The organism is Noviherbaspirillum aerium (assembly GCF_008929045.1).
GTDB lineage: Bacteria > Pseudomonadota > Gammaproteobacteria > Burkholderiales > Burkholderiaceae_D > Noviherbaspirillum > Noviherbaspirillum aerium.
Genome location: NZ_VFAH01000002.1, coordinates 1 through 461,373, shown reverse-complemented (window position 1 = coordinate 461,373; position 461,373 = coordinate 1). Strand labels below are relative to the sequence as shown.

The 461,373-nt window shown below is 59.4% G+C and carries 389 protein-coding genes and 3 pseudogenes (1 of these 392 only partly in view); 223 read left to right on the top strand and 169 right to left on the bottom strand.

What is annotated here, in order from left to right:
- From FH061_RS05310 to FH061_RS05285, 6 genes are all read left to right on the top strand, one after another.
- Positions 1-95, top strand: partial view of a hypothetical protein gene (locus FH061_RS05310; protein WP_151633692.1) — the final stretch only. 352 nt of this gene lie to the left of the window's left edge; 95 of the gene's 447 nt are visible here — the last part of the coding sequence; the start codon falls outside the window, past its left edge; its stop codon occupies positions 93-95.
- Entirely contained in the window at positions 92-418 is a 327-nt protein-coding gene (locus FH061_RS05305) for a hypothetical protein (RefSeq protein WP_151633690.1), read from the top strand. Before FH061_RS05310 ends, FH061_RS05305 begins: the two co-directional genes overlap by 4 nt.
- Positions 419-436: 18 nt before the next feature.
- Positions 437-2,527, top strand: a complete 2,091-nt coding sequence (gene sctV, locus FH061_RS05300; protein WP_151633688.1) for a type III secretion system export apparatus subunit SctV — start codon at positions 437-439, stop codon at positions 2,525-2,527.
- A 261-nt stretch (positions 2,528-2,788) separates the two neighbouring features.
- Positions 2,789-3,907, top strand: a complete 1,119-nt coding sequence (locus tag FH061_RS30305) for a hypothetical protein (protein ID WP_192804921.1) — start codon at positions 2,789-2,791, stop codon at positions 3,905-3,907.
- Positions 3,908-4,150: 243 nt separating this feature from the next.
- Positions 4,151-4,933: a 5'-3' exonuclease gene (locus FH061_RS05290; protein ID WP_151633686.1), complete on the top strand. Its 783-nt coding sequence runs from the start codon at positions 4,151-4,153 to the stop codon at positions 4,931-4,933.
- 235 nt (positions 4,934-5,168) lie between these two features.
- A complete protein-coding gene (locus FH061_RS05285) occupies positions 5,169-5,867 on the top strand; it encodes a hypothetical protein (RefSeq protein ID WP_151633684.1) in 699 nt (232 codons plus the stop codon).
- Between the two features lie 399 nt (positions 5,868-6,266).
- Here the strand turns inward: FH061_RS05285 and FH061_RS05280 are convergent, their stop codons facing one another.
- On the bottom strand, positions 6,267-7,355 hold the full coding sequence (locus FH061_RS05280; RefSeq protein WP_151633682.1) for a substrate-binding domain-containing protein: 1,089 nt from the start codon (positions 7,353-7,355) through the stop codon (positions 6,267-6,269).
- A gap of 342 nt (positions 7,356-7,697) precedes the next feature.
- Here FH061_RS05280 and FH061_RS05275 point away from each other — a divergent pair, with 342 nt between their 5' ends.
- The 3 genes from FH061_RS05275 to FH061_RS05265 all read left to right on the top strand — a co-directional run bounded on the left by FH061_RS05275 (position 7,698) and on the right by FH061_RS05265 (position 13,719).
- Complete coding sequence (locus tag FH061_RS05275; RefSeq protein ID WP_151633680.1) at positions 7,698-9,437, top strand: NADH-ubiquinone oxidoreductase-F iron-sulfur binding region domain-containing protein; 1,740 nt, start codon at positions 7,698-7,700, stop codon at positions 9,435-9,437.
- A complete protein-coding gene (gene fdhF, locus FH061_RS05270; protein ID WP_151633678.1) occupies positions 9,434-12,259 on the top strand; it encodes a formate dehydrogenase subunit alpha in 2,826 nt (941 codons plus the stop codon). Before FH061_RS05275 ends, fdhF begins: the two co-directional genes overlap by 4 nt.
- Before the next feature lie 248 nt (positions 12,260-12,507).
- Positions 12,508-13,719 (top strand): DUF3089 domain-containing protein, encoded by a 1,212-nt coding sequence (locus tag FH061_RS05265; protein ID WP_225984491.1) that lies wholly within the window; start codon positions 12,508-12,510, stop codon positions 13,717-13,719.
- A 123-nt stretch (positions 13,720-13,842) separates the two neighbouring features.
- Here FH061_RS05265 and FH061_RS05260 read toward each other — a convergent pair whose 3' ends face one another.
- The 11 genes from FH061_RS05260 to FH061_RS05210 all read right to left on the bottom strand — a co-directional run bounded on the left by FH061_RS05260 (position 13,843) and on the right by FH061_RS05210 (position 20,975).
- On the bottom strand, positions 13,843-14,280 hold the full coding sequence (locus tag FH061_RS05260) for a DUF2244 domain-containing protein (protein WP_192804920.1): 438 nt from the start codon (positions 14,278-14,280) through the stop codon (positions 13,843-13,845).
- Positions 14,281-14,502: 222 nt separating this feature from the next.
- Positions 14,503-14,931, bottom strand: a complete 429-nt coding sequence (locus FH061_RS05255; RefSeq protein ID WP_151633674.1) for a hypothetical protein — start codon at positions 14,929-14,931, stop codon at positions 14,503-14,505.
- Between the two features lie 232 nt (positions 14,932-15,163).
- Entirely contained in the window at positions 15,164-15,559 is a 396-nt protein-coding gene (locus FH061_RS05250; RefSeq protein WP_192804919.1) for an NUDIX domain-containing protein, read from the bottom strand.
- A gap of 213 nt (positions 15,560-15,772) precedes the next feature.
- Positions 15,773-16,252: an AAC(3)-I family aminoglycoside N-acetyltransferase gene (locus FH061_RS05245; protein ID WP_151633670.1), complete on the bottom strand. Its 480-nt coding sequence runs from the start codon at positions 16,250-16,252 to the stop codon at positions 15,773-15,775.
- A 20-nt stretch (positions 16,253-16,272) separates the two neighbouring features.
- The gene (locus FH061_RS05240; protein ID WP_151633668.1) at positions 16,273-16,524 is read right to left on the bottom strand and encodes a hypothetical protein; all 252 of its coding nucleotides are present in this window, start codon (positions 16,522-16,524) and stop codon (positions 16,273-16,275) included.
- Positions 16,525-16,563: 39 nt separating this feature from the next.
- A complete protein-coding gene (locus tag FH061_RS05235; RefSeq protein WP_151633666.1) occupies positions 16,564-17,148 on the bottom strand; it encodes a DUF3299 domain-containing protein in 585 nt (194 codons plus the stop codon).
- A gap of 74 nt (positions 17,149-17,222) precedes the next feature.
- Positions 17,223-18,485, bottom strand: a complete 1,263-nt coding sequence (locus FH061_RS05230) for an ABC transporter permease (protein WP_151633664.1) — start codon at positions 18,483-18,485, stop codon at positions 17,223-17,225.
- On the bottom strand, positions 18,482-19,201 hold the full coding sequence (locus tag FH061_RS05225; protein WP_151633662.1) for an ATP-binding cassette domain-containing protein: 720 nt from the start codon (positions 19,199-19,201) through the stop codon (positions 18,482-18,484). Before FH061_RS05225 ends, FH061_RS05230 begins: the two co-directional genes overlap by 4 nt.
- Positions 19,202-19,209: 8 nt before the next feature.
- On the bottom strand, positions 19,210-19,716 hold the full coding sequence (locus tag FH061_RS05220) for a DUF2796 domain-containing protein (RefSeq protein WP_151633660.1): 507 nt from the start codon (positions 19,714-19,716) through the stop codon (positions 19,210-19,212).
- Positions 19,717-19,901: 185 nt separating this feature from the next.
- Complete coding sequence (locus tag FH061_RS05215; RefSeq protein WP_151633658.1) at positions 19,902-20,270, bottom strand: hypothetical protein; 369 nt, start codon at positions 20,268-20,270, stop codon at positions 19,902-19,904.
- Between the two features lie 78 nt (positions 20,271-20,348).
- On the bottom strand, positions 20,349-20,975 hold the full coding sequence (locus FH061_RS05210; protein WP_151633656.1) for a hypothetical protein: 627 nt from the start codon (positions 20,973-20,975) through the stop codon (positions 20,349-20,351).
- Between the two features lie 56 nt (positions 20,976-21,031).
- On the opposite strand from FH061_RS05210, the gene FH061_RS05205 reads away from it, so the two are divergent.
- Positions 21,032-21,337, top strand: a complete 306-nt coding sequence (locus FH061_RS05205; RefSeq protein ID WP_151633655.1) for a hypothetical protein — start codon at positions 21,032-21,034, stop codon at positions 21,335-21,337.
- A 156-nt stretch (positions 21,338-21,493) separates the two neighbouring features.
- Positions 21,494-21,916, top strand: coding sequence for a VOC family protein (locus tag FH061_RS05200; protein WP_151633653.1), 423 nt, complete (start codon positions 21,494-21,496; stop codon positions 21,914-21,916).
- A 162-nt stretch (positions 21,917-22,078) separates the two neighbouring features.
- On the opposite strand, the gene FH061_RS05195 is transcribed toward FH061_RS05200, so the two are convergent.
- From FH061_RS05195 to FH061_RS05150, 10 genes are all read right to left on the bottom strand, one after another.
- The gene (locus FH061_RS05195) at positions 22,079-22,441 is read right to left on the bottom strand and encodes a hypothetical protein (protein ID WP_151633651.1); all 363 of its coding nucleotides are present in this window, start codon (positions 22,439-22,441) and stop codon (positions 22,079-22,081) included.
- A gap of 143 nt (positions 22,442-22,584) precedes the next feature.
- Positions 22,585-23,145 carry a periplasmic heavy metal sensor gene (locus tag FH061_RS05190; RefSeq protein WP_151633649.1) on the bottom strand — a complete coding sequence of 187 codons (561 nt, stop codon included), beginning with the start codon at positions 23,143-23,145 and terminating at the stop codon, positions 22,585-22,587.
- Positions 23,146-23,147: 2 nt separating this feature from the next.
- Complete coding sequence (locus FH061_RS05185) at positions 23,148-23,849, bottom strand: ABC transporter ATP-binding protein (protein ID WP_151633647.1); 702 nt, start codon at positions 23,847-23,849, stop codon at positions 23,148-23,150.
- 18 nt (positions 23,850-23,867) lie between these two features.
- The gene (locus FH061_RS05180) at positions 23,868-24,635 is read right to left on the bottom strand and encodes an ABC transporter ATP-binding protein (protein WP_404822421.1); all 768 of its coding nucleotides are present in this window, start codon (positions 24,633-24,635) and stop codon (positions 23,868-23,870) included.
- A complete protein-coding gene (locus FH061_RS05175) occupies positions 24,632-25,678 on the bottom strand; it encodes a branched-chain amino acid ABC transporter permease (protein WP_151633645.1) in 1,047 nt (348 codons plus the stop codon). Before FH061_RS05175 ends, FH061_RS05180 begins: the two co-directional genes overlap by 4 nt.
- Before the next feature lie 3 nt (positions 25,679-25,681).
- Positions 25,682-26,554 (bottom strand): branched-chain amino acid ABC transporter permease, encoded by an 873-nt coding sequence (locus tag FH061_RS05170; protein WP_151633644.1) that lies wholly within the window; start codon positions 26,552-26,554, stop codon positions 25,682-25,684.
- Positions 26,555-26,687: 133 nt separating this feature from the next.
- A complete protein-coding gene (locus FH061_RS05165) occupies positions 26,688-27,866 on the bottom strand; it encodes an ABC transporter substrate-binding protein (protein ID WP_151633642.1) in 1,179 nt (392 codons plus the stop codon).
- A 25-nt stretch (positions 27,867-27,891) separates the two neighbouring features.
- Positions 27,892-28,698 carry an alpha/beta fold hydrolase gene (locus tag FH061_RS05160; protein WP_151633640.1) on the bottom strand — a complete coding sequence of 269 codons (807 nt, stop codon included), beginning with the start codon at positions 28,696-28,698 and terminating at the stop codon, positions 27,892-27,894.
- Complete coding sequence (locus FH061_RS05155; protein WP_151633638.1) at positions 28,695-30,278, bottom strand: benzoate-CoA ligase family protein; 1,584 nt, start codon at positions 30,276-30,278, stop codon at positions 28,695-28,697. The genes FH061_RS05160 and FH061_RS05155 overlap by 4 nt, the downstream gene beginning before the upstream one ends.
- Before the next feature lie 221 nt (positions 30,279-30,499).
- Entirely contained in the window at positions 30,500-30,973 is a 474-nt protein-coding gene (locus FH061_RS05150) for a DUF4863 family protein (RefSeq protein ID WP_151633636.1), read from the bottom strand.
- A 214-nt stretch (positions 30,974-31,187) separates the two neighbouring features.
- On the opposite strand from FH061_RS05150, the gene FH061_RS05145 reads away from it, so the two are divergent.
- From FH061_RS05145 to FH061_RS05115, 7 genes are all read left to right on the top strand, one after another.
- Positions 31,188-32,093 carry a helix-turn-helix transcriptional regulator gene (locus FH061_RS05145; protein WP_151633634.1) on the top strand — a complete coding sequence of 302 codons (906 nt, stop codon included), beginning with the start codon at positions 31,188-31,190 and terminating at the stop codon, positions 32,091-32,093.
- Positions 32,094-32,426: 333 nt separating this feature from the next.
- Entirely contained in the window at positions 32,427-34,085 is a 1,659-nt protein-coding gene (gene boxC / locus FH061_RS05140; protein ID WP_151633632.1) for a 2,3-epoxybenzoyl-CoA dihydrolase, read from the top strand.
- Positions 34,086-34,113: 28 nt separating this feature from the next.
- On the top strand, positions 34,114-35,541 hold the full coding sequence (gene boxB, locus FH061_RS05135; RefSeq protein WP_151633630.1) for a benzoyl-CoA 2,3-epoxidase subunit BoxB: 1,428 nt from the start codon (positions 34,114-34,116) through the stop codon (positions 35,539-35,541).
- 59 nt (positions 35,542-35,600) lie between these two features.
- Positions 35,601-36,842, top strand: coding sequence for a benzoyl-CoA 2,3-epoxidase subunit BoxA (gene boxA / locus FH061_RS05130; protein WP_151633628.1), 1,242 nt, complete (start codon positions 35,601-35,603; stop codon positions 36,840-36,842).
- 112 nt (positions 36,843-36,954) lie between these two features.
- Positions 36,955-37,764, top strand: coding sequence for an enoyl-CoA hydratase/isomerase family protein (locus FH061_RS05125; RefSeq protein ID WP_151633626.1), 810 nt, complete (start codon positions 36,955-36,957; stop codon positions 37,762-37,764).
- A gap of 602 nt (positions 37,765-38,366) precedes the next feature.
- The gene (locus tag FH061_RS05120) at positions 38,367-38,633 is read left to right on the top strand and encodes a hypothetical protein (protein WP_151633624.1); all 267 of its coding nucleotides are present in this window, start codon (positions 38,367-38,369) and stop codon (positions 38,631-38,633) included.
- Between the two features lie 631 nt (positions 38,634-39,264).
- Positions 39,265-39,648: a response regulator gene (locus tag FH061_RS05115; RefSeq protein ID WP_192804918.1), complete on the top strand. Its 384-nt coding sequence runs from the start codon at positions 39,265-39,267 to the stop codon at positions 39,646-39,648.
- A gap of 117 nt (positions 39,649-39,765) precedes the next feature.
- Here the strand turns inward: FH061_RS05115 and FH061_RS05110 are convergent, their stop codons facing one another.
- Together FH061_RS05110 and FH061_RS05105 are read right to left on the bottom strand one after the other, a co-directional pair.
- Positions 39,766-40,779, bottom strand: coding sequence for a Bug family tripartite tricarboxylate transporter substrate binding protein (locus tag FH061_RS05110; RefSeq protein WP_151633620.1), 1,014 nt, complete (start codon positions 40,777-40,779; stop codon positions 39,766-39,768).
- 265 nt (positions 40,780-41,044) lie between these two features.
- Positions 41,045-41,431 carry a cupin domain-containing protein gene (locus FH061_RS05105; protein ID WP_151633618.1) on the bottom strand — a complete coding sequence of 129 codons (387 nt, stop codon included), beginning with the start codon at positions 41,429-41,431 and terminating at the stop codon, positions 41,045-41,047.
- 327 nt (positions 41,432-41,758) lie between these two features.
- On the opposite strand from FH061_RS05105, the gene FH061_RS05100 reads away from it, so the two are divergent.
- The 4 genes from FH061_RS05100 (at position 41,759) to FH061_RS05085 (ending at position 46,999) form a co-directional block, all read left to right on the top strand.
- Positions 41,759-42,202, top strand: coding sequence for a PAS domain-containing protein (locus tag FH061_RS05100; RefSeq protein ID WP_225984490.1), 444 nt, complete (start codon positions 41,759-41,761; stop codon positions 42,200-42,202).
- A 9-nt stretch (positions 42,203-42,211) separates the two neighbouring features.
- A complete protein-coding gene (locus FH061_RS05095; protein ID WP_151633616.1) occupies positions 42,212-43,555 on the top strand; it encodes a sensor domain-containing diguanylate cyclase in 1,344 nt (447 codons plus the stop codon).
- The gene (locus FH061_RS05090) at positions 43,552-45,306 is read left to right on the top strand and encodes a putative bifunctional diguanylate cyclase/phosphodiesterase (protein ID WP_151633614.1); all 1,755 of its coding nucleotides are present in this window, start codon (positions 43,552-43,554) and stop codon (positions 45,304-45,306) included. Before FH061_RS05095 ends, FH061_RS05090 begins: the two co-directional genes overlap by 4 nt.
- Positions 45,307-45,601: 295 nt before the next feature.
- Entirely contained in the window at positions 45,602-46,999 is a 1,398-nt protein-coding gene (locus tag FH061_RS05085; RefSeq protein ID WP_151633612.1) for a DHA2 family efflux MFS transporter permease subunit, read from the top strand.
- A gap of 154 nt (positions 47,000-47,153) precedes the next feature.
- Here FH061_RS05085 and FH061_RS05080 read toward each other — a convergent pair whose 3' ends face one another.
- The 5 genes from FH061_RS05080 to FH061_RS05065 form a co-directional block, all read right to left on the bottom strand.
- Positions 47,154-50,603, bottom strand: a complete 3,450-nt coding sequence (locus FH061_RS05080) for a PAS domain-containing hybrid sensor histidine kinase/response regulator (protein ID WP_192804917.1) — start codon at positions 50,601-50,603, stop codon at positions 47,154-47,156.
- A 378-nt stretch (positions 50,604-50,981) separates the two neighbouring features.
- Positions 50,982-52,577: a glucan biosynthesis protein gene (locus FH061_RS05075; protein WP_151633608.1), complete on the bottom strand. Its 1,596-nt coding sequence runs from the start codon at positions 52,575-52,577 to the stop codon at positions 50,982-50,984.
- A 245-nt stretch (positions 52,578-52,822) separates the two neighbouring features.
- A complete protein-coding gene (locus FH061_RS30300) occupies positions 52,823-52,975 on the bottom strand; it encodes a hypothetical protein (protein WP_192804916.1) in 153 nt (50 codons plus the stop codon).
- A 317-nt stretch (positions 52,976-53,292) separates the two neighbouring features.
- Positions 53,293-55,173: an ATP-dependent zinc metalloprotease FtsH gene (gene ftsH, locus FH061_RS05070; protein ID WP_404822420.1), complete on the bottom strand. Its 1,881-nt coding sequence runs from the start codon at positions 55,171-55,173 to the stop codon at positions 53,293-53,295.
- Positions 55,174-55,545: 372 nt separating this feature from the next.
- Positions 55,546-56,526: a tripartite tricarboxylate transporter substrate binding protein gene (locus tag FH061_RS05065; protein WP_151633606.1), complete on the bottom strand. Its 981-nt coding sequence runs from the start codon at positions 56,524-56,526 to the stop codon at positions 55,546-55,548.
- Between the two features lie 575 nt (positions 56,527-57,101).
- On the opposite strand from FH061_RS05065, the gene FH061_RS05060 reads away from it, so the two are divergent.
- Positions 57,102-58,592 carry an alpha/beta hydrolase family protein gene (locus tag FH061_RS05060; RefSeq protein WP_151633604.1) on the top strand — a complete coding sequence of 497 codons (1,491 nt, stop codon included), beginning with the start codon at positions 57,102-57,104 and terminating at the stop codon, positions 58,590-58,592.
- A gap of 146 nt (positions 58,593-58,738) precedes the next feature.
- Here FH061_RS05060 and FH061_RS05055 read toward each other — a convergent pair whose 3' ends face one another.
- The 5 genes from FH061_RS05055 to FH061_RS05035 all read right to left on the bottom strand — a co-directional run bounded on the left by FH061_RS05055 (position 58,739) and on the right by FH061_RS05035 (position 65,106).
- On the bottom strand, positions 58,739-61,270 hold the full coding sequence (locus FH061_RS05055) for a mechanosensitive ion channel family protein (protein ID WP_192804915.1): 2,532 nt from the start codon (positions 61,268-61,270) through the stop codon (positions 58,739-58,741).
- Between the two features lie 268 nt (positions 61,271-61,538).
- The gene (locus FH061_RS05050; RefSeq protein WP_151633600.1) at positions 61,539-62,183 is read right to left on the bottom strand and encodes a PqiC family protein; all 645 of its coding nucleotides are present in this window, start codon (positions 62,181-62,183) and stop codon (positions 61,539-61,541) included.
- Entirely contained in the window at positions 62,176-63,810 is a 1,635-nt protein-coding gene (locus FH061_RS05045; protein WP_151633598.1) for a PqiB family protein, read from the bottom strand. The genes FH061_RS05050 and FH061_RS05045 overlap by 8 nt, the downstream gene beginning before the upstream one ends.
- Positions 63,803-64,459: a paraquat-inducible protein A gene (locus FH061_RS05040; protein WP_151633596.1), complete on the bottom strand. Its 657-nt coding sequence runs from the start codon at positions 64,457-64,459 to the stop codon at positions 63,803-63,805. The genes FH061_RS05045 and FH061_RS05040 overlap by 8 nt, the downstream gene beginning before the upstream one ends.
- A complete protein-coding gene (locus tag FH061_RS05035) occupies positions 64,456-65,106 on the bottom strand; it encodes a paraquat-inducible protein A (protein ID WP_192804914.1) in 651 nt (216 codons plus the stop codon). Before FH061_RS05035 ends, FH061_RS05040 begins: the two co-directional genes overlap by 4 nt.
- A 327-nt stretch (positions 65,107-65,433) precedes the next feature.
- On the opposite strand from FH061_RS05035, the gene FH061_RS05030 reads away from it, so the two are divergent.
- Positions 65,434-66,354 carry a LysR substrate-binding domain-containing protein gene (locus FH061_RS05030; protein WP_151633592.1) on the top strand — a complete coding sequence of 307 codons (921 nt, stop codon included), beginning with the start codon at positions 65,434-65,436 and terminating at the stop codon, positions 66,352-66,354.
- Positions 66,355-66,381: 27 nt separating this feature from the next.
- Here the strand turns inward: FH061_RS05030 and FH061_RS05025 are convergent, their stop codons facing one another.
- Positions 66,382-66,771 (bottom strand): hypothetical protein, encoded by a 390-nt coding sequence (locus tag FH061_RS05025; RefSeq protein WP_151633590.1) that lies wholly within the window; start codon positions 66,769-66,771, stop codon positions 66,382-66,384.
- Between the two features lie 171 nt (positions 66,772-66,942).
- On the opposite strand from FH061_RS05025, the gene FH061_RS05020 reads away from it, so the two are divergent.
- On the top strand, positions 66,943-67,737 hold the full coding sequence (locus FH061_RS05020; protein WP_151633588.1) for a NosD domain-containing protein: 795 nt from the start codon (positions 66,943-66,945) through the stop codon (positions 67,735-67,737).
- 103 nt (positions 67,738-67,840) lie between these two features.
- On the opposite strand, the gene FH061_RS05015 is transcribed toward FH061_RS05020, so the two are convergent.
- On the bottom strand, positions 67,841-69,427 hold the full coding sequence (locus FH061_RS05015) for a hypothetical protein (RefSeq protein WP_151633586.1): 1,587 nt from the start codon (positions 69,425-69,427) through the stop codon (positions 67,841-67,843).
- A 412-nt stretch (positions 69,428-69,839) separates the two neighbouring features.
- On the opposite strand from FH061_RS05015, the gene FH061_RS05010 reads away from it, so the two are divergent.
- Both FH061_RS05010 and FH061_RS05005 read left to right on the top strand, forming a co-directional pair.
- Complete coding sequence (locus FH061_RS05010; protein WP_151633584.1) at positions 69,840-70,541, top strand: pirin family protein; 702 nt, start codon at positions 69,840-69,842, stop codon at positions 70,539-70,541.
- A 283-nt stretch (positions 70,542-70,824) separates the two neighbouring features.
- Positions 70,825-71,115, top strand: coding sequence for an HU family DNA-binding protein (locus FH061_RS05005; protein WP_151633582.1), 291 nt, complete (start codon positions 70,825-70,827; stop codon positions 71,113-71,115).
- A 139-nt stretch (positions 71,116-71,254) separates the two neighbouring features.
- Here the strand turns inward: FH061_RS05005 and recD are convergent, their stop codons facing one another.
- The 5 genes from recD to FH061_RS04980 form a co-directional block, all read right to left on the bottom strand.
- Positions 71,255-73,294, bottom strand: a complete 2,040-nt coding sequence (recD, locus tag FH061_RS05000; protein ID WP_225984489.1) for an exodeoxyribonuclease V subunit alpha — start codon at positions 73,292-73,294, stop codon at positions 71,255-71,257.
- On the bottom strand, positions 73,291-76,950 hold the full coding sequence (recB, locus tag FH061_RS04995; protein ID WP_151633578.1) for an exodeoxyribonuclease V subunit beta: 3,660 nt from the start codon (positions 76,948-76,950) through the stop codon (positions 73,291-73,293). Before recB ends, recD begins: the two co-directional genes overlap by 4 nt.
- Positions 76,947-80,369: an exodeoxyribonuclease V subunit gamma gene (recC, locus tag FH061_RS04990; RefSeq protein ID WP_151633577.1), complete on the bottom strand. Its 3,423-nt coding sequence runs from the start codon at positions 80,367-80,369 to the stop codon at positions 76,947-76,949. Before recC ends, recB begins: the two co-directional genes overlap by 4 nt.
- Positions 80,370-80,939: 570 nt before the next feature.
- Positions 80,940-81,224: a hypothetical protein gene (locus FH061_RS04985; protein ID WP_151633575.1), complete on the bottom strand. Its 285-nt coding sequence runs from the start codon at positions 81,222-81,224 to the stop codon at positions 80,940-80,942.
- A gap of 117 nt (positions 81,225-81,341) precedes the next feature.
- The gene (locus tag FH061_RS04980) at positions 81,342-81,605 is read right to left on the bottom strand and encodes a hypothetical protein (protein ID WP_151633573.1); all 264 of its coding nucleotides are present in this window, start codon (positions 81,603-81,605) and stop codon (positions 81,342-81,344) included.
- Positions 81,606-82,376: 771 nt separating this feature from the next.
- Between FH061_RS04980 and FH061_RS04975 the strand changes: the two genes are divergently transcribed.
- The 4 genes from FH061_RS04975 (at position 82,377) to FH061_RS04960 (ending at position 87,049) form a co-directional block, all read left to right on the top strand.
- On the top strand, positions 82,377-82,724 hold the full coding sequence (locus FH061_RS04975) for a hemerythrin domain-containing protein (RefSeq protein ID WP_151633571.1): 348 nt from the start codon (positions 82,377-82,379) through the stop codon (positions 82,722-82,724).
- A gap of 237 nt (positions 82,725-82,961) precedes the next feature.
- A complete protein-coding gene (locus FH061_RS04970; RefSeq protein WP_151633569.1) occupies positions 82,962-84,497 on the top strand; it encodes a methyl-accepting chemotaxis protein in 1,536 nt (511 codons plus the stop codon).
- A 757-nt stretch (positions 84,498-85,254) separates the two neighbouring features.
- Complete coding sequence (locus FH061_RS04965; RefSeq protein WP_151633567.1) at positions 85,255-85,920, top strand: hypothetical protein; 666 nt, start codon at positions 85,255-85,257, stop codon at positions 85,918-85,920.
- A 70-nt stretch (positions 85,921-85,990) separates the two neighbouring features.
- Positions 85,991-87,049: a TAXI family TRAP transporter solute-binding subunit gene (locus FH061_RS04960; RefSeq protein ID WP_151633565.1), complete on the top strand. Its 1,059-nt coding sequence runs from the start codon at positions 85,991-85,993 to the stop codon at positions 87,047-87,049.
- A 247-nt stretch (positions 87,050-87,296) separates the two neighbouring features.
- On the opposite strand, the gene FH061_RS04955 is transcribed toward FH061_RS04960, so the two are convergent.
- The 4 genes from FH061_RS04955 to FH061_RS04940 all read right to left on the bottom strand — a co-directional run bounded on the left by FH061_RS04955 (position 87,297) and on the right by FH061_RS04940 (position 91,788).
- Positions 87,297-88,526 (bottom strand): sialidase family protein, encoded by a 1,230-nt coding sequence (locus FH061_RS04955; protein WP_151633563.1) that lies wholly within the window; start codon positions 88,524-88,526, stop codon positions 87,297-87,299.
- Between the two features lie 72 nt (positions 88,527-88,598).
- Entirely contained in the window at positions 88,599-90,707 is a 2,109-nt protein-coding gene (locus FH061_RS04950; RefSeq protein WP_225984488.1) for a TonB-dependent receptor family protein, read from the bottom strand.
- Between the two features lie 7 nt (positions 90,708-90,714).
- The gene (locus FH061_RS04945; protein ID WP_151633561.1) at positions 90,715-91,200 is read right to left on the bottom strand and encodes a copper chaperone PCu(A)C; all 486 of its coding nucleotides are present in this window, start codon (positions 91,198-91,200) and stop codon (positions 90,715-90,717) included.
- A gap of 186 nt (positions 91,201-91,386) precedes the next feature.
- Positions 91,387-91,788: a DUF2946 domain-containing protein gene (locus FH061_RS04940; RefSeq protein WP_151633559.1), complete on the bottom strand. Its 402-nt coding sequence runs from the start codon at positions 91,786-91,788 to the stop codon at positions 91,387-91,389.
- Between the two features lie 248 nt (positions 91,789-92,036).
- On the opposite strand from FH061_RS04940, the gene modA reads away from it, so the two are divergent.
- From modA to FH061_RS04915, 5 genes are all read left to right on the top strand, one after another.
- The gene (gene modA, locus FH061_RS04935; protein ID WP_151633557.1) at positions 92,037-92,813 is read left to right on the top strand and encodes a molybdate ABC transporter substrate-binding protein; all 777 of its coding nucleotides are present in this window, start codon (positions 92,037-92,039) and stop codon (positions 92,811-92,813) included.
- Between the two features lie 437 nt (positions 92,814-93,250).
- On the top strand, positions 93,251-95,197 hold the full coding sequence (locus FH061_RS04930; protein ID WP_151633555.1) for a cytochrome c/FTR1 family iron permease: 1,947 nt from the start codon (positions 93,251-93,253) through the stop codon (positions 95,195-95,197).
- A gap of 230 nt (positions 95,198-95,427) precedes the next feature.
- Complete coding sequence (locus tag FH061_RS04925) at positions 95,428-97,548, top strand: TonB-dependent receptor (RefSeq protein WP_151633553.1); 2,121 nt, start codon at positions 95,428-95,430, stop codon at positions 97,546-97,548.
- A gap of 62 nt (positions 97,549-97,610) precedes the next feature.
- The gene (locus FH061_RS04920; RefSeq protein ID WP_192804913.1) at positions 97,611-98,321 is read left to right on the top strand and encodes a PepSY-associated TM helix domain-containing protein; all 711 of its coding nucleotides are present in this window, start codon (positions 97,611-97,613) and stop codon (positions 98,319-98,321) included.
- A gap of 246 nt (positions 98,322-98,567) precedes the next feature.
- On the top strand, positions 98,568-101,294 hold the full coding sequence (locus FH061_RS04915) for a bifunctional diguanylate cyclase/phosphodiesterase (protein ID WP_151633549.1): 2,727 nt from the start codon (positions 98,568-98,570) through the stop codon (positions 101,292-101,294).
- A gap of 16 nt (positions 101,295-101,310) precedes the next feature.
- On the opposite strand, the gene FH061_RS04910 is transcribed toward FH061_RS04915, so the two are convergent.
- On the bottom strand, positions 101,311-103,035 hold the full coding sequence (locus tag FH061_RS04910; protein WP_225984487.1) for a thiamine pyrophosphate-binding protein: 1,725 nt from the start codon (positions 103,033-103,035) through the stop codon (positions 101,311-101,313).
- A gap of 396 nt (positions 103,036-103,431) precedes the next feature.
- On the opposite strand from FH061_RS04910, the gene FH061_RS04905 reads away from it, so the two are divergent.
- Together FH061_RS04905 and FH061_RS04900 are read left to right on the top strand one after the other, a co-directional pair.
- On the top strand, positions 103,432-104,412 hold the full coding sequence (locus FH061_RS04905) for a Bug family tripartite tricarboxylate transporter substrate binding protein (protein WP_151633547.1): 981 nt from the start codon (positions 103,432-103,434) through the stop codon (positions 104,410-104,412).
- A 76-nt stretch (positions 104,413-104,488) separates the two neighbouring features.
- Positions 104,489-105,583, top strand: a complete 1,095-nt coding sequence (locus FH061_RS04900) for a malate/lactate/ureidoglycolate dehydrogenase (RefSeq protein ID WP_151633545.1) — start codon at positions 104,489-104,491, stop codon at positions 105,581-105,583.
- A 62-nt stretch (positions 105,584-105,645) separates the two neighbouring features.
- Here the strand turns inward: FH061_RS04900 and FH061_RS04895 are convergent, their stop codons facing one another.
- The 10 genes from FH061_RS04895 to FH061_RS04850 form a co-directional block, all read right to left on the bottom strand.
- On the bottom strand, positions 105,646-106,608 hold the full coding sequence (locus tag FH061_RS04895; protein WP_151633543.1) for a LysR family transcriptional regulator: 963 nt from the start codon (positions 106,606-106,608) through the stop codon (positions 105,646-105,648).
- Between the two features lie 134 nt (positions 106,609-106,742).
- Entirely contained in the window at positions 106,743-108,098 is a 1,356-nt protein-coding gene (gene purD, locus FH061_RS04890) for a phosphoribosylamine--glycine ligase (RefSeq protein WP_151633541.1), read from the bottom strand.
- A 151-nt stretch (positions 108,099-108,249) separates the two neighbouring features.
- Positions 108,250-108,624 (bottom strand): hypothetical protein, encoded by a 375-nt coding sequence (locus FH061_RS04885; RefSeq protein ID WP_151633539.1) that lies wholly within the window; start codon positions 108,622-108,624, stop codon positions 108,250-108,252.
- Positions 108,625-109,172: 548 nt separating this feature from the next.
- Entirely contained in the window at positions 109,173-110,129 is a 957-nt protein-coding gene (locus tag FH061_RS04880) for a hypothetical protein (RefSeq protein ID WP_151633537.1), read from the bottom strand.
- A 66-nt stretch (positions 110,130-110,195) separates the two neighbouring features.
- Positions 110,196-110,711, bottom strand: a complete 516-nt coding sequence (locus FH061_RS04875; protein ID WP_151633535.1) for a curlin — start codon at positions 110,709-110,711, stop codon at positions 110,196-110,198.
- Positions 110,708-111,667: a CsgG/HfaB family protein gene (locus FH061_RS04870; protein WP_151633533.1), complete on the bottom strand. Its 960-nt coding sequence runs from the start codon at positions 111,665-111,667 to the stop codon at positions 110,708-110,710. Before FH061_RS04870 ends, FH061_RS04875 begins: the two co-directional genes overlap by 4 nt.
- Positions 111,664-112,098 carry a curli assembly protein CsgF gene (locus tag FH061_RS04865; protein WP_225984486.1) on the bottom strand — a complete coding sequence of 145 codons (435 nt, stop codon included), beginning with the start codon at positions 112,096-112,098 and terminating at the stop codon, positions 111,664-111,666. The genes FH061_RS04870 and FH061_RS04865 overlap by 4 nt, the downstream gene beginning before the upstream one ends.
- Before the next feature lie 39 nt (positions 112,099-112,137).
- Positions 112,138-112,680, bottom strand: a complete 543-nt coding sequence (locus tag FH061_RS04860) for a CsgE family curli-type amyloid fiber assembly protein (protein ID WP_192804912.1) — start codon at positions 112,678-112,680, stop codon at positions 112,138-112,140.
- A 675-nt stretch (positions 112,681-113,355) separates the two neighbouring features.
- Entirely contained in the window at positions 113,356-113,727 is a 372-nt protein-coding gene (locus FH061_RS04855; RefSeq protein ID WP_151633529.1) for a hypothetical protein, read from the bottom strand.
- 232 nt (positions 113,728-113,959) lie between these two features.
- The gene (locus FH061_RS04850) at positions 113,960-115,081 is read right to left on the bottom strand and encodes a glycerophosphodiester phosphodiesterase (RefSeq protein ID WP_151633527.1); all 1,122 of its coding nucleotides are present in this window, start codon (positions 115,079-115,081) and stop codon (positions 113,960-113,962) included.
- 454 nt (positions 115,082-115,535) lie between these two features.
- On the opposite strand from FH061_RS04850, the gene FH061_RS04845 reads away from it, so the two are divergent.
- The 3 genes from FH061_RS04845 (at position 115,536) to FH061_RS31605 (ending at position 118,920) form a co-directional block, all read left to right on the top strand.
- Entirely contained in the window at positions 115,536-116,438 is a 903-nt protein-coding gene (locus FH061_RS04845; RefSeq protein ID WP_151633525.1) for a DUF4394 domain-containing protein, read from the top strand.
- A 225-nt stretch (positions 116,439-116,663) separates the two neighbouring features.
- Positions 116,664-117,149, top strand: coding sequence for a chemotaxis protein CheW (locus tag FH061_RS04840; RefSeq protein ID WP_151633523.1), 486 nt, complete (start codon positions 116,664-116,666; stop codon positions 117,147-117,149).
- Between the two features lie 55 nt (positions 117,150-117,204).
- Complete coding sequence (locus FH061_RS31605) at positions 117,205-118,920, top strand: methyl-accepting chemotaxis protein (RefSeq protein WP_151633521.1); 1,716 nt, start codon at positions 117,205-117,207, stop codon at positions 118,918-118,920.
- A gap of 67 nt (positions 118,921-118,987) precedes the next feature.
- Here the strand turns inward: FH061_RS31605 and FH061_RS04830 are convergent, their stop codons facing one another.
- The 5 genes from FH061_RS04830 to FH061_RS04810 all read right to left on the bottom strand — a co-directional run bounded on the left by FH061_RS04830 (position 118,988) and on the right by FH061_RS04810 (position 122,064).
- Positions 118,988-119,464, bottom strand: a complete 477-nt coding sequence (locus FH061_RS04830) for a NuoB/complex I 20 kDa subunit family protein (RefSeq protein ID WP_151633519.1) — start codon at positions 119,462-119,464, stop codon at positions 118,988-118,990.
- 157 nt (positions 119,465-119,621) lie between these two features.
- Positions 119,622-120,449: a type I methionyl aminopeptidase gene (map, locus tag FH061_RS04825; protein ID WP_151633517.1), complete on the bottom strand. Its 828-nt coding sequence runs from the start codon at positions 120,447-120,449 to the stop codon at positions 119,622-119,624.
- Positions 120,446-120,679, bottom strand: a complete 234-nt coding sequence (locus FH061_RS04820) for a ParD-like family protein (protein ID WP_151633515.1) — start codon at positions 120,677-120,679, stop codon at positions 120,446-120,448. The genes map and FH061_RS04820 overlap by 4 nt, the downstream gene beginning before the upstream one ends.
- Before the next feature lie 94 nt (positions 120,680-120,773).
- Positions 120,774-121,643, bottom strand: coding sequence for a helix-turn-helix domain-containing protein (locus tag FH061_RS04815; protein WP_151633513.1), 870 nt, complete (start codon positions 121,641-121,643; stop codon positions 120,774-120,776).
- A gap of 25 nt (positions 121,644-121,668) precedes the next feature.
- Positions 121,669-122,064 (bottom strand): GFA family protein, encoded by a 396-nt coding sequence (locus tag FH061_RS04810; RefSeq protein WP_151633511.1) that lies wholly within the window; start codon positions 122,062-122,064, stop codon positions 121,669-121,671.
- 500 nt (positions 122,065-122,564) lie between these two features.
- On the opposite strand from FH061_RS04810, the gene FH061_RS04805 reads away from it, so the two are divergent.
- From FH061_RS04805 to FH061_RS04755, 10 genes are all read left to right on the top strand, one after another.
- The gene (locus FH061_RS04805; protein WP_151633509.1) at positions 122,565-123,446 is read left to right on the top strand and encodes an ABC transporter ATP-binding protein; all 882 of its coding nucleotides are present in this window, start codon (positions 122,565-122,567) and stop codon (positions 123,444-123,446) included.
- Positions 123,443-124,327: a branched-chain amino acid ABC transporter permease gene (locus FH061_RS04800; RefSeq protein ID WP_151633507.1), complete on the top strand. Its 885-nt coding sequence runs from the start codon at positions 123,443-123,445 to the stop codon at positions 124,325-124,327. The genes FH061_RS04805 and FH061_RS04800 overlap by 4 nt, the downstream gene beginning before the upstream one ends.
- Positions 124,327-125,367 (top strand): branched-chain amino acid ABC transporter permease, encoded by a 1,041-nt coding sequence (locus tag FH061_RS04795; RefSeq protein ID WP_151633505.1) that lies wholly within the window; start codon positions 124,327-124,329, stop codon positions 125,365-125,367. The genes FH061_RS04800 and FH061_RS04795 overlap by 1 nt, the downstream gene beginning before the upstream one ends.
- Positions 125,368-125,390: 23 nt before the next feature.
- Entirely contained in the window at positions 125,391-126,578 is a 1,188-nt protein-coding gene (locus tag FH061_RS04790; protein ID WP_151633503.1) for an ABC transporter substrate-binding protein, read from the top strand.
- A gap of 19 nt (positions 126,579-126,597) precedes the next feature.
- Entirely contained in the window at positions 126,598-127,407 is an 810-nt protein-coding gene (locus FH061_RS04785) for an ABC transporter ATP-binding protein (protein ID WP_151633960.1), read from the top strand.
- 33 nt (positions 127,408-127,440) lie between these two features.
- Complete coding sequence (locus FH061_RS04780; RefSeq protein ID WP_151633501.1) at positions 127,441-129,252, top strand: AMP-dependent synthetase/ligase; 1,812 nt, start codon at positions 127,441-127,443, stop codon at positions 129,250-129,252.
- Positions 129,253-129,289: 37 nt separating this feature from the next.
- Positions 129,290-130,051, top strand: a complete 762-nt coding sequence (locus FH061_RS04775; protein WP_151633499.1) for a TetR/AcrR family transcriptional regulator — start codon at positions 129,290-129,292, stop codon at positions 130,049-130,051.
- A 22-nt stretch (positions 130,052-130,073) separates the two neighbouring features.
- Entirely contained in the window at positions 130,074-130,859 is a 786-nt protein-coding gene (locus FH061_RS04770; RefSeq protein WP_151633497.1) for an enoyl-CoA hydratase/isomerase family protein, read from the top strand.
- A gap of 267 nt (positions 130,860-131,126) precedes the next feature.
- Positions 131,127-132,314: an acetyl-CoA C-acetyltransferase gene (locus FH061_RS04765; RefSeq protein ID WP_151633495.1), complete on the top strand. Its 1,188-nt coding sequence runs from the start codon at positions 131,127-131,129 to the stop codon at positions 132,312-132,314.
- Between the two features lie 685 nt (positions 132,315-132,999).
- A complete protein-coding gene (locus FH061_RS04755; protein ID WP_151633491.1) occupies positions 133,000-133,224 on the top strand; it encodes a hypothetical protein in 225 nt (74 codons plus the stop codon).
- A 127-nt stretch (positions 133,225-133,351) separates the two neighbouring features.
- On the opposite strand, the gene FH061_RS04750 is transcribed toward FH061_RS04755, so the two are convergent.
- Positions 133,352-136,135: an ATP-binding protein gene (locus FH061_RS04750; RefSeq protein WP_151633489.1), complete on the bottom strand. Its 2,784-nt coding sequence runs from the start codon at positions 136,133-136,135 to the stop codon at positions 133,352-133,354.
- Between the two features lie 395 nt (positions 136,136-136,530).
- Here FH061_RS04750 and FH061_RS04745 point away from each other — a divergent pair, with 395 nt between their 5' ends.
- Positions 136,531-137,871: an NAD(P)H-dependent oxidoreductase gene (locus FH061_RS04745; RefSeq protein ID WP_151633487.1), complete on the top strand. Its 1,341-nt coding sequence runs from the start codon at positions 136,531-136,533 to the stop codon at positions 137,869-137,871.
- Between the two features lie 690 nt (positions 137,872-138,561).
- On the opposite strand, the gene FH061_RS04740 is transcribed toward FH061_RS04745, so the two are convergent.
- Complete coding sequence (locus tag FH061_RS04740; RefSeq protein WP_151633485.1) at positions 138,562-138,963, bottom strand: hypothetical protein; 402 nt, start codon at positions 138,961-138,963, stop codon at positions 138,562-138,564.
- Between the two features lie 332 nt (positions 138,964-139,295).
- Between FH061_RS04740 and FH061_RS04735 the strand changes: the two genes are divergently transcribed.
- From FH061_RS04735 to FH061_RS04695, 9 genes are all read left to right on the top strand, one after another.
- On the top strand, positions 139,296-140,561 hold the full coding sequence (locus tag FH061_RS04735) for a PQQ-dependent sugar dehydrogenase (protein WP_192804910.1): 1,266 nt from the start codon (positions 139,296-139,298) through the stop codon (positions 140,559-140,561).
- A gap of 164 nt (positions 140,562-140,725) precedes the next feature.
- Positions 140,726-141,043 carry a c-type cytochrome gene (locus FH061_RS04730; RefSeq protein WP_225984485.1) on the top strand — a complete coding sequence of 106 codons (318 nt, stop codon included), beginning with the start codon at positions 140,726-140,728 and terminating at the stop codon, positions 141,041-141,043.
- Positions 141,044-141,116: 73 nt separating this feature from the next.
- Positions 141,117-143,183 carry a TonB-dependent receptor family protein gene (locus FH061_RS04725; protein WP_151633483.1) on the top strand — a complete coding sequence of 689 codons (2,067 nt, stop codon included), beginning with the start codon at positions 141,117-141,119 and terminating at the stop codon, positions 143,181-143,183.
- A 723-nt stretch (positions 143,184-143,906) separates the two neighbouring features.
- Positions 143,907-144,377: a hypothetical protein gene (locus tag FH061_RS04720; RefSeq protein ID WP_225984484.1), complete on the top strand. Its 471-nt coding sequence runs from the start codon at positions 143,907-143,909 to the stop codon at positions 144,375-144,377.
- A gap of 122 nt (positions 144,378-144,499) precedes the next feature.
- A complete protein-coding gene (locus FH061_RS04715) occupies positions 144,500-144,865 on the top strand; it encodes an STAS/SEC14 domain-containing protein (RefSeq protein WP_151633481.1) in 366 nt (121 codons plus the stop codon).
- A 774-nt stretch (positions 144,866-145,639) separates the two neighbouring features.
- Positions 145,640-146,158: a hypothetical protein gene (locus FH061_RS04710; protein ID WP_151633479.1), complete on the top strand. Its 519-nt coding sequence runs from the start codon at positions 145,640-145,642 to the stop codon at positions 146,156-146,158.
- A 46-nt stretch (positions 146,159-146,204) separates the two neighbouring features.
- Positions 146,205-146,570 carry a hypothetical protein gene (locus FH061_RS04705; protein ID WP_151633477.1) on the top strand — a complete coding sequence of 122 codons (366 nt, stop codon included), beginning with the start codon at positions 146,205-146,207 and terminating at the stop codon, positions 146,568-146,570.
- A gap of 51 nt (positions 146,571-146,621) precedes the next feature.
- Entirely contained in the window at positions 146,622-147,143 is a 522-nt protein-coding gene (locus FH061_RS04700) for a hypothetical protein (protein ID WP_151633475.1), read from the top strand.
- Between the two features lie 913 nt (positions 147,144-148,056).
- Positions 148,057-150,672 carry a bifunctional diguanylate cyclase/phosphodiesterase gene (locus tag FH061_RS04695; protein ID WP_192804909.1) on the top strand — a complete coding sequence of 872 codons (2,616 nt, stop codon included), beginning with the start codon at positions 148,057-148,059 and terminating at the stop codon, positions 150,670-150,672.
- A gap of 1,158 nt (positions 150,673-151,830) precedes the next feature.
- On the opposite strand, the gene FH061_RS04690 is transcribed toward FH061_RS04695, so the two are convergent.
- Positions 151,831-152,925 carry a calcium:proton antiporter gene (locus FH061_RS04690; protein ID WP_151633471.1) on the bottom strand — a complete coding sequence of 365 codons (1,095 nt, stop codon included), beginning with the start codon at positions 152,923-152,925 and terminating at the stop codon, positions 151,831-151,833.
- A gap of 609 nt (positions 152,926-153,534) precedes the next feature.
- Entirely contained in the window at positions 153,535-155,085 is a 1,551-nt protein-coding gene (locus FH061_RS04685; RefSeq protein ID WP_225984483.1) for an alpha/beta hydrolase family protein, read from the bottom strand.
- Positions 155,086-155,558: 473 nt separating this feature from the next.
- Here FH061_RS04685 and FH061_RS04680 point away from each other — a divergent pair, with 473 nt between their 5' ends.
- The 12 genes from FH061_RS04680 to FH061_RS31740 all read left to right on the top strand — a co-directional run bounded on the left by FH061_RS04680 (position 155,559) and on the right by FH061_RS31740 (position 167,265).
- Entirely contained in the window at positions 155,559-156,173 is a 615-nt protein-coding gene (locus FH061_RS04680; RefSeq protein WP_151633469.1) for a TetR/AcrR family transcriptional regulator, read from the top strand.
- Between the two features lie 154 nt (positions 156,174-156,327).
- Positions 156,328-157,023: an SDR family oxidoreductase gene (locus FH061_RS04675; protein ID WP_151633467.1), complete on the top strand. Its 696-nt coding sequence runs from the start codon at positions 156,328-156,330 to the stop codon at positions 157,021-157,023.
- 19 nt (positions 157,024-157,042) lie between these two features.
- Positions 157,043-158,488, top strand: coding sequence for an MFS transporter (locus FH061_RS04670; RefSeq protein WP_151633464.1), 1,446 nt, complete (start codon positions 157,043-157,045; stop codon positions 158,486-158,488).
- 564 nt (positions 158,489-159,052) lie between these two features.
- Positions 159,053-160,030 carry a tripartite tricarboxylate transporter substrate binding protein gene (locus tag FH061_RS04665; RefSeq protein ID WP_151633462.1) on the top strand — a complete coding sequence of 326 codons (978 nt, stop codon included), beginning with the start codon at positions 159,053-159,055 and terminating at the stop codon, positions 160,028-160,030.
- 69 nt (positions 160,031-160,099) lie between these two features.
- Positions 160,100-161,263: a Gfo/Idh/MocA family protein gene (locus tag FH061_RS04660; protein WP_151633461.1), complete on the top strand. Its 1,164-nt coding sequence runs from the start codon at positions 160,100-160,102 to the stop codon at positions 161,261-161,263.
- A gap of 27 nt (positions 161,264-161,290) precedes the next feature.
- Positions 161,291-162,478 (top strand): dihydrodipicolinate synthase family protein, encoded by a 1,188-nt coding sequence (locus FH061_RS04655; RefSeq protein WP_151633459.1) that lies wholly within the window; start codon positions 161,291-161,293, stop codon positions 162,476-162,478.
- Position 162,479: 1 nt separating this feature from the next.
- On the top strand, positions 162,480-163,346 hold the full coding sequence (locus FH061_RS04650) for a sugar phosphate isomerase/epimerase family protein (protein ID WP_151633457.1): 867 nt from the start codon (positions 162,480-162,482) through the stop codon (positions 163,344-163,346).
- A 106-nt stretch (positions 163,347-163,452) separates the two neighbouring features.
- Complete coding sequence (locus FH061_RS04645) at positions 163,453-164,160, top strand: TetR/AcrR family transcriptional regulator (RefSeq protein WP_151633455.1); 708 nt, start codon at positions 163,453-163,455, stop codon at positions 164,158-164,160.
- A gap of 323 nt (positions 164,161-164,483) precedes the next feature.
- Positions 164,484-165,221: an oxygen-binding di-iron domain-containing protein gene (locus tag FH061_RS04640; RefSeq protein ID WP_151633453.1), complete on the top strand. Its 738-nt coding sequence runs from the start codon at positions 164,484-164,486 to the stop codon at positions 165,219-165,221.
- 9 nt (positions 165,222-165,230) lie between these two features.
- Positions 165,231-165,626, top strand: coding sequence for an NAD(P)H-binding protein (locus FH061_RS31745; protein WP_225984505.1), 396 nt, complete (start codon positions 165,231-165,233; stop codon positions 165,624-165,626).
- A 50-nt stretch (positions 165,627-165,676) separates the two neighbouring features.
- Positions 165,677-166,777, top strand: a complete 1,101-nt coding sequence (locus FH061_RS04630; protein WP_151633449.1) for an alpha/beta fold hydrolase — start codon at positions 165,677-165,679, stop codon at positions 166,775-166,777.
- 140 nt (positions 166,778-166,917) lie between these two features.
- Entirely contained in the window at positions 166,918-167,265 is a 348-nt protein-coding gene (locus FH061_RS31740) for a DUF2917 domain-containing protein (RefSeq protein WP_151633447.1), read from the top strand.
- 378 nt (positions 167,266-167,643) lie between these two features.
- Here FH061_RS31740 and FH061_RS04620 read toward each other — a convergent pair whose 3' ends face one another.
- From FH061_RS04620 to FH061_RS04605, 4 genes are all read right to left on the bottom strand, one after another.
- On the bottom strand, positions 167,644-167,856 hold the full coding sequence (locus FH061_RS04620; protein WP_151633445.1) for a hypothetical protein: 213 nt from the start codon (positions 167,854-167,856) through the stop codon (positions 167,644-167,646).
- 326 nt (positions 167,857-168,182) lie between these two features.
- A complete protein-coding gene (locus FH061_RS04615) occupies positions 168,183-169,136 on the bottom strand; it encodes a GGDEF domain-containing protein (protein ID WP_151633443.1) in 954 nt (317 codons plus the stop codon).
- A gap of 733 nt (positions 169,137-169,869) precedes the next feature.
- The gene (locus FH061_RS04610) at positions 169,870-170,112 is read right to left on the bottom strand and encodes a hypothetical protein (RefSeq protein WP_151633441.1); all 243 of its coding nucleotides are present in this window, start codon (positions 170,110-170,112) and stop codon (positions 169,870-169,872) included.
- A 324-nt stretch (positions 170,113-170,436) separates the two neighbouring features.
- Positions 170,437-172,017, bottom strand: coding sequence for a winged helix-turn-helix domain-containing tetratricopeptide repeat protein (locus tag FH061_RS04605; RefSeq protein WP_151633439.1), 1,581 nt, complete (start codon positions 172,015-172,017; stop codon positions 170,437-170,439).
- A 212-nt stretch (positions 172,018-172,229) separates the two neighbouring features.
- On the opposite strand from FH061_RS04605, the gene FH061_RS04600 reads away from it, so the two are divergent.
- The 4 genes from FH061_RS04600 (at position 172,230) to FH061_RS04585 (ending at position 175,411) form a co-directional block, all read left to right on the top strand.
- Positions 172,230-172,985 (top strand): SDR family oxidoreductase, encoded by a 756-nt coding sequence (locus tag FH061_RS04600; protein ID WP_151633437.1) that lies wholly within the window; start codon positions 172,230-172,232, stop codon positions 172,983-172,985.
- Positions 172,986-173,339: 354 nt separating this feature from the next.
- Positions 173,340-173,819 (top strand): carboxymuconolactone decarboxylase family protein, encoded by a 480-nt coding sequence (locus tag FH061_RS04595; RefSeq protein ID WP_151633435.1) that lies wholly within the window; start codon positions 173,340-173,342, stop codon positions 173,817-173,819.
- An 86-nt stretch (positions 173,820-173,905) separates the two neighbouring features.
- Complete coding sequence (locus FH061_RS04590) at positions 173,906-174,307, top strand: cupin domain-containing protein (protein WP_151633433.1); 402 nt, start codon at positions 173,906-173,908, stop codon at positions 174,305-174,307.
- 336 nt (positions 174,308-174,643) lie between these two features.
- Complete coding sequence (locus FH061_RS04585; RefSeq protein ID WP_151633431.1) at positions 174,644-175,411, top strand: SDR family NAD(P)-dependent oxidoreductase; 768 nt, start codon at positions 174,644-174,646, stop codon at positions 175,409-175,411.
- 1,050 nt (positions 175,412-176,461) lie between these two features.
- On the opposite strand, the gene FH061_RS04575 is transcribed toward FH061_RS04585, so the two are convergent.
- Together FH061_RS04575 and FH061_RS04570 are read right to left on the bottom strand one after the other, a co-directional pair.
- Positions 176,462-176,995 carry a chromate transporter gene (locus FH061_RS04575; protein WP_151633427.1) on the bottom strand — a complete coding sequence of 178 codons (534 nt, stop codon included), beginning with the start codon at positions 176,993-176,995 and terminating at the stop codon, positions 176,462-176,464.
- Positions 176,985-177,590: a chromate transporter gene (locus FH061_RS04570; protein WP_151633425.1), complete on the bottom strand. Its 606-nt coding sequence runs from the start codon at positions 177,588-177,590 to the stop codon at positions 176,985-176,987. Before FH061_RS04570 ends, FH061_RS04575 begins: the two co-directional genes overlap by 11 nt.
- A gap of 107 nt (positions 177,591-177,697) precedes the next feature.
- Between FH061_RS04570 and FH061_RS04565 the strand changes: the two genes are divergently transcribed.
- Positions 177,698-178,633 carry a LysR family transcriptional regulator gene (locus FH061_RS04565; protein ID WP_151633423.1) on the top strand — a complete coding sequence of 312 codons (936 nt, stop codon included), beginning with the start codon at positions 177,698-177,700 and terminating at the stop codon, positions 178,631-178,633.
- Between the two features lie 479 nt (positions 178,634-179,112).
- Here the strand turns inward: FH061_RS04565 and FH061_RS04560 are convergent, their stop codons facing one another.
- The gene (locus FH061_RS04560) at positions 179,113-179,964 is read right to left on the bottom strand and encodes a LysR substrate-binding domain-containing protein (protein ID WP_192804908.1); all 852 of its coding nucleotides are present in this window, start codon (positions 179,962-179,964) and stop codon (positions 179,113-179,115) included.
- 89 nt (positions 179,965-180,053) lie between these two features.
- On the opposite strand from FH061_RS04560, the gene FH061_RS04555 reads away from it, so the two are divergent.
- Complete coding sequence (locus FH061_RS04555; RefSeq protein ID WP_151633421.1) at positions 180,054-180,905, top strand: alpha/beta fold hydrolase; 852 nt, start codon at positions 180,054-180,056, stop codon at positions 180,903-180,905.
- A gap of 143 nt (positions 180,906-181,048) precedes the next feature.
- Here FH061_RS04555 and FH061_RS04550 read toward each other — a convergent pair whose 3' ends face one another.
- On the bottom strand, positions 181,049-181,912 hold the full coding sequence (locus tag FH061_RS04550) for an SDR family oxidoreductase (protein ID WP_151633419.1): 864 nt from the start codon (positions 181,910-181,912) through the stop codon (positions 181,049-181,051).
- 192 nt (positions 181,913-182,104) lie between these two features.
- Here FH061_RS04550 and FH061_RS04545 point away from each other — a divergent pair, with 192 nt between their 5' ends.
- The gene (locus tag FH061_RS04545; RefSeq protein WP_225984481.1) at positions 182,105-183,055 is read left to right on the top strand and encodes a LysR family transcriptional regulator; all 951 of its coding nucleotides are present in this window, start codon (positions 182,105-182,107) and stop codon (positions 183,053-183,055) included.
- 509 nt (positions 183,056-183,564) lie between these two features.
- Complete coding sequence (locus tag FH061_RS04540) at positions 183,565-183,801, top strand: transposase (RefSeq protein WP_192804907.1); 237 nt, start codon at positions 183,565-183,567, stop codon at positions 183,799-183,801.
- A 121-nt stretch (positions 183,802-183,922) separates the two neighbouring features.
- Here FH061_RS04540 and FH061_RS04535 read toward each other — a convergent pair whose 3' ends face one another.
- The gene (locus tag FH061_RS04535; RefSeq protein ID WP_151633415.1) at positions 183,923-184,840 is read right to left on the bottom strand and encodes a LysR family transcriptional regulator; all 918 of its coding nucleotides are present in this window, start codon (positions 184,838-184,840) and stop codon (positions 183,923-183,925) included.
- Positions 184,841-185,006: 166 nt separating this feature from the next.
- Between FH061_RS04535 and FH061_RS04530 the strand changes: the two genes are divergently transcribed.
- The 5 genes from FH061_RS04530 (at position 185,007) to FH061_RS04510 (ending at position 190,214) form a co-directional block, all read left to right on the top strand.
- Positions 185,007-186,293, top strand: coding sequence for an MFS transporter (locus FH061_RS04530; protein ID WP_151633413.1), 1,287 nt, complete (start codon positions 185,007-185,009; stop codon positions 186,291-186,293).
- 70 nt (positions 186,294-186,363) lie between these two features.
- The gene (locus FH061_RS04525) at positions 186,364-187,113 is read left to right on the top strand and encodes a creatininase family protein (protein ID WP_151633411.1); all 750 of its coding nucleotides are present in this window, start codon (positions 186,364-186,366) and stop codon (positions 187,111-187,113) included.
- A gap of 76 nt (positions 187,114-187,189) precedes the next feature.
- Positions 187,190-187,654 carry a RidA family protein gene (locus tag FH061_RS04520; protein WP_151633409.1) on the top strand — a complete coding sequence of 155 codons (465 nt, stop codon included), beginning with the start codon at positions 187,190-187,192 and terminating at the stop codon, positions 187,652-187,654.
- A 9-nt stretch (positions 187,655-187,663) separates the two neighbouring features.
- On the top strand, positions 187,664-188,758 hold the full coding sequence (locus tag FH061_RS04515; protein ID WP_151633407.1) for a thioredoxin family protein: 1,095 nt from the start codon (positions 187,664-187,666) through the stop codon (positions 188,756-188,758).
- A 382-nt stretch (positions 188,759-189,140) separates the two neighbouring features.
- Entirely contained in the window at positions 189,141-190,214 is a 1,074-nt protein-coding gene (locus tag FH061_RS04510; protein WP_151633405.1) for an NAD(P)H-dependent flavin oxidoreductase, read from the top strand.
- Positions 190,215-191,000: 786 nt separating this feature from the next.
- Here the strand turns inward: FH061_RS04510 and FH061_RS04505 are convergent.
- Together FH061_RS04505 and FH061_RS04500 are read right to left on the bottom strand one after the other, a co-directional pair.
- A complete protein-coding gene (locus tag FH061_RS04505; protein ID WP_151633403.1) occupies positions 191,001-191,978 on the bottom strand; it encodes a tripartite tricarboxylate transporter substrate binding protein in 978 nt (325 codons plus the stop codon).
- Positions 191,979-192,053: 75 nt separating this feature from the next.
- Positions 192,054-193,169 carry a DSD1 family PLP-dependent enzyme gene (locus tag FH061_RS04500; RefSeq protein WP_192804906.1) on the bottom strand — a complete coding sequence of 372 codons (1,116 nt, stop codon included), beginning with the start codon at positions 193,167-193,169 and terminating at the stop codon, positions 192,054-192,056.
- 337 nt (positions 193,170-193,506) lie between these two features.
- Between FH061_RS04500 and FH061_RS04495 the strand changes: the two genes are divergently transcribed.
- The gene (locus FH061_RS04495) at positions 193,507-194,502 is read left to right on the top strand and encodes a GntR family transcriptional regulator (RefSeq protein ID WP_151633399.1); all 996 of its coding nucleotides are present in this window, start codon (positions 193,507-193,509) and stop codon (positions 194,500-194,502) included.
- A 376-nt stretch (positions 194,503-194,878) separates the two neighbouring features.
- Positions 194,879-195,394 carry a 2'-5' RNA ligase family protein gene (locus FH061_RS04490; RefSeq protein ID WP_225984480.1) on the top strand — a complete coding sequence of 172 codons (516 nt, stop codon included), beginning with the start codon at positions 194,879-194,881 and terminating at the stop codon, positions 195,392-195,394.
- A gap of 116 nt (positions 195,395-195,510) precedes the next feature.
- On the opposite strand, the gene FH061_RS04485 is transcribed toward FH061_RS04490, so the two are convergent.
- A complete protein-coding gene (locus FH061_RS04485) occupies positions 195,511-195,963 on the bottom strand; it encodes a ferritin-like domain-containing protein (RefSeq protein ID WP_151633397.1) in 453 nt (150 codons plus the stop codon).
- Between the two features lie 753 nt (positions 195,964-196,716).
- Between FH061_RS04485 and FH061_RS04480 the strand changes: the two genes are divergently transcribed.
- From FH061_RS04480 to FH061_RS04465, 4 genes are all read left to right on the top strand, one after another.
- Positions 196,717-196,989 (top strand): alpha/beta fold hydrolase, encoded by a 273-nt coding sequence (locus FH061_RS04480; protein ID WP_151633395.1) that lies wholly within the window; start codon positions 196,717-196,719, stop codon positions 196,987-196,989.
- A gap of 98 nt (positions 196,990-197,087) precedes the next feature.
- The gene (locus tag FH061_RS04475) at positions 197,088-198,227 is read left to right on the top strand and encodes a glutathione-independent formaldehyde dehydrogenase (protein ID WP_151633394.1); all 1,140 of its coding nucleotides are present in this window, start codon (positions 197,088-197,090) and stop codon (positions 198,225-198,227) included.
- Between the two features lie 218 nt (positions 198,228-198,445).
- On the top strand, positions 198,446-199,678 hold the full coding sequence (locus tag FH061_RS04470) for a zinc-dependent alcohol dehydrogenase (RefSeq protein WP_151633940.1): 1,233 nt from the start codon (positions 198,446-198,448) through the stop codon (positions 199,676-199,678).
- Between the two features lie 36 nt (positions 199,679-199,714).
- The gene (locus FH061_RS04465) at positions 199,715-200,899 is read left to right on the top strand and encodes an L-dopachrome tautomerase-related protein (protein WP_225984479.1); all 1,185 of its coding nucleotides are present in this window, start codon (positions 199,715-199,717) and stop codon (positions 200,897-200,899) included.
- Between the two features lie 1,447 nt (positions 200,900-202,346).
- Here the strand turns inward: FH061_RS04465 and FH061_RS04455 are convergent.
- Positions 202,347-203,189 (bottom strand): ankyrin repeat domain-containing protein, encoded by an 843-nt coding sequence (locus tag FH061_RS04455; RefSeq protein ID WP_151633390.1) that lies wholly within the window; start codon positions 203,187-203,189, stop codon positions 202,347-202,349.
- Between the two features lie 271 nt (positions 203,190-203,460).
- Positions 203,461-204,033, bottom strand: coding sequence for a hypothetical protein (locus FH061_RS04450; protein ID WP_151633388.1), 573 nt, complete (start codon positions 204,031-204,033; stop codon positions 203,461-203,463).
- A 314-nt stretch (positions 204,034-204,347) separates the two neighbouring features.
- Here FH061_RS04450 and FH061_RS04445 point away from each other — a divergent pair, with 314 nt between their 5' ends.
- Together FH061_RS04445 and FH061_RS04440 are read left to right on the top strand one after the other, a co-directional pair.
- Positions 204,348-204,575, top strand: coding sequence for a hypothetical protein (locus tag FH061_RS04445; protein ID WP_151633386.1), 228 nt, complete (start codon positions 204,348-204,350; stop codon positions 204,573-204,575).
- Positions 204,576-205,104: 529 nt separating this feature from the next.
- Entirely contained in the window at positions 205,105-205,308 is a 204-nt protein-coding gene (locus FH061_RS04440) for a cold-shock protein (RefSeq protein WP_151633384.1), read from the top strand.
- A 135-nt stretch (positions 205,309-205,443) separates the two neighbouring features.
- On the opposite strand, the gene FH061_RS04435 is transcribed toward FH061_RS04440, so the two are convergent.
- Positions 205,444-205,923, bottom strand: a complete 480-nt coding sequence (locus FH061_RS04435; RefSeq protein WP_151633382.1) for a hypothetical protein — start codon at positions 205,921-205,923, stop codon at positions 205,444-205,446.
- A gap of 416 nt (positions 205,924-206,339) precedes the next feature.
- Here FH061_RS04435 and FH061_RS04430 point away from each other — a divergent pair, with 416 nt between their 5' ends.
- Positions 206,340-206,663 (top strand): hypothetical protein, encoded by a 324-nt coding sequence (locus FH061_RS04430; protein WP_151633380.1) that lies wholly within the window; start codon positions 206,340-206,342, stop codon positions 206,661-206,663.
- A gap of 14 nt (positions 206,664-206,677) precedes the next feature.
- Here FH061_RS04430 and FH061_RS04425 read toward each other — a convergent pair whose 3' ends face one another.
- Entirely contained in the window at positions 206,678-207,160 is a 483-nt protein-coding gene (locus FH061_RS04425; protein ID WP_151633378.1) for a response regulator, read from the bottom strand.
- A gap of 291 nt (positions 207,161-207,451) precedes the next feature.
- On the opposite strand from FH061_RS04425, the gene FH061_RS04420 reads away from it, so the two are divergent.
- Positions 207,452-208,834, top strand: a complete 1,383-nt coding sequence (locus FH061_RS04420; protein ID WP_151633376.1) for a hypothetical protein — start codon at positions 207,452-207,454, stop codon at positions 208,832-208,834.
- 562 nt (positions 208,835-209,396) lie between these two features.
- Positions 209,397-210,833: a sensor domain-containing diguanylate cyclase gene (locus FH061_RS04415; RefSeq protein WP_151633374.1), complete on the top strand. Its 1,437-nt coding sequence runs from the start codon at positions 209,397-209,399 to the stop codon at positions 210,831-210,833.
- Positions 210,834-211,447: 614 nt separating this feature from the next.
- On the opposite strand, the gene FH061_RS04410 is transcribed toward FH061_RS04415, so the two are convergent.
- On the bottom strand, positions 211,448-211,867 hold the full coding sequence (locus FH061_RS04410) for a PilZ domain-containing protein (RefSeq protein ID WP_151633372.1): 420 nt from the start codon (positions 211,865-211,867) through the stop codon (positions 211,448-211,450).
- Between the two features lie 506 nt (positions 211,868-212,373).
- On the opposite strand from FH061_RS04410, the gene FH061_RS30290 reads away from it, so the two are divergent.
- Positions 212,374-212,541 carry a hypothetical protein gene (locus FH061_RS30290; protein ID WP_192804905.1) on the top strand — a complete coding sequence of 56 codons (168 nt, stop codon included), beginning with the start codon at positions 212,374-212,376 and terminating at the stop codon, positions 212,539-212,541.
- Between the two features lie 865 nt (positions 212,542-213,406).
- Here the strand turns inward: FH061_RS30290 and FH061_RS04400 are convergent.
- From FH061_RS04400 to FH061_RS04385, 3 genes are all read right to left on the bottom strand, one after another.
- The gene (locus FH061_RS04400; protein WP_151633368.1) at positions 213,407-214,762 is read right to left on the bottom strand and encodes a HipA domain-containing protein; all 1,356 of its coding nucleotides are present in this window, start codon (positions 214,760-214,762) and stop codon (positions 213,407-213,409) included.
- A complete protein-coding gene (locus tag FH061_RS04395) occupies positions 214,759-215,064 on the bottom strand; it encodes a helix-turn-helix transcriptional regulator (protein ID WP_151633366.1) in 306 nt (101 codons plus the stop codon). Before FH061_RS04395 ends, FH061_RS04400 begins: the two co-directional genes overlap by 4 nt.
- 1,074 nt (positions 215,065-216,138) lie before the next feature.
- Complete coding sequence (locus FH061_RS04385; protein WP_225984503.1) at positions 216,139-216,981, bottom strand: AraC family transcriptional regulator; 843 nt, start codon at positions 216,979-216,981, stop codon at positions 216,139-216,141.
- 78 nt (positions 216,982-217,059) lie between these two features.
- Here FH061_RS04385 and FH061_RS04380 point away from each other — a divergent pair, with 78 nt between their 5' ends.
- Positions 217,060-218,232 (top strand): MFS transporter, encoded by a 1,173-nt coding sequence (locus FH061_RS04380; RefSeq protein ID WP_151633362.1) that lies wholly within the window; start codon positions 217,060-217,062, stop codon positions 218,230-218,232.
- Positions 218,233-218,802: 570 nt separating this feature from the next.
- Here the strand turns inward: FH061_RS04380 and FH061_RS04375 are convergent.
- Complete coding sequence (locus FH061_RS04375; RefSeq protein WP_151633360.1) at positions 218,803-219,702, bottom strand: LysR family transcriptional regulator; 900 nt, start codon at positions 219,700-219,702, stop codon at positions 218,803-218,805.
- A gap of 70 nt (positions 219,703-219,772) precedes the next feature.
- Positions 219,773-220,567 carry a crotonase/enoyl-CoA hydratase family protein gene (locus FH061_RS04370; RefSeq protein WP_151633936.1) on the bottom strand — a complete coding sequence of 265 codons (795 nt, stop codon included), beginning with the start codon at positions 220,565-220,567 and terminating at the stop codon, positions 219,773-219,775.
- 283 nt (positions 220,568-220,850) lie between these two features.
- Here FH061_RS04370 and FH061_RS04365 point away from each other — a divergent pair, with 283 nt between their 5' ends.
- The 18 genes from FH061_RS04365 (at position 220,851) to FH061_RS04275 (ending at position 243,523) form a co-directional block, all read left to right on the top strand.
- Complete coding sequence (locus FH061_RS04365) at positions 220,851-222,074, top strand: CaiB/BaiF CoA transferase family protein (RefSeq protein WP_151633358.1); 1,224 nt, start codon at positions 220,851-220,853, stop codon at positions 222,072-222,074.
- A gap of 61 nt (positions 222,075-222,135) precedes the next feature.
- Positions 222,136-223,293, top strand: a complete 1,158-nt coding sequence (locus FH061_RS04360; RefSeq protein WP_151633356.1) for an acyl-CoA dehydrogenase family protein — start codon at positions 222,136-222,138, stop codon at positions 223,291-223,293.
- 11 nt (positions 223,294-223,304) lie between these two features.
- Positions 223,305-224,291, top strand: a complete 987-nt coding sequence (locus FH061_RS04355) for an acyl-CoA dehydrogenase (RefSeq protein WP_151633354.1) — start codon at positions 223,305-223,307, stop codon at positions 224,289-224,291.
- Between the two features lie 49 nt (positions 224,292-224,340).
- The gene (locus tag FH061_RS04350) at positions 224,341-225,324 is read left to right on the top strand and encodes a Bug family tripartite tricarboxylate transporter substrate binding protein (RefSeq protein ID WP_151633352.1); all 984 of its coding nucleotides are present in this window, start codon (positions 224,341-224,343) and stop codon (positions 225,322-225,324) included.
- Between the two features lie 7 nt (positions 225,325-225,331).
- Positions 225,332-226,345: a zinc-binding alcohol dehydrogenase family protein gene (locus FH061_RS04345; RefSeq protein ID WP_151633350.1), complete on the top strand. Its 1,014-nt coding sequence runs from the start codon at positions 225,332-225,334 to the stop codon at positions 226,343-226,345.
- A gap of 41 nt (positions 226,346-226,386) precedes the next feature.
- Complete coding sequence (locus FH061_RS04340; protein WP_151633348.1) at positions 226,387-227,547, top strand: CaiB/BaiF CoA transferase family protein; 1,161 nt, start codon at positions 226,387-226,389, stop codon at positions 227,545-227,547.
- Positions 227,548-227,556: 9 nt separating this feature from the next.
- Entirely contained in the window at positions 227,557-228,033 is a 477-nt protein-coding gene (locus FH061_RS04335) for a MaoC family dehydratase (RefSeq protein WP_151633346.1), read from the top strand.
- Between the two features lie 212 nt (positions 228,034-228,245).
- A complete protein-coding gene (locus tag FH061_RS04330; RefSeq protein ID WP_225984502.1) occupies positions 228,246-229,196 on the top strand; it encodes a Bug family tripartite tricarboxylate transporter substrate binding protein in 951 nt (316 codons plus the stop codon).
- 258 nt (positions 229,197-229,454) lie between these two features.
- Positions 229,455-230,594 (top strand): zinc-binding dehydrogenase, encoded by a 1,140-nt coding sequence (locus tag FH061_RS04325; protein ID WP_151633342.1) that lies wholly within the window; start codon positions 229,455-229,457, stop codon positions 230,592-230,594.
- 1,057 nt (positions 230,595-231,651) lie between these two features.
- The gene (locus FH061_RS04315; protein WP_151633340.1) at positions 231,652-232,611 is read left to right on the top strand and encodes a LysR family transcriptional regulator; all 960 of its coding nucleotides are present in this window, start codon (positions 231,652-231,654) and stop codon (positions 232,609-232,611) included.
- 94 nt (positions 232,612-232,705) lie between these two features.
- On the top strand, positions 232,706-233,353 hold the full coding sequence (locus FH061_RS04310; RefSeq protein ID WP_151633338.1) for a DUF4286 family protein: 648 nt from the start codon (positions 232,706-232,708) through the stop codon (positions 233,351-233,353).
- 17 nt (positions 233,354-233,370) lie between these two features.
- Positions 233,371-234,348, top strand: coding sequence for a TRAP transporter substrate-binding protein (locus FH061_RS04305; RefSeq protein ID WP_151633336.1), 978 nt, complete (start codon positions 233,371-233,373; stop codon positions 234,346-234,348).
- A gap of 3 nt (positions 234,349-234,351) precedes the next feature.
- Positions 234,352-234,855 (top strand): TRAP transporter small permease, encoded by a 504-nt coding sequence (locus tag FH061_RS04300; RefSeq protein WP_151633334.1) that lies wholly within the window; start codon positions 234,352-234,354, stop codon positions 234,853-234,855.
- Positions 234,855-236,159 carry a TRAP transporter large permease gene (locus tag FH061_RS04295; protein WP_404822419.1) on the top strand — a complete coding sequence of 435 codons (1,305 nt, stop codon included), beginning with the start codon at positions 234,855-234,857 and terminating at the stop codon, positions 236,157-236,159. Before FH061_RS04300 ends, FH061_RS04295 begins: the two co-directional genes overlap by 1 nt.
- 21 nt (positions 236,160-236,180) lie before the next feature.
- Complete coding sequence (locus FH061_RS04290; protein WP_151633332.1) at positions 236,181-237,545, top strand: amidase; 1,365 nt, start codon at positions 236,181-236,183, stop codon at positions 237,543-237,545.
- A gap of 57 nt (positions 237,546-237,602) precedes the next feature.
- Positions 237,603-238,652 carry an SDR family oxidoreductase gene (locus FH061_RS04285; protein ID WP_151633330.1) on the top strand — a complete coding sequence of 350 codons (1,050 nt, stop codon included), beginning with the start codon at positions 237,603-237,605 and terminating at the stop codon, positions 238,650-238,652.
- 133 nt (positions 238,653-238,785) lie between these two features.
- The gene (locus FH061_RS04280; protein ID WP_151633328.1) at positions 238,786-242,472 is read left to right on the top strand and encodes a hydantoinase B/oxoprolinase family protein; all 3,687 of its coding nucleotides are present in this window, start codon (positions 238,786-238,788) and stop codon (positions 242,470-242,472) included.
- A gap of 169 nt (positions 242,473-242,641) precedes the next feature.
- Positions 242,642-243,523 (top strand): DMT family transporter, encoded by an 882-nt coding sequence (locus FH061_RS04275; protein WP_151633326.1) that lies wholly within the window; start codon positions 242,642-242,644, stop codon positions 243,521-243,523.
- 209 nt (positions 243,524-243,732) lie between these two features.
- On the opposite strand, the gene FH061_RS04270 is transcribed toward FH061_RS04275, so the two are convergent.
- On the bottom strand, positions 243,733-244,512 hold the full coding sequence (locus FH061_RS04270) for an IclR family transcriptional regulator (RefSeq protein ID WP_192804903.1): 780 nt from the start codon (positions 244,510-244,512) through the stop codon (positions 243,733-243,735).
- A gap of 195 nt (positions 244,513-244,707) precedes the next feature.
- On the opposite strand from FH061_RS04270, the gene FH061_RS04265 reads away from it, so the two are divergent.
- The 5 genes from FH061_RS04265 to FH061_RS04245 are packed head-to-tail and all read left to right on the top strand — an operon-like array spanning position 244,708 to position 249,547.
- Complete coding sequence (locus FH061_RS04265) at positions 244,708-245,688, top strand: tripartite tricarboxylate transporter substrate binding protein (protein WP_151633322.1); 981 nt, start codon at positions 244,708-244,710, stop codon at positions 245,686-245,688.
- 2 nt (positions 245,689-245,690) lie between these two features.
- Positions 245,691-247,205, top strand: coding sequence for a class I adenylate-forming enzyme family protein (locus FH061_RS04260; protein WP_151633320.1), 1,515 nt, complete (start codon positions 245,691-245,693; stop codon positions 247,203-247,205).
- Between the two features lie 14 nt (positions 247,206-247,219).
- A complete protein-coding gene (locus FH061_RS04255; RefSeq protein ID WP_151633317.1) occupies positions 247,220-248,023 on the top strand; it encodes a citryl-CoA lyase in 804 nt (267 codons plus the stop codon).
- Position 248,024: 1 nt separating this feature from the next.
- Positions 248,025-248,759, top strand: coding sequence for an SDR family oxidoreductase (locus FH061_RS04250; RefSeq protein ID WP_151633316.1), 735 nt, complete (start codon positions 248,025-248,027; stop codon positions 248,757-248,759).
- Positions 248,756-249,547, top strand: coding sequence for an SDR family NAD(P)-dependent oxidoreductase (locus FH061_RS04245; protein ID WP_151633314.1), 792 nt, complete (start codon positions 248,756-248,758; stop codon positions 249,545-249,547). The genes FH061_RS04250 and FH061_RS04245 overlap by 4 nt, the downstream gene beginning before the upstream one ends.
- A 249-nt stretch (positions 249,548-249,796) precedes the next feature.
- On the opposite strand, the gene FH061_RS04240 is transcribed toward FH061_RS04245, so the two are convergent.
- From FH061_RS04240 to fdxA, 6 genes are all read right to left on the bottom strand, one after another.
- Positions 249,797-250,807 (bottom strand): asparaginase, encoded by a 1,011-nt coding sequence (locus FH061_RS04240; protein WP_192804934.1) that lies wholly within the window; start codon positions 250,805-250,807, stop codon positions 249,797-249,799.
- A 562-nt stretch (positions 250,808-251,369) separates the two neighbouring features.
- Positions 251,370-252,302 (bottom strand): DMT family transporter, encoded by a 933-nt coding sequence (locus FH061_RS04235; RefSeq protein WP_225984478.1) that lies wholly within the window; start codon positions 252,300-252,302, stop codon positions 251,370-251,372.
- 128 nt (positions 252,303-252,430) lie between these two features.
- On the bottom strand, positions 252,431-253,630 hold the full coding sequence (locus FH061_RS04230; RefSeq protein ID WP_151633312.1) for an amidohydrolase family protein: 1,200 nt from the start codon (positions 253,628-253,630) through the stop codon (positions 252,431-252,433).
- A 167-nt stretch (positions 253,631-253,797) separates the two neighbouring features.
- Entirely contained in the window at positions 253,798-254,505 is a 708-nt protein-coding gene (locus FH061_RS04225) for a TetR/AcrR family transcriptional regulator (RefSeq protein ID WP_318840952.1), read from the bottom strand.
- A 54-nt stretch (positions 254,506-254,559) separates the two neighbouring features.
- Positions 254,560-255,333, bottom strand: a complete 774-nt coding sequence (locus FH061_RS04220) for a ferredoxin--NADP reductase (RefSeq protein WP_151633928.1) — start codon at positions 255,331-255,333, stop codon at positions 254,560-254,562.
- A gap of 116 nt (positions 255,334-255,449) precedes the next feature.
- Positions 255,450-255,773: a ferredoxin FdxA gene (fdxA, locus tag FH061_RS04215; protein WP_151633308.1), complete on the bottom strand. Its 324-nt coding sequence runs from the start codon at positions 255,771-255,773 to the stop codon at positions 255,450-255,452.
- A gap of 185 nt (positions 255,774-255,958) precedes the next feature.
- On the opposite strand from fdxA, the gene FH061_RS04210 reads away from it, so the two are divergent.
- From FH061_RS04210 to FH061_RS04165, 10 genes are all read left to right on the top strand, one after another.
- A complete protein-coding gene (locus FH061_RS04210) occupies positions 255,959-257,563 on the top strand; it encodes a 6-hydroxynicotinate reductase (protein WP_151633306.1) in 1,605 nt (534 codons plus the stop codon).
- A gap of 16 nt (positions 257,564-257,579) precedes the next feature.
- Positions 257,580-258,509, top strand: coding sequence for a UPF0280 family protein (locus tag FH061_RS04205; protein ID WP_151633304.1), 930 nt, complete (start codon positions 257,580-257,582; stop codon positions 258,507-258,509).
- 202 nt (positions 258,510-258,711) lie between these two features.
- On the top strand, positions 258,712-259,296 hold the full coding sequence (locus FH061_RS04200; RefSeq protein WP_151633302.1) for an amino acid synthesis family protein: 585 nt from the start codon (positions 258,712-258,714) through the stop codon (positions 259,294-259,296).
- 59 nt (positions 259,297-259,355) lie between these two features.
- Complete coding sequence (locus FH061_RS04195) at positions 259,356-260,561, top strand: ABC transporter substrate-binding protein (protein WP_151633300.1); 1,206 nt, start codon at positions 259,356-259,358, stop codon at positions 260,559-260,561.
- Between the two features lie 141 nt (positions 260,562-260,702).
- Positions 260,703-262,601, top strand: a complete 1,899-nt coding sequence (locus FH061_RS04190) for an ABC transporter permease (protein WP_151633298.1) — start codon at positions 260,703-260,705, stop codon at positions 262,599-262,601.
- Positions 262,598-263,377 (top strand): ABC transporter ATP-binding protein, encoded by a 780-nt coding sequence (locus tag FH061_RS04185; protein WP_151633296.1) that lies wholly within the window; start codon positions 262,598-262,600, stop codon positions 263,375-263,377. The genes FH061_RS04190 and FH061_RS04185 overlap by 4 nt, the downstream gene beginning before the upstream one ends.
- Positions 263,377-264,153 carry an ABC transporter ATP-binding protein gene (locus tag FH061_RS04180; protein WP_404822418.1) on the top strand — a complete coding sequence of 259 codons (777 nt, stop codon included), beginning with the start codon at positions 263,377-263,379 and terminating at the stop codon, positions 264,151-264,153. Before FH061_RS04185 ends, FH061_RS04180 begins: the two co-directional genes overlap by 1 nt.
- 11 nt (positions 264,154-264,164) lie before the next feature.
- Positions 264,165-264,662, top strand: coding sequence for a (2Fe-2S)-binding protein (locus FH061_RS04175; RefSeq protein WP_151633295.1), 498 nt, complete (start codon positions 264,165-264,167; stop codon positions 264,660-264,662).
- Positions 264,659-268,246 carry a molybdopterin cofactor-binding domain-containing protein gene (locus FH061_RS04170; protein ID WP_151633293.1) on the top strand — a complete coding sequence of 1,196 codons (3,588 nt, stop codon included), beginning with the start codon at positions 264,659-264,661 and terminating at the stop codon, positions 268,244-268,246. The genes FH061_RS04175 and FH061_RS04170 overlap by 4 nt, the downstream gene beginning before the upstream one ends.
- A gap of 169 nt (positions 268,247-268,415) precedes the next feature.
- On the top strand, positions 268,416-268,997 hold the full coding sequence (locus FH061_RS04165) for an amino acid synthesis family protein (RefSeq protein ID WP_151633291.1): 582 nt from the start codon (positions 268,416-268,418) through the stop codon (positions 268,995-268,997).
- Between the two features lie 563 nt (positions 268,998-269,560).
- Here the strand turns inward: FH061_RS04165 and FH061_RS04160 are convergent.
- Both FH061_RS04160 and FH061_RS30855 read right to left on the bottom strand, forming a co-directional pair.
- Complete coding sequence (locus FH061_RS04160; RefSeq protein WP_404822423.1) at positions 269,561-270,481, bottom strand: MFS transporter; 921 nt, start codon at positions 270,479-270,481, stop codon at positions 269,561-269,563.
- The gene (locus FH061_RS30855) at positions 270,436-270,633 is read right to left on the bottom strand and encodes a hypothetical protein (protein ID WP_225984477.1); all 198 of its coding nucleotides are present in this window, start codon (positions 270,631-270,633) and stop codon (positions 270,436-270,438) included. The genes FH061_RS04160 and FH061_RS30855 overlap by 46 nt, the downstream gene beginning before the upstream one ends.
- A gap of 208 nt (positions 270,634-270,841) precedes the next feature.
- On the opposite strand from FH061_RS30855, the gene FH061_RS04155 reads away from it, so the two are divergent.
- Complete coding sequence (locus FH061_RS04155; protein ID WP_225984476.1) at positions 270,842-271,450, top strand: MEDS domain-containing protein; 609 nt, start codon at positions 270,842-270,844, stop codon at positions 271,448-271,450.
- A gap of 52 nt (positions 271,451-271,502) precedes the next feature.
- Positions 271,503-273,941, top strand: coding sequence for a PAS domain-containing hybrid sensor histidine kinase/response regulator (locus tag FH061_RS04150; protein ID WP_192804902.1), 2,439 nt, complete (start codon positions 271,503-271,505; stop codon positions 273,939-273,941).
- 222 nt (positions 273,942-274,163) lie between these two features.
- On the opposite strand, the gene FH061_RS04145 is transcribed toward FH061_RS04150, so the two are convergent.
- Positions 274,164-275,339 (bottom strand): GGDEF domain-containing protein, encoded by a 1,176-nt coding sequence (locus FH061_RS04145; protein ID WP_192804901.1) that lies wholly within the window; start codon positions 275,337-275,339, stop codon positions 274,164-274,166.
- A 325-nt stretch (positions 275,340-275,664) separates the two neighbouring features.
- Here FH061_RS04145 and FH061_RS04140 point away from each other — a divergent pair, with 325 nt between their 5' ends.
- On the top strand, positions 275,665-276,081 hold the full coding sequence (locus FH061_RS04140) for a hypothetical protein (RefSeq protein ID WP_151633283.1): 417 nt from the start codon (positions 275,665-275,667) through the stop codon (positions 276,079-276,081).
- 204 nt (positions 276,082-276,285) lie between these two features.
- On the opposite strand, the pseudogene FH061_RS30850 reads toward FH061_RS04140, so the two are convergent.
- From FH061_RS30850 to FH061_RS04125, 3 genes and pseudogenes are all read right to left on the bottom strand, one after another.
- A pseudogene (locus FH061_RS30850) lies at positions 276,286-276,417 on the bottom strand (transposase); the annotation flags it as partial.
- A gap of 127 nt (positions 276,418-276,544) precedes the next feature.
- Positions 276,545-278,635 carry a putative bifunctional diguanylate cyclase/phosphodiesterase gene (locus tag FH061_RS04130; protein ID WP_151633281.1) on the bottom strand — a complete coding sequence of 697 codons (2,091 nt, stop codon included), beginning with the start codon at positions 278,633-278,635 and terminating at the stop codon, positions 276,545-276,547.
- A gap of 313 nt (positions 278,636-278,948) precedes the next feature.
- A complete protein-coding gene (locus FH061_RS04125) occupies positions 278,949-280,517 on the bottom strand; it encodes an MFS transporter (protein ID WP_225984475.1) in 1,569 nt (522 codons plus the stop codon).
- A gap of 152 nt (positions 280,518-280,669) precedes the next feature.
- Between FH061_RS04125 and FH061_RS04120 the strand changes: the two genes are divergently transcribed.
- The 4 genes from FH061_RS04120 (at position 280,670) to FH061_RS04105 (ending at position 285,444) form a co-directional block, all read left to right on the top strand.
- The gene (locus tag FH061_RS04120) at positions 280,670-281,113 is read left to right on the top strand and encodes a cupin domain-containing protein (protein ID WP_151633279.1); all 444 of its coding nucleotides are present in this window, start codon (positions 280,670-280,672) and stop codon (positions 281,111-281,113) included.
- Between the two features lie 444 nt (positions 281,114-281,557).
- Positions 281,558-282,214, top strand: coding sequence for an aldehyde dehydrogenase iron-sulfur subunit PaoA (gene paoA / locus FH061_RS04115; protein ID WP_151633277.1), 657 nt, complete (start codon positions 281,558-281,560; stop codon positions 282,212-282,214).
- A complete protein-coding gene (locus tag FH061_RS04110; protein ID WP_151633275.1) occupies positions 282,211-283,155 on the top strand; it encodes an FAD binding domain-containing protein in 945 nt (314 codons plus the stop codon). The genes paoA and FH061_RS04110 overlap by 4 nt, the downstream gene beginning before the upstream one ends.
- A 9-nt stretch (positions 283,156-283,164) precedes the next feature.
- Positions 283,165-285,444, top strand: a complete 2,280-nt coding sequence (locus tag FH061_RS04105) for a xanthine dehydrogenase family protein molybdopterin-binding subunit (RefSeq protein WP_151633273.1) — start codon at positions 283,165-283,167, stop codon at positions 285,442-285,444.
- An 87-nt stretch (positions 285,445-285,531) separates the two neighbouring features.
- Here FH061_RS04105 and FH061_RS04100 read toward each other — a convergent pair whose 3' ends face one another.
- Positions 285,532-286,608, bottom strand: a complete 1,077-nt coding sequence (locus FH061_RS04100) for a sensor histidine kinase (protein WP_192804900.1) — start codon at positions 286,606-286,608, stop codon at positions 285,532-285,534.
- A gap of 202 nt (positions 286,609-286,810) precedes the next feature.
- Between FH061_RS04100 and FH061_RS04095 the strand changes: the two genes are divergently transcribed.
- Positions 286,811-287,536, top strand: a complete 726-nt coding sequence (locus FH061_RS04095; protein ID WP_192804899.1) for a Crp/Fnr family transcriptional regulator — start codon at positions 286,811-286,813, stop codon at positions 287,534-287,536.
- A 103-nt stretch (positions 287,537-287,639) separates the two neighbouring features.
- Here the strand turns inward: FH061_RS04095 and FH061_RS04090 are convergent, their stop codons facing one another.
- Complete coding sequence (locus FH061_RS04090; RefSeq protein ID WP_151633267.1) at positions 287,640-288,245, bottom strand: alpha/beta fold hydrolase; 606 nt, start codon at positions 288,243-288,245, stop codon at positions 287,640-287,642.
- Positions 288,242-288,847, bottom strand: a complete 606-nt coding sequence (locus FH061_RS04085; RefSeq protein ID WP_151633265.1) for a UbiX family flavin prenyltransferase — start codon at positions 288,845-288,847, stop codon at positions 288,242-288,244. The genes FH061_RS04090 and FH061_RS04085 overlap by 4 nt, the downstream gene beginning before the upstream one ends.
- A gap of 413 nt (positions 288,848-289,260) precedes the next feature.
- Between FH061_RS04085 and FH061_RS04080 the strand changes: the two genes are divergently transcribed.
- The 4 genes from FH061_RS04080 (at position 289,261) to FH061_RS04065 (ending at position 294,851) form a co-directional block, all read left to right on the top strand.
- The gene (locus FH061_RS04080; protein WP_151633917.1) at positions 289,261-290,307 is read left to right on the top strand and encodes a methionine ABC transporter ATP-binding protein; all 1,047 of its coding nucleotides are present in this window, start codon (positions 289,261-289,263) and stop codon (positions 290,305-290,307) included.
- The gene (locus FH061_RS04075) at positions 290,300-290,962 is read left to right on the top strand and encodes a methionine ABC transporter permease (protein WP_151633263.1); all 663 of its coding nucleotides are present in this window, start codon (positions 290,300-290,302) and stop codon (positions 290,960-290,962) included. The genes FH061_RS04080 and FH061_RS04075 overlap by 8 nt, the downstream gene beginning before the upstream one ends.
- A 32-nt stretch (positions 290,963-290,994) precedes the next feature.
- Entirely contained in the window at positions 290,995-291,795 is an 801-nt protein-coding gene (locus FH061_RS04070; RefSeq protein ID WP_151633261.1) for a MetQ/NlpA family ABC transporter substrate-binding protein, read from the top strand.
- Between the two features lie 344 nt (positions 291,796-292,139).
- A complete protein-coding gene (locus FH061_RS04065) occupies positions 292,140-294,851 on the top strand; it encodes a bifunctional diguanylate cyclase/phosphodiesterase (protein WP_192804898.1) in 2,712 nt (903 codons plus the stop codon).
- An 80-nt stretch (positions 294,852-294,931) separates the two neighbouring features.
- Here the strand turns inward: FH061_RS04065 and FH061_RS04060 are convergent, their stop codons facing one another.
- Together FH061_RS04060 and FH061_RS04055 are read right to left on the bottom strand one after the other, a co-directional pair.
- A complete protein-coding gene (locus tag FH061_RS04060; protein WP_151633257.1) occupies positions 294,932-296,227 on the bottom strand; it encodes a c-type cytochrome in 1,296 nt (431 codons plus the stop codon).
- 13 nt (positions 296,228-296,240) lie between these two features.
- Positions 296,241-297,011 (bottom strand): c-type cytochrome, encoded by a 771-nt coding sequence (locus FH061_RS04055; RefSeq protein WP_225984474.1) that lies wholly within the window; start codon positions 297,009-297,011, stop codon positions 296,241-296,243.
- Positions 297,012-297,342: 331 nt separating this feature from the next.
- On the opposite strand from FH061_RS04055, the gene FH061_RS04050 reads away from it, so the two are divergent.
- From FH061_RS04050 to FH061_RS04030, 5 genes are all read left to right on the top strand, one after another.
- The gene (locus FH061_RS04050) at positions 297,343-299,031 is read left to right on the top strand and encodes a nitrite/sulfite reductase (protein WP_151633256.1); all 1,689 of its coding nucleotides are present in this window, start codon (positions 297,343-297,345) and stop codon (positions 299,029-299,031) included.
- Positions 299,032-299,042: 11 nt separating this feature from the next.
- Entirely contained in the window at positions 299,043-299,564 is a 522-nt protein-coding gene (locus FH061_RS04045; protein WP_151633254.1) for a DUF934 domain-containing protein, read from the top strand.
- Positions 299,565-299,605: 41 nt separating this feature from the next.
- Positions 299,606-299,821, top strand: coding sequence for a DUF2970 domain-containing protein (locus tag FH061_RS04040; RefSeq protein WP_151633252.1), 216 nt, complete (start codon positions 299,606-299,608; stop codon positions 299,819-299,821).
- Positions 299,822-299,937: 116 nt separating this feature from the next.
- Positions 299,938-301,368 (top strand): aminotransferase-like domain-containing protein, encoded by a 1,431-nt coding sequence (locus FH061_RS04035; protein ID WP_151633250.1) that lies wholly within the window; start codon positions 299,938-299,940, stop codon positions 301,366-301,368.
- 134 nt (positions 301,369-301,502) lie between these two features.
- Positions 301,503-301,727, top strand: coding sequence for a hypothetical protein (locus FH061_RS04030; RefSeq protein ID WP_151633248.1), 225 nt, complete (start codon positions 301,503-301,505; stop codon positions 301,725-301,727).
- Positions 301,728-301,826: 99 nt separating this feature from the next.
- Here FH061_RS04030 and FH061_RS04025 read toward each other — a convergent pair whose 3' ends face one another.
- Together FH061_RS04025 and FH061_RS04020 are read right to left on the bottom strand one after the other, a co-directional pair.
- Entirely contained in the window at positions 301,827-302,297 is a 471-nt protein-coding gene (locus FH061_RS04025; RefSeq protein WP_151633246.1) for a hypothetical protein, read from the bottom strand.
- A gap of 104 nt (positions 302,298-302,401) precedes the next feature.
- Positions 302,402-303,163 (bottom strand): siderophore-interacting protein, encoded by a 762-nt coding sequence (locus FH061_RS04020; protein WP_225984473.1) that lies wholly within the window; start codon positions 303,161-303,163, stop codon positions 302,402-302,404.
- A 47-nt stretch (positions 303,164-303,210) separates the two neighbouring features.
- Here FH061_RS04020 and FH061_RS04015 point away from each other — a divergent pair, with 47 nt between their 5' ends.
- Complete coding sequence (locus FH061_RS04015; RefSeq protein ID WP_151633242.1) at positions 303,211-303,693, top strand: MarR family winged helix-turn-helix transcriptional regulator; 483 nt, start codon at positions 303,211-303,213, stop codon at positions 303,691-303,693.
- Positions 303,694-303,972: 279 nt separating this feature from the next.
- Here the strand turns inward: FH061_RS04015 and FH061_RS04010 are convergent, their stop codons facing one another.
- Complete coding sequence (locus FH061_RS04010) at positions 303,973-305,199, bottom strand: GAF domain-containing sensor histidine kinase (protein ID WP_151633240.1); 1,227 nt, start codon at positions 305,197-305,199, stop codon at positions 303,973-303,975.
- Positions 305,200-305,791: 592 nt separating this feature from the next.
- Between FH061_RS04010 and ggt the strand changes: the two genes are divergently transcribed.
- Positions 305,792-307,624: a gamma-glutamyltransferase gene (gene ggt / locus FH061_RS04005; protein WP_151633238.1), complete on the top strand. Its 1,833-nt coding sequence runs from the start codon at positions 305,792-305,794 to the stop codon at positions 307,622-307,624.
- Between the two features lie 90 nt (positions 307,625-307,714).
- Here ggt and FH061_RS04000 read toward each other — a convergent pair whose 3' ends face one another.
- Positions 307,715-307,993, bottom strand: a complete 279-nt coding sequence (locus FH061_RS04000; protein ID WP_151633236.1) for a KTSC domain-containing protein — start codon at positions 307,991-307,993, stop codon at positions 307,715-307,717.
- 18 nt (positions 307,994-308,011) lie between these two features.
- Positions 308,012-310,276, bottom strand: coding sequence for a DEAD/DEAH box helicase (locus tag FH061_RS03995; RefSeq protein WP_151633234.1), 2,265 nt, complete (start codon positions 310,274-310,276; stop codon positions 308,012-308,014).
- 9 nt (positions 310,277-310,285) lie between these two features.
- Between FH061_RS03995 and FH061_RS03990 the strand changes: the two genes are divergently transcribed.
- The 13 genes from FH061_RS03990 to FH061_RS03940 all read left to right on the top strand — a co-directional run bounded on the left by FH061_RS03990 (position 310,286) and on the right by FH061_RS03940 (position 320,853).
- Positions 310,286-310,555, top strand: a complete 270-nt coding sequence (locus FH061_RS03990) for a hypothetical protein (RefSeq protein ID WP_151633232.1) — start codon at positions 310,286-310,288, stop codon at positions 310,553-310,555.
- On the top strand, positions 310,494-311,744 hold the full coding sequence (locus tag FH061_RS03985; RefSeq protein WP_151633230.1) for a DEAD/DEAH box helicase: 1,251 nt from the start codon (positions 310,494-310,496) through the stop codon (positions 311,742-311,744). Before FH061_RS03990 ends, FH061_RS03985 begins: the two co-directional genes overlap by 62 nt.
- A 43-nt stretch (positions 311,745-311,787) precedes the next feature.
- A complete protein-coding gene (gene arfB, locus FH061_RS03980) occupies positions 311,788-312,195 on the top strand; it encodes an alternative ribosome rescue aminoacyl-tRNA hydrolase ArfB (protein WP_151633228.1) in 408 nt (135 codons plus the stop codon).
- A 42-nt stretch (positions 312,196-312,237) separates the two neighbouring features.
- On the top strand, positions 312,238-312,918 hold the full coding sequence (locus FH061_RS03975) for an ankyrin repeat domain-containing protein (RefSeq protein WP_225984472.1): 681 nt from the start codon (positions 312,238-312,240) through the stop codon (positions 312,916-312,918).
- 183 nt (positions 312,919-313,101) lie between these two features.
- Positions 313,102-313,542, top strand: coding sequence for a response regulator (locus tag FH061_RS03970; protein WP_151633226.1), 441 nt, complete (start codon positions 313,102-313,104; stop codon positions 313,540-313,542).
- Positions 313,543-313,695: 153 nt separating this feature from the next.
- Positions 313,696-313,863 (top strand): hypothetical protein, encoded by a 168-nt coding sequence (locus tag FH061_RS30285; RefSeq protein ID WP_192804897.1) that lies wholly within the window; start codon positions 313,696-313,698, stop codon positions 313,861-313,863.
- Between the two features lie 165 nt (positions 313,864-314,028).
- On the top strand, positions 314,029-314,196 hold the full coding sequence (locus tag FH061_RS30280; protein ID WP_192804896.1) for a hypothetical protein: 168 nt from the start codon (positions 314,029-314,031) through the stop codon (positions 314,194-314,196).
- A 104-nt stretch (positions 314,197-314,300) separates the two neighbouring features.
- Positions 314,301-315,452 (top strand): ABC transporter substrate-binding protein, encoded by a 1,152-nt coding sequence (locus tag FH061_RS03965; protein WP_151633224.1) that lies wholly within the window; start codon positions 314,301-314,303, stop codon positions 315,450-315,452.
- Between the two features lie 15 nt (positions 315,453-315,467).
- A complete protein-coding gene (locus FH061_RS03960; RefSeq protein WP_151633222.1) occupies positions 315,468-317,312 on the top strand; it encodes a feruloyl-CoA synthase in 1,845 nt (614 codons plus the stop codon).
- A 150-nt stretch (positions 317,313-317,462) separates the two neighbouring features.
- Entirely contained in the window at positions 317,463-318,563 is a 1,101-nt protein-coding gene (locus FH061_RS03955; protein WP_151633220.1) for a helix-turn-helix transcriptional regulator, read from the top strand.
- Between the two features lie 99 nt (positions 318,564-318,662).
- Positions 318,663-319,610 carry a 3-hydroxyacyl-CoA dehydrogenase NAD-binding domain-containing protein gene (locus FH061_RS03950; protein ID WP_151633218.1) on the top strand — a complete coding sequence of 316 codons (948 nt, stop codon included), beginning with the start codon at positions 318,663-318,665 and terminating at the stop codon, positions 319,608-319,610.
- A 23-nt stretch (positions 319,611-319,633) separates the two neighbouring features.
- Entirely contained in the window at positions 319,634-320,422 is a 789-nt protein-coding gene (locus FH061_RS03945) for a crotonase/enoyl-CoA hydratase family protein (RefSeq protein ID WP_151633216.1), read from the top strand.
- An 11-nt stretch (positions 320,423-320,433) separates the two neighbouring features.
- Positions 320,434-320,853 (top strand): acyl-CoA thioesterase, encoded by a 420-nt coding sequence (locus FH061_RS03940; RefSeq protein ID WP_151633214.1) that lies wholly within the window; start codon positions 320,434-320,436, stop codon positions 320,851-320,853.
- A 144-nt stretch (positions 320,854-320,997) separates the two neighbouring features.
- On the opposite strand, the gene FH061_RS03935 is transcribed toward FH061_RS03940, so the two are convergent.
- The gene (locus tag FH061_RS03935) at positions 320,998-322,581 is read right to left on the bottom strand and encodes a hypothetical protein (RefSeq protein WP_151633212.1); all 1,584 of its coding nucleotides are present in this window, start codon (positions 322,579-322,581) and stop codon (positions 320,998-321,000) included.
- Positions 322,582-322,760: 179 nt separating this feature from the next.
- Here FH061_RS03935 and blaOXA point away from each other — a divergent pair, with 179 nt between their 5' ends.
- Together blaOXA and ampC are read left to right on the top strand one after the other, a co-directional pair.
- Positions 322,761-323,564: a class D beta-lactamase gene (blaOXA, locus tag FH061_RS03930; RefSeq protein ID WP_151633210.1), complete on the top strand. Its 804-nt coding sequence runs from the start codon at positions 322,761-322,763 to the stop codon at positions 323,562-323,564.
- A gap of 198 nt (positions 323,565-323,762) precedes the next feature.
- Positions 323,763-324,947 carry a class C beta-lactamase gene (gene ampC / locus FH061_RS03925; protein WP_151633911.1) on the top strand — a complete coding sequence of 395 codons (1,185 nt, stop codon included), beginning with the start codon at positions 323,763-323,765 and terminating at the stop codon, positions 324,945-324,947.
- Between the two features lie 239 nt (positions 324,948-325,186).
- Here ampC and FH061_RS03920 read toward each other — a convergent pair whose 3' ends face one another.
- On the bottom strand, positions 325,187-327,421 hold the full coding sequence (locus FH061_RS03920) for an NADP-dependent isocitrate dehydrogenase (protein ID WP_151633208.1): 2,235 nt from the start codon (positions 327,419-327,421) through the stop codon (positions 325,187-325,189).
- A 661-nt stretch (positions 327,422-328,082) separates the two neighbouring features.
- Here FH061_RS03920 and FH061_RS03915 point away from each other — a divergent pair.
- Entirely contained in the window at positions 328,083-328,712 is a 630-nt protein-coding gene (locus FH061_RS03915; protein WP_151633205.1) for a response regulator transcription factor, read from the top strand.
- A gap of 542 nt (positions 328,713-329,254) precedes the next feature.
- Positions 329,255-330,583 (top strand): diguanylate cyclase domain-containing protein, encoded by a 1,329-nt coding sequence (locus tag FH061_RS03910; RefSeq protein WP_151633203.1) that lies wholly within the window; start codon positions 329,255-329,257, stop codon positions 330,581-330,583.
- A gap of 152 nt (positions 330,584-330,735) precedes the next feature.
- On the opposite strand, the gene FH061_RS03905 is transcribed toward FH061_RS03910, so the two are convergent.
- The 3 genes from FH061_RS03905 to FH061_RS03895 all read right to left on the bottom strand — a co-directional run bounded on the left by FH061_RS03905 (position 330,736) and on the right by FH061_RS03895 (position 335,596).
- Positions 330,736-333,339, bottom strand: a complete 2,604-nt coding sequence (locus FH061_RS03905) for a sensor domain-containing protein (protein WP_151633202.1) — start codon at positions 333,337-333,339, stop codon at positions 330,736-330,738.
- Positions 333,340-333,616: 277 nt separating this feature from the next.
- Positions 333,617-334,264: a TIGR01841 family phasin gene (phaP, locus tag FH061_RS03900; RefSeq protein WP_151633200.1), complete on the bottom strand. Its 648-nt coding sequence runs from the start codon at positions 334,262-334,264 to the stop codon at positions 333,617-333,619.
- A gap of 240 nt (positions 334,265-334,504) precedes the next feature.
- Positions 334,505-335,596, bottom strand: a complete 1,092-nt coding sequence (locus tag FH061_RS03895) for a tartrate dehydrogenase (protein WP_151633198.1) — start codon at positions 335,594-335,596, stop codon at positions 334,505-334,507.
- Between the two features lie 100 nt (positions 335,597-335,696).
- On the opposite strand from FH061_RS03895, the gene FH061_RS03890 reads away from it, so the two are divergent.
- Positions 335,697-336,641 carry a LysR family transcriptional regulator gene (locus FH061_RS03890; protein ID WP_151633196.1) on the top strand — a complete coding sequence of 315 codons (945 nt, stop codon included), beginning with the start codon at positions 335,697-335,699 and terminating at the stop codon, positions 336,639-336,641.
- Between the two features lie 56 nt (positions 336,642-336,697).
- Here FH061_RS03890 and FH061_RS03885 read toward each other — a convergent pair whose 3' ends face one another.
- The 4 genes from FH061_RS03885 to FH061_RS03870 all read right to left on the bottom strand — a co-directional run bounded on the left by FH061_RS03885 (position 336,698) and on the right by FH061_RS03870 (position 339,734).
- Complete coding sequence (locus FH061_RS03885) at positions 336,698-337,999, bottom strand: MgtC/SapB family protein (protein ID WP_151633194.1); 1,302 nt, start codon at positions 337,997-337,999, stop codon at positions 336,698-336,700.
- A gap of 459 nt (positions 338,000-338,458) precedes the next feature.
- Positions 338,459-338,773, bottom strand: a complete 315-nt coding sequence (locus tag FH061_RS03880; RefSeq protein ID WP_151633192.1) for a hypothetical protein — start codon at positions 338,771-338,773, stop codon at positions 338,459-338,461.
- Between the two features lie 22 nt (positions 338,774-338,795).
- Positions 338,796-339,014 (bottom strand): translation initiation factor IF-1, encoded by a 219-nt coding sequence (gene infA / locus FH061_RS03875; protein WP_151633190.1) that lies wholly within the window; start codon positions 339,012-339,014, stop codon positions 338,796-338,798.
- A gap of 441 nt (positions 339,015-339,455) precedes the next feature.
- Positions 339,456-339,734 carry a DUF4148 domain-containing protein gene (locus FH061_RS03870; RefSeq protein ID WP_192804895.1) on the bottom strand — a complete coding sequence of 93 codons (279 nt, stop codon included), beginning with the start codon at positions 339,732-339,734 and terminating at the stop codon, positions 339,456-339,458.
- A 379-nt stretch (positions 339,735-340,113) separates the two neighbouring features.
- Between FH061_RS03870 and FH061_RS03865 the strand changes: the two genes are divergently transcribed.
- On the top strand, positions 340,114-341,457 hold the full coding sequence (locus FH061_RS03865; protein WP_151633186.1) for a DUF2863 family protein: 1,344 nt from the start codon (positions 340,114-340,116) through the stop codon (positions 341,455-341,457).
- Positions 341,458-341,597: 140 nt separating this feature from the next.
- Here FH061_RS03865 and FH061_RS03860 read toward each other — a convergent pair whose 3' ends face one another.
- From FH061_RS03860 to FH061_RS03850, 3 genes are all read right to left on the bottom strand, one after another.
- A complete protein-coding gene (locus FH061_RS03860; protein WP_151633184.1) occupies positions 341,598-342,485 on the bottom strand; it encodes a ChaN family lipoprotein in 888 nt (295 codons plus the stop codon).
- Between the two features lie 343 nt (positions 342,486-342,828).
- On the bottom strand, positions 342,829-343,986 hold the full coding sequence (locus tag FH061_RS03855) for a D-alanyl-D-alanine carboxypeptidase family protein (protein WP_151633182.1): 1,158 nt from the start codon (positions 343,984-343,986) through the stop codon (positions 342,829-342,831).
- Between the two features lie 152 nt (positions 343,987-344,138).
- Positions 344,139-344,369: a hypothetical protein gene (locus FH061_RS03850; protein ID WP_192804894.1), complete on the bottom strand. Its 231-nt coding sequence runs from the start codon at positions 344,367-344,369 to the stop codon at positions 344,139-344,141.
- Between the two features lie 305 nt (positions 344,370-344,674).
- Between FH061_RS03850 and FH061_RS03845 the strand changes: the two genes are divergently transcribed.
- Complete coding sequence (locus tag FH061_RS03845) at positions 344,675-345,316, top strand: VOC family protein (protein ID WP_151633178.1); 642 nt, start codon at positions 344,675-344,677, stop codon at positions 345,314-345,316.
- A gap of 67 nt (positions 345,317-345,383) precedes the next feature.
- The gene (locus FH061_RS03840) at positions 345,384-345,668 is read left to right on the top strand and encodes a hypothetical protein (protein WP_151633176.1); all 285 of its coding nucleotides are present in this window, start codon (positions 345,384-345,386) and stop codon (positions 345,666-345,668) included.
- Positions 345,669-345,875: 207 nt separating this feature from the next.
- On the opposite strand, the gene mdeB is transcribed toward FH061_RS03840, so the two are convergent.
- The gene (gene mdeB / locus FH061_RS03835) at positions 345,876-348,587 is read right to left on the bottom strand and encodes an alpha-ketoglutarate dehydrogenase (RefSeq protein WP_151633174.1); all 2,712 of its coding nucleotides are present in this window, start codon (positions 348,585-348,587) and stop codon (positions 345,876-345,878) included.
- Between the two features lie 116 nt (positions 348,588-348,703).
- On the opposite strand from mdeB, the gene FH061_RS03830 reads away from it, so the two are divergent.
- On the top strand, positions 348,704-349,168 hold the full coding sequence (locus FH061_RS03830) for an Lrp/AsnC family transcriptional regulator (protein WP_151633172.1): 465 nt from the start codon (positions 348,704-348,706) through the stop codon (positions 349,166-349,168).
- A gap of 300 nt (positions 349,169-349,468) precedes the next feature.
- Here FH061_RS03830 and FH061_RS03825 read toward each other — a convergent pair whose 3' ends face one another.
- The 3 genes from FH061_RS03825 to FH061_RS03815 all read right to left on the bottom strand — a co-directional run bounded on the left by FH061_RS03825 (position 349,469) and on the right by FH061_RS03815 (position 352,279).
- A complete protein-coding gene (locus FH061_RS03825; protein WP_151633170.1) occupies positions 349,469-349,753 on the bottom strand; it encodes a hypothetical protein in 285 nt (94 codons plus the stop codon).
- Positions 349,754-349,828: 75 nt separating this feature from the next.
- Positions 349,829-350,113, bottom strand: coding sequence for a hypothetical protein (locus FH061_RS03820; RefSeq protein WP_225984470.1), 285 nt, complete (start codon positions 350,111-350,113; stop codon positions 349,829-349,831).
- A 546-nt stretch (positions 350,114-350,659) separates the two neighbouring features.
- Positions 350,660-352,279, bottom strand: coding sequence for a DUF4142 domain-containing protein (locus tag FH061_RS03815; protein ID WP_192804893.1), 1,620 nt, complete (start codon positions 352,277-352,279; stop codon positions 350,660-350,662).
- A 741-nt stretch (positions 352,280-353,020) separates the two neighbouring features.
- On the opposite strand from FH061_RS03815, the gene FH061_RS03810 reads away from it, so the two are divergent.
- Entirely contained in the window at positions 353,021-353,974 is a 954-nt protein-coding gene (locus FH061_RS03810) for a Bug family tripartite tricarboxylate transporter substrate binding protein (RefSeq protein ID WP_151633164.1), read from the top strand.
- Positions 353,975-354,079: 105 nt separating this feature from the next.
- Positions 354,080-355,153, top strand: coding sequence for a tartrate dehydrogenase (locus FH061_RS03805; RefSeq protein WP_151633162.1), 1,074 nt, complete (start codon positions 354,080-354,082; stop codon positions 355,151-355,153).
- A 582-nt stretch (positions 355,154-355,735) separates the two neighbouring features.
- Here the strand turns inward: FH061_RS03805 and FH061_RS30275 are convergent.
- Positions 355,736-355,891, bottom strand: a complete 156-nt coding sequence (locus FH061_RS30275) for a hypothetical protein (RefSeq protein WP_192804892.1) — start codon at positions 355,889-355,891, stop codon at positions 355,736-355,738.
- Between the two features lie 316 nt (positions 355,892-356,207).
- Between FH061_RS30275 and FH061_RS03800 the strand changes: the two genes are divergently transcribed.
- Positions 356,208-357,977, top strand: a complete 1,770-nt coding sequence (locus FH061_RS03800; RefSeq protein ID WP_151633160.1) for a multicopper oxidase family protein — start codon at positions 356,208-356,210, stop codon at positions 357,975-357,977.
- A 226-nt stretch (positions 357,978-358,203) separates the two neighbouring features.
- Entirely contained in the window at positions 358,204-358,773 is a 570-nt protein-coding gene (locus FH061_RS03795) for an SCO family protein (protein ID WP_225984469.1), read from the top strand.
- A gap of 367 nt (positions 358,774-359,140) precedes the next feature.
- Here the strand turns inward: FH061_RS03795 and FH061_RS03790 are convergent, their stop codons facing one another.
- Positions 359,141-359,875, bottom strand: a complete 735-nt coding sequence (locus FH061_RS03790; protein WP_151633156.1) for a LuxR C-terminal-related transcriptional regulator — start codon at positions 359,873-359,875, stop codon at positions 359,141-359,143.
- A 600-nt stretch (positions 359,876-360,475) separates the two neighbouring features.
- On the opposite strand from FH061_RS03790, the gene FH061_RS03785 reads away from it, so the two are divergent.
- The 3 genes from FH061_RS03785 to FH061_RS31455 all read left to right on the top strand — a co-directional run bounded on the left by FH061_RS03785 (position 360,476) and on the right by FH061_RS31455 (position 366,622).
- Entirely contained in the window at positions 360,476-365,971 is a 5,496-nt protein-coding gene (locus FH061_RS03785) for a peroxidase family protein (RefSeq protein WP_151633154.1), read from the top strand.
- A 78-nt stretch (positions 365,972-366,049) separates the two neighbouring features.
- The gene (locus tag FH061_RS03780; protein WP_151633152.1) at positions 366,050-366,343 is read left to right on the top strand and encodes a hypothetical protein; all 294 of its coding nucleotides are present in this window, start codon (positions 366,050-366,052) and stop codon (positions 366,341-366,343) included.
- Positions 366,344-366,487: 144 nt separating this feature from the next.
- Positions 366,488-366,622, top strand: a complete 135-nt coding sequence (locus FH061_RS31455) for a hypothetical protein (protein ID WP_264158724.1) — start codon at positions 366,488-366,490, stop codon at positions 366,620-366,622.
- 83 nt (positions 366,623-366,705) lie between these two features.
- Here FH061_RS31455 and FH061_RS03775 read toward each other — a convergent pair whose 3' ends face one another.
- Entirely contained in the window at positions 366,706-366,999 is a 294-nt protein-coding gene (locus tag FH061_RS03775) for a hypothetical protein (protein ID WP_151633150.1), read from the bottom strand.
- Between the two features lie 263 nt (positions 367,000-367,262).
- On the opposite strand from FH061_RS03775, the gene katG reads away from it, so the two are divergent.
- Positions 367,263-369,452, top strand: coding sequence for a catalase/peroxidase HPI (gene katG / locus FH061_RS03770; RefSeq protein ID WP_151633148.1), 2,190 nt, complete (start codon positions 367,263-367,265; stop codon positions 369,450-369,452).
- 190 nt (positions 369,453-369,642) lie between these two features.
- Here katG and FH061_RS03765 read toward each other — a convergent pair whose 3' ends face one another.
- Together FH061_RS03765 and FH061_RS03760 are read right to left on the bottom strand one after the other, a co-directional pair.
- On the bottom strand, positions 369,643-370,278 hold the full coding sequence (locus FH061_RS03765) for an SAM-dependent methyltransferase (protein ID WP_151633146.1): 636 nt from the start codon (positions 370,276-370,278) through the stop codon (positions 369,643-369,645).
- A 149-nt stretch (positions 370,279-370,427) separates the two neighbouring features.
- Positions 370,428-370,973 (bottom strand): hypothetical protein, encoded by a 546-nt coding sequence (locus tag FH061_RS03760; RefSeq protein ID WP_225984468.1) that lies wholly within the window; start codon positions 370,971-370,973, stop codon positions 370,428-370,430.
- Between the two features lie 471 nt (positions 370,974-371,444).
- Here FH061_RS03760 and FH061_RS03755 point away from each other — a divergent pair, with 471 nt between their 5' ends.
- The 7 genes from FH061_RS03755 to FH061_RS03725 all read left to right on the top strand — a co-directional run bounded on the left by FH061_RS03755 (position 371,445) and on the right by FH061_RS03725 (position 377,899).
- Positions 371,445-372,029, top strand: coding sequence for a diguanylate cyclase (locus FH061_RS03755; RefSeq protein ID WP_192804891.1), 585 nt, complete (start codon positions 371,445-371,447; stop codon positions 372,027-372,029).
- Positions 372,030-372,155: 126 nt separating this feature from the next.
- Positions 372,156-372,839: a peptide-methionine (S)-S-oxide reductase MsrA gene (msrA, locus tag FH061_RS03750; RefSeq protein WP_225984467.1), complete on the top strand. Its 684-nt coding sequence runs from the start codon at positions 372,156-372,158 to the stop codon at positions 372,837-372,839.
- 594 nt (positions 372,840-373,433) lie between these two features.
- Positions 373,434-374,363, top strand: coding sequence for a type III polyketide synthase (locus tag FH061_RS03745; protein WP_225984466.1), 930 nt, complete (start codon positions 373,434-373,436; stop codon positions 374,361-374,363).
- A 13-nt stretch (positions 374,364-374,376) separates the two neighbouring features.
- Complete coding sequence (locus FH061_RS03740; protein WP_225984465.1) at positions 374,377-375,087, top strand: class I SAM-dependent methyltransferase; 711 nt, start codon at positions 374,377-374,379, stop codon at positions 375,085-375,087.
- Positions 375,087-376,340, top strand: coding sequence for an NAD(P)/FAD-dependent oxidoreductase (locus FH061_RS03735; protein WP_151633144.1), 1,254 nt, complete (start codon positions 375,087-375,089; stop codon positions 376,338-376,340). Before FH061_RS03740 ends, FH061_RS03735 begins: the two co-directional genes overlap by 1 nt.
- Positions 376,341-376,397: 57 nt before the next feature.
- The gene (locus FH061_RS03730) at positions 376,398-376,670 is read left to right on the top strand and encodes an acyl carrier protein (RefSeq protein WP_192804890.1); all 273 of its coding nucleotides are present in this window, start codon (positions 376,398-376,400) and stop codon (positions 376,668-376,670) included.
- A complete protein-coding gene (locus FH061_RS03725) occupies positions 376,667-377,899 on the top strand; it encodes a beta-ketoacyl-[acyl-carrier-protein] synthase family protein (protein ID WP_151633142.1) in 1,233 nt (410 codons plus the stop codon). Before FH061_RS03730 ends, FH061_RS03725 begins: the two co-directional genes overlap by 4 nt.
- A 124-nt stretch (positions 377,900-378,023) precedes the next feature.
- On the opposite strand, the gene FH061_RS03720 is transcribed toward FH061_RS03725, so the two are convergent.
- The 3 genes from FH061_RS03720 to lldD all read right to left on the bottom strand — a co-directional run bounded on the left by FH061_RS03720 (position 378,024) and on the right by lldD (position 380,826).
- Positions 378,024-378,656 carry a glutathione S-transferase family protein gene (locus FH061_RS03720; protein WP_151633141.1) on the bottom strand — a complete coding sequence of 211 codons (633 nt, stop codon included), beginning with the start codon at positions 378,654-378,656 and terminating at the stop codon, positions 378,024-378,026.
- Complete coding sequence (yghU, locus tag FH061_RS03715; protein ID WP_151633139.1) at positions 378,653-379,540, bottom strand: glutathione-dependent disulfide-bond oxidoreductase; 888 nt, start codon at positions 379,538-379,540, stop codon at positions 378,653-378,655. The genes FH061_RS03720 and yghU overlap by 4 nt, the downstream gene beginning before the upstream one ends.
- 152 nt (positions 379,541-379,692) lie before the next feature.
- Entirely contained in the window at positions 379,693-380,826 is a 1,134-nt protein-coding gene (gene lldD / locus FH061_RS03710; RefSeq protein ID WP_151633137.1) for an FMN-dependent L-lactate dehydrogenase LldD, read from the bottom strand.
- Positions 380,827-381,569: 743 nt separating this feature from the next.
- On the opposite strand from lldD, the gene FH061_RS03705 reads away from it, so the two are divergent.
- Entirely contained in the window at positions 381,570-383,495 is a 1,926-nt protein-coding gene (locus FH061_RS03705; RefSeq protein ID WP_192804889.1) for a DUF3466 family protein, read from the top strand.
- A gap of 277 nt (positions 383,496-383,772) precedes the next feature.
- On the opposite strand, the gene FH061_RS30270 is transcribed toward FH061_RS03705, so the two are convergent.
- Positions 383,773-383,949 carry a hypothetical protein gene (locus FH061_RS30270; RefSeq protein WP_192804888.1) on the bottom strand — a complete coding sequence of 59 codons (177 nt, stop codon included), beginning with the start codon at positions 383,947-383,949 and terminating at the stop codon, positions 383,773-383,775.
- Between the two features lie 641 nt (positions 383,950-384,590).
- On the opposite strand from FH061_RS30270, the gene FH061_RS03700 reads away from it, so the two are divergent.
- The gene (locus tag FH061_RS03700; RefSeq protein WP_151633133.1) at positions 384,591-385,769 is read left to right on the top strand and encodes a hypothetical protein; all 1,179 of its coding nucleotides are present in this window, start codon (positions 384,591-384,593) and stop codon (positions 385,767-385,769) included.
- A gap of 188 nt (positions 385,770-385,957) precedes the next feature.
- Here the strand turns inward: FH061_RS03700 and FH061_RS03695 are convergent, their stop codons facing one another.
- The 8 genes from FH061_RS03695 to FH061_RS03660 all read right to left on the bottom strand — a co-directional run bounded on the left by FH061_RS03695 (position 385,958) and on the right by FH061_RS03660 (position 391,709).
- On the bottom strand, positions 385,958-386,161 hold the full coding sequence (locus tag FH061_RS03695; RefSeq protein WP_151633131.1) for a hypothetical protein: 204 nt from the start codon (positions 386,159-386,161) through the stop codon (positions 385,958-385,960).
- A gap of 132 nt (positions 386,162-386,293) precedes the next feature.
- Positions 386,294-386,626 carry a SorU family sulfite dehydrogenase c-type cytochrome subunit gene (gene sorU / locus FH061_RS03690; RefSeq protein ID WP_151633129.1) on the bottom strand — a complete coding sequence of 111 codons (333 nt, stop codon included), beginning with the start codon at positions 386,624-386,626 and terminating at the stop codon, positions 386,294-386,296.
- A 7-nt stretch (positions 386,627-386,633) separates the two neighbouring features.
- Positions 386,634-387,887: a SorT family sulfite dehydrogenase catalytic subunit gene (gene sorT, locus FH061_RS03685; RefSeq protein WP_151633127.1), complete on the bottom strand. Its 1,254-nt coding sequence runs from the start codon at positions 387,885-387,887 to the stop codon at positions 386,634-386,636.
- Positions 387,888-388,036: 149 nt separating this feature from the next.
- Entirely contained in the window at positions 388,037-389,425 is a 1,389-nt protein-coding gene (locus tag FH061_RS03680) for a beta-propeller fold lactonase family protein (RefSeq protein ID WP_151633125.1), read from the bottom strand.
- A gap of 26 nt (positions 389,426-389,451) precedes the next feature.
- A complete protein-coding gene (locus tag FH061_RS03675; RefSeq protein WP_151633905.1) occupies positions 389,452-389,907 on the bottom strand; it encodes a DUF305 domain-containing protein in 456 nt (151 codons plus the stop codon).
- A 5-nt stretch (positions 389,908-389,912) separates the two neighbouring features.
- The gene (locus FH061_RS03670) at positions 389,913-390,716 is read right to left on the bottom strand and encodes an anti-sigma factor family protein (protein WP_151633123.1); all 804 of its coding nucleotides are present in this window, start codon (positions 390,714-390,716) and stop codon (positions 389,913-389,915) included.
- Positions 390,713-391,222, bottom strand: a complete 510-nt coding sequence (locus tag FH061_RS03665) for an RNA polymerase sigma factor (RefSeq protein ID WP_151633121.1) — start codon at positions 391,220-391,222, stop codon at positions 390,713-390,715. Before FH061_RS03665 ends, FH061_RS03670 begins: the two co-directional genes overlap by 4 nt.
- A gap of 55 nt (positions 391,223-391,277) precedes the next feature.
- Entirely contained in the window at positions 391,278-391,709 is a 432-nt protein-coding gene (locus FH061_RS03660; protein WP_151633119.1) for a nuclear transport factor 2 family protein, read from the bottom strand.
- A 526-nt stretch (positions 391,710-392,235) separates the two neighbouring features.
- Between FH061_RS03660 and FH061_RS03655 the strand changes: the two genes are divergently transcribed.
- On the top strand, positions 392,236-392,628 hold the full coding sequence (locus tag FH061_RS03655; protein WP_151633117.1) for a VOC family protein: 393 nt from the start codon (positions 392,236-392,238) through the stop codon (positions 392,626-392,628).
- A gap of 256 nt (positions 392,629-392,884) precedes the next feature.
- Here FH061_RS03655 and nadE read toward each other — a convergent pair whose 3' ends face one another.
- Together nadE and FH061_RS03645 are read right to left on the bottom strand one after the other, a co-directional pair.
- Positions 392,885-393,715 (bottom strand): ammonia-dependent NAD(+) synthetase, encoded by an 831-nt coding sequence (gene nadE, locus FH061_RS03650; RefSeq protein WP_151633115.1) that lies wholly within the window; start codon positions 393,713-393,715, stop codon positions 392,885-392,887.
- 120 nt (positions 393,716-393,835) lie between these two features.
- Positions 393,836-394,051, bottom strand: a complete 216-nt coding sequence (locus FH061_RS03645) for a hypothetical protein (RefSeq protein WP_151633113.1) — start codon at positions 394,049-394,051, stop codon at positions 393,836-393,838.
- Between the two features lie 365 nt (positions 394,052-394,416).
- On the opposite strand from FH061_RS03645, the gene FH061_RS03640 reads away from it, so the two are divergent.
- Both FH061_RS03640 and FH061_RS03635 read left to right on the top strand, forming a co-directional pair.
- Positions 394,417-394,794: a response regulator transcription factor gene (locus FH061_RS03640; protein WP_192804887.1), complete on the top strand. Its 378-nt coding sequence runs from the start codon at positions 394,417-394,419 to the stop codon at positions 394,792-394,794.
- 782 nt (positions 394,795-395,576) lie between these two features.
- Positions 395,577-399,869 carry a trifunctional serine/threonine-protein kinase/ATP-binding protein/sensor histidine kinase gene (locus tag FH061_RS03635; protein ID WP_151633108.1) on the top strand — a complete coding sequence of 1,431 codons (4,293 nt, stop codon included), beginning with the start codon at positions 395,577-395,579 and terminating at the stop codon, positions 399,867-399,869.
- 287 nt (positions 399,870-400,156) lie between these two features.
- Here the strand turns inward: FH061_RS03635 and FH061_RS03630 are convergent, their stop codons facing one another.
- The gene (locus FH061_RS03630) at positions 400,157-400,870 is read right to left on the bottom strand and encodes a FadR/GntR family transcriptional regulator (RefSeq protein WP_192804886.1); all 714 of its coding nucleotides are present in this window, start codon (positions 400,868-400,870) and stop codon (positions 400,157-400,159) included.
- 146 nt (positions 400,871-401,016) lie between these two features.
- On the opposite strand from FH061_RS03630, the gene FH061_RS03625 reads away from it, so the two are divergent.
- The 9 genes from FH061_RS03625 to FH061_RS03585 all read left to right on the top strand — a co-directional run bounded on the left by FH061_RS03625 (position 401,017) and on the right by FH061_RS03585 (position 411,688).
- The gene (locus tag FH061_RS03625) at positions 401,017-402,237 is read left to right on the top strand and encodes a mandelate racemase/muconate lactonizing enzyme family protein (protein WP_225984464.1); all 1,221 of its coding nucleotides are present in this window, start codon (positions 401,017-401,019) and stop codon (positions 402,235-402,237) included.
- Complete coding sequence (locus FH061_RS03620; RefSeq protein ID WP_151633105.1) at positions 402,234-402,944, top strand: ribonuclease activity regulator RraA; 711 nt, start codon at positions 402,234-402,236, stop codon at positions 402,942-402,944. The genes FH061_RS03625 and FH061_RS03620 overlap by 4 nt, the downstream gene beginning before the upstream one ends.
- A 4-nt stretch (positions 402,945-402,948) precedes the next feature.
- Positions 402,949-403,857 (top strand): SMP-30/gluconolactonase/LRE family protein, encoded by a 909-nt coding sequence (locus tag FH061_RS03615; protein WP_151633103.1) that lies wholly within the window; start codon positions 402,949-402,951, stop codon positions 403,855-403,857.
- Between the two features lie 16 nt (positions 403,858-403,873).
- Positions 403,874-405,304 carry an aldehyde dehydrogenase family protein gene (locus tag FH061_RS03610; protein ID WP_151633101.1) on the top strand — a complete coding sequence of 477 codons (1,431 nt, stop codon included), beginning with the start codon at positions 403,874-403,876 and terminating at the stop codon, positions 405,302-405,304.
- A gap of 196 nt (positions 405,305-405,500) precedes the next feature.
- The gene (locus FH061_RS03605; protein ID WP_151633099.1) at positions 405,501-406,538 is read left to right on the top strand and encodes a porin; all 1,038 of its coding nucleotides are present in this window, start codon (positions 405,501-405,503) and stop codon (positions 406,536-406,538) included.
- 113 nt (positions 406,539-406,651) lie between these two features.
- The gene (locus FH061_RS03600; protein ID WP_192804885.1) at positions 406,652-407,182 is read left to right on the top strand and encodes an aldose epimerase family protein; all 531 of its coding nucleotides are present in this window, start codon (positions 406,652-406,654) and stop codon (positions 407,180-407,182) included.
- A gap of 612 nt (positions 407,183-407,794) precedes the next feature.
- Positions 407,795-408,787, top strand: a complete 993-nt coding sequence (locus FH061_RS03595; RefSeq protein WP_151633095.1) for a Bug family tripartite tricarboxylate transporter substrate binding protein — start codon at positions 407,795-407,797, stop codon at positions 408,785-408,787.
- 357 nt (positions 408,788-409,144) lie between these two features.
- A complete protein-coding gene (locus FH061_RS03590) occupies positions 409,145-410,806 on the top strand; it encodes a methyl-accepting chemotaxis protein (RefSeq protein WP_151633093.1) in 1,662 nt (553 codons plus the stop codon).
- Between the two features lie 84 nt (positions 410,807-410,890).
- The gene (locus FH061_RS03585) at positions 410,891-411,688 is read left to right on the top strand and encodes an NAD-dependent epimerase/dehydratase family protein (RefSeq protein ID WP_151633091.1); all 798 of its coding nucleotides are present in this window, start codon (positions 410,891-410,893) and stop codon (positions 411,686-411,688) included.
- On the opposite strand, the gene FH061_RS03580 is transcribed toward FH061_RS03585, so the two are convergent.
- Positions 411,689-412,057: a hypothetical protein gene (locus tag FH061_RS03580; protein ID WP_151633089.1), complete on the bottom strand. Its 369-nt coding sequence runs from the start codon at positions 412,055-412,057 to the stop codon at positions 411,689-411,691.
- A gap of 1,200 nt (positions 412,058-413,257) precedes the next feature.
- Here FH061_RS03580 and FH061_RS03575 point away from each other — a divergent pair.
- The gene (locus tag FH061_RS03575; protein ID WP_151633087.1) at positions 413,258-413,902 is read left to right on the top strand and encodes an NAD(P)H-binding protein; all 645 of its coding nucleotides are present in this window, start codon (positions 413,258-413,260) and stop codon (positions 413,900-413,902) included.
- A 771-nt stretch (positions 413,903-414,673) separates the two neighbouring features.
- Here the strand turns inward: FH061_RS03575 and FH061_RS03570 are convergent.
- Positions 414,674-417,262: a sensor domain-containing protein gene (locus tag FH061_RS03570; RefSeq protein ID WP_151633085.1), complete on the bottom strand. Its 2,589-nt coding sequence runs from the start codon at positions 417,260-417,262 to the stop codon at positions 414,674-414,676.
- A gap of 499 nt (positions 417,263-417,761) precedes the next feature.
- Here FH061_RS03570 and ilvD point away from each other — a divergent pair, with 499 nt between their 5' ends.
- From ilvD to FH061_RS31735, 3 genes and pseudogenes are all read left to right on the top strand, one after another.
- Positions 417,762-419,435, top strand: coding sequence for a dihydroxy-acid dehydratase (gene ilvD / locus FH061_RS03565; protein WP_151633083.1), 1,674 nt, complete (start codon positions 417,762-417,764; stop codon positions 419,433-419,435).
- Positions 419,436-420,256: 821 nt separating this feature from the next.
- Entirely contained in the window at positions 420,257-421,702 is a 1,446-nt protein-coding gene (locus FH061_RS03560) for an App1 family protein (protein ID WP_151633081.1), read from the top strand.
- 62 nt (positions 421,703-421,764) lie between these two features.
- Positions 421,765-421,993 (top strand): annotated as a pseudogene (locus FH061_RS31735) (slipin family protein); the annotation flags it as partial.
- Positions 421,994-422,113: 120 nt separating this feature from the next.
- Here FH061_RS31735 and FH061_RS03555 read toward each other — a convergent pair.
- From FH061_RS03555 to FH061_RS03550, 3 genes and pseudogenes are all read right to left on the bottom strand, one after another.
- Positions 422,114-423,529 carry a GntP family permease gene (locus FH061_RS03555; RefSeq protein WP_404822417.1) on the bottom strand — a complete coding sequence of 472 codons (1,416 nt, stop codon included), beginning with the start codon at positions 423,527-423,529 and terminating at the stop codon, positions 422,114-422,116.
- Positions 423,530-424,055: 526 nt separating this feature from the next.
- Positions 424,056-424,280 (bottom strand): annotated as a pseudogene (locus FH061_RS31730) (IS3 family transposase); the annotation flags it as partial.
- Between the two features lie 144 nt (positions 424,281-424,424).
- Positions 424,425-427,025, bottom strand: coding sequence for an EAL domain-containing protein (locus tag FH061_RS03550; RefSeq protein ID WP_151633077.1), 2,601 nt, complete (start codon positions 427,023-427,025; stop codon positions 424,425-424,427).
- A gap of 579 nt (positions 427,026-427,604) precedes the next feature.
- Here FH061_RS03550 and FH061_RS03545 point away from each other — a divergent pair.
- A complete protein-coding gene (locus FH061_RS03545; protein WP_151633076.1) occupies positions 427,605-427,988 on the top strand; it encodes a hypothetical protein in 384 nt (127 codons plus the stop codon).
- A gap of 285 nt (positions 427,989-428,273) precedes the next feature.
- The gene (locus tag FH061_RS03540) at positions 428,274-428,963 is read left to right on the top strand and encodes an L-2-amino-thiazoline-4-carboxylic acid hydrolase (protein WP_151633074.1); all 690 of its coding nucleotides are present in this window, start codon (positions 428,274-428,276) and stop codon (positions 428,961-428,963) included.
- A 100-nt stretch (positions 428,964-429,063) separates the two neighbouring features.
- Here the strand turns inward: FH061_RS03540 and FH061_RS03535 are convergent, their stop codons facing one another.
- From FH061_RS03535 to FH061_RS03500, 8 genes are all read right to left on the bottom strand, one after another.
- Complete coding sequence (locus tag FH061_RS03535) at positions 429,064-429,696, bottom strand: YkgJ family cysteine cluster protein (protein WP_192804884.1); 633 nt, start codon at positions 429,694-429,696, stop codon at positions 429,064-429,066.
- 487 nt (positions 429,697-430,183) lie between these two features.
- Positions 430,184-431,002: a GGDEF domain-containing protein gene (locus FH061_RS03530; protein ID WP_151633070.1), complete on the bottom strand. Its 819-nt coding sequence runs from the start codon at positions 431,000-431,002 to the stop codon at positions 430,184-430,186.
- A 445-nt stretch (positions 431,003-431,447) separates the two neighbouring features.
- Entirely contained in the window at positions 431,448-431,747 is a 300-nt protein-coding gene (locus tag FH061_RS03525; RefSeq protein ID WP_151633068.1) for a hypothetical protein, read from the bottom strand.
- 197 nt (positions 431,748-431,944) lie between these two features.
- Positions 431,945-433,129 (bottom strand): hybrid sensor histidine kinase/response regulator, encoded by a 1,185-nt coding sequence (locus FH061_RS03520; RefSeq protein WP_151633066.1) that lies wholly within the window; start codon positions 433,127-433,129, stop codon positions 431,945-431,947.
- Positions 433,126-433,734 (bottom strand): chemotaxis protein CheB, encoded by a 609-nt coding sequence (locus FH061_RS03515; RefSeq protein ID WP_151633064.1) that lies wholly within the window; start codon positions 433,732-433,734, stop codon positions 433,126-433,128. The genes FH061_RS03520 and FH061_RS03515 overlap by 4 nt, the downstream gene beginning before the upstream one ends.
- Positions 433,735-433,739: 5 nt before the next feature.
- The gene (locus FH061_RS03510) at positions 433,740-434,564 is read right to left on the bottom strand and encodes a CheR family methyltransferase (protein ID WP_151633062.1); all 825 of its coding nucleotides are present in this window, start codon (positions 434,562-434,564) and stop codon (positions 433,740-433,742) included.
- Positions 434,565-434,572: 8 nt separating this feature from the next.
- Positions 434,573-437,686, bottom strand: a complete 3,114-nt coding sequence (locus tag FH061_RS03505) for a response regulator (RefSeq protein WP_151633060.1) — start codon at positions 437,684-437,686, stop codon at positions 434,573-434,575.
- Between the two features lie 700 nt (positions 437,687-438,386).
- Positions 438,387-438,851, bottom strand: coding sequence for a DUF6130 family protein (locus FH061_RS03500; protein WP_151633058.1), 465 nt, complete (start codon positions 438,849-438,851; stop codon positions 438,387-438,389).
- 619 nt (positions 438,852-439,470) lie between these two features.
- Here FH061_RS03500 and FH061_RS03495 point away from each other — a divergent pair.
- From FH061_RS03495 to FH061_RS03485, 4 genes are all read left to right on the top strand, one after another.
- The gene (locus tag FH061_RS03495) at positions 439,471-439,869 is read left to right on the top strand and encodes a cupin domain-containing protein (protein ID WP_151633056.1); all 399 of its coding nucleotides are present in this window, start codon (positions 439,471-439,473) and stop codon (positions 439,867-439,869) included.
- A 351-nt stretch (positions 439,870-440,220) separates the two neighbouring features.
- Positions 440,221-441,264 carry an alpha/beta fold hydrolase gene (locus FH061_RS03490; RefSeq protein WP_151633054.1) on the top strand — a complete coding sequence of 348 codons (1,044 nt, stop codon included), beginning with the start codon at positions 440,221-440,223 and terminating at the stop codon, positions 441,262-441,264.
- Between the two features lie 226 nt (positions 441,265-441,490).
- The gene (locus FH061_RS31450; RefSeq protein ID WP_264158723.1) at positions 441,491-441,619 is read left to right on the top strand and encodes a hypothetical protein; all 129 of its coding nucleotides are present in this window, start codon (positions 441,491-441,493) and stop codon (positions 441,617-441,619) included.
- Positions 441,620-441,684: 65 nt separating this feature from the next.
- Positions 441,685-443,604: a putative bifunctional diguanylate cyclase/phosphodiesterase gene (locus FH061_RS03485; protein WP_151633052.1), complete on the top strand. Its 1,920-nt coding sequence runs from the start codon at positions 441,685-441,687 to the stop codon at positions 443,602-443,604.
- 29 nt (positions 443,605-443,633) lie between these two features.
- On the opposite strand, the gene FH061_RS03480 is transcribed toward FH061_RS03485, so the two are convergent.
- From FH061_RS03480 to FH061_RS03450, 8 genes are all read right to left on the bottom strand, one after another.
- Entirely contained in the window at positions 443,634-444,593 is a 960-nt protein-coding gene (locus FH061_RS03480; protein WP_151633051.1) for a sensor domain-containing diguanylate cyclase, read from the bottom strand.
- A gap of 132 nt (positions 444,594-444,725) precedes the next feature.
- The gene (locus FH061_RS03475; protein WP_151633049.1) at positions 444,726-444,953 is read right to left on the bottom strand and encodes a tautomerase family protein; all 228 of its coding nucleotides are present in this window, start codon (positions 444,951-444,953) and stop codon (positions 444,726-444,728) included.
- 84 nt (positions 444,954-445,037) lie between these two features.
- Positions 445,038-445,748, bottom strand: coding sequence for an SDR family NAD(P)-dependent oxidoreductase (locus tag FH061_RS03470; protein ID WP_151633047.1), 711 nt, complete (start codon positions 445,746-445,748; stop codon positions 445,038-445,040).
- A 249-nt stretch (positions 445,749-445,997) separates the two neighbouring features.
- A complete protein-coding gene (locus FH061_RS03465) occupies positions 445,998-446,960 on the bottom strand; it encodes a LysR family transcriptional regulator (protein WP_151633901.1) in 963 nt (320 codons plus the stop codon).
- A gap of 134 nt (positions 446,961-447,094) precedes the next feature.
- The gene (locus tag FH061_RS03460; protein WP_151633045.1) at positions 447,095-448,414 is read right to left on the bottom strand and encodes an ATP-binding protein; all 1,320 of its coding nucleotides are present in this window, start codon (positions 448,412-448,414) and stop codon (positions 447,095-447,097) included.
- Complete coding sequence (locus tag FH061_RS03455; protein WP_151633043.1) at positions 448,411-449,151, bottom strand: response regulator; 741 nt, start codon at positions 449,149-449,151, stop codon at positions 448,411-448,413. Before FH061_RS03455 ends, FH061_RS03460 begins: the two co-directional genes overlap by 4 nt.
- 7 nt (positions 449,152-449,158) lie before the next feature.
- Positions 449,159-449,281 carry a hypothetical protein gene (locus FH061_RS31445; protein ID WP_264158722.1) on the bottom strand — a complete coding sequence of 41 codons (123 nt, stop codon included), beginning with the start codon at positions 449,279-449,281 and terminating at the stop codon, positions 449,159-449,161.
- Positions 449,278-449,649, bottom strand: a complete 372-nt coding sequence (locus FH061_RS03450) for a GFA family protein (protein WP_151633041.1) — start codon at positions 449,647-449,649, stop codon at positions 449,278-449,280. Before FH061_RS03450 ends, FH061_RS31445 begins: the two co-directional genes overlap by 4 nt.
- 402 nt (positions 449,650-450,051) lie before the next feature.
- Between FH061_RS03450 and FH061_RS03445 the strand changes: the two genes are divergently transcribed.
- The 5 genes from FH061_RS03445 to FH061_RS03425 all read left to right on the top strand — a co-directional run bounded on the left by FH061_RS03445 (position 450,052) and on the right by FH061_RS03425 (position 452,918).
- Positions 450,052-450,468 carry an organic hydroperoxide resistance protein gene (locus FH061_RS03445; protein WP_151633039.1) on the top strand — a complete coding sequence of 139 codons (417 nt, stop codon included), beginning with the start codon at positions 450,052-450,054 and terminating at the stop codon, positions 450,466-450,468.
- Between the two features lie 96 nt (positions 450,469-450,564).
- The gene (locus FH061_RS03440) at positions 450,565-450,810 is read left to right on the top strand and encodes a hypothetical protein (protein WP_151633037.1); all 246 of its coding nucleotides are present in this window, start codon (positions 450,565-450,567) and stop codon (positions 450,808-450,810) included.
- A gap of 369 nt (positions 450,811-451,179) precedes the next feature.
- Positions 451,180-451,578 carry a DUF4148 domain-containing protein gene (locus FH061_RS03435; protein WP_151633035.1) on the top strand — a complete coding sequence of 133 codons (399 nt, stop codon included), beginning with the start codon at positions 451,180-451,182 and terminating at the stop codon, positions 451,576-451,578.
- A 109-nt stretch (positions 451,579-451,687) separates the two neighbouring features.
- A complete protein-coding gene (locus FH061_RS03430; RefSeq protein WP_151633899.1) occupies positions 451,688-452,398 on the top strand; it encodes a cytochrome c biogenesis CcdA family protein in 711 nt (236 codons plus the stop codon).
- A gap of 1 nt (position 452,399) precedes the next feature.
- Positions 452,400-452,918 (top strand): thioredoxin family protein, encoded by a 519-nt coding sequence (locus FH061_RS03425; RefSeq protein WP_151633033.1) that lies wholly within the window; start codon positions 452,400-452,402, stop codon positions 452,916-452,918.
- 142 nt (positions 452,919-453,060) lie between these two features.
- Here FH061_RS03425 and pdxR read toward each other — a convergent pair whose 3' ends face one another.
- Positions 453,061-454,494, bottom strand: a complete 1,434-nt coding sequence (gene pdxR, locus FH061_RS03420; protein WP_151633031.1) for a MocR-like pyridoxine biosynthesis transcription factor PdxR — start codon at positions 454,492-454,494, stop codon at positions 453,061-453,063.
- A 129-nt stretch (positions 454,495-454,623) separates the two neighbouring features.
- On the opposite strand from pdxR, the gene FH061_RS03415 reads away from it, so the two are divergent.
- The 4 genes from FH061_RS03415 to FH061_RS03400 all read left to right on the top strand — a co-directional run bounded on the left by FH061_RS03415 (position 454,624) and on the right by FH061_RS03400 (position 457,992).
- Positions 454,624-455,061: a carboxymuconolactone decarboxylase family protein gene (locus FH061_RS03415; protein ID WP_151633029.1), complete on the top strand. Its 438-nt coding sequence runs from the start codon at positions 454,624-454,626 to the stop codon at positions 455,059-455,061.
- Between the two features lie 11 nt (positions 455,062-455,072).
- Entirely contained in the window at positions 455,073-455,519 is a 447-nt protein-coding gene (locus tag FH061_RS03410) for a cupin domain-containing protein (protein WP_225984463.1), read from the top strand.
- 67 nt (positions 455,520-455,586) lie between these two features.
- Complete coding sequence (locus FH061_RS03405; protein WP_151633027.1) at positions 455,587-456,795, top strand: NAD(P)/FAD-dependent oxidoreductase; 1,209 nt, start codon at positions 455,587-455,589, stop codon at positions 456,793-456,795.
- A gap of 141 nt (positions 456,796-456,936) precedes the next feature.
- Complete coding sequence (locus FH061_RS03400) at positions 456,937-457,992, top strand: alkene reductase (RefSeq protein ID WP_151633025.1); 1,056 nt, start codon at positions 456,937-456,939, stop codon at positions 457,990-457,992.
- Between the two features lie 86 nt (positions 457,993-458,078).
- Here FH061_RS03400 and FH061_RS03395 read toward each other — a convergent pair whose 3' ends face one another.
- A complete protein-coding gene (locus FH061_RS03395) occupies positions 458,079-458,660 on the bottom strand; it encodes a winged helix-turn-helix transcriptional regulator (RefSeq protein WP_151633023.1) in 582 nt (193 codons plus the stop codon).
- A 108-nt stretch (positions 458,661-458,768) separates the two neighbouring features.
- Between FH061_RS03395 and FH061_RS03390 the strand changes: the two genes are divergently transcribed.
- Together FH061_RS03390 and FH061_RS03385 are read left to right on the top strand one after the other, a co-directional pair.
- The gene (locus FH061_RS03390; RefSeq protein WP_151633021.1) at positions 458,769-459,953 is read left to right on the top strand and encodes an MFS transporter; all 1,185 of its coding nucleotides are present in this window, start codon (positions 458,769-458,771) and stop codon (positions 459,951-459,953) included.
- Between the two features lie 185 nt (positions 459,954-460,138).
- On the top strand, positions 460,139-460,906 hold the full coding sequence (locus FH061_RS03385; protein WP_151633019.1) for an EAL domain-containing protein: 768 nt from the start codon (positions 460,139-460,141) through the stop codon (positions 460,904-460,906).
- Positions 460,907-461,373 lie beyond the last annotated feature (467 nt).

Here is a 461,373-nt window from a genome sequence, read left to right as displayed (position 1 = left end):
ATGCCGTGCAATGGCGCCTGCGCCTGCAGCAGATGCGCATGAACCACGTGGAGCGTGACATGGAAGAGCAAGCGAGAAAGGCAAACGCGGCATGAGCACCGTAAGCAGCATGAGAACGAAGAAGAAGCGGCAGGCCGATGCCGATCCCGAACTGACGCTGGCGATCGGCCTCGTCTGGGGGTATCTCAACACCCGCCAGGTGGAAGACGCGTATGACCTTGCCCGCGGCTGCATCCTGGTCTGGCCGGAAGACTCCCGCCTGCGCCTGATGTATGCCTACGCGGCGGTGGAACTGCTGCGGCCGCTGGATGAAACCACCCGGGCCGTGCTCGAACAGAGCCAGTGCAGGGAATGGGCCATGCTGGTCAGGCGCCGGGAAGAGCTCCAGGCACGGCATGCCGCCGCGGTGCAAACCTGACGATCGAGGGACGTTTCCATGTTACTCAATCTGGTCCTGCTGCTTAACAAGTATGCCAACAAGGCCGCCAAGCGCGCGGAGCTCGCCGCCGCCGGCGTGGTGATCGCCATCGTGCTCATGCTGGTGCTGCCGATGCCGGTATGGCTGCTCGATATCCTGATCGCCATCAACCTGTGCGCCGCGGGCCTGATGGTGGTGGTGGCGATGTACATGCCGGGGCCGACCGCGTTTTCCACCTTTCCCTCGGTCCTGCTGCTGACCACGCTGTTCCGTCTCGCCATCGAAGTTGCGACCACGCGCCTGATTCTGCTGGAAGCCTATGCCGGACACATCGTCGAAACCTTCGGCAACTTCGTGGTCGGCGGCAATCTGGTGGTCGGCATGGTGGTCTTCCTGATCCTGACGGCGGTGCAGTTCATCGTCATCACCAAGGGTTCGGAGCGGGTGTCGGAGGTGGCGGCCCGCTTCTCGCTCGATGCGATGCCCGGCAAGCAGATGTCGATCGACAGCGACCTGCGCTCGGGCATTCTCACGGCCGAGGACGCCAAGCGCAAGCGCGCCGAACTGAGCAAGGAAAGCCAGCTGCACGGCGCGATGGACGGTGCGATGAAGTTCGTCAAGGGCGATGCCATCGCCGGCATCCTGATCGTGGCGGTCAACCTCATCGGCGGCGTCGCCATCGGCGTCATCCAGCGCAACATGACCGCCGGCGAGGCGATCCAGGTCTACTCCATCCTGACCATCGGCGATGCGCTGATCGCGCAGATTCCGGCGCTGCTGATCTCCCTGTCCGCGGGCATGATCACCACGCGGGTGGGCGGCGACGACGAAAAGGAAGGCGAGGAAAGCAACATCGGCCAGGCGATCGTCGGCGAACTGTTCGGGCGTCCCAAGGCGCTGCTGACCGCGGCCTTCATCATGTTGCTGTTCGGTATCATTCCGGGCATGCCGTTTCTCGTCTTCGGCCTCCTGGCCCTGGGCCTCGCGATCTCCGGCGCGGTTGGCCTGCTCAAGCCGATCGCTGAAGCGGAAGTGAGCAAGCGGGCCGCGGTGGAAGAGACGAAGAACGCGCGCATTGTCGACCTCACCGCGTTCGCGGCCACCCGGCCCTTTCTGGTCCGTTTTCCGATGACGCTGGCGGGCACGCCGGCGGCGACCGAGATAACCACGGCGGTACGCCTCATGCGCAATGCCGTCCTGGAAACCAAGGGCATTCCCGACCTGCAGCCCATCGATTTTGATTACCATCTCAGCGTACCCGCGGGGCGCGTCTATTTCATGATGGCGGAAGTGCCGCTGGTCGATGCCGAGATCCGGATTGACGAAGTGGCTGTGGTCGAATCGCTGGATCGCATGCGTGAACTCGGCTTCGACGCGGTGGAGGAATCCATCAGCGGAACCCGGCGCCGCCGCGTCTGGGTCAAGGCCAGCGAGATAGAGAACCTGAAGTCCGCAGGCATCAGATTCATGCCTTGGGCGAATGTGTTTGCCGCCGACATCGAAGTCGAGATGCTGCGCAACTGCCAGATGTTCGTTGGCGTGCACGAGGTGCAGCGCTTCATGCGCTGGGCCGACCGCCGCTTCCCGGAACTGGGCAAGGAAGTCAATAAGACGGTGACGCTGCCCCGCCTGGCGGAAGTGGTGCAGCGCCTGGCGCGCGAGGGCATATCGCTGCGCAATGCCCGCCTGCTTCTGGAGACCGTGCTGGAATGGGCGCCGAAGGAGCGCGACGCCGATGTGATCGCCGATTACGTCCGTCTCGCCCTCAAGCGGCAGCTCTGCCATGAAGTGGCGCGGGACGGCCTGATCGAAGTGGTGCTGCTGTCGCCCGAAGTCGAGGAACAATTGCGCGAAGCGATGCGCCAGACCAGCCAGGGCACGTATCTCGACCTGTCGCCGGAAGTGGAGCAGGCGTTCCTCGACCAGCTCGGCGAGCTTTCCGGCACCGGCGGCACGCCGGCGCTGCCGCCGGTGCTGGTGACGGCGGCCGATATCCGCCGCTCGGTGCGCAAACTGATCGAGGAGGAATTTTTTTCGGTGCCGGTGTTCGCGTTTTCGGAACTTACCCAGCATGCGCGGGTGCAGCCGGTGGGCATGATTGAGCTGTAATGGAACGGGATGGCAATGCGGTTGAAATGTGACTGAAAAGTGACTGAGAAGTGGGCAAGAGCCGGTGGAAACGCCGGTTTTATAGTGAGTACGGCGTTCGGGAACTAAGCATTCGTCGCCGCCACTCACCAATAAGCTCATGAAACGGGCTTAATGAATACTTGATCTTCGGAGCAGGCAAGGTTGCCAGGCATCTGGCTGATCTTTGTTTCGCAAGTTCGTCATCTGGTCAGGGGCGTCACACTTCAACAGGAGGAAATCGTGCAATTACCTACCACAAATCTCAACAACGTACCGCACATCGTCATCACCTTGACTCCGGCCGCGACCAACACCGGCCGATCCACGCAGCAATCGAACGACATCAACTGCTGCATTCACCAGCCGCCGGCGTGCCACCTTCCCGCCACTTCGTCAGGCATGTCGAACCTATCCGGCTCATCATCCAGCGGACTTCTCGACCTGCTGCAGTCATTGCTGTCGTACCTGTTTGGCGGCCGGTATGGCGATGGCGGCGGTCATGGCGACGGTGGTCATGGCGGTGGCGGACACGGTGGTGGCGGACATGGCGGGCATGGTGATCATGGCGGCGAAGACGTTCATCATCACCATCACCATCATTACCATGGAAACAACCATGAACCCCGAGGCGTCCCCGCGAGGCTTGTAAACCTCGATGAATACCTAGGGATTCCCCAGAATAATGTAAACAACAACGATGCAAACACCGGGCCCCGGAGCTACGAGGATGCGAGGACGGCCGTCATCGAGAGATTCGGCGGCTCGAATGGCTTGATCAATTACATTAAGGAGAGAAGCGGCACCTCCGACACATACATTTCCCCCGAGCACGTTCGCTATGCGATGGACAGGGAAACAGACCCTGCCAAGAAAGCCGACCTGAAATACTTCCTTGATTATTTCGGCGATATCGACAAGAAGAAGGGGCAGGTAAAACATACCAATGGCACGGACGGCAGGATCGGTGCCGGTGACGTCGAGGCCTACTTCGGATGGGGTAAAGACCCCGGGCATGTCGAGGGCGGGAGCGGCGGCAATTCGTCGCACGTGGACTATGAGAACTCGAAAACGAAACTCAATGCTCTTTTCGGCGGCGCCAATGGCCTGGTGAATTATGTTAAGGAGAGAAGCGATTGCAAGGATGAGTATATTTCTCCCGAGCACATTCGTATGGCCACCGACAGGGAAACGGATCCCGATAAAAAAGCTCTCCTGGAATACTACTATGGGCACTTCGGCGATATCGACAAGAAGAAGGGGCAGCGACGCGGCGTTGATGAACATGCCAACGGTACGGACGGCAGGATCGGTGCCGGCGATATCCAGCAGTACTACGGTTGGCCGAGCAGCAAGCTCTAAGCGACGAGACCAGATGACGACATTATTGATGCCAATCGCTTGCTGAGGGAAAAGCACGGCCAGACCAGTCCGGCAGGTCTGCGCTTGCGGTTCTCGCGCCGGAAAGCGCCATTTCCAAGTCACCATTGCAGTTCTTCCTGTGGTATGCAGGCAGCCGGCATGAACGCGGCTGCCTGCGTCCTTTTCCGATGCGGGCGTTGTCTCCCGCGAAGTGTCGCCGCCTGATGCGCTAAACTTCGCCTCATGCACAAGCTCCTCGCCATCGATGGCCTGAACATTGTCCGCCGGGTCTATGAGGCCAGCCCGGAACCGGATTCCCCGCACAAGGCGGAAACCGCCGTCAGGAACTCCACCGCCTCGTTCCAGCGCCTGCTGGCCACGCACCGGCCCACCCATGCGCTTGCCGCCTTCGACCATGGCGGACCGACCTGGCGCCATGCCCTCCATCCCGAATACCAGAAGAACGCCACTTCCACGCCCGAAGCCCTGCGCGGGGCGCTGCCGCATCTGTACGAGGCGCTTGCCGCCATGGGCCTGGCGGTGGTATCGGTGCCGGAAGTCGAAGCCGATGATGTGATCGCCACCGTGGTATTGCGCTGGCTGGGCGAAGGCCGGGGGCAGGCGATTGTTGCCTCGACCGACAAGGACCTGCATGTGCTGATCGAACAGGGCGCGGTGCTGTGGGACCATTTCAAGTCGGAGGCGCACGACCGCGCCTGGGTGGAGCAGCGCTTCGGCGTGGGGCCGGACATGCTGGCCGACTTCCTGGCCCTGGTTGGCGACAGGGCGCACGGCATTCCCGGCGTGCAGAAGGTAGGCGAGAAGACGGCGGCCAGGCTGCTGCAGTCTTACCGGACGCTGGAAGGCGTGATGAACGGCGCCGGCATTCTCAAGGATGCGCTCGGCGAACGGCTGCGCAAGGACAGGGACAACGCCTTCCTGTCGCGCGAGCTGGTGACATTGAAGACCGATGTGCGGGTGGGCGTGACATGGAACACGCTCGCCTGGCGCCACGACATGGCATAGCTTCTTTACTGCGCCCGGGCAGGCGGGCCTGAACACAGGCCGGGGCGTTGCCGAACCTGTCGTCTCAAATTCCTCCCGGTCATCGCGGGCCTGCGATGCTTGACGACCTGGCCCGGAACTCATCCGCGCCGCCAGCCACTCAGAATCATGAGAGCTATTGGCTCGACCGTCATGGCCCCTACCTGTTCAAGCGTGGCTGGGGTTAATTTCGATTTGCCAATTCAAGGAGAGCGGCATGCCTGATCCAGTCACCCGGAAAACCCATAAGTATGATCCGGACAATTTTAAGGTTCCGGAATTCAGGAAGGACAAAGACGGTAACTTTGCGCCGACGGATTATCAGACCGCAGTGGCGCTAAAGGATTTCATGAAGAGGAATGACATGTTGTTTCTCACATACGACCAGATGTGGGAAGCGGTGCAGAAAGGGACTGTCACTAACGGCGACCGGGTCACTCAAGTGAACGATCGGGAAAAGGCGATGTTTGACGCACTGAGGTGGGATGGCCTAATAGCTCGGATAGATGCCGCCGACGGCAAGGGTAACGGTGTGCATGACAAAATACTTGGCGGAGATGATATTGACGCGGCTATTAAAAATGGATTCATACACGCGGACAAGGCGTCGCCGGATCGACATTGGAAGGATCCAATGTCGCGGGTAACAATACCGAAGCCGGAGGCTAAAGAGCGTCTGGTAGCGTTTATGGAAGGAGGTCATGGAGGGCTTAGCGATGGCGACATAGTATGGGACAAAGACCGCGTTAGCGAGGCAATCGAGCATCACAGATCTGTTAACAACAAAGGATACGTTAATATTGATAACCCTGCATTGATTGAAGCATTCATGTTGTTTAACAAAGATTTCGATAATGTTGATGGTAACACTGATGGTTTTATTAATTTAGAAGAACTCAAGAACTGGAAAGTCTAGTGAGTCTAATGAAGTAAACGAAATACTGTCCTCTGCGAAATGGAAAGTATCCACCGCAGGCGAGATGGCATAAGAAGAATTCGAGGAGGAACTGGGGAGAAGTCCAGCCACGGTTCTTGTTCAAGCGGCGCGACTTCGCCCTTGAGCGCACGCCGCTTGACGAGCAACAGCTGTTGAGCGGCATGATATTGTCCCGGCGCTTTCTAAAATCAATGTGCCGGACACGTCCATCCGTTCAGGCATCAGACCATGTCGAAAGCGATATGGTGTTTCTTTCGATACTTCGAGAGCTTTGCATGATCCTCAACTGCTCGCACCTTGTTTAACGAGGGCATGCAGGCTGGTGCAAGCTTGTTGGATGCGTCTCTCCACAAGCACTGCCTTCCCCGGTCATTCCCGTCATTCCCGTTCTGCCTGAAACGCTTCCTCCACGCCGATCACCCTGCCCGACGCCGAAGCATCGTAACCCTTCAGTCCCGATACCGCCGTCAGGAAAGCCTCCGAGCGCAATAGGCCGATGGCCGTCGTTACCGTCGGCAGATCGAGCGCCTTCTTCTTGACCGCGAAGAAATAGCGTTCCTCCGCCAGTGGGATGAACTGCAGCCCGAAGCGCGCCGCCGCCGTCTCCACCCCGAAGCCGACATCGGCCATGCCGCCGGCGATGTAGGCCGCCACCGCCGCATGGGTGAATTCCGCTGTTTCAAAGCCATTGATTCGCTGCACTGGCAATGCCTCTTTCCTGAGCATCAGCTCGAGCAGCATGCGCGTGCCCGAGCCGCCCTGGCGGTTGACGAAGCGCACGTCGCTGCGCGCCAGGTCCGGCAGGCCCGCGATGCCCTTCGGATTGCCCTGCGCAACGAACAAGCCTTGCCGCCGCGTCGCCAGTTCGATGAGCATGTGCTCGGGCGACAGCCACGCCATGTACTGGCCAAGCGCTTCCCGTTCGAACTCGCCGACCGGCACATGGAAGCCGGCCAGCTCGCATTCATCATTGGCCAGCGCGGCGAGCGCCTCGGTGCTGTTGCGGTAGCGCACTTCCACCGGAAACTCCTGCGAGCGCATCAGGGCCAGCAGGCTCTCCACCGCGAAGCCGTGGCTGGCGAACAGGCGCAGCGCGGCCGGAGGCGCCGGCAGCGCCTTGCGGATTTCCGTTTCGATCTCGGACGCCAGCGACTCCAGCGTCGGCGCCAGCCGCGCATGGATGCGGCGGTCGGCCTGCAGCAGGGCGTTGGCCAGGTCGCTCAGGCGGGTGCCGTGCCCCGGGCGCTTGATGATCAGCGTCGCGCCGAACACGGCTTCGGCCTCGCGAAGCAGGCCCCAGACATGGCGGTAGGAAAGATGCATGGCCCTGCCGGCCGAGGCGATCGAGCCGAGGGACTCGATATGCGTGAGAAGCCGGATCAGCAGCGAGGTATCGATCACCTGGGCGGGGGTGCCGGGCTGCGATTTTCCGGCGTGCCAGCGAGGGGTGAGGGTGATTTTCAACATTATGCAAAAGGATACATATTTCTGGGGAGGGATTGGTCTGTTAAAGTCGCAAAAGAGACGTATTGAACAAGGCTTTGCAATGCAGGGCTGATGCGGTTGGCTCTCTTCTCCCGCAGGCGGGAGAAGGGCCGGGGATGAGGGGGTATGCCAAGACCTGCTGCGGCTTTGCAGCCGCCCTCAAACCTCAGCCCTTCTCTCGCCCGCGGGAAAAGAGGGTAACCGGCCGCATCCGTAACCTCCGGCAGTCTTGTCTGTACAGAACAGGAGCATAGTAAAAAACCAGCCCATGATATGCAAAAACTTGCATATTTGCAGCCCAAAACATTGAACCGGACCAATACCATGGACCAGCGAGTCATTCCCATCCAGCCACTGGCGCCAAGCCGCCAGCGCCGGCGCCAGGCGCCGAAAGGGCGCCGGGTCGAGCCCGGCGCGCTGCTGGAAGTGCAGCAGCTGCTCGGCGACCGGCCGCGCCGGCGCGACCTCCTGATCGAGCATCTGCATCTGCTGCAGGATCGCTACCGCCAGCTATCCACCGCGCACCTCGCCGCGCTGGCGCAGGAAATGCGCATGAGCCAGGCCGAGGTATATGAAGTGGCGAGCTTCTATCACCACTTCGACGTGGTGCGGCATGATGCGCACAATGGGGACGGCGTCGCGCCGCAGGTGCCGGCACTGACGGTGCGCGTCTGCCAAAGCCTGTCCTGCGAAATGGCGGGCGCCGGCGATCTGCTGGAGCGGCTTCCCGGTCTGCTCGGCGCCGAAGTGCGCGTGATGGCGGCGCCCTGCGTCGGCCGCTGCGAACAGGCGCCGGTGGCCGTGGTCGGCCAGTTGCCGGTGGCAAGAGCCGCTGTCGAGAATGTCCTGGCGGCGGTCGGCGCCGGGCAGACGCAGCATGTGCCCGGCGCTTATGTCGACCATGCGGCTTATGTCGCGCAGGGCGGCTACCGCCTGTTGAAGGAATGCCTCTCCGGCGCGCGCAGCGTCGATGCGGTGATCGCAGCGATGGAAGACTCCGGCCTGCGCGGCCTGGGCGGCGCGGGGTTCCCGGCCGGCCGCAAATGGCGCATCGTGCGCAACGAGCCCGGACCGCGCCTGATGGCCGTCAACATCGATGAAGGCGAACCCGGCACCTTCAAGGACCGCAGCTATCTCGAACGCGATCCGCACCGCTTCCTCGAAGGCATGCTGATCGCCGCCTGGGCGGTGGGCATCGAAGCCATCTACGTCTACCTGCGCGACGAATACCACGGCTGCCGCGCGCTGCTCTCCGCCGAACTCGACAGTCTCAGGGCCGATCCGCCCATGAGCGGCATGCCTGAGATCCATCTGCGGCGCGGCGCCGGCGCGTATATCTGCGGCGAGGAATCGGCGATGATCGAATCGATTGAAGGCAAGCGCGGCATGCCGCGGCTGCGGCCGCCTTACGTGGCGCAGGTCGGCCTGTTCGGAAGGCCGACGCTGGAGCACAACTTCGAAACCCTGTACTGGGTGCCGGAAATCCTGAGCAAGGGCGGCGCCTGGTTTGCATCGCATGGCCGCCGCGGCCGCAAGGGGCTGCGCTCGTTTTCGGTATCCGGCCGCGTCAGCAAGCCGGGAGTGCATCTCGCGCCCGCCGGCATCACCATACAAGAGCTGATCGACGAGTACTGCGGCGGCATGCTGCCGGGCCACCGGTTCTACGCCTACCTGCCGGGCGGCGCTTCCGGCGGCATCCTGCCGGCGTCGTTGAACGACATCCCGCTCGATTTCGATACGCTGCAGCCGTACGGCTGCTTCATCGGCTCGGCGGCGGTGATCGTGCTGTCCGACCATGACAGCGCCAGCGCCGCGGCGCGCAACATGATGAAGTTCTTCAAGGACGAATCCTGCGGCCAGTGCACGCCCTGCCGCGTGGGCACCGCCAAGGCGCTCGATTTGATCGAACAGCCGCAATGGAATCTCGAACTGCTGGCCGACCTGTCGTTGGTGATGCGCGACGCGTCCATCTGCGGCCTCGGCCAGGCCGCGCCGAATCCGGTCGACTGCGTGATCCGGTATTTTCCGCATGAGCTCGATGAACAGGGAGCCGCCACACCATGAATGCCATCCTTCGCCATGAACAGCTGCTGCGGGAAGCGGCTGCCGCAACGTCCGTCACCTTCGAACTGAACGGGCGCAGCGTCACCGGCGGCGCGAACGAAACCATCCTGCAGATTGCGAAGCGGGAAGGCATCGATATTCCGCATCTGTGCTACATGGATGGCCTGGACACGGCGGGCAATTGCCGGGCCTGCGTGGTCGAGATCGGCGGCGAGCGGGTGCTGTCGCCGTCTTGCTGCCGGCATCCGGCCAACGGCATGACGGTGGTGACCGACAGCGAGCGCGCGGTGAAGGCGCAGAAGCTGGTGATCGAACTGCTGCAGTCCGACATGCCGGAAACCGACTATACCCGCCACAACGAAGTCGATCAGTGGGCCGAAAAACTGGCACTGGGCAAGCCGCGCTTCGCGCCGCGCGAACGGGTGGCGGCGGACCACAGCCATCCGGCGATCGCCGTCAATCTCGATGCCTGCATCCAGTGCACCCGCTGCGTGCGCGCCTGCCGCGATGAACAGGTCAACGACGTGATCGGCCTGGCCTATCGCGGCAGCGGCGAAAAGATCGTGTTCGACATGGATGACGCCATGGGCGCATCGACCTGCGTGGCCTGCGGCGAATGCGTGCAGGCCTGCCCGACCGGCGCGCTGATGCCGGCGCGCGACGCCGCGCTGGCGGTGCCGGACAAGAAGGTGGATTCGGTGTGCCCGTATTGCGGCGTGGGCTGCCAGCTGACCTACAACGTGAAAGACAACAAGATCCTTTACGTCGAAGGCCGCGACGGACCGGCCAATCACAAGCGGCTGTGCGTCAAGGGCCGCTACGGTTTCGATTATGCGCATCATCCGCAGCGCCTGACCATGCCGCTGATCCGCCGCGCCGATGCGCCCAAGCGCGCCGGCATGCCGATGGATCCGGATCGGGTGTCGGAAGTCTTCCGCGAGGCGACATGGGAAGAAGCGCTCGACCTGGTCGGCAGGCAGCTCGCCGGCATCCGCGCCGCGCATGGCGGAAAGGCGCTGGCCGGCTTCGGTTCGGCCAAGGGCAGCAATGAGGAAGCCTACCTGTTCCAGAAGCTGGTGCGCACCGGCTTCGGCAGCAACAATGTCGATCACTGCACCCGGCTGTGCCATGCCTCGTCGGTGGCGGCGCTGCTCGAGGGCATCGGCTCGGGCGCGGTATCCAATCCCGTCATGGATGTGACGAAGGCCGACGTGGTGCTGGTGATCGGCGCCAATCCCACGGTGAACCATCCGGTCGCCGCGACCTGGATCAAGAACGCGGTGAAGAACGGCACAAAATTGATCGTCGCCGACCCGCGCCGCTCCGACCTGGCGCGCCTGTCGCACCGCTACCTGCAGTTCAAGGCCGATACCGATGTCGCGCTGCTCAATGCGATGATGCATGTGATCGTGCATGAGGGCCTGGTGGATGAAGGCTTCATCGCCTCGCGCACCATCGGCTATGACGATCTGAAGAAGAATGTCGAAGGCTACAGCCCGGAAAGCATGGCGCCGGTCTGCGGCATCGATGCCGATGTCATCCGCGAAGTGGCGCGTCTGTATGCGACCTCGAAGGGCTCGATGATCCTGTGGGGCATGGGCGTGTCGCAGCATGTGCACGGCACCGACAATGTGCGCTGCCTGATCGCGCTGGCCCTGATGACCGGCCAGATCGGCCGCCCCGGCACCGGCCTGCATCCGCTGCGCGGGCAGAACAATGTGCAGGGCGCATCCGATGCCGGACTGATCCCGATGATGTATCCGGATTACCAGCGCGTGGACAACCCCGCCGCACGCGAAAAGTTCGAAGCCTTGTGGGGCATGCAACTCGACCCCCAGCCCGGCCTCACCGTGGTGGAGGTGATGAACGCGATCCTGCAGGGCAAGGTGCGCGGCATGTATGTGATGGGCGAGAATCCGGCGATGTCCGATCCGGATGCCGACCATGCGCGCGAAGCCATGGCCGCGCTCGATTTCCTCGTAGTGCAGGACATCTTCCTGACCGAGACCGCCTATCTGGCCGACGTGGTGCTGCCGGCCTCGGCCTTCCCGGAAAAGACCGGCACCTTCACCAACACCGACCGCCTGGTGCAGCTCGGCCGGCAGGCGATCGATCCGCCGGGAGATGCGCGCCAGGATTTGTGGATCATCCAGCAGATCGCAAGGCGCATCGGCCTGGCATGGCATGATGCGGATGTGTCGGAGGTGTTCGATGAAATGCGGCGCAGCATGCCCAACATCGCCGGCATTACCTGGGAGCGGCTGCAGCGCGAGCATGCGGTCACCTATCCCTGCATGCAGGAAGGCGATGCGGGTGAACCCGTGGTGTTCACCGCGCAGTTCCCCACCGCCAGCGGCAAGGCCCGCTTCATGCCGGCCGACATCATCCCCGCCGCGGAAAAGCCCGATGCCGAATATCCGAACGTGCTGATCACCGGCCGCCAGCTCGAACACTGGCACACCGGCAGCATGACACGCCGCGCCACCGTGCTCGATGCGATCGAACCCGATCCCGTGGCGCTGCTGCATCCGCTCGACCTGGCGCAGATCGGCGTCAAGCCCGGCGAGCTCGTCACGCTGCAGTCACGGCGCGGTCAGGTCTCGCTCTATGCGCGCGCCGATGAAGGCACGCCGCCGGGAGCGGTGTTCGTGCCGTTCTGCTACTACGAAGCCGCCATCAACAAGCTGACCAATCCCGCGCTCGATCCCTTCGGCAAGATCCCGGAATTCAAGTATTGCGCGATACGCGTCATGCCTGGCGGTGAGGTGCCGGAGCAGGGAAGTTTTGGAGGAGGGAGGATATTGCGGGAAGTCGCGAATTAAAGATCCGCACCGGAGCTTGCCTGGTGTGCGCAGCGATGATTGGAAACGGGGATAGTGCATGTGCTGATTTTCTGCCTGCGCTTATATCGATGGCAAGTCGCTGACAGAACATGCGGAGAGGACGCGGCGGAAGATCGAATGCATCGGGTATGATTGTCCTGCAAAACAAAACACCGTTTTGCACAGCGAAACTAACGGATGATAACAAGGACAATATGAGACAAGCTGCTCCTCTTGCGGCATTCAGCATGCTGACGGCAACAATGATGCTCGCTGCCTGCGGTACCGCACCCGACGCACCTGCCACCCCTGCCACCCCCGGCTCCACTTCCATCTCCACTTCCACCCTTACTCCGGGCGCCGCATCGGCTGCAGCCGGCAATCAATATGCGAACCCCGATAACTGGCTTTGCCTGCCGGGGCGCGCCGACGCTTGCAGCGTGAACCTGGATGCAGTCCTGTCCGCTCGGGGCGGTGCGCCGGCCGGCCGCGAGACTTATCGTGCAGCCGCCGCTGCACCGGTCGACTGCTTCTACGTTTATCCGACGATTTCTAATGATCCGACACCCAACAGCGACATGAGCGCGGGACCCGAGGAAAGGCGTACGGTCGAGCACCAGTTCGCGCGCTTCGGCTCGGTATGCCGGCTGTTTGCCCCGGTCTACCGCCAGGTGACGATACAAGGGCTGCGCAGCAGGCTTACCGGCCAGCCGATGGCGATCGATCCGCAGCTCGCCTACCGCGATGTGCAGGATGCCTGGAACCACTACCTGCAGCATCACAACAACGGCCGCGGCGTGGTGCTGATCGGCCACTCGCAGGGAGCGCGCATGCTGAGCGATCTGCTGCGCCAGCAGATCGAGGGCAAGCCGGCGCAGAAGCAGCTGGTGTCGGCGCTGCTGATTGGTTCCAACGTGACCGTCCCGCCGGGCAAGGATGTGGGCGGCACCTTCCGCCAGGTCCCGCTGTGCCGCTCGCCCGGGCAAGCCGGGTGCGTGGTGTCCTACGTCTCTTTCCGCGACCGTCTGCCGCCGCCCGCCAACAGCCTGTTCGGCCGCGCCGCCGACGGCAACCAGGTCGCCTGCACCAATCCCGCTGCACTGGCCGGCGGCCGGGGCGTCCTGCATTCCTACCTGCCCGCCAGGACCAATCTGACAGGGCAGCCGCACGACAAGACCGGATTCGCGGCGCTAGCGCAAAGGGCGGATGCGCCGTTCGTTAGCCCGGAAGGCATAGCCAGCGCCGAGTGCGTGCAGCGCGACAATGCCTCCTATCTGAGCGTCAGCATCGATCCGGCCTACAGCGCAGCCGGTATCGACATCGCAGGCGACCTGTTCTACGGCGACCGCCTGTTGCAGGAATGGGGGCTGCATCTGGTCGATGTTGAACTGGCTCAGGGCAACCTGATCGGGATCGTGAAGCAGCAGGTCCGGGCCTGGACCGCGGCGCGCGGCGGGTAGATCCGGCAGCATCGGCGTGCCTTGTACACGCGGGGCACGCCCGCGCATTCGCCGGTTCCTGCCGCAAGCGCCGGGCAAAGCGATGTCAGGCAGGGAGACATCCTGATTCGATGGAAGGAAATATCAGAATCCCTGCAGCCTGCTGCGCAGTTCCCGCGAAAGCTGCTGACGCTCCCGATCCGGGATCAGGCGGCCCACACCGACCTTGACGCCGCTCGCTTCCAGCTGGATCAGGTCGTGTGCGCGCTGCGGCGGAATCACGCGTGTCATGCCGCGCTCCAGGCGGACGGCATCCACTTCGCCCGCGCGCACGCGTTCGATCAGCAGGTGCCGCTCATCCAGCACGATGCGGTCGCTGTCGGCCGCATGCATCGCATGATGCAGGAACGCGCCGCCTGCGAGAAGCAGTTCTATCACGGCAAAGGCGATGATCTGCGGTGCGCCGCTCAGCGCCAGCATCCCGGCCCACAGGAATGTGACGACGCACAAGAGAAGATAGGCGACGCCGAACTGGAAAGGCGTCAGCGAGCAGTTGCGCTTCAGTACCCATTCATGTTGCATGGCATTCTCCACGAGAAGACGCATGAGCCCGACCGCCGGCCCGCATCGCTTACCTGATGATCGGCGATATCTCGAAGGTATGGAAGGGCGCCGGGCTGGGCACCGTCCACTCCAATTCCTGCGCACCGTGCCACGACGGAAATGCGTCAGGCAGGCGAAGGAGCGCGCCGCAAGCTGCGCCGAAACGCAATCCCTGCCCGATATTCTTGCAGCGCGTTGCGACTACAGTGCCGCGCCCGTCAGCAATCCGACCTTGGGCTTGTGCACGCGCGGCAGGGCATCGAGCTGGGCACGTGCGCCTTCAGGCACCCGGTTGGGTATGCAGACATGATCGCGGATCTTGAATTCCTTCGCTACGAAACAATAGTCGGGCGAAAATATGGCGTAGCGCCCGCCGCGCCAGAAGAACATCGGTTTGCCGTCATCGGTGTGAAACCAGTTCAGGTCGCTGGTCTCATCGCTGCTTGCAGGCACCGCGCGCAGCAGTCGCAGCGCTTCCTTGGAAACACCAAGATAGTGGCCTGTGTTGTGTATCACGTGACCCGGAAAGCGCGGGTTGTCCTGAGAGGTAATGACTTGACCGGGAATCGAACGATCCGCCAGTAGTGTAATGATGATCCTGCCACGGTAAGCAGTGATTTCTGCATGCATATATTCTCCTTGCATTGGCTTACACCCAATGAGACATGCAAGAAAAATGCCTGCCAGGGCGGTTTCATCCTGACCTGCCTCGGCATCGACATCAGCATCGGCAGGTCAGAATGAAACCGCTCCAATGCAAGGACGAGGGCGGCGAAGAGGGTTGATGAAGTGCATTATTTGCGGGGATGGAACCGGCAGAACCTGTCAAAACGGTGCCGGCATGCAATGGAGCGAAAACGCGCTAACCGCACACCCTGGCGTGCCAGATCCGCACTGCATCCTCATGCAGGGGAAATTTCAGCCGGGTGTCATGCGGCGCAGACAGCACATCTGCCACTTCCGCGTTCCGTGGAATATGTCGCGGCAGACCCACCGGTTCCGGATACCAGGAAAAGAGCAAGAGCTTGTTGTCGGGCGTGATCGCACTATGGAAGAGCCGCCATTTCGCGGCGTCGAGTTCGAGTCCGGTTTCTTCGTAGACTTCCCTGCTGATTGCCTTGGCGGTATCTTCAAGTTCATCGACATATCCCCCGGGAAGCGCAAGCCCGCCGTCGCCGCGTTCGATGAGGATGAGATGCCCGGGCGTATGCGAAGGGATGAGGCCGACCGAGACGGGTGTTGGGTTCTTGTATGCCATGGGCGGAAAAACGACCAGATGGATGCAAAGGACTACCGGATGATCCATCCTGCAAGGCAGAAGTTCATTTGCCGGCCATCGCGAATGAAACCATACTTAATACCCGTTCCATGTCATGGAATGACTTGGGATGGGTATAAGGCAGGAGTCAATCGTTCACTGGCCCTATCCGCCGGAATGAGCGCCAGGCGCAACCCCGAACTCTCGCGCCGCTTATGACGCACGGCCTGGCGCCACCTGAATGTCGAAATGCAGCACGTCTTCGCGCACCCCCAGTTTGGAGTAGAGCGCGATCGCGGGATCGTCTCCATGATCGGCCTGCACGAAAATGACGTAGCCGCCCCGTGCCGCCGCCATGCGCTTGAGCTCCGCGATCAGCGCGGTTGCCACGCCCTTCCGCCGATGCGCAGCCGATACCGCGAGATCGTAGATATAAATTTCGCTGCGCTCCTGCTCGAACTTTTTCAGTTCATAGGCAGCCAGTCCGCCGATGACCTCTCCATGCCTGAGCGCGGCAAGCGCAATGAAGGTTTCGCTGTCGAGCAGGCGCACCATGTAGTTCTTGCCAGGCCGCTTGCCGCCATAGGTATCAGGGTCATTGAAGGCATCGCCGAAAACCGCGAGCAAGCCGTGCATCAGGCCGATATCCTGGCCGCGGAGTTGTTGGATGCTGAACTGGTCGGAAGGCGACATGGCTGGTCTCGCTGGTCGTGTCAATGCCGGTGCTTGCGCATGCCGCACAGCGGCCCGATGATCGGCAACTGCTTGCAGGTCTTGTTCAGTTCCTGGTGGCACATTTCTTCCGTCTTGCCCGAGGCAAGGCATTGCGCGGCGGCCTGGTGCGCGGCAGCAATCGCCTTGTGCTGCTCGATCAGGCTTTTTGCATGTGCCGGATCTTCGGCGGCCTGCGCGGTTCCGGCAAGGAAGGCGGCGCCGGCAAGGATGAGTGCGGCGGAGATTCGCATGATGATGATCCCGTGGTTGCTTGTTTAATCTTGCTTTGGTTATTGGTAAGGGGCCAGCATGTCGGCCTTCAGCCGGTAGCCGGAATCACCGAATTCGGTGGTCTTGCGCGCCGTTTCCAGCGTGCCGCTGACCCAGACCGCCGACATGACCTGCACTTCCTTGAGCGGCTTGACGGCTACCGCATGGATGATCTGGTTCGCCGGCGGCGGCGGCGTGTGGATGCATGCGCCGAAGTAAGGCACCAGCAGGAATTCCTTCACCTGGCCGCGCTGCGCGTCGAGCGGCACCAGGAAGCCGGCGATGCGGATGCGCGCGCCGTTGAGCGACGGCTCGACCGGCGCCTCGCTCCAGGCCTTGCGCATCTTTTCCAACGCTTCCATTGCGCGCGGGTCATTGTCGCTCAGCTTGCCGAGGTCAAGGCCTTTCATCATCTGCGAAGGATCCCAGTTCTTCGGCACCAGGCCTTCCCAGGTCAGCTCCTTGTAGGATTGCATGGCGGCCGGCGCTTTCGGCTGGGGCAGGCGTTCGCCCACCTGGTAGTCGGACTTGCCTTGCTGCGCATGGAGCGCGGGCGCGCTGGTGGCCAGCAGGGCGCAGCAGAGAAGGGCGGACAGGGTTTTCATCAAGTTTCTCCTGAGAGGTGGTCCTATATTTGTCAGCAATGCGCTTGCATTCGCGCATCCATCTTCGATTCCAGTCAAAGGCGCGGCGTCAATCCGTCCGCCAGTGACAGCCGGTAGGCCCGGTAGCCGGGCACCAGGCTGGCAAGCAGGCCAACCCCGATCACCGCCAGCAGCATCGGCAACTCGTCCAGGGACAGCAGGCGGAGCGGCAGCGACAGGCCGAAGCGCGCTTCCGCCAGCGGCCCCAGCAGCGCGCCGGCGCCGGCCAGCAGCAGGACGCCGAGGCAGCAGCCGATGAATGTCAGCAACAAGCCTTCGATCACCAGCATGGCCAGAATATCTCCGGGTTGAGCGCCGACCGAGCGCAGGATCGCAAGTTCCCGGCGTCTTTCGTTGAGGCCGGCCAGCACCACGGCGACCAGCCCGCACAAGCCCACCAGCACCACCAGTGCCGAAATCATCAGCAGGCTGCGTTCCACCACGCCGACGACCTGCCACAGCTGGTCGAGCGCCACTCCGGGCAGGATGGCCAGCAGGGGCTCGTCACGGTAGTCATTGATGAAGCGCTGCATGCGGAACACCGCGCTGCGCGATTTCAGGCCGACCAGCACCGCCGTCACCTGCTTGGGCGCAAGATCGAACTTGCGCACATGCTCGGCCGGAATATCCAGGCCCGGCATGCGCGACCCGCCCTGCCAGTCCAGATGAATGGCTTCCATCGCTTCCAGGCTGATGTGCACGGTGCGGTCCACCGGCGTGCCGGTGCGCCGCAGCACGCCGGTCACGACAAACGGCTTGTCGCCGTGCGTGCTGAGGGCGCTGTCGCGCATGCCGTGGCTGAGCGCGATCTTGTCACCGGTGTGGTAGCCGAGGCGTTCGGCCACATCGGCGCCGAGCACCGCGTCGAAGAGCTGCGCGAAAGGCTGGCCGGCCGCGAATTCCAGCGGCCTTGCATCGCCGTAGCGGAAATGCTCGAAATACGGCGAGGTGGTGCCCAGCACCGGATAGCCGCGATGCGAGTCGCCCAGCGAGAGGGGAATGGTCCAGGCCACCAGCGGATGCTGCGCGAGCCGCTGGGCGCTTTCCCAGCGGATGTTGTTGGTGGCTTCGCCCATGCGGAAAATCGAATAGAGCATGAGCTGTACCGGACTGGTCCTTGCGCCGACCACCAGGTCGGTGCCGGACACGGATTGCGCAAAGCTGTCGCGCGCATCGCGCCGGATGCGGTCGACGCCGAGCAGCATGCTGACGCTGAGGGCGATCGTCAGCATCACAAGGCCCAGGGTAAGGCGGCGGTTCCAGGCGCTGCGCAAGGCGAGATAAACGAGATGCTTCATGCGGCATCCTCCCCGCGCTGCATGCTCGCCCGGTTGACTTCGGCCAGCGCCAGCTCGCGGCTGAAATGCGCCGCCAGCCGCCGGTCATGGCTGACGAAGAGAATGGTGGCGCCGCCGGCCGAGGCTTCCTGCAGCAGCAGTTGCAGGAAGTCCGCCTGGCGTTCCGCGTCGAGCGCCGAGGTCGGTTCATCGGCGATCAGTATTTCCGGCCGGCCGATCAGCGCGCGCGCCGCGGCCACCCGCTGCTGCTGGCCGACGCTCAGTTGGGTCACCGGCTTGTCCAGCACCGAGGCGCCGAGACCGAGCGCTGCCAGCAGTCGGCGCGCCTCTTCCTGGACACTGCGCTCCCGCGCCGCGCGCGCATGACGGCGCTGCGAGAAACGGCAGGGAAGCAGCACGTTTTCGAGCACCGGCAGGTGCGCGATCAGATTGAACTGCTGGAAGATGAAACCGACGTGATCCACCCGGAAGCGGTCGCGCGAGCGGCCGGACAGCGCGGCCAGGTCCGTGTCGAGCAGGCGCACGCTGCCGCGCTGCGGCAGCAGCACGCCGCCGAGCAGGCCGAGCAGGGTGCTCTTGCCGCTACCGCTGGGGCCATGCAGGAAGACGCGTTCGCCGGGCAACAGGTGCAGGCGCTCGATATCGAGACACGGCGCCGCGGCGCCGCGCCACTGGAAATGCAGCTGTTCGACGGCAACCACAGGCTGATCGGACATGCGCGCTCCTACCAGGCGAGGCGGCGTTTCTGGCGGGTCAGTTCGGTGCCCGACTGCTTGCCGCCAGCCACCAGCTGCACCTTCAGCCGCTGCAGCCGGGGAAAGCTGTCGAACAGCTTCACCTCGAGGTCTTTCAGCGCGGCCGGCGTCTTGCATTCGAACGCGACGGCGGCATGCATGTCGGCGTGGCCATCCTTGCTGTCGCCGCCGGGCAATTCCACTTCGGCCGGCGCGGCGCTGCACTGCGCCGCGACGCTTGGTGCAAACAAGGCTTCCGGCTTGCGGAAACTGTCCTTCATCGCCTGTACCGCCTTGCGCTCCTTGTCGTTGCGCGGTTCGTGTTCGAAGCCGACCAGGCTTTCCAGCGGCGAACTCAGTTCCAGTTCGAGGCGGTTGCCTTCGGTGGCAACGGTCAGCTGGGCGACGCCATGCTGATGGGCGCCGGCTGCCGACGCGCCGCCAGCGCCGAGCAGCAGGCAGAGGACGCATCCCAGCGGGACGATGGCCTTATGCATGCGGCCTCCCTGCGAAGACAAGCGGTGCGGAAGAAGGGGAGGCGATGACAATGGCCGCCGGCGCGAGCCTTGTCAGGGGAGAAACTTGGACAAGCATGATGACTCCGTCATGTGAATATGCATGGTCAGCGGCAATGGCAGTGAAGCTGCGCCGCATCGGTGTGGCCAGTGGCGTGGCGTGCAGATCAGCGGAGCGGAGGACCGCGCGGTGAAAAATGCCGGAAGAGATGTGGACGCCAGGACAACGGCGCGGGAAGCTGCGCCTTTCCGATCTGGTTTCTCAGGCAGAGCGGAAGAAGAAAGGCGGTCTGCAGCGTGACGCTCAGCGTGGCGGCATCCAGCAGGATGCAGGAATGCGCAAGATCGGAAGAACCTTCATCGTCGGCGGCATCCACGGCATGATCCGCCGCAGGTGCCGCGAGCCAGGCATGCGCAACGCGGTGCTGCATGCCGATCCATTGGCTTCCCAGCATTGCCAGCAGCAACGTCGCCAGCAACAGCAGCGCCGGCAATGCCGCGGCGATGCGAGCGTGGCAGGAGCGGATCATGAGCATGCGGAAATAGGTTTGCGGCACAATGGGCACAATGGCGACTGGAGGTGCAACCGAGTTGCAGAATCATAGCATATGGCGCTAAGGGTCTTTTGACGGCGCTCCTGTCCGACTGCCTGTCTCGGCATGCGTTGCGACGAGCTTTCCTGATGGTAAAACCGGGCGGCGTGCGATGCGGGGGCTCGTCACCCTTCGTTCACAATAAAGTGCGTAGATATAAGCCAAATAAGCAATGAATGCGAGAATCGGCAGCAATACGACCGTTAATATTATTTTCCAAAGAACATTTGCCGAATCCGATTGCGGAATGACATGCTTGCGCAAAATGCTTCTTGTCCACACGGCGCCGCCGCCCGCTGCCACCAGGGTGATGAGATAGCTTGCAGTCAAGATGAGCAGCCCCAGCAAAGCCTCGGTCATTCCGCCTCCGCCTGCAGCTGCACGTGCGCTCATGAACAATGCACAGACGATTGCAATTCCGAGGATGAGAGGAAGCAGTCCGCCCAACATCAGCAGTTTTGCCGTATTGAGTTCGGAGGAAGGTTCGATGAACTTCATACGCCGCCGGCACAGCCACAATACAGGCATTGCAATTGCTTTGAGAATTTCTCCATGCATGTACAACAACTGAAAAACCGGGATGAACCATGCTGCGTAACAGGATTTCCATTCTTGCGATATCGCTTGTCTGCGGAATGTTGCAGGCATGCGGGTACGCCGGAATTGACGGCCGCCAGACCATCGCTGGCGGGCTGCAGTCCGAGATGCGGGATATACGGCTGCTGATGGAGCGGGAAGTCGGGGACGCCGCCGCGAAACGGCCGGAGCAGTGCCGTGCAATCCCTCTCGGCTCGAAAGCCTGCGGCGGTCCGCAGTCCTTCCTCGTCTATTCGACCGCGGTGTCCAATGAACGCAGGCTCCAGGAACTGGCGAGGCAGTACGCCGAGGCGGAGGAGAAATACAACCGTGTCACCGGCGCGGTGAGCACATGCAGCTTTCTGATGCCGCCCGAGGTGCATCTGGATCACGGGAAATGCAAGAGCAGGCCGCATCAGGCAGAGCGGCGGTGAAAGGCTGGTTTGGCAGCATCCGCCAACTTACCGGCTCGGATTGCCGCCGGAGCGGAAGGAGGTCATGGAAAGAATGGTAATGTCATCGATTGCATCAAGCGCATTGGCATCAAGCCTCTTGTTCTTCGCCGCCCCGTTCCAAGGAGTACCCATCGCATGAAAGCACGTATTACAGTCCTGACGCTCGGTGTCGATGACCTGGAGCGCGCGGTATCGTTTTATCGGGATGGGCTTGGTTTTTCTACCGACGGCATTATCGGCAAGGAATTCGAGCATGGCGCCGTGGCCTTCTTCGACCTTCAGGCCGGACTCAAGCTGGCGCTCTGGCCGCGCGACAGCATTGCCCGCGATTCCGGCATTTCCGGCATCGTGCGCAGCTCCACGGAAATGACGCTGGGGCATAACGTGTCATCGAAAGAGGAAGTCGATGCCGTCATGAAGCAGGCGGAAAGCGCCGGCGCGTCCATCGTCAAGCCCGCGCAGGCCACATTCTGGGGAGGTCATGCAGGCTATTTCCAGGACCCGGATGGACACTTGTGGGAAGTGGTGTGGAATCCGCAGCTGCTGCCGCAGGACTGATGCAACCGGACTTCATGCAGCAGGACTGCCCGGGATCGCGGTTGCCACATCGGAGGAAAGGGCTTTGTTCCGGTCTCAACGCCGAACACGGGGTCGGCGTGTTCGGTTGAAACAGAAATGCATCCCGTGAATTTGTCAGGATGCATCAGGGATGGTCGACTGCTACTGCTCGGTCTTCAGCCTGAAGCGCAGGCGGCGTTCGGCTTCAAGTTCTTCCCTGCTCATGGCGCCGGTCTTGATCAGCACGTTGTTCATGAATTCATGGCGCTGGCCGGGCGTATGCTGGAGAGCCATGACATAGCCGTCGTTCATGCCCTTGAGATGCTGGGTCTGCCCGTTGAGCTTGGTGCCCTTCTCAAGCCCGTGGCGGTAACCGATCATGCGCCCGCTCTGAAACGCGAGCCAGTAAAGCAGCCCGCCGCCGACGCCGATCACGAAAAGCAGTGCCAAAACGATATCGTTGCTCATGGAAATGTTCTCTTGCGGAAAAGGCGAATGGTACACCTTCACGGCAATTTCCGTCATGCCTTATTTCCACGCAAGGCCCTGTTGTTAAAGGGCGTAATGAAATTTGAAATACAGACTGGCAAGGCGTTTTCGCAGGCGCCGGATCAGGCTGCGATCCGACGATCCGGCAATGCGTCCAGGTGCTTCAGTGTCTCAGTGTCTCAGTGTTTATGCCGGTGACCATGCTGCGCTGCGCCTTCGGCTTTCGCTTTGTCGTAGCCGCGCAGCGCGTTATAGCGCGCGACCTGTTGCGCATCAAGAATGCCGACCTGAAGCAGATGCGCTTCGAGATGGACGCCGCGCACTCTGGCCTGCAATGCGCCGATTTCCTTCAGCGATGCCTCAAGCAGGTCCGGATTGATGGCCTTGCCGGCGAAAAGCCGGTCGAGCTTTTGTTCGGCGTCGATCAATGCGCGTCCGGCGTCGATGGCTTTCGCCTGCATCGTGTTGAACAGCGCCTGGGTCCGCGCTCTCTGTTCCGCGCTGAGCTTGAGTTGCTCCGCCAGTTCAAGCACATGCGACGGGCCCGGATAACCGTTGAGTTCCGCCGACTTCGCCAGGCCCATGCCCTTGCCGGCCAGATAGGAAGACACGTCCTCGGCGGACATGGCCTTGATCTCGCGCGTCTCCTGTCCGGCATAGGGCGATGCCGGCGCCGCCTGGCAAATGCCGGCACAGGCAAGCAGGCTGGCAGCGAGAAGAATATGACAGCGTGGTTTCATGTTTACACTCCGAGATATTTAGCCAGCGCTTCCGGCGCATCCAGCAATTCCTTCGAGTCGCCCTGCAATACCACCTTGCCCTTTTCCAGCAGCACCGCCGCATCGGTATGCGCGAGCACGGTGCGGTAGTTGCGGTCCACGATCAGGGTGCTGATGCCGGTCTCGCGTATGCGGGAAATGACGCGCCAGATTTCCTGCACGATCAGCGGCGCCAGGCCTTCGGTCGCTTCATCCAGGATCAGCAGATCCGGATTGGTCATGAGCGCGCGGCCGATCGACAGCATCTGCTGTTCGCCGCCGGACAGCTGCTGGCCGCCATGGTCCAGCCTTTCCTTCAGGCGGGGGAAGGTGTCGAGCACGCGTTCATAGGTCCAGTCGCGCCGGCCGCCGGGGCCGGGACGCGCGCTCATCAGCAGGTTTTCGCGCACCGACAGGTTGGGAAAGATGCCGCGGCCTTCCGGCACATAACCGATGCCAAGGCGCGCCATCTTTTCCGGCGGGCTGCCGGTGACGTTCCTGCTGCGCCAGGAGACGCTGCCCGACTTCGCCGGCACATAGCCCATCAGCGAGCGGATCAGGGTGGTCTTGCCCATGCCGTTGCGGCCGAGCAGGCCGATCGCCTTGCCGGCGGGGATGTCGAGATCGACGCCATGCAGGATATGGCTGTCGCCGTAATAGGTATTGAGCGATTTGATCTGGAGCACGTCGTTCCCTGCGAATGATTAGTGGTCGCCCAGGTAGGCGGCCTGTACGTCGGCATTGCTGCGGATCGCGTCCGGCAGGTCGCTGGCGATGACTTCGCCGTTGACCATGACGGTAATGCGGTCGGCAATGCGGAACACCGCATCCATGTCATGCTCGACCAGCAGCACCGCATGTCCGCGCTTGAGATTGCCCAGCAGGGCCAGCATGCGTTCGGTTTCCTCCGCGCCCATGCCGGCCAGCGGTTCGTCGAGCAGCAGCACGCGCGGCTGGGTAGCCAGGCACATCGCGATTTCCAGCTGGCGCTTCTTGCCGTGGCTCAGGCTGCCGGCCTGCATCTGCGCCATGTCGGACAGGCCGGCGTCGTCCAGCGCCTGGCGGGCAATGGCGTTGCTCTGCTTGCACTGCGCCGCCGATTCCCACAGCGCCCATGGCCGCTGCAGCGCCGCCTGCGCCGACATGCGGCAGTTTTCCAGCACCGTGAAGCTGGGGAAGATGGTGGTGCGCTGATAGCTGCGGCCAATGCCCGAGCGGGCGCGTTTCGGCTGCGGCAGGCGGGTGACGTCGGCGCCGTCGAGCAGGATGGTGCCGTCCGATACCGGGATCTCGCCCGACAGCATGTTGATCAGCGTGGATTTGCCGGCGCCGTTGGTGCCGATCACCGCATGCACTTCGCCGACATGCAGGTCGACCGAGACATTGCTGACCGCCTTGAGGCCGCCGAAGCGGCGGGTCAGGCTGTTGGCGCGCAGCAGTGCGCCGGTGGATGTGGCTGTGTTGCTCATCATTGTTCAGCTCCCGCGGCCGTTTTCTTCGTCTGGCTGCGTCCAAGGCGCCCGCCGATCGATGCCAGCCCGATCAGGCCCTTGGGCAGCAGCGCCACGAAGAAGATCATGGTCAGGCCCAGCGTCAGCTGCCAGCGCAGCGCGAAGCTGCCGAAGATGGCTTCCGACGAATAGAACTCCTTGAGCAGCACGAAGGCCGCCGCGCCGATGACGGCGCCGCGCAGCGAACCGAGGCCGCCGAGGATGATCATCAGCAGCACCGCGCCCGATTCATGCCAGGACAGCATTTCCGGATTGACCGTGCCGTTCTTGGTCGCCATCAGAAAGCCGGCTAGACCGGCCAGCACGCCGGCCAGCACGAAGGCGGCCAGCTTGTACCAGTAGGTCTGGTAGCCGGCGGCGCGCATGCGCTGCTCGTTGATGCGGATGCCGGCCAGCGCGTGGCCGAAGCGGGAGCGCTGCACCAGCGCCAGCAGGGCGAAGGTGAAGGCCAGCGAGCCGAGCGCGAAGAAATACAGATGGCGGCCCTTGTCGAGGTCGATCAGCGTCGTCTCGCCGATCACCAGCGCCGGGCGCAGCGTGAGATACATGCCGTCGCTGCCGCCGCCGATGGGGGTGTCATGGAATACGTAATAGGCCATCTGGGCGAAGGCCAGCGTCACCATGATGAAGTACACGCCCTTGGTGCGCAGACTGAGCGCGCCGACCACCAGCGCATAGGCGCCGGCGGCCAGCATCGCCAGCGGAAGCAGCTTCAGGATCGAACCCGCTTCCGCCTCCGGAGAGGCGAGTCCGGTGACATAGGCCGCGATTCCGAAGAAGGCGGCATGGCCGAGGCTGACCAGCCCGGTGGTGCCCACCAGCAGTTCCAGGCTGAGCGCGAAGATGGCATAGACGACGATGCGCAGCACCAGGTCCTGCATGTAGGAGGACAGGAAATTGGGCAGGACCGCCAGCAGCACGAGCACGGCCAGCGGCAGCAGCCAGTGGTGGCGCTGGGGAGCGGCCGGCATGACGGCATTGCTTGCGAGAATTGTGGTGCTCATGGCTTAGTATCCTTTGCTCCTGAGGCCTTCCGGACGCCAGATAAGGAGGATGGCCATCAGCACATAGATGCCGATGCCGCTCATCTGGGCGAAGAACACCTTGCCGAAGGTGTCGACGAAGCCGACCAGCAAGGAAGCGATCAGCGCGCCGGAAATCGAACCGATGCCGCCGATCACCACCACGACGAAGCAGATGATCAGCACCTGGCCGCCCATGCCGGGATAGACCGAGGCCATCGGCGCGGCGATCATGCCGGCCAGCGCGGCGAGCGCGACGCCGGCGGCGAACACGATGCGGTACAGCAGACGGATATTGATGCCCAGTCCGCGCACCATGTCGCGGTTGCTGGCGCCGGCGCGGATCATCATGCCCAGCCGGGTGCGGTTGACCACCAGGTACAGGCCGACGGCGACCACGATGCAGGCGGCGGACGCGAACAGGTTATAGACAGGATAGGTCATCACATCGCCGAGCGCGATGCTGCCGGTCAGCCATTCCGGCGCCTTGACGCCGTGCACGTCGTTGCCGACCAGGATGCTGCGCAATTCCTCGAACACGAGAATCAGCGCATAGGTCATCAGCACCTGCTGCAGGTGGTCGCGCTGGTAGAGATAGCTGAAGAACACCCATTCCAGCACGAAGCCGAACAGGGCCGACAGGATGATGCCGGCCAGCAGCATGATGATGAACTGGTCGCCGAAAAAAGGGGCGATGGAAAAGGCGAGATAGGCGCCGATCATGTAGAAGCTGCCGTGCGCCAGGTTGATCACGCCCATGATGCCGAAGATCAGCGTCAGGCCGCTGGCCACCAGGAACAGCAGCAAGCCGTACTGGATGGAGTTGAGGCACTGGACCAGGAAGGTGGAGATGTCCATGAGAATCTTTTGCTCTGGGTGGGGAGATGCGCTGCCGCGCCTTGGCGCGCGGCAGCGCATTGCAGCAGTCAGGCCCGGGCATTGAACCTTAGGCCTTAGACCTTAGACCTTATGCCCTGGATCTGATCGGCGATCAGCCCTGCTTGCAGCCGCGCGCCGGATCGGCCAGCGCCTTGATGGCCACGCCCTTGACTTCATTGTTGTTGCCCTTGACCTCGCGCAGATAGATATCCTGGATCGGGTTGTGCGCCGGCGACAGGGTGAACTTGCCGCGCGGGCTGTCGATGGCGGCGCTGCGCATGGCCAGGATCATCTGGTCGCGCTTGCCGATGTCGCCGCCGACCGCCTTCACGCCGGTGGTCAGCAGCTGCGCCGCATCATAGCCCTGCACCGCGTAGACGTCGGCATTGGTCTTGTAGGTCTTGGCGAAGTTGAGGCGGAAGGCGTTGTCGCGCGGCGTGTTGAGGTTGTCGGCGTAATGCAGCGTGGTCACCAGCCCCTGCGCCGCCGCGCCCTGGGCTTCCAGCGTGCCGTCGGTCAGGAAGCCGGGGCCGTACAGCGGGATGGTCTTGTTCAGTCCGGCGGCCACATAATCCTTGACGAACTTGACCGCACCGCCGCCGGCGAAGAAGGCATACACCGCATCCGGCTTCTGCGACGCGATCTGCGTCAGCAGCGCCTGGTATTCGACGTTGGGGAAGGGCAGGGTCAGGTTCTGGGAAATCTTGCCGCCGCCCTTTTCGAAGCCTTCCTGGAAGCCCTTGACCGACTCGTTGCCGGCGGCGTAATTCCAGGTGATGGTCATGACGTTCTTGTGGCCGCGCTCGGCCGCGACCTTGCCCATCGCATAGGCCGGCTGCCAGTTGGAAAACGAGGTCCGGAAGATGTTCTTGGCGCACATGGCGCCGGTGATGACGTCGGCGCCGGCATTCGGCACGATCAGCAGGGTATTGGTTTCCCGGGCGACCTTGGCCATGGCCAGCGCCACGCCGGAGTGCACGGTGCCCACCACCACGTCGACCTGGTCGCGCTTGATCAGCTTGTTGACATTGTCGGTGGCCTTGGCCGGATCGGATTCGTCATCCACCTTGAAATACTGCACCTCGCGTCCGCCGATCTTGCCGCCCTGTTCGGCCACGTACATCTTGAAGCCGTTCTCGATCATGTTGCCGAGGTTGGCAAAGGTGCCGGTGGCCGGCAGCATGAAACCGACCTTGATCGGTCCCTGCTGGGCAGCGGCAGGGGCGGAGAGCACGCCGGCGACGGCTGCGGCGATGGCTGTGGTGATGGCCGGCTTGAAGAGGTGTTTCATTATTGTCTCCTTGGTATTGAACGCGTCAGCCAGGGCTGACGATGAATCGAGCTGCTTCTTTCATGAGCGCTTCAGCTTGATCCCGGTGCGGCGAATGGCCGCATTCCGGGAGGATCAGCAGGCGTGTCTGAGGCGCCTTCCTCCGGATCCCGCGGATCTGTTCTAGCGTACCATACTCGTCGTCTTCTCCCTGCACCGCCAGCACCGGGCAAGTGATGTTCGGCAGTTCCTCCTCGATGTTCCATGCGCGGAACGCCGGATCGAGCCAGATATCGTTCCAGCCCCAGAACGCAGAATCCGGATCGGCATGGTAGCGGCCGAGCTTGCTTCGCATGTCGGTGGAAAGATAGACCTCCCGCGCCTGCCGGATACTGGCGACCGACACTTCCTCGACGAAGATATGCGGCGCGGCGACCACGACGCCGCTGACATCCTGCGGAAAGCGGGCGGCATGCAGAAGGGCAATCGATCCGCCGTCGCTATGGCCGAACAGCCAGGGCTTCCTGATATCGAGTGCCGACAACAGGGCCGGCAGCACCTCATGCGCCTGCGCATGCATGAAACTCGCCGGCCAGCGTTCCTCCGCCGGGCGCGGCGTGGAATTGCCATAGCCGTAACGGGAAAACACCAGGCCGGCAAAGCCGTTGCGCTCGCAGAATTGCCTCGGAAAATCCTTCCACATCGCCACCGAGCCCAGTCCTTCATGCAGGAAGACGACGACCGGGAAAGCGGTTTCTGCCGCACCCACCCACTGGTACTCCAGCCGCAGCGGCCGGCCGCGCCAGTCGATGTCTGCGTACCGTGTGACCGGCTGGCGCAGCGCACTCGTCATGCAGGCATCTCCTGCAGGGCGCGCAGCTTGAAGCGCTGGATCTTGCCGGTGGCGGTCTTGGGCAGTTCGGTCACGAACAGGATATCGCGCGGATACTTGTGCGGCGCGAGCTTGCCCTTGACGAAGCTTTTCAGGTCTTCGGCCAGGGCCGGCGTCTCCGTCTGGCCCTTGGCCAGCACCACGTAGGCCGAGGTCTTGGTGAGGCCTTGCGCATCGGTCTTGCCGACCACCGCGCATTCCAGCACGGCGGGATGCTCGATCAGGACATTTTCGATTTCGATCGGCGACACATATTGCCCGCTGACCTTGAGCATGTCGTCGCTGCGGCCGGAGTAGCAGTAATAGCCGTCCGCATCCATCACATACTTGTCGCCGCTCTTGAGCCATTCGCCGATGAAGGTGGCCCGGCTCTTTTCCCGGTTGCACCAGTACAGCAGCGCCGAACTCGGGCCGCGGATGTAGAGGTCGCCGATCTCGCCCTGGGCCACGCGCTGGCCGCTCTCGTCGCGCAATTCCACGTCGTAGCCCGGCACCGGCAGGCCCGAAGTGCCGTAGCGCACGCTGCCGGCCCGGTTGGAAATGAAGATGTGCAGCATTTCGGTGGAACCGAGGCCGTCGAGGATGTCGCAGCCGAAATGCCGCCGGAACTTCTCTCCGACTTCGCGCGGCAGCGCTTCGCCGGCGGAAGTGCAGACCCGCAGCGCCACTTCATCCTTTTTCGGCAGCGCCTCCGACGCCAGCATCGCGACATACAGGGTCGGCACGCCGTAGAAAATCGTGGGCTTGTGCTCGACCAGGCGCTTGAAGACTGCCGGCGGCGTCGGCCGCTCCGCCATCAGCACCACGGTGGCGCCGACGCTGAGGGGGAAGGTCAGGCCGTTGCCTAGGCCGTAGGCGAAAAACAGTTTCGCCGCCGAAAACACGACATCATCCTCGCGGATGCCGAGGACGGGCTTGCCGTACAGTTCCGCGGTCCAGAACAGGTTGGCATGCGAATGCACGGTGCCCTTCGGCCGGCCGGTGGAGCCGGAGGAATACAGCCAGAATGCAAAGTCGTCGCCGGAAGTATTGGCGCAGGCCGATGCCGGCAGCGGTTCGGCCGCGAGCAGGTCTTCCAGCGCGCTGATGCCTTCCACGGCGCCGGCAGTGCCGCCGCCGCTGCCGGCGACGATCAGTTGCGGGCGAGCATCGGTCTTGCCGAGCGCTTCCTGAACGCAGGGCTGCAAGGGCTTGGAAAAGATGACCGCCCTGGCGCCGCTGTGCTCCATCATGTAGGCGTAATCGTCGGCCGGCAGCAGGGTGTTGACCGGCACCGGTATGACGCCCGCCAGCAGCGCGCCGAGGAACACCACCGGCATGTCCGCCGTGTCATGCATGATCAGCAGGATGCGCTCCTCGCGCCGGATGCCGCTGGCAAGAATGCCGGCGGCGAATCGCCGCACGCGCTGCTCCAGTTCGCCATAGGTCATGCGACCGGCGTCGTCGATATAGGCGGTCTTGTCGGCGCGCCCGGCATTGATTTCCAGAATGTGGCGGGCGAAGTTGAAGCGCTGCGGCAGCGCGGCGGTTGGCTGGCTCATCTTTATCTCCTATGCGCAGCCCGGCCTTTATCGTTGATGCGGCCAGGCTGCCTCTCGCTTGGTCGGGCGGCTGTTCTGCATGCGCCGCTCCGCTGATTCATGTCGACCGGCGGCCGGTCAGATGTGCAGGTGCGCAGCCCGGCCTGCCGCCTGCCCTGCGCCGGGCAATTGTTCGTGATGCAACATGGTGGCGATCGTGCCGAACATCGGTGTGCTGGCTCTCAGGCTGCGGCGGCGGTGAACTGGATGGCGCCCTGGGGCAGCAGGTAAAGCACCAGCGCGCGGCCCTTGGCCACGGTCGGCCGGTGGGCGCTGCCGGGGCCGTACACGCACCAGCCGGCAGGATGGCCGTCGAAGCTTGCGCCTTCGGAGAGCGGCATGATCAGGTCGATTTCGCCGTTGGGATGAGCATGATGCGGGCCGGCAATGTCTTCCATTTCCACCACGTCGACGCTGAAATGATGCGTCGCCTCGGTGGCTTTGAGCACGCGGCCATAGCGGATGCCGTCGGCTTCCCGGTTGCACAGCCAGCCGTCGCGCACGCCGACCTTGCAGGCATCGAAAATCTGCTGATAAAGCTCGCTGCCTGCGCCGTGCCGCTCATTGAGGCGGGAGGCGAGGGCGGCGTCCAGGGGCAGCCCGTCGATTTCTTCGGTGAGCTTGCGGATCAGCTCGCGGAAACGGTCGACATCCATTGCACATCTCCTTGAATGCACTTGAGTGCATGGCATTGGAACAAGTTGTCTTTTTATGCCGCCGAGTTTAGGTGTACTATGTTGCATGTGTCAAGCAGTATCCAACACTATATTTCATTTTATTGAGCGCCTCATGCATTCGTTTTTTGCGATAATCGCCGGCATGATGGCTCTTTGAAATACACTGCGCCTTATTCTGGAGAAAGACTCACGTATGACCGCGCAAAATGCATTGACCGACAGCCCCGAAGAGGAAAAGGATCCGTTTCTGGTGGCCTTGGGCGAGCGGCTGCGTGCCCTGCGGTCGCGCCGCGGCCTGACCCGCAAGGCATTGGCGAGACTGGCCAACGTTTCCGAGCGCCACCTGGCCAATCTGGAATCCGGCGTCGGCAATGCCACGCTGCAGTTCCTGCGCCAGCTGACTTCGGTATTGAATTGCACGCTGGCGGAAATGATCGGCGATGAGACCGCCACATCGCCGGAATGGCTGATGATCCGTGAAATCCTGAGAGGCCGTTCCGACGAGGAACTGGCCAAGGCGCGCTCGACCCTGGCAGGCATCTTCGATGCGCCGACCAGCGAAACCGCTCGCCGGCAGCGCATCGCGCTGGTCGGCCTGCGCGGCGCCGGCAAATCCAGCCTCGGCCGCATGATGGCCGATTACTGGATGGTGCCTTTTGTCGAACTCAGCCGCCACGTCGAAACCCTGGCCGGCTGCAGCGTGGCCGAGATCCATGCGCTGTACGGCCCGAGCGCCTATCGCCGCTATGAATACCGGGCGCTGGAAGACATCATCCAGCGCTTCCCGCGCGCGGTGATCGCCACGCCCGGCGGCATCGTATCCGACCCCGCCACCTTCAACCTGCTGCTGTCGCACTGCTATACGGTATGGCTCAAGGCTTCTCCCCGCGATCACATGGAACGGGTATTGGCGCAGGGCGACACGCGGCCGATGTCGGGCAACCGGGAAGCGATGGAAGACCTGAAGAGCATCCTGGAAAGCCGCGCCGCCTTTTATTCGAAGGCCGACCAGACTTTCGATACCAGCGAGATGACGCAGGAAAATGCCTACTTCGGCTTGATGGATGCGCTGCGGGATGTGATTCAGTTGCCGGCGTGAATCCATTGGTCGAGTGGGACCGGCAGCTACACCGATAGGCTGCGGATAGTCCGGTTGCCGCAGCTCGTTCGAGCTGAGTTGAAAAGAGCTGAAATAATAGAGCTGAAATAAAGCCGGAGGCGCAAGCTTCCGGCTTTTTTCTTGTGGCGCGGGATCGTGCGCCAAACCCCGGTTTCATGCCCCGTTGAAACAGGCTTTCCGGCATGCATCTTCATCCTGCAAAAAAGTACATCTGCACGAACTGAAGTGCATTTTTGTTCTTGACACTCCATGGGTGCTGCAATATAGTGCGTTTCAAGCCTGACGAATGCACCATACTTCACCGAGGAGCATATGAGTACCGCACCCCAAGTCAATTACGAAACCTCGCCCGAGCTTTACAAGCACTGGTCCCTGGCGGTCGACGGTCCGATCGCAACCCTCACCATGAACATCAATGAGGACGGCGGCCTGAAGGAAGGTTACAAGCTCAAGCTCAACTCCTATGACCTCGGCGTCGATATTGAACTGCACGATGCCGTCCAGCGCATCCGCTTCGAGCACCCGACCGTGAAGACCGTTGTCATCACCAGCAGCCGCGACCGCATCTTCTGCTCCGGCGCCAACATCTTCATGCTCGGCAAGTCCTCGCATGCCTGGAAAGTCAACTTCTGCAAATTCACCAACGAGACCCGCAACGGCCTGGAAGACTCCAGCCGCCACGGCGGCCTGAAGTTCGTCGCGGCGGTCAACGGCGCCTGCGCCGGCGGCGGCTACGAGCTCGCCGCGGCCTGCGATGAGATCATCCTGGTCGATGACCGTTCCTCCTCGGTCAGCCTGCCGGAAGTGCCTCTGCTCGGCGTGCTGCCCGGCACCGGCGGCCTGACCCGCCTGACCGACAAGCGCCGCGTGCGCCACGATCACGCGGATATTTTCTGCACCACTTCCGAAGGCGTGCGCGGCCAGCGCGCCAAGGACTGGAAGCTGGTCGATGAAGTGGCCAAGCCGGCGCAGTTCGCCGAGACCGTGCGCCAGCATGCGGTGGCACTGGCCGCGAAGAGCCAGCGTCCCGACAGCGCCACCGGCGTCAAGCTGACGCCGCTCGACCGCAAGCAGTCGGATAACGGCATCGACTATGAATTCGTCAGCATTGCGATCGACCGCAGCAACCGCACCGCGACCCTGACCGTGAAGTCGCCATCCGCCGCGCAGCCCAAGGATGCCGCCGGCATCGAAGCCGCCGGCGTGAAATGGTGGCCGCTGCAGTTCGCCCGCGAACTCGATGACGCCATCCTGCACCTGCGCACCAATGAACTCGACATCGGCACCTGGGTATTGAAGTCGGCGGGCGATCCGCAAGCCGTGCTCGACGTGGATGCCACGCTCGCCGCCAACCGGGATCACTGGCTGGTGCGCGAAACCGTCGGCTTCCTGCGTCGCACGCTGGCGCGCCTGGACGTGACTTCGCGCTCGCTGTTCGCCTTCATCGAAGAAGGTTCCTGCTTCGCCGGCACGCTGCTCGAAGTCGCGCTTGCCGCCGACCGCAGCTACATGCTGGCCCTGCCGGACGACGCCGACAAGGCGCCGAAGATCGCGGTGTCCGAACTCAACTTCGGCACCTATCCGATGGTGACAGGCGAATCGCGCATTGCCCGCCGCTTCTATGGCGACGAAGCCGCGATCAGCGCCGTGCGCGAAAGCCGGGGCCAGCTGCTCGATGCCGACCAGGCGATGGCGCTGGGCATGATCACCTACAACCCGGACGATATCGACTGGGCCGACGAGACCCGCCTGGCCATCGAAGAGCGCGCCAGCATGTCGCCGGACGCCCTGACCGGCATGGAAGCCAACCTGCGCTTCAACGGCAAGGAAACCATGGAGACCCGCATCTTCGGACGCCTCACCGCATGGCAGAACTGGATCTTCATCCGCCCCAACGCCGTCGGCGAGCTGGGCGCGCTGAAGGTCTATGGCTCCGGCAACAAGGCGAAGTTCGATCTGAACCGCGTTTGAACGATTCGACAATATCAAGGAAGACACCGTGAGCACAATCAACTACAGCGAAAAGATCCCGAACAACGTCAACCTGTCCGAGGACAAGACCCTGCAGCGCGCGCTGGAACACTGGCAGCCGAACTACCTGCAATGGTGGCAGGACATGGGCCCGAACGGCTCCACCAACTTCGACGTCTACCTGCGCACCGCGATCAACGTCACGCCGGAAGGCTGGGCTCACTTCGGCCACGTCAAGATGCCCGACTACCGCTGGGGCATCTTCCTGGCCCAGCAGGAAGAAGGCCGCAAGGTCAACTTCGGCGAGAACAAGGGCATGGCCGCCTGGCAGGAAGTGCCGGGCGAACACCGCGCCAACCTGCGCCGCATCATCGTCACGCAGGGCGATACCGAGCCGGCATCGGTCGAGCAGCAGCGCCATCTCGGCCTGACCGCGCCGTCGCAGTACGACATGCGCAACCTGTTCCAGATCAACGTCGAAGAAGGCCGCCACCTGTGGGCGATGGTCTACCTGCTGCACAAGTATTTCGGCCGCGACGGCCGCGAGGAAGCCGAAGCGCTGCTGCAGCGCAATTCCGGCAACGACGACAACCCGCGCATTCTGGAAGCCTTCAATGAAGAGACCCCGGACTGGCTGGCGTTCTACATGTTCACCTACTTCACCGACCGCGACGGCAAGTTCCAGCTCAATGCGCTGGCCGAGTCGGGCTTCGATCCGCTGTCGCGCACCTGCCGCTTCATGCTGACCGAAGAGGCGCATCACATGTTCGTGGGCGAGTCGGGCATTTCGCGCGTCATCCAGCGCACCGTCGACATCATGAAGACCCACGGCATCGAGGATCCGGCGGAGGTGCGCAAGCATGGCGTGATCGACCTGCCGACCATCCAGCGCTACCTGAACTTCCATTTCAGCGTCACCATCGACCTGTTCGGCGCCGACCAGTCATCGAATGCGGCGATCTTCTACAGCTCCGGCCTGAAAGGCCGCTATGAAGAGACCAAGCGCGACGACGACCATCTGCTGAAGAACAACCAGTACAAGATTCTCGAAGTGCAGGGCGACAAGATCGTCGAGAAGGAAGTGCCGATGCTCAATTCGCTCAACGAAGTGCTGCGCGACGACTTCATCCGCGACTCCATCGCCGGCGTCGGCCGCTGGAACCGCGTCATCGAGAAAGCGGGCATTTCCTTCCGCCTGCAGGCGCCGCACAAGGCTTTCAACCGCCATATCGGCACCTTCGCCGGACACAAGGTGTCGCCGGACGGCCGCGTGATCTCGGAAGCCGAGTGGGCCGCCAATGTGCGCAACTGGCTGCCGAGCGAGGAAGACCGCGCCTATGTGGCGTCGCTGATGGGCCGCGTGATCGAGCCGGGCAAGATGGCCAACTGGATTGCGCCGCCGCCGGTAGGCATCAACCGCCAGCCGATCGACTTCGAGTACGTGCGGTTCAACTAACCGGCATCACCGGGCCGGACCTTGTCCGGCCCCGTTCCACCCTATCAAGACTGGCCGCCATGAATGCACCCGAACCGATCGCCTTCATCCGTCAACACCTCATCGATCCCGAGGTCTGCATCCGCTGCAATACCTGCGAGGAGACCTGTCCGATCGATGCGATCACCCACGACAGCCGCAACTACGTGGTGAAGGCCGATGTCTGCAACGGCTGCGGCGCCTGCATCTCGCCTTGCCCGACCGGCTCCATCGACCACTGGCACATCGTCCCGAAGGCCTCGGCCTATTCGATCGAGGAACAGCTGACCTGGGATGAGCTGCCGCCCAAGCAGGACATCGACCCCAGCCTGCTCGACCAGGCCGCCAGCGACAATGCCGCCGAAGCCGCGGTCGAAGAAGTGCAGGTCAATGCATCAAGCTCGGCGACGTCGCCGGTGCCGCCATGGTCGGCCGCGCATCCCTACATCAACCTGTACACGCTGAAGAATCCGATCACGGCAACCATCGCCGGCAACTACCGGCTGACCGATCCGTCGGTGGAAAGCGATATCCACCACATCGTGCTCGACTTCGGCACGCAGGTCTTTCCCATCCTGGAGGGCCAGTCGATCGGCATCATTCCGCCCGGCGTCGATGCCAGCGGCAAGCCGCATTACATGCGCATGTATTCGGTGGCCAGCCCGCGCAGCGGCGAGCGCGAGGGATACAACAATCTCTCGCTCACCGTGAAGCGCGTGGTCACCGACCATGAAGGCAAGCCCACCGCCGGCGTGGCATCGAACTATCTGTGCGATCTGCAGAAGGGCGATCCGGTGCAGGTCACCGGTCCCTTCGGCACCAACTACCTGATGCCCAACCATGCCGGTTCCAACATCCTGATGATCTGCACCGGCACCGGCTCGGCGCCGATGCGTGCCATGACCGAGCACCGCCGCCGCCTGGAATCGAACGGCAAGAAGATCGGCAAGCTGATGCTGTTCTTCGGCGCACGCAATTCGCAGGAGCTGCCTTACTTCGGTCCGCTGCTGAAGCTGCCGGATCATTTCATCGACAAGCACTTCGCCTTTTCGCGTGTCGAGGGTCAGCCCAAGACCTATGTGCAGGACAAGATCCGCGAGGCCGGCAAGCAGGTGGTCGATCTGCTGCGCGGCGATACCTACATCTACATCTGCGGCCTCAAGGGCATGGAGACCGGCGTGATGGATGCGCTGCGCTCGGTGTGCGCGGCGGAAGGACTGGACTGGAACGAGCTGTCGGCGAAGATGGTGAAGGAAGGACGCTTCCACGTCGAGACATATTGATAGCCGTTCGGAATTCGAATCGATATCCGGAAAACAGGACGCTTGCGTCCTGTTTTTCTATCCAGGGCAAGGCAACTATTCGACATTGCCCTCAGATTGCAAGGAGCTCAGCATGACCATTTCCCTTCCCGTCGAGACAAGCAACTTTCGCGTCGACATCGACGAACAGGGCATCGCCCATCTGGTATTCCAGCCGGCGGGTGGCATGCCCGTGACCGATGCGCAGGGACATGCGGCGCTGGCAGGCATCTGGCATCAGCTGTCCGCGCATCCGCAGGTCAGGGCGGTGCTGGTGCGCAGCGAAGGCAAGGCCTTCTGTGCCGGCGGCGAACTGGCGATGGTGGAAGACATGCTGGTTTCGGAACAGGCGCGCCAGCGGGTGATGCGGGAAGCGCGCGATATCGTGCGCGGCATGATCGACTGCACCAAGCCCATCGTGTCGGCCATCCATGGCGCGGCGGTCGGCGCGGGGCTCGCGGTGGCGCTGCTGGCCGATATCTCCGTTGCCGCGCGCACTGCCAAGCTGATCGACGGCCATACCAAGCTCGGCGTGGCCGCCGGCGATCATGCGGTGGTGATCTGGCCGCTCTTGTGCGGCATGGCCAAGGCCAAGTATTACCTGCTGCTGTGCGAGACGCTGAGCGGCGAGGAGGCCGAGCGCATCGGCCTGGTGAGCCGGGTGGTCGACGCCGAGCAGCTGCAGGCGGAAGCACTGGACATTGCGCGCCGCCTCGCCGCCGGCAGCCGGTCCGCGATCGCAGGCACCAGGCGTTCCCTCAACCACTGGCTGCAGGCTGCATGGCCGGCATTCGAAGCGTCGCTGACTGCGGAGATGATGGACTTCAGCCAGGCCGATGCGAAGGAAGGTGTTGCCGCCATCCGGGAAAAGCGGGCGCCGGTATTCGGCAAGGATGCGATATGAAGTACGCGCGCATGAATGAAAACTGAAGACCGACAACCGGAAGTCGAGCCTAGATAGCGCCGGGCTTCCGATGGCTGGACGAGGCACTCTCGCCGTGTCATGCCGCCTACCGCGCCACCGGCCCTAGGGCCATGGCGCCAAGCAGTCCTGACAGCAGGAAATGCCCTTCATCACCCAGCCACTTCACCGGCGAGCCGCTTATCACCCCGATCAACCCGGCGATTAACGCCTGGGCACAGGCTTATGGATCCGGCCCTCTCCCAGAGGTAGAGGCGGACGGCAGCGGCCCGGAAAATAAACCATTCTCCGGGCCAAATCAATAGAACCTGAGGCCACAGCTTGTGGGGAACGCTGCCATAGAGGAGTGCAATCACTGCTTGCCGGCACGGATGGGGATTCACTGATTCCGCCCACGCAGGACACGGCGGCAAGAGACGACAAGCGACGACAAGCGACGACAAGAGAGGGAGGAGGCGGCAACACTGCGGAATGCCCTTGATCATGCCGATGCAGCCCCCATCTCACTTCTCTGCATGGAGGGCGGCCGGAAATGCTTCGGTCGCACGAACATTCTCTCGAAACAAGTTGCTTAGTGACGAAACATGGAACAAACAATTGCCATTTCAAAATATGATCCAAACCGTTTGCTGAATACCCTGATGGAGCGGCTTGGCCTTTCCGGCGACAAGGAACTGTCGCAACGCCTGAACATTTCGACCAAGGTCTTGCGCAAGATCCGAAGCGGCGAACTGACCATCAGCGCTTCCATGCTGCTGTGGATGGCGGAATGCGCGCAAACCACTATCGAGGAACTTCGCGGCATCCTCGGCGACAGACGCAGAAAGTTGCGCCTGAGCTATGTTATCTAATCGCGCAGGATTTCATGCAAACACTGCGGCGTAACGTTCAAGCTGAATCTGCCTGGACGCTCTGGCTGCCTCTGCATCCTCGTTCTTTAGGGTATGCCGGTCACACCTGTGCTGCTGGCATGCCATCATCCTTCCCATTTCCTTCCAAAGAATAGTTGCCATCCTGTCCGCCAGGATCGCCCGCCTGTTTCCCGGCTTGCATCTCTTGTCAACCGCGACTTCCAAGGTGTTTTGAATGTTTGGCACTGAGCTTGCTTACGTATGCTTGCTGACGTAGGCAACAGCGCCAGTCAACGCGATCGTCGATGAAAGCCATGCTTTCCTTTCCGCCGAGCCCGAACAACGGTGGAAGACCGGGGACAGATCGCCGACTTGGCAAGCCACGCAGGCGTGTCACGTAAATAATGCCGGCACATCGTAAATATTCTAGTGGTGCGAGTTGAAAATCTGTTGGTCACATTTTCCTTCAACAAATTTCCAATTCATCTCACTGGATGGTCGGCGTCATCTCAAACTAATTGGTGGATACGATACATTCCGATGATGGTAAATCATGACAGTCTCAAATTTCTCCCACAACGCAGGTAGCGGGAGCGGACGACGAATAGCGACATGGAGAAGCAGGTCACGCTTGGCGACCCATGATGCGCCCGGGGTTCAGGCGCATCGACTGCTGCTTGTTGACGATGATCCCGATTTGCTGGAAATCACGTTCGAACTGTTGAGTGCGTACGGCTTCGACGTGACTGCGGCGAGCAGTGCCGAAGCCGCCCTGGCGATCCTTCAGGATCGCAACGACTTCGAGATCTTGCTGAGCGATGTGGTGATGCCGGGCATGAGCGGCTTGCAGCTCGCCTACAAGGCTAGGGAGCTGCATCCGCAACTGAAGATCATTCTGGTCTCGGGCTATCCCAATCCTGCCATCGAGTCCGGTCACGGTTATCTCGGCGACTTCGAGTTCCTGGAGAAGCCTTACCGCGTGGATGATATCCTCAGGCTCGCCGACGAAGGATAAGCGCTGTGGCATTGCATTGGAACTGAGTGCCACGCGTCTTCAACGGTGTCTCCCTCTTCGATTGCCCGTGAAGCAGCGGCAGCCTCGCCCGCTGCCGCTCGTCGAGCGCGCGGTGCTTCAATCGACCCGCGCGCCGGATGTCTTGACCACCTGCGCCCACTTCACGGTTTCCGTCTTGATGTAACCGGCGAAGTCGGCCGACTTGTTGCCGACCGGTTCCGCGCCCTGTGCAAGGATCTTTTCGCGCATCTGCGGCTGCTGCACGATGCGGCCGACTTCCTGTTCCAGCTTCGCGACGATGGGAGCCGGCGTGCCGGAAGGCACGAAGAGGCCGAACCAGCTGCCTGCTTCGAAGTCGGCCAGTTCGCCGCCGCTCTGCGCCACGGTCGGCACGTTCGGCAGTGCCGCAATCGGCTTGGCCGTCGTGACCGCCAGCGCCTTGAGCTTGCCGGCCTTGATCTGGCCTAGGCTGGAGGGCAGGTTGTCGAACATGATTTCCACATTGCCGGCCACCAGATCGGTGACCGCCGGTGCCGATCCCTTGTAGGGCACGTGCACGATGTCGGTCTTGGTCTTGCTCTTGAACATTTCACAGCTCAGGTGGATCGACGTGCCGGCGCCGCTGGAGGCGCAATTGACCTTGCCGGGATTGGCCTTCAGATGGCTGACCAGGCTTTTCACATCGGTGATCTTGTTGCGCTCGGCCCATTCGGCATTGACCGCCAGCACATTGGGCACGCTGGCCACCATCGAGATCGGCGTAAAGTCCTTGATGTGGTCAAAGGGCATCTTGGCGCCATAGAGGGCGGTGTTGATCGCATGGGTGCCGACCGTTCCCATCAGCAGCGTATATCCGTCCGGCGCGGAGCGCGCCACGTAGGCGGAACCGGTATTGGCGGCGGCGCCCGGTTTATTCTCGATGATGACGGGCTGGCTCCAGGCCTTGCTCAGCTCCCCGCCGACGAGGCGGGCCAGGACATCGGTGGTGCCGCCGGAGGCGAACGGCACGACGATCGTGATCTGCTTCGAAGGATAAGCCTGGTTTTGGGCCTGGGCCTGTGCTGCGCCGAAGGCAAGGGCGGCCATGGCCGCTGCTGGCAGAAGGTGTGTGATCTTCACGCGAGTCTCCATTGAATTGGTTGGTCACCGCTCTTGTTTGCCCTGGTATGTCAAGGCCTCTGGCGGTGTGGGAAATACTTTCACAAGTCGACCCGAGCGTCAATCGACCGCGCGGCCGATTGCCTCGCATGTACGGATTCGTCAACTGCCGGGTGCGCAGTCGATTGGAGCCCGACAGGGGGCCGGCTGCCGGACCTGGAGCGCGTCGATGCAGCGGACGCTTGAACCAATGGCGGGGAACGTGAGGACGGACTGCGGAAATCCGCCGGCGATCATGTCAATGCCCGTGCTGGCGCTCGTATTCGTCCGCCTGGGCCTTGGTCTCGTGAACGATGCCGTCCGGATGTTCCGGCGGTGAATAAATCGTGTACAGCTTCATCGGCTCGGTGGTCGAGGTATTGATGACGTTATGCTCCGTGCCCGCCGGAATAATGACCGCTACACCGTCCTCGAGCGCATGCTTTTCCCCGTTCAGCAGTGCAACGCCCTCGCCGGCCTCGACCCGGATGAACTGGTCATGGCCTTCGTGCCGCTCAAGGCCGATTTCCTCGCCCGGCTGCAGCGTCATGATGACGAGCTGCATGCGCTCTGTGGTGTGCAGCACGGCCCGGAATTTGCCATTGTCGAGAGTGTCCTTTTCGATGTTGGTGCTGAAGCCTGTCATTGGCGTCTTCCTTGAAGTGAAGTTTTCAGAGTGATCAAGATATTCGGTTTCCGCTCGTTTTTCGAGTGGATAAATCCGAAGAAGTTGCGAATCGAATAATTGACGCTGCGGCCGTCCGGCTTGGCAGACGGTCAGGAAATGGCTCACCGTCGATATATTATGTCCAAGTCAGATATTAGGGTGGTCAGAACATTTAATCCTGTACATTCCATTGGAAGCCGATGTAAGCTTGATTTAGCACAAACTTGTCTTGGTCAAAAAAATGCTAGTATGATTTCCTTGAGGAAATAAAACAGGTAAGCGAAGGCTGCCACATGGGAGAAAACAATGAGTACTGCGGATGCAACGATGATCAGCGAGAAGGACGCCGGCACGATGGCTGGAGCGGCGGGTGAAATCCGCTTCGCGCAGGACAATCTCATCCACCTGCTTGGCACCCTTGGCAAGGAAGACCTGGACGCATTGAATTTCGGCGTCATCGCCTTCGATGACCAGACCATCGTTCGCCAGTACAACCGCTTTGAATCGAAGTGCGCCGGCCTGGCACCGGAACATGTGATCGGGCAGCGGATGTTCACCAGCGTCGCACCTTGCATGAACAATTTCCTGGTGGCCCAGCGTTTCGAGGATGCGCTCGCCGAAGGCGGGGAACTCGATGACATCATCGATTATGTGCTGACCCTGCGCATGCGCCCTGTGAAGGTGAGGCTGCGTCTGCTGGCCCATCCCGCCGTCAAGACACGCTATGTTCTTGTCGACCGCCCCGGCTAAGGAGTAGCAATGGCAACACTTGAAGAAGAGCACCAGGCGCTGCTGCAGTTTCTCTATCTTGCGCCGGTCGGCCTGGCGCAGCTGAAGATGGACGGCGAGATCGTGATGATCAATCCGCTCTCGGCCCAGCTGCTGATGCCCTTGTCTCCCGACGGCAGTCTCAACAACCTGTTCGCGGCGCTGGAAACGATCGCGCCCGAACTGCGCCACCTGTGCGCAAGCTTCGAAGAGCCCTATGGCATGATCTGCGATGCCACGAGGCTGCAGGTCAATGCCGGCATCCCCGGCAGATCGGACCCGCAGATACTCTCGCTGACCCTGCTCAAGCTCGATGCGGCACGCCTGATGGCCGTCATCAGCGATGTAAGCGTGCAGGTCAAGCGGGAACGCCAGCTGCAGCAGCATGAGGCCTGGTTCAATGCGATTCTGCACGGCATGACCGATTACGCGCTGGTGTCGCTCGACGGAAAGGGCGGCATCGAGCAATGGAACGAGAGCATAGGGCGGGTTACGGGGCATGACGCGGCGGCCGTGCTCAACCGGCCGTATTCGATTTTCTTTCCGGAAGGCGCCACCACCGAAGACAGCCTGCAGGATCGCCTGCAGGACGCCGACATGAATGGCTGGAGCCTGCAGGAAAGCTATTGCCGCAGGGCCGACGGCACGCGTTTCTGGGCCAGCACGCTGATCACGCCGCTGCGCGTGCGCAACGATGCCGCACACATCGGCGCCATCCGACAGGACATGTCCGACTGCCCTTCTTATTGCCTGGTGGTTCGCGATATCGACGAGAAGCGCGAGGCCAGCGAATCGCGCCGCAAGGCGCTGCTGTGCGACCATCTGACCGGCGTGGCGAACCGCAGGGCGTTCTTCGATGCGGCCGAACTCGAATTCGAGCGCATGAGGCGGTCGCCCCGGCCGCTGTCGCTGGTGCTGTTCGATGCCGATTCCTTTAAAAGCATCAATGACCGCTATGGCCATCCGGTCGGCGACACCGTTCTCCGCCATTTCGCAGAGACGCTGCAGGACACTTTCCGCCAGATCGATATCGTGGCCCGCATCGGCGGAGAAGAATTCGCCGTGATCCTGCCGTCGACCGACATGCCGGCCGCCCTGGCGGCGGCGGAGCGCCTGCGTGCCGCGATCGAAGGCGCCTGCGTCAACATCGACGGCTTGCATATCCGCTATACGGTCAGCGGCGGTATCGCCTCGGTGGACGGCGACGTTTCCGGCATCGACGAGCTGATCAAGCGTGCCGACACGGCGCTGTACGTAGCCAAGGCCGAGGGCCGCAACCGCGTCAGGACCTGGGGCACCAGCCAGGCCAGACTCCTGGAAATGGTGGCGTCATGACCGACAAGGCAAACGAAGCCTACGAAACCCTGCTCGAGTTTCTCTACATGGTACCGGTTGCGCTGCTGCAGGTGAACGACAAGGGCGCCATCGACATGCTCAACCCGATGGCCGCGCAGCTCCTGATGCCGCTTGCCCCGGACGGCCGCATGGACAATCTGTTTGCGGTGCTCGAGCCGCTGGCTCCCGAGCTGGCCGCCACGGTGCATGACTTCGCTCCGCCGTCGGGCGTGGTATGCGAGTCGGTGCGCATCGACATCGGCCATGTCCGGCCCGAGCATCATGGACCTCAGGTACTGTCGGCAAGCATCCTGAAACTTGATGCGCAGCGCTTCATGGTGGTACTGGCCGACGCCACGCGCGACGCCGAACGCGAACAGCAGACGCTGCTGCGCGAACTGAACGACGCGGCACGCATTGATGGCCTGACAAGGATGCCCAACCGCTCGGCGGTGCGCGAAACGCTGCAGCGCATGATTGACCAGGCGCCGCCCGAAGCCAGGGATTTCGCCGTTCTTTTCATCAATTGCGATCGCTTCAAGCAGGTCAACGACAGCTTCGGCAACGCAACGGGCGACCATATCCTGCGCACCATCGCCGAGCGGCTGCGCCAGTCGCTGCGCCGTGCCGATCTGATCGGCTCCTCGCAGAGCGCACCGCAGATGGCAGCCCGTTTTAGCGGCGACGAATTCGTCGTGATACTCGACGGCCCGCAGCACGGCGAGCATGCGGCATCGGTTGCCCGCCGCACGCTCGCCGCGCTGGAATTGCCTTACCGTGTCGACGGCCATGAGATCGTCTGCAATTTCAGCATCGGTATCGTGGTGCCGGACGCATCGCGCGCCGATGCCGACATGCTGCTGCAGGACGCCAGCATCGCGATGGCGGAGGCCAAGCGGGCTGGCGGGTCGCGCCATGCGCTGTTCGATCCGGCGATGCGCGAGCGGGCGCAGAAGCGCGGCGGCATGGAAGCGGAATTGCGGCAGGCGCTGCTCAACCGACATCTGCATGTGGTGTACCAGCCCATCGTCGGACTGCAGCAGGAGGAGGGCCGCCGGCCCGCCGCCGGCGCCGAAGCGCTGGTGCGCTGGCATCATCCTCTCAAGGGGAGCATTCCACCGCCGGAGTTCATCGGCATCGCGGAAGAATGCGGGCTCATCGGCATCCTTGGCGAATTCGTTCTGGAAAGCGCCTGCGCGGACTTCATGGACTGGAAACGGCGGCTTGGTCCGGACGCGCCCGCGCTGCTTGCGGTGAACCTTTCGCGCGCCCAGCTGACCGACGCCGGGCTGGTGCAGCGCGTGCAGCAGATCCTGCATTCGACCGGCATGGCGCCGGATGCGCTGCAGCTGGAAATCACCGAAAGCCTGGCTGCCCAGGACGACATCGTGCAGCAGAGGCTGCGCGACCTCAAGGCGCTCGGCATCAAGCTGGCGCTGGATGATTTCGGCACGGGATATTCATCGTTGTCCTGCCTGCACATGCTGCCGGTCGATACCGTCAAGATCGACCGCTCGTTCGTGTGCCAGGCCGACATCAGTCCGCATCACCGGGTGCTCATCGAGGCGACGGTACGGGTTGCGCACAGCCTGAACATGAATACCGTGGCCGAAGGCGTGGAGACGCCGGCGCAGGCTGCGGTGATCCGGGAACTGCATTGCGACAAGGGCCAGGGATATCTCTACAGCAGGCCGCTCGGCAAGGATCAGTTCCAGGCCTGGATCGCGGAACGCCTTCGCCTCGCTGCATAGGTTGTGCTTGAAGTGCAGCGTGCGAAGTTCATAGAGCGGTCTTGCCATGACCGGCCTGGCCAAGGCAAGACCGCTCCACGCTGTGTTTGATAAGCTGCTGTCCGGGCCCGCGGTGCTCGGCGTACCCTGCGTACGCGTGCGCTCCTCGGCGCTGATCTGAACCGCTGGCAACGCTTATCAAACACAGCCTAGCGCAGTGCCGCCGGGAAGCCGGCGCGGATTTCGGGTATTCTCGGGTGCCCCGGTCTTGACGACCGCGGGGAGCTTCCAGAATACCAATCGCCCAATCTCCCTCATGGAACCCGCACAAGGCAGCTATCGCGTCATCGCCCTCGTCGTTGCGAGCACTTTTTTCATGGCGCTGCTCGACGGCGTCATCATCAACACGGCGCTGCCGCAGATGGCCGAGTCCTTTGGCGTGCAGCCGGTCGAGCTCAGCATCGGCGTCACCGTCTACATGCTGACCGTGGCCATGTTCATGCCCCTGTCCGGGTGGGCCGCAGACCGGTTCGGCGCGCGCCGCGTGTTCATGCTGGCGATACTTGTCTTCACGCTGGCATCGATGGGCTGCGCCGCCGCGGCCAGCCTGCCGCAGTTTGCGCTGGCACGCGCGGTCCAGGGCATCGGCGGCGGCATGATGATACCCATCGGGCGCCTCATCGTGCTGTGGCACGCAAGAAAATCCGAACTGCTGCAAGCCACGGCGCTCATTACCTGGCCTGCGCTGTTCGCGCCGGTGGTCGGCCCGGTGATCGGCGGCTTCATCACGGAGTATGCTTCCTGGCGCTGGAACTTCCTGCTCAACCTTCCGCTGGGCGCAATCGGCCTGACGCTGGTGGCGCTGGTCGTGCCCGAACAGCGGGGGAGGCTTGAGCGGGCGCTGGATGTACGCGGCTTCCTGCTGACGGCATCGGCGCTGGGCATGCTGCTGTTCGGACTCGAACTGAGCGCCCATGCGCAGCGGACCTGGCAGTTGCCGCTTGCGCTGATCGCGGCCGGCGCCGCATGCGGCGTTTTCGCCGTTCGCCATTTGCGGCGCGCCGGCAATCCGCTGCTCAACCTGTCGCCGTTCGGGGTGCAGACCTTCGCCGCCGCCTCGCTGATGGCCGGCACCTACATTCAGATCGCCATCGCGGCCACGCCCTATCTGTTGCCGCTGCTGTTTCAGCTGGTGTTCGGCCTCAATGCTTTCGAGGCCGGAAGTTTCCTGTTCATCTACTTTGTCGGCAACCTGCTGATGAAGACCGTCACCACGCCGCTTCTGCGGCGCTTCGGCTTTCGCAAGGTACTCACTTGCAATGGCGTGCTGGTCGGCATGTCGATCGCATGCTGCGCGCTGCTGGCACGGGACGCGAGCCATGTGCTGATTGCGGCAGTGCTGTTCATTGCGGGGGCGACGCGCTCGATGCAGTTCACCGCCATCAATACCATCGCCTATGCCGACATCGGTGCCGCTCAGCGCGGCTCGGCTTCGACGCTGGCGGCCATGGTGCAGCAGGTCGGCATGATGATCGGCGTGGCACTGGCCACTTTGCTGCTCAATGGCAGCAGCTGGCTGCGTGCCGCCGACGGCATCGGGCCGGAGGACTTCCGCGCCGCTTTCATGATGCTCGGCGCCATGGCCATGATCTCGTCCCTGCGCTTCATGAAGCTGCCTGCGGATGCGGGGGCGGAGATCACGGGCAGGGGCTAGGCTGTGTTTGATAAGCTGCTGCGCGGTCCGGATTCGCTCCTGCGGTGCTCGGCGTACTGTCCGTACGCGTGCGCTCCTCGGTGCGACTTCGAACCGCTCGCGACGCTTATCAAACACAGCCTAGAGCGGTATCGACCTGTAGCGCTCGGCAAAGCTACTTGGATTCGACGTCCACCACGAGTTTGTCGAGCACTTCCAGGTTGATCGGCTTGGTCAGATGATGATCGAAGCCGGCATCACGGGAACGCTCCCGGTCTTCCCGGGCTCCCCAGCCGGTGACTGCAACCAGTACCGTGCGCTCAAGGTCCGGCGTGGAACGGATGGCGCGCGCGACTTCGTATCCATTCATGCCCGGCATGCCGATATCGAGCAGTGCAAGATCCGGCTTGAGGTCTCTGGCAAGCGCCAGTGCCTGCGGCCCGTCGTGCGCCATTTCCACCGTGTGGTGCCTGAACTGCAGCAGCTGCATCAGCAATTCCGCCGCATCGCGGTTGTCGTCGGCGATGAGTATGCGCAGCGGCCGCAATGCCTGCGGCGCATGTTCGCCAGTGCCGACATGCCCGCCGCTGTCGCAATGACCGCCAGAGGCAACCGGCAGCCGCACGGTGAATCTGCTGCCCTTGTCAGGCCCGGAACTGCTCACCTCCACCGCGCCGCCATGCTTTTCAATCAGGCGCTTGACCAGGTTGAGCCCGATCCCGAGCCCGCCTTGCGCATGATCCATGCCCTGCCTGACCTGGGTGAACATGTCGAAGATGTCGGGCAGCGCATGCTGCGGGATGCCGATGCCGTTGTCGGTCACCGATATCTCGACCTCGGCGCCGCTCCTTGTCGCCTCCAGTGTGATGCTGCCTTTTTCAGGCGTGTATTTCGCGGCATTGGTCAACAGATTGCCGATGACCTGGGCCAGCCGGTCGGGATCGGCATCGAGCCAGACCAATTCCTCGGGGAGTCGAACATTGAAGGCGTGTCGCCGCGCCTCGATGGCAGGCATGGTCGTCTCCACCGCTCTCAGCACGATATCCCTGAGCGGTACGCGGCTCATCTTGAGCTGGATCTTGCCGCTGTTGATGCGTGCCAGGTCGAGCAGGTCGTTGACCAGGTGAACCAGATGATCCACCTGCCGCTCCATCATCTCGCGCACGCGCGCCACCGTCGCCGGGCTGTCCGAACTGATGCGTATCAGGTCGAGGCCGGTGCGTATCGGCGCCAGCGGATTGCGCAGCTCGTGCGCCAGCGTTGCCAGGAATTCGCCCTGCCGCCGGTTGGCGCGTGCCAGGTCCTCGGCCAGCTGGCGCAGGTCTTCCTCGGTCTGCTTGTGGCGGGTGATGTCCTTGAACAGGACCGCCACCTGCGGGCTGCTGCCGATGCGGTTGGCGTAGACATCGAACCATCGTTTCATCGACGGCGAATGATCGACGAAGCGAACGGCTTCTCCGGTCCTGGCCACTTTCGCATACAGCTCGATCCAGCGCTGTTCGATATCGGGCACCAGTTCGCGTATGGTCCTGCCGACAACCTCATCCAGTCCCGTCTGCTTGACATAGGCCGGGTTGACTTCAAGGAAGCGGAAGTCGCGCGCAAGGCCTTGTCCGTCGAAAAGCGGTTCGATGATGCAGAAACCTTCATCCACCGAATTGAACAGCGCGCCATAGCGCTCCTGCCTGGCTTGCAGCGCCTGTTCCACTTCCTTCTGATGGGTGACGTCAAGGGAGACGCCCGGCATGAACAGCGGATTGCCTCGGCTGTCGTACTCGACCTTGCCGCGCGCGATGACATGCCGGACTTGCCGATCCGCGCCGCGCACGCGGTAAGCGGCGGCCAGCGGCTTGCGCTGGTCAATCGCTTCCCGTATGGCGCCGGCGACATGCTCGAGATCGTCCGGATGGACGGCGCTCATGTAGGCCTCCAGCGGTCCTCCGTTGGCATCTTTATCGGACACGCCGAACAGGCGCGCCATGTTGCGGTCGGCGGTCATGCGGTTGCCGGGGATGTCGTAGATCCAGGTGGCGACCTCTCCGGCGTTGAGGTAGGCTTCAAGGCGGGCGCGCGCGTCGCGCAGGTTTTCTTCAATCAGCTTTCGTTCGGTGATGTCGGCGGCCGTGCCGATGACCCGCAACGGATGTCCATTCGCATCACGGTGCAGCAGTCCGGTAAATTCGAACCAGCGCAGCGAGCGGTCGGAACGGCGGAAGAATCGGCCTTCGTACTGCAGCCGCGCGCCGGTCTGGGCCGTGGCTGCGATGGCTCGGCCATAGGGTTCGGCATCGTCGGGATGAATCAATTCCGAAAGGAATTGCGCCACGCTCAACGGTTCCTCGCTGTAAGGCAAACCGAACATCTCATACAGGCGCTCGTTCTCCCATGTGACCTTGCCTGTGGCGAGGTCCCACACCCAGATGCCGAGCTTGGCGGCGTCGGTGGCGAGCCGGACGCGTTCGGCATTTTCCTGCTGCAGCGTTTCCTGCCGCTTGCGCTCGGCAATGTCGGTATTGGTGCCTATCCATTCGCGCAGCGTGCCGTCGGCATTCACAATGGGCACGGCGCGCACCGCGGTCCAGCGGTATTCGCCGTCGATGCGGCGCACCCGGTATTCGGTCTCGTAGAGGGTCTTGTCGGCGATGCACTGTTCCCAAAGCCGCCTGCTGCGTTCGCGGTCGTCCGGATGAAGGGCTTCGAGCCAGCCGTAGCCTTTGGATTCATCGTAGGTCTGGCCGGTGAAGGCGCGCCAGGAGGGTGAGTCCGCCAGCACCTTGCCGTCGGCTTCGCTGCGCCAGACCATTTGGGTGGTAGCCGTCACCAGCGAACGAAAGCGTTCCTCGCTGGCGAGAATGGCAGCTTCTGCCTGCCTCTGGCCGGTCACGTCGCGGTTGGTTTCCAGCACGATAGACCGGTCGCCGAGGTCGGTGCGCAATACCATCCGGGTTTCGACATGGATCCTCTTGCCGCCCCTCACCGCATGAATGACTTCCCCCTGCCAGCGGCCTGTGTCCGAGAGACTGGCCTTGACCTGTTCGAGCGGAGTGGGAAAAACGGGCGAAAGCAAGGACTGGCTGCGCTGTCCCACGGCTTCCTCGCTGGCATAGCCGTAGAGCTCCTCCGCGCTCCTGTTCCAGTAAAGGATTTCATCATTGTCGAAATCCCAGCTGAAAGCGGCTTCATAGGACAGGTCGAGCAGGCTGGCTTGCCGGTCTGAAAAATCGGCCATGCGCTTGCGCTGGGTAATGTCATGCAAGAGCTTGCCGAAACCGAGCAGCGTGCCATCGGCATCGCGCAGGGCGGTGGTTACGCCGTCGACGAAAAAGCGCGATCCGTCCTTGTGCAGATGCCATCGCACATCCGAAGCGCGGCCAGCGCGGCGCGCCGTGTCCAGTTCCGCCTGCACCGCCCCGGCCGCACGGTCTTCGGGAAGAAAGATCAGTGCGGCATGCCGTCCTATCGCTTCTTCGGCGGTCCAGCCGGTGATCTGCTCGACGCCGGCCGTCCATTCGACGATGATGCCGTCCGGATCAAAAATGATGACGCCATAGTCGCTGGCATGATTGCTGAAGAGGTGCAGACGCTGCTCTGGATTGAGGTCGCGGATGGAACGGCTCGGGCTCATGCCGACAACTCCAGGCCCGCCGCGGCGAACGCCGAAAGAGCAAAGGGATTGCCTGCAGGCTGGCAAGGAATGGGACGGCCTGATTCGGCGCGGAACAGTTGCATTTTGGAAGAAGGCTGGGAGCGGGCCGCAATCATGCGGTGCGGCTGCTGGCATGCACTCCGTTGCTGTTTAGGTAACGTAAACGTAGACGGAATTGGTCCGGCCAAGTTTCCCACAATGGTGCAGCGATGGCCCGACCGCAATCCATCCCGGATCGGTGGGCAGGTCAGGGTGAAAACGCTCTATACCCAGCCCCAAGGGCGGCGTCCGGCATGCCGGACACGATCGCTCTGTTCCGGCAGGTGTGGATGGTGCTGTGCCTTCAGGCGAGCAGCTCTATAGCTGCCGCATCTCCGCCGCAGGCGGCGTCCACTGGTACAGCCAGGTCTCGCACAAGGGGGCGCCGCCGGCGGTCATATAGACGCGCAGGTCGATCGGCGCAAGGCTGTCATCGTCCGGCTTGAGGTCGAACATCACCCGGTAACCCTGGATGTCATCGAGCGGGCGCGCCGAGCTCAATTCCACCGTCCCGCGCGAAGCGCTGATGACCGGCAGCACCTTTGCATCCTTGCCCAGCAGCTTGAGATTGCCGCCGACGAAGTCGATCACGAAGCGCCATGAGAAATACTTGCGCTTCTGCCCGATGACGCCGCCGATGCCGGTGCGCGTTGCCGCCACGGTCGCCAGCAGCGGCGACAGCGGGATGTTGCGTCCCCAGTGCATGCGGTAGGCATACAGGTATTCCTGCCCCGGCTGCGGTTTCTCGGCCGGATTCCAGAAAGCGACGATGTTGTCGAAGGTCTCGTCCACGGTCGGGATTTCGACCAGCTGTATCGAGCCCTTGCCCCATCCGGATTTCGGTTCGATCCACAGGCTGGGCCGCTTCTCGTAGAACACGCCGTCGTCCTGGTAGTGGTCGAAATTGCGGTCGCGCTGCAGCAGCCCGAAGCCGCGCGGATTTTCATCCTGGTAGGCATTGAAGCGCAATTGCGCCGGATTGGTCAGCGGCCGCCAGATCCACTCGCCGTTGCCGCGCAACATGGACAGGCCGTCGGAGTCATGGATCTCGGGCCGCCAGTCGTTGGCGGCTGCAATGTGGCGGTCGTTCTCGCCGTACTGGAACATGCTGGTCAGCGGCGCGACGCCGAGCCGCTCGATGGTCTTGCGCGGATAGAGCGCCACATCGACATCCATCACGAAATTGGCCCCCGGTTCCATCTCGAAACGATAGGCGCCGGCAACGCTGGGCGAGTCGAGCAGCGCATAGACGATCAGCCGCGTCGAATTCTTTTGCGGGCGCTCCAGCCAGAATTTGGTGAACATCGGGAATTCCTCGGGCCGATCCATGCCGCAATCAATCGCGAGGCCCCGCGCCGACAAGCCGTACTGCCAGTCCGATCCGACCGCGCGGAAATAGCTTGCGCCGAGAAAGGCGGTGACATCGCGCGTGAGGTCGGTATGGAAATTGAGCCGAAAGCCTGCAAAGCCAAGGTCCTTGGGCAGCTTGCGCGGATGCAGCCCGCTCTTGCCATAGTCGAACATGGCCGGATCGTAGGCGATTTCCCTTGCCTGGCCGTTCGCCAGCTCGTGGATATGCACCGGCGTCTTGAAGAACAGGCCGAGATGGAAGAACTTGGCCTGGAAAAGCGAAGGCTCGCTGGCCCACAGCGCGCGGTCGGAGCGGTACTGGATCGCCTGGTACTGGTCCCAGTCCAGCTTTTCCACTTCGTCCGGCAAGCGGCTCGGCGGAGCCTTGTAGGGATTGGCCGCGAGTTGCTGCGCATGCCCCTTGAGCCATGCATAGTCGAAGGCTTGCGGCTGGCCAACGTATTTCAGCGGCTTGGGCGCCGCGGCTGCGGCAAGCAGTGGGGATGAATGAAAACCGGCCGCCGCCAGGGCCACCGCGCTTCTCAGAAAATCGCGTCTATGCATAAACTCCCTTTTTCATTGTGCAATCTCTGCCGGATCGGGCATGCCATGCTCATGCCGCATTCCGGCCCGCGCTTGGTATGTTCCGGCAGCGCTGCCTTCCTTCGTTGGAGGGCGTCAGGATTGCCGCGTGGTACGCGGCGGTTGGATTCTTGCGCCGCGTTCTTGCCGGCGCAGATGGTGATCTGTCACTAATTTGCTGCAATGCTCAGGCGCTGTACCGGACTATGCTGTCCGGGATGCCGGGCTTAAGACTGGAAAGCCTCTCGCGGATCGATGGTCACGGCGCGTCCAGGCCGATGGGCGCCGGCGCCGATATATTCCGCCAATGCGCCCTCGGCTTGCGGCGTGCTGCCATCGTGGACGGCGAGCGCAGTGAAAAGCGTCTTGCTGGTCGTCATTTCTGGATCCTCGGTGGTTTGTCGTCGGGAAGCATGGGGCAGGGTCAATGCGGTAAATCGGCGATGCCGTTCCGCCTGCCGTGCCCTGCGCAAAGAGACGTGGGCAAACTTCGCAAGTTTAATCGGCAAATCCGGTCAGGCAGCGGCGCGTGAAAGCCTGTTTTTAAGTAGATCAAGGATCTTTCGCTGCGGCATTGTTTCCGCTGCGCGGAAGAGGAAGGGCAATGAGAGGAAGAAGCGCGGGAAGGGATGGCTGATACGCGGGCGGGAGAGGCACGGGCGCATGTTTCGTGCGCCCGTGCGGGATGCTTCAGATGTTATGCCGGAGCGACGGCATTGGGAGCAGCCGGATCGGAAGGACGGGTCTTCTTTTCCGGGATCTCGTACTTCGGCGGACGCGGCTCATTGCCTGCCATGATGTCCTTGATCTGGTCGGCATCGATGCTTTCCCAGTCAAGCAGGGCCTTGGTCATGGCTTCGACCTTGTCGCGGTTCTCTTCGAGAAGGCGGCGTGCCAGCGCGTACTGGCGGTCGATGATGTCGCGGATCTCGGCATCGACTTTCTGCTGCGTCTCTTCCGAGACCGATGGCGTCGGTCCGAACGGCGACTGCTGGTCGTCGTCCACATACACCATCGTGCCCAGCGTTTCGGACATGCCGTAGCGGGTTACCATCGCCCGCGCCAGCTTGGTCGCACGCTCGAAGTCATTCGAGGCGCCGGTCGACTGCTGATGCATGAAGAGCTCTTCCGCGATACGGCCGCCGAACAGGATGGAAATGTCTTCCAGCATCTTGTCCTTGTACATGTTCACGCGGTCATGTTCGGGCAGCTGCCAGGTCAGGCCGAGCGCAAAGCCGCGCGGCATGATCGTGACCTTGTGCACCGGATCGGCCTTGGGCAGCAGCGAAGCGACCACCGCATGACCGGACTCGTGGTAGGCGGTATTGCGGCGCTCTTCCTCGCGCATCACGGCCGACTTCCGCTCCGGGCCCATGATGATCTTGTCCTTGGCATCCTCGAAATCGCGCATGTCGACGACTTGCTTGTTGCGGCGCGCGGCGAACAGGGCGGCTTCATTGACCAGGTTGGCCAGCTCGGCGCCGGAGAAGCCGGGCGTACCGCGTGCCAGCACATGCGGCTCGACGTCGCGCGAGATGGGGACCTTGCGCAGATGCACGTTCAGGATCTGTTCGCGGCCGCGGATATCGGGCAGGCCGACCATCACCTGGCGGTCGAAGCGGCCGGGACGCAGCAGCGCCTTGTCCAGCACGTCGGCGCGGTTGGTCGCGGCGATCACGATGACGCCGGAATTGCCTTCGAAGCCGTCCATCTCGACCAGCAGCTGGTTGAGGGTCTGCTCACGCTCGTCGTTGCCGCCGCCCGTGCCGCTGCCGCGCTGGCGTCCAACCGCATCGATCTCGTCGATGAAGATGATGCAGGGAGCGTGCTCCTTGGCCATGCGGAACATGTCACGGACGCGGGAGGCACCGACGCCGACGAACATTTCGACGAAGTCGGAACCGGAAATGGTGAAGAAAGGCACGCGGGCTTCGCCGGCGATGGCGCGGGCTAGCAGCGTCTTACCGGTACCCGGAGGGCCGACCATCAACACGCCGTGCGGCACGCGGCCGCCGAGCTGCTGGAATTTGCGCGGGTCGCGCAGGAAATCGACGATCTCGCCGACCTCTTCCTTGGCTTCATCGCAGCCGGCGACGTCGGCGAAGGTGATGCGGTTGCTTTTTTCATCCAACATGCGCGCCTTCGATTTGCCGATCGACAGCACGCCGCCCATGCCACCCTTGCCCTGCGACTTGCTCATGAAGAAAACCCAGACGCCGATAAGAAGCAGCATCGGGAACCAGGAAATGAACAGCTGGGACAGGAAGGAGGGGCCTTCCGGATTCTTGACGTCGAAGCGCACGTCATTGTTGATGAGATCGCTGATCAGGCCGCGGTCGAGCAGCGTCGTGGTCGAACTCAGTACGGCGCCGCTGCCGGTCACCGCGGTGATGCGCTCGCCTTCGATGGTCGCTTCCTTGATGTTTCCGGACTTGATTTCCGTAAGCAGCTCCGAATAGGGAACCGACTTGGCGGATGACGGAGCGCCGCTGCCGCCGCCAAGCGACTGTCCGAAGATGAAGAAAATGAAAAACATGATGGCAGCCCATATCGCGGCCTGCGGGTATTTCTTGTTCACAACACCTCCTCGGAAGCACAGCGCGCCTGTTGTGAGATAAGGCGTGCTGTTGTATTTAACTACTCGACGCAGGATAGCTCACACTGGCTTGGGCAAAAACCGAGGTTTATAGCTGACTTGCTTCGGTAATCTAGGAATCTCAGATGAGGCTGCACGCTACGCTTTCAAGTGGACCCATGTAAAAAGAAGGCGTTCCCGCGGGGGATGCGGCATGGAAGGTTTTTTTTTCATGCGCCATGCGGCTCGGCGCGCTACAGAATAGCGAAAGAGAATGAAAAAAGGGCAAGCCGTTGCGGCTTGCCCTTTTCGCCTGATGTCCCGTCGAAGTCGCGAGACCGGGGATGACCGGTTTCGGCGGGCTGCCGGCTGGCTTCAGCTGGCTTTTGCCAGACCCAGGCTTTCGACGGTTTCCTTCTCTTCCTTGAAGGTTTCCTGGGCAAACTTGGTATAGGCGGCGCTATCCATGTAGATGATCGGCTGGTCGAATTTCTCCAGTACGGCAATGACGGATGGATCTTCCAGCGTTTTCTTGAATGCATCCTGCAGGCGCTTGACCAGCGCCGGGTCCATGCCTTTCGGCCCGCCGATGCCGAACGGGGAATCCGAGACGGTCTGATAGCCTAGTTCCAACAATGTGGGAACGTTCGGCCAGCGCTTGGTGCGCTTGCTGCCGTAGGTTGCCAGCAGGCGCGCCCGGCCGGCTTCGACTGCGGAGGCCCAGCCGGTTGCGTCGCTGTGTCCCATGACATGGCCGCCGAGCAGGGCCTGCATGCCATCGGCATTGCCCTTGAACGGGACATGCAGCAGCTTGATGCCGGCGCGCCGGGCGAACTGTTCGACCACCAGATGCGGCGTGGTGCCGGTACCGGTGGAACCGTAGGTGAAGCCGTCGGGATGCGCCTTTGCATACTCGACGAGTTCCTTTATCGACTTGATCGGTGAGTCGGAACGCACCACCATGCCGAAGGTATAACCGGTCATGCAGGCGATGTAGGTCAGGTCCTTCATCGGATCGAAGGATACTTTCTGCATGTGCGGCAGGCGGAAGATGCCCAGCGGCAGCTGCGACAGGGTGTAGCCGTCGGGCTGGGCGCGGGACAGTTCGCCGGCGCCCAGGATGCCGCCGGCGCCCGGCTTGTTTTCAATGATGACAGTGCCGCCGATCTGCCGCGAGAAGCTTTCGCCGATTGCGCGCATCACCACATCGGTGGAGCCGCCGGCCGGCCAGGGGCAAAGCAGGCGGATCGGACGGGACGGGTATTTGTCCTGGGCGATGGCAGGAAAGGCGACCGTGGCGCCGAGCGCCAGCGTACCCTTGATGAAGTTGCGGCGCGGACGATGTGGAAACGACATGATTGATTCCTTTGATGTTGTGGCGTGGATGAAGAATCCGGTATATGCCGGGTGGTGCACCGGCAGAAGTAGGCATTGGACCGTGGAAGTCCGCAGGCCTAGTGGCGCGAGCCGGAAATGTCGGAACGGAAACAAGTCTTCGACGCCACGGCGTCAGTCCGGCGCGTGGCTGCCGTCGCGGCCGCTTCGCCGGGCCGCATCGTTGTCATTTGGATGTGATGCATCTTGTCTCCCAACTGTTCCTGAAATGCCTGTTTGTCAGTCGATCGCCGCGATGCGAGATAGTGGTGGCTGGCGCTGCGAACGATCGTGCATTTTGTTTTCGCGATTATAAGGACACTTTTCCCAGATGTGCAAAATATCAGAATAGAGTTCTGCACTGCAGTCCTTACGAGCTTCGTTATCGAGACTTCTTGTCGTTTTGGCTGTCTGATGTTTTCTGCACGCAAGAGTGAACTTTTTCATAGACGCCATTTAGTCTTTGCTTATAAACTTGTACGCAGCATTACTACGGCAAAACCGAGTTCTGCATTGCAGTATTAAAACGCGGCAAACGTGAATTACGGAGACAATCAATGACTAGAAAAATGACGTCCGCGCTTTGGCTCGCGGCGGTTGGGGCTGTGCTCGCCGGATGCGGCGGCGGCGGCAATGACAGTGTGGCAAGTTCGGGTGGTGCCAGCACCACGCCGACACCCCCGCCGGCAGAAGCAAAACGTCCGCAGGACAGCCGGACTTTTTCCGTGGCTGAAGCCAGTCTGCCCTTCGAGGCATTGGCCGGCGCACCGGATGCCGACCGCTGGTGGGGCGTTCACCAGGGCTCGGGCTACCGGATCGAAGTGCCGAAGAACTGGAACGGCAAGCTGGTCATGTATGCGCATGGCTACGCAGGCACCGGCCCGGCGCTCACCGTCAGCAATCCCGGCATCCGCCGCCACCTGCTCGAGCAGGGCTATGCCTGGGCCGCATCGAGCTACAGCCGCAACTATTACGACGTCCGCGCCGGGGTGGAAGACACCAACGCGCTGGCGCTCGCCTTCAACAAGATCGCGGCGGAAAAAGGACGGACGCTGCCGGCGCCGAGCAAGACCTATATCATCGGCGTCTCCATGGGCGGCCACGTTACCGCAGCCGCGGTCGACGAGGAAGCGCTGCAGACCGCCAACAACAAGGTGAGTTACGCCGGCGCGGTACCGATGTGCGGCGTGCTGGGCGATACCGAGCTGTACGACTTCTTCGCCGCCTACCAGGCCGGTGCCATGCAGCTGGCAGGCCTGCCGGCCACGAGCTGGCCCACCGCCAACTGGGCCGAGATCGAACCGGCGGTGCGCTCCACCTTCTTCAGCACCTTCCCGGGCGCGACCGTCAACGGCGTGACGACTGCGCAGGGCGACAAGCTCAAGCAGATGGTGAAGAACCTGACCGGCGGCGAGCGTCCCATGTTCGACATCGGTTTCGCCGGACCCTACACCGCCACCGCATGGGGCACCTTCGGCCGTGACGGCAAGATGCTCGGCATCCTGAATGAAGATGTGGTCAGCACCAGGAATTTCGTCTACCAGTTCGATAACGACCTTGCGCTGTCGGCAGAGGAAAGGGCTTTCAATTCCTCGATCTTCCGCGTGCAGGCAACGCCGGATGCGAACCGTCTGCGCACCGACGGCCTGCGCTGGGTGCCGAAGACGAATGCCCGCATCAACGTGCCGGTGGTGACGATCCATACCCTGGGCGACATGTATGTGCCGTTCAGCATGGAGCAGATCTACAAGCGGCGCGCCGATGCGCTGGGCACGTCGAAGTGGCTGGTGCAGCGCGCGATTCGCGGCGTGAGCCATTGCGACTTCACGGTCAACGAGCAGGTCTCGGCCTTCCAGGCGATGATCAACTGGGAGCAGAACGGCGTGAAGCCGGAAGGCGACGATGTGCTGACGCCGGCAACGGTCGCCAGCCCGACCTATGGCTGCAAGTTCACCGACAACACCCTGACCGTGGATGAGCCGGCAACGTCGGCGATCGCAAGATCGCGCGAGGCGCTGAAGGTTTCCAATCCATGTCCGGCCTCGTGATCGGGTAATCGTTGTTCCAGTCTGCAAGGGGCGCCGCCCGGCGATGCCCCTTGCCTGATTGCCGCCCGGCGCCATGCCCATGCATGCCGCCGGGCGTTTTTCCGCATGGCGCCGCAGAAAGGCTGCTTGCCGGATGCGGTACCGCGCTATCGCGTGACCGGCGGCAGTTGTGACGGTTGTGGCAGTTGTGGCGGCTGTGACTGTTCCGGCGGTACATATCCGGCGGCGTCCGGCTTCTCTCCCGGCGGCGCCAAGGTTTCCTGCGTTCCCGGCGCCTGGGCAGGCAAGTCCTGGTTGCTCAGCGCATCGTTGATATCGCTGATCAGATCGCTCCTGACCTTGAGCCAGGCATCGAGGTCGCTGGTCCAGACCCTGAGTTCAAATTCAAAGGCATCGACGCCGCGCTTGATGAACAGCACGTCCGGCGCCGGCGTTTCAAGCACCTGCTTGTTCCAGCGCGACACCTCCAGCAGCGTGCTCTTGAGCCTGGCCACATTGATGTCGGGCTTGGTGACCACGGGAACCGCGATCTGGCGCAACTGGCTCGACAGGGTCCAGTTGGTCACCTTGTCGGAGATCAGCTTGCCGTTGGGGATGATGACTTCCGCTCCGGTGGTGCTGTGGATCACCGTGGCGCGGATGCCGATATGCTGCACCCGGCCGACGATGTTGTCGATTTCCACCGTATCGCCCACCTTCACCGGCCGCTCGAACAGCACGATCAGGCCCGACACGAAGTTGTTGACGATGTTCTGCAGGCCGAAGCCGATGCCGACCGTCAGCGCACCGGCGACAATGGTGAACTTAGTCATGTCGACGCCGATCGCGGTCAGGGCCAGCACGAAGCCGGTCAGCAGGATGATGTAATGCACGGTGGTCGAAACCGCGTAAGGCAGCCCGCGGTCGAGGCGCACCCTGGAAAAGATTTCCTCTTCCAGGAAGAAGCGGGACAGGCGTGACAGCTGATAGGTGGTCCAGAGAATCAGGATGAACAGCACGATATCGCTGACGGCCAGATTCAGGCTGCCGATATCCAGGCTGGCCTTCCAGAGCACAACCGACCAGCCGATCGCCTGCTGCAGGAAGCCGGTGGCCTGCAATGTAAGCGTCACCCAGAGCAGGAAAGCCAGCCATTGCGTCCAGCGGTTGATGCGCATGGCGATGCGGGCGCGGTGTCGCCGCACGCCCGCCAGGAAGGATAGCGGCGGGAGATACAGCAAGCCATGCATCAATCCTTCGCCGGCGCGCGTCAGTACATACAGCACCGCGCCGGTATAAGCGCTGGCGAGGGTGGTACGCATGACCAGGTCGGCCAGCCGCGCGTAACCTCCCGCATTGCAGGCCAGCACGATCGCCGACAGCAGGAGCAGCGCCCAGCTCCCGTAATGAATGGTGCGTGCCGCGGCGCGCGACTCGAGCAGCGCACCGCGCGCATGCTGGCGCAGCGCCGTGACGATCACCAGCACCAGGCCAAGCGCCTCCACCAGCAGCATGAAGCGGTGCACGCCGGGCAAGGGCGCGAACAAGGCCCGCACGCGATCGAGCAGGTAGAAGATCACGACCGATGACAGCAGCGGATAAAGGCGCACGTCGACCATGCGGCGCGCAAACACGAGCAGCGGCGCGGAAGCCAGCACGCCCATCATCAGCCACAGCGCACGCGGCGGGCGCGGATAGAACCAGGTACTGAAGAGCATCGACAGCAGCAGCGCGGTGACCACCGGCATGTCGTAGATCTGCCGGTTCCTCTTCAAGCCTTCGTCGCTCTCGCACAGGCTGTTAACCCGGCTGCGCGCCGCCGACAGGGCGATGACGAGAAGCCCGAGAAACCCGGCATGAAAGATGAAATTCCTGGCATGCGTCCGCGCGTAATCGCCGAGAGCAACCGCCTGATTGACAAGGTTTTCCCCGGCTTCCACCGAAAAGCTGCGCAGCCATGCGGCCCAGAAGGCGGAGGTCCACAGCGGCGCACTGTCGCGGTAGAGCAGGCGCGTCACCGCGCGTTCGCTGGCATCGGCCAGCATGCGCCGGATGTCGGCGAGCTGGGTGCCGATATCGGTGGCACGGCCCTGCAGCGCAAGCACCTTGGCGCGGTCGTCCAGCACGCTTTTCTTGGCATCGGTGATGGTGCGGCTCAAATCTTTTGCGCGGTCCAGCACATCGGCGGGCGCTGCGGCATCGGATGCCGCCTTGATGGTGACATTCCAGATGGCTTCCAGCCGTTCCAGCTCTTTCAGATCTCGGTCGACCTGCAGCGCGGTGCGCGTCAGGTCGCGCCGCACGGGTGCCGTGCGCAGCTCGATGTCGCGCAGTTCCTCTTCCAGGTTCTGAATGCTTTCCAGCGAAAAGGCGACCCGGTTGAGCCGGCGCGCCAGCTGCACGCGAAAGCCGGTTTCCCGCTCCAGCAGCGGCAGGCGATCGGTCGCGGTCTGGATCACGTCCTCGATGCGGCCGCGGTTCTCAAGCTGGCGTACTTCGGACAGTGCGGCTTCGGCCTGTATGGCAATGTCCGAGATGGCGATCGGCTGCGGCGCCGGCGGTTGTTCCGGAGGCTTGGGAGCGGCTGCCGGCGCCGCAGGGGCAGGAGCCGGGGGCTTGGGCGGTATCTGCGCCGTGGCGGCGCCTGGCAGGCACAGCAGGGCCGCCAGCAAAAGTAGCACCGGCAGCAGCGTCAACATTGGCAGCATCGGCAGTAGCGGCAGTACCTGAAACCGTCGCAGGCGCGTGTGCGGGCAAGGCGGTAGATAAAGAGAAAATCGATTCACGCTTGTGTCATCCGGTAATGCCTGGAATGACCCGGGGGCCAGACCAGCCTGGAGATCCGGGTTCGCTGTTGAAAGGCAAGATGGAAATGGGGCTTTTCGCGCATGATACTTCATGCTGCCATGTCGTCTCTTGGGCGCCGCTGGATGCGGTGCCGGACGAAGGAAGGACCGTGCCGGTTCCTTATTGCCCGGCCGCGGCCGGGTTGCGCATTGCCGAGACTGCCGCAGCGATGTCGCGGCTGATGTTCGCCACCGCGCGCGCAAAGGCATGGGCGATTTCTTCGTTTCCGGCGCCCCGCACCGGCTCGCGCGAGGAAGACTGTCCTGCGACCGGCGGCCGGTTTGCGGCAGGCCGGAGCGACCACAAGGCCTGGACTGTCACCGCCTCGCCCGGCACCGCCTCGAAGCGGCTGATGTCGACCGTGACCCGGACATCCGCATTCTGCGCGGCGGCGTCGCGGTCGAGCGCGATGCGCGCCGACGGCAGGTGAGCACGCAGGCCGCTCGCGATCGCCTGTGCGATTTCCGCCCGCAGCGGCTGGGCCCAGCGATGCTGCTCCAGAAGGTCCACCTGCGTCGGCCCGCGCCGCACCACGAGCTGCGGCCGGTCGACAATTTCCGGCACCCGCACCGGTCCGACGGCGACGCCGAATCCGGCATTGGCACCAGCACCAGCACCAGCATCCGGAGCCGACGACGCCGGTATGGCGGCTGCCGGATTGAGCGTATAGAAGTGCTCGCTGGGGTTCGATGCGCATGCACTCAGCAGCATGCAGGCAAGCAGCATGGTTGCGCGAATGTGGTGGGGAACGGGCATGTTATTCATCTTCCTTTTTTCCTCGCAGCAGCGCTTCCGGGTGGCGGCTCAGGTAATCGGTGAGTTCGCGCACGGACTGTGCCGCGCGCCCGACTTCATTGAGCGTATCGCGCAAGTCCTGCTGGACCGGGGCATCGGTGGCCAGCGTGCGCTCCGCGTTGCCCAGCGTCTTGCGCGCCTGTTCCAGGGTCTGCTTCACTTCCGGCAGCACATTGCTGTCCAGCTGGCGCACCAGCTTGTCGGCACTTTCCAGCGTGGTGCGCAGGCTCACCAGCGACTTGTCGAGATTGCCGCCTATCGTATCGAACGGCACCTTCTCCAGCTTGCGGGCAATATTGCTCAAGGTTTCCTGCAGGTCCTCGAAGGCGCCCGGCACGGTCGGCAGGGTAGCCGGCGACTTGCTCCAGTCGATCTGGGTGCGGGGCGCATTGGGGAAGAAGTCGAGCGCGATCAGCAACTGGCCGGTCAGCAGGTTGGCCGTCTTGAGCTGGGCGCGGAAGCCGCGCGCCACCAATCTGTCGAACAGCACATGCGGCTCCCTTTCCATGGCCGACAATTGCGGCGCCCCCGGCCGGTAGCGCGAGCGCATGCGTTCCGGATAAATCTCGATTTCGACGGGGAAACGCAGGGTCTTGCTGTCGCGGTCGTACTCGACGCTGACAGCCTTCACTTCGCCGATCACGATGCCGCGGAAATCCACCGGCGCGCCCGGCGCCAGGCCACGCAGCGATTCGGTGAAGTACAGCAGATAAGTCTGGACTTCCTGGCCGACACGCTTGAGCGCGGCCTCCTTGTTGCCGAACAGCGTGAAGCTGGCTTCGGCCGTCGCCGGCTCGCCCGGATCGCCTTCCGGCGGTGCCTGGAAGGCGATCCCGCCGACCACCACCGAGAGCAGCGATTCCGTATTGAGCTTGAAGCCCGATCCTTCGAATGACACATCGATGCCGCTGGCATGCCAGAAGCGCGTGTTTTTCGTGACGAAGCGATCGTTCGGCTCATTGACGAAAATCTCCAGCGTCACGCCCTTGCCGTCCTCGTCCAGGTTGTAGGCGGTCACGTTGCCCACCTGCACGCGACGGTAGTAGACCGGCGCGCCGACATACAGCGAACCGATGTCTTCGGAACGCAGCGTGAAGCGCCGGCCCGGCGCATCCGAGGTCACCGGCGGCGGCGTGTCGAGTCCTGCGAAATTGCGTTTGGATTCTTCCGACTTGCCGGCGTCAACCCCGATGAATGCCCCGGAAAGCAGCGTGCCGATGCCCGTCACGCTGTTGAAGGTCACGCGCGGGCGCACCACCCAGAAGCGGGTGTCGGCAACGATCAGATCCTCGGCCTGCTTCGTCATTTCCGCGGTCACGATGACCTGCGACCTGTCCTTGGAAATGCTGATGTTCTTGACCGTGCCGATGTCCACATCCTTGTAGCGCACCTTGGTCTTGCCGGCTTCCAGTCCTTCGGCATTCTTGAAGGTGATGGTGATGGTCGGACCCTGCGACATGATCTGCTGTATCGCGACCCAGCCGCCGAGCAATGCGGCCACGATGGGAATGAGCCACACCAGCGATACCCCCCAGCGCCGCTTGCGCACGGCGACCGCCTGCGGTATGTCGGGATGGTGTTGGGGCTGATCAGTCATCGTTCTCCTCTGCATTGTCGACGCTGTCCCAGATCAGCCGCGGATCGAAGGACTTCGCGGCCAGCATGGTCAGGATTACCACCGCACCGAAGGCGGCGGCGCCGACGCCTGCCTGCATCGAAGCCAGCGCCTCGATCTGCACCAGCGCCACCGACATCGCCACCACATAGACATCGAGCATGGACCAGCGTCCGATGAACTCCACCATCCTGTAAAGCCGCGTGCGCTGGTGCGGACGCTTCGCCGAGCGACGATGCACCGACACCAGCAGCAGCGTCAGCGCGAACAGCTTGGTCAGCGGCACGACAATGCTGGCGATGAAGATCAGCGCCGCAATGAACCAGGAGCCGCCGTTCCAGAACAGGACCACGCCGCTCATGATGGTATTGCTCTGCGACTCGAATACCGAGCTGGTGTAGAGGATGGGATAGAGATTGGCCGGAATGTACAGGATGTAGGCGGCGATCAGAAGCGCCCAGGTGCGCGCCAGGCTGCCGGGCTTGCGCAGATGGACATCGGCATGGCAGCGCGGGCAGCGCAGCTCCTGCGCAGTTCCGGGCGCGCGGCACAGCAGGCCGCAGGCATGGCAGGACAGCAGCCCGAGCGAGGCGGCGGAGCGCCACGTGCCGGAAGAAGAGCGCGGAATCATGGCACCGCCTTTCGTTCGCCTTCGCGGGCCGCTTCCACCCAGTGCCAGAAATCGCGCGTGCTGAACGAAGCCGACAGCCAGGAAAACAAGACGATCATCCCGCAGAAGGACCAGAAAGCAATACCGGGGACGATGGTGGCGAGTTCCGACAGCTTGACCAGCGTGACCAGAAGGCCGAGCAGGAACACCTCCAGCATGCTCCATGGATGCGCGGCCAGCAGCAGCCGGAACGCGGTGGACAGGCTTGCCGGCACGCGTCCGAAGCGCAGCGGCAGCAGCATGTACAGCAATGCCGACAATTCCAGCGCCGGCACCAGGATGGTGGTGACGAACATCAGCATGGCGACCAGAGGACGTTCCTGTTCCGTCAGCACATGCACCGTGCCGAACAGCGTGGTCGACACATCGATACCCTGCGTCGACAGCGCCGCGATCGGAAACATGTTGGTGACCAGAAACATGATTGCGCAGCCGAGCGCCAGCGCAATCATGGTATCGAGCCTGGCGCGCGAGCCGCGGTATAGCACGGCGTTGCAGCGCGGGCAATGGGCGTCGCTGCGCTCCGCGAGATCGACTTCGCGCTGGAGGAGGTCGCATTGCTCGCATGCGATCCATCGGTGGCGGGCTGCGGTTTCGGCAGCCTTCATGGTGGTGTCCTGCATCGGCTTGTTCATCAAAAGAGGGCGGTCGTTCAGGTTGCGCTCAAGCACGAACCCCGCGCCGCCCGGATAGGTCTACCCTCCATTGACGTCCATCCATGCCTGAAGTTGCTCCTAATTAAATTGCGGCTGCGCTGGAACAAAGTCCCCCGCAGACGTGAAGGCGAATTTTGCTTCCTCGAGGAAAGACGACATCGCGCAGCCGATGTACCATGTGCGGCAACGCGCGCAGCATGGCAGCCGATATGGTGCCGGCTGTGTGGAACGACAAGCGACATAACCAATCACCCCATGCCCACCGGCGCAGGTATGCACATGCTGAAACTGACCCTCGAAGCTCTCCAGATCGTTGATGCGATCGATCGTCTCGGATCCTTTTCCGCGGCGGGCAAGGAAGTCTTTCGCGTGCCGTCCACGATTTCCTATACGGTGGCCAAGCTGGAAGAAGACCTCGGCGTTGCGCTGTTCGAGCGTTCCGGTCCCAAGGTCATATTGACAGCTGCCGGCAAGGAGTTGCTCAAGGAGGGAAGGCATTTATTGCGCGCCGCCGGCGACCTGGAAATGCGCGTGAGGCGAGTTGCCTCAGGCTGGGAAACCGAATTTGCCGTCGGCATGGATTCCATGCTGAGCCCGATCGCGCTGAAAGAGGACATCCAGGCGTTTTACCAGGTGGCCGACCAGACCCGGCTGAGGATCGTGCAGGAAGCGCTGTCGGGAAGCTGGGAAGCGCTGCTCGACCGGCGCGTGGATCTGCTGATCGGGGCGGCGGGCGAGGGCCCGTCCGGCGGGGGCTACAAGGCAGAAGCCATCGGCACGGTGCGCTTTCTGTTCGCGGTCGCGCCTTCGCATCCGCTCGCCGCCATCGACCGCCCGTTGCGCAAGGATGACCTGCGCGGCTACCGTGCCATATCGGTGGCCGATTCCGTGCGCCAGACGCCGGCACGCACTGTTGGCCTGCTGCTGGGCCAGGAAACCCTGACCGTGCCGGACATGCGGACCAAATACCATCTCCAGATGGCCGGCCTCGGATTCGGCTTCCTGCCGGAAGCCTGCGTGCGGGAGGCACTGGCCACCGGTGCGCTGGTGGTCAAGGAAGTGGAAGAACCGAGGGCGGAGGAAGTGTTCTACCTGGCCTGGCGCACCGGCGAGGAAGGCGCGGCGCTCAAGTGGTGGCTGGAACGCGCGCGCCGGTATGCTTCACCGGAACGCTTCGCCGGCCTCGTGCCCGCCTGCTGACTTCCAGGCGGCAATCGATCGAACGGGTCAGCTCCTGTCGAGCAGCTTGCGCACCGCCGCATGTTCCATGACCACCAAGGGCTCCGCCTGCAGTATGTCGCGGTAGCGCAGCGTGAATGGCCCGGGCTGCGCGGTGTCGCTTCCCGGCAGCAGCAGCTTTCTTGCCGCGCCGTGCGCCGCCTGCGCCTCTTCGGCGCCGATGCTCTCCTGGTCGGTCAGTTCATCGATATAGGTCATCAGGCCGCTCAATTCCCGCAGCCATTCGAAGCCGGGATGCTTGGTCAGCAACTGCAGCAGCTGGCCCGGGTCGACTTCACCCCATTCCGCCTCGTACTCACGCCGTGCGACGCCGACAAGCGACTGATGCAACCGGCGCAACGCGTGCGAGAGCGCGATCAGGTCTTTTCTTTCATCCATGGTCCAGTCCTTCTGTCGATTGGGAACGCGACATTGTGCCGCATTGTATAACGGAGGTCTTGTGGATTTATTTTCTGCCCCATGCTACTCATGTATGCAGGATGTTAAAAAGCGCATCAAGGGTTACTGGCTGCGCGTCTGCTTTTTTAACCTATCGATATCGAGGCAAACATGGGAATTCCAGTCAATAAGAATCATGGAAGCAATTCCGTTCAGACACCGGATAACGTCAAGGAAAAAGTCCCTATCACCAAGACGGTCGAAGTTCGCAATTCGGAAGAATTGAAGGACGCGATGGCCAATGCCGAATCTGGCACCAAGATTCGTCTTGCCGACGGCGTGTATGAAGGCAACTTCTCGCTGAAAGGCAAATCAGGAGTCACGATCGAAGGCTCGAAGGATGCCGTCATCAAGGGCGGCGACGACGGGTATGCACTGCACCTGGATGACAGCAACAACAATACCCTGAGCGGCTTTACCGTATCGGGAGGCCAGAAGGGCATCATGCTGGACAAATCCAGCGACAACGTCCTTGACGGCCTGACAGTCAAGGACACGGGACAGGAAGGTATTCACTTCCGCGAGAACAGTTCGCGCAATCTGCTGCAGAATTCCTTGATCGACAATACCGGCCTGAAAGACCCGGGTTTCGGTGAAGGCGTGTACATCGGCTCCGATCCGAAAAACCTCGCCAATGATCAGAGCAATGACAACATGATTGTCAACAATGTGTTCGGACCCAATGTCCGCGCGGAGAATATCGACGTCAAGGAGGGCACGAGCGGCGGCATTATCCTTAACAATATCTTTAACGGTTCCGGTCTGAGCGGGGAGCATTACGCTGATTCGGTGGTGGACATAAAGAGCGGCACTTCCGGATACATCATTGATAACAACCCGACGATAGCCGGTGGTGACGGCATCACCTTTGAACCCGGCGCGCGCGCCAGTAATTTGGTGGGATAAAGGGGGATACGCTGACGGGTGGTGCCGCTCCCGTTCGGGGCCGAATATTCGGCCTCGCATCGCAACCGCAACCGCCTTTGGCTTTTCCTTACTCTCTTTCCCTCTAAATCATAGGGAGAGTAAAGAGACCGGATGGCTCGGCAGGGACAAGCATGGTCAGATATTGCGGCTCTTCACGTGTCGGTGCGGTATCGGCCGGAGATCCGGTTCCATTGAAGGCACGGTTGACAATCCGGGGGAGTTTTCCGGGCTGACCCTTCAGCCTGGTGCGGACATCCCGGCATGCCTCGGAAAATTCCGGGTCGGCCTTGCGCGGCTTTACCGCAGTCTCGAATTCGGCCAGCAGGCGCGCCCGCGCAGCCTTGTCGAGCTGTCCGGCATGCCGGGCGATGGCGTCGCCGAAAGCTCGCACCGCGCTTGGACGACCTGCGTCTTGCTGATGGGGCAGCGATCTGGCCAAGCTTGTCAGCACCCGCTCCAGGGAGGCATTATCCAGGCCACCGGCGAGGAGCGTGATTCCCGCGATCGCATCCGCACGCGACTCCGCAGGCGCCGAGATGCACTGGTCCGCCGCACTGATGATCGCGCTGTGGTACCAGCCCCCTCCCGGCGCCTGGCGAAGCAGCGGCGCGCAGGCCCTGACGGCGCTGCCGCGTCCTTGCCCGACTGCCTCAGGCAGCCGCTCTACCGCCGCTTTCAACTGTTCCTGATCGAGCGAGATCGATAATTCCGACATCAGCATGCGCAAGTCCTCGATCTCCGCGGCATCGTTCTGTTGCAGGGCGAGATCGAGCCGGGAGGCAATCCGGTCGGCCGTATACTTTTTCCGAATGGCTTGTGTGGCTTGCTGGCGCTCCGCAGCCGTCGTACGGTACGTGAGCAGGCGCATGAATTGCTGCACGGCCCGCGCGCTTGCTCTGGATTCCACGCCAGGGCATTCGCGGGCGGCCGCGATGATGATCTCTGCGCAGTAATTCCGGTCGCCGATGTAATACATCTGCCGGCGAAGATAGGAGATGGCTTCGGCATCGCCGCCATGCAGCGCGTCTACCAGCGCCCGGCGCATGCGGGACTTGACGATTTTTGCCCGCGTCTGCAGGTGGTTGACGCTATTGTCGGCATCGTGTGCATCCTTGATCAACTCGAGCGCCGGAGTCGAGTTCTCCCGTGTCGACCCCCAGTCCGTGATCGAGTCCAGGTCGGACATCCTGGGAGTCTTGTGAAAGGAACGTGTCACGCTCGTCCAATCGTGCGCTGGCTCGTTCGATTCGATGGAAGCTTTATCAAGCTCGCCGCCGGCCCTGCCGGGCAATGGCGAATCCGGAATCGACCCGAGATCGTCGAAACCTGTTTTGCTGTAATGAGAGGATGCGATGCTGGACACGCGATTTGGTTCGGGCAGCGTGTATCTGTGCGACGAACCTTCCTCGGACGGCGATTTTGCCGGCGTGAATGGCTCTTCTCCTCCCGTAGCATAGCCTGAGTCGTCGGTGATCTTTCGGACAGGTTGATCCACCAGCCTTTCCATGCGGCGCCGGTCGCGTGCCGCCTTCGCGGCAGGGAGGCCATTGTTTCTTGCCGGGATCGCAGGCGCCACCGCTGCTGGCGGCTTGCCCCCGTTCTGCGCCGGTGCGTGCTGCGTGGGCTGTGCCTGCATTGAAGTGGTGGAAAAGGTGCTGATCCTGGTCATGAGCTGTAGTCCTTGATATTGCTGCGTGCCGCAGGACCGGGAATGTCGCAGGCGCTGGAATAGATCCGGCACCGGGGCGGCTTTCCGTGTCCGCTGGAATGCGACAGGTGAATGCACCGCACACCGCGGGCCGTTTCCGCCAGCACGCTGAAAGAGCGGCGGGAACGGCGGACCCACTCGTGAGTGGATGGGCGCGCGACATAGTTCCAGCTCTCATCAGGGGCTGTGCCCGGCCGGTTTCCTCGGTATTTTCAAAATTTTCGAAAGTAGGACGGCAAACTTTCCGCTTTTTCAACCTGGTTCTCGTCCCCATAATACTGACATGCCCGATACGAAACGGGGCGGCGAGAGAAAAGCAAAGCAAGGAAATTCGAAAGTTTCGAACATCATGGATATTCAAAAGGAGTCGATCATGTTGGAAGTACGTAAAAGCACAGAGCGCGGCGCAGCCAGTTTCGGTTGGCTCAATTCCCGTCACACCTTTTCCTTCGGCGAGTATTTCGATCCCCGCCAGGTCGGCTTCGGACCTCTGCGGGTCATCAACGAGGATGAGGTCGAGCCGTCCCGCGGTTTCGGCACCCATGGCCACAGCAACATGGAAATCATTTCCTATGTGCTGGACGGCGCGCTGGAACACAAGGACAGCATGGGCAATGGATCGGTGCTTCGTTACGGCGACGTGCAGCGCATGAGCGCGGGCACCGGCGTGCGGCACAGCGAATTCAATCATTCGGCAAGCGACCGCGTGCATTTCCTGCAGATCTGGATCGAACCCAACCTGCGAGGCATCGAGCCGTCCTATGAAGAAAAGCATTTCGATGCCGAGTCCAAGCAGGGCAAGCTGCGCCTGATCGTGTCGCCGGACGGCCGCGACGGCTCGGTATCGGTGCAGCAGGATGCATCGATCTATGCGTCCATTCTCAATGGCCAGGACCGCGTCGAACATCGCCTGACCGAAGGAAGAACCGCCTATGTGCACGTGGTGCGCGGCCGTATCGAAATCAACGGTGTCGTCCTGGGCGGCGGTGACGGCCTGAAGATTTCCGGCGAAAGCCTCGTTTCGCTGAGCAATGCCGAAGCCGCCGAAGTGCTGCTGTTCGATTTGCCTTACTGATCTGCTTGCGGTCCGCGGTTGTTCTCTCCTAGGTTCTTGAAGGCCGCCGCGGGCCGTCGAGGGCCGCTTGATTTTCATCCGATGGCCTGACCAATTGCCCGAAATCGGCCATGTCTGCCTGCCGGGCAGATGAACAAAGTGTCTGCTGCAGTGCAAAGAATGTGGCGAAGCGGTGTTTTCCCTCGCGTGGGGCTTGACTACGGGCACCGGTTTAGTACTATCCACGACGGGCGGTAACGCCTCACACCACAGCTAAACAACAGATGCATCATCGGAGATTGAATTGAACAAAAGCGAAATCATCGACACCGTCGCAGCCGAACACGAACTGACCAAGGTGAAAGCCAAGGAAATCGTCGAGCAGGTATTCGGCTTCGTGGGCGCTGACCTGAAGAAGGAAGGCCGTTTCTCCTTCCCTGATCTCGGCACCTTCACCGTGTCCCAGCGCGCAGCACGTACCGGCCGCAACCCGGCGACAGGCGAAACGATCAAGATCAAGGCTTCCAAGAATGTTCGCTTCAAGGCCGCGCCGGCCCTGAAGGAACTGGTCGCCAAGGTCAAGGTCGCCAAGTAATCGGCCCGCGACAGCAGTCCGATCAAGACGGGGCGGAAGGAAAGACAGCTTTCCTTCCGCCCCGTTGCGTTTACCCTGGCGTTTCCGCGCTGCCCCTCTGGTACGCAGGTACGCAGGCACGCAGGCTTCAGCGGGAATCTCAACCGAAATCGAATTCGCCCTGTCCCGGCGGGCTGACACGCAAGGCGCGCGAACGCTTGCGCGGTGCGGCAGTGACAGGAGCGGGCAGCGCCTGCGTCTTGAGCATCATGCGCAAGCCGGTCATGCGCCTCGTCTGCCGTCCGACGGCGCCGTCCAGCACCGCCGCATTCGGTGATACCAGCGTGAAATGCTGCTTGGCGCGGGTAATGCCGGTATACACCAGCTCCCGCGTGACGACCGGTCCGGCTTCTGGCGGCAGCACCATCACCGCATGCGCAAACTCCGAACCCTGGGCCTTGTGCACCGTGGTGGCGTAGGCGGTTTCCACCTGCGGCAGCCGGCTCGGCAGCACGCCGGCCACGCCTTTGCCATCGAGCAGATAGACGCGCAGCGCCTCCGGGCGGTCGGGATCGGGAAGGGCGATGCCGATATCGCCGTTCGACAAGCCGAGCGCGCCGTCATTGCGGGTGATCATGACCGGCCTGCCGACATACCATTCGCCGCGGCGGCGGATCAGGCCCTTGGCATCGAAATGTTTTTCGACCGCTTCGTTGATGCCGTTCACACCCCATTCGCCTTCACGCACCGCGCACAGCAGGCGGAAGCCTTCGAAGGCCTTCAGCACCTCGTGAGCCCAGGCCGCGTGCGCTTCCCTGTCGCCCCTGGGCTCCCTTTTCAGCAAATGCAGATAGGCGTGATAGCCGCCTTCCGCGCCGGCCCGTCCTTCCAGCGCCAGCTGCAGCAGATCGGTCTGGCGCGCCGCATCGATCCACGATAACACCCTGCCTTCGGCGCGCCGCAGGCAGGCGGAAGATTCGATGGCATCGCCGCGGTTGATGGCGGTTGCCAGCACGCCGACCGGGCCGCCGAAACGCCGGCTCTTGCGCAGCATGACCGTTTGCTGGGACAGGATGTCGCCGCCCCTGACCATTGCCGCCGGCAGCCTCTCGCCGCAGGCCGCGGCGATATAGTCGGCGGTCTCCTGCAGGTAGTTGCCATGCTCGGCCTCGGCGCACAGGTCGCCGAGCACCGCGCCGGCTTCGACCGAAGCCAGCTGGTCCTTGTCGCCGAGGAGGATGACGACCGCATGCGCGGGCACCGCGTCGAGCAATGCGGCCATCATCTCCAGGTGCACCATCGAGGCTTCATCGACGATCAGCACATCGATGTCGAGCGGATTGCCGGCGTGATGGCGGAACGCCCTGGTATCGGGCCGGGCTCCCAGCAGGCTGTGCAGCGTGCTGGCCGCGCCGATGCCGGCAGGAAGAGGTAGCGGCATGTCGCCGGCCTTGCCGTCGAGGTCCGCGAGCGCGGCATCGATCGACTGCTTGAGCCGGGTCGCGGCCTTGCCGGTCGGCGCGGTCAGGGCCACGCGCATGGCTTCGGGTTTGTCGGCGAGCGCGTACAGCAAGGCCAGCAGGCGGGCCACGGTATAGGTCTTGCCCGTGCCGGGTCCGCCCGTGATGATGGCCAGGTGGCTGCGCGCCGCGATGGCGCAGGCCATCTTCTGCCAGTCCGGATCGCCTTCGCCGCCGGCGCCGGCATCGAACAGCCGGTCCAGCCAGGTGCGCACGGCTTGCACGTCGATGTCGCGCCGGCGTGCCGCGCGGCCGGCCACCGCGGTCGCGACCAGGGTTTCATTGCGCCAGTAGCGGCGCAGGTAAAGACGTTCGCCCTCGAGCACCAGCGGCTGTCCGCGGTCGGCGCTGCCGGTTACCCAGACATGATCGCAGGCCGCCAGCGCCAGCTGCCAGGCGGCGGCCGAATCCGGCACGCCGCCGGCGGCATCGCACAAGCCTTGCCATTGTTCCGGCGGCCAGCCCAGCAGCGCGCACGGCGAAGTCACCAGGTCGGAAAGAAAAAGGCAGCTGTGGCCGCGCGTTTCCAGTTCCGACAGCACGGCGCATGCCAGGGTGACCGGCGGCGGCGTGCGGCCGAGCGTATCGATGAAGCGCGCGAACGCGCATCCCAGCCTTTGCAGCAGGCCTTCCGCGACGAATGTCTCGAACTGCCCGAACAATGCGGTGCTGTCGATCATGCCCATGTTTCCTCTTTGTCTTCGGCCAGCAGCGCTTCCAGTTCATCCAGCAGCGCGGCATCGGCCGGCATGTGGTGGCAGCCGCGCGTCTGGCCATTGTTGATGCCGCGCAGGAAAAAGAACACCACGCCGCCCAGCTTTTCCGCGGGATCGTAATCGGCGCCGAGCCGGCTCTTGAGCAGCCTGTGCAGCGCCAGCAGGTAGATTGTCCCCTGCACGTCGTAGCGGTTGGCGACCACGGCCTTGGCCAGCGCATCCCGGTGGTAGCCGGCATCGTCGCCGGCCAGCTGGTTGGACTTGTAATCCATGACCCAGTAGCGGCCGTCATGCTCGAACACCAGGTCCTGGAAGCCGCGCAGCATGCCCTGCAGCTGGCGTTCGGCCAGCGCCGGCCGGTCTTCCCCAGGCAGAAGATGGGTGCGGCACAGCAGATCGATGTCGCGGCTGCCCACACGCTCCAGCGGCACCCAGAATTCCATTTCCGGAATGGTCCTGGCCAGATCGGACAACGCGGCCCGCAGCGGCGGCAGCTCGGTGGTGCATGCGGCAATCACCCATTCGATGGTGTCTTCCTGGTGATTTCCCCATCCGGCGCGCTCGCAGCGCGCGGCCAGCCGGGTGGCGAAATCGGCCTCGTTTGCGGCGGCGAAGCCTTCGCCGGCCAGCCACTCCAGCTGGGCATGCAGGAACTGCCCGGGAAGCGAGCCGCGCGGGAAGCGGTGCCAGGGTCCGTCGCGCCGATGCAGCGCCGGAAGCGACGGCAACGGCTGCACGTCGTCGTCCTCCAGCAGCTTGTCTTCGGCCGGGGTGCCGGGTGCGGCGGTAGTGGCCAGCGCTGGCGCCGGGCCGAGATCGCGGGTGATCGAGGTATAGCTCGATACCGACCAGCCGCGCTCGAATTGCGCGTCGAACTCGGCAGCCTCGCCCAGCGCCGCCTGCTGCTCGTCGCGCGCAAGCGTGGTGCAGCCGATTTCCTCGGTGTTGATGACCTCGATGTCGATATGCGCGCATGACGCGCAGGCATCGCGCATGGTCTGGGTCAGCGCCGCCGCGACCACCGGATTGCCGCCGGCGAGCAGATAGCCGAACGCACAATGATGGAAGGCGCCGTCCAGCGACGCCACTCCCATCCACAATGCATGCCGTGCCCGCGTCAATGCCACGTAGAACAGGCGCAGTTCCTCTTCCAGGCGGGACTGGTCTGCCAGCGCGATGGTTTCGGCCGCCAGCGCAAAGTCGATGCGCCGCGTGCCGCTGCGCTCCGCGATTTCCAGGAAGCGGCTGCGGCCCTTGGCGATGCGCCGCGCCGATACCGCGAACGGCAGGAACACCAGCGGATACTCCAGCCCCTTGGATTTGTAGACGGTCACGATTTTCACCAGCTGGTCATCGCTTTCCAGCCGCAGGATGCGTTCATCGTCGGATTCGCCTTCGCCTTCGATCTGCGCCGCCAGCCAGCGGATCAGCGCCTGTTCGCCGTCGAGGCGGGTGCCGGCCTTCTGCAGCAGCTCGGCAAGATGCAGCAGGTTGGTGAGGCGGCGCTCGCCGCTGGCTTCCTGCAGCAGTCGGGCGGGAATGTCCAAGTCGTGTATCAGCTGGCGCAGCATGGCCAGCACGCCATGCCGCTGCCATACCAGCCGCCATGCCTTGAGCTGTTCGATGCAGGCATCCCAGCGCGCATCGTCGGCGGCGATCTCGGCCAGCAGCGGCAGGCTGAAACCGACGGTGCGCGTCGCATAGGCGGCGCGCCCGAGGGCGCCGTCAAGCGGATTGGAGACCGCATGCATCCAGCGCAGCACGTCGGCGGCTTCCTCGCTGTCGAACACGGAATCCTTGTCCGACAGATAGACGCTCGGCACGCGCCGGCGCTCGAGCTCGGCCCTGATCGCTTCGGCTTCATAGCGGTCGCGCACGAGGATGGCAATGTCGGCGGGACGCAGACGCTCGAAGCCCGCATCGGAACTGAAGCCCACGCCCGGGTTGCCGAGCAGCGTGGCGATTTTCTCCGCGCACTGGGCGGCGAAGCCGGTACGGTAGGTTTCCTGCACCAGGCCGTCGTTTTCGTTCGACCAGATCGTCAGCGCGGCAATGCCCTTGCCGTCGGCGACCAGGCATTCCTTGCGGCCGTGCGCGGTGACTTCCTCGAAAGGGAGCGGATTGATGCCGCTGTCACGGAAGCCGAACGCGCCGCGCGGATGGCCGGAAGCCGCGTCGCTGCCTTCCGCATGCAGGAAGAGATGATTGACTGCGCGCACCACGCCTTCGGTTGATCGGAAATTCCGCGTCAGCCTGAAGTGGCGCCCTTCGGTCGCGCGCCGTGCGGCCAGATAGCTGTGGATGTCGGCGCCGCGGAAGCCGTAGATCGCCTGCTTGGGATCGCCGATCATGAACAGGGCAAGCGAGGCATTCTCCTCTCCGACCCGGTACAGCGCGTCGAAGATGCGGTACTGGTCGGGCGAGGTGTCCTGGAATTCATCGATCAGGGCCACCGGATACTGGGTGATGATGCGCTTGCGCAGCGCCTCGCCGTTGTCGCCATGGAGCGCGCTCTTGAGGCGCGACAGCATGTCGGCGAAGCCGAACTGGCGGCTGCGCTGCTTCAGTTCCGCCATGCGTTTCGCGATCGTCACCGCCGAATGCGTGAGCAGCGCATGTTCCAGGGGCGTGATCGCGTTCAATGCGTCGAGCAGGCCCTCCAGCTCGGCGCATTCCGCCGGCAGCTCCACGTTCTTGCCCTTGTTGAAGGCGGCCTGCAGCGCGGCGGGGACCATTTTCGGCGCGCCCTTGAAGAACTCCGGGCGCGGTTTCACCAGCTTGTCGCTTGCCGCCCATTCATGCAGGGCTTCGAAGAATGCCGCCGCCGTGCCGGGCTGCAGCTTGGTGCCGCTGATCGCGCCGCGATTGTCCGCCAGCCATGCCTGTAGCGCGGCGGCCTTGCCGGCCCAGCCCTTGCGCAGCTGGTCGGCGCAGCGCCGGTTTTCCTGCTCGATGCGGGCCAGCATCGCCGACAGGGTTTCCTGCTGTGCGCATTCCAGAAGGTGAGCGCGCTCCACCAGGCTGCCCAGTGCGTTTTCAAAGGCGTCGAGATCCATCCAGCACTGCTGCACCGCTGCCAGCGCGGCACGGTCGAGCGAATAGACATGATGCCGCCAGTAGTCGCGCACCGCGTCCTTCTTCAGCTGGCGTTCGCTGCTGATGAGTTCTTCGTCAAACAGGCAGCCGCTGTCGAACGCATGCTCGCGCAGCATGCGCTGGCACCATGCATCAATGGTGAAGACCGCCGATTCATCCATCGCCTCGGCGGCCAGCATCAGTCGCCGTGCCGCCTGTTCGCGCATTGCCTGTTCCGGATAGCAGTCGGCAAGCTGCAGCAGGAAGTCGTCTTCGGCCACATGCTCGCCGCGGAAGAAGGCGGCGGCTTCCACCAGGCGGGCCCGGATGCGGTCCGACAGTTCGCGCGTGGCGGCGCGGGTGAAGGTCATGACCAGGATTTCCGATGGCTGCAGCGGCTTGCTGAACCCGCATTCGCCGCCATGGCCGAGCACCAGCCGCACGTACAGCGCGGCGATGGTCCAGGTCTTGCCGGTGCCGGCGCTGGCCTCGATCAGGCGCGCGCCGTGCAGGGGAAAATCGATGGGGTCAAGCAACTGGCTCATGCGGCCTCCTGTTTCTGCGCCGGCACCGCGTCCAGCGGAAAATCGGCGACGCCGCTGACGACCCATTCATGCAAGGGGCCATAGAGGCGCTGGCTGCAATCCTGCCAGTCGGGTTCGGCGGAAAGCGCTTCGAAGGAGGGCCACAGCCGCCCGAGGCAGGCATCGCTCACTTCGCCACCGGTCTGGAAACCGCCGTCGTAAGCGGTGCGGGGATCGCCTGCGGCAAGCATTTGCAGCGCCGTCTTGCAGGCCGTCGGCAACGGCCGGTCCATGCCGGCGCGCCACAGCGAGACGAGCTGTTCGAGCGTGCGCTGCGAGATTTCCCGTTCCAGCGGCGCCAGCACCAGCAGCCGGTCGCGCGCCACGATATAGCCGGTCACGCTGTAGCCGGCGGCGGCCGCGGCAAGCTGGCGCAGCCAGGCATGGATCAGCTTGTCGGCCCGCAGCACGTCCTTGCCCTTGATTTTCCCGAGGACCTTTCCGGGATCGATGTCCAGCCAGGCGGTCTGCTCGCCGTCGCTGTGCAGCTTGTCGATCCAGTCCTCGAGGCGGATGCCGCCGCAAGCGATGGATACCGGCAGGCGCGGCGCGGGATGCGGATACTGGCGACGCAGATCGACCCAGACGCTGCGCACCGGCACCAGCGTCTGCACGATGGCGTCCTGCCATTGCCTGCCCGCATGGCCGATTGGCAGGATGCCTTTCCTGCCCAGCCGCTCGGCGCGTTCGCGCAGCAGTTCCTCGACGCCCGATGCGGCTTCCTGCGCGCCGTTGTCGTCGAGCAGGCTGCGCACCACCTGATATTCCTCGAGCTTGTTGAGGAAGAAGGGCTCATCGTCCCGGCCGATTTCCACATGCTCGGAGAAATAGACGCCCAGCCTTTCATGGAAGAAGGCCGCCGCCGGCTGGCGGATGAAACGCGCCAGGCTCTTGAGGCCGAGGCGCAGGTCGGCACCCGGGTTCCAAGGCGGGATATCGCGCGCCGCCTGCAGTTCTCCGCTCCTGTGCGCGGCGCGCCATTCGCGGGCGAAGGTGCGCACGCCGCTGCCGTCGAAATAGCGGCGGCTGAACGGCTGCAGGGGATGCTCGGTGGTCAGCGCGGCCGGGTCGATGCCCCAGCCCGAGCGAAGATAGTCCTGCAGCTGCGAAACCAGGATCGATGCCGGCTGCGGACTGTTGTCGCGCACGTCGCGGCCGACCCAGCTGATATAGAGCTTGTCGCGGGCTGCCAGCAGCGCTTCGAGCATCAGGTAGCGGTCGTCGTCGCGCCGCGAACGGTCGCCGGGACGCGACAGGCCCGGCTGCGCCAGCAGGTCGAAGTCGGCATGCTGGGCGCGGCGCGGATAGTCGCCGTCGTTCATGCCGAGCAGGCAGACGACGCGGAAGGGCACGGCACGCATCGGCATCAGCGTGCAGAAGGTGACGCCGCCGGAAACGAAGCGCTGGTTGAGCGAACTCTCGTCGGCAGCGCCGATCCAGGCTTCGCGCAGCACGGCCAGCGGCACATCCTCGTCAAATCCGGCCTGGGCGCAGTCGTCCAGCCAGGTCTGCAACGACTGGTCGAGGCGCACGCAGGTCAGCCTGTCCTGCTCCTCCTTGACGTCGAAGAAATCGCGCAGCAAGGCGCGCGCGCGAATGCCCCAGATATTGGGACGGACCGGCTGCGCCAGCAGCTTGCGCCATCCGAGCAGGGTATCGACGAAGCTGGCCAGCGAACCGGCGAGAGCGGCGTCGAGGCCGCCCACTTCGCCATAGGGTTCGATGCCGGCATAGCTTGAGTCGGCGCCGTTGGCATAGCCGAGCAGCATGCGCCGCACGCCGAAGATCCAGGCATTCTGTTCACCGGCCGGCGCCAGTCCGAGCGCCTCGCGATGCTCGCGGTCCAACCCCCAGCGCACGCCGGCGCCGTCCAGCCATTGGCCGATGCGAGGCAGGTCTTTCTCGTCGATGCCGAAGCGGGCGGCAATGGCGGGGACTTCCAGCAGGTCGCGCACCTCGCTCTGGCGGCAGCGCTGTTCCGGCAGGCGCAGCAGCCATTCCAGCGCGGCCGGCAGCGGATTGAGCGCGCGGTCGGTGACGTCGGCGATGGCGAAGGGAATATGGCGCGGATCGCCCGAGCGGCTGTACTGGCCGAACACCGACTGGATCGCGGGGGTGAAGTTTTCGATGTCCGGCACCATCACCACGATGTCGCGCGGGCGCAGGCCGGTCCTTGGCGACTGCGCCAGCATGCCGAGCAGGGCGTCGTGCAGGATTTCCACTTCACGCTGCGCGCTGTGGGCGACATGGAATTCGATCGAGCGGTCGTCCGCTTCCGGCGGACACTGCGGATGTTCGTCCGGCGGCAGCATGTCGCGAATCGCGGACTGCACCTGTGCCAGCAGATGGTCTCCCGGCCCTTCGCTGAACAGGTCCAGCCGCAGGTTGGAAAAGGATTCGACGGTGGCCTGGGCGTTGTCGAACTCGTCGAGCATGCGGATGAAGTCGCGGCCCTGCCTTCCCCATGCCGCCAGCAGCGGGTTGCAGTGCGAATGCATCTGCTCGTAGGGGACGGAGGACAGGTCCTTGCCGTCGCGGAAAGTCTGGCGGCGGCGTTCGGCGGCGAAGAGCTCGCGGCCTTCGATGATGTCGCCCCAGTAGTATTGGCAAGGATTGGGAATCGCGAGGATGACCTGCACCTGCTGCGACAGCGCGGCCAGCGCCTGCATGGTCTGGTAGGGCAGCGCGGAGATGCCGAACAGGATGACGCGCGACGGCAGGCGTGTCTTGGGAGCGGCGCCTGACTGGAGCGCGTCGACAAAGCGCTGATGCACGCCGGAGCGGCCGGTAAGCCGCTCGGATGGCGGCAGCTCTTCAATGATCGTGCGCCACAGCGCGGCTTGCCAGCGCTGGTCTTCGGCCAGTGCCGGTGTTTCTCCTTTCAGTCCGCGCACCACATCCTGTCCGTTTTCCCAATCGGCCAGCCAGTCGGCCCGGTAGACCTGGTACAGGTCCATCAGGTCGGACAAGCGGCGCGCAAGCTGCAGGCGGCGTTCCGGATCCTGATCCGACAGAAAGCGACGCAGGGGTTCGAAGCCCGGCTTGGCGGCAACCTGCGGGAGCAGGCGCATCAGTCGCCAGACCAGCGGAGCGCGATCGAGCGCCGACCGCGGCGGGATCGCCTCGCTCCCCAGAACCGCACGGTAGGCTTCCCACAGGAAGCGGGCCGGCAGGGTGACACGCGTGGCCGCGCACACACCCATCTGCCCGGCGAGTGCGATCTTCAGCCATTCGGCGACGCCATTCGATTGCACCAGGATGATTTCCTGCTCCAGCGGATCCAGCGGGTGCGTACCGACCCAGTCGATGACGGCGCCGCGCAGGTCTTCGAGACGGTTGCCATGGAGAGTGATGAAGCCGGGGATAAGGGCAGAAGGCATAGGCATGAGGCCGGCGGCCATTCTTGCGGATGGTCCCGGCCGATGATCGGTCTTGTTATTGACAGGCTTTGCAATTCCGGCAACGGCCCGGGCGTCCGGTCGCGTTGACCACCGACATACTACTTGTTACCCACAATAAATTGAAGTTGCTTCGGGTGATTGTTGTTTCGGGTTGTGAAGAGGCTTGCCGCATATGGGTTTGCCGAATATACGGGCCGGCGGTGTTGCGGCATCCGCCGGGAAGCCCGCCAAAAGCGAGACAAAAGCGGCGCGAGACCACACTCACTTCAAAAGTGAATTAACGGCGAGCGGTTGTTTCCAGCAACCCGGCTGCTTTGGAGAGTTTTGAGACGATGTCGTCGTCTCCAATTTGGATCGGGTATGGTCTTCACCGCCGTTTTCAAGCAGGCCAATTCCCTCGATAAAAACGATAGCTCCAGACACCCATCGTAAAAGCCAGATGATCGGCGGGCAAAAGTTCAGAAGGAGAACAGGTATCGCACCCGAGTTCTTGGCCTTGCGCCATGTTTTCGACCGTTAGTTCGAATTTCTTCCGTTGCAGACTATCCCTTACCTTTTCAATATGATGAGGAACCCAAAGCGAATCGTGGGCGGGGTACGGAAGAATCGGCTTGCATTGGAATGCAGGGCGAGCGACAGAAGTGCTGCGCGGGGTGAACCGAACATGAAGCGAACAATGCTGCGCCGCGCCCAGGGCAGGTCGTGGTAGCCGTATGCGCTTTCGCAATCCGGCACAATTTCATTTTCGGTGAAGGAGATATGCCAGACTGCAGAACCCAGCGCAAACAATCTGTCCGCGCCGACACTCCGTCCGGTGAAAGGGTTGCTGGCCACCGTCCTTTGACACGATAACCATCAGCAAAACCATGACCGGGTCATGCACCGGAAAACGTGTCGGAACGACAAGGAATGCAGCAGTCAAGAAGGGAAAACAGGAAAGCAATAAGCCGCTCAGCCCAGGCTGATACTCTCTATTTCCTGCTCGGGGAAATACCGGCGCAGTTCGCTCGGGTCGTAAATGATTGTCAGGTGCGAAAAACGGCGGCTCGATTCGCATACCTCAAAGATGACAATGCCATCGACGACGACGATCTTGCCATTATGCCTGGTCCAGGTGTACGCGAAATGCAGCGCTACCGCGCTCGCATTGCTTAATCCATAGAAAACATTCTTGAGGCGGGCAATCGTCTGGCGGTTGCGCTTGAGCAGGCGCACATGAAAATCCCGCGCATTCATCCTCCCGAAAATGGGAGCGCACACCATGGCATCCGGAGTAAAAAGATTCAGAACATCATCGAGGCACTTGCGATTCAGTGCCACCTGATACCGCCTGCATAATTCGTGTGCGTACATGTCTCTCCGGTCTCGGGTCATCCAACTTCCGGCAAAGTCGCTAGCGCGATTTCGCCTCGATCGGGCTGCGTTCGATAAGCGTTGCGAGCGGTTCGGGGCCGCGCTGCATTCAGAAGCGGGAGCGCACGCGTACGGACGTACGCCAAGCGCCGCAGGTCCGGATCCGGAGCACGCAGCAACTTATCAAACACAGCCTATGCCAGTCAGGGTGAAACTGTTTTATGGATACAGGGTAACGGAAGAGTCCCATCGAAAAATATGACCTGGGTCAAGAAGGTGCCGAATGTGCCCGCTGCAGCAGATGTGCTGCATTTGATCTGGATCATTCAAGCTTGTGCCGGCCGCACCTAACATGAATTGCTCTTCAACGTCGCAGGCAAACCATGTCGGCAATGGTCAGGGGCATCGATGCTCCCGGTTCGTTGTCGGAAATCCAGCTCGCCATTGGTCCGCGTTCCCGGCGGGTCTCTGCAAGCGAGACGGCAACCATCCCTGATATTCCCAGTACAAAAGCGCCAGGGCCAGCCTTACCTTTTACCTTACCGGAGCAACGCCATGCAGGGCATTTGGAACAATCATGCCGCGCCGTCCGGCGCGAATTATCCGGATGAATCAGCCCGGCGCCTGCTGGAAATGCTGCTCCAGGCATTGCAGCGGCCCGATGATGAATTCCAGCGACGCTATCCCGAATTGGTCGCGCAGGTCGAAAGGGATTGCCGGCAGCAGGAAGACTGGCTGGACTCCTTGCCGGAGGCGGCGGCCAAGGAACATCTGGAAGAACATGCGCGCATGTTGGGCGTGTTGCACCACACGGCGCTTTGCGTCATGCAAGGCGATATTGCAACGGGCCGCACCGCAGCTTTTCTACTGATGGACTGGATCCGGATGCATGTCGAAACCATGGACCGGCCTCATGCCGAGGCCGCCGTGCGCCATCGTCCGCGCTGCCGTATCAGTAATGATCTTATTGATATCCACTGATGCAGCGTCAAGCTCCTGCCCTTACCGCTTTTTCCTGGAAAAGACATCCGTCTCACCTGCCTTCAGAACAACAGGCGTTACTGTTCATTAACCAGCGCTGGCCGAGCCCTGTAAAAGCAGGGTAAGATACGGCCTCAATTGCCTGAGGGAAATAATATTATCGTATTTCCGATGGTGCGGGTCGCGGTGGCTGCTGCGGCAAGAGTAACAACGCGTTGTCATCTGAAGGAGACGCTGATGAATTTGCGCAACCTGCGTATCGGAATCCGATTGGGCGCCGGTTTTGCCGTGGTCCTGGGTCTGCTGATCCTTGTCGTTCTGGTAAGTACCTTTCTCATCACCCAGAACAAGTCCGCTCTCAAGCATGGGCTGGAGCGGGCCAATCTCAAGGGCGAGCTTGTGGTCGACATGAAGAGCGCCCTCCTGCAAAGCGGTATCGCCATGCGCAACATGCTCGACATCAGCACCGTCGAACAGCAGAAAGCGCGCGTCGATGCGCAGAACAGGCTGTACGCCGAAGCGCAGGCGAAGCTGGTCAAGCTTCCCTTGTCCGACGCCGAGAAAGGCATTCTGGCCGAACTCGCCAACATGGAAAAGCGCATCGAGCCGCAATACAAGGTAGCGATTCGCCAGGCGGAGAACATGAATTCCGAAGGCGCAGCCTCGGTCATCACCAAATACATCGATCCGATGAACGCCAAGGCGGTCGCCGAAATCGACAAGCTGCTCAACATCCAGCGCGCCGCCGAGCGCAAGGTCATGCAGGAATCCGAAGATGCGGACCGCATGCTCCTGCTGTTGCTGGCGGGGATTACGGTGGCGGCCGTGGGCATCGGCGCGGCCATTTCCTGGCGCATCACCAGCAGCATCACCAAGCCGCTGACCAATGCCGTCACGCTGGCCAGCTCGGTTGCCGCCGGCGACCTGACGCTGCGGATCTCCCAGAGGAGCAGCGATGAGATCGGTCAGCTGCTCGACGCACTGGCCAAGATGAACGACAGCCTCAACGGCATCATCGGCAATGTGCGCAATACGACGGACACCATCGGCGGCGTTTCGCAGCAACTGGCCGCGGGCAATTCCGACCTCTCCGCGCGCACCGAGTCGCAGGCGGGCGCATTGGAGGAAACCGCCTCCGCAATGGAAGAACTCACATCGACGGTGCGCCAGAATGCCGAGAATGCGCGTCAGGCCAACACGCTAGTGCAATCGGCCTCGGATGTGGCGGTGCGCGGCGGCCGCGTCGTCGGCGACGTGGTGCAGACCATGAATTCGATCAAGGAAAGTTCGGGCAAGATCGTAGACATCATCAGCGTCATCGACGGCATTGCCTTCCAGACCAATATCCTGGCGCTGAACGCCGCAGTGGAAGCCGCGCGCGCCGGCGAGCAGGGCAGGGGCTTCGCGGTGGTTGCTTCCGAAGTGCGCAACCTGGCGCAGCGCTCGGCGTCGGCAGCCAAGGAAATCAAGGCGCTGATCGACGATTCGGTGGAGAAGGTTGACACCGGCAGCGTCCTCGTCGGCAATGCGGGCGCAACCATGGATGAAGTGGTCAGCAGCGTCAAACGCGTGACCGACATCATGGGAGAAATTCTCGCCGCCAGTGAAGAGCAGAGCGCCGGCATTGAACAGGTCAGCAAGGCCATCACCGAGATGGACAAGGTCACCCAGGAAAATGCCGCCCTGGTCGAGGAAGCCGCCGCTGCGGCTAGGACCATGCAGGAACGCGCAGGCAATCTCGCCGATGCGGTCGGCGTTTTCAAGCTGCATTAAACTTCCTGTCGCAAGCCGGATCGTTTCCGGCTTGCCGTCTTCATTTCCTCCTGCGCAATCCCGCGTCATCACGTGCCATGAGACCGCACCCTTTTCCGCCTGGGCGCGTTGGGCTCGCCCTCCATTGTTCATAGAGTGGTTTCGTCCTGACCTGCCTCGGCCTCGCCAGTCGAAACATCCATCGATCCCTTGCGGCATGAGCTGAGGTGGGATTGCATGAGAACTTCGATCGTGAAGTTTTGAAGTCGACCGCCTGTCCGTGTTAATGAGCACGAACAAGTACGAATAAGCACGAATGAGCAGGAGCGAAAAAAAACCCGCAGGCCTTAGCGGGCTGCGGGTTCAATCCAATTCAAGGAGAGTTGGAGGAGACGGGAGCAACTATAGCGGTGGACATGCTCACTGTCTGCTTTATTTCTTGCATATGAGGTATTCAGTTTGCTTATATAACACGGCTGGCGCCGTGTGCTTTGGCGCTCCGGCCTGTACCAATGCGACATCGGAGACGCCACCGACCGTCACGCCACCTCCGTCTTACCTCCGCCCCCTTTGTTCTACGTCAAACGCATCCCGGCAATTCGGTAGCAAATTTAGCAGCATGTAATGTCATTTCCGGGCGGCGTCATGACCCGGTACTGGCATGAATGGATAAATCGCCTATCCCGGCAACATGCGCTGCAGCTGGAGCGGATCACCGGGCACTGATGATCTATCGTTGTTTGCGAACGACGCACGGCTGAAGGTGATTTGAACCATCATGAACATCAATGATGAGCGCACGGCGTCACCCATGGCCGGTGACCCATCCGACCGGGTGCGCACCCATGCCAATCCGGGCGAGGGGAATGCGCATGGCGACATGCGCAGCAGCACCGACGATCCGCAATGGGGCGGCCTGCACGGCGGATGGAATGCTCCCGACGATACCGGCGCTTATTCCCGATCGATGCCGCCGTTTGCCGTTCCTGCCGGGCGCTCGGATTACACCAGGCATGAATCGGCCTTTTTCCTCGACTACTTGAGAAACAACCTGCCTGCCATCCTGATTGTCTGCATCGTCGCGGCGGCGATCGGCGTGGCGGCCGGGGTCTATTTTGCGGCCGGACCCGATGGCCATGCCGCCGTATCAAAGCCGGCAGAGGCGAACCCGAGGCCGGTCCGTATATCGGAGTCGCCATCGCCTTCCGAAAAGATGATGCTTCGCATTGAAGAGATGCGGAAGATCGCCGCCGAGGATGCTGCGGACACGGGTGCCGTTGCCTCCGGTCCCGGCGCCGGCAGCCCGCTGACCGCGGTCGGGCGTACGGAAAAAGCCAGTGATAAAGGTATGGAAGCGCAACTGCCGCAACCAGCCACGACGAACCAGCCGGGTCGTCCGTGCACCGCCGCCTCCATGGCGCTTGCACTTTGCGATCACCAGTGAAGCCGGCATGGGCTGCGACTTTTTGTCGAGACGATGTGTTGCGCGGTAGGGTTCAGAAGGGAGGCCATTCATGAAAATGTCTGTGTTAATGCTTTGCCTGTTGCTGACAGCGCTGCGTCCTGTGCATGCCCAGTCGGAATTCAAGATCGTGACCGCCTCGGAGCGCGGCACCTACATCCAGATAGGGCGTGATCTGGCGAAGTGGGCCGCCCAACCGGCGAAGATCGACATGGAAGTGCTGCCCTCGAAAGGCTCCTCGGAAAATGTGCAGCGCCTGCGGTTCGAACCCGGTGTCAGGCTGGCGCTGGTGCAGTCCGACGTATACCAGGCTTTCGTCGATCAGGCGGTTGGCGGCAATGCCGCGGCCGGCCGGATGATCAGCCCGCTGCGGGTCGTGCTGCCTCTGTACAACGAAGAGATTTATTTCGTCACGCGTGCCGACTCGCCGCTCACCTACATTCATGAGCTCAAGGACAAGAAGATCAATGTCGGTCCGGTGGGCAGCGGCACTGCGCTCAGCGCGACCACGCTATACCGTCTCATGTTCGGTGCTGCGCTGCCGGAAGCCAACGCCAGCTATCTGTCCAATGAAGATGCGCTGCTCAAGCTCACCAGCGACAAGTCCCTCGATGCCGTCATCATCGTTGCCGGGCAGCCGGCGAAGCTGTTCACCGAAATGAAGCCGGAAGCGCGGAAGTATATCAAGCTGCTGCGGCTGGATGACAATGCGAAGGAGACCGAGCGTGCCGTGGCAACCTACTTTCCCGCCACGATACGTACCGCCAGTTATCCGAACTGGATGTCCGAAGACGTGCCGACGCTGTCGGTGAAGGCCTTCCTCGTCACCTACAATTACGGCAACGAATCCACCCAGACGAATCTGAAGCATTTCGCCGAGGCGCTTTGCGCCAACTTCGATACCCTGCAGGCGGAAGGACATCCGAAGTGGAAGGAAGTGCAGCTCGACATGCCGGCACTGGGCAAGGGCTGGAAATACTTCGCTCCGATGGAACGGACGCTGCGCACCTGCATGGCGCAGCGCACCCGCGCCGTACCGGCGGCAATGCAGGCTCCGGTGAAGAAAGATTGCAGCCAGCAGGAAAAGGTGCTCGGCCTGTGCCGGATGTAATGCCGCGCCTTCGGCGAAGACATGCAATTTGCGGGCGCAATGCAATGCCGGAGCGTCTTGCATGGTCGCGCTGCCGTACAAGCCCAAGTCATGGCAACATGGTTGAGATCAATGGATTGATTCAATGCACAAGGCTGGGCCTGCACCTCAGGAGTCCATGGCCGGGCCATCAACAATGATGGCCGGGTGCAACCCGGGCAGCCGGAAAAGATGCGGCCCCATGTGATGCAATGGCTCCGGATCGGTATTACTTCCCTGTTGCCGCCAGAGGGAAGCCCAGCAATCCCTGATCCTGCGTATTCCAGATCAGGCTGATGCGTTTGCCGTCGCTGACCAGATGGGGCTGGTCCGATGCGCCGGACGTCCTTGCCAATTCCCGCTCCGACCAGGATGCGCCGCCGTCCGCCGACAACCTGGCAATGATCGAGGTTGCCTTGCCGTCGAACTGCTTCCATGCGACCGCAACATGCTTGCCGGCGGCCGCGACATCAGGATGCGAAGCCTGCTCGGATCCCAGGCGCAAAGGCCGCTTGATCGTGCCGTCGCCAGGGACGCTTCCATAGAACGCGCCGCCGCCTTGCTCCTTGCCGTTGAACCAGACCTGGTGCCGCCGCCCGTCATCGCCAAAGGCCAGCGACGGACCATGGTGGGGACAGGCATCAATCCGCCAGTCATCCTGCGTGACGCGCTTGAGTGCGCCGGCCTTCCCATCCGGCGCCAGTTCCGAGAGTGCGTGATCGCGGGCATTCGGCGCAAAGACATGCCGCCACATCACCACCGGCTTGCCCTGCTGATCCAGTGCAATGCCGATGCGGCAGCATTCGCAGGCATTATCGGCAACGCGGTAATCGCCTTTGAAACTTGCTCCGCGGTCCTCCGACACAGCGTAGTACACGGCCGAACCGGCATAACGCCGCTGCTTTTCCTTGGCCTCTGCCGCACCCCGGCCGTCGATCCACGCGATGTAGATGCGTCCCGCGTGATCGACAGCCATGCTCTCGAAACTGTGCGTGATGCGGTCCCGGTTCGCATGGACGGTCATCGGCCGGGAAAAGGTCTTGCCGCCGTCCTGCGATCGGATGAACCGGATGTCGCCGATATGTGGCGGTGCCACCGTGCTGGTGTAACTGACATAGATGTCGCCCGCTGGCCCCATCACGATATGCGGGCGGGCTTCGCCGCGGGCGGTAATGGGTTCGGAGGGATTGTCGATGCGCCGCTGTGCCGACCATGTCTTGCCGCCATCGCCCGACGTCCGCAGGGCAAGGGCCTGGTCCCCCTTGTCGGCCTGCCTTGTGACGGCCCACAGCGTGCCGTCGGCGGCGAAGGCCGCGTCGGCTCCGAGTTCCGGCCTGGCTGCATGGCTGCCATGCCCCTGACCATGGCCATGTCCGTCCGCGGCCTGCGCCGACGGAAACAGGGAGATCATGGACAGGAGGCCTGCCGCACATGCCAGCTGCCTGATTGAAATGTTCATGCGTATTTCCTTTCTTGATAATGCCGGAGCCTCTGGCAACTCATCATCAGCCACGCGCTCCGGGGAGTCGGATCAGTATTTAAGCTCGATGCCCGCATACAGAGAGCGGCCGTCGCCCGGATAGAACTGCCTGCCGTCGAGTCCGCGTGCATCGGCAAGCACGTTGGTCGTTGCGGCATATATCTTGTCCGTCAGATTCCTTGCATCGATGAACCACGACATGCCCTTGCCCAGCGCCTGTCCGACCTTCAAGCCGATCACGCCATATCCCGCCGCCTTCAGCGTATTCGCATGGTCGACCATGGAAGCGGAAGCCGCTCGCAGGCTGGGCCCGAAATACAGGCCGTTGCCGGCGCGGTATAGCACTTCGGCGGCGGCAAACTGCCGCGGCACCCCGGCCAGGCGCCTATTGCCGTAGCTGCGGTCGCCGTCGAAGCGGAAATCATTGAGCTGATAAGCAAGACGCAGCGTCCAACGGTGGCCGATATCCGCTTCCGCTCCGGCTTCGATGCCCTGATGTATGGTCCTGGCCGCATTGGTAGTGCCGAGGGGATTGCCGGCGGGATCGTTGAGCGCCAGCAGTTCATTTTTCACGCGCGCGCGATACAGCGCCACATCCCAGCGGAGGGCGCCCCATGCATGACTGCGTTCCCCGCGCGTTCCCGCTTCGATGCTCCGCGCACGCTGAGCGGCGACCGGCGTCACGCTCGGTCCTCCGGCCAGCTCGCCAAAGCTTGGCGGCTCGTAGCTGCCGCTCACGTTGGCGAATAGTTGCGTCTTCGAATCAAGGTCCTGCCGCACGCCGATTTTCGGGGATGCATGCCGAAAACGCGCATCGACGCTGTTGTCGCCGTCTCCGAGGAAGCGGTCTTCGAGCTTGCGCGTCGCATGGACGGCCTGCAGTCCGGTGACGAGCGCGGTGGACGGCAGCAGATAAAGCTGGTTCTCCGCGAACAAGGTCATGTTACCCGAGCGCTGTTGCGATTCGCCGGTACGCGCGCCGGGTTGGCCGCCGACATTGCGGAAACGGTCATCCTGCAGCCGCCCCGCGGCCAGCGAGGCGCCGACGACAAGCTGGTTCCGGCGGCCAAACACCTGTTGCCGGTCGATGTAGCGGACCGAGATGCCGTAGTCATCCGAATCCTGCCTGAGCACCTGAAAGATGGGATGGAACAGCGACTTGCGCGAATAAAATGCGCCGAACTCGAGCCGGCGGTCATCATCGATGACAATGCCGGTACGGTTCGACAGGCGGACCAGATCGAAGTCGCGATGCTGATCGCCGGTCACTGCCGCAGGGTCGGCCCGGCGGGGCCCGCTTCGCATCTCGGCGCCGGTCAATGCACCCGGCAGTTCGGAATTGCTCTTCACCGCATTGACGAAAAATCGGGTTTCCATCGCGTCGCCAAGCTGCCAGCCCAGATTGCCGGAGATGCGCCGGGTATTCTGCCGCGCATGAGCACGGTAGCCGTCCTGATGAAATTCCGATCCGGCAAGAAACCAGTCCACCGTATCGCCATGGCCTGCCGCCGACACCTGGGCGCGCCGGTAATCGAAGCTGCCGGCTTCGACGCGTGCGGCAAAGGCGGGCGATGCCAGCGAGCTCAGGCCCGAAGGGCTGATGAAGTTGATCGCGCCGCCCAGCGTGGTCGAGCCGTACTGCAATGCATTCGCACCGCGATACACCTCGACATAACGGGCGGACAAGGGCTCGACCGCCTGGAAGTCGACACTGCCGTCGGCAAGATTGAGCGGAACGCCGTCCTGCAGCAGCTGAATGCCGCGCATGTGAAAGGTGCGTTGCAGCCCGGAGCCGCGTATCGACAGCCGCGTTTCCTCGGCACCGAAGCGGGGCGCCGCGAATACGCCGGGCGCAAACTGCAATGCATCGGACAGGGTGGAAACCCGTCCTTCCTTGTACTGTTCCGCATCGACGATGTTGGCGCCGCCCGCCGTTGCGGCAATGTGTCGCCTGGCCTCGGTGATGGGGGCAAGCGTCATGCTTTCAACCGGCTGGGCGGTCACCGTGACCGCCGGCAGTACGCTTTCCTGTGCCTGCGCGGAGAGTGCCTGCGCCGCCCATAGCGCGGGCAGCATCCAGCCAGCGGCGCCGATTCTCCTGCGATTTCCATTTATCGATAATGTTCGGGGATGGGGGGCCATGGTTCTTCTGGTTCTCATGGCGGGCCTATCGATTCGTATGGCTGGCGGCACCGGGGGCACCGGAGGCAGCGGAAGCACCGCTCAGCGAGCGCGCCTTCAACTGCACGGAAACGCTCTCCCGTTTTTTATCGGCCGTTTCCACCACCAGCGTCAGCGGCACGGCATCGCCTTCGCCGACGGAGCGCGTCAATCCCACCAGCATGATGTGATACCCGCCGGGTTTGAGTTCGACCGCCTGGCCCGCCGGCAGGGCGATGCCTGCGACCGGGCGCATTTTCATCACGTTGTTCTCCATCTTCATTTCATGGAGTTCCACGGTTTTGGCGATGGGAGACTGAACATCGACCAGACGCGCGTCCTGTTGCGCGGTGATGCGCATGAATGCTCCGGTCGCGGGCTGTTGGGCGACAGTGGCGCGTACCCATGCTTCGGTGACGGCAATCTGCGCCATGGCGGATGCGGACGTGCCGACGAGAAGGGCGGCGGCGATGAGGGAAAGTGGTTTTTTCATGATTGGATCCGGTTGCGACATCGAACACCCGGCAGGCGCAACTGCATGCGGCCGGCCAGGCGAGTAAATGATTGGAGGACAGGGATGCGAGGGCACCGTTGATGCCGGAACGCCGGCTTGCTTCAACGCCGCAAGGCGGCAGGCATCGCACCGTTACCGCGGCATGCAGTACGGTTCCCGGGCCTTCTAGAACCGGTAAGGCGGGGCGCGCGGCTGCGCGGATGCCCATGCAAACAGCGGCCTGGGGGACTGATAGAAGAGGGATGGCAAGGGGAATGGATCGAGCGGCAGATATGCCGCCAGGTCCGTCATCGGCGGCAGGCCATGCGAGTCGGCTTGCAACCGGCAATACGAACAGTCTTCGCCATGAGGATCATGCTTGTCCGGGGACGATGTTTCGCTCTTGTGGACGTCGACCATGACGACAGTCTTCACCGTCGATGTGGTGCAGATCTCGGTCGGTATGGACACGATGGCACGCTTGCCTGCCATGGAAGAATGAAAAACCGACGGCAATACCGAAGCAAACAGAAGCGCAATACATGCGATCCATGCGGCAAGGTATCCTGTCTGTCGGCTGATGATCATGCGGACATTTTAGCATTGCGGGTTTTCGCTTCCGGTGCGACGCAAGGCCGGACGCGCCATGGTGTTTGATCAGCTTCAATGTCGGCATCCATGCATGATCGGCGTCGCCGGTATTCTTTCGTTTTGCGGCAATGGAAACAGGCCGCAATTCAAGGCGATAGCGCCTATCTCAGGGTGCTTATATACGGACGCCGCCTTGTTTGCCAGAATAGAGCAGTCCACTAGATTAACGATGGAACACACATTGGATGGAGAACATTTTGCAGCGCACGCTTCCCATGTTCACCGCCTTGCTTTTGTGCAGCCTTTCCCAGGCTGCCGAAGTGCATGTCGCGGTCGCCTCGAATTTCAGTGCTCCGATGAAGGCAATCGCAGCGCAATTCGAAACGGATACCGGGCACAAGGTCATGATCAGTAGCGGAGCGACCGGCAAATTCTATGCGCAGATCCGCAATGGCGCGCCTTTCGAACTGCTGCTCGCAGCGGATGACGAAGTGCCCGCGAGGCTGGAAGCCGAAGGCCTGGGTATTGCGGGCAGCCGCTTCACCTATTCGATCGGCAAGCTGGTGTTGTGGAGCGCCAGGCCGGGCCTCGTCGACAGCCAGGGCGAGGTGCTGAAGAAGGCGGCATTCGACAAGCTGTCCATCGCCAATCCGAGGCTTGCGCCCTATGGCGCCGCAGCGGTGGAGGTGATGAAGTCGCTCAATGTGTATGCAGCCGTCGAGCCGAAGCTCGTCATGGGGGAGAACATCGCCCAGACCTATCAGTTCGTCCATGCAGGCAATGCCGCGCTGGGCATGGTGGCAATGTCGCAGGTGTACGAAGACGGAAAACTCAGGTCCGGGTCGGCTTGGATCATACCTTCACAGCTCTACCGGCCGATCCGGCAGGATGCGGTGCTGCTGCAAAAAGGCGCCAACAATCCGGCGGCGCGAGAACTGATCAGGTTCCTGAAGGCTGAGAAGGCCAGGGACGTGATGCGGCGCCATGGCTACGAAGTGCAGGACGGATCGTCGATCCGGTAACTGTCCCAAGCGGCTCCATTACGTGTGATCGCGTCTTTCTCCTCCCGGCCAGCATAAAGCCGTTGATGACATCCTCCGGCGGGCCGGCACATCGCCGTTTCCATAGCAAAACACAGACGATAGAACTTCGAGACGGTGACGGAGTGCTTGGAAACGCTCTGCTAATTTCCGCGCTAAAAACCGGGGACTGCCGAAACGGTTCGTCTTCCTCCATGTTTGTCAGCTGACATGATGTCACCTGGCGCTGCAGGCCGGGATTATCTGTGTACCGATATCCTGCTTGTCCATACCCAAAGAATTCGGCTTGACGATGGCTCACGAGGCGGAAAAGGCTGCTCAAGAAGAAAATGCGTATAATTCTCATTTAGATTTAAGGTGTGGACGGCCTGCGCGTGCTCCGGCTCCCTGCCTCAACCAATAACAGTCCCGAAACTGCCATGAATGCGCCACGCCGACTATTTGCTCTTGCTTTTTTCTTCTTTTTCACCCAGCTGGCCTGTGCGCAAACATCCGGACAGGCGACGGAAGACAAGGCGAGGCAGATCTGGCAGTTGCTCGACTATATGGCGGTCGATTACGGCGGCGCCGTGGCGGACGGCAACATCACGAACGCGGACGAATACGCCGAAATGCAGGAGTTTGCGCAGGTTGCCCTGCGCCAGCTCGCAGAGCTTCCCGACAAGCCGGAACGCAAGGCCTTGCTGCAACGTGCCACGGCGCTGAAGTCCCTTGTTGCCAACAAGGCGGCACCGGCAGATGTGGGCATGCATGCGCGCGGCCTGGCCCAGGCGCTGCTGGCCAGCTATCCGGTGCCCATGGCGCCCGCTACCATTCCCGGCCTGCGGCAGGGGGCCGCGCTGTATCAGGCGCAATGCGCATCCTGCCATGGTGCGGAAGGGCGCGGCGACGGTCCGCTGGCAGCCAGACTGGATCCTCCCCCAATCGCATTCACCGACCGCGAGCGCGCTCGTGAACGCAGCCTGTTTTCCCTGTACCAGACCATCAGCCGCGGCGTCGAAGGCACTTCCATGCCGGCGTTTGCGTCGCTCACTGACGAAGAGCGCTGGGCAATGGCGTTCTACATTTCCACGCTGGCGTATCAGGACAAGGAGCGCGCAGCCGGCGCGCAGCTCTGGCAAGCGGATCCTTCGCTGAAGACCGCGATTCCCACGCTGAAGGCATTGACGCAAGCCTCCGAATCGGAGCTGGCCAAGTCGCTGCAGGCGGAAAAGGCCGCGGCGCTGCTTGCTCACCTTCGAAGCCATCCCGAGGTCTTTGATCAAACCGGCGGCGGGATCGATGGCAGTGTCGCGCTTGCGAAGAAGCGGCTGCAGGAAAGCCTCGCCGCATTGGAAAACAGTGATCGGGCGAATGCCACCCGGCTCGCCTTGTCGGCCTATCTCGATGGATTCGAGCCGGTGGAGCCGGCGCTGGCAGTCAAGAACGGGGACTTGCTTGCCGCCATCGAGAAGAACATGGGTGCCTACCGCGCCGCCGTCAGCGCCGGTGACCCGGTGCAGGCGCGCAGCGCAAACGCACAGTTGCAGGCCCAGTTGGATCAAGTGCAGGCGGCATTGAAAACCGCCAGTGACGACCCTGCCGGCATCTTCCTCGGCGCCCTGACGATTCTGCTGCGGGAAGGCATCGAAGCCCTGCTGGTGGTGGTGGCAATGATCGCCTTCCTCAAGAAGGCCGATCGACGGGACATGCTGCCGATAGTGCACGCCGGGTGGGCGGCTGCGCTGGCCGGCGGCGGCCTGACCTGGTTCGCGGCAACCTACCTCGTGGAAATCAGCGGTGCGAGCCGGGAACTTACCGAAGGATTTTCCGCCATTTTCGCGGCCGTGGTGCTGCTTTGCGTCGGCATCTGGATGCATGGGAAAAGCGCGGCCGGCCGTTGGCAAGCCTATATCCGCGACAAGCTGTCAACGGCCATGACGCGCCAGTCGGGGCTCATGCTTTTCCTGCTGTCCTTCATTACCGTCTACCGCGAAGTCTTCGAAACCGTGCTGTTTTATGCAGCCATGTGGAGTGAGGGAAACGGCGCTTATCTGCTATCGGGTTTCGCTACGGGCGTCGCCGTCCTGGCTGTCATTACCTGGGTCATGCTGCGCACCTCTTCACGGCTTCCGATCGGGAAATTCTTTGCCGTCAGTTCGGCGCTGGTGGCACTTCTGTCCTTTGTGTTGATCGGCAAGGGCGTGGCCGCTCTGCAGGAAGCCGGCGTGCTGGATGTTTATCCTGTTGCCGCACCGAGCATTGATCTGCTTGGCATCTATCCGACTTTGCAGTCATTGCTGGCCCAGCTGGCGGTCGTGCTCGTCATCGCGGCGAGCATGATATTCAATGCACGCGCCAACCGGCTGCGGCGGCAAGCAATCTAGTGGTGCCAATCAAGTATTCGTTGGTTAAATGATGAACAGGAATCGCGCCGATAGCGCGTCGACAATTCATTCATGACTCACACGACTAGCGGCGAACAATAACCAACACCGGCGTACCGCCGGCGCGGATGAGTGTCCGCGATGATTTCGATGCATTTTTTCACGCAAGCCAGCAACAGTCTTCCGACCATAGCCAGCCACCATCAATTAAATAACAACAGGGAGGGCCGATGGCTATCACAACAAACAGGCTGGCGCTGCTCGCGGCGCTGGCTATTCAGCAGGCATTTCAGACAACACAGGCGCAGGTCGCCGCCGCCGAGACGGAGGCAATGCTGCCTGCCGTTCGGGTAAGCGGGTCGCGCGACCTGCCCCCGACCTACAATGCGCCGACCGCGAACACCGCGACCAAGATCGAAGCGCCCCTGCGCGATATTCCGCAAGCGGTCAACGTGGTGCCGCAGCAATTGCTGCGTGATCAGCGCGCGACTTCCATGCAGGATGCAATGAAGATGGTGCCGGGCATCGGCCTGTCGCATGGTGACGGACAGCGCGACCAGGTCACCATACGCGGCTTCACCGCCATCGCCGATCAATTCATCGACGGCCTGCGCGACGACGCGCTGTATTTCCGCGATCTGTCGAACATCGAGCAGGTCGAAGTGATCAAGGGGCCCGCTTCCGTGCTGTATGGCCGCGGTTCCTCCGGCGGCCTGATCAACCGCATCAGCAAGAAACCCGGCATCGACAGGAGCGAAGTCGTCACGCAGATCGGCAGCGACAATCAGCGCCGCGGGGAATTCGACCTGGCGCGCAGCTTCAGTGACAGCGGCATCGCCTTCCGCGTGACCGGCGCGATCGAACGCGCCGACAGCTATCGCGACCAGCAGTTTCTGAACCGGGAAGCCATCTCGCCCTCGCTCTCGGTCAAGCTCGGCGCCCAGACCGACTTGCTGCTGCAGGCGGAATACCTGTCCGACCGCCGCGTCACCGATTTCGGCATCCCCGCCTACCGGGGGCGCCCGGTCGATGTCGCGGCCAGCGCCTACTATGGCGCACGCAATGCGCGCGACGTCGATACTTCGCAGGCCGATGTCACCGCGCTCGGCTTCACGCTGGCGCACCGCTTCAGCGATACGCTGTCGCTGCGCAATGCATTGCGCCACTATGATTACAAACTCAATCGCAACAATACACTGGTCGGATCGGTCAGCGAAACCGCATTGACTGCTTCCCTCAACCGCAGCAATGTGCGGCGCGAGGAAGACGGCTATTTCAACCAGACCGAACTGCAGCAGAAGCTCGCGCTTGGCGGCACGGTTCACCAGATGCTCTATGGCGTGGAAATCGGCAAGCAGGACAAGGACCAGCTGTTCCGCACCCAGACCAACATCGCCACCGTTGCCCTGTTCAACCCGGTGCTGCCCATCCTGCCCCTGAATGTCAGCGCCGCGCCATCGACCGACAATCTCGGCATCCTCACCACCAGCAGCGCCTATGTGCAGGATCTGATGACCCTGTCCAGTCAATGGAAAGCGCTGGCCGGCATCCGTTATGACCGGTTTGAACAGGAAACCCGCGAGCGGCGCGCCGGCCAATCCAACCTGGCCCGCACCGATACCGCATGGAGTCCGCGCGCCGGCCTGGTATATCAGCCGGCGGCGAACCAGTCTTACTATCTGTCGATGAGCAGGTCGTTCCAGCCGTCGGGCGAGATTTTCCCGCTTGCCGCCAACAACGCGCAGCTGGCGCCGGAAGAAACGACCAACAAGGAGATCGGCGCGAAATTCGATTTCCTCGACGGCCTTGCCTCGGCCACGGCCTCGCTGTTCCGCCTGGAGCGAACCAATATCAAGGCGACCGACCCGAGCAACACCAGCCGGCTGATCCCCATCGGCGTGCAGCGCAGCGACGGCTTCGAGCTGACCTTCACCGGCGATTTGCCGCGGGGCTGGCAGCTCTGGGCCGGTTATGCCTACATTGATGCGAAGGTCACCACGTCCACCGCAATCGATGCGGGGCAATCCGTGCAGGGCAAGCGCGCGACACTGACGCCGCGTCATAGCGCCAATCTGTGGGCGACCAAAAACTTCGGCGGCGGCTACCGGGCCGGCGCCGGCTTCAATTACGTGGGCGACCGCTTTGCCAATCCGGGCAATACCGTGACCTTGCCATCCTATACCACGGTGGATGCGATGCTCGGATACCGATTCAACAAGCTTGACCTGCAGCTCAACATCAACAATCTGTTTGATCGCGGCTACATCGTTTCCGGCCATGGCAGCGCGGCAAATCTCAATCTGCCTGGCGCGCCGCGCAATGTTCAGTTGACTGCCCGTTACAACTTCTAGGCGATGCCCCTCCTTGCATCCTCCTCCATGTTCCTGCTTACCGCTGATTGACTGCAATGCCCATGTCCGAAACATCCGTTGCCTATAAATCGCTGCCGCATCAAGCCGACCAGGCCGATGCGGAAAATCGCCGACTTGCCCGCAAGCGCCCGCGGAGCAGAAAGGCGGTCTTCCTGACATGGTTGCGCAAGACGCATCTGTATGTCGGCTTGTGGGGCGCGGTGCTCGGGCTGCTGTTCGGCGCCACCGGCATTCTGCTCAATCATCGCGCCATCATGAAAATTCCGGTGGAGAAAACCAGGCAGCACACAGTGCAGCTCCAGGTTCCGCAGCAAGGCTTCACGTCTCCCGCAGACATGTCTGCCTGGCTTCAGCGCGAACTCAGGTTTTCACCCGTGTCGCCGCCGGTCATGCGTTCGCATGCTGGACAAACCTTCGTCTTCAACGAAACGGAGGTCGCGCAGCCGCAGCGATGGACCGTCACCATGAACCGGCCGGAAGGCGGCCTGAGCGCAGAGTATTTTGTCGGCAACCGTTTCATGAAGGTGGACCAGACCGACGCCACGCCGATCGGCATGCTGGTCCGGCTGCATATGGCGGTCGGCGTCAATGCGTTCTGGGTGCTTCTGTCGGATACGATTGCCGCCGGCATGATTGTTTTGTCAATTACCGGCCTGCTGCTGTGGACGCAGCTGCATACCGTGCGCACCGCAGCGACGCTTGCCAGCATCGGCGCACTGTTGCTTGGCCTATGGTTCATGTGGACGGTATGAGTCTGGCATGATCGCCGCACCTTCCCGAAAGATTGTGCTTTTGCAAACCGTAACAAGCCTGGGGACGGCAAGGACGGGGGCATCCTTGTTGCATCCTGAACGTCCACAGGTGCGGCGAATTCGATGCGGCGGGTCTTCCGTCGGTCCTGATGCTTTCCTTGCCATGGAAAAACGTCTATCCTCTCCATATCAACCCGGTGCGAGCCGGTGCGAACATAACGAGAATGCTGCGCAATCGGAGAAGATTTGGAGACCGAGAACAAGACCGATGAGGTCCGGAGTGCGCTAACACAGCTACGCTTCCTCAAGAGCAGTCTTTGGCTGATCATCGGCTGGCCCGTGGCCTGCATGGCGCTTGCCGCCGCGGTATGGATGCTGTCCCTGTCACGGGTCCAGGCCGAGAAAGACAACAGCCGCGAGCAGGCATTCCGTGATGCTCGTTCCCTTGCCAGTTCCTATGCCGAGCAACTGTCCCGCAGCGCCGACCATCTCGACCAGATTACGCTGACGCTGTCGTATTACTGGAAGCAGAGCGGCGGCAAGCTGCGGCTTGAGGAGCAGGCCGGCCAGGGCTTGTATCCGGTCAGCGACGATTTTTCTCTCGGCGTCGTGGACAAGCATGGCAAGGTAGTCACAGGCCTGCTCAAGCGCCCCGGCAACGTCGACTTGTCCGACCGCCCTTATTTCCTGGCGCACAAGAACGGTCAGGCAACCGGTCTGCAAATTTCGCGGATCGAGCATGGCCGCATTGTCGGCAAGCCCATCGTGATTTTCAGCCGTGCGCTGACCGACAGCCAGGGCCGTTTCGACGGCATCGTCTACGCGGGCGTCGCGCCCGCATTCCTTGCCTCTTTCTATGAGAAGGCTTCCGAGGGATCGAACGACGTGCTTGCCGTGCTCAACGACAAGGGCGATATCATCGCCTTGAAGGCTGGCAAAAATCTGCGCCAGTATTCAAGGCTGTCGACCGCTCCGGCGGTTTTCAAGCGTGCACAAGGCACCGAGGTGGCTCCCGCCGAGCGGTTCGTGGATGGCAGATCGCGCATCGTTGCCTGGCAAAAGCTCGAAAAATATTCTTTCGTTTCCGTCGTGGCGATGGCGGAGGAAGATGTGTATGCCACTTACGAGGCGCTGCGCCGCGATTACATGGGACTCGCGGCTGGCGGAGTGGCGCTGCTGGGACTGCTCGGCATCATGGGAAGCATCTTCTTCGGCCGGCTGGCATGGCGCAAGCACCAGACTGCGGTCATTACCGATACCTACCGTCTTGCAACAGAGGGCGCGCAGGAAGGCTTCTTCATGGCCCGGGCGCTGTATGGAAACGATCACCGGATCACCGATTTCGTCGTCGAAAACTGCAATGAACGCGGCGCGCGCATGCTGGGGCTGGACAAGCACCGGGTGCTGGAGATGCGCTTCTCGCAACTCTATTCCGGAAAGATGGGGGACCGCGTCATGCAGGTCTACCGGGACGCAATGCAGAAGGGATTCCATCAGGATGAATTCCGCATGCCGATCAACGGCACCCAGGTCTGGGTTCACCGGCGGCTGGTGCGTTCCGGTGACGGTATCGCCATCACCATGCGCGATATTACGCAGAGCAAGCAACATGAACGTACGCTGAACGATCTCGCCAACCGCGATGCGTTGACCCAGCTTCCCAACCGCCACTGGCTCTCCCAGCATCTCCCGCTGCTGCTCAGGCAAGCCGAACAGCAGCAGGCCTCTCTCGCGGTACTCTATCTCGATCTCGACAATTTCAAGGACGTCAACAACTCCATGGGGCATTCGGCGGGAGACGATATTCTTCGCCAGGCCGGCCAGCGCATGCTTTCGGTATTGCGTCCCGGCGATCATGTGGTGCGCCTCGGCGGCGATGAATTCACCATCGTCCTCGGCCGGGTCCCGACCCGGGAGGATGCCTCCAATGCGGCGGCGCGCATCCTGCGCCTGCTCTCCGTTCCGTTCCAGGTAACCGGCGGCTTCGAATACACGATGCAGGCATCGGCGGGCGTGAGCCTGTTTCCGGAAGACGGTACGACGATGGAGGCGCTGCTCAAGCATGCCGACACCGCAATGTACGTGGCAAAGAACAACGGCAAGGGACATTTCGCGTTCTATACCCGGGAACAGACTGAACGAATCGTGAACCGCATCGGCGCCGAACATGCGTTGCGGCATGCGATCGAGAACAGGGAATTTCTGCTGCACTACCAGCCTCGGGTCAATGCCACCACGGGCGAACTGACCAGCATGGAAGCGCTGGTGCGCTGGATGCATCCCGAGCGCGGCATGGTGTCTCCGGGGGAATTCATTCCGCTGGCGGAAGAGACCGGACTGATCGTGCAGATCGGTGAAATCGTGATCGACCGGGCCTGCGCACAGATTGCCGCCTGGCAGAGACAGCAATTGCAGGCGGTCCCGGTCTCCGTCAATGTCTCGCCGAAGCAATTCGCCCATGCCGACTTGAAGTCGGTGCTCATGTCCAGCCTTGATCGCCATGGCGTCGCGCCCTCGCTGCTGGAACTCGAGATTACCGAATCCTGCATGCTGCAGGACAGCCAGAAAGTGGCGGAAGACATCAATGCCATCAAGTCATGTGGCATCCGGGTTGCAGTCGACGATTTCGGCACAGGCTATTCCTCGCTGGCGCAGCTGCAGCGGCTCGACCTTGATGTGCTCAAGGTGGACCAGGCCTTCACCCGCGAGCTCGCCAAGGGCGAGACGGGCGAAGCCTTCTTCATGACCATCGTGTCGATGGCGCATATCCTCGGCATGCATGTGGTGGCCGAAGGCGTGGAGACGGCGGAGCAGCTCCAGGTGCTGCAGGCGCTTGGCTGCAACGAGGTGCAGGGGTATCTGGTTTCGCGCCCGGTGCCGGCGGGCGAGGCAACCCACTTCCTTGTCCGGCGCAGGCTGTTCCGGCACATGACGCAGGAAGTTCAGGCCGACGGGCTGGTACTGCCGGCCTGAACTTCGCGTTGCACTTTCAGGTCAGCGGCGCATCTTCGGCAAGCCGCATCTGCGGCGTGATCTGTCGTGGATCGACGCGCAGTTCGATGACCGCCGGTTTTCCGCTGCGCGCGGCGCGTGCGAAGGCTTCGGGAAACTCTTCATCCGCATTCACCTGTTCCGCATGGGCGCCCATCGAGCGCGCCAGGGCCGCGAGGTCGGGCGGCTGGATGGTGGTTGCGCTGATGCGACCCGGGAAGCGCTTTTCCTGGTGCATGCGGATCGTGCCGTACATGCCGTTGTTTACGATGATGACGATGATGGCCGCGTTGTTTTCCATCGCGGTAACGATTTCCTGCGGATACATCAGGAAGCAGCCGTCGCCGGCGAAGCAGATGACGGTGCGCTCGGGGTGGCGCAGCTTCGCCGCGATCGAAGCCGGCAGCCCGTAACCCATTGCGCCGCAGGTCGGCGCGAGTTCGGTGCGCGGCCGGCGGTACTGATAGAAGCGGTGTACCCAGACCGTATAGTTGCCCGCGCCGTTCGTCAGGATGGCGTCATCCGGCAGCGTCTTGTTGAGATGGTCCATCACGAACGACATGTTGACGCCCTGGTATTTCTCATGCGGCGCAGGCGCCGTGATGAAGGCATCATGTTCGGCGCGCATGCCTTCCGTCCAGGCGGACCATGCGGATGCACCGGACGCAGTGGGGGCCGGCAGGCCGGCCAGCATGGAAGCTGCCTGCGGCATCGATGCATTCATCGCCAGCGCCGGCTGGTAGACGCGGCCGAGCTCGCCGGCGTCGGCATGGATGTGGACCAGGCGCTGCGCCGGCTGCGGCGGCAGGAGATGGGTATAGCCGTTGGTCGTGATATCGCCGAGGCGCGTGCCGACCGCCAGTATCAGGTCGGCCTGCTGCACGCGCGCCGCCAGCGTGGGATTGACTCCCAGGCTGAGATGGCCGACGTAATGGCGGTCGCGGTTGTCGAACAGGTCCTGGCGCCGGAAGGCGCAGGCCACCGGCAGGTTCCAGCGCTGGATGAAGCCGGCGAAATCGCGCGTCGCCTGTTCATCCCATCCCATGCCGCCGAGAATGACCAGCGGCTGTTTCGCTGCCTGCAATTCCTGCAGCAGCAATGCGCTGTCCTGCGGCGCCACCGCCGGCTGGGTCGGGCGGCAGGCAGGCACATCCTTTACCGCAAGCATCTCGCCAAGGATGTCTTCCGGCAGCGAGATCACCACCGGGCCGGGGCGTCCCGTGGTGGCGCAGGCAAACGCGCGCGCAATGAATTCCGGAATGCGGGCCGCATCGTCGATTTCCACCACCCACTTGGCAAGCGGTCCGAACATCTGCACATAATCGACTTCCTGAAAAGCTTCACGGCCGAGATGCTCGCGCGCGACCTGGCCGATGAAAAGAATCATCGGTGTCGAATCCTGGAAGGCGATGTGCACACCAATGCTGGCATGCGTCGCACCCGGCCCGCGGGTGACGAAACACACGCCCGGCCGGCCCGTCAGCTTGCCGTCCGCTTCGGCCATGTTGGCCGCCGCGCCCTCATGCTTGGTCACGATGGTTTCGATTTCAGGGACGTCGACCAGTGCGTCGAGCACGTCGAGATAGCTTTCGCCGGGAACGCAAAAAACGCGCTCCACACCCTGAAGTCGAAGCGCATCGACAAGAATGCGGCCGCCGGAGCGGGGCGCCGTGTTTCCGTTTGCCAAGACGGTGTTCATTGCAGCGGTGTCGGGATGGTTCATGGACGGATCATGGAAGTTGAGAGGGAACGGGGCCTGCATGCATGGTACTGGAGCGGTTTCACCTTGACCTGCCTGTCGATCCCGGACCGATTGCCGCTGGCACTGTGTTGTGACGCCTTGCCATGACTTGGCCATGTCGCGTCGTCACGCCTTGTTCCAGCGGCAATCCGCCTCGGCCTCGACCAGGCCGGTCAGGGCGAAACCGCTCTAGCCTACTCCGTTGACCGCATTGTTGCAAAAACCTTGGTCAAGCAGTGACGGCATTCATGCATTTCTGCTATGCGCCGGATGCAATGCAGGTCTTGTCTTGCGCCATCGCATTTGGCGTATATTTTCCGCATGCCGGGCAAGGACCGAAAACAACGGCGGACATTCAGAACAGTACTGGAGACAATCATGAAGGCAAGCAAGTATCTGAGCGCATGGGCATGCGGCGTGGCACTGGCCGCTTCGGCATTTGACGCGCTGGCGCAGGAAAAATGGCCGTCCAAGAACATCAACTATATCGTTCCCTTCGCCGCCGGCGGCACGACCGATGTGCTGGGGCGCCTGATCGCCAGCAAGCTGGGCCCGGCGCTGGGCGCGGTGGTGGTGGTTGAAAACCGGCCTGGCGCCGGCGGCAACATCGGTTCCGACTTCGTTGCCAAGGCCGCACCCGACGGCCATACCCTGGTCGGCGGCACCATCAGCTCGCATGCGATCAATGTCAGCCTGTACTCGAAGATGCCCTATGACCCGGTCAAGAACTTCCAGCCGGTCACCCTGATCGGTACCTTGCCGAACGTGCTGGTGGTCAATGCCAACAGCCCTTACCGCAGCGTGCAGGATGTGATCGCGGCCGCCAAGGCCAAGCCGGAAGCCGTCAACTATGCCTCGTCCGGCAACGGCACCTCGCAGCACCTGTCAGGCGCCTTGTTCCAGTCGATCACCGGCACCAAGATGGTCCATGTGCCGTACAAGGGCAGCGCGCCGGCGATGCAGGCCCTGCTGGGCGGCGAAGTGGATCTCGTGTTCGAAAACATCCTGGCCGCCGTGCCGCTGATCCAGTCCGGCAAGCTCCGCGCGCTCGGCGTCACTTCGGCCAAGCGCTCGTCGCAGTTGCCTGATGTACCGGCGCTGGCGGAAGCCGGCGTGCCGGGTTACGAGATCGTGTCATGGCAGGCCGTATTTGCTCCGGCCGGCACGCCGCAGCCGGTGGTGCAGCGCCTGTCCGCCGAGATCGCCAAGATCATCCAGGATCCGGAAATCAAATCGCGGCTGACGGCGCTGGGCGTCGAACCGTCGGGTGCGGGGCCGGCGGAACTCGGCAGCTTCCAGAAGGCCGAAGTGGCCAAGTGGGCGCAGCTCATCAAGACCGCCAACATCAAGGTCGAGTGAGGGGCGCCGCATACCCGTGCATGAGCGCGCATCGTCTGGCGTGCCGACATCAAACCTAACGAAGAATAGAGTTTCCATGAGTGAACGTCTGATACCAACCCCGGCGCTGCGGCAATGGGTCATCGACCTCTGGCTGGCCGCCGGCTCGAGCCCGCAGGAAGCGGCGCTGACCGCCGAACACCTGGTCGGCGCCAATCTCGCCGGCCACGATTCGCACGGCGTCGGCATGGTGCCGCGCTATGTGAATTCCTGGCTGGCGAATGAATTGCAGCTCAACCAGCATGCCGAGACCGTCACCGACGGCAGCACCATGCTGATGATGGATGGCCATCGCGGCATGGGACAGGCGGTGACCTACGAGGCCATGGAACTCTGCATTGCACGCGCACGCGAGCATGGCGTCTGCGTCATGGGCCTGCGGCATTCGCACCACCTGGGCAGGGTAGGGCACTGGGCCGAGCAGGCGGTGGCGGCCGGCATGATTTCGGTGCACTTCACCAACTCGGTCAGCAAGCCGATCGTGGCGCCGCACGGCGGCACGCAAGGGCGGTTCGTCACCAATCCGTTCACGGTCGGCGTCCCGGTCAAGGGCCGCGAACCGGTGATCCTCGATTTCGCGACCAGCGCCATCGCGCTGGGCAAGGTGCGGGTGGCGCATAACAAGAAAGTCAGCGTGCCGCCCGGCTCGCTGCTCGACGCGCAGGGCATGCCCACCGATGACCCCGGCGTCATGTTTCCTGCGGCCGGAAGCGCGCCCGGCGCATTGCTGCCCTTCGCCGGCCACAAGGGTTATGCGCTGGCGATGGTGTGCGAACTGCTGGGCGCCGCGCTGATCGGCGGCGAAACCACGCGGCCGCAGTACCTGACCATGAAGCATGCGATCTGGAACAACATGCTCACCATCGTGTTCGATCCCCGCAAGATGGGAACCGGCGACGTGTTCGGCGAGGAGTTCAATGCCTTTGTCGAATGGGTGAAGTCGGCGCCGCTGCAGCAGGGCAGCGAAGCCATCCTGATGCCGGGCGAACCGGAGAAGGCCATGCGCGAAGCGCGGGCGGGCGCCGTTCCAATCGATGAGGAGACGCTGGCGCAGATGGACCAGGCCGCCGCATCGGTGCTAGCGCAGCGCGGCAAATCGCCAGGGCCGTTATCGGCGCTGGCATTGCGCTGATTGGCATCGGGGCGCGGCAAATCGGGTTGAATACCTCGCCGCCGACAATTCGGCGGCTGCATTCACGGTGCGCAGCGGGCAGCCTCCGCCGTGTCGATCAATTCCGCACCCGGCCATTCGCCGCCGGCAACGCAGTCGACCACTTCTCCGCGTATGGTCTGGATGACGTTCCAGAGCTGCGCCACCGGCGGACGATTCTTGGCGGTCGCGATCGCCACGTCCCGCACCACTTCCGGATTGATCAGGCGAGCGGTGCGCAGGCGCCCCTGGGCGACCTCGGCGGCCACCGCGGCCTGCGGCAATATCGTGCATCCGCAGCGCTCCTCCACCAGGCGCTTGGTCACGCTGGTGGAGCCGTCGCATTCGAGCGCGATGTTCAATGCCGTACCGGCCCTGGATGCGAGGGATTCCGCCAGCAGACGCAATCCGTGCGGAGTGCTGGGAAGGATGAGCGGCAGTTCGCCGAGGCTGGCGATATCAAAGGTGTCGCCCTCGTGCGGATGATGCGCCGGCATCACCAGCCGCACCGGTTCCCGCAATAGCATGTCGACCTTCAGCCCGCCCGCATGCGCGGGCATGTAGAGGATGGCGATGTCGATCTCGCCGCTTGCCAGCCATTCGAGTATGTGAGTGCCCAGACCTTCGACGAAGCGCACGCGCGTCTCCGGGAACTGGGCTTTCAATGCGCGGCCGACGCGTCCAAAGGACATTCTCGCAATCGTCGGCTGTGCGGCGATCACCACCTGACGCGGCCCCTTCGAGGCATATTCATGCAATGCATGCCGCGCCTGCTGCAGGCTGGCCGCGACCTGCTTGGCCTGCTCCAGCAGCACCATGCCGGCCTCGGTAAGGACAACGCCGCGTCCGCTGCGATGGAACAGCCGTGCATGATAGGCGCCTTCGAGCCGCGCCATGTGCCGGCTCAGCGTCGAGGGATCGGTACCCAATTCCAGCGCCGCACGCGAAAAACTGCCGGTCGCGGCGACACGGATGAAGTATTCGAGGTCATCGGAATTGATAGTCATGGGCTGGCGGCGATCATTGTTCGAATGCCGCCTTCATCATGGAAGACGGCGGATTGCGGATGCAGGCCTCATGATAGCCTGCATTTCCGATCCGCCGCGCCATGGCCGCCATAGGCCGTCAGGTGTTCTGGTCGTCAGGTCATTGCGCAGGAAAGCTCGGCATTCGCGGGAACCATCACAGCGGAGGAAACCGCGGGAATGGCGGAAGGAACGGAAGGAGCGACAAGCTCCAGCGCAATATCCGAGCGCGAACAATAAAGCTTGTCCTTGTTGATTTTCCCGACGGCTTCATAAACCTTGTCCCTGCACTCGGCGGCGTCGAGCCCATATCCGGTCACGCAAGCCAGGCGCCCCTGGCCGGAGGAGATTCCCGAAGGGTTTGTTCGGAAGATCGATCCGAAACACATGACGCCTTCGGTTTCGGGAAATGGGAGCTCAACCGGGGTTTCGTTTATCTCGGTGGGATAGCCGGGCGGCGCCACTGCGACGCTGATGGCGCATCCGTCACGCCATTTCAAGCGCAGGTCTTTTACGCTATCCTTGCCCGCCCTGTCGACTACATCAGAAAAATCCTCGTCGAGCAGCATGAGTATCGTTTCCCCTTCCGTGTCGCCCATGCGCGTGTTGTACTCGAGCACCCACGGGTCGCCCTTGTCGTCGACCATGATGCCGATGTAAAGAAATCCGCGATACTGCAAATTTTCCGCGCGCATGCCGCGCACGGTCGGTATCACGATTTCGTCCTGGATCTTTTTCTCGAGATCGGCGGTAAGCCAGGGTACGGGTGAATAGCTTCCCATGCCGCCGGTATTGGGACCTTCATCGCGGTCGCCGAAGCGCTTGTAATCCCTGACCGCGGCGAGCGGAACCCAATCGTTTCCATCCATCAGGATCGTGTAACTGACCTCTCGGCCGGCCACGAAGTCTTCAACGACGACGCGCGGCTTCTCTTCGTATTCCATCTGCGCAGCGAAGATTTCCAGATACGCCCTCATTGCCTGGCTCTTGTTCGTGACCACAATGGCGCTCTTGTCGCTCGACACACGCACGTCGGCCTTGAGGACAATCGGGTAGCGCGCCTTTTCCAACAACTTGCAGCCATCCGGAATGTTGGGGCTGACAATATGGCCAGGCGTGCGAATGCCGTGTCTCGCCATGAAACCCTTTCCGAACAGTTTCGAGCCTTCCAGTTCGAAGGCGGCCTTGGTGGCGCCGAGAATGGCCAGTCCCTTGTCGAGAAAAACATCCGCGACTCCGGATTGCATGAACGAGCTGTCACCTACCAGAGTGCAATCGATCCGATTGTCGATGGCGAACTGCGCGAGCTCTTCAAACGGATGCTTCGGAATCAGATGCACCTTTTCGGAGAACGCCATGGCCAGGTTGCCGCCACGGACGTAGACTGCCTCGACTTCGGGCGATTGCGCCAGCTTCCATGCATAAGCATGCTCCCTTGCCTCATGGCCGACTATCAGATAACGTTTTGCCATTGGATTCCCTCCTCCGATTGTTTGCGCGATTCGCTTCTTCGATGCTCGGTTTGCTTAATGAATTTGACTTGAAAATCGAAAGGCGCCCGTTTGATGAGCAACCTGCGGACGTCAGCAGCCCGACGTCCGCCGGCGCACGGGCGGCTGATTGTTATACCGGGCCGGGAGGAGCCACGTTGACAGAAATCTGGTCAGGATTACTGCTTTGATCGGGTGCAGGATTGTTCTTCCCTTCAGCCTTCAATCCCAGCTTGTCAGCTAGCTGCTGCTCCTCCGGAGTCAGAGGCTGACCGCTCTGGATTTTTTCCAGAAGCTTCTTCAGCAGTTCTTCCAGGGAGCCGCCGCTGCCGCCGCCCGCTTTCTTCTCGTCGCCACCGCCCCCGGATTTCTCAGTGCCTTTCTCAGGGCTTTTCTCCGCCTTTTCGGGCATCAATTCACCGAGACGCTTCTGAAGCTCGGCAAAGGCCATTTCCTTGTCCTGGCCTGTGCTGTTCTGCCAGTGCTTTACAAGGTCGGGGGTCGGCATTGTCGCAAGTTCTTCCTGTGACTTTGGCGCGCTCTGCTGAGAGCCCGGCACCTGGAAGTTGCTCTGGCTGCTATTTACGTTGCCACTAACTGGGCCCATTGTTTTTTCCTTTCAATCGCATTCGGTTATATGGTGACTGCAATCGGATGCAGTGCTTATGTGTGGCGGGACGGGATCAATCGGTTCCCCTAGGGCCTGTTCACACTTCCTTCGGGAGTGCGAAGGCACCGTAGGCGTTGCAGGGCTAGACACGGCGACGCGTCGTAGAGGTGCTACGGCAGGGAGGACTCGGCGTCCCTCGTAACGTCGCCACGCGCCGCCGTGAATATGCGTTTTGATGCGAACGCATCTCCCGAATCAAGTGCGAGAACGCTCTGAGAATCGGGTCGGCGGTGGATTGAGTGCCAACTTGGCAGTTCACCCGTCGCACTCGCATGAGAATGGAATCGAAAAGAAAAAAGGCGGCCCGCGGGCCGCCAAAACTGATTTCAGGAGGATCTTGCTGACGGAGCGGGCCGAGGCAAGGCACCGCTCCGCGAGTTGCCGGCTTATTTCTGATTGATGCCGGCACGGTTGCCGGAACCGTGCTGGTATGTCGTGGCAACGTGGCCGTTGCCGTTCTGTGCGATCACGGAGTAGTTGCGGGAGAAGCCAGTACCGATCTGGGTGGAAGTTGCGTGGTTCTTGTTGCCAGCTTGCGTGATGAGCGAATCGCTGTTGAAGCCGCTCTGATTGGCGCGGGCGTAGTTCTCGTCGCCGGTCTGCTTGACGAGGGCGTCATTGCTCAGGCCGGACTGATCGGTGTAGGCACGGTTGGCATTGCCATTCTGCTTGATGGTTGCGCCCAGATCGCCGCCGCCCGACTGCGTTGCATTGGCGTAGTTGTTGCTGCCGCTCTGTTCAACGCTGATATCGCTGAGCGCTACGAAGCTTTGCGAGGCATAGGCACGGTTGCCGCTGCCAACCTGGACCGTATCGATGCTCGAGCCGGAGCTCCATGTCTGCGACAGGCTAGCAAAGTTGCCGTTGCCGTCCTGGTAGGCTTTGGCAGATACACGGCTGCTGTTGGACTGGTCGATGGCTGCATCGTGGTTGTTGCCATCTTGGTGGATGATTGCCGAAGCACCCAGAGCAATCGAAGTCTGCTCGATGCGAGCGTCGTTGTCGTTGCCGTGCTGGTAGATGGTGCCTGTGGCGAATGCGGTCGAGGTTTGACGCAGGCCTGCATCGTTACGGTTGCCAAGTTGCTCGATGTAAGCGGTGGAGCCTGTGGTGTTCTTTTGCAGGATGCCGCCTGTTCCGCCTGTTGGTCCCTGCTGATTGCCCGCAGAGTTGCCACGGCCGTCCTGGAGGGTGCGGGCTGTCGAACCGGTTGCGTTATCCTGTGCGGTGAATGCATCGTTGCTGGAGCCGTACTGGGTGATATGTGCCTCGGACGCGACTGCTGCGCCGGTTGCAAAGGCCATCGAGATTGCGAGAGCGATAGTTTTGAAGTTGGCTTTCATTGGAATACCCTTTTTATAAGTTGAGTTTGTGTTAGGGGGAACATGTATTAATGAAGCAGCGCCCCTTTATCGCTGGTTCATTGACGCATACTGGTTGTTGCCGTACATCTGGATCATTCCTTGCAAGCCATTCCCCGACTGCTGGATGCTGGCCCTGTTGCCTGTACCCGACTGCAATACTTCTGCTGCATTTCCAGAACCCGACTGTGAAATGTCGGCCTGATTCCTGTATCCGCTTTGTGATGCCCAAGCCATGTTGTTGGCGCCTGACTGAATAATGACCGCCATGTTTTCCGTTCCCTGCTGGCTGAGAGCCGCCGAGTGGCCGCGTCCGTGCTGGGCGATGTTGCCGATATTCGAGATGCCTTGCTGGTTGATCGTTGCACGGTTGATTGCGCCGAACTGCTCGACCGTCGCGGTGTTGTAATTGCCGTGCTGCGAGACGGCGGCGCGATGATTCGCGTTGCCCGCCAGGTCCAGGTCCGCCCCGGCCAGTTCATGTCCCGCAAGATCGGTGGATGCAATCACGATCACGGGTAACAGGATGGCCGCCAGTGACATCATGCTGAATGTTTTCTTCATCTCATCGTCCTCATCGCGCGTTGATTGGCTGCAATACGTGCCTGCTCAGGAGTGGAGCCCGCCCAGTCCTCCTCATTCATCTCGACTGCGGCAACCTGTTCGGGAGCCAGGTGCCTGGCGTTCTCATCCCAGTATTTCTTCAGGATCGGATGGTTGACATCATTGGGATTCTTGAGCGACCAGGAGCGGCTCTTGATCCCGCTTGCCACCAGATGCATGACCGCCGCTTCAATCGCCTCGGCCACGCAGAGCTGCGCCGGTTCGTTGCGTGTCATGCCGGCCTCGAACTCCACCAGATCCTTGAAGTTGACGAACTTGAACACGCTCGGGCGAACTTCATAGGAGTAGATCGTCTTTGTGGTCGAGATGCTGTGAATGATTTCACCGTTGCGGCTGTTCACCGCGCGCACATTCACGGTCACCTGATCCACCCGGTATTGGGTCGACAGGCCAACGCCGAGATATTTCGCGCCCACGCCGCCGGTGCGCACATTGCTCTCGTAAGCCACGACACCGCCCTCCAGGATCAGGGAAGCCGAGAGCAGGGAAGGAACATTGATCTTCTCTGCGTCGGCAGCCTGCGGCGTTTCCAGCGCGCGGATGATCTTGCGTTCGGTGAGCAGGTTCTGCAGGTTTTCACGCTCGACCGGTATGAACCAGCCGGAATCCTTCAGTGTCTTGACCAGCAGTGCCGTGCCGCCCTGGGTCACCGCAGTCGAGAAGGAACTGTCGGGCGCCGGCTTGTATTGCCCGGTCTGGTCGCGGAATCCGTAGACTGCCACCGCAATGCGGCCCGCCGGTTCGGGAAGCTGGCTCAGTTCCCTCGCAACCGGAGACGCCGGAGTCAGATGCGCATTGCCGCGCACCTCCGCCGGCGGATGCGATACTGCGCATCCCGACAGGATCAGAGCCGCCATGATTGCGGACAGGGAGAGGATCGATCTTTCGCGTTTCATTTGCCCACCACGAAAGAAGACGATGCACCGGTCACCTTGTCCGTCGTGGTGACGGTCAGCGAACCCCCACCCGTATCGATGACATTGATGCGGAAATTCCCTGTCTCTATGTTTCCGGGAACCAGTTGACCGTTGTTCAGGATCTTGGAAGTCGCGGAACTGGCCAGCTGGCTGAGCACCGCGCGTTCAAGGCTTTCGTTGAACTGGTTGAGCGGGTCCTGGGACGCTGCGCCGAAGGCCTTCGCCTCGGGATCCTTGTGCTTGTTCGTCGCTGACGCCGTGCCGAGCAGTACGCTGCCGTACAAAGGACTTCCGCCGAACGATGGATTAATCGGCACATAAACGAGTTCGGTGGCTTGCGCGGTCAGGGTCGTAAGCGCGGCAAGCGCGCAGCCGATCCCCACCATGCCTTTAATGCATGTCGGTTTCATGACTTCTCCCTGGTGATGCTTTTAAACTCTTGAACGCTTTTAAATTTCTTCTTTTGCGAGGTCGCTGTCGACCAATGTGGCTTGTTCCACTTCTGTGCTGACAATCGCTTCCTGAACAACCGATGCCGCTTCGCTCCCCAGCTTTCTGATCTGTTCCCGCGACGGAGGAAGATTGGTCTGGAATACTTTTGTCCGGCTGTATTCAACCCAGACAAGGTTTCCCAGCCGTGCCGAAGGCTGCTCCCTGACAATCACGATGACCCGCTCGCTGAGCGGCGAATCCCGCCACGCCGCAGAGAAATGGCGGAAGAAATCCTGTCCCCCCACCGTTATCGTCTGATTCAGCACGACGCCCGACGAGGGATCCGGCGCGGCCTTCACGACATCACCGGCATGCGCCACGCCTGTCCAGACGGTCGCAACGGCGATGACCGCTGCCATCTTCCAACCGGCTCGTGCACTGCTGGGCATCGCGTTTCCCCCTCGGTTATTAGTTATATCTTGTAACTTAAATTTACAATTAGTTACTTGGGTGATGCGTATATTCACATTTCCATCAGTAACGAATTTGAGAAAAATCATGTTGAATTCGTTTTCCAAATTACAATTTTTTCTTTCCTTAAGGTAACAAATTAAGAAACATTTCCACCCCGTAATAATGGCTTTCGGCAATGTTTCATCGCAGGGACGAACAGCGCATTTTTTATAAATTAAATTAATTGTTTATAAGATTAAGAAGCGACTCGAGTTCAGAGTGCGGTACGGAATGCGGGAATTATTGCGGATGGCTGATGGAGGAACGGCAAGATGGCGGCATGACTGTCAATGCCTGATGCGGGAGCACGGTGGTTGACATAACTGGTTGCTGATGCTGCTTCGAACCGCTCGGCATGGCACCAACATTAATCTTGTTCTTGATTCTCTCCGGATCGCATGTGGATAGGATGTTGGCCAACAATCCTGAATAATTAATAATGCGATTATTAATTATTTTATTAGCCGGATTTCTAAAGTTTAAATATATCGTTTCGTGTCCATGCCGGACTTGCGCTCGGGATGGGGCGGACCGATCGGACGGCAGGTCCGGGACGCCGCCTTTAGCGAGTGGCCAAATTGTCGCCTCGCCGGCATTGGCTTCCGGACGGGTGATCAAAAGTCACTTTGAAAGTCACTTCGCGCGGAGCGAACGCGGCGGTGGGGAAGATGGAACGTGGAAGGCGGCGCGGCTCGAAGAGAGCGCCGCCATGGGAAAACGAATTATTTGGCGAGAGCCTCGGAGACCGGTGAAGCGTCGGGCACGGTGATTTCCCGGTATTCCCGATAAATCCCTCCACCGGATACGCTGCCGCTGACCGTGCCTTCGCCCAGCGTGCGGCGCCGGCATAGTTCCTGGTCGGTCGTGGGCAGGGCCTGGCAGCGAGCGAGCGCATTGCGTTGATACTCGTCGTTCCTGCCCTCAGGAAGTTGTCCCGACCGCACTTCCGCGCGCGCCGCCGCCGCTTCCCTCAGGCAGGCGGACCGCGATTCGGGTTCGGCTATCAACGCGCAGGCTGCGCGATCCGCCTCGTAGCGTGCCGCCGCGGAGTCGTTTTTCCCTGCCTGTGCGGATGCTTCAATTGCGGTTGCCATGCCGAGCACTGCCAAGGCGAATGAGATTTTGCGGAAAGGCATCATGACAAGCTCCAAGGTTTAACAGGTTCCGGATTTTCCAGGCGGCGATGAAGCGTGCCGGCTGCCTCCATGCTGGCTGGATTGCCGCTTTCATTTGACGCTTCCATGTTAGCGTGCTTCCCTGCGCCGGCCTTGATCCTCCGCCATTTCCCGACGATTGCCCGCGTACCATGCCGGCGATCAGTGCGAATCATCGCGGCTCCCGCTGCGGATGCAAGGAATCCAGCGCCTGCCTGCCCACCGCGGGATCATCCGTAAAGAAGCCGTCGATCCCGGTTGCCAGGAACGTCCGGATTTCCGCCGCAAGATTTCCGCGCTGCGAGGGTGACGATGGATCACCGGTGCGCAGCTCTGCGGGCAGGAAGGGATTTTCCGGGCGGAAGGTATAGGGATGAACCAGCAGTCCTGCCGCGTGTGCATCCCGCACCAGCGTCGTTGGCGCGGCGGACTTGTTGCCGGCGCCCCGCGGTATCACCATGTCCTTCGAGGGTCCGATGCCGTCGGCGTAGCTTGCCACCTCGCGCAGGCCGCGCGGACTCGCAAGATCGGCATAGGTCCGCCTGTCACCCGACAATCTGAAGTCCTCAGGCCTTCCTCGGGAAGCCAGCAGCTGCACGACGGAGAGGTCGGTCAGCGCCCGGATGTCCTTCAGGCTGGACACCTCGAACGACTGCAGAAAAACCGGCGCCGTTCTGCCGCGATAGCCGCTCGCGTGCAGGGTATCGACCAGGCGTTTTTCCATCGGCAGCCCGATCGACTTGAAGTGGCTCGGATGCTTCAGTTCCAGATAAAGGCCCACGGTACGTCCTTTCTCCCTGGACATGCGCTGTGCAAGATCAATCACTTCCTGCAGCGCCGGAATCTGAAAGAGCCCGTCGTAGCGGGTGTTGTCCGGACGGTTTGCCGGGATGCGTTCCCTTGCCCTGAGCGTCTTCAGCTCCGCCAGCGTGAAGTCCTCGGTGAACCATCCGGTAACGGACAGGTTGTCGATCAGCCTGGTGGTTTTGCGGGAGGCGAATTCCGGTCTGCCTGCGACATCGGTCGTGCCCGATATCTCGTTTTCATGACGGGCGACGAGGATGCCGTCGCGGGTGCTCACCAAGTCGGGCTCGATGATATCGGCGCCATCTTCCACGGCTTTGGCGTAGGCTTCGAGCGTATGTTCAGGAAGCAGGGCGCTTGCACCCCGATGTCCGATCACGACGACGGCAGGCAGCCTGCCGTGCGCGAGATCCGCATCCGCTGCGAGCGGTATGGAAGGCTGCATGAATAACGGTCCGGCGATCAGCGCGATGCGCCATGGGTATCTCATCGATCTTTCCTTTCCCGGATGCTGTGTCTGTCTTATTGATCAACCTGAAAAATGGTGCATTGTTCAGGCCGCTGATCTCACCCTCTACCCCCTGGAAGAAGGCCGGGGCGAGGAGAGCCGGCCCCACATATTTTCAGACCGGATCCATAAGCATGCATGAACTTCATTATCCACCGGGCTCGCAGCGAGTCGATGCCGATTCGGTGCCGCGCCCGGCCGAGGCATTTCATGGTTGATGCCGAAATGGAAGCCACAAATGGATGAATAGACATATTTTTGTGCGTAACGGAAAAGTTTCCCGGCATCCTTTGCGGTATCCTCGATTCCAGAGCGCTTCCTCGAAAATGGCCTCGAATCCGCCATGAATCCTTGAAGTGCGCCAGATTTCTGCTCCGAAAACCTGCCGAGCGCCAGATACTTACCCATAATTCACTGAAAGATTGGAGCAAAGCTCATGGAATTTCATTTTCCTGGCGGTGGCAAAGTTGCACTGTCCATTGTCATCGCATTGCTGGCAGGCGGCTGTGCCGGCCTGCAGCATGAACAGCAGGGAACACCGCGCAAGGAAACCGTTTATGCGGTGACGGCGACCAATCAGCTGGTGAAGTTCAACGCCGGCCAGCCCGGCATGATCCTGTCCCGGCAGCCACTTGCCGGCCTGCAGAGCGGCGAGGTTCTGCTCGGCATCGATTACCGCGTTGCCAAGGGCTGGCTGTATGGACTGGGAAGCAGCGGCAGGCTCTATCGCATCAATACCGGCAACGCCACCGTGACGCTGATGGGCAGCGGCGCGATTGCCGTCATGCCGGCCGGCGCCGAAATCGGCTTCGATTTCAATCCGACGGTTGACCGGATCAGGGTGGTCGGCAACAGCAAGGGCGAAAACATGCGCCTGCATCCGGATACCGGCGCGGTCGTGGACGGCGACGCCAATACGCCCGGATTGCAGGTGGACGGCACGCTGGCCTATGCAGCCGGCGATGCGCATGCGGGCCAGCCGCCGGGAATCGCCGCCGCCGGGTACACCTACAACAAGCAGGATGAAAAACTCACAACGAATTTCGCAGTCGATGCCCTGCACGGCACGCTGGTAACCCAGGGCAGCCGCGAAGGCAGGACGCCTGCGGTATCGCCAAACACCGGCCAGCTGTACACGGTGGGCGCACTGGGCACCGGCCCAATCGAGAAAGTGTCTTTCGACATCGCCGATGTATCGGGAGCAGCCTTCATGGCCGCCAGCAGACCGGGCGAGGCGAAGTCGTCCTGGTATGAAGTCAATCTCGACAGCGGCAAGGCGACGCGCATCGGCGCGATCGGCACGGCGGAACGCGTGGTCGGCATCGCCATCGAGCCCTGAGCGGACAGCCCTCCGGCGCGTGTCAGGGGATCGCCCCGCACACGCGCCAAAACCATGGCAGCGGCTTATCGCATGTTCGAGCTGCATCCCTGGCCCGGGACGATAAGACATGTCTTATGGACGGAGTGATATGGAGGTGGAAGGAAGAAGTCGGTATATTTCCTCCCGGCAATTAATGCGCATGAATTGAACGGCGCTCTTCCGATCCTCCTTCATTCTGTACACATGGCAAATCCAACATCGATACGGCCGGATCAGTCACAACTCCAATTCCTCGCCTTCAAGCTCGGCGAGGAAGAGTACGGCCTCAACCTCCTCAAGGTGCAGGAAATCCGCGGTTACGATACCGTCACCGCGATCGCGAACGCACCCGACTTCATCAAGGGCGTCATCAACCTGCGCGGCGTCATCGTGCCGGTCATCGACATGCGCATCAAGTTCAGGCTGGACTCCTGCCTGTATGACGCGTTCACCGTGGTCATCATTCTCAATGTCGGCCGGCAGACGATCGGCATGGTGGTGGACGCGGTATCCGACGTCATCACCTTTCAGCCGCAAGACATCAAGCCGGCGCCGGAGATGGGCACCGTCCTCGACACCAATCATTTGATCGGCCTGGGCACGTCGGGCGAACGGATGCTGATCCTGGTTGACATCGACATGCTGATGTCTTCCCAGGACATCGGTATCGTCACCCGCCTCGCTGCCTGATAACGCCTCCGGCCCAAACCCCGCCGGAGCGCATACGTTTTTGGAAGGAATAAGCATGTTTACATCGATGAAGGTCGGCACACGACTGCTGCTTGGATTTATCACGCTGACACTGATCGGCGCCATCGTCGCCGGCATCGGCATCTACAATATGGGCCAGCTCAACGACAAGGCCGATGATCTCTACCGCACTGAATTGCTCGGACTGTCTTATGTGAAAGAGGCGAATGTGGAGGTGATGGATATCGGGCGCGGGCTGCGCAGCGCCATGCTGTCTTCCACTCCAGAAGAACGCGCCCGGTTCGCTGCCGCAGTCCAGAAAAACATCACCGAGCTGAAAGACAATCTCGACCTTGCCAGGCCGCTCTTTACTTCCCCCAACGGCAAGCGGCTGTTCACGGAACTGGAAGGCGAACTCAAGGCCTATGTGCCGCTCGTTGAAGAAGCGCTGAAGAAGATCAACGCCGAGGCGCTGCTGGAGAACCGTGTCGCCGTTGAATACCTGTTCAAGACGGTGTCGCCGATCGCCAACGCGGTCGACGTCAAGATGAGCGAAGTGGCCAGGAACAAGGAAACGCGCGCAGAGCGGGCGTCCGGGGAAAGCCAGGAATTGTACGAAAGCAGCCGCAGCCTGATGATCATCCTGGTGGTGCTCAGCGTGCTGACCGGCATAGGCATGGGCATCCTCATTACCCGCAGTCTGACGCGCCAGCTCGGCGGCGAGCCGGCGTATGCGGCGCACATTGCAGAGCGCATTGCGGCTGGCGACCTGACGGTGGCGGTGAACCTCAAGCCGGGTGACCGCGGCAGCATGCTGCATGCGATGCGCGGCATGCGCGACAGTCTGGCCAGGATCGTCGGTGAAGTGCGTAGCGGCACGCAGGCGATCGCTTCGGCATCGAACCAGATCGCAGCCGGCAACATGGATCTGTCATCCCGCACGGAAGAACAGGCCAGCTCGCTGGAAGAGACCGCTTCCTCGATGGAAGAGCTGACTTCCACCGTCAAGCAGAACGGCGACAACGCGCGCCAGGCCAACCAGCTCGCCGTCTCCGCGTCGGAGATCGCCGGCAAGGGCGGCGCGGTGGTGGCCCAGGTCGTCGATACCATGGGCTCGATCAATGAGTCGGCCCGCAAGATCGTGGACATCATCAGCGTCATCGACGGCATTGCCTTCCAGACCAATATTCTCGCGCTGAACGCGGCGGTGGAGGCGGCACGGGCCGGCGAGCAGGGCAGGGGCTTCGCGGTGGTCGCGTCGGAGGTGCGCAACCTGGCGCAGCGCTCGGCATCGGCAGCCAAGGAAATCAAGGCGCTCATTGATGATTCGGTGGAAAAGGTGGACTCCGGCGCCAAACTGGTCGACCAGGCCGGGCGGACGATGAGTGAGATCGTCGACAGCGTCCGGCGCGTCACCGACATCATGAGCGAAATCGCAGCCGCAAGCCAGGAGCAGACCGCGGGCATCGAGCAGATCAACCAGGCCATCAGCCAGATGGACCAGGTGACGCAGCAGAATGCTTCGCTGGTCGAGGAAGCCGCCGCCGCATCGGAAGCCATGCAGGGACAGGCCGGCAAGCTCGCCGATATGGTCAGCGTCTTTACCGTCGATGCATCGGCCGCGAGCCCGATGCAGGCCGTGCCAAGCGTACCAGCCGCACCGGCGGCGCGGACCGCGATCCCGGGTGCCAGGGCAGCCGCATTGCCGGCGGCCCGTCATCAGAAGCCGGCATTGTCTTCCGCCGGTTCGGATGACTGGGATGAGTTCTGAGCAAGCCATGCGCTGATGGACTGCGGCGCTGCGCATCGGCAGGTCAGCCCATCGCCGCATCGCTGCATCAACGCGCAATGACCCTTGACTGTCGCACCTTGCGCTTCAGTTGCAGGATGCCATAGATCAGCGCCTCGGCTGTCGGCGGACAGCCGGGCACATAGACATCCACCGGGATGATGCGGTCGCAGCCGCGCACTACCGAATAGGAATAGTGGTAGTACCCGCCGCCGTTGGCACAGGTGCCCATGGAAATCACGTATTTGGGTTCCGGCATCTGGTCATACACCTTGCGCAGTGCCGGCGCCATCTTGTTGGTCAGCGTGCCGGCCACGATCATCAGGTCCGCCTGGCGCGGACTGGCCCGCGGCATGATGCCGAAGCGGTCCATGTCATAGCGCGATGCGGCTGCCTGCATCATTTCTACCGCGCAGCAGGCCAGCCCGAACGAGAGATACCAGATGCTGTTGCTGCGCGCGCCGGCGAGCAGCGCATCCACGGTGGTCAGCAGGTAGCCGTCGGTTTCCAGCGAGGGAGCATTCATGTCGGTTTCCTTGGTTGAGACCGGAAACCTTAAACGCAACGCGGTGCAAAAGATTGTACCGACACGACATGGCTGCCCGATGCCTGCCGCCAGCGGGATTGCGCATCATTCAAGCCGGCGCACGAGCAGCGTGAGCCGGCTGAGATTTCCGGCAGGCTCAGGTCATGGCGGCCGACAGCGGCGCTTCGGCGGTGATGGGCGAGTAGTCCCCGTAGCCGTCGGGCCAGGACGTCAGGACTTCGAAGCCGCTTTCCGTCACCGCCACCATGTGTTCCCACTGCGCGGACAGGGAGCGGTCCTTCGTCACCACCGTCCAGCCGTCCGCCAGCTGCTTCGTTTCCGGTTTGCCCGCGTTGAGCATCGGCTCGATGGTGAAGATCATGCCGGGCTCAAGCACCAGGCCGGTGCCTGGCCGTCCGAAGTGCAGCACTTGCGGCTTGTCATGATAAATGGTCCCGATGCCATGGCCGCAGTATTCGCGAACGACGCTGAATCCTTCCTGGTGCGCGACAGTCTGGATGGCATGGCCGACATCGCCCAGCGTCGCGCCGGGTCGCACCGCAAGAATGCCGGCGCGCATCGCCTCGTAGGTGGTGCGCACCAGCCGCCTGGCAAGTATCCCCGCCTCGCCGACAAAATACATGCGGCTGGTATCGCCGTACCAGCCGTCCTTGATGACCGCGACGTCGATGTTGATGATGTCGCCATCCTTCAGGCGCTTGTCCGAGGGTATGCCATGGCAGACGACATGGTTGACCGAAACGCAGACCGTCTTCGGAAAGCCGCTATAACCCACGTTGGCGGGAATGGCTTTCAGTTCATTGACGATGTAATCATGGCAGATCCCGTCGAGTTCATCGGTGCTGATCCCGGGCCTGACATGCGCCCCGATCATCCTCAGCACATCCGCCGCCAGTGCGCCCGCGCGCCGCGCCATCCCGACCTCCGCCTCGGAACGCAGGGAAACCTTGCCCCTTGTCGTCATGCTGCCTCCGGCTCGGCAACGGGCTGGACGGCTGGCGAGACGAGTTCCCCGGATTGTTGCGCCTGAATCAGCAGCTGGCAGATCTCGCCATAGCTGAGCTTGGGATTGAGTTCGGCCAGCATCCCGACCCGCAGCCAGTGTTCGGCCTGCGCATTGATGGAGCGGCTGAGCGCAGCGCTGGTGGAGCGCAGGTTTTCATGCATCTGCTCGGAGATTTTCAGGATTCCCATGGTTTCGGCTTATATATGGTTTGTAGTCGGTTCGTATACTAACATGGGATCGGGCCGATTGCCCGATTGCCTCATTACCCGGTGGCCCGGCGGCTCAGTCGAGGAAGGACGGCAGCTCCGAGGCATTGAACTGCCACAGCCGATAGATGGAATCCTCCTCCTGCCTCGACTTGAGGAAGCGGCCGGGGGTGTCGCCGACAAACTGGCGGAAGTCGCGAATGAAATGGGCCTGGTCGACGTAATGGGCATCGACGGCGATGCGCGCCATGTTCATGCCGGCCGGCGATCCGGAGAGCAGGGGCGCAAGGACTGTGGAGAAGCGCGCCAGCCGCCGGTAGTCGCGCAGCGGCATGCCATAGTTGACAAGGAACCGGCGTTCCAGTTGCCGCGTGCCGAGCGACAGTCCATCCGCCAGGTCGGCGGCCGGCATCAGCAGCCGCTCAAGTCCAAGCCGCGGCAGTGTCGGTTCCCGCCTGCGCCCGTCACGCAGGCACCGCAGCAGGAAAGATTCCGCGGCATCGACCACATCATGCACCTGCCTTGCTGTAAAGACTTCTTCCATCCACCGTGCAGCGGTTCCAGGTGAAAGCGCGTCGCACAGCGCCACGATGCGGTCGCGGAAGAGATTGGCCGGCATGCCGAAGCAGGAGGAAAAGCCGGACGGGCGGAAGGTGATGCCGACGAAGCGGCTGCCGATGTCGACGCTGAACCTGCGCGGCATCAGGCACGGGCCGGTTATGAAGGCTTGCGGCATCGTCTCCACCGATGCCTCACCGATCAGGGATGCTCTTCCCTGCAAATAAATGACGAGCTGTACGTCGGGCGTTGCCGGCAGGTGGCTGCCCATGCTGGAAAATTCCCCGACCATGATGTTGCGGACATGCGGGCGCAGCGCGGGCGAAGGCAGGATGACATGGCGCATCATGATGCCGCGCCCTCCCTGCCGCTCACGGACGACAGGCAACCTCCCCTTCCGGCTTGCCGCTCGATCATGTCTTCCGTGCCTCCTCGTACGCGGGAAGCTGGTCGGCGAACCTTAGCCATTGCAGCTTGCTGCGTACATAGGTGTGATCCTTCGGGGACAGCCGGTCCGGCTCGTCAAGGCTGGACATCGTCACATCGATTTCATCCGGCGTGCCGTCGTTCTCGAACGTGAGCTGCGTTCCGCAGTCGGGACAGAAGCTGCGTGTGCCGAAGGCGGTCGAGCGGAAGCGGACGGGCGTGCCAGAGACGAGCCGGAATTCCGCTCGCCGAACGCTGAACCATGTCACCAGGGGCGCTCCCGACGTGCGTCTGCAGATCTCGCAATGACAGCTCGTCTCATGGAAGGGGATGCCATCCGCTTCATAGCGCACCCTTCCGCAGAAACATCCGCCGCTCAGCATCGCTTCCTCCCAGCGGCATGGTCCGCCAGGCACAGAGGAGCAAGGCATAGCGGTGAAAACAGCGGTTTCCTGGCTGGCATCGGGATTCCCGGCATGGTCATGCTCCTTGGTGCGCTGCACATGTCGGCAGCAGGTAAGACTCCTGATTTTACACAGACGGGCCATTCCGGGTTCAAGCCGCCGGCGGATTTCCGGAATGCAATCCAGGCTTCAAAGTCATGGACCTTACTGGCGAGTAAGCTGCTCCGGCGGCTTGCGATTACGCGTTGCGCACCGCGGATATTCTCTGCGGTTCCTGCAAAGGCCCAACGCCGGCAGCGCGATTCTCGAATGCAAGCAAGGAATCCCCGCCTCAGAATTTTTTTCTTCGCCTGCGCGGGAATCAAATTTCCTGTGCTAGTATTTTTCACGTTACTCGCGAGTAGAAAATAAAACAGCCGCGAACAACGCTCACAATCCGGAACAAGCATCGATGCGCTGCATAAAAAGAGGAGACAGGCTTGCAGGCAGTAGCGAATGATTCCATTCTCGACGTGCGCGGCGTCACGCTGCAGTTCGGCGGCGTCAAGGCGCTGGATAACGTCAGCTTCAGCGTCGCCGAGGGCAGCATTACGTCCGTGATCGGTCCCAACGGGGCGGGCAAGACGTCGGTGTTCAATACCATCTCCGGTTTCTACAAGCCGGCGGCCGGAGACATCCTGTTCCGAGGCAAGAGCCTGTCCGGCGTGGCGCCGCCCAGGCGCGCGGCGCTCGGCATGGCGCGCAGCTTCCAGAACATCGCGCTGTTTCGCGGCATGACGGTGCTCGACAATATCAAGCTCGGCCGCCACTGCCACCTGAAGACCGGACCGCTGTCGGCCCTGTTCTTCACCCCCCGCGCAAGGCGCGAAGAAGAGCAGCTGCGCCAGGAGATCGAGGAACGCATCATCGACTTCCTGGAGATTGACCATATCCGCAAGGCGCCGGTAGCCTCCCTGTCCTACGGCTTGCAAAAGCGCGTCGAACTGGCCCGGGCGCTGGCGATGAAGCCGCAGATCCTGCTGCTCGACGAACCGGTTGCCGGCATGAACCGGGAAGAGACGGAAGACATGGCCCGCTTCATCCTGGAGGTGCGGCGCGAGTGGGGCGTCACCATCCTGATGGTCGAGCATGACATGAGCATGGTGATGGACCTGTCCGACCATGTCGTGGTGCTCAATTTCGGGCAGGTGATCGCCAGCGGCATTCCCGCCGAGGTGCAGGCCAATCCGGAAGTGATTCGCGCCTACCTCGGTTCCGGCGACGTGCATGCGCTGCGGGCGAGATACAAGAAGACGGGAGCCGATGCGGCGGGGCAGGGCGGCAAGACGGGAGGTAAAACAGGCATCCGGAGCGCGGCATGAACTTCGACTGGCTCTTCTTCTTCGAGATTTCCCTCGCCGGCCTCGGCACCGGCGGATTGTACGGCCTGACCGGGCTGGCCTTCGTCATCATCTACAAGGCCACCCGGGTGGTCAACCTGGCGCTCGGCGACATGCTGATGGCGGGCGCCTACCTGTTCTTCGCCTTCTCGGCGGGTGCCGGCCTGCCGATCTGGCTGGCGGTGCCAGCGGCCCTGGCGGCCATGGGCGTGCTCGGCATGGTGCTGGAACGCACGGTGATACGGCCGATGCTGGGCGAGTCGCCGATCGCCTCCTTCATGGTCACGGTCGGGCTGTCTTCCATTCTCGTCGGCCTGGTGGAACTGATCTGGACCGCCGACCAGCGCCGCCTGCCGGAATTCTTCCCCTCGGCGCCGATACGAATCGGCGAAGCCTTCCTCGCGCCCAAGATCTTCTACGGCTTCTGGGTCGCAGTGGCGCTGATCGCCGCGGTGCTGCTGGTCTTTCGCTACTGGCGCGGCGGCGTCGCGCTGCGCGCCACCGCATCGGACCAGGCCGCGGCCTATTCGATGGGCATCAACGTGCCGCGCGTGTTTTCGCTGGCATGGAGCTTCGCCGCGGTGATCGCCGGCGTGGCCGGCATCGTGGTCGGCGCGATCGGCGGCATTTCCTCGACCATGGGCGTGTTCGGCCTGTCGGTGCTGGTGGTGGTGATCTTCGGGGGTCTCGACAGCGTGGCCGGCGCGCTGGTCGGCGGCCTCATCATCGGACTCATCGAGGCCTGGGCCGGCGCCTATCTCGGCGGCGAATACAAGCTGCTCGCCACCTTCATTCTGCTAGTGGTCATCCTGCTGATCCGGCCCTACGGCCTGTTCGGCACCCATGAAATCGAGAGGCTGTAATGCGCATCGGATCCGCCAAGGAAAGCTACGCCGCCGACGAGGCCTTGTTCGACAGCGCCACGCAGCGCGCATGGCTGATTGCGCTGATGGTGCTGCTGGCCGCGTTTCCCTTCTTCGCCGGCGAATACTGGCTCTATCTCGCCTGCCTGGTTGCCATCAACATCGCCAGCACCACCGGACTGAACCTGCTCACCGGCTACACCGGCCTGGTCAGCCTCGGACAGGCGGCATTCATGGGGCTCGGCGCCTATACCGTCGCCATCCTGCAGATCCGCTTCGGCACGCCTTTCCTGCTCAACCTGCTGGCCGGCGGCGTGGTGGCGATGATCGGCGGCATCATCGTCGGCCTGCCCTCCCTGCGCGTGAAAGGCCTTTATCTCGCCATCGCCACCATCGCGGCGGGTTTCATCACGCACTTCGCCTTCTCGCACTGGGCCAGCCTGACCGGCGGCACCGGCGGCCTTGCGGTGCCGCCGGCGCAATTGTTCGGCCTCGCGCTCGACACCTCGTTCCGCCTGTACTGGGTGATCATGCCGCTCACCATCCTGATGCTGTTCGGCGCGGCCAACCTGTTCCGCACCCGCATCGGCCGCGCCTTCATCGCCATCCGCGACCGCGACATCTCGGCCGGCGTGCTCGGCATCCCGCTGCTGCGCTACAAGCTGATGTCGTTTGCGCTGTCGTCGTTCTATGCCGGCGTGGCCGGCGGCATGTTCGCTTACTTCTTCCGCATCGTGACGCCGGAAAGCTTCCCGCTCATCATGTCGATCTTCTTCCTCGCCGCCGTCATCGTCGGCGGCATGGGCACGATACGCGGCGGCATCTTCGGCGCGGTCTTCATGACCATGGTGCCGGAACTGCTCAAGATCGTCATCGGCTGGCTGCCGATTTCCAGCAACACCACCCTGATCCTGTCGCCGGTCCGCACCATCGTGTTCGGCCTGCTGATCGTTCTGTTCCTGATCTTCGAACCGCACGGACTGGCCGAAATCTGGCGCCGCGTCCGCCGCACTTTCCACCTGTGGCCATTCCGGACATAGGGCACAACAAGAGGAGACGACACATGTTTGGCAATCCGATCAAGAAATGGCTGGCGGCACTGGCCGCGGCCGGCACCCTGGGTTTCGCCGCGAGCGCATCGGCACAGCAGGGCAATCAGCAGGGGGATATCGTGCTGGGCGGCTCGATTCCGATGACCGGGGTGTTCGCCTTTGCCGGCATCGGCATCGACGCCGGCATCAAGGACTACCTGAAAATCGTCAACGATGCCGGCGGCATCAAGGGACGCAAGATACAGTACGTGCCGGAAGACACGGGATACAAGGTCGATGTCTCGATGGCGGCCTTCAAGAAGATCACCAGCCAGCACAAGGTCAATCTCTACTACGCGGATTCGACCGGTTTTTCCAAGACCGTCAATCCCGAGCTGGAGCGGGCCGGCACCATGCTGATGACCGGCGCCTCCTTCGCCAAGGAGCTCAACGATCCGCAGAAATATCCGCTGCAGTTCATGGTCGGCCCCGACTACACCGAGATGGTCGGCATCCTGCTGAACTACATTGCCAAGACCAAGCCGGGCGCGAAGGTGGCGCTGGTGTATTCGGATACCGAATTCGGCCGCGACCCGGTGGAAGGCACGCGCGCCGCCACCAAGAAGCTGGGCTTGAACCTGGTCAGCGAAATCGTGACGCCGCCGTCCAGCGTGGACGTCTCGGCGGAAGTCATCAAGCTGCGCCGCGCCGATCCCGACTACACCATCTTCCACGGCTATGTGCTGGCGCCGATTCCGGAATTCATCAACCAGGCCAAGTCGATGGGCATGAAGTCGGCCTTCATGGGCACCTTCTGGACCATGGACAATTCCACCGTGATGCGCATGGGCGATGCCGCCGACGGCTTCATGGGAGTGATGCCTTACCGCTACCACTACGATACCGAGGGCAAGTCGCCGATGATGGAAAAGATCCGCCAGATGCGCCCCGAGTACCAGAGCACCGCCTACATGCAGGGCTTCCTCGCCGCCATGCTGATGACCGAAGCCGTCAAGCGCACGCTCGACGCCGGCAAGCCGCTGGACGGCAAGAATCTGAAGGCGTCGCTCAACTCGATCCAGAACTTCGACACCGGCGGCATCATCGGCACGCCGATTTCGATCAAGGGCAATTCCATCCCGGTGGGCCGCATCTACAAGGCGGACATGAAGCAGAAGAAGATGCTGCCGGCCTCCGACTGGATCACGCTGGGCCAGTAAGCGAGGAGCCGCAATGAGCATGGGCGCAAGCGAAGACATGGTCCTCGAGGTGAACAATATCGAGGTGGTCTACAACAAGGCGGTGCAGGTCCTGCGCGGCCTGTCACTCGCCGTCCCGCGCGGCAAGATCGTGGCGCTGCTCGGCAGCAACGGCGCCGGCAAGTCGACCATGCTCAAGGCGATCTCCAACCTGCTGCCGCTGGAAGACGGCGCCGTCACGCGCGGCGAAGTGCGCTTCCAGGGCAGCGCCAGCACCCATGTCAATCCCTATGAACTGGTGCGCTCCGGCCTGTTCCATGTGATGGAAGGACGGCGCGTGTTCGAAGACCTGAGCGTGGAGGAAAACCTGGTGGCCGCCAGCTATGCGCTGCAGGACGGCAAGAAGCCTAACTTCGACCTGGTCTACGAATATTTCCCGCGCCTGCATGAGCGGCGCAACGGGCTGGCCGGCTATCTTTCGGGGGGCGAGCAGCAGATGCTGGCCATCGGCCGCGCACTGATCGCCGAGCCCAAGCTGATGCTGCTCGACGAGCCTTCGCTCGGCCTGTCGCCGGTGCTGGTGGAAACCATCTTCGACATCATCGCCCGCATCAATGCCGAGCGCGGCGTGTCGATGCTGCTGGTCGAGCAGAACGCCTCGATCGCGCTGGCGGTGGCCGATTACGGCTACATCATGGAAACCGGCAAGGTCGTCATCGACGGCAGCGCGGAAAAGCTGGCATCCGACCCCGATGTGCGCGAGTTCTATCTCGGCGTCGGCGCCGAGGGCGCGACCAGGGGTTTCCGCGAGCTCAAGCATTACAAGCGCCGCAAGCGCTGGCTGTCCTGACACTGAAACGCCGAGACTCCGAGACACCGAGCCATGGAATCCATCGACCTCACCAAGACACAGCCGCAGATGCTGCGCGAGCATGCCCGCCTGCGGCCTCACAGCGTCGCCATCCGCCAGAAGGAATACGGCATCTGGCGGCCGCTGAGCTGGAGCGGATATTACCGCCGCGCGCGCCATGTCGGCCTCGGCTACCGCGCGCTCGGCCTGCCGCCCGGCGGCCACATCGCCGTGATCTCGGAGAACCGCACCGAATGGGTGCTGTCACAGCTGGGCGCGGGACTGGCCGGCGCCGTCACCGTCGGCGTCTATCCGACCAGCCCGGTCAACGAGATCGCCTATGTGCTCAACCATTCCGATGCGCAGATCATCATCTGCGAAGACCAGGAACAGGCCGACAAGGTGCTGGAGGCCAGCGGCCAGCTGCCGATGCTCAAGACCATCGTCGTGATCGAGAAGAAAGGCTTTGCCGATACCCGGGCGCGCGATCCGCAGCGGGTGATCAGCTTTGCCGAACTGGAAAGACTGGGCGCCGAGCATGAGCGCGAACACCCGGAGCTGATCGATCATTGCCTCGACGTTCAGACCATGGACGACATCGCGCTGATCATCTACACCTCGGGCTCGACCGGCAAGCCCAAGGGCGCGATGATCAGCTATGCCAACATCGCCGCGATGGCGCCCGGCGTGATCGAACGCCTCGGCTTGCGGCCGGATAGCACGCATCTCTCCTACCTTCCGCTGTGCCACGTGGCCGAGCAGATGCTGACCGCGTTCGTGCCGCTGTATCTCGGCTCGCGGGTCGATTTCGGCGAGTCCATCCGCACCGTGCAGGAAGACCTGCGCGAGGTCGCGCCGAGCATGTTCCTCGGCGTGCCGCGCATCTGGGAAAAGCTGCATTCCGCCATCTCCATCAAGATGCAGGAGTCGGGCGCATTGCAGCAATGGCTGTTCGCGCAGGCAATGCGGCATTGCCTGCCCTTCGCGGAAAAGGCGGCGCACCAGCGCAGCACGGCCGAGCGCCTGCTGTTCGGCGTGTACTATCTGCTGATCTTCCGTGCATTGCAGAATTTCATCGGCCTGCGCCGCGCCCGCATCGCGCTGACCGGCGCCGCGCCGATCTCTCCCGCCATCGTGCAGTTCTTCCGCACCATGGGCGTGCCGCTGATCGAGGTTTACGGCATGACCGAGTCGAGCGGCATGGTGCTCGGGCAGCGCGCCGATGCGGTACGCCTCGGCAACGTCGGCGTGCCCACCGTCGGTGTCGAGGTAAGGCTGTCGGAGCAGGGCGAGCTGCAGCTGCGCGGGCCGGTGGTCTTCAAGGGCTATTACAAGAACCCGGAAGCCACGGCCGCGACCATCGTCGACGGCTGGCTGCATACCGGCGACGTGGTGCGCGAGGAAAACGGCGTGCTGAAAATCGTCGACCGCCTCAAGGACATCATGATCACCGCCGGCGGCAAGAACCTGACGCCATCCGAAATCGAGAACACGATGAAATCCAGCCGTTACATCAAGGAATGCATCGTGGTCGCGGATGCCCGCAAGTTTGTCTCGGCGCTGATCCAGATCGATTATGATGCGGTGGCCCAATGGGCGGAGGCGCGCAACATTGCCTTCACCCATTTCCGCTCGCTGGCCGAATCGCCCGAAGTGCGCGAACTGATCCAGTCGGAAATCGACAGCGGCAATGCGCGCCTGGCGCAGGTGTCGCAGGTGCGCCGCTTTCACCTGCTGACCAAGGAACTCGACCATGACGACGGCGAGGTAACCGCCACCATGAAAGTGCGGCGCGCCAGCATCTACAAAACCTATGCACAGGAGATCGAGGCGCTGTACGCCTGATCGCCGTGCCAATCGGAACACGACAGAAACACGATTGATGACTTCAAGGAAAACAGCAGCAGCCAAGGCAGGCGCCGCCTTAACCGCAGGCACGCCGGCGGCGGGGTCGCCCTGGAAGAAAACACGCGACATCGCGAAGGAACGCGAAGCCAAGCGCGACGCGGTACTGCGCACGGCTGCGCAGATGTTCAACGAAAACGGCTTCCATGCCACTTCGCTGGACGACGTGGCCGAGCGCCTGCACATCACCAAGCCGACGCTTTACTACTACGTCAAGAACAAGGACGACATCCTGTTCCAGTGCGTCAGCCGCGGGCTGGCCATGCTGCAGGATGCGATACGCGACGTCGCGCAATCGGGCGGCACGGCCAAGGACAAGCTGTTCGCCGCCATGCGCCAGTATGCGGAAATCGTGACCATGGATTTCGGCATGTGCGTCATCCGCGTGGGCGAGGATCCGCTGCCGCTGGAAAGCCGCAAGAAACTGCGCGCGATGAAGCGCGAGCTCGACATGGAGTTCCGGCAACTGATCCAGCAGGGCATCGAGGAGGGTTCGATGGCTCCCTGCGATCCGAAAATGGCGGCCTTCACCATCGCCGGCGCGCTCAGCTGGATAGGCCGCTGGTATTCGCCCGGCGGTCCGCTGAGCGCGGACGACATCGCGCGGCAGATGATCGATCTTTTGTCCCTCGGCGTGTGCCGCACCGACACGCCGCAAATAAACAGGCAGATACCGAAGCAGATATCGAAGCAGGAAAAGCCGGCCCCGGCCCGCAAGCGCGCAAGGAAGGCCGCATGAAATTTTCAACCAGGAGACGAACATGGCTCAAGCAGACAGTCCCGTGTTATTGCGGCGCGAAGGTGCGATTGCCTGGCTGGTGCTGAACCGCCCGCGCAATCACAATGCGCTCGACGTGGCAGCGGCGCAGGCGCTCCATGCCTGCTGCAGCGAACTCGCCGCCGATGCCGGCGTGCGCGCAGTGGTGGTCAAAGGCGAAGGCGGCTCCTTCGGCGTCGGCGGCGACCTCGCTTCGCTGCGCAACGACCCGCCGGCCACCGCGATGGCGCTGATCGAGCCGCTGCATGCATCGATCCGGATGCTCGCCGCGCTGGATGCGCCGGTCATCGCCAGCCTGCGCGGCAATGTCGCCGGCGGCAGCATGAGCCTGGCGATGGCCTGCGACCTTGCCATCGCTGCCGACGACGCGGTGTTCAATCTTGCCTATATCAAGGTGGGCGTCAGCTGCGACCTGTCCGGCTCCTGGCATCTGCCGCGCCTGGTCGGCCTGCGCAACGCGATGGCGATTGCGATGCTGGGGGAAAGCCTGGATGCGCAGGAAGCACTGCGGCTCGGGCTGGTGAACAAGCTCGTGCCGGCGGCGGAAATCGATGTTGCCACCGATGCATTGGCAGCCCGCCTTGCCGCAGGCCCCACGTTGGCGTACGGCAAGATGAAGCGCCTGATGCGGCAATCCTTCGATAACGACTTGTCGACGCAGCTCGATGCGGAACGCGACAACTTCCGCGCGAGTGCGGCGACGGAAGATTTCCGCGAGGCGCTGGAAGCGTTCTTCGGAAAGCGCCCGCCGCAATTTTCAGGGCGTTGACTCTGCAGAATGACAAGGCTCGAAGAAAGTAACCCCTCTCCCGCAGGCGGGAGAGGGGCAGGGGAGAGGGTGACAGCGCAATGGCATGAGGTCTTGCAGAAGCTCGTAACTTCAAGCCTCGCCAAGCACCCCGAGACGCTGGACGCAAGCCGGATCGGCAAGGGCACGGCGGACTAGCGGTTTGCCCACCCTCCTTCGTTCCGCCTGCGGAACAAGGAAGGTTCACCAATTTGTTGACTTGAATTCATATCTGGAAAAGGAACCACCATGGCTGAAGCCTACATCGTCGCCGCCGTCAGAACCGCCGGAGGAAAGCGCGGCGGCCGCCTCTCCGGCTGGCATCCGGTCGACCTGGCCGCAAAGGTACTCGATGAACTCGTCGACCGCAGCGGCATCGACCCATCCCAAATCGAGGACGTCATCATGGGTTGCGTCAGCCAGGTCGGCGAGCAGTCCACCAACGTCGCGCGCAATGCCGTGCTGGCATCGAAGCTTCCCGAATCCGTCCCCGGCACCTCGGTCGACCGCCAGTGCGGCTCTTCCCAGCAGGCGCTGCATTTCGCGGCCCAGGCCGTGATGTCGGGCACCATGGACGTGGTGATTGCCGCCGGCGTGGAAAGCATGTCCCGCGTGCCGATGGGTTCACCCTCCATCCTGCCGAAGAAGAATGGCATGGGCTACTACATGAGTCCGTCCATCCATGCACGCTATCCCGACGTGCCCGATTTCAGCCAGTTCATGGGCGCGGAAATGGTGGCGAAGAAATACGGCCTGAACAAGGATGCGCTCGACGAATACGCCTACCGCAGCCATCAGCGCGCCATCGCCGCCACCCGCGAAGGCCATTTCAGCCAAGAGATCCTGCCGATCGAAGTGCGTACCGCCGACGGCAGCGCGGGAACGGAAGCCGGCATGCATACCGTGGATGAAGGCATCCGTTTCGAGGCCACGGTCGAAGGGATCCAGGGCGTGAAGCTGCTGCAGGAAGGCGGCGTGATCACCGCCGCCAACGCCAGCCAGATCTGCGACGGTGCAACCGGGGTAATGGTGGTCAGCGAAAAGGCATTGAAGACATTCGGCTTGCAGCCGCTGGCTCGCATCCATCACCTGAGCCTGCTGGGACATGATCCGGTGATCATGCTGGAAGCCCCCATCCCGGCGACCCTGCGCGCACTGCAGAAGGCGGGCATGAAGATTGACGACATCGACCTGTTCGAAGTCAATGAAGCCTTCGCGCCGATTCCGCTGGCATGGCTGCAGGCCACCGGCGCCGATCCGGAGCGGCTGAATGTGAACGGCGGCGCGATCGCGCTGGGCCATCCGCTCGGCGCGTCGGGTACCAAGCTGATGACGACGCTGGTGCACGCGCTGAGGAAGCGCAACAAGCGCTATGGCCTGCAGACGATGTGCGAGGGCGGGGGGATGGCGAATGTGACGATTGTTGAGCGGCTGTAGGTGGCGGATATATCCGTATTGGATTGACGCGACGGCTTCTCTGCACGAAGTCACTGCTCCTGCGATCAGGACCTTGACTTCCGCTGAGCCTCCTCCAGGACTCGGATCGTGTAGGCAATGCTGGAGTTGCCGGGGTGCTTCTGTTGAGCCAGCCTGGCTAAGTCGAGGGGTGTTCGCCCGTCGCTGTCGCGAAGGTCGATGCGGCCGTCGTACCCGAGCAGGATGGAGACCTTTGCCGACGGTTCTCCCATTGATACGACATATACGACATGCAGGGCGGTCCATCCCCTGCTGTAGGGATCACGTGCGTTGATGTCGATTCCCCGTGAAAGGAACAGGCGGAGCATCTCGAATAGTCGACGTTGATCGTATCTTCGAAGTAGGGGATTTGCTGCGTGAAGAACGTCGTAGCGAAGTCCCACGAAGGAATACCGAAATTGCGCGAGGCCATGGCAACCGCTACAGAGGTGTTGGAACGCACACTGGCAAAGTGATGTTCTGTAATGCAATGGCATTGCGTTTTCTCAATTGGCATCGCATTTTTACCTTGCGGTTAGTCAGCGTTTAGTCCCTGTTTTTAGGTCATCGCCGCTCCGTGGCTTCAGGCATGCTACCTACAGTTTGACAGCCGATGTCGAACATTGGTCATTGGTTATGCATGTCAATGCCGTACCAGGAGAGACGAATGCGAGGATTGGAAGCACGCGTACAGATGGCACTGCACACCGTCTATTTCGGTATTGGACTGACTGCGCCGGCGGCAAGGGCTTTGCTCGACGCGCGCGCGCTTGCTTATCAAGAGGGCGAAAGAGCTTCGACGGAAGAAGGAGTGCCGGTTCCTCCGCTTATCGCGGATGATAGCCAATTGCACCAGGCCTATCAGCAAGCTCTTCTGACTAGGCGGGAATAATACCCGCCGTTGCATCAAGCTGAGTTGCACTGGAAGACGACGTCAATGAAGCCGCTGCGACGTGCCCACAGCCTAGGCGCGACAGCATTGCACAAACCGCTCGGATGGAAGGCTATGACGTTACCAACTATCCTTGGTCCGCCGCCAGATTACTCTGCCTGACCTCCGCGTTCAATGACACCAACTCCGCCATTGTGGAACTCAACATTGCCAGGCTGAACGGCTTGGGAACATGTCGGTCAAAGCCAGCTTCTTGTGCACGTATTTCATCATGGGGCATAGCAAATGCGGTCAATGCAATGCTGGGAATTCCGGCGATCCTGTCGTCTTCGCTTTTTCGCACGCGCCGCACGAATTGGTAGCCATCCATACTTGGCAACCCTATGTCGCAGACAAGGACATCAAAAGGGCCATGTGCTTCCAGTATTTTCCATCCCATAAGCGCATCTGCCGCATCGGTCACTTTGGCACCCAAAGCCATGAGGGCGTCCCTGGTGACTTCGCGAGCCTGTTCGTCATCTTCTATCAGTAGAACACGCACATTGCCAAACTGCCCGAGCAGCAGCCTTTGTTCCTCATCCGCCGTCGGGTCATCCGGATTGGCATCGGTCTCAATACGAGAGAAATCCATGGTGAATACGCAGCCCTTGCCTATGCCACTGCTACGGGCATGAATAGTGCCGCCTTGCAGATCGACGAGACTTTTTACAATAGCCAAACCCAAGCCGACCCCGCCCTTCTTTCGCGATATGGACGAGTCTTGCTGCCGGAAGCGATCGAATACATGGGGCAAGAATTCCGGATCGATGCCGCACCCGGAATCTTCGATGATAATGGAGACCCTGCCTGCCTCAGTAGGTGTAGCAGTCAGCCGAATCCGCCCGCCTTTGTCGGTGAACTTGAGTGAATTGGACACGAGGTTGGCAAGGACCTGATCCATGCGCCGGGGGTCGGCTTCAATAAGCAGCGGATGCCGTGGAATGTCCATCTCCAGCTTCACGTCTTTGTCGGCAGCCAGTTTGGAAAAAGCATCTCGCACATTAACAAGCAGTTGGGCGACATCGGTTGCCTGTAGATCGAGCGAGACTTTTCCGGCTACGATGGCACTCATGTCCAGCAAGCCATCAATCATGGTCACTTGCAAGTCAATATTCTTTTGAATGATGCGTGATCCCTTGAGCACATACTCCGGATCTACCGGATTGAGTGCCAACATTTGCGCCCAGCCTCCGATGACATTGAGAGGTGTTCTGAGTTCGTGAGACAAGGTAGCCAGAAAATTATCCTTCATGGCGTTGGTACGCGCCAGTTCGGCATGCGCCGCCTGCTCTCGTGCCAACAAGCGTTCTACCTCTTCCGCTGCCCGCATCGTGTCCTGAACACTGCTGAGCGTCCCAAGCCAACGCAGTACTTTCCCGTCATTGCCTGTCACAGGCAGCGCACGCATACGGAACCATTCCGGCGTGCCAGATTCGGCAGTGACAAAGCGTGCCAAAAGATCCAAAGGTTCACCCGTTTGCCTTGCCGCTTCCCATGGTTCAAAGAGTGCCTTGCGATCGTCTTCCGGCATACGCTGGACCAGGTGCTCCAGCGCCATGCCTTCACTTAGTCCGAACTGGGCAATCCATTGCTGGTTGACGTATTCCAGTTTTCCATCCGCATCAATTTCGAACACCAGGTGCGGCAAGGAGTCTGCGAAGGCTGCAAATCGACGCTTGCGTTCTTGCAGTTCCTCGTTCTGGCGCTGCTGGTCTAGCGACAGGTGCGATAACGTGCGGCGGACCTGTTCTATTTCACCAACTGGAGCATCATGTGATGCCGCCCGTGTGGTATCTGGCGCTAACTGGGTTGCATAGTTCGCCAGGTCGTACACCGGGCGAGTGATTCTGCCGGCAGCGGCCCATGCCAGCACGGCGGCAAGGGCGCCAAGCAGTGCCGCACCAAAAAAGAACGAGTCGCGCAAGCGGCTGGCAGGGGCCAAGGCGAACTCTTCTGGCTGACGCGCCACTACGCGCCACCCGAACCCATCGAATGCGCCATCTGGAATCACCCGAGCGGAGGTAGTCAGGTAAGACAAGCCATTGGCCCAGGAATGCAACTCGGCTCGATCCGTCATGTTCGTACGGACCAATTCCGCGATCGGCTGCCCAACCTTGATCTCTTCGTTGGGAGTCAGCACGATCTTGCCAGTTGTGTCCACCAGCATGATCTCGATGCCGCGTGCATCCCTGATGGGGGCGAGCACCTGCTCGCGCAGTTGACGGGTCCATTCAAAACTAATATGCCCAGCCAGTACCCTCGTAGGCTGGCCACCGTCATCCAGGATGGGAACGCTGACATCCAGAAAGCGCAAGCCGTCCCCGCTAGGTGGCTTGGGCAGTAATTCCGCTAATCGCACCGCGGGATGGACATCACCGAGAAACAACCCTTTTTTTCCATTCTCAAAAATCGGGCGTCCAGTAGCACTGCCGCCTTCAAACAGTCCCGCGTTCGCTGCGAGTACGCGGGCGCTATCCACGTCGATGACGCCCAAGTAGGAAAATTCGGGATGATGTGCCACAAACCGGTCCAGAATCGACCGCATGTCGTCAGCCTTGGTCGATGGGTTCCGCAAAGTTGGAATCTGCGCCTGAGTTTCGATTTCTATGGCGAATCGGCTCATGCCGGTCGAAATTTCGCGTGCCATCTGGCGGCTGATGTTCTCCAGATTTTGGGCACTGAGCTTGGCGACTTCACGGCTCGCCACGTTTTCCAGCACCGCCGCGATACCTAATGCAAGTGTCAAGACCGTGACAGCGAGTGCAACGGCAAATCGCAAGCGAAGATTTGGACGGAACTGAAGAGGGACGGAAGAGGGTGGGGGAAGGGGCTGCTTGCCGACTTCTGTGGTTGTCTGGTTGTACTGGGCCATGGCGTCATCCAGGCCAGAATTAAATACCCAGCCAAAGGTGCCAGCATACGCGATTTTTTGAGAACCGAATTTCGATGTTTTGGCAAGTCTGGTCGCTAATCGAGCTTGGCGCTGGCAAACTCCTTGCGCAGCCTGCTGTATGGGCACTTTGGTACTGTGGCCACATCCACCCTTACAAGCCGGGGCGCCTCAAGACTGGCATTACGCAAGCCTTTGAGCCTGAATGCAGCAATTCAATTCGGCATTGTGTTTGCCATTGTTCTGTTGGCGGTGAAATTCACTCCAGCTTATCTCACTGCGCAGTGTTCATCCGTACGCGGCGGGCACGTCGCGACCGCATGTGACGGTAGGATATAGTAAAGATCCTGGATCCAATACAAATACAAGGAGACACCATGAATCTTTTCGCGAAATTGCAGGCGCGTGCCCAGCAGGGAAAGCCGTTACGGATCGGACTCATCGGCGCCGGAAAGTTTGGCTCCATGTACCTTTCCCAAGTGCCACGGACGCCTGGCATTCACTTGACAGGGATCGCCGATTTGCAACCGGCGCGGGTGCGCGAGTCGCTGAAAGGCTTGGGCTGGACCGAGGAGCGTTGCTCCGCTGCATCACTGGAACAGGCGGCCAAGAGCGGTGCCACAGCCATCATAGAAGACAGTCTTGCACTCATCGCCTCGCCCCACGTCGATATTGTCATCGAAGCGACCGGCAACCCGGCAGCGGGCATTGCGCATGTGCTCGCTTGCTGCGACCACAACAAACACATCATCATGGTCAACGTCGAAGCCGATGCGCTCGCGGGGCCGTTGCTCAAGCGCAGGGCTGACGAGGCAGGCATCGTTTATTCGCTGGCCTACGGCGACCAGCCGGCTCTGATTTGCGAAATGGTGGACTGGGCCCGTACGGCAGGCTTCGAGATTGTCGCGGCAGGCAAAGGAACCAAGTATCTTCCGGCTTACCATGTCTCCACGCCCGCAACGGTATGGCAACACTACGGCCTGTCAGCCGAGGATGCAAAACGCGGCGGCATGAATGCGCAGATGTTCAACAGCTTCCTGGATGGCACGAAAAGCGCTATCGAAATGGCCGCCGTTGCGAATGCGACCGGCTTGCAAGCTCCAGCGGGGCTGACATTTCCGGCAGTGGATGTGGACAGATTACCTGAAGTCCTCAAGCCGCAAGCCGATGGCGGCATCTTGTTGCATCGCGGTCAGGTAGAAGTGATTTCAAGTTTGGAACGCGATGGCTCTCCGATACCGCGCGACCTGCGCTGGGGTGTCTACGTCACTTTCGCGGCGGGCAGTGACTACGTCAGACGGTGCTTCAGCGAGTACGGCCTGGTCACTGATCGGAGCGGAGAATATTCGTCCATGTACAAACCGTTTCATTTGATAGGTCTTGAGCTGGGGATCAGCGTTGCCTCGGTCGGCCTTCGCGGCGAAGCCACCGGTGCACCGATATGTTGGCACGGCGATGTCGTGGCAACCGCAAAGCGCGATCTGGCTGCCGGGGAGATCCTGGACGGGGAAGGCGGGTTTACCGTTTATGGCAAGCTGCTTCCCGCAGAGCAGTCCCTGCGCCTGAAAGGCTTGCCGCTGGGCCTGGCGCATGGCATCACACTGAAGAACCCCGTCCCGGCCGGGCAGGCGGTAGGCTGGGAGGATGTCGATTATGACGCGACGGCGCTCGCGGTTCGTTTCAGACGCGAAATGGAAACGGTTTTCTCGGCGGCATAGTCCGGCAAGGCAAGCTATTTTCACCAGGCGGCGATGCCTCGTCCGACAGAGCATCGCACATAGCTCCCGCCATGCTTGTTTCTGCCAGTACGGAGCGATGCGGGTACCAAGCGATTGCATCCCCGGTAGCGAAAGCCGGGGCCGTGCGTGCGTTGCTGATGCCGATGTCGATGCCGTTGTTGACGTCGCATCGGGACGATTTTCAGCCGCACTTGACTGACACTTTCTTAACGCGCGGTACCAGACCGCCCTGCATCTCCGCTCGACGAACATCCACGCCACGCACATCCCGCGTCGTACATACGCGAAGTCTTTTCCAACCGTCCCATCCAGTGCCACCACCGGTTCGCGGACTTCGTCAATCAACTATTTGAGCTGCTCATCCATGCAAACGACTGGATGACGTGCATTGTAGGATTGGGCGTAGACTTTCAGCACCTGCTCCATCTGGCAGGCAAATTCGGCATCTTGTGCCGGCGGGATGCACCATTGCTGTTTCAGCCAAGGTTCGAAATTATTTTTTTAAGTGTGCGCCGCCCGGTTTCGCGTGAAATCGCCTCGACAATGCGCGGTTTCCCCGGCTTGTCGGCCAACAAGTTTAATGTCCAGCCAGCCGATCTTTCTGGCGCGCGAACAGGTCAGTTTGACTCACTGCGCTTCGCTTGCGCCAATTCTCCAAACTGCGGCTCGTCATGCCGAACGCCCCGGCAATGCACGCATCCTTCCAGCCTGACCCGTTTTTCCTTGGTCCATCTTGAGCAAGGCATGCGCCAGCCGGATCTTCCGTGCCCCGGATTTGCCGGTGCGTACCATTGCTTCCATCCATGCCCGCTCTTGCGCAGTCAGTTGCGGCACATATTTCCGGTTCATCACAGTCTCCTGCAGAGCCAATCGCCTTGGGCCGATTTGAAATAGAAAAGTGAGCCATGTCGGCCTGGCAGGCGACTGCTGGCGGAATCCCGGAATCAACTTTACAGAGTCGGTACAAAAGCCATAGTCGTCAGTGGCATGCAGATAAATGTTTGTCGGCGCAATGGATTCATGTATTAGCTTGTCCCGTACATAACGTCGATCAATCACAATATTTTCCATATATTAATAGTGGTGTGCCGCAGCCAATGCGTCGAGGCGATCGTCACCTTAGTGGCCCTTTCTTTGTGAGACGGTTCGTAAGTGTCAGTGTTAGCCTTGGCGGGATAGGAAGATTCATGATCGCGTTTTGCGTGTTCAGCGGCGCGATAAGAGCCGGTCTGCCAACGTGCCTTCATCTCATGCCACCAGCCATGATTGCTAATCGATCCAGAGGCATGCGCACGCCATGGAGTGATTGATTAAGATCAAAATACATCTAAGGCCTGCTGCTACCGTTTATCTATCTATCTCAGTAACCCTAATGTCAAGAATAAGTAAAAGGAGGAGATATCATGCGTCTTACCAAACTCGCCAGCTGCATGCTTTTCGTCGGAGCCGGCATTGCTGTTGCCGGCGGTGCTAACGCTGCGGCGCCAACTTTGGCGTCAACTACCGTCCTGACCAAGTTGAACAATCCATGGGACATGGCCTTTCTCCCGGACGGCACCATGTTCTTTACCGAGAAGTGCCATGGCCTGTCAGTGCGTACCGCCGAGGGAAAGGTTAACCGCCTCCTTGGCATGAAGGACTCCAAGGATTACGGCACCACGGCTGGCGATCTGTTTTGTGAAGGCCAGGCCGGCATGAATGGCGTGGCTGTCGACCCCGACTTCGCTAAGAACCGTTTTATTTACGTCTACTCCGCCTCGGACATGGCTCAGCCGAAGACGAACCGCGTGATGCGTTTTGTCGTCAGCGAAGATCTGACGAAGGTATCGGATCGCAAGGACATTGTCACCGACATTCCATACAAAGCGGCGGCGAGCGACCATCCCTTCGGTGGCCCCGGCGCCCACAACGGCGGTCGCGTTCGCTTCAGTCCCGGCGACGGCTTCCTGTACGTCACGACTGGCGACACCCACAACCACGAAGTTCCGCAGAGCCCGACACGTATAGGCGGCAAGGTGCTGCGCATCGACCGCGAAGGCAATGCGGCGCCTGGTAATAATGCGCCGAAAGGGTTCGACCCTCGTATCTACACTTACGGTCATCGCAATCCTCAGGGCATCACGTTCCGACCGGGTACCAACCAGCCGTTCACTGCGGAAAACGGTCCATGGCATACGGATGAAGTTACCGCGCTAAAGCCCGGTGGCAATGCGGGCTGGGACCCGCGTGCGAATGTCAACGGGCGCGGCGATTGCCCCGATAATTACTGTGGTTATAGCCCGAATCAGATGGCTGCGGTCGATCCTAAGGAACGGTCGAAATTCATGCCGATGACCGACCTGAAGACCTACCCGAAGGCAATGAAACCGGCCTGGACCAACGAAGGCCTTTCTCAAGGTATGTCTTCCGGCACTTTCCTTAGCGGTAAGCAATGGAAGGAGTGGGACGGCAGAATGGTGGTCTCCTACATGGGCATCGGCATCCATGGCACTCCAGTCGGCAATCGGTTGGACGTACTGGATATTAGCGCCAACGGTGAGAGCGCCAAGCGTACCAAGGTGTCGCTGCCTATGCCGGCAGGACGTTTCCGATCTGTAGTGCAGGGCCCGGACGGCAACCTGTATGTGGCAACCGATGAGGGTGAAATCTATAAGCTGACCCCGAACTGATATCCCTGTCACCGTACGGCCGAGCAAGCAGTACGGTGAAAAGCGGATCGTTTTCGCTGGCGCTTTTTGAGCCCATCGGTATTTGCGCATCAGTCTCCACGTGTCGCCGCAGCATGGCGGCGGTGGAGTCGTAAGCTCGCAAGAGCGCGTTCTATATGAGTAGCATGTTCATGCATAAAATCCTGACTGTATGCGTCGCATCTAGCATCCTGCTCTTTGCGGGATCCACCTATGCTGATGCTGAACTGTTCAAAAAGTCCAACTGCATGGCTTGCCATGCAGTTGATCAGAAGCGGTTCGGTCCTTCGCTTAAAGAAGTGTCCGCCAAGTACGCCGGTGACAATGAAGCGGTCGATAAACTGGCAAAAAAAATCAAAGCCGGGGGCTCTGGCGTATGGGGCCAAATGCCTATGCCGCCTCAAACCCAGCTCTCGGATGCCGACGCCAAGCTCTTGGCCGAATATGCGCTATCAATTAAATAACACCGACTACTGATGCATCATGCATTTGTCTGAAGCAACTTCGTGGCGTTAGCTGCAATTCGCCTATCGTGCCATGGACAGAACCTATCTTTTGCTACTGGCCAGCCCGCTTCTCGCCGCCGCTGCCGATGTTGCCGCACAGCAGGAGAAACAGCTGGAAGAAGTCGTCGTCTCCGTCAGCCGCGGCGAACAGAAACGTTTTGACGCGGCCGCATCTGTCGACGCCGTCCAAGTTGATCCACTGCGCACCGCCTCACCGCTCATCAATCTGTCGGAACTGCTTGGCACCGCGCCTGGTATTCAGGTCCGCGAGCGGCAAAACTATGCGCAAGACTTGCAATTATCGGTGCGCGGCTTCGGCACGCGTTCTACCTTCGGCGTGCGCGGCGTGCGCATTCTCATCGACGGCATCCCCGCCACCATGCCCGATGGGCAAGGCCAAGCGTCCACGGCCACATTGAGCTCGGCGCGGCGTATCGAGATCCTGCGTGGACCAGTCGCCCAGCTCTATGGCAATGCGGCCGGCGGAGTACTCCAGGTGTTTACCGCCGACCCACCGCTGTCGCCGCAGGCACCTTACGCCAGCGCCTCGGCCGGTGCCGGCAGCGACGGCCAGCGCCAGCTTGGATTTACACTGGCGGGGGGCGGCGAAACGCTAGGCGGCCTGCTCGATGTATCGCGTTATGAAACCGACGGCTACCGCGACCACAGCGCCGCACAGCGCACCCAGGTCAATGCCAAGGTCCTGTGGCAGCCTTCCTCGTCCACCAAGCTCACCGGCATCGTCAACATCTTTGACCAGCCGCTGGCGCAGGACCCGCTCGGACTGACGCGCGCGCAGTTCGAGCAGAATCCGCGCCAGGTTGCGCCGGTCGCGCTGACTTTCGATACCCGCAAGACCGTCGATCAGCAGCAGGCCGGCCTCGTGCTGGAACACAAGTTCGACCGCGGCAATACCCTCAATGCGCGCTTGTACGCCGGCACGCGGGAAGTCTTCCAGACGCTGTCGTTCTCCGGTGCCGCGGCCAATTCTTCCGGCGGCGTGGTCGATCTTGACAACCACTATCGCGGCGCGGGCATCAGTTGGACCCATGCAACGCAGGCCGGCGGCATGCCGCTGAACTGGACCGTCGGAATGGAAGCCGACGATCTCGATCAGACTCGGCGCGGCTTCATCAACAACAATGGCTCGCCAGGCGCGCTGCGCCGGGATGAGCGCGACAATGCCAACAATGTCGATGTTTTCGGCCAGGTGGACTGGACCTTCGCGGAACAGTGGAAGGCTACCGCCGGCCTGCGCTCCAGCCGTGTGCGGCTATCGGTCGACGACCGCTATGTGACCGCTGCCAGTCCGAATGACAGCGGCAGTGTCGAATACCGCAACACCAGCCCGGTGCTCGGGCTGGTCTGGTATGCGAACGACAGTCTCAATGTCTACGGCAATATCGGGCGCGGATTCGAAACGCCAACGCTGGCGGAATCGGCTTATCGCAGCGGGGGGAGCGGTCCCAACCTCGGCCTGCAGCCATCGACGAGCCGTCAGGGCGAAATTGGCATGAAATGGCGCTCCGGTGCGCAGAGCGCGACGTTGGCCGTGTTTACTGCGCGCAGTCGCGATGAGATCGTGCCGCAGGCCACCGAGAACGGCCGCTCGATCTTCCAGAATGTCGACCGCGTGGAGCGGCGCGGGATTGAAGCAGCGTGGGGCAACAACATGGGCAGCTTCAGCACGGAAGTGGCCTATACGCTGCTCGATGCACGTTTCAAACGAAGCTTCACCAGTGCCAACGGCGTGGTCGATGCCGGCAACCGGCTGCCTGGCGCGCCGAGGCATAGTCTTTTCAGTCAGGTTGAATATCGGCCCTTGGACGGCTTGAACACCGCGCTGGAGATGCGCATCGAGAGCAGGACCTATGTTGACGACCTCAACAGTGAAGCGGCGCCAGGCTATGCGGTGTTCAATTTACGCGTTGCGCAGGAGCTTCGGACAAATCGGGCGCGATGGACGCTGTTTGGTCGGATTGACAATGTGTTCGACCGCCACTATGCGGGGTCGGTGATCGTCAATGACGGTAATCGCCGTTTCTATGAGCCAGCGCCGGGTCGCCGTTTCTTTGTGGGAATCCGAACTTCGCTCTAAACGATATAAATAATAACGAAAAGGCGACACATGAAGATTGACCACGGCCAGTCGTTGGAAAAGTCGCGCCGAGCGTGCACGATGCGTTAGTTGGCCGGGCAAGATTGCGTATCTCCACCACGCACGATGTGTCGTCTCCTCAAGCGTCCTCAGCAGCTGCGTCTGAATCCGTATTCGCCGAGGGATTTCGCCGATTCCGTCGAAAACAGCATGGCAGCATCGATCATTTCGAATCACCGGCATCCTCCCGTGGATTCACTACTAACAGGCAGGCGCACTGAAGGCAACGCGCAGTATGAGACGCCCTCGTCTGAGGGTAGCCGCCTTACCAAATCGGAAACATTGGCAATCTCCATTCGATGGCGTACATCCCCTTCTTTGCGGCCACTATCGATAAAGTGCCCTTGAAGGACAGCCTCTCCCAGAGGGATGCCCTCATAGCGTACTGCTACAGGAATACGATCTCTCTCCAGTGTTATTGAGCTCCCTTGGTCCTCTTCCGGCTTCAGTCTACCTTGCAGGCAACAGAGGAAGCGAGGCACGAGCGCTCGCTATCGCACCATCCCTGCAAATATAAGCAATATGGTCTTCATGGAAGCACTGCAAACCCTCCGCAACAAGGTGACGGGATAGTCTCATTACCTCCATGCCTGCGATAGCTCGGGCGCAAGCGTTAGCAATATACAATATTACTCCAAGGAAACATATGCAGTACAATTATGTATGGAAAATGACATAACTAAAAGAATATATTGGAAGGGGCATAGAAAAATGGCTGCATTTAATGCTGAAGATGAAAGAATGCAATTCTCTAAAAGACTTCAACAAAGTCTCGATCGTGCAGGGCAGGTTCATGATAGCCCCACCGCATTAGCTCGATTCTTTAACTCCCGATATGACGGCCAACGAATCACCGTCCATGCAGCTCGAAAATGGCTTGTAGGAGAGGCAATACCTACTCAGGAGAAGCTTCGTGTCTTGGCACAATGGTTGGAAGTACCTCTTGATTGGCTTCGGTTCGGTGGAGACAGGGCCGGAACACCCGTCGACCGCAGTACGTATTCCAAGCTAACTCCAAAGGACCAAGCCATTCTTGAGAACATTAGAAAACTGGACAATGCTCATCAGGAAATTGTTATTACGCTGATACACTCGCTCGTTAGGGTTAGCAAGGGGATTGAATTGGTCCCGTAGAATGAATCGCCGCTACCATCAATTTCCAAAAGGACCCATGCGAGCCAAGCACAGTTTTATCGGAGCTGCACTAGAATATCTGGACGGTATAGGTTCACCTTTAACGAAAGGAAAGTAATGCCATGAAAGGCAGCTTTGTAGTTGAGCTAGCCGGCGACATGGCTATTGTCCGGTTCCGCGGTGAGGCAACAGAGGCCCTACTTCTGGAATGCCATGAACGCCTACTTGATGTAGTAAAGAATGCGGGTCGCCGGAAGATTCTTTACGATGCTCGTGAGATGACAACGCCGGACTTGGATTTGGTGTTCTTGCAACGGCACCTGGTAGACGCACAATATCTTGGCGATTCTCTACGGCGAGCAATTGTAGTGTCCAATACAAAGCTCGCTTATTTGGCCCGCCTTGCTTTCGGCGACGGTGAGTACGAAGTTTTCTACAACGACCTGGCGTCAGCAACTCGATGGCTTGAGAGCGCGCCATCAAAATAATCACTTCCCCGACACATTAACTAAACCCCATCCATGCACCGAGAACGAGCTTTACGTCGAGCGGTCGCATCAATACTCTGCGCGCAGCGGCCAAACGCATTATCGAAGAATTCTGGCCAGTTATTGGAGAATTAATGGACGACTTCGTTGAGCAAGAGTGTGATCGATGTATTCGCCATGTCGGCTGTGGCCAGTCAACGTGAAAATGCTATAGCGTGCATCGTACTCATGCCTCGAAGTTAGCGCAGCGGAGTGGAAAAACATTTCGCCGCGAATACGTTAATACAGGTCATCGTGTGATGTCATTGCACCGCGAGTCGTTGTAATTGGTTTAACCTTGGGAAGACAAAACTTTATCATCGTCTATCGCGCCGCATTCCTTTCTGCTGAGACCGCTTGATCTTGACAGCCTTATTTCCACTGCCTTCGGCATCTTCTTCACTCTTCATCACGCCTTGGCCGTGCGTATCATCGGGCGCGAAGATGCCTGACTAGTGGGCAATGATTAATCAATGCCGGGCTAAGAATTTGCACCAGGAGCGGTGGTGTAATGATTTTACGTTACGCTTCCTGCATATCGGGATAGCCCGGCGTTTGACTGCATCGTGCTTTTACCAAGTTCAACTTTAGGAGCGGGGCCGTTGCGCTAACGCAGAAGTCATTCTTAAAGAAGACAGGCGCCACCCTGCATATCGCCAGCATTTTTCCTAGACTGACTTTCCGTGGCCGCGGATCTGGTGCGGCCTGGACAACAATGACACGGAAGGAAAAATCATGATTTCATCCACCTTGATGCGTCAGGTCGGTACGGCAATGATCGGTGCCATCGCCAGCACCTTTGCAATCCAGTCTTCCCTTGCGCAAAACCGAACGACGACCGACTTCGAGCTCATGATGACCATACAGGAAAGCCTGTCCCAGGCGGCGGGCTGCACAGGAATTGCCGTCACGTTCAAGGGAGCAGGCCTTTCTCCGCAGTTAGGAGTAGTCGATGGCGAGGGATCGCACTGCGCGACGCCGGACTCGCAAGGCAATATTTCGGCGCCGGAAGGCACGATGACTCTGAAGACTGCCGCCGGGGATGAGATGCGTGTCCGTTTTGCTTTCCATTTGACGCCAACCGCCACGCCGCCCGTGTATCAGATCTGGGGCACCTACCAGATCGACAGCGCAACCGGTCGCTATGTGAACGCGAGCGGGCGCGGTCTAGTGTATGGACTGGAACAGGTGAACCTGGCGCAAGGCCAATCTGGTCCATTGATCCTCCATGCGAAAGGCACGCTGTCTTACTGATCGGGGCCGATCATCAACGACAACATTGACATGCGAGGAGATTAACATGGCAACCAACGTCATCATGTTTGGCTGGAACCGGGCACATCCCGGGCGGGAGTCGGCCGCGATGGAGCAGTTTCAGGAATTCGCGGCCCACCTGGGTGCCCTGCAGAGCAAGGGCGAGATCGATTCCTTTGAGCCGATTCTTTTTGTCCCCGGCGGAGGCACTCTCAACGGCTTCTTTCTGATTCGAGGTGACCATGGCGGGCTCGATGCATTGATGGCCACGGATGCATGGCGCTCTCATGTAATGAGATCAATGTTGCATCTTGACGGCCTGACGATAATGCGTGGCTCGACTGGAGAAGCGTTGCAGGAAAACCTGGGGCTGTGGGCGGGTCACGCATCCAAGCTCGCGCGGTCGCCCTAAGCAGTGCCCGATTTCGTCTTGCGACTTACCTCAGCTGCAGAGGAGAAACCAATGAAACATCGTGCTTTGCCTGTGCCTGTCGCACTTGCCGCTCTGGCTGGCGCCCTATGTACGCCACTTGCCCACGCTGGTTCCAAGGACGTTCCGCTCAAGGCAACGCTGAATGTCGAAGAACATTTGGGCCAACTTCCGAAGTGCATCGGCGCCAATAATGAGGCGCCGGGACCTGGGGGCACAATAACCGGCTCGGGCCAAGCCTCGCATCTGGGTTCGGTGACACTCAATGCCTCTCATTGCATCGCGCCAGGCAATGGGACACAACTGGTGATCTACCGCGGCGAGCTGATGTTTACTGCGGCAAACGGAGATCTTGCCTACGGGCGCTACAGCGGCGTACTGACGCCGACAGCACCAGGAGTTTTCCGCTTCCAAGGCGATTTCCATATTACCGGCGGCAACGGTCGGTTTGACGATGCCAGCGGCAATGGGCAATTGAGCGGTACCTATTACGGCAGCCCGGCAACAGGGGTGATTGCGGGAACCATAACCGCGAGCGGGCGTGTCAGTTACTAGGCACCTGGATCAGCGCGCGGACGGACCATCTGCACGCGGGTGCAGATGGTCCATTGGATGCTCTGCAAAACGGCCTTGCGCTGACCTAAAGGAGGAAGGCAACCAATGTAGGATGCCTCTGGCACTGGAGTCAGAATGTGTTCATAAATCGGATATGAGACATTAGGCGTATTACTCAGTCGGGCGTGCATCAATTTCCTGGCAGTTGATCCCATGTGCTCCCTCAGTCTCTCGACGATAGTCGTCAGTGGCGCTCAAATACATGCTTGCGGTCGCAATGGATTCGTGTCCGGGCTTATCCCGTACATGACCCAGGTAAATCGCCATAGCGGCATTCGTTTCGTGACACCAGCACAGCGTCATCAGGAACAGGACAAGCCCTTGTTGAAGCCACGTAATGAGCTCTGCCAATCTGGTCGGCAGGCGCATCGCGAACGCTGGAGCAATGCGACGCGAAACTGGATTGCTTTATCCAAACTCAGTTCAGCGACGATCTTCTTCAGGCGCTCATTCTCTAGCTGCAACTGCTGCAACTGCTGCAACCGCTTGAGTTGACGGGCCTGATCACTGTCCAGTTCGAGGCAGGCCTTCTAAACGCATTTTCCGCGTTCATTTAGCAGAACACCGTCGGGCCCTCAAAGCCGGCGTCATTATTTACCGTCAAGCGAATGAGTGTTAGCTGGCAAGTTTTGCACCAGTGCCTCCAGCGCATAGGTGCACACGGTTGCTCATGAAGCCAATTTTCCAAGTATTGCTACAATAGGTACTGAAATTTGTATGGAAGTGCGTGCCGACATCAGAGTACGTCCGAATGCATTTTTCCATTGCGATAACTATGGCGACATTGACGTATACCCGGTGGCAACGTATTGCGTTTCTTGGACTCCAACGGAGGCATATTGTCGCTCTCTTAATGCTGCCCATTATTTCATTGGTTTTGGCAGTCATTGCATGGTCTAGTCTTCTTTTTAATCTGCAAACAAAGGAAGACCAAGCGATACAGGAAATTTACGCCCGCACGGACGGGCTGGCACAAAACTATGCCGAACGCCTGGATAGAACGATTGATGCGTTCAATCGAATTCTGCTGCATGTCAGGCATGACTGGGCTTTATCAGAGGGTAAGACCAGACTCGAAGATGCGGAGAAAGCCGGAATCTTTCCTCGTGATGCTGTCATCATGGTTTCTATCTTTGACGATAACGGGAATGTGCTTACAACGTCACATCCCATAGCTTCCCAATACACGGTCTCTGACCGACCGTACTTCCGGTTCCATAGGGATGTGAATGAAGACCATCTCCTAGTAGGCCAACCGATGGTCGGACGATTTTCTAATAAGGAAGTCATATTGCTGTCACGGCGCCTGAATCCCGATAGTTTAAGCTTCCAAGGTATTGTGGTTGGCGGTATCAGTCCGAGCTTTCTCACTGCAAACTATTCAGAGGCTGCATTTGGTGAATATGGCTACTTAGGGGTTCTCGGTGTAGACAAGCAGATAAGAGTTGCGAGAATTGGACATGAAGTGACTGCAATTCAACACGCATATCCAGTAACGACATTCTTTCCGGATGCCGAGAGCGAGCGCGGCGCAACCTGGCTTGACGGAAAGTATTGGTTCGCCGACCAAAGGAATCGCTTTGTAGCATGGCGCAAGGTCAAAGGGACCCAGCTCATTGCAGCTGTGGGTCTGGACGAACAGGAAGCGCTTGCGAATTTTCACTATGAACGCAGCGAGGTGCTAAGAAATGCCTACTTAAACACATTTGGTTTAGCGATATTCACGTTAATGGCTATGGCATTGGCATATGTACTTTTGAAAAAAAAGTCCGACCTTGAGTCGGCTCGCATCGCTTACCGTGCCGCTACCGAGGAAGGCGTCGACGGCTTTTACATCAACCGGCCTTTACGCGATAAAGACGGTGAAATCTACGATTACCTCGTGGTGGATTGTAATAACCGCGGCGCAGAAATATTTAAGCTAAAACGCAATGAATTAATCGGTAGAGCCATATCGGATTTCTACGAGGGAGCAGTCAAGAAAGCAGCATTCGCACGCCTGCAGGAGGCGCTTGAGAAAGGCGTACACGAAAGCGAAGTCAAAGTGTCCGTGCGAGACAGGCTCAATGCAGATTGGATTCACTACAAAGCAGTTCGTTCCGGTGACGACTTGGCCGTCACTATAAGGGATATAAGCGAAAGCAAGGCTCACCTTCAAGAACTCGAAAGACGCGGTAATCAAGATGCCCTGACAGGGCTCCCTAATCGCCACTGGATACAGAACTATCTACCCATTGCGATAAGGCAGGCAAAAGAATCTCATACCGAGATTGCACTCCTCTTCATTGATATCGACGGGTTCAAAGCCGTTAATGACGCACTTGGACATACAGCAGGGGATGACCTGCTCAAGATGATTGCTAGTAGATTGAAGAGAACAGTTCGTCCTCAAGACCACGTAGTACGACTTGGCGGCGACGAGTACGTCATCTTAGTTGAGGAGGCTGGCGGGCAAGAAGAAATAAAGCGGGTAGCAGAGCGTGTTCTACATGTGTTTAATGAACGATTCCAAATCTCGCGTCAATTCCACACCGTCGGTGCCTCCATTGGAGTCAGCGTTTATCCGCATGACGGCACTGATGCTGAAACCCTTCTAAAGAATGCGGACATCGCAATGTATGCAGTTAAGAAGGAGGGTAAGGGAAATTATCAGTTCTACCATAGTCGCTTCTATGAAGCGTTAAAAAGTCGCCTGAATCAGGAAATAGACCTGCGTCACGCCCTTGAATCTGACGAGTTCGAGATGTATTACCAACCCCGCGTCAATATTCACGACCTATCCATATCGAGCATGGAGGCATTAGTACGCTGGAAGCATCCTACGCGAGGCATTATCAATCCAATAGAATTTATTCCATTGGCGGAAACGACAGGACTTATTCTGCCGCTTGGCAGTCTGATTATCGAGAAGGTATGTCAACAACTTGCGGCGTGGGCACGTGCCGGCGAATCGATAGTTCCTGTTTCTATCAATGTGTCGCCACGACAGTTCAACGAATCAAACATGCTCGACGTTTTTACGTCAATGCTTAAACGCTACAGCGTCGAACCTGATTGGATTCAGATTGAGATAACCGAATCAATGATGATGCAAGAAACGGACGAGGATGCAAGTGTCTTATCTTGTCTTCGGGAGAAAGGAATAAAGCTTTGCTTAGATGACTTCGGTACAGGATATTCCTCTCTCTCCCAATTGCAAAAGCTTGATTTTGACGTGTTGAAGATTGATAGGGCGTTCACTGCAAAAATTGAGAACGAGGAAGGTAGAATACTTGTCACTGCCATGATTATGATGGCACATTCACTTGGAATGGTGGTTGTCGCGGAGGGTGTCGAAAGCGAGGCACAAATGAAGAGCCTTAATGAGCTTAAGTGTGACGAGGCCCAAGGATATTTGATTTCAAAACCTATGCCTGCCCACTTGATACAGTCGTTTTCAAATAAGGTATCAATGAGGCAAAGAAGTTAACCGAAGTCAGCTTCGTTCCTAAGCAGGTAAAGGAAGGTATTTTAACCTACCCCCGTTCCAGACATCTGGCATGAGGGAATGTCCATGAACGGAATCCATTTAACTGCAAAGGAGCAAGAGCAACTTGCCAGGAATACCATCGCGCTCATTCGAAACGATGTTGCAATATATTGAATGAACGTAAGGCGAAAGTGGGCGACAACTGAGGGCATATGGTTAAAGCGTTATGTCAGAAGACTCCATGTAGACGATTGCCGGTTCAGGCGTACCAATGACGACTGAACTGGCCGACCCGAGTACTGTTTTAGCAAAGAGGGCCCAATGATTCGACCGTCTAGCCTGTGTCTGATAAGCTGCCGCGCGATCCGGATTGGCGTCTGGGGTGCTCGGCGTACCCCGCGTACGCGTGCGCTCCGCGGCGCCAATCTGAACTGCTCACAACACTTATCGAACCCAGCCTAATTAGGCGCCCTTAAGACACCGCGGTCAGCAAGATGCCAGCGCCACCAACAGCACTTACTGTTCCCAAGCCTGCTAAGAGTCGACTATCGGTCCGATTGTCCTCTGCGCGCTCTCTGTAAGCGCACCAGAAGAAGCATAGAGCCAAAACACCTATAAGAACCGCATATATTTCCATCGCGCAGACCTTTAACAAAGTTGGTTTAACTTCCCATACGATTGATTAGGCCAAGTAAATTCGCCCCCCAAAGACTGCTCGGGGAATTCTAATGGATGACGTCTTGTGAAAAATATCCTATTTCGGTACGGTTTCTCAAAGAAAACGGAACAAAGCCGCTTAAAGAGCACGAGACACGGCATAGTTCAACCTTGCCACGGTCAACCTGCGGGTTAGCGGTATCGCCCAAGGTAAAAGCATCCTGACGCGCGCCAGGTCATGCAGCGCAAGACGCGCCGGCCGGTGCAGTTCGAGACCACCGTGCAGACCCGGCAGTCGGTCTCTGGCTGGATTGAGAGAGCCCATCTGGACTCCAAATAGTAGCTCTTTCCAAGCCGGGTAGCTAACGAGGTTGACGATGCGCCTGAGATTGCTGAGCAGATGGAGGTATAGCGCGACGTTGACCAGCCATAAGAGGACACATGAGTAGAGAGTTTAAGTCCATCAGCTGTTCAGATGCGCCTCTTGCCCGCGCTTGGACGTCATGGAACTATCGTCGTGAACAGGTAAACCGCGAAAATCACCAGATGCACTGTACCCTGCATGATGGTGGTGCGTCCTGTACCAAGGGACAGCGTGGCGACGATAAGCGACAACAGAAGAAGAGCAGTGGACTTCACATCGATGCCGAGAGACAGCGTCAGTCCGGATGCCAAGGACACGATGGCGACAGCCGGGATTGTGAGGCCGATGCTTGCCAAAGCGGAGCCAAGTGCGAGGTTGAGGCTGGTCTGCAATCGGTTGGCTCGCGCAGCTTGGTATGCAGCGATACTCTCTGGCAGCAGCACCACAGCGGCAATGATGATGCCAACCAGCGCCTTCGGCGCGCCAGCAGCGGCAACCACCGCTTCCAATGTTGGAGACAAGGACTTCGCAAGCAGCACGACACTCGCTAGACAGACAACCAGGAGCACCGCACTCATTATCGCCATCTTTACAGGTGGCGGAGGCGCATGCGCCTCCTCATCGCCCGACTCTGCCTCCGGCAGAAAATAGTCACGGTGGCGTACGGTCTGGACAAGAACGAATGTTCCATATAGGACGAGGGATACGACGGCGATGAAGGCCAGCTGGCTGCTGCTGTAGGCCGGCCCTTGCGCGGTCGTCGTGTAGTTGGGCAACACCATCGTCAGCACGGAGATGGCCGCAAGTGTGGCCAAGGCAGCCGAGACACCGTACAAACCAAACGTTTGTTCGCGGTGCAGCCGCCCGCCCGACAACAAGCATAGTCCCACCATGCCGTTGAGGATGATCATCACTGCGGCAAATACGGTATCGCGCGCCAAGCCGCTGGTCGCTTCGCCGCCGGCGATCATGAGCGACACGATGAGCGCGACTTCGATGGCTGTTACGGCAAGCGCGAGAACTAACGTGCCGTAAGGTTCGCCAACCCGATGGGCCACCACCTCTGCGTGGAAGACAGCAGCGAGCACGCCGGCAAACAGACCGGCGGTAAGGAGAAACGTGTACAGAACGCCTATCGCGTCGCCAGCGCCCAGGTAGGCGCCGGCCAAGAGGAGCCACGCCGTGCCTGGGGCAGCAACGGACCATAACGGTAGCGAGCTGGATAGTTTCATTCGTTGTTTTTTGTTTGAAAAACGACGTTATCATAACAACGATTGCCATGCTCAGATGCTTCATCTGGACGCTTTGCTACGGACGAACTCCGCAAGAGATCTTGCCTCATCGGATCGTCATCACTTCGCTTCCAGCTTACTTTCGCCATCACGTCTTGAATCAAGGTGATACGCTGGCTTGTATCGGTAGTTGTTGGCTCAAGCAAAAGAAGCAGCTGATGATCAAATGATGTTCCTGAAGAAAATTAACCGGTCAGGCCATGCTGGTCGGATACGGTCGAATCGGTCGCCGGACCGCCGCTGACCATGGCTGGCTATGCAGAGGAGCCGGAGTACTCAATCAAGCAAGTATCGCGCGGGCTGCCGCGCCGGTAACGGGAACTCCCGACACGTTTCACGTGAGGACGATGATGGAGGCTGCCCCTACACTCAATCCGAAGATCCTAGAGCGTTTTCGCCCTGACCTGCCTAGTCGAGGCCGAGGCAGATTGCTGCTGGAACAAGGAGTCACAGCGCAGTGCCAGGGGCAATCTGTCCGGGATCGGCAGGCAGGTCAGGATGAAACCGTTCTAAAGTGCCGACTGAGCGGTTTTTAGTGATCGCTGCGCTTCACGGACACGACGGCATCAGCCTCCTTGACACATCAATCGCAGTCGAATCATCCGCCCCCGCAGCATTGCGCGTGAACGTACATCCATAAGCCGGATTGGCCACCACGGCCGGCGTCAGCACATCATCGCCCGCCGGCTTCACGCCGGTCTGCTCCCAGTTCACCATCGCCTGGAAGGCTTCCACCTGTTCCGCGTTGGTGAAGTCGCAATGTCCCGGCGCGCGGATCGCGCGCTGCACCAGCCATTGGTCGCTGCCGTTGGTCTGGGCGCGGCGCTTGTAGATCTGCTGCATGCTGAACGGCACGAACAGGTCGCCCAGTCCATGGATGGTCACGACCGGCACACTGAATTGTCCGTTCACCTTCGGCACCCAGCGCAGGCCGTCGGCGCGCAGCGGATTGGCATCCGGCGCCGGTGTCACCCGCAGGATGCTCGCATTCATCGCCTGCTCCGCCGCCGACTGGGCGGGGTCGTCATCGAGCTGATAGACGAAGCCGCGCGTGTCCACCACGTTCTTGTTGAGAACGCCTTCAAGCGTGCCGTTGTCGCCGAAGCGCCGCCACACGCCTTCCTGCAGGGGCTTGAGCTTGAAGCTGTCTTCCGCGACGGGGCGCGGCCCGCCGGTCAGGTTGATGAAGGCGGAGCGCAGCTGGCGGCCCTTGTCGGTGAGTATGGAAGGATAGAGCAGCCAGAGCTCTTTCTTGATGTCGTCTTCCTTGCTGTCGAAATCGGTCACCGGGAAACTGGCTGCCGGCTGACCCGCGATGTACTGCGCCGCCAGCTGGTAGGCATTGGCATAATTGAAGAGCTCGGTGTCGCCCACCACGCCGCACATCGACACCACGCCGTTGTACGCCACCTTGTTTCTTGCGGTGGCCTGGGTTTCGCGCTCGACTGCGGCGGCGGCGACATGGCCGCCCATCGACGCGCCGACGATATAGATGCGCGATGGTGCCGGCAGCGCACGGTTGTTCTGCGCGGCAATGGTGGTGAACGCCAGCGCCAGCGCATTGGTGTCTTCGACGCCGGCGCGCACGTCGTAGCCGTTCTTGCTGAAGGTGGATGCGGCCCAGGCGTAGCCGTTTTCAATCAGGTGGCGGCGAATCGGAATGTCGGACACCTTCAGCCCCGGATCGAGGCCTTCATAGCCGTGCGCATACATGACGAGGCGACCATTCCAGTTGCGGGGCACTTCGATGCGGTAGCCGCTGCCGTTGAGCACGCCGGCCCAGCGGTCGGTTTCCACCGCGGCGCCGGCGAGCGGGCCGAAGGGCAAGGTTGACTGGTCGAGGGTAAAGACCAGGGAGTCCTGCAGGCGGGTGTCGGCGCCCGCGGGGTTGGCAGGATTGGCCGCAGGGGCCGGGTTCGCCGGTGCGGTCGGGTTGGCGGCAGGAACGGTTGCTGCCGGCGGCGGTGCGGTGCCGGCGGTCCCCGCGGTCGCGGTATCGTCGCTGCTGCCACCGCAACCGGCCAGCAACAGCGCTGCGGGAACCATCGCCTTGAGCAGACCCTGAGCGAAAGAGGGGGAGAAAGCGGAAATCTTGTTCATTGTTCTTGCCTTTTTCTTGCTTGTTTGAATGAGCGGCGGCGCATGCCGATGCCATGGCGGGGCGCGCATCTTCAGGCGCCCGAGGGCCAGTTGCCGCCTGCCTGTTGAGCAGGCGGCTAAAGCATCAAAACATCGGACGGAAACGATCCAGACCGCTACCGCGCGTTGTTGCCTTGTTGTTTCGGTATGTCCTGTTGAGTTATTGAGCGGACGCAGGGTTTTTGTTTCCGCGTAATCGCGGTGCGCATGAGCATCGTCAAATGTCCGTGGCGGATTGGGCTTGTCTGGATGCAAGTTTGCAGGCGAAGAGATTTCGGCACCGGCAACCAAGATTTCGGTTGACTTCAAAATATGATGGTCATAATATGACGCTCATCATATTACGGATCCTGCCTTCTCCCAGAGGTAGAAGGCCAGATCAGCGGCCCGGAAAATGAAACATTTTCCGGGCCGAATCAATAGAGAGCCCGGCCATGCCCCAGTCAGTCAAGCCCAGCCGCAAGGAGCTTTCCCATGAGCGCATTCTCGAAGCCGCATCGCGCGCGATCAGGCGGCAGGGCTTCGACGGCGTCAGCGTGGCCGATGTCATGAAGGAGGCGGGGCTGACCCATGGCGGTTTCTATGCGCATTTCGACACGCGCGAAGACATGGTGGCGGCAGCGATCGCCTATGGCGCGAAGCAGAGCGGCGAGTCGCTGGAGCGTGGCGTCGCCGTGCGCTGCAGGCGGGGCGCGACGCCGTTTCGGGCGTTGATCGAAGCCTATCTGTCCGAATTGCATATCGAGTCGAAGGAGGGCGGCTGCGTCGTGGCGGCGCTCGGCTCGGAGATGTCGCGCCAGTCGCCCAAGGTGCATGAGGCCTCGGCGGAACGCATCATGGGACTCGTCAGGCGGGTGGAAGCCACGCTGGCACCGGAGGTACCGAAGGAGCGGGCCATGGCCATTGCCGGCACCATGGTCGGAGCGCTGCAGATGGCGCGTGCGCTGGGCGGCAAGGCAGGCAAGGAGATGCTTGCCGCAAGCCGCGAGGCATTGCTCGAACAATACGACCAGGGTCATCCGTCCGCCATGGCGGACAACGATGGATAGCAAGATGGAGTGAAACGGGAAGGCGCGTTGCTTCCCGCGTAACACTCCTTTTTATTTCGCCATAAATATGATGGTCATCATATTTTATTCCGCGGTTGGCGCCCGGGGGCCCGCCGTCAGGCAATGCGGCAACATGAACTTGAAAGGAAACGCTATGAAACTCCAGGGTGCAACCGTATTGATCACAGGCGCGAACAGGGGCCTCGGCCTGGCCTTTGCCCGCGAAGCGCTGGCACGCGGCGCCAGCAAGGTGTATGCGGCGGCGCGCGATCCGTCGCGGGTGACGCTTGCCGGCGTCACGCCGATACGCCTCGATGTGACGAAGCCCGACGAGGTCGAGCAGGCCGCGCGGGAATGCGCCGACGTGACGCTGGTCATCAACAACGCCGGCATCGCGGGCTTTGACAGCGTGACCGGGCCCGACGCCGAGGAAGCGCTGACCCGCCATTTCGAAACCAATGTGCTGGGCGTCTCGCGGGTCAGCCGCGCATTCGCGCCGGTGCTCAAGCGCAACGGCGGCGGTGCGCTGCTGAACGTGCTTTCGGTGGCGAGCTGGAAGAGTTCGCCGATGCTCGGCGCCTATTCGGTATCGAAGGCCGCGGCATGGGGACTGACCAATGCCCTGCGCGCCGATCTCAAGCCGCAGAACACGCAGGTGACCGCGCTTCATGTCGGGCTGATCGATACCGACCTGACGCGCGACATCGATGCGCCGAAGTCCTCGCCGGAAACCATCGTCGGCCGCGCTTTCGACGCGCTGGAGAAGGGCGCAAGCGAAGCGCTGGCCGACGATGTGACGCGCCAGGTGAAGCTGGGCCTGAGCCTTGAACCCGCCGTGTATCTCGGCTGAGCCAACCTGGGAGAAAGTCATGACAACTCCGCTTCAAGCAGCCGTTCCCGTTCCCGCTGACGTCGCCGATGCCGCTGCAGCAACCGCGGTTCAGGCACGCCCGTCGCCCTGGCCGACTTTCTGGATCGCCAGTATCTCGGTGCTGCTCGTCTCCATCGATACCACGGTCCTGTATGCCGCATTCGGCTCGCTGCGCCAGGCGTTTCCGGCCGCTTCGCCAGCGGACCTGTCCTGGGTACTCAATGCCTACACCGTCATTTATGCGGCAATGCTGATTCCCGCCGGCGGTCTGGCCGACCTGCACGGACGCAAGCGCATGTTCCTGCTTGGCACCGCGCTGTTCCTGATCGCCTCCGCCGCCTGCGGCGCGGCGACCAGCGTCACGGCGCTGGTCGCCGCGCGCGTGCTGCAGGCGATCGGCGCGGCATTGCTGACGCCGGCGTCGCTGTCGCTCATCCTCGACGCCTTCCCAAAGGAGAAGCGGGCGGTGGCGGTCAGCCTGTGGGGCGCGGTCGGCGGCCTGGCGGCAGCCATCGGCCCGAGCGTGGGCTCGCTGATCGTCGACATGATGGGATGGTCATGGGCTTTCTATATCAATCTGCCGTTCGGCGCGATCTCGCTGGCGGCGGGCGTGTACATCCTCAAGGAATCGCGGGGCGTGTCCGGGACCGCCGGCAAGCGATCGCTGGACCTGGTCGGCATGCTGCTGCTGGTGCTGAGCGTGGGTGGCATCGCGCTGGCCATCACCCAGCTTGAATCGCGGACCTGGGAGCATTGGGAAGTGCTGGCCGTCGGTGCGGCGTCGCTGGCCGGGCTTGTCGCCTTCGTGGCCTGGGCGCGCGTCGCCTCCCGGCCGCTGGTCGACCTGGCCCTGTTCCGGAACCGGACCTACAGCGCGGTCAACCTGGCCACGCTGTCATTCGCGATGGCGTTCGCCATGATGTTCTTTGCCTTCTTTTCCTACATGATGGAAATCTGGCACTACAGCCTGCCGCTCGCCGGCATCGCGGTCACTCCCGGCCCGCTGATGGTGGTGCCGACCGCGATCGTGACCGGCCGCATTGCCGGCAGGATCGGGCATCGCAAGCCGCTGGTGATCGGCTCGCTGGTGTATGCGGCGAGTGGATTGTGGCTGGCGCTGGTGCCGGGCACGGAACCGCAGTACCTGACGCACTGGCTGCCGGCGCTGATACTGAGCGGCATCGGCGTCGGCATGGTGCTGCCCTCGCTGTCGGGCGCCGCGGCGGCCGGCCTGCCGCCGGATCAGTATGCGGTCGGCAGCGCGGTGAACCAGGCGGTGCGTCAGATCGGTTCGGTGCTGGGCGTGGCGCTCACCGTCATGTTTCTCGGCCACGAAGGCTTGATGCGTTCCGACTTCGCCACGCTGTACGGCCTGCACGTGGTGCTTGCGCTGGTAACCGGCGCGCTGTGCCTTGGCGTCAATACGCGGCCGAAGACCTCCTGAACGAGCCGTCCGCTTCCGCCGTGCCTGTCGCCGCCGTGGCGGCGAGTTTGGCAAGCGTTCCCCGGCCGCTTTTCCTCCCGGCCGGGGAACGCTGTCCGCCGGCACCGCGCAGCCAGCTGACGATCAGCGCGCCGAGTGCCGCAGCGCCCTGCGGCAATGCTCCACGCGAGCGTCGAGCAGATCCCGCTGAAACGATCCCATTTCCTCATCCAAATTGAGCGCAGCCGCAATCGCATTCCATTCCGGCCCGGTTGCGCAGTAGCTTCACCCTCCAGATTCCAGGCAATGTCATTGCAGCCCGCCCCGTATGCACCCTGCCGCAAGGCTATCGCCCACGGCATTGCTTTCTTTCTTTAATTATCTATATGGTGAATTGAATGCCAGAAATGGCCCGGGTTTCATTTCCACGTTGCGTCTGATCGCGTCAAAAAAACGGAAATATTCCGGTTGACGATTGAAAATCCATGGAATACGATATTCTTTATTCACCAAACGGTGAATAAAGAATTCGATCTGACCAGTATTTCGTGCAGCATTCCCTGACAACAATTATCTGGAGACATCATGAAATCCGTTCGAATGATCGGCCTGACCGCCATTGCGCTGTCCGGCCTGGTGCACCTGACCGCCGCCGCACAGAACGGCGCCTATCCTTCCAAGCCGATCCGCGTCATCGTTCCGTTCACCGCAGGCAGCACGACTGACGTCATCGCGCGCGCCATTACCGACAAGCTGGGCAGCAGCCTCGGCCAGCAGATGATCGTCGAAAACCGCGGCGGCGCCGGCGGCACGCTCGGCGCCGGGCAGGTCGCGCATGCGGCGCCGGACGGTTACACCATCCTCATCCATTCCTCCTCCCATACGGTCAGTCCCTCGACCTACCTGAAGCTGCCGTATGACACGATCAACGACTTCGCGGGCGTCACGCCGATCGCCACCCTGCCCAATGCGCTGGTAGTCTCGCCGTCGAAGAACATGAAGACGCTCAAGGACCTGCTCGACCAGGCCAAGGCCAAGCCGGGCCAGCTGAACTATGCATCGGCGGGGCAGGGCAGCGCCACCCACCTGAACGCGGAGAAGTTCAGGACGCAGGCGAAGATCGATGCCATGCACATTCCCTTCAAGGGGTCGCCGGAAGCGGTGACGGAAGTCATGGGCGGCCGCGTCGACTATTACTTCTCGCCGGTCGCGCCGGTGCTGTCGCATATCAAGGACGGCCGCCTGGTGGCGCTGGCGGTCGGTTCGCCGAAGCGATCGACCGCACTGCCCAACGTGCCGACCACCAGCGAAGCGGGCGTGCCGAACTCGGAATTCAATTTCTGGATCGGCATGCTGGTCCCGGCGAAAACGCCGAAGGACATCGTCACCAAGCTCAATGCGGAAGTGCAGAAGGCGCTGGCCTCGGAAGACGTCAAGGAACGCTTCGCCAAGCTGGGCGCCGAGCCCTGGACCATGGCGCCCGAGCAGTTCGACCGCTACATCAAGGACGACATCGCCGCCAACGCGAAGCTGGTGAAGGAAGCCGGCATCGCGCCGCAATAAGGCACGGCAAGTCGGGCCGCAGTCGGCGGCCCTTCCAACATTCAAACCAAGCAAGCCAAGGAATCCTCCATGACAACGCAAAGACTCGGACTCATCATGCATGGCGTCACCGGACGCATGGGCATGAACCAGCACCTGATCCGTTCCATCGTCGCCATCCGCAAGCAGGGCGGCGTGGTCCTGTCCAACGGCGACAAGGTGATGCCCGACCCGATCCTGATCGGACGCAACGCGGAAAAGATCGAGGCGCTGGCAAAGGCGCATGACATCGCCCGCTGGGGCACCAACCTGGAAGAAGCGCTGGCCAACAAGGACGACAGCGTCTTCTTCGATGCCGGCACCACCCAGATGCGCCCGACCCTGCTGGCGCAGGCCATCCGCGCCGGCAAGCATGTGTACTGCGAGAAGCCGATCGCCACCAATCTCAATGAAGCGGTGGAAATCTGCCGCCTGGCGCAGAGCTCCGGCCTCAAGCATGGCGCGGTGCAGGACAAGCTGTTCCTGCCCGGTCTGCGCAAGCTCGACATGCTGCGCCGCTCGGGCTTCTTCGGCCGCATGCTGGCGGTGCGCATCGAGTTCGGCTACTGGGTATTCGAAGGCGATCTGCAGCCGATCCAGCGCCCGTCATGGAACTACCGCAAGGAAGACGGCGGCGGCATGATCCTCGACATGATGTGTCACTGGCGCTATGTGCTGGACAATCTGTTCGGTGAAGTGAAGTCGGTGTCATGCCTCGGTGCCACCCACATCCCCAAGCGCTGGGACGAGAGCGGCAAGCCCTACGAGGCCACCGCGGACGATGCCGCCTACGCCACGCTGGAACTGAAGGGGCACAACGGCGAACCCGTCATCGCGCAGGTCAACAGTTCCTGGGTCACCCGCGTCAAGCGTGACGACCTGGTGACCTTCCATGTCGACGGCACCCATGGATCGGCGGTGGCCACGCTCACCGAATGCCGCTCGCAGTCGCGCGTCAATACGCCGCGCCCGGTGTGGAATCCGGACCAGAAGCAGACCATGGACTTCGCCGACCAATGGCAGGAAGTGCCCGACACCCAGGCTTACGACAACGGCTTCAAGGTGCAGTGGGAACAGTTCATCCGCCACGTGGCCGAAGACGCGCCTTACCGCTACACGCTGCCGGAAGGCGCGAAGGGCGTGCAGCTTGTGGAAAACGCCTTGCAGAGCTGGAAGGAACGGCGCTGGGTGGATGTCTCTCCGCTGCCAGTCTGAAACCCGAGATCTCATCCGAGGACCAACATGAGCCTGACCCTGCAATTGCCCGTTGAAGACGGAAGCCTGCGGCACTATGCGTTGAGCCAGCGCACGCCCGTCGCGCCGCCGGCAAAGCCGGCATTCAACCGCATCGCCTATTCCGCCGCGCACGTGGTGGCCGAGCCGTTCGCGCCGATCGATCCCTGGCTCGAAGCCGCCATCGACTGGGATGCCACCATCGCTTACCGCCGGCGCCTCTGGTCGATGGGCCTGGGCGTGGCCGAGGCGATGGATACCGCGCAGCGCGGCATGGGCCTCGACTGGACTACCTCGCTCGAACTCATCCGCCGCTCGCTGGATGCGGCGCGCGACTATCCCGGCGCGCTGGTCGCCTCCGGCTGCGGCACCGACCACCTGTCGCCCGACGCCGCGCGCAGCGTCGACGACGTGATCCGCGCCTATGAGGAACAGATGGCCGCCATCGAAGCGCTGGGCGGCAAGCTGATCCTGATGGCGAGTCGGGCGCTGGTGCGCGTGGCACGCGGACCGGAGGATTACGAACGGGTCTACGGCAGGCTGCTGCGGCAGGCGAAGCAGCCGGTGATCCTGCACTGGCTGGGCGACATGTTCGATCCCGCGCTGGCCGGCTACTGGGGCACCGCCGACCTCGACCGCGCAATGGACACCGCGCTCGGCATCATCGCCGCCAATGCCGACAAGGTGGATGGCATCAAGATTTCGCTGCTCGACAAGGACAAGGAAATCGCCATGCGCCGCCGCCTGCCGCCGAACGTGCGCATGTACACCGGCGACGATTTCAATTATGCGGAACTGATCGCCGGCGATGGCGAGGGCGCGCAGCCCAATCATCAGCAGAGCGATGCGCTCTTGGGCATCTTCGATGCCATCGCACCGGCGGCCAGCGCCGCGCTGGCCGAGCTGGCGGCGGGCAACACCAGCCGCTTCCATGAGATCCTCGCGCCGACGGTTCCGCTGTCGCGCCACATCTTCAAGGCGCCGACCCGCTTCTACAAGACCGGCGTGGTGTTCATGGCATGGATCAACGGCCACCAGGATCATTTCGTGATGGTGGGCGGCCAGCAGAGCACCCGTTCATTGCCGCACTTCGCGCAGCTGTTCCGCCTGGCCGATGATGCCGGCCTCATCGAGCAGCCGGAACTGGCCGCGCGGCGGATGAAGCATCTGCTCGCACTGCATGGAATCGAGGCCTGACATGCGCGACTTTTCGGAAGATCACCGCTGGCTCTCGATCAACACCGCGACCGTGCGCGCGCAGTGGAAGCTGGACCGCATCATCGATGAATGCGCGCAGCGCGGCATCCGCGCCATCTCTCCCTGGCGCGACCAGGTTGCCGCGGCCGGCCTCGAGCGCATTGCCTCGCAGGTGCGCAGCACCGGTATGAGATTGTCGGGCTACTGCCGCGGCGGCATGTTTCCCGCCTCGACGGCGGAAGGCAGGCAGCTTGCGCTGGATGACAACCGCCGCGCGGTCGATGAAGCAAAGACGCTCGATGCGGCCTGCCTGGTGCTAGTGGTCGGCGGGCTTCCCGGCGCCTTGCAGGGAAAGGCCGAGCACAAGGATATCGCCGCAGCGCGCAGCGACGTGCGCGACGGCATTGCCGCCACGCTGGAATACGCCCGGCAGGTTGGCATGCCGCTGGCGATCGAACCGCTGCATCCGATGTATGCCGGCGACCGCGCCTGCGTCAATACCATGGAACAGGCGCTCGACCTGTGCGACCTGCTGGACCCCGAGCGCTCGGGGGCGCTCGGCGTGGCCGTCGATGTCTATCATGTCTGGTGGGACCCCAAGCTGGAAGAGCAGATCCGCCGCGCCGGCAAGGAAAGGCTGCTGGCCTTCCATGTCTGCGACTGGCTGCTGCCCACCCGCGACATGCTCAACGACCGCGGCATGATGGGCGACGGCGTGATCGATATCCCGCGCATCCGCGCCTGGGTGGAGCAGGCGGGCTACGCGGGCTATAGCGAAGTGGAAATCTTTTCCTCGGAAAACTGGTGGAAGCGGGACGGCGGCGAGGTGCTCGCCACCTGCATCGAGCGCCATCGCAGCGTGGTGTGATCCTCGGCCAGCCTTGCGCGGCCGGAGTGTATTCTGTATTCCGGCATTGTCCGACCGGCCCTGATGCAAGGATAATTGCCGCAACGTTGAGGATGGGAACCACGCAATGACAGACAAGGCAGCAAGCGCCGGCACGCCGGAAGACGAATCGAACTTGGCGGACGGATCCAGGGAGGCGCCGCAGGAACCGGCTCCCGTCACCGGGCGCAATCCGGTCCGGACGCGCCAGGCGATCATCGAAGCGGCGACCGAGGAATTTTCCACGCTTGGTCTGGGCGGCGCGCGCATCGATGCCATCGCGGCGCGCGCCGGTTTGAACAAGCGCCTGCTGTACTACTATTTCGGCAACAAGGAAGCCCTGTTTCAGGCAGTGCTGGAACGTGCCTACGAAAACATCCGCTCGGCGGAGCAGGGCTTGCAGCTTGATGAGGTGGACCCGGTCGAGGCGGTCAGGCGGCTGGTCTCCTTCACTTGGCATTATTACATTCAGCATCCCGAATTCATCACGCTGCTCAACAGCGAAAACCTGCACCAGGCGACCCACCTGAAGAAATCGGAACGTATCCGGGAATTGAATTCCCCGCTGATCGATACCTTGCAGCGCGTCCTCGAACGGGGCCGCGCCGAGGGACTGTTCCGCGCCGGCGTCGACCCGCTTCAGCTCTATATCTCGATCGCCGGACTGTCCTTCTTCTACCTGTCCAACCGGCACACCTTGTCGGCTGTCTTCGGCCGCGACCTCAAGCAGCCCAAGGCGGAAGCGGAACGGCTGTCCCACATGACCGACCTGGTGCTCGGCTACCTGCTGCGCTGATCAATTCATTGATTTCATGCCTTACCTGCCCGGTTCAACAAACCGCCGCTAATCGATCGGCACAGGAACGCCGCAGGGTAGGGGAGCAGGGCGGCCGACACCTGGCCGGTTAAGCATTCTGGTGCGACTGTTGCAAACTCTCATGGATCAAGCGCTTCCGGAAGGAGACGCAAACAACAAGCTTCGCGGTGCCTTGCATTGCCGTTCCTTGTGGCGGATCAAACGAGGCCATTCTCATCGCATGACAATTCCCGAACAGGTTCATATCACTGTTCCTGCTGCCATTTCCCAGTTACGGCACTTTGCTGGGGAGGAGATGCGTAATGAGCATTACCAATCGTAATACCGGAACGAATGTTGAAGAAATCGGCGATGGCATCTATCGCATCAACACACCGGTAAGTACCGTTCCCGGCGGATTTTCGTTCAATCAATACCTGATCGCTGACGATCAGCCATTGCTCTTCCACACCGGACCGCGAAAAATGTTCCCGCTGGTCCGTGAAGCGGTCGAGAGCGTGATGCCAGCCCAACAGCTGAGCTTCATTGCACTGTCCCATTTTGAAGCCGATGAATGCGGCTCTCTCAACGAATGGCTCGCGGCTGCGCCTCATGCGGTTCCTTTATGCGGGCGGATTGCAGCAATGGTATCGGTCGACGATTTCGCTGACAGGCCTTCCCGAGCGATGGCAGATGGCGAAGAGCTGACGCTGGGAAAACACACTGTCAAATGGCTCGATACACCCCACCTGCCGCATGGATGGGAAACCGGGTACCTGATGGAGACGACCACCGCAACGATGTTCTGCGGAGATATTTTTACGCAAGGCGGATACGGAGACGTCGCCCTTACCGGAGATGACATTCTCGAGCCAAGCGAAGCGTTCCGTCAGCCATTGGATTATTTCTCGCATTCGAGCGATGCCGGAATGCTGATTGAAAAGCTGGCGTGTCAAAGGCCGGCCACGCTCGCCTGCATGCATGGAAGCGCATGGGCCGGCGACGGAGCGGCGCTGCTGCGGGCGTTGGCGCTGCGACTCGCAGGTCCTGGGCAGAGCTGACAGGAGGAGATCCATGCACGCGCTCGTCACGGGGCCAATGGGCAGCTCGGCTATATGCTGGCGCGCAAGCTTGCCGAGTCCGGGCCTGTGGTCAGGGCCGGCGTACGGGCTGTAGCGGACACACAAAAGACTGCCGAGCTGCGGCAACTGCCAGGTGTCGAAATTGCGGAAGCCCAATTGTCCCGTCCCGCGCAGATGCGTGCCGCGATGGAAGGTATGGAAGTTGTTTTCCATGCCGCTGCTGTCTATTCTCTCACCGCCCCGGAACGCGCCGCGGCAGCGAGTACCGATGAAGAAGAGCTTGGCAGATACGCTCTCCGTACTGCGTGGCCGCAAGACTTCGCTCAGACACGACGGCGATGTCAGGACGCATCCCGGCGGCCGGCAGCGATACTGATCGAATGACGGCCGCCCGCTGCGGAGACATTCGCTATCTTGTCATTACAGGATGAATCATGGCAATAGGCAGTCTCCAACAGGAAATCCGTTTTTGTCGAAGTCCTGACAGCACGACCATTGCATATGCCACCATCGGTCAAGGCCCGCCTATTGTTCGTGCTGCGCATTGGCTCAGCCATCTTGAGAAAGATTGGGAGAATCCCATCACCAAGCCTGTCCTGTGCGAACTCGCGCGTCATAATACGCTGGTTCGCTACGACCTTCGCGGTTGCGGGCTGTCTGACCGCGATGTGAATGACATGTCCTTTGAGGCTTGGCTTGGTGACCTTGAGTCGGTTGTCAATGCGGCGGAACTTGATCGCTTCGTGCTGTACGGTCCCTCCGGCGGAGGAGGCATTGCGATTGCCTACGCCGCCAGACATCCTGAGCGGGTAAGCCGAATCGTACTTCATGGCGCCTTTGTCAGAGGCGTGCGTACACTTCCTTTGACCTCCGACCAATTGGACAAGATCGATACCGTTGCTCATCTGACTGAAATCGGATGGGGAACAAAGAATCCGGCATTTCGCCAGGTATTTACGTCGATGTTTATTCCCGATGGTGCTGCCGAACAGTGGAACTGGTGGAATGATCTGCAACGCGTTTCCAGTTCCGGAAACATTGCAGCGCGTGCACTCCAAACCTATCAGCGCTATGACACAGCTCATGTCGCTTCCCTGATTCGGTGCCCTACCTTGATTGCCCACGCTCGCGATGACGTTCTCGTTCCTTTTCAAGAGGGAAGACTTATTGCCAGCCTCATTCCTGATGCACAGCTGGTGCCTCTGGCTTCGCGCAATCATGTGCTTTTGCAAACGGATCCGGCATGGGAACAGTTCTTTAATGCGTTTCATGCATTCATGCGAGCGGAGAGCTCGCATGAATCCGGCTATCCCTTGGCGGAAGAATTACATGCACTTAGCACCCGCGAATTGGAAGTGCTTGATCTGGTTGCTCGCGGCATGGACAACGATCAGATAGCTGCACGCCTTGGTCTAAGCGCCAAGACCGTCCGCAATCACATCACAAACATCTTTGCCAAGCTCGAGATTTATACTCGGGCCAAGGCAGTCGCCGTCGCCCGGGAAGCAGGGCTTGGTGTACGACGGCTTGATTAGGACATCTGGCCCAGTGTGTTCGCGCTGATTTGCCTGAACATTATGCAGCTTTGGGACAGGCGTCTCATACGGCCGTTCGTAGGCGTCCTAGACTGAATTATCCGTCGCGCAGACGGGAAGCCAGCCAAAAGGAGCCGGAAATGGACATCGATTTTAACCAGGTAGTGGTAGAAGTGACTTCCAACACGTTTTTCAACTTGGATCACGCAGACGGAACAGCCTTGATTTGCGTATCTGGAGCGCTATGGGTTACACGCGATCACTGCATGAAGGATACAGTGCTTGTCCCTGGTGAAGTCTATGAAATTGAAGGAAACCAAGCTGTGACCGTGACCGCCTTTGAGCCTAGCACGCTTCGGGTGCTCAATTCCGAGAGACTCGTGGCACGCACTGTCCGCAGTGTACATTCCAGTTCATTGGCCACAATATTCTCCCATTGGCGCAATAGGTTTGCGTCCATGGTCTTTTACCGGACGCATGCGCGGTGAAACCGCGGACAAGTGGTGTGAGTTGAAAATTTGCTGAAAGCAAATGAAATGTTCTGAAACCATGTCGAGACAAGGGAAAAAGCACGGCAGGGTCGCGCCTTTTGCGCAAAACACGAGGCATTGCTACTTCGTCACTCGGTTTACCCTTATTGTGCATCGCAGCAGCGCCCCAAGTTATTCGCCATCACTTTTGATGGAGGAAGTATGTCAATCTGCCACTACACCCTAACTACACCCCAGTCTGACGCCAGCGAGACCAATGAACAATGGCACAGCACCCCTGTGCCTCTGGAGGAGCTGCCAGCGGGCTTGATCGAAGACGAGGTTTAACCATGTCATAAGCTTTCCGCCCCTCCGCTGTGGGGGGCTTGCTTTCGGCTACCAGCTGTCCGGACGCTTCTGGGAAGATAAACTGAGACCAGCTATCACCGGATCACTGACGTAAATTTTCCCGGGACGCCCCTGCATCGCCTTACCGCAAGCTGGACATTCCACCGTATCCGTCATGTCCTCGTCGACAAAAGAACAGCTGATTTCGACAATTTCAAATTCCCTGTTGCAGCCTGTGCATTCCATTAACACTTTCGGCATTGCATCTCCTTATCACATACAGTTGAGATAAGAACAAAGCCACTATGTATGGTTCGCGACGGAGAGCAGATAAGTACGTTACCGAAAAACAATGCCGTCTCCGAGAGGTTGCCAGGCTTTTACTGGTTTAGGACCTGTTCACACTTCATTCAGGAGTGCGAAGGCACCTTAGGCGTTGCATGGCTAGCAAAGGCGGCCAGCCTTTGCTAGCCACGCGCCACCGCCAACGCGTGTTATGGTGCGAACGCATCTCCCGAACGAAGTGCGAACAGGCCCTAAGGGAACTGCATCACCATATCCTTCCACCACAGTAGACGGTCACCGAACTAGGACACTCCAGCTTCAATGCGGTCTCGACCATTCGCCTTGGCTTGATAGAGCCGGCGGTCGGCCAATTCCACAAATTCACTCAGGTCATCTTGCGAGCCCGGCACCACGGTCGCAATGCCCATACTGACCGTCACGCTTCCAGACACACTTGATGAGGCATGCGGGATGCCCTCCCTGGTCAGCAGCTTGCGGCAGCGCTCTCCGACCTGTTGTGCCGCGGCGGCATCGGTCTCGGGCAAAACGAGCATGAATTCCTCGCCACCCAGACGCGCGCAGAGATCACGCGACCGAGCGGCAGCGGTATCTAGCACATGCGCTACCCGCTTGAGACATTGATCGCCGGCGCGGTGGCCGTAGTGGTCGTTGTACTGCTTGAAGAAATCAATATCGACCAGGATGACCGAGATAGGATGCCGGCTGGCGCGCGCCTTTGCCCACTCGACTTCAAGTAGCGCATCGAGCATGCGACGGTTCGCCACCCCGGTCAAACCGTCTTTGTAGGACAAGGTTTCCAGTTCCTCCTGCAGTTTCAGTATCTTGTCCTCGGCTTTCTTACGCTCACTGATGTCGAACATGAATCCGACCAGCGAATCCACCGTGCCATCAGGGTTGCGCAGAACGTGGACGACGTCACGAATCCAGATGTACTCGCCATCTGCCGTGATGGCGCGATAGTCAGCTTCGTGATCGACCCCTTGCTGGGACTGCGAGACGCAGAAATCGACGGTCTTTTGCCGGTCTTCGGCGTGGATGCGTTCAGCCCAATCGTTGACGGACACCCAGCTGCCCTGACTCCAGCCCAGAAGTTGTTCGATCTGAGGACCGATATAGCTGAACTGCATGGTTTGCCAGTCGATACGCCAAGGAATCGCCTTGGTTGATTCGAGCAAAGTGCGGTAGAAGCTTGCATCCTCGGCGTGATGGTCTTGATTCGGGGGTAAGGAAGTCATAAGGTTACCTTGTAAGATTGGCCACGGACTGGATTCAGACAGGGCACCAGCCATGCGTTCCTATCAAGAAACATCTTACCTTGGAACTGTGGGTCTTGCTGTTGTATGGGAAGCCGAAATGACTTGGGGCGAACAAAGTGCAGAGCAGGCATTCAGGCTTGCACCGGGCGCAGTTGGGCACAGCCGGCCCAAGACGGGTGCCTTAAACACCGCTCGGTTGATTGGCGATCGGTCCTGGTAATGGCGGATCAACAGGTTATCTCCTGTCCAGGCCCAATCCCAACATGCTGGGTTGGCAGTCGGGTGACTTCATCGCCGCGACAAGATGCACCAGGGTAGGGCAGCATCATTTCTGTCGATCTGTCGCGTACGTCCTTACCATACGGTCTAGGGCCTGTTCACCCTTGATCTGGGAGTGCAAGGGTACCGCAGGCGTTGCAGGATCAGGCACAACGACGCATCGTAGCGGTGCTACGGCAAGGCGGACTCGGCGTTCCCTTGTAACGCCGCCATGCAATGCCGGCAGCGCGTGTTATGGGTGCGAACGCATCTCCCGAACGAAGTGTGAACAAGCCTGGAGCGGATTGCAGGCGACTGTACGGTCGCCTCGGCCTGCCTAGAGCGCATGGCGGCGTTGGTCGTTGCTGGTGTGGCCCGCCCCACGGCGCTCCTGCCGCCTCGCCCTGCATCCCAAGGCAGACCGATGCTTCCGTATACTCACCTGCAATCCGCTCTAGTTCATTTGCATTCTGCTGCGCATCGCTTCGTGCCGGTCAATTGCATCGATCTCCTGGCTAGTGCAGTTTGCCCTGTGATACAGATAAGCGCTACAGATCAGCAGCCGTCTCATCTGGTCATCGTTGAGTCTGTCAGAGACCTCCGATAAGGTTTCTGCGAGCATGATCTTGATCCTATGCAAATCGGCGTCGCCCGGCTCTATCTTGGAGAGCAACGCCAATATCTGATATTCGTCCATAGCTACCCTCTACATACGGTTGGCGTCTTAAGCTTAAGAGGGCCGCAGGTATCCTTCGTTCGACTACATATGATGACAAATTATTATTAAAGAAATATCGCCATAGATACCAACTATTGGTAGACGTGGAAAAGTAGTGTTACTCAAGAATGCGATATACGTCTTAACAATAAGAAATAGCTGTGCAAGCACCTTGTCGTTCGCTACTCTCATGACGCATAGGAGAAACGCTCGGAACATCCAATAGCTTCTTTACAGATTGTCTGCATACGCACGTCTTGAGTGCTTCTGGAAGCCTTCAAGGTTCGACATGGCCGAATCTCCTTATTCCGGAAACCCCGCTTTACGAAGCCCGTCCACCAATGTGGCGAGATTCTCTGGTCGACGGATCGGTAACCAGTTCACGATATTGGAGAGATGCAAAGTAGGATCAAGCTCACGCAAATGCTCCATCGCGCATTTCGCTTCGGCTATCCGTCCGGCATGTGCATGGCTCGCGGCAAGGACGGCGGCTGCCAGCAGAAAACTTGGCAAATCCCGAATCGCTTTCTCCGCCCATGACGACGCCATGTCAAAGCGCCCCATGAAGAGATAGGCAGCAGCCGTTCCGGCTTGCATTCGATACATTTCCGGGTCCAGGGGGCTTAATCGCATGGCGTGCGTAAAGTGCTCGACAGCTGCATCCGTTTCGCCGTGCCAGAGCTTGAGGAATGCGCTGAGGAACCAGGCTGCTGCAAGGTTCGGATTGAGCATGAGTGCCTTGTCCAGGAGAGCGATTCCGCCCGGCAGATCGCCGGCGAGATGGCCAAGAGCATGGCCGCTCCTCGTAAGAGCAACTGCATCGCCCTTGTCCAGCTCGACAGCCTGGCGAGCCAGCCGAACACCCTCGGCAATCTCTTGTGGGCGATCGGTGATCCAACCGTTGAGCTTGCGCCAACAATAACACCATGCCGCCATCGCGTAGGATGAGGCAAAATTCGGATCGGCCGCTATTGCCTTATTAAAGAGCAGCAGTGCTTCGTCGATGGTTTCCTTGGTGCCATGATGCAACCTGGCCATGCCACGCAGATAATAATCGTAGGCATCAAGGCTTTCCGTCGGCTTGCGTCTCGCACGCTCGATTTCCACCCGCTCAAGCTGTGGCGCAATCGCGCCGACTACACTTTCTGTAATCTGATCCTGCAGTTCAAAGATGTCTTCAAGCACACCTTCGAAGCGGCCTGCCCAGTGATGCGTACCTGTTGTTGCATCGATCAATTGACCCGTGATGCGCACGCGATTTTTTGCGGTTCGCCAACTGCCTTCCAGCACATAGCGCACGCCCAGCTCGCGACCAACTTGCTTTATGTCCACCGTACGCGCTTTATAGGTAAAGCTTGAATTGCGCGCAACGACAAACAACCAGCGATACTGCGACAAGGCCGCGATGATGTCCTCTACCACGCCGTCGGCCAGGTATTCCTGCTCCTTGTCCCCGCTCAGGTTGACAAACGGCAGGACTGCAATCGACGGTCTGGCAGGCAAGGCTGGAGCGCATTGTGCTTGAATCTCTGTCGCGGAAGACGTGCCAGATGAATCGATTCCATCCGATGGCTTGACCTCCTTGATATCAGCGGTGAACCGGAATCCCTTGCGGGCAATCGTTCGAATTACGCGCTGTTGCTCGCCGTTGTCGCCCACCGCCTTGCGTGCCGCGTTGATGTGACTGGCCAGGGTCGATTCCGAAACAATCCTGCCGGACCATATCGCGTTGATTAGTTCGTCCCTGCTGACGACACGCTCGCGGCTCTTCGCCAAGAAGACCAGCACGTCGAAGACCTGGGGTGCGGTTGCAACGGTCCGGGATGCCCGGAGGAGTTCCCGCCGATCCAGGTCGAGCACGCAATCCTCAAACACTAATACCACTTGCAGCCCCCTTTCTGTACGCACGCGCCTGGTACTCGGCAAGGCCACGGGGCAGTGATGCCAACGCGCAGACGCGTATCTCTAAATAAATATCCAAAGCAAACTCAATGCAAACACAATGCATCGGCAAAGTATTTCATCCGGCCGAAAAGCATACTGCATACATCGATCGCAGCAATGAAGAAGGCAGACACTGAGTCAAGGAGCGAAACATGAAAATAGTTGTTATCGGCGGTAGCGGCCTTATCGGTTCAAACATTGTAAACCGGCTACGCCTTTATGGTCATGAGACTGTAGCGGCATCGCCTAGCATGGGCGTAAATACGATTACCGGGGAAGGACTGGCTGAAGCACTGGCTGGCGCCGAGGTCGTCGTTGACGTGGCGAATTCTCCGTCATTTGAGGACCGGGCAGTACTGGAGTTCTTCCAAACGTCGGGTCGAAACCTTCTCGCCGCCGAAGCTGAGGCAGGAGTGGAGCACCACGTCGCACTCTCGATCGTTGGTGCCGACCGCCTTCCGGAAAATGCCTACTTCCGGGCGAAAGTCGTCCAGGAAAACCTCATCAAGGCGTCGAAGATTCCTTACACCATTCTGCGTGCGACGCAATTCTACGAATTCATCGAAGGCATTATCAACTCGGGTGATGACGGCAGCACAATTCGTCTTTCGCCCGCCCTTATCCAGCCGATCTCGGCTGACGACGTGTCGGCTGTGCTGTGCGATCTCGCGGTCGGGGCGCCGGTGAATGGCATTGTCGAAGTGGGCGGTCCCGATCGCTTCCCTCTCGATGTACTTGCAGGCAAGTTCCTTGCCGCGCGCAACGACAAGAGGCAGATAATCGCCGATGTGCATGCACGCTACTTCGGCAGCGAACTGGATGACCGATCTCTCGTCACGAGCGATGAAGCGCGCATCGGCCCGACACGCTTTCACAACTGGCTCAGCCGCTCATCGGCACAACGATAAGCCTGCAGTTCAGGGGCCGCGTGGCCTAGTGGTGCGAGTTAAGAATTTGTTGATCAAATGGTGGACGAGAATCAGCCGATACTGCGTCAACAATGCGCGCAACGACTGGCAGAGACACGGTCTTGCTGTGCTTTTTTCCTTGTCTCGACATAATTTCGCCACATTTGCTTTCAACAAATTTCCAACTCACACCACTAGGCTGTGTTTGATAAGTCGCTGCGCGGTCCGGATTGACGCCTGCGGTGCTCGGCGTACCCTGCGTACGCGTGCGCCCCTCGGCGCCAATCCGGAACGCTCGCGACGCTTATCAGACACAGCCTGGTATCAAATCTTTTTTTACATGGAGGATTCATCATGACCCAACGCATCGATTACCAGAAGCAGTCTCCGGAGCTGTTCAAGAAATTCGTCGAATTCAGCCTCGCCCTCAGACAGTCCTCCATCGAGACATCGATCCGCGATCTCGTGGATATCCGGGCATCGCAGATCAACGGTTGCGCCTTCTGCGTCGACATGCACGTTAAGGAAGCGACGATACATGAGGAGCGACCGCTACGGTTGCACCATGTCGCCATCTGGCGCGAGTCCACGCTGTTTAATCCACGTGAACGCGCCGCTCTGGACTGGACCGAAGCATTGACCCGGATTTCCCCCAAAGGCGTGTCCGATGACGTCTATGAGTTCGCCCGTACGCAATTTTCTGAAAAGGAATTGTCGGATCTGACTTTCCTGGTGATGTCGATCAATGCCTGGAATCGCGTCAACGTGGGTTTTCGTGTCGCGCCCGGCACGTACGACAAGGCATTCGGCATCGACAAGTCTGGCCTGTCCTGACCCGGCATCGGCGCAGTTGAGTAAGGCCTGCGCCCCTTCAAACCCACTCACGATTGCTTTTTGCAGGCCACCACGAGGAACAAGCCATGAATATTCTTAAGATCTTCTTTATGTTGCTGCTGTCGGCAGTTGGCACCGCCGGCGCACAGCAGGTTCGGCCGGAGGCACAGGTGACGCCGCTGATGACCAAAACCCTAGCCGACTATCCAGGCAAGGAAGGACTAGTCATCACAGTCGATTATCCGCCCGGCGGAGAAAGCGCGGTGCATCGTCACAATGCGCACGCGTTCGTTTATGTGCTTGAGGGTTCAATTGTGATGGGCGTGCAAGGTGGTAAATCCGTCACGCTGACACCGGGCCAGACCTTCTACGAAGGCCCGGACGATATACACACGGTCTCACGCAACGCCAGCCTTACCAAGCCCGCCAGGTTTCTGGTCGTCCTGTTGAAGGATAGTGGCAAACCTGTTTCAATGCCGGTACCCTGAAACGAGCATGGAGGCCGCGTACCTTGCTGCCTCCATGCCGGATAACACAACAAAAGAGCGGCTTATCCAATGCGACGATCTGCGAAACGGAAGGCGAACAGTTGGCGCGAGATATTCTGGCGATAATGTCGCAAATCGGCCGCTGAACAAAAATCTGATACTGCACCGACGCCGTATCAGAATTGATGTTGACCGCAATGGCATGCTTAGACGTCTCGTGTGGATGCTATGGCGTACCCGGACTATAATTACTTGTTCGCTGAGTCGGCACTGATCCCATCAGGCAAAACAGGCTGACTCGTTATCTAAGCAGAATACAACGAAAAGGAGACAAAGGTGAATAGGAAAGTCGCAGTTGTCACGGGTTCTTCTTCAGGCATTGGTGCTGCTACCGTCAGGCGGTTCGCCAAGAATGGCTACAACGTAGTAATTAATTTTTCCCGTAATGCGGAGCCGGCACGCGCAGTCGCTGACGATTGCCAGGCGTTCGGTGCGGAGGTATTGCTATATAAGGCAAATGTTGCAGACGACGCGGACTGCCGCGCACTCGCTAGTGCGGTTGAGGAAAAATGGGGAAGATGCGATGCGCTGGTCAACAATGCTGGTACGACCAAATTCGTTGCAGCCGCCAATCTGGAAGGATTGAATGCGCAGGATTTTCAGGATATTTACGCAGTCAACGTTATCGGTGCTTACCAGATGATAAGAGCCTTTGCGCCCTTGATGAAACGCAATCCTGGAGCCGGTATTGTTAATGTATCGTCGGTCGCGTCAGTATCGGGCATTGGCTCCAGCGTCGCCTACATGGCATCAAAGGGAGCACTTAACGCTATGACCTTTGGCTTGGCACGAGCGCTGGCGCCGGAGGTGCGTATCAATGCAGTGGGGCCCGGCATGGTGGAAACACCATGGTTGCAGAACGGCCTCGGGCCGGAACGCTATGAAGCAATCCGTCAGACGTATATTAAATCGACGCCCATGAGCGCTACCATCGCACCGGAAGATGTTGCCGATGCCTGCTTCTGGTTGTGCGACGGCGCACGTAAGACTACCGGCGAGTTCATACTGATCGACAGTGGGCGCACCAAGTTTCCCTTACTCTAGCTGCCATCAATATTGGCGACGACGAGATCCAGTAACTCGCTCTAAAACAATAAGCAGGCACCGGATCGCTCCGGTGCTTATCAGCCTGCTGTCGTGCATATCATCAGCGATTGACATAGAAATCACCGTTCGAGAGTAAAGACATGTCTCGGCAAGGGATGATCGTTGCGAAGCAGTATGCGGAGGATCTCCCAAAGTTTAATCCAAACCGTTGCCGAGGTGACGCTGCTAGAAGCGAGAGATATAACACTCGGCACCCATTTAACCAGGTGTGCTATGTCTGAAGAGAACAAGTCACTGATACGATCGTTCGCAGATGAAACTAATGCACAGAACTGGGAAGGAGCACGCGCTCTGTTGGCGCCGGGGTTCAGACGCCACAGTACGGCCGCTGGCGCGCCCGAGCGCTAGACCGGCGGAGCGCCTTGCCCAATAAAGAAGACCGGATCGTATTCTGATCGTAGGATTCGAGAAACTTGATGCCACATCGGTGGTCGGTATCCCAGTTTTGCAAGCTCACGGTTAAAAACCTGCTGACCTTGGAGTTCGAACAAAGCGATGTTGGTAAACACTGCAGTGACAAGCTCAATTGCACTCGCTATCCAACATCAACTTCATTCGTCACCAATCGGAAAGGATCACGATTCTATGGTTTCTTTCGGAACGGCGGCTTAACTGCGGAAGGTAAGGATACCTTTGCACATTCACGAAAGTGTGGCCGTTGCTGTTGAATCGGCAGTGGCGCCATTTTTACAAGCTTTGTTATATACGGCTGTGACTGCTAACGGACATCAGAAATGCCTTGCCTTTCTGCGTAAGAAAAACAGTGCCGGCCATGCCAGGCATGGCGTCCACTAACCCTGCTTCGCATGCATCTTCCCACACGGTTAGCCTCGGGCAGGAGCTTTTCCAGACCTCAAGAACCTCCTTATAAGGGTGATTTCCTTGATCAATCCATTCCAGCAATTGAAGTGTTAATGCTCTTTGGGGATCATTCATATCAAGCTCGCTGTGAGTTCTCTAATGATGACGGTCTTCGTACTTCGGGTATCAGATTAGCCCAGATGCGCCTACCAATGCCCCTAGTCCGATAAGCAATACTGGATTGAGACGTGTTTTAACGAGTAGCAGGGCCGTGATGCCCGTGACCAGATATCCGTGCCAGCCTGCGTCGGTGGCAGTGGCAAAGACCCATGCCGTCGCAACGAGCAATCCTATTGAGATTGGCGCAATCGCTCGACTTAATGCAACAGAAAACTTGCTTGCGCTGTGTTGCACACGGGCTCTGATGAGCGCGAGCGTAATTAGGATCGACGGGAGAAGCACGGCGGCGGTGGCAGCCACTGCACCGTACCATCCGCTTATAAACCATCCGATCAAAGAAATAAAAAGAAGGTTTGGCCCAGGTGCTGCTTGAGCAAGGACGTAAGCAGCCGTGAATTGTTCCTTCAATAGCCATGCCCTATCAGTCACCACATACTCGCTTATTTCGGGCGCGATCATCACCAGGCCGCCGCCGACGGCCATCAACGAGAGTAACGCCAAATGGGCGGAAAATCCAAGGATGTCCACGTCATTGTCCATGCTTTCTCCCAATCACATAAAAGAGCGATGTGCCACCGATTGCCAATAAGCCAAATACGTAGATAAGCTTCCACTCCAGTACGCTGATGCCGGCGAAGGCAAGGCCAGCGAGGCCCACTTGGGAAGCACGGATAGGACGTTGAAGTGTCTCTTGAAGAATCTTCAGTGCCATCTTGGCTGCTGTTCCCAAGATCAAGCCAGCGGCGACCGCACCCATTCCTTTCAGGGCATTCTTCACCGGAGTTAGCTCGCCAAAGTATTGGTATCCGACTCCAAGGGCGATCACTAACAGGAAGGGGAAGAAGATCATGCCCGCTAGTGCGCAGAATGCACCCCGGATTCCATTGAATTTGTGGCCTACCATCAAGGCCACATTACATATAGTTGCTCCTGGCAGCATTTGGCTGAGTCCGAGGTATTCGGCAAATTCTGATGCTGTCAGCCAGTTACGTTGTTCAACCAGACCACGATAGGCAAAGGGTAAAACACCGCCAAAACCAGAGAGGGCAATCTGAGAAAAGGCCCAAAACAATTCGAACCCCGACAGTTTGCGGATCGCTGGTGATGCTATGGCAGCTTGTGCAGTAATGTTCATTTGTAGGGTTGGCGTGTATGTGTACAGATAGTGTCGTCATTGAGACGATATAGCACTGCATTTGCGGAGTAAAATGAATTTATTATGCGGATTGATTCAATTTTCTTATGAAAATCGATATTCTCGGTGTGGAAGCTTTTGTGGCCATCGCTGATCATGGCGGCTTCCAAAAGGCGGCCAATACGCTGAACGTTACCCAGACTGCAGTGACGCAACGATTGCGTAACCTTGAGAAATTTCTTGGTGTGACGCTGGTGGAAAGAACGACTCGATCAGTAAGTCTCACTGGAATAGGCGAGGATTTTCTCCCGCGAGCGCGACGCCTGCTGGAAGAGCTTTCTACCGCGCTAACCGAAATAAGAGAGACCGGGAAGGCGCATCGAGGCGATGTCTCCGTAGCGTGCGTGCCTACCGTGGGTATTCAATATCTGCCCGCAATCATTCATGAATATTCGACGCTTTATCCGGAGAACCGCATCCAGATCCTGGATCATTCGTCATTTGGTGTGGAGCAAGCCGTATTGAGGCGGGAAGCGGAGTTCGGCATCAATCTCGCGACACCACACCATCCTGATCTTATCTCTACTGCTTTGCTAGAAGACCGTTTTGTCCTAATCTGCCGCGATGATCATCCTTTGGCAGTGCATACCACGCTCAACTGGGCCAGTTTGGTCAGTCACCCGCTGATCTTCGCTGGCAGGGTCGGTGGGAACCAGTCGTTACTCGATGGCTTGCTTAGTGATAGCAGCTTGGCAGGTTCCGCCGCCAAGCTGGCTTTGCATGTGCAATACAAAGTACAACGAAGCTCGACCGCTGTGGGGCTGGTGGCCAAAGGTGTCGCCGCGGCCGTCGTACCAAGCTTGGCAATGCAGGAAGGAGCATATCCCCAGTTGAAAATAATCCCGCTCGTTAGGCCGGTGGTTTCTCGAACTTTGGCATTGATTACTCGCAAAACTAGCAAGTTGTCTCCGGCCGCGCAGGTTTTATATGATCTGATGGCATCGAAGGCCCCTCGGGCCACTCTTGGCAAGAGAAAGTTTTGAAGGGAAATTACCCGGCTTTTTTTCGATTTCCGATTTGATCGGAATCAGCAGGCGGGCCTTAAGTAGTCTCTTATCGTTTTTGACGCTAATTGAATGTCACTCGATACCCTTCCGAGGCACTATGGAACGTTAATCCGAAAAAGACAAAAGAGATCGCTGTCAAGTTGGATCCAGCCGCGCATTTCCGGGAATCGAGCGCCAACATTTCACTGTTACGGTGCCGTGCGAAGGGGCGGCAGTCTCGACATAACGCATGGCTGAACGGACATCCTTCCAGCCAACATATTCCATAAGTGTTTTCACGTCCCGGTTAGAACGCCTATCTGCCAGGCTTAACAAGTGCCGACGCATTCTTGCTCGATGCGAGTCGTACAATCAGCCTTTAACCAGTTCCGTATATCTTCATTGCTTCATCACCTTGCTGCGGAAGTGTTTATGCAATGAACTCTAATTCTTTTTCTCGCACCGGGGAAAATCGGTTAGCGCCGTAACTCTGACATGATCTTTTCGGCGAGAAAGTCACATGGCGGACGGTTGGATTTGGCGCTTCGGGCGAGGATGACCTCCAGCGGGGCAATTTCTGGCAATTCCTGTGCTTGGCCGAGCAAGGTAAGGTGAGCCGGAACAGCACACCGCGCGAGAGGGGCCACTGCCAAGCCGGCGTCGACCATGCTGAGCAGTCCAAGCAGGCTTGGACTCTCGTAAGAAGTCCGATAGCCGATTTTCGCTCGCTCTAGACTACGGATCGCATTTTCCCTCGCAACGCTGCCAGACAAAAAAACAGCAATTGGAAGCGGTCTCTCGCGCCAAATGTCATGTGCACTCGGTGCCGCTGCCCAGACCATGGGCTCGAACCGGATGAACTCTCCCGACAAGCCCTTTACACGGGTCCCGCAAACTAAGTCGACTGTTCCATCCTTTACCATGGGGGCGAGCGCTACGCTCGGCAGTCCGACCACTTGGATTTCCACTTTCGGATAGATGGCAGAAAACTTCTTCAGGATCGGGGGCAATAATGATGACGCGTAGTCATCGGGTACACCAATGACGACGCGTCCGGTGACGTCGGGTCGAACCACTGCAGCCCATGCTTCATCGCGTAGGGTGAGCATACGTCTTGCGTATGCCAGGAGTACTTCACCATCTTGTGTCGGGATGACGCTTCTGGACCCTCGTACGAAAAGCGGCTTGCCGAGCGCAGTCTCAAGCGTCTTGATCTGCATGCTCACCGCCGACTGCGAGCGATGGACGACTTCGGCTGCGCGGCTGATGTTTCCCGTGTCAGCCACGGCTACGATCATCGTCAGGACGTCCAGATCGAGTGCTTTCATTGGTATCAGATAAATTGATAAGTGAGTTCAATATTACGCGATTTTCTTAGATGACGGTGTCGTGCATAGTATCGGAAAGGAGCCTATTTATGAATGCCCGAACCGACCCATCAGTCCTTGTGAACTCTGAGTTGCGCTTTGCCTCGATTCCATCCGGCATCTCCATTCCATATGTTGCTCGCGGATCGGGAGAACCGCTGGTGTTTGTTCACGGTTCCCTCTGCGATTACCGATATTGGAATAGTCAAACAGACATTCTTTCACAACACTTCTTCTGCATTTCAATCAGTCTTAGTCACTATTGGCCCGCAGCCGATGCCGGCAAACAAGGACAGTTTGGATGGAGGGCACACGTCGATGAACTGGCCGAATTCATCACGGTAATGGATATCGGGCCGGTCCATCTTGTGGGGCACTCGAGAGGCGGATGCATCGCGTTTCATCTGGCGCATGAATACCCGTATCTGGTTAAAACGCTGACGCTCGCTGATCCGGGTGGTCCTTTGCATACCGGTGCAACGCAGGAAGCGGTATCTCCGGTCTCAACGGATGCCCTTCGTGTAAAAGTGGCCAAGCTGATCGAGAGTGGCGAGATTGATGCTGGAGTGGAACTCTTCGTCGACTCGGTTAGCATACCCGGCGTCTGGCGAAAGAGCCCTGTCAGTTTTCGTACGATGGCAATCGATAACGCATCCACGCTTCCAAAGCAGTTTCGAGATCCATTACCGGCTTACACACGTGTCTCAGCAGCTAAGGTGAGGTGCCAGACGCTATTGATTGCAGGAGAAAAGAGTCCAGGAATCTATCGCGCCAACGTTGAAAAGCTAGAGAGCTGGATCCAGTACGCGCGCAAACAAACCATCACAGGTGCATCCCATGGCATGAACGTTACGCATTCGGCGGTATTCAATCGGCTGATTCAAGCCTTTTTGAATACTTGAAGGGACTGATCGCATGCTGCTTCTTGTATGGCGTAATCCGCGATCAAGTGCGCGTAATGCACCCATGCCACCGGCATTGCCGACCACCGTCCATGCAACGTACGGGACAGTGGTCGGCCGAGCTGCAATAATGGGTGCGGCGATTACCTTACATCGGCGTTCCCAGCGCAGCCTTCGCATTCCGCGACGGGAAAGCGTGCGCGCATCATGGTCATATAGGTGTCTTCCGTAGTCTCTCGACGCGCCTTCACCAGCGGCACGATATCGTCGGTGGCGACGTAGCGCAGTCGATTGCTGCCGTCGCTTGCGGCTTCGAAGATCACCCGTGCCACGTCCTCGCTTGTGGCCAGGCGCTGGCCGCGCAGGTTAGCAAAAATTTTCGCCGCGGCAGCGTTGAAGTTGTCATAGTCGGCGATTGGGTTCAGTTCCTGTGACTCCGAGCCGCTGCGGTCACCGAAGCCAGTATCCAGCACGCCGCCCGGCTCGACGATCTTGACCGCGATGCCCAACGCCGACAGTTCATAGCTGAGCGATTCGGAGAAGCCTTCCACCGCGAACTTGGTGGCAGTGTACAGCGAGATCATCGGCAGGCCGAACACGCCGGCACCGGAAGTGATGTTGATGATCGTGCCGCTACGTCGGGCGCGGAAATGGGGCAAGATGGCACGAGTCACGCGCATTAGACCGAACACGTTGACGTCGAACTGTTCATGCATCTTTGCTTCGGCGGCCGCCTCGAACACGCCGAACAAGCCGAAGCCGGCATTGTTCACGACCGCGTCGATGTTGCCGAAGCGTTCAATGCCATCGGCGATGGCCCGGGTAATGCTGTCCGGATCCTGCACGTCGAGACGGGTCACCAGAATATTGGGGAAGCGGGCCAAGGGGCCGCCATCCTTGGGCACACGCATTGTGGCGATGACGTTCCAGCCCTGACGGGCAAAGTACAGGGCGGCGGCGTGGCCGAAACCGGATGAACAGCCGGTGATGAGAACTGTCTTGCTCATGAAGTTACCTTTCTGGCATATGGGATGAGGTGCGCGCGCCAAGAAATGGTAAGGGGAGGCAGTCGTACCGACAATCCGTCCCGAATTGCATGAGGTAATGAATAGAATCGAATAATCAGTATGCCGTGCCCGAGGCGGCTATACTTATGCACTAGTGATAATGCATGCTTGCAACCCGGCTTGCCGGTTCGCATGACTTCCATGAAACAAGCTGCTCTGCATGAACTGAACGCCGTTGTCGCCGTGGCCGAACATCGGAGCTTCCGCAAGGCCGCTGCTGCGCTTGGCATGTCGCCTTCGACCCTCAGTCACAGCATCTCGGCGCTGGAGACGCGTATGGGCGTGCGTCTATTCAATCGCACCACGCGCAGCGTCGCTCCGTCCGAAGCGTGTGAACAGTTCCTCGCTGAAGTTAAGCCAGCGCTGGACCGGATTGAACAGGCGATCGCCGGCGTCAGTGCCCTGCGCGACACCCCTTCAGGCACCATCCGCATTAATACATCTGAGGGCGCGGCTCAAATGGTGCTGGCACCGATCGTGCTCGAGTTCGTCGCGAAGTATCCAGAGATGCAGGTCGATCTAGTGACAAACGGGAGATTGGTCGACATCGTGGCCGAGGGCTTCGACCTGGGTATCCGTCAGGTGGAGCATCTGCCGCTGGATATGGTGGCGGTTCCCTGCACGCCGCCGATACGCTTCGTCGTCGTGGGTGCGCGCGAGTACTTCGGGCGCTGTCCGGCGCCGCTGGTCCCAGCCGACTTGCACGACCACCAATGTATTCGCACGCGCCTGCCCAGCGGCGCCCTGTACCGCTGGGAGTTCGAGCGCGACGGAGTGGCGGAGACCATCGAGCCGGCCGGCCAATTGACCTTCGACGACTATCATTTGATGATCCGAGCGGCCGAACTCGGCGCCGGTTTGGCGTGGGTCAGCGAATGGTCGGTACGAACAGCCTTGGACGAGGGCCGTCTGGTACAGGTACTGGATGACTGGTCTCCTGCGTTGCCGGGCTTGAGCGTCTACTATCCCGGGCACCGCCACCTGACGGCCGGCATGCGTGCGTTTCTCGATGTCGTGCGCCATTCGTTGTCATGCTCCGGCCTGCCATTTGGGGAAGTGGCAGCGATCGCGGCTAAATTTTAGCGATCATAGCGTTTCTTGTGATGCCTATGGTCATTTCTGAAATCTTAATGCCTGGTGCTCGTTACCGGCAAAATCAAATACTCATCCTGCACCGGGCAGCAGGCACTCCAACTTATCTCGCCGCCGCTTTTAAAAGAATCACGCTCCGTTTCGGAAGCTCGCGGATAGAGAGAGAGAAGGCCCCGACATAGAGATGCCTCGGGAGCTTTTATTTCTGTGTCAAATAAAATCCATCAGCACTTCAATTGCGAGTATTGCAAACAAGCTCTGTTGTTGGAAGGTTTGAGCGGCAGTTTGTTAAATCCGGACAGAGAGGTTGATTGCGTAGCTCGAGGTGAGGAAGGCTAGCAGTGCAGCCACCTCTGGCGGAGGAGGCTTGTCGGAACAAGCCTCACGGCAGGTCATGAGCCAACGTGCCGGGGCGGTCTAGCGGGTTCCTTTTCGCCGCCTGTGGCGTGACTTCCTCGTGCAGGCGTACTTCATAGGCTTCATTCGCAGAAGCATTGACGGTGGCTGAGGCACAATTGCGCTTCCTGCCACCGTACAGTCCGGACCTCAATCCCATTGAACAGGTGTTCTCCAGGATGAGAACTTATCTTAAGAAAGCAGCCAAACGCACGGTCGCAGAGCTACGGTCGTTCATCGGAAAACTAATTGACGACTTCGCTCCGGATGAGTTTGAGCGATACATTCGCCATTCCGGCTATGGCAAGTCGGCGTGTAAACGCTCTAGCGGAACCGCATGATGCCGTATTCAAGCTATTTTATAATCCGGGCACATCAGTTGCCCATGGAAGAGAAGCACGGGCTTTCCCTCGCAAACCTAAGGTCAGGTCGCCATTGCCTTAGGCGTGGGCCGGCGACGTTTCAGGCTGGAACACCGAACATCGCCATCCGTTGCAAAATGTAGTTGAGCAGCTCCATTGCAGCAGCCGGAAGCGGCCTGCCGGACTTTACGAGAAGCCGCGCATGGGTAGCTTTGAACAAGGGATGATCGATCGGTACAACGGCAAGATCTCCCGACGCAATTTCCCGATAGGCGGCAAATTCCCCAATCAGCGTCATGAAGTTATCATAGGCGACTAACTGCTTCAAAGCCGTAAGCGAATTGGTGACCAGGGTAGGGCGCAGCTTGATATTCTCTGCAAACTCCACCAGTGCTGCCGCATGGCCAATTCCGAATGTGGCGGGCATGATTGCAAGCGGGAACGACAGCAGATCTTCGATGCTGGCAGCACCGCCCCGTACCGCTAATGGATGATCAGGCCGCAACAGCAAGACAACAGGCTGCGCTGCGCTTGCCTTGTACTCGATGCGTGGATGCGGTGGCGGGTTATAAGCAAGCCCGATATGCGCTCGGCTCTCCGCGACTTCATTAAGCACATCGTCTACCGGCAGGATGGTCATGCTGATCTGGAGCTTGGGGTAGCGGGCACAAAATGGCGCGAGTACCTCGTTGACGAGCGGATCCACATAGCCCTCGCTCAATACAAGCTTGACTTCGCCTTGCTGCAACCCCTTCAGCAAATGCAGCTGGTCTTCGAGTTTTTCCTGGTGTGACCGGTAACCATGCCAGAACTCCAACAGATGGGCCGCAGCCGCCGTCGGCTTGACGCCACGGGCTTCGCGTTCGAAGAGGGCGGTATCGAGCTCTTCCTCAAGCAGCTTAATCTGGCGGGTGATCACGGAAGGCGACGTGTTGAGGCTGTCTGCGGCCCTGCGAATCGAACCATGCATGACCACTTCGCGAAAATACCTCAGGCGTTGCTGACTGATTTCTCGCATTTCCATCCTCCTTGGTGCTTGCCATATCAACATGATACGCAAACCTGCTTTGTGTTGCCCAAAAAAGAACGAAGTGTGAACTTAGTTGCTCTTGGTGTGGGCAATCCGTAGTGGCATCATCGGTTCACACAACAATAACAATCGACCGATTCACAAGGAGATACGCATGTTAGCCATACCCACCACAGTCGCAGGAAATGACGTCCCGGCTCTCTATAGCAAGATCAACTGGCGGTTGCTGCCCTTTCTGCTGATCTGTTACCTGTTTGCATATCTCGACCGGGTTAACGTAGGCTTCGCCAAATTTCAAATGCAAGCCGACCTTGGATTGTCTGACGCCGCCTATGGCGTGGGCGCAGGGATATTTTTCATCGGATACGTCCTGTTCGAGATACCGAGCAACCTGATGCTGCCCCGAGTGGGAGCCAGGAAAACATTCAGCCGGATCCTGGTGCTTTGGGGTATCACTTCGGCATGCATGCTCTTCGTCCGCGATGTGCCCACGTTTTATGCACTTCGCTTTCTGCTCGGCGTCTTTGAAGCCGGGTTTGCCCCGGGCATGATCTACTACTTGTCTTGCTGGTACGGTCCGCAACGCATGGCTCGGGCGATCGCACTGGTATTTCTGGCCGGTCCGCTCGGCGGCATCATCGGCGGCCCGGTATCGGCGTGGCTCATCACCGCACTCAATGGCACGGCCGGACTGGCGGGATGGCAATGGATGTTCCTGGTCGAGGGTTTGCCTTGCGTCCTCCTTGGAATCATCGCATGGCAGTTTCTGCCGGACCGGCCAGCAGACGTGACTTGGCTGTCCAGTGATGAAAAGCGGCTTCTCGAAGCCGAAGTCAGCTGTGGCGCAGCACACGGCCATTCCTTCAAGGCCGTTGCCAGGAATCCAAAGATCTATGTGCTGGCCTCGGCCTACTTCTGCATCATTGCCACTATCTATGCCCTCAGCTTCTGGCTGCCTTCCTTCATTGCAGCGCAGGGCGTCACCGATACCGTGCAGCTTGGCCGCTACTCTGCGATACCTTACATCGCCGCTGCGGTCGCCATGTATGTCATGGGCCGCCGCTCCGACCAGGTAGGAGAGCGCCGCTTTCACAGCGCGGTGCCGGCGGCCGCGGGCGGCCTGCTGCTGGCCGCGACCACCTTGGTGGATGGCAATCTCGTTGTTTCGCTCATTCTGCTAACGCTTGCCACCTCCTGTTTTTGGATGGCCTATACCGTGTTCTGGGCGATGCCGTCCGAATATGTCAAGGGACCGGCGGCTGCCGGCGGGATTGCGCTTATCAACACGATCGGCCTGTCCGGCGGCTTCTGGGGACCAGCGATCATTGGATGGGCCAAGACCGCCAGCGGAAGCCTTCACCTCGGCGTCCTGGTGATTGCCATGCTGCCGATTGCCGCATCGTTAATCATCCTGGCTAGCAAGCGTCCGATGCAGCCGTAACGTCACCCGGTTCACTACCTATATCTATCGTACGGCTCAGGCAAAGCCGAATCATCAAGGAGCAATAATCATGTTATTACATCTATCTACCTGGGCCGAAGTGGAACAGTATCTGAAGCGCAGCCGCGCCATCGTCGTGCCGATCGGATCCAATGAGCAGCACGGTCCCACCGGACTGCTTGGCACTGACTGGCTATGTCCGCAAATCATCGCGCAGGAAGCGGAGAAAGCGGCCGACATCCTGGTCGCTCCTACCTTCAACATCGGCATGGCGCAGCATCATCTTGCCTTCCCGGGAACCATTTCACTGCGGCCGTCCACCTTCATCGCCGCCATCGGTGACTGGATTCGCTCATTGGCGGGACATGGTTTCGAGAAGATTTTTTTCCTGAACGGCCATGGCGGCAATATTGCCTCCATCGAAGCGGCGTTCGCCGAAGTGTATGCCGAAGCCAGTTTCGCCAGGCGCCGCGCCGGCTATGCGCTGAAATTGAGCAACTGGTGGGACCTGCCGGGCGTCGGCGAACTGGCGCGGGAACAATTCCCGACCGGGCACGGCGCTCACGCCACGCCGTCCGAAATTGCCGTCACCGAGTGGGCGTTTCCCTCCGCGCGCAAATCGGCCGACTATGCACCGCCAATCGCACCGTCCGGACCCATTCGCGAGGCGCTTGAATTCCGGAGCCGCTTCCCTGACGGCCGTGTCGGTTCCAATCCTGGACAAGCCACTCCTGAAAAAGGCGAGGCGCTAGTCAGGCTCGCAGCGCAAAGCCTGGTAAAGGAACTGGAAGCCTTCATCGATGAGCCGGTCCCGGCATGATGTTCCTGGTCCGCCTGCGTGCAATCGACGCAGGCACCGAGCAGGACGGTCCGACGCACCCTTATCTGGAAACCCCATGAATCATAATGATATCTATGCACGCTTGAAGGAGCTTCGCATTGAATTGCCGCCCTCAGGCGCGCCTGCGGCGGCCTATGTCATGGCCGCCGACAGCGGCAAACTTGTGTACTTGTCGGGCCACATTGCAAAGAAAAATGGCTTCGCATGGAGCGGCAAGCTCGGTGCAACTATGACGACAGAAGAGGGGCGCATGGCGGCACGCTCGGTAGCCATCGATTTGCTGGCCACCCTGCATGCCCATATTGGTGACCTGAACCACGTCCGGCGGATCGTTAGGCTGGTGAGCATGGTAAACTCGACACCGGATTTTACCGAACAGCATTTGGTGACAAATGGCGCTTCCGAACTGTTCAATGAGATTTTCGGCGATGCGGGAAGGCATGCCCGTTCAGCATTCGGCGTCATCCAAATTCCCTTGGGTGCGTGCGTGGAGCTTGAACTTTGCGCTGAGGTCGAGTGAGGTGATGCAATGAGGCGATCCGTCCTGGTTGTGATGATTGTAGTTGCAGCGTTCTGCGCGAGCATCGCATCCATTCGCTACGGCATGAATGAAGCCAATGCCTCCGAGACCGCTAGCATCCCGCGGCCGGCGAATGATCTCCCGGTGCAAGGCGCCATACCGAAACTGGAAGGGGCCGTGACCTGGTTGAATTCAGCACCGCTGACACCGGCCCAACTACGCGGCAAGGTAGTGCTCGTCGATTTTTGGACTTACTCCTGCATTAACTGTATCCGCACCTTTCCGTATATCCGGGCATGGGCGGACAAGTACCGTGACAAAGGTCTTGTAGTGCTCGGCGTGCACACGCCCGAGTTCCAGTTCGAACAGGACCTTGCCAATATCCACACCGCGATGAAGCGTTTCATGATTGACTTTCCAGTTGCTGTCGATAGTAATCACCGCATCTGGCAGGCATTCGGCAACCGTGCATGGCCAGCCATTTATCTGGTAGACCCCAAGGGAAACATTCGTTATCGCCAGTTGGGCGAAGGACACTACGACAAGACGGAGCGGGCTATTCAGGCACTGTTAGCGGAAGCCGGAAAAGAGAAGGTCCCTACTGATTTGGTCCATCCTACTGCTTCGGATGAGCAAATGGCACCGGATGTCGACCGGATTGGCTCCGAAGAAACCTATATCGGTTATGAGCAGTCGACCAATCTCCGCTCGCCGGAGTCCGTCAGGAAAAACGCACTCCAGACCTACTCCGTGGGCGAACTCGCGTTGAACGACTGGGGACTTTTTGGCGCCTGGACGGTCATGGCGGATCGGGGTACCGTCAGCAAGGAAGGCAGTGGTATAGCCTACCGGTTCAGCGCGCGCGATCTCCATCTTGTGCTAGGACCAGGTGCGGCCGGCAAGCCTGTGCGTATACGAGTCACAATTGACGGTCGTGCGCCAGGGGCCGATCACGGCGCCGATATCGACGAAGAGGGAAATGGCGTCATATCGCAGACGCGGCTTTACCAACTCGTGCGTCAAGCGGGAAAGGTAAGCGCACGACGCTTTGAGATCCGTTTTCTCGACACGGGCGCTGAGGCGTACGCCTTCACGTTTGGTTAGACTGCACGATGCTCAGGAGCATTGACATTGATCGCGTCGATCTTGTCGATCTTGTCGACCTTGTCCATTAGCAGCGGCATCCACGCCGCCGTTCGAAGAATAATGATGCTGGAGCGCATTCGGCCTGACTGGACCAGACGAGGACGATAAGTTTTGCGCGCGGGACAAGGCGTGGTGACGCGACATGGCAAGGAAGGTCACCTCACAGTGCAGTATCGTGAGCTCGTGAGCAAATGTTACGGCATGGTTGGTCCGGTCAAGCCGAAAGCGCTCTAGAATGCATCCATAGGCTCTTTGCCCATATATCCATATCAAATAGACTGCCATACATTATTAAAGCGAATCACCTTTAGTACTTCATAACCAGACTGAGGAGCGACAAATGAACTTGCAAGAGCTTTTCGGGATATCACTGCCTATTATCCAGGCCCCCATGGCAGGGGCGCAGGGAAGTGCATTGGCGGTTGCCGTTTGCAAGGCCGGGGGCCTGGGGTCGTTACCATGCGCCATGCTAAGCGCGGACGACATGCGCAAGGAACTGGCCGCAATAAGGGCGCAAACCGACGCGCCATTTAACGTCAATTTCTTTTGTCACACCCAGCCTGATGTGGATGCCGAACGTGAAGCGCTCTGGCGCAAGACGTTGTCACCTTACTATGCCGAGTTTGGAGTCGATTCATCCACCATTGCCACTGGGTCTGGCCGGATGCCATTCGATGCGCAAGCCGCTGAGATTCTGGATGAGTTTCGGCCCCGCGTCGTAAGTTTTCATTTTGGTCTTCCTAACGAACAGCTGCTCGACCGCGTGAAGTCATGCGGCGCCAAGATCCTTTCCTCGGCCACCACAGTCGAAGAGGCGCTTTGGCTGGAGGCGCGTGGTGTCGATGCCATCATTGCGCAAGGACTGGAAGCTGGAGGGCATCGCGGAATGTTCTTGACGGATGACCTGACTACGCAGATGGGAACCTTTGCATTGCTGCGCCAGGTGATACAGGAAGTGAAGGTGCCCGTCATTGCCGCAGGCGGAATAGCCGATGCCAAAGGGGTGGCTGGCGCCATGGCACTAGGCGCCGCTGGCGTGCAAATCGGGACGGCTTACCTGCTTTGCCCAGAAACGAAGATCAGCGCAGTGCATCGCTCAGCGCTTGCGAGTTCGGGTGCGCGCCATACTGCGCTGACCAATATTTTTTCCGGCCGGCCGGCACGCGGGATAGTCAACCGGGCAATCAGAGAGATCGGGCCGATAAATGCACAAGTACCGCCATTTCCGATGGCGACATCAGCAATTGCACCGTTGCGGGCCAAAGCCGAAAGCTCAGGCTCAGGCGACTTCTCGCCGTTATGGAGCGGGCAGAATCCGAGTGGATGCAAGCCTATTCCCGCGTACGACCTTACTCAAATATTGGCTGCGGAAGTCTCGCCAAATCACTCAGCAAGCAGCTCACATCAGAAGTAATGCAATGTCGCGCAGTGTCGCAACGTTTGATTTCACGTAGGCCGCAGGACTGATTGCGGAAGTTATGTCCTGAGACGGAAGTCAGGACTACGACTCTATGTGGCGTCGGGAACGGCGAATGGATTATTGCGAGTCAAAGTGAGATCAGCGCGTAGCCCGCAACTAGAGCGGAATGCAGATGACTGTACGGTCGCCTCGGCTTGTCTTGGGCGCATGGCGGCGTTGGTCGCCGCTGGTGTGGCCCGCCACACGGCGCTTCTCCCGCCTTGCCCTGCATCCCAAGGCAAACCGATGCTTCCGTACATCCACCTGCAATCCGCACTAGAGGCGGACGCGCAGCGGTTGACCGGCCTACGCTTACTACCCGGCAGTCTCATGGTCATTCAACAGGCATTGGGCACACCGACGACCCGCGGTGAAACGGCAGGCGCTTATCTTGCTGAATTCGTTGAGAGTGTGAAGCGGTCTGGCTTTCTTGCTAAATCAATGAAGCGCCATGGTATCGAAGGTGCAAGTGTTGCTCCGTTGGCTGAGGCTATACAGTAGAAATATCAAACCGAAGTCAGACCGTTTTCGATTTTCTTGTCTTGACGATTTGAAATTAAAGAAGTCGGGAACTGTCATCTTGTTACCGACAAAATCTTCTCGTATGCGCTCTGCGAAGAACCTTCAATAAAAAGAGCCATTAATCTTCGGCTGGCAATGGCATCTGTTTAATGAATACGATTGCCCATTGACGTTGCCGCGTCGCGAATAGGCTTGAATTCGCTAAGCGGCCTTGTACTGCTAGTCCAGCTTAATGTTGGCCTGCTTGGCGACTGACTGCCAGCGGGCGATCTCCTCGGTCAGGAACTTCGAGAACGCCTCCGGTCCTACCGGCAAGGGGTCGATGTACGATGCTGCAAGCTTGGCCTTGACATCGGGCAGCGCAAGCACCTTCGCGATCGATTCGTTCACTTGCTGCAGGATGTTAGCCGGCGTCTTCGCAGGAGCAAGTACACCATACCAGGCGCTTCCCACGATTCCCGGAATACTTTCAGAGATGGTCTGCACCTGAGGCAGTTTGGGGTTGCGTGCCGTGCTGGCAATAGCCAGCACCTTGAGCCGCTTCTGCTCAATAAACGGCATGGCGGCTGGCATCGAATTGATCACCAGGGGAATCTGACCACCCACCGCATCGGTGAGCGCCGCACCCCCGCCCTTGTAGGGCACATGCACCAGATCAATTCCCGACTTGAGCTTCAACATCTCAGACAGCAGATGCGCCACCGATCCCGAGCCGCCCGTGCCCACGGCTGAACCGTTCACACGATCGCGCGGAAATGCGAGCATCTCTTTCAGCGAGTTGGCCGGAAAGGACGGATTCGCCACCAGCAGTTGCGGCGACGAACCGATGAGTGTAATCGGCGCAAAGTCCTTGCTTGTATCGAATGCAATCTTGGGCTGTACCGCAGGATTTGTGGCATGCGCCGTGTCCGTGATGAGCAGTGTGTAACCGTCTGCATCACCCTTGGCGACGGCGCCCGCTCCGATCATTGAGTTGGCGCCGGGCTTGTTCTCAACGATGACGGTCCAGCCCATGGTTTCCGTCAGTTTTTGCGCGACCATGCGGGCGACCATATCCGCGCCGCCGCCAGGTGAATACGGACTGATGATCCGGATCGGGCGACTGGGATAATTGTTGGCGAGCACCGGGCCCGCTATGTAACTGGCGGCCATCGCGGCGGAGGCGGCGAGAAAGTCGCGACGAGTGAGGTGAGTCATGGTCAAAGCTCCTAAATGTTCAGTCGTTGGAAATCCCGATCATTCCGGGTGCAACATGGTCAAGCTGGATTCGGCCTAGAGCAGCCGCGAGTCTTCTCGCAAGGGCCAGATGACTTCAATACGGTTGTCGCGTACGCCGTAAATGTACCGATGCAGGTGAATCGTGGTGTCGGCGTATCCAGGCACCAAGGCAACTCTCTCGCCGACTCGTGGCTTATCCGAAGGCGTGCTCAGTTCAATCTTTCCGTGCTCCGCGGAGAAGCTGACCGACTCCACCTGCGATACAAGGATTGGCAAAGGCGTGCCGGCATCCGTACTGAGTGCCTTTTTTCCGGCGTCTACCACGATGCGCTGAGGAGTAGGGCGGCTTGTTACGGTCGCCAGAATGAAGAGAGCGTAATCCAGGTCAACGTGATACTTGGTGCTGTACCTCACATCACCGAAGATGCCGCCTCCCGCCTCTATCTCTGTTACGTCGGGAAGGCGGCATGCCGTTTGATAGGTCCCTGTACCGCTGCAGCTCACAATACGAACGGGAATCCCGGCACTCCTGCACCTATCGGCAGAATCCGTAAGTAAGCCGATCGCATCTCGGATCGCCGCCTCCTTGGCTTCCGGCGGGACGATCTGCGTGGTATGGCCTTCCCATGTCATTACGCCGGCGAAATTCAGACCTGGCAGGTCGACCAGCGATTTGGCAAGTTCAACGACCGGTTCGCCTGGAAGCACACCCGCTCGACGGGTTCCGGTGTCCACTTCGATTAGCACCCTTAGTTGACAACCAGCGCGCAGAGCCGCGTCGCTCAGTGCCTTGGCATTGTCGATGTTGTCCACGCACACGGCCACGTCCACTCGACTGCGCAGCGCCACCAGCCTCTCGATCTTGGCCGGCGCCGTAATTTGGTTGGCAATGAGAATGTCTTGAATGCCGGCATCGGCCATGATGACCGCCTCGGACAGTTTTGCGCACGTGACGCCGAATGCGCCGCGTTCGATCAGGAGTTGTGCCACCTCACCGCTCTTGTGCGGCTTGCAGTGTGGCCGCCATCCAACGTTCGCCTTCCTGCAAGCTGTAGATATCCGCTCAATGTTGCCTTCAAACAAGTCAAGGTCCACCACCAAAGCCGGGGTGTCTAGGGTGTCAAGTACGCTTGCGCCGAGTATTGATGGCAATTTTGGTTGGTAAGCCAACGGACACTCCAAAGGAAAGAATGGCGTTTAGTGTATATTCGTACTAAAAAAAACGCAAACGAATAATGGCAATGCTATTTTCTTAGAATCGTGCGCACATATAAGGCAGAAGCTGATGGTTTTGACGGAGCGCACATTTTTTCTGATGATTCGCTTTATTGTATTTGCGTGTCACGAAATACGGGATGGAAGCTTGTTTGCCATGCTCGACTGATGACATCGGTCTACCTTGTTTTCTAGCTCGACGACGGCGGTTGAACCTGACGTGTGCTTTTCCCAGAGACTGTGGGTAACTGAAAGGTGCATAATTCGCTCGCGCCACAAGGAAAGGATCTCAATGCCATCGGGAACGCTTACGGTCGGACAGAACAGGACTCTCAAGGAGATCGTGCGCTATGTCTGCGAACGCCAACTGCAGGCTGGCGACAGACTGCTCGAGACGGTGCTTGCCGAAGTCACTGGTACTTCCCGCACACCGGTGCGCGTAGTGTTGGACTACCTGGTGAACGAAGGAGTCGCGACTTATGAAAAAAGCAAGGGGTACATCCTGGCTGTTGACGCCGGCTCTATCCCTGAGACGGTACTCGACCGACTTCGACAGCCGGAGGATCCGCTCTACGTCCAGCTTGCGGAAGCGCGCCTAAACGGCGAGGTCGCCGGGTCGGTGACTGAGTCCGACCTCATGCGCAAGTTTGGGGCGACGCGCTCAGCAATACGGAGAGTCGTAACGCTGGCGCAGCGAGAAGGATGGGCAGTTAAGGAGGCCGGTTACGGAGTACGCTTCTTGCCGATCATCGACAATCAGGACGCATATGACGACATGTACCGACTCCGTCTTGCACTTGAGCCGGCTGGAATCCTCAGCCCTCGGTTTAGGCCGAACATGGTGCAACTTCGTGCCTTACGCGAGGAGCAGGAAGCCATTCTCAAGGGTGGCCACAACGTCATCTCTGCTTCGGATCGATTTGAGTCCAATGCGCGTTTCCACGAAACGATCATGTCATGGTCGCATAACCAGCTTGCGTTACAAATTCTGAGGAATCTGTACCAGATGCGCCGCTTGGCGGAGTATCGCCAAGAGAAGCAAGCTCAGCCGCGACAGGTGCATGTCACGCACGATCATCTACAAATCCTCGATGCCATTGAACGAGGTGACACCATTTCAGCGGCAAGCCTACTGCGCCAGCATATCTCTGAGGCGATTGAGAACAAGGTGGCTACGGTCAAATTGACCAATTCCCCCCAGGCGCTTGCGGTGGCCCCCGCAAAGGTGGTCGAAGGAGCAGAAGGTAAACCAGGCAGCTCGAAGAGACGGCGCAAGGCATGTCAATAGCTGTACCGTCCATAGATTTATTGGAGGTACTGTACTTCTCAAGTTAGGCGCTGTGGATGAAAACGTCTACCGAAAATAAGAGTGTACGCAGGTATCCGCAGGGGGCTTCCCGAAGCTTCTTAAGCCATTGAAACATGGGCAGAAACTTCAGAAAACGGCACTAAGCTATGTACACAGCAAACTTCCTGCTAAAAGCAATTACCTAGTCTTGAAGAACACGAAGGATTGCTTGCAGGGACTTTATAAACATTATGCGTAAAAATTCGTCCTCAATTCCGTCAATGCGGTCGCGCCTTTCGCACGATCTCGTCACATTAGCAGTCGTGAACTAAACTGGGCAAGCGACCCATTACATCAACACACCGATACTGTTACCTTGGAACAAGAAGCTCCGCTTATTGTGACGCTGAAACTTGATGCTGTTTCTTTTGAACAGCTCGATACATTGCGTCGCATGCATTTTCCGCCAGAGCGCAACTTTCTGTCAGCTCACGTCACCTTGTTTCATGCGCTTCCTGGCAAAGAGCTACCCACCGTTCGCTCGCATTTGCAACGGATATCCGCATTGACTTCACCGATCAGCATCGCCTTCCCCAGCGTCCGGATGCTGGGGCGCGGAGTCGCCATCGAAGTCATGAGCGCTGAGTTGCAGACGCTGCATGCGCGACTTGCGGCATGTTTCCATGCCTGGCTAACGCCGCAAGACCGGCAACGCTTTCAGCCGCATGTAACCATTCAGAATAAGGTATCGGCGCAGCGAGCTCGCGAACTCTATGATTCGCTTTCGCCAGCCTGGAAGATGCAGACAGGCCGATCCCCTAGCTTATTGTTATGGGAATACAAAGGCGGCCCCTGGCATGGTATCGAAGAGTTTTCATTCGCCGGTGCATAATGTCTTGCGTCATGATGTGCGTCGCAGTTTCGGCATGCGGCCTGATGCACGAGGAAGGGCTACCTGCAGGAAAAAGGAGGCGGCTCGCGCCTCCCTTGAACGGTCGGATCGTCGGATCAGTCGCGTGCACGGCCCTGGTTACGCATGCCCTTCACCTGATCGTGGTTCAGCTGGACACCGCGGTATTGGTCTTCTACGATCAGACGAACGTCTTCGGGCAGGTTCTTTTTCAGAGCGGCTTCATAGTAGTGCTTGGCGACGTCTTCGCCCCGCTCGCATTCGTCTAGAACGTCCTGCTCGCTTTTTCCGGCGATCGCAGACCGAACGTCCACCCAACGGCGATGCAACGTGCCGCTTAAATGCGACGAGACTGCTGGATCGCCACCATAGTCAATGACCAGATCTTGCAACTCTTCGGCAGCGCGGGTGCAACGCTCGGCTCGATCATTAAAATAAGCCTTCAATTCCGGATTGTTTATGTCCTCGGCGCAGGTGCGAAATCCTTCTACCCCGTCTTTGCAGGTCTGGATCAATTCGTTTAAGGTTGAAACTACGTCATTCTTTTCCATGTGTCCACCTATTGTGGTTAAGTAACGATTTGGCATGTGACGAAATAACATGCTCGTTGAATGACGGCGGAAACGGCGCCAAGTTCTTGGTTGTAGGGCGCGCTGATGGCAGAAATAGCGAAACGTGCAGATCCCAACACCTCAAGCGGGCGTTCCCTCGGCTTACGGATCGATCCTTCACGGCACGGCAATCCTTGCCCGACTTTCCACGCCAGCCGCCAAGCTTGCGCGCCTTGCAGATTTACGGCGCGCCGCCGCTTAGATATGGGACTTGCTATCCAACAAGCATGGCTCGTTTCCCGCTGCCTTCCTGTGTCAGCGCCATCCGGAATGCGGCAAGCAGACTTACCGCAGCTTTTCATGGAGCCGAAACGTCAGGCTTGATGTCTTCACAGATCCGAAAGGCGAAACAGTCATCTAAAGCGAGCGATTCCTGAGACGCCTTTGAAGAATACCTGGATGGAGCGTCGTCGTTCGTCAACGCCGGTTCGTTCACCGCCTGCTTCGACTTGGCTGGAATGTCGGTTCAGGCGTCGTCTTCCGTAGTTAGTGATAGTGAGGCCACCGGCTACAATGCGCCGCCAAGCTGTCATGGCAGGAATCGCCGATCAGACTCATACCGGCCATAACCGGCCATGTGGTAATTCATCATCCCCCCTCTGAAGCAGACGGTTGCAACTTTTCCCCCTGAAAGCATGTTGAACTGCGACAAGCCCAGAAGTCGAGCATTTATAGCCAAACTCTTAATGAACTTTGTCTTGGTCATTTATTCATAACGATGGTGCGAAATTCAATCCTTTTCCTTGGAAAAAATTAACCAATGATCTTAAAGCAGTCAATGTTCCGGCCTTGGTGATTCATGGCGATGCCGACCAGACGGTGCCCCTCAAGGAGAGTAGTGCGCGTACGGTCGAGATGCTGCGTGCACCGCAATACCTTGTGTACGAAGGTGCCCCGCATGGCTTGTTTGTTACAGACAAGGACCGTCTCAATCGCGATCTGGTTCAGTTCGTCAACGGTATCTGATGCCCTTGCGAGCTCGCGGTGGCGCATGTCTACCTTACTTATTTTGAGCTGAAAACAGGCCGGCTGGGTTCGGCCTGTTCTACTGAAAGGAAACGCCGATGAAAGCCCTTGTCTATAAAGGACCGCGCGATGTGGTGGTCAGCAATGTGCCTGACGCCAAGATTGAAAAACCGACTGATGTGCTCGTGAAGATCACAACCACGAACATATGCGGTTCAGACCTGCATATGTATGAAGGACGCACTAGTGTGGAGGCAGGCAAGATCCTCGGCCATGAAAACCTGGGCATAGTGATCGAAGCCGGCGCTGCGGTGGAACGCGTGAAGGTGGGCGACCGGGTATGCCTGCCGTTCAATATTTCCTGCGGCTTTTGCGAAAACTGCGAGCGCGGCCAGACCGCGTTCTGCCTGATCGCCAATCCTGGCAATGCCGGTGCCGCCTACGGCTATGCCGAAATGGGACCCTACGCCGGCGGCCAGGCCGAATATCTGCGGGTACCCTATGCCGACTTCAACTGCTTGGTGCTGCCGCCGGATGCGGAAGAAAAGGAAAATGATTACGTGATGCTGTCGGACATCTTCCCCACCGGTTACCACGCCACCGAGCTGGCCGGCGTCAAGCCGGGCGACTCTGTCGTTATCTATGGCGCAGGCCCTGTTGGACTGATGGCTGCGCACTCGGCACTGATTAAGGGTGCGGCCAAGGTCATGGTAGTTGACATGCATGAAGACCGATTGGCGCTCGCTGAAAAAATCGGCGCCATTCCAATCAACAAGGTGGACGAATCGTGTGTCGATCAGGTTCTGAAGCTGACCAATGGGCGCGGCGCTGATTGCGGCTGTGAATGCGTAGGCTATCAATGCCATGACCATCCTGGACATGAAGTACCGAATCTCACCATGAATAACCTTGTGAAGTCGGTGAAGGCGACTGGCGGAATTGGCGTGGTCGGGGTATTCATGCCAGAAGACCCTGGTGCGGAGGATGAACTGGCCAAGCAGGGGAAGCTGGCGTTCGATTTCGGCACCTTCTTTACCAAGGGCCAGCGCATGGGTACCGGCCAGGCGAACGTCAAAGCCTATAACCGCAAGCTCATGCATCTTATCCAGCAAGGAAAGGCGAATCCGTCATTTATCGTTTCGCATGAATTGTCCCTTGATAAGGCAGCAGAAGGCTATGCGAGCTTTGACGCCCGCGAGAAAGGCTGGACGAAAGTTGTCCTTAAGAGCGGGACATAGGCGGCTTTCTTTCTTTTTGATTCGTTCGGAACAGAGCATGCCAAGCCGATCTTCCAATGCTCACAGGTACGCCAGGCTCGCATGCAAGGGCATCACTAGATATTTGGCTATCCAAACTTCCAGTTTGCCGATCTGCGGTGAGTGCAAGGCGTCACGGCGCTAGCCTGATGGTGGTGGCTTGCTTTCGGCGCCGTCCGATGAAAGTAAAGGAGTGGTACATGAAGGCAGTCGTATTCCATGATGTGGGCGATATTCGCCTTGACGACGTTCCGGAGCCAACGATCGAACAACCGGCCGACGCCATTGTCAGGCTCACCGCCAGCGCCATCTGCGGCACCGACCTGCATTTCATCCGGGGTACCTTTCCCGGCATGAAGGAAGGCACCGTTCTGGGTCATGAAGGTGTCGGCGTAGTTGAACAAGTGGGTCCGGCCGTACGAAATATCTGCGTCGGCGACAGGGTGGTCATTCCGTCGACGATCGCATGCGGCTACTGCCCGTATTGCCGCGATGGGCATTATGCTCAGTGCGACAATGCCAATCCGAACGGTGCTGCAGCCGGCACCGCGTTCTATGGCGGGCCGCAAGCCGCTGGTGGTTTCAACGGCCTGCAAGCGGAAAAAGCCCGCGTGCCCTTTGCCAACATCAACCTCGTCAAGCTGCCCGATGAAGTGAGCGACGATCAGGCTATCCTGTTGTCGGACATTTTTCCTACTGGCTATTTCGGTGCCGACCTCGCCGACTTCAAACCCGGCCATACGGTTGCGGTATTCGGTTGCGGACCGGTCGGTCAATTTGCGATTGCTTCGGCCAAGCTGATGGGTGCTGGTCGGATTCTAGCCATTGACAACCGTCCAGACCGCCTTGAGATGGCGCGCCGACAAGGCGCGGAAGTCATCAATTTCGATGAAGAAGACCCGGTGCAAGCAATCAAGGATCTGACGGGAGGCACTGGCGTTGAACGAGTCATCGATGCTGTCGGCGTCGATGCTGAATGTCCGCATCATGGCCCGGGCGCGCGACAGGCGCAGGAGAAATGCGAGGAGTTCCAAAAGGAACTGCAGCAGATCGCGCCGCACCAGCATCCGCACGGCGACAACTGGCATCCGGGCCAAGCACCTTCGCAAGCACAGCAGTGGGCGATCCAGGCGCTAGCCAAGGCAGGTACGCTATCCATCATCGGGGTGTATCCGCCCAACGATACATCTTTTCCAATCGGCATGGCGATGAACAAGAATCTGACCATACGGATGGGTAACTGCAATCACCGCAAATACATCCCGCACTTGATCGAGCTGATCCGCAGGGGCAGCTTCGATCCGACCAGCGTGCTAACGCAGCGGGAACCGATCATGTCAGCCATTGAGGCTTACAAGGCTTTCGACACTCGCCAGCCGGGATGGATCAAGGTGGAGTTACTGCCGCAGAATGCGGGGAGCAACCCGTCATAGAAGTTCAACTGATAGCAGTATGGCCGAAAGCCGCTCATGCCGATCAAGAGCCTGCTGATGTCAATGGCTTGCCGATCCGGCTTTTCCTTGAAGAGAGAATACGATATGACAGGCACCCATCCAGAATTTGCCGGCGATGAGCCCCATGGCACCATGGAGACAGTAGCTCGATTCGACGGGCCGATGCCAACGGGCGTCACGGTATCACGCAAAGGGCGCATCTTCGTCAACTTTCCAAAATGGGGGGACGATGTGCAATTTACTGTGGCCGAGCTAAAGGAAGGCAATCCGGTCCCGTATCCGGATCAAGCATTCAATACCAGCGATCCGCAGGATCCTGCAGCGGCGTTGTTATCAGTGCAGAGCGTCGTGGTAGACCCAGCGGACCGGCTATGGATACTGGATACCGGCAGTCCACTGTTTCAGCCAACGCAATATGGCGGCCCGAAGCTCGTTTGCGTCGATCTGGTCACCGATCAGGTGGTTGGGAAAATTTTGTTTCCGCAAGACGTTGCATTGCCGACGACTTATCTCAACGACGTGCGCTTCAATCTCCAAATGGGTAAGGAAGGAATGGCATTCATCACTGATTCGTCGGACAAGGGGCCCAACGGCATCATCGTGGTGGATCTCGCCAATGGCAAGAGTTGGCGCCGTCTGCATGATCACCCTTCGACAAAGACCGAGAGCCTGAGCAGCTTCATGCCTATCGTGGAAGGCCGGCCATTCCTTCAAAGCCAGCCGGATGGCAGCGTCATGCCGGGACCCGCAATGGGGGCGGATGGAATCGCAATCAGTGCCGACGGTACCCGTCTGTACTATTGCGCGCTGGGCAGCCGCAGGCTGTACAGCGTATCGACCCAGGCACTGGCCGATGCATCGCTCGGCGACCATGACGTGATCGCCACCATTGTCGACGAAGGAGACAAGGGTTGCGGCTCGGACGGTCTGGAGTCGGATGCCGAAGGACGCATCTACGCGACCGACTATGAGCACAACGCTGTATTGCGCCGCAAGGCCAATGGGGAATGGGAACCCGTTATTCATGATGCCCAGCTGCTCTGGCCGGACACAATGTCGATTGCGAGCGATGGCTATCTGTATGTTACGGCAAACCAGTTGCATCGCCAGGCCAGCTATCACGGCGGGCAGGATCTGCGCCGCAAGCCCTATGCGTTGTTCCGCACCCGTATCGATGGCACACCTGTCCTGTTGCGATAAATCGCTCGCGTGCCGCCACATCGTTCCTGGACCAAAATCCAGCCTGTACGGGCCGTCCAGAGGCTGCTTCTGCCGGCGCCTCAATCAAGGCAACAACGCCATGCTGGTAATTCCTAATGGCGTTGCCTGCGCTGCCACCAGTGTTTGAGGAAACCGACTAATACTCAAGCCATAGCGTCAGTTCTCCGACCGGCTTGCGCAGGAACGGGATGTCCTGAGCCATCAGCAGCAGACCCAGCGGTATGAAAACGGCCGCGGTCGCTGCGGACCGCCGTGAGCATGTTGCTCAATGCACGTCATCCCATGTATATCGCGTGGGAACCCGAACTGCTACTGCTCTACAACGATGGATATCCTGGGGTTCTCGGGGCCAAGGCAGCGGACCCGAGGCGGTTGTTGGGCATGCATGCCTTTCCGCGAAAGTTCTCATCCTGCTCTATCAACAGCTTAAACGGACTTTGACTTTCCGCTCCTGGGAAATTGCAAAGGCAGTTGCGGGTCGCGCCCAGAAATAAGTAGGATTTACGTCAATGGCTGGAACTGAACAAGTACCATCCTTATTTAAGATTTCTGTGCCGGAGGGCGGTCCGAGAACGCGATTGCCAACTTTATCGGGAAAAAAGACATTTTTCCGACATTATGGCAAGCATATGTCTTGCGACGCCGCTCTCCGAGCGCGTGAGCGCCTAAAGCTATATTGCGTCTACCAGTCCCAAGCAAAAGAGGATCTGACCAGTATCGAGACGTTATAAAAGTAGCGAAAATTGTCGCAATTAAAGCCCCCGGCTGGAAACGGTCTACGGGCTTTCTTACTTGTCGATTAATGAGCCATACAGCATTGGCTGGCGTTCCGCTGGCGAGCTGTAGGGGTGACGTACACGGGGCCGCGGATACACTGGCTTGATGATTCGAGCGAGCTCGAGTGCGGATAGAAGGGTGGCATAGCCGTAGATGATGAATAGGCAGATAAAACCGAAGACGCAGCAATATGTGTATTTCCGCCGCAACCTTTCAACGTAGGTAGGTCTTGACGCCCTCGCGCCTGCCATATGGGTCACTTCCTGCAAGCCCGGAATTCTTCGGGATTCAGATGCAAAAAGCCGTGCAACTCCTTGTCAAAAAAGGTCTTTCTCTAGAAATCCACATTGTCTGTGGACAACTATGTGAATAACCGGGGCTTGACAAGAGAAACGCCCAAGTACCATGCGGGTCTGGCTCGATTGCCTTCTTCTTGAGCAAACCTTAATGCTGATAGAAATCAATAAGTTAAGGCATGGAGTTCATTCCCAGGTGCCATCTCTTATAAATGGCCAATGCTGTTTTTGATAGCGAAGCCAAATGTGTACAACCATTGAAAAACCGCAATATGTCTAGCCCCCGACCACGTCTTTGTGGCGTTGATGGCCACGCTGCCCAGTGCGTGAACGGACCACACCGAGCCAAACCGTTAGGCAGGCCGGGCAATTTCAGCCAGCGCAGCGTTGATACAACCGCGCATCGCCCGAGCAGTCATGTAGGTATGTAGGGAGGAATTGCGTCTTGCGGCCGTAGCCAGGGATCGGCCGGTAGCTGCGGGCAGATCCGGATTGGCTCCAACGCTCAGCAGGTAGTCCACTGCCTCGATGACGCCCCGTTGACCCGCCTGGAAGAGCGCAGTTTCCCTTTTTTCATTGAGAGCATCCACATCCGCGCCTTTACCAACCAGTAAGCGCAACAGGTCCAGCTGACCACTGCGTGCAGCTCCAAATAACGGTGTCTCGCCATCCTTATCTCGTGCGTTTGTATCCGCTCCTTTGGCCAACAGCATCTCCGCCATATCAGCTTTAGTAGCCACATGCAGTGCTGTCACATTTCTTACGCCGCGGCCATTGACATCGGCACCAGCGTCCAGCAGGCGCCGTGCCATGTCTGTCTTGCCATGCCGTGCCGCCATGATGAGCGGCGTGTCAATGTTTGAGAGGCTGATGTTGGCATCGTCGCCAGCGTTGATTAGCCAACTGACGACAGCACCAAGGCCCATGCCGGCTGCCAGATGGATTGCCCGCCGCCCGCGCCTGTTCGGAAGGTGCCAGTCAATTCCGCGTTTAAGTAAGTAGAGTGCGCAGTCCTCACAGCCTGCCTGAATTGCATGAAAAAGAGCGGTTTGGCGGAAGCGATCGACGGCGTTGATGTTCACCTTGTGCTCGTCTAACAACACGGCAAGTGTGTCAAGTGCGCCTGCTGACGCGGCAGCCAGGAAGCTTTCATTGTCGTTGCGTTGCCTGGTTCGTTTATCGGTATCGAGATACATTGGTATTGGTTCTTCTGTCTTGAGGTCGGCGCCACATAGAGAATCAGGATTCCCATGACAGCAGCATTGGTATGCTTGCTTGCGCTAATCAATGAGCTATGACAACAGCAGAAGGAAAAGATCCCCACGACTCGACTTTTGCTGGCAATTCGCGATCGCTTTTGCTACCGAACCGATCACCCATTGGCTTTTTAATAAGGATGATGGCAATTCAATTTCCGCATACGCAGGCACCGCAAAAGCAAACAGGAGCCATGTCAGGGAAAGTGCCTCAACAGTTCAAAGCGACTTGCCTGTCTCGAGTCTTGGATCTCTCCTGGCGTATCCAGTTTTGCGTGACGGCGGACTGTGGCTGGCGAGCTTTCGCATCCAAGTATTGGATATGCTGGTCGAGGAGGATGCATTCTTCCGACGCGGATCGGGGTGCCCCCACTGTCAAAACATTTTGCTGACCAGCGTTTTGTGCTTCGGCGGCCTTGCGCTGCGCCATCAATACCAGCAAATCGGCTTTCGGAGGACTCATGATTCCTCCGGAATCATGTAGCACGACATCCTCAATTTTTGCCCCTGCCGGGCATTCGGTATCGGAATATACCGTTTTTCCACTTACGATACATTTGCGGATTCCGTGCGCCACCGGCGGCCGGATTTCCGCATTACCCGCCGTTTGAGGGGGTATTCGCGGAGAGGCGGCTTGTTGATCCGTGACGTCCTTTGATTCCACAGGTCCCTTTTGCGATGCCCGCATAGAGGTCGACATCGACCTTTCTATTAGCCATAAGCCTGCGCTAACAAAGGCGATACCGAGCACAATGGATAACACCACTTCTTTTTGAATTCGCATTTTCAGTATGGCCTCGATCCTGGCCCTATCGTAGATAGATGATTAGACCGCAAGAACAATGGGTACGCATCCCACGAATATGAGAAGCATCGCAGCACCCCCACGACCGGCGCGCCGTAACGTTTGGGATGCCGTCACCGCGATTTGCCAGAAGTTGGTAATGGCGGCGTCATTGAGCAAGGGCAGTACACAATGGGCTAGCAACACACGAATGTAGTAGAGAGGCCGCACCGAAGGCCAAAAGATGCGGCTTGCCATAAAAATACGCTAACCTTACATACGTCGATAATCACACGCCTATACGGGGAGACAAGATGAGTGCCATCGGATGGATCGCAGGAGCCGTCACCGTTGCCATGGTGTGGGGATTGGCCGGTCTATGGCTGAGCCGGCGTCGAACAATGAAAGCGCGCGCCGGTGAACGCGGCTATCCCGTTGGTGGAGAAATGGCCGACCTGAACCGATTGTTGCAAGAAGGCGGGGTCTCGCCAGAAGAGTACGAGTTACTAAAACGCCGCATACTGGCTGGACAAGTGTATTAGGCGACATAGCCATAACAACTCGCGTGCCCTGTATCGCTTCTGCAGGTCAGCAGCATCTTGTGTGAAATGGCAAGGTAGATAACGGTAATCACCCGCGTTTCCTATTTTTGACGGCTTCCGCCTGTAATGGAAGAGGATAGGGATATTCTTCCTCTCATTATCCTTCCACAAGCAATCGGCACGCCTTCTTGAGACGCGATAAGCGCAACAAGACGGAACGCCTCTACAGTAAGCCTGTAGGTACCTAGTGCGAAGTGTCGTTTAGCCCGTGATCAGATCAGGTCACGGGCTTTTTTCGTTCGTGTTATCTAAGTGACAATCAGCGTCGTTTGCTGTGACGGGTGCGATTTCAAATTGAAGGAGCATGATCCATCTGTTAATCGAAACCTTGCCTCTTTGCTTCGCTCAGCTATACTTTGCTTCGTCGAGGAGGATACAAGGCATGACCGACTCGACAGATCGCTCCTGACCCAGTTGCTACTGCCCATACTGGCCAGGCTTATATTCAGAACAGATGTGAAAGATTGTCATGGCAACAGGTACCGTCAAGTGGTTTAACGATTCCAAGGGTTTCGGTTTCATCACACCAGATCAGGGTGGGGAAGATCTCTTCGCTCACTTCTCTGCAATCAACTCTTCGGGATTCAAAACCCTCAAGGAAGGTCAGAAGGTCTCCTTTGAAGTGACCAAGGGCCCCAAGGGCATGCAAGCGTCCAATATCGTTCCTGAATAAGCTTGCTCATTGAGCCTGCCCTGACCGGGATGAAGCGATCAGGGCATGAAGCTGAACCCCTTCCAGGTCTGGCAGATGGGCAAAGGGGAGTTTTTTATTTGGACCATTGAGGTACCGCAATAGTCTTGATTGCGGTTAATGAAGTACGGTTTTTTTCGAGTAAAGCCGCGTGCGAGCACTACCTTCCGCGTTGATTTCTCCGCTTTTGGCCATGACACTGAGCGCATTGGACATCCGCTGAATCAGCTTTTTACGGTCGTCAGCGTCCGGCTTGATGCCAAGCGCAGCGATCGCGGCTTTGAACACCTCGGAGGCCGGTTGCGGTGTGTCAGTCAATAATGTTGGCCAGAAATCCTTGCCCGTAGGCGGCAATCTGGATCCCTTTTTACCTTTGGCCGCGACGGTTTTTGAATTGTCGGCGGTATTGCCCTTGGCTTTGGATGATGACGCTTTACGCGTCTTTGTGCGAGCGCCGGTAGCTGGAGCATCAATGGCAGTCAATGTCTCCAGTACCCCTTCAAGGTTCTTAACAAGCTTGGCGTAATACTGCATGCCTTCCCGCGCATGCATTAACTCCTGTTCGACGGCTTTCGCTGCTGGTCCGAGATTTGCCATAATGAGTTCCTCCATTCAATGGAAATTGCGTTAAATTAAGTGCCGTAATGGACAAGTACTTATTACGCTTTGTTCAGCAGCGTGGCGTGATAAATCTCAATTATTGGCAGAGCCAAGTCTATGCTCCGGCCTGATCTTGAAAATCAGGCGTCCACAGGAAAGCTTAAGGCGAAAAAAAACCCGCAGGCCGAAGCTTGCGGGTTCAATCCAATTCAAGGAGAGTTGGAGGAGACAGTTCTTACTATACTGCGCTGCATCATCTCTGTCCTCTTTATTTTTGTTATAAGAGATATACAGTATGGTAATAAGGAAATAACTATCAGCCTTCTTAGTGATGTACCAGACAGATACCTCTCTGTTCCCGTGATCTTTCATTTTGGATTTTTAAGACCGCGCAACAGTTACTACACTCAACAATGAAACTCGTAGATCCTTGTATCGCGATGCCTGCCCTCGACCCTATTAAAGCCGCTTGCCAACAGGCGCTGGAAGACGCCAAACACTGCGACGACTGGCATGCATCATATTGTCGCGTTGTCGATCCAGCGTCTGTTCTTGGACTCATTGGGGAGATTGAAGCTGGTGATGGTGAACGCTTTACTGCGGACCGGGCCGCGTTTGTTAAACTGGTTCGCGACCTCACGGGTTATATCAAGCTGGCGACAGGAGACAAGCCTGATCCAGTACGGGAAGACCTGTTGTTGCAGGCAAAGGAACTGATTGCGCAGAGCCGGCCTTAGCCGCGGCGCCGTTTTCAGGGATTGTTAGAGTGCCGCTTAGCTAGCGACGACACCAGATCACGTAATTTTTCACGTGCCTGATCAAACCCGTGTTCGCGGCGCCAGCGGTTGAGATCGACAAAACCGGCAGCCCCAAGTGCACACGCGGCGATGCTGATGCCCTGGAACGCCGTACTGTCGAGTTCACCGTCCAGAACCCGGACGCAAAGGAAAGGGACGTCCCGCATATCCGGCATCGATTTGACCAAGCGCAGCAAATCAAACATCTTGCTTTCGGCAAAATGCGTGCCGCACACGATCACATCGAAGCGGCTATCGAGAAGTCGCTCTGCTTCGGCCATCGAGGTACAAAAGTGCAATGTAAAGTAGTCTTGCCATGCCTCTCGCACGATCGGAGTTACGCCGGGTACTTCCGCCACGAGTACGCTCATTCTTGCATTCGCCATTGTATGCGCTTTTATTTTTTGGCCAGTATGCCTCTCCTTATTGCTCATCATACGTGAAACACATTTCCTGAACCATCGTGCTATTCTATTGCTATTCGCTCACCAGACTGCGATAGCGCTCATACACGGATGCTACGCTGCTGCACATATGCAAGGAAGTGCCAGCAGTAATGAACTATAAACACCATCTTGACTGCATTCAGGAACTTAATTAAACCGTTTGTGCCAATGAACAGACGGCATAGGGCCGACGCATTCAAGGGCGTATGCATAGCCCGATCACTGCACGATAGTCTTGTTTAGTCTTATTCATTGACGAGCTCCAACTTATACTGAGAAGTCATGCCTCGCAAACCAGAACCGGTCGCTGCTCCCGCCGTCATCAAGTGGACAGAAGAAGAATGGGAAACAATCGCCAGACGGCTTCTTGAATTAAAGGGCCGTGAGCTATTGCATTCACCCCAGCTCGACGAAATCAAGGCCAAGGATGTATTCCTGGCGCAGGACAGTTTGCCGGAAGAGCGGCATCGCAAGCTGATTTCGATTTCTCAAGGCTTCCAGGCAATCCGGCAGCGCATCCATGGCATCTTGCAAAGGGTGGCGAGCACTTCGCAGAATGACCTGTTCTCCACATCGAAGCCAACCGTTACCGTCACCGATGCAACGCTAGCTGTGACAGTGGATGAGCCACGGCAGCGACATGGCCGTAAAGGTGCTAAACATGTAGCGCCACCGGCAGCTGAGCCCAGCACGCCGCCGACAGCAGAGAACACAAATAGCATCAACGAAGAAGAGCGGTTTCCAGCGGCGCCTCGTGTTGAGGAGCAACCGGGCAATGCCGCGCCGGCCGATGCAGGCAAACAGCCAGCGCACGAATACAGGGATAGTGCGCGACAACCGGTGTCCGGCCCAAGCCACATTGGGCAACCCAAGGTTCGCACTCAGGCAGCACAAACACCTTTGCCTGCAGCCACTGGTGATTTCATTGAAATGGCGCGCCCGTTCGTGTCCATGGTATGCGAGGAGTTGGCCAATGCGCTGGTCAATAAACTGATGGAGCAGGGCGGCAGTCAGGCAATGTCGTCGTTGTTCCAGGGAGCGTTCAACGGTGCAAGCCATTCCTCTTCGCGAGAACAACCGCGCAGACACGAAAAACAGGGTAAGTCTTCCTATACTCGCCCTTCGTTCTCGGATGAGCCCGGTATGACAGCGGAGTATTCGCCGGCTGCCAGCCATGCAAGCGACGAGGAAGACGGTGACCATGCAGAAGCCGATGTGCAACCGTTGTTTGACCCGAAACTGCCGCCTTCCGCCAACAGCACCTTCAAACCCATGATTGCGCTGATCGGCACCAGCCCACGCGACTTCGAAGACCTGCAGCAATACTATCCGCAGCTGGAACTGAAAGTGGTGTCGTTGGACGACCTTCGTACGGCGCCATCACTGCGTAGCTGCCAGCGCATGATGGGATTGCGCGAAGACATTCCTGCACCGGCAGACGAGTACCTGAGAAAGACCTTCAGGAACCGGTATCTGCGCGTCGTTGGCGGGCTCAACCAGGTCCGCGAGCAACTCAACGCCTGGTTGTCCAACCCCGGCACCATCAATGAGCAGCCTCGCTGGCCGCGCAAACAGGGTAACCCCAATGGCAAGGGTCAAGGGCAAGGAGCAGGTTTTCCAAAGAAACGGCAATTCCGCCGTCCAAAGCCGGTTCCGCAATCCTAAACGTCAGTTCCGGATCGGGCTACCGACGCGTCCACACAGCGTCCGCAGCCGCAGTCATGCTAAGCGACAGGCACTGTTTCAGGTCTGATCAGGCTGGCTTTATTGGGAAGCGACTGGCGACTGAGGAGGCGTGCGAGCGGAACGCCGATAACGAGTGGGTTCCTGACTGTCTTCTTCGAGCCAGGGCTCCCAAAGTGAAGGCACGGCGCGCGAGACATACACCAGCGATGGCTTGGCACTTACTGTTGTCGCACAATGGGGACATTCAATCACTCCCACACGCATGCCGCGGCTTCCGAAACACGGACTGCAGTGTTCGACTTCAAAGAGTCGACGGCAAAAAGCATTGCTGCATCTTTCCAGATGAACTGACATGCGTGTCTCCGTTATGGATTTTGTTTGTCCGCGCCGCCTGATTCAGGATACATCGTCTTTGACAGAACGCAAGCAGTAACTTTGCGTACCAATGGTGCTTATCAGGCCATGCTGGATATAACGTTTAGCCTGCTGTTTTCTTGTTGCGGCCTGCTACAATCACTCATCTTCTGATCCTTCACCTTCCATGAACGAAGAACTGACCCGTCAGCTTAGGCTTTGCACTTCGCTGCCGACACCGCCCTCGACAGCGGTGCGCATCATTGAACTGGCCAACAGTCCGAACGCCAGCCTGATGCAAATCGCTGATGCTGTCGCGTTCGACGCGGCCCTGGCGGCCAAGATGCTCAAGGTCGCCAATTCTCCGTTGTATAACTCGCGTCGATCGGCCGGCAATGTGCGGCAGGCGATCAGCCTGCTGGGAACGCACGCGGCAATCACGATTGCGCTATCGTTTTCGTTGGCAGGTGGATTGAAGTCATCGCGGCAGAGCGCTGAAGTCCAATTATTCTGGCAGCGCTCCATCCTGTCCGCACTGGCCTGCCGGATACTGGCACAGCATTTCAAGCTGCCCGCTGACGACTTGCTGCTGGCAGGCCTGCTGCAGGATATCGGCATTCTTGCAATGCAAACCGCATTGGCGGAAAACTATACGCAAGCGACCATGGCGGCGACAGACCATGACCAGTTGCTGCAGGCAGAACGAGTCGCGTTCGGCTCCGGCCATGATGAAGTCGGATACTGGCTATTGAAGCGTTGGCATCTGCCGGATCACCTTGCCGTGTCATGCCTGACCAGTCATATTGAGCCGATTGGTGATGCCGCCGTGAACTCAAGCAGTTGTGTCGCCATGTCAGGTTATCTGGCAGACGTCTTCCTGAAACCGACTGATCCGGTGGTGACCCTGCGTGCAACGAATGCCGCTTCCCGTTGGCTGGGAATGGATGCGCAAGCGCTCACCAACATCATTGATGGCATGCGCGAAGGTGTGAAAGAAGTCGAGGACCTCTTTGACACGCCTTTGGTGGAGGCGTCACAAGCTGATGCGCTGGTGGCCGAAGCCAGGGAGCTGATTTTTATTGCAAATCTGCGCCAGTCCCGTGAGCTCGAAGAGCGGGCGCAACGTGACGCGTTGACCGGAGCACACAACCGAGCGTATTTCGATGATGCGCTGGGCAAGGAATTCAATCTTGCGATTCGCCATGGCTGGCCGTTGTCGGTAGCGATGCTCGATCTCGATTATTTCAAGCGCATCAACGACACCTATGGTCATGCGGTGGGAGATGCGGCCCTGCAGGCAGTGACGCGCGTCATCCAGTCACAAATCCGGAACGGCGATATCTTTGCACGATATGGCGGCGAAGAGTTTGTGCTGCTGTTTCCCGGTACGCCTGGAGAAGCGGCGGCGAAAGTGCTCTCCCGAATCCGCGAGACCATCGGCTCCTTTCATCACACCGTGGATGCGGATACCTCATTCAAAGTGACGGTATCGATTGGCTTGGCATCGCATGTCAGCGGACAGGACGTGGTGCGGTCCGGGATGGATTTGGTCAATGCTGCTGACCGCGCGCTATACCTGGCCAAGGCGCAAGGGCGCAATCAGCTTGCGATGGCAGCAGCCTAGTCTCCAATAAGGTGGTCATTGACTATATTGCACTGCCGGATGACAAATTGATGGAATTGATTCAGAATCGCCCTGCAGTATAAAAATCCAGTTCCAAAGAGGACGGCAGGAGACACGTGAAAGCCCACAGTACATTGTGCTGTGGGCTTTTACCTTATGCGACGTTATAAGGTCAGAGAATGTCTGTCATTCACATTTGAAAGAAGGCAGCAGTGTTGTAGACGGGTGCCATCGTCTCGTCTCCTCCAACTCTTCTTGAATTGGATTGGCCCGCGCTCTGCAAAGTCTGCGGGCTTTTTTTTCTACCATAGCCGATACAGGTTGGAGGATCGTTCATTTCCCTACCAGACTCAACGCAATGACGCGTCAAAGAATGAGAAATTGGTGATTGAGGATTGTGACAAGATCGATATCGCGCGCATCATGATGAAACGCATTGATGGCGTAGTTGCGCAGGCGCGTGTGAGCACGCTGACCCTGGCCAATGCCGTTCTCTAACGTTGGGCCTGCGATGTGCCGGAAATCGGTGAAGGCCAGTGTCAGATTCGGTTCATCTTTGAAGACGGCTTTCAGTACCGTAGCCAGTTTAGCCTAAGCCGCTCCCGTTTTGACGTTCATGCGGGCTTAACCCATTCATCATGGTGTCGCGGCAGATCCTCAATGCCGGCCTTGCCATAGGCATCCATGTCCAGAAACCGTATTCCCGAATAAAACCCGTCCGCACACCCATCGCAATAGACAACTGTGCTCCATGCATTGGTACGACGCGGACCGTCCGGAACGGCAAGCGCCATTGCATAGTTACGGCCAATGACAAGGGGATGTTGACTATGCAGACACAAACCGGTTAACGAAATATCGACAGTGAAGACGGAATAAGATCCAACATCGTCTAGAGCGGATTGCAGGTGGGTGTATGGAAGAATCGGTTTGCCCTGGGATGCAGGGCAAGGCGGGAGGAGCGCCGTGTGGCGGGCCACACCAGCGACGAACAACGCGGCCAGCGCCCAGGGCAAGCCGAGGCGACCGACCATTCACCTGCAATCCGCTCTAGGAGCACCTTCTGTCGAAGGCAAACTGCAGACGCAGTTGAATGCGCTCTTCAATGTCAAAGGTGGAAAGCATGCTAGCAATGTAGTTCCGGTCGGGAATCAATGTTTCATTTTTGGAACTTTGATTGGGGCACGTCGAAATACAGCCGCCCCAAGGCAAAAAGGTCATTGCGATGTTGTGGTTTAGGTGTGCGCTCCACTAAAAAGGCCCGCAGAAGCAGAATTCAATGCGGGCCATAAAGTCCAAACCGGAAGTTTGGGAGGAGACTTAAAGTAGATAAGGATCCCTGTGCCAAGTTCAAGAGCCATGTTGAGTGTTTTCTCTACACGCGAACTTCCCAATAAGGAAACGTCATTAGTATTGATGCAATTGCGACCTGGTCAGGATGTGGCATCGAGAGTACGCTGACACAACTGACGTCAGGGCAGTTACGGTAGAATAGCAATACTGTCTTTATATACAGTGAAAGTGGAGAATGGCAACACACATGAAAAACGCAAAGGGTGACATTGATTCGTTGAAGCGCTATGGGATTGCCGATGCTGCCAGGGCACGCAGCACAGCGCACATTCTGCGCACCGTCACCAGGCAAGCTCAAAAACAATCGGTACAACCTCAGGCGCCTAAAATTCCAAAAGCAAAGACATTGGCTTGAATGTGCATTACACCAATCGTTTAATTTATTCACCTGTGAATAAATTGCTCAAGGAATACCCGCATAACTTAAGGACTGGTCCATCGACTAACCACTGCAACAGATTTGAATGCCTGTTGAAGCCTGCTGAAGCCTGCTTAAGGCTCAGCGCTCACGGGTATGAGTGTGCGCTTTACCTCAAGCGGCTCTTGAGCCAGTCACGAGCGCCTGCATCCATCGCTGCGGCAATGACTGCTGGTGGCAAGCTATAAACCGTAGCCCAGGTGGCACGCCCATCGGCGGTGTTGGAGGGGAAACTCGCCGTTTCTATTGGCCAGTGATATTTGCGCTTCAAGGCTCTGATGATAGCGGCAAGTGTCACCCGTCCGCGCAGGGGCTCGGCACCAGTCTGGTCCGTGTTGGAAAGCAGGACGGCGAGCACAGCGCCACGTGCGGTACGCGGGCCGGGAAATATAGGAGATTTGGCAGACATGACGATATTCTAGCCTTGGCGCCAAGTCACTGCGGTTTCCGGCTTTCCGTGTTCTATTGATAACGACCGACGTGGAAATGATTTAACTACTTTGTAGTGTGCCCACTAGAGTACAGTGAGCGAACAGAAAAGTCGAAATGGCGTCTGGATAAAATGAATGGAAGTGGACGAAAGCCGCGTCTACCGGTCAAGCAGCTCTTAACTCCGTAATGAGCTCACATTCCTGAGTAGGCGGAATCTTCATTACGATGGTCTTATGTTTACCGACCCTGTAAGGTGCAAGACTTTGGATTTCTTGCCCGAGTTGGTCCATCTTGTCGTTCAAACCGGAGATCTAGAAAAAGATCCGATGGTCGTCATCGGCGTATTTGTTTGAAGCTACTTCTGACCACTTCAGAAGAGGCCTTTGTCTACTTTTGAAATGAGAGGGGCTACCCGCATGGCTTCCGCTGCCTGACGCGCAACGACGTCCTGAACGCGCAACAACATGTCCCGCTCCGCGCCTTCGTTCTCAAGCTTTTGCACTAGCCCGGGGAGCACATCCAGACAGCCTTTTGCCATCCGACGCAGTTCGCTGGCCACCAGCCGCGGCACCAGCTTGTTTTCGTGCGCCATCTGGGCCCAGTCGTAGGCGCTGACCGTGAGTGGATCAAAATTGTCGCCGACTGCCATGGCCAGCGTGTCCTGGACGTTATCGCCGGCATAGACTAATGCACAGACGAGATCGTAGGCCGGCGCGACGGTCAGGCCGCCGCCGTCACAAAAAAAACTCATGTTCTTGGCGTGCGCATCGGTATTGCCGACCAATATCTGGAAGATTGCCCAACGCAGGAACTGCAGCTTCGAAATCCCGGGCGCCGGCGTTATCGTCTTGTCGTCAAGCAGGGTGAGAAATCGATTGAGCGACGCACCGTCGCGCACATACTGCACATCGATGGCGTCACCATACGGGCGCTCATATTTAAAGTCGACCGGCAAACCTAGGGCCTGGCAGCCATCAATGCAGTGGATCCGCTGAACGAACATCCTCCCGTCCGCCGCCGGTATCGTCATGCGGTCAAACCGCTCGATGACCAATACCGGCTCGGGGACATGCTTGAGGTGAACGTTCGCAACAGGCAGCCTGAGCGCCGCGGCCAGGCGCATGCACATGAACTCGTTTGTAGTCATACCGGCCATGAAGTTGGCAACGGGCTCGGGTTTGACGATCAGGGTGGACGCCAGGCGCGGGTCTTCGACTAAGAACCACTGGCCATCCTTCTCGTAGACCGCCAGTTTGTCCTGGTAGCCGGCAATGGACAAGCGAACCTTGCCATCCCAGACAGAAAACGGCATCTGCGGCCGCTCCCTGATCCGTTGGGAGAGCTCTCTATCAGGAAGTGGGCGTGACGGCTGTGCCATCTGGAGCGGGTCTTCGTCGGGAAGCGTGAACATTAACGCGCCGGCAGTCTCCCGACCCAGCACATGCAAAAGACCTATCACGCTGGTCTTGGAAACATTATTGACGCCGGCCGCGTCTTCAAGCGCCTTCCCCTCTGGCAGGAGGTTCTGGAAAAACTGACGCACTGCCGCACTATGCTGATCGGCGTTCTGTTCCGGGTCAGGTGTGAGCGGCAGTGTCGGCCCAAGCGCAAAGGCGCCGCGCCGGGCGATCCAGTCCGGTCCGTATTTAAACGCAAACCGGCTCATGGCGCCATCGTACGACAGCAATCCTACACGCTGTTGCTGAGCCCATACGACGAGATTCATTTCATGCTCCCGTCGGAGGCCGTGCTTCGGATCTGACTGCGTAGTACCTCACGCTGGGCGGCCGGGGCAACGAACAGGCTGACACCGAGTGCATCGGCAATTTGGAGGATCTTTCCGATACTGACACCTGGGCGGCCGGCTTCGACGTCGACGAGCGTTTGTATTGACACGTTAGCCACCAGTGCCGCGTCCGACACGGTCAGGCGAGCTTGGGTGCGTACGGCCCGTATGGCCCGTGCAAGCACTTCGACCGAACTCACAAATGGATCCGCAGGAAAGGCAGTGGGTTGAACCGTTTTCATGGACACACCGAATATTCTGCAATAGTAGAATATTAGACCATGGAGTCATGGGACACAAATAAAATTCTGCTATAGCAGAATCATAGGTGCTGGATGCTGGGAAATTCACTAAAAATTCTGCTTTAGTAGAATATACCAACTCCCTCCGCCTATATCCGCCAATGACTTCAATCCCTGCAGAAGCAATGCGCGGAGAAGGGCAGCCGACTGCGTCTTTGAACGCAAAAATTATGGACGGGCAATCCAGATGACCGTTTGATCTAGCAGTGATGCCTCAGATCGCTCTCTTGGTCGGCGGCGGTTAGCACCTCAAGCCGAAATCTACATCCGGTCTTCCCTTCCAGCCTGATATACAGCACGCGCGTGCGACCCGGCCTGAGTCGCATGCTGGCAGAAACTTGCGCCAGTGCCAGGATCATGCCGCCATTAGAGAAGCCGCGCGGACGGTCCTTTCTTTAAGGCCAATGGCATGGTTCTTTGCCCTAAACCATGCGCTTCCTAAAGCCAGTTATGAACTAATAAAGTAGCAACAGGTTCATGGCGGCATGACTGCCAGAAAACCTTATCCCAGCGATGTGCGAGACGAAGAGCGGGACTTCGTTGCACCTTACCTGACATTGCTGCAATTAAACGCAGCGCTGGATCAAGGCAGGTTGCTTCGAATCGATTGCGCATGATCTGCGTTCACTGCTACGCCTTGCTGCCGGACGCGAACCGGCACCGACGGCAACTATCCTCGATAGCCGAACCATCCAACTTGGGCCGCACGTTTCCGAAGATTGGCACGCGATCATGAACGCATGGCACAGACGTTAGCCGCACTTCACTATGTCGCCTTCATCTGCCTCATGCTCAGCAAAACCATGTCCATCTTCGGCTTTAATTCATAACAGGCTCTAGTGGTGTGATTCCCTTGTCTCGCCATGATTTCGCCACATTTGTATTCAACAAATTTAAACTCACACCACTAGACCGTTTATGGACAATCTGGTGATTATGTCTAAATTCGGGCATTAGCATCAACCTTGATGGCGGAGTCAGAGCAAAGAGGAGCGCAATAAGTCATGCGAGCAGTTAGACGGCTCCAGAAGAGTCTACCGGCACCGCATTACGCTCGTTGGCCAGCAAGGTGGCCGGTGCAATGCCCATCCATCGGCGAAACATCTTGGAAAACGCGCTGGGACTGGAATAGCCCAGTTCTACAGCGACGTATGTAACGCTGCGCCCCTGATCAAACAGATCAAACGCTTTCATTAGCCGGGCCTGCATTTGCCAGCGACCGAAACTCATGCCGGTTTCCTTCGGAAAAAGCCGGATGATGCTCCGCTCGCTCAGCCCGACTTCGATGCCGAGCTGCTCGATAGAAGGCGAATCCGACAGGTTACTTAACACCTTTTCGCATAGCCGCACGAGCCGTGTGTCGCGTGGCATGCGCAATCCCAATGGTTGCGGCCGCAGCAACGCTATTTCGTCAAGAATCAATTGCATGATGCGTCCGTCCATGCCGTGCTCATCGTACATCCGGGGAATGGCCATTGCACGCAGGATGAGTTCCCGCAAGAGTTGAGATACGAAGAGCACTTGGCAGTCCTCCGGCGCGCATTGCATATGCGCCGGATCGATGTAGACGGTTCGCATTTCCACTCTTCCACTCATACGGATAGTATGTTCCACTCCGGCAGGTACCCATAGCGCATGGCTCGGAGGAACGACCCATAAGCTGCTGTCCGCTTGCACCGTCATGACGCCCTGTACGCCGAAGATAAGCTGAGCCCGGGTATGATGATGCGGCGGAATGACAGCCCCGGCGGAGTAGGAACTGGCAAGTGCCGAAACAGGGCGCGCAACAGCTGTCGCCACGCGCGAGGCTGCGCTCGCACGCAAATCGTTCGGGAAAGATGGCGGTTTTGGACGCATTGTTGGCGTATTAGAGCAGGACAGCCATGGCTGCGTCAAACGATCATATGTGTACATAAACGGAAATGACCATCCAGCATGCATAACAAGACCACCGTGGCGCTGCTCAATCTGGGTCACGCCATTGACCACATGTTTCTTCTCATCTTTGCGACCGCCGCCACGACGATCGCTTCAGACTTCGGCCTGGTCCGGTGGGAGGATCTGATGCCGTACAGCGCCGCCGCGTTTTTTCTTTTCGGCATCGGCTCGCTACCGTCGGGGAAGCTGGGCGACCATCTGGGGCGGCGAACATTGATGATCGTGTTCTTTTTTGGCATGGGTGGGGCAGCGATTTTGGCAAGCCTGACGCAGTCGCCCATGCAGCTGGCATGTGCGCTGGCGCTGCTTGGTTGTTTCGCGTCCATCTATCATCCCGTCGGCATACCGATGCTGGTGCAAGGCGCAAAGCGGCCGGGGTGGACCATTGGCGTCAATGGAATGGTAGGGAATCTGGGCATTGCTGTTGCCGCCGTTCTGACCGGATTTCTCGTCAAACATTTCGGATGGCGGCCGGCGTTTGCCGTACCAGGCATCCTTAGCATTGCCTGCGGCATTGCATTTGCCTTGGTTGCGAACAACGAATCCACACCGCCAGCCAAGCGTGCCGCCACCCAATCAGAACTGCCGCGCGGCCTGCTGGCGCGGGTATTCCTCGTCATGACGCTGGCAGCGACAAGCGGCAGCCTGCTCTTCAACTTCTCCACCAATGGCAATTACGAACTTTTGCACGAGCGATTTGCTGCGGTTACTCGCGATCCGGCAACGCTAGGTCTATTGCTTGCACTGATTTACACGGTGGCATCCCTTGCACAACTCGTCGTCGGGCGCCTTCTGGATCGTTTCCCGCTCAAAAAGCTTTATTTGACCGTGCTTGCAATGCAGATTCCATTCCTTGCGCTGGCGGCCCATGCTGAAAGCTGGTGGTTGTACTTGCTCCAAGGCCTGTTCATGGTGGCGATCTTCGGCGCCATTCCCTTCACCGACGCCATGATCGTGCGTTACGTAGACGACCGCATGCGCTCACGGGTTGCAGGAATGCGGCTAGCGGTATCGTTTGGCGCAAGTTCCATCGCGGTGTGGCTGCTGGGTCCATTGGTGAAGCAGGCCGGTTTCAGCGTACTGCTTTGGATGATGGCAGGTATCGCAGCCTTGACATTCACTATTGTTACCTGGCTGCCTGCTGCAGCACCACAAGGCGTGAAGGCATGAACTATAGGTACGAGGGGCGAGCATCAAGCTTCCTGTCCTTCCGCGACGGCGAACATCGAATCGGCCATGGCCGGTCTTGACGCAAAGTGAGTGCCTTAACCGGTGAGACGTGGATAAAAGGACGGTGAAGAGGCTCTTGGCCTGAGAACATTCTGGAGATAATGTCCGATTTTTTACCCGCCGAACAAAGTTTGATACTGCGCCGAAGCGTTACCAACTGTTCTACAGTAAAGGCATGGTTGGGATTCGTTTCAATCAAGGAATTTCCACGATCTGCCAGATAAAACCCTATGCGAAGGGCACTTCAATGGCGTAAGAAGGTGGCATATTTCAGCATGCTGGGTGTTATGGTGGGAGGTTCCAGAAGTTCTCCTTCATGACTTAACGGTATGGCCAAAATTCTATGGGGCCGGTCACCAGTCCCTTGTCCATTTGGATGCGGGAGGGAACGGTGCATTAGGTAAAAACGAACCATGCGCTTCCAAGGGCTGTGGTCGTCGCATCGGAAAGCCGCCGTGGCGGGTCGTGGAAGAATTAAAAAAGAAGAACGCGCCGACTGAGTCAGCAGGTCTATACCGGCATTGGGAACACATTGCTTGCAAGCGTACGGAAGTTTCGTACGGCGGCGCTTTCGCGCTGAGGCGAGTACACCAGGGCAAAGCCGATCTCCGCCGAGGCCGGGAAATCCGTCAACTCGCGATAGATGATCTTGTCGTTCACGAACCGCTGCATCACGGACGGTACGAGCGCAACGCCCAAGCCGCTTTCCACAAGCGCGAGCACGGTCTGCACCTGTACCGCTTCTTGTGTGATGCGCGGCAGGAAACCTGCATGCTGACATGCCAGCATTGCTGCACTGTGCAAACCGGCGGCTTCATTGCGGGCATACATGATGAACGACTCTTCGGCCAGATCGGCCAGCGACAGCGGTCCCTTGGTAACAAGGCGATTGCCGCGAGGAAGAGCGGCAATGAACTGGTCGCGTTCCAGCAGTACCAGCGCCGCCGCCGAGCCTCTCAGCAGAGGAGTGCGCACGAGTCCCACGTCCAATGAATCTTCCTCAACCATCTGAACGATTCGTGCCGACGTTGCCTCGCGCAAGATCAGCTCTACGCCAGGATATTCAGCGCGGAACAAGGGAACGAGCTTCTGCAGCATGCCGAACGTCGTCGAGCCGACAAACCCTACCTGCAGCGTACCGCCCGTTCCGTCAGAGGCGCTTTGGGCGATTTGCGCAAACTGGCCGCCATGAAACAGGAGGCGCTTGGCTTCAGCCAGCGCAGCTTCTCCGCTCGGGGTCAGGCTGACGCCGTTGGGCAGACGGACAAACAGCTTCGTGCCCAGTTCCGCTTCGAGCTTCTGGATCGATACCGACAGCGGCGGCTGCGCCATATGCAGCCGTTCGGCCGCGCGGCGAAAGTTCAGCGTCTCGGCCAGGACGACAAAGTGACGGATGCGGCGCAGGTCCATTGTGGGAACGTTCTCGTAGGCCCGCAGTATAACCGCTTTGCCCCGCATTGCCGTCCCGGGCATGCCGCAATCAGCCCTTGAATACCGGATCGCGTTTTTCGAGGAAGGCCGATACGGCTTCGCTGTGGTCGGCCGTCTGATGCGAAAGCGCCTGGTAGGCAGCGGACATCTCGAGCAGCGTGTCCAGGCGTGAATGCATGCCCTCGCGCAGGAGGCGCTTGGCCAGACGCACAGCATGCGGCGGATTGGCAGCGATCTGTTCCGCCAACGCGCGCGCGGTCGGCAGCAGCTCTTCCGGAGCGACCACGCGTGAGACAAGATTCCATGCAAGTGCCTGCTCGGCGTCGAGCATCTGGCCGGTGAAAGTCATTTCCGCGGCGCGCGACAGACCGATGATCCGGGGCAGCAGCCAGGCGCCGCCGTCGCCCGGAATGATCCCCAGCTTGACGAAGCTTTCGGCGAACTTCGCTTTATGCGAGGCAATCCGTATGTCGCACATGCAAGTCAGATCCAGTCCGGCCCCGATCGCTGCACCGTTAACCGCTGCGATGACGGGCACTTCCAGATTAAAGAGGGCCAGGGGGAGTCTCTGGATGCCCTGGCGGTATTCCTGCCGTATCTGCATGCCCGTCACATCGGCGCCTGCCTGACGCTCCATATCCTTGATATTGCCACCCGAGGAGAACGCATTGCCGGCGCCGGTCAGGATGACGGCGCGCACGCTGCGGTCGTTTTCGATGCGCTGTATCGCCGCAATAAACTCGGGCACTGCGCTATTTCCTGTCAGCGGATTGCGCCGTTCCGGCTCGTTCATGGTCAATGTGACGATATGTCCCTCTTGTTCGTAAAGCAGAAACTCCGCCATGTGCTCCTCCAGTCGTGTCGCCTTGCGTGAATAAGTGTCAAGCCTATTCATTCCCGCAGTCGATGTCCAATATCGAAAACTAATAATGCGATACGAGATTGGTATGGGAGAAAACTCTTCTCCACCTGCAAAATGCATATTGCACCGCAATATTTCGGCCAGGCTGATATCGGATGAGTATCGCTAACTCGAAAATTAATATTGGACGGCCGATTCGGCTGCGAACTATGCTCTGACTCATGCCGAAACCGCAACCGGCACGGCAACTACACAGGAAAGAATAATGAAGACGGCTTTGGGACACTTGAAAGTTCTCGACCTGACACGCGTCCTTGCCGGTCCATGGGCAACACAGAATCTGGCCGATATGGGCGCGGATGTGATCAAGGTTGAACGGCCGGGGGCCGGCGACGACACCAGGGGTTGGGGACCGCCTTTCCTGAAGGATGCGGATGGCCGCGACACCACCGACGCCGCCTATTACCTGAGCACGAATCGGGGAAAGAAATCGATCACCATCGATCTGGCATCGGAAGAAGGTCAGCAGATTGTTCGCGAGCTGGCGCGCGATGCGGATGTGCTCGTCGAGAATTACAAGGTCGGGACACTCGCGCGTTATGGCCTCGCCTATGATGATTTGCGCCCCTTGAACCCGCGGCTGGTTTACTGCTCCATCACCGGATTCGGACAGGATGGGCCTTATGCTTCGCTGCCCGGCTACGATTTCGTATTCCAAGGCATGGGCGGCCTGATGAGCATTACCGGGAATGCCGACAGCGAACCCGGGGGCGGACCTGTCAAGAGCGGGGTCGCCATCTCCGACCTGCTGACTGGCATGTACGCAACAACGGCGATACTGGCCGCGCTGGAGCATCGCCATGTGAGCGGGGAGGGGCAGTACATCGACATGGCCCTGCTTGATTGCATCGTGGCGATCAACGGCTACCAGGCCATGAATCACTTCATGTCCGGCAAGATCCCGCAGCGAATGGGCAACATGCATCCGAACATGGTTCCTTACCAGGTCTTTCGCTGCAAGGAAGGCGAAGTCATCGTTGCCGTCGGCAACGATTCGCAATATGCCTCTTTCTGCAAGGTGATCGGGCGCCGCGATCTTGCCGACGATCCTCGCTTTCTGACGGTCGGGCTGCGCAACGTCAATCGCGACGCGCTGATCCCGCAGATCGCCGAGACCATGCTGACCCGCACCATGAAGGAATGGGTCCCAAAGATGGAAGCGGCCAATGTCCCGTGCGGACCGATCAACAACATGCAGCAGGTATTCGAAGATCCGCAGGTGCGGCACCGCCAGATGAAACTGTCGCTCCCGCATTCCGTCGGCGGAGATGTTCCCAGCCTGGCCAATCCGATCCGGTTTTCCGGTACGCCGATCCGCTACAGGCATGCCGCCCCAACACTGGGAGAGCACACGAACGAGGTACTGGGTGCGCGTCTCGGCATGTCCGTGGAACGCATCGCAGCACTAAAAGCGCGAGGCATCGTATGACACGCCGCCGTGACCAAGGAGATTCCATGCAACTTGCCGCCCGACATAAGGACGTGCGCCAATGACCGCGCTGCTTAATCATTTCCGTCTTGCCCGCCTTCCCGCCGAGGCGGAAACCTTTCGGGCCAAGGTCAAGGAATTCCTGCAGTCCAACCTGCCGGATACGCCGCCAGATATCAGGGCGCGTTCCTGGATGGGATTCTCCGCCGGGTTCAGCCGCACGCTGGCCAGGCAGGGCTGGGTCGGCATGACACTGCCGAGTGAATATGGCGGCGCCAACCTCGATGCATTCTCACGCTTCGTGCTGGTGGAAGAACTCCTGATTGCCGGCGCTCCGGTTTCCGCGCACTGGATTGCAGACCGGCAGAGCGGTCCGCTGATTCTGAAATACGGCACCGAAGCGCAGCGGCGCTTCTACCTGCCGAAGATCTGCGCGGCCGAAGCCTTCTTCTGCATCGGGATGAGCGAACCGAACTCCGGATCCGACCTTGCCAGCGTAGGCACCCGCGCAACCCGGACGGAGCGTGGCTGGCGGCTCAGCGGCCGCAAGATCTGGACCACTAATGCGCAGCACTGCCAGTACATGATTGCGCTGGTAAGAACCTCCGGCAATCCCGACGACCGCCAGCGCGGACTGTCGCAGTTCATCGTTGACCTTTCCTTGCCGGGAGTGATCGTGCGCCCGATCCGGGATCTGGCAGGCGATGCACATTTTTCGGAAGTGTTCTTCGATGACGTCGAGCTGGCCGACGATGCGCTGATCGGCCAGGAAGGCAGCGGTTGGGAGCAGGTCACCGCCGAACTCGCCTTTGAGCGCAGCGGCCCCGAACGGCTGTACTCGAGCATCGTGCTGCTCGATCACTGGATAGCCTGCCTGAGGAAAGGCGGCAACGCGATGGCGCATGCTGCCACCATCGGCCGCTTCGCCACCCACTTGACAACGCTGCGCAACATGTCGGTGACTGTCACCAGCCAGCTTGTGAAGGGGGCGAGCCCGGTAGTCGAAGCCGCACTGGTCAAGGATATCGGGACGGAATTCGAACAAGCCATTCCTGCCGTGATCGAGGCGGCGATTTCGGCTGATTTGCATGATATTGCGGATGCCGATCTGTACCGGACGGCAGCCTATGTCAGCCAGGTTGCCCCAACCTATTCCCTGCGAGGCGGCACCCGTGAAATCCTGCGCGGCATGATCGCCCGCGGCCTGGGCTTGCGTTAAAGGAAACAGCGATGTTTGCAGAAGCCATTGAAGAAATCCTGAAAGACAAATGCACGCCCGCTGCCGTACGCGCCATCGAGGCCGGCGGTTCTCCTGCGGTGTTGTGGAATGCGGTGACGGATGCAGGTTTTCTCGAGCTGCTCGCTCCTGAAGACCAGGGAGGCGCGATGCTGCCGCTGAACGAACTGTTTCCCATTCTGACTGCGCTCGGCGCTTATGCAATGCCTGTGCCGCTGGCGCAAAGCATTGCGGCGCGCGCGGTCCTTGCAGGAAATACCGCCATCCCGGCAGGAATGCTTACGCTCGCGCCGGCCTTGCGCCGCACGGAAGACGGCCGCCTGGTATGTCCGTTAGTGCCTTATGGCGCCATCGCCGATCACGTGGTCGCCCAGGATGGGGAACAGATCCTTGTGCTGCCTGCAGCAGAAGCGCTGCGAACTTCGACCGGCGTGCATGGCAGCCTGGTCGCAACCATGGCCTGGCAAGCGACTCCGGAGACCGCGCGAACGACGGCAGTTGCTGGCGGCCTGGAGGAATGGGGTGCGGCATTGCACGCCGCTCTGCTTGCGGGAGCCATGCGGCGCGTCTTCGACATGACGCTGCAGTATGCAAACGATCGGTCGCAGTTCGGCAAGTCGATCGGCAAATTCCAGGCGATACAGCATCAGATCAGCGTAATGGCCGAGCATGTCGCCGCAGCCCTGATCTCCGCCGAGGCGGCGTTTCAGGGCGATGCCCGCATGCCTGCGCCGCTTGCGGGCGCCATCGCCAAATCCCGCACCAGCGAGGCTGCGGTACTGGTGGCATCGATTTCCCATGCGGTACACGGGGCCATCGGGGTGACCGAGGAATACGATCTGCATCTGCTGACGCGCCGTTTGCATGAATGGCGAATCGCGCACGGCTCCGAAGCCTACTGGAACCGGATCGTGGGACAGCGCGTATTGGAGTCAGGTCAAGACCATATCGTCGATTTCATCCGTTCAGCCAGTAGGTAAGCGTCGTTAATAAATTGACAGGGCACCAATGCCCGGAGGAGACAATGAGATGTTGAACAAGCCTTATCGCAGGATGGTGCTGTCGGCTGCAATCGGTTGCGCCGCCGTTCTGATGCCCGCTTTGCAGGCGATCGCACAGGACTTTCCTTCCCGCGCGATCAAATTCATCGTGCCTTTCCCGCCGGGCAGCGGCACGGATACCTCGGCGCGCTACTTCGGCAAGAAATTGTCCGAATTGACGGGGCAGCCGGTCGTCGTGGAAAACCGTCCCGGTGGCAACGGCTTCATCGGCGTCCAGAATGCATTGTCCGCGCCGGCTGACGGCTACACCGTTTTCGTCGGCAGCAACTCCACGCTGGCCGTGAACGTCGCCCTGTTTAAAAAGCTGCCGTACAACCCGCAAACAGATTTTGCGCCGCTGACAATGATGATGCGCGCACCGGCGGTCCTCGCCGTGCCGCCGAATTCGCCCTACAAATCGGTGTCCGACCTCGTCAAGGCAGCCAAATCGCAGCCAGGGAAGCTGAACTACGCATCTGGCTCCGCAGGCTATCAGCTGATGGCTGAACTGTTCAACGATGTCGCGGGTGTCAGCACCGTTCACGTGCCTTACAAGGGTGCCTCCGAAGCCCTCGCCGGCGTGGCCGCCGGTACGGTCGATCTGACCTTCTCGGACATTACGGCAACACAGGGGTTGGTGAAAGGCGGCAAGGTACGGGCGCTTGCGGTGGCGTCGGAGCGCCGCGCGCCGGCGCTGCCCGATGTACCGACCGCGGCGGAGGAGGGATTGCCTGGTTACCACGCCTATGTCTGGGTTGGCGCCATGGTATCGGCGAAGACTCCGAAAGCAGAGACTGAAAAGCTTTCTGCGCTTCTGACCCAGATTGCCCGTATGCCGGAAACGCGGGAATTCTATGAGCGCCAGGGCGCCGAAGCGATGAGCGGCGGCGCGGAGGAAATGCGCCGTTTCCAGGCGGCGGAGATCGAGCTGTGGAAAAATATCGTCGTCAAGGCCAAGGTCGAGCAGCAATAAGCGGGATATGAAGGCTATCGGAATCCCTGCTGACGCCGCCGGACATGGTGCCGATGCGCTGGTCGATCTTGAGCTCGCGACACCGTCCGCCGACAGCCGGGATCTGCTGGTTCGGATCGAGGCCGTGTCGGTCAATCCCATCGATATAAAGATGCGCAGCGCGCGTCCGCATGCGGACGGACAGCCACGCATACTGGGATGGGACGCGGCCGGCACTGTTGTCGCCAAAGGGCCGCGCGCTACGCTGTTCGCCCCGGGTGACCGCGTCTTTTATGCGGGGAGCATCACGCGCCCAGGATGCAATGCGGAACTGCATCTCGTAGACGAACGACTGGCAGGCGCGATGCCGGCATCGATCGGGTTCGCCGACGCGGCAGCGCTGCCCGTGGCTTCGCTGGCCGGATGGGAGGCCTTGTTCGAACGCATGCATATATCGGCAGCCGGCAACGATGCGGGAAAAACCCTGCTTGTCATCGGCGCAGCCGGCGGAGTCGGGTCCATGGCGATTCAACTGGCCAAGGTTATCGGGCAGCTTCGCGTCATTGCCACTGCGTCACGGCCGGAATCGCAGGCGTGGTGCGGAGAACTTGGTGCCGACATTGTCGTCGACCACCGCGGCGATCTCTTCGCGCAGCTGGCTGCGAACGGTACGCGTGCGGTCGACTTCATTCTCTGCCTGTCGGATACGGACCGGTATTTTCCAGTGATGTCGAAGCTCATCAAGCCCCATGGGCATATCTGCGCTCTGGTGGAAAGTCGGTCCCCGCTGCCCATGAATGAACTGCGCGGCAAGAGCGCTTCGTTCAGCTGGGAGGGCATGTTCACGCGGTCATTGCACGCGACCGCCGACATGATAGAGCAGCACCGGATATTGAATCGCGTGGCGAGCCGGATTGATGCAGGACAGGTGCGCAGTACCGTAAAACATTGTTTCAAGGGATTCAACGCGAATAACCTGCGGCGAGCCCATGCATTGGTCGAAGCCGGCAATGCGATCGGCAAGGTCGTAGTGACGGGTTAGATTTCCGCCTTCCCCCATATCAGTCCAATCAAGGAGAACTGATGCTTCCTTTAAACGGCATTCGCATACTCGATCTGAGCACCGTCGTGTTCGGTCCTTACGCCAGCCAGATCCTTGCCGACTACGGTGCGGACGTCATCAAGATCGAGACGCCGGAAGGAGATTCCACCCGAAAGACCGGCCCGTCAACCGAACCCGGCATGAGCGCGATCTTCCTTGGCGTCAATCGCGGAAAACGAAGCATCGTGCTGGATCTGAAGACGGCACAGGCCCGGGAAGCGCTGCTCAAACTCGTCGATACCGCAGATGTGCTGATGCACAGCATTCGTCCGCAGAAACTCGCGGCGATCGGCCTGGACCCGGACACCTTGCGCAAGCGCAATTCAAAGCTTGTGTATGTCGGCCTGCTCGGTTTTTCCGAGGGCGGACCATATAGCGGCAGGCCTGCGTACGACGACATTATCCAGGGACTTTCCGGTTGCGCTGCGCTGATGGAAAAGCAGACCGGCAAGCCTCAATATTTTCCGACCATCGCGGGCGACAAGACATGCGGACTGGTCGCCGCGCACGCAATTCTCGCCGCGCTGTTCAAGCGCGAGCGCACAGGTATCGGGTCCCATGTCGAAGTGCCCATGCTGGAATCCATGGTGGCCTTCAATCTCGTGGAGCATTTCTACGGCCAGCACTTTGAACCACCGCTTGCCGACGCAGGTTATCCGCGCGTATTGAACCAGTGGCGGCGTCCATATCGCACGACCGACGGATATATCTGCGCGATGCCCTACACCGATGCGCATTGGCAGCGGTTCTTCATCGAGTCCGGCCGGCCCGAACTTGCCGATGACGAGCGCTTTACCAGCATCGCAGCGCGTACAACGCATATCGCGACGTTGTACGAGATCGCGGCGGAAGTCATGTCCGGCCGGAGTACCGACGATTGGCTGGAGACCTTCAGCCGGCTTGAGATACCCGCATCGCCGATGCGTCGCCTCGACGATCTCCCGCAGGATGAACATCTGCGGCAGACCGGATTTTTCGAAACATTGACGGATCCGCAGATGGGAACACTGAAGTTTCCGGGTGTTTCCGTAAGGTTCGACGGAGAGCGTCCCCCGGTGCGCATGGCTCCACGCCTGGGCGAACATACCGAGCAGATCATGGCTGAGCTTGGGATCGCCAAGCCTCATAGTGCAGACGACTGAAAGGGCAACATGAACGATACAAAACCCGTGCGGCAACTTGGGCAAGGCTATTACTGGCAGGACCTGGAACCGGGCCAGCGCTTCAAGACCTTCCGCCGCACCGTGACGGAAGCCGATCTGGTCGGTTTCATTGGCGTCACCGGCATGTTGGAAGTCATGTTCATCGACAGCGAACCGCTACCGGGCGGTATCGCCGGCAGGCCGGTTCCCGCTGCGCTGACCTACACACTGATCGAAGGCTTGCTTCTGCAAACCATGATCCAGGGAACCGGCCTTGCCATGCTTGAGCTGACACAGAAGATCCATGCTCCCGTTCTGGTCGGCGATCGCATTCATGCCATGGTCGAGGTCGACAATATCCGTCCTACCTCGAAGGGCGGCAGGGCAATCGTCGACTCTACCATCAAGGTCCTTAACCAGCGGGATGAACTGGTAATGACCTACACCGCGCGGCGAATGCTGGCTGGCCGAGGCGATGCGGCATGAAAGCTTGACGGTGCGGGCGACCTGTTACCGGGTACTTGCAACCACACAGGTGCGAGTTCAGACAAGCGCAGGATAAGCACAGGATAAGCGCCTAGCTCGCACCAACGACGTAACACTCGCCGTAGCCGGCGAGGCAAATTAAATCAAGGAGACTGAAAATGAGACTACCAAGCATGCGCCATCTTCGTTCGGGTTTAATCCAATCCTGTCTCATGGTGAGCATCGGCGTTGCCGCGTTCACCGGGCCTGCGGCTCAGGCACAATCTGCCTATCCGAACAAGCCGATCACCCTGGTCGTGCCATTTCCTCCTGGCGGCCCGACCGATCTTGTTGCGCGCGTCCTGGCCCAGAAGATGGGCGAGCAGATGGGGCAGCAATTCATAGTCGACAACCGAGGTGGTGCGAACGGCAATATCGGTTCCGCGCTGGTGGCCAAGGCGCCGGCGGACGGCTACACCGTGTTGTACAACACGTCTTCCATCGTATTAAGCCCAGCGCTGTACAAGAGCCTGTCCTATGACGTGCAGCGCGATCTGGCGCCTGTGGCCCTGACGGCCACCGTACCGCTTGCCTTGGTAGTGAATCCCTCCTTGCCTGTCAATAGCATGAAGGAATTCATTGACTATGCCAAGGCCAATCCCGGCAAGCTTTCCTATGGATCTGCAGGCAGCGGCAATATCACCCACCTCGGCGCCTTCCAGCTGCTGCAGGCCAACGGCATCGATGCCGTGCATGTTCCGTACAAGGGAAGTGCGCCTGCGGATGCTGACCTTGTCGGCGGCCAGATTCAGTTCATGACGGACACGATCAATTCGGTGGCAAGCTTTGTGCGCGACAAGCGCATGCGTCTTCTGGCGGTGACGACACCGAAACGCATTCCCCTTTTCCCGGACGTGCCGACGGTTTCCGAATCGGGCATGCCCGGATTTGAAGTCAGCGCCTGGCAAGGACTCATGGTCCCGGCAAAGACACCAGAACCCATCATCAAGAGGCTCAACAGCGAGCTGATGAAAGCGCTGCAGAACCCGGAGGTTCAAAAGAAGCTGGCTGCCCAGGGAGCCATCGCGCTTGGGTCATCGCCGGAGGAATACGGTAGCTACGTGAAATCGGAGCTGGCGCGCTGGTCAAAGATTGTCAAGCAAACCGGCGTCTCGCTCGACTAGGGTCTGTTCACACTTCATTCGGGAGATGCGTTCGCATCAAACCGCGTGTTGGCGGTGGCGCGTGGCGACGCCAGGGCTGGCCGCCTTTGCCAGCCATGCAACGCCGCCAGCGCGCGTTTTGGCGCAAACCCTCCGGGAATGCACCGTAGGCGCCGCATGGCGGCGTCACGAGGGGACGCCGAGTCCTCCCGCGCTCCTCTGAAGACTGTGTCATTATCCGGTGTCCGGCTTTTCGTTATCTCTTTGAGAAAGATGCCCATGCCCTCTGATACCCCGCCGTCATTGCAGCTTCGTTCACTCATCCGTTCCAATGGAGAACTGGAACTTTCGCTGGTCCGGGTACCGGTCCCGGTGCCGGCGGAAAATGAAGTCGTCGTACGCATCGAAGCTACGCCCATCAATCCATCCGACATCGGCCTGCTGTTCGGCGCGGCCGACATGGGTACCGCTGCTTATGCGGCAAGCGCGGACGGCCCGGTGGTCACGGCGCGGGTTCCCGAGCGCGGCATGAAGAGCATGCAGGGAAGGTTGAACCAATCGATGCCGGTCGGGAACGAAGGGGCCGGTACCGTCGTTGCTGCAGGCACGTCTCCGGCTGCCCAGGCGCTCCTGGGAAAAACCGTGGCCGCGCTCGGCGGCGCGATGTATGCGCACCACCGCTGCGTACCCGTTGAGCAATGCCTGCTTCTTCCGGACGGCGCATCCGCGGCCGACGGGGCGTCTTCCTTTGTCAATCCCTTGACTGCGCTGGGCATGGTTGAAACGATGCGCAGGGAAGGACATAAGGCGCTGGTGCATACCGCTGCTGCATCGAACTTGGGGCAGATGCTGAACCGCATCTGCCAGAATGACGGTATCGGATTGGTCAATATCGTGCGCTCCGGCGAGCAGGAAGATCTGCTGCGCAAGAACGGCGCACAATACGTCTGCAATACCAGTGCCGACAATTTCGTGGAAGCCTTGACCGACGCGCTTGAGGCGACAGGCGCTACCATCGCCTTCGACGCCATCGGCGGCGGCCGGCTCGCGGGCCAGATCCTCAGCGCGATGGAAACGGCGGCGAACAGGAACGCAAAAGAATACAGCCGTTATGGTTCGACGACCTTCAAGCAGGTGTATATCTATGGCGGGCTTGATACGCGTCCGACGGAAATCGTCCGCGATTTCGGCATGACCTGGAGCCTCGGAGGCTGGCTTCTGTTTCCTTTTCTACAGAAGATCGGCTCCGCCAGAACGGCAGAGCTCAAGAAGCGTGTTGCGGCCGAACTGCGAACTACCTTCGCCAGCCGCTACACCAAGGTGGTCTCTTTGCAGGAAGTCTTGCAGAAGGAAGCTATCGCGGCTTACGGCAAGCGCAGCACCGGCGAGAAATACCTGATCAATCCCTGGAAGACCTAGCCGTCAGGCTCTGGCTGTGCAAGCCTCGGCAGTTTAATGAGAGGAAGCACGGAGCATCCACGTTACTCGAACGAGTCATGCCGCCCTCTGCATTAGAGCGTTTTCACCTTGACCTGCCTGTCGATCCCGGACAGATTGCCCCTGGCACTGCGTTGTGACTCCTTGCCATGGCCTGGCCATGTCGCGTCGTCACGCCTTGTTCCAGCGGCAATCTGCCTCGGCCTCGACTAGGCCGGTCAAGGCGAAAACGCTCTAGCCGGCATGTCCCGTCCGCCCTTGGTGAGTACAGGGCAATAAGCCTGTGTAGTTGAGATATCGGTATGGCCAAGCCGGTCTTGCGCGGGCGGATGTGGTATCCGGTTTCGCTAAGATAGGTTGCAAGATTGTGCCGAAAGGTCTGGCTGGAAGCTTGCTTGTTGAGTTTCGCTGCTATGACTGCTCGCGATCGAGTGGATAACCACTACCGGTGGCGCTGCATGTGTCTCTCGTCAAAACCGTTGAATGTCCGCTTCGGGGAAAGCTCAAGGGCCGCTAAGGGCCGATTTCACCATTCAGCAATCCGTCTCAAAATTTCCGCTATGCGCCGGTTAGCTGCCGTTCTCCGCATTCCTTTAGCTAAGCCGGTGAGAACTCCTGCTGGACCCAGATTTCTCCCGTTAGATCGCTAAACAAGTAGTGGAAAAAGCGGAGGTGCTACGGGAGGCTTCCAGCTTTGCTCCCTGTATTTCTCACAAGGCCGAACATCCTCGTATCTGCTTATCGATGTCACGGTAACGACACCGGGTAAATGTTAAATTTGGAAATTATTGGACATGATGGCCGTCGCGTTGATCCCGCGCTTCGCAGCATTCCAGGACGCCACGTGGTTAGTAAGTATGCCAATCCAGGGCGCAGCGCGGGGCCGGGCATCGCTTTCAGTCTCTGACTTGACGGATCATCGCTTCTCGCCCAAGATTGTCATTTGGAAAACATGAGTCGCTTTGGATGAACGCCGGCTCCAAAGCGGCCGGTGCCGCAGTGTCCTGTTCGTTCATCCGCCGTGGCAGGAAGAAATACGATGAACCTACGCTTTCTGGAAACATTCGTCTGGCTCGCTAGAATTCGCAATTTTCGCCTGACGGCCGAAAAACTCCATACCACGCAGGCGGCCGTGTCCAGTCGGATCGCGACACTGGAGCAGGAACTCGGCGTGCGCTTGTTCAATCGGGCCGACCGCGAAGTGACGCTGACTCTGGAAGGCACCAAAGCGCTGATCTACGCCGAGCGCCTGGTCAATACGACCCAGGAAATGCTCGAAAATATGAAAGATCCGGCACTTTACACTGGGGTGGTGCGGATCGGCGTAATCGAGTCCATCATTCATTCCTGGTTTCCCGACCTGATGACGCGCATTCATCGCGCCTATCCACAGCTGGAAGTCGAGCTTGCCGGAGACACGACGATCCGGTTGATCGAACAATTCAACAAGGGCCACCTGGACGTCATTCTGCAGACCGATCCGGTGTTCGAGACCAACGTACAGAACCTGCCCCTATGCGATTTCCCGTTGCGGTGGTTCGGTGCAACAGGGTTAAATCTCCATGGCGATGTGCTGACCCTCGCCGATATCGCGCCGTTTCCGATCCTGAGCTTTTCCCGCAATTCAGGCCCGCACCGTTACCTGGAACGGCTGTTCAAGGACAAGATTGAGAAGCCCGTCAGGATCAATTGCATGACATCGGTCTCCGCGATGATAAGGCTTGTCGTCGACGGCTTCGGCGTGGCCATGCTTCCGCCGGCAATCGTGCAAGAAGAATTGGCTACTGGAAAGGTATCTTTTCTCAATATCGATAGCGAGATGCCCAACATGTCTCTGGTCTGCTCCTACCGTTCGCGTTCGGAAACACGGCTTTTCCAGCAGATTGCTCTTGCAGCGCAACAAAGCGCACATGATTTCGCGCGTTCGCTGCCCAGGGAGGTGGCGCGCCTGCCGTCTTCAGAGGTGCCTGGCGATCCATGGGCGCTGGTGAGGTCATAAACTTAATTGATCGGAAGTAGAAAGAATTTATTGTTGGATTTGGCGATGCGCCCGGGACAGAATAGGTTATTGCTAATACCACGAATGGCTTCTCATGAATGCTGACCTGCAACGGGGCCTGCTCTGCATCTGGACCGATATCGATCGCGAGCATGAGCTCGACTTCAACCGCTGGTATGACCGCGAACACATGCAGGAGCGTGTCGCGATTCCAGGCTTCCAGAGCGCACGGCGTTTTGCCTCGGTCGGCGCCTGCCCAAGGCCTTATCTAGCGCTCTACTACACGGACAGTATCGAGACTTTCCGTTCCGATGCCTACCGGACCGCATTCGCAAACCAGACTGCCTGGTCACTCGAAAACTTCAAGCGCATGCGCGGCACACAGCGCCGCGTTGGCCGACTGAGCCTCGAACAGGGAGAAGGCGAGGGAGGTGCGCTGGCACTGTTCGTGGTGCCGGAAGACATCTTGCAACAGGAAAACGTCAGGACGCAGCTGCGTCAGCGGTTGACCGATCTGACGAGCCAGGATCACATCATACGCACGACCCTCCTTGAAACTGATGCTGCCCTGTCGACTCCGGTGACTGCCGATGCGCGGCCTGCTCCTGCTGATGCGCTGGTGATGGTCGAGGCGACGCGCGCGGACGTTGCACATGGTCATGCGCAAGCCCTGTGTGCATCCCTAGGGTTGCCGCCGGAAGACGTCTATTCATTCCAGTCGCTGTGGCGGCTGGCTTCTTGATCTTTTTGGAGAGACTCATGACCCTGAATCGCCGCTACTTCCTTGCCGGCACGGCCGCCCTTTGTCTGGGCCTGTCTTCCGCCCACGCTGCCGAGCGCTGGAACATGTCCGTCGAGCAGCCGGACGGCAACTACATCACGGTTGTCGCGCGAGACTTCGCGGCCGACGTGGCCAAGGCTACCAACGGCGAGCTCGACATCAAGATTCATTCGAACTCGGTACTGTTCAAGCGACCTGATCTCAAGCGTGCAGTGCAGACCGGTCAGGTGCCGATTGGCGACGTACTGGTGTCGGTGCTGGGCAACGAAGATGCCATTTTCGAGGTCGACGCGGTGCCGCTGCTGGCGCGTGATTTCGACAGTGCCTGGAAGCTGTGGCAGGCGAGCCGAGCCCAGATGGAAGCGCGGCTGCAGAAGCAGGGCATCAAGTTGCTCTATAGCGTGCCCTGGCCGCCGCAGGGAATCTACACCAAGGTACCCGTCAAGCAGATCGCCGACTTCAAGGGCATGAAGTTTCGTGCCTACAATGCCGCCACCTCGCGCCTGGTCGAACTGATGGGAGCGTCGCCGACCACGGTCAATTCCGGCGACGTCCCGCAGGCGTTCGGCACCGGCCTGATCGAAGCGATGATCACGTCACCGGCCACTGGCGTCGACTCCCAGGCATGGGACTTCGCGAAGTATTACTACGACGTGCAGGCATTCATCCCGAAAAACGTGGTCATGGTTAATGCCCGTGCCTTCGGAAGGCTACCGGAAGCCTCGCAGAAGGCAGTACTGGCTGCTGCCGAGCGCGCCGAGAAGAGGGGCTGGGAACTCGGACGCAGCAAGACGAGTGAGCTGACCCAGACCCTGGCAAAGAACGGCATGACCGTCGGACCGACGCCCGCAGCGATGCAGCCGGAGTTGTCCAAAATCGGTGCGGTGATGGCCGAAGAGTGGCTGAAGAAGGCCGGCCCCGACGGCAAGGCGGTACTCGACCAGGCCAAGCGCTAAGACATGACCTTCCTGCACCGGCTGTATCGCATCTCCGGGCTCTTGTCGGCAGCTTCGCTGGTGTTGATCTGCGCGCTGATCATGGCGCAGGTCATCGCCCGCAATCTCGGTTCAACCGTACGCGACGCGGAAGAGTTCGCGGCGTGGGCCATGGCCGCCGCGGGCTTTTTCGGATTGCCGTATGCGCTGCACTGCGGCTCCCATATCCGGGTCGAGGTCGTCATGCGCTTCCTTCCGCAGTCGCTGCATCATGCGATGGAAGTCCTGGTGTCCGCGATCGGCCTGATGCTGTCGGTCTACTTTGCATGGTATTGCACCGCGTTCGTGGTCGAAAGCTATCGCTTCAATGAAGTGTCACAGGGGCTGGTTCCGGTACCGCTGTGGCTGCCGCAGCTGCCGATGGCAATCGGCACAATTTTGCTGGTGCTGGCGTTTGGGGAAAGGCTGGTGCGTGTGCTGCGACATGAAAAATTCGAGATCGGCGACGGCGAAGCGAGGAGCGAGTAATGGAAATGGCATGGCTCGCAATAGTGCTCGGCGGCTCGCTTGTGCTGCTGCTGGGCATGGGGTTGTGGGTGGCACCGGCGCTGATCGCTGTCGGTATCATTGGCATGGAATTTTTTGCAGGAGCCCCCGGCGGCTCGATCCTCGCCACCAATAGCTGGGCATCGAGCGCCAGCTGGACTATGACGGCGCTGCCCTTGTTTATCTGGATGGGTGAAATCCTGTTTCGCACCAAACTGTCGGAAGACATGTTTGCCGGACTGGCACCATGGGTGGACAAGCTGCCTGGCCGCCTGTTGCATGTCAATGTACTGGGCTGCGGCATCTTCGCAGCCGTGAGCGGCTCGTCCGCGGCGACGGCCGCCACCATTGGCCGAATCTCGCTGCCGGAGCTCAAGTCACGCGGCTATCCGGAGAGCATTTCAATCGGATCGCTGGCCGGCTCCGGTACGCTGGGGCTGCTGATCCCGCCCTCGATCATCATGATCGTGTATGGCGTGGCGGCCCAAATCTCGGTCGCCAGACTGTTCATTGCCGGTGTGCTGCCCGGACTGATGCTGATGGCGCTGTTCTCCGGATACATCGTGGTGTGGGCCGCGATCAACAAGCAACGGATCCCGGTGGCCGGTTTGACGATGGGCTTCATGCAGAAACTTCACGTATCCAGAAGCCTGATTCCCGTGGTGCTGCTGATAATCGGTGTCATCGGCTCCATCTATGCCGGGTACGCGACTGCGACCGAGGCAGCAGCGGTCGGCGTGGTCGGGGCGCTGCTGATTGCGGCCCTGTCGGGCATGCTGACGCGTGCCACGTTTGTCGACAGCCTGCTTGGCGCGGTGCGGACATCGACGATGATCTTCTTCATCCTGCTGGGGGCGGCGTACCTGACGTCGGCGATGAGCTTTACCGGCCTGCCGGCGGCGATTGCCAACTGGATCACTGGCGTGGGTCTGCCGGCATGGGCACTGCTGGCATCACTGACGGTGCTGTTCATTGTGCTGGGCTGTTTTCTCGATGGGATCTCGATCGTGCTGCTCACCACGTCGGTGATTCTGCCGGCTGTGCAGGCTGCCGGCATCGACCTGCTCTGGTTCGGGATTTTCATCGTGATCGTGGTCGAGATGGCGCAGGTCACGCCGCCGGTGGGCTTCAATCTGTTCGTTGTCCAGAGCATGACCGGCAAGGATATCTTTACGGTGGCAAAGGCTGCATTTCCGTTCTTTTTTCTGATGGTCATTGCCGTCGTGCTGATCGTCCTGTTCCCGCAGATCGTGCTGAGCCTGCCGAGCGCCATGGTGGCCCGCTGAACCTGTTGAAGAAAGCCAATCATGTCCCTTCCTCCCAATACACTGGATTACTGGCGTGCCGAGCTCGACAGCGGCCGCGTCAGCAGCCGTGAACTAACCGAGCTGGCGCTGCAGGCTGCGCTGAATTCGAGCGAAGCACCATCGACCTTTATCGCGGTGCATGCCGCCACGGCTCGTGCGACGGCAGATGCGATGGACTTATTGCGTGCAGCCAGCGTGCCGCTGCCTGCGCTGGCGGGTATTCCCATATCGATCAAGGACCTGTTCGACGAAGCCGGCCAGATAACGCGTGCCGGTTCAGTAGTGCGAAACGACGCAGCACCGGCACAGCGGGACAGCACTGTGGTGGAACGCCTGCGCCGGGCAGGGGCGGTGATCATCGGACGCACGAACATGACCGAATTTGCGTATTCGGGACTAGGCTTGAACCCGCATTACGGGACGCCGCGCAACCCCTGGGATCGCCAAACCGGACGCATCCCGGGTGGGTCGTCGTCAGGCGCTGCGATATCCATGACCGAAGGGGCCGCTGCCGCCGCGATCGGGACCGATACCGGTGGGTCGGTACGCATTCCTTCCGCGCTGTGCGGCCTGACCGGGTTCAAGCCGACGGCCAGGCGCGTGCCTCTGGACGGCGTGCTGCCACTGTCTCCGAGTCTCGACTCGATCGGCCCACTGGCCCGCAGCGTGTCGTGCTGCGCGCAACTCGACGCGGTGTTGTCGGGTAATTCCCACATGAACTTGCGCATGGTGCCGCTGGCCAATCGTTGTCTGGCGGTGCCGCGCACGCTCGTGTTTGACGGCATTGATGCGACAGTGGCGGCTGCGTTCGACGCGGCCTGCAGCACCTTGTCCCGTGCCGGAGCTCGTCTGGTCGAAATCGAAGTGCCGGAGTTTGCCGAGCTTGCGCATATCAATCGCCAGGGAGGCTTCATTGCCGCCGAGTCCTGGGCCTGGCATGCGGACATGTTGGCAACGCGCGAAGCAGAATACGACCCGCGGGTAGCGGCGCGGATCCGCCGCGGGGCGGCCATCGGTGCGGTCGATTACATCACGCTGCTCAGCGAGCGCAGGCGCTGGATCGCGGGCGTGCAGCAGCGGCTTGCCGATACCGGTTGCGACGCCTTCCTGCTGCCGACGGTGCCGGTGGTCGCGCCGCCGATCGCCGCATTGCGCGACAGCGACGACCTCTACGGGTCGACCAATCTGCTGATGCTGCGCAATCCGACGCTGATCAATTTCGTTGATGGCTGTGCATTGAGCGTGCCATGCCACAAGCCGGGAGACGCGCCGGTAGGCTTGATGATCGCCGGCTTGCACGGGCACGATGAGCAGGTTCTGCGGCTCGGCGTTGCGGTCGAGGCGGCGCTGTCGCACGCTGCATGACCGGTTGAGCAGGCGCAGGCGCTCGCTTAATCCATCGTTACACTGCAAGGAGAAGACATGGCGGAGAAGACCGCAGTCATTCTGGGCGGTACCGGCATGGTCGGTGCGAATATGGCCCAGCTGCTCGACAGGGTGGGCGGCTGGGACGTGACGATCGTGTCGCGCCGGGCGCCCCAGTTCGAAACCCAGGCTCGCCATGTCGAATGCGACATGAGCGACCTCGACGATTGCGCCGCGAAGCTCGGGCAACTGACGGAGGTCACGCATATATTTTGGACTGGCCATGCAACAGGCACGCGCTGGGTCGACAAGGCGGCCAGGGACACGGACCTGTTCCGCAACGCGATGACGTCGATCCTGCCGGGCGCACGCAATCTGCAGCATGTATCGCTGCTACAGGGCTCGAAATACTACGGCCGCCACCTGGGACCGTTCAAGACGCCGGCCAAGGAAAGCGATGCGCGCCATTTTCCGCCGAATTTCTATTACACCCAGGAAGACCTGCTGAAAGAACTTGCACGCGGCCAGCACTGGACCTATTCACTGATGCGGCCGCATATCGTCTGCGGTTATGCGCGCACCGACATCAACCTGCCGAAGCCGATCGCCGTGTATGCGACCTTATGCAAGAAGCTGGGGTTGCCGCTGCGCTTTCCCGGCCCGGAAGCCGCATTTCGGGCGGTCCATTGTGCAAGCGACGTCGAACTGCTGAACAAGGGCATGCTGTGGGCCGCCACGACGCCGGCGGCCGCCAATGAGGCCTTCAACATGGTCAACGGCGACCACTTCCGCTGGCAGTACCTGTGGCCACGGATTGCCGACTACTTCGGAATGGAGAACGGCGGGGTGCAGCAGATCGATCTCGAACTCATGATGGCGGACAAGGAAGCGCTATGGAACGAGGTCGTGCAGGAGCACGGCCTGCTGCCGACACCGTTTTCCGAAGCCGCGAACTGGGCATTTGCCAATTATGCGTTTGCGCCGACCTGGGACATCATGCTCGACAACACCAAGGCAAGACAGTACGGATTCCAGGAATTTGTCGATTCGGAAGACATGTTCTTGCGGATTTTCGACAGCTTCCGCCAGCAGCGCTTCATTCCGTGACTGCGCGCCGGAAAAAACGCCGGCGAACAGCATACGCATTGCACGCAACGCTTGCAGACTCCGACTGCAACCACTATTCGATCAGCACCCGTTTCCGATGCGGGGACGGTGTGGCAACGTTACAGGACATACCATGGCTACTTCCGCGTCCCATTCCAACCTGCAAGACCAGCGGCGCTGGCAATTCTGGATCGACCGGGGCGGCACCTTCACCGATATCGTTGCCCGTCGACCGGACGGCGTACTGGTGACCCACAAGCTGCTTTCGGAAAACCCCGGCCAGTATGACGACGCGGCGCTGGCCGGCATCCGCGCGTTACTCGGCTTGAACCCGGGCGACCCGATACCGGCCAACCAGGTGGAAGCCGTCAAGATGGGTACCACGGTCGCCACCAATGCTTTGCTTGAACGCAAGGGCGAACCGACGCTGCTGCTGACAACGAAAGGATTTCGCGACGCGCTGCGCATTGGCTACCAGGCGCGTCCGCGCATATTCGAGCGCCGTATTGTGCTGCCGGAACTGCTGTACAGCCGCGTCGAGGAAATCGACGAGCGCATCACCGCGCAAGGCGACGTGTTGCAGACCATGCAACACGAAGAATTACGGGCAAAACTTCAGGCGGCGCTTGATGCCGGGATCCGCGCGATTGCGATTGTCTTCATGCACGCCTACCGCTATCCGCAGCACGAGCAGGTGGCCGCCGACATGGCCCGCGCAATGGGATTTACCCAGATATCGGCGTCGCACCAGGTCAGTACGATGATGAAACTGGTCGGGCGCGGCGATACCACCGTCGTCGATGCCTATCTGTCGCCCTTGCTGCGGCGCTACGTCGACAGGATCGCGCAGGATCTCTCCGGCATCCCGCTGATGTTCATGCAGTCCAGCGGAGGGCTCACCGCAGCCGAGCAGTTCCAGGGCAAGGATTCGATCCTGTCAGGTCCCGCCGGTGGCATTGTCGGCATGGTCCGAGTCGCAGAAGCGGCTGGCGCCGGGCAACTCATCGGCTTCGACATGGGGGGGACGTCGACCGACGTCTCCCATTACAACGGCGAATTCGAACGTGCCTTCGACACCCAGGTCGCCGGTGTGCGCATGCGTGCGCCGATGATGAATATCCATACCGTGGCAGCAGGCGGCGGGTCGATTCTGCAATTCGATGGCGCCCGCATGCGGGTCGGGCCCGACTCGGCCGGTGCCAATCCGGGGCCTGCGGCGTACGGCAATGGCGGCCCACTCGCCGTGACCGACTGCAATGTCTTGCTTGGCAAGATCCAGCCGGCGTTCTTTCCGCAGATCTTTGGGCCGCAGGCCAACCAGCCGCTCGACACCTCGGCAGTGCAACAGCGATTCGATGCACTGGCAGCACAGATCGCAGAGGCGACCGGCCGTGACAGCACGCCGGAATCGGTGGCCGAAGGTTTCATCAGCATCGCGGTGTCCAACATGGCCAATGCGATCAAGAAGATTTCCGTGGAACGTGGTTACGACGTGACCAGATATACGCTGGTCAGTTTTGGCGGCGCTGGCGGCCAGCATGCTTGCCTGGTGGCCGATGCGCTCGGGATGAGCCGTGCGTTGATTCATCCGCTGGCCGGCGTACTGTCGGCCTACGGCATGGGGCTGGCCGACATTACCGCCATGCGCGAAACCAGCGTCGAGCTGCCGCTGCAGCAGGACAGCCTGCCGCAATGTGAAACGGTGCTGCGCACCATGGCCGATAGCGCGGCGCAGCAGGTGGCCGCGCAGGGAATTGTGCAGGAACGCATCCGTCTCGTGCGCCGTGCCCATCTTCGTTACGAGGGCACGGATGCCGCACTGGTGGTTGATTACGGCGAGGCTGCTGCGATGCAGACAAGCTTCGAGGCCAGCTACCGGCAGCGCTACAGCTTCCTGATGCCGGACAAGCGGCTGATCATCGAGGCGCTGTCGGTCGAGGCAATCGGGCAAAGCGGCGAGCAGCCGCGGGGGCCGGACGCCGTGCCGGGCGCCATGCCGGGTGCCTTCAGCTCCGCACCGGCAGCCGTGACAACCGTGCGCATGTATTCGGGCGGCAGATATCATGACACACCGGTGTACCGGCGAGACGGCCTTGGCGCGGGCATGCAGGTTCTCGGGCCGGCTATCGTGTCCGATGCAAATGCGACGACCGTGGTCGAACCCGAATGGCAGATGGAAACGCTGGCAGGTGGCGACATCCTGCTGACACGTGCGGTACCGCGCGCGCAGCGCTTTGCGATCGGCACCGTGGTCGATCCGGTGATGCTCGAAATCTTCAACAACCTGTTCATGTCGATAGCCGAGCAGATGGGCGCGACCCTGGCCAACACCGCGTTCTCGGTGAACATCAAGGAGCGGCTCGATTTCTCGTGCGCGCTGTTCGACGCGGACGGCAACCTGATTGCCAATGCGCCGCACATGCCGGTACATCTAGGCTCGATGGGCGAGAGCATCAAGACCGTGATCCGGAAGAACGCAGGGACGATACGGCCCGGGGATACCTATGTGCTGAACGACCCCTACAACGGCGGCACCCACCTGCCGGACGTGACGGTCGTCACTCCGGTCTTCGACGAAACGGAGCAGGATCTGCTGTTCTTCGTTGCTTCGCGCGGCCACCATGCCGACATTGGCGGCATCACGCCCGGCTCGATGCCGCCGAACAGCCAGTCGGTCGAAGAAGAGGGCGTGCTGCTCGACAACTTCAAGCTGGTCGAGAACGGGCGCCTGCGCGAGCGCGAACTACGCGAATTGCTTGGCGCAGGGCGATATCCTGCCCGCAATCCGGAGCAGAATGTGGCCGACCTGCGCGCGCAGATTGCTGCCAATGAAAAAGGCGTCGCTGAACTGCGGCGCATGGTGCGCGAGTTCGGTCTCGACGTGGTCCAGGCCTACATGCAGCATGTGCAGGACAACGCGGAAGAAGCGGTGCGCCGCGTCATCGGGGTGCTGCAGGACGGCGAGTTCGCCTACGAGATGGACAACGGTGCGGTGATCCGGGTCGCCGTCAAGGTCCAGCGCCAGGCACGTAGCGCCGTCATCGACTTCAGCGGCACATCGGACCAGTTGCCCAACAACTTCAACGCGCCGTCTGCAGTCTGCATGGCGGCCGTGCTGTATGTGTTCCGCACGCTGGTCGATGATGAGATACCCATGAACGCGGGATGCCTCAAGCCGCTGCAAGTCATCATTCCGCAGGGCTCGATGCTCAACCCGCACTTTCCGGCAGCGACGGTCGCCGGCAATGTCGAGACATCGCAATGCATTACCGATGCGCTGTACGGTGCGCTCGGCGTGATGGCGGGTGCGCAGGGGACCATGAACAACTTCACGTTCGGCAATGCCCGCTATCAATATTACGAGACTATCTCCGGCGGGTCCGGCGCCGGTCTGCTGCGCAAGACCGAGCAGGACGGGTTGCTTTGCTTTGATGGCACCGACGTGGTCCAGACTCACATGACGAACTCGCGTCTTACCGATCCGGAAGTGCTGGAATGGCGCTTTCCGGTTCTGCTGGAAAGCTTCGAGATACGGCCTGGAACCGGGGGGCGCGGCAAAGGCACCGGCGGCAATGGCGCGATCCGCCGCATGCGCTTCCTGGAACCCATGACCGCGTCGATCCTGTCGAACCGCCGTCGCATTCCGCCGTTCGGGCTCGCGGGAGGCGAACCGGGCGCGCCGGGATGCAATTACGTGGTCCGGCAGGACGGCACGCGGGTCGATCTCGGCGCAACCGATTCGATCGAGATGCAGGCCGGCGACGTGTTTGTCGTTGAGACGCCGGGCGGAGGGGGATTCGGCCTGGACGAGCAGCAATAACCATCGCCCGTGCAATGCCGGTACGCCGGCAGGCCGGCGTTGATTCCTCCAACTGCCCGCCAGGCGCCATGCCGCGAGCGGCGGCTCGCGGATGCGCCCGGTGCCGTAGCCGGACACCCGGGCACGCATGTACACAGCCAACGCAGCATCTACTTGAAGTGACAGTCAATTGTTGAATAGCAGCGGAATACTTCTTCACATCGCTGGTCTGTGGACGCTCTCCACGCTGGACGCATCGGCAAAGTGGCTGGTACTGGCGGGTGTGCCGGTGCTGATGGTGACATGGGTACGCTACCTGATGCACACCGCATTGATGACTGCGGTCGTGCTGCCATCCCAGGGGCCAGCTCTCTTCAAGACCCGCTCCCTGTCACGCCAGCTTACCCGCGGCGTGCTGATGGTACTGTCGACCATCCTGTTCTTTTCGGTGCTCAGGCGCCTGCCGCTTGCCGAGGCGACGTCCCTCAATTTCATGGCGCCGCTGTTCCTGATGGCCATGGCGCCGTGGCTGCTCAACGAGCCGCACCGGCTCCATCGCTGGCTCGGCGTGCTGACGGGTTTTGCCGGAGTATTGATCGTGGTACGTCCCGGATCGCCGCTCGACCCCATTGGTGTGGCACTGGGTCTGCTGACTGCGCTGACGTTTGCGTTCTTTCAGATTGCCACGCGGCGCGTCGCCGACGATCCTCCGCTCACGACCAATTACTACGGCGGCCTGTTCGGCTCCGTGGCGCTGACCCTGGCGCTGCCATGGTTCTGGGAGGTTCCACAGTTATCGGCAGGACAATGGCTGTTGTTGATGTCCACCGGCGTTACAGGTTTTGTTGGACACCTGTTGCAGATCATGGCCTACAGCAGAACGCAGGCGACGCTGCTTGCTCCATTCAGCTACCTGCAGATCGTGGCGGCGGCAACACTGGGGTGGCTGGCATTCGACCAGCTGCCCGACCTCACCACGGCCATTGGCATTGCGCTGATATGCCTGGCAGGCTTCGCCGTGGTGCTGTGGGAAACACGCATGACGATCGCCCGGACGATGAAGCAGAAATGATCCGTAGTACCTGTACGATATGTCTTGGCAGCCCAAGGCCGATCGGAATTCCCTGTCCGGGCGGATCCTCCACTTCAGCACCCATGGATGCGCCTGGGCACCGAGGATGACTCTCCAAACCCTGCAGACCGCGGGTCTTGCCGCGTTCCGACGTCTTGCCAGGCACCCGTGGGCGAATAATGCCGCGCACTTGCAGATGATCCTGCGTATCAGCCGGCGCGCGGCAGGGCGGCATGCAGTCCCGCGATCTCGCGCTTGAGGATCTGCTGTACCAGGCGCTGCCGTTCCGGATCCATGCGCTGGGAAACACTACTGACACTGATGGCGCCCAGCACCCGGCCGCGACCATCAACAAGTGCGCGCCCCACGCCAGTCACCCCGGGAATGGCATAGTCTGAAATCACCGAGTAGCCGCGCTCGCGGGTGGCGCGGATCAGCGTGCGCAGTGCCTGGACGGTCAGGCCGCCATAGGACGAGAGTCGATCGGCGTTTGCCAGCAGCACGGTCTCGATCTCGTCATCCGGCAGCGCACTCAGCAGCGCCAGGCCACCTCCGCCCACACCCAGGGGTTGCCGATGCCCCGTTTCGACGGAAAACACCTTGATCGGATAAGAGCCGGTCTTGCGGTCGACGCAGAAGGAGTCGCTGCCGCTGCGTACCACGAGAAACGCGCTATCGCCGGTCTCTTGCGCAATCCTTTCTAGATACGGCTCACTGATGTCGCGCACCGTGAAATGATGGGATGCGGCAAGACCCAGTTCATAGGAGAACTGGCCCAGGTGATACCTCTTGTCGGGCGACTGCATCAACAGACCGCTGGCAACCAGTTGCTGGAGCAGGCGGTGTACGGTGGGCTTTTGCAGTTGGCTCAACTCAACCAGGTCGGCCAGGCGCGCCCCATTCCGGTTGCGGCCGGAGACAAGTTTCAGAAGCGCGAGCGCGCGTTCGACGCTTTGTGCGCCGGTAGTCGGTGATCCTGAGGTTTTCATAGTAGGTATCATAATGTGGACTTTGATTGTATCCGAGTCCAAAAAGCGATGCTATATTCGCTTACATGCTGACGGAATAAAAGCAATGTTTAGTCCTTAATAGTGCATTGAACGGCAGCAGACGGTGCGGCAAGGTCCGTAATGTGGAACATGGATGCCGCATGCATGCATTAAACCAACAAACGAGGAGACATCATGCAATTCAAGACCCTGATGCGGGCGCTAGTCGGCGCACTGTCCTTTTCCGTTCTTGCGGGCTCCGCCCTGGCCGCACCTGGCAACTATCCGGACCGGCCGGTACGGATGGTCGTCGGCTATTCCGCAGGAGGCGCCACCGACGTCATCGCGCGCCTGGTGGCGCAACGGCTCAGTACCCAGATGGGACAGCAGTTCATTGTCGAGAACAAAGCCGGCGCCAACGGCAACATCGCGGCAGAACTGGTCGCGCGCGCCACGCCGGACGGCACGACGCTGTATGTCGCCGCGATCAACAATACGATCAATGCCAGTCTCTACAACAATTTGCCGTTCAACTTCGAGCGCGATTTTGCGCCGATTTCATTGATTGCAACCGTTCCCAATATCCTGGTGGTTCATCCGTCGGTACCGGTCAAGACAGTCAAGGAGTTCATCGATCTTGCCAAGAAGAAGCCGGGCGAGATCAATTTCGCCTCCTCCGGCAGCGGCTCCTCGATCCACATGTCTGGCGAACTGTTCAAGATGATGACCGGGGTCGAGATGCAGCACATTCCCTACAAGGGCAGCGCGCCGGCGGTTACCGATCTGCTCGGCGGCAGGGTGCAGGCGATGTTTGACAATGCGCCTTCTGCGCTGCCCAATATTCAGAACGGCAAGCTGCGAGCGCTGGCTATCACCGGTCCGAAACGCAGTGAGACGTTGCCTGATCTGCCCACCATGGTGGAGGCGGGTCTGCCGGGGTACGAGGTCACCTCATGGTTTGCACTGGTCGCTCCCGCCAATACACCGCCCGAGATCATTTCCCGTCTCAATGAGGAAGTGAACAAGGCGCTCAAAGTGCCGGAGCTGCGCGCAAGCCTCGCAAAACTGGGGGCCGATCCGTCCGGTACCACCCCTGAACAACTGCGTAAGTTCGTGTCCTCGGAAACGGCTCGCTGGGCCAAGGTCGTCAAGACTTCCGGGGCGAAGGTGGATTGAGCATGTATCCGATCGACTTCTTTTACCGCAGCGCGCGTTTGCGCCCCCAGGCAATCGCCATCATCAGCAGTAGCGAGCAGGTGCATTACGGCGCGCTGATGGAGCGCGTGAATGCACTGGCCGCCGCGTTTCAGACGCTGGACCCGGCCGCGCAGAGCCGGGTGGGCATTTGCGCGTCCAACAGCGTAGAGCATATCGTTGCGCTGCTCGCGGTGCTCGCGTCAGGCAAGATCTGGGTACCACTCAACCCACGCAACTCGACGGCCGAACTTAATCGCACGCTCGACGTGACCACCCCTTCAATTGTCGTGATCGACGACAAGTACCGGGACGGGCTGCGACTGGAATCCATTTCCCATGTCGTGGCCACCAAGGGCGATGGCGATGATTCGCTGGCCGGGTTGACTGCCCGGCACGCGGGCCGTATCCCAGCGCCAAACGCTGCCGGCATGGAAGCGGTGCAGGCAATCAAGTTCACCGGCGGCTCGACCGGCATGCCGAAAGGAGTGATGCAGCCGTACCGCGCCTGGAAGGCGACACTGGTCAACCAGATCCATGCGTATCGTTTCAACGAGCACGACCGCTACCTGCTGGCCTCACCCATCACGCACGGGGCATCGACCTATATTCTGCCGATACTGGCTCAGGGCGGATGTCACGTGATACCGGAGGACACGAGCCCGCAGGCGGTTCTGCGGTCGCTGCGCGAGGACGGTATCACTACCTCGTTCATGCCGCCAACCCTGATCTACATGGTGATGGCCGCCGGAGAAGGCGCCGGCAGGATGTCGTTTCCCAGTCTGCGCCACCTGGTGTATGGCGGCGCGCCGATGCCGCCAGAAAAGATCCGCGCGGCACAGCGTTTTTTCGGGCCGGTGCTGGCAACGACTTACGGTCAGACCGAAGCGCCGCAGATCGTCACGTTCATCAGTGCCGAGGAGCTTGCGCGGGACGAGAATGTCGGCTCGGTCGGGCGCATGGCGCTGGTAGCCGACATGGCGATCATGGATCCGGAAGGACGGTTGCTGCCCAACGATGAAGTCGGCGAGATCGTCGTGCGCGGCGACCTGGTCATGGCGGGTTACTGGAATCTCCCCGACAAGACGAGCGAGACAATCGTCGATGGCTGGTTGCATACGGGCGACCGGGGCTTTCTCGACGCGCGCGGGTATCTGTACCTGCGCGACCGGTTGCGCGAAGTCATCATCACCGGCGGCTTCAACGTCTACCCGATCGACGTCGAAGATGTGCTTGCTCGTCATCCGGCCGTGCACGAGGCGGCCGTCTTCGGGGTCGACGACGACAAATGGGGCGAGGCCGTTCACGCGGCGGTCCAGCTCAAGCCTGGGTGCCAGGTCGGCGCAGACGAGCTGATCGCATTCGCCAAGCAGGAACTCGGTTCGGTCAAGGCCCCCAAGCAGATCCATTTCTATGAGAGCCTGCCACGCAGTCCGGTCGGCAAGGTGCAGAAGGATGCGGTCAAGTGCGCCGTGCGTACGCAGGCTGCCAGCCACTAAAAAGCGAGGAAGACATGCAACAAGACAAGCCGATCACTGAGTTGTGTACCCATAACCTGACGGATCTCTATTACCGCGACGCCAATCTGGTCGAGGAACTGCTCGGGAAAAAGACGTTCACTGAAGTCATGTTTCAGCAGATTACCGGCCGTGCACCTTCGCTGTCAGACCTGCGCATCGTCGATGCGGTAATGATCACGTTGATGGAGCACGGCTTTACGCCCAGTGCAATTGCTGCGCGTCTCGTGTACATGAGCGCGCCCGAGAATCTTCAGGGAGCGGTCGCCTCCGGCCTGCTGGCCGTGGGCAGCAGCTTCGTCGGTACGATGGAGAACTGCGCAAAGCTGCTCCACGAGATCATGAATGATCCCGAAGGGCCCGAAACGGCTGCCCGGCGAATTGCGGCTGATTACCGTGCGCGCCGCGCTTCGATGCCGGGATTCGGTCACCACCTCCACAAGCCGGACGACCCGCGTGCACTCAAGTTGCTTGAGATCGCCGACGATCTGCCGGAGATCAAGGGCGAGCATGTGGCCGCATTGCGCATTCTGGCGCGTGGGGTCGACGCGGCAGCGGGCCGGCACATCACCATCAACGCCACCGGCGCCATCGCGGCGCTACTGGGCGAAATTGGCATTCCTTGGCAAGTCATGCGTGGCTTCGCTGTGATCTCGCGGGCAGCAGGCCTGGTTGCCCACATCGCCGAAGAGCAAATACATCCGAGCGGGCGTTACATCTGGGATTTGATTGACCACGATATTCCCTATGTCGGCAAAGGCGAGGGACACAACAAGCTGAGCACGGACGGGGAGAACTGACATGACGGCTCCACGCAAAGGATGGGCGCTGGTGACCGGCGCCGGTGCCGGCATCGGACGTGCCATCGCCACCCGTCTTGCAGAAGACGGCTTCGGTGTGCTGACGGTGGACAGGCAAGCCCCGCAGCGTCTGACAGACGGCGAAATCTTCGTGCGGGCCGATCTGGCCGACCGTGCAGACACTGCGCGGGCGCTGGAAGAACTGGTCGGCGGGCGGAGCGTGGCTGTCCTTGTCAACAATGTCGGCACGGTGCGGCCTGCAGCCATCGAGGACACCACGTACGCGGACCTCGAGGCGGTGGTCGCTCTCAATCTAGGCTGCACGCTGCAATGCACGCAGGCGGTGCTGCCCGGGATGAAGCAGGAGGGGCACGGGCGGATCGTCAACATATCCAGCCGCGCGGCGCTCGGCAAGGAACTCCGCACTGCGTACGCCGCGACCAAGGCAGGGCTGCATGGCATGACGCGCACCTGGGCACTGGAACTTGCGCCGTACGGGATCACCGTCAACGCTGTTGGCCCCGGCCCGATCGGGACCGAATTGTTTCATGCAGTCAACCCGGCCGATAGTCCGCGCACCGAGGCAATCATCAAGGGCGTGCCGGTCGCCCGGCTCGGAACGCCCGACGATATTGCGCATGCGGTGGCTTTTTTCAGCGATGCGCGTGCAGGTTTCGTCACGGGGCAGGTACTGTATGTGTGCGGCGGAATGACCGTCGGATTGGGGCCGCAATGAAGCTGGCAAATCGTGTGGTACTCGTGACGGGGGCCGGCTCGGTCGCTCCGGGATGGGGGATCGGCAAGGCGTGCTCGGTAACTTATGCACGCGCCGGAGCACGCGTCGTGGCCGTCGACATCTCGGCCGAGGCAGCCCGGGAAACCGCCACCATTATCCAGGCCGAGGGAGGGCAGTGCATGCCTCTGCAAGCCGATGTCGCGGATCCGGCAGCCGTCTGTGCAATCGTGGACGAGGTGCGGCAACACTGGGGAAGCATCAACGTACTGCATCACAACGTGGGAATCGGCAAGGTCGGCGGCCCGACCGATATCACGTTCGAGGACTGGCAGCAGGTACAGTCGGTGAACGTCGACAGCCTGTTCCACCTTAGCCGCGCGGTGCTGCCCGACATGCGTCGCCAGCAACACGGCGTGATCCTGGCCACCTCGTCCGTCGCTGGAATCCGATACGTCGGCTATCCTCATCTTGCGTACAGCGTGACGAAGGCAGCGACGATCCACTTCATCAAGATGCTGGCGCTCGAACATGCGGGGCAGGGAATACGCTGCAACAGCATTCTCGCCGGCCTGATCGATACGCCGCGCATTGCTCAAACCGTGGCCAGGCAGTTTGCCGACGATCTGGATGCGGCCCGTGCCGCCCGTGCGCGCCAGGTACCGATGCAGAAGATGGGCACCGCGTGGGACATCGCCAACGCGGCGCTGTTTCTGTCCAGCGACGAGGCCGGTTATATTACCGGCACTGAACTGGTCATTGATGGCGGACTGACGGCAAAGTACGCTTAGGGCTCGAATGCAATCATGCAGCTTGATCGCTGTCTGGCCCAGGTTAACCGTGGTTTGTTAATCGTTCTGTCGGGGTTGTTCGCTGCAATAATCAGGCAGCCGTCGCTTGCCGAGGTGACGCGCCTCAATTTCAAGGCGCCATAGGAACTTAAGCAAATGCGCCGCCCCTTACGTAGTCGTTTCCGGCTGAAGCACAACAGGAAGAAGCTTGAAAACTCCTTAGCCTTCTTCCCGCGTATGCAACGATAATTACTTGTTAAAAGCGGCTTGCAGATCAGCCTGGCTCGTGACACCGTTTTGCAACAGTAGCATGAGTAAAATACGTGCTTTGGCCGGTTTCAAATCATCCGCCATCACCGCGCCCGCGTCAGACGTCGTCTTGCCTCCACCAACGAATCCGTAATTTGGCAAGACCCGACCATTGTGCACGCGGGTTGATACAACAACCGGGACATTTTTAGACAAAGCGTACTTGACGGCTTCAAACATAGGCGCATTCATGTTTCCCATGCCCAAGGCTTGGACTACGATACCTTTGGCACCGCGATCAACAGCACTACGCAGAGCCATGCCATCGGCACCACCGTACATCGGCACGATTTCTACTTGTGGCATCGTGTCAGTCTTAATGGGAATATGCTGGCGACGCAGCGGCGCGTTGGCATAAATCACGCGGTCCGGATATACCTCGCCGATGAAGCCGAAGTCGCCTGAGTTGAATGTTTCTACGTTTCCGGTATGGGTTTTCGTTACGTAGCGCGCGGCATTGATCTGGTTGTTCATCGCCAGCATCACACCTTTGTCTTTGGATTGTGCATCGACAGCTATACGGGCCGCATTGAGCAAGTTGCGCGGACCGTCGAAGTCAGATGACGAAGCATTGCGTTGGGCGCCGATTAGTATGACCGGTTTGCTCGACTTGATGGTTAGATCCAGCCAGTATGCCGTTTCTTCCAACGTGTCGGTACCATGGGAGACGATCACCCCGGACACTTCCGGGCGATCCAGTGCTGCCTGCGTTGCTTTGCTCAATTGGATCCAACGCGGCGGGTCCATGTAATCGGACGGCACATTGGATAGATTGTTGACTTCAATCGTGGCGTATTTGCCGATATCCGGTACCGTGGCCAACAAATCATCGCCTGATATTGCTGGCACGGGTGCGTTTTTTACCGGATCGATTTTCATGGCGATGGTGCCTCCGGTAGCGAGGAACTGAACCACCGGCTTGCCTTGGGCGAATGCTGCAGAAGCTGCCATTAACGCCATACTGATTACCGTTTTCGTGAACTTCACTATGTCTCCCAAATTCTTGGATGTAAACCAGGCTGCAGCCATTTGACCGCACCAAAAAAGTGCGTTAGTTATCTTATCACGTAGTTAATTGCAGTGGCCCGCCAAGAATCGTGTAGCCACCCGCCGGGTGAGTCTTCATGCAAGTGATCGGCCCTGGTTTCTGTAGCCATGACCAGAATTAAACGCCAGCTCTATTTTCAGATGCCGGCTTGCGCTGTGGTCTGGTGACTTGAGCTTTCAAACGACGTTCTGGCCGATATCGCAGTGACAGGCCTTCTCCCCGATAGATCCGATACATTAGAGAAATTCAGGGTACACGCATACGGTAAGTTCCTCTTCAAATTCTTCGGATGCACAACATGCTTTTGATAAGCATGTTCTCGGTAGTGTTGTCCGTGAATCATTGGAGTTGATCACGGGAATATTCTAGGATTGAGGCGAAGAAAAGATGCGCATGCCGCCGGGCGACGGCCAACGCAAGTTGAAAAACCGCGCTGGCACAAGTGATGGCGAGACACCTCATTCTTCAAACAGGACTTGATATCCGCTTACCGATATATACCGTGGTCACAACAGCCGCGCAAAATCCGAGCGTTAGGAGGTCCAGCGTCTCGCCGAGCAACGGGACCGCGAACAGCATTGCAAAAAATGGCTGAAGCAGCTGCACCTGACTTATCTTGATGGCTCCGCCGACGGCGAGAGCCCGGTACCAGGCAAACAGGGCTAGCCACATGGAGAACGTGCCGACGTAAGCAAAGCCGATCCAGGCTGAGGCACTGACGGCCTTGTCGGGCCAGGTCATCATGGCGCCGGGGATAGAAATCGGTAAGGAGACCACCGTCACCCAGCAGATGACCCGTTCAGCTCCTAATGCCGGCGTGAGTTGTGCGCCCTGAACATACCCGACCGATGCCGCAAGGACCGCGGCAACAAGCAGCAAGTCGGCCCATTCCAGATGAAACGTGGCATCGGCCTGCACCGTTCGAGTGAACGAGTACATCACAACAAGGGCGGTGCCCATCGTGGCACAGCACCAGAAACCCGCTCCGGCGCGTTGACGAAACGTGATGGTGGCGGCGACTGCGGTCACCATCGGTAGAAGTGCCGTGATGACTGCCGCATGGCTCGCCGATACGCTGCGCAATGCAATGGCCAGCAGTAACGGATATCCGATGACATTGCCTGATGCCGCAATAATGAGGGGTTTCCAATGCCTTCGGTCCGGTAGCGGCGAACGCGTGATGGCGAGCAGAAGAATGGAAAGCCCTGCCGCGACTACGGCCCGCCCGAAGGTAACAAACCAGGGGGACAACTCCGGAATCTGAACCGATCCTGTGGCCATTCGGGTCATCGGCAGTGTCAGGCCGAACAGCATCATTGCAAACAGCCCCAGCCACATTCCTTTGGCATAGGAGCTCAATTCGTCAACTCGCAAGAGAAGCGGCTTAAGCATCGACATCCCTGGAACCCGGCAAGCGTTTCATCATGTCAGGTCTGCGTTTCTTCCGCAGACTGCATCCGCCGGCAGGCGGCGTCGCAGCGGCTCGCATCCATCCTTGCGCAAGCGCCTGCCAGAGACGCCCCATATCAATGCGTAGAAGAAACGATCATCGGGATTTGCGTGGCCGGCGGCGTGTTGCGGCTCCGCCCGCAGCGAACGATGCCATCGATCATGACCATGCCAACCCCAGGAATATCGCCAAGCTGGACACTGTCGAGCAGATCGCGTCCAGCCGAATGCTGTGCCTTATCCATGAAGACAAAGTCTGCCGCGCGACCGACTTCAATCAAGCCGCAGTTGAGATTGCGGATACGTGCCGTGTTGCCGGTGGCGAAGCAGAACACAAGCTCCGCCGGTATCCTGGCAAGACTGGACAGCAGGGCCACCATGCGCAGCATGCCGAGCGGCTGGACGCCCGAGCCCGCTGGACCATCCGTGCCGAGAATCACGCGATGCGGGCACTTCAGTTGTATTGCCATCTGCGCCGCCGCGATCGCGACGCGCTCATTGCCGTTGTGAACGATTTCGATGGCGCGACTTGACCGCTCGCACAATTCGCAGACATGGGCTTCGGGCAGCGATGTGTGCCCCCCGTTGATATGTCCTATGACGTCCGCATCCGCTTCCAGGACCACATCCTTGTCGATCAGACCGGATCCCGGGATGGAGGGACCACCGGTATGGATCGTACTCTGGATGCCATACTTGCGCGCCCATGCCACCATCATTTGCGCTTCCTCGCCGGCCTTTACCGAACCGAGGCCGACTTCGCCGAGCAGGCTGACGCCGGCTTCGGCAAGCTCCTTGAAATCCTGCTCCGTCATGCCTTTTTCAATAACGGGCGCGCCGGCGAGCACCTTGACGCCGCCCGGGCGGAAGTTGTCGAATGCGCGCTGAGCGGTAATGGCAAGCGCCTTGAGCCCGACAATGTCCTTCGGGCGGCCTGGCAGATGCACTTCCCCGGCTGAAATCATCGTGGTCACGCCGCCGTTCATCGTTGAATCGATCCAGCCCAACTGGTTCTGACGCGGTGTCCAGTCGCCGAAGACGGGATGCACATGGCTGTCGATCAAGCCTGGCGCCACGCAGGTATGTTGTGCGTCGATGAAAGTATCTGCATGACTCGTATCGCAATCAGCAAATGACCCTACTGCTGAGATCAGGCCGTTCTCGACGACGATGGTGTCAGCCTGAAGGATCGGGTGATCGATATCTCCCGTCAATAGGAGGCCGATATTTTTGATGACCACCTTGCCGGAGTTCTGGACACCTGCTGCATCTGCCATTGCTTTTCTCCTTGATTGAACATTGCCTTGACTGTCGTCCGTTTGTCCCGTACCAAAAAATATTGGCTACTCAGATCATTCACCTTCTAGGATGACTTGCGCCTTCTACGTCTTCACCTGTGAATCATGTGTTTTGCCGCATGCATGGATATTCCGGAGTGGCGTATTCAGGGCGATGCAGCAGGCACGCTCTCCGGTTTCAGCAAGACCTGGCGTATGACCGCAGAGGTGATGAATTTCTCCCAATGATCAAGTGACTCTTTCGCACCCAGGTCCTCGCCGAGAAAAGACGACAGCGTGTACCGGTTGGATAGATAGAAGTAGGCGAGTGCGGCGCTCATTAGATAGATATCCCGCGCCCGCAGCTCCGGACGGAAAATCTTCATTGCGACGCCTTGTTCGAGAACGGTCTGCATCAGGGAAATAGCAGGGGACGAGTACTCCCGCGCCCGCATGGACTTGGAGATGTGTTTGCCCCGGTGGAGGTTCTCGCTATTGAGCAGGGTAATGAATTCCGGATTTTGCTGATAATAGTTCCACATGAAGCGTACCAGCGTCGTCAGATCATCGACGGGATTTTCCATGTTGAGCACGACTTTCGATTCCGCGTCATTGAAACGACGATAGGTGTCTTCGATGACGGCAATGAAAAGCTGTTCCTTGTTGCCGAAATAGTAATAGATCATCCGGTCGTGAGACTTCGCCGCTTTTGAGATCTGATCAATGCGGCCACCGGCGAAACCGTGCTTGGCGAAGATCTTCGTGGCTGCGCGCAAGATGCTATCCTGCGTTCCCTGTGCCGCGAGCTCGCGCACCCGGGGTTTTTTAGCAGCTGCCGTCCCGGTAGCGCCACGTTGAGAAGAAGTTGTTGCCATTATTGATCGTGAGGGTTGTTTATGTTTAGGCGACCCGGCGAAATGCCCTCCAGCCTATTGTTCGGCAAATGCCCGTTCAATCACAAAGTGGCCAGGCGTGGAGGTATTTCCTTCCATGAATTGGCGATCTTCAAGTATCGATTTCAGATCGCGCAGCATCGCGGGGCTTCCGCATATCATGACACGATCCTCGGCAGGATTCAGTTGCGGCACGTTCAGATCAGCAAACAGCTTGCCGCTTGAAATTAGATCCGTGATGCGTCCCATGTTCCTGTACTGCTCGCGCGTTACGGTCGGATAGTAGCGCAGCTTGCTCGTGACCAGATCGCCCAGAAATTCATGGTTCGGCAGATGCTCTACCAAAAGGTCGTAGTAGGCGAGCTCATCGACGGTCCTGACACCGTGGACCAGGATGATCTGCTCGTACTTTTCGTAAGCCTCGGGATCGCGGATGATGCTCATGAAAGGCGCGAGCCCGGTTCCGGTCGATAGCAGGTACAGGCGCTTGCCCGGCAGCAGGTAATCGATTACTAGCGTTCCGGTGGGCTTGCGGCCGACGACAATCTTGTCGCCTACCTTGATGTGCTGCAGTCTTGATGTCAGGGGGCCGTCAGGAACTTTGATGCTCAGAAACTCGAGATGGTCCTCGTAATTGGCGCTCACGATACTGTAGGCTCGCAGCAGGGGTTTGCCATCCACGCGCAAACCAATCATCGTGAAGTGGCCATTGCTGAACCGTAGCGAGGCGTCTCGCGTCGTGGTAAAGGTAAACAGGCTGTCCGTCCAGTGATGAACACTTAGTACTTCCTCTTCCTGAAGAGCACTCATACGTTCTCCATTCTCAAAATCGAGTGACATGTGAACTGCATTCCCGAGGTGCGTGTTCCTGAACACCGTTGTGTGGCGCACCATCGCTATCGAGACGCAGTCGTCTCCATTGAAGCCTAGCGCTCGAGGTAGGCAAGCTTGCCTGCTCTTTCCTTCCATTGCTCTGCCTCGGGGAGGGCATCCTTACTGCTGGAAATGACGGGCCAGATCTTTGCAAGCTCTACGTTCAGATCGATAAAACAGGCGTGTTCCGCCATCACATCCTCTTCGGCGCAAATCGCATTGACAGGGCACTCGGCGACACAGACTGCGCAATCGATGCATTCATCCGGGTCGATCACCAGAAAATTCGGTCCTTCCTTGAAACAATCCACCGGGCAAACCTCGACGCAGTCTGTGTACTTGCACTGTATACATGCATCGGTCACTACGTGAGTCATCTCGTTCTCCTGGCAAGGAATGCCCTGAAACAGGGCGAGGCACCAAGTGGGCGCGCCGATCGCGACGGCGGCAATGTAGAGTTCACGACATTTAAATGTAGTGTACACTAAACGAAAATGTAGTGTACACTACATTTCATCAGTTCGGATGCGACGTAAGATCAACACGACGGGATGCTGATGTCATGACTGAGCACACAAAAACGGATGGTCTTCCTGAATTCGAGCCGCAAGTGTTCGAGCGCGCCAAGCCGCGCAGCGATCGCATGGCCGGCAACAAGATAGAGTGCAATGCATGTCCCGTTCTATGTCAGATAACGGAAGGGCGTTCCGGGGCGTGTGACAGGTACGCCAATGTCGACGGCACGCTGGTGCGTGTCGATCCCGTCATACTCCTGCGGAGAACAATAGATTCTGATGCGGCAGTCGTTCCTTTTGCGGGGCGCCCAAGCGTATCGATCGACGAGGAGGCATCGTCCGCGGCGCCAGCCGCATGGAATGGTGACCTGCTTCACGCTAACGAAACGTTTGTAACCGGCGTTGGTTCATCCACGACCTATCCAGACTATAAGCCTGCACCGTTCATCGTGTCTTCCAGGGCCGAGGGCGTCGATATGGTCACCGTAGTTACCGAGGGCATTTTCAGCTACTGTAGTTTCAAGGTCAAGATCGATACGGATCGCTATCTTGGGCCGGAACAGGCCAACGTCCGCTACAAGGGCGAAGTGATCGGCCATGTGACCACTGCGGAATACGGCTCGCAGATGCTGTCGCTCGGAGGCGTTCACCATCTCACCGGAGGCAGCAAGAAAGAGGGCCGCGTCACTGCCGAGATCATGCAGCTGCTTGGTAACAAGCAGGCGGCGGAAGTCACCATCGATGGCGGCGCCCAGCTCGTGATCCAGGCCGGGCGAGCGCCCATCGTCAATGGCGTCGAAGAGCAGCGGATGCGGGTGGGCTGCGGTTCCGCCACCATCGGGATCTTTGCCAAGCAACTGTTCGGGAAAGTCGACGAGGTGATCGTGGTCGACGACCACATCACTGGCGTTCTGACCGAGCATCAGGCGGGACGGTGTCTCGACATGCGGCCGGCGGGCATCAAGATCCGCGGCCGCAAGTCGACGCCGGGTCGGTATTTTCAGGTTGCCAATCCCGGCACCGGATGGGGCGGCACCGATATTGTCGACCCCGCGAGCATCATTGAGGGATGGGATTCCAGTGTGGCCTGGCCGGGACTGCGGCTACTGATGACTTCGACTACCGGCGAACATTCCGTATGGTTCGTTCTCGACGAGAACCTGCAGATGGTGGAGCAGACCATGCCGGACGAAGTCAGGCGAGTGGTTGAGCGTATCGGCGAGAACTGTGAGCCGTCGCTTACCACAGTGCTGTTTCTCGGCGGAGCAGGAGGGAGCCTGCGTGCAGGCGTGACCGAGAACCCGATTTTGCTGACACAATCCATCAAGAAGTCGCTTGTCAACGTTACCTGCGGTGGTGCGCCTGCTTATGTGTGGCCGGGCGGCGGGATTACCGTGATGACCGATGTCATGCGCATGCCGGACAACAGCTTCGGCACGGTTCCAACGCCGGCAATTGTTGCGCCGATCGAGTTTACGATGCGGCTTGACGAGTACCAGGCCTTAGGTGGACATATGGAGTATGTGCGCCCGCTCTCGGCGGTTCTTGAAACCGGCGCCTGGCATAACGAAGGGGCGCCGGCGAGCCGGAAATGGATTAAGCCGATATCCGGCAACAACTGGCCGGCCGCAGTCGGGCCGATGCTGGGTTAGGCGGAGCTCTGGCACCATGACATCCCAGCGCGCCTGCTTACCGGATGGTCGTCTGCACTTCTCACATGGACCGATCGATCTTGTGATTCATGCCGACGGGCCGGCCAACGCAGTCGGATCCGCACATGAGCTTGCGTGGCAGCGCTTCAACTCTGTCCTGGCCGAACTCGTGGACGAACTTGAGATGATCCGGCGTCCGCTGGATGCGATCAGCACATGTCCCGTTCAGGGAGTTATCGCGCGCCGGATGTGGTCGGCCTGCTATCCTTTCCGTGACAGCTATATCACACCGATGGCCGCGGTAGCCGGTTCGGTCGCGCAGGAGATTATCGGCTTTTATCATCGGCCGGGCATCGTGCGCGCCGCAGTAAACAATGGCGGCGACATTGCGCTCCATTTAAGTGCGGGCGCCTCGTATCGAATCGGGGTATGCACCGAAATCTACGCAGCTACAGATGCGGCACAACGCGGCAGCCTTCGCCCCGATGGGCAGCTGCACATCGGGGCGGATACCCCGGTGCGCGGCGTGGCCACCAGCGGATGGCGCGGCCGCAGCTTTTCCCTCGGCATTGCGGACAGCTGTACCGTGCTTGCGGACACGGCCGCACAAGCTGATGCCGCGGCAACCGTCATCGCCAATGCCGTCAATGTGAATGATCTGCGTATCAAGCGTCTTCCGGCATGCATGGTCAAGGACGATAGCGATCTCGGCGATCTGCTGGTGACCGTCGACGTTCCTGCGCTAGAATCAGAGCTTGTCTTGCACGCACTGCATTTGGGACTCGAGCAGGCACATCGTTTGCAAAGAGAAGGATTGATCAGAGATGCCGTGCTGGCTTGCCAGGGGCAGGTGATGCATCTGGGAGCGGAGATGGTACCGGATTCGCCATTCCTGCCGGTACGTAATGCCGCGATGGCGGGGGCGGCCCGCTCCACTGGCGGATGAAACATCGCTGATGTACTCTGGAGACCTCTTCGTGATAACGCAAAATAGAATTACGCTGGCAAGTGGAGACATACACCAAGACATGCCCGTCTAGTACGGGTTCCGATGCGAAGATGCGGCCGGTGGAACTCCGGCATGACTTAACGAGATAGCCTGCATTGATCTTCATCCACGTTTACCCGTCCATACGGAAGGAGTTGAAATGGCTGCAAAGATTCGGAAACTGGTTGTTCAAGTCGAAGAGACCCGCATGGAAATGGGCCGGCGGGTTGATCCGCCAGTGCGAAAAGCCCTGGGCATGGCGGTCGTGGAAAATCCGTACGCAGGCAGTTACGCCGAATCCCTCGATGAACTGATATCCATCGGCGAGGAGCTCGGCGGCTTGCTGGGAGAGCGCTGCGTCGCAGCGCTCGGCATCACGCCGGAGCAGGCGCAAAGTTACGGCAAGGCTGCCATCGTTGGAGAGGCCGGAGAGCTGGAACACGCCGCAGCCATCCTGCATCCGAAACTTGGGGCTCCCTTGCGGCAGGCTGTGAGCCGCGGTGCGGCCTTGGTCCCGTCGAGCAAGAAGATGGGTGGGATCGGAACAGCCGTGGATGTGCCACTCGGTCATAAAGACGCCGCATTCGTCCGCAGCCATTTCGATGCGATGGAAGCACGCGTCGCCGATGCCCCGCGCGCAAATGAAATCGTCGTCGCTGTTGTTGTCACGGACAGCGGGCGGCCATTGCCCCGCGTGGGAGGGCTTCAGTCTCACGAAATCAAAGGTGAGGACGGCTTGCGCTAGTCCATGCACCGCATTCCGTTAAGACATTGCGATACCAATTCCGAAAATAGGAGAGATGCATGAACACAATAAACAGGTGGACGATAGCCGGCGCTGTCTTCTTGACAGCCAGCAGTGCTCTTACGGTGCAGGCGCAAAACGTGATCAAGATTGGGGAAGTCAATAGCTACAAGGCGCAGCCCGCCTTTCTTGAACCTTACCGCAAGGGACTCGAACTGGCGGTCGATCAGATCAATGCCGCAGGCGGGGTCAATGGCAAGAAGCTGGAGCTGGTGATCCGGGATGACAATGGCAATCCTGGCGACGCTGTGCGGGCCGCGGAAGAACTGGTGTCGCGCGAACGGGTGGATGTACTGACGGGCACCTTCCTGTCGCATGTCGGCCTCGCGCTCACGGATTTTGCAAAGCAGCGCAAGGTCTTCTTTCTGGCAGCCGAACCGTTGACGGACAAGATCGTCTGGCAGAACGGCAATCGCTACACTTTCCGGCTGCGGCCATCGACGTACATGCAGGTTGCGATGCTCGTTCCCGAGGCTGCAGCAATGAAGAAGAAGCGATGGGCAGTGGTTTACCCAAATTATGAGTATGGCCAGTCGGCTGTTGCCACATTCAAGCAGCTGCTCAAGAAGGAACAGCCGGATGTCGAATTCGTGGCAGAGCAGGCGCCGCCGCTGGGCAAGGTCGACGCCGGCAGCGTGGTTCAGGCGCTGGCCGACGCCAAGCCGGATGCAATCTTCAACGTACTGTTCGGCGCCGACCTGTCGAAGTTCGTGCGGGAAGGAAATACGCGCGGCCTGTTCCAGTCGCGCGAGGTGGTGAGCCTGTTGACCGGCGAGCCGGAATACATGGACCCCTTGAAGGATGAGGCGCCTAACGGATGGGTAGTCACCGGATATCCGTGGTACGGCATCAATACGCCGGAACACAATGCCTTCCGCACCGCATATGAGGCGAAGTTCAAGGACTATCCGCGCCTGGGATCGATTGTCGGCTACAGCGCAATCATCTCCCTTGCGGAAGGAATGAAGAAAGCCAAATCCACCGAGACCGAGAAAATGATCGCCGCGTTCAAGGGCCTGAAGCTTACGACCCCAATGGGGCCGATCGAGTACCGCGCCGAGGACCACCAGTCAACCATGGGCGGATACGTAGGCCGCACCAAGAATGACAATGGTAAAGGCGTGATGGTGAACTACCGTTACATGGACGGCGCGAAGTTCCTGCCGTCGGCCGCCGAAGTCGCGAAGCTGCGCCCCGCTGAATAAGAGCAGGACGAGCCGGCTTGAATGAACGCAAGAGCATCTGCCGTTCACTCAAGCCGGCCGATTCCTGTCGCCGGCCCGCAGGCGTCAATCGCAGGGCCAGCCTTCAATTTCTTGGCTAATGGCTGAAAGAAAGAACGTCTCATGGATTTTTCAGGTTTCGCGGTTCAGCTGCTTAACGGTCTGGCAGGCGCCTCGTCGCTGTTCCTGGTAGCGGCCGGGCTTTCTCTGATTTTCGGGGTGACGCGCATCGTCAATTTTGCGCACGGTTCCTTCTTCATGGTCGGCATCTACATCGCCTATACCCTAGTCGAGAAGCTGGGCGGCAGCATCGGCTTCTGGCCTGCATTGCTGCTGGCGGCAATCGCGGTCGGAATATTCGGCGCCCTGGTCGAAATCGTCCTCTTGCGCCGCATCTATCAGGCGCCGGAATTATTCCAGCTGCTGGCAACCTTCGCTCTTGTCCTGGTGATCAAGGATGCGGTACTGTGGATCTGGGGGCCGGATGAACTGCTCGGACCCAGGGCGCCCGGGTTTTCAGGATCGATTGAAATTTTGGGACGTCGCTTTCCCTCGTACGATTTGCTCCTGATCGTGGTCGGGCCGGTCGTGCTCGGACTGCTGTGGCTGTTGCTTACCCAGACTCGCTGGGGCACGCTGGTGCGTGCCGCCACGCAGGACCGCGAAATGGTCGGCGCCCTGGGCGTCAATGAAGCCTGGCTCTTTACCAGCGTGTTCGCGCTCGGTGCCTTGCTCGCCGGCCTCGGCGGCGCCCTGCAACTGCCGCGCGAGCCGGCGAACCTGGAAATGGACATGGTCACCATCGGGGCCGCATTTGTTGTCGTTGTCGTCGGCGGCATGGGATCCGTCACGGGCGCGTTCGTGGCGGCGCTGCTGATTGCCGAGTTGAAGGCCATCTGTATCTGGCTGGGCCTGGTCGAAGTCTTCGGTATCAGTATCTCGTTCTCCAAGCTCACTCTGGTGGTGGAATTCCTTGTCATGGCGGTTGTGCTTGTCGTGCGTCCCTGCGGATTGCTGGGCAGGCCGCAGGCACCCACGCGCAATTCCGCGGCTGTAGAGGCACCCCTGCGCCCGGCATCCGGGCTTTACAAGGCGGCGGGCGCGGCCCTTGTCGCGCTGCTCGTGATCCTGCCCCTGTTCCTGGGAGATGCGTCATACATGACCGTTCTTGCAATCGACCTGATGATTGCGGCATTGTTCGCGGCCAGCCTCCACTTCATCATGGGTCCGGCCGGCATGCATTCGTTCGGCCATGCGGCCTATTTCGGATTGGGTGCCTATGGAGCCGCGCTCCTGGCGCGCAGTGCGGGCATGCCAATGGAAGCCGCGCTTGCATTGGCGCCGCTCGCCGGAGCGGCCGGCGCAGTGCTCTATGGCTGGTTCTGTGTACGGCTGTCCGGCGTGTACCTTGCAATGCTGACGCTTGCCTTCGCGCAGATCACTTGGGCAATCTGCTACCAGTGGGATAGCGTTACCGGCGGCAGCAACGGCCTGACCGGCGTCTGGCCATCGGAGTGGCTTAAGGACAAGACGGCCTATTACTATCTGGCGCTGGCCATCGTGGTCGCCGGCGTGCTCCTGCTGCGCCGCGTCCTGTTCTCTCCGTTCGGATACGCGCTGCGCGCCGGTCGGGATTCCACCCTCAGGGCCGACGCCATCGGCATGAACGTGAAACAGTTGCAGTGGGCCGGCTTCATCCTTGCCGGTTACACTGCGGCCATCGCCGGCGCACTGTTTGCGTTCTCAAAGGGAAGCATTTCGCCGGAAAGTCTGCATGTCGCAAAGTCGGTCGACGGCATCGTCATGGTGATGCTCGGCGGCATACAAACCCTGATTGGCCCGATCGTGGGAGCAGTGACATTCAACTGGCTGCATGATACGGTGGCCCGCACTACCGATTACTGGCGGGCCATGCTGGGCGGCATTATCCTGATTCTGGTCCTGCTGTTCCCGCAGGGAATCGCCGGTTTCATCCGGCAGGTATTCGAACAATTCCGTCAGCCGAAGGAGGCGCACCGATGAGTCTGCTAACGGTATCCAATCTTGGAAAGTCCTTCGGCGGCGTCAAAGCGGTGGACGGCATCAGTTTTGACCTGAACGCGGGCGAACTTCTCGCCTTGATCGGTCCGAACGGAGCGGGAAAATCCACCACGTTCAACATGGTTAACGGCCAGCTCACGGCGGACATGGGCTCCATCCAGCTTGATGGGCATGAGCTGGTAGGGCTCAAGCCCCGTGAAATATGGCGCCTCGGCGTGGGTCGAACCTTTCAGATCGCCGAGACGTTCGCGTCGCTGACGGTGGTCGAGAACGTGCAGATGGCCCTGCTGTCGGCCGATCGCAAGCTGTTTTCCATGTGGCGCAAGGCGGCGGCGCATAAACGCGAAGAGGCGCTCGATCTGCTTGACCAGGTCGGGATGGCGGCGCAGGCGGACCGCCCGTGCAGCGTGCTCGCCTACGGCGACGTCAAGCGGGTCGAGCTGGCGGTCGCCATGGCAAACCGGCCAAAGCTGCTGCTGATGGATGAACCGACCGCCGGCATGGCGCCCAGGGAGCGCAACGAACTGATGGCGCTGACCAAGAAACTGGTCGTCGAGCGCAACATGGCCGTGCTCTTTACCGAACATAGCATGGACGTCGTCTTCACCTATGCCGATCGCATGATCGTGCTTGCGCGCGGCCGCCTCATCGCCGGCGGGGCGCCGAACGAGATCCGCGACCATCCGAAAGTGCAGGAAGTTTACTTCGGGACGGGCAAGACTTTCGAGAAATCCACCATTTCGAGGGAGGTCGCGTAATGCAGGCCATGACCCAAGCCGCAGGCGCGGCGCCAACCGTTGCACGGCAGGACGAAAATCTGCTCGACGTCCAGTCATTGAACGCATGGTACGGCGCGGCTCAGATACTTTTCAATGTTGATCTCAATGTCCGCCGCGGTGAAGTGGTTGCGCTGATGGGCCGCAACGGCGCGGGAAAATCGACGACGCTCAAGGCCATCATGGGGCTGCTTCCCAAGCGCCGGGCGCAGATGGCCTTCATGGGACATGACATATCCACCCTGCGGCCGCACGAGATAGCCGCGCGAGGGCTGGGTTTCGTGCCGGAAGACCGCCGCATCTTCACCGATCTCACCGTGATGGATAACCTCTATGTGGGGCGGCAGGCAAAGCGCCTCTGGCCGGAAGGATCGCCGGCTCCGGAGTGGACGCCCGAGCGCCTGTTCAAGCTTTTTCCGAATCTGGGCGAAATGCCGAACCGTCCCGGCGGGCGCATGAGCGGCGGCGAACAGCAGATGCTTACGGTTGCCCGCACGTTGATGGGCAATCCATATCTCGTCCTGCTGGACGAACCGTCCGAAGGCGTAGCGCCGGTGATCGTCGAGCAGATGGCGCACATGATTGTCGAGCTGAAGGCGCAGGGCGTCAGCATTCTGTTGTCCGAACAAAACATGCATTTCGCGGAACTGGTATCGGACCGCGCCTACGTGCTGGAAAAGGGCCAGATCCGCTTTGACGGAACGATGGAAGAACTGGCAGCGAATTCCGCGGTAAGGCAAGCCTACCTTAGCGTCTGATATCCCGACGAATGAAAACGACAACAGTGCCCTTGCCGCTGAACGTCAACGGCGAACAGCATGACCTTGAAGTGCCGCATGATGCGCCACTGCTGTATGTGCTGCGCAACGACCTCTGCCTCAACGGACCGAAGTATGGCTGCGGACTAGGCCAGTGCGGTGCCTGTACCGTGCTGATCGACGGCAAGTGCGCGCGGTCCTGCGTGATTCCGGCGGGCGCTGTCGCCGGCCGGGCGGTCACGACCCTTGAAGGCTTAGGAACCAGACACCATCCGCATGCCGTCCAGCAGGCGTTCATCGAGTGCCAGGCTGCGCAGTGCGGCTACTGCCTTAACGGCATGATCATGACCACTGTCGGCTTGCTGCGGAGGAATCCGCATCCAACCGATCGCGAGATCGCCGATGCCCTGGCGCACAACCTCTGCCGTTGCGGCACCCATGTTGAGATTCTGGAAGCGGTGCACCGGGCCGCAGAACTGCTGGCCGCTTGCAAGGAGGGCTCGACATGACGCGTCGCGCCGATACACCGTACAACCGCCGTGCATTTCATGACGCTTCCGGGGTATTGCTGATCACGCGCGAGCCGCCCCCGCCACCGCCGCCGGTCAAGGGACAGCCTGCCGCCGTCCCCGGAAATCCGGCCGAGGGGGTGGAAATCCTGATCGCCGTCTGGGACGACGGCACCATTACTGCCTTGAACGGACATGTCGACCTCGGCACCGGCATCCGCACTGCGCTTGCCCAGATCGTCGCCGAAGAGCTCGATGTCGGCATCGAGCGCATCAACATGGTACTTGGCGATACGACGCGTGCGCCGAATCAGGGGGCGACCATTGCAAGCTCTTCCATCCAGATTCATGCCGTTCCCCTGCGCAGCGCGGCGGCGCAGGCGCGTGCCTGGCTGCTGGCACAGGCGGGAGAGCGTCTCGGGGCGCCGGCAGATGAACTGGTAGTGCAAGACGGAACCGTGTCGGTTGCCGGCAGTGCATCGAACCGCAGGGTGAGCTTCGGCGAGCTTGTCGGCAACCGCCATGTCGAGCTCATGCTCGACAGCAATGCACCGCTCAAGCGAGCGGAAGACTACAGGATCGTTGGAAAGGATGTCCCTCGTGTCGACATCCCGGCCAAGGCCACGGGGGAAACGATCTTCGTGCATGACGTACGCGTGCCGGGAATGCTGCACGGGCGGGTGGTGCGCCCGCCCTATGCGGGGGCCGATCACGGCGACTTCATCGGCAATTCTCTGGATTCGGTGGACAAGCAATCCATTGCGCACATTCCCGGAATTGTGGCTATTGTAGTGATCCGCGACTTCGTCGGCGTTGTAGCCATGCGCGAGGAGCATGCCGAGCAGGCGATGCGGGAACTTGTCGTGAAATGGAGGGAATGGCCTGCGCTGCCAGATTTAGGCGACCTTGAGATCGCGCTGCGGAACAATCCTTCAAGCAAACGGGTCGTGGCTGAGCAGGGCGATGTGGAAGCTGGCCTGGCCGGCGCCGCCGTACGCATGGACCGCACCTATGTCTGGCCTTATCAGCTGCATGCCTCCATTGGCCCTTCTTGCGCCGTGGCCGCCTGGAGTGAAGACCGCATGACGGTCTGGACCGGCAGCCAGAATCCGCACGTGCTGCGCGCCGATCTGGCCAGGCTCGCGGACATGCCCGACATTGCCATTGACGTCATCCGCCTGGAAGCATCCGGCTGTTATGGCCGCAACTGCGCCGACGACGTTGCAGCAGATGCGGTCCTTCTTTCGCGCGCAGTAGGCGCACCGGTTCGGGTGCAGCTCACGCGCGAGCAGGAACACCAGTGGGAACCGAAGGGCGCCGCCCAGCTGATGGAAGTGCGTGGCGGCCTCAATGCCGACGGCAGCGTCGCGGCCTATGATTTCCAGACATCCTATCCATCCAATGGTGCCGTAACGCTGGCGCTGCTGCTGACCGGTAAGGTAAGCCCGCAGCCGCTTGCGTATGAAATGGGCGACCGCACATCCGTGCCTCCGTACGATTACCGCAATCTCAGGGTAAGCATCAATGACATGGCCCCGATTCTGCGCGCGTCCTGGTTGCGCGGCGTGTCGGCGCTGCCCAACTCGTTTGCCCATGAATGCTACATCGACGAACTGGCGGCCGAAGCGGGTGTGGATCCCGTCGAGTTCCGGCTACGCTACCTGAAGGACGACCGGGCTGCGGAACTGGTGCGCGCCACAGCCGAACGCGCCGGTTGGCTGCCGCATGCAGCGCCGCAACAGCAGGCGCCTGACGGTGAGTTCCTCAAGGGGCAAGGCTTTGCCTATGCGCGCTACGTCCATAGCCGCTTCCCCGGCTTTGGGGCTGCCTGGGCTGCCTGGGTTGCGGATGTGGAGGTGAACCGCAATACCGGTGAAGTGCATGTGCGGCGCGTGGTGGTCGGCCATGATGCGGGGCTCATGATCAACCCCGCCGGCGTCAAGCAGCAGATCCACGGCAATGTCGTGCAAACCACCAGCCGTGCCTTGAAGGAGCAGGTGCAGGTCGACCCTGTCCGCAATACCGTCGTGAACAGGGAGTGGGGAAGTTATCCCATTCTTAATTTCCGGGAAGTACCCGTTATCGACGTCATGATGATGCCTCGCCCCGATCAGCCACCGCAGGGTGTAGGCGAGTCATCTTCCGTGCCGGGAACCGCGGCTATCGCCAATGCCATCTTTGATGCCACCGGCATCCGCTTCCGGCAGCCGCCGTTCACACCGGACGTGGTGAAGGCGGCTTTGAACCCGCCGGCACCGGCGCCGGCGGCGCCGCCCCGCACCAGGCGTTCGTGGTGGAAGCTGCCTGGTGCGCTACTGGCAGGAATTGCCGGCATTGGCGCAGCCTTCTTCGGCTGGAAGCCGATCATCCCGGAGATGAATGCCCCCGCGACGTCGATTTACTCATCGACGGTGATCGAGCGCGGCCGCCTGCTTGCCGCCGCAGGCGATTGTGCCGTCTGCCACACGGCGCCGGGTGGCGCCCGCAATGCAGGGGGAAGGGCGCTTGATACGCCTTTCGGCAAGATCTATACGACCAACCTGACGCCGGATCCGGAGACGGGCATCGGCAAGTGGTCTTTCACCGCGTTCCAGCGCGCCATGCGCGAAGGTATCTCGCGTGATGGCCGCCATCTGTATCCAGCCTTTCCTTATACGTCGTTCACCAAGACCACCGATGAAGACCTGATGGCGATCTACGCCTATCTCATGTCGCAGGAACCGGTACGCGCTGCAACGCCAGCAACGACGCTCGCGTTCCCGCTTAACATGCGTCCGCTAATGGGCGTCTGGAATGCGCTGTATCTGAATCCCGGGCCGGATGCGGAGGAGGCTTCCCGTTCTCCGCAATGGAATCGCGGCGCCTATCTTGTCAATGGTCTGGGTCACTGCACCGCCTGCCATACCCCGCGCAATGCGATCGGTGCGGAAAAAGCCGGAAAGTACTTCCTTACCGGCGCAATGATCGACGGTTGGGAGGCGCCGCCGCTGACCTCGATTACCCATGCCCCCGTGCCGTGGACAGAACAAGAACTGTTCCGCTACCTGCGTTACGGTGAGACCGAACACCATGGCGTCGCGGCGGGCCCTATGGCGCCGGTTGTGCGGGAATTGGCAAAGCTGCCAGAGCAAGATGTACGCGCCATGGCACACTATCTCGCATCGTTTAACCAGCCGGCCCAACCGGACAAGGCGGCGGAAATTGCCGCCGGCATGTCCGCTGCGGCTCACGCCCAGAGTGAACGCCTGGTCAATATCGACAGCCGCCTGTTCTCCACGGCGTGCGGTAGCTGCCACCATGACGGTAACGGCCCGGTCCTGGACGGACGGAACAGCCCGCTCGCCCTGAACAGCAATCTGCATAGCCGAACGCCGGATAATGTAATACAGACCATTCTGCATGGCGTAAGAGAGCCGGCCAACCGGCACGGCGGTTATATGCCTGCGTTCAAGGATAGCCTGAATGACGAGCAGATCGCCCGCATTGCCAATTACATGCGCCAGCGTTACGCATCCGACAAGCCGGCGTGGAACGACGTGGAAGCGACAGTGGCCAGACTGCGCAACGGCCATGCAAGTCGTTAGGTAGAGCGTGTTTGCATTGAGGCGCTGTTTCGTATCGTCGGTAGTTGAAAAGTGCCACGAACGGCGTTTGGCTGTCGATGCGGAGTGAGAATGCAGTAGGGCGGAAGAGCTGGCCTGCTCCGAATTAAGCAGCCGCTGGCATTTATTCAATATCAGTTAGGAATGCACCATGTCTCTTATCAAGATTCGCAAGAAGCTGCTCAATGTCGACACCGTTTATCATGAAGGCGGCCCGGTAGCCGACGTACCGGTCAAATTCGGAAGCATCGCGGTAGTACTGGACAATCCTTACGCCGGCCGTTATGTCGAAGACCTCAGTCCTTTCGTCGAAGCCACGACTGAAATGGCCATGTCCATCGTTCCGGAATTGATTGAAGCCCTCGGAGGCGCGGACAAGATCCAGGCGTACGGCAAGGGGGCTATCGTCGGCGTAAATGGTGAATTGGAACATGGCGCAATCTGGCACATCAGCGGCGGCTATCCGATGCGTAAGCATCTGCCGCACGCAAAATCCATCGTGCCTTCCTCCAAAGTGGTAGCAAGCGCGGGCACCAGGCTTCCGATCCCCCTGCATCACATTGAGGCGGCCTATGTCCGCAGCCATTTCAGTACGATAGACGTCGGCACCCTTGATGGTCCGAGACCCAACGAACTGCTATACGCGCTCGTGATGGCGACCGGAGGTCGAATCCATGAGCGTCTTGGCGGTCTGCGTGTTGATGAAATCAAGGTAGGGGATGGACAGCGCTAAACGAATTCCTGGATCGTCCGACGGCACCCTGAAGTTGCACCAGCACGGAACTGGAATTTGGAGTCAGCGATCGAAAGGTTATGGTGAAGGTTTAGGAGAACTCCTCAACATGATTGCAACGGCATGAAGAAAATCTTCTGAAGAGTTCCTCCCCATACTTTTGCAAAGGCTCGCGACGGACCGGTAGAACGACTGATCAAGTATGCTCGCTAGCGTTGATCTCAGTATGGAAGATAGTGACCTGCACCAGCGACATCAGGCAGGGATACGAGCGCCTTATCCGATGTGACGAGACTAGGAGGATAAAGAGGCTTAGGCAGAGGGCATCATGGCGATAATGTTAAAAATCGAGAATTAACTGCATATTCAATGGCACAGCCGGAACATGGACAAGGTCGGCTTAGTGCCTGATTCTTTGGGTTCATCAAAACCCAAAGAAGGAGGGGATACCGCCAAAGGCAGACGCTCGTACTCTGTTAATAGAGTTCACGCCTTTGCATCTTGCGGTGGTGGGTTCGGCAGCCAAGTGACGATTGTGAAGGTCAAAGCCGCAATGCCGGCCATTATCCAAAGCAGCACGCTGAACCCCGCTTGCTTGACCAATGGGGGCCCAGCAGCCATACCGCCAGGGAGCTGGCGCCAACGATACTGCCAGCCGCATTCCAGCGGCACGTGAACGCATGCGATCGTCTACGTAGCGCGATCATGGCATCGGTGAAGGGGATCGCGCCGAAGAGCGCCACCATGAACAGCCCTTGCAGCACGTATAGCCACCAGCTTTCAGCGTGCGCCGCCAGCGCAAGAAAAGGAATCTGCATTGCCAGCACAATCAGGTAGAGCCGCTTGAGCGGGAAACGGTCCAATAGCCGCCCGGCCACCAGCTGCGCAAGAGAGGCGACTGCGTAGACCGCTGCAAGCAGGAGCCCTAGCATTGCCGGGTCGCGGGTTATTGCAGCGAATCGCACATGTAGGAGTTCGTGGTTGCCATTAGTCGAGAACTTGAAGAGCAGGCTTCCGCTTGTCGCTGCCAGCGTCATGCCTAGGAACACGCGTGACAGCAAGCCTCGAGGCAATCCCGATGGCGTGGCCGCACGCTTGGCTGGAGGGGTGGACTCGGATTTCGCTGCAACGGCAAATGCGATGCCGCATAGAATGCTGACCATGCCCGGCAGGGCGAACGCCGGTCGCCATCCGACATGCTTGACGAGATAGCCAGCTACGACGGCCGCCAGCGCGATTCCAAGATTACCTGCCATGCCATTGACACCAATCGTCCAACCGGGCCGCTTTGCGCCCTGCATCAGCATCGGTATTCCAACTGGATGATAAATAGAGGCGAAACAACCGAGCAGCGCCAGCGCGCATGCCAGTTGCATCGGCGACTGCGCGAGACTTGCCAGTATCGCTGCCGTTCCCATACCAAAGACAAAGATAATCATCAGCGTGCGTCGTCCCCAATGATTTCCCCGTTTTCCGGACGGCAGCGAACCGATGCCGAAGAGGAAAACGCGATGGCGCTATACGGCATCAAATCTTCCCGGCGTGTCAGGCCGAAGTCGTTCGCGAAGATCAAAAGGAACATGTGATCGATTGCATGTCCCAAATAAAGTAGCGCTGCAGTGGACTTGTTGTGCATATGGTTGGCTCTTTCCGCTTTCGAACGAATACGGTTTCTTGACGCACTATGGCCGTCTTGCTCTGATCGGAAGATATTTCTCTTATGCATCGATCATATGGCTTGGTACCAATAATTTTCCTTTTATGGTTTACCATGCCCGTTGCATTTCCAAGTTAATAGATTTCTTTACAGGCTCCCCCGTGTTATGGATGCAACGAAACAACCCGTGAAGTTAGCAGGTTCTTCACTGACTCATTCCTGCCATGTCTGTGCTTTCTTCCATACGCAGGAAGAGAGATACCAAGTTCTCATGCCTTTCATCAAGGAAGGATTTGAAAACGGGGACCGGGCTTTTCACATCGTGAATGCAAGCCAACATGCCGAGCATTTGAATCGCTTGCAGCAAGAGGGTATAGACACCGCTACAGCGCAAGCAAACGGTCAGCTTGAAATCCAGCATTGGCAGGAAACCTACATCAAGGACGGCCGCTTCGACCAATACCAGATGATAGAGACTCTGAAGGCGGCGATCTCCCCCAGCAACAACCCGCCAGGGAAAATTTCACGCAACATTGCCCACATGGAGTGGGCGCTCGAAGACGTACCCGGCGTTCACAATATTGTCGAATATGAGGCACGTCTCAATCAGGCGCTGCCTAAACAGCACGACCCGGTGATTTGCACCTATGACCTGTCCCGGTTTGACGCCAGCGTGGTGATTGACATAATGCGTACGCATCCCATGGTAATTATCGGCGGTATCCTGCAAGAAAATCCCTTTTATGTTCCTTCCGAAGAGATGCTCAGGGAAATCGAAGCACGGAAAATTACCTAGTTATTGCTAACCTGCCGCAGACCATTCTGCGGTCGTACTCGACGACATGCAGATGCCAGAAAATCACGCTGTGGAAGTGGACCGCCTACGGAATCTCACGCGGGACCTAGTTGCTATTTCTACGCTTCCCGCCATTTGGGGAAGCCTCAATCCTGAAGGCGTTGTCAAAAGCTTGTCCAACGTCTTACTGAGCACGCTCAACCTGGACTTCGTCTACATTCGGTTGGCTAATCGTGATGGCAGCGATACTATCGAAAATCTGTGCAGCAAGCGTCACGGAGCCAGCGAGGGTTTCCTGCCCCAGGTTCGGGTGGCACTGGACGCTTTCGTGATGCGATTCGATGCGGATGCGCCAGCAACCATACCTGACCCGTTTGATGACGGAACACTAAGGGTAAGTGTTACCCGGTTCGGCATTGCTGAAGACAATGGCATTGTCGTTGTAGGAGCGCGGCGAGCCGACTTTCCGTCTGAACATGACAGGTTACTGCTAGGCGTCGGTGCAAACCAAGCTGCGTCGACTGTACGACGCCAGCGGACCGAACAAGCACTTCAGCGCAGTGAGGGGCGTTTCCTGGACTTTGCCAATGCGGCTCCCGCCATGCTTTGGGTAACTGAACCTAGTGGTTCTTGCTCGTTTTTATCCCGCGGCTGGTATGAGTTCACTGGACAGCATCAAAACGATGGGATTGACTTTGGATGGATCACCGCCATCCATCCGGAAGACCAGGAAAGGGTTGGTAACGCGTTCCAAGGCGCGAATGAAAATCGGGAAGAATTCACCCTTGAATATAGGCTCTTGCATGCGAATGGCAGCTATCGTTGGGTCATCGACCAGGGCCGTCCGAGACTGTCGTCAGCTGGTGGATTCCTGGGCTTCGTCGGAAGCGTACTTGATATAACCAACCGCAAGCAGGCCGAAGAGGCGTTGAGTGAGACCCAGGCCCAACTTTCTGCCATTTTTGAGATTCTGCCTGTTGGCGTCGGAGTGGTAAATGCCGACGGAATAGTTGTGCTCTCCAATCAGGAAATGCAACGCTATCTGCCGACGAGAATCCAGCCGTCTCTGGATGATGCCCGCCATAGCCGTTGGCGTGCCTATTGGGAGGATGGCCGCCCGTACTGCCGTCAAGATTTCCCTGGAGTGCGCGCGCTCCAGGGAGAACGAGTCGTGCCGGGCATTGAAATGCTCTACACCCAGGACGACGGAGCAGAAATCTGGACGCAAGTGGCTGCTGTGCCGATCAGGGGCGACAGTGGTCACATTACCGGCCAAGTGGCTGTTGTCACCGACATCGATGCTTTCAAACGCACGGAGGCAGCACTCCGCGTATCAGAAGAAAAATACCGATCTCTGTTCAATGAGATGGCACAATCGAACAAGCATCTGAGCGATTTCCTAGCTGTGTTGGCACACGAGTTACGAAATCCATTGGCCCCGATCCTGACAGGGGTGGAGATGATGCGCATTCGTCCCGACAGTCCAGAAACTGTAGTTCGTGTAAGAGATATGATCGAGCGGCAGGCAACTCAGATGGTGCATTTGATCAACGATCTATTGGACATTGCCCGTGTTACTAACGGAAAGATCGAAATCAAGAAGAAACCGATCGATCTGAACAGCATTATCTCAAGTGCCATCGAGACGAGTCTGCCAGTAATTGAAGCCGCTCGACACGAACTCAGCGTGCGGTTATCTGAAAAGCCGTTGAGGCTGAATGCAGATCCGACAAGAATTGCACAGATCGTCGGTAATCTGCTGACCAACGCTGCCAAATACACCTCCCAAGGTGGCAAGATTAAGCTGATCGTTGACCAGGATGGTGCTGAAGCAGTCATTTCGGTCATCGATAACGGAATTGGCATTCCGTCAGATTCACTGTCACAGGTGTTTGAAATGTTTAGTCAGGTCGGACGTAATATGGATCACTCTCAAGGCGGCCTGGGAATTGGTCTAGGGCTCGTACGAAATTTGGTGCACTTGCATGGAGGTACGGTCACGGCCACGAGCGAGGGTACAGGCAAAGGCAGTACATTCATTGTCAGGCTTCCAATTGATCACGTAGATAAGCAACATTACGACGCATATATGTCATCCACCCCGACCGGGATCACGGGCACAACACTGCGTATCCTGGTAGCTGACGACAATTTGGACGCAGCACAAAGCTTGGCATCACTACTAGATATGTATGGTCACGATGTACAAGTGGCCAAAGAAGGAACGCAGGCGCTGCAGGTTGCCAATGATTTCCAGCCTGACGTCGCATTTCTGGACATTGGCATGCCCGGCATGAATGGATATGAGGTGGCGATCCGGATCAGGAAAATGACAGGTTTGGAAGGAATAACGCTTGTGGCTGTAACGGGATGGGGGACGGATGAAGATCGTGCTCGGTCAACAGCGGCTGGCTTTAACAAACATTTTACTAAGCCGCTCTCGCCGACAGCCGTATCTGAACTCCTCGAAGAAATAGGACATTGGCGATAATGTCTACTTATTAGCGCACCGAATCTCATTCGATAGGTCTCCGAGGCTGTATTGAATAGTCGTCGGTAAAAGTGCGGATGGGTATGAAACTATCCTGCTTTCGCGACTCGTTTGCCATACTAGAGTTACTTGTGCCTGAGCTCGAAACTCGCCTCGCCGGCGGAGCTTAGGCGTACAAAGCGACGTCAATGTAGAAGGCAATTGAGCCAACACGCGAGCGGCTTAACTTGCGACCGGTTCGTATGACTGAGTGCAGGCCAGTTCTACGTAGTTCTTGCCGGCTTTTTTGGCTGCATACAGCGCCTTGTCCGCTACATCGATCAAGATGGCAGAATCCGTACAGCCTGTCATCAGTGGCGCCACTCCAATACTGACGGTATAGGCTGGAATCTCCCGGGACCAAGTTTCAGCTGCCATGGACCGAATGCGGTCGGCGACAGAATAGGCATCCTCTTTTGTTGTATCAGGTAACAGTACGAGGAATTCTTCACCGCCGTAGCGGCCGACAGCGTCGCCGCGGCGCAGAATTTGCTGCACCTTCGACGAAAAATCGATTATCACTCGGTCGCCCGTCAAGTGCCCATGGCGGTCGTTGATCTCCTTGAAATTGTCGAGATCGATGATCAGTATGGACATCGGGCGTTGGTCTCGCCTTGATTGCGCCAGTGACTGGTCCAGCAGGGCAAGAAACGCATCGCGTCGATACATGCCTGTCATTTGATCTCGTGTCGCCAGGGATTCGAGTTTGGTCTGCATCGCACGATGGACCATGAGCATGAAGCCGACACTGAGCGCGACGAGCGAGAAGGCGAACGTACCCATGTAGATACTATGAATCAGCGAAGTATCGGTGTTGATCGTCAAACTGCCGTTCTGAAAGAATGCGCCAATACAGCGGGCTAGCATAATGCCTGAGGTCGCCAAGAACATGAGCCCGGTAAATCGTTCGGCAAACCCTTGTTCTTTGAAACGGAAAATCACCAGTCCGCACGCAGCAAAGAGTACAGTAAGGGTAATACTCATGATGATAATGCGAGTCCGATAGTCATCCTGCAGGAAAGTAGCCCACGTCAAGGCAAGTGCGACAGTCCCAGCCAGGAGAACCGGTGGCTTTTTCTTTCGTTTCAAGCCGCCATACTCAGTGAGACTGGTATGCATGGTAATGACGCCAACAACGATTAGCAGATTCGGCAGAAAGCTCGACAAGAAGACAGGAACTACGCCGCGCAGCGCGAAGAGGAACGCTGCCATCGCCATGGTGATGCAGGCGGCGCCCCAACGGCCTAGACCTTTGATATCACGGAGAAGGCCTGAATTAAGAACAAACAGGAGAAATGCACACAGGGTGCCAAAGGCTGCAGAGATGATAATAAAAGCAAGGGGATCGATTCTGGGCACGACGAACATCCTTCAAAACATCATCTACAGAACTGCAGTGTGGCTAACTTCTGCTGGCAACAGAACCTGCCAGACGGGGAAAAGAGATGGTCGCATAGAGGTTGCCTTAGGGCAACCAATATTAAGGGGACGGCCGAATCAAAAGCAGTAGAGGCAGGAATCAAGACGGTCGGCTAGCGATGTAGAGAAGGTAATAACTTGCAACAGATTGTGAACAGTGTCATCTCGGGCGGCATCTGGCCGTTACCTTGAATGAGGTGGAATCTTGGCTTTACCCGACCGGCTTTAGCCGCAAGAACTTCCAAAAAAGGTGTGGAAAACAAAAATGATGGTGAAACGTACAAAACAACAGCTGCTATGTGCTGCCGGCCTTGTGACGTTAAGTATGGTGTCGGCAATTGCACATGCACAGAGCGCGGAATATCGTCGTGGCTATGACCAAGGCTATCGTGATGGCCTTGAAGCCCAGCGCCGGCAACAGCACCATAGCCAATCCAGGTTGCCAATCGAAATTGAAGACGCGCAGTACGGTGTACGTGGTGCGTCCTGCGACGCAAGGACGCAAATTCAACAAGCGGTCGGTTGGCGGCAGCATGTCTCGATCGCTGTGAACAATAATCTGTGCGGGGACCCGGTGCCAGGAGTTCAGAAGCGGCTTCGACTAACGTATCGTTGCAACAATGGCGAAGTGTTCGAGGTGCGCGGTCCTGAAGGTGGCGCCATTACTTTGGATTGTCGATAAGCCGGTCGAAATTTTCTCAACTGAGAGACGGACGGCATTCTCTGAATTCCATGGCGTCCTTGACCGACGCGTTCCTTATACAAGAAAGAAGCGATTGTGACTAAGCGCACAGATCGCATTTTTATTTAGCACGTCCAAGTGCGGGCAGGAAACTATTGAGCGCCTTATCCGGTTTGCCGCCTCAGAATAGGCAAGGAAAGCGGTCAAGGCATTGAACACCTCACGCAATGAGTGCTTACGTTGCGCTGCGTCCAATGGCAGTAACGATAGGTAAGGTGCAACGAAGTCCCACTCTTCGTCTCGCACATGGCTTGGATAAGATTTTCCGGCAGTCATGCCGCCATGGACTTGTTGCTACTTTATTAGTTCATAACAGGCTTTAGCCATGCTTATCCGTTGAAACGAGCAAGATCGACGATTTCCCGGGATTGGCGGGAAGCCATGCCGATTCACGCAGCTTGGGCTATCTCACCTGAGCGACATCAACCATCAATGTTCCTAGTTCCGAAACGTCCATAGGGCGGCCGAGCAGATATCCCTGAGTCTGGTCGCATTTCAGCACTTTCAGCAGCGCTAACTGGGCCTCCGTTTCCACGCCTTCGGCTACCACCTCCATGTTGAGCGAATGCGCCAAGCGGATGATCGCCGCGACGATCGCCTGTCCCTTTTCGTCGGTGGTCAGGTTGTTGATGAAGCTGCGATCAACCTTCATTTGTTGTACGCCGAATTGCTGCAGATAGCTCAGGCTGGAATATCCGGTGCCGAAGTCATCGATGGCGAGCTCGAATCCGGCCTCCTGAAGTTGCCTGATCGCCGACATGGTGGCTTCCGCATCCTGCATGGCTACCGTCTCGGTGATCTCGAACATCAGCAGGGAAGGGCTGATACCATGAATGCCGGCGGTTTCGAGTATGTCTTCCACAATGCCGGGGGAGCGCAGCTGTATCTGCGACAGGTTGATCGCCACCTTGAGCGGCTTCAGGCCGGCGCGCCGCCATGCATGCATCTGCCGGCACACTTCATCGATCACCCATTTGCCGAGCGCGATGATTTGCCCCGTCCGTTCGGCGATCGGAATGAACTCGGCGGGCGAGAGCAGGCCCAGCGTGCCGTGCTGCCAGCGCAGCAGCGCTTCGGCGCCGAGAAGCCGGTCATCGGCGCAGTCGAATTTCGGTTGGTACTGCAAGAAAAATTCACCCCTGCCGATCGCCGCAGCCAGGCTGCGTTGAATTTCTATCGTCCGCTTCATCGCCACGTTCATCGACGCTTCGAAGAAGCGGTAGTTGTTGCGGCCGCTGGCCTTGACTTCATACATTGCCGCGTCGGCATGGTTGATCAGCTCGTCCACGGTCGTGCCATCGTCGGGGAAAAGCGCAATGCCGATGCTTGGCGAGACGGGCAGGTTGGCCTGGTCGGGAATCAGCTGGGTTTTGAAGCACTCGAACAGCTTTTCTGCGATATGGCTTGCCATGCCCGCATCAGGAATGTTGCCCACCATGACGACGAATTCATCGCCACCCAGGCGCGCCACGATATCTTCCCTGCGCACGACGTTCTTAAGCCGGGAAGCCAGTTCCTTCAGCACGCCGTCGCCCGCCGCGTGCCCCAGCGAATCGTTGATCGCCTTAAAGCCGTCGAGGTCGATGAAATACAGCGCAAACTGATTCTGCGTCCGCTCCGCGCTGTCGATGGCAAGCTGGATGCGTTCGAACAGCAGAATGCGATTCGGTAGGCCCGTCAGCGCATCATGCGTGGCCTGGTGCTGCAGTTTTTCATTCACGCTTTTGAGCGACTGCACATAGGCCGTTGTCTTCACCTGCAACCTTGCATCGAGCACCGACAGGACTAGCGTGATGGTGAGAATGCTGAACGTCGATCCGGCGATCGTAACCGCCAGCCAGTTCGCGCTGATGCCGGAGGCGGCCAGGCATACCGAGCCGAGAGGGAATTCGGCGGCCGCCATGCCCGTGTAATGCATGCCGACGATGGCGCAGCCCATAATTAGCGCCGCGCCCATGCGCCACAGGAATACCCGCCTGATCTTGTTGCTGCGTAGAGTGGATGCGATCCAGAGTGCCGCAGTGGCGGCCACGATGGCAATCAGGATGGAGAGCGTGAAGATGAGCGGCTTGTAGCGGATCCCGGGACTCATCTGCATGGCCGCCATGCCGGTGTAATGCATGCCGGCGATGCCGATGCCCAGCAGGGTACCGCTGATGCCGAGGCGCGCCGCGGACAGCCTGCCTCGCGTCACCAGGTCCAGCGCAAAGTAGGACACCAGGACCGCAATCACCAGGGACACCGCCGTGATGCCGACATGATAGCCGAGCGGAATGGGAAGTGAAAATGACAGCATGCCGACAAAATGCATGCACCAGATACCCAGGCCCATCGACATGGCGCCGCCGGCCAGCCACCAGCGCCGCTGCGCTGACTTGCCGAGGGCGGAAATCCTGCCGGCGAGATCGAGGGTGGTGTAGGAGGCGAGAGTCGCGATGCAAAGCGCTGCAAAGACAAGGGGAAGACTGTACGTCGGTTGGAGCAGGGACAGCATGAATCACAGCATCTTTGTTTCTATAAAGAAAGCACAATGCCACACCTGCGAAACTTTTGCCAGAGCACGTTTTCCACATTTACCAACTTGCCCATGCTCGCCTGTCGGAAGGCTAGGGCCTGTTCGCCCTGACCGGCCTGGTCGAGGCCGAGGCCGAGGCGGATTGCCGGTGGAACAAGATGTGACGAAGCGACATGGCCAAGCCATGGCGAGGAGGCACAACGCAGTGTCAATGCCAATGCCAATCTGTTCGGGACCGGCAGGCAGGTCAGGATGAAATCGCTCCAGATGTCGATAACCTGCGTAGTCGGTATCAGTCTGTCGCCGGTTTTTCTTCGGGAGGTGGAACGTTCCGGAACATATTCAACAGCAGTAAATCGTAAGTTATCTTCAAGCCACCTGCGACTACCAAGGGCCAGCCAAACGTGGAAGCACTGAGCAGATAGCCGGCCAGCATCGGGCCGACTGCGGAAACCAGACTCCGGGGTACGGCGGTTACACTGGCCGCCGCTGCGCGCTCTTCAGGCGCGACAACCGCCATCACGTATGAGCTTCGCGTTGGGACATCCATTTGCGACAGTGCGCTTCTCGCCAGCAGCAAGGTGATGGCCCAAGCAAGATTTGGCATGAACGGAACTAGCACTAGAAAGAGGTTGGCCGGGAGATGGGTAAACACCATGGTGTTCACCAGTCCAATCTTATTGGCTATCCTGACGGCGGCCAAGTAGGAGAAGGCGGACAGCACGCCAGTCCAGAAGAAAATGGTACCGGCGACAATCGTGGACAGATCGAACTTCTGATAAAGCCATAGTGCCAGCAGCGACTGGATTACGAAGCCCCCTCCAAAGGAATCGAGACTGAATAAGGCAGCCAGCGTCAGTACAATCCGCCTGGACTTGCGTAAGGGCATGGCAACCGCCTGCCTGGTGGTTCCGGCCTGTCTGGGGATACTGCGGTAGATAAGGGCGCAAACCAGACCGATCAATCCATACAAGATGAAGAGCGCCTGCATTACGGACTGTCTGCTGATGCCGGTTGCAGCCACTGCATAGTCCGGAATGGCGGCGAAAAGGGCGCCCACGGCGGCAAGAAGCGAGCCGATCAGGCTATAGCGGGCAAATATGGCGGTTCGTTGTTTATCCGGAACGGCGCCCGACAGCAAGGTATGCTCGAGCGGCAGGAAAACGCTGACGTCGCCACTGGAAGGATTGAGTGTTCCAACTGCCGCAACAATGAGCAATGGCCAGAAGTCGCGGATTGTGGCAAAGCCGAGACCGGTCGCTGCCATGAGTACCGCCGCGCCAATCAGCAGACGATGCAAATCGAAGCGCCAGGCATGCAGGCCAGCCAGCAAGGTAAGCACGCCGGAGCCAAGCAGTGTCGCTGTCGCGATCACGCCAACTTCGAAAGGCCCCATGCCAAGAGAAATGAGATAGAGCGGCAGCAGCAGGCTGATGTATCCGTCAGCAAAAGCTCGTAGGCCCCGTACCCAAAATATCCGTATCAGGAGTGAACTGGTCATTGTTTGGTAGGGCTGTGATACGTGACGTTGTCGAACAAGGTGACGCTGTCGGCTTTTCTCGATACGCTCAACCCTTCCGGCCTCCGGAATAGGGCTGTTTCTGGTTTCAATGTGCGTCTTTCCGTTAAGCGAGACCCGGGTAGCGCTACCTTTGCAAGTCACTTCAAATGCATGCCAGGAATTGGGAGAAACCGGCGCGTGTTCACGTACTTTATGTTTCTCTTCGTTCCACTCTGCACGTCGTGCAGGGACACGTTTCCTTCCAGCGTATTGGCCCGTCCGATATAGTACGTTCCACTGTTTTTCGATCGCCAGAGGCTTGGCAGCAAACAGCTTGTTCGCAGTCATCGAATCGGACACTCGCAACAAAGCTGCTCGCCGAGGCTAGTCGATGTTTAAGGCAGGAGATGTTCTTAGGCTAATCAACTGACTTGCCGCACTTTCCATTGACATCGCATGTGCCGTAGTATCACATGAAATGACTGGACCTCTGTCTGAACAAGGAGAGCGTTATGAGCAGGCAACTGGTAGTCATGAAGCAGGGCGAAGGAGAAACCTTGAGCGTTTTGGGAACGCAGGTGAAGTTCCTTTGTTGCGGCGACAAGACGGATCACGCATGGTCGATCATGGAAGTGGTGCTCCCCAAACATGCCGGTCCGCCGCCTCACGATCATGCGTGGGATGAGGCGTATTACGTCACCCGCGGGCAAGTCCGCTTCAGGCTGGCAGAGCGCGAGCAGATCATCGCGGCGGGCGATTTTCTTTATGCGCCTGGCGGCACGCTACACGGTTTCCAGGGGGATTCCGAAGAGCCGGCGCATATGCTCATCATTGACGCGCCAGCCCATGCTGAAGCATTTTTCCGCGACGTGGATCGCGAAGTAAAAGGGCCGGATGATCGTGCCAAGGTTCCAGAAATTGGTCGACGGAATCAAATCTTCTTTCGACCTGCTTAGCTACAACAGACCAAGTCCCGTGCTGGCATGCGATGGCGCTAATGGCTATCCTCAAACGACGTCGGCGTGGATGGCGTTGGACACATCTCCTGACTAGAGTGGTTTCACCCTGACCTGCCTGCCGATTCCGGACGGATCGGCATTGGCACTGCGTTGTAACTCCACGCCATGGCTTGGCCATGTCGCGTCGTCACGCCTTGTTCCACCGGCAATCCGGCTCGGCCGCGCTCAAGCCGGTCAGGACGGACACGCTATAAGCGGGGAAGCGGATCGCGCAATCAATAAATCAGGAAATCAGGGGCCGGTTCGTTCCGGCAATGAACCGAACGCAGGTAATCCGCCTCTGATGCAAGGATGGCAAAGTCCATGTCTCAACAGGGCGGCAGGCTCAATGGCGCCGCTTGTCACAGAGCCTGTTTTCTCGACGATCCCAGGAGCAACACAATGACCGAATTCGATCCGTCACGGCGGAAGTTACTCAAGGCCACTGCGGTGGCAACCAGCGGCGCGGTGATGGCGGCACGGGTGGTGCCCGAAGCGCAAGCCGCATCCACGGCGCAAGCTGCGCCGCCGCAGGCAGGCGCTTCCGCAACCATGAGCGTCCTGCTGCGCGTCAACGGCACCGAACACCAGCTGATGATCGATCCGCGCACCACGCTGCTCGACGCCTTGCGCGAACGCCTCCATCTCACCGGCAGCAAGAAGGGTTGCGACCAGGGCCAGTGCGGCGCCTGCACCGTCATCGTCGATGGCCGCCGCATCACCTCCTGCCTCACGCTGGCGGTGATGCAGGAAGGACATGACATCACCACCATCGAGGGCCTCGGGACGCCGGCCAACCTGCATCCGATGCAGGCAGCCTTCATCAAGCACGACGGCTACCAGTGCGGCTTCTGCACGCCCGGCCAGATCTGTTCCGCCGTGGCCATGCTCGATGAAGTCAGGGCCGGGATACCCAGCCATGTCACCGCCGATCTGACCCAGCGGCCTGCGGCGACGAATGAAGAGTTTCGGGAACGCATGAGCGGCAATATCTGCCGCTGCGGCGCGTATTCCAACATCCAGGAAGCGATCGCCGAGGTTGCAGGAGTGAAAGCATGAAGCCTTTTACCTACGAGAGGGCCGCTTCGCCGGCCGAAGCCGCCGCTGCCGCGGCCCGCACCAGGGGTGCGCGCTTCATTGCCGGCGGCACCAACCTGCTCGACCTGATGAAGCTGCAGATCGAAACGCCGCCGCACCTGATCGATGTGAACGGCGTCGGCCTCGACAAGATCGAGCAGACCACGGACGGCGGGCTGCGGATCGGCGCATTGGTGCGCAATACCGACCTGGCCGCGGATGAACGGGTACGGCGCGATTACGGCGTGCTGTCGCGTGCGCTGCTTGCCGGCGCCTCGGGCCAGCTGCGCAACCAGGCCACCACGGCAGGCAACCTGCTGCAGCGTACCCGCTGTCCGTATTTCTACGATACCAACCAGCCGTGCAACAAGCGCCAGCCCGGCTCCGGCTGCGGCGCCATCGGCGGATACAGCCGCCATCATGCCATCATGGGCACGAGCGATGCCTGCATCGCCACGCATCCAAGCGACATGGCGGTGGCCATGCGCGTGCTCGATGCCAGCGTGGAGACGGTGCGCTCCAACGGCTCGTCCCGCGTCATTCCGATCGCCGACTTCCACCGCCTGCCCGGAAGCACGCCGCATGTCGAGAATGCGCTTGAGCACGGTGAACTGATTACCGCCGTCACACTGCCGCGGCCAGCCGGCGGCACGCACGTGTACCGCAAGGTGCGCGACCGCGCTTCCTATGCCTTTGCGCTGGTGTCGGTGGCTGCCATCGTGCAGCAGGACGGCAGCGGCAGGATCGCGCTTGGCGGCGTTGCGCACAAGCCGTGGCGGATGGAAGCCGCCGAGAGCGACATGCCGCGCGGAGCCAGGGCGGTCACCAGCCGGCTTCTCGGCGATGCGCGCACCACGCAAGACAATGCGTTCAAGGTCCTTCTGGTCGAGCGCACGCTCGCGTCCATCCTTAACAAAGCCTAGGTTCGAGCCATGAAATTCGACACTCCCGCCGGTAATAATCCGATCGACCAGCTTAAGGTCGTCGGCCAGCCTGTCGACCGCGTCGACGGCCCGCTCAAGACGACAGGAACGGCGCCCTATGCCTATGACCGCCACGACGTCGTGCCTAACCAGGCATACGGCTATGTGCTTGGTTCGGCGATAGCCAAGGGACGCATCCGCTCGATGGACCTGTCCGCCGCGAAGGCATCGCCCGGCGTCATTGCCATCGTCAACGCGCAGAACGCCGGCAAGCTCGCCAAGGGCGATTTCAATACCGCCCGCCTGCTGGGCGGCCCCGACATCCAGCATTACCACCAGGCCATCGCCGTGGTCGTCGCCGAAACCTTCGAGCAGGCGCGCGCGGCAGCCCAGCTCATACGCGTCGACTATGTCCGCGAGAAGGGATCGTACGACCTGGCGGCAATGAAGGACAAGGCCACCCCGGCGGATGTGTTCAATACCGCCGGGGAAACGGCGGTCGGCAATTTCGCGGGCACCTTCGCTTCCGCGCCCGTCCAGCTCGATGCCACCTATTCGACCGCCCATGAATCGCACTCCATGCTGGAGCCGCATGCGACGGTGGCTGCCTGGGAGGGCGGCCGGCTGACTTTGTGGACTTCCAATCAGATGATCGCCTGGGCCGTGGGCGACATGGCCAAGACGCTGGGAATGCCGAAGGAAAAGATCCGCGTCATGTCGCCCTACGTCGGCGGCGGCTTCGGCGCCAAACTCTTCCTGCGTTCCGACGCCTTGATGGCGGCGCTCGCGGCCCGCGCCGCGCAGCGACCGGTCAAGGTGGCATTGCAGCGCGCCCTGATTCCCAACAATACGGTGCACCGGTCGGCGACCATCCAGCGCGTGCGGATTGCCGCCGGCAGGGATGGAAGGATCAGCGCGATCGGACATGAAAGCTGGTCAGGCAACCTGCCGGAGGGCGGACCCGAAGCGGGAGCGGTGCAGACGAGGGCGCTCTATGCGGGCGCCAACCGCATGACATCGAACCGGGTCGCGGTGCTCGATCTGCCCGAGGCGAACGCAATGCGCGCGCCGAATGAAGCGCCTGGGCTCGCGGTACTCGAAATGGCGATGGACGAAATGGCGGAAAAGCTGGCGCTGGACCCGATCGAGTTCCGTATCCGGAACGATACCCAGGTGGTCCCGGACTTTCCGGCCAAACCCGCATCCAGCGATCCTCAGTCCAAGAAAGCGGAACAGAAGGAAAAAGACGCTGAAAAACCGAATCCGCATCCTCCATTCTCGAAACGGCAACTGGTGCAGTGCTTGCAAGTCGGCGCGCAACGCTTCGGCTGGGACAAGCGCAGCCCCAGTCCGGGCCAGGTGCGCGACGGTCGCTGGCTTGTCGGCATGGGGGTGGCTTCGGCCTTCCGCGACAATCTCGTGACAAAGTCGGCGGCAAGGGTCCGTCTTGATGGCCGGGGCGGGGTGACCGTGGAAACCGACATGACGGACATCGGCACCGGCAGCTATACCATCATCGCGCAGACGGCGGCTGAAATGATGGGACTGCCCTTGAACAAGGTAAGGGTGCGCCTGGGCGATTCCAGCTTTCCCGTGTCGTGCGGATCGGGCGGCCAGTGGGGCGGCAACAGTTCGACCTCCGGCGTGTATGCCGCGTGCATGAAGCTGCGCGAAGCGGTCGCGCAGAGGGCCGGATTCGATGCGAGCGACGCGGTCTTTGCCGACGGCCAGATCCGCTCCGGGTCGCGCAGCGTGTCTCTTGCCGAATTGGCCGGCAGCGCCGGCATCGTTGCCGAGGACGCGATCGAGTTCGACAAGCTCAAGGAGCAGTACCAGCAGTCGACCTTCGGCGCGCACTTCGTCGAAGTGGGCGTCGATGCCGTGACCGGCGAGACCCGCGTGCGGCGCATGCTCGCGGTCTGCGCCGCGGGCCGCATCCTCAATCCGAAGACGGCGCGCAGCCAGGTGATCGGCGCCATGACCATGGGCGTGGGAGCCGCGCTGATGGAATCGCTGGCGGTTGATACCCGGCATGGTTTCTTCGTCAATCATGATCTTGCCGGATATGAGGTCCCGGTGCATGCCGACATTCCGCACCAGGAAGTGATCTTCCTGGACGAGACCGACCCGATCTCGTCGCCGATGAAGGCGAAAGGCGTGGGAGAGCTCGGCATCTGCGGCATCGCGGCGGCCGTGGCCAACGCGGTCTACAACGCCACCGGTGTGCGGGTGCGCGACTATCCGATCACGCTGGACAAGCTGATCGGCAAAATGCCGTCGGCGGTCTGAGCATGTCGGCGCACTCGGTTAAAGCGCCAACAGCCAACGCATGAGGAAGCGGCAGGTTCTTCGGGCCCGATGCGTCGGGCCCCGAGATCATGCCGCCCGTTTGGGAAGACGTACCGTAAACATGGTACCTGTCACTTCTGTCGAACTGACTTCGATGGAGCCGTTATGCGCGGTGACGATTTCCCTGACGATATACAGGCCAAGCCCGAGATTCTTGCGGTTGGACAAAGGCGCCGACACGCTCATGCCGCGCCGCATCGGATCGAACATGTTTTTCAGCATCGCCGGCGGAATAGGCGTTCCCTCGTTGTGTACCGACAGCACCACCTCGCCGTCAGTTGCCCGGGTGAGCACCGACACCGGGGTATGCGATCCATACTGGATCGCATTGCCGATCAGGTTCTGGTAAACCTGCCCAATTCTCGCACCGTCCCAATGGCCTCTCACATCCCCGCCCACTTGGGCTCGGATGACAGCGCCCGGGTTCGACGCCCGGAATTCCTCGACAATCTGATCGGAAATGACACCGAGGTCGACGTCACCCCGGTGGAGCGGGATCCCGGCGCCGCTGCGGCTGCGCACGAAGTCGAGCAGGTTGTCGATGATTTCCTGCATGCGCACCGCGCTGTTGAACATTCTTGATCCGAGCTGAATCAGCTTGGCATCGGCCTCCTCCGAGCGCATCAGGTAAGTCGCACCGATGTTGATTGCCGACAGCGGTGTGCGCAAGTCGTGGCCGATGACGCCGAGGAAGATGTCCTGCGACTGGCGCTGCGCCTCGGTATATCTCGCAACGGATTCCGCCAGCGCCCGGTCGAGGACGGCATTGAACCGGGACATATCCTCGACCTCGAACCACGTCGCTGTTTTCTCGCGCCGGGACCACAGGTTCAGTACGCTGGCTCTGAGCGCCCGGAATTCCGACAGCAATTGATCCACCGTGAATCCGGACAGGGCGCGCGTGTCCGCATGAATTTCCGCCGGCGTATTTCCCTGCGGATCGAGCTTGCGTTCACCATCGGGGGTGGCGAGTTCGGAAGCGATTTCTTCCAGGATCTCCCTGGCATGATCCCGGAGTTCGAGAACATCCATTGAGCGATTGGACGGCTGGATGTTGCGGGCGAAGTCTTCCCATCCCTGCAGGATCTGCTCCATATTGATCAAGATAAATTCCGCCAGCCGCATTCACACCTTTCTGATCCCTGCTTGCGCTATGTCTAGCGCTTGCCGTCAATGTCGTTTCAAGATTTTGGCATTGGAATGTATTCACTTTGGCATCTTGCGTCTGTATAGAATTGTACGTACCGGCACCTGATTTCTTCAACTTGAGTTCTTTATTGCCCGGTTAATGAGTCAAGAAACGTTAATGACACCAGTCCCCGCGACAGCGTCGGCATGCGGCAACCACATCCTGTCGAGCCTGCCGGAAGCGGAATACCAGGCGCTTAAACCGGCCCTGGTATTTGTTCCCACGCCGATGCACACCGTCCTGTTCGAGCGCGACAGGGAAATCCGGCATGTCTATTTCCCCTTGTCGGGATGCCATTCGGTCCTGGCCATCATGCAGGACGGCGCTGCCGTCGAGGTCGGCACCATCGGAAACGAAGGCATGTCGACGGTCGATGTGCTGACCGGCAGCACGGTTGCCACGGAGACAACGGTGTGCCAGATCGCGGGAGACAGCCTGCGCATACCGGCCCACCAGTTCAAGCGGGCGATCGGGGAGCATGCCGAACTGCGGCGGCTGGTTTACCGATTCCTGCAGGCATACCTGAGCCAGGTATCGCAATCGGTGGCGTGCAATCGGCTGCACCGCACCGAGGAGCGGTTCGCGCGATGGATACTGCTCAGCCATGACAGGGTGGAAGGCGATGAATTGCGGCTTACCCAGGAATACCTGGCCGACATGCTGGGCGTGCACCGTCCCAGCGTGTCGCTGATCGCGCGCCGGTTCCAGCAGGCCGGCTTGCTGGACTATCACCGGGGGACAATCAGAATACTGGACCGTACCGGGCTGGAGAAGACGGCTTGCGAATGTTATGCCACCGTAAGAGCGCAGTTCGCCCGCGTTCTGGGAAAGCCGGTTGGGTAGGAGGAATCCCTACCCGGGCCGCAACCGGATCATTAATAGAGGACTGTATAGGAACTGTTAGTCCGGCAAGCCGATACCCGCCGCCTGCCGCCTGCCGCCCGCCTCACCGCGTTCCCTGGAGATGCTCGATGACCAGCGGCGCAATGTCGGCGGCCCTGTCTCTTGCCAGGTCATGATCGCCGCCTTCCACCATGTATAGCCTTGAATCCGGTATCAGCGCGGCCAGTCGCCTACCCACCTGTGGCGGGCTGACGGCATCGCGCGTGCCCCAGATCAGCAGGGTCGGACAGGCGATGTTCGGAATGAGGGCCGAATGGTCAGGCCGGTCTTCGGTGATCCATGGCCGGGCATCCGGAAACTGCTCCCGATAGGCGGCGCGCCACTCCTGCGCGCCCAGCGCCGAAACGTCGATGCCTCCTGAAGCGGCAACCAGGACCAGATGGGTCACCTGCTCCGCGCGTTCAAGTGCAAGCCTGACACCCACGATGCCACCCATGGACTGCGCGACAACCACCGTCGGCCCCTGGACTTCGCGCGCGGCGAGCCGCAGCAGGTCATCAAAGCCGTTCACCGACGGGTCATGGGGCTGCTTGCCCAGACCGGGCCAGGAGAGATACGATTTTTTCCATTCGGATGGAAGAAGGGCGCCCAGGGGATGCCAGAATTCGGCGCCGCCGCCGGCGCCGGGCAGAAAGAGAACATGCATCATGCGTCCGGTTTCAGCCCCGCCGCTCGCGGGTCCCAGCGCTTGACGCCGGCGGCATCGAATCCGAACAGGTCGAGCACGCGTCCTGCGGTATGGTCCACCATGTCTTCGAGTGATGCCGGCTTCGCATAGAAAGCCGGCACCGGGGGGAAGACGATCGCACCCGCTTCGGTGACCGCCGCCATGCTGCGCAGATGGCCCAGATGCAGCGGCGTTTCCCTGACCATGAGCACCAGCCGCCTGCGTTCCTTCAGATTGACATCGGCGGCACGCGAGAGGAGGCTGCCGGTGACGCCGGTGGCGATTTCCGACAGCGTCTTGATGGAGCAGGGCGCCACCACCATGCCCGAGACCTTGAACGAGCCGCTGGCAATGGCCGCGCCGATATCATTGTTGGAATACCAGAAGTCGGCCAGCGTCTTCACCTCGGCCAGGCTCATGTCCGTTTCATGCTTGAGCGTGACCTGCGCCGACCTGCTCATGACGAGATGCGTCTCGACGCCGAGCTCGCGCAGCACCTGCAGCATGCGGATGCCATAGACGATGCCGGAAGCACCGCTGATTCCGACGACCATGCGCGGGCGGGTTGAGGCGTCAGCCCTCATGCTCACTCTCCAATTCTGATGTCGATGCCGGTTGCGATTCTGATCTTCCGCATCTTACCAGAGGCATGATGAGGGCATTCGAGCGGTTTTCCCCTTGACCTGCATGCCTTGGACTCGGCCAAGCCGGCCAGGCGACCCTGTTCCGGATCCTGCGGCGCGAAGCGAGACACGTCCTTAAGCAGTATGCGACGCGTCTTTTCTTAAAATGCAGAAAAAAATTAAATAGCGGCATCTCGTCGATTCCACGTTAAAAATTCGCAGGCCGGCTTAACAAAAGCCGGTTAACCGTTGAATGTTCTGCGCAAGCCTACGGTATTACCAAACGTCATATCAACCGTAAAACATGTTATTTGATATGCAGCGAACTCTTGACTACAGTCCTGCCTTTTTACGCGGTCTTGACCGAGGACGCCGTGGTACAGCTTGAACAAGTCTCGAAGACATTCCAATCCAATAAAAAGGATATCGTCGCGCTGAGCGACATCAACCTGCATGTGCAGGCCGGCGAGATCTACGGCATCATCGGCCGCTCCGGCGCGGGGAAGAGCACGCTGCTGCGCACGATCAATCTGCTGGAACGGCCGACTGCCGGCAAGGTCTGCATCGACGGCGTGGATATCACTTCGCTCGACGGCGGCAGCCTGGCGGCCCAGCGCCAGCGCATCGGCATGGTGTTCCAGAGCTTCAATCTGCTCAATGCGAAAACCGTCGCGCAGAACATCGAGTTTCCCCTGAAGCTGGCGGGGAAGTACAGCCGCGCCGAGCGTGAAGCCCGTGTCGATGAACTGCTCGATCTCGTCGGCCTGAAGGACCAGCGCGACAAGCATCCGGCGCAGCTGTCCGGAGGTCAGAAGCAGCGCGTCGGCATTGCGCGGGCGATTGCCCATCATCCCCGGTTGCTGCTGTGCGATGAGGCGACATCGGCGCTCGATCCGGAAACCACGCAATCCATCCTCGACCTGCTCGCGGACATCAACAGCCGCCTCGGACTGACCATCGTGCTGATCACGCATGAAATGAGCGTCATACGCCGCCTCTGCGACCGCGTCGCGGTGATCGACAGGGGCCGCATCGTGGAGCAGGGCGATGTGGCCGATGTGTTCCTTCATCCCGTCCATCCGGTCACGCAAGGCCTGGTCAATGAAAGCCTTGCAGCCGAAGCCGGCATTCGCGCGGTGCAGCGCGGCAGCGCCGGAGCGCTGCGCGCCCGCATCACCTACCGCGGCGAAGCGGTCTATCAGCCGTTGATCAGCCAGATCGAGGCGCGCAGCGGCAAGCGGCTGGCAATCCTGCAGGGGGTGGTGTCGAGCATGAAGGACACGCCCTATGCGCAGCTGACGGTGGAACTGTGCGACAGCAGCGAGGCCGGCGCACCGGCGGCCGGCGATCCAGCTGCCGGAGAACCGATCGCCGAGGTGATGCATTCCCTCGGCATCCGCTATGAGGTAATCCATGATTGATCTGACAGACATCGACTGGGCCGATATCGGCCAGGCCACCATGGAGACCCTGGTCATGACCGGCGTCTCATTGAGTTTCACCATCCTGCTCGGCCTGCCGCTCGGCGTGCTGCTGTTCCTGACGGGCCGCAGGCAGCTGCTGGCGCAGCCCCAGGTGTATGCGCTGCTGTCGTTCGCGGTCAACCTGCTGCGCTCGGTGCCCTTCATCATCCTGCTGATCGTCATGATCCCGGTCACCCTGGTGCTGATGGGCACGTCGCTGGGCATCGAGGGCACCATTCCGCCGCTGGTGGCGGGCGCCACGCCCTTTTATGCACGGCTGGTGGAAAACACGCTGCGCGAAATCGACCGCGGCATCATCGAAGCCTGCCAGGCCATGGGCGCGCGCACCTGGCAGATCGTGCTGCAGGCCCTGCTGCCGGAAGCGCTGCCCGGCCTGATCGCGGCGGCAACGGTGACCACCATCGCGCTGGTGTCCTATGCGGCGATGTCGGGCGTCATCGGCGGCGGCGGGCTCGGCGATCTCGCGCTGCGCTTCGGATACCAACGTTTCAGGACGGACGTGATGGTCATCACGGTCGCCATTCTCGTGGTGCTGGTCCAGCTGCTGCAATTCCTCGGCGACCGGATGGTGCTGCGCTTCACTCGCAAGTGACAGGCTTGCTTGCAATAACAATAGGAGTTCCCATGCTACGTTCGCTTTTGCCCAAACTGGCTTCGCTGCTTGCCGTCACCGCGGCAGCCGCCATTCCGTCGGCGCATGCCGCCGATGTGCTCAACATTGCCGCCACCCCGGTGCCGCACGCCGAGATCCTCGAGTTCGTCAAGCCGAAGCTGGCGAAGGAAGGCGTCGACCTGCGCATCAAGGTCTTCACCGATTATGTGCAGCCGGCGGTGCAGGTCAATGAGAAGCGCCTGGACGGCAATTTCTTCCTGCATCAGCCTTACCTGAGCGAGTTCAAGAAGAGCCACAAGAATGATATCGAGGTGCCGGTGGCGAAAGTGCATGTCGAGCCGTTCGCCGGCTACTCGCGCAAGCACAAGAGCGTGGCCGATCTGCCTGCCGGCGCGACGGTGGCGATTCCGAACGATCCATCCAATTCGGGCCGTGCGCTGATCCTGCTGGCGCGCCAGGGCTTGCTGAAGCTGCGCGACATGTCCAATGTGTCCGCGACCCGCAGCGACATCGTCGAAAATCCGAAGAAGCTCAAGTTCCGCGAACTCGAAGCGGCAATGCTGCCGCGCGTGCTCGACCAGGTCGATCTGGCGCTCATCAATACCAACTATGCGCTCGAAGCCAAGCTCAATCCGGTGAAGGACTCGCTGTTCATCGAAGACGGCAATTCGCCTTATGCGAACCTGCTCGTTGCGCGCGAGGACAACAAGGACAGCGCGGCAGTCAGGAAACTGGCCGGTGCGCTGAACTCGCCCGAGGTCAAGCAGTTCATCCAGGAAAAATACAAGGGTGCGGTGGTTCCGGCGTTCTGAAACTCTGAGGCTCTGAGACTCTGAGGCTCCGAAGTTCTGAACGGAACGCGCGTATCATCGGCCGCCGGCAAGATAGTGCCGGCGGCTTGTTTTCTCCCCGGCTGGAAAGTACTGCCGGGCATCGGAACAGTGCGGGCTTATGTCTATGCCATTCGCATGAGATTGACTTTCCGCAGAGACTAAACTTCCCGCCGCCAGACAATCGAACTTATCGAATCATCCTGGCGAATCACTACGGCAATATAGGAGATTTTTCCTGCAGGCAGTCGGAAGTCCGCTTCATCCATCATGATTCCCGGATGACATATGCCGTCCTCAATGCAGCAACTGCACTGGGAAAATGCATGCCACTCAAGCCATCCAGTCCAGACGCCGATGTCTCCGCCCTGCTTCCGGGAGTGGAGGATCAACGGTTCATGCGCTTCAGCCTTCCTTTTCTTGCTGTCTGGCTTGCACTGGTTCTCATCATCGGCACTATCGCCTGGAGTTACCTCTTGTCCAACCTCGCGCAGGACAGGAAGAGTGCCGAGGCTTCAGCCCTTCGCGAAGCAGAGATTCTTGCAACATCGTATGCGGGCCATTTGTCCAAGACCATTGATGCCATCGATCAGTTGTGTCTCTACATCCGGCACGGCTGGAAGATGTCGGGCGGCAAACTCGATCTGTCGGCCTTGGGCGATTCGGGATCTACAGGGCCATTTCCCACCAGGATCGGGCTTTACGTATCCCTTGCCAGTGCCGATGGCGACATCCTTACAAGTACGCTCCCGGTCAATGAACCGTTCAATGTCGGCGAGGAAACCTACTTTCTTGCGCAGACTTCCTCCGGCAGCGATGAACTGTTCATCGGCCGCCCCCGTTACGGCATGCTGAGCAAGCAAACGGTCACGCACTTTTCAAGAAAACTCATTGCCGAAGACGGTGGTTTCGCGGGCATCGTCATCATTTCGGTCGTGCCCGAATATTTCATCACGGGCTACGACCAGCTCAGCCTGGGACGTCATGGCCTGCTTGCCATTCTCGGCACGGACAGGCAGGTACGCGTTGCCAGAATCGGCGACCAGGTGCATACCCCCCCGTCGGAAGTCATCACGGAGGCGCCGCCGATCGACGCGCCGACCGGCACGACGATCCTGGACGGCGGAAAGTATTTCAACGATGGGCGTTCCCGTTACCTGGGATGGCAGGCAACCGAGCGATACGCGATGATCGCGGTTGCCGGCATGGACCAGCAAGATGCGCTATCCGCCGTTGCCAAGGCAAATGCCGAAACGATCATGCACGGCGCCGTCGCCTCGGTTGCCCTGTCCCTCTTTGCGCTGCTCGCCTCATTGAGCCTGGCCAGGCTTTCCTGGAGAAAGCAGCAGCTCAAGCAGCTGCATGATACCTACCGGACCGCGACGGAGCGGGGCAACGACGGTTTCTTCATCATGCGGCCGCAGTGGGACGATGATGGAAACATAGCCGACTTCAGGGTGATCGACTGTAACGAACAGGGCGCCCGCATCATGAAATACCGGCGCGGGGAACTGATCGGCTTGTCCATTTCCTCGATCTACTCGTCCACCGACGCAAAGGAGCTGAACCGGCTGCTGCGCGCCGCGTATGAAAAGCGCCATCTCGAACGGGAAATCGATGCCCGCAAGGTCCGCGCGGTGGCCGCCGACTGGCTGCAGCTTTCCATCAGCCGCCCGGACGGCGATCTGGCCGTCACCATCCGCGATATCAGCCAGGCGAAGGCGCATGTGGCGGAACTGGAGAGAATCGGAAGCGAAGACGCGCTGACCCGGCTGCCCAACCGGCACTGGCTGAAGCAGTACCTGCCGGATGCGCTTGCCGCGGCGAAGACGTCGAAGCAGATGCTGGCGCTGCTGTTCATCGACCTCGATGGCTTCAAGGCGGTCAACGACACGATGGGACACGAGATTGGCGATGAACTGCTGCGCAACGCCGGCAGGCGCCTGCAGGAAGCGGTGCGGCCGCACGATATCGTGGCGCGCATCGGCGGCGACGAATTCGTCGTCGTCACCGAAAAGATGATGCACAAGGCCGATGCCGGCCACGTCGCGCAGCGCATCCTGCATTCCTTCGAAACGCCGTTCCGCCTGTCGCAGGGAACGCATTCGGTGGGGACTTCCATCGGCATCAGCGTGTTTCCGGACGACGGCATGGATGCCGACACGCTCATGAATCACGCCGACATGGCGATGTATGCGGTCAAGATGAACGGCAAACGCAACTATCGTTATTTCGACGTGCAGTTTTCCGAATCGGTCCAGCGCAGGCACCAGACCGAGGCCGAGCTCCGGCATGCTTTGGAACATAGCCAGTTCATCGTCTACTATCAGCCCCGCATTCACCTCGCCTCCGGGAGAATGTCAAGCATGGAAGCGCTGGTGCGCTGGGCGCATCCCGAGCACGGCGTCATCGAACCGCAGGCCTTCATTCCGCTGGCCGAGGAAACCGGGCTGATCGTCCAGCTGGGCGAGCAGGTGATCGACAAGGTATGCGCCCAGCTGGCCTACTGGCTCAAGCATGGCCGCGAAATCGTGCCGGTATCGATCAATGTATCGGCGCGCCAGTTCACGAGCACGGATATCGCCGCCACGCTTTCCGCGGCGCTCAAGCGTCATCAGGTGAATGCGCACCTGGTGGAGATAGAACTTACCGAATCCTCGATGATGGCCAGCAGCCAGGAGGTATGCGAAGTGCTTGCCGCCATGCAGCGGATGGGCGTGAAGCTGCTGGTCGATGATTTCGGCACCGGGTATTCCTCGCTGGCGCAGCTTCAGGAACTCGACTTCGATACGCTCAAGGTCGACAAGGCGTTCACGGCGCGCCTCGGTTCGAATGAAGCGAGCAATGTGTTCTATACCGCCATCATTACCATGGCTCATTCCCTGGGAATGAAGGTAGTAGCCGAGGGTGTCGAGACGGCGGACCAGGTGCGGCACCTCACGGCGCTGCGCTGCGACGAGATCCAGGGCTTTTTCATCGCGCGTCCGCTGCCGCCGTCCGAAAGGCAGGCCGCATTCGCCCTGGAGATGCCAGGCTAGGCCTGCTCACACTTCGCATTTCCGCTTCGCACTTCGCACTCCCGAATGAAGTGCAAACAGGCTCTGGCAACCAGCACCGCTCATTCGAGCGGCGCACCGCGGAAGCGCCCGACTTCGATGGCCGATACCGGGCCGCCGTCATTACCCCATGTCATGCGGATATAGGAAACCACTGCAGCTACCTCCGTGTCATTCAACGCGGTGCCGAAGGGCGGCATGCCATACGGCCTGGGATTGCCCCCGGTAGCCGGCGAATAGCCGCCATTGATTACAATCCGGATCGGATTGACCGCCGGCTGTGCCGCCAGGGAACGGTTGCCCGCCAGCGGAGGATAGGCCGGCGGCGCACCCTTGCCGTCCGCCTTGTGGCACTCGACGCAATGCTTGTCATACAGTGCGCCGCCTTGCTTCAGGACCGCCTCGATATCGCCCGGAACCTGCCTTGCCGCCGCGACCGGTGCGACCGGTGCGACTGCGGTTTGCGGCGCCGATGCCAGGTAGCTCGCCATGGCCTGTATGTCCGGGTCCGACAAGTGCTGCAGGCTGCCGCCGACGACTTCGGCCATCGGCCCGAACACCGCGCCGCGCCGCGATACGCCGGTCTTCAGCAGATCGGCGATGTCGTCCCGGTTCCATTCTTCCAGCGCCGATCCCGGTCCCGCGGACAGCGACGATGCATGCCAGTTCAGCATGGGTATCATGCCTCCCGCGAGATCATCGCTGCTGCTGCCTCCAAGCGCATTGCGGCTGGTGTGGCATGCGCTGCAATGCCCAAGCCCCTGCACCAGGTATTTCCCCCGGTTCCATTCCGCGCTTCGGCCTGGCTGCGCCTCATGCACGCCAGGCGTGAAATAGAGGGTACGCCAGAAGGCCAGCAGGATGCGCTGGTTGTAAGGAAAGCGCAGGTCATGCTCCCTGTTCGCCTGCCGCACCGGCGCGATCGTCTTGAAATAGGCATGCATGGCATCGGCATCTTCCCTGGTCACCCTGGTGTAATTCGGATAGGGAAAGGCCGGATACAGGAAACGTCCATCCTTCGATTTGCCATGATGGATGGCGCGCCAGAAATCGTCCGATGTCCACCGGCCGATGCCGGTTTCCGGGTCGGGCGTGATGTTGGATGAATAGATGCTTCCGAACGGCGTCGCAATCGCACGGCCGCCGGCATAGGCGTTGCCTCCGCGGGTGGTATGGCAGGCCATGCAATTGCCCGCCTTGGCGAGATACTCTCCGCGTGCCGCCTGCTCCCGGACGTCGATGACATTGGCGGCGACCGGCGGCCGGCCGGTTTCCGGCTCATGCAGTATCTGGAAGCCGATGATCGCGGCGGGCGCGAGGAAGACAAGGGCGATGATAAGAAGAACAATGCGTTTCATGAGACGGCCCCGTTCATTGCGGTGCGCTGCCGCAGGGAAGCGGCAGCTTGACTGGGAGGGCGGATGCCGGTGCCGGCGTGGACCTTTCCGGAACCGGCCGGGAAGCCAGCCAGGCCGAGACCGCGCCAATGTCTTCCGGGCTCAACTGCCGGCTGATTTCTGCCATGCAGTCCGGCGCGGCGGCGCGGCGCGCACCGGTCTTCCAGGCGCCGAACTGGGAATTGAGATAGTCGCGCGGAAGGCCGAGCAGGCCGGGAATGGCGGGAAGCACGCCGCCAAGCTGCGGGCCATGGCAGGCAATGCACGCGGGGATGCCTTTGGAAGCATCGCCGGACATGACGAGAGCACGCCCGCGCTCCAGCACCGCTGGCGGAAGCGATGCGGCCTGCGGCGCCGGATAGGGCGGATGCAGGTCCGAGAAATACTGCGCCATCTCCATCAGATACTCGTCCGACAGATGCGCCACCATGTAAGTCATCAGGGGATACTGGCGGCGGCCCTCGCGGAAGTTGACCAGCTGGTTGTACAGGTAGCCTGCCGGCTTGCCGGCGATGCGCGGAAAGAAACCGTCGCGGGTTGCCCTTCCTTCCTTGCCATGGCAGGCCGCGCAGGCAAGCGCACGTTGCGCGATGGTGTCGGCGACCTGGCCGGGCTGCGGCCGTGCGGAAGGCGCGGCGGCGGCAATGGAAGAGGCCAGTGCCGCCGTCACCAGCATGGTCAGGAATGCCGGCCGGGAATGGGACGAACGGCATGGCCAGCGCGTTTTACATTGATTGTTATTCATCGGGACATTTCCGGGTGAAACCGCTCTGGAAAAAGTGGAAACCAATGCCGGTATTCTGCTTGCCGGATCCCATGCAGAACAGTAGCAGTCGCGACGCGTTTTTGCATATCAGTTGACATCTGTTCCGTGAGAATTCCGGGAAACGGCTGCTGCACCGGCATTGCCGCCTGGGTGGCCATGCATCCGAGTGGAAAGCGGCATTGCCATCGTGATGTGCGGGCTATCTGATATGGTTTTTTTTCTTACGTCTGATTCTGTTACCGGAGCCCGCAACACCGGACAATCCTTGCATCCGGCCGAGGTATTGCCGACATAGCGATCAGGTGGAGAAATGTATCGATACGATGAGAATGATGCGGTCCTGGTAAGGGAGCGCACGGAGGAGTTCCGCGACCAGGTCAGGCGCAGGCTGTCGGGCGCGCTGTCGGAAGAGGAATTCCTGCCGCTGCGCCTGCAGAACGGCCTTTACATGCAAAAGCATGCCTATATGCTGCGGGTAGCCATTCCCTACGGCGTGCTGTCTTCGGCGCAGATGCGCATGCTCGCCCATATCGCCCGCAATTACGATCGCGGCTACGGACACTTCACGACGCGCCAGAACATCCAGTACAACTGGATCCGCCTGGAAGACGCTCCGGATATCCTGGAAAAACTTGCCACGGTCGAGATGCATGCCATCCAGACCTCCGGCAACTGCGTGCGCAATATCACGACCGAGCAATTCGCCGGCGTGGCAAAGGATGAAATCCTCGATCCCCGGCCGCTGGCCGAAATCCTGCGCCAGTGGTCGACCCTCAATCCGGAGTTCGCTTTCCTCCCGCGCAAGTTCAAGATAGCCATTTCCTCGTCCGAAGAAGACCGCGCGGCGGTGAGGATGCATGATGTCGGCATTTATCTCTACCGGGATGCCGACGGAGAAAAGCGGCTGCGCGTTCATGCCGGCGGCGGCCTCGGCCGCACGCCCATGCTCAGTACCCTGATCCGCGATGCCTTGCCCTGGCAGCATCTGCTGTCGTATGTGGAAGCCATTCTGCGCGTCTATAACCGGTATGGCCGCAGGGACAACAAATACAAGGCGCGCATCAAGATCCTGGTCAAGGCGATAGGCGCGGAAGCGTTCGCCGCCGAGGTGGAGCAGGAATGGCAACACCTCAAGGACGGGCCCGCAACCCTGACCGAAGCGGAATACGAACGTGTTGCGCGGTTCTTCCTGCAGGAGGGCTATGCAAGCGATGTTGATCACGCGGACCATGCTGCGGAAGATCCTGGGCTTGCACGGGATCGTCACGATAACAAGCGCTTCGCACAGTGGTTGAAAAGAAATGTGCGCGAGCACAAGATGCCCGGCTATGCGTCGGTCACGCTTTCCACCAAGCCCGGCGCCGCTACGCCTCCCGGCGATGTGACCGCGGAACAGATGGAACACATCGCGACTTGGGCGGAGGAATTCGGCTTCGGCGAGATCCGTATCGCGCATGAACAGAATGTCATCCTGCCGGATGTCCGCACGCGCGACCTCCATGCGCTGTGGCAGAAGGCGCTGCAGCAGGGGCTCGCCACGCCGAACCTCGGCCTGCTGACCGACATGATTGCCTGTCCCGGCGGCGACTACTGCTCGCTGGCCAATGCCAGGTCGCTTCCGGTCGCCGCGGCGATCGCGCAGCGCTTCGACGACCTCGATTACCTGTGCGACCTGGGCAACCTGTCGCTGAATATCTCCGGCTGCATCAATGCCTGCGGCCATCACCACATGGGCAATATCGGCGTGCTCGGCGTCGACAAGGATGGCGAGGAGTGGTACCAGGTCACCATCGGCGGAGCGCAGGGCAACCGTTCGGCGCTCGGCAAGGTGATCGGACCTTCCTTCCGCGCCGAAGAGATGCCGGGAGTGATCGAGCGCATTGTCGATACGTATTGCAGGCACCGCATCGCCGATGAACCGTTCATTGATACGGTCAGCCGCATCGGCATCGAAGCCTTCAAGGCCGGCGTATATCGCCAGGCTGAAACCGCCGAGTGACAAGGAAACCCATGCCGAACATCATCAAGCTTGTCGATGGCGTGCCCAGGATCGTCGATGACGAATGGAGCCTCATCAGGACTGAAAACGACCTCGATGCCGCCTCGCCAAAGCGCATCGTCTCCCTGCCCGCATTTCGCGATGCGCTCGGCGAGGGACGGCATGACGCCGTGCGCGCGGTGTGGATCGCGCCGGATGACGACTTTGAACCGCTGATGCTGCAATTGAAAACGCTGAAAGCGCTGGAAACACTGGAAATCATCGCCGTCGATTTTCCGACATTCCGGGACGGCCGCGGATACAGCATCGCCACGCTGCTGCGCTCAAGATACGCATGGAAAGGCGAACTGCGCGCCGTCGGCGACGTGCTGCGCGACCAGCTCAACTACCTGCGCCGCTGCGGATTCGATGCCTTCGCGGTGCGGGCGGACAAGGATATTCACGATGCGATCCTCAGCTTCGGACATTACTCCGTCACGTACCAGGGCGCGGTCGATGAACCGCTGCCGCTGTTTCGCCGGCGCCACGATTGACCCGGGCAAGCCATCGTCAAATTCACTATCTCGAGGTACACATGTCCAAGGAACACAGCGGGGCTCCCGCGAAGCGGTCTTTCCTGAATACGATGATCGCCATTGCCTGGTCCTTCATCGGCCTGCGCCGAAGGAAGGACTTCGAGGAGGATGCGGCCGGCGGATTGAATCCGGTCTACGTGATTGCCGCCGGCTTGATCGGGACGGCAATCTTCATCGGCATCCTGCTGGCGGTCGTCAGCGCCGTCGTTCCTTGACGGGGTCGTCGGGACAGTCCGGCCAGGGCGCCGCGGTCGCGGGTGCGGACCAGGACCGGGAAGGGATGCGGCCGGATGGCGTACAGTATCGTGATGTGCACCGGAAAATCCATCTCATGAAACGTTATGAAGCCCTTGCCGAGGAAATCGCGCAGTCGATCCGGACCGGCGTCATGAAACTCGGCGACCGCCTGCCGTCGGTGCGGCAAGCCAGCACCAGCAGGGGCATCAGCCCGTCCACCGTGTTCGAGGCGTATTACCTGCTCGAGGCGCGCGGCCTGATCCGTGCGCGCGAGCGCTCCGGCTACTACGTCATTGCGGGCGCCAGGTCACTGCCGCCGGAACCGGAATTCGCTTCGCGCCCGATCGGCGAGTCCACGGCGGTGGATGTCAGCGAGCTGGTATTCGAGGTGCTTGAATCGATCAGGACGCGGGATGTGGTGCCGCTGGGTTCGGCGTTTCCCAGCCCGGTGCTGTTTCCGATGCAGCGGCTGGCGCGCTCGATGGCGGCGTGCGTGCAGGAAATGGACCCGTGGAGCACGGTCGATGATCTTGCGCCGGGCAATGCCGGCCTGCGCCGCCAGATCGCGCTGCGCTACCTGGCCGACGGACTGCATGTGCATACCGACGAGATCGTCATCACCAACGGCGCGCTGGAAGCGCTCAATCTCTGCCTGCAGGCGGTCGCGCGGCCGGGCGACAGCGTCATCATCGAATCGCCCACCTTCTATGCGGCGCTGCAGGCGCTCGAACGCATCGGCCTGAAGGCAATCGAGGTGCCGACCCATCCCCGCGAAGGCATCGACCTCGAAGCGCTCGCGCTGGCGCTGGAGCGCCACGCGCCGAAGGCCTGCTGGCTGATGACCAACTTCCAGAATCCGCTGGGCAGCCTGATGTCCGACGAAAAGAAGCAGGCGCTGGTGGCCTTGCTCAATGCGCATGATGTTCCGCTGATCGAGGACGATGTGTACGGCGAGCTGTATTTCGGCAGCAAGCGTCCGGCGTCCGCCAAGGCCTTCGATACCAAGGGCCTGGTCATGCATTGCTCATCGTTTTCGAAATGTCTTGCGCCGGGATACCGGATCGGATGGGCGGCGGCGGGGAAATTCACCCAGGCCGTTGCAAGACTAAAGGTCACGACTACCTTGTCGGCTTCCGCGCCGGCGCAGGCGGCGCTGGCGGATTACCTTGCCAAGGGCGGATACGACAAGCATCTGCGGCAACTGCGCCATACCCTGTCGGTGCAGCAGAGCGCCATGGTGCAGTCGATGGTGCGGCATTTTCCGAAAGGCACGAAGGCGACCCGCCCGAGCGGCGGCTACTTCCTGTGGATAGAACTGCCCGGCAAGGTGAATACGCTGGAAATCCATCGGCAGGCGCTTTCGCTCGGCATCAGCGTCGCTCCGGGACCGATGTTCTCCGCACAGCGCAGCTTCACTCATTGCCTGCGGCTGAATTACGGCCATCCCTGGGATGCGCGCACGGAGGCGGCCCTGGCAACCCTCGGTCAGCTGATCACGGCCAGCATGGAAGCGCAGGAAGCCTGACCTGGAAGACGCCATGACCCCGGCGGGGCTGGCTTGTCTTCATTGCACTTGTTTCCCGCGATGCGCCGGCGGCGAGGCTGTCGCGCTACGCTGAAGGTGTTAGAATCCAAGGCTTTTTCGAAGGCTGTTTTCCCATGTTGGCGGCATTCTGGTTCCTGTTGGCTTCGGCCATTCTTGTTGGCGCGGGCTATTCCCACTATCGGTACCGGGTGAAGAACAACCTGTACTACGACAAGTTGTATTCCCAAAATCTGGAAGAGCGTGAAAAAGCGACATTGCCGAACTTCAGCCGCTATGCGCTGCTTGCGGTGGCAATCGCCATCCTTTTCGTTCTAGTGCCCATCCTGCTCACGCTGTAAACGCCGCCGCCTTGCGGATTGCTCGACAGGAACAGGGCAGGGTGTTGTTGAAGCGGTTTGCCGCTCAGGCAAAGTGGCATTGAAGTGGCATCGCAAGGATCACAAGGCGTGCCGCAAATGGCTGGCCGATAGCATTCCGACAAACGCCGGCAGGGACTTGACTCCCTCGGCCGGCGTGATTTCCGGCATCTTCACCAGGGCGCTTTGGCCGACATCGACCTTGGCGATGCGGATCACCGGCACCTGCACCGTTAGAGGCACAGGAAACTCCACTAGCTGAACATCGAGGATGCGATGGTCCGAGAGATTCAGGCACAGCTGCCGGTAGGCTGGTATGCGCCGCCATTCCTTCGCGCATGCTGCCCGGTTCGCCTCCGTATCGGCATCGCGAATCTCGCGGATCTTCACTATTCTGATCTGCTTGCCATCGAAGATGTAGGGGAAATCCCTGCTGCTTAATTTTCCGTTATGCAGATGGTATTGCGGGCCGCCGGCTTGCCCAGGACTGCCGCCAAATGCCGCCGTCACGGGCAGGACGCAGGCGGCAAGCATCAACAGGAAACTGCGCATCTCTTACTCATTCACGATCACGGGTTTATTGCGGTGCAATATTAACCGTCAGGCGTTATTTTTGACATACCGTGTTTATGGTAAGCGCTCTGAAGCAATCACCGTCATTCGAGCCGCTCGTGATAGTTGGAGGCACCTCGCCGCCAGTAAGCCGCGATCCGCACTGACTCTTTCGCAAGATTTTTTTCCGTAAGAAGAATCTCGCGCATCCGCGCCATCAGCGATGCTTCGCCAGCGCCCCATGCAAAACCTTCACCCGGAGGAAGCTGCACTGCGCAAAGCGTCGCGATCAGTTCCTCCGGCGAGGCCACCCAATGGACCTTCACATCGGCGCTGCTTGCGAACTGGCATCGGTCCGCCGCATCCTCGGCCATGGCCACGACGATGGCGCGCGTGGAATCGGGAAGCTCTTCGAGACGTCGCCGGATGGCGGGGAAGGCGGTCACGTCGCCCGCAAGCAAATGCCAGTCGTAATCCGGCGGGACAATCATCGAGCCGCGCGGGCCGGCGATGACGGCGCGCTGGCCGACCGCTGCCTGCCGCGCCCATTCCGATGCCTTGCCATCGCTGTGGCGAACAAACTCCATCGTCAGCTCAAGCGCATCCCGGTCGAAGTGCCTCGGGGTATAGTCCCTGCGAACCAGTTCTCCCGCCGGGTCGTTGAATGTGAACTTGACATGGTCGTCGAACGAAGCCGACACGAAATCCCGCAATGCCTCGCCACGGAAGGTAATGCTGATGAAGCTGGCACCGACCGGGCTGATGCGCGCCACTTCCACGTCCCGCTGCCGGATTTCATGGCGAACCCTCCGCACGCGCCTGGCGGGAACGTCGCGCAGATCCTCCGAACCATGCAAACTATGCAAATTATTTTCCATCGCTTCGACCAAATTGGTTGATAATGTCTCCCATTATGAGAAAACAAGTTGATAAAGTCAACCAAAATTCGTCCGGCGTCAGCGAGCTGGCCGACGAGGTATTCGAGTCCATCCACACCATCATGCATCTCTACCGCTCCCGGCAGTACCGGACGCTGCGTGATGGCGCGCATGACCTGACCCACATGGAAACCAAGACGCTTGGCTACTTTGCAAGACATCCCGGAGCGACCCAAAGCGATCTCGTCGCACACACCGGACGTGACAAGGCCCAGCTTGCGCGCCTGATCAAGGGATTGCGGGATAAAGGCCTGCTTGAAGCGGGCACCGGGGCGGCGGACCGCCGCAGCGTCCGCCTGCAGGTCACGGCCGAAGGCCAGGAGATGTTCAGACAACTGCGGCAGCAGGGACGGCAATTGTCGAAGCTTGCCGTCAACGGCTTGAGTGAAGACGAGTGCGGCGCACTCCTGTCGATGCTGCAGCGGGTTCGATTGAACCTGGAGAGCGAAACGGAATGAGGCGGCAGGGAAGGTCGCCTCTGCAGTCGCCGCCACCGGCACGCATCCGCGTTTCGATGGCGGACGCGGCGTCGTGATGAGGTTACCTCGGGCCACCTCAGGCTTCCTGGGGCCAGTGCAGACGCATGGATTGTCCATCAGCAGCTTGCGCTGAAGTCCGGCGGTCGGTGGCCGGGCCGTGCGAACAGCTGCGCCTTGCTAAATGCATCAGGATGCGGTCGGTTGCGATCCGCCAGAAATGAGGAGGTCCATTACCTCCCATCGCCTCGCCGACATCGATTACTGCTTCAGGCCGTCCTGCATCTCATTGACGATATCGCGATTGTCATCGTCCTGCGCAAGCGGCATCCGAAAACAGAATCGCGTTTCCTCTTCGGAAGATGTCACATTCAGCGTGCCGCCATGCGCTTGTGCGACTTCCGAGGCGATGTACAGGCCAAGCCCCATGCCGTTGTGCTGCAGACTGTCCGAATGGCGCGAGAAGGGCTCGAACAGGGTTTCGAGTATGTCGGCAGGAATGGGCTTGCCCCGGTTCGCGACGGCAAACTCGAAGACGCCATCGCGGCAACCCGCTTCCACATGGACCGGCGCGTCATCGGCGCCATGCGCCAATGCATTGCCCACAAGATTGGAAAACAGCTGGCTGAGCCGGCTCTGGTCGCAGGGAACAGCGTGCGTCATGGCGAAATCCGTTTTGATCGTTCGCCCCGCCCAGGCGCTCCGCAATTCATCGATGACCTGTTCCAGGTCGGCTTGCGTCAGGTTGTCGTGGCGCACCAGCGGCACGCCGGCACCCAGGCGCACGCGGGCCACATCGAGTACATCATCCACCAGGGTAACCATGCGGCGCACGCTGCGTTGAATCAGCTGCAGCGTCGATGCGCCGCGGCCGCTCAGGGTTTCCTGCTTGAGAATTTCCGTTCCGGCACTGATGGCTGCGAGCGGATTGCGCAGATCATGGCTGAGCATCGCCACGAAGCGTTCGCGCCGTGCCGCCATGTCGCGTTCCTGCTGCAGGTTTTCCCGGGTGAGTTCGATTTTTTCCCCGGCCTGCAAATGAAACATGATGAGATCGGCGAACAGCCTGAACATCTGGACGATCTCAGGGCGGTTCAACCTGGCCGGTTTCGGATCGATCGAGCACAAAGTGCCGAAGAAGCTTCCGTCCGGATAGAAGATGGGCATCGAGATATAGCTCTGGAAGCCGTACATCGCCGGCGTGTGGTGCCGGCAATAGAGGGGATCTTCCGCCACATGGTCGATAACGACTTCCTGGCCGCTCTGCCGGATCTCGTTGCAGATGGTCGTCTCGACCTTCAGCTCGCCGCCCGGCTTGAGACCGAAGTCGATGTCGTCCCGAACGGCGCAGGCGATCCATCGGTCCTCGGTTACCCGGGCCACCGCGGCAAAGCCCATTCCGGTGGAACGGCAAATCACTTCAAGGATTGCGGGAACGGCGTCGATGCCCGACACCGCCTTTATATCCGCTTCGAAATCATTCGCCATGGTATCGAAACTTGTCTCATAAAAATGCCCCGATTCGTCGTTTGTATCAGCGTCATGACTGCAACAAAACATCTTCGACGGACGGCGGGGCGGTTGCGTATCGGGTAGAAGAGCTGCGCCGGGCACGGCAGGCAGTGAGCGGATGACTTGATCGTCCGATGCTTCGCTGCCCAATCCCGGCATTATCCGCTTCCCGGTTGCAAGTCTACAGGATTCCCTTCTTTCTTATTGATACGGCCCGAAAAACGGATCATTTTTCGGGTCGCTGATCTCACCCTCTACCTCCGGGAAAGGGCCGGGGTGAGGGGATCCGGCCCAACACATTTTCGGGCCGGATCCATAGCAGCAGCTGCATGCATCGGAGCCCAGGGAACATGCTCAGCCTTTTCCTGCTTGATCGTCGTCAAATGCGTGCGCAATGCGCTGGCAAAGCGGATGCGGGTCGTTAAATTTCAAATACTGTGCCCCGCTCACGGGCAAGGCGGCCCGACACTTGCAGGCCAGGTGGAGGCCGATGTGAGCAGACATGAAAAGTTGCGAGACCGTGCCCGTTTCCACGGGCATCGATAACGATCGATAAGAAAGGCTTCCCATGACCAAGACATTGCTGTGCGCATTGCGCACACTTCCCCTTGCCGCCGCCCTGGGCGCCGGCCTGGTCTTCGCCGACAATACGGCGCGGACATTTCCCGACACGCTCGCGGCACAGGAGCAGGCTTACCGCAAGGGCGTGGTGTCGGTGTCGCATCCGCTGGCTGCCGAAGCTGGCGCCCGCATGCTGGAGCAGGGGGGCAACGCCATCGATGCGGCAGCCGCGATCCAGTTCGCGCTGAACGTGGTCGAGCCGCAATTTTCGGGCATCGGCGGCGGCGGCTTCATGATGATTCATCTCGCCAAGAGCAATGAAACCTTCATCATTGACTCGCGCGAAAAGGCGCCGGCGGCGGCCACCCCGGACATGTTTCTCAACCAGACCTTCGCCGCGGCTTCCACCAGCGGCCATTCCGTCGGCGTTCCCGGCACCGTGCTGGGCGTGGAGACCGCGCTGGCGAAATGGGGCACCAAGTCCCTGGCAAAAACCCTTGAGCCAGCCATCACGCTGGCCGACAGCGGGTTCCGCATCAACCGTTTCCTGGCTGCGGACATCAACAATGAGCGCACCGCGCTGCAGCCGGAAACCCGTGCCGTCTTCCGGCTTCCCGGCGGCGAGCCCTTGCCCGAAGGCTATCTGCTGCGCCAGCCCGACCTGGCGAAAACCTTCCGCCTGATCGCCGCGCAAGGCAGCCAGGTGTTCTACAAGGGCGAGATCGCGCAAGCCATCGTCGAGGCGCAGAAGCGCAGCAACCCCACCCTTGGCAATGCCGGCGTCGGCCGCATGGCGCTGTCCGATCTTGCCGCCTACGACGTTGCGGTGCGCCAGCCGGTGGAGGGCGATTATCGGGGCGTGCGGGTGAAATCGATGTCGCCGCCGTCATCCGGCGGGCTGACAGTCATCCAGATGCTCAAGATGCTGGAACAGTTTCCGATCGGTGATGCAAGCCAGGGCTTCGGCTTTGGCAGCACCCGCACCCTGCATGTGATGACGGAAGCCATGCGCCTCGGATTCGCGGACCGCGCGGTCTGGATGGGCGACGAAGATTTCGTGCCGGTGCCGAAGCGAGGACTGATCTCGTCGTGCTATCTCGCCGCGCGCCGGCAGCTGATCAACCCGGAGCAGCGGCTGGCCACAGCCACCGCCGGCGATCCGCTTCCCTGCGATACCGCAGCCGCTGCGGACCGGCCTCTCCAGCTTGCGGGACTCGAGGAAGAGAAGGGCGTGCACACCACGCATTTCTCGGTGGTCGACAAGGAAGGCAACGTGGTCTCGTACACGACCACGATTGAAAACACCTGGGGCACGGGCATCGTCGTGCCGGGTTACGGCTTCCTGCTCAACAACGAACTGACCGACTTCAACTTCACGCCGATGCGCAATGCCGCCACCGGCAATCCGGGAGCCAATGATGTTGCGCCGTTCAAGCGGCCGCGTTCATCAATGGCGCCCACCATGCTGTTCTACAAGGGCAAGCCGGTTGCGGCCTATGGCTCGCCCGGCGGCGCCACCATCATCAACTCGGTGCTCAATGTCACCCTGAATCTGGTCGACCACCGCATGTCGATCCAGCAGGCAATCGACGCGCCGCGCTGGTCGGTTACCAGCGCGGCCGGCGCCATCACCTGCGAACGGGGGATTGCAACGGAAACCCTGCAAGGCCTGGCGGCGCTCGGCCACCCGGTGCCTCAGGTCAATGGCGCGCCGGCATGCGCGTCCACCATCGGCTCGGTACAGGGCGTGGTGATTGACTTGAAGAACGGCAAGCAGTACGGCGGCGCCGATCAGCGGCGCGAAGGCACCGTGATCGGCCAGAGGGAGGTGGGAGGCTGAGCTGCGCTCGCCTGCAAAACTGCCGGAAGCGCCATTGCCGCGCAGCGCCTCCGGCATGGCGGGAGCTGGCTCCCGCCTAGGTGTTCCTGTTCAGCTCTTCCCCTCATCCGGGGCCTTGAACAGGTCTTCGAGCTGCTGCGTCGTCGTTTTCGCCAGGACCTTGCCCCGGCGCCCCGAAAACTCCTCTTCTATGTTGTCCCGGTAGTAGCTCCAGGCCGAACCCGAGGTCGACAGCTTGCGCCAGACTTCGGCGCCCACGCCGGAGTAGTCGATGGCGCTTCCGTCATCGAACTCGACCCGCAGCATGCGATCGCGCGGATCGTAACCGATGGCGCGCAGCTTGCCGGCATTGATTTTCTTCATCTCCATGATTGACCTCCTGGAACTTCAAGTTTTCCGCGTCGCCCCCTTGCGATGCGGTTTGCCCCCCGCTTTTGCCGTGCCCGCGCCAAAACTCTCGGTACGCGCCCTGCCGCCTTTCCCGGCGGGCGACGGCGCGCTCCGCTTGCCTGCATGATCCGTATCGCGCAGCGGATGGCCGGGCGCGGCGCTGATGCGAAGCGGCTGTCCCGAAACCGATACCGTCTGCAGCAGCGAGAACACGTCTTTGGGCATTCCTTTCGGCAGTTCCACGATGCTGTGATCGTCGTAGATGTCGATGCGTCCGATCAGCTTGGGATCGAGATCGGCTTCATTGGCGATCGCGCCAACGATGTTGGCAGGGCGCACGCCATGCGCATGGCCGACCTCGATGCGGTAGGTCTGCACGCCCGATTCGCCGGCGCGCGCGGTCCTCGCCTTGGGCGGCGGCGCAGATTTCTCGTCCGCGCCATGGGACGCGGGAGCGCTTCGGCGTGCCGTGCCGGCGTGTTCGGCGCCGGCATCCTCGCGGCTGATGCGCAGCTGCTGGCCCGCCACCCAGACGGTCTGCAGATGGCGCAGCAGGTCGTCCGGCAGGTCGCCGGGCAGATCGAGCGTGCTATGGTCATCGTAGATCTCGATGCGGCCGATATGGCGGGATTCGAGGCCGGCTTCATTGGCGATCGCGCCGACGATATTGCCCGGCTTGACGCCATGGACATAGCCGACTTCGATGCGGAAACTCTGCATGCCGGCCTCCGGCGCGCGATGGCCGCGTTCCTTTTTCGGCAGCTGGGGGCGCTCGCCCGCATCCTGCCTTTCCCGGCGTTCGAAGGACTCGGGCTGCGCGAAAACCCGGTTGCTGCGTTCCGGCCGCGGGCTGCGTTCATGGCGGCCCGCATCGGATGCGGCTTCGTCGAAACGCTGGCGTTCGCCTGCCATCTCCCTGCCGTCCCTGCCTTCCCTGCCGTTCTTTTCCAGCAGAAACGGCATGTCGCCGCGGGCGATTTTCGCCAGCGCGGCGGCGACCTCGACGGCGGGCACATTGTGCTCCTGCTCATATTCCTCGATCAGCGACCGGAACACATCCAGGCCGCCCGCGGCCAGTGTCTCGCCGATCTGGTCCTTGAAGCGCGCAATGCGCACGTTATTGACATCCTGGATGCTCGGCAGCTGCAGCGGCGATACCGGCTGGCGCGTCGCCCGCTCGATCGCCTTCAAGAGGTTTCTCTCGCGCGGCGTAATGAACAGGATGGCTTCGCCGCTGCGTCCCGCCCGGCCGGTGCGGCCGATGCGATGGGTATAGCTTTCCGGATCGTAAGGCACGTCATAGTTGACGACATGGCTGATGCGCTCGACATCGAGGCCGCGCGCGGCGACATCCGTTGCGACCAGGATATCGATCTGGCCGTCCTTGAGCATCTGGATGGTGCGCTCGCGCTGCTGCTGCGCCATGTCGCCGTTGATGGCGGCCGCGGAAAAGCCGCGGGCCTGCAGTTTTCCGGCGAGTTCCTCCGTGCCGAGCTTGGTGCGCGCAAAAATGATCATGCCGTCGAAGGGCTCCGCTTCCAGGATGCGGGTGAGGGCATCGAGCTTGTGGATGCCGCTGACCAGCCAGTAGTGCTGGCGGATGTTCTCGGCGGTGCCGGTTTTCGCGGCGATGGTGACTTCCGCCGGATCGCGCAGGTAGGTTTGCGCGATGCGCCGCACCGCGCCCGGCATGGTGGCGGAAAACAGCGCCGTCTGGCGGGACTCCGGCGTCTGCTGCAGGATGCGTTCCACGTCGTCGATGAAACCCATGCGCAGCATTTCGTCGGCTTCGTCCAGCACTAGCGTCTTGATGCGGGACAGATCGAGCGAACCCTTTTCCAGGTGATCGATCACCCGGCCGGGGGTGCCGACCACGACATGCACGCCGCGCCGCAGCGCCGACAGTTGCGGACCATAGCTCTGGCCGCCGTAGATCGGCAGGACATGAAAGCCGGGAATGTGGGTGGCATAGCGCTGGAAGGCTTCGGCGACCTGGATGGCCAGTTCGCGCGTCGGCGCCAGCACCAGCGCCTGCAAGGCATTCTGGCGGAAATCGATGCCGTTGAGAATGGGCAGCGCGAAGGCTGCGGTCTTGCCCGTACCGGTCTGGGCCTGGCCGAGCACATCGCGTCCTTCCAGCAGCACCGGGATCGTGGCGGCCTGGATGGGGGAAGGTTGTTCATAGCCGAGTTCGCTCAGGACGCGGAGCAGGGCATCGCTGAGGTTCAGGCTGGCAAAGGTAGCGGTTTGGTTTTGCGACATGATGTTCTTATGAAAGATGTTGAGCAGGCGAAACGCCGCCAGGGGCGCAAACTATCACAATTGGACCGCAAAACCGTGGATGAATGCAGTGAAAACCAACGTGAAAGCGCGCGTATGGCTACACTCTACATTTGTTTTGACTTCCGGCATGCCGGGATGCACCTTGATGCAACCCGATACGCCCTGACATCCGCATTCAATACCGCCGAATACCGCCTTGAACACCTTTTCTTCCCTGGGATTGATTTCCCCGCTGCTGCAGGCGCTGGAAGCGCTTGACTATACGACGCCAACGCCGGTACAGGCACAGGCCATTCCCGTCATCCTTGCCGGGCGCGACCTGATGGCCGCCGCCCAGACCGGCACCGGTAAGACGGCGGGCTTCGCCCTGCCGCTGCTGCAGCGCCTGGCAAGCGAAGGCGCGCGCCCCGCAAGCAACTCGGCGCGTTCGGTGGTGCTTGTGCCGACGCGCGAACTGGCCGAACAAGTGCACAAGAGCTTTACCGCATACGGCAGGCACCTGCCGCTGCGCACCCTGGCCGCCTATGGGGGCGTGAGCATCAATCCGCAGATGATGGCGCTGCGCAAGGGGCTTGATATCCTGGTGGCCACGCCCGGGCGGCTGCTCGACCTCCAGCAAAAGAATGCGGTGAAGTTCGACCAGCTGCAGACCCTGGTGCTGGATGAGGCGGACCGGATGCTCGATCTCGGCTTTTCCCGCGAGCTCAACGCCTTGCTGGCGCTGATGCCGGCGCGGCGCCAGACGCTGCTGTTTTCAGCGACCTTCTCCGATGCGATACGCGCGCTGGCGGCGGCGATGCTGAACGACCCGTTGTCGATCGACACCGGGCCGCGCAATACCATGGCGACCGGCATCCGCCAGCGGATGTTCACCGTGGACAAGAAGCGCAAGCTGGAACTGTTCCTGCACCTGCGGAAAAAGCTCGACTGGCAGCAGGTGCTGGTCTTCGTCAAGACGCGCAATGGCGCGGAAGACCTGGTCAAGGCGCTGCTGGCGCAGGGCTGCAGCGCCGACGCCATCCATGGCGACAAGCCGCAGCCGGCCCGGCTGCGCGCCTTCGAACGCTTCAAGGCCGGCGAGGCCCAGATCCTGGTGGCCACCGACGTGGCGGCGCGCGGCCTGGATGTCCAGCATCTTCCGCTCGTGGTGAATTTCGATCTGCCCATCGTGGCCGAGGATTACATCCACCGCACCGGCCGCACGGCGCGCGCCGGCGCCACCGGAGAAGCGGTGTCGCTGGTCTGCGCCGACGAGGTGACGCAGCTCTCGGCGATCGAAGCCCTGATCCGGATGACGCTGCCGCGCAGCGAAGAGCCGGGTTTCGAGGCCAGCCACCGGGTGCCGCTGACCGACGGACAGGGACATGTGATGAAAAAGCCGAAGAAGCCCAAGAAAAACAAGCTGGCCGGCGCATCTCCGGCAAGCCGCCCTGGGCGCGCGGGATGATTGGAACGATGCCAGCCGCCGGTTTGCTCCGGGAGCATGCGACATGAGCCAGCGCACGCCGGAAATCGCCATCAGCGAAGTGGAATTCACCGCGATCCGCGCCCAGGGCGCGGGCGGCCAGAACGTCAACAAGGTATCGAGCGCCATCCACCTGCGTTTCGACATCCGTGCCTCGTCGCTGCCGGAGCATCTCAAGGAACGCCTGCTGCGCCTGAATGATCATCGCATCACCGGAGATGGGATCGTCATCATCAAGGCGCAGACTCACCGCAGCCAGGAAAAGAACAAGGAAGAAGCCATGCAGCGCCTGCTGGAAATGGTGGCGAGCATCGCCGTTGTGCCGGCCGTGCGGCGGCCGACGAAGCCCACGCGCGGTTCGCAGCAGCGCCGGCTGGAAGGAAAGGCCGTTCGCGGCAAGGTGAAGGCAATGCGGGGCAAAGTCACCGATTAGCGACTTGCCCTGCCAATGTGATGAATCTGAAGGAGCTGAACGATGTCGCTGGAGAAAACAGTTGCCTGCACCATGCGCATGATCGCCGTGTTGCTATTGTCGGTCCTGTTTGTAGCGGCGGATGCCGGGGCGCAAGATACGCAGCTGCACGCTGCGGCGAGGAAGGGCGATGTCGCCACGCTTCGCGTGCTGCTCGACAAGGGCGCCAATATCGACGGCAGGGATGCGACCGGCGCGACGGCATTGCTGGTCGCCACGCACAACAACCGGGTTGAGGCCGCCAGATTGCTGATCGAGGCGGGAGCCAATGTCAATGCCAAGGACAACATCCACGACAGTCCCTATCTTTACGCCGGCGCGCGCGGCCATGACGATATCCTGAAGATGACGTTGGCGCATGGCGCGGACCTGAAAAGCACCAACCGTTATGGCGGCACGGCGCTCATTCCGGCGGCGGAGCGCGGCCTGGTCGATACCGTGCGCATGCTGATCGATGCCGGCGTGGACGTAAACCATGTCAACAACCTGCAGTGGACAGCGCTGCTCGAGGCGATCATTCTTGGCAACGGCGGACCGCGCCACACCGAGGTGGTGCGGCTGCTCGTGGAAGCCAAGGCCAATGTCGGCATACCCGACGGCCAGGGCGTGACTCCGCTTCAGCACGCACGCCGGCGCGGCTTCAAGGCCATGGAAGACATCCTGGTCCGGGCTGGAGCGCGCTGACGTCGCTCGGCGACAATCTTGGGGAAAGGATGGAAAATCCCGGTTCAACAAGGAAGTTGTCGGGTATAAACCTTGCAACCGGTTCGCCGGTGCATCCGCCAATTGAATCGGCGGTGGAGAAGCGGATTGCCGATCCTGGCATGGCACCGTTTCTGCCGCCGCAACGTGTCCTGCGAGCCATGTATGAAGGATAAGTCCAAGCCGAAGCTGCTGCTTGCCATCCGGCCCAAAGCGGTGCCAAGACTGACGAAGGCATTGAGCGCCGAATTTTCACTCGCTGTCTGCCATACCATTGAGGAGGCACTGGCGGCGCTGGACGAGGAGATCGACGCCGTCATCTGCGGTACCAATTTCGATGAAAGCCGGATGTTCGAACTGCTCCGACGGATCAAGAGGGATCATGCGACCAGGCATGTGCCGTTCGTGTGCGTGAAGGCATTCGGCGGCGTCCTGCATGAAGGAAGCGATGCGGGCGTCGCCAAGGCGGCGGAACTGCTGGATGCGTGTGCCTATATCGACTTTGCCCGCTGGCGAGTGGAATTCGGCAAGAATGCCGCAGCGGAGAAACTGCGCACCGCCCTTCATGACATCGCCAGCATGGCAAAACCGGACCCCGATGCTTGATGTGCGATGCACAAAAGGCTTGCACCGTCATGGATGCCGATCACCAAAACAGGGCAATCCTGCCTTTATTTGTCGCATAGTTGATCTAGTTGGATGACTGGCATATTGTTTGCGAGAACATGACTATAGTCATTCGTCGCAACGAGGTAAGCCATGAACCGTAAAAGTTATCCGGAAGTCGAACAGCGGGCAAGTCTGAAGGATGTGATGCGTCAGCCGCCAATGACGCCGAAGGAACACCGGAACGCCCTTAACAAGCGCATTTCGGCGCGCCGAGCCATTGAAGACATGCGGCTGGCGAAATCGCTGCAGATGGATTGATGGCCGGCTTCATCACAGCCCGCAGGGCCAGCATGACTGACGGCGTCATCAGCGGTTTCGCCGGAAGAGCGCGCCTCGACAGATAACCCGAAGCTGTCAGGACTGCCTTTTTTCGTATTCCGGAACAGGCACAGGCGCCACTCCAGGCGCGGTCCGGGCGGCGGCATGCGCAACATCATCAACATCAACAAGCTTTCCCGCCGCTTCATGCGGACGGGAAGCCGCAGAACTCCTTCCAGCGACCGCCCTCCAGCACGCATTCCTTCAAGCGGTATTGCATTCTTGCAAGACGCCTCTTCGGCAGCCTTGGTCAACCTTAAATATAAACTATAAAACACGTTGTGCTGAATATTTAATCTATAGTATATTTTGCTCGCGACTGCTCCCTAAAACCACGAACCGGCAGCGCCAATCCAACCAAACTCTTTGGAGGAGACATGAGCAATACCATCAGGCTCACCATGATCGCGGCATCGCTGGCGCTCGCAGGTCATGCCGGCTCGGCGCTGGCCGATATCAACGTCGGCATCACGCTCTGCGCCACCGGTCCGGGAGCGGCACTCGGCATTCCGGAAAAAAATACCGTGGCCTTGCTGCCGACAGCGATCGGCGGCGAGAAGGTCAATTACATCGTGCTCGACGACGGCACCGATGCGACGATGGCTTCCAAGAACGCGCGCAAGCTGGTGACGGAAAACAATATCGACATCATCATCGGTTCGTCGTCGGTGCCGCCGGCAATGGCGGTGGCCGAGGTCGCCAATGAAACCAGGACGCCGCAGCTTTCCCTGTCGCCGATCGAACTGGCGGGGGACAAAAATACCTGGGTCTTCCGCAGCCCGCAGCACAACATGGTAATGGCGCAGGCGCTGGCCGAACACATGAAGTCCACCCAGGTCAAGACACTTGGCTTCATCGGCTACAGCGACGGTTACGGCGAAAGCTGGCTCAAGGAAATGACGAAGGCCGCGGAAGCCGCCGGCATCAAGGTGACGGCGGTCGAGCGCTTCAACCGCACCGATACCAGCGTCACCGGACAGGCGCTGAAGCTGGCCAATGCCAAGCCGGATGCGATCCTGGTCGCCGCCTCGGGCACGCCATCCGCATTGCCGCAGCTGACCCTGCTCGACCGCGGCTACAAGGGCCAGATCTACCAAACCCACGGCACCGCGACCAAGGAATACATCCGTGTCGGCGGCAAGGCGGTTGACGGCACCATCCTGCCCGCGGGACCGGTGATCGTGGCCAACCAGTTGCCCGACAGCCATCCGTCGAAGAAGGTCGGCATCGAATACAGCCGCCAATACGAGGAGAAATACGGCCAGGGTTCGCTGTCTTCGTTCGGCGCCCACATGTACGACGCCTACCTGCTGTTCGCCTCGGCCGCTTCGACAGCCCTGAAGAAAGCCAAGCCGGGCACTGCCGAATTCCGCCAGGCCTTGCGCGACGCGCTGGAAACCAACCGCGAAGTGGTGGGAACGCATGGTGTCTTCAACATGAAGGCGACCGACCATTTCGGCCATGACGAGCGGGCCCGCGTTCTGGTGCGCGTGGAGAAGGGCGACTGGAAGCTGCTCACTGACAAATAAGGGAGCGAGGCAGAAATGAACGAACTGATTTCTGGCGGCATACGCTTTGCCGAGCCGCGAATGACGGTCGAGCACCGCGCCGACGGCAGCATGCTGCTGAGTTCGCCGCTCACGCTCCAGCCGTATGAGCGATGCCTCGGCATGTATCTGGAAAAATGGGCAAGCCGGGCGCCGGACCGGCCTTTCCTGCTGGAGCGGGATGGCGCAGGCGCATGGGCCGGCGTGACTTACGCGCAGGCCAGGGAAAAGGTGATGGCGATTGCCACCTGGCTGCTGCGCAGCAAGGCCGATGAGCGGCATCCGGTGGTGGTCCTGTCCGACAACAGCGTGGAGCATGGCTTGCTGATGCTGGCCTGCATGCATGTCGGCGTTCCCTATTCCTCCATCTCGCCAGCCTACTCGCTGGTATCGAAAGACCATGCGAAGATCAAGAGTCTCATCAAGCGCCTCGACCCGGGCGTGATCTATGCGGCCGATTGCGTGAAGTTCGCCGGGGCGCTCGACGCGGTCCGCGATCTGCATCAGGCGACGCTGGTTTCCGCCGGCGACGGCGACGCGGCGGCGGGCGCACTCGGCTTTGCCGCACTGCTGCGCGAGTCGGATGACGCCGCGGTGGAACAGGCGTTTTCACGCGTCGACGGCGATACCATTGCCAAGATCCTGTTCACCTCCGGTTCGACCAGCGATCCCAAGGGAGTCATCAACACCCAGCGCATGCTGCTTGCGAGCCAGCAGGGCAAGGCGCAGCTCTGGCCTTTCCTGGCCGAGACGCCGCCGGTGCTGCTGGACTGGCTGCCCTGGAACCACACCTTCGGCAGCAATCACAATCTCAACCTGATCCTGATGCACGGCGGCACGCTGTACATCGACGGCGGCAAGCCGATGCCGGGCCTGTTTGATGCCAGCCTGCAGAATCTGCGCGAGGTGCGGCCCACGCTGTACCTGAACGTGCCGCGCGGTTTCGACATGCTGGTGCCGGCATTGCGTGCCGACGCTGCGCTGCGCAAGGCATTCTTTTCCCGCCTGCAGGTCATTTTCTACGCGGCGGCGGCGCTGCCCCAGCATCTGTGGGATGCGCTGATCGAGCTGTCGAAGCAGGAGCTTGGCCACGCGCTGCCGATGGTGACGGCATGGGGCGCAACCGAGACTTCGCCGCTTGCCACCGACTGCCACTATCAGGCGGAACGCTCGGGGGTGATCGGCCTGCCGATTCCCGGCGTGATGCTGAAGCTGGTGCCCAATGGCGACAAGCTGGAGGTGCGGGTCAAGGGGCCGGTTGTCACGCCAGGCTATTTCAAGCAGCCGGAAGTGACCGCCAAGGCTTTCGATGAAGAAGGCTTCTACCAGATCGGCGATGCGGTGCGCTTCGTCGATCCGGCGCGGCCGCAGCTCGGTCTCGTTTTCGACGGCCGCGTGGCCGAGGATTTCAAGCTCACCACCGGCACCTGGGTCAGCGTCGGCAATCTGCGGCTCAAGGCGGTCGAAAAACTGGCGCCGGTCGCGCAGGATGTGGTGGTTGCCGGTCATGATCGCGACTGCGTGTGCTTCCTGGTCTTCCCGAACGTCGCTGCCTGCAGGCAGCTGGCCGGACTGCCCGCCGATGCGCCGGTTGCCGAAGTGGTGGCGCATGAAACCGTGCGCAGCCATGTCAGGGTGGCGTTGAATGAACTGCGCAATACGGGCAGCGGGTCGTCGACCTTTGCCGAGCGCGCCCTGCTGATGCATGAGCCGCCTTCGGTCGATGGCGGCGAGATCACGGACAAGGGCTACATCAACCAGGCGGCGGTGCTGAAGAATCGCGCGCAACTCGTCGGGCGGCTGTACGCGCAGGCGCCGGACGCCGAATGCGTATGCCTATGACAGCCAAGCCTGTGACCGCCAATACGCGCAGCGGCAGCGCCGGGCGCCGCGGCGACATCATTCCGGCCGGGACGCCGTTCATTCGAGCTGCATGCCAGCTTGCTTGCCGCGGGCACGGAAACAGAACGGAATTTTGACGGGAAGATGAAGATGTCGGTGACAAGGGGCAAACCAGCCGGCCGCAACGCGGGCAAGGTCACGAAGAGCGCGAAGAGCGCGAAGAGCGCGGAGAACGGTGTCGCTTCCGTCAAGGCAAAGGAAGCCGCGCCGAAAAGCCGGCCGAAGGCGGACGCGGCAACCGCTTTGAACCCCGTGGTTGAAGCCGGGCCCGGTTGCCAGGGAACGGAAGGGAGCCGGGACAGCCAGTCGGTCATCGATGCAATCGATGAACTGTCGCTGCGCCTCGGCCAGCGGGTGCGCTCGGCGCGTGCGGCGAGGGCAATGACGATGAAGCAGCTGGCGGAGGAGTCGGGCATTTCCCTGCCCTATCTGTCGCGGGTCGAAAAAGGCGACGGCAATATTTCCATCTCCGTACTGTATCGCCTGGCGACCGCTCTCAGCCTGCCGCTGGAAAATCTGCTCTCGGGCAACGAGCGCCATGGTGCCGACTATGCGCTGATCGTCGAACTGCTCAAGCGCCAGTCGCATGAGCAGCTCAGCGAAATCCGTCAATGGCTGGCCGGCTACACCAGTGCGCACGGCGGCATGGAAGTCTCGGCGCAGCCCTTGCGGATTGCGCTGATCGGCTTGCGCGGCGCCGGCAAGTCGACGCTGGGTCCCTTGCTGGCCAGGCAGCTCGGCATCCCTTTCGTCGAGCTCAACCGCGAGATCGAAAAGGAAGCCGGCATCAACCTGAAGGAAATCTTCTGGCTATACGGGCAGGCCGGCTACCGGCGCCTCGAGCGCCGTTGCCTGGAAAGAGTGATTGCCACCTGCCCGCAAGTGGTACTCGCCACCGGCGGCGGCATCGTGGCCGAACCGTCGACTTACGAGCTGCTGCTGCACTCGTTTTACAACGTCTGGCTGCAGGCCGATGCCGACGATCACTTCGCCCGGGTAATGGCGCAGCATGATGCACGCATCGCCAGCCCGCAGCTGCAAAAGGAAGCGATGGAGAACATCCATTACACGCTGGAAGCGCGCGCGGCGCTGTATGAGCTTGCGCATGCGAGGATCAGCACTTCCGGCAAGACGGTGGAACAGACCTTGAAGGAGTTGCAGCGGCTGTTCGTCACGAAGAAGGCGGCGTGAAGCGGCATCGCCTGTTATCCCGCGGATAAGCGGCATGCCGCGCAGATAAATTCGAAGCCCGCATCGGCAGCATGCGGCATCAGCAAAGGAAACGAAGAGATGAGCGAGTTCCGGGAAGTGAAGACAGTCGCGGTGGTCGGCACCGGCGTCATCGGCGCAAGCTGGGCCGCCTATTTTCTTGCACAGGGGCTGGATGTGCGTTGCACCGATCCCTCCCCCGGCGCGGAAGAGAAATTGCGTGACGCCGTGAGGCGGCACTGGCCGAGCCTGGAACGGCTTGGCGTTGCCGCAGGCGCGTCGCCGGAGCGGCTGAGCTTTCATGCCGGGCTGGAAGCCGCCCTGGACGGCGCGGACTTCGTGCAGGAAAACGGCCCCGAGAACGAACAGCTCAAGATCGAACTGTTCCAGCGCATGGATGCGTTGCTGCCGCCGGATGTCCTTCTCGCTTCCAGTTCCTCCGGCCTGCTGATGAGCCGCGTGCAGTCGGCCTGCCGCCATCCGGGCCGGGTGCTGCTCGGTCATCCCTTCAATCCGCCGCACATGATTCCGCTGGTGGAAGTCATCGGCGGCGAACAGACATCGGCTGAAGCGGTCGCGCAGGCGATGGCGTTCTACACCCGCATCGGCAAGCGCCCGATCCATCCGCGCAAGGAAGTCAAGGGCCATATCGCCAACCGGCTGCAGGCGGCGCTGTGGCGGGAAGCCTTTCATCTGGTGGAGCAAGGCGTCGCCAGCGTCAGCGACATCGACACCGCGATTGCTTACGGTCCCGGACTGCGCTGGGCGCTGATGGGTCCCTTCGTGAATCTCCACCTGTCGGGCGGCGAAGGCGGCATGCGCCATCTGCTCGATCACCTCGGGCCGCCGATCGAAAACTGGTGGGCCGATCTCGGCGCGCCGTCGATTACGCCGGAGCTGAAGGAAAAGATCGTGGCCGGCGTCGACGAGGAGCTTGGCGCGCGCAAGCAGCATGCGCTGGCATCCGAGCGTGACCAGCTGCTGATCGGACTGCTGCAGGCCAAGGCCGAAGCGAAGAGCCTGCCCTGACCATTATTTCCGGACAAACTTTTATGAATCAATCAGACTTGCCGGACTGCCTGTCGGCGGAGATCGACGGCGCGGTCGCCATCGTTTCGCTCAACCGCGTCGCCAAGCGCAATGCGCTCAACGATGCCGCCATTCTCGGCTTGCACCGCTTCTTCGACAACATGCCGCCCGAGGTACGTGTCGTGATCGTGCAGGGCAATGGCGAACACTTCTGCGCGGGGCTCGACCTGTCGGAAGTGCGCGGCCGCAGCGCGGTGGAAGCCATGCATCATTCGCGCAGCTGGCATCTCGCCTTCGAGCGCATCCAGTTCGGCCGCGTGCCGGTGATCTGCGTGATGAAGGGGGCCACGATAGGCGGCGGCATGGAGCTGGCCGCGGCGTCGCATATCCGCATTGCCGAGCCTTCGGCCTTCTATGCGTTGCCGGAAGGTCAGCGCGGCTTGTTCGTGGGCGGAGGCGGTTCGGTGCGCATTCCGCGGCTGATCGGCGTGCCCTGCATGATGGACATGATGCTCACCGGCCGCGTGCTCGACGCGAAAGCCGGACATCGCGCAGGACTGTCGCAATACCTGGTCGGCGCGGGCGAGGGCATGGCGAAAGCCATGGAGCTGGCGCGCCGCATCGCCGACAATGCGCCGACGACCAACTATGCGGTGATGCATGTGCTGCCGCGCATCGCGGAGCAGTCGATCAGCGACGGCCTGATGACGGAGGCGCTGGTGGCCGCCGTCACCCAGAGCGATCCCGACACGCAGGACCGGCTGACCGCCTTCGTTGAACACAAGCTCAACAAGGTCCGTTCGGGACAATAGGAATTTCAGCAATGGCGCGTGTTCATATCCATCCCGTGCAGGTCGAGTTCGGCGATTGCGATCCGGCGCAGATCGCCTATTTTCCCAATTTCTTCCGCTGGTATGACGCCGCGTCCCGTCATTTCTTCGAAAGCTGCGGCGTGCCTCCCTGGCGCGAGCTGGAACGCAGCACCGGCATCATCGGCACGCCGGTGGTGGATGCGCATTCCACCTTCATCCGGCCCACGACCTACGGCGACAGGATAGAGGTTCATACCTCGATCGGCGAATGGCGTGAAAAATCCTTCCTGACCAGGTATCGGCTGATGCGCGGCAGCGAACTGCTGGCGGAAGGCTGGGATGTGCGCATCTTCGCCATCCGCCATCCCGGCGATGCCTCGCGGATCAAGGCGGTTCCGGTACCGGAAGACATTCGCCGCCTGTGCGAATGAACCGGCGCCGCACACCGGAACGAGCGGGCAGGCGGCATTGCAAGGCTCTTTCGTGTCCGGCTTCCGGCAAGCGCCGCCGGCAGCGAACGCCGGCCGACTGCGGCATGGCCCCGGCAGTCAGCCGCTGCGCAGTCAGGACTGCGATCAGTTAGGCCGCTCGAATGCCTCAAGAGGAAAGCGCCGCAGCATGGTCTGGAAAAAAGACTTGTCGCTCGTCGGCAAGCCGCCCATTTCCGCCGCAAGCGTCGCAAGCGACCGGGAGGCGGAAGCAAGCTCGCCTGCATGGCTTGCATACCACGCATGTTCCAGCCACAAACCGCAGCGCTGCAGCAGGCTGTACCGGCTGTCGCCATGCTGCTGCACCGCCAGCAGGCGGGTCGCGAGCGCGAGCCAGCTGGAAATTGGCAGCATGCCGATGTTGAACTCGGCCGCCGGCCCGTAGTCGTTGATGACTTCCGCGGGCTGCAACGGATGCTGGGCGCGAAATGCGTAGAGCGGCGGGCGTTCCCCGATATCGCAGTGGCCGCGCGCGATGCGCATCAGGTAGATGGCATTCCAGGCCGACTGTCCCGACGAGCCGGAACGCTGGGACAGCCATTCGCTGAGGAGCAGCCAGCGCAGCGCCTCGGGCCGCGCGCCGATCGCATCGGTTCCGGGCACCAGTCCTTCGCTGGCAAAGAGCCAGGTCGCCATTCCCACGTTCGCGGCGACCTGCTGTGCCGCGTCGAAGGAACCGATCTCGAATGCCGCATCGAGCGCCGTGGCGAAGTGCCCCATCGATTCGGCGGCTGCGCTCCTGCGGACCGGAGAGTCTTGATCGTTGAGTGCATGGGCGCGTCGCACCAGCGCCATGAGATTGTGCCATTCGAAACGGATGCGCGGATGATAGCGGACCACGCTGGCGCGCGGCTCGATGTCGCGCATCGCGGCCAGCAGCGCCTCGGTCAGTGTCACGTCGCGCTGGCTGTAGGCGCACCAGGCGGTGAGGATATGTTCCATTGCATCAAGATATCCGCCTTCATCCGGCCGCGCCTCCTTGAGCAGGCGCCGCAACTGGGCAAGAGTCTTGCGCGCCGCTTCCAGGTCGTCCAGCCGTCGCCAGACCTGCGCTTCGCCAAGCGCCGCGAGCGCATGCTGGGAGCGGCTGCTCGCCATTCTTGCCGCTTCCTTGAACCCGGCCAGGGCACCGGGATGGCGGTCGGTTCCGCCGTGCTCGGCTATTGTCGCGAGAAGTTGCCCCTGGCGGAGATTCTGCTGCGCAAGCGCATAGCGCACCCAGAAATCGGCCGGCATCGGCATGCGCGTCGCGGCGGCTTCCGTTGCCAGCGGCTTGCTCCGGATGTTGAGGAAGCGCAGCAGGTCGGTGCGCGACGCCGCGCCGCCTTCCACCGTGCAGGCGATCTTGTCCGCTTGCGCTGGCGGCAACCAGAAAGGCCCCTGGCTGCGCCGGTCCGGATTCAGAAACCGCGGGTCGCTGTCCACGTCTTCACCCCAGCCCACCTGGATTCCCCAGCGCGAAAAATCGCGAAAGGCGCGGCTGATGAACATGCGCAGGCTGCGTGCATCGGTGAACTGCTGCCGCAATTCGGACAGCCGGATCACGTCGGTCGCCGCGTCGAAACGCGCCGCGTGGTACAGGCGCACCAGCAGCCACAGGGACTGGTAGGCGGCGCGCTGGCCGTTCACGGTCTGCGGTGCGGTCAACTCGATGATGGTCTGGGTGTTCATTGCTCTGGTGTATGGCGCGGGCGCTCTATTGTGCCGTGTTTGCGGCCGGTTCCGCCGGCCATGTTACAGCCGTTACGGCGGTTGCTGCGGTGAAGACTCCCGCCATTGCGCCGGCCGGGTGCGCTGCTTACGATTCAGGCTACTTTTGTTCATTGTTCATTCTTCAGCGGAGCTTTCCCATGTTTCAACGGATTTTTCGTCTTGCCATTGCTGCGTTCAGTGCGGCGTTCATTTCTGCCGCCGCTGCCACCGAAATCGTGGAGCGGCCGGAACTTGCGGACCATTTCCGGGATGCCGGAGTCACCGGGACTTTCGTGCTGCTCGATATCGCGTCCGATCGCTTGCTGGTCCACAACGCGGTGCGTGCGCAGCAGCGCTTCGAGCCGGCTTCGACATTCAAGATCTTCAACACGCTGGTGGGACTGGAAACCGGCGCGGTAAAAGACGAGATGGAAGTGCTGCCCTACGGAGGCAAGCCGCAATTCGTGAAGGCGTGGGAGAAGGACATGCATCTGCGCGATGCCATGCGCGTCTCCAACGTCCCCGTCTACCAGGAACTCGCGCGGCGCATTGGCGCCAAGCGCATGCAGCATTACATTGATCTGGCGGGGTATGGCAACCGCGATATCGGTGCCGTCATCGACCGGTTCTGGCTCGACGGCCCATTGAAGATATCGGCCGTCGAACAGGCCCGGCTATTGGGCAGGCTGGCGCAGCGCAAGCTGCCGTTCAGCCAGCGCAGCATGCGCATCACGCGCAGCATTCTCCGGCAGGAAGACACGCCGGGCCACACGATGTTCGCCAAGACCGGCTGGGCCATGGGCGCGACGCCGCAGATCGGTTGGCTGGCGGGATGGGTGGAGAAGGAAGGCAAGGCCTATCCTTTCGCTCTCAACATGGACATCCACGCAGAAGAGGATGCCGCAAAGCGCAAGCTCCTCGTCCAGCGCAGCCTGGAAACCCTGCTTTTCCAGGCGCGGTAAAGGCACGCCGAGGGCGCGTTCACGTCACATTCAAGGTGCATTCACGGTGCATTCAAGGCACTGGCATAGTTGATCATGGTTGATCACCGTCGGTATTTGCTGGCAGCACCACGTCCCTGAAAGATCGGCCATACTGTGGCCATTCCCACATCCGAAGTCCATAGAAAATATTTGCACATGTTCCTGCTTCACAAAACCATGGCGGCAGTCTGCGTTTCCATGCTCTCCGCCATTTCATTCTGCAATGATAGTCACGCAGCCCAGGACGATCTCCAGGAAAAAGTGCGTGCAGCGGTAAATGCCGCCATCGAGCCTGTCGTCCGTGAACACCGGATTCCCGGCATGGCGGTGGCCGTTACCGTCAATGGAAACCGCTATTTCTACAATTACGGCGTCGCTTCCCGCGAAAGCGGGCAGCGGGTTTCGCAAGACACGCTCTTCGAGCTCGGATCGGTCAGCAAGACATTGACGGCGACGCTTGCCGCCTACGGACAGGCGCTCGGCACCCTCTCGCTGAACGATCCGGCAAGCAGGCATTGGCCGGCGCTTCGCGGCAGCGCTTTCGACAAGATCAGCCTGCTGGAGCTGGCAAGCTATACCGCTGGCGGACTGCCGCTGAAGTTTCCCGATGAAGTGAGCGGCCAGGAGAGGCTGGCAGCCTACTTCACGCGCTGGCAGCCGTCCCATGCCGCCGGTACGCACCGGCTTTATTCCAATCCGAGCATCGGGCTGGCCGGCTTTCTCGCCGCCCGCAGCATGGGAAAGCCCTATGCCGAACTTCTCGAAACACAGGTGTTTCCCAAGCTCGGGCTTACCGGCAGCTATGTGAATGTGCCGCAGCGGGAGATGGAAAAATACGCCTGGGGCTACGCAAAGGACGATACGCCGGTCAGGGTCAACTCGGGAGCGCTCGATGCGGAAGCCTATGGCGTCAAGTCCAGTTCCGCGGACATGATCCGTTTCGTCGAGGCCAATATCAACGGCACCCGGCTCGAAAAATCGATGCGGCGGGCAGTCGCCGCGACCCATGCCGGGCATTTCAGGATGGGAAGCATGATGCAGGCGCTGGGCTGGGAGTGGTATGCCTATCCGGTTTCCGTTGAAACCATCGTCGAAAACAGTTCTTCCGAAGTGGTACTGAAGGCAAATCCGGTAATCCGGCTTGTTCCGCCGCTTGACCCGGCATCCAGGCAAGGCAATGTACTGCTCCACAAGACCGGATCGACCAACGGCTTCGGCGCTTATGTCGCATTCGTGCCGGGAAAGAACATCGGCATTGTCATGCTGGGCAACCGGAACTATCCGAACGCTGCCAGGATCAGGGCGGCGCATCAGATATTGACCGCGCTGGACGAGCCGCCGGTGTCGGCAACGTCTCGCTAGAGCGGTTCTGAGGACGTCACGTCCGTGCAGGAATTGAAGCGGCATGCGGACGAAATGCGCGGTGTTGCCTTGCTCTTGCGAAGTGCCGAAGTGGCGGAGGGATGGCAGTGCGGAGGAATCGATGGTCTGCAGCAAACCATGATGAACCCTGGTATCGCTCGGTGCGCGATACCAGGGTTGCAGGGGAACGGAAGTGTTGCGGTCAGCCGGATCGGACATGACCCGGCTGTTTGCCGGCGTCAGGCGCCCGCTGTTTCCAGTGTGGCGTTGAAGGTCGCGCTCGGACGCATCACGGCCCTGAGCTTGGCATCATCGACCTTGTAGTAGCCGCCGATGTCCACCGGCTTGCCCTGCACTTCGAGCAGTTCGGCGACGATCTTCTGCTCGTTGTCGGCCAGCTTCTTGGCGAGCGGTGCGAAGTAGGCTGCGAGTTCGGCGTCCTCCTTCTGCTCCGCGAGTTCCTGCGCCCAGTACATGGACAGGTAGAACTGGCTGCCGCGGTTGTCGAGTTCGCCGGTCTTCGGCGACGGCGACTTGCGGTTGTCCAGCAGCTTGCCGGTCGCGGCATCCAGCGTTTTGGCCAGCAGCTTCGCCTTGCTGTTGCCGGTCTTGATGCCCATGTCTTCCAGGCTGACCGCCAGCGCGAGGAACTCGCCCAGCGAATCCCAGCGCAGGTGGTTTTCCTCGACCAGCTGCTGCACGTGTTTCGGAGCCGAGCCGCCGGCGCCGGTTTCGTACATGCCGCCGCCCGCCATCAGCGGCACGATGGACAGCATCTTCGCGCTGGTGCCGAGTTCCAGGATCGGGAACAGGTCGGTCAGGTAATCGCGCAGGATGTTGCCGGTGACGGAGATGGTATCGAGGCCGCGCGACACGCGCTCGAGCGTGTAGCGCATCGCCCGCACCTGCGACATGATCTGGATATCCAGGCCGGTGGTGTCGTGATCCTTCAGGTAGGTCTTGACCTTCTTGATCAGCTCGTTCTCGTGCGGACGATAGGAATCGAGCCAGAACACGGCCGGCATGCCGGAATTGCGGCAGCGGGTGACGGCCAGCTTGACCCAGTCGCGGATCGGCGCATCCTTCACCTGGCACATGCGCCAGATGTCGCCCTTCTCGACATTCTGCGTCAGCAGCACTTCGCCGGTGGCCAGGTCGGTGATATTGGCAATGCCGTCTTCCTGGATTTCGAAGGTCTTGTCGTGCGAGCCGTATTCCTCCGCCTGCTGCGCCATCAGGCCGACGTTGGGCACGGTGCCCATCGTGCGCGGATCGAATGCGCCATGCCACTTGCAGAAGTTGATGATTTCCTGGTAGATGCGGGCAAAGGTGCTTTCCGGGATGACCGCCTTGACTTCCTTCAAGCGGCCGTCGGCGCCGTACATCTTGCCGCCGGCGCGGATCATCGCAGGCATCGATGCGTCGACGATCACGTCATTCGGGGAATGGAAGTTGGTGATGCCCTTGGCCGAATCAACCATCGCCAGTACCGGACGATGTTCCTGGCAGGCGTGCAGGTCGCGCACGATTTCCTCGCGCTGCGAGGCGGGCAGGGTGTCGATCTTGTTGTACAGGTCGACCATGCCGTTGTTGACGTTGACACCGAGGCTGTCGAACAGCGCGCCGTGCTTCTCGAATGCTTCCTTGTAGAACATGCGCACGCAGTGGCCGAACACGATGGGGTGGGACACCTTCATCATCGTCGCCTTGACGTGCAGCGAGAACATCACGCCGGTCTTGTGCGCGTCTTCGATCTGCTTCTCGTAGAAGTCGAGCAGGGCCTTGCGGCTCATGAACATGGAATCGATGATCTCGCCGTCCTGCAGCGCAACCTTCGGCTTCAGGACGATCGTCTGGCCGCTCTTGGTGATGAGTTCCATCTTCACGTCGCGCGCGCGGTCCAGCGTCATCGACTTTTCGCCGTGATAGAAGTCGCCGTGAGTCATGTGCGACACGTGGGTGCGAGAGGCTTGCGACCATTCACCCATCGAGTGCGGATTCTTGCGAGCGTACTCTTTCACCGCGCGGGGCGCGCGGCGATCGGAATTGCCTTCGCGCAGCACCGGGTTCACGGCGGAGCCGATGCATTTGCCGTAGCGGGCCTTGATGGCCTTTTCTTCATCGGTCTTCGGGTCGGCCGGGTAGTCCGGAATCTTGTAGCCCTTGTTCTGCAGTTCCTTGATCGCTGCCAGCAGCTGCGACACCGAGGCGCTGATGTTGGGAAGCTTGATGATGTTGGCATCCGGCTCGAGGGTTTTCCTGCCCAGTTCGCTCAGCGTGTCGGGTACGCGCTGCTCGGGTGTCAGATACTCGGAAAAATTGCCCAGAATCCGTGCGGCGACGGAAATGTCGCTCTGTTCGATACGGATGCCGGCCGGCTTGGTGAAGGTGCTGATGACCGGCAGGAATGCGTAGGTCGCCAGCAGGGGCGCTTCGTCGGTTAGCGTATAGATGATGGTCGGATCGCTGCTCATGCGTTTTTCCTTGCGTTTCGCGTTGTTATTTGAAAATCAATTATCTGAATGTCAATTGACAGCCTGAAGCTCGGGGCCGCGGATGACAGTATTCAATCAAATCAAGTCCCCGATTCAGCAGGACCGGCTCTACCGGCCTTATTTGATTTGAGTGCGGTCATGATTGTAATGGCGAATGCCGAATCAGGTCTGCCCAAGACCCGTCAAGACCTCAATAATTGTTGACAAAGTCACAGCCGGTGCATCGCGCGCACGCCAAACGCCTGCAAGAACCTCCGCTGGAACCTTCAAATGCCTCGTAATTGGCGCAGTCGGCATAGCCGACGTAGCCATTTTTTTAACTGGCGAACTTCGCCGGATCGCCGGATGGCCGCGGCTGTGCGGCGCTGGTCGGGACCTTTCAGCAAGCATTGCGGCCTCGCTGAAGACGCCGGGAGCAGGATACTCGACACGTCTTATACGACCAGGCGCGGCATGGAGATGGGACCGGCCATCACGCGTTCCATCGTCGAGGGGCACCGCGGCCGCCTTGCGGCCGATCCCGGGGGACTTGGCGGCAGCACCTGCCTTCCGCTTCTGCTGCGGATTGACTCTCCGATGGCGAGGCCGGCCTCAAGAAATCGGAATCGATGTTAGAGTGCCGGTGCAAGGAGGTGGAGTCATGGAAAAACTTGTTTTCGTGGTGGATGACGACGAGTCGGTGCGGACTTCCGTGGCACGGCTCTTGCGCTCGGCAGGGCATGACGTCAGGGCATTTTCATCGGCGGAAAGGTTTCTGGAAGAGTACAGCCATACCTCGCCCGCGTGCCTCGTGCTGGACATGCGTCTCTCGACCGCAAGCGGTTTCGATGTGATTGATGCCCTGGCACGCAGGGACGTCACGCTGCCTGTCATATTCATTACCGGATATGGTTCGATCCCGATGACGGTACGCGCGATGAAAGCGGGCGCCCAGGAGTTTCTCACCAAGCCGGTTGACAGCGACGAACTGCTGCGTGCCGTTGAGGAAGGCCTGGCGCGCGCGGAAACGGATTTCGAGATGCAACGCGAACTGAGGGAATCGACGCAGCGCTATGCAACGCTGACGCAGCGTGAACGCGAAGTTCTCGGTCTGGCGATAGGCGGCCTGATGAACAAGCAGATTGCCATCGAACTGGGTATTCAGGAAGTCACCGCCAAGGTGCACAAGCAGAAGGTGATGGAAAAGATGGGCGCCAGGAATCTCATCGATCTGGCGAAACTCGCGCAACGCCTCAAGATTGCCAGTACCAAGAACCGTTACACCTCTTGAAAATGCAAGGAAGCGGTCCTGCCTGAAGGACGCGGCGCATTCGCTGCGTCGGGCGGCCGCCAGGCGCATGCCCATCCTTCCTTACTGCATCAATCCCCTTCGACACGCAATGCCCGCAGACTGGCATTACTCCGAATAATGCATGCGGCTGGCAAGCGCGGCGGCGGTGGTCCGCACATATCGGCAGGGCAGCATCGGCTGTGACGCGACATCTCCCCCTTGAACAATGCGGCTTGCCTCGTTCGCGGGCTTCGTCCTATTCTTGTTTCGCCCGATTCCGGCGGCGGCAATGCCACTATGCGCACCGTGGTCAAACAAAGCTCGAAACCAAGATGAAGCCAGCATCTGCATGCGGAAACAGGGCCTGAAAGAGAAAGAAAGGACTGGTTTCTCTACCGGCGATACCACTTCAGATAGCTGCCTGATAAGTAACAAATTGTGTAAAAAGCGAAACTATTTCCTTAGGTCAATGTCTGGTAGGAAACCTTGGCTACACTTGTCGAAACAAGGCGACGAGATGTCAGGCTTGTCTCCACCATGACATGAAGGAAAGAGGCAGTATGAAATCGCATTATTGGCATACTGGTAGTGGCGGGATTCTTCCTGCAACCGGCCGCAAGGAGCGGGCGGGACCCGCGACGCAGCATCGGATGGCTCTCATGACGCTGGTTTCCGGCATCGGACTGGCCAGCCTGCTCGCCATCCTGATCGGCTGGTCAATGTTAAGCATCACTTCCGATTTCAGAAGTACCGCGATGCTCAAAGCGCGCAATCATGAAGTGATCGCCACACTGAACCGGCTTCAGACTCATCTCACCGAAGCTGAAAAGGGCGAACGCGGCTATATCGTGGGCAGTGAAATCGCTGTCACAGCCTATCTCCGTGCCGTGGAAGAGGCACGCTGGACTACCGATCTGATTCATGCACTGGCGTCAAGCGATCCAATTCAGAAGGAAAAAGCGGCGAAGCTTGAGAAACTGGTTGATGCCAAGCTCGATACCTTGCACTTCCTTGTGACAGTGCGTGAATCAGGGAGCATGCAGTCGGCGCAACTGTTGATGTCGGCCGATCAGGACAATCTCGAGACCGAGCGCATCAACGCCGTACTGAAAGAAATGGAAAGCCGCGAAAACATGCTCCTCAATGAGGCGCTGCGTGTGCGCGACAAGGCTCAGGGCAAATTGTGGGGCATGCTTGTCCTGGTTACCTTTTTCCTGTTCGCGGGCGCGGTGTGGCAGTATCGCCGGGTAAGGAGAATCGTGGAGCAGGCCGCGAGGTCCCAGGATGAAATGCGTCACCTGGCCAATCATGATGCGCTCACGGGCCTCGCCAACCGCAGGCTGCTCCAGGATAGGCTGGAAGTCCAGATTGATCACGCAGCGAGGGAAGGTCAGTCGCTTGCCGTCATGTATATGGACCTTGACGGCTTCAAGAAAGTGAATGATACGATCGGTCATGATGTCGGCGATGTCTTGCTGCAGCATGTGGCGCGGCGACTGAAGGCGGCGGTCCGCGCGAGCGATACGGTGGCTCGCATCGGCGGCGACGAATTCATCGTTGTCGTTCCCGAACTGCACGAGGCGGGTACGGCGGCGCAAATCGCCAATACGCTTGTCGAGGCCATTTCTAAACCCTATTCGATCAATGGCGCTACTGTCAAAGTATCGGCAAGCATCGGGATCAGTCTGTATCCGCATTGCGGAACCAACCCCGGTGAACTGATGCATGTCGCGGATCAGGCGCTGAACCAGGCAAAAAACAGCGGGAAGAATCAGTATCGGTTCGCCATGAATCCAGACGGAGGGGAAAAGGGACGCGTTACAGCGACTGTGGAGGAGGCCGATGTTCACTTGAACTCATCAGCCTCCTAGAAGACATTCGCTTCTCCGGATCATCGGCATCGATGCGTCAGGCGGGTCTGTTGACCGCTCACTGCACTCATGCCGCATACCCCGGCTCGCCGCGGCATGAGCATCTTGAAGCCTTGTTTCTGGAATCCAGGGAAGCGAACAGGGCGAGCCGCTCAGTGCAGGGCGGCAGAATAGTGACGGTACCATGCGGCAAACTGCTTTCCCGCGACAGGCTTGCAGACATAATACCCTTGTGCCTGGTGGCAGCCGTGACTGCGCAGGTAATGCAGGGTCGAGGCCGATTCGATTCCCTCGGCAACGATCTCAAGTTCAAGTGTGCGGCCCATCGCAATAATGGCCTCAATGATTGCGCGGCTCGTCGTATCTTCCTGAAGCCGGTGCACGAAAGATTTATCCACCTTGATTTTGTCAAGCGGCAGGCGGCTCAGGTAGTTCAGGCTTGAGTAGCCGGTGCCGAAATCGTCAAGCGAGATCTTGATGCCATTGCGGCGCAGCCGATCGAGCATCACGATCGCATGGTCGATGTCTTCCATGACGGCGGTTTCGGTCAGCTCGATCTGTACTCCGTCCGATGCAATGCGGTGATCATGCATCGTCTCCTCAAGATACGCAGCGAAATCCTTCTTCTTGAACTGCATCGGCGACACATTGACGGCGATCGGAATAGCCGGCAAGCCTTCCCTGATCCAGGCCGCATGCTGGCGACATGCTTCGGAGAAGACCCACTCTCCGAGACGCCCGATCAGTCCCGTGACTTCCGCCACATGAATGAAGCGGTCGGGCCCCATTCCATTGCTTGGCCAGCGCAGGAGCGCTTCCACGCTGACCACCTGGCTTGTCTCCATATCGACCAATGGCTGGTAATAGAGAGAAAACTCATTGCGCTTGAGAGCGTTCTTTATGCCTTCCTCGATGAGGGACTGCATGTACACGCGCTCGGCGAGGGAAGACGTATATAGCTGAATGGTGTTGCGGCCCATTTGCTTGGCAATGTACATGGCTGCATCCGCATGGCCGATCAGCATGTCCACGTCAACGCCGTTGCGCGGATAGATGCTGATGCCAATGGAGCAAGACAATGAGGCTTCCACCGATCCCACATGGTATGGGCGGCTGATTGCCTCCATTAAATGCTGTGCGACCTTTTCACCGGCGGTCTCTTCTCCGTGATGAGGCACGAGCGCGAGGAACTCGTCGCCACCCAGCCTGAACACGATGTCTTCACCCCGCATGCTGCGTCTCAAGCGGCTGGCGACCTGGCGCAGCACCATATCGCCTACCTCGTGGCCGTGCACATCATTGATCGGCTTGAAGCGGTCCAGATCGATGAAGAGCACCGAGACTTCATGCCCGGCGCGATTCGCGGCGGCAAACGCATGCCGCGCATATTCATAAAGAAGGGCCCGGTTCGGCAGCGCCGTCAAGGGATCGTGCAAGGCGGCCTGCCGAACTTTTTCTTCGGCCTGTCGCCGTTCGCTATAGTCATGGCAGATGACCATGATTTCCCTGACCGCCTGGCTACCTTCGGTAATGGGGACGCAGGTGACCCTCAAGTTGCGCGGGCCGATTGCGGTAGTGAATTCAAAGTCGTTCGCTTGCAGCGTGGCGGATGCGAGCGTTGCTTCAAGCAAGGGCCGCCACAGGTTGAGAATCGAATCGGCCGGGGCGTTTCTGGCATGCTGGCCGATCAACTCCGCATCGCTCTTGCCTATGGTATAGGCAGCGGCCAGATTGGCATACTGGATGCGCTGGTCGGTGTCATAGATCATGACCATGTCGGGGATATGATCGAAGGCCAGGCGCAATCGTTGCTCGCTGACTCGCAAGGCGGTTTCCGCCATCATGCGTTTGGTGATGTCCTTGAAGGTCAGGACCGCCAGCGGCCCCGGCAACTGGGAATGCTCCACCAGCGTGCCGGAAACGCTGGCGATCCATGACTTGCCGGAGTTGCGGCGGCACACGACCATTTCGACATTCGCGACCGTCTCGCCGCGCAGCAATTTGGAAACAGGCCAGTCCTCCATAGGGATTGGCAGGCCGTCCAGTGTCGTGGCCTCGAAGATATCCGTCAGGACACTGGATGCCGATCGAATGTCGGCCTGCGTCTGATACTCGAACAGTCGCGTGGCGGCGGGATTGGTTTCGAGCAGCTTGCCCTTGTCCGAATAGACAAGCACCCCCTCGCTGAGGCTGTCGAGGACGGCCTTCAAGCGCGCCCGGATCTGTTCTCCTTGTTCCTGTGCCCGTATGCGTGCATCGATATTCTTGATGACGCCGATGAAGTAGCTGGGCAAACCATCCGCGTCGCGAACCAGAGAGACGCTGAGATGTGCCCAGACGGGATCGCCCCTTTTCGTGACGTAGCGCTTTTGAACCGAGTAGGACGAGCGATTGTTATTCTGGGTATCGCCGCTTTCGTCATCCATTAGTCCCGACAGCAGCTGCAAATCGAGCGCCAGGTCGCCAGGATAAGTCAGTTCCTGAAATGTCTTGGTCGTCAGCTCTTCACGGCTATAGCCGAGCATGTCACAGAGGAAGGGATTGACGCGCAGCCATTTTCCTTCCGGCGTCACATGAGCAATACCTATCGCTGCAAGATCAAAGGTGGTCTGATAAATATGCGCGACTTCGTCGAGTTGGGCTTGCGTGCGGGCCAATGACAATTCGGCCGATGCCAAGGCAGCAGATTGTTCTTCACAGATCTTTTCCAGCCGTGCGACACACAGCTGCAGTTCCTGGACACTGGGGCTGATCATGAGTGCCTCTTGTTTGAATGGGTTCGCCGAATAGGGTTAACAGGCCAGAAATGATGTGCAAGCCTGGTCGCCGGCAACGACCGCACTACCGTTTTCCGTTCCCATGCGCCAGCGGCGGTTGGTATCGACAGGCGGCGCCTGTGCTGATGAAGGACAGATGACTCTTCATCCCTCTCGGATCGACAGGCCGTGCCATATTCACTGCGGGGTTGCAGGGCGCTTCCGGCACAAAAGAAAAAGGCCGCAATGCGGCCTCGATTTCCTGCGGATGCGGCAATTACTTGCGAGTGCGTGCCGCAGTCGCTGCTACTTGTTCGGCTACCTTGGTCGCCTGGTCGACAGATGCTGCAACATTGGCCTGAACGACCTCGGTTGCCTGCCGTGTGGCCTTGTTGATCTGGTCGTAACCCGCGCTGGCATTGGCGATGGCTGTCTTCATCATCGCAACGACGTTCTCGGAGCCGGCCGGCGCATTCTTGGCGGCACCCTCGACTGCCTCGGTGAACTGGCGGGAGGCTTCCTTGGCTTGCGCCTGAATCGCAGTGGTCAACGCGGTTTGCGTACCCGATGCGATATCAGCGAGATGGCGGTTGTAGGCCGTGACCTTCGTCAGGGTCGGCTGCTGCAGTGCCGTGATCAGCTGCAGGGCTTCCTGCGGTTCTTTTGCAGCAAGCAGCTGGGCCGTAACTGTCTTCGACTCTTCCAGCGACGCCTTGCAGGCATTGATGTTGAGTTCGGCTACCTTGCTCATGCCGTCGACAACGGCTTCGGTCAATGTCGTGAAGAACGCCAATTGCTTTTCAGCGTTGGCCTTGGCCGTGCCCAGGAATTGTTCGTTGGCAGGTCCCAGATTCTGGAACACATTGGCGAACTGGGCATTTGCAGGCTGAAAGGTTTGAAAGAAAGTTGCGAATTGGTCGTTCATGGGAAACATTGATTTATTCCTTAGGGCAAAAGGGACAAGTGCAAAGGGACTAAACTGGATTTTGTGCAGTGCAAGACGGCCAGTATAAAGACATTACGCAGACTTTCAATGTTTTTATTGTGCAATGCAATAGGGAAACGTTTAATGTCAATGCGGCAATGCGTGATGCCCCCGCCGCATCCCCTTCGTCACCTGAGCGGCGGAGGGGTTTGCGGCTTCTTGTTTCGCCCGTGCTTGCGCTTAAGCCGCCTTGGCTCCGGCTCCGCTGCCGCGGATGCGGCCGCAGACTGCATCGGTTACCTGCACCGTCGTCGCCTTGCCGCCGAGGTCACCGGTATGGAGAGCCGGATCGGCGGTCACTTGTTCCACGGCTGCCATCAAGCTGCGAGCCGCCTGTGTTTCGCCGAGGTGTTCGAGAAGCATGACGCAGCTCCAGAACGTTCCGACCGGGTTGGCCAGTCCCTTGCCCATGATGTCGAATGCCGATCCGTGGATAGGTTCGAACATGCTCGGATAACGGCGTTCGGGATCGATATTTCCGGTAGGAGCAATGCCAAGGCTGCCGGCCAGCGCGGCAGCCAGATCGCTCAGAATATCGGCATGCAGGTTGGTTGCCACCAGGGTATCGAGAGATGCCGGCCGGTTGACCATGCGCGCGGTTGCGGCGTCCACCAGTTCCTTGTCCCACTTCACATCGGGGAATTCCCGGGAAATCTGGAGAGCGATTTCATCCCACATCACCATCGCATGGCGCTGGGCGTTCGACTTGGTGACGACGGTCAGCAGCTTGCGCGGACGCGACTGGGCCAGCTTGAAAGCGTAGCGCATAATCCTTTCGACGCCGGCGCGCGTCATCATCGAGACATCGGTCGCCACTTCGATCGGATGGCCCTGGTGAGCGCGTCCCCCCACGCCGGCATACTCACCCTCGGAGTTTTCGCGGACGATTACCCAGTCGAGGTCTTCTGGCCTGCAGCGTTTCAACGGCGCGTCAATTCCGGGCAGGATGCGCGTCGGGCGTACGTTTGCATACTGGTCGAATCCCTGGCAGATCTTCAATCGCAAGCCCCACAAGGTCACATGATCGGGAATTTGCGGATCGCCGGCCGACCCGAACAGGATGGCGTCCTTGTCGCGCAGGCTGTCGAGTCCATCTGCCGGCATCATTTCGCCATGCTGGCCATACCAGTCGCCGCCCCAGCCGTAGGAAGTGAATTCGAAACGGAATGCGTCTTGGGTCGCAGCCAGGGCTTCCAGTACGGTCTGGCCTGCCGGGATCACTTCCTTGCCGATGCCGTCGCCGGGGATGCATGCAATCTTGTAGGTCTTCATCGTGGGAGTCTCATGGAGGGGTTGCGGTAGGCCTACTATACTGATTGCGAAACGCTGTAGATCACGCTACAGTTGAACCATTATCAACTTTGAGTTAACAATGTCCACTCCTGTTTCCGCCCCTTCGGAGATGGCGTTTTTCAGCGTCCTGGTGCGTGCAGGCAGTTTCTCTGCCGCGGCAAGGGAGTTGAACCTGACCACCGCTGCCGTCAGCAAGCGCATGAACCAGCTGGAAGCAAGGCTTGGCGCACGCTTGCTCAACCGTACCACGCGACGTATAGGACTGACACCCGAAGGCGAGATATATCTCGCCAACGCCCGCCGCATTCTGGCGGAGATAGACGACATGGAGCAGATGATCGCCAATGCCGTCACGGCGCCCAAGGGACAGCTCCGCGTGAATGCCACGCTCGGCTTCGGCCGCAGCCATATTGCGCCTCTCGTATCGGATTTCGTCAAGCAGTATCCGGAAGTCGAGGTGCAATTGCAGCTCACCGTGAATCCGCCCAGTCTGGTGGAGGATGCCTACGATGTATGTATCCGTTTCGGCGAGCCGCCCGACGCCCGCGTCATCGCCCGCCGCATTGCTTCGAACCGTCGCCTCATCTGCGCGGCTCCGTCCTACCTGGATCGCCATGGCACGCCGCGCGTACCAAGCGATCTTGAACAGCACAATTGCATCGGCATTCGTCAGGGAGAGGAAGGCTACGGCATCTGGCATCTCAAGTCGGGACAGCGTGACGAGACAGTCAAGGTACGCGGCTCCCTGAGTACGAACGATGGAGAAATCGCGGTGAACTGGGCGCTTGAGGGGCATGGCGTGCTGATGCGCGCCGAGTGGGACATCGCCAAATATCTCCAGAGCGGCAGGCTCCGGCAGATACTGCCGAACTGGCACACCGCGCAGGCAGACATTTATGCGGTGTTTCCCTATGAAGTGCAGACAGCAGCGCGGGTTCGTGCCTTTGTCGACTTCGTTGCCGCCGCCTTTTCCGCCTCAACGCCCGGGAAACAGGCTGTGGCCGAATGGTCCTGGAATCGATGAATGAAGGCTTGCGGACGGAACATTCGGGGAGTACTCACTTGCCCCCACGGGCGTCCTCAAGGAAGCATGGCCTTGAGCCACAACCAGGCGCCGCCGGCCAGAAAGATCGCGGCCGTGGCCACCGCAACCTGACGACGGGCGGCACCAGTGCCGAGCACAATGACCATCGCGCATTTGACCGCGGTATTGGCGAGGGCCGCAATGCTGATCGCGGTTGCGGCATGGGTTTGACCGGTGGATTCATTTGTACTTTCGGCGATAGACAGCGTGATGGCATCCACGTCGACGGAGCCTGCCAGTGCTGATACGACATACACGCCTACCCCAGGAGCATTTTCCTGCGCAAATTTCACTGCCAGCAGCACCATGGCGAACACTACACCGAACTGGATCGCGGCCCCAAGGCTAAAAGGGTTGCGCAATGCCATGCCTGCGGTTTCGGGCGTCTTGCCGGCATCCGGCTTGCGCTTTGCCGCGAGCTTCGTGCCAGCAAAGTAATGCCATCCGGCGAAAGCCGCGGTGACGCCTCCCATCGCCGCAAATGGAATCCACATGGTTTGAAGCACTGCCGGATTAATGAAGGCAACGAGCACCGCAGTCCGTACAAACATGATCAGCCACGCCAGGAGAACGCCGGCGGTAACTGCGTGACCGTCGGCCGGCTCGGCTTCATTCCTGCTGGCGCGGGCAAAATTGAGTGTCGTTGCGGTGGAGGATACCAATCCGCCGGTCAGCCCGGTAATCGCAGTGCCGCGTGTCTTTCCCAGCATGCGGGTCGCGACATAACCTACCAGCGACAAGGCTGCGATCATGATCACCAGCAACCATAGCTTATAAGGGTTGATTGCCCCCCATGGATCGATTGCCGCATCCGGTAACAATGGAAGGATAATGAACGAGGCGATAAGCAGCTTGATGCCAGCGAAGATGTCATCGCTGCCAATGTGCCCGACCAGTCCATGCAAGGGCTGCTTGTAAGCCAGGACCGCCGAAGTTACCACCGCGAGAGCGACGGCGAGCGAAGGATAACCGACCACGACCATGGCGCCGAGCAGGCAAACCGCAATAGCGGCAATCTCGCTGGTCAGTCCGATGGCATCGTCCTGCGCCCGATTCTGGGAAATGTAGCCGGCGATCACAGCGGCACTGACCGCCAGCAGGGCGGCGACAAAGACCCATGGCGTTTCCAGTTCAAGTGAAATCCAGGCCGCCGCGGCACCGACCAGCGCCAGCAGGATATAGGTGCGTATGCCGGCGGTGTGGCCAGGTTCGGCGTCTTTTTTCTTCTCGCGGTCTATACCAATCAGGGCGCCAATCAACAGGGCGATCAGGAAGCTTTGCGCGAGTTCGAGGGTCATTCAGCGTCTTCCACTGGAAATGCGGTTAGTCATTTCTTTTTAGCATAAACCGCATTCGGCGCTACGATTCAGGTCAACCGTTAATGACGCAGTGCGAAATGTTTCAAGGTGGTTGGAGCGGATTGCGGATGCTTGTAGGGAAGAATCGATTTGTGCCAGGAGCATGGCAAGGCGAATGCGCTGTATGGCGCGGCCACTACCATCGGTTCCGCAATGATGCCTGGGGTGGCGTGGCAATGGCAGCGAGTCCGCCCTTCATCGATGTGACCGCAAACGCGATGGATTGAATACGCGCTAAATCTGCGGGAAATTGTTAGCCACAGCCTCAAAGGGAGATGTGAACGAGCATGTCGAATCGGACCTTTAACAGTTCCTCTCGCAACTCTGCGATGCCGACCGGGAGGGTCGGATTGACGCGGCATGGACTTGTCCCTTGTCCCTTATCCCTTATCCCGCTAATCACAGGGAAGACAATGCTTCCTGAATGAGCTCAGTCTGCTCCCTCACGCTCATGCGTTCCCACGTATCAGCGGGAATATTCAACGCCGCCTGCGTACGCTCGCCCGCGTCGCGCCAGGCGTCCCCGATCGCATCGCCCTCGGTGGGCTGATTGCCGTCCGAAGTGGCGGCCGAGGTACTCCAGCTCCATCCGGATTTCTTCGTTACGCTATCGAACGTATAGCCCAACCCTTCGAGGAGTTCCTTCTTTTCGGCGTCCCCGGATGACACCTTGCCGCTCTTGAAGCTGGAGCCGCCTTTGCCTTTCTTGAACATGATGTTGACTGGCCTTCGATGGTTATTTGGAGCGGAATACGATACGGGCCTTGGAGAGGTCGTAGGGAGTCAATTCCACGGTCACTTTATCGCCCAGTAGGATCTTGATATAGTTTTTGCGCATCTTGCCCGAAATGTGGCCGAGCACCTTGTGCCCGTTCTCCAGCTCCACTCTGAACGTGGTGCTTGGGAGGTTTTCGAGGATTCTGCCTTGCATCTGAATGACATCGTCTTTTGCCATTGATTTCCTTTTTACTGAGTGGATGGCAGACCTGATCGGACAGCCTCCACAAATTGGACTGAAGTAAATGAGCTTGAGTTCTGCACCCTTGCCATGCCAATGCAGATGGGGGTGATCAGGGATTAATCAATCGTTTCTCTCGGCGATGACATCTTCCCGCCGTCAGTCGGTGTTAACTTCAGGTGGCGCCGTTGTGCCGTTGTTCCGTCCCGCCCGGCTGCCTCACATCGGCGATTCTTCCCGCTTTCAGGTTTTCTCTTCCAAAATTCAATCTCACAGGCATATCTGTCTTGTCTCCTTGCACGGTTTCCAAGACCGAACAGAGAAAACAACGGAATGACCATGGAGAACAAGCCCGCGGACATAGTCGGCAGGCTTGTTTAAGTTGATGTGCAGCCGCCTTACGGGCGGCCGCCGGAGGCGGATCGAAGCTCGCCGGCTTTATTCGCCGGCAGCGGCGGTTTTTGCCTTCCCGGCAGCCAAGGCTTCCTGTCGTACCGCGTCGGGAGTCGCTGCGGATGCGACCGGGGCATTCTTGAACTCGACAAATTCGCTATTGCCTGCCATTTGTCCAAGGGCATCGGCCTGCTTCATGTCGGCGATCACTTCGGCACGGGTTTTGGTGGATTTGAAATCGCTGAAATCGACCCACTCGCTGGCAAATGCGGAACCAGTGGCGGCAAACACGGTGACAGCGGCGATCAGTTGTTTAGCATTCATTTTCTTGCTCCAGATATACGGTTGGGGACCCAGGCCTGGCGCTGCAGACAATTTGTCTGCTTTCGCAGCCTGCCTCGGTGAGTCGCACGCGGTTTGATGTGTGCTCATCGATGAAGCACAGTCTATTCGTTGCGATAAAAGAGAAAAACAGGCGGCGAAGCAATGAGTTATTGCGGAAACAGGAATAATTGGGGTGCTTGGTCCCTACTCCCTTTTCTGGATGAAGCCGAAGTCATCGTTACGGCGCAATCACATACCGGAAATGCAGGATGTTCAGTATTGCAGCCAGGAACCGCATTGCTGGAAATCCTGGCCGGGATGCTGCTGATGCCAGTTGCGTGCGAAGAGCTGCATCGTTAACTGGCAGAAGACTGAATGAATGTCCTTCCGTTTAACATGGACCATCTTGCAGGGTGTGATAATTCCCAGTCTCGTACCGCCAGCTTCGGAAGCCTGTAAACTACGTCCAGCCAAGCAATGCATGCTGCATCCGATTGATATTCCCAGCTTAAACATGAAAAAGACAAAAGCCGCGCCCGACAAACATGCTCATGGAAACGACGAGCGCGATGAAACGCTGACTGACCGGCTGATTGAACTGGCGGTCGAACTGCGCGATGTGGATTTATACGCATCCCTGAGTGAAGACAAGACGAAAGCACTTGCCGCCCTGCGCAAAACCATCCGCAAATGCCTGCAGCACACGCGTGAACAGGCGCTCGATGAAGCGCTGGAATCGGCCTATGAGAAGGATGCCAAGGCTTATCAGGTGTTGCGGGAGAGCGTCGAGGAACAGGCGGGCACGATCCTGCTGCGCCGTGACTCGGGGCCCGAACTGGAAGTCAATGCGTTCGCCATTCCGCTGTTCGTGCGTAGCACAGGCGGGCTGCATGAGGATCAGTGCTTTCAGGATGGCGACGCCTTTGAGCAGCTGAGAGCCAGCTTCACGGAACATGGCTTGGAAAGCCGGCTTGCGAACGTCGTGCTCGTCAGCCATGCCTATCATCCTGATGAGCTGGAGCGTATCGGCTATTGCCACCTGAATGCCATGGTCCATGAAGCGGCCGAAGCCATGACTCGAAAGAAGGCTTCGATGGCGGATGCGATCGTGAGAAGCATGTCCGGCTGGCCGCCTTCGACCTTTGCGTCCGATGATCAGGCCTTCGAGCTGCGGTTTCTGCTCGGCTTCGCACTCAAGCCCGCCGAGGACCCGTTTTACCGTGTGCCGGAAAAAGCGGCGGCGGCCGATCGTTACTTCGAGGCGAGAGCGGAGCGGTTCCGCAAATGGTCGCAGCAGGTTACGCCATTGCTGCGGCGCTGCCTCGTCACTGACGGGCGCGAGGTCGAGATTGAATACCTGTATCAGGATCTGTTCCATGGCGCGAGAGAAGCGGCATTGATTGAATTGAGCGTTCTTCGCATCCTGACCGAGTTGCGCGACTTGATCGATGCACAGGGAAAAGCTGCTTCCGACATCGAGGCGGTCATCGGGCCGGTCGATACGGATGACGAGCCGATGCTCAGGGTGAGTTTGTCATGCGGCCCGGATAATGCCGTTCTTGGCTTTGCGGAAAGACTGCTGAGCCGCACGGAAACCATGGAGAACGCGATCGACGATATCGCAGACGCAATGATCGCAATGGGTGTGCGCGAGGTAAGGATTGCGAGAATGTTTGATGCAGAAGGCGTTCCGACCAGCATTCGTCCGCACAGAAAACGATAGCCGGGGAAGGAGGGCGTTGGCCATCATCCGCAGCGAGGTGCAGCGGTGCATCGCCACTCAGAGAAAATTGATGACGCACACCGCCGGTGCCTGCGCTTCAGTAACGTGAGCAATACCCTGTTTCGCGATGCGGCAATCAATTACGGCTTTTCTTCCTTGGCAACGGCACCGGTCAGCGGCTGCTTGCAGGGATCGTCGCGCCGTGTGGGCGGGGTGAACCACAGCAGGTCAAAACCGGCATGGTCGTAGGCCTGGGGTTGATCCTTGCCTTCAGCAGTCTCGACATAGGCAATGACAAGAACGTCCTTGCCATCCTTCAGATATTTCGGCACCGCCCTGTCGCGGCGCACATGGCCGGCACCGGCGATCAATACCGTCGGAGGGGTACTGGCTTCGATGGCTTCCGCCATGGCGGCATCACGTGCACGCTGCGCCTGCACGATCGATGTCAATCTGTCCTGAGGCAGGCGATGGCCGCAATGCCCATTGACGATATCCTTTTCGAGAGCGGCGATGGCGTCGGCGCCGATGTCCGGAAGCTCGGCCTTCTGGCGTCCCATCGCAATTTCCCTTGCCTCGGTACGGGACAGATTGGCCGCTGCGATAGGCCATTTGCGCTCGGCGGCGAACTGGATCAGGTCCTTGTAGAGCGGCCAGCCCCAGCCTCGCCGATCAAGCTTGCCGGCGTCGGCCAGCGCTTCGGCATCGATGCCGTTCCTCGACTGCGCGGCCGCCAGAGCGGTCTGGTGCTCCCGGTCGAATTGTTCCATGAGCAAGGTCGGCTTGCGGTCGCGCCGTGCGATCGCCCGCAACGCCTCCAGTTGCAGCCGATGATGAAATTCACTGTCGTGAGTTTCTCCCAGCAGCAGATGCCGGCTTGAGGCGGCCTGTTCATAAGCAGCCTCTGTGCTGATGAAGCGCTTGCTGCGCGTATCCCACACGCGGTCGTCGAGCGGATGCGCCGCATGGGCCGATGCCCATGCCAGCGCCAGCATCGCAGTAAACAACCAGCCTTTCCTTGCTTTCATATCTACGCTCCCTTCCTTTGCTTGCACCAAGTGCCAATGGACGGCATGAATATCATAAGCGTAATGCCAAGTTGGGAGTCGTGTCCGGCGTTGCCACTACTTCTACCGCGGCACTGCCTTGTGTTTCAGGCGGGAAATGGCATCGGCTGCCATGGAGCCGGCTTGCTTTGCACCGACCAGGATGCGTATTGCTTGTTACGCTTCCCTACCGGTTGATGGATTGCCTTGAGCAGGTGATGCATTCCATGAGGTGCATGATCGTCGCCATGGAGAAAGACATGCGGGAGCAGCAGTCGCAACGCGACACTGCTGTCCCGGGGCTATGAGGTTATGAGGCTATGGATCAGGCGAATCGCATGCGCAGCGAATCCCAGATCCTGGCAAAGAAGCCGGCTTCCTTGACCTCTTCGAGCGCCACCAGCGGCACCTCTGCCAGCGGCTTGCCGTCGTAGGTCACCTTGACCGTACCGACCTTGGCACCCTTGGCAATGGGAGCGGCCAGCTTTTGCTGCAACACGACCTCGGTCTTGATCTTGCTGCCGGCACCCTTGAGAAGCGTTTCAAAGCGATCGGCGCCGAAGCCTGCCTTGAAGGTGTCCTGCTCGCTCTTCCATACGGTCGGGGTCGCCAGCTGCTGACCATTGGTGGCAACCTTGACGCTCTCGAAGTTGGAGTAGGCCCATCCGAGCAGCTTCATGCTTTCGTCGGCGCGCACGCGCGGCGACGCGGTGCCGGTCACCACGGTAATGATGCGTTGGCTGCCGTTGCGCATGGCCGATGCGATCAGGTTGTAGCCCGAGCCGTTCACATAGCCGGTCTTCATGCCGTCCACGGTCGAATCGCTATACAGCAGCAGGTTGCGGTTACCCTGCTTGATATTGTTGTAAGTGAATTCCTTGATCGAGTAGATCTTGTAGTCTTCGGGGAAGTCGCGGATCAGGCGGGCGGCCAGCACCGTCAAGTCTTCCGCGGTCGAGTAGTGCTCGGGATGGGGCAGGCCCGACGCGTTCATGAAGTGACTTCCCTTCATGCCGAGTTCCTGCGCTTTCTTGTTCATCATCGCGGCGAACGTTTCCTCGCTGCCCGCAACCGCTTCAGCCAGCTGGACCGCCGCGTCATTGCCGGACTGGATGATCAGGCCGTAGGTCAGGTCCTTGATCGACACCGGCACCTTCGGGTCGATGAACATCTTGGAAGACGATTTGTCAACGCGATACGCATTGAGCGATACATTGACCATCTGATCCCATTGCAGGCGCTTGTCGCGCACCGCTTCGAATACCAGGTATGCGGTCATCACCTTGGTCAACGAGGCCGGGATGATGCGCAGGCCGGCTTCCTGGGAAGCCAGCATCTGGCCGGTATTGGCATCAAGTACGGTCCAGCTTCGCGCGGCTGCAACAGGCGCTGGGACGGTTTGTGCGGCGGCAGGTAAGGCTCCTGCCAGAATGGCGCCCGATACAAGGACGGGAGCAATGATAGAAAAAGTAAGCTTTGACATGCAAGATAGTTAAAAAAGAATAGGGGCCGCTCGCTGCGGTGGCGCAAGTCTCTGGCAAGTGGCAATACGGTATTGGCAACGCATGGGCATGGAGCCGCGACCGTCGTCCTGCCGCAGGGAAATTATAGTCGGTGGTGAGGGTGCGGCGATACTTATTGCAGTTCGTAGCAATTCTTGATGGGCTTCACGCGAAAAAACCACAGACCGCCCGACGCTGATGCAGGCAGCAGATGGCAGAAGGTAAATGCGGGCTTGTCTTTCATCCATCGAGCCGCTGCCATCGTAGCCTTCTTGATGGCGGGCTGTCCCCGCAGCGGCAGCCGACGAGGCTTGAACGCTTCTTGCGAAGTCGTTCCGGATGACTGATGCAGGCCCATTGCCAAGCGCCCGGTCCATGCATGCTGTTCTACCAATCTATAAGTTTGCCGAAGCAGTTCGATGCTGCACCAGGCGACGGTGCATGACGAACGAGGCAAATCCTGATGTTGCGCAGCCGTTGTATGATGAGGCTATCAAGTTGGCTGATTGAAAAGAGCCTGTGCCAAGGCGTCCCGGCCTACGTCAGCATGACCGGAAGGCGCCCGCACTGGTTTCACCCGGATACCGCGGCGCCATTGAACATGATGGTGAATAGTGAATGGGTAGACCGCTTCACAGCCTGTTATCGCGCACGCAAGGAGGCCTTGTCATGGCATGCCGCATTGATCACATTACCATTACCTCTCCAACACTGGAGGCAGGCAGCAGCCTGGTGTTCGAACGACTGGGCGTGATGCCGCAGACAGGGGGCGAGCATCCGCGCATGGGCACCCATAACATGTTGCTCCGGTTGGGCAACGAAACCTTCCTTGAAGTCATCTCCATCAATCCTGCGGCCGTGAAGCCGCAGCGTCCGCGCTGGTTCTCGCTGGATGCGAGCGCCACGTCTTCCCCGCGGCTTGCATGCTGGGTCGCACGAACCGACGACATACGCAAGTCGCTCGCCAGTACTTCCGAATCACTCGGGGTCGTCGAGCCAATGACAAGGGGTGCCCTGGAGTGGCTTATCTCCATTCCGGAAGACGGCAGTCTTCCCATGAGCGGCGTGGCGCCTGCACTAATCGAGTGGCACACGCCGGCTCATCCTGCGCAGTCTCTTGAAGACCGGGGCTGCAAACTGGTGGAATTGAAACTGCTGCATCCGCAACCGGCCCGACTGAATGCCCTGCTTGGTGATCTTTCCGTCGCCGAGCCAGGGGTCTTGCTGTCCGTAGAGCAGTCCGCCATTGCTGGGCTGGCCGCGACCATACATACTCCACTGGGCCTGCGAACGATTGGCGCGCCAACATGAAAACCAAGTCGGCCGGCATATCGGCCGGTACTCTGGAGCTTTATTATTTCGATAAGGATGATGCTTGATGAGAATTCAGATCGCCAGGTTTCCCTTGCATCAAAACGCAAAAGTAATTGCCGTGCTCATGGCGCTAAGTTCCCTGATATTCGCGTTGCCGATGTTTGTCGTGTTCCTGTTCATGCCGGCCATGGAAGGGCAGCAGCGGCCATCCGCGTTTATGTTTCTGTTGTTCCCTTTTCTCTATCTCGTCATGGGCTACGTCATGGTCGCGATCGGATGCGCGCTTTACAACCTTGTGAGCAAATATGTCGGTGGAATCGAATACGAGACGGACGGCAGGGATGGATGATTAGTTAAACGTGCGCGATGGCCCGCCGTTCTTCCGGCGAGGAATGGGCGTCAAAGAGTGCCGTCATGGTGATAAGAAAGGACAGGCGGTATCGACCAACTCTGCCGGTTTGACTATTCAAACCGGCAGAAGCGGCTGTCACTCAAGCATGTTGTCGATATCGCGTCAAAACCGGATAGTGCGTGCCGCCATCGGTAGCTGAGGACGTCAGCAAGTCCAGGGAGCCGCTGCATCCGCTTCAATGCCATAGCGCAGGATTGCTCGAGCGCACAGCGCCTTGTCGATCATTCCCTGTCCGGCAAGGGCATGCAGGACGGCCAGCACGATGTGATGCTTGTCCACTTCGAAGAAGCCGCGCAGCGCCGTGCGGGTATCGCTGCGGCCGAAGCCGTCGGTGCCCAACACCGTGTACGGTGCGCTGATATGGGGCGCCACCAGATTCGGCCATGCGCGAACATAATCGGTCGCGGCAATGACAGGCGCCTGACCGCCAAGACAGCTTTCGACATGGCTGGCGCGCGGATCATCGAGCGGATGCAGGCGGTTCCAGCGCTCCGTCTCGATCGCATCGCGGGCAAGTTCGCTGAAGCTGGTGGCGCTCCAGATTTCCGCATCGATGCTCCAGTCCTGCGCAAGCATTCCCGCTGCGGCAATGACTTCACGCAGGATGGCGCCCGAACCGACCAGGCGCGCCGATGCAACGGCGCTGGCCGCCCTGCATTCGCCGTAACGGTACATTCCCCTGAGCAGATCCTGCGCGACGCCTTGCGGCAGCGAAGGCTGCGCATAGTTCTCGTTCATCATCGTGACGTAATAGAACACGTCTTTTTGCTGTTCCAGCATTTCCCGCATGCCGTGATCGACAATGACGGCGAGTTCGCCGGCGAACGCGGGATCGTAGGCGCGGCAGTTCGGTATCGCCGATGCGGTGACCAGGCTGCTTCCATCCTGATGCTGCAGGCCTTCTCCGCCGAGCGTCGTGCGCCCGGCGGTTGCGCCGAGAAGAAAGCCGCGTGCGCGCTGGTCGGCTGCGGCCCAGATCAGGTCGCCGATGCGCTGGAAGCCGAACATCGAGTAATAGATGTAGAAAGGCAGCATCGGCATGCCATGCACGCTGTAGCTCGTCGCCGCCGCCACCCAGGAACTGATGGCTCCTGCTTCGCTGATGCCTTCTTCCAGGATCTGGCCGTCCAGCGCTTCGCGGTAGCTGAGCACCGAGCCGATATCTTCGGGCTCGTAGCGTTGTCCGACGCTGGAATAGATGCCGATCTGCTTGAACAGGTTGGCCATGCCGAAGGTGCGCGCCTCATCGGCAACGATGGGCACCACGCGGGGGCCGAGCCGGCTGTCCTTGAGCAGATTGGTGAGCATGCGCACGAAGGCCATCGTGGTGCTCATCTCCTTGCCGTCCGCCTGCAGGGCGAAGCCGGCGTATTCCGCCTGCGGCGGCACCGGGACCGGCTCCGCAATGCTGCCGCGCGACGGCATGAATCCGCCGAGCGCGGCCCGCCTTGCATGCAGGTAGCGCATCTCCTCGCTGTCGCCGGCCGGCCTGTGGAAGGCAAGCGACTCTGCTTCCTGGTCCGACAAGGGCAGATTGAAACGGTTGCGGAAAGCGATCAGGGCATCGCGGTCAAGCTTCTTCTGCTGGTGCGTGGTCATCTTGCCCTGTCCGGCGTCTCCCATGCCGTAGCCCTTCTTGGTATGGGCGAGGATCACGGTGGGCGCACCGCGATGGCGGACCGCCGCATCGTAGGCCGCATGGATCTTCACCATGTCATGGCCGCCGCGCTTGAGGCGGTCTATCTGTTCGTCGGTCAATCCCTGGGCGAGTTGCGCGAGTTCCGGATTCTGGCCGAAGAAGTTGTTGCGGTTGTAGCGGCCGTCCTTGGCGGCGAAGGTCTGGAACTGCCCATCCACGGTATGTGCGAATGCATTCGCCAGCGCGCCGCCGGCATCCCTGGCAAACAGGCCGTCCCAATCCGAGCCCCAGAGCAGCTTGATCACGTTCCAGCCGGCGCCGCTGAACAGTTGCTCCAGCTCATCGATGATGCGTCCATTGCCGCGTACCGGGCCATCGAGGCGCTGCAGATTGCAGTTGACCACCCAGACCAGATTGTCGAGGCCTTCGCGCGCGGCCAGGGTGAGGGCGGACATGCTTTCCGGCTCGTCCATCTCGCCGTCGCCGAATACGCCCCACACCTTGCGCGTGCCGGTGTCGAGCAGCTTGCGGTGCTGCAGGTAACGCATGAAGCGCGCCTGGTAGATGGAGCTGATCGGCCCTATGCCCATCGAGCCGGTGGGGAATTGCCAGAATTGCGGCATCAGCCATGGGTGCGGATAACTCGACAAGCCTTGCGCCCCGGCTTTCCGGGCGCTGACTTCCTGCCGGTAATGTTCCAGATCGCGTTCGCTCAGCCGTCCTTCGAGGAAGGCCCGCGCATAGATGCCGGGCGCGGAATGCGGCTGATAGAACACCAGGTCGCCGCCGAATTCCGGCGTTCTTGCGCGGAAGAAGTGATTGAAGCCGACTTCGAACAGATCGGCCGCGCTCGCGTAGCTGGCGATATGGCCGCCGAGATCGCCGTAAGCCTGGTTGGCGCGCACCACCATGGCCAGTGCATTCCAGCGCATCAGCGATGCGAGGCGCTCCTCGATGGCCAGATCGCCGGGGAAGAGCGGTTGCCGCTCCACCGGAATGGTATTCACATAAGGCGTTCCGCGTTTCGCCTGCCAGCCGATGTCGTGCCGTTGCGCAGTCTCGGCCAGGCGGTCGAGAATGAAGCGGGCGCGTTCCGGGCCTTCGCGTTCGATCAGGGATTGCAGCGCCTCCAGCCACTCCGCGGTTTCCGTGGCGTCGCTGTCGACGGGGTGTTCGATGTCTGCCTTGCCGCCAAGCTGAAAATCGCGTGCGTTCATGATGTCTCCTCAATCGCCCTATCTTAAGACACCTGACGCGGAATAATTCTCCGAAATGGCTGTAGAATTGCGGCTTAACAGCATGATATGCCGAGAAATGGAGGAATTTCAGCATAATGAATCTTGATGCCATCGACCTGCGCATTCTTCGCGAGCTTCAGCAGGACAGCAGCCTGTCCAATGTGGAACTGGCCCGGCGCGTCAGCCTGTCGCCTTCGCCGTGCCTGGCGCGGGTCAAGGCGCTTGAAGCGGCGGGACTGATCCGTCAGTACGTCGCGCTGCTCGACCCCAAGCAGCTGGGCCTGCATCTGAACGTATTCATTTCCATCAGTCTGAAACAGCAGAGCGAGAAGGCGCTGCAGGCCTTCGAAGCGCGGGTCTGCGCGCGGGAAGAAGTGATGGAGTGCTACCTCATGACCGGCGATGCCGACTATCTGATCCGCGTCGCGGTGCCGGATATCGGCGCGCTCGAACGCTTCATCCTCGAACAGCTGACGCCGATTCCGCAAGTTGAAAAGATCCGTTCCAGCTTCGCGCTGAAACAGGTGCGCTACAAGACCGCGTTGCCGCTGCGGGGATGAGGCCTTGCCTGCCGCGTGCCGGATAGCTCTTCCCATCCCTACAGTCCATGGTCATAGTCCAGCTATGGATTTCTGATCTGCCAACTCGGCCTTGCCAGGGCACAAAAATCCATCGGTCTCATTTGATTTGCGGTGACCTGGGATTGGTATGACATGCGAACATGGTCACCTTATTTGGCCGTGCACGGCGCAAAGAAGCGGCGAATCTTTTCGACAGGCGATGCTCCTTGGTGATTGGCCTGGAGCTGTCTGTCGTGGCAAGTGTTCCGGCGGAGGCAGGCCTCCGCCGGCGTGCCGGCTTCAGGACATGAAATTGATGGTGTTCTTGCCGGTCTGGGTCGGGTTCACGCTGGACTTGATGCCGGCCGCAAAAGCGACATTGTTGCCGTTGTTGACCAGCGTGTTCTGCTCCTGGCCCATCGCCTGCTCGGCGCCGAAGTTGACCTCGCGCTTGGAGATGCTGGACAGCGGGCCGACGAACAGCGCGGGCATCTTGAACATGCCGGTACCGCCGGCGACGCTTGCCATGTCCTTGGCGTCGAGGTCTTTGGCAACGGACAGGTCTTTGATGGACAGTGCTTTCATGATGAGTATCCTTAAGAATAACGTGGCGAAGAAGGTGAGCGGGTAAATGGCGATGATCATCGCGGCCGGCGGCGCTTACGACATGAAGTTGATGGTGTTCTTGCCGGTCTGAGTCGGATTGACATTGGACTTGATGCCGGAAGCGAAGGCGACGTTGTTGCCGTTGTTGACCAGGGTGTTCTGGCTCTGGCCCATTGCCTGCTCGGCGCCGAAGTTAATTTCGCTCTTGGAGGCGCTGAACAGCGGACCGGCGAACAGGGCGGGGAAGCGGACGGCGCCGTGGCCGCCGCGAACGGAAGTCATGGATTTGGCATCGAGTTCGGAAGTGACGGACAGGTCCTTGATGGTCAGTGCTTTCATGATGGTTCTCCTAAGAGTGACGGGGTGAATGGATTGCTTCGTTGGGTGGAGGGCGCTTCATCGCGCTTGAAGGAGATATAGCAGGCGCCGTGCCAGCCTTGAAAAAGGCCGGTGAATTCACTGCAAGCTGTTGAAATCAAAGCGATTTTTTAGGGCGGGAAAACGGACTTTCGGCGGCGCGCGGATATGGCCGCCAATGAGCAGGTGGCTTGGGGCCGACACCGATGAGTTGGATCGCAGCCGAGTGTAAGGGGAAACAAGACAGCTGCTGATGGCGGGCTTTCGCCCGGATGCGGCGCAACGCCTGCGCCAAAAAAATCCGGCAAGGGCCCGGTAGCTTCCTTACCCAGAATTTACTCTTCCCCCGGGCCGGTGCGCGCAAAACGGCATGTTCCTGATTCCATCCGGTCAGGGTGAACCCGCTTTAGAGTCAACCCTGATCGTGGACCTGGTCGAACATCTCGCGGCCTGTCCGTGCCGTGCGAGCTCCAGGATTTTCGGCAGCAGGCCGGTCAAGGCCGCTGCCAGATCAACCTGCTTGACGCCTTACATCATTGAAGTGCCGGCGAAGGCAGGCAAGCGCTGAATCAGCTCCAGCACCTGGGGCGCGAACCTCGACCGCAGCGTGCGTGCCTCATCCCGATGCGCGGTGAGTGTTGGCAAGAGCGTCTGTGCGAAAGCCTGGGTCGCGGTGCTGTCAGGCCTGAGGGTTTCTTCGGTGAACAGCTCGATTGCCTTGTTATGCAGGCGGGCGTTGTAGGCTGCATATCCCGCGTTGAACAGGCCATCGTCAATCACCAGCAGCGTACCGAACGCGAGCATGGCTTCCGGCGACACCTCGACCGGCAATGGAGTGCTCGATGTTGCCGCTTGTTGCCGCAGCTGGGCAACGACGGGCAGATGCTCGCCGATCATGCGTTGCGCATAACCGATGACGCCGCTGTCGGTCGACCGCGCGGTTGCCAGGTAGGCCAGGCTGACTTCCGCCAGATTCGCCTGGTACGCGCGGTAGGCGAAGCTCGGCTCGATCAGCCGTGCCTGTTCAGCGGCATTGGCGAGATGTCCGGCCAGCTCGGGCTCGAGCTCCCGGGCCAGCTCTCGCACGTCGACGTCACGTCCGGAGGATCCGAGCTGGCTGCGGGCATAGCGGACGGCGCGCAGGTGGGAAATGACATTCACATCCATGTATGCGCGATCAAAGTCCGCTCCCGAGAAGCGGCTCAAGTCTTCCGTCACCGCCTGCTGCTCCTCATTAAGATCGCCAGGCAAGGGCAGCTGCTTGTCGCGGGCAAAGGAGGAAATGCGCTCGTTTGCAGCGGTATGTTCAGTGACCATCTTCTGGGCATACCGGCGCACGCCGGCGTCGCTTGCACGCTCAAGAGCCAGTTGCGCCCATGCCACTTCAGCCTGGCTGCTCTGGTGGATCGTGGCCACGAACGCGGCCGGATCAAGCTGATTGAGAATATCCTCGGCAAACACCAGATGCGTTTTGTAGATCGGGAGCACGGAAACCGAGAACACCCGTACATTGTCGTCATTGGTGGAAGCCCCCGCGCGCAGCGCCGACGCCACCGAGGCCCGATGGGCATTCACATTCAGCGCCATGTAATAACGGTCGAAATTCAGTCCGCTCAATGCTGTCAGCGCGGTGACATCCGCCGTCCGTTCCTGGGAGATAGAGGTTGGCAATGTGACTTGCTTTGCCTGTGCAATCTTCTGGATTTCTCCATTGAGGAGGGTGTGATGCGCCAGCACTTGCTGCGCGTATTCCCTGACATTCTCATCCTCGGCCCGGGTGGCGGCAAGCTGAGAAATTTGAATTTCGGCAAGTCCGGCCTGATAGGCATTCACAAAAAATGCGGTAGCTGCGGCATCGGCCGGCGGAGTGTCTGCAGCCAGGGGAGGCGTGGCTGCTGTCGGCGTACCTGATGGTGTGGCGGCTTGTGCCAGCGGGGGCACGGACGTGGCCGGTGTACCCGCCGCCGGATCGGCAGGGTTGGCCGCCGTTGCGGGGCTCGCAGGCGTTCCCGGCGGGACGGTCGTCATTACCTGGGCCGTCGAACTGTTCGGAGTACTCGTCGTTCCGGCGATGCCGCCGCCGTTGTCCGAGCCGCCGCACGCCGTGAGCGAGACAGCAAGTGCGATCGTGGAAAATCGTTTCATCATGGCCTCCTGATGGGCAATAAACATCTGCCGTCAGAAGACGCAGGACAGTTGCGCGTCGATAGATCGTCGATTCCACGCAGGAAAAAGCGGACCGCTTTATTCATACGCACATGGCACAGCCTGCTGCAGTTACGGGCGGCAGTTGGCAAAGTCTAGGTCTGGACTACGCTAATTCAAGCTTCGGATTAAGCGTTTTGTATTAACAAATGGGCATGTTTGATCCTGCACAAAGTCGCACCGCAGCAAACTCGGGCTGGGATGCGCGGGTAGCGTTAAGCTCGGATGCAAGCTCCATGTGGTTGCCGTATGAGAAAGACGGTCCTTGAAGTGTTAAGTGATGCGCTGCCAGGGTTTGATCGACTGGGCATGCAGACAGATGAGATGAAACAATCTTTTATGAATGTTAATTGTGCTGTCCCTATTCCTACCGAAAAGAAGCCCGCGAAACGGTGGAAGTTGACAGCATGTTAATACATTTGATGCTGTTCTTTCATGGAAAGACGCATGCTTTCATTGCTTCAGAAGCAGATTATTAACTTTGAAGACATATTACTTTAACTGAAAGCCATATCCCGTCCGAAACGAATGCCATACAGTGGGCATAAGTGTCATTCCTTCGGAAAGGCATCCCCGAAGTGGAACGTATGGACTTCAGGGATGAATCGTTTCCGGACTGACGGTCACGGTGATGGCCGCGGGTGGTGACACATCGCATTCCAAACATAGAGACAGGAGACAGACATGAAACTGCATTCGATACTCGGTAGTATCGCGCTCGGCCTTGCCGCATGCTGCGCAAGCGTGCAAGCTCAGACATATCCCGACAAGCAAATCCAGTACGTCATTCCGTTCCCCGCGGGAGGCGAGTCCGACTATGTCGCGCGCCTGCAGGCGGAGCTCTTCAAGAACAAGTACAAGCAAACCATGCTCGTGCTGAACAAGGCGGGCGCCGGCGGTGCGCTGGCCTGGGCACAGCTCAACACCATGCCCAATGACGGCTACACCATCGTTGGCGTCAACCTGCCGCATATCGTGCTGCAGCCGCTGGAAGGCTCGGCCCAGTACAAGACCGAGGACATCACGCCGGTCTACTTCTATCACTTCACCGCCGATGCGATCGTGGTGCCCGGCAACAGTCCCTACAAGACATATCAGGATCTGGTGAAAGCCGCGAAAGACAAGCCGGGTACCCTCAATATCGCCGGTTCCGGCAGCCTGTCGGCAAACCACATGGCACACGAGCGCTGGAACAAGCAGGCGGGGCTGAAGACCACCTATGTGCCGTTCAAGGGCACCGGCGATCTGATTTCCTCGATGATGGGCAGCCATGTCGATGCGGCCATGACCTACCTGCCGTTTGCCGTACAGCAGAAGGGCAAGATGCGCCTGCTGGCGGTAGCGTCGGAAAAACGCCATCCTGCCTTCCCCGAGGTGCCGACTTTCAAGGAAGTCGGACTCGACTGGGTTGACGGTGCTTACCGCGGCGTTGCCGTGCCGAAGTCGACACCCAAGGATATTCAGAAAAAAGTGTCCGATCTCATGGCGGTGCTCAATGGCGACCCGGAGATGCGCAGCAAGCTGACGGCAGGCGGATATGATCTTGTCGATATCCCTGTGGATCAAATGCCCGACTTCGTTGCCAAGCGTACCAAGTTGTACGTGCAGGATGCGAAGGATGCGGGAATGATCAAGTAATCCAGCGTTCAACGCTGCCGGACCGCTTGCGAACAGCAACATTCTTCGACATGGAAAGTTGAGCGGCGGCGGCGCTGTCGTTCCATTTTTTCATCAAGACTATTTATGACAACACATCGCATCGCGGTCATTGCCGGCGACGGCATCGGCAAGGAAACCGTACCGGAAGGCCTGCGCGTACTTGACGCCGCGGCCCGCAAGTTCGGCATCGATTTCCAGTGGGACCATTTCGACTTCGCCTCCTGCGACTATTACCGGCAGCACGGGCAAATGATGCCCGACAACTGGAAGGACCAGATCGGCGGCCATGACGCCATCTTCTTCGGCGCCGTCGGCTGGCCCGACACCGTGCCCGACCATGTCTCGCTGTGGGGTTCGCTCCTGAAGTTCCGGCGTGAATTCGACCAGTACGTCAACCTGCGCCCGGTCCGGCTCATGCCCGGCATTCCCACTCCGCTGGCCAACCGCAAGCCCGGCGACATCGACTTCTATGTGGTGCGCGAAAACACCGAGGGGGAATACTCCTCGGTCGGCGGCAAGATGTATGAAGGCACCGAGCGCGAAGTGGTGTTCCAGGAAAGCGTGTTCTCCAGGAAGGGCGTGGACCGCATCTTGAAATTCGCCTTCGAGCTGGCGCAGAAGCGGCCGAAGAAGCACCTGACCTCGGCCACCAAGTCCAACGGCATTTCCATCACCATGCCGTACTGGGACGAGCGCGTCGTCGAGATGGCCAGGCAGTATCCGGAGATCCGCTGGGATAAGTACCACATCGACATCCTGACCGCGCATTTCGTGCAGAATCCGGACCGCTTCGACGTGGTGGTAGCGTCCAACCTGTTCGGCGACATCCTGTCCGATCTCGGTCCGGCCTGCACCGGCACGATCGCCATCGCGCCGTCGGCCAACATCAATCCCGAGCGCGCCTTTCCGTCCTTGTTCGAACCGGTGCACGGATCGGCGCCGGATATCGCGGGCAAGGGCCTTGCCAATCCGATCGGGCAGATCTGGTGCGGCGCGATGATGCTGGAGCACCTGGGCCATGCGCAAGCCGGCGCGGCGGTGCTGCGCGCGATTGAAAAGGTGCTGGAAGCCGGGCCGGCGAATGCGCCGTTCACGCGCGATATCGGCGGCAAGGCAGGCACGCAGGACCTGGGACGGGCGATCGCCGAAGCGATCTGAACGAGCATGGCGTCCGGTGTTTGCTTTCGCCACTCTGCTTTGGCACCAGGCTGCAGGTGACAAGCATCGCCAATGGTACGGAGCTGCGTTAAAGGCGAGGGAGCGCACGCGTACCGGCAGTATGCCGGGCACCGGGTACTGTCTGTTACCAAAAGAAGTCATGGCGGAGAAAAAGATCCTGCCACTGAAATCCAAAAAAACTCCGCTTTTTTCATGACCGCAATCTGCCAATCCATGCCACGAGATCGCGTCGCTTTCCGCTGTGCCTGTCGAAAAAATCCGTTGATCTCATTTGGTATGCTGACTTAAGACTGGCATTAATGTCACCAGGTTTTTATTATCACCTTCAACGGAGCATCGCAGCGGGCGTTCTCTGACGCTTTCCCTCCCGACGTCAGCCTGCACGGATTGATTAATCCTTAAAAACCAAAGCTGATCTGGCACCGATATTGCAGACCTCATGTGACACTGCTGAAACCTAATCCACGCCCGTCAAGGCAAACCGGTATTGAACAGAGTCCCCGTTCTGCCACTGGACGGAAAGGGATTCTTCCTGCGCCGCTATTACCCGTGACAGGTGTCCTACCATAACAGCCAGGCGAGAATCCCGAAGCTTGATAAGGAAGAGGCCAGAATGCAGAGCGCCGCATGGAGTTTATTGCGGTTGATCCGGTATATCTTCGACTGGGACTGCGTGTCGATATCCATGTCGGCAGTCGTTGCGGCTGTCGGTTCCATAGCATTCTCCCTTTTTTGTCTTCGCCAAGCTTAATTTCCAGCAGGCCACTAAACAATGCAAGAATGGCAATCTGTAGTTGATGCAAGTCAAGTGTGGGAACCAGAAGTCGAATGCCTAACTATCTGCGTCTGCAAGTCCGGCATCCGGCTCCACCTGATGTTTCCTTGGGATAAGACAGTTGATGGTTATCAATCGACCAAGTTTGGCATGACATTTGTCATAGTGAAATACTGCCCGACATGTAACTTTCTGTAAGCGACAATAAATTTCAAGCACGGTGCCACGTGCGTTCACAAATGTCCCAGGGAGTAAGCCATGTCTCGCGATACAGCCAAACCGAATTCCAGCATTAAAAAGCGTCGTCTCCTTAATTCCGCGCTGGCGATTGCCTCTACAGGATTGGTTACCTATTCGGTACGCAACGCCGATGCGCAGTCCACCAGAAAAAAGGATGACAAGTCGACGAGCAGCTCCACCAGGGACGACTTCAGGAAGTCAACACCTGGACGGAGCCCGTACACTACGCCGTTCATCGTGCCCCTGCCGATTCCGAGAATCAAAGAGCCGGTCACGCGGCTCAACCCGGCCCCGACGCAAGCCGCCGGCAAGGATGAGGCTGGAAGATTGCCTCACCAGGCGTGGGATCGTTTCCCTCCGCGGAAATTCTATGAATTGAATGTAAGGGAAGACAATCACTCATTTCATCCGGAACTCCCGACGCAAAAGATTTGGGGATACGACGGCATGCTTCCCGGACCGACCTTCATCTTCCGTTACGGCGAGGCTGCGCTGGTGCGCATCGAGAACAATCTGCCGACCAATCATGTCGGCTACGGGTCGCCGGAAATTTCCACTCATCTGCATAACGGCCATACGCCGTCGGAAAGCGATGGCTATCCTTCCGACTTCTACAGCAGGGAGAAATGCGGATCGACAATGACCCGCCCCGGTCGCTACAAGGATCATCACTATCCAAACATCTATACCAACGCCGATGGGTATCCGGATACCTATGGCGACTCCTATGAGGCACTCGGAACGCTGTGGTATCACGATCACAGGATGGAGTTCACCGCCCCCAACGTGTACAAGGGGCTCGCCGGCTTTTGCCTCATGTTCGACGAACTTGACTCGGGTAACGAGAATGATCCGAATCCCACCGCGCTGCGCTTGCCCAGCGGCGTAGGCAGATACGATATTCCCTTGCTGTTCCAGGACAAGATGTTCGATTCGAGCGGCTATCTCTATTTCAACCAGTTCGATACCGAAGGCATTGTCGGCGAAAAATTTTGCGTTAACGGGAAGATACAGCCGTACTTCGAAGTGGAGCGCCGCAAATACCGGTTCCGGGTGCTCAACGGCTCTTCGCTGCGATTCTACGAGTTCTATCTGGTTCATAACAATGCGGACCAGAATTTCTGGCATATCGCCAACGACGGCAATCTGTTGCCCGCGCCGGTGGAGACCGACAAGCTGCGCCTGGCGACAGCGGAACGTGGCGACATCGTTATCGACTTTTCCAAATACCCGGTGGGCAGCCAGCTCTTCATCGTGAACCGGTTGGAACATCTCGACGGACGCGGGCCGACCGGCGTATTGCTGCGCCCCGGAACACAGATCCTGCGCTTCGACGTGAAATCCGATCCGGTCACGCCGGACAACAGCCGCGTGCCCCCGGTACTGCGTCCATTGCGGCCGATTTTTCCGACACGTGTCAAGAAAATCCGTCGATGGGAGTTCGACCGCGAAAATGACATGTGGACGGTGAACGGCAAGCTGTTCGATGAAACCAAGCCGATGGCAACAGTCAAGCGCGGCGAAGCGGAGATCTGGGAACTGCAGGGCAAAGGCAGCTGGAGCCATCCGGTCCACATCCATTTCGAAGAAGCTCGCATCCTCACGCGCAATGGCTTGCCGCCGCCGCCGCATGAACGCGGCCGCAAGGATGTCTTCGAACTTCGGCCGGGCGAGGTGGTGCGTATTCATGTGTGCTTCAGGGACTTCGTCGGCAAATACATCATGCATTGTCATAACACGGTCCATGAAGACCATCACATGATGGTGCGTTTCGACGTGGTGCCGTAAAGGGTTGTTCCCGCTGTCTGCAGGCAAGGCCAATCCCAAGCGAAGCCATGCATGAGATCGCGTTCTTTTCCGCCTGAAATGGCATGGCTCGGGATTGGTATAAGGCATAAGCAAAAGCAAAAAGCCGTGAAAGTGTTGATGCAGGCAAGGCGTTCGCATCAAGCAAATCGGTTTCCAACAGAAGACATCACAAAGGGGAATTCTCATGACCAGCAGGAGATCGTTCTTGCAAACAGCTGTCGCGAGTTCGGCGGCCATCGCCAACCTTGCCGTGGCCAAACAGGGCAACGCGCGCCCATCCAGCGAAGAATCCGGATACTTTCCGAATCTTGTGCTGGAAACGCATGAAGGAAAGCGGGTGCGCTTCTATGATGATCTGGTAAAGGGAAAGATGGTGGTGTTTAACATGATGTATGCGAACTGCAGCAACATCTGTCCACCCAATACGGCGAATCTGCTGCAGGTGCAACAGGCGCTCGGTGCCAAGGCCGGCCGCGACGTGTTCATGTATTCAATCACCCTGCAACCCGAGTTCGACTCCGCAGCGGCCTTGCAAGACTATATGCGAAAGTACGGAATCAAATCGGGATGGACTTTCCTGACAGGGCAGCGCAAGGACATCGACCTGATCCGCCGCAAGCTGGGCTTTTTCGATCCCGATCCCGTGATTGATGCCGACCTGCGCCAGCATACCGGTATGCTGCGCATAGGGCATGACGGACGCGACCGCTGGTCGATGCTGCCGGCACTCGCATCGCCGCGGCAGATTCTTAACTCCATTTCAAATTATCTTTAATCGCTCAGCCTTGATTGAGCAGGGTAGGGACCGCAGGCCAAGGGGATGGGCCTCTGGTCCTGCCTGCCCTGGTTATCCCGAGCGTCGCCAAGCCTCTCTCGAAGCAAGTGTGAACAGGTCCTAGACTGTGCTTGATAAGCAGTGCGAACGGTTCGGAACTGTATTGAGGAGCGGGAGCGCACGCATACAGACATACGCCGAGTACCGCAAGCAGTGCTTCAAATCTGAACGCTTTGCGTTGTCATGACCGGGCTCGCGTGCAAGCCGGTTCGGGGCGAGAGCATGGCAATGCACGGCGGCGAGGGCGGTGCTCCGCATAACGCATTGCGATTGGCAAATCCTCCGGGATCCTCAGTGCAGTGAAGAATCAGATTGCTGGAATAGAGACTGACGCAGTCGTAATGTCATCTCGCCATGGGCGGAAACGAGAGTCGTGGATGTCGGAATCCGGTTGAGGTGTCGCATGCGAAGCGGCTCCGCTGATCCTGAGTGCCAAGGACAGCCGGTCGCTCACGCCAACCTTGCGGAAAATTTCTGTGAGATGCGATTTGACGGTACGCTCGGTAATCTCAAGCATGCGCGCAATCTGCTTGTTGTTGTTGCCTTGGCCGACCAGCCGAGCAATCTGGGATTCGCGTTCGGTAAGGCCTTGCATGAGGATGCAGAGGTCGGCCGGCGAGGGCTGCCGCTCCTGCCTGGTTGTGAGATGCTGCTCCACCAAGCGAGACATCAGGCTGCGACGTATCCAGTACTCCCCTTGAACCAGTGCGAAGGCGGCGCGACCGATCTGCTCAGGTGAAGCATCGGATGCGCAGCAACCACGTACGCCGGATTTGAGCAGTTCGAACTCGGTCCGCTCGTCCGCGAAAACATTCAACGCCAGGATACGTGTGCGAGGGCTTGCAAGTTGAATGCGCGAGATGCTTTGCAGGCGTTCATAGCCGATCAGCTGGAAATCGATCAACAGCAGTGCCGGTTTCAATTGTCTGACTGTCTCGCACAAATAATCGGGCTCGGAGGCGGCAATCACCGTGCCGTTTCCCTTTAAGCCCTGGTTGCAGCGTGACAGTAGGATGGAATCGGTAGTCGCAATCAGAATCATGATTTTCCTTGGCTTGCTCAGTTTACCGGATGATTGCTGGTGTCTTGGCTGGCTGAATCTCTTGCACTTAACTGTTGCCTGAAGTTACTACGTGTTACGAATGTAACTGCTTGTAACGGCTAGATATTGATGCTACGCAAGCCTGTTTTCTTCCATCAAGGTCTTCACGCGGGAGGTTCACTTCTGCCCACTTCGTGGATGCATGAAATTCGTTCTAACCCCTTGTCATGCATCCCTGAAGGCTGAGAAATATCAACAAAGACGGCGCCAAAACTGTTTCGTCGTCGAACAGCTGCGGCTATTTCCAATAGAAAAATGTATCCGGGTGGCACGCAACAACCTATCTGAAAAATGACTGATTCCAGAGGGAAAGCGACAGCGGGAACAAGGCCTCGTCTCTATCTTCCTCACCAAACTTAGCATTCGGTTTTTGCAGTTTCTCAATCTGTTCCGACCTAGGTACAGGCGTACTTCTGTCCGATAGAGAAAGGTCGTGCAACTCAATATAACTATCCCTGAGGAAATTATGTTTCCAGGCAAGGCCCGAGGGCGGTCATGTCTGTTCGGTCATTACGGTAGGCACTCATCAGGGAGAAAAATATGGTCACACTGGTCAAGCACGATTTGGAATTCATGCTCAAGCAAATCATCATTGCTGAGCGTCATGCCGCAGGAGAGGATCTTGCGACGATTGTCGGCAATCCGATGCTGCCTTATGGCTTGCGTACTGTCGACGGCACCTACAACAATATCGTTGCAGGTCGCGAAAACTATGGTGCCGCCGATCAGGTAATGCCCCGCCTGCTGACAACCGATTTCCGGGGGGCAGAGCAAAGTATTTTCCCAGGCCAGACCGGGACGACAAGCTACAAGCAAAAAGCCGGCGATGTCTTTGATTCCGCGCCGCGTACCATCAGCAACCTGATTTCCGACCAGACTACGGGCAATCCTGCAATCGATTCCACCGACCACGTCCTGATCGACCATGACAACAACCCCAACACGCCCAAGGTCGTATTCATTGAAAACAAGGCACCGGATGATGGCATCTCCGCGCCGTTCAATTCCTGGATGACGCTGTTCGGCCAGTTCTTCGACCATGGACTCGATCTGATCAACAAGGGTGGCAGCGGCACCGTCTACATGCCGTTGAAGCCGGACGATCCTCTCTATGTTGAGGGCGGCCATACCAACTTCATGGTACTGACGCGTGCGCAGAACCAGCCTGGCGCCGATGGTGTTCTCGGCACCGCTGACGATGTGCAGGAGCATGTCAACCAGACGACAGGTTGGGTTGATCAGAACCAGACCTATACCTCGCATCCTTCCCACCAGGTGTTCCTGCGCGAATATGTACTGGTGGAAGGAAAACCGGTCGCAACCGGCCGCCTGCTTGACGGCGAGAAGGGCGGGCCGCCAACCTGGGCGGAAGTCAAGACGCAGGCGCGCGAGGTTCTCGGTATCGAGCTGACCGATGCCGACGTCACTAACATTCCGTTATTGGCAACCGATCAGTACGGGAAATTCGAGCCCGGCGCAAATGGACTGCCGCAGATCGTCACTGCGAGCGGCAAGGTCGAGGGCAATCTCGATGAGCCGATCAGCACCGCCAACGCGTTTCGCACCAAGCATGCCTTCCTCGATGATATTGCGCATACCGCGGCTCCGGTTCTAGTCAATGGCGTGCTGCAAAAAGACGCCGATGACATCACCGGAAACACCAATCTTCCGATGGATAACAGGGGAAGGCTGACGCAGTACGACAATGAACTGCTTGACTCCCACTTCATCACCGGCGACGGCCGCGGCAATGAAAACATTGGCCTGACCGCCGTGCATCATGTGTTCCATTCGGAGCACAACCGTATCAGCGAACACCTGAAGGAGGTCATCCTGGAGAGCGGCGATCTGGCCTTCCTGAAGCAATGGCTCAGCAATCCCGACGCAATAGTAACTTTTCCGGCGACCGCGGATGCAATCAATGCGCTGCAATGGAACGGAGAACGCGTTTTCCAGGCGGCCCGCTTCACCACCGAGATGCAGTATCAACACCTCGTGTTCGAAGAGTTCGCCCGGAAAGTACAGCCCGATGTGGACTTGTTTGTATTCGAGCCCAGCGTCGACATCAATCCATCAATCGTTGCCGAATTCGCCCACGTGGTCTACCGGTTCGGCCACTCGATGCTGACCGAAACCGTCGACAGGATCGACATTGACGGAAAGCGCGACGATATCGGCCTGATCGAGGCCTTCCTGAACCCCGTGGAATTCGTCCCGGAAGGCATGGATGCCAGGGAAGCCGCCGGCGCCATCGTCCGTGGCATGACGCGCCAGGCAGGCAATGAAATCGACGAGTTCATCACGCCCGCGCTGCGCAGCAACCTCCTGGGCCTACCGCTCGACCTGGCCGCGATCAATATTGCCCGTGCCCGCGATACCGGCGTGCCCTCACTCAACGAGACGCGCAAGCAGTTCTTTGAAATGACCGGCGATACCCAGCTCAAGCCTTACGGCAACTGGATCGAATTCGCGCAGAACATCAACCATTCCGGATCGGTCATCAACTTCATTGCCGCCTACGGCAGGCATGAAACCATTCTCAACGCGACCACGGTTGAAGAAAAGCGCGATGCCGCCGCGGCGCTCGTCCTTGGCGGCGACGGTGCTCCCGCCGATCGGCTGGCCTTCCTTGGCGGTACCGGAGCCTGGGCAAACACCGAAACCGGTCTGAACCTGATCGACCTCTGGATCGGCGGCCTGGCCGAAAAGAAGATGTCTTTCGGCGGCATGCTGGGATCGACCTTCAGCTTCGTGTTCGAAACCCAGCTTGAAAACCTGCAGGACGGCGACCGGTTCTATTATCTGTCGCGCGTCCAGGGCCTGAACCTGCTCAACGAACTTGAGAACAATTCGCTTGCGAAGATCGTGATGCGCAATACCGACCTCGGCAGCGCGGAATCCTCGCACCTGCCGGGCGACATCTTCTCGACTCCGGATCATTTCCTGGAGCTCGATACCACTCGCCAATATGAGGCGGACCCGATACGCGCGTCGGGCGATCCGGTTCGGGATGCACTCTATCCGCTGGTGATCCGCAAGGACGGGTACCTGCAATATACCGGCGCCGATCACGTCGTCCTAGGCGGAACGTCGAACAACGACACCCTGATCGCAGGCGACGGCGACGATACCGTATGGGGCGATGACGGCGATGACGTGATCGAAGGCGGTTACGGCGTCGATATCCTCCATGGCGGCAATGGCAACGACATCATCACCAACGCCGGCACCGACATCGGCGAGGTCGACATGATCCATGGCGAGGCAGGCGATGACGTCATGCACGGCGGCAGCGGGCTCGCATTGCTGTTCGGGGGCGCTGGCACGGATTTCATCACCACAGGACCCGACGGCAAGGAAGCCTTCGGCGGCACCGGTAACGACTTCATCCTCGGCGGCGACGGCGGCGACTTCCTTCTCGGCAACGAGGGCGATGACTGGATGGAAGGCGGTGCGCGCTTCGATACGCTTGCAGGGGACAACTCGGAACTGTTCTTCAACAGCACCATCATCGGGCACGATGTTCTCAATGGCGGTACCAACGACACCGATTACGATGGCGAGGCCGGTGACGACATCATGGTCCAGGGCGAGGGCATCCAGCGCAACGAAGGGATGGCGGGATTCGACTGGGCCATTCACAAGGGGCACCAGGTCAATGCGAACTCGGATCTGATGATCAAGATCTTCACCACTGACGAAGACGATATCCTGCGCGACCGCTTCGATATGGTGGAAGGCCTGTCCGGATGGGACCATGACGATGTGCTGCGCGGCGACGATTTCGATCCGGAGAATGCCGACTTCGACAATGCCCTGAACGCGGCAGGCATCGCGCGCATCGCTGGTCTGCAGGAGCTCCTCGGCGCCGGCGTCACTTCCTTCAAGGATGGCAACATCATCCTCGGCGGACGCGGCAGCGACATCATCGAAGGGCGGGGCGGCAATGACATCATCGATGGCGATGCATGGCTCAATGTACGGATCAGCGTGCGCGACAGGAACAATCATGATCTGGAGATTGACACTGTCGACAGCATGACGGCACTACAGACCAAACTGCTCGACCGCACCTACCTGCCAAGCCAGCTGGAAATCGTCCGCGAGATCCTGGTGGATATTCCCGAGGCGGGCGAACCCCAGGACGTGGATACGGCCGTGTTCGCGGGACTGCGTTCCGAATACCTGTGGGATGAGCAGCCGGACGGGAACGGCGTGACGGGTGTCATGCGGATCATTGATGACGCCGGTGACGATGGCCCCGATGAGAACGATACCGTGATCGAAATCGATCTTCTGCGCAATATCGAGCGGCTTCAGTTTGCCGACGGCGTCGTCCGCATCGCAGGCGAGAATGCCATCGCCACCGGTACCGTCACTATCAGTGACCTTTCTCCGGACGAGCACCAGATGCTGGAGGCTTCGCACGCGAACATCGTCGATGAGGACGGTTTCGACGAGGCTGGCATCGAATATATGTGGGAGGCCGAGGTGGATGGGGAGGAGGGGCTCTGGCAAGAGGTCGGCACAGGCAAGACCTTCCATCCGGATGACAGCGTGGTCGGCTTGCGGCTGCGTGTCACGGCAGTGTTCGAGGATGGGCGCGGCGGCGTCGAGCGTATTGTTTCCAATGTCACCGCTGCCGTCAACAATGTCAACGACGATCCCACCGGCACCTTGCAGATCAGCGACATGACTCCCGAGCCCGGGCAGAAACTGATCGTGTCGCAGGAAATGGTGAGCGACGCGGATGGGTTGAAGAACGCCGTGTTCACGTTCCAGTGGCAGCACAATGATGGAAGCGGCTTCAAGAATATCGAGGGTGCCACCGGCGCCGAATTCACGGCGATCGAGGCGCTTAAGGGTCAGCAGCTTCGCGTGGTCGGCACCTATACGGACGACCATAACACACAGGAGACGGTCTACTCGGCATCAACGGCGGCCATCAATACTCCGGCACCGGCACCTGCGCCCGCACCGGCACCTGCACCGGCACCTGCGCCCGCACCTGCACCCGCGCCCGCACCAGCGCCGACCCCGGTTCCCGGCGCCCCGGTGCAGGGCAGCGATAGCGCCGATGCGCTGATCGGAACCGCCGCAAGCGAGACCTTTGTGCCGGCAGGCGGCAACGACGTTGTTGACGGCGGCGCAGGCATCGATACCGTGATGCTGAGCGCGGCCGGACCAGGCGCGGTCTCGATGCGTATCCAGAACGGCAACCTCGTTCTCACGCAATTGAACGGCGGCGCGGATGGCACCGACATTCTCGCCAACGTGGAGATTCTGCAATTCGCCGGAACGGTCGATACCGGAGCGGCCGCAACGGTTGGCCGCTTGTACGAGTCGGTTCTGGGCAGGGCTCCGGATGCGGAAGGGCTTGCATACTGGACTAGCGTTCTGGAGAGCGGCACGCCGATCACCACAGTGGCCCATGAAATATTGTTCTCGCAGGAATCGCAGCAGGCGCATGGTGAACTGAGCAACCAGCAGTTCGTGGAAACGCTCTATCAGAACGTGCTTGGCCGGACACCGGATGCGGAAGGACTCGGCTGGTGGACGAACGCGCTCCAGAATGGAAACCTGGATCGTGCCGGCTTGCTGCTCCAGTTCATCAACTCTCCCGAAAATCTCGCGGGCGAACCGACGGTCCCGGTGGAATTGAGCATCAGTCAGACGCCTGTCGGTGCATTGGTGCGGCTGTATGACACCGCCTTGCTTCGCAATCCGGATGAAGGCGGCATCAACTACTGGCTATCGCAGACGGAGTCAGGCCTGTCGATCGGCGAGGTGGCCGACCACATGCTCGCGTCTCCGGAGGCACAGGCGCTCTACGGCAACATGAGTCATCAACAGTTCGTCAGTTCGCTCTACGAGAACGCCCTGGGGCGCACTGCCAGTGCCGAAGAAACGTCCGGTTGGGTGAACGCGCTCAACACCGGCGCCATGGACCGCGGCGATGTCCTCGCGGGCTTCGCCAACTCGCAGGAAAAGATCGAACTGATGGGTGTGCTCAGCACATCGATCGAGACGATCTGACACGGGTGGAGCAAGACCCGCAGATTCAACTGCGGGTCTTGCATTCCGGTGTCATCTTATGCCCGACAAGGAGAATGCATGAATCCGGAAATTTGTGCGGCCATCAGGAGCAGGCGTCTTATGGCGCTTGCTTATTACGGGTACAAGCGCGTGGTGGAACCGTTTGCCTATGGACTTGACGCGACGGGAGACGCGCTCCTTCTGGGATTTCAGGTCCACGGAACCGGACGCGCGGAGCGGGATGAAGGATGGGTGCGGCTGCGACTTTACGAAGCCATCATCCTATGCGAGACGGGAGAAACGTTCCTGACGGACCGGCCTGGATATCGGCGTGATGATCCTATCTTCTGCACCGTGTTTTGCCAGCTTTGAACATCAGTCCGTTTCCAGCATGCCGCTGCGGCACGGCGCGGTGCATCAGGCGCCCTGCTTAAAGTTCGTTTTTACCTGTTTGTTCACCATTAACCCTGATTAACCCTGCCATGCCACGGTTTTAAATTGTTAAAGGAGTTTGCGATGATTAAGGTACTCATCTTCGGCGTCCTATTGATCGTAACAACCACTTATGCTGCAACGACTTTGGTTGCGGATACCGTTGCCGCGGCGTTGAAAGCGGAAAGTCAACGACAGGTGATCGCGAAGGCTGACTAGGCTATGTTTAACAAGCGTTGCGAGCGGTTCAGATTGGCGCCGGAAAGCGCACGCGTACGCAGGGTACCCGAGCACCGCAGGCGTCAATCCGGATCGCGCAGCAGCTTATCAAACACAGCCCAGAGCGTTTTTTCCCTGCCCGGCCTGATCGAGGCCGAGGCAGATTGCTGCAGGAACAAGGCGTGACGACGCGACGGAATCGACAGGCTGCCCAAGGTGAAAACGCTCCAATGCGTGACTTTCCCTTGGAAGATGTTTCCAGCCTTCTTTCGCCTTATGTTTTCCGTTCCAAACCACATCGCATGTTCAATGACTGTTGAATGCGCCGCTTTCGCGGGCAGGAAAGGAACGTGCGTGCCTGGAGAGGAAAGAAGCAACAGGAAAAGATGCCTCCATCTGCGAAAACGAATAAGGATGGCGGTCGATAATCCCGCCTGTGCCGTATATGTGCCTCATATGGCAAGGGAAAAACGACATCGCGAAGGTGAGGAGTCCCGGCCGCAGCAGGACCTATCTTGCGAGAAACCATGCCAGAAATAGAAAATAGCTATTAGAAGCATAATTTCAATTTGTTTCCCAATTGCTTTATCGCGCCTTAGACTGCTTCCGTTACCACCCAAAATTAACAGAGGAGCAGCCCATGTCCGAGGAAGCAAAGTGTCCAGTCGCACATCAAAAGAAACCGACCCGTACAAATGCGCATTGGTGGCCTGATCAGTTGAACCTCGCCATGCTGCACCAGCATGGGAAGCTGGGCGATCCCATGCTGGAGGATTTTGATTACAAAGCGGAGTTCCAAAAACTGGATCTGAACGCCGTCATTGCCGATCTGCGCGCACTGATGACCGATTCACAGGACTGGTGGCCCGCGGACTACGGCCATTACGGCCCCTTCTTCATCCGCATGGCCTGGCACTCCGCCGGCACCTATCGCATCTTTGACGGCCGGGGCGGCGCCCGTTCGGGCGAGCAGCGTTTCGCCCCATTGAACAGCTGGCCCGACAACGGCAATCTCGACAAGGCACGTCGCCTGCTGTGGCCCATCAAGCAGAAATACGGCAAACAGTTGTCCTGGGCCGACCTGATGATCCTGGCCGGCAACGTGGCACTGGAATCGATGGGTTTCCAGACCTTCGGCTTCGGCGGCGGCCGCGAGGACGTGTGGGAACCGACACCGGTGGACTGGGGTCCGGAGTCGACCTGGCTGGGCGATGAACGCTACAGCGGCGAACGCGAACTGGCCAAGCCGCTGGCGGCCGTGCAGATGGGCCTCATCTACGTCAATCCGGAAGGCCCGAACGGCAATCCCGATCCGGCCAAATCGGCGCGCGACATCCGCGATACCTTCGGCCGCATGGCGATGGACGACTACGAGACGGTCGCGCTGGTTGCCGGCGGCCATACCTTCGGCAAATGCCATGGCGCGGGGCCGGCTCATCACGTCAGCACCGAACCGGAAGGCGCAAACATAGAAGAGCTTGGCTTCGGCTGGAAAAGCACCTACGAGACCGGTATCGGCGCCCACACAATCACCAGCGGACTGGAAGGCGCCTGGACACCGACTCCCACCAAGTGGGATATGAGCTATTTCGAAACCCTGTTCGGCCATGAATGGGAACTGACCAAGAGCCCGGCCGGCGCTCACCAGTGGAAACCCAGGGGCGACGCCGGACGCAACGTGCCCGATGCGCACATTCCCGGCAAGCTGCACCAGCCGATGATGAGTACCGCAGACATGGCACTGCGCGTCGATCCAGCCTATGAAAAAATTTCCCGTCACTTCATGGCGAACCCGGAGGAATTTGCGGATGCCTTTGCCCGCGCCTGGTTCAAGCTGACGCATCGCGACATGGGACCGAAGGTGCGCTACCTCGGCCCCCTGGTGCCGCAAGAAGATCTGCTGTGGCAGGATCCGGTGCCAGCGGTGGACCATCCGCTGGTCAATGATGCGGAGATCGCCGCGCTGAAAAAGAACGTGCTGGATTCCGGGTTGAGCATCGCGCAACTCGTCAAGACTGCGTGGGCATCGGCTTCCACCTTCCGCGCCAGCGATCTGCGCGGCGGCGCCAATGGTGCCCGCGTGCGCCTGGCTCCGCAAAAAGACTGGGAAGCCAATGAGCCGGCCGAACTGGCGAACGTGCTTTCCAGGCTGGAAGGCATCCAGAATCAATTCAACGCCTCGGCTTCCGGCGGCAAAAAAATCTCGCTGGCCGACCTGATCGTGCTGGGCGGATGTGCCGCGGTGGAAGCGGCTGCGCAGAAGGCCGGTCATCAGATCACCGTGCCTTTTACCCCGGGCCGCACGGACGCTTCGCTGGAGCAGACGGACGTCAATTCATTCGAGGTACTGGAGCCGGCCATTGACGGCTTCCGCAACTATATTCGCAAGGGGGGCGAAGATCACGTCGCCAGCGGCATGATCGACAAGGCCAGCCTGTTGACCTTGACGGCGCCGGAAATGACCGTATTGGTGGGCGGCATGCGCGCGCTTGGCGCCAATGCCAACAACGTGCAGCATGGCGTCTTTACGAAGCGTCCCGGTACGCTTACGCCGGATTTCTTCGTCAATCTGCTCGACATGCGTACCGCCTGGAAGAAGGTGGAAGGATCGCCCGGCGTATTCGAAGGCACCGACCGCAGCACCGGAGAGCGGCGCTGGACGGCAACCCTTGCCGACCTGATCTTCGGCTCCAATGCGCAGTTGCGCGCGTTATCGGAAGTGTATGCAGCACGAGACGGCGAAGCGCATTTCGTGCAGGACTTCGTGGCAGCCTGGACCAAGGTGATGAACCTGGACCGCTTTGATCTGAAATACGCCACCGCTGCTTGATACGCTGTGTGTGAACTAAAGGGTTGCCGGCGCCAGTCGGCAACCCTTTTTATTTTTTGGCTTCCTGATCGTCTTGTGCCCGTAACGCCATCACTGTTACTGCAATGACCCTGGCAGTGGATGAAGAGCGTCTATCCAAATGCGGCCTGCCGCTTGCATGTATCCTTGGCGTGCAAACCCAGCGCGCTTCTCAGCGCGGATAGGTGAAGCCGGTGCGAATATCCATCGGTAACAGGCGGCCGCCCTCGCGCACCATCAGCCGCTGAGGAGGTTCGTCGCCCGCCAGCGCGCGTGGCGCGACGGGCAGTCCTTCGCCCCTGCGCAACAGCGGATCGCAGCGTTCGTAGACGTTGCGGCAGCCCGTGGCATGAAGGAGCGCCTGCACGACAGGCACCTTCCACAGGTCGACGCCGCCGGCATTGAACTGGCAAACCAGATAACCCGCGATGCCGCCATAGCTGTGCACCAGGAGACCAGGCAAGCCGTCCTTTTCGCCATCGATCAGCTGCACCAGCGCCTGCGGATCGGCGCTGCGCATCGCATCAGCGCGGAGAAGCACGCCGGCCTGTACGCGCCGCTTTATCATCGCGTGGTCGACCGGCTCATCCTCGCGCAGGGTCCAGACGCGGGCGGCGATTTGCGATTTGGCGTTATAGGCCGCGCGGGCCAGGAATTGCCGAGCCGACGACTGCACGATTGCCGTGGCGCCCGGCTTATTGCGCTCCTGCGGCTTGCCCTCGACCTTTTCGATGGCGGAGACGTAAATCCACGGGTCGCCGGAAAGCAAGCCTTTTTCCTTGCCTTGTTTGATGGTGATGATGAGCATGCGCGGCTTTCGTTTTCGGGAATGGGATGATACAGCAAGCCGCTGGCGCATCGGGTCGCGAATCGGACTGGCTGCGGCCATTTTCTGCATCGATACAGCGCCATGACCGAAGCAGGCCGGCGGCGAGAAGGGCGCAGCATCAGGGTACGCTACGAGTTCAGTCCGCGAAGAAGGCTGCTGTCGGTTGCGATCGGCGCGTCGGCCAACCCCGGCGCAGCCTCGGGAAGCGGCGGAAGCGGTGGGCTGGCCGGCTCAAGCGCCGGTACTGCGTCTTCCCACTCCCGGCCCCAGCGCGTTGCTGCAATCGCTATGGCGCCGGGGTGGGTGAGTCTGGCCTTGAGTTCCGGAAGGCGGCGCTTTCCGATACGCCTGTCCGCCGCGAGCAGGATGTCTACGATCTGCCAGCGGTCGGCGAAAGCGAAGCTGAGCAGCTGGTCGGTGGGCATGTCGATGTACTCGCGCAATAAACTCGATATCGACGACACATCCGTTTCGTAAGGGTAATACGTGGCGTTCTCGCCAAAGTCACGCGGGTAATCCCAGATCACGTCCTTGCCCAGCGTGCACCAGTAACGGGGCAGGTCGGTCGTGCCGCTGGCCGATGCCATGCGGTACGCGCGGCACTGGATCTGCAAACGCAGCCCCTCGGCAAAAAGTTTGCTGACCTCGCGCTGGAGTTTGCTCCATGGTTTCACATCCGTCTCCGATTTACCAAGCTGCGAACATGATAACCGCTGGCGCCGCAACGCCCACTGATTAGTCTTGTCTTCAAAGTGCCCGCTGTTGTGCGAACCGGAGACTGGTCATGAGATCGCGCCTTTTTCCGACTGCCCGCACTGCCTGGTCATGCATGGCTACGCTATGGATTCCTGATCTGCCATCCCGGCCTCATGACTTGCGATTGGTATTCATTGTCACGGCATGCTTCCCGGACAGAACTTGTCAAATCAATTGGCCTCCAATTTTTGTTGTTGCGGCATTTAGAGCGTTTTCGTCCTGACCGGCTCAGTCGAGGCCGAGGCCGAGGCGAATTGCCGCTGGGACAAGGCGTGATGACGTGACATGGCCCGGCCATGGCAAGGAGTCGCGACGCAGGGCCAATGCCAATCTGTCCGGCCTCGACAGGACGGTCAAGGTGAAACCGCTCTAGTAGCCACGGAGGTGTAATGACGTTGCCAGACTTGATGGTCAACTCCATTCTTTATTTTTTCATTCCCTTGTGGATAGTCGTCGGCTTCGGCGACTGGCTGTTCCATCGCCTCACGAAGATCAGCGAGACTTCCGGCATCAAGGAATCGCTGCTGCATTTCCTGATGCTGGGCGAGATAGGCATACCGATGCTGATGGGGCTGTTACTGGAAATCAATGCGCTGGTTCTCGCCTTGATGATTCTGGGATTTCTCGCACACGAGGCGACCGTCCTGTGGGATCTGCGTTATGCGGCCGACAAGCGAAACATTCTTCCGGGCGAGCAAATCATTCATAGCTTCCAGGAACTGCTTCCGCTGATGATGCTCGTGCTGCTTGTCTTCTTGCACTGGGACCAGTTCATCGCACTGATCTCGATGAACGGCACGGCCATATTCCAGTTCCAGTTGAAGCAGGACCCGCTTCCGCCGTCCTATCTTGCAATTGTCCTGGCAAGTACCGGTCTCATGATCGCCTTGCCATATATGGAAGAATTGTGGCGATGCTATAGCGCCTTGGGCAGGCGGCGCGTGGTGTTGAGCCGGCGCGGGCAAGATGCATGAAGCCGGCCTCCGGTCCCGCCGCGAAGGAGCGACGCTGCGTGCACGGCGCTTACACTTGCACAATGGTGACTGTACTGGCGCTATCCGCTGGTCAGTCGCTCAATCCGATTTCATGGAGCCCACTCAATGTTCAAGAAATTCCTGTCCGGCATCGGCGCATTCAAGCAGCGCATGCCGCAAGCGCAGGACGCTTTGCCGGGACGTGTTACACCGCTCCCGCTGCATGACGTCCACTTTGTTCTTGGCCGCCAAATGTCCGGCAATTTCCCCGAAGGCAGCTTGTCTGTTTATTTCGGCATGGGTTGCTTTTGGGGAGTGGAACGGCTCTTCTGGTCGGAGCCGGGAGTCTTTACGACCGCAGTCGGCTATGCCGGCGGATTCACGCCGAACCCGACATATCGCGAAGTCTGTTCAGGGCAGACCGGCCATGCCGAAGTGGCACTCGTTGTCTACGATCCCGCTATTTGTTCTTTCGAGAAGTTACTGAACGTTTTCTGGGAGAACCATGATCCGACCCAGGGCATGCGCCAGGGTAATGACATGGGTACGCAATATCGGTCCGCAGTCTACTGCACCACGCCTGGCCAATACGAGGCCGCGGCGGCGAGCATGGCGCGCTTTCAGACGCAGCTTTCCCAAGCCGGCCTCGGCGCGATCACGACGCAGCTCTGCCATCCCGCTCCGCCTTTTTACTACGCAGAGGATGAGCACCAGCAATATCTGGCGAAGAACCCTGGCGGCTATTGCGGGCTGAAGGGAACCGGGGTGAGTTGTCCGGCTCCTTTGGAGCTGCCATCGGCAGCCCGTTAAGTCCGATGCGCATGTCGATGGACAAGGCTTCAGGACGAAGCTGGATGACACCGTTTGCAGCGTCGGCGGCCTTTGTACTACGACGGCAGTATTGCTCAGGAGCGGGAGACAGGGGCTTGTCGTCGCAGCGCCGGATTCGCTCCTCATTTCAATGTTGCGTGCATCGGTCTCGCCTCATGCCTTCAAATGCATAAGGCAGGCAGAACCATCTGGGTACAGGATTGTCCGATTTTCATTAATTAACAAATGAAACATTATCGGCGGATATCGGCGAATGACAGTGCAAACGAAGTTGGCGGTTTGTTAAATGCAGTTGCTTGAATTCCCCGATCAAGAATGATGTTCCGGCGATACCGGCTTCATGCCGGATGGAGTACGGCCCACGTAATGGCTGCCCATTGCCTGCCAAGGCGATCGGCAGTTCCATTTTGATGAACAACCATGTTCGACACTCAATAAATAAAAATGTTTATCAGCGGAATTGAAACGGCTGTACCCCGGCATCGCTATTCAAAGCTTGAGTGCTGGGAGGCGTTTCGGCGATCCGACTGGTTCAACCGCCTGGGACCGCGCGCGCATGCCGTTGCACAAGCCGTGCTTTTGCGCGACAACGGCATTGAAACACGCCATCTTGCTCTGGACTCGCTGGACGAAGTGTTCGATATAGAACCGAATGCCTTGCATGCGAGGTTCCTGACCAATGCCCCGCAACTCGCGCAGCGCGCCGGCCTGGGCGCCATCGAGCTGTCCGGCCTGCATCCGTCCAGCATTGACGCAGTCGTGGTCAGCACCTGCACCGGCTATCTTTGCCCCGGCCTCAGCGGCTATGTGATCGAAGCCCTGGGGTTGCGCTCCAACGTGCAGGCCTTCGACCTTGTCGGGCAGGGCTGCGCCGCGGCATTGCCGAATATGCGCCTGTCGAGCGCGCTGCTGGCGGCTGGCCAATGCAACCATGTGCTGTCGGTATGCGTGGAGGTTTGCAGCGCCGCGATGTATCTCGACGAGGATCCGGGCGTATTGATCAGTGCCTGCCTGTTCGGCGACGGCGCTGGCGCCATGGTCCTGTCCCGCCGCCCGCAGGAGCACCTGCGGAGAATCGAATGGACGCATGCCGAGTCGCTGATCGCCACCGAGGAGCGCGACGCCCTGAAGTTTGAAGAACGCGATGGCCTGCTGCGCAATATCCTGACCCGCCAGGTGCCGCGTCTCGCCGCGCATTACGCGGAGCAGGTACTGGACACGGCGCTGCGCCGCATGGACTTGAGCCGCAGCGACATCAGCACCTGGATCATGCATCCCGGCGGAAGGGACGTGCTGCAGGCGATTGAAACACAGATAGGCTTGGACCGGCAGGACTTGCGCTACAGCGCGGCGGTCCTGCGCGACTACGGCAACCTGAGCAGCGCCTCGGTGTATTTCGTGATGAAGGAGGCCCTGCGCAATCATTCCGACCCGGGCGCATGGTGGCTCTCGTCGTTCGGCGCCGGCATGAGCTGCCACGGCGCCTTGCTCAAGGTGGCTTAGGAGCGCGCCGGCCATGCTGATGAAACCCGCCCTGCCAAGGCTGCTGTCAGCCGAAATCCTGGACGACCTCGACGAACACGACCCGCGCGCGGTGCGCTCCCGCCGCGACCTCAGGCTGATCAACCGGATCATGGGAAGCGCCGGCATTCTTGCCCGCGCACTGGCGGCAGCTCCGGCCGCGCCCGAACGCATCATTGAATTCGGCGCAGGCGACGGCGAACTGATGCTTCGGCTCGCCCGGCAGCTGTCTTCCCGCTGGCCGCGGGTGCATGTCGTGCTCCTCGACTGCAAGGACCTGGTCGCCCCCGAGACGCGCGAAGGCTTCGCCAGGACAGGGTGGACGGTCGAGACGCTGCAGGCGGATATCGAGGACTGGGTCGATCAGGCGGCGGAGCAGCGATTCGATATCGCGCTGGCCAACCTGTTCATCCATCACTTCAACAGCGGGCAAATCGGCCAGCTGTTCGATGCGGTCAGCAAGCGCGCGGACATGCTTGTCGCCTGCGAGCCGAGGCGCGCCCGCCTGGCGCTGCTGGCAAGCCGCATGGTGGGACTGCTCGGCGCGAACGAAGTCACCCGCACCGATGCGGTGCTCAGCGTCAGGGCGGGTTTCGATGGCAGGGAATTGTCGGAATTGTGGCCCGCGGCGGCATCGGACTGGGAGTTGAACGAGCGGCATGCCGGCCTGTTCAGTCATTTGTTCGTCGCGCGGCGCAAGCGTTGATGCCGATGGAACACACCTTCGATGCCATCGTCATCGGTGCCGGGCCGGCGGGCAGCACCTCGGCCATCCTGCTGGCCAATGCGGGATGGCGGGTGGCTATCGTTGACAAGGATGGTTTTCCGAGAGAGAAAGTGTGCGGCGGATGCATCGCCGCGAGCAATCTCCCGCTGCTCGAAGCGCTCGGCATCGGCGACGGGCTGTTGCCGCTGATTGGTCCGCCGCTGCGCCAGGTGGCGTTCGTGTGCGGCGACCGCATGGTCCGGGCATCGCTGCCGCCGTATGCCGACCCGGCGCATCCATGGGGCGCGGCCCTGCGGCGCGAGCATCTCGACACGCTGCTGCTCGAACAGGCGCGGCAAAGCGGCGCAACAATTTTCCAGCCCTGGACTGCCGGCAGGGTGGAAGGCGGCGCAGGCCAATTCCGCTGCCATATCCGTGCCGTCGGCGCGTCGGAAAAGCGCACGCTGGCCGCGCCGGTGCTGATTGACGCGCACGGTTCCTGGCAGCCGCTGCAGTATGGATCCGGAAAGGATCAGCGCTCCCGCTCGCCCTCCGACCTGCTCGCCTTCAAGGCCGACTTCACCGGTGCGCGCCTGGACCAGGGCGTGCTGCCGGTGCTCTCGTTTCCTGGCGGGTATGGCGGCATGGTGGTTACCGATCATGGCGCCGTCACGCTGGCCTTCTGCATGCGCCGCGAGACGCTGGAAAAGGCCAGGCTCCGGCATCCCGGGTGCGGCCCCCAGGAAGCTGCCGCGAACTGGGTCATCGCCCACTGCGGCGCGGTGCGCGACATGCTGGCCGGCGCCGCGCAGGAAAGGAAATGGATCGCCACCGGCCCGATCAGGCCGGGCATCCGCATCGGACAGCATGCCGGGCAACACATGCAACACGCATTCCTGGTTGGCAATGCGGCAGGTGAAACCCATCCGATCATCGGTGAAGGCATGAGCATGGCAATCCAGTCGGCGATCCTGCTGGCAGACATGCTCGGGCCGCACAGGCGGCATGCCGCGGATGCGCAATGGCAGGCCGCGCTGCAGATCGAATATGCGCGAGCATGGCGGCGCCATTTCGCCGGCCGCATCCGTCTCGCCGCGGTGTTCGCCCATGCGGCGATGCGGCCCGCACTTTGCGGCGGCGTGCTTCCCCTCCTGCAGCGCTATCCGGCGCTCCTGGAACGGTTCGCGCGCTGGAGCGGCAAAGTCCGTCCGGGTCCGCGCATGGAGGCAAACCGGATTGTTGGATATCAATAGGGGCCGCATGCAATGCGACTAAGTTAAATACCGATAATGAACAGCCGGAGAGAAAACATGAACATCGTCGAGCGTCTGACCGAAATCCTGGTGAAGGACTACAAGCTCCCCGCGGAGAAGCTGGTGCCGGAAGCGAGGCTCGATGAACTGGGCGTCGATTCGCTGGGAGTGATGGAACTGGTGTTCAAGATCGAGGACGAGTTCGGCGTGCGTTTTCCTTCGGAGCAGGTCGAACTGGTCACCGTCGGAGACGTCATCGCTTACGTGCAAAACGTCGTCACGCCGCCGCCCGCGGCCGCGGCGGCAAACCCGGGCCAGGCACGCACATGAGGCGTGTCGCCGTGACGGGCATTGGCGTGGTTTCCCCGCTGGGGAATTCGACCGCGGAACTGATGGCCAGCCTGGCCGCGGCGCGTTCCGGCATTCAGCGGCTCGAGGCGGAGGAGTACAGGCGCTTGGCCAACCGCATTGCGGCCCCGGCAAACTTCGACCCGGCTTGCGTGGCCGACGGCCCCAAGCTGCGCATGATGGACCGCGTTACCCAGTTCGCGCTGGCTGCCAGCCACCAGGCGATGGCGCAGGCCGGGCTTTCCGGCGACGACTTCGATCCCTCCCGCACCGGCGTCTTCCTCGGCACCGGCATGGGTGGCGCCCACACCGCCGACGAAGGCTATCGCACGCTCTACGGCGAGCAGTCCGACCGCATCAAGCCATTCAGCGTGCTTCTGGCAATGAACAACGCGGCAGCTTCCTGGATCGGGCTGGAATATGGCATTACGGGGCCGAACCTGACGTTTACCACCGCCTGTTCATCGTCGACGGTCGCAATCGGGGAGGCGGCGCAGCGCATCCGTTCCGGAGCGGTCGATATCATGATCGCCGGCGGCAGCGAAGCCTCGCTCTGGCTGGGTCCGATGAAGGCATGGGAAGCCATGCGGACAGTCGCCACGGAAGACCCGCAGGATCCGGGCGCTTCCTGCAAGCCTTTTTCCAGGAACAGGAGCGGCATGGTGCTGGGCGAAGGCGCAGCCATTCTCGTGCTTGAGGAATGGGAAGCGGCAAAGGCGCGGCAGGCAAACATCTTGGCGGAAATAGTGGGGTATGGGCTGACGACCGATGTCGCCCACTTGACGCATCCGAGCGTCAAGGGACAAGCACTGGCAATGCGACTCGCACTGGAATCGGCGGGGACCGATGCCGCCTCGGTCGACTACATCAACGCCCACGGCACCGGGACTCTTGCCAACGATGCTGTGGAAACCGCCGCGATCAAGGAAGTCTTCGGACAACATGCGATGCGCATTCCCGTCAGCTCCACCAAGTCAATGCACGGACATCTGCTCGGAGCGGCAGGCGCACTGGAGTTTGCCATCGCCGTGCTGACGCTGCAAACCAGGACTGTCCCGCCGACCGCGAACCTGAAGGTTGCGGATCCGGAATGTGACCTTGACTATGTGCCCAATGCCGCCAGGGATTGCCCTTCCATCCATACCGTGATGTCCAACTCATTTGCCTTCGGCGGCACCAACGCGGTCTTGCTGGCGCGCAGGCCGCTGTAGGCGCCAGGCGTGGATACGCGAGGCGGCTGCACTATTCGTTACGCCGCGTAATGTTGCGTAATGTCGCGTAATGCCGGACCGGGCGCAGTGCAGTGTTGGCCACTCCGCTCGCCGCTTGTGCAGTTCAGCGGGCCATGGACGGTCGCTCACCCATCGCCGCGCGCCATCGCAGCAGATGCGGCAGGTCTTCTCCAGGTTTGAGCCGGATCACCCGCGCAAAGTCGAAGGTCACCACCGCCGTGATATCCGCGATGCTGAACTGGTCTGCGGCGATGAAATCGCGCCCGGCGAGTCGTTCGTTGAGTGTCACAAAGAACTGCTGGGCGCGAGCGAGGCCGCGCTGATACAGCTCCGGAATCTGCGGATAATCCGTCGGTCCCGGCAATGCGCGGTTCACCATGGCCGGACTGCTGTTGCGCAGGGCATCAGCCACCGCCATCAAGCCTTCAAACTCGACCCGCCACTGCCAGCTGGCGATCTCCGCTTTGTCTTGCGGCGTGCGCCCCATCAGCGGCGGCTCGGGGTATCGGGCTTCGAGGTAGGCAGCGATGGCGGCATTGTCCGTCAGCAAAATGCCTTCTTCGGTGCGCAGCGCGGGCACCGTGCACTGCGGGTTGATCTGGCGGTAGGCTTCCCCCATTTGTTCGCCGGCGCGGAGGTCGATCTGGACAGTGTCGTGCAGCACGCCTTTTTCAGCCAGAAAGATGCGGGCGCGTCGCGGGCTGGGGGCGGTGGCGCAGTCGTACAGGGTAATCATGGCTTGCCCGTGGACGAAGGATCCAGCTTGTCCTGGGTCCGGAGGTCGAAGTCGCTGGCGTCGTGGCGCTCATGCAGCTGGCTGGAAGGATCGCCCCAGGTACGGTTGACCTTGCGCCCGCGCTGTACGGCCGGGCGCATCGCAATCTCGTTGGTCCAGCGCAGCACATGCTGGTACTCATGTACGCTCAGGAATTCGCCGGCCTCGTACAGCTGTCCCTTGGCCAGGGTGCCATACCACGGCCACACCGCCATATCGGCGATGGTATAGTCGTCGCCCGCCAGGAAACGATGCTCCGATAGATGGCGGTCCAGCACGTCGAGCTGGCGCTTGACCTCCATGGCGTAGCGGTTGATCGGGTATTCGAATTTTTCAGGCGCGTACGCATAGAAATGGCCGAAGCCTCCACCCAGAAAGGGCGCGCTGCCCATTTGCCAGAATAACCAGGATAGGCATTCGGCGCGCGCGGACCCGCCATGGGGCAGGAACGCATCGAACTTCTCGGCCAGATACTGCAGGATGGCTCCGGACTCGAACACCCGCACCGGCGTTCCGCCGCTGCGATCCATCAGGGCCGGGATCTTCGAGTTGGGGTTGACTTCGACAAATCCGCTGCCGAACTGGTCTCCATCGTTGATGCGAATCAGCCAGGCGTCATACTCGGCGCCGCGGTGCCCCAGGGCCAGCAACTCCTCAAGCATGACCGTTACCTTGACGCCGTTGGGCGTGGCCAGTGAATAGAGCTGCAGCGGGTGGCGTCCCACTGGCAGTTCCTTGTCGTGCGTGGCACCGGCAACAGGCCGGTTGATGCTGGCAAACTTGCCGCCGCTTTCCTTGTCCCAGGACCAGACTTTGGGCGGAGTGTACGATTTTTCGCTGCTCATCAGACGATCTCCATAACGTCGCGTATTTTTCAACGCAGAATGTGGTTTAGTGTACGTGATCAGGCGGACACTGGTACTGGTACTGGATGCGGGGCGGCAAGCCGATTCCAGAAGGAAGCGCCATCGACATGAGCCATTCCGTTGGCAGGCGCCTATTGCGCGATGACGTCGCGTCCGATCTCGCGGACTGAACGCACGCCGGTCAGCACCATGTTCGTACGCATGTCCTTTTCGAAAAGCTTGAAGAGGTTGCGCACGCCTGCCTCGCCATGGGTGGCAAGGGCATAGATGAAGGCGCGGCCGACCAGCACACCGTCAGCGCCAAGCCCGAGCATGCGGATGACGTCGGTGCCCGTGCGCACCCCGCCGTCGGCGAAGATCGTGAGATCTCCCTTGACCGCGTCGGCAATGGCAGGGAGCGCGCGCGCGGAAGACAGCGCGCCGTCGAGCTGGCGGCCGCCATGGTTGGAGACGACGATGCCGTCGGCGCCAAAGGCTTTGGCGTCGAGCGCATCCTGGGATTCGAGTATGCCCTTGATCACCATCGGGCCTTGCCACTCGTCGCGGATCCATTGCAGATCGGACCAGCCGATGCCGGGATCGAAGTTATTGGCCAGCCAGCCGATGTAATCCTCGAGTCCGGTCGCACGACCGCGATAAGTCGAGATATTACCGAGGTCATGCGGACGACCAAACAGTCCGACGTCGTAAGCCCAGCGTGGATGCATCATCGCCTGCAGGATGCGGCGGATGCTGGCGTTCGGTCCGCTCATGCCGGAGTGCGCGTCGCGATAGCGCGCGCCCGGCACCGGCATGTCCACCGTGAAGACCAGCGTCTTTGCGCCGATTTCGCGTGCCCGCTGCAGCACGTCACGCATGAAGCCGCGGTCCTTGAGCACGTAGAGCTGGAACCAGATCGGCTTGCTGGACGCGGCGGCCACTTCCTTGAGCGAGCACACGGAAACGGTCGACTGGATGAAGGGTATGTTCCGCTCAGCGGCGGCGCGGACGGCCTGGACTTCGCCGCGGCGGGCATACATGCCGGCCAGCCCGATCGGCGCAAGGGCGATGGGAAGATCGTATTTCACGCCGAACCATTCGGTTGACAGGTCGAGCTGCTCCGATCCCTTGAGTACGCGCTGGCGCAATTTCACTTGCTGCAGGTCTTCGATGTTGGCACGCAGCGTCTGCTCCGCGCCGGAACCGCCGTCGAGATAATGAAACAGGAATGGGGGAATGCGGCGACGCGCGCCTTCACGATAATCGGTGGCGGAAGAAATGATCATGGTCTGTCGATATTTGGCTTTTGGTTTTTTGGCAACATCGGCCGGCGGGACACCGAGTCGTGCCATCATAAAGTAAGTCACGCTGACGTGTATTTCATGAAGAAAAAATTGATTCGTGCCTCGCAGCTGGTAATTGCGCAGCCGGTAATCTGGCAAGAGAGGATGTCCGCCAGCCTGACGGATTCGGACAGCCTGCAAGCGCTGACAAAATTATATCGGGGAAAATTAATGTCGCCTCCACAGGTAGTGCGCCAGGCGTTACCTGATTTCCCAACCAGGGCGGAGGCCGGTCTGTTACACGTCCGCCCAAGTCGATATGAATTAACCGTTCGCCAGTTTTCATATTCATTCCTGAAGTACTTGCGATGGATCATATCCCGGCCAGACATCGTTCCAGAACCAAGTGCTCGCACCCGAATCCCATGTCCGGGTGTTCATCTGAAGGCGGCTGCGGCGACATGCCTGCATCTTTAAAAGCCACCCACCCTGGTTGCATTTATCTTGATCTTTAAGAATGGAGCGTAGGAATGAAGCACAGGAGCTTAAAAAGTTTGCTTGCGCTAAGCGTGTTATCGGCACTTGGCGCGTGTGGCGGCGGAGGAACGTCGGAAACCGGGCCAGCGTCCCGGTTGCGTCCAGCCAGCGAGACATCGGCAGCACCGTTCTCCTCCCAAGTTACGATGGCTCCTGCAGAGGGTGCAAACGTAAGCGGGATGGTAAGAATAGAGGTACGCGGCGCACAGATGGCGAATGTTGAATTGCTTCCGGCAAATGGATATGCACCGAGACTTGGCGTTTTCAGTATCAGCGAGGATGGAACCGTAGCCTGGCTCGACCTGGATTCCACCACGCTGCCCAACGGCCTGATAAATGCCAGGGTCAGTGCCTTTGATCTCCCCGCCGGCCAGGCGGGCGCGACGGAAGTCGTTGCGATGCCTGCCCGTACCTGGAACATCAGCAACGCCGGCGGCACCGCCCCGGGAACCTTCACCGCAACGCTGGCCGCTGCGCCGGCTGACAACGCGGTAGTCAGTGGTACCACCAGACTGGAAGTACGCGGCAGCTCGCTCGCAAACGTGGAGCTGTTGCCCGCCACCGGCTATGCACCGCGTTTAGGCGTGTTCAATATTTCCGCCGACAAGACGCGCGCATGGCTCGATTTCGACAGCTGGTCGGTAACGGATGGCATTCGTGATGTAAGGATCAGCGCATATGACGTCGCCGAAGGGCAACCGGGCGCAACCGAGATTGTTGCCATGCCGCCCCGCCGCTGGCAGTTCAGCAATGGAGCAACGTCAACCTTTACCGCATCCGTGACAATGGCTCCGTCGAATGGAGCCACTATTGACGGAACCACCTTGCTTGAGGTGCGCGGTACGGGTCTGGAAAACGTCGAGCTTCTTCCGGCGAGCGGCTATCTGCCAAGGTTGGGTGTCTTCACGATATCGGCCGACAAGACACATGCACGCCTGGAGCTCAATACGGCAAATCTGCCTAACGGTCCGGTTGAAGCAAGGATCAGTGCCTTCAGTGTTGCGCCAGGCCAGCCGAATGCCCAAGAAATTATTGCGATGCCTGCCAGGCAGTGGACCGTGCAAAATGACGGTGCGGCTCTTCCTTCTCAATGGTCTGTTACACCGGTTCCGCGTTCCAACCGGTCACCTGGAACTTTCTATCAGGACCTTAATGGTTCCGGCACCGCGGTAAGCCACTATATTATTTCAAACAACAGCGGCGGCCGCGTACAAACCGGAATGGGAATAGCCTATGCGGACGGCAGGGTCGTCGATCTCGAGACATTGCAGTGGCAAACGGCCCGCGGCGTCGCAATCAACAATGCGGGACAGATCGCGGGTATCGGCCGTAACAATATTTTTGATGTTGATGTCAGTCAGCGCGGTGCAGCAAGAGGCTTCGTCTATGCCGATGGCAGCGCCACGGAAATTCCGGTGCCGACGCCGATCGGCATTGATCCCGCCAAGGTTGCAGTGCAAGTCGCCGATATCAACAACTCAGGAGCGGTCGTCGGGTATAGCGAATATACAGATACAGACGGCGGCCTGAAATCCCACGCGTTCATGTATGCGAACGGACAGAGATCGGAACTGCAGCTAACCGGCCGCTCGACGGCGACCCGTGCCAACGCCATCAGCGATACGGGATTCATCGTCGGCGATGCCGATTATCCGGACGGCACCAGCCGGGCATACCTTTATTCAAATGGCGTTCAAACCACCTATCCAATTCTGAGCGGCTACACTTCGAGTACCGCGGTCGACGTCAACGATAACCGGCAGATTGTCGGGTCTGTGTACAACAATAAACAGAATGGATTAATCGTCAATCCACGTCCGTTCATCATTGCCAATGACATCATGCGGGAAATTCCGCTACCCGCTGGAGCCAGCTGGGGGGAGGCCACTGCAATCAACGCGCAGGGACAGGTTGTCGGCTCGACCTATAGCGTCAATACCGGTAGCTCCGTTTCGGACGGGGCTTTTCTGTATAGTGCCGGCAGAACCATTGATTTGAATACGCTGTCCGCTGTCAGTGCCGCCGGAATAAGAATCAGAGGCGCCGTATCAATCAATAATGTCGGTCAGATTCTGGTCTACGATAGGAATAATGATGGACTCGCTCAGTATTACCTCCTGGCGCCGGTTCAATAATTGACCTATACCGTCATGTGAATAGACGGCGGCCGCGATATGGGGAACGGGCCCTGCAGTAGAACATTGCAGGGCCATTTTTCGCTGCGGGTCAGTTTCGGAATCCTTCCAAATTGTTCTGTGGTCGGCGGCAGGGTTTCGCAACTCTCCGGATCAGGAAACCGCGTTTCCCCCAATTCATCAGGAGTTCTATCGGATGAATTGGCACGGCGCCGGTAGCGATTACGCCGAGCCAGCCAAAACTTGGCGCAAGAACAGGTGAAATCCGCCGCACGCTTTAATTATTTGGACGTGCATCAGGCTCATGTTTGGTGGCAGCGGCTGTACGAGGCATGCTGTCCATGGAACGGAAAAAACAGGTCAGGATGAAAGAGACGGTATAAAGAAGCGAAAGACATATCAGCGCGAACACTGCATAAAACACATACTCAACCGCGTCGGCAATCAGTTTCATGTCGGTCTCCATTGCTAAAGTGCTGGAGCGTCTCCAGCTGACTGCAACAATTGCCGTCGAATCAAAGGCGGGCAGTGCCTGGCATTCCATATTCTTGTTCCTTCGCGAGAAAGTCATTCCGAAGCAGGGAAATGTCAGTGATCGGGACGGCTAACTTCAGCCGGCTACCAGGGGTATCCTTCCCTGTTTGTTCAATTCACCCGGCACCAAGAAAGGCGGCTGGAGAAGTTGGTCGCTTAGTATGCGCAGTTGCGGCTTCTGCGTAGCGGCGTCGCCTGATCTCGTCAGAAATATGCTGAGTATCAAACCGGGCTCTACAAAGTTGACAAACCGTGTATGGTTCGCCCGGGATCAATCCCATTCCGCAGCAGGAAGGAAGGTGATGCTCGTCATAAATCACTGCCATTTCCAAAACTCCCCAGTCCATGTTGCAAGGCAAAATGCCGCGCCACTTCCTCAAGGGTACTCCACCAAGCTGAGTCCTATCTTAAATGACTGCCGGAGGACGTGCGGAAAAAGCGCCTAAGATTCCTATAAGCATAAACAGGCATACTCAGTATCGGTGGCCTTGCAAGGCGCAACCAGTCGGTCTGTTTTGCATAGGGGCTTGTGATGCGAGTTAAAAAACGGACGGTGAACTGATGGACGAGTATCACGGACGATCCCGAGTCATTGATGCGCGCAAGATTCCGATCTTGCCGTGCCGTTTTCCCTGTCTCGGCATGAATCCGCCGCATTTTTTTCAGCACATTTATGATTCCAACAATGAGTTCATGTTGATGCGTGCATGCATTGTTGCAATTCTCTTGTCTCCGGTGTGGTGTATTGCCGGGACTGACCTCCAGCATGCAACCATCCCGCAGCGAATCGTCGAATTGCGACTCCCCGAGCTATCTGGCGGTGACTCGGAAAGCCACTGGGGGATAGATATCTCGGAAGAAGGTGCTGGCCTGGGATTTAAAAACGGCAAGGAGCATTGGGCGGCGCAAGTCGGCAGCACGTTCGATGGCCTGTCATCCATTCGCGTTGAACATCTCGAGCGGGTAACGGATCGATTGGCCCTGGGCAGTAGCATAAGTCATGAAGAAGGCACCACAGCGCTGTTGCTGAACTCGGTCTATGCGCCTTCGAAAGATAGCCGCATTCGCTTCGAAGTTGCGCAAAGAATGGAAGATGCGCCCTTTGAAGATAGTCCTTCGGTATCACAAGAAAGCATCCTGTTTGGCGCGAAAAGGATCTGGCGTCGCGGCCCCGTGAGCAATGTCGCTATCCGTTTGTTTGGAGGTCGGGCACGAGAATTCATGTCCGATTTTCCCTCTTCGGATGGCAATGATGCCTTCCCGGATGATGATTCCCATAATGACACTGTCCATAGCAGGCTACAGGGCGCAAGTATTGAATTTGGAATTCGCCCGCATTCCCATGGCACGCTGAGGTTTCAATATGAAATGAGTCGAACCAGCCATTACGGTCTTGGTATGGAAACCAACAGGCTCCGGTCAAGCACCGTAAAAGTCGAGTACGCCAGGACACTGAGCAATTGCACCTACTTGACAAGCCAATGGGCAGCGATGGAAAACAGCAATGCAATTGACCTTACCCTGAGCCGGCAGCACTGGCGTGTGCAGGCATCGCGCACAATTGGGAATGAATCGTCGACGCGCTTGATGTTTGCATTCGTACACGCATTGGAACCGCAGAGCTCCGCCGATGCGCAATGCGGGCAATTGGAATCCGAACCAATCTTCGAGCCGATTCTGGAGGCGGCCGGCAACCAACCAGAGCAACTTCTATATGACGCGCGTTTCCCGCAGATGTAACCGAGACATTCCGGAAATCGCAATCGCATGGATTTGCCCTGATTGATGTAGAGCGCTTTCGGTTTGACTGTACTGACGATGCTGGAACATTTGCCCACAGTACCGCGTTGTGTGGGGACGCCGAGTCCTCCTTGCCATGGTCCGGGCGCCGAGCTCGCCATGTCGCGTCACCATGCCTTGTCCTGCGCTCAAATCTTCTCGGCCTCGCCTAGTACAGTCAAGCCGAAAGCGCTCCAGATGCCTGCCAAACGGAATGCTGCCTTAAGGATCCAATAAGGTTCATCATGCAAAATGATCGGGAGCTGCAAAGATGATGTTGATTGGGCGCCTGCGTAGCAGTATTCCGGTACCTTGCTGCATGGTGCCGCATGGTTTTGTGCTGACGCGGACATTCAGATTTCCTGCTGCTCTGCAGTTTGATTTGCCTCCTCAAGGTAACAGATAATCCCTTCGGCCCGACCGATCAACCTGGTCGGGCCTTTTTTTATCATTCGCCTTGTGGGATAAGATGACGATTCAACTTTCTACTTCGCTCCTGAAGTGGCGGCTGCAACATACTCGCCGAGCGCCTTGATCTGCGCGTCGCTCAGATCCTTGAATGGTGGCATTTGCCCGATGCCGTTGCGTACCGCCTTTTCCACCCGCGACGCGTCCGGTTTGAGTTCATCCAGATTGGGACCAATTTCACCTGCAGCGTTAGCGTCCTTCAGTGTATGGCAGAGGGCACAAGCCGGCACCGCAGCCTGGTTGAACAGCTGGCGGCCGGCTTCCAGCCTGTTCTGCGCCAGAGCGGGGTATGCCGCCAGCGCAGCAAGCAAGGCCACGCCGGCGATTGGGTTCAAGGAAAGGTATGGCATCGATTCCTCATGCGACGGTAATGTTCAGCGCATGGTCGCGCCAGCTGTTGTTGTTGTAGCCGCCTGTGTTCTCCACTCGCCCCTCGGGCTGGCGGTTGCCTTCGACGTCCGTCACCACGCAAGCGATGGTGTATGTCCCCGGCTCCAGCTTGGCCGGCAGTACGAATTGACGCCATGCGTAGCGGCCCAGGTCCGGTCCGACCAGGCGTGCTTGCTTCCAGGTCTTGCCGCCGTCCACTGACACCTCGACAGACTTCACCGCATGCATTCCGCCAAACGCAACCCCTTTGATCTGTACGGTGCCAGCGGGTACCGCACCGGTCTCCGGCGCCGGCGAGTTGATCCAGGACTTGGGCCCCATTTCCCACACCGAGGGATGACTGGGGTCTCCCTTCTCGCCGGGTGGCGAGATGCGGTAACCGGTCTTTTGAATGGCGGCGTCGGTTTGCGCTGCGGTAAATGCGAGACGCTTGATGTATTTAATGTTGTTGACGCCTGTATAGCCGGGAACAATCAGTCGCAGCGGACCGCCATGTGCCAGCGAAATCGGCTCGCCATTCATTTCCCAGGCAAGCAAGGCATCGGCCATCGCCTTGGCTGGCACCGAGCGCTCCACGATGACAGTTTTCGGATCTATGCCGTCGGGCAGTTTTTCACCGCCGGTGCCAGTCATGTATTGCATGCCGTCGGCAACGCCGCCCAGCGCCTGTACCAGCGCCCGTACCGGCACGCCGCTCCAGACAACGCAACCGGCTGCGCCGACCTGCCAGGGCGTGCCGCTCGGCTTGTTCGGAAACAGGCCGCGCCCGTTGCCGGAGCACTGCAGCACCGTGGCCACCGTCTCCAGGTCGAGCGCCTTGAGGTCTTTCACCGTGAAGCTGCGTGGAGATTTCACGCCTTCGATGGCAACTTCCCAGGCGTCACGGTCGGAAACGAGCGAGGCGTCCGGGGCTGGCAGGTTGTTTCGAATGTAAAGCTGGTCGGTAGGGGTGATGATGCTGGTGCCGAAGGCGCTGCGCTTGGTTTCCAGGGTGCTGGAAGTATGAACGATCATCGCCTCCGGCTTCTTCCAGCTGACGTAGGCGGGCAAAGGCTTCGCCGCGGGCGAGGCGCCTGCAACGGCTTGCGCCATGGCGGACCGGCTGAAGCCGGCCAGTCCGGCTGCGGTGACCGCGGCCGCACTTCCGGCAAGCAGATGACGCCTTCCCGGATTGCTCACTGGTCCAGGGCTAGAGGGTGTTTCCTTGTGCGTTGTTCCCATGATCGTCTCCTCGTATCCGGCCTGGGCCGGGGATTGGGTTGCCTGCCTTTTCATGCCGGTATGCCGCGCTGCTCGGCACCCTGCGCCCCGGCGGTGGGGCAACGCCTGCACGCCGGGTTAATACTAACCAAGTGTGACACATTTAAACGTCAATTGGCGTTGATCAGGACCGCCTTGGCAGCGTCGGCCGCAGCGTTTCCCTCCATGACCGTGACTTTGCTGGGAGTCGCTTCTTTTGGGGAAAGACCGTTGGCTGCTTCGCGCAGCGGTCCGATCGCGGTGCCATTGGCCATGCCTGCGCTGTTCGTTTTAAGACTTGCTACCGGCTGCTTTTGGCCGGTGACGTAGAGGCTGTAGACGGTATCGGGCTTCAGTTTGAACAGCGACACTTCCAGCGCATCAATGACGCCCAGATTACGCGCGACTACGAACCCCTTGGCATCGCCGGATACCGGTTTCAGGCTGATGTTGATCGGGTCAACATTGCCGCGGGACGCGAGATTGGTCGTGCCGTCGCCCTGCGGGACTGCATTGCCGACATAGACCAGCGCCTGGGGTGCCTGGCCGGCGGGAACACGTTGGACGACCTTGTTGGACGCGGTATCGATGACGTCGACCGCATCGCCGTTTTCCAGGCCAACGTACATCCGGGAGCCATCGTCCGATGCCCAGATTCCGTGCGGCAGCGCGCCGACAGGAATCGTCGCCACGAGCTTCGGCGCGGCATCGGTGGTGAAGACCTTCACCGTGTTTTCGCCGCCCACGGTGACATAGGCCAGCGTGCCCGCAGCCGTCTTGGCGAAGCCGACATGGTTGGTGATCATGCCCGTGTCGAATACGCCCATGACTTCGTGCGTGGACGTGTCGATGCGGGTGACCTTGCCCACATCCTTATGCGTCATCCACACTTCCTTGAAATCCGGGGTGAATTGCAGGAAAGGCGAAAAGGGGCTCACGACCTTGATCTGCTTGACAATCTTGCGGGATGCGACATCGACCACTTCCATGACTGGATTAAAGCTCGATACCAAGAACGCCTGCTTGCCGTCCGGGTGAAACAGCACCATGCCCGGTCCGGGCGTGGTTTCGATCCGTCCCGTTTCCTTGTAGGTGCCGGGATCGATGATGGAAATGTAATTTTCGCCGCGCACAACGACCCACACTTCGCGGCCGTCTACGGTAAAGAAACCCTCGTGCGGCGAACGGCCGATATACCTTTTTCCCTTGACCTGGTTGGTGGCCGTGTCGATAAACGTGACCGAGTTTGAACCGTTGGAGATTGCTATCAATGTCTTTCGGTCCGGCGAAAACCCCAGGCCATGTACATTGATTTCGCCCTTGTAGAGCGGTGACAGTACGTCGGGGCGCTGATTGCCGAGCTTGATCTGACCGAGCAGGGTATTGGTGGCCGGGTTGATCACCGAAACGGTGTTGCTGTTCTGGTCGGCCGTGTAGACGCGGTCGGCGGTGCCAGGGGCGGCCGATGCCAGATTGATAGCCAACACGCCCGTTGCGAGACTGAGAAGATGAAGTTTCATGATTGCCTGCCGTTGAAGAGGGGAAGCTATTTCGGGAACGTTGCCGTGCCTGCCTGTCGTGCCTGGTAGCGCGCCAGCCAGGCTTGCATGACACGGATCTCGTTCTGCTGCTCGGTGATGATGCCTTGCGCCAAGTTGCGCAGTTCCGGGTCGCTGGTGTTGAGCAGCACTGCCTTGGCCATGTCGATGGCGCCCTGGTGATGGGGGATCATCATGGTGATGAAATCATGCTCCGGCACGCCGTTTCTGGGCGCCCGCACCATGCCGTCATCCATGACCGCCATCGCATCATCCATCAAGCTCGAAAACGGCTTGGCGCTGCTGGCAATGAATTGCGGAGGAGAGGCTCCTTGTCCGCTGGCATGGTGATGAACGTGCTGTGCGCCAGCCGAAGCTGCGACAGCTGCGGCAAGCAGGCATGCTGCCGCCATGACGGCACAACGAAACGATGGGATATTCCTGGAAGTCAGCATAAGAGGCATGGTTTTCACGATTTTTCCAGCTGCTCGTACACCGCAGTTGCGATACGGGCCAGCTCGCCCCGGTCAGCGCCGGCGGACAATGCGTAGCCGAATTTGCCGTCGATCCAGTAGAAGACGTTGACCGGTCCTTCCTGAGCGAAGCGGAACCCGGTGTCCTGGTTCTGCGACTGTTCCGCGGAGACGTACAAGGTCAGGCGCTGCCCTGTGGCGTCGTGATACATGAACTGCGCCACCGGCCCGCTTTCTCCCGGTAGCAGGCGTCCGCCAATCAATTCATATCCGAGCTTGCCGAGTTTCGGAGGGCGGATCTTGCTGCCGATACGCTTGGACAACCATGTCACCAGCTGTTCCTCCTGCTCCGCCCCGATCTCGACCGGCCGGCGCACATCCGGGCTGTACACCACATGGGCAATTGCAGCCTGGCGCGCCAGGCCAGCGACTCGCCGGTCCGTTGCCGAGGGGCCGGTCGCCGGCGCTTGTGCCAGTCCCGCTCTTTCTCCCGTTGCGACCTGGCCATGCAGCTGCCAGCCGGCAGCGCCGCTGAAGAACGCGATCGCCAAGCCGGCTGCAATGCGCTGAAGCCAGACGCTACGCATTGGCCTGGCACCGAGCTGTGACGGCACCGGTTCATCAAGCACCGGGTCAAAAAGCTTGCGCAGTGCTTCATTCTGCCGGCGGTAAGCGGCCAGCCGTTCGGCTTCATCAGGGCGTGCGGCCAGATAGTCATCTATCTCAATGCGCCGCGCGTCTGGCAATAAGCCGTCCACATAGGCATGCAGATCCGCTTCGGTAATGGGTAATTTGCTCATTTCACGACTTTCAACGGAGAGATGGTCGTTCTTTGCTCCATGTGGGCGCGCAGCCGTTCCCGCGCACGGGAGAGCCGCGACATGACAGTCCCGGCAGGAATGCGCAGCGTGGCGGCAACCTCCTCATAGGTCATCTCCTCGAGCGCCACCAGCAGCAGCACCTCGCGCAGTTCCGCCGGCAAAGTCTCCAATGCCGATTGCATGTCGTGGATTTCCAGCCTGTGCGTTTGCGTGGCATGCACGACCGGCACTGGCGTGTCGTCCCCGAGGTCGACCGTGTGCAGCGTCGGCTTGCGTACCTGGTCGATATGCAGATTGTGCATGATGCCGAATAGCCAGGCACGCATGTCGCTGCCCGAGCGCCACGAAGACAGTTTTCCCCAGCCGCGCTCCATGGTGTCTTGCACCAGATCGTCCGCGTCCGTCCGATCGCCTACCAGCGCCCGCGCATATCGGCGCAAGCGTGGTATGCAGGAAATCATTAGCTTTGTGATGTCGTCTTGCATAAGCGGTTTTTAGTTATCAGTCGACATGTAGAACCTCGGTATTCTGGGCGGAAGTTCAGTAAGCCACTGCGACAGCGAGCTTTGGATCGATCTGCCAGGTCTCGTTGACCAGCAGGCCGTCACGGAAGGTCAGCACATAACGCACCTTGATTGGCTGCTTGCCTTCGAAGAGCACGTTGGCGGAAACGGTAGCACCCTTGGGATTGACGGATTCTTCCAGATTGACGACGGTGACTTTCAGCGGGCCGGCGGCCTTTCCAAACTTTTCCCAGGCGTTCCCGATGTCTTCGGCGCCGACATAGGTGCCATCCAGCGGGCCGCCGATCCAGTTCAACTGAGGCTGGGCAGCGTAGCCTCGCATGACGACAGACAAGTCGCCCGATGCAATGGCGTTGAAGTGGGTCCGGGCGGCGTCGGATGAAGGACCTGCAAAACAGGTGCCGATGGATGTCACGATAAGCAAGGCAGCAAAGGAAGTATTTTTCATGTTCAGGTTCCGGTATGGGTAAGAAATATCGGTGGATGCGGTCTGCGTTCCTGCGTACACTGGCGCCGATTTGCTTCCATACAGGTATACGTAGCGGCGAGGATCATTATTCCGTCCAAGCCAAAATAATTTTCTTCATGCAGAAGTATAGGCGTCGAAGCCGATACTTCTGCACGGAGCCGGTCTGTTTGTGCCCTGCATTAGCCTAGTCACCTTTCCATTGGTCCGCTGAGGTATTGGTGCGACAGGCAAGACGCGAGCTTCCCCTGCGAAAGTCCGGTGCGCCGTTCTCCGGGCCGTATCCTGTCCATGCCCCAAGCTTGCAGCCTTGTGCCTGACCTCTGCCGCACATCGAGATCTAAGCAAAGACAGGGCGCGGCCAACAATGGACCTGGAGGCTTGCTTCACAAGTCGCCGTGGTAGCTCGCCCAGGCACCGTACTTCATTGCGAGCAAGCAAATAGATCGTTACACTGCAAGATCAAGGAAGCGCAGTCGGCGCAGCCCTGCAGATAAGAGGAGATTACATGTTCAGCCACATAATGATTGGTTCAAATGACCTCGAGCGCTCAAAGCGTTTTTATGACGCCGTGCTTAGCTTGCTCGGAGTAGGAGAACCATTCCGCCACAGGGCCGACTCCGGGCATACCCGGCTTTTCTACCGGCATGACGGAGGTACCTTTTGCATAACCGAGCCAATCAACGGTGAAGATGCGACCTTTGCCAACGGCGGCACCATTGGTTTCAAATGCACTTCGGCCGAGCAAGTCCGCGACTTTCACGACATCGCGGTGGCGAATGGCGGCTGCTCTGCCGAAGACCCGCCGGGCCTGCGCGACGGTACTATGGGGCCAATGCACCTGGCGTATGTACGTGATCCTGATGGCCACAAGCTCTGCGCGATCTACCGCCCTAAGTAGCCAAGTGGGATCGCCTGGTCAAGGCCGAGGCAGATCGCCGGTGGAACAAGGCATGACGACGCGACATGGCCAAGACATGGCAAGGAGTCGCAATGCCGTGCCGGCGGCAATCCGTTCGGGATCGGCCGGCAGGCCAGGGTGAAACCGCTCTAAGCGTTCATAGCGCGGATGCCATGGAAAGAATGCGGCAGCTCGTGAAGAAGCGCCCTGCGGCGTTCACCGGGAATTGCGCGTGCCGGCATCTGGATCCAGTCATTCAGGGAGTGGCCGGCAAGGCGCGTTTATGTGCCGTGGCATTGTATTGACGAAGGATGATGTCGGCATCGGACCCGGCGATGGTCTTGCCTTCCAGGAAATCATCAATGGTCTCGTAGCTTACGCCAAATGCGTCTTCATCTGGTTTGAGCGGCGCCAGGTTTTCGAGGTCGGCGGTTGGTACCTTGAATACCAGAGGATCGGGCGCGCCCAACGCGGCGGCGACAGCGCGGACGCGGCGCTTTGTAAGGCCCGTCAGAGGCGTTACATCTGCCGCGCCGTCGCCGTGCTTGGTGAAAAATCCCATCAAGGCTTCCGCCGCCTGATCCGTGCCGATCACCAGACCGCGCATGGCGCCGGCAACGGCGTACTGGGCGATCATGCGCTGGCGCGCCTTGATATTGCCCAGTACGAAGTCTTCCTGCGCGGCACTTTCAAAAACCTGGCCTGCAGCCTTGAGAGCGCTCAGCATCGCATCGCTGGCAGGCTTGATATCGACGGTGAGCACCTGGTCCGGCCCGATCACATCAAGCGAGTGCTGCGCATCATCCTCGTCGCGTTGCACCCCGTAGGGCAGGCGCATCGCGATGAACGTCGCCGCCTGGCCTTGTTCGCGCGCCTGGCGTACCGCATGCTGGGCAAGCAGGCCTGCGGTCAGGGAGTCGACCCCGCCGCTGATTCCAAGCACCAGCGCGCGCATGCCGCTGGACTGCAATTGTCCGCGCAGGAAGGCAACGCGGCGCGCAATCTCGGATTGAACGTCGAATTGCGGGGTAACTTCAAGAGCAGCCATGATTTCCCGCTGCTGCTCGGTGTAGCCGGCCTGATCCATGCAAAACCTCCACTCGGTATGGCAGAAAACGATATGGTAATTGCACAGACAGGTTTTGGCGGTCCCTGGTGCCGGACTTTGAGGGATCTGCCGACTTTAATATACATTTTTTGAATAGGATCAACAGGCGGACCAATATACAAGCAGGATGGAGTGGCGGGACAAGCCGACCTGTTCCGCCCACTCTATGTTTTCGGGACGCCTGTCATGCAGAAGGTTTTTGAGAATGCGGCGATCTGCGGCAATCAGTTCCTCTGGCAGCGCAGGATAAAAAATTCGGTTTACATCGATTCCAATGCCATATGGCAGATGCCACGTTTTTTCATGGAAAAACATGTCCCGGTATTGCAGGTCCCGTCCTCACCCTATGCAAGGGATAATACCGGACGGTTTTCCATATAGTAAGATGATCCTTGGCATGCATCATATTTGAAAGGCCGCGACCTTTCCGCCGGTGCTGACTCTAGAGCGGTTTCATCCTGACCAGCCTGGACAAGGCGAAGACGCTCCAGTGTGTGCACGTGATTGACGATAACGAATGTATTGTGCGTAGCGCGGTGACAAAATTTTTCTCACTGCATAGCCATTAACGAATAGTCAATCTGCGCCGATGAACGGCGTCCCATCACCTGATTGCGTGCCGCGATCGCTTGATACACGCGGAGAGGAATAGGACGATGTGTTGCAAGAAAAGTAACAAGGTGGCGACAATCGGCGTCATCGACGACGATGCGGCCATTCGCTATGCCATGGAAAACCTGCTCGAAGCGGCCGGTTACGAACCGATCAGTTTCGATTCGGGCGAAGCATTTCTTGCATGGCCTCATTTGGGCAGGATCGATATCGTTCTTTCCGATGTGAAGCTGCGCGGTATGAGTGGATTTGCACTGCTTGAGCAATTCGTTGTGCGCCACCCCACTGTGCCGCTGATTTTCATCAGCGGGAATAATGACTTAGAGATGGAACAGCGCGCGCTGCACGCCGGGGCGCTCGGGGTGCTGAGCAAGCCAGTCAACCCGGATATCCTGTTAGGGCAGATTGAACGCGCGCTGGCGGTGCGGCGCACTTGCCATGGCTGAGCCATGAAAGCCGGGAGGGTCGGGTTCCTGACCAAGCCCGTTGATTCCGACGACCTTTGGCATGCGGCCTGCAATGCAATCGAGGCCGATGCATTCAACCTGCATGCACGATGCGAAATGGCCGCGCTGCATTCCAAGTACCCCTCGCTGACTTAGCGCGAGCGCGAGTCGCTTGAGTTCGTCATCGGAGGCCTGCTTAACAAACAGGTGGCGCTGGCATGGTAATAAATGAAATCATGACCAAAAATTCATGAACGCAGCATGATGGAGAAAATGGCTTCGAAAGCGGTCGCCAGTGCCCCCTTGCATGTGGCGGACGAAGACTGGCATGTGAACCGGGGCGGGGCTCGTACCTGGCTTGAGTAAGCGGCTGCTTTCGCTGGCGCTATGCCGCAGCATCTGTGGACAACTGTCGGCGTGGAGGCAGTCAGCAGGCACCGGTATCATCGCAGAGCGAGTTGACAGATATGCATTTGAAGGTCGCCGCTACATTTCCAGCACCTCGGGTCCTGCGGCTCCTGCATGAAGACGAAGGAATACGCTTTAGGCTTCATGCTGCAGCTGCGATAATATCGCATCTTTATAATTCTGATATTTTCCCATTGTTCTTTCTTAGGTGACGCTTTACCGTTCGAGAATGACGAAGCAACCGACAGTAGGAATATTTATACATCCAGCGCGGTACCCATCAGTTGACCAAGTCTGTTCCGTAACAAAACCGGTGCGCGACCATCTTTGCAAGGGACCGCGATCAGGTCTGTCGAGATTGATGAATACGATTCATGAAAATGGATAGCACAGAAACCTTGTTCCCGACGAACTTCAGTACCGAATCCATGCATGGTCGGGAGAAGGAGCGAGAATGTCTGGAGCGTGTGCTGGAGCGCGTCAAACGCACGGGCGTGACCGAGATATTAATGATCGCCGGCAGAGGCGGAGTCGGTAAGTCGACCTTGGTTCGATGGTTCCTCAAGCAGCTGCAGGACGCACCGCTCGCCATAGGAGAGGGGAAATGCGAGCAGTTGAATGTGGAAATACCGTTCGCAGCCGTTGCACAAGTCGTTCGGACGCTGACGCTCGACGCACTAGGCGGTGAACAGGCTAAACTAGACCGTCTGGCCGGGCGCTGGCTCGAACTGCTCAGCGGGCACGGCAATTCGATTACGGAACTGGTCCCGGAGGCGGAGCACCTCCTTGGCGGCTCCGGTCCTGCCCTGAGTCTCCTGACGCCCCAGGGGCAGGTGCGAATCGAACAAGCGATCATTCGCACCCTGGAAGCGTTTTCGGAGTCTGGCCGGCCTGCGGTGATTTTTCTGGACGACCTGCAATGGGCCGATGAGGCCACTTTGTCGTTCCTGAAATCGCTCATCCTGCAACCTCCCGCCAATGTCCTTTTCATTGGAGCCTATCGTGAAGACGATGGCGCGTTCGCAAAGTGGTATGCGCAGGTAAGGCATGCCACCAGGTCGGCAGGGGCAAATATCGGCGAGTTGACATTGGCGCCTCTGTCCGTCGTCGCCTTCGAGCACATTATTGCCGACACGCTTAAGCAGTCCGGCGAGCGACTGGACGGTCTGGTGAATGCTCTTTACGAAAAATCCGGAGGCAATCCGTATTTCGCGCAGCAGCTGTTGCAGAGCTGGATCGAAGACGGTGTCTTGAAGCTTGTTGCGGGCACCTGGCGCTGGATCGATGAGGAAGTGATGTTGTCCGGTTATGCCGATCATGTCGTCGACTTGATCATAAAGCGCATAGCGAAGCTCCCTGAATCGCTGAACCTGATCCTGCAAAATCAGGCCTGCATCGGCGGACACTGCAAGATCGCGTTGCTTGCCCATGTCTGTGATTCACACTCTGGCGACTTTGCTGCAGCTATCAATCAACTGACGAGCAACGGTTTGCTGGTGCGCCGCGGCGACTCCTGTGCATTCCAGCATGATCGCGTACTCGAGGCTGCATATGAACTGATCGCGCCTAACGCGAGATCCCAGGCGCACGCCCATGTGGCACGCCGCATGGCAAGCTATTGGAACGACGACATCGCAGCCGTTGCTTATGAAATTGGCAACCAGATCGAGAAGGTGTCGCTGGTCGACATTCGCGATGCGGAGAGGCCGGGTTTTGTCCACATCCTGAATCTCGCAGCCCGACGTGCGCAACGAGCGTCGCTGGTAGATCGTGCATACGATTACAACAACACGGCGAGATCGCTGATGAACCCTGGCTGGTGGGAGAGTCACTTTGCTCTTGCTTATGAAGTCGCCTTGATTGAAAGCGAATGCCTCATTGCCAAAGGAGAACTGTCGAAAGGGAAAGAGCGGATCAAGGAAGCGCTGTCGCGCGACTTGCCCGGCAACAAGCGCGCGCTCCTGCATCGGCTTGAGGCGGTAATTCACACCTTGCAGTCGAATTATGAGGCGGCGATCGATGCCGCGCTTACCGGGCTCGATATTCTCGGATTCAAACTGGGACGCGAACCGTCCGCTGCCCAAATGCGCGAGGCTTATGAGGCAGCGATCGATGCGCTGAACGGCAGGCAGATATGCGACCTCGCGCATTTGCCGACATGTGAAGATGTGGAGATTAAAGATGCGATGGCACTGCTGTCGACATTGATCTCATCGTTTTTTGTTGCAAGCGATATTAAGTTCACGCATCTGGCAAAACTCGTCGAGCTGACGCTGCGACATGGTGTTGCCCCGGATTCGCCATATGGTCTGGCATGGTTCGGCGTTTTTATCGCCAGCCATTATGAGCAATTCGAAGATGGTTATGATTTCGGGCGAGCCGCCCTGGCGATCGTGGACCTGCACGGTTTCGAGTCGACTCGGATCGCCACCTTGGTGGCGCTGGATCAGGTCGCGGTCTGGACTCAACCTCTGGAAGTGGCCCTGGATTATGTGCAGCGGGCGTCGACTCGCGGCAGGCTGTCCGGCGATATCGGAATGGAATGTTATGCATGCAACCACATTATCTCCGACATGCTGGCAATGGGCACGGCACTGCCCTTGGTCGAGGAGGCGGCGGATTATGGCATCAATCTCACCAAATCAATCGGCTATCGGGATATCGAGCTGCTTATCCAGGGACAACTGGATTTTGTAACGGTGATGACTAAAGGCTATCCGCTTAACGATAGGAATAAGTGGATCGACACTTGCAACGAGCGCGCGGCATCAGCCACGTCACTTCCGACCAAGTTCTGGGTATTGCTTTATGCAGGCATGGCAGAGGTATTCCAGCAGCAATGGGTAACATCGCTTGCATTTCTGGAGCGGTCGCTGACGATGGTCGCGGCGGTGCCCGCCCATATCAACGTCGCGGACTGCTACTTGTTCCATGCACTGGCGCTTTCCAGGAGCGGGAATGAAAGCTGCGAGCTGATATCCCAAATATTGAATCGGGAATGCCAGCGGTTTGAAGGCTGGGCAGGGAAGAACCCGCGCACGTTCCAGAACAAGCTGCAGTTGTTACAGGGTGAATTGGCTAGGTACCAAGGCGATCATTTGAAGGCAATGATGTACTTTGAAATGTCGGCACGTGCGGCGTGTGCCGAGGGTTTCATTCACGAACGAGCTCTTGCGCATGAACTTGCGGCAATCGTCTGTCGCGAACACGCGCTAGACATCGCCGCAATGCAGCACTCTCATCTGGCAAAGGTCGCCTATGCACGCTGGGGAGCCCACCACAAGGCAAATGCAGTTCAGGTTGCGCTTGCTCTTCCGTACAATGATTTGCGAAGCGAAGATGTCAAGTCCGACGAAATAGACGACAGCTCCGCACTACGATTCGGGCTGAAAACGGCGCAAGCATTGTCGCAATCAACAGTGAAAGAAAAACTGGTTGAAACGATGTTTTCCGACCTGTTGGCGCATGCTAACGCACAATACGGCGTGCTCATCAGTGTGAATGAAGGATTGCCTGCGGTTGAAGCTTCCGGTCGCCTGACGGAAAAAGGCGTGGTCACCTCTACCTCGCTCGTCGAGCCCGACCAAAGCATCGTGCCGATGAAGCTGTTGAACTTGGTTTTGCGCACGCGGCAATCAGTCGTCATACATGACGCGATAAGGGAAGTTTCACATCTGCGTGTCCAAAGGCAGGAAGCAGACGCGTTGCGTTCGGTCCTGTGTCTGCCGCTGCTCCGGGCAGAAGAGCTGATCGGCTTACTCTACCTGGAAAACAATCTGTCGCCAGGGGTGTTCAATCCGGCGCGCGTACTGCGATTAGAGCTAATGGCTTCTCAAATAGCGATCGCGCTCGGGTTTGCCAAACTGTACGAACAGCTTATCGACGCCAACGAAGCCCGGATGAAAGCAGAGAGTAATCTGCATGCGGCTCGGGCAGAGCTCGTCAAGAATGCGCACGTAACCGTGCTCGCCAATCTGGCGGCGTCGATTGCGCATGAAGTCAATCAACCGCTCGGCGCAATTGTCATATCAGCAGAAGCCGCCACGCGTTGGTTGGACCGCGACGAGCCTAACCTCGGTAAGGTACGGGAAGGTTTGCAACGTATAAAAGCGGACGGTGTACGCGCGGGGGAGATCATTAGAGCGTTACGCGGGCTTGCCAAGAAACAGGCCACACTCTTCGAAAGAGTATGCATTTCGGAGCTAATACTGGGCGTTATCCATACGGTCGCAGAAGAACTGGTACTGAAGGATGTTCAAATAGATCTGCAGCTTCAACCGAAGCTCGTGGTAACCGGCGATAGAGTCCAATTAGAACAGGTGGTACTCAATCTCCTGAACAATGCGATCGAAGCCATGCTCAGCTGTCCAGTGGACGTCGTACATAAACTGAGCGTGATTACCCGCCAAGAGGAAAACCGGATAAAAGCAGTTATCCAGGATAATGGCCCCGGCATCGCCAGCGACGATATGAAGCGTATTTTTGAGCCTTTCTATTCAACCAAGACCCATGGGTTAGGGATGGGACTCGCAATATGCGCAAGCATCGCTGAAGCACATGGCGGTGCGCTCACCGCGTTCAACGTGGAACCCAGAGGAACCTCATTCGTTCTTGAGCTGCCTGATGGCGAGAAGAGCGGGCAATATACTGGCGTCAGGGCTGGTTGATGAGCGCTTTATCCAATGCGACAATCTGAGAAACGGAAGATTTAGCGCGGGACATTCTGCTGATAATGTGGCAAAACCACCCGCCGAACGAATTTCAACGGGGTATCGGTCATCAGCAGATGTCTACTTCCTCCCAGCGCAAACGATGCTTTGTGCCAGCGGAACAGGGATGCGATTTAATCATCACCGCTCGTGACCTTGCATTAAATCAGCCGCAACAGTCATCCGCGCGCTCGAAGTGTAGGCTGCGTAACTACCTGGCGGTTGCTCAATAGACAATAGGCCTTTCAACCTTTGTCAAATGCGACACTTACCACTTTATCAACCGCCTCGAAATGCTGCTCGACTGCCTGGCGCGCCTTGTTCACATCACGGCTCTTGACCGCTTCATAGATAGCGACATGTCTTGCCAAGGTAACGGTCGCATTGCGATTGGGCTGTGCCGCCAAGATCATCCTATTCGTTTTCTCAATCGTCTCCTGCAATGCATCTACCAGGAAAGAGAAGAAGCGATTATGTGACGCCTTTACCAACGCAAGGTGAAAGCCGACGTGTTCGGGGACCCATTTTTCGTAGTCGTCCTTGCACTGGTTCAGCCGATCTATGATCTGACCGAGGTGCTCAATATCTTCATCTGTGGCCCTTTCTGTTGCAAGAATAACACTTTGCGCTTCGAGTGCGCGCCGCAATTCTATGGCTTCCTTGAGTCCTTCCTGTTCTTCACTCAATGCAAGATGGAAGAAGCTGATTAGCGGGGCGCTGCTAAGGCTCCTGACCGTTGGAGGCCGTCCATGGTTGATCTCGATCACGCCAAACGCGACCAGTTGACGCAGCGATTCCCGGACGCTCGGTTTGCTTACGCCAAGCTGCTTTGCCAGGTCCCCCTCAGAAGGTAGATGGTCGCCTGCCTTGTAACGCCCTGATGTAATCCAAGACGTTATCCGATCTGCAATAAGTTGCGTGACCGGTTTGCGGGGTTCGAGCGAATCAATAGTGTCCAAATTCATCCTCTTGCAACTGTTAAGATATCTGATATCATACCATCGTGAAAACAATGACGCAGCCTAGCTACGCTTTCGAGTATAGCGCCAGTTAACGTCTGTCTGGCTGCCATCGCACTATCCATGGCCAATTCGAAGGGCACATCTTGAAGATTACTAAAATACAAACGTTGCTCATGCAGGCAGGCGCGCCGGCGGAAACCGCATGGTCCGCAGCCAGCCAGGGCGGGATGAGTACGGCCGGGTCACGCAACTGGCTTTTCGTCAAGGTCCATACCGACGCAGGGATCACAGGCATCGGCGAATGCAGCGGCTGGCCGAAAGTCGTGGAGACAGCGGTACGTGATCTCGAAAGGATACTGGTCGGCGAAGACCCGACCCATATCGAACGCCTGTGGCAGCGCATGCGCGTGGCAATGATGGGCCATGGCGAGACAGGTGTGGTGGGTTACGGCGCGATGGCCGGACTCGACATGGCTTTCTGGGATATTAAAGGCAAGGCATTGGGCACCCCTGTCTGGAACCTTCTGGGTGGCAAGGTGCGAGACACGATACGCGTTTATTCACACGCGAGTTCGGTGGAGCGCGCGCAAGCGCTTGTAGCAAAGGGATACACCGCCATCAAAACGGGCGGCGTGGCCAATCCGCTGGAAAAGCTGGCGACGCTGCGATCGGCGTTGGGCGCTGATATCGATTTCCTGGTGGACCTGCATGGCCCACCGTGGTTGCAGGCGGCAGATGCCATTGCACTGTGCCGTGAAATGGAGCAGTTCCGGCCCTTGTTTGTCGAGGAGCCAGTGGCGCCTGATAACGTGGAAGTATTTCGCCGTGTTCGCGACAAGACTTCCGTGCCGCTTGCCGGCGGCGAGAGACTCGCCGGGTTATGGGCGCAACGGCCCTTAATCGAAGGCAATCTGGTTGACGTGATTCAGCCGGACACAGGCAGGTCAGGCGGGCTTACGCAGATGCGCAAAATTGCCGCGCTTGCCGAGGCACATTTCATTACGGTGGCACCTCATGCCGGCACGCTCGGTCCGGTAGCCGAGGTGGCGGCAGTCCACTTTCTGGCATCGATTCCGAATGCGCTAATCCTCGAAAGATTCGAGGAGGATTGGGAAGGAAAACATCAGGTGCTTTCGTCATCGCTCCGCTGTGTCAACGGGTTCATCCATGTGCCCAACTTGCCCGGTCTAGGTATCGAGCTCAATGAAGATTTCATCATGTCGCATCCGAGTGTGTGCAACGTGCGGTTACCGATATCCCGCGGTTCCGGCGCATACGCCCCCGGTACGGAGGTGGAGAGCGTCTATTACCAGGCGCGTTTTCAGCGCAAGAATTATTTTTCCGTCAACAGAGGCCTCAAATGACACAGGTATCCAATGAAGCGCTTAAACAACTTGCCACGGTCAGCACCGCAACATTAACGAGTCTTCTCTATAAAAAGGGGTTTCGTAATATTTTTCTTCAAGGTGTTAAGCCGCTTAAATCCGGCCAGCGGCTTGTCGGGCCGGCATTCACGCTGCGCTATATTCCTTCCCGCGAAGATCTTGACGGGATCGAGGTCTTCCGTGACCAGCGCCATCCGCAACGCGTCGCAGTAGAGGAAATACCTGCGGGTGCGGTCTTGGTCATGGATTGCAGGGGCGACGCCTCCGTCGGCTCCGCCGGAAGCATACTGGCTACGCGCATCCAGGTAAGGGGAGCCGCCGGCATTGTATCTGACGGCGGTTTGCGCGACGCGCAAGGCATCGCCGAACTCGACATGCCGTCTTACTGTGCAGGCGCGTCTGCACCGACCAATCTGATCAAGCACCATGCCCTGGACGTCAATGTGCCTATCGGCTGCGGCGGCGTACCGATCTTCCCCGGCGACATCATGGTTGGTGACGACGACGGAGTGGTCTGCCTGCCGGCACACCTCGTGAATGAAGTGGCACTGGAAGCCTTGGAAATGGAGCGCTTTGAGAGCTTTGTCCTGGAAGAGGTGCGCCGCGGCGTCTCCATTCTCGGACTATATCCCCCGGTTGATCCGCAAACGCTCGAACGCTATTCGAACTGGAAGGCTAACCAGTAAGCCAATGGAAATTGCGATGGGCACGCTACAAGCAGATTGCATTCTCGATGCCAAGGCACTTGTTGGAGAAGGCGTCGTCTGGTGTGAAGCTTCGCAAAAGGCCTTATGGGTCGATGTCTGGAATTGCACGCTGCACCGCTTCGATATCGAGTCAGGGTTGGATGAGCAATGGATCTTGCCGGAAAAAGTAGGATGTGTCGCACCATTGGATGGAGACCGTGTCATGGTCGGTTTGACGACCGGCCTCTATGAATTCAATTTGCACACTGGCGATCTCTCACTTTATTTCGCCATTCGCGGTGGTGGCACGCAAAATCGTTGCAATGACAGCGTGGTCGATCCGGCTGGCCGCCTCTGGTGCGGCACGATGAATCTCCAAGGCTTACTGGGCGATCCCACGGGCGAACTCTATTCGATGCGTAGCGAGGCGGAGGCGACTTCCTGGCTGCAAGAACTGCACCTGCCGAATGGGCTGGCATGTTCTCCGGACGGTAAAACACTATACCTGTCGGATTCCCATCCAAGGTCGCGTCTGGTCTGGCAATTTGATCTCGATGCCGCATCGGGCCACATTGGGAACCAGCGGGTTTTTTTCGACTGTTCGGAAATGGTCGGGCGGCCTGACGGCGCGACGGTCGATATTGACGGCTGCTACTGGATCTGCGCCGTCGACGGCGGAGAGGTACTGCGCATTACTCCGCAAGGCAAGGTTGACAGACGCGTCCGCCTCCCGGTTTCGAAACCAAGCAAAGTCGCCATTGGCGGAAAAAACCACGACACCTTGCTTATCACGACAATCAGCGCCCAGGTCGGCAAGCAGTTGCAACAAGACAGCCCGCTCAGCGGAGGACTGTTCGCAGTGCATGTTGGCGCGATTGGTGTGCCCAGTCCAATGATGAAAACCACCTGTTAACGAATAAGGAAAACAAGTGCACGCAAACCATATCAACGGACGCTGGGTAGAGAGCGCTCACGCGGCACCCAACATTAATCCATCCAATCTGGCCGAATCTCTGGGCGATTATGCACACGCCGATGAAGCGCAGACGCAAGACGCAATTACGGCCGCCCATTCTGCGCTCGATGACTGGCGCTGCGGTTCAGTCCAGGCACGGGTCGACAGCCTCGACCTGATCGGAACGGAGCTTCTGGCACGCCGTCAGGAATTGGGAAAGTTGCTTGCGCAGGAAGAGGGCAAGACACTTCCTGAAGCGATAGGCGAGGTGGCCCGCGCAGGTTACATCTTCAAGTACTTTTCGCAGGAGGCGCTGCGACCGGATAGCCGGATTACGCCATCGGTTCGCCAGGGCTTGACCGTGGAAACCTTGCGCGAACCGGTCGGCGTGGTAGGCATCATTACACCCTGGAACTTCCCGATCGCGATCCCCGCCTGGAAAATCGCACCGGCGCTGGCATTTGGCAATACGGTCGTTTTCAAACCGGCAGAACTTGTGCCCGGCTCTGCATGGGCTTTGGCGGAAATCATCTCACGCAGCGGCATCCCGCCCGGCGTGTTCAACCTGGTCAATGGACGAGGCTCGGCGGTTGGGGCAGCGATGACCAGTGACCTGCGTATTGATGCGCTGACGTTTACCGGATCTGTCGGCACTGGACAGAAGATTGCGCAAGCCCTCGCTGGCCGCACGACCCGTCTGCAGATGGAAATGGGAGGAAAGAATCCCCTGGTGGTGACCGACGACGCGTCACTCGAGCGAGCCGTAGAGTGCGCAGTCCAGGGCGCGTTCTATTCGACAGGACAGCGCTGCACCGCATCGTCACGAATCATTGTCACTCGCGGCATCCATCAGCGCTTTGTTGAGGCGTTCAGGGCCAAAGCTGAATCACTGGTTGTCGGTCATGCCCTGGATCCGGATACGCAGATTGGCCCGGTCGTTGATGAGAGTCAGCTTGAACAAGATCTCGCCTATATCGCGATTGGCAAGAATGAGGGTGCCACATTGGCTTGGGGTGGCCAGCGCGTGGCGCGCGCTACCAATGGATTATTTTTGCAGCCCGCGCTGTTCGTCGATTGCGACAACTCGATGCTGATCTGCAAGGAAGAAATTTTCGGACCCGTGGCAGCCGTCATTCCGGCGAATGATTACGAGCATGCCTTGCACATCGCAAACGATACGCCATTCGGCTTGTGCGCGGGCATCTGTACCACTTCGCTCGGCATTGCCCAGCATTTCAAAACACATTCGCGGGCGGGCATGGTAATGGTCAACGCGCCTACGGCCGGCGTGGATTACCACGTCCCGTTCGGCGGGGCCAAGGCGTCCAGCTACGGTTCCCACGAACAGGGACCCGCCGCACAGGAATTCTATACAACCACCAAGACGGCCTATATCTGCCCATAAATCCCTGAACATCCGATCAAAGGAGGGACGCTTACGAAAGAAGACGATCAAGAAGAGGATGCCTGAAGACCACTAGGCAGGGAGACTCCTTGCTAACCAGTTGCCGGAACCGGTCCTGGCTTTGCACTGCAAAGCCAGGCAGGGACGGTATTTGCCAAGAAAACTGAAATACACCTTTAGTAAAAAAGGGACAGTGATGAAACATACGATATTTGCCGCCGCAGTATTGATCGCTTCGGGTATCGCCCAAGCACAATCAAATGTAACGATCTACGGCATTCTAGATACCACGATCCGCTACACCACCAATGAAAACGCCGCCGGCCGCAACAAGTGGCAGCTGGGTGACGGGGTGTTGACGGGAAGCCGGATCGGCTTTCGCGGCACCGAATCGCTGGGTGGCGGCCTCAATGCCATCTTTAACCTTGAAAGCGGCATTCTACCGGATACCGGTGCATTGGGCGCTGGCGGAAACCTGTTCGGACGCAACTCTACGGTTGGCTTGAGCGGCGACTTCGGCACGATCACGTTTGGCCGGCAATTCACCACCGGCCATGACATGATAGGCAGCCTTCATTCCATGGCCGTGCCCAATCTAAACATGCCCGGTTTCCAGGCGCAGTACACGACAACACGCTTCGATAATTCAATCAAATATCGCGGCACGTTCGGTGCTTTTGAAGTGGGTGCAAATTACGCATTCGGTGAAGTTGCCGGCGACTCCAGCAATAGCGCAAAGGGAGCCGTGAGCCTGGCTTACAAAGCGGGTGGCTTGCGTATCGGCGGCACGTACCAGAGGCGTAATGACGTTACCAGTTATTTTGGCACTACCGTACCCTTGAGCGACTCGGATTTCATGGCAGCAGGCGCCACCTACGAGACAGGTCCTGCCAAACTTTACTTCATGCAGCTGCAGCACAAGCTGGATGGCGCGAACCGGCGCAATGACGGCACCCATCTCGGCATCAGGTACGCTATCGCGCCCGCCGTGACTCTGATCGGTTCATTCGACTATGACAAGCTGGAAACGGCAGGCCCATCGGGCAAGCGCACTACCACCACCGTAATGGCACTGTATGATCTGAGCAAGCGTACCCAGCTCTATGCCGAAGTCGATCACACCAAACTGAAAGATGCGTGGCGTACTCTTGGCTCAACCGCGGGATTCAACACTCCGTTCTTCGGTACCGATTCTCGTACCGGCGTCTCTCTCGGTATTCGTCATTACTTCTAAACCGTGTCAGGACTTGAGCGATAGCTGGCAATGATGGTCAGCTATCGTCTTGTCCTGGTGCTGGCGAGCCAATGCGGGCCCGATCAAGGTCTCTTGCAACACGAGGCGATGGAATGTCAGGTAACAGTATCGTACTGGGCACGCATGTGCTTGAAGCGGAAATACTTCCAGCGCAAGGCGGCCGTATCGGGTGTTTCCGGGTTCTCGAAGACGGAGACGCGACTGAAATTTTCACGCCGTATGCAATGCAGCCGCAGGGCGGTCCTGCCTACGGTGCGTTTCCCATGATTCCTTATTCGCATCGGATCAGGCAGGGTGCTTTTGCATTTGCCGGCCATCGATATACACTGCCGGCAGACTCCACGAATCATCCGCATGTCATGCATGGCGTATGTCGCGATATTCCCTGGCAAGTTGTCGCCCTATCCAAGGGAAGCCTTCATTTACGCACACACTATGAAGGTCACCGCTGGCCTTGGCGAATTCGCGCCGATCAGTATGTGGAACTGATGGCGAATCGTCTGACAGTTACGCTGTCTCTGACGAATCTCGGAACATTGCCAATGCCGGCGGGCTTGGGCTTTCACCCATATTTCTCAGCAACCGAGGCCCGTTACGTCGCTTTCAGTGCCGATGTGCAGTGAACATGCGATGAAAGCCGCTTCCCTACAGGAATGCAACGCGGACGGCAAGATATGAAACTGATCAGGCGGCCTCTGCAGGAGCAGGGCTATTTTGGACATTTCTCGGAATGGAACGGATATGCGGAAATAGGTTACCCGACCGGGACGGTGGAAATGCGTACCACAAGTGAATTAAGCCACCTTGTGTGTTTCATGCCGAAGTACGCCCAGTACTTGTGTGTCGAACCCAGTTCACACGTCATTAATGGATTTAACCTCACCGCAGTCGGCGGCGTTGACCCCGGGATCCGAACTCTCTCTCCTGGAGAGCGCATGTGCGGCAACATAGAACTGCGCTGGTGCAAGGCAGGCAGGAACTGCGGAGTCTGAACCCTTAACAGGGACAGTTTCCGCGGTATTAAGGAATGAATTTTATTCTCCCGCAGGATGTTTCCTGGCGCTGGGTCTGCCTAGCGGGTGGGCTTCCTCTTTATCGATCAGGTGCTTAATTTAAAGGGATCGCAAAACCCCTTGCAACAGTTAAGATATCTGATATCATAAATCGCATAGATGTTTGACGGGTCGTATCCCGTCTGCAGAATTAAGCGATAACCTATTCTCTAGGAGACAACGATGAAAACAAAGATGCGGCGCAAGGTCCTGGTTGCGGCAGCGGTGTTGGCGGCAGGCTTAATTGGCCTGGCATCGCCGGCACGCGCCGAGAAATTTCCGGATCGACCGATCACTCTGTATGTCGGCTTTGCGCCAGGTGGTGCTGCAGACGCAATCGCGCGGATACTTGCAGAGGAAATGAGCAAGCAGCTGGGCCAGCGGGTATTGGTGGAGAACAAAAGCGGTGCTTCGGGAAACATCGCTACGGGCGCTGTACTCGGGCAGGCTCCCGACGGCTATTCACTTATCTTCGCGGCGATCCACTTTGCTACCAATCCCGCATTGGGAGGAATCCGCTATGATCCTGCCAAAGACCTTACGATGGTATCGCAGATCACCAGCGTGCCCGTCGTCATGCTTGCTTCCAATGCGAGCAAACTGCAGACTCCTCAAGACGTCATTGACGCATCAAAGAAGACGGCTTCGGGATTGAAAGCCGGGTCCGGTGGCATCGGAACATCGTCGCATCTCGCCATCGAATTGTTTAAACGCAGCCAGAATATTCCTGCCCTGCATATCCCTTACCGCGGAGGATCGCCTGCAAATCAGGACTTGATGGGTGGAGAACTGGATATCATGTTTGACTTGATGTCCGGGACATTAAAGTCCATGGTGGATGCCGGCAAGGTAAAAGCCTTGACGGTCATGCAGGCAAGTCGAATCTCCAGCTTGCCGAACGTGAAAAGCGCGCAAGAATTTGGACTTCCGCCATCGACCTACATCCGCAGCTGGCAGGGAATTGCAGTTCGAAGTGGAACTCCCAAAGAGATCGTCACGACCCTGCACAGGGCTATCACAGCAGCGGCGTCGTCCCAGGCGTTCAAAACGCGCGCCGAGCAGCTTGGCTCGGAAGTGGTGATCAGCAAGTCGCCGGAGGAATTCCAGCAGTACTACGCCAGTGAATTGGCACGGTGGAGCGCACTCATCAAAGCCGCCAACATTACGCGCGAATAAGTCGAGGTCTGTTCCGGGGCCTGTGGTACGTCAGGCCGGCCGCCGATCGAACCGTCGATGGGATAAAACGCCTTGATGCTTCATTCTTGCGGGTGAGTTTCGGTATCGGCGGCAGTCACTTTCCATTCATGCTGCACCTTTTGCGTGATCGAGCAGACACCGGGAATTAGTCGATTGAGACACCGAGGCCGCATCGTGAACTGACTAACCCGATGCAACAACAATCCTCGGTTCGAAACTCATGAGGAATGGACGCGCTTGATCCGGGAGCGTTGTTTCATCCACAAGTCTTAACGGGTGACACATCCGTACACCGCATGTTCGGACATCGGCGAGGACTGAGTAAGGAGACAGAACATGAAGAAGCTTGATATCGGTGCCAAGCTGACTTTGGCTTTCGGTTTTTTGCTCCTGCTGTTCGTTGCGCTTGCCTGCATCAGTGGTAATCGCATGGCGAAGATCAATGACAGTCTGATCTCCGTTACGAAAGGAAGTAACGTCATTGCCCACGAACTCAACGAAATGCGGCAGTCAGTGATGACAATGTCAGCCTCGGTGACGGCGATGGTACTGGTGATGGATGAACAGCAGATGCTTTCCGAAGCCTCGCGAGTCGAGCGTGCAGTATCGCGCTATAGGGCAAGCCTGGCGGCCATAAAGCCCAAGCTGGCAGGAACTCCTGCAGAAAAAAGCCTGATCGCTGTTCAGTCGTTGGCTGAGAAAACGACGCCCGTGGTTGAAAAGACTATGGCGATTGCAATGAAACAGGGAGACATCGGCGTTGTCTTGAAAGAATTGCTGAGTCATCAGCGGCTCTGGATCGATGCGATTGAAACGCTGCAGAAAGAACAAGGAGCGGAAACCGAACGCATTACGCAGAATGCCAGTACGGTCTATCAGCAAGCGCTCGCAGCCATGGTAATTTTCTGTGGCATGGCAATAGCAATTGGAGCCTGTACCGCATGCTTCATCACGAGATCAGTGACCAGGCCTCTTCAACAGGCGGCCTCCTTTGCCGAATCCGTCGCAGAAGGGAACCTTGCTGCGACTGTGGAGGTTACCTCAACCGATGAGACAGGCCGCTTGATGCATGCTTTGAACGCAATGAATGCAAGCCTCCGGCATATTGTGGGAAAAGTACAGGAAAGCACACAGTCGATTGCGATGGCCTCGACCGGAATTGCAGCCGGAAATCTTGACCTGTCCAAGCGAACTGATGAGCAGTCATTGGCGTTGCAATCTACAATTTCAGCGATTGAAGCGTTGGATAGAACGGTAAAGCAGAATGCCGAAGATGCAGCAGTTGCTCGTCGACTGGCTGGTTCGGCAAGAGAAATTGCAGGGGAGGGCGGTACGTTGGTATCGGTGGTTATGGAAACGATGGATGGCATCAATGCTTCATCGCGGCGCATCTCGGAAATCACAAATGTGATTGACGACATCGCTTTTCAAACCAATATCCTGGCATTGAATGCATCCGTCGAAGCCGCCAGGGCCGGCATTCAGGGCCGCGGTTTCGCGATCGTCGCCTCGGAGGTGCGCGCCCTGGCGCACCGAGCGGAAACTGCCGCCAAGGAGATCAAGGACCTCATTTCCAAATCGGTGGAGCAGGTTGACACCGGAAGCAGGTTGGTGGCAGACGCCGGCGTAACCATCGGTCAGGTTGTGTCAAGCGTAAGCGAGGTCGCCACGCTCATCAGCGATATTGCAAAGGCATGTCAGAATCAGGCGAATGACATCGATACAATCAGTGGCTCCGCCAAGACAATGGACCATGTGACGCAGCAGAATGCAGCCTTGGTAGAAGAGGCGGCCGCCGCATCCTGCTCCTTGCAAAACCAAGCCGGTAATCTTAGCCAGCTCTTGATGATGTTCCAGCTGAAAAGAGAATCCTGTGGCGCTAGTGGAAAAGTCATCCCGCAGCATCCTAATCGGCATCCTGGTGGAAAAAGAACAATGGCCAAAATTTCTAATGCCGGAAAAAGAAAGCAGCAATATCTGAGGCTGGATTCGGCATAGAGCGGAATTTATCCAACATCTTTTTTCGATCAAACCCTAACAAGCTGAGAAGATGCTTGCTGCTTTACCTCTTGAAAGTAAAAAATGAAATCCAAATGCATTCTGTTCACGGGCGCTAACGGAAAGGTCGCACGGCAGGTTCGTCCCTTCTTGGTAGGCATGTGCGATGAGATGCGCTTGACGGACATTGCCTCTGTTGACACCCTATTGGAGAACGAGACTTTTCATCAAGCCAACCTGAATGATGATGACTCACTGACGAGACTCCTTGCAGGGGTGGACGCTGTTGTTCATTTCGCCGGTTATCCGCGGGAAGCGGACTGGTCCGTTTTATTGGAGGCGAACGTCTTGGCGGTAGCAAAGCTATGGGATGCCTGTGTCGCTTCTGGCGTAAAGCGGATCGTCTACGCAAGTTCCAACCATGCAGTAGGTTTCTATAGAAGATCAGAGACAATTGATTCTAGGGTGTTTCCCAAACCGGATTCCAGGTACGGCGTTACCAAGGTATTCATGGAAGCGCTCGCAAGCATGCATGCAGAAAAATCTGGTTTGCAGGCGCTTGGAATTAGGATTGGGTATTGCGGTGCCGAGCCATTGGATGCCCGGATGCTGTCCCATTGGGTACACCCGGAAGATCTGGCTTCGTTGGTAAAGATTGGCTTGAAAAGCAGTCAATTGAACGATGTCGTTTATGGAGTCTCTGCAAATTCCCGTTCCTGGTATGACAATTCCAGGGCGGCGGCGCTCGGCTACATGCCGAGGCATAGTGCGGATCGATTCGCCGCGCAGCTCGAAGGTGTGCGCGAAAACGACGACATTGCCGAAACCTATCAAGGAGGAAAGTTTGCATCCAACGGCTTTGTCATGCCATCCAAGCGTTGATCATGCCGCGCGAGGTCCCTCTCCTTCCCAGTCGTTTGGGTTCGCCTTGGCCAGGAAGCTGATAGATTGATTCAGCGAGTCCAGGAGAATGCGCTTTCGTACGATGCGTCGTATGTCTTCGTATGCATTTTCCTCGCCCATACTCGAGACCAATTTCAGCACATTGATGTGGGCTGTCGCGCCAAGTGATTCGGCGACAGTCTCGATGCCTTGCAAGATCGCCGGCGAACAGTTGGTTTCACGTCCCGATGCAAGCAGGAAAGGCACTTCCTGGAGTTCCGACTTGCTCCTGACCGGCTGAAGCAGGTCAAGCACCTGGCCTTGATCGAAATGAACCTCGCAAGTCACTAGGCTGATGTCTTTCGTCATAAGTCCGTGGCCGTCTTGGAAAGAATGGCAGACCGATAGATTGAACTCGTCTTTTAAGACATCATGGACAAGCAGGGTGTTTTGAAGACGTCTTCGCTCGCTATTTTCCCGTAACTTTCGCAAACTAATATGGCGTTACTCTAGCCTTTCCAAGTGACCAAACCTCGGAGGAAGATGCCGTTTGTACCCGCGCGAGGTTACGAAACATTCCAGCACCAATTTCACCGGTAAATGCGAAAGGGGTTTTTCCTCTGCACCTAAAAGCCGGCATAGCGTCGGCTTTTTCTTTGGTTCTGTAGCGATGCACAAAAGCACCGTTGCATTGCCATTCCATCACTCGGTTTTCTCTTATTGTGCGCTGCAATAGCGCCCCAAATTATTCCTCCTCACTTTTGATGGAGGAAATATGTCGATTTGCCACTACACCTTTACGATATCTCAGCCACACGGGAACGATGCTGATGAACAATGGCACAGTACTCCTGTTCCACTGGAGGAACTTCCCGCAGGCCTAATCGAGGACGAGGTGTAAACACTTCGTCACTTGTCATATTGAGGAACCCTTCATTGCGAAGGGTTCCTCGCTTCTGGCTACCGTGCTTCCGGACGCTTCTGTGAAAATAGACTGAGGCCGGCTACGACCGGCTCACTAAGGTAGATTTTCCCGGGACGCCCTTGCATCGCCTTACCGCACGCCGGGCACTCCACCGTATCCGTCATGTCTTCGTCGATAAAAGAACAGCTGATTTCGACAACTTCAAACTTCCTGTTGCAACCTGCGCACTCCATTGACACGGTCGGCATCGCATCTCCCTATCACGTACAGGTGAGGTAAGAACAAAGCCGTTATGCAAGGTTCGCGACTGAGCAAGGATTAGTGCTTGTTTCTCACATGACGCCCTTTGCTGCAAGGCTAGCTGCCGCTATGGTGAGAGTGTAGGGAGCGCTCCGTCACCATACCGTTACACTCCAGATGCAAAAATGCTCCTGCAGAAAGAAAAAAATCTTACACTGCCATGCTCAAAACTGATTCAAGGTGGGAAAATTCGCCAAATTCATTGGCGAGAAGGCTAGGACTTGCCAACCGTGGATCAACGCCATTGCCTAACTCTAATCGGCTCGGCATATGGTAAAACGCAATTCCGCTATGCTGGCACAGGTGGAAGATGGTCTGCCAAGCGTCTTAAGGGCATGATAAGTATGAAAACGAGAAGCGTTGTGCTTGCAGGAGCAACAGGTCTTGTTGGGCGGGAGATGTTGACCAGACTTTTGGCGGACGCTTCGATTGGGGTGGTCCATGCACTTGTCAGGCGGCAGTTGGACCTTCAGCATCCAAAGCTGACAGAACATCTGGTGAGATTCGCTGCATTGCCGCAGTTCCCGGCAGTCGACGAGGCCTATCTTGCCTTGGGGACAACCATCAAAGCGGCTGGTAGCCAGGCCGCATTTCGTGCGGTGGACTTTGATGCCAACCTTGCCGTCGCCCGGGCCGCACAGGACGCCGGCGCCCGGCGCGTTGGTTTGGTAAGCGCGATGGGAGCGAATGCGCACTCGAACATCTTTTACAATCGTGTCAAGGGAGAAGTTGAGGAGGCCATCAAGGCCTTAAACTTTGAAGCTCTTGTCATAGCCCGGCCCTCACTCCTGACTGGCGACAGGGAAGCCCTGGGTCAACCACCACGAGCGGGGGAGAAGTTGGCCGCGGTCGGTGGTGGCTTGCTCAGGCTTTTTATCCCGGCAGACTATCGCCCGATTTCTGCGGCTAACGTGGCTCACGCGCTGCTGAACCGCGTGCCAACCGCGCGTGGCATCGAAGTCTTGCTTTCGGGCGCCATGCAGAGCTGAAATTCAATCAGCCCGTGTTGCCATTGAACGGCTACCGGAAAGAGCTGAGAATCACCCGGCCAAAGCTGGACTGAGGGGCTGCAGGACTTGAAACAACAGCTCGTGCGAATACCGAAGGCCTCGGTAGTACCGGCGCATTGCTGCTGGTTGCGGCGAGCTGCGGCAAGCAATATCAATGAACAATCCCTTATCTGCTTAGCGCTACCACACCGAAAGCACGCTATCGAATATGCTGAAATGCCAGTTGGCATAAGCCATAAACGGCCTCCCTTTCACTGAGTGGAACACTGTTAGAATTAAGCTTATGACGACGGGACAATTTCTTGCTTTTATCATTTTTCTCACTACCGCGGCTGCCGTTTACGCGTCATGGCGTGCCGGTAAGCCCCGACTGCTTACCATTCTGGTGGCCATTCTTGGCTTTGGCAGCGCCGCTCTATCGCTTTACAAGGACAGGCAAGGATCCGAGGTTCGGCAACCACAGAGCAACAGGACGGAAGAAATCGCCAGATAAGAACATCCATAGGATCAAGATGGCCGCTTCCAATCCTTAACAGGTTCTTCATTTGTTGCAGGGCCGCACCTTCTTCCGCTGCGCGTACCATCTGCGCGCCGTGCTGCACAAGGCCCATTCCTCAAGATACTCGCGTTGGGCCAAGGAGAGAACGTATATAGCAGCCTGAAGCAGCTTGAATTTCCTGATTGACGACAGCGGACCATGTTCCATTAGCTATTGACGTCTCCTGTCTTCGTAGCACGTCCATCGGCTAATCAGGGAACGGTATGACTCTGTATTGCGTCGCGGGAGTGCGAACGGGTCATGACCAGTTCATAAAAATCCTCGGGCGGAATTGGACTACTCAGGAAATAACCTTGAAATGCGTCGCATACGCACTCGTCAAGAAAATCGAATTGGCTCTGCGTCATCACACCTTCGGCAACGACCTTCAAACCAAGATTACGGCCCAGTGTAATGATGGTTCTTACCAATGTTGCATCCTCATGGTTCACCAACACGTCCTTTACGAAGGATTGATCGACTTTTAACTGCTCGAACGGCAATCGCCTCAGGTAAGACAGCGACGAATAGCCAGTACCGAAGTCATCCAATGAGAACTCTATGCCAATCGCTTTGAGCTGATTCATCTTGTGCGCAGTACCTTCGACGTCGTCGAGCAGAACACTCTCTGTCAGTTCCAGCTTCAACCGGAAAGGATTGGCGCCGCTCTTGTCGATCGCTGCAATGACTTGGTTCACAAATTCGGGATGACGAAACTGCCGAGCGCTGACATTCACAGCCAGGCTAAGCTGCGCGGTGTGCTCCCGTACAGCCCAATCCGCTAATTGGCGGCATGCCGTATCCAGTATCCATTCACCCAGTGGCAGTATCAGGCCGGTTTCTTCAGCAAGCTGGATGAAAACAACCGGGGAAATGATGCCGCGCTCCGGATGTCGCCATCGTAGCAGGGCTTCCGCACCAACGATGCGGCCGTCCCGGTCTACTTGGGGCTGGTAGTACAACAGAAAATCATTGTTCAGGAGACTGCGGCGCATACTCGTTTCCATCGCCACGCGTGCCGTGATGGCAGCCTGCATCTGGGGATCAAAAAATCGTATGGTATTTCTGCCGGCCGCTTTTGCCTGATACATCGCAAGATCGGCATGCTTGAGCAATTCGTCTACCGTCGCTGCCTTGCCCTGGAAGAGAGCCACCCCAATGCTCGGCGTGCTATGGTGTTCATACGAGTTTAGATCGTAGGGCACATTGAGCGCTTCACGTATCTGTTCGGCGATGGTGTCTGCCTGGCCAACTGCCTCGGTCAAGTGCATCCCCAGTTGATCGACGACCACGACGAATTCGTCGCCTCCCCAGCGGGCTACGGTGTCGCTCTCGCGCACCGCATGCGAGAGCCGCTGGGCGACCTGCTGCAGGAGCAGGTCGCCCATGTCATGTCCCAGCGTATCGTTAAGCGACTTGAAATTATCGAGATCGATAAACATGACGGCACCTGCGCCGCGGCGCCGGCTATTGGCCCCTAGTTCATGTTCCAGTCGATTCATCAGCAGCTGGCGGTTAGGCAGGCCAGTGAGTGGATCGTAAAAGGCCAGCTGATGAATCTCACGTTGTGCAGCCTTGCGTTCCGTCATGTCAGTGTGAATCGAGAGTATGGAATAAGGTGCGCCATTGTCATCTCTTACCAACGTGGAACGGCCATCGACCATGAAACAGGTTCCGTCCTTACGCCGTACCGTCAGTTCGCCGCGCCACTCACCTGCTGCCAATACCTGCGTCACTATCGCAACGAATGCCGTGTCGTCTTCGCAGCTTAAGGTTTGCCCGGATCTGCCAAGGGCCTCTTCCTTCGTCCAGCCATACAACCGTTCTGCACTCTTGTTCCAAAAAACGATCTTTCCGTCCATGGTGACGACGAAGATTGCGTCCTGTGCCTTATCAAGCAGCGAGGCCTGCTCACGTGACCGGCGCTCGTTTTCGGTTAAGCTGGCGATGGCACGTTCCCGTTCAATGACCACGCTCACCATGTACGAGCAGGTTTTGAGCAACTCCATTTCCGCCGGATCCGGCAAGCGCGGCGTACCCGCATAGACGGCAAATGTGCCATAAACCTGCCCGGTGCTGCCTTTAATAGGCATCGACCAGCAGGAGCGCAGCGCGCAGCGCAACGCGAGATCGCGAAAGTCTTTCCAGAGCGGATGGGTGCTGATGTCTTCAACGATGACCGGCTCGCCCAGATAGGCTGCCGTCCCGCATGAGCCGACAACAATTCCTATTTCGACACCATCAATGCCTTCGATGAATTCCTGTGGAAGCTTCGGCGCGGCACCGTGGCGCAGGCGGCGTGTTTCCGGGTCGAGAAACAAGACGGAGCAACTGATGCTGCTGTCTTGCGATTCCGCAAGATCGATAACGGCGGTCAGGATTTCACCAAGGGGAGCGCCGGCAGCAATGCGTTCCATGATCCGCATCTGCGCATTTGCAAACAATTCTCGTCGGTGGCGTGCGGTAATGTCCTTGAAATAAATGGCCAGTCCATTGCTAATAGGATGGGCGTGAACTTCAAACCATTGCTCGAAGGGCGCATAGTAGTTCTCGCATTCGATTGGTCGCCTTTCCTCCATGGCGATCCGATAGTGAAGTTCGAGCTCTGTTCCGACGATATCCCTGAATACTACCCAGAGTTCCTGGCCGAGAAGGGCATGTCGAGGCTGCTGTAAAAGAACTTCAGCGCTTTTGTTGATGAAGGTAAAGCGCCATGCCTGATCAACCGTAATGAACGCATCAGTGATGTCATCCAGTGTGGGTATCAGACCTTGTGGCGACGCGACGGGGAATGCATTCATTTTTTCTCGCCGTTCAGTGCCCTGCAGTTTTACGCTTACACGTCGAGGCAAATCCTATGTTGCAACATGACGCAAGAATTGGCGAGTAAAAAGCACACCTGCGATGTCGAAGATCATATCCCGAGTCAGCCATTCCACTTGGAGATAGGTTTCCAGCAGCTTTCGCAGTCTTCCCGCTTGCGGCCGCCGTCAGCAGTCTTGCCGTTTTCCCGGCGCTAAAAGTGGCCCCGATGCCTATAAGCGAATGGAGGCCCGCCAAAAAGTTTACGATATTGATCTTGATATGCCAGCTTTGTTTACGGGTGTTTTTCCGTGGCCGAGATGCACCGGATATCGGTCGTGGTTTGCATGCCTTGCAACTCGACAAGTTTCCCGCTGCATCTTTCTTCGCGTGCGCCGACGACGCTCAAGTAGCATTTAGAATGGAAACGTGAAGAATGTCAGGCTCAATATCATTACCGCTGCCCAATCCGTATTACTTCAAGAGGAAGGAGTTTCCATGTCATATAACCGCCGCTCCAGGAATGTCACGCAAGGGGTCGCACGCAGTCCCAACCGATCGATGTACTACGCAATGGGCTATGAGAAGGAAGACTTCGACAAGCCGATGATCGGCATTGCGAATGGCCATTCCACCATTACCCCTTGCAATTCAGGACTGCAGCGGCTGGCGGATGTGGCTATAGCTGCCGTCAAGGAGTCCGGCGCCAATCCGCAGGTGTTTGGCACACCGACGATTTCCGACGGCATGTCGATGGGCACGGAAGGGATGAAGTATTCCCTCATTTCGCGGGAAGTCATTGCGGACTGCATCGAGACAGCCGTCAATGGACAATGGATGGACGGCTGCGTCGTCATCGGCGGATGCGATAAGAATATGCCCGGCGGCATGATAGCACTGGCCCGGATCAACGTTCCCGGCATCTACATTTATGGCGGTACCATCAAGCCGGGGAAATGGAAGGGCAAGGACCTTACCATCGTTTCTGCGTTTGAGGCAGTCGGGGAATTCACCGCGGGGCGCATGTCCCAGGAAGACTTCGACGGCATTGAGAGAAACGCCTGTCCTTCCTCCGGCTCCTGCGGCGGAATGTACACTGCGAACACGATGTCTTCTTCATTCGAAGCGCTCGGAATGGCACTGCTTTATTCTTCCACGATGGCAAACCCGGATGAAGAAAAAGTGGGGTCAGCCGCAGCGTCGGCGCGCGTATTGGTGGAGGCAGTCAAACGTGATCTGAAGCCACGTGACATTATCAGCCGCAAGTCGATTGAAAACGCCGTTAGCGTAATCATGGCAACGGGCGGTTCCACCAATGCAGTTCTGCACTATCTTGCGATTGCAAACGCCGCCGAGGTCGAATGGACGATTGATGACTTTGAGCGCATCCGCCGCAAGGTACCGGTGATATGCGACCTTAAACCATCCGGGCAATATGTGGCGACCGATCTGCACGCTGCCGGCGGCATCCCGCAGGTGATGAAGGTTTTGCTGAACGCCGGCCTTTTGCACGGCGACTGCATCACCATTACTGGCCGAACGCTCGCTGAAGAACTCAGCGAAATACCCGACCAGCCGCGAGCTGATCAATCCGTCATCTTTCCGATAGACAAGGCGATATACCAGCAAGGCCACCTCGCGATCCTGAAAGGCAACCTGTCACCGGACGGTTGCGTAGCAAAGATTACCGGGCTCAAGAACCCCGTCATCACAGGACCGGCGCGCGTCTTCGACGACGAGACATCGGCCATGGATGCCATTCTGGGCGACAAGATCAAGGCGGGGGATGTGATGGTACTTCGCTACCTCGGTCCGAAGGGCGGCCCCGGAATGCCTGAAATGCTTGCCCCGACTTCCGCCATCATAGGAAAGGGACTTGGGGAATCGGTCGGGCTCATCACGGATGGGCGCTTCTCCGGCGGCACCTGGGGGATGGTGGTTGGGCACGTGACTCCCGAGGCGTTTGCAGGAGGCACGATTGCGTTGGTTCAGGAGGGGGACAGCGTGACTATCGACGCACTCCAACAATTAATTCAATTAAACGTACCGGATGAAGAGATTGCGCGCCGCCGTGCAAACTGGAAACAGCCTGCCCCCAGATACACGCGCGGCGTGCTCGGCAAGTTTGCCGCCCTTGCGACTCCAGCGTCTCAAGGAGCGAGTACATGTTAAGCGCCATGTTTCTTACCGGTTCTTGCCAGTAATCCGAAGTCAGCGCAAACCGCTGCGCTGGCTGCGAAGCTGGCGTGAGCGGAGCAAAGAGATCGCGGCTGCCTATTGACTGCGGTGGATGAGACCCCGTGGCGTGGAGAGTGATTAGAAGAGGCTGCACTACAGGCGCGTAATGCAGCCTCTTGTGCCTCCCAATAACGCCAGTCCTCAAGCGGCACATGAAAATATTAGCAGCTATGCAACAACGCGCCGTTGTCGGAAATCATGCCGAAGATGCATCCGTTCAATGAACTCATCTTCTCGCGAATTTTATTATGAGCCTGCAATAGGTCATTTTCATCAACAATAGGTCTCGTCATGCGAAATACACCGCCAATACCTTGGCAAGGGCGGTGCCGTTGAAGACATCAAGCCACCAACGGAACTTATCCCTGTCTTTTCTTCCCTACAGTTTTAGGCAGTAACTAGTGGTGCAAGTTAAAAATTTGTTGATCAAATGGTGGACGAGAATCATGCCGATACGGCGTCAACAATGCGCAACGCGTGACAGAGGCGCGGCCTTGCTGTGCTTTTTTCCTTGTCTCGGCATGATTTCGCCACATTTGCTTTTAACAAGTTTCCAGCTCGCACCACTAGGTTAGTGCAATGAGTGATGTTGTGGTCCTTGCAAACGTGCGGGAAGCCGAAGTTTCCATGCAGTCCGACTAAGCATTCATGTTTCCGCGACAGTGGGCGACTTTCTATAGCGAGAGATATCTCAAATCTTTCGCCACGCGGAAAAATACAATAATGACAATGCGATTTTTCAACGGTTACAGTCAATGGTGTATGTGATACTCACCCGCCAAGCCATCGCCAGTCTTGCCGATAAATTCGTGGATGGCTCGACAGTCATCTATATGAATGCCGGGGTCTTGACTGATGAAGAGCTTGCAAGAATGCGTGCCGACGGCATTGCGGTCAACGTCCTGCCCCGCGCGGTCGACATCAACGCGCCTTTCGAAATCGATGAGGTGGTGCAAGCGCTTCGCCACACGCATGGTGAGACTATCTGGGTAGAGCATCCTTTTACTTCGTCTGAAACAGAACGGAACGGCGACCGGTCGCCCGAGCCGGTACAGCAAGAACGTCCGTTGATGCAAACCCTGCTTGCACTCTCGCAGCAGGCGCGCGCAACCACCAGCTGGACATTCCATAGACTGAAGCGCCTTTCTGACACGGACGGCACGGTGATGGTGATTCCGTACATGGGGTTTGGCGTTGCTGATCGTTTCGTGTTGCAGGGCAGGGTAATCAAGGACGAGGGATTTCACCCGCCAAATAAAACCCGCTCTGCCTGGTCGAACTTTTTTGAATTGTACAAACGCATCGATTCCAGTGAAATTCCCGGCGTTAAAGTAATAGCACGGTTCCAGGACATCGAGCATGAGACGGTCACCAACAGCGCAGGCTATTTCCATGTCGAGTTTCGTCTGTCCGAACCATTGAAGAATTCCGGCTGGCACAAAGTGGAACTGAGGCTTGGCAGTCCGGCGCTTCAGTCAGGAAAGGCGCCCCCCGTCTATGCGCAAGTGCTGGTTCCGCCATCGACCGCACGTTTCGGCGTCATCAGCGACATTGATGATACTGTCCTGTGGAGCAATGTCACCAATAAGGTCAGGATGCTGAAGATGCTGGCAATGACGAACGCGTATACGCGCAAGCCATTCAGGGGCGTGACCGCTTTTTACTGTGCGTTGCGGGACGGTATCGGTGGAGATGAAGGAAACCCGATATTTTATGTATCCAGCAGCCCTTGGCATCTCTATACACCGCTGGTCGACTTTCTCCAGGCCCAGGGTATTCCTTTAGGCCCGCTGATGCTGAAGGAACTCGGAGTGAAGCATTTGTTCGGCCGCGACCGTCACCACGGACACAAGCTCGGCAACATAGAAAAGATACTTCAGACCTACCCAGGCCTTCCCTTCATTCTGATTGGCGATAGCGGGCAACACGATCCGGAAATCTACCAGGAGGTCGTGAAGCGATATCCCGACCGCATACGTGCCATTTACATACGCAATGTCAATCCGGATCCGGAGCGGATAGAAGCACTTGACCGCCTGATTGAAGAGGTTCGCTCCACCGGCACTCAACTGCTGCTGATACCCGATAGTGAAGCTGCGGCTGCCCATGCTGCTGCCGAGGGGCTGATTGATCCCCACGGAATGCAACAGGTACGCACGGATAAGAAGAATGACAGCGGATTGCTCTTGAACCAAGGATGAATCACTTTTTGGAACAACGCTCATGTCCTTGAACCCGGACGAACCGATGGTACGTGCTGTTTGCCATTGTCCGTCAGGCCGAAGCAGGACGAGAGCGGAGGGCAAAGGTCGTCCAAGCAGAAGGCGAACTGCAGGGATCGGAGAAGTCAACGCAAACTGCCCAAGTCCTGGAGCGCGGCGGCAGGGAGCCATGCCAGTGCGTTATATGCGGACATGGCCAACATGGCCAACATCGCTGTCGGCAAGCCGACAACCATGGTTTTTTCTCTGCCTCCAGTGTTATTGATATGAATGTCGGAACTCGCCCATAAACATCCCTCAAAGAACCAGGCTTGGCTATCCGGACGTAATAAAAACTAGCGTTTCAGGCGCATAGCTTCGTCATCGCCCAGTTACCAGGTTTGATAACGTTTAGTAAATCCCAATTAAATAGTAGGTCCCGATCACGACGAATACCGCTGACGTTGCAATCACCACCGAAACAGCGAATATGTCACGGTAGGACTGCCGATGAGTAAGGCCGGTAACGGCCAACAAGGTAATGACTGCGCCGTTGTGCGGCATGGTATCCATGCCGCCGCTGGCCATCGACGCGACGCGATGCAGAACTTCCAGGGGGATATTGGCAGCGTTGGCGGCTCGTATAAAGTTATCGGCTAGCGCCGCCAGCGCAATGCTCATTCCACCCGAAGCGGACCCGGTTATTCCCGCAAGCAAGCTAACGCTGATCGCCTCGTTAATAAGCGGATTAGGTATGTTTTTCAACGCGCCGGTGATCCAGGCAAAGCCAGGCAACGCAGCGATCACCGCGCCGAATCCATACTCTGATGCCGTGTTCATTGCCGCCAACAATGAGCCGGCGATTGCCGAGGTCGAACCTGCTGCGAAACGAGAAGCGACGGATTTGAAGGCAAAGAGCATTACGCACACAATGCCGCCCAGGAGCGCGCCCTGTACCGCCCAGATGGCGACCAGCGGGGTGACTTGCACCGTAAGCGGTTGACCGGAAATGTTGAGCGTTTGCGTACTGCCAAAGTAGACGGGAATAAGGCTTGTGAATACCTTGTTCAGTACGCCTACCAAGATCAGGGGCAGTACCGCGATATAGGGATTGGGCAGTGTGACTTCATCCAGCCTTTCCGGTTCATTTTGGTGGTTGTCGCCATATCCTTCCCCGGCGCGGGCCGCAGCCTTTCGGCGCCACTCAAGATACAGCAGTCCAACCGTGAAGATAAACAGCGTGCCGATGATGCCAAGCCATGGCGCCGCCCACGTGGTGGTTTTGAAGAACGTAGTAGGGATGATGTTTTGGATCTGCGGAGTGCCGGGCAAAGCCGCCATGGTGAAAGTAAACGCGCCCAAAGCGATCGTTGCGGGAATGAGTCGCTTCGGAATATCACTCTGCCTGAACATTTCTGCGGCAAACGGATATACCGCGAAGACAACCACAAATAATGATACGCCGCCATAGGTCAGCAGCGCGCACACCAGCACGATGGAGAGAATGGCTCGCTGCTTTCCCACCAGCCCGATCACCGCTGTCACGATCGATTTGGAAAATCCCGACAGTTCAATGACCTTGCCAAACACCGCTCCCAGCATAAATACAGGAAAGTATAGTTTGATGAAAGCCACCATCTTGTCCATGAAGACGCCGCTAAACATCGGCAGCACCATTGAAGGATCAGTCAGCAATACTGCGAGCAATGCACATATCGGCGCAAACAGGATTACGCTGTAACCACGATAGGCGGCAAACATCAGCAGTAGCAGGGCGGACAAGACGATGAAAAAATCCAATTGGCATACTCCTGATGATGAATTCATTAGTCACTGGAACGCTAATGAATCGTGCGTGAATCCGATGTGGCAACACCTTTCATTCGGCGGCAGGCATCCAGTGTCTGCTCCCGGTGCGGGCGTAATGATAATTGCTTATGCGTGCCTTGCTTTGATCTGATCCCGTATTCCTTGTAATCTTCAGGAAAGATTTATGGCCGACATGACCCCGCATCGGCATTACGACCACGCTTTCGTAAAAATATCCAGCTGTCGAGGTAATGCAATTCCACGCCATTCCATACCATGGAATCGTGTCGTTCCCGTCCGCCCGCGTTGTGCTCGTTACTGATGCGAAAACAACTGATAGACTCGCCAGAGCGTTTTCGCCCTGACTGACCTGGTCGAATTCCCTTGATCCGCATAGCCAGCAATGCCTGGTCCGGTACCACGGACGGGTGGCAATAGACCGATCTCGCCAGAGGTAGAACTGCTGATGCTCGACGGAAGCTGGCGCCAAAACGTCCGGTCAGACTATCAGCCAGCGAACGCATGCGAGAAGGCCTTATAGCTCTTAAAGTACATCCCGAAGCACAAGCTGGTCGAGCGTCAGATCCGCTACCATGCGTTTGAGTCTGGCGTTCCCATCCTCAGGTTGCCGGAGTCGCCGCAGCTCAGACAGGCCCAGCTCGCTGCACTTCTTGCGTCGGTTATGGATGCTTGCATCGGCCACGCCCACCTTGCGGCGCACTTCAGCGACGGATGTCTCCAATCCAGTCTGCCTCAGGGCAAGGGCGTTTTGTTCCGTGGTTCCGCGGCATAGCGGATTGCTTTACGACACATACTCCTTCGCACAATAGAAAAATGCGCCGAATTTCCTAAGTCACGCTTGTCCAGTTCCCAATGTGGCGCCATCGGCGCCTGGTGTACGTAACCGACATGGTCAGTGGCATATTTCCAGGCCAAGAGGTAAGGCTTCCCGCAGCATTTTAAGGAGCGTATTTGCAGGTACCGGCTTGCTGAAGAAGTAACCCTGCATCAGCACGCAGTCCTCTACTTTGAGCATATCAATCTGCGTGCTCGTTTCCACTCCCTCGGCAATAACATCGAGGTTCATGGCATTGCCCAAAGCGATGATCGCTTTCACAATCGCGGCATTGTCAGCATCAATGACGATGTCGGAGACAAACGCCCGGTCGATCTTGAGTGAGTCGATAGGAAAACGGCGCAAATAACTAAGGCTGGAATAACCTGTTCCAAAGTCATCGATGGCAAGCTTCACGCCAATCTGTTTCAGTTTGTGCAAAGTCTCGTGCATTGTCTCCGGCGAATCCATCAGCACGCTTTCGGTCAATTCAAGCGTCAGGTGTTCCGGAATACAGCCGGTCTCTTTCAGGACTGCCCCAACAGTTGCGGCAATATCTGTCCTGAACTGACGCGACGAAACATTGACTGAAACACTCACCGAGGGAAAGCCCTCGTCGACCCAGCTTTTTGCCTGTCGGCAGGCTTCACGCAGCACCCACTCTCCGATGGGTACGATAAGCCCGGTCTCTTCGGCAATCGATATGAACTGGTCCGGGCTGATCATTTGCGATGCAAGCGGTTGCCAGCGCAATAATGCTTCCACACCGACAATCTGGCCCGTGTTGACGTCGATCTGTGGCTGATAGTGGAGAACGAACTCGTTGCGTTCAATGGCTCGCCGGAGTCCGCTTTCAATATTCAGGCGATTGAGAATCGTCTCATTCATTCCCTGTGAATAGAATTCAAAGGTGTTCTTTCCTCCTTCCTTTGCCCTGTACATTGCCGTGTCGGCGTTGCGAAGCAAGGTCTGGCTATCGGTTCCATCCTTTGGATAGAGGCTGATGCCGATGCTGCAGGTTGGCAGGAACTCGACGCGTTCGATCGTGATGGGCTTTGCGACGGCTGCCAGGATCTTCGTGGCGACCGTCGCCACCTGTTCCACCTTCACTATGTCCTGCAACAGGATGACGAACTCGTCTCCGCCGATGCGGGCCACGGTATCACTCTCCCGCAACTGCTGAGACAGACGCCGGCTGATCTGCTGCAACATGATATCGCCCGCTTCATGGCCGAGGCTGTCGTTAACATCCTTGAATCGGTCGAGGTCCAGAAACAGTACTGCCATCTGCTGGTTTTTGCGGGCAGCCACCGTGGTCGCCTGAAGCAGGCGGTCTTGAAGCAAGACGCGGTTTGGAAGCGTAGTCAGGGAATCATACTGCGCAAGCTGAACGAGTTTTTCGGCGGTCTGTTTTCGCTCCGAGACGTCTTCCAGAACAACAATAAAGTACCGTGGTTCGCCGGTGTCAGCACGAACGAGTGATAAGGTGAAGTGGCTCCATACGTAACGGCCATCCTTATGTAGATAACGCTTTTCATGCGAGTAGGACTTGATTTCGTTGCGCAGTACCTTTGCCAGCAATTCCGTGTCTTTCTCACGGTCTTCCGGATGGGTAATCGATCGGTAGTCAAGGTTTTTCAGGTCTTTGTCGGAATAGCCGAGGATTTCGCGCAGGCGCCGGTTTGCACGCAGTATTCTCCCTTCCTTGGAGAGATGTGCCAGACCGACTCCCGCAAGGCTGAAAGTAAGACGGAACCTTTCTTCACTGTCACGCAGCTCCATTCTCGCCTTGACCCGTTCAGTAACATCTTTGGCGATCATCAACAGGTAAAGGTTGTCGTCAAGCTGCACGCGTGTAATGCGAAAATCAAGATGCCGCATGCTGCCGTTTTCGTTGGAACTCACCAGGACGCCAAGTACGGCTTCTCCGGTTTTCAGGACTTCTTTTGCCCGCCCGGATAAGGTTTCATCTGCGATCACATCCAGGAACGGCACGCCAATGACCGTTGATTCGTCCACCTGTAACAGGCTTTGCATGGCAGGGTTGATGGAACGGATAGACAAACTTTCGTCCAGGACGATCAGTCCGGTCGGAAGTCCGGTAATGATCTTTTCAGCGTATTCCTTGTGACGTATGGTCTCTCGACGGTCGGCCTCAAAATAAGTTTCAAGCGCCAGGCTCATGTCGAAACAAACGACTTTAATCAGTGCGTCGTACGCTTCCAGCATAGCCTTGGGCGTCTCACCGTAAAGTTCGTGGATGATGGGGAGGAGCGAGGAAATATACTTGCGATAGCCACCGATATACCACTTCGGATCCAGACCGATCCGCTGGTGGACAACACCGATGCGCAAGCGCTCCGCCACATACTGACCATCATAGTGGCCGGAGGTGAGCGTATCGAAATAATGGGACTGCGATTTCTTTAGCTGCGCAAGCGTCGCGGGGTCACTCAGCATTTTCCGCAGGGGTGGGAATTTGAGCAGGTGGTCGTAGAAGACATCGGCAATATCGGTAACATGATCCTCAAGCCGCGCATGCAGGTCCGTCAAGAGCTCCGCGTCGTGCGAGGTAAATTCCAGATAGTTCTTACGCTGTTCTATCTCGGCATCGGACAAACCGATGTGGTTAACAATCCTGGTCAATGTTTTGTTATGTGCTGATCCTGCATCTGTCATTGTTATTCTCGTGATATCTTGACGCGCCGCATCCGATTACGGATGAAGCCAAACCCATCAGGGTCTATGCCGCTTGAAAGCGGTAACAGACCGTCTTGGTACAAGGGCCGCCAACCGTGCGGCGGCAGCCACAAAACCTTAAGTAGTATTGCTTAATGGATTGTGAATTTAATTTGATCCAGATCAAATGGTTAAGACAAAGCGTTTATAACGAACTGGCTCTGTTAGGCGACCGCGTGAAGGATCTTTCATCAGTGCTGCAGTTTTCGACGATGCGCTCGCACGGGAGAAACAGTTCGAAACAGGGCGAAAAAGGACGAAAAAGGGCGGCCGGATCGCCGTGCGTTGATTCCGATTGCTTGCATGCCAGCCCTCTTCATGGTGTGTCGCGCCGTGCGCGCTACCCATCTGCCCGGTGGTACTCCGACGGGATGCATCCGCAACCTTTGCGCATAGACCGCGGTCAGAGCGGGCATGAAGCAACTCACTTGTTTAATCGTGGCGCTGGCAGGCGCAGCCGCTTGCGGCTCGGCCCTGGGGCAGGAGCATGGATCAAGGGAAAGCAGCGGAGTCATCAAAATGGCGCCTGATAAACCGCCAGCCGGGAACGTCGGCGCGCAGGGAACCACGCCTGTGCCGGGGCCAGCGCGGGAGCACGGCAGCCGCAGCCAGATTTCGGACTTCTGCGCATCGGTCAACAGAGAGGCGCGGGATGCCAATAACGAACTGAGTCCCGCATTGGAGGGACGCGTCAGCGGCAAGGGTAGATTGCGTTTCCATAGCGCACCCAATACCGGCTGTCGAGTTCGCAACAGCTTCATTGTTCCCGGCGACGTGGTGATCGCACGCAGACGCCATGGTGAATGGCTGCTGATAGACTATGTTTCGCGTGACGGGGTCATGCACTCGGCATGGGTTGATGCAGCGCGTATCGCTTTGAAAGAATCTGCGGCCAGACCCTAGATCGTTTTCGGCCTGACTGTAGAAGAATCGGTTTGCCCTGGGGGCAGGTCAAGCCGAGGCGACCGACCATTCACCTGCATTCCGCTCCAGAACCTGCCGCAAGGTGGGCGCGGCCTGCAAGGCCGTGGGCTAGCGAAAAGGCGTCATAATTCCATGCAGATCGCGTGGCTGACCGAGGTTTCGTTTATCTCCACCGCCCGCTACAGTTTGCCGAGGGCGGCTTTGGTCGCGGTGGATGGTTGAATCTGTTCTTGTTAGGAAAATCATTTTTCGAGGTGGTGTCCCATGGCTGAAACTATCCATCCTTTCTACCAATTGCATCTGGCAGCCATGGAAGGCGCTATGCGCCAGCGCCTCAACCTGGCCGAACCATTGTTGCGCGACCGTGCCCACCTCTCCGATATCGACGAAATCCACCGACAGGTGATGACTGAGTTCGAGGCCGTGCTCACCCAGATGCCCTATGTCGGGGGTGAGGCCAGCCGCATGAGCGATTTCTTCATGCGTCTCCTTGGCTTCATCGCCATTGGCCGGGTGCTCCGGCGACACGGTGTGCCCCTCCCTGTCATCGCCGACATCGAGCGGGAAACCTATAAGGCCCAACTGCTTACGGAACCCGAAGAGAAACGTCTTGCTGCGGGCCGTCAATTCATGTCGTCTGAGAACCAGGCATTGGTGCGAGAGCAAGCCGCGAAAAGTGCCACGCGAGATCATCAGCAAGCGTTTCCCGATGATTTTGTCTACGACTTCGTCGAGCCCGGTCCGGGTGATGACTTCGAGTTCGGCATTGATTACAAGGCCTGCGGCTTCTGCAAGTTCGCGGCCCGCCATGGCGACCATGAGATTTTGCCGAGCATCTGTGGTCTGGATTTCGACGCCTATGCCACTCGAGGTATCCATCTGGAGAGGACGCAGACATTGGCGGGCGGTGCAAGCCACTGCAACTTTCGGTTTTCCCGGCTTCGGTCGGGGTAGGGGATGAAGCAGGCGATTTGCCGGAACCCCCAAGTCACGTCTGTCATCGTTCCCGGTGCAGAGACAGGGTTTGGCAATTCGGGAACGTCACCAGCTTGCCTCAGGCGTCCTTCGGCCCCGGAGGGAAGAATGCCCGGATATCCCCTATGCGGTCCTGTCCCGCCACTTTCTGGTAGGCGCTCAGCAAGGGGCCGGGGTCGAGGTGCGGCACCGGCGTGAAGCGCTTGTCGCCGGCCTTGGCGAGATCCCAGTTCTCGAAGCCGCACAGCAGCGGGTCGACATCGAGGCTGACATAGTTGCGGCAAACAAAAGGCCTGTGTTCATAGATGGAACAGGCGTCGTCCACCAGGAAGGTGCACGGCGTGTCGCGGCCAAAGTCGTGTATGCGGGGCGGCACGTAGTCAAGTCGCAGCTGCACCGCGGGACGGCCGATCGCGTGGCCTATCGCATCGGCTTCCGTCTGCGACATCATTACCCGCTGCTTGCAGCACGCGGAGCATCCCTGCTTGCAGGCGACATGTTCGCCTGCGTACGAACGCACCTCGGAAACCAGTGCCTGGATACGGATCATCTTGTTCCTGCGCGAACCGCCTTCCGCAAGCACACGCTGCAGCTTCGCCACCAGTGCCGGTTCGGAAGGCGCGAAGGCCTGGTCTATCTGGCGCGTGACCGTCGGGACGCGCTCTTCCAGCACAGCCTTGCGTGCAACGATACGTGCGAATATGTCTTCCATGATTGTCTTCCCGTTTTTCCCGATCATGCCACGAACGCAGCTGCCGGACAATGTGCCGCGAGATACGCCTCACGTCCGGTAGACATGACCGGCTGTTTAGGCGAGGGTCTTCCGGGATTCGCCATACAAATGCGCTGCTTCCTAAGCTGCACCGGCACGGAATTGACGCCTAGAGTCAGTAATCAGGCGGTTATGGTGAGTGTTTGTGGAAATGCATCATTAAAGTTAGGCGCCCGGTATGGGGCATCCATCATGTAAACCACTGGCATTGATCTCCGCAACGCAGATGTGTAGCCCGCAGCATGGAAATCCACTCCTGATATTAACTGCAGCTCCGAGGGCGCAGTTGGGGTGAGCAGGAAGCCAGCTTTTTATCAACTTCCTGCAGTTCATTAGGATCTAAGCAAGATGATGAGTTGCCAGAAGCGGACAATCAGGAAAAGCTTGAACAAGATGCGGCTAGAGTGACCGGCATTCCGGGCGGTCATTAAAATGATCGGAAGACGATATTGTTTTTACCGCTTCTCTTTACTTCATACATCAATCCGTCGACCATTTCGAGTGCTTTGTCGATGGTCTCGGGCACAGTGTCAAAGGTCGCTACGCCAATGCTGAATGTTACCGGCCATTTCATGGCTTTCATTGCCGAATCGAGTTGATCTCGCAAATGGGTAATAGTCTGATACGCTGCGGTTTGCGCTGCTTCTGGCAGAAGTATCGCGAACTCGTCGCCTCCCAAGCGACTCACCGAGTCGACTTGCCTCACATGCCCACGCAAGATGACTCCAACTCTGGCCAAAAGCTTGTCCCCGACGTGATGGCCGAGCGTATCGTTCACCTGTTTGAAGTTGTCGCAGTCAAAATAGATGAGAGAGAAACGGGTGGGATAGCGCTTTGCACGGTTAAACTCGGATTCGAGTGCATCATAGAACCCGGTACGATTCAAACACTCAGTGAGCCGGTCATGCCGCGCAAGACGGTTAACGTGATCAAATGATTTCTTCAAACGGCTTTGCATCCATACAAGTAAAAGCGCGGCACCAAGATCGCTTGCAATGTCCAGATACCAGTTGATCGATGCAGAGTCCCCAACTCCATCGTAGATGCTTGAGCACATCTGAACGATTGTCATTGATAGACTTAGTACTACGCCCCAAGTTGCCCCGGCGTACCAGGTGACAAAAAGAATGGGCAATAGATGCAACAACAAAAAGCTAACATGGTATGTCGTGGTGACATCAAGTAATGCGATCATCGCGAAGCCAATCAGACTAAGCGCGAGAGCTCGGTTCTTTGAAACTTTCATCGTAGTCTACGTTGCTCCATTGCAAAAATTCTTGATTTTTTCCATGGTGGATATCAATGCGCAAATCCCTTTGCCCTAAGAAGCTTAATGCTCATTCGGTACAGACCGATTGCCTTGTGCAACAGTTACGCAATCAACAAGTTAAGCTTTTTGCCTGGCATTGATCACACCCCTATGGTACTGCCAACAGGAACCCACCTAGCCAGCCAATGTACTCGCTAAGGAGGTGTTTTGCGTTGGAGCCCGCTTGGGGGCGTACTGTGCCGGTGGGATTTGAATGAGCCGGAAGCGCTTATGTTACGAAGCCGGTCACTGCTCAATCTGTAACGATTTGGCGCCCTTTCCCGCACCGGATGAAGAATCCGCGCGCCTTTGAACACTTCCTTGACGGTTGGCGCCTTGGTCGGCTCGGGGAACCCTGGTCGCGGTGCCATTTTACGAGGTGTCAGAAGGCGAGGGCGCCGAAGCGCTGGCACAGCGTATTGACCGAAAGCGTTTCGGCATGGTCGGCCAGGTAACTGGGAGCACTTTCTGCCGTGGCGGGCAGAAAGCCGCCCCATTCGATCACGAATTGGAGAATTGCCCCGTGATACGCTCCGCGGGTGTTATCGCGGGTAGCAATTTTTACGTACCGTTCGAGCTTTGACATGCGGAAGCCGGCGACATGGGCTACGGATTGAAATACGAGAATATGGACGAAAATCGCATCAATGCCGGTTGATCCGATAATCCATGTCTTGCTCAATCGCAAACCGTCGATGGCAAGTCCATCATGTGCCAGTCCCTTGGACGGCAGAAGTAAAAAATCAGTCAGCTACCTGCTTGGCTGACTAGGCGGTGTTTGATAAGCTGCTGCGCGATCCGGATTGGCGCCCGCGGTGCTCGGCGTACAACCGTACGCGTGCGCTCCTCGGCGCCAATCTGAACCGCTCGCAACACTTATTAAACACAGCCTAAGCCAAACGGCAAAACAGACTGCGCATTTTTATTGTGGGACGAGTTTGCCAGCGGCTTAACTGCGAAAAACTCATCATCTGGTCTACGTGGAAAGCGGGTGACAAATGTAGTGCCTGATGCCGCGCTCGACGCTACCGTGACGTCACCGCCATGCAGCTCAACAAATTTCCGAACAATGTAGAGGCCCAGTCCTAATCCCTGCGCGTTCTTTTGTATCGTTTGTCGGCTCACGAAAGGCTCAAAGATCGTCTTCAGCGCCTCGGCCGGTATCGAGCCGGCGTTGTGAACACTGATTGAAATCGACTGCGGATCGGTGCCATCGATGCCTACCTTGATAGGTATGGCGTCGTCACCATGTTGTAATGCATTGCTCATCAAGTTGGAAAATACTTGTTGAATGCGGTCGACGTCGGCAGTGCCGATGGTATTACCCGCTGCTTCGATGATGATGCGTCCATTCTTTCGATAATCACCTAACTCGTCTGCCAGTTGTCGGCATTGCTCGGCGTAGTCCGTTTCTTTCCCATGCAATTTCATGCCGCCGGCGCGAATTCGTGCGACGTCAAGCAATTGCTCTACCATTTTTGTCATACGGACGGTACTTGACTGCATGAGCGTGGCAGCCGTACGGATCATCGGATCCTGCGATATCTTCAGTAGGAGGTCAGTACCATTCAGTACTGCAGACAGGGGGGTACGCAAATCGTGGCCGAGCACAGCGACAAATATCTCGTTCAAGGCTAGTGCCTGTTTCAGTTCATCGAGTTGTTTCGCCAACTGCTTTTCTTTGGCATGAAGCTCGACGAAGACATTTACCTTGCTCTTTAAAATGGCTTCGTCAATCGGCTTGTACAGAAAATCGACCGCGCCCAATTCGTATCCGTGGAACAGATTCTTCGATTCACGCGCGCCGGCGGTCAAAAATATCAAGGGAATACTGCTGGTACGTGCGCTGCCGCGTATCAGGGCTGCCAATTCGAATCCATCCATCTGTGGCATCTGCACATCGATCAGGACCAATGCCACCTCTTGCACGAGTAGCACTTCGAGTGCTTCTGCACCCGAGGCGGCTTGGATGATAGTCAGGCCGGGGCGCTTGAGCAGGGCTTCGATCGCCACCAGGTTTTGTGGCACATCATCCACTACAAGTACGTTGATATCGTCGCTCATGCTTTGATTTCCTTGGGAACCATGCCGGCGCCTGTTAACAATTCCACCATTTTACCTAATGTCAGCACGGAATCGGCTCCAGCGTGTTTGATTGCCGCTAACGGCATGACTGCGGCCTGTGCTTCGTCCGGATCCTGTACCCAGCCCAATCCGCCGCCATTGCGGATTGCCTTCAATCCCGCGGCGCCGTCGCTGTTGGCGCCACTCAAAACAATGCCAAGCACCTTCGAGCCATATGCTATGGCAGCCGATTCGAACAGCACATCGATCGATGGCCGGGAAAAATTCAGCGGTTCATCGCAGGATAGCGAAAAGTGCCTCTCGGGTTCGATGAGTAAATGGTAATCCGGTGAGGCAAGATACACTGTGCCTGGAACGATGGGCTCCTTGTCTTCAGCCTCTTTGACTGGCAGCTTGCAATGGCGTCCAAACAATTCGGGTAGCAAGCTGGACCGATTAGGTGGCATGTGCAATACCAACGAGACTGCGGCCGCGAGATTGGCGGGAAGGCCCGCCAGCAACGCACTCATGGCCTGGATGCCGCCGGCGGAACCGCCGACGACGATTAAATCGATTTGGTGTGAGCTTGAAGGTGTAATAGGCATGATACTCACCGGCGCTGATAGATTTTTTCGGATGCGGCAAAGTCGATGAAGCGGGCGGCGTGCTTGCTGAAGCGCAGGCTTTCTTTCGCGCCCAATCCGAGAAATCCGCGGTGCACCAGTGAGTCGGCGAATAAACCGACTGCACGGTCCTGCAGAACAGGATCGAAATAAATCAAGACATTGCGGCAAGATACAAGATGCGCCTCCGAGAAAACGCTGTCGGTGGCGAGACTATGGTCGGCAAATACCATGCGACGGCGCAGCGCGCGGTCGAACAGTGCGCCGTCATATCCGGTTGTGTAGTAATCCGATAGAGAACGGGTGCCGCCGGCTTGCTGATAGTTGCTGCTGAATCCGGCAATGCGTGCAAGATCATAAATGCCGCTCTCGGCTTTCTTGAGGGCGGCAGGGTTGATGTCTGTCGCATAGATCAAGGTATTGTCGAGCATGCCTTCTTCCGCAAACAGGATTGCCAGCGACCAAACCTCTTCCCCGGTGCTGCAACCGGCCACCCAGACCTTTACTGAAGGATAGGTCTTCAGTACCGGCACGACCTGTTCACGCAAAGCTTTGAAGTAGCGGGGATCACGGAACATTTCGCTGACCTGTACCGTGAAATACTGCAACATCCGCGCAAAGACGGCCGGTTCATGCAATATCCTGCTTTGCAATTCTGATACCGTATCGCATTCGAACTCTGCCATCGCCTGGCAAATACGCCGGCGGAGCGATGCAATGGCATAATGCCTGAAGTCATGCTGGTAGGTGAGATAGACCCCTTCCAGCAACAGTTTTAGTTCGATATCGAAGCGCGCATTAAATTCTGACAAGTTACACCTTATTTAGGCAGCCAAACCCGGCATAACGATACCAGTTTATCGACATCGATCGGCTTGGAGATATAGTCGTTCGCGCCGGCTTCCAGACAACTGCGACGGTCGTCCGGCATCGCCTTGGCCGTCAGCGCGATGATTGGCAGGCGTTCGAACTCCGGTTTTTTGCGGATTTCCTTCATCGCGGTGATGCCATCCATTTCAGGCATCATCAAGTCCATTAAGACCAGGTCGATTTCGGAATTCTGTTGCAAGGCGTTCAGGGCTTCCTTCCCATTGCGCGCGATTCCAATCTTTGCTCCCAGTGGCTCAAACACACTGGTCAGTGCAAAGATATTACGTACGTCATCTTCCACCAGCAAGATCTGGCGTCCTTCGAAGACGGCATCGCGCTGCCGCGCCTGTTGCAACAGTTTTTTATGATCTGGCGGAATCGAGGACTCTACCCTGTGCAGGAACAGGGTAACCTCATCAAGCAGCCTGTCAGGGGACTTTGCACCCTTGATGATGATTGAACGCGAGTAACGCCGCAACTGTTGCTCCTCATCGCGCGACAATGTCCGGCCTGTATAGATGATCACTGGAGGAAATGCGTATTTGTCGCCGGCCGACATTGTCTCGAGCAGCTGATAGCCCGTTGCATCCGGCAGGTTCAGGTCAAGCACCATGCAATCGAAGGTTTGGCTTGAAACGAACGCCAAGGCTTCCGCAGCGGAGCCTGCGGTGATTATTTCAATGTCATCAGCCTTCAGCAATAAACCAATGCTCTCGCGCAGTCTGACGTCGTCTTCCACGACTAGTACCTTGTGCGCACGTTTGTGCAGCTTTTCCTCAAGTCGTCCGATCGCTGACAGAATGTCTTCCCTTGCAACCGGTTTCAATGCATAGCCAACCGCACCCATCTCGAGAGCAGTCTGCATATGCTCTTCCACCGACAGCATATGAATCGGAATATGACGTGTGCCCGGGTCGCGCTTGAGGTGATCAAGCACAGTCAATCCGGACTGGTCAGGCAGGCCGACATCCAGCAAGATCCCGTGAGGCTGCAATTGTTGCGCCAATTCGATCGCTTCCTGTCCGGTTGCGGCAATAGCGCAATCGAATCCTGCTTCGCGTACCAGATCCAGAAGGATGTCGGCGAAATGCGCATCATCCTCGATCGCCAGAATCATCCGCTCGCGCTTGCGGGCGAAGCGGTCGTCGGCGCGCGTCGACGGCGTGGGCATGGATGGACGCCCCGTACGAACCGCGGCCAACGCGGAGGTCACGGGTTCCGCCGCCTGCACTGAAGTTTGCACTAGCGCCGACGCAGGTGCCGACGCAGGAGCCGCGGCAGGTTTGGCAAGCGGTAAGGCGGTGAGGTCGGCCGCAATTTCAAGCGTGAAGGTGCTGCCTTCCCCTTCCATGCTTTTCACGCTTATCTGCCCTCCTAGCAGACGCGCGAGCTCACGCGAGATGGATAGCCCAAGCCCCGTACCACCGTACTTGCGGCTGGTCGTGCCGTCAGCTTGGCGGAACGCTTCGAAAATGACATCCTGCTGGTGTGGCGCGATACCGATCCCGGTATCTTGCACGGCAAAGGCGATACGTCCTTTGGCGACGCGGCGGATATGCAAGGTCACTCCGCCTTTCTCCGTAAACTTGCACGCGTTTGACAGAAGATTCTTGAGTATCTGGTGTAGCCGCTGGTTGTCGGTGTGGATAACCGATGGCATATCAGAGGCTATCTCGACCGCGAAGTGTAAGCCCTTGTCGCGAGCAATCACGTTGAACGGCTGTTGTACTGTGTCGGCAATCGACTGCACTGAAACAGGCTCCGGGACGATCTCGACATGCCCTGACTCGATCTTTGATAGATCGAGGATATCGTTGATGAGCGCCAACAATTCATTATTCGAGGAGTAAACCGTTTGCGCATATCGCACTTGCTCCTCGCTTAAATTACCTGACTTGTTCTCCATGAGAATCTTCGACAGGATCAGCGAGCTATTTAGTGGTGTACGTAATTCATGCGACATATTCGCAAGGAATTCCGACTTGTAGGTGCTGGCACGGCTCAATTCATCCGCCGTTTTCTGAACGGCGCTGTGGGCCTGGAGCAGCTCGTGTTTCTGTGCTTCCAAGCGTTCGGCTTGCTCTTCCAGCTTTGCGTTGGTTTGCTCAAGCTCGGCCTGTTGATTTTCCAGACGCGCCTGCGACTCCATCAAGGCACGCCCCTGTTCTTCCAGTTCCTCGTTCGAGACGCGCAATTCTTCCTGCTGCGCCTGGAGCTCCTCGGACTGGCGCTGTGTCTGTTCGAGCAGCTCTTGCAAGTTCTGGCGATATTCGGCCGAGCGGACGGCGCTTCCGATCTTGTCCGCGATTAATTGCATGAGTTCGCGTTCATTGTCCAACGGGTCATCACGCAGGAAGCCAAACTCCATCACTCCGGAGATTGTTCCATTTTCGGTAATTGGCGCGACCAGCACACTCGCGGAAGCTGTGCTGCCCAAGCTCGATTCGATACGCAAATAATTGGCGGGCAAGGTGTGCACTACCAATGGCTTGCCGTTCTTGGCGACTTCACCGATCAGGCCTTGACCTAGCGCTCTTTGTGAATCCTGTTTTTCTGCCGCCAATGCATAGCTCGCGCTCAGCTGCAGCTTGTTGTCCTCAATGCGATAGAACACGGCAGTCTGCGCATTTAGGTATTGTGCGAGTGCATGCACGATCTTTTCCGATATCTCCGCGACCGTGGGTTCGCCCATGATGTTGCGTGCAACCTCGGCGCGGCCGCGTTCTAGCCACATGAGGTGATCGGCCAACAGCCGTTCATTGATAATGCGCCGCGTGAGATAAGCGACCCCCAGGACCGCAAAGAATGCAAATGACCGGTTCACGATGGCGATGCGTGGTAAAGCACCCTGAGGCGATAACATATACCCCAGGATCAGGAGCGGCAATAACAGAATTGTGATCCTGACTGGCAGATCGGGATTCTTTTGCCTTACGCACAATACGATTGGAATAACATACAACATCCATTCCGCATAGCCGAGTGGCGTCAAAGCGTCAATGACGAAGACGAGGGCACTGATACTAAGCAGCTGTGCTAAAACCATGCGGGTCGATTTGTCCATTCTGTCCTGTGCTTATAGACGCATTGGTCATGCGAAAAGGCGATAGTTTACAGCATCATCATCAGCATCAGCGACAACGGTTTACAAACCGGCAAGCATGTAGGCATTCAAATAATAGTGTTGGATAATCCGGGCTCACGCCGGGTGGTGAATATCGCTAGTGCGACAGGCACAGCGTATGGACCGGAACAGACTCTGAAGAGAATTAAGAGCGTCTATCCAAATGCCGCTTGCCGCGTCGCGCCTCCTTGCCGTAGGTCTGTACTGCCTTCGTCGGCGCGCATTGCCATCGTCATGTTGATAGACGCTCTATGCCCCCCTGATTTGCACGATTACGTCCCAAAACTGGCCATCGGGGCCGATAATCGGCCGCGTCAGCTGGTTGCTCAAGCGCCTTGGTACTCGGCCCGAAAGCGGTTTTTTGACAAAAAATCGCTCGCATGCATGCGTCAAGTGCACGCGGGAATGCCCGCAGTCCCCAGGATTAACGTCCTTCACCCCCAGGTCAGAACCGGAATTTTGCAAGTTAAGATTGCAGCTCGTGCACGGCATTGGCGAAATCGGCCATCTGCACCGGTATGCGGTGCTGTTTGCAGCAGGCGTGCACCCCGTGTCCGGGTCCTCCGCGCGCTTTCATGCGGTTCGAGATTTGGCTGGCCAAGCTGTCGGCGGCTGGCCAAGCCACGGAAACATCTGCAGGTCAGTGCTTATGCTCAGGTGACATGGACGCCTTCTTTTCCGGTACGGTGACGCTGACGGTTTCACGCGCCAGAATCTTGTGATTAGGATCGGCAAGCTCCAGCAACAGGGTGTGCGTACCGGGTTTCAACCCGACTACGATGATGGGATCTTCGCTTGTGTGCGCCCAAGTACCCTGCCAGTCATCGATCGTTACATGCAGATGGCCCAGTCTTGGCGAGACTTCGACGGCGGCCTTGCCAAAAATCGGCTTCACCCGCATGTTTTCGGTTCGGAACTGAATGATGACTACGCCGCGCGCGAGCGCTTCGGCGATAGGCGGATGGGCGATGATCCTTGGAGCCGGTTCCGCTTCGAGAGGGAGGACCGCCGGACGAACAGGATCGGCATTGCCTTGGGCTCCGGCAGTAAAGCAAATGAGGGAGCCGGCAGCGAGCATGGCAAGCTGTTTCAGGAGTGGCGTCATGGTATTTCCTTTCTAGAGGTGGCTTGAGCGGGGCCCAAGAGAATTGGCTCGGTGCGTCGGTCCATATAGACCGCTTCGGCGCAATGCCTATCGAAGCGGCTTCCTGCAACGCATCTTTTGAGTGAAAAGGCTGCTCATCGAGGAGCGCCGCAGGCAGAAGTCGTATTGGAAGCCATCCATGTATCCGAAATATGTCCTGCTTCCTGGGCTGATGCGGGATTTGTTGTCTCGGGCGCAGTAGATACAAACGAATACAAAAGTCCCCGCCCAGATGAGCCGCCTTAACGTCAATGGACGACAATGCGCACAGCGTCGGGGGATGCGAATTCCTTCGTTTGGATCATGAAATGCCGAACGACTATGTAGCGGCGTTGCGTGATAAGCGCCAGACGCTTTGATTGCATATGGCAGGTCTCGTTGATGCTCCGGTGAACAGGACCGGTCGGTTTGTATCTCAATGTGTGCGGTGCCCAAAAAACAAAGTCTCATACAAACGAGGGCCGGACGAGACACATTGGAGATACGCAGGAAGCCTAGCCTTGATTCCGGCGTTCGATGATTGCTCTTGCAACGCCGTTACCCAACCTCAATCGTTGACTTTCCAAATAGAGGGAAATACATGAAATTCAAGAATCTGATTGCGACGAGCGTTGCTCTGTTTGCCGCCACCACCGCCACCGCAGCCTTCGCGCAGCACCCTGGGATTACCCGTACCGATCTCCAGCGGCACGACCTGAGTGTGCCCGGCCGCGAAGTGGTCCAGACTGTTGTCGCACTTGCTCCAGGAGTCACCTCGCCGAAACATGCGCATCCGGGTGAGGAGATTGTCTACGTGCTGGAAGGTGCACTTGAATACCAGCTTGAAGGCAAGCCGCCTGTCACGCTCAAGGCGGGTGAGGTCCTGTTCATCCCCGCGGGAACGCCGCATACCGCAAAGAACGTCGGCAGCGGCAACGGCGCAGAGCTGGCCACCTATCTGGTTGAAAAAGGAAAACCATTGTCTCTGATGGTCAAGTGATCCTACGCGCGACGATCGTTTTCAGGATGCTGGTGGCCATCAATGGACAAGGGCTGCCAGGCCAAGAGTCGTTCTGCGATACCTGTGAAAGCAGATCCGGTGAATCGTCTGCTCATTCTGAAAACGATGCGGCTGATCTTCAATCGGATGGTGGTGCATTTAAAGTGATTGTTCCAAGTTGAGCCTATGTTCAACGATGACCACTACCGACTCCCGAAAAGGCTGCGGCAAGGCTGTTTATTCAGACGTGGCGGCTGTGAATCGATTGTCCGGTTCGGCCTGCCATTGGCAAGGATTTGAACATTTATTTCATAACGAAACAAGCATGTGTTACCAGATCAAGGAATCATCATGACCGAGAAAATCAATAAGCAACGCAGGAACATCTCCGGCGCTGCCGCGCTGGCTGTACTGGCCATACCGTTCGGCGTCACCGGCAGGGCGGCGGCACAAACCACCGGGTCCGATACCATTGCCGCTATCGGAAACGGTCGATCGACGTTCAGCGCGATAAGGCAGATCAACGCCGGATTACTGAATATGGGCTATGCAGAGCAGGGGCCTTCCAGCGGACCTGTGGTGATCCTCCTGCATGGCTGGCCCTACGACATACATTCCTTTGCGGAGGTGGCGCCACGGTTGGCCAGGGAGGGATACCGGGTGCTCATTCCGTACCTGCGCGGACATGGGACCACAAGGTTTCTTCATGCCGACACCGTCAGAAATGCGCAGCAGGCTGTCGTGGCGCTTGACATCATTGCGCTCATGGATGCACTCAAGATTGAGAGAGCCATCCTGGCCGGATTTGACTGGGGCGCGCGGACAGCGAATATTATTGCGGCACTCTGGCCGGACCGTTGCAAGGCAATGGTTTCCGTCAACGGTTACCTGATCAATAATCGGGAACGGAATAAAGTCCCGTTGCCTCCTAAGGTCGAGCATGGCTGGTGGTACCAGTATTATTTTGCAACCGAACGCGGCCGTGCAGGCTATGAAGCGAACCGTCGAGAATTCAACAAGCTCATGTGGCGCGCAAATTCGCCAAAGTGGAGCTTCGACGATGCGACGTTTGAACGAACCGCCGCAGCGTTCGACAATGCGGATCATGTAGCGATCGTGATGCATAACTATCGCTGGAGACTGAATCTTGCCGAAGGCGAGGCAGGATACGACGCACTTGAAAACCGCCTTGCGGCCGGCCCTGTCATTCCAGTGCCGACCATTACCCTCGACGGGGATGCGGATGGAGTGGTGCCCGCAACAGATGGCCGATCGTACGCGAACAAATTCTCCGGAAAGCGGACGCACAGGATTGTGGCCGGCGCAGGTCATAACCTTCCCCAGGAAGCGCCCGAAGCGTTTGCCAGTGCAATTCTCGATGTGGACCGGTATTAGAGCGGATTCCTCCTGACCTGCCTGCCGATCGCGGACAGATTGCCGCCGGAGATGCGTTGTGACTCCTAGCCATGTCGCGTCGTCACGCCTTGTTCCACCGGCAATCCGCCTCGGCCTCGGCCTCGACCAGGCCGGCCAGGGGGAAACCGCTCTAGTGAAAGCTGTGACTGTATCCCGTGGAGATCGGTGGTTGGGTCTTCACTAGCGCCGCGTGGTGATCATCGGATTGCAGATCGGCATCGTCGATGAACGCAAGCACCGTTTTCCCGTTCCTTCGTCCCGTTCTGCACTCCTGGAGCGGATTGAAGCCAGGTTCATCGCTCCTGATGTGAAAAAGAAATACGGTTATCTCTGACCAAACAGCATGCGCCGCTGCTAAGTGAAACCTATAATGAATCGTCGCAGACGCGGAGGCCAGACATGCGGATCGGGGCTGATGGGGAAACTGGAAGCAAGGATGCGCGGCCGCATGGTGCGGACGAACTGGCGTCGGTGCTGCGTGCGCTGCGCACGCTGAGTGCAGGCAACCGTTCGCTGTTGAGGGCTGCGGGAGAAAAGGAGTTGCTGCACGATATGTGCAGTGTCATCGTGGAAAAAGGGGGATACCGCATTGCCTGCGTCGGCTACGCGGTGCACGATGAACGTAAGAGTATCTCCTGGCAGGCAGCCGTCGGAGCCGATGTCGCGGAGATGACCGAGTTCCAGTTCACCTGGGGAAATGACTCTTCCGGGCAAAGCGCTATCGGCACGGCAATCCGCACCGGCGTTCCGGTAGTGGGCCGGCATCTGTCCGATGCCAGCTATCGCGGACCAAATTTCGCACTATTGCACGAGAGGGCGGTCAAGTCGGGCTTTTCCGCCTTTACCGCCTTGCCGCTGCGCGTGGATGGCCAGGTCATCGGCGGCCTCCTGCTGGTCGCGGCCGAGCCGGACGCTTTCCATGAAGACGAAGTCTGTCTGCTGACCGAGCTTGCCGATGATCTGGCCTACGGAATAGAGAATCAGAGGATGCGCGCGCAGCATCGCGCGGCCCAGGCCACGATCGCGCGCCTTGCGTACTTCGACGAACTGACCGGCCTGCCGAACCGTACACGCCTGATCGAGCTGTTGCAGGATGCGATGCAAGCGGCGAAGAGTCAACGCCGCGCCATCGCGCTCCTGCATCTTGAAGTGGGCAGATTCCGTGAAATCAACAAACTGCTCGGATACCGTTCCGGCGACGAATTGCTCCAGGAATTGGCGCACCGGCTGGAGCAATGCTGCACCGGGAAGGAAACGCTGGCACGGGTAGGAGAAGCGGAGTTCGCCTTGATGATCCCCAACAGCGGCGCCGATCATGCGACCAAGGTCGCGAAGCGCTTGCTGCAAACGCTTCGCGCCCCGGCACACGTGGCCGGCCTTGCGCTCGACGCCAAGGTTGGAATCGGCATCGCGCTCTTTCCCGGCCATGCGGTCGAGGCGGATGTGCTGATCCGGCGCGCCAATGCGGCAATGCACCTCGCACAGCCGGTGATGGGCGGATATGCGATGTATACCAGCGGGCTTGAGCAGGAACATACGCGGCGCCTCGCCCTGATGGGGGATTTGCACCGGGCGATCGAAGAAAACGAACTGCGCCTTTTCTGCCAGCCGAAAGTCGAAATCGCCTCCCGCATGCAGTGCGGCGCGGAGGCGCTCGTGCGCTGGGAACATCCCAGGCTCGGCATGATTGCTCCTGCCGAATTCGTCAGGCTGGCCGAGCAGGCAGGCACGATCACGCCGCTGACGCACTGGATGCTCGAAGCAGTTTTCAGTCAATCCTATGCATGGCAGGAGGCAGGCGGGACGCGCCCGCTCGCCGTCAACCTGTCGGTGCACGACTTGTACTCGCCCGGACTGATCGACCGCATTTCCGGCCTGTTTTCCACCTGGGGCATCTCGCCCGAGATGATCCAGTTCGAACTGACGGAGAGCGCCTTGATGACCGATCCGGAGAGCGCTCTCGATACGCTGGCGCGCTTGAAGCATCTGGGCGTGACGCTGCTTATCGATGACTTCGGCACCGGGTACTCGGGGCTCAGCTACCTGCAACGGCTGCCGGTGGACGGGATCAAGATCGACCAGTCGTTCGTCCGCCCGATGCTGATCAGCGCAGACTCCGAGGTGATTGTCCGCTCCACCATCGAACTGGGCCACAACCTCGGCATGAAGGTCCTTGCAGAAGGCGTGGAAAACCAGGAGATCTGGGAAAGGCTTGCCAGCCTTGGCTGCGACACTGCCCAGGGCTATTTGATCAGCAAGCCGATTCCTGTTGATCAGTTGGCGGGCTGGGAACGCCAATGGATGGTGGAGGCGCGGTGAGGACGTGCGGATGTCGGGCTGAGGAGAACTCAGGCATGCGCTTCGGCGGCGTCCGCGTTCCTCTGCGAACGCTTCTCCGCGTACATGCGTTGATCAGCCTCGCTCCAGGCATGTGCCAAACCCTGTGAAGGCGTTCGCATTGACAGCCCCACCGATGCGCTCACGTTGTCTTCCACCAGCACGGCGCGGATGCGTTGCAGCAGAATGTCCGAGCAATCCCGATCACACTCGACGGCGAGAATGCCGAACTCGTCTCCCCCAAGGCGGGCAACAATGTCCGTCGCACGCGTCGCCCTGCGCAGCGAGGCGGCGGCGCGCATGATGAGCGCATCCCCGCTTGCATGCCCCTGCGTGTCGTTGATCCGCTTGAGGCCATTGAGATCAATGACAAGCACCGCAGCGGGATGGCCGAATCGGCTGCAGCGCTCTTCTTCCGAAGATAACAAACGGTCCCATCCGCGGCGGTTGTATGTCTTCGTCAACGTATCGGTCAAGGCCTCGATCGTCAATCGCTCTGTCTGGCGGGCGGCATCCGTGGCCTTGAGCTCCAGCTGAAGGATGGTGCTCAGCAGCTGGCCGAACAGATCCACCATCGACTGCGCCTGGACGATCGATTCGGGCCGGGGCGCAGGATGAATGGCGCACAGCGTGCCAAACAAGCGGCCGTCAGTGCCGAAAAGCGGCGAGCCGATGTAGGCCTTCACCTGAAGCTCGCGCCCGATGGGAGAATTGGCGTATGCGGGAACGAGATCGGACCGCGGCGCTACGCGAGGGCCGTTTCCCTTCGCCATTTCACTGCAAAACGAATCGGACCACCGGTAAACCTTGCTCGGTGCAATCTCCGGATGGCGTCCTTCGGTCTGGAGCACGATCCAGTCGCTGCCGGCAACCCGGGTGACCATCCAGAGATCGAAGCCGAGCTGCCGATGCAGGAATGAAAGAACCGCGCGTGACGCGGATTGGAAAGAACTGGTGTCGAGATTGATCATGTCAGGCCCAAAGTGTCCGGCGGGACGAGAGCGGGGAATGGCCGGGAGCGCCGTCATTCAAACCACTGAAGCGGCGCATTCAGCGCGGATTGCGGGCGACTATACGGTCGCCTGCAATCCGCGCTAATTACATCAACTTGTCTGCTGCAGGCGAAACTCCTTGACCGGCATCCCGTTCCTTCCCCATGAATCGAGCTCGATTTCCTGGATCGTGACAAACGTGGCGTCGAGCGGCTTGTTGAGAACTTCCAGCAGCAGATTGCTCACGCCCTTGATGAGCCGGGCTTTTTCCTCAGGGGTGACCGAGGCGGCGTCCGGTGTTGTTCCTTCCCGGGTCACGATGATGTTTACGATCGGCATGTTCAGACTCCTGTCAAAGTTGAGATGGCGCGGGTGCAGGTGCAGGTGCGGGCGCCGCGCCGGACGGTGCTCTTGCGGCAATGTTCAGCGGCCGGCGGACTGGCCGCCGTCGACATGCAAGATTTCACCGGTGATGAAGCTGGACCGCTCGAGGAAAAGCACGGCCTCGACAATGTCCTCTATCTCTCCCATGCGGCCGACCGGGTGCAGCGATGCGAGTCCGGCATGGGTTTCGGGCGGATGCATCGGCGTCTTGATAACGCCCGGAGCGACGGCGTTCACACGGATACGGCGAGAAGCGTATTCAACGGCGAGCGACTTGGTGGCGGCATTCAGGCCGCCCTTGGTCAGGGATGCGAGGACTGACGGCACGCCGGAGACGGGTTGATCGGCAAGGCTGGTGGTAATCTGAACCACGTGGCCAAAGCCCTGCTTTTCCATTTTTTCAATGGCGCGCTGGGTGATATGGAAGAAGCCCGCCAGATTGGTCGAGATATTGCGCTCCCAATCCCGGGTGCTGAACTCGGTGAAGGCCTTTGCCGTAAAGATCCCTGCATTATTGACCAGAGTATCGATACGTCCGAACCGCTGCATGCCGGCGTTGATGATGCGTTCCGCAGTTTCCGGATCGGCAATGTCGCCGGCGACTGTGATCATGTCCGGGTCATCGACCGGTTGGATCGACCGTGAATTCGCGACCACGCGGAAGCCCGCCGCCTGAAAGGCTCGAACCAGTGCTGCGCCGATTCCCTGGGATGCGCCGGTAATGACGGCGACTTTCTGTTCGTTGCTCATGTGATGTTCCTTCATTGTGAATGCACGTATGGTGATGTTGCCGGGAGAACTGGCAGCCTCGGGCGGGCTGAGGCCGGCGTTTTTCCTTGAGCCGCTGTTTTCATTGGCTGTGGGGACGTGCTTATATTCACTCTTGCGTATTCCGATGTGAATGCCCGGCTTTCGGCATTGTGTCTTCCGGACAGCGATTGAATCGACGCCGGCCCGAGGGTGCATGCAGAAAACGAGAGGACAAGCCCATCACTGTTGTCATGGGGACATGTGCCCGGTTCCCGCTTGTGCGGACATGATTTCGCCTGCGTCGACCGCGACGGTTGTGAAGTAAGTGCGAAGCCGCGGAACGGCAAAATCGAAGAATGTCCTGACTTTTGGCACCGACAGGCGGCCGTAGGGTGTCAGCAGATGAACCGGCAAGGGCCCATGCTCCGCGTTCTTGAGAATGACCTCCAGGGTGCCGTCCCGGATCTGGGAGGCGACATGATAGGAAAACAGCCGGGTCACGCCGTGCCCGGCCGCGGCCGATGCCACTGCCGCCCGCACGCTGTTGACGGTAAGCCTGGGCTTGAACTGGACCACCTGGGGAATGCTGGAGCCCTTGAGCGGAGGGAAGCTCCAGGAATCGTTGCCGAAATGCGTCATGGAAATGATCTCGTGGTGCATGAGGTCGGCTGGCGCGGTGATGGGAGGATGGCTGGCAAGGTATTCCGGACATGCAGTGACGACACGTCGCACTTCGCCTACCTTGACGGCAACCAGTGAGGATTCGGGCAGGTGGCCGATGCGCAGCGCGACGTCGATGCCTTCTTCGATGAGGTTGATCGGGCGGTCCAGGAAGTAGAGTTTCACGCTGATGGTGGGCACGGCGTCGAGGAAAGCGTCCAGTATCGGACGCAGGATCTCTTCGCCTGCCGCGACAGGGGCGGTGAGCGTCAAGGTGCCCCGCGGCGCCGATTTCTCTCCCTGAACGACGAGATCGGCTTCCTCGAGCTCGGCAAGCACCCGCCTGCAGGCTTCGGCATAGCGCTCGCCGGCTTCGCTGAGCCGCAAGGTCCGTGTCGTGCGGTGTAGAAGCTCCGCGCCGACGTGGTCCTCCAGAAAGGCCAGAGCGCGGCTGATGGCGGCCGGCGACCGTCCGAGCTTGCGGCCCGCTCCGGCGAGACTTCCCTCGTCCAGGGCGGCGACAAAGACTTTCATTGCCTCGATGCGATCCATGGATTTCCCGATCTTCTGATGAATGATATGCAGCATGTCGCTATCCCCGCATGAAGCGCAGGCGGCCTGCAGCCGGGCGCGGCAGCGCGGGCCAAGAACGCCGGTGATCACGCAGCAACAGGGGAAAAGGGTTTCTACTCCAGGTTCTTCAGCGTCAGCCTGGCTTCCAGTCCTCCGTCGGGGCGGTTCTGCAATGACAAGTCGGCGTCCATCGCCAGCGAGAGCTGGCGCGCAATGGCCAAACCCAGCCCGGTGCCGCCGGTTCCCCGGTTACGCGAACTCTCGACGCGGTAGAACGGTTCAAACACCGATTCCAGCAAGTCGGACGGAATACCGGGGCCGCGGTCGAGTATGGAGATGGTTGCCTGGCCGTTCTCGAACGGCGACACGACGATTTCCGCCGCGCCGGAAAACTTCAGCGCGTTGTCGATGAGGTTGCCGAGGATACGGCGCAAGGCCTGCGGCCGCGTGACCAGCGGCGTGCCGATCCTGCCTTGCAGGGAAACGTCCTGCCCGGCATCCGCATAGTCGAAGACCAGGCTGTCGAACAAGGCGTCCGGGTCGATGCGGCAAGGAACTTCGGCCGCGCCGTGCAGCGTACGGGCATAGGCGACGCCTTCCTTGACCAGGTTTTCCATTTCCTGCAGATCCTGCAGCATGCGGGCCTGCTGCGGACTGTCCTCCGCCGTGTCGAGTCGCAGGCGCATGCGGGTGATCGGCGTTTGCAGGTCATGCGAGATCGCTGCCAGGACCTGGATCCGTTCCGCGATGAAGAGCGCTATCCGGTCCTGCATCGCATTGAAGGCCCGCGCCGCGCGGACCACTTCCGAGGGACCGGTCTCGGGCAGCCGCTCCGACTTCAGGGAGGGGCCGAGTGCGTCTGCCGCCTGCGCCAGGCGGTGCAGCGGCTCGGTCGCCAGCCGCACTGCCAGCCAGCAGCAGGAGGCCAGCACCGCCAGTTGCAGGATGAGGGCAAGCGGCAGCCAGCCCGACATGGGCGGGCCCGGCATGGGACGCAAGTCAATCGTCAAGGGCGAGCCATCGCTCAACTGAAGGTGGACCTGCATGCGCTCCCGATCGCCCGGCACCGCGTTGACGGTCAGCGGATAACTGGTGCCGATGCCCTCGGTGATCGATGCCGCAACCAGGGCCGAGAGGCGGGCATCGGGCGGATTCCCGGTGATGCCGGGGCCGAGAATGAAGTCATAGCTGCGCCGCGCAAGGCGCGGAAGCCACTGGGGCCGCTCCGCGGCCGGCATGCGGTCGAGCAGGGCAACCGAGCTGACGACTTCGCGCTCGATGTAGCCAACCATCAGATTGATGGTCGCCTGGTCGCGTTCCTTCATGGTGACCCAGAAGGACAGCGCCTGCGCCAGCGCCAGGCCGACGCACAGGATGACAATCAGCCGCGCGAACAGCGTGCGCGGCGCGCGCAGCAGGGACAGCGGCTTCATTGGGGGCTTTCGATCATGGTGACTGCTGCGGAAAACACATAGCCTTCGCTGCGCATGGTCTTGATGTAGCGCGGTTCACGCGCTGTATCGTTCAGGCGCTGGCGCAGGCGGCTGACGAGCAGGTCGATCGAACGGTCGAACGGATCCGTCTGCCGGCCCTGGGTCAGGTTGAGCAGCTGGTCCCGTGTCAGCACGCGCTGAGGATGGTCGAGAAACACCCGCAGCAGGCGGTATTCGGCGCCGCTCAGGGCGACCATGGTGCCCTCGGGATCGAGCAGGTGGCGTGCGCTGGTATCGAGCCGCCAGTCGCCGAAGCCGATCAGCTGAGCCCTCTCGGTAACCTGCATGTTCATCGGCAACATCCGCGCCCGGCGCAGCACGGCGCGTATGCGCGCCAGCAGCTCCCGCACCGCAAACGGCTTGGGCAAGTAATCGTCGGCGCCCATTTCCAGGCCGAGAATGCGATCCGCCTCCTCGTTGCGCGCCGTCAGCATCAGTACAGGTACCGTGCGGTACTTCGATGAGCGCAACTCCCGGCACAGCACCAGTCCGTCTTCGCCGGGGAGCATCAAGTCAAGAACGATCAGGTCGGGCACGCCGCGCTCCAGCGCCGCCCGCATCTCGCGGCCGTTGGCGGCAACCGAAGCGTGTACGCCGTTCTTTTCAAGATAGGAGGCGAGAAGTTCGCGGATGCCGCGGTCGTCGTCCACGATGAGGATATGGTCGGTATTTTCCATGATGCGGTCATCCTTTGCGGCGGTTTGGCTGCAGGCGACTCGCGTGCAGCATGGTGCAATGTACCGGCGTCGCCGCTTCCGCTGCAAGCATGCCGGTGAAGAAGGCAAGAATGGCCAGCACGCGTCTCATGCATCCTCCACGACGGAGAGGCTGGCTCCATCGTTGACGGAGGCTTCCCGCGCATACGGGTCGATTCCTTCGAGGCAGCCGATGTTGGCGCGCCAGAACAGGGGATCCTTGCGGGTCTGGTGGAAAGGATAGATGCCGCAGTGCTTGCAGAAGTAATGCTTCGCCGTGCGCGTATTGAACTGGTAGAGCGTGAGCGCGTCCTCGCCCTGCAGGATCTTCAGCGCGCCTGCGGCGAAGGCCGGCGTCATCAAAGCTCCCTTTCGCCGGCACAGGCTGCAGTTGCAGCGCATCGCCGGTTCGAGGGCCGTGCGCACTTCGAATTTAACGGCTCCGCAGTGGCAGGACCCGTGCAGCAAGTCAGTTGTCATGGCGCTCTCCGTGATAGTGAAAGTCCGCTCTTTATAGCCCAAGTGGCGAATGTGTTTGTGTCTCAGTGTATCCGGCGGCCAGGCCGAAACAATACATTGCAAAAAGGCAGCCGCCATATGGCCGGCGGAGATGAAAGCACGGCGCGGGCAGGGCGGGACATTGCTGGTCTGGGTACGGGCCGGTTTGTATTCCATTGTATCTGCCAGGCACCCGACAACCGCAGGTACAAAAAACGGATGGGCGGAACACACTCGAGATACACCTCGGACCTAGTCTTGCAACGGACGGGGCAATCGCGCCGCGTCCGACATTCAACACCCATTACCGGAAGTTGTCCTGCATCCATCTCGACCCGGATGCCGGCCGCGACCGAAGTTACATAGCTTATAAAGGAATCTGCAATGCCTCAACTCCAAAAAGTACTTTACACCGGCAAGACCCGTACATCGGGCGGGCGCGAAGGTACATCCTCCAGTTCCGATGGCCGTCTGGAAGTCAAGCTGTCGTCGCCCGGCGGCAAAGGCAACGGGACCAATCCGGAGCAGTTGTTCGGCGCCGGATGGTCGGCATGCTTTATTGGCGCCCTGAGCCTGGCTGCCGCCCGTGCCGATATCGTCCTTCCGCCGGACGTGGCTGTCGCCGCGGAAATCGACCTGGGAACGACCGGCGGCGCCTATTTCCTGCAGGCGCGTCTGCAGGTCAGCATCCCCGGGCTGGACCCTGAAATCGCTCAGGCGCTCATCAACGAGGCGGACCGCACCTGCCCTTATTCCAAGGCAACGCGCGGCAATATCGATGCCGCGATTACGCTGGTCTAGAAATCGCAGGCCGCTTTGGCCTGCTCCGCTTGCCGGGCGGGCCGGCGGCGCCGCACCGGTCATGGCGATCGGTGCGGCGCTTATCCATGCAAGTCCTTGTCCGCGGATGAACTGCCGGACGCCGCCAACCTCGGCCGGGAATTGTTCAGCCGAAGCCCTCACCTTGAGACCGGCCAGTCTTGCGTGCGCGCAGCGGTCGAGGACGGCAGCCATTCCATTGACGCGGTGGTGCGTGAAGCCGGTTTTCTAGCGGCGAAATGCATGTTCCGCTCATCTCGTCGTGCCTGCGGACAACTGCCTCCCGCCATCCGGCATAGCGTGCGGCTAGACGCGGCAGCCTGACCAGACTGATCAAGATCCTGCCTTGCCGATAGCGTTCGGACCGCCTTGATTCATCTCCTTGGTACCTATCCTTAGTTCATCTCGTCTGCTCCGACCACGGGCGCTCCATCGGTAACCGGCCGCGACGCGCTTCATGCGTTCGCAAAGCGGTTCGCACTTTTGAGGCCGTGCCCGGAGTTCTCTGTATCCGCAATGTATCCGCATGCCGCGCAATTACGGCGTCATACAAAAAGCCGCTCCGCAAGACATAGTCGGGATACACGCGATGCGCATACTGCGTTTCAGCTGCCAGCCCCCAAGGCATGGCGCCGGGCGCAGGCTCCCGCTTGGGACGATGCCCTTTCTTGTTAACCGAATTGGAGAAACTTCATGAATGCCAAACACCTCGTTGCCGCCTTTGCCGTCCTCGCCACGACCGGAACCGTCCTTGCCCAGGAATTCGTCGATCCCGCCGCGAACTTCATTTCGACCCGCACTCGCGCCGAAGTCGTCGCTGAACTGAAGCAGGCGCAAGCCGGCGGCGCGGACCGTTTCCTGGAACACGAGTACCCGGTCGTCAGATTGACCGGCACGCCGAGAACCCGCGCCGAAGTGCTTGCAGAGCTGAAGCAGGCCCAGGACGACGGCTCCTATTACGCGAACGAGACGACGTATCCGATCATCCCCGCCGCAACCGTTTCCCGTTCGCGTTCCGAAGTGCGCGCCGAGCTGGAAACGTACCGCAAGGCGCATGCATTCGGCGAGATCGACAGCCGCTACGGCTCATGATCGTGCGTCGCAGCGCACGCTTCGCAGCGGAATGCTGAACCCGGTTCCGGTCGCAAGAGCCGGGACGGCGCCTGCCGATGCAGCTAACCCCATCACACCACATCACGCCATGAACAACTTGATCGAAGCGCCGCTGGCCTTGCTGGCCGGTGTGCTCACCATTGCCTCACCCTGCGTGCTTCCGATTCTGCCGATCCTGCTGGGCACCGCAGTAAGCAACACCGGGGCGGCCAACCGAAAGCGGCCGGTTTTCATCGTGGCAGGCTTCGTGGTGTCGTTCGCGGCGCTCGGCATGCTGCTCGCCAGCGTCTCGCAGTCGGCCGTCACGGCGCACGAGGCAATGCGCGTGGCCGCGCTTGTCATGCTTGGAACGCTGGGCCTGTCGATGATGTGGCGGCGCCCGTATGACTGGCTGATGGCACGCGTGCGGGAACCGCTCGACCGGATCGGGGCGGGCAGCAGCGGTGCCGGACGCCTCGGCGGCTTTGTGCTCGGAATGTCTCTGGGCGCCGTCTGGACGCCTTGCGCCGGACCGGTACTGGCTTCGATCCTCGTCCTCGTGGCCACGGCGCAGGACATCGGCTGGTCTGCGCTGCTGTTGACGCTGTATGCCATCGGCGCCGGCATCCCGATGCTCGCCATCGCCCATGGCGGCCGGTTCATGACGTCCCGCGTGCGCGTGATTGCGCGTTACGCCGAACGTATGCAGCAGGTCTTCGGCGGACTGATCGTTCTGACGGCTTTCGCCATTTATTTTCATTACGACGTCCAGTTCTACGCATGGCTTTCGAACTATTTACCCACTCTGAAAGGAATATAAGATGAAATCAGCAATGCAAGCCGTGCTGGCCGCCGCCGCACTATGGACCACCGTGGCCGACGCCGCTCCGGTCCAGAAGCAGGTACAGGCGCCGGAATTCGCAGGCATCAGCACTTGGCTGAACTCCGAGCCGCTGTCCATGCAGCAGTTGCGCGGCAAGGTCGTGCTGGTTGACTTCTGGACCTTCGACTGCATCAACTGCATCAACACCCTGCCTTTCGTGAAAAGCTGGCATGACAAATACAAGGATCAGGGTCTGGTCGTCGTTGGCGTCCATACACCGGAATATGCACACGAACGCTCCACCGATAACGTCAAGGCGGCGATGAAGCGCTTTGATATCCGCTACGCGGTTGCCCAGGACAACCGTTACGCAACCTGGACCGCGTACAGCAACCGGTATTGGCCGGCCGCCTATCTGATCAACAAGAAAGGGCAGATTGTCTACACCCATTTCGGCGAGGGAAAGTATCAGGAGATCGAGTCGACGATCCGGACATTGCTGGCTGAACCGGCTTAAGTGTCCCCGGCACTGCTAGGGCAGTTACACCGATTGCGCACCTGCCTGTTTCGCTTTTTCGGAAGCTTTCCGACTGGATCGCAGGAAAGCCCGATCAAGGATTTCTGCATTGCATGGATTGGCTGGGATCAAGACACCTGGATCAGGACACCTGGATCAGGACATCCTTGACCCGGTCCAAGGCAGTCTCCATGTCGATCGTATCGATGGCCCCGAAGCCGAAGAAGAGGCCGCTTCGTGAAGGCCGCCCGTGATAGAACGGCTCGACGGAGTAGAGCCCGACGTCGAGCCGACGCGCCAGCCTGAGGAGAAGATCGACATCCACTGGCTGGCGCAGCAAGGCGCTCATGTGGAAGCCGGCGGTGAACGGCACAGGATCGAGCCACGGCGCGAGGTCGCTGGTAAACCGGCGGAGCAGGTTCTCCCGGCGCGAGGCATAGATCGCATGGCATCGCCGGATGTGTCGCTGAAGGTGACCCTCCTTGATGAAAATGGCCAGCGCGCGCTGGACAAGCGTCGCGTTGTGGCAATCGGTCAGATACTTGGCTTTGAGCACGGCTTCCAGTATGGCTGGCGGCGCGACGAGATACCCGACACGAACTTCGGGCAGCATGATTTTCGAAAACGTGCCGACATAGGCAACGACACCGTGCGTATCCATGCCTTGCAGGCAGTCCGTCGGCCTTCCTTCATAGCGGAAGGCGCAATCGTAATCATCCTCGACAATGATGGCGCCAATGGCAAGGGCACGCTTGAGCAAGGCTTGCCGCCGCTGCTGCGACATCGCCATGCCGAGCGGGAACTGGTGTGCCGGAGTGGTATAGATTAGCCTGCAGCCCGCAGGTATGGCATCCACCACCATTCCTTGCTCATCCACCGGGATGTTGACGATCTCCGCGCCCTGGCTTGCAAATAATTCACGGGCCGGCGGATAGCCCGGTTCCTCCACCGCCACCAGCGCGCCCGGTTCCACGAGCACGCGCGAGAGCAGGTCGATGGCCTGCTGTGCGCCATTCGTGATCACGACCTCGTTCTCGCTGCTGCGCACGCCGCGCGTGAAGCCGGCAAATGCCGCCACCGCCTTGCGCAGATCGAGCAGTCCTTCGGTCAGCGCATAGCGGCCGCGGGTTTCGCTCTCGTGCCGCAGCGCCCGGTTGATGCTGCGGCGCCACTCTTCGGTCGGAAAGGGAACCTTGCTGGCGTTGCCGCCGATGAACTCGTACCGGGACTGGCCTTCCGGCGCGGGATGACGCAGCGGCGTCTCGATTGTCGACCAGCGCCTGACCACTGCAGCGCCGGCAAGCTCGCCGGCAATCTGCTCCCGGGGTTTGGTGGCGGGCGGGGTGCGCACAAATGTCCCGATCCCGACCTGGCCCACGATCAATTTATCCAGGCTCAGGCGCGAGTAGGCGTCCGATACGGTCTTGCGTGACAACCCGAGCTGTTCTGACAGCAAGCGCGAAGGCGGCATCTGTTCCCCGGCAGCCAGGCGTCCGGAATGGATGGCGTCGCGCAGCTGCTGGTAAAGCTGTCCGGCAAGGTCCTTCCTGCCTTCTATGACAATATGCAATTCCATGGCTTGCCTCCTTTGCGGGTCGCCTCGCCAGATCCGGTGGTCTCCTCATTTTAGATGGAATTGGCACCTCCGGTGCCTGCGGCGGACTCTTATAGTGGGCACTCCAATCACCGCATCAAGGAGCCCGCCGTGGACAAACGCATCGATCCCTATTCATCTTCCAAGGAAGCCATGGAAGCCATGCTCAGCCTGGAGAAATCCATCTCCCGCCTGGGACTGGAGCCGGAACTGCTGGAACTGGTCAAGCTGCGGGCTTCGCAAATCAATGGCTGCGCCTACTGCGTCGACCTGCACACCCGCGAAGCGCGCCAGGCCGGCGAAACGGAACGGCGTCTGTATGCCGTCCCGGTATGGCGCGAAACCCCGTTCTTCACCGAGCGCGAACGCGCCGCCCTGGCATGGACGGAAGCGATCACGCTAGTGGCCGAAACCCGGGCGCCGGACGCCGACTATGCGTTATTGGCCGCCAGCTTCAGCCAGAAGGAAATGACGAACCTGACGCTGGCCATCGTCGCCATCAATGGCTGGAACCGGATCGCCGTCGGCTTTCGCATGATGCCGACCTGAGAAAGACCATCATGACAACTTCACGTTCTATTCCTCCCGTTGCAGCCATTGCCGCTGTCGGCCTTGGCATGCTGGCAACGACGTTCGCCCTTGCGCACGAACCTGGCGGCGACGCCCAGCCCAGCGGAGAAAAAACCACGGTCCTGCAGAAGCAGGCGATCAAGGATGTCGCGGGCAAGCAGGTGCAGATGGTGACGGTGGACTACGCGCCCGGCCAGGCCTCGATTCCGCATGTGCATCCGGGGTCGGTATTCGCGTTCGTGCTGGAAGGGGAAGTCATTTCCCGGCTCGCCGGCGGGAGCGAGGTGACATACCGCGCCGGCGATTCCTGGTACGAGCCGCCCGAAGTGCCGCACCTCGTTTCGCGAAATGCGAGCCGCACGAAGCCGGCTCGCCTGCTGGCGGTGCTGATCACCGGGGAAAACCAGCCGCTCAAGCGTTCCCTGCCCGAAGAGTGATCGACCCGTCCGGATCACCCGGGCGGTCGCAGCCAGTTTGTCTGGCGTTTATTGGAAGGATGTCATCTTGTCGAAGAAAATCTTGATTGTCGGAAGCGGATTCGCCGGTTTCTGGGGCGCCCTTGGTGCCGCGCGCGTGCTTGCAAACGAAGGAAGAACGGCCGACGTGGAGATCGCGCTTGTATCACCCGAGCCGATCCTTTACATGCGTCCACGCCTGCATGAAACCGAGCCCGAACGCATGGGTACGCCGATTGCCGCCCAATTGGAAGAGGCGGGCGTGCGCTATATCCAAGGCACTGTCGAATGCATCAATGAGCAGGACCGCCGCGTCGAAGCGGTGACTGCCGCCGGCGAGCGCATTGGCATTGATTACGATCGCTTGTTGCTGACGACGGGCAGCAGGATGTTTCGCCCCGATGTGCCGGGGCTGCGGGAACATGCGTTCAGCGTCGACCAGTATGATGAAGCGGTGGCGCTCGACGAGCACCTCAAGGGGCTGGCGAGCCGTGCGTCCTCGGCGGCGCGCAACACGGTGGCGGTTGTCGGCGGCGGTTTTACCGGGATCGAGGTCGCGTCGGAGATGCCATCGCGCCTGCGTGAAATATTCGGCGAGGAGGTGGCGTGCAGGGTCTTGCTGATCGAGCGGTCGCCGCTGATCGGCCCCGAACTCGGCGCCGGACCACGGCCGGTGATCGAGGAAGCGCTCGACTCGCTCGGTGTGGAGCGCCTGCATGGCAGCGCTGTCGTGTCGCTGGACGATAATGGCCTCACGACTGCTGACGGTACGCGGGTCGATGCAATGACCATCGTCTGGACCGGGGGCGTACGCGCAAGCGCGCTTGCCGGGCAGATCGGCGCGCAACGCGATCACCTTGGCCGCCTCCAGGTGACGGCGGACATGCGGGTGAACGGCGCGGCCGGCATTTTCGCCGCGGGCGATGTCGCCGTGGCGGCGACCGACGAGCAGGGAAATCAGACGATGATGGCGTGCCAGCATGCGATTGATATGGGGCGTTACGCCGGCCATAACGTCGCAGCGGATGTGCTTGGACTCCCGACCATACCCTATCGGCAGCCGTTCTACGTGACCTGCCTTGATCTGGGTGCCTGGGGCGCCGTGTACACGGAAGGCTGGGAACGCAATGTAAAAATGCTCGGCGCAAAGGCAAAGGCGCTCAAAACACGGATCAATACGGAATGGATCTATCCGCCGCGCGCCGACCGCGCCACGCTGCTCGACGCTGCCGACTGGCGAAATAGCGCAGTCGCATGATGCGGCAGTTCGGCATGGTTTTTTCGCAGAGTCGGGCATCTGAGTGATGCCAGAGCGACGATACATTCGCGTGCAATCCGCTCCAGTCATCTTATCAACCCGGTTGCCAGACCAACCGTATGTCACAGGACCCAGAATCACATGTCTATTTTGCATGAGCCGATCAGGATCGGCGACCTCGTTCTTCCCAACCGCATCATCATGGCGCCACTGACACGGTCCCGTGCGACAGGCGGCGGCCGCGTGCCCAATGCACTGATGGCCGAATACTACAAGCAGCGTGCGTCCGCCGGCCTGATTCTCAGCGAGGCCACTGCAGTGAAGCCGCAAGGTGTCGGCTATGCCGACACGCCGGGCATCTGGTCGGATGAACAGGTTGCCGGCTGGAGAAAGGTCACCGACGCGGTACATGCCGCGGGCGGGCGCATTTTCCTGCAGCTGTGGCACGTCGGCCGCATTTCCGATCCGGTCTTTCTCGATGGCGAATTGCCCGTCGCTCCCTCCGCGATAAGCGCTGCAGGACATGTCAGCCTGGTGCGCCCGATACGCGCTTACGTCACGCCGCGGGCGCTCGCCGCTGAGGAGATTCCAGGCATCGTCGCGGCCCACCGAAAAGGCGCGGAGAACGCGAAGGCAGCTGGCTTCGATGGTGTCGAGGTGCATGGCGCAAACGGGTATCTGCTTGATCAGTTCCTTCAGGACGGGACCAACAAGCGAACCGACGCCTATGGCGGATCGATTGAAAACCGCGCGCGTCTGCTGCTCGAAGTGACGGATGCCTGCATAGAGGTATGGGGCGCATCGCGTGTCGGCGTTCACCTCGCGCCACGCGGCGATTCGCACGACATGAGCGACTCCGACCCGGCAGCTACCTTCGGTTATGTCGCACGCGAGCTTGGCAAGCGCGGCATCGCTTTCATCTGCGCGCGCGAGGCGCTGGGCCCGGACCGGCTTGGCCCGAAATTGAAGGAAGCCTTCGGCGGCGTCTATATCGCCAATGAACAAATGACGAAGGCGACAGCGGAGCAAGTCATGCAGGCAGGGGAAGCCGACGCCGTTGCGTTCGGCAAGCTGTTCATCGCCAATCCGGATTTGCCTCGCCGCTTCCGGCTGAATGCGCCATTGAACGAGCCGCGTTCCGAATCGTTCTACGGCTCGTCTGCAGAAGGTTATACCGACTACGGCGTACTCGCCTGACCGATGTTGAGGACATGCGCGATGGCCATGCTGCATTCCAGCTTCCAGGCCAGATGGCAACGATCCAGCGATGCGGTACGAAGCCTCTATTTGCCGGCCCTGGATTTCCTGGCAGGGGAAGGCGCCTTTGCGGCCGAAAGGGATGGTGGCAATGCCTGTTCGCCATCGGTTCCAAGGATCGTCCGGTTCCGCAAGGTGACCACTTCCGCAGTGGAAGCAGTCCCGCCGGGTCCGGTTTCCATCCGGACATCGCGAATGCCAAGCAGGCGCCCGCTGGACGAATACGGCCCCACAGGACCAAGCGGCTCGCCGGTGTCGTGCTCAAGGAGCCGGATGGGCGCGCCTTGTCCGCCCATTCCCCATTTGTCGCCCCACTGCAGCAAAGCCACCAGCACGGGGAACAGTTCCTCACCCTTGACCGTTAGCCGATAACCCGTCCGGCGTTCATTTTCGCCAAGGGTGACCTTTTCGAGTATGCCGACCTCGACCAGCCGCTTGAGGCGGTTCGTCAGGATATTGCGGGCGATGCCCAGTCGTTCCTGAAACTGGTCGAAGCGGGTCGTCCCGAGGGTGCATTCCCGCACGATCAATAGGCTCCACCACTCGCCTATCTGGTCGAGTGCGCGTGCAATGGAGCAATTCATGTCATCGAAGGTTTTACGTTGCATGAAAAGAGTATAGGCGAGTCAGTTGCATTACGCAACTTACTATGTTAAGTTGCGTGATGAAACTGTTTTGCCGCGCAGTGCAATGCGGCATCTTTAAGGAGTATTTTCATGGATCGTCGCTTGATCGTTCTTGCCGCCGGCATGTTCGCTATCGGCACCGACAGTTTTGTCGTTGCCGGCATTCTTCCAGAGGTCGCTTCCTCTCTTGGTGTCTCCATCGGCGTCGCCGGCCAGATGGTGACCTTTTATGCGCTGAGTTATGCGCTGCTTTCTCCCGTGATCGCGGCAACGGCGGCACACTGGCCACGCAAGCGCCTGATGCTCGCAGGCCTTGCCGTCTTCGTGCTGGGCAATCTCGTCACCGCAGTGGCGCCCACGATCGAGCTGGTCCTGCTAAGCCGACTTATCGCCGGGCTCGGCGCAGCAATGTTCAGCCCGACGGCCACCGCTACCGGGGCTTCGTTGGTGCCGCCAGAGAAACGGGCGAGCGCACTTGCCATCGTGATCGCAGGCTTGAGCACCGCCACCGCGTTGGGCTCGCCGATGGGAACGTTCATTGGCGGCCTTGGCGACTGGCGGACCACGATGTGGTTCGTCACCGTCGTCGGGCTACTGGCGTGGTTCGCTGTCTATATGCTGTTGCCCAGCATTCCTCCATTACCTGCCGTCGGCTTGAGGCAGCGGCTCGCTCCGCTGAAAGACACCCGCATCACTCTGACGCTGTTGACCACGCTGGTGGCGTTCGCCGGTCTGTTTGCGGTGTACACCTACATCGGCGTGGCCTTTGAACGCGTTACCGATGGCCGGCCCGATGTATTGGCGGGACTGCTGTTGTTGTGGGGCTTCGCGGCCACGGCAGGCAATCTCGCGGCCGGAAAATTGACCGACCGTTATGGCAGCCGATACGTGATCATCGCTTCGCTCGCGATTGCTGCGGTTAATTTTGCCTTGCTGCCATGGACATCCGCCCACCTCTGGAGCGCGGCCATCGCCATTGTCGCGTGGGGCATTTGCGGCTGGGGATTGCTCGTGCCGCAACAACATCGCCTGATCACCTTGTCGCCTGGTTCGGCACCGCTTCTGCTGGGACTGAACTCTGCGGCCCTTTATGTCGGCGTCTCGGCTTCAGGTGTGATCGGTGCGGTTGCCATCGAACTGTTCGACCGCCATCAGCTTGGCGTCGTGGGTGCAGCACTGGTTGCGGTTTCGCTGGTCATCGCCGAACAAGCGTATCGGCTGATCCGCCGGGAACGGAAAAGCGATGCGAGGCTCGCAAGTCCGGCGACAAATTGATTCACGAGCGGCCGGAGGCCGGGGTCGACATTGACACCGGCCACCGCGCCGTTTTCGCTGCACGGCGAAGCAATTCATCGTGCGAACGAAGTCTCTTATCCCGCAACCTACACCGAAGCATCGCATGGCTATTCAAACCGCGGTTCACCTGAAGGGAAAGGGCCTACCGCATTTCCGGAGACACAATGCAGATGCATCAGGATGTTCATCAAATATTATCGGCTCAGGACTTATTGCCGCACTTCCAGCCGATTGTGGGCCTGCAGACCGGGCTGCTTCTTGGATACGAAGGGTTGATTCGAGGTCCGACGAACACCAGGCTCGAATCGCCGCTGGAGTTGCTGATAGCGGCACGGCGAGCGGGAATCGGCGTGGAGCTGGAGCGCCTATCCGTACGCGTCATATGGGAGCGCTTCCATGCGCTTGGTCTTCCCGGCATGCTGTTTCTCAATCTGAGCCTGCCGGCTCTCTGCGCCCGGGATGCGCAGGGAAACAGAACGCCGGCCTATCTCTGCGCTCTGGGTATGGATCCTCGCCGGATAGTGATCGAGCTGACCGAAGACCAGACCCTTTCCTGCTATCGCCGTACGCGTCGAATCGTTTCACTCTGCCAGCTCCGCGGATTCGGCGTCGGTATTGACGATCTTGGTTCAGGGCACTCATCGCTCCGATTGTGGCTCGAGCTGGCTCCGGAATACGTGAAAATCGACATGGCTTTTGTTCATGGAGTGAACAAAGATGACAGACGACTGGAATTTCTTCGGTCCATACAACGTATCGCTGCGTCCTTGAACACGAAAGTGATTGTGGAAGGCATCGAAAACGAAGCGGAATACGAAGTCGTCCGCCGACTTGGCCTTCCATTCGGCCAAGGTTACTTCATTGGCCGTCCGTGCCCGTCGCCCGCATCTTCGATCGCCGCTCAAATTGCCTGCAAGGCGAGGGAAGCGTAAGACTGCCGCCGCATGTACGCAAAGCGGGTGATACCCACACCATACTTCCCGTTCGCCGCTCGGCGCCTTGGCGCGCGGTGGCGACAAAATCCCGAGCCGGTCAATAGCATGAAGATTCACCTTGGCGGGTAGCGACAAGATTCCTGTCGGGCAACCTCACCTCCGCTTTTACCTGGTTTAACGGGAGTGTGATCCTGCATTACAGGTCACATCTGCATCACGAGTCGCCGTGCCGAGATTGATGCAAGGTATGACTAGGTAAAGAATGTTCTCATGCCAACCTTTGGTGGTCTGTAGCACCAACATGGGGTGCGCGTGCCGTCGCGGCACAAGGGGTGCTTTCGTTTCTACTGCATGTATGGACCCGACACCTTTTGCAAGGCCTCGAATGACGAAAAAGCGGTCTGCATGCATGTATACGGCTAGCTTGTTGGGCCATGTCGATACGCTGCCCGCAGCCTTGATGA

Bases quoted from the DNA above. Each gene is read 5' to 3' on its own strand.
- FH061_RS05305 (WP_151633690.1), top strand. From the start codon at position 92: ATGAGCACCGTAAGCAGCATGAGAACGAAGAAGAAGCGGCAGGCCGAT.
- sctV (WP_151633688.1), top strand. From the start codon at position 437: ATGTTACTCAATCTGGTCCTGCTGCTTAACAAGTATGCCAACAAGGCC.
- FH061_RS05290 (WP_151633686.1), top strand. From the start codon at position 4,151: ATGCACAAGCTCCTCGCCATCGATGGCCTGAACATTGTCCGCCGGGTC.
- FH061_RS05285 (WP_151633684.1), top strand. From the start codon at position 5,169: ATGCCTGATCCAGTCACCCGGAAAACCCATAAGTATGATCCGGACAAT.
- FH061_RS05280 (WP_151633682.1), bottom strand. From the start codon at position 7,355: ATGTTGAAAATCACCCTCACCCCTCGCTGGCACGCCGGAAAATCGCAG.
- FH061_RS05275 (WP_151633680.1), top strand. From the start codon at position 7,698: ATGGACCAGCGAGTCATTCCCATCCAGCCACTGGCGCCAAGCCGCCAG.
- fdhF (WP_151633678.1), top strand. From the start codon at position 9,434: ATGAATGCCATCCTTCGCCATGAACAGCTGCTGCGGGAAGCGGCTGCC.
- FH061_RS05265 (WP_225984491.1), top strand. From the start codon at position 12,508: ATGCTGACGGCAACAATGATGCTCGCTGCCTGCGGTACCGCACCCGAC.
- FH061_RS05260 (WP_192804920.1), bottom strand. From the start codon at position 14,280: ATGCAACATGAATGGGTACTGAAGCGCAACTGCTCGCTGACGCCTTTC.
- FH061_RS05255 (WP_151633674.1), bottom strand. From the start codon at position 14,931: ATGCATGCAGAAATCACTGCTTACCGTGGCAGGATCATCATTACACTA.
- FH061_RS05250 (WP_192804919.1), bottom strand. From the start codon at position 15,559: ATGGCATACAAGAACCCAACACCCGTCTCGGTCGGCCTCATCCCTTCG.
- FH061_RS05245 (WP_151633670.1), bottom strand. From the start codon at position 16,252: ATGTCGCCTTCCGACCAGTTCAGCATCCAACAACTCCGCGGCCAGGAT.
- FH061_RS05240 (WP_151633668.1), bottom strand. From the start codon at position 16,524: ATGCGAATCTCCGCCGCACTCATCCTTGCCGGCGCCGCCTTCCTTGCC.
- FH061_RS05235 (WP_151633666.1), bottom strand. From the start codon at position 17,148: ATGAAAACCCTGTCCGCCCTTCTCTGCTGCGCCCTGCTGGCCACCAGC.
- FH061_RS05230 (WP_151633664.1), bottom strand. From the start codon at position 18,485: ATGAAGCATCTCGTTTATCTCGCCTTGCGCAGCGCCTGGAACCGCCGC.
- FH061_RS05225 (WP_151633662.1), bottom strand. From the start codon at position 19,201: ATGTCCGATCAGCCTGTGGTTGCCGTCGAACAGCTGCATTTCCAGTGG.
- FH061_RS05220 (WP_151633660.1), bottom strand. From the start codon at position 19,716: ATGCATAAGGCCATCGTCCCGCTGGGATGCGTCCTCTGCCTGCTGCTC.
- FH061_RS05215 (WP_151633658.1), bottom strand. From the start codon at position 20,270: ATGCTCATGATCCGCTCCTGCCACGCTCGCATCGCCGCGGCATTGCCG.
- FH061_RS05210 (WP_151633656.1), bottom strand. From the start codon at position 20,975: ATGCCTGCAACATTCCGCAGACAAGCGATATCGCAAGAATGGAAATCC.
- FH061_RS05205 (WP_151633655.1), top strand. From the start codon at position 21,032: ATGCGGGATATACGGCTGCTGATGGAGCGGGAAGTCGGGGACGCCGCC.
- FH061_RS05200 (WP_151633653.1), top strand. From the start codon at position 21,494: ATGAAAGCACGTATTACAGTCCTGACGCTCGGTGTCGATGACCTGGAG.
- FH061_RS05195 (WP_151633651.1), bottom strand. From the start codon at position 22,441: ATGACGGAAATTGCCGTGAAGGTGTACCATTCGCCTTTTCCGCAAGAG.
- FH061_RS05190 (WP_151633649.1), bottom strand. From the start codon at position 23,145: ATGAAACCACGCTGTCATATTCTTCTCGCTGCCAGCCTGCTTGCCTGT.
- FH061_RS05180 (WP_404822421.1), bottom strand. From the start codon at position 24,635: ATGATGAGCAACACAGCCACATCCACCGGCGCACTGCTGCGCGCCAAC.
- FH061_RS05175 (WP_151633645.1), bottom strand. From the start codon at position 25,678: ATGAGCACCACAATTCTCGCAAGCAATGCCGTCATGCCGGCCGCTCCC.
- FH061_RS05170 (WP_151633644.1), bottom strand. From the start codon at position 26,554: ATGGACATCTCCACCTTCCTGGTCCAGTGCCTCAACTCCATCCAGTAC.
- FH061_RS05165 (WP_151633642.1), bottom strand. From the start codon at position 27,866: ATGAAACACCTCTTCAAGCCGGCCATCACCACAGCCATCGCCGCAGCC.
- FH061_RS05160 (WP_151633640.1), bottom strand. From the start codon at position 28,698: ATGACGAGTGCGCTGCGCCAGCCGGTCACACGGTACGCAGACATCGAC.
- FH061_RS05155 (WP_151633638.1), bottom strand. From the start codon at position 30,278: ATGAGCCAGCCAACCGCCGCGCTGCCGCAGCGCTTCAACTTCGCCCGC.
- FH061_RS05150 (WP_151633636.1), bottom strand. From the start codon at position 30,973: ATGGATGTCGACCGTTTCCGCGAGCTGATCCGCAAGCTCACCGAAGAA.
- FH061_RS05145 (WP_151633634.1), top strand. From the start codon at position 31,188: ATGACCGCGCAAAATGCATTGACCGACAGCCCCGAAGAGGAAAAGGAT.
- boxC (WP_151633632.1), top strand. From the start codon at position 32,427: ATGAGTACCGCACCCCAAGTCAATTACGAAACCTCGCCCGAGCTTTAC.
- boxA (WP_151633628.1), top strand. From the start codon at position 35,601: ATGAATGCACCCGAACCGATCGCCTTCATCCGTCAACACCTCATCGAT.
- FH061_RS05125 (WP_151633626.1), top strand. From the start codon at position 36,955: ATGACCATTTCCCTTCCCGTCGAGACAAGCAACTTTCGCGTCGACATC.
- FH061_RS05120 (WP_151633624.1), top strand. From the start codon at position 38,367: ATGGAACAAACAATTGCCATTTCAAAATATGATCCAAACCGTTTGCTG.
- FH061_RS05110 (WP_151633620.1), bottom strand. From the start codon at position 40,779: ATGGAGACTCGCGTGAAGATCACACACCTTCTGCCAGCAGCGGCCATG.
- FH061_RS05105 (WP_151633618.1), bottom strand. From the start codon at position 41,431: ATGACAGGCTTCAGCACCAACATCGAAAAGGACACTCTCGACAATGGC.
- FH061_RS05100 (WP_225984490.1), top strand. From the start codon at position 41,759: ATGAGTACTGCGGATGCAACGATGATCAGCGAGAAGGACGCCGGCACG.
- FH061_RS05095 (WP_151633616.1), top strand. From the start codon at position 42,212: ATGGCAACACTTGAAGAAGAGCACCAGGCGCTGCTGCAGTTTCTCTAT.
- FH061_RS05090 (WP_151633614.1), top strand. From the start codon at position 43,552: ATGACCGACAAGGCAAACGAAGCCTACGAAACCCTGCTCGAGTTTCTC.
- FH061_RS05085 (WP_151633612.1), top strand. From the start codon at position 45,602: ATGGAACCCGCACAAGGCAGCTATCGCGTCATCGCCCTCGTCGTTGCG.
- FH061_RS05080 (WP_192804917.1), bottom strand. From the start codon at position 50,603: ATGAGCCCGAGCCGTTCCATCCGCGACCTCAATCCAGAGCAGCGTCTG.
- FH061_RS05075 (WP_151633608.1), bottom strand. From the start codon at position 52,577: ATGCATAGACGCGATTTTCTGAGAAGCGCGGTGGCCCTGGCGGCGGCC.
- FH061_RS30300 (WP_192804916.1), bottom strand. From the start codon at position 52,975: ATGACGACCAGCAAGACGCTTTTCACTGCGCTCGCCGTCCACGATGGC.
- FH061_RS05065 (WP_151633606.1), bottom strand. From the start codon at position 56,526: ATGTCGTTTCCACATCGTCCGCGCCGCAACTTCATCAAGGGTACGCTG.
- FH061_RS05060 (WP_151633604.1), top strand. From the start codon at position 57,102: ATGACTAGAAAAATGACGTCCGCGCTTTGGCTCGCGGCGGTTGGGGCT.
- FH061_RS05055 (WP_192804915.1), bottom strand. From the start codon at position 61,270: ATGTTGACGCTGCTGCCGGTGCTACTTTTGCTGGCGGCCCTGCTGTGC.
- FH061_RS05050 (WP_151633600.1), bottom strand. From the start codon at position 62,183: ATGAATAACATGCCCGTTCCCCACCACATTCGCGCAACCATGCTGCTT.
- FH061_RS05045 (WP_151633598.1), bottom strand. From the start codon at position 63,810: ATGACTGATCAGCCCCAACACCATCCCGACATACCGCAGGCGGTCGCC.
- FH061_RS05040 (WP_151633596.1), bottom strand. From the start codon at position 64,459: ATGATTCCGCGCTCTTCTTCCGGCACGTGGCGCTCCGCCGCCTCGCTC.
- FH061_RS05035 (WP_192804914.1), bottom strand. From the start codon at position 65,106: ATGAAGGCTGCCGAAACCGCAGCCCGCCACCGATGGATCGCATGCGAG.
- FH061_RS05030 (WP_151633592.1), top strand. From the start codon at position 65,434: ATGCTGAAACTGACCCTCGAAGCTCTCCAGATCGTTGATGCGATCGAT.
- FH061_RS05025 (WP_151633590.1), bottom strand. From the start codon at position 66,771: ATGGATGAAAGAAAAGACCTGATCGCGCTCTCGCACGCGTTGCGCCGG.
- FH061_RS05020 (WP_151633588.1), top strand. From the start codon at position 66,943: ATGGGAATTCCAGTCAATAAGAATCATGGAAGCAATTCCGTTCAGACA.
- FH061_RS05015 (WP_151633586.1), bottom strand. From the start codon at position 69,427: ATGACCAGGATCAGCACCTTTTCCACCACTTCAATGCAGGCACAGCCC.
- FH061_RS05010 (WP_151633584.1), top strand. From the start codon at position 69,840: ATGTTGGAAGTACGTAAAAGCACAGAGCGCGGCGCAGCCAGTTTCGGT.
- recD (WP_225984489.1), bottom strand. From the start codon at position 73,294: ATGATCGACAGCACCGCATTGTTCGGGCAGTTCGAGACATTCGTCGCG.
- recB (WP_151633578.1), bottom strand. From the start codon at position 76,950: ATGAGCCAGTTGCTTGACCCCATCGATTTTCCCCTGCACGGCGCGCGC.
- recC (WP_151633577.1), bottom strand. From the start codon at position 80,369: ATGCCTTCTGCCCTTATCCCCGGCTTCATCACTCTCCATGGCAACCGT.
- FH061_RS04975 (WP_151633571.1), top strand. From the start codon at position 82,377: ATGCTGCTCCAGGCATTGCAGCGGCCCGATGATGAATTCCAGCGACGC.
- FH061_RS04970 (WP_151633569.1), top strand. From the start codon at position 82,962: ATGAATTTGCGCAACCTGCGTATCGGAATCCGATTGGGCGCCGGTTTT.
- FH061_RS04965 (WP_151633567.1), top strand. From the start codon at position 85,255: ATGAACATCAATGATGAGCGCACGGCGTCACCCATGGCCGGTGACCCA.
- FH061_RS04960 (WP_151633565.1), top strand. From the start codon at position 85,991: ATGAAAATGTCTGTGTTAATGCTTTGCCTGTTGCTGACAGCGCTGCGT.
- FH061_RS04955 (WP_151633563.1), bottom strand. From the start codon at position 88,526: ATGAACATTTCAATCAGGCAGCTGGCATGTGCGGCAGGCCTCCTGTCC.
- FH061_RS04950 (WP_225984488.1), bottom strand. From the start codon at position 90,707: ATGAGAACCAGAAGAACCATGGCCCCCCATCCCCGAACATTATCGATA.
- FH061_RS04945 (WP_151633561.1), bottom strand. From the start codon at position 91,200: ATGAAAAAACCACTTTCCCTCATCGCCGCCGCCCTTCTCGTCGGCACG.
- FH061_RS04940 (WP_151633559.1), bottom strand. From the start codon at position 91,788: ATGATCATCAGCCGACAGACAGGATACCTTGCCGCATGGATCGCATGT.
- modA (WP_151633557.1), top strand. From the start codon at position 92,037: ATGGAGAACATTTTGCAGCGCACGCTTCCCATGTTCACCGCCTTGCTT.
- FH061_RS04930 (WP_151633555.1), top strand. From the start codon at position 93,251: ATGAATGCGCCACGCCGACTATTTGCTCTTGCTTTTTTCTTCTTTTTC.
- FH061_RS04925 (WP_151633553.1), top strand. From the start codon at position 95,428: ATGGCTATCACAACAAACAGGCTGGCGCTGCTCGCGGCGCTGGCTATT.
- FH061_RS04920 (WP_192804913.1), top strand. From the start codon at position 97,611: ATGTCCGAAACATCCGTTGCCTATAAATCGCTGCCGCATCAAGCCGAC.
- FH061_RS04910 (WP_225984487.1), bottom strand. From the start codon at position 103,035: ATGAACCATCCCGACACCGCTGCAATGAACACCGTCTTGGCAAACGGA.
- FH061_RS04905 (WP_151633547.1), top strand. From the start codon at position 103,432: ATGAAGGCAAGCAAGTATCTGAGCGCATGGGCATGCGGCGTGGCACTG.
- FH061_RS04900 (WP_151633545.1), top strand. From the start codon at position 104,489: ATGAGTGAACGTCTGATACCAACCCCGGCGCTGCGGCAATGGGTCATC.
- FH061_RS04895 (WP_151633543.1), bottom strand. From the start codon at position 106,608: ATGACTATCAATTCCGATGACCTCGAATACTTCATCCGTGTCGCCGCG.
- purD (WP_151633541.1), bottom strand. From the start codon at position 108,098: ATGGCAAAACGTTATCTGATAGTCGGCCATGAGGCAAGGGAGCATGCT.
- FH061_RS04885 (WP_151633539.1), bottom strand. From the start codon at position 108,624: ATGCCGACCCCCGACCTTGTAAAGCACTGGCAGAACAGCACAGGCCAG.
- FH061_RS04880 (WP_151633537.1), bottom strand. From the start codon at position 110,129: ATGAAAGCCAACTTCAAAACTATCGCTCTCGCAATCTCGATGGCCTTT.
- FH061_RS04875 (WP_151633535.1), bottom strand. From the start codon at position 110,711: ATGAAGAAAACATTCAGCATGATGTCACTGGCGGCCATCCTGTTACCC.
- FH061_RS04870 (WP_151633533.1), bottom strand. From the start codon at position 111,667: ATGAAACGCGAAAGATCGATCCTCTCCCTGTCCGCAATCATGGCGGCT.
- FH061_RS04865 (WP_225984486.1), bottom strand. From the start codon at position 112,098: ATGAAACCGACATGCATTAAAGGCATGGTGGGGATCGGCTGCGCGCTT.
- FH061_RS04860 (WP_192804912.1), bottom strand. From the start codon at position 112,680: ATGATTTTTCTCAAATTCGTTACTGATGGAAATGTGAATATACGCATC.
- FH061_RS04855 (WP_151633529.1), bottom strand. From the start codon at position 113,727: ATGGCAACCGCAATTGAAGCATCCGCACAGGCAGGGAAAAACGACTCC.
- FH061_RS04850 (WP_151633527.1), bottom strand. From the start codon at position 115,081: ATGAGATACCCATGGCGCATCGCGCTGATCGCCGGACCGTTATTCATG.
- FH061_RS04845 (WP_151633525.1), top strand. From the start codon at position 115,536: ATGGAATTTCATTTTCCTGGCGGTGGCAAAGTTGCACTGTCCATTGTC.
- FH061_RS04840 (WP_151633523.1), top strand. From the start codon at position 116,664: ATGGCAAATCCAACATCGATACGGCCGGATCAGTCACAACTCCAATTC.
- FH061_RS31605 (WP_151633521.1), top strand. From the start codon at position 117,205: ATGTTTACATCGATGAAGGTCGGCACACGACTGCTGCTTGGATTTATC.
- FH061_RS04830 (WP_151633519.1), bottom strand. From the start codon at position 119,464: ATGAATGCTCCCTCGCTGGAAACCGACGGCTACCTGCTGACCACCGTG.
- map (WP_151633517.1), bottom strand. From the start codon at position 120,449: ATGACGACAAGGGGCAAGGTTTCCCTGCGTTCCGAGGCGGAGGTCGGG.
- FH061_RS04820 (WP_151633515.1), bottom strand. From the start codon at position 120,679: ATGGGAATCCTGAAAATCTCCGAGCAGATGCATGAAAACCTGCGCTCC.
- FH061_RS04810 (WP_151633511.1), bottom strand. From the start codon at position 122,064: ATGCTGAGCGGCGGATGTTTCTGCGGAAGGGTGCGCTATGAAGCGGAT.
- FH061_RS04800 (WP_151633507.1), top strand. From the start codon at position 123,443: ATGAACTTCGACTGGCTCTTCTTCTTCGAGATTTCCCTCGCCGGCCTC.
- FH061_RS04795 (WP_151633505.1), top strand. From the start codon at position 124,327: ATGCGCATCGGATCCGCCAAGGAAAGCTACGCCGCCGACGAGGCCTTG.
- FH061_RS04790 (WP_151633503.1), top strand. From the start codon at position 125,391: ATGTTTGGCAATCCGATCAAGAAATGGCTGGCGGCACTGGCCGCGGCC.
- FH061_RS04785 (WP_151633960.1), top strand. From the start codon at position 126,598: ATGGGCGCAAGCGAAGACATGGTCCTCGAGGTGAACAATATCGAGGTG.
- FH061_RS04780 (WP_151633501.1), top strand. From the start codon at position 127,441: ATGGAATCCATCGACCTCACCAAGACACAGCCGCAGATGCTGCGCGAG.
- FH061_RS04775 (WP_151633499.1), top strand. From the start codon at position 129,290: ATGACTTCAAGGAAAACAGCAGCAGCCAAGGCAGGCGCCGCCTTAACC.
- FH061_RS04770 (WP_151633497.1), top strand. From the start codon at position 130,074: ATGGCTCAAGCAGACAGTCCCGTGTTATTGCGGCGCGAAGGTGCGATT.
- FH061_RS04765 (WP_151633495.1), top strand. From the start codon at position 131,127: ATGGCTGAAGCCTACATCGTCGCCGCCGTCAGAACCGCCGGAGGAAAG.
- FH061_RS04755 (WP_151633491.1), top strand. From the start codon at position 133,000: ATGCGAGGATTGGAAGCACGCGTACAGATGGCACTGCACACCGTCTAT.
- FH061_RS04750 (WP_151633489.1), bottom strand. From the start codon at position 136,135: ATGGCCCAGTACAACCAGACAACCACAGAAGTCGGCAAGCAGCCCCTT.
- FH061_RS04745 (WP_151633487.1), top strand. From the start codon at position 136,531: ATGAATCTTTTCGCGAAATTGCAGGCGCGTGCCCAGCAGGGAAAGCCG.
- FH061_RS04740 (WP_151633485.1), bottom strand. From the start codon at position 138,963: ATGGAAAATATTGTGATTGATCGACGTTATGTACGGGACAAGCTAATA.
- FH061_RS04735 (WP_192804910.1), top strand. From the start codon at position 139,296: ATGCGTCTTACCAAACTCGCCAGCTGCATGCTTTTCGTCGGAGCCGGC.
- FH061_RS04730 (WP_225984485.1), top strand. From the start codon at position 140,726: ATGTTCATGCATAAAATCCTGACTGTATGCGTCGCATCTAGCATCCTG.
- FH061_RS04725 (WP_151633483.1), top strand. From the start codon at position 141,117: ATGGACAGAACCTATCTTTTGCTACTGGCCAGCCCGCTTCTCGCCGCC.
- FH061_RS04720 (WP_225984484.1), top strand. From the start codon at position 143,907: ATGGAAAATGACATAACTAAAAGAATATATTGGAAGGGGCATAGAAAA.
- FH061_RS04715 (WP_151633481.1), top strand. From the start codon at position 144,500: ATGAAAGGCAGCTTTGTAGTTGAGCTAGCCGGCGACATGGCTATTGTC.
- FH061_RS04710 (WP_151633479.1), top strand. From the start codon at position 145,640: ATGATTTCATCCACCTTGATGCGTCAGGTCGGTACGGCAATGATCGGT.
- FH061_RS04705 (WP_151633477.1), top strand. From the start codon at position 146,205: ATGGCAACCAACGTCATCATGTTTGGCTGGAACCGGGCACATCCCGGG.
- FH061_RS04700 (WP_151633475.1), top strand. From the start codon at position 146,622: ATGAAACATCGTGCTTTGCCTGTGCCTGTCGCACTTGCCGCTCTGGCT.
- FH061_RS04695 (WP_192804909.1), top strand. From the start codon at position 148,057: ATGCTGCCCATTATTTCATTGGTTTTGGCAGTCATTGCATGGTCTAGT.
- FH061_RS04690 (WP_151633471.1), bottom strand. From the start codon at position 152,925: ATGAAACTATCCAGCTCGCTACCGTTATGGTCCGTTGCTGCCCCAGGC.
- FH061_RS04685 (WP_225984483.1), bottom strand. From the start codon at position 155,085: ATGAACAAGATTTCCGCTTTCTCCCCCTCTTTCGCTCAGGGTCTGCTC.
- FH061_RS04680 (WP_151633469.1), top strand. From the start codon at position 155,559: ATGCCCCAGTCAGTCAAGCCCAGCCGCAAGGAGCTTTCCCATGAGCGC.
- FH061_RS04675 (WP_151633467.1), top strand. From the start codon at position 156,328: ATGAAACTCCAGGGTGCAACCGTATTGATCACAGGCGCGAACAGGGGC.
- FH061_RS04670 (WP_151633464.1), top strand. From the start codon at position 157,043: ATGACAACTCCGCTTCAAGCAGCCGTTCCCGTTCCCGCTGACGTCGCC.
- FH061_RS04665 (WP_151633462.1), top strand. From the start codon at position 159,053: ATGAAATCCGTTCGAATGATCGGCCTGACCGCCATTGCGCTGTCCGGC.
- FH061_RS04660 (WP_151633461.1), top strand. From the start codon at position 160,100: ATGACAACGCAAAGACTCGGACTCATCATGCATGGCGTCACCGGACGC.
- FH061_RS04655 (WP_151633459.1), top strand. From the start codon at position 161,291: ATGAGCCTGACCCTGCAATTGCCCGTTGAAGACGGAAGCCTGCGGCAC.
- FH061_RS04650 (WP_151633457.1), top strand. From the start codon at position 162,480: ATGCGCGACTTTTCGGAAGATCACCGCTGGCTCTCGATCAACACCGCG.
- FH061_RS04645 (WP_151633455.1), top strand. From the start codon at position 163,453: ATGACAGACAAGGCAGCAAGCGCCGGCACGCCGGAAGACGAATCGAAC.
- FH061_RS04640 (WP_151633453.1), top strand. From the start codon at position 164,484: ATGAGCATTACCAATCGTAATACCGGAACGAATGTTGAAGAAATCGGC.
- FH061_RS04630 (WP_151633449.1), top strand. From the start codon at position 165,677: ATGGCAATAGGCAGTCTCCAACAGGAAATCCGTTTTTGTCGAAGTCCT.
- FH061_RS31740 (WP_151633447.1), top strand. From the start codon at position 166,918: ATGGACATCGATTTTAACCAGGTAGTGGTAGAAGTGACTTCCAACACG.
- FH061_RS04620 (WP_151633445.1), bottom strand. From the start codon at position 167,856: ATGCCGAAAGTGTTAATGGAATGCACAGGCTGCAACAGGGAATTTGAA.
- FH061_RS04615 (WP_151633443.1), bottom strand. From the start codon at position 169,136: ATGACTTCCTTACCCCCGAATCAAGACCATCACGCCGAGGATGCAAGC.
- FH061_RS04610 (WP_151633441.1), bottom strand. From the start codon at position 170,112: ATGGACGAATATCAGATATTGGCGTTGCTCTCCAAGATAGAGCCGGGC.
- FH061_RS04600 (WP_151633437.1), top strand. From the start codon at position 172,230: ATGAAAATAGTTGTTATCGGCGGTAGCGGCCTTATCGGTTCAAACATT.
- FH061_RS04595 (WP_151633435.1), top strand. From the start codon at position 173,340: ATGACCCAACGCATCGATTACCAGAAGCAGTCTCCGGAGCTGTTCAAG.
- FH061_RS04590 (WP_151633433.1), top strand. From the start codon at position 173,906: ATGAATATTCTTAAGATCTTCTTTATGTTGCTGCTGTCGGCAGTTGGC.
- FH061_RS04575 (WP_151633427.1), bottom strand. From the start codon at position 176,995: ATGGACAATGACGTGGACATCCTTGGATTTTCCGCCCATTTGGCGTTA.
- FH061_RS04570 (WP_151633425.1), bottom strand. From the start codon at position 177,590: ATGAACATTACTGCACAAGCTGCCATAGCATCACCAGCGATCCGCAAA.
- FH061_RS04565 (WP_151633423.1), top strand. From the start codon at position 177,698: ATGAAAATCGATATTCTCGGTGTGGAAGCTTTTGTGGCCATCGCTGAT.
- FH061_RS04560 (WP_192804908.1), bottom strand. From the start codon at position 179,964: ATGAAAGCACTCGATCTGGACGTCCTGACGATGATCGTAGCCGTGGCT.
- FH061_RS04555 (WP_151633421.1), top strand. From the start codon at position 180,054: ATGAATGCCCGAACCGACCCATCAGTCCTTGTGAACTCTGAGTTGCGC.
- FH061_RS04550 (WP_151633419.1), bottom strand. From the start codon at position 181,912: ATGAGCAAGACAGTTCTCATCACCGGCTGTTCATCCGGTTTCGGCCAC.
- FH061_RS04545 (WP_225984481.1), top strand. From the start codon at position 182,105: ATGACTTCCATGAAACAAGCTGCTCTGCATGAACTGAACGCCGTTGTC.
- FH061_RS04535 (WP_151633415.1), bottom strand. From the start codon at position 184,840: ATGCGAGAAATCAGTCAGCAACGCCTGAGGTATTTTCGCGAAGTGGTC.
- FH061_RS04530 (WP_151633413.1), top strand. From the start codon at position 185,007: ATGTTAGCCATACCCACCACAGTCGCAGGAAATGACGTCCCGGCTCTC.
- FH061_RS04525 (WP_151633411.1), top strand. From the start codon at position 186,364: ATGTTATTACATCTATCTACCTGGGCCGAAGTGGAACAGTATCTGAAG.
- FH061_RS04520 (WP_151633409.1), top strand. From the start codon at position 187,190: ATGAATCATAATGATATCTATGCACGCTTGAAGGAGCTTCGCATTGAA.
- FH061_RS04515 (WP_151633407.1), top strand. From the start codon at position 187,664: ATGAGGCGATCCGTCCTGGTTGTGATGATTGTAGTTGCAGCGTTCTGC.
- FH061_RS04510 (WP_151633405.1), top strand. From the start codon at position 189,141: ATGAACTTGCAAGAGCTTTTCGGGATATCACTGCCTATTATCCAGGCC.
- FH061_RS04505 (WP_151633403.1), bottom strand. From the start codon at position 191,978: ATGACTCACCTCACTCGTCGCGACTTTCTCGCCGCCTCCGCCGCGATG.
- FH061_RS04495 (WP_151633399.1), top strand. From the start codon at position 193,507: ATGCCATCGGGAACGCTTACGGTCGGACAGAACAGGACTCTCAAGGAG.
- FH061_RS04485 (WP_151633397.1), bottom strand. From the start codon at position 195,963: ATGGAAAAGAATGACGTAGTTTCAACCTTAAACGAATTGATCCAGACC.
- FH061_RS04475 (WP_151633394.1), top strand. From the start codon at position 197,088: ATGAAAGCCCTTGTCTATAAAGGACCGCGCGATGTGGTGGTCAGCAAT.
- FH061_RS04470 (WP_151633940.1), top strand. From the start codon at position 198,446: ATGAAGGCAGTCGTATTCCATGATGTGGGCGATATTCGCCTTGACGAC.
- FH061_RS04465 (WP_225984479.1), top strand. From the start codon at position 199,715: ATGCCGATCAAGAGCCTGCTGATGTCAATGGCTTGCCGATCCGGCTTT.
- FH061_RS04455 (WP_151633390.1), bottom strand. From the start codon at position 203,189: ATGTATCTCGATACCGATAAACGAACCAGGCAACGCAACGACAATGAA.
- FH061_RS04450 (WP_151633388.1), bottom strand. From the start codon at position 204,033: ATGCGAATTCAAAAAGAAGTGGTGTTATCCATTGTGCTCGGTATCGCC.
- FH061_RS04445 (WP_151633386.1), top strand. From the start codon at position 204,348: ATGAGTGCCATCGGATGGATCGCAGGAGCCGTCACCGTTGCCATGGTG.
- FH061_RS04440 (WP_151633384.1), top strand. From the start codon at position 205,105: ATGGCAACAGGTACCGTCAAGTGGTTTAACGATTCCAAGGGTTTCGGT.
- FH061_RS04435 (WP_151633382.1), bottom strand. From the start codon at position 205,923: ATGGCAAATCTCGGACCAGCAGCGAAAGCCGTCGAACAGGAGTTAATG.
- FH061_RS04430 (WP_151633380.1), top strand. From the start codon at position 206,340: ATGAAACTCGTAGATCCTTGTATCGCGATGCCTGCCCTCGACCCTATT.
- FH061_RS04425 (WP_151633378.1), bottom strand. From the start codon at position 207,160: ATGATGAGCAATAAGGAGAGGCATACTGGCCAAAAAATAAAAGCGCAT.
- FH061_RS04420 (WP_151633376.1), top strand. From the start codon at position 207,452: ATGCCTCGCAAACCAGAACCGGTCGCTGCTCCCGCCGTCATCAAGTGG.
- FH061_RS04415 (WP_151633374.1), top strand. From the start codon at position 209,397: ATGAACGAAGAACTGACCCGTCAGCTTAGGCTTTGCACTTCGCTGCCG.
- FH061_RS04410 (WP_151633372.1), bottom strand. From the start codon at position 211,867: ATGGTCGGTCGCCTCGGCTTGCCCTGGGCGCTGGCCGCGTTGTTCGTC.
- FH061_RS30290 (WP_192804905.1), top strand. From the start codon at position 212,374: ATGAAAAACGCAAAGGGTGACATTGATTCGTTGAAGCGCTATGGGATT.
- FH061_RS04400 (WP_151633368.1), bottom strand. From the start codon at position 214,762: ATGAATCTCGTCGTATGGGCTCAGCAACAGCGTGTAGGATTGCTGTCG.
- FH061_RS04395 (WP_151633366.1), bottom strand. From the start codon at position 215,064: ATGAAAACGGTTCAACCCACTGCCTTTCCTGCGGATCCATTTGTGAGT.
- FH061_RS04385 (WP_225984503.1), bottom strand. From the start codon at position 216,981: ATGCGTCCAAAACCGCCATCTTTCCCGAACGATTTGCGTGCGAGCGCA.
- FH061_RS04380 (WP_151633362.1), top strand. From the start codon at position 217,060: ATGCATAACAAGACCACCGTGGCGCTGCTCAATCTGGGTCACGCCATT.
- FH061_RS04375 (WP_151633360.1), bottom strand. From the start codon at position 219,702: ATGGACCTGCGCCGCATCCGTCACTTTGTCGTCCTGGCCGAGACGCTG.
- FH061_RS04370 (WP_151633936.1), bottom strand. From the start codon at position 220,567: ATGGCGGAGTTTCTGCTTTACGAACAAGAGGGACATATCGTCACATTG.
- FH061_RS04365 (WP_151633358.1), top strand. From the start codon at position 220,851: ATGAAGACGGCTTTGGGACACTTGAAAGTTCTCGACCTGACACGCGTC.
- FH061_RS04360 (WP_151633356.1), top strand. From the start codon at position 222,136: ATGACCGCGCTGCTTAATCATTTCCGTCTTGCCCGCCTTCCCGCCGAG.
- FH061_RS04355 (WP_151633354.1), top strand. From the start codon at position 223,305: ATGTTTGCAGAAGCCATTGAAGAAATCCTGAAAGACAAATGCACGCCC.
- FH061_RS04350 (WP_151633352.1), top strand. From the start codon at position 224,341: ATGTTGAACAAGCCTTATCGCAGGATGGTGCTGTCGGCTGCAATCGGT.
- FH061_RS04345 (WP_151633350.1), top strand. From the start codon at position 225,332: ATGAAGGCTATCGGAATCCCTGCTGACGCCGCCGGACATGGTGCCGAT.
- FH061_RS04340 (WP_151633348.1), top strand. From the start codon at position 226,387: ATGCTTCCTTTAAACGGCATTCGCATACTCGATCTGAGCACCGTCGTG.
- FH061_RS04335 (WP_151633346.1), top strand. From the start codon at position 227,557: ATGAACGATACAAAACCCGTGCGGCAACTTGGGCAAGGCTATTACTGG.
- FH061_RS04330 (WP_225984502.1), top strand. From the start codon at position 228,246: ATGGTGAGCATCGGCGTTGCCGCGTTCACCGGGCCTGCGGCTCAGGCA.
- FH061_RS04325 (WP_151633342.1), top strand. From the start codon at position 229,455: ATGCCCTCTGATACCCCGCCGTCATTGCAGCTTCGTTCACTCATCCGT.
- FH061_RS04315 (WP_151633340.1), top strand. From the start codon at position 231,652: ATGAACCTACGCTTTCTGGAAACATTCGTCTGGCTCGCTAGAATTCGC.
- FH061_RS04310 (WP_151633338.1), top strand. From the start codon at position 232,706: ATGAATGCTGACCTGCAACGGGGCCTGCTCTGCATCTGGACCGATATC.
- FH061_RS04305 (WP_151633336.1), top strand. From the start codon at position 233,371: ATGACCCTGAATCGCCGCTACTTCCTTGCCGGCACGGCCGCCCTTTGT.
- FH061_RS04300 (WP_151633334.1), top strand. From the start codon at position 234,352: ATGACCTTCCTGCACCGGCTGTATCGCATCTCCGGGCTCTTGTCGGCA.
- FH061_RS04295 (WP_404822419.1), top strand. From the start codon at position 234,855: ATGGAAATGGCATGGCTCGCAATAGTGCTCGGCGGCTCGCTTGTGCTG.
- FH061_RS04290 (WP_151633332.1), top strand. From the start codon at position 236,181: ATGTCCCTTCCTCCCAATACACTGGATTACTGGCGTGCCGAGCTCGAC.
- FH061_RS04285 (WP_151633330.1), top strand. From the start codon at position 237,603: ATGGCGGAGAAGACCGCAGTCATTCTGGGCGGTACCGGCATGGTCGGT.
- FH061_RS04280 (WP_151633328.1), top strand. From the start codon at position 238,786: ATGGCTACTTCCGCGTCCCATTCCAACCTGCAAGACCAGCGGCGCTGG.
- FH061_RS04270 (WP_192804903.1), bottom strand. From the start codon at position 244,512: ATGAAAACCTCAGGATCACCGACTACCGGCGCACAAAGCGTCGAACGC.
- FH061_RS04265 (WP_151633322.1), top strand. From the start codon at position 244,708: ATGCAATTCAAGACCCTGATGCGGGCGCTAGTCGGCGCACTGTCCTTT.
- FH061_RS04260 (WP_151633320.1), top strand. From the start codon at position 245,691: ATGTATCCGATCGACTTCTTTTACCGCAGCGCGCGTTTGCGCCCCCAG.
- FH061_RS04255 (WP_151633317.1), top strand. From the start codon at position 247,220: ATGCAACAAGACAAGCCGATCACTGAGTTGTGTACCCATAACCTGACG.
- FH061_RS04250 (WP_151633316.1), top strand. From the start codon at position 248,025: ATGACGGCTCCACGCAAAGGATGGGCGCTGGTGACCGGCGCCGGTGCC.
- FH061_RS04245 (WP_151633314.1), top strand. From the start codon at position 248,756: ATGAAGCTGGCAAATCGTGTGGTACTCGTGACGGGGGCCGGCTCGGTC.
- FH061_RS04240 (WP_192804934.1), bottom strand. From the start codon at position 250,807: ATGGCAGCTTCTGCAGCATTCGCCCAAGGCAAGCCGGTGGTTCAGTTC.
- FH061_RS04235 (WP_225984478.1), bottom strand. From the start codon at position 252,302: ATGTCGATGCTTAAGCCGCTTCTCTTGCGAGTTGACGAATTGAGCTCC.
- FH061_RS04230 (WP_151633312.1), bottom strand. From the start codon at position 253,630: ATGGCAGATGCAGCAGGTGTCCAGAACTCCGGCAAGGTGGTCATCAAA.
- FH061_RS04225 (WP_318840952.1), bottom strand. From the start codon at position 254,505: ATGGCAACAACTTCTTCTCAACGTGGCGCTACCGGGACGGCAGCTGCT.
- FH061_RS04220 (WP_151633928.1), bottom strand. From the start codon at position 255,333: ATGAGTGCTCTTCAGGAAGAGGAAGTACTAAGTGTTCATCACTGGACG.
- fdxA (WP_151633308.1), bottom strand. From the start codon at position 255,773: ATGACTCACGTAGTGACCGATGCATGTATACAGTGCAAGTACACAGAC.
- FH061_RS04210 (WP_151633306.1), top strand. From the start codon at position 255,959: ATGACTGAGCACACAAAAACGGATGGTCTTCCTGAATTCGAGCCGCAA.
- FH061_RS04205 (WP_151633304.1), top strand. From the start codon at position 257,580: ATGACATCCCAGCGCGCCTGCTTACCGGATGGTCGTCTGCACTTCTCA.
- FH061_RS04200 (WP_151633302.1), top strand. From the start codon at position 258,712: ATGGCTGCAAAGATTCGGAAACTGGTTGTTCAAGTCGAAGAGACCCGC.
- FH061_RS04195 (WP_151633300.1), top strand. From the start codon at position 259,356: ATGAACACAATAAACAGGTGGACGATAGCCGGCGCTGTCTTCTTGACA.
- FH061_RS04190 (WP_151633298.1), top strand. From the start codon at position 260,703: ATGGATTTTTCAGGTTTCGCGGTTCAGCTGCTTAACGGTCTGGCAGGC.
- FH061_RS04185 (WP_151633296.1), top strand. From the start codon at position 262,598: ATGAGTCTGCTAACGGTATCCAATCTTGGAAAGTCCTTCGGCGGCGTC.
- FH061_RS04180 (WP_404822418.1), top strand. From the start codon at position 263,377: ATGCAGGCCATGACCCAAGCCGCAGGCGCGGCGCCAACCGTTGCACGG.
- FH061_RS04175 (WP_151633295.1), top strand. From the start codon at position 264,165: ATGAAAACGACAACAGTGCCCTTGCCGCTGAACGTCAACGGCGAACAG.
- FH061_RS04170 (WP_151633293.1), top strand. From the start codon at position 264,659: ATGACGCGTCGCGCCGATACACCGTACAACCGCCGTGCATTTCATGAC.
- FH061_RS04165 (WP_151633291.1), top strand. From the start codon at position 268,416: ATGTCTCTTATCAAGATTCGCAAGAAGCTGCTCAATGTCGACACCGTT.
- FH061_RS30855 (WP_225984477.1), bottom strand. From the start codon at position 270,633: ATGCACAACAAGTCCACTGCAGCGCTACTTTATTTGGGACATGCAATC.
- FH061_RS04150 (WP_192804902.1), top strand. From the start codon at position 271,503: ATGCCAGAAAATCACGCTGTGGAAGTGGACCGCCTACGGAATCTCACG.
- FH061_RS04140 (WP_151633283.1), top strand. From the start codon at position 275,665: ATGATGGTGAAACGTACAAAACAACAGCTGCTATGTGCTGCCGGCCTT.
- FH061_RS04130 (WP_151633281.1), bottom strand. From the start codon at position 278,635: ATGCTGTCCCTGCTCCAACCGACGTACAGTCTTCCCCTTGTCTTTGCA.
- FH061_RS04120 (WP_151633279.1), top strand. From the start codon at position 280,670: ATGAGCAGGCAACTGGTAGTCATGAAGCAGGGCGAAGGAGAAACCTTG.
- paoA (WP_151633277.1), top strand. From the start codon at position 281,558: ATGACCGAATTCGATCCGTCACGGCGGAAGTTACTCAAGGCCACTGCG.
- FH061_RS04110 (WP_151633275.1), top strand. From the start codon at position 282,211: ATGAAGCCTTTTACCTACGAGAGGGCCGCTTCGCCGGCCGAAGCCGCC.
- FH061_RS04105 (WP_151633273.1), top strand. From the start codon at position 283,165: ATGAAATTCGACACTCCCGCCGGTAATAATCCGATCGACCAGCTTAAG.
- FH061_RS04095 (WP_192804899.1), top strand. From the start codon at position 286,811: ATGACACCAGTCCCCGCGACAGCGTCGGCATGCGGCAACCACATCCTG.
- FH061_RS04090 (WP_151633267.1), bottom strand. From the start codon at position 288,245: ATGATGCATGTTCTCTTTCTGCCCGGCGCCGGCGGCGGCGCCGAATTC.
- FH061_RS04085 (WP_151633265.1), bottom strand. From the start codon at position 288,847: ATGAGGGCTGACGCCTCAACCCGCCCGCGCATGGTCGTCGGAATCAGC.
- FH061_RS04075 (WP_151633263.1), top strand. From the start codon at position 290,300: ATGATTGATCTGACAGACATCGACTGGGCCGATATCGGCCAGGCCACC.
- FH061_RS04070 (WP_151633261.1), top strand. From the start codon at position 290,995: ATGCTACGTTCGCTTTTGCCCAAACTGGCTTCGCTGCTTGCCGTCACC.
- FH061_RS04065 (WP_192804898.1), top strand. From the start codon at position 292,140: ATGCCACTCAAGCCATCCAGTCCAGACGCCGATGTCTCCGCCCTGCTT.
- FH061_RS04060 (WP_151633257.1), bottom strand. From the start codon at position 296,227: ATGAAACGCATTGTTCTTCTTATCATCGCCCTTGTCTTCCTCGCGCCC.
- FH061_RS04055 (WP_225984474.1), bottom strand. From the start codon at position 297,011: ATGAATAACAATCAATGTAAAACGCGCTGGCCATGCCGTTCGTCCCAT.
- FH061_RS04050 (WP_151633256.1), top strand. From the start codon at position 297,343: ATGTATCGATACGATGAGAATGATGCGGTCCTGGTAAGGGAGCGCACG.
- FH061_RS04045 (WP_151633254.1), top strand. From the start codon at position 299,043: ATGCCGAACATCATCAAGCTTGTCGATGGCGTGCCCAGGATCGTCGAT.
- FH061_RS04040 (WP_151633252.1), top strand. From the start codon at position 299,606: ATGTCCAAGGAACACAGCGGGGCTCCCGCGAAGCGGTCTTTCCTGAAT.
- FH061_RS04035 (WP_151633250.1), top strand. From the start codon at position 299,938: ATGAAACGTTATGAAGCCCTTGCCGAGGAAATCGCGCAGTCGATCCGG.
- FH061_RS04030 (WP_151633248.1), top strand. From the start codon at position 301,503: ATGTTGGCGGCATTCTGGTTCCTGTTGGCTTCGGCCATTCTTGTTGGC.
- FH061_RS04025 (WP_151633246.1), bottom strand. From the start codon at position 302,297: ATGCGCAGTTTCCTGTTGATGCTTGCCGCCTGCGTCCTGCCCGTGACG.
- FH061_RS04015 (WP_151633242.1), top strand. From the start codon at position 303,211: ATGAGAAAACAAGTTGATAAAGTCAACCAAAATTCGTCCGGCGTCAGC.
- FH061_RS04010 (WP_151633240.1), bottom strand. From the start codon at position 305,199: ATGGCGAATGATTTCGAAGCGGATATAAAGGCGGTGTCGGGCATCGAC.
- ggt (WP_151633238.1), top strand. From the start codon at position 305,792: ATGACCAAGACATTGCTGTGCGCATTGCGCACACTTCCCCTTGCCGCC.
- FH061_RS04000 (WP_151633236.1), bottom strand. From the start codon at position 307,993: ATGGAGATGAAGAAAATCAATGCCGGCAAGCTGCGCGCCATCGGTTAC.
- FH061_RS03995 (WP_151633234.1), bottom strand. From the start codon at position 310,276: ATGTCGCAAAACCAAACCGCTACCTTTGCCAGCCTGAACCTCAGCGAT.
- FH061_RS03990 (WP_151633232.1), top strand. From the start codon at position 310,286: ATGAAAGATGTTGAGCAGGCGAAACGCCGCCAGGGGCGCAAACTATCA.
- arfB (WP_151633228.1), top strand. From the start codon at position 311,788: ATGAGCCAGCGCACGCCGGAAATCGCCATCAGCGAAGTGGAATTCACC.
- FH061_RS03975 (WP_225984472.1), top strand. From the start codon at position 312,238: ATGTCGCTGGAGAAAACAGTTGCCTGCACCATGCGCATGATCGCCGTG.
- FH061_RS03970 (WP_151633226.1), top strand. From the start codon at position 313,102: ATGAAGGATAAGTCCAAGCCGAAGCTGCTGCTTGCCATCCGGCCCAAA.
- FH061_RS30285 (WP_192804897.1), top strand. From the start codon at position 313,696: ATGAACCGTAAAAGTTATCCGGAAGTCGAACAGCGGGCAAGTCTGAAG.
- FH061_RS30280 (WP_192804896.1), top strand. From the start codon at position 314,029: ATGCGCAACATCATCAACATCAACAAGCTTTCCCGCCGCTTCATGCGG.
- FH061_RS03965 (WP_151633224.1), top strand. From the start codon at position 314,301: ATGAGCAATACCATCAGGCTCACCATGATCGCGGCATCGCTGGCGCTC.
- FH061_RS03960 (WP_151633222.1), top strand. From the start codon at position 315,468: ATGAACGAACTGATTTCTGGCGGCATACGCTTTGCCGAGCCGCGAATG.
- FH061_RS03955 (WP_151633220.1), top strand. From the start codon at position 317,463: ATGTCGGTGACAAGGGGCAAACCAGCCGGCCGCAACGCGGGCAAGGTC.
- FH061_RS03950 (WP_151633218.1), top strand. From the start codon at position 318,663: ATGAGCGAGTTCCGGGAAGTGAAGACAGTCGCGGTGGTCGGCACCGGC.
- FH061_RS03945 (WP_151633216.1), top strand. From the start codon at position 319,634: ATGAATCAATCAGACTTGCCGGACTGCCTGTCGGCGGAGATCGACGGC.
- FH061_RS03940 (WP_151633214.1), top strand. From the start codon at position 320,434: ATGGCGCGTGTTCATATCCATCCCGTGCAGGTCGAGTTCGGCGATTGC.
- FH061_RS03935 (WP_151633212.1), bottom strand. From the start codon at position 322,581: ATGAACACCCAGACCATCATCGAGTTGACCGCACCGCAGACCGTGAAC.
- blaOXA (WP_151633210.1), top strand. From the start codon at position 322,761: ATGTTTCAACGGATTTTTCGTCTTGCCATTGCTGCGTTCAGTGCGGCG.
- ampC (WP_151633911.1), top strand. From the start codon at position 323,763: ATGGCGGCAGTCTGCGTTTCCATGCTCTCCGCCATTTCATTCTGCAAT.
- FH061_RS03920 (WP_151633208.1), bottom strand. From the start codon at position 327,421: ATGAGCAGCGATCCGACCATCATCTATACGCTAACCGACGAAGCGCCC.
- FH061_RS03915 (WP_151633205.1), top strand. From the start codon at position 328,083: ATGGAAAAACTTGTTTTCGTGGTGGATGACGACGAGTCGGTGCGGACT.
- FH061_RS03910 (WP_151633203.1), top strand. From the start codon at position 329,255: ATGAAGGAAAGAGGCAGTATGAAATCGCATTATTGGCATACTGGTAGT.
- FH061_RS03905 (WP_151633202.1), bottom strand. From the start codon at position 333,339: ATGATCAGCCCCAGTGTCCAGGAACTGCAGCTGTGTGTCGCACGGCTG.
- phaP (WP_151633200.1), bottom strand. From the start codon at position 334,264: ATGAACGACCAATTCGCAACTTTCTTTCAAACCTTTCAGCCTGCAAAT.
- FH061_RS03895 (WP_151633198.1), bottom strand. From the start codon at position 335,596: ATGAAGACCTACAAGATTGCATGCATCCCCGGCGACGGCATCGGCAAG.
- FH061_RS03890 (WP_151633196.1), top strand. From the start codon at position 335,697: ATGTCCACTCCTGTTTCCGCCCCTTCGGAGATGGCGTTTTTCAGCGTC.
- FH061_RS03885 (WP_151633194.1), bottom strand. From the start codon at position 337,999: ATGACCCTCGAACTCGCGCAAAGCTTCCTGATCGCCCTGTTGATTGGC.
- FH061_RS03880 (WP_151633192.1), bottom strand. From the start codon at position 338,773: ATGTTCAAGAAAGGCAAAGGCGGCTCCAGCTTCAAGAGCGGCAAGGTG.
- infA (WP_151633190.1), bottom strand. From the start codon at position 339,014: ATGGCAAAAGACGATGTCATTCAGATGCAAGGCAGAATCCTCGAAAAC.
- FH061_RS03870 (WP_192804895.1), bottom strand. From the start codon at position 339,734: ATGAATGCTAAACAACTGATCGCCGCTGTCACCGTGTTTGCCGCCACT.
- FH061_RS03865 (WP_151633186.1), top strand. From the start codon at position 340,114: ATGTCCTTCCGTTTAACATGGACCATCTTGCAGGGTGTGATAATTCCC.
- FH061_RS03860 (WP_151633184.1), bottom strand. From the start codon at position 342,485: ATGAAAGCAAGGAAAGGCTGGTTGTTTACTGCGATGCTGGCGCTGGCA.
- FH061_RS03855 (WP_151633182.1), bottom strand. From the start codon at position 343,986: ATGTCAAAGCTTACTTTTTCTATCATTGCTCCCGTCCTTGTATCGGGC.
- FH061_RS03845 (WP_151633178.1), top strand. From the start codon at position 344,675: ATGGCATGCCGCATTGATCACATTACCATTACCTCTCCAACACTGGAG.
- FH061_RS03840 (WP_151633176.1), top strand. From the start codon at position 345,384: ATGAGAATTCAGATCGCCAGGTTTCCCTTGCATCAAAACGCAAAAGTA.
- mdeB (WP_151633174.1), bottom strand. From the start codon at position 348,587: ATGAACGCACGCGATTTTCAGCTTGGCGGCAAGGCAGACATCGAACAC.
- FH061_RS03830 (WP_151633172.1), top strand. From the start codon at position 348,704: ATGAATCTTGATGCCATCGACCTGCGCATTCTTCGCGAGCTTCAGCAG.
- FH061_RS03825 (WP_151633170.1), bottom strand. From the start codon at position 349,753: ATGAAAGCACTGTCCATCAAAGACCTGTCCGTTGCCAAAGACCTCGAC.
- FH061_RS03820 (WP_225984470.1), bottom strand. From the start codon at position 350,113: ATGAAAGCACTGACCATCAAGGACCTGTCCGTCACTTCCGAACTCGAT.
- FH061_RS03815 (WP_192804893.1), bottom strand. From the start codon at position 352,279: ATGATGAAACGATTTTCCACGATCGCACTTGCTGTCTCGCTCACGGCG.
- FH061_RS03810 (WP_151633164.1), top strand. From the start codon at position 353,021: ATGAAACTGCATTCGATACTCGGTAGTATCGCGCTCGGCCTTGCCGCA.
- FH061_RS03805 (WP_151633162.1), top strand. From the start codon at position 354,080: ATGACAACACATCGCATCGCGGTCATTGCCGGCGACGGCATCGGCAAG.
- FH061_RS30275 (WP_192804892.1), bottom strand. From the start codon at position 355,891: ATGGAACCGACAGCCGCAACGACTGCCGACATGGATATCGACACGCAG.
- FH061_RS03800 (WP_151633160.1), top strand. From the start codon at position 356,208: ATGTCTCGCGATACAGCCAAACCGAATTCCAGCATTAAAAAGCGTCGT.
- FH061_RS03790 (WP_151633156.1), bottom strand. From the start codon at position 359,875: ATGATTCTGATTGCGACTACCGATTCCATCCTACTGTCACGCTGCAAC.
- FH061_RS03785 (WP_151633154.1), top strand. From the start codon at position 360,476: ATGGTCACACTGGTCAAGCACGATTTGGAATTCATGCTCAAGCAAATC.
- FH061_RS03780 (WP_151633152.1), top strand. From the start codon at position 366,050: ATGAATCCGGAAATTTGTGCGGCCATCAGGAGCAGGCGTCTTATGGCG.
- FH061_RS31455 (WP_264158724.1), top strand. From the start codon at position 366,488: ATGATTAAGGTACTCATCTTCGGCGTCCTATTGATCGTAACAACCACT.
- katG (WP_151633148.1), top strand. From the start codon at position 367,263: ATGTCCGAGGAAGCAAAGTGTCCAGTCGCACATCAAAAGAAACCGACC.
- FH061_RS03765 (WP_151633146.1), bottom strand. From the start codon at position 370,278: ATGCTCATCATCACCATCAAACAAGGCAAGGAAAAAGGCTTGCTTTCC.
- FH061_RS03755 (WP_192804891.1), top strand. From the start codon at position 371,445: ATGACGTTGCCAGACTTGATGGTCAACTCCATTCTTTATTTTTTCATT.
- msrA (WP_225984467.1), top strand. From the start codon at position 372,156: ATGTTCAAGAAATTCCTGTCCGGCATCGGCGCATTCAAGCAGCGCATG.
- FH061_RS03740 (WP_225984465.1), top strand. From the start codon at position 374,377: ATGCTGATGAAACCCGCCCTGCCAAGGCTGCTGTCAGCCGAAATCCTG.
- FH061_RS03735 (WP_151633144.1), top strand. From the start codon at position 375,087: ATGCCGATGGAACACACCTTCGATGCCATCGTCATCGGTGCCGGGCCG.
- FH061_RS03730 (WP_192804890.1), top strand. From the start codon at position 376,398: ATGAACATCGTCGAGCGTCTGACCGAAATCCTGGTGAAGGACTACAAG.
- FH061_RS03725 (WP_151633142.1), top strand. From the start codon at position 376,667: ATGAGGCGTGTCGCCGTGACGGGCATTGGCGTGGTTTCCCCGCTGGGG.
- FH061_RS03720 (WP_151633141.1), bottom strand. From the start codon at position 378,656: ATGATTACCCTGTACGACTGCGCCACCGCCCCCAGCCCGCGACGCGCC.
- yghU (WP_151633139.1), bottom strand. From the start codon at position 379,540: ATGAGCAGCGAAAAATCGTACACTCCGCCCAAAGTCTGGTCCTGGGAC.
- lldD (WP_151633137.1), bottom strand. From the start codon at position 380,826: ATGATCATTTCTTCCGCCACCGATTATCGTGAAGGCGCGCGTCGCCGC.
- FH061_RS03705 (WP_192804889.1), top strand. From the start codon at position 381,570: ATGGCGAATGTTGAATTGCTTCCGGCAAATGGATATGCACCGAGACTT.
- FH061_RS30270 (WP_192804888.1), bottom strand. From the start codon at position 383,949: ATGAAACTGATTGCCGACGCGGTTGAGTATGTGTTTTATGCAGTGTTC.
- FH061_RS03700 (WP_151633133.1), top strand. From the start codon at position 384,591: ATGGACGAGTATCACGGACGATCCCGAGTCATTGATGCGCGCAAGATT.
- FH061_RS03695 (WP_151633131.1), bottom strand. From the start codon at position 386,161: ATGTCCGCGTCAGCACAAAACCATGCGGCACCATGCAGCAAGGTACCG.
- sorU (WP_151633129.1), bottom strand. From the start codon at position 386,626: ATGCCATACCTTTCCTTGAACCCAATCGCCGGCGTGGCCTTGCTTGCT.
- sorT (WP_151633127.1), bottom strand. From the start codon at position 387,887: ATGGGAACAACGCACAAGGAAACACCCTCTAGCCCTGGACCAGTGAGC.
- FH061_RS03680 (WP_151633125.1), bottom strand. From the start codon at position 389,425: ATGAAACTTCATCTTCTCAGTCTCGCAACGGGCGTGTTGGCTATCAAT.
- FH061_RS03675 (WP_151633905.1), bottom strand. From the start codon at position 389,907: ATGCCTCTTATGCTGACTTCCAGGAATATCCCATCGTTTCGTTGTGCC.
- FH061_RS03670 (WP_151633123.1), bottom strand. From the start codon at position 390,716: ATGAGCAAATTACCCATTACCGAAGCGGATCTGCATGCCTATGTGGAC.
- FH061_RS03665 (WP_151633121.1), bottom strand. From the start codon at position 391,222: ATGCAAGACGACATCACAAAGCTAATGATTTCCTGCATACCACGCTTG.
- FH061_RS03660 (WP_151633119.1), bottom strand. From the start codon at position 391,709: ATGAAAAATACTTCCTTTGCTGCCTTGCTTATCGTGACATCCATCGGC.
- FH061_RS03655 (WP_151633117.1), top strand. From the start codon at position 392,236: ATGTTCAGCCACATAATGATTGGTTCAAATGACCTCGAGCGCTCAAAG.
- nadE (WP_151633115.1), bottom strand. From the start codon at position 393,715: ATGGATCAGGCCGGCTACACCGAGCAGCAGCGGGAAATCATGGCTGCT.
- FH061_RS03645 (WP_151633113.1), bottom strand. From the start codon at position 394,051: ATGTTTTTCCATGAAAAAACGTGGCATCTGCCATATGGCATTGGAATC.
- FH061_RS03635 (WP_151633108.1), top strand. From the start codon at position 395,577: ATGAAAATGGATAGCACAGAAACCTTGTTCCCGACGAACTTCAGTACC.
- FH061_RS03620 (WP_151633105.1), top strand. From the start codon at position 402,234: ATGACACAGGTATCCAATGAAGCGCTTAAACAACTTGCCACGGTCAGC.
- FH061_RS03615 (WP_151633103.1), top strand. From the start codon at position 402,949: ATGGAAATTGCGATGGGCACGCTACAAGCAGATTGCATTCTCGATGCC.
- FH061_RS03605 (WP_151633099.1), top strand. From the start codon at position 405,501: ATGAAACATACGATATTTGCCGCCGCAGTATTGATCGCTTCGGGTATC.
- FH061_RS03600 (WP_192804885.1), top strand. From the start codon at position 406,652: ATGTCAGGTAACAGTATCGTACTGGGCACGCATGTGCTTGAAGCGGAA.
- FH061_RS03595 (WP_151633095.1), top strand. From the start codon at position 407,795: ATGAAAACAAAGATGCGGCGCAAGGTCCTGGTTGCGGCAGCGGTGTTG.
- FH061_RS03590 (WP_151633093.1), top strand. From the start codon at position 409,145: ATGAAGAAGCTTGATATCGGTGCCAAGCTGACTTTGGCTTTCGGTTTT.
- FH061_RS03585 (WP_151633091.1), top strand. From the start codon at position 410,891: ATGAAATCCAAATGCATTCTGTTCACGGGCGCTAACGGAAAGGTCGCA.
- FH061_RS03580 (WP_151633089.1), bottom strand. From the start codon at position 412,057: ATGACGAAAGACATCAGCCTAGTGACTTGCGAGGTTCATTTCGATCAA.
- FH061_RS03575 (WP_151633087.1), top strand. From the start codon at position 413,258: ATGAAAACGAGAAGCGTTGTGCTTGCAGGAGCAACAGGTCTTGTTGGG.
- FH061_RS03570 (WP_151633085.1), bottom strand. From the start codon at position 417,262: ATGAATGCATTCCCCGTCGCGTCGCCACAAGGTCTGATACCCACACTG.
- ilvD (WP_151633083.1), top strand. From the start codon at position 417,762: ATGTCATATAACCGCCGCTCCAGGAATGTCACGCAAGGGGTCGCACGC.
- FH061_RS03560 (WP_151633081.1), top strand. From the start codon at position 420,257: ATGGTGTATGTGATACTCACCCGCCAAGCCATCGCCAGTCTTGCCGAT.
- FH061_RS03555 (WP_404822417.1), bottom strand. From the start codon at position 423,529: ATGAATTCATCATCAGGAGTATGCCAATTGGATTTTTTCATCGTCTTG.
- FH061_RS03550 (WP_151633077.1), bottom strand. From the start codon at position 427,025: ATGACAGATGCAGGATCAGCACATAACAAAACATTGACCAGGATTGTT.
- FH061_RS03545 (WP_151633076.1), top strand. From the start codon at position 427,605: ATGGCGCCTGATAAACCGCCAGCCGGGAACGTCGGCGCGCAGGGAACC.
- FH061_RS03540 (WP_151633074.1), top strand. From the start codon at position 428,274: ATGGCTGAAACTATCCATCCTTTCTACCAATTGCATCTGGCAGCCATG.
- FH061_RS03535 (WP_192804884.1), bottom strand. From the start codon at position 429,696: ATGGAAGACATATTCGCACGTATCGTTGCACGCAAGGCTGTGCTGGAA.
- FH061_RS03530 (WP_151633070.1), bottom strand. From the start codon at position 431,002: ATGAAAGTTTCAAAGAACCGAGCTCTCGCGCTTAGTCTGATTGGCTTC.
- FH061_RS03520 (WP_151633066.1), bottom strand. From the start codon at position 433,129: ATGAGCGACGATATCAACGTACTTGTAGTGGATGATGTGCCACAAAAC.
- FH061_RS03515 (WP_151633064.1), bottom strand. From the start codon at position 433,734: ATGCCTATTACACCTTCAAGCTCACACCAAATCGATTTAATCGTCGTC.
- FH061_RS03505 (WP_151633060.1), bottom strand. From the start codon at position 437,686: ATGGACAAATCGACCCGCATGGTTTTAGCACAGCTGCTTAGTATCAGT.
- FH061_RS03500 (WP_151633058.1), bottom strand. From the start codon at position 438,851: ATGACGCCACTCCTGAAACAGCTTGCCATGCTCGCTGCCGGCTCCCTC.
- FH061_RS03495 (WP_151633056.1), top strand. From the start codon at position 439,471: ATGAAATTCAAGAATCTGATTGCGACGAGCGTTGCTCTGTTTGCCGCC.
- FH061_RS03490 (WP_151633054.1), top strand. From the start codon at position 440,221: ATGACCGAGAAAATCAATAAGCAACGCAGGAACATCTCCGGCGCTGCC.
- FH061_RS03485 (WP_151633052.1), top strand. From the start codon at position 441,685: ATGCGGATCGGGGCTGATGGGGAAACTGGAAGCAAGGATGCGCGGCCG.
- FH061_RS03480 (WP_151633051.1), bottom strand. From the start codon at position 444,593: ATGATCAATCTCGACACCAGTTCTTTCCAATCCGCGTCACGCGCGGTT.
- FH061_RS03475 (WP_151633049.1), bottom strand. From the start codon at position 444,953: ATGCCGATCGTAAACATCATCGTGACCCGGGAAGGAACAACACCGGAC.
- FH061_RS03470 (WP_151633047.1), bottom strand. From the start codon at position 445,748: ATGAGCAACGAACAGAAAGTCGCCGTCATTACCGGCGCATCCCAGGGA.
- FH061_RS03465 (WP_151633901.1), bottom strand. From the start codon at position 446,960: ATGGATCGCATCGAGGCAATGAAAGTCTTTGTCGCCGCCCTGGACGAG.
- FH061_RS03460 (WP_151633045.1), bottom strand. From the start codon at position 448,414: ATGAAGCCGCTGTCCCTGCTGCGCGCGCCGCGCACGCTGTTCGCGCGG.
- FH061_RS03455 (WP_151633043.1), bottom strand. From the start codon at position 449,151: ATGGAAAATACCGACCATATCCTCATCGTGGACGACGACCGCGGCATC.
- FH061_RS31445 (WP_264158722.1), bottom strand. From the start codon at position 449,281: ATGAGACGCGTGCTGGCCATTCTTGCCTTCTTCACCGGCATGCTTGCA.
- FH061_RS03450 (WP_151633041.1), bottom strand. From the start codon at position 449,649: ATGACAACTGACTTGCTGCACGGGTCCTGCCACTGCGGAGCCGTTAAA.
- FH061_RS03445 (WP_151633039.1), top strand. From the start codon at position 450,052: ATGCCTCAACTCCAAAAAGTACTTTACACCGGCAAGACCCGTACATCG.
- FH061_RS03435 (WP_151633035.1), top strand. From the start codon at position 451,180: ATGAATGCCAAACACCTCGTTGCCGCCTTTGCCGTCCTCGCCACGACC.
- FH061_RS03430 (WP_151633899.1), top strand. From the start codon at position 451,688: ATGAACAACTTGATCGAAGCGCCGCTGGCCTTGCTGGCCGGTGTGCTC.
- FH061_RS03425 (WP_151633033.1), top strand. From the start codon at position 452,400: ATGAAATCAGCAATGCAAGCCGTGCTGGCCGCCGCCGCACTATGGACC.
- pdxR (WP_151633031.1), bottom strand. From the start codon at position 454,494: ATGGAATTGCATATTGTCATAGAAGGCAGGAAGGACCTTGCCGGACAG.
- FH061_RS03410 (WP_225984463.1), top strand. From the start codon at position 455,073: ATGACAACTTCACGTTCTATTCCTCCCGTTGCAGCCATTGCCGCTGTC.
- FH061_RS03400 (WP_151633025.1), top strand. From the start codon at position 456,937: ATGTCTATTTTGCATGAGCCGATCAGGATCGGCGACCTCGTTCTTCCC.
- FH061_RS03395 (WP_151633023.1), bottom strand. From the start codon at position 458,660: ATGCAACGTAAAACCTTCGATGACATGAATTGCTCCATTGCACGCGCA.
- FH061_RS03390 (WP_151633021.1), top strand. From the start codon at position 458,769: ATGGATCGTCGCTTGATCGTTCTTGCCGCCGGCATGTTCGCTATCGGC.
- FH061_RS03385 (WP_151633019.1), top strand. From the start codon at position 460,139: ATGCAGATGCATCAGGATGTTCATCAAATATTATCGGCTCAGGACTTA.